The following is a 429,362-nucleotide window of genomic DNA, read 5'->3' as shown; positions in this document are numbered from 1 at the left end:
CGGCTTTTTTGTTGCTGGCTACTGGTTATGTGGCTGGGAAACGTGATGGCCGGTCCAGTGTCGAAGCCAAAATCGAAAGACAGAACAATGAAGCGACTGACAAAGCCCTTGGCGCTGTGCTCGATTATGATCAGTGCGTCGATGCTGGCGGGGTGTGGACATTTAGGACCGGCAAATGTGAGCGGCGTCCGTAGTGTGCTTGGCACTGATTTGCTCGGCGCTCGTGGCGCAACAGAAGCGGATCAGCGGAAGATCGACCGCACCATAGTGCGTGGTTGTGCCGGTGGCGTTTGGTCGAAAGATGAATGCTCAAAGCATGATGAGAAGTAAGAGGGGCGGCGGGAAGTGAGTTCACAAATGCCAGACACCGAAAACGATCTACGCGCTCGAGTGGTCGGGCTTGAACATGCAACGCAAACGAACAATCAGCGCCTAACCACGCTCGAAGCATGGCAACGCCAACGAGAAATCGACAGCGCCCGGAACGATGAAAAGTGGGTAGCCATGGAGGCCCGGATCGATACGCGGTTCACAGGTCTGGAAAGCTCGAACAAAAGCATTCACTCAACCCTCTCGCGCATCAACTGGATGATTATTGGCGGGTTGGTTTCAGCGTTTGTGGTCTTTGTGGTGAGTGGCGGTTTGAAGGCGATTTGAGAAAGTTATCCACAGGGTGAACTCTTGAAAAAGATCCTGAAATCGCGACTAAACCCAGAACAAAGTCTGTAAACTATTTGTAAACTGGATGTTTTCTGTTCAGCGGAATTTAGCGTATCTTATTGAAAAGATTGGTGGGTGATGTAGGGATCGAACCTACGACCCGCTGATTAAGAGTCAGCTGCTCTACCAACTGAGCTAATCACCCACTCGCTTCTCCGAGGCAGCGGCCCCGGTGAGGTGAGCGGTTCTATAAAGGCCGCTTTTATGTCTGTCTAGCCTTCAATCGAAAAAAACCTAAAAAAAGTTTGACTGATTTCAAAAAGCCCAGAAATGCGCAGTTTTCTGAAAACAGCTTCTGCACGCATTTCGAGCATAAGTATCGGCTAATCGTTTTAATTGCTGATGAATGGTTGATTGAAAGGAATCAAATCACTCATGATTCTGTTTTTGAATCATTTTTCTTTGTTCGACGTTGTAACCTGCCTTGCGAATTTCCATATTTGCAAAGCTCGATCAGGACATGTCCAGGCCACGCAAGAGAGGGGATTGGCATTATTCGTTTGAGCTAAATCATTTGCGCTGCAAATGTCGCAGTCATGTCATCAATTTTTGATGCTTGTCTGAGATGCTTCGGCATATAAAAGACTTGATAAGCAAATATGATTTTTGCCATTGAGTAAAAATGTTGCAAGCGTTTGTGACGCGCAGGCAGGCGAGGGGTTCATGCACCGGATTGACCTCGTTTCAGAAAACCAGAAGTCGCCCCGATGTCGGGATGCGGTTTCATAATTCGGTTCGCGGCATTTTGAGGACGGAATGGAAAGCATAATTAGCGATCTCGGGCAGTTCATTTCCGATCATCGGGTATGGGCGGGTCCTATCGTGGGCATTATTGCCTTCGGCGAGTCTCTCGCTATTATCGGCATGTTCATTCCAGCTACCCCGATCATGCTCGCGATTGGTGGTTTGGTGGGGGCCGGGATCGTTGAGCCGTGGCCGATCATCATCGGTGCAATTGTTGGTGCTGTTATAGGCGACATTGTTTCGTATTTTCTCGGCTGGTGGCTTGGCCGCAGCATCATTCATAAGTGGCCACTGAACAAGCACCGCAGTGGTGTAGCGCGTGCGCGTCTGCTGTTCAGGCGCTATGGTTTTTCTGCAGTCTTCCTTGGACGTTTTTTCGGACCAGTTCGGTGTACCGTGCCAATGGTCGCGGGCATGATGTCAATGGACCAGACACGCTTCCAGACTGCAAACGTACTTTCCGCGATGGTTTGGGCACCGGTCATGTTCCTGCCAGGCTGGCTTGCTGGGCGTGGTTTCGGCGTTTTTGCCAAAATGAATGGCGATCACATGTTCTGGTTTGTCATCGGCATTACAGCTGTGACAATCGTTGCAACCGTGATCGGCATGCGCTTTTTCAAGGGGCGCCCGCGTCGCGAGCGCAAACGCGGCGTGCATGTTTCTCCAGCTGAATAGCATATGGTCTTGCGCGCGAGCCGCGCGTCTGCATAATGCAGCGATCACATGTCCATATGACAACATGGCATTTAGGAGCAGGCAGCGAGCCTGTTTCGTGTCTCTTTAAAAGGTTCATCGCGCTTTATGCCCGACGACAGTTCTGACGATTCGTCTTCACGAAGTCCCGCTCCCTGTATGGGAGCATCGGACTTAAAAGGCTTTGAGCTTTCTCACGCCGTCTGCAGTTTCTTTGGGCCGATCCGTATTTCAACGGTTCGGGAGGGAACCGCATGCGGCGTTTTTTCTGTTTCCTCTTCACTCTGATTTTATAGGAGCCGACACATCATGGATTGGTCCATGGACTGGATTGCCGACCCCAATGCCTGGATAGGTCTCGTGACATTGGTGGTGCTAGAAATTGTTCTCGGCATCGACAATCTCGTCTTTATCGCCATTCTGGCCGATAAACTTCCACCTCATCAGCGTAATCGTGCGCGTATAATTGGTCTTTCGCTGGCCTTGCTGATGCGCCTTGCGTTGCTGGCTTCGATCTCCTGGATCGTGACGCTGCGTGAACCGCTGATCACCGTGATGGAGCTTTCGTTCTCTGGTCGCGATCTCATTATGCTGGTCGGTGGTCTGTTCCTTCTCGCCAAGGGTACGATGGAGTTGCATGAGCGCCTTGAAGGTGCACATGGACATAAGAACACACGCGTCGCACATGCAATCTTCTGGCAGGTTATCGTTCAGATCGTCGTACTCGATGCTGTCTTCTCGCTTGATAGTGTGATCACAGCGGTGGGTATGGTGCAACATCTGCCGGTCATGATGATTGCCGTCATCATTGCTATCGTAGTAATGATGCTGGCATCCCGCCCACTCATGGACTTTGTCAACAAGCATCCGACAGTGGTTATCCTCTGTCTTGGCTTCCTGATGATGATCGGCTTCAGCCTCGTTGTTGAAGGTTTCGGCTTCCATATTCCAAAGGGCTATCTCTACGCGGCTATCGGCTTCTCAGTGCTGATTGAGGCTGCGAACCAGATGGCGCGCAAGAATCGTGAGAAACTGGTCACCACCAACGATCTGCGTGAAAGAACCGCTGGTGCTGTGTTGCGTCTGCTGGGTGGTCATCGTGGCGATAATCCTTTGTCGGATACGGTTGATGTGATTGCTCAGCAAACCGCAGCCAGCGATGTCTTCTTGCCGGAAGAAAAAGAAATGATCCGCGGCGTTCTCGATCTTGCAGATCGTCCTGTGCGCTCGATTATGTCGCCGCGAAACGAAATCGAATGGCTTGATCTTGATGAAGATGAAGCAGAACTTCATCAGGCGATCCGCAAGCTTTCGCATTCGCGCGTCATTATTGCCCGTCGTCAGGTCGATGAGTTTATTGGCGTAGCATCGGTCAAGGATCTGTTGCTCGATATGAGCGATAAGAAACCGATTGATTGGGATAACGTCGTCAAGCAACCGCTGGTCATACATGAAAACGCTAATGTGCTGCGGGTCATGGAACAGCTTCGTGTTTCACCCGTGCAGCTTGCTATCGTTGTAGATGAGCACGGCTCCTTCGAGGGTGTGGTGACGCCTACAGACGTGCTTGAGGCAATCGCTGGCGAATTTCCTGATGAGGACGAAGAAGCTGCTGTTGCGGAATCAGATGGACAGGGCGGCTATCTTGTCGATGGCTTCACCGATATTCGCCGTCTGAGCAGTATCCTGCAGCGGGATCTTGTTGATGACGGCGATCGCTACACGACGCTTGCAGGCTATGTCCTTTGGCATCTGGGTCATCTGCCTTTGGGTGGAGAAAGCTTCATGGCGGACGGTTTCGAGTTTCACATCGAGGCCATGAGTGGTCGACATGTCGAGAAAGTTCGGATTAGGCCGGTCGACGACTACGAGGTGTAATTTGGAATAATTTTGCGGGTATCTGCGCGGGTACTCGCAAAATATTTCACCCTGTTAACTCCGATAAAATAAGTCGGATATTGACTTTATCGCAGAAGCCTTCAAAATTAACACATCGTTCATTGTTGCGGCGAAAGCGCGACCCAAATTGGGCTTCAGATTGCAGCATTGAAATGATGATCGCGAAACGGGCGCGAACAGGAGGCTCTTATGAACCGCAAACTTCAATTGCTGGTACACGGCGCAAAAGATACTATGCTGCGCATCACGGCTTATCTGGAACAGCCTTGGCGGGGAATGAAGCTGAACGCCGAAGAAATCGCAGAGCGGCGCCGTAACCGTCTAGAGCGTGGTGAGCAAAATTTCCTTTGGTGCTGGCAGCATCGCGGCTTCTGGTAGAAGCCAAAATCTGAAAGAAGTTTAGAAGGCCGGGTGTGTAAGCTCCCGGCCTTATTGTTTTTATTTCCTATATTGGGCTTTTGTTGGAAAATTTTTCTCATGCTGATTTTGTGATTAGGCGGGGTTTCCAAGAATGGTTGTGAAAGTAGTTTATATATTTAAATCAATGATTTAGATTGATTCTTGGCCTTCTCTCTGTAGATTTGTTTCCTACAGCGTCAGCCCAAAAATCGGAATCGATTTTCGGAAAGCGCGATGCGCAGATTCAATGGCTTAGAGCATCTTTTGTGCGCCCAAGAGGGCGCAGGGCGCTCTGGCTGAAATCGATTTATGGGCGCTTTGCACAAGCAAAGTGAGAAGGGTGCAATCTATGAAGAAAATTATTCTATATGCGGCGGTGGCGCTTGGTCTGGGTGCGGCCCCTGTTCATGCGCAAGAGCCAAAGGAAATCCTTAACGTATCTTATGACATTGCGCGTGAACTTTACGAGCAAGTCAACAAAGCGTTTGTGGCTGACTGGAAGGCCAAGACTGGCGAAGACCTCACTGTTAATCAGTCTCATGCCGGTTCATCCAAGCAGGCACGTTCCATTCTCGAAGGTCTGGAAGCCGACGTCGTGACCTTCAATCAGGTGACTGACGTTCAGGTTCTGCATGATAAAGGCGATCTGATCCCTGCCGATTGGCAGAAGCGTTTACCGAACAATTCTTCACCTTACTATTCTTTCCCGGCTTTTCTTGTTCGTGAAGGCAATCCGAAAAATATCAAGAACTGGGACGATCTCGCGCGTGACGATGTGAAGGTCATTTTCCCGAACCCTAAGACCTCGGGCAATGCACGCTATACCTATCTTGCTGCGACTGCTTACGCCAATGAAGCTTTCAAAGGTGACCAGGAAAAGGTTCACGAGTTCATCGGAAAGATCTTCAAGAATGTGCCTGTGTTTGATACAGGCGGTCGTGGTGCAACGACAACCTTTGCCGAACGCGGCATTGGTGATGTTCTCGTAACCTTTGAAGCCGAAACACGTGGCACCGAAAAGGTTCTGGGCGAAGACAAGTATGATGTCGTTGTGCCTGAAGTCAGCCTACTCACTGAATTCCCAGTCACTGTCGTTGATAAGGTTGTCGACAAGCGCGGCTCGCGCAAGATTGCGGAAGCTTATCTCAATTATCTCTATGCACCGGAAGGTCAGGAGATCCTTGCGCAGAACTTCAATCGTGTCCACGACAAGGATGTGATTGCCAAGCACAAGGATATTTATCCTGATGTGCGTCTCGTAACGGTCGAAGATGCTTTCGGTGGCTGGGAGAAAGTGCAGAAAGATCACTTTGCCGAGGGCGGCGTGCTTGATCAGCTCTTCACGGCTAAGTAAACAAGACTACCTGGCGAGGGCACCCAGCTCTCGCCTTTCTTTTGGAAAAATCCAGTGTCACTTCTGAGCATGAAACGCAATTCGGTGCTGCCGGGGTTCGGATTGACCCTTGGCTGCACCTTGCTTTATCTGGCTATCATCGTAGCCCTGCCGCTTCTGGCAATGATCCTTAAAACTGCAAGCCTCGGCTGGAGCGATTTCTGGAATATCGTCACATCGGATCGCGCACTCGCAACGTATCGCATTACAATTAGTGCTGCCGCCGTAGCCACCGTGTTCAACGGTCTGTTTGGGCTGCTGCTCGCATGGGTGCTGTCACGCTATCAGTTTCCGGGCAAGCGACTGATCGATGCCGCGGTTGACTTGCCATTCGCTTTGCCCACGGCTATTGCTGGTTTGGCACTGGTGACGTTGTTTGCTCCAAATGGTTGGTTCGGGCGTTATCTGGAGCCACTGGGCATCAAGGTCGCCTATGCGCCACTCGGCATCATGATCGCCATGTTTTTCACCAGCATTCCCTTTGTCATTCGCACAGTACAGCCGGTTCTGGAGGACATGAGTGCGGATGTGGAAGAGGCCGCACGCAGTTTGGGCGCCAGTCCTTGGCAGATATTTTCACACATCATCTGGCCGACCATTTTCCCGGCCTTTCTCGCGGGAGCGTCGCTGTCATTTGCGCGCAGTCTCGGCGAGTTCGGATCGATTGTTTTCATCTCTGGTAATCTGCCCTTCGAAACAGAAGTAACGTCGTTGCTCGTTTTCATCCGGCTTGACGAATATGATTATCCTGCCGCCGCAGCGCTGGCCTCAGTGATGTTGCTGATGGCGTTCTTCATGCTTCTCGTGACCAATCTTATTCAAGCAAGGCAGCTTCGTTATGCAGACCGTTAGTGCGAGCCTGCAGGCGCGTAATGCGCCTGGTCCAGTGCGAAACTTGCTGATCTGGCTTGCGACCATTCTGTCGATAATTTGTATCGGCGCACCCTTGGCGCTTATTTTCTCTTACGCGCTCAGCAAGGGCGTAGGTGTATTTTTCGGCGAAATCCTCAAGCCTGATACGCTGCATGCCGTCTGGCTGACTATTCTGACGGCAATTGTGGTTGTGCCGATCAATATGGCTTTCGGTATTTGCGTTGCATGGCTCGTCACGAAGTTTCGCTTCCCCGGACGCAGGTTGCTGATCACCTTCGTCGAGATTCCTTTCTCTGTCTCACCGATCGTTGCCGGCGTGACCTACCTCTTTCTCTATGGTTCGCAGGGGCTGCTCGGGCCGCTGCTCGAATCCTATGATGTGAAGATCATGTTCACGGTTCCGGCGATTTTTCTGGTGAGCCTGTTCGTGACATCACCTTTTGTGGCGCGCGAACTTATTCCGTTGATGGAAGTGCAAGGAAGTGACGAGGAAGAGGCTGCCCTTACACTTGGCGCCAATGCGTGGCAGACATTTTTCTATGTGACATTGCCCAATATCAAATGGGCGCTGCTCTATGGTGCCGTGCTTTGCAATGCGCGAGTGATGGGCGAGTTTGGGGCTGTGTCTGTCGTATCGGGTGCTATTCGCGGGAAAACTAATACACTGCCATTGCAGGTCGAACTTCTGTTCAACGACTATAATGTCGCCGGAGCCTTTGCGGCTGCTTCAACGCTGGCTGGCATTGCACTTCTTACGCTCGTTCTGAAAATCTGGCTCGAACGCAAGCAGCATAGTTAAAGCATTTCCAGCAAAAGTGGGAACCGGTTTTGCGTTCGGAAATGCGTAAAAACAAATAGTTACAGCGGTTCCAACGATTCAATATTAACTGGAACCGCTGTAAAAATAAAACCGCCTGCTTTTTCGAGAGCAGGCGGCTTGCGGTCACGCTGCTTGGGAGAGCGTGTGTCTTATTGGTTCGCGGTGAAGCGATGAGGCGAGGATTGAGCCTTCCGGCCAACGGCTGAAACCGCTTTCCACATTGATGTGTCCGGCATGGCCGACATCAACAAAGCCGGAACCCCAGATATTAGCGAGCGCTTCCGCCTTGGCGAAGCTCATATAATTATCATTGCGGCTTGCAACGACAATCGATGGGAAAGTCAGCTCATGACGTGGCAGGGGAGCGAAGCTTGCAAAGCGGCTGTCTTTGCGGGCCATAGTTTCAACGTCTGCTGGCGCGACCAGAAGTGCACCAGCCACATGCGCTGCCGCAGGGCGGCTTGCGAGATGGGAAACCAGAATACAACCAAGACTGTGGGCGACCAGAACTGCGCCGGGGTTCTCAGCGAGTTTGGCCTCGAGCGCGTGCATCCAGTCGGATAGCACAGGATAGTGCCAGTCGTCTTGTTCGACAAGCACTGCTGACGGATCGTCATGCAACCATTGGCGCTGCCAGTGGCCTGCTTCCGATCCCTTGTAACCGGGGATGATCAATGTCGCAGGCATGCGTAGTTCCTCTTGGAAATGCCTTGAGATAAGGCTGTTTGTGCTGTGCATTGGGAGGTTATGCGAAGCAATTTCCAAGATAGGGGCAGTTCAACGTCAATTTAAGGAATATTAATTCAATTAGAGGCGAGTAAGTGAAAATTATACCCGCCTCTCAAGCTCTATTTCTTTTGTTTGTCATTCCAGCGGAGAACGAATTGCGACTTCTCGAAAATGAGAACCACGATCAGCGACATGGCAAATGGAATGAGCAGATAGAGCAGACGAAAGACGATGAGCGCCGCCAGCACATCGGCGGGATTCATATCAGGCAGGCCAGTGAGGAATACCAGTTCCAGTACTCCTAGACCGCCTGGAGCGTGCGATATAAGGGCGGCTGAGAACGAGACCAGGAAGATGCCGAGAATGATCAGGAAACCAGGATTTCCTGCTTCCGGAAGTGCGAAATAGATGATACCCGCAGCGCCAATGAGCTCTAGTGGAGCGACAATCAGCTGCTGGGTGACGACAGGCAGGCGCGGATATTCAAGACGAAACTTACCGATTTGCAATGGGCGCAGCTGCAACCAGCTGCCGAATACATAGAGCAGAACAAAGGTCAACATCAGCAACGCGATGACAATCGACACCGTCGGAGTAAGGTCTGTATTGAAGCGCATGAGAATATGCGGTTCCAATAGCAAGACGATGCTAGAGGTTATGATCACGCCAAGGATGAATGTGAAAGAGCAGAAGGCGATCAGTACAGCGATTTCACTGCCGGGCATGCCTTGCGAGGAATAAGCGCGGTAGCGAACCACAGCACCGGATACGACCGATGCGCCGATATTGTGCGATAATGCATAGGTCGTAAATGAGCAGAGGGCTATGAAGAGCCAGGATATTTTCCGACGTAGATGAAGAAGTGCGATGCGATCGTAACCGGCTAGCGAACTATAGGCGAGAAGGGCTGCTGCAGTTGCCAGCAACCAATGATGTGCACGGATCGCGTAGAGACTATCAAGAACGTCTTCAAGCGAAATGCTGCGTAGCTCCCTATAAAGAAGCCAGGCTGAAACAATGACTGCTAGAATGCCTATTACTGGCCAGATGTAATCCTTGAACTTCATTAACCGATCACCGCAACTTCAACTCGCATGTAATTCCCCTTTATTGATCGTCCCGGTCCTTGCATCAGGTTGCTTCCGGTTCGATCCCCTTCAATTCAACCAAAGTTTCGGACGAAGTGCGAGGTGCCTGAACGTTCTCGCTCCGCTTCCCATTTATAATCGCTCTCTCCATGGCTCCGGCGATTTCCGCTTCACCAAGGATGACGGAGTCCGCACCAAGATCGTGCAGATACTGTGCTTCTGCTGGCGAACAGGCACGCACAATGATGCGTAGACTTGGGTTCGCCGCACGAGCGAGTGATGTAGCACGCCCCGCTTCAAATGCATTTGGTATAGCAATCACCAGATTGATCGCTTCCCGAGGATTCGCCGCTTCCCATATTCCTGCATCAGAGGCATTACCCGCAATAGCTTCAATGCCGATTTCTTTCAATCTGAAATAAATCTTGGGCGAATCTTCGATCACGAGGAACGGAATGTGCTTTTCCTGAAGACTTGCAGTCACGCGTTTGCCGATTTGGCCGTAACCGACGACAATTGTGTGGTGTTTCAAACCTGTCAGCGGCAAAGGCATAGGCTCAGATACGTCCACGTTTGTTTCGCCCGATTCTGCCGAGGTTATGTCGTTGCCCATACGCTTCTCAATCCACGGCCGCATACGTTCAGCAACGATGAACATGACAGGATTGAGGAAGATGGACAGGATCGCGCCAGCGAGGATCAAATCACGACCCTCGGGCGGCAGCAAGTTGAGACTGACGCCAAGGCCCGCCAAGATGAACGAGAATTCGCCGATCTGCGCGAGGCTTGCCGAAATGGTCAGAGCAGTGCCGACCGGTCGCCGAAATGCACGGACGATGAAGAATGCTGCTACCGATTTGCCGACCAGAATGATCAGGAGTGTTGCGATCAGGGGCAGGGGATCGCGAATGAGGCTCATCGGATCAAACAACATGCCCACAGAAATGAAGAACAGAACCGCGAAAGCATCACGCAAGGGCAGCGATTCTTCTGCAGCTCGATGACTGAGCTCAGACTCGCTCATCACCATGCCTGCGAAAAATGCGCCAAGTGCGAAGGAAACGCCAAAAAGATGAGCCGCGCCGAACGCGACACCGAGTGCAATCGCGAGAACGCCCAGTCGGAAAAGCTCGCGCGAGCCGGTCTGCACGATGACGTTCAAAACCCATGGGATTACTTTGCGTCCCACCACCAGCATGAGAGCCACAAAAACGGCGACCTTTGCTATAGTGAAAAGAATGATGCCACCGATGCCGAGGCCGAGCCATTCGGCGATTGGATCGCTTGCTGCGGCATGGTTGGTCTGGCCGCCGATACTTGCAAGCGCAGGTAGCAGAACCAGCGCCATGACCATGGCCAGATCTTCGACGATGAGCCAACCAACGGCGATGCGCCCCCGCTCAGTATCGATAAGACGCAGATCCTGCATTGCGCGCAAAAGCACCACCGTACTCGCGGTGGAGAGTGCAAGGCCAAAAACCAGTCCGGCTTTCACATCCCAGCCTAGCGCAAGGCCGAGAGCGGTACCCAATGCTGCTGCTGTTGCGATTTGCGCCAGTGCGCCGGGAACAGCAATCGCTTTGACGGAGAGCAGGTCTTTGAGAGAGAAATGCAGGCCAACGCCGAACATCAGCAAAATAACGCCGATTTCAGCCAATTGGAGAATGAGTTCCTGATCGGCAACGAAACCGGGCGTGTGCGGGCCAGCGATGACGCCAGCAAGCAGATAGCCGACAAGGGGAGAGATTTTAAGACGGGTGGCAATGGTGCCGAAAATAAAGGCCAGACATAACCCAATGACGATTGTCGCAATCAAAGGCGTGTCATGGGGCATAGGGATGCCTTCCCGTTTTCAGTCTTATAAATTTTTATGGAGAGCCGGGCATGATCGAAACCATGCCCGGCAATGAGGTTATTTCTGTGCAGCTGCGTTGTCTTCAAGCACCTTGTGCGCTTCCTGACGATGCTGCCACCAGTTGCCCAGCAACAGCAGGATCGGCGCGGCGATGAAGATCGACGACGTCGTTGCAATGAAAATACCGAACAGCATCGGCACGGCAAAATTATGAACGGCGCTGCCGCCCCAAATTGCCATTGGCAAGAGACACAGGAACGTCACGACCGAAGTATAGATACAACGGATGAGAACTTGATTGATACTCATGTCAACGATTTCACGCAGAGGCTTCGATTTATAAAGGCGCATGTTTTCACGCATGCGGTCATAAACCACGACCTTATCGTTTACCGAGTAACCGATAGCGGTCAGAAGCGCTGCGATGGCTGTCAGGTTGAAGTCAAGCTGAAGCAGTGCGAAGAAACCGACCATCTTCGTGGTATCGAGAATCAATGTGATAATCGCGCCCACTGCGAAGAACCACTCGAAGCGCCACCAAAGATAGATGAGCATACCGAGTGCCGAAAGCACGACCGCGATGAAGCCTGAACGGGCCAGTTCGCCGGAGACCTTTGGTCCCACAACTTCTGTACGCTCAATCTTCACGCCTGGATCGATTTCAGTGACGGCGTCGCGCATCTTGTTGACTGCGACTGTCTGCGCTTCTTCGCCGCCATCCTGACGTTGAATACGGATCAACACATCATTCGGGCTGCCGGCAGATTGCAGGGCAACTTCACCAAGGCCAAGTCCACCGAGCTTTTCACGCAACTGCCCGAGATCGGCTGGTTGTGAGGTGGTGATTTCTGCCTGAATACCGCCCTTGAAGTCGATACCGTAATTCAGCCCCGGCTTGAAGAAGAGCACGATCGAAGCAATCGACAAGACAATGGAGACGCCGATACCGAAGAAACGCGCATTCATGAAGCGGAAGTTCGGGTTTTCAGGTGCAATCTTTACCAGTGGCTCGATGTGAAGCACCTTGAGTTTACGACGGCGGACATACCACCCCATCGCCATACGAACCAGCGTCACGTCGGTGAACATCGAAATCACGATACCGAGCATCATGGCGACAGCGAAGCCGCGTACCGGACCTGTGCCGAACATGAAGAGAAGCAAGGTCGAAATCAGCGAGGTGACGTTGGAGTCAACGATTGTTGCGAAAGCGCTATGGAAGCCTCGGTCAAGGGCAGCCATCGCGCCAAGGCCTTTGCGCGTTTCTTCCCGGATACGTTCGTTAATAAGAATGTTCGCGTCAACCGCGATTCCGATACCCAAAATGATACCGGCGATACCGGGCAATGTCAGCGTCGCGCCGATAAGGCTCAATGCTGCAAAGGTCAGCAGCGTGTGGAGCAGGAGCGCCACATTGGCGATCAAACCCCAAACGCCATAAAGAAGCTGAATGAAGATTGCGACCAGAATAAAGCCAGCAATACCAGTGATCAGACCCATCTTGATGGCGTCGCCACCAAGGTCGGGACCAACGGTGCGTTCTTCGATGACGGTAAGTGGAGCGGGTAGTGCGCCTGCGCGCAAGAGTGCAGAGAGAACAACACTGTCCTGAACTGTGAAGCTACCGCTGATCTGGCCGTTACCACCCGTGATTGGCTCACGAATGACCGGCGCGCTTAGCACCTTGCCGTCAAGAACGATTGCAAAAGGCCGATTGACGTTCTTAGTCGTAATATCCGCAAACTGACGTGCGCCAAGGCTGTCGAAGCGGAAGGAAACGATTGGTTCGTTGGTGCGCTGATCAAATCCTGCACGCGCATCGGTCAGACGCTCGCCGGACAGGGCAACCTGATCTTCAATCGGGTATTTGATGTTGGGATCTTTTGAATCCGGCAAAATGCTGACGCCAGGCGGCGGTGCATCATTCGGATTTGCGTCCGCTACCATGTGGAAGCTCATTTTCGCCGTGCTTCCGAGAAGCTGGCGAAGCTGTGCCGGATCTTGAAGGCCTGGAAGCTGAACGACGATACGGTCAGAGCCCACGCGCTGGATCGAAGGTTCGGCAACGCCAACCTGATCCACACGCTGGCGGATGATTTCAAGGCTTTGCTGAAGCGCTGAATCAAGACGATAGCTGAAGCCAGCCTGTGTCAGCGTCAGGCGGATCTGATTGTCGCTGGACGCGACATCGATATCGTTGATCGCTGCGCCGAAACCGCTCGTATTAACCTGCGAAATCAGTGTCTTGAGAGCAGTGTCAGCTTTTGCACGCTGATCGGCGTCAGGGATAGTCACAATGACGGAATCACCAACGGCGCGGATCGACTGCGGCTGAATGCGTTCCGCACGCAGCTTGCCGCGCGCGTCGTCAAGAAGTGCTCGCATACGATCTTTTTTGAGACCAGCTGCATCCACTTCAAGGACGAGATACGAGCCGCCACGCAAATCGAGGCCCAACGTAACTTGTCGTTTCGGGAACCAGGACGGCATCGCGTCAAGGTGCTGCTGTGTGAAGAAATTGGGCAAGGCGATAATGACGCCGATCAAAACGATCAGGCCATAAAGCACAGCGACCCATTTAGAAGTACGCATGAGTTGAAATTCCGGATATTGAGCGCTTCAAATTTCGTATTAAATACAAAAGCTTAAAACGCATTTTTTCGTAAGTGATTCAGGACTGGTCAATGCCAATCTCAAGGACGATCTTTCAGGCACTCACGGGTGGTGCACGAACCGAAGCATGTGTGCCTCGTGAAAGTCTCAAAATCGTGTTTGTGATTGCAGCCTCGACAGGCTTTGTGTCGAAGAATGCAAGATCACTCGGCAGTACCGATAGGCCTGCACCATTTCCATCAGGATATGCTGCTTTGATTTTTGCTGCAATTGCCTCTGCAAGAACGGCGCGCATTGGCTGCGGTACAGGCGTCGATTGTTGACGAGCAGGTATAGCAGGTGCATCAGCAACCTGCTGCGCGGCCATGCTTTTGGGCGTATTGCGGGAGGCTTCATTACCGAGTGCAGAAAGGTCCACAGCAAACATAAAGGCTGCAAACGACAGGACGCACGTCACGAACAGCATGAAACCATGCTGACGATGACGATCAGTGTGCTGATCCTTGTTGTTTGTGCCCTTAATCAAAACGCTCGGACTTTCCTCTACAGTCTTTCCGCAGAAATTAGCCAGTGCCAGAGTGGTTTTCCATCGGTCTAAGCCACTCTAGTTATTCGATTTTATGCAAAGCCCGATTCAAAAATTTTGTATTCTTCTCGGGACTTAGCGTTGACACCTACAGCATCGATTCACAAATTGGAATCTATTTTTGTCGAGTTCAGTGTGTCGTTTTGAATGGCGGCTTGCGGTACGGTGTAAATTAGCAGGTGAGCAAGGGCCGAGGTCACCAACAGAAACGTTCGTTCGTCTATAAAACAAATTTAGATTTTCAGGCGGATGTTGTAAGGCTTGCTTCCGCTTTAACGAGCCTTATGTTGAAACAGTGATCGTGAAATTGGCAGAGTTCAAATTGGCATATTTACCGACGTTCCGCGCCATTGCATTTGCATTGTCCGCTTTTGCTGTGTCGCTTGGGGCGCTGGACGGTTCTTTTGCTCAGGATAACAAACCGAAACCGGTTCAGCCTGCTGCTCAACAGTCGGCCCCCCCTGAAACTCCTGTTCCGGCAGCGGCCGTCCCCGCGCCAACTGCAAATAGCATACCAGTCTCCAGCGTGGTGCAGCAGCAAAAGCCGATCATCAACGATCTCAAGCAGCAGACGAAAACCATCAATGATCAGTTGCAGAAGTCATCCACCAGCGATGAAACGCTGGCCAATCTCAAGCTGCAGCTTGATGGTCTTTCCAAGAAACTGCTTGATGCAGGCGTAGCATTTCGTCCGCGTCTGACCGAAATTAACACGCGACTTGAGCAATTGGGTGCGGCTCCTTCGGGTGATCAACCAGCAGAGCCAACCATTGTTGCAGAAGAGCGTGCGCGCTTGGCTGCTGAAAAAGCCGAAATCAATGCAGTCATCGGTGAGACCGAGGATGCATCGCTATCAGTCAATCAGATGTCGGCAAAAATCGGCAATATGCGCCGTGATTTGTTTGCACAGACACTCTCTCAGCGGGTCAGCCTCGACCTGACGCTTGGTACGGAAGTTACATCCGCTGCGGGCGACCAGATGGTTTCGCTGTGGAGCATTGTAAAATCATGGTGGCGCTTCGTTTCAACCTTCAAGCTGAACTCGTTTCTTGCCGCAGCTTTTTTTGCATTCGTCGCGGCATTGATCATCCAGCTTGGCGCGCGCCGTATGCTTGGTTCTCTCTATGAGCGCGATCCGACAATTGAAGCGCCATCCTATCTGAGCCGCCTGTCCGTGGCTTTCTGGTCAACGGCTATCCCATCGGGTGCGGTTGGTGTTTTCCTCGCCACAACATATTTCTTTCTCAATTACTTCAATGTCTTAAGACCTGATATAGCAGCACTTTTACAGTCGCTCTTTATTGTTCTCGGCATTGTTTTCTTCATTAGCCGGCTCGCGTTTGCCTGTATCAGCCCCTACACACCCGCGTGGCGACTGGTTCCTGTAGCCCCCCGTCCGGGCCGGGTTCTTGTCTGGCTGATTACTGGTATGGCGCTGATCAACGGGCTCGACTCGTTCTTTGGCAAGGTCAATCAAATCCTTTCCTCGCCACTTTCACTGACGATGGCAAAAAGCCTGCTTTCGACTGTGGTAATTGGCGTTTTGATACTGATCATAGCGCTGTTGAAGCCTATTGAGAGAAACGGTGAAGAGGGCGTTCGCCCTTGGCCGAAGGCATTTCGGATTTTCCTGATTATCCTGGGCCTGCTGCCAATCTTCGCTGCGGGTTTCGGTTTTATCGGTCTTGCCCGCTTTGCAGCGCAGCAGATTGTCGTAACCGGCGCTTTCCTCGTGACCATGTATCTCGGTTTCCTTACAGGACGTGCCATTTCGGAAGAGCAGGCTTTTGCTTCCAGCCCGATTGGGCGAGTGATGCGCGACCGCTTTCATTTTGATGAAGCGACTCTCGACCAGATAGGGCTTGCGGTTGGCATTCTCATCAATTTTGTCGTGGCATTGGTCGGTATACCGCTTGTGCTTATGCAGTTCGGTTTCCAGTGGTCAGAGCTGAAAAGCACCTTCTACAATCTGATGACGGGCTTCCAGATCGGAAATATTTCCATCTCGCTGATGGGGATTCTCACGGGTATCGCACTTTTCGTCCTTGTCTATCTGATGACGCGCTGGTTCCAGAACTGGCTCGACAACAGTGTCATGGCACGCGGGCGCGTTGACTCCGGTGTGCGCAATTCGATCCGCACAGTGATCGGCTATGTCGGGTTGGTTCTTGCAGCTCTTGTCGCCGTTTCTGCGGCAGGCTTCAATCTTTCCAGCCTCGCACTGATTGCTGGTGGTCTGTCACTTGGTATCGGTTTTGGTCTTCAGAATATCGTCCAGAACTTTGTTTCCGGTCTGATCTTACTGGCTGAGCGGCCGTTCAAGGTTGGTGACTGGGTTGAAGCGGGAACCGTCAGTGGTATCGTCAAAAAGATCAGTGTTCGTGCGACGGAAGTGGAGACGTTCCAAAAGCAATCGATCGTTGTTCCTAACTCAACCCTTATCAATGGCAACGTCGGTAACTGGACGCTTCGCAATAAGCTCGGACGTATCGATATCAACGTGCAGGCAGCCTATACGGACGAGCCGCGTCGCGTTCACACGTTGCTGCTGGAAATTATCCGCAGCCATCCGTCGATCCTGAAAAATCCGGAGCCGTTCGTAGCCTTTCAGAGCATGACGGACTCGCTGATGATCTTCGATGTCTATGCGCATGTTGCAGATATTACATCGACGGGTGGTATCAAAAACGAGTTGCGATTCCAGATTGTTGAGCGATTCCATGCGGAAGGTATCCAGCTGGCTTCATCTTCCACTGATCTGGTGCTAGGAGTTTCTGAAATAGAGAAACTGTCTGAGCTGGTTAATAAAGATGTCCCGGGCGCTGCAAAAAAGCGAAAGGAAAAGCCATCGGAGCCAGAAAAGGCTGATAAGCCAGAACACGATGACAAGGTCTGAATAAACAGATGCAATTTATGAACATGTCGTTCAGTTGCAGTTCAGTTTTGAAGCTTTATAAATGATCGTGAAAAGGGACAGGCGCACTGTCTCGGAGCAATAAAGCCGATATCTGGCTCGAATGTTCGAAGTGTAGCGGAGCAGGGGAAACGATATGTACAGAACTCAGATCAATTATGCTGGCAAGGTCGCATTTGGTGCAATGCTCGCGATTTCGTTCTCCATACCGAGCCTTTATGCTGCGACCGTTGCCAATAACGACAGCTCAGCACAGACCATCGTTGTCACCGAGGGCGCTTCCAAACGTGAAATGCTTGTTGCACCGGGCGAAACAGTAGATTTTTGCAGCGGTGGTTGCTTTGTAACCTTCCCGAATGGTGATCGTGAGGCGCTGAAGGGCGACGAAACGATTACGATTTCCGGGGGCAAAGTGACTATCCAGTAAGCTGATCGTAATACCAAGACGCTGAGACGCTGGCGCATCAGGTCTTGAAAATGTTCAATTGCCACACGCGCTTACAGCGGTTCCAGTTAATATTGAATCGTTGGAACTGCTGTAACTATTTGTTTTTACGCATTTCCGAATGCAAAGCCGGTTCCCACTTTTGCTGGAATTGCTTTAACCAATATCCTCTGAGTCCCACTTAGCGGATATTGGCATAAGAAATTGAAAAAGCCGGGGTATTGCCCCGGATTTTTTATCAACTACGCGGCTTGAGGCTTTCTGGGTCGTAAAGCGGCTTGTAGCCAATCGACACGACTTCGACGGGGTAGGTCTCGCCGAAATATTCCACGTCGAGCTTGCGGCCTTCCTGACAATAGGACCAAGGCAGATAAGCAAGTGCGATGTTCTTGCCGATGGTCGGGCCGTAAGCAATGGATGAGGTGAACGAACGGCGTCCGAGTTCATCGACCAGTGTTTCGCCGGTTTCAGGGTCCATAACCGGCAGGATACCGACCGGGTAGCGAGCCACACCCTTTTTATCGACGTTCTCGCTCATAACCAGCGTGCAGAGCATAGCTGGCTGATGTTCGCGAGCCTTATATTCAAGGTGTTTGGCCTTACCGCTGAAGTCAGCTTCCTTGACCTTTGGGCGTGCGAGGTCCGCTTCGAGCAAATTATACTCGGTGAGCAGGTCTGCATTCTGAAGTCGAAGGCTTTTTTCCATGCGGCGCGTATTGGCATAGGTTTCAACGCCCACGGCGATTGCGCCGGTGGAGCGCAGCGCGTCCCAGATAGCAAGACCGTCCTCATAGCGCATATGCAATTCCCAGCCCTGTTCGCCAACATAGGAAATGCGGAACGCGGTTACGTCTTTGCCTGCAATACGGATCGGCTTGATGGCCGCAAATGGGAAGTTTTCGAGATCAAGACCTTCAGGATTTTCGACAACCTTCTTGAGATTGTCGCGGGCATTCGGTCCCCAGATTCCGATGGTGACGTATTTTTCCGTTACATCAGTGATGGTAACATCAAAGCCTTTATCTTCGGCTACGCGACGCATGTAATGGAAGTCGCGCGGACCAGCATCGGCGCCGTTGATCATGCGGATACGGTCAGCCATGCGGATCGCAGTGAAGTCGGCACGCACCATACCTTCCTCGTCGAGGAAGTGGGTGTAAATGCCTTTTCCGATATTGGCATCGCCGCCGATCTTTGCGGCACATAGCCATTCCATCAGTTCGACATGATCTGGACCTTCAATGTCATACATGGCGAAATGCGAAAGATTGATGATGCCACAATCGTCGCTCAGAGCCAGATGTTCGGCGTTGGAAATGCGCCAGAAATGGCGGTTGTCCCATTCGTTTTCACGTACCGGAATGCGGTCGCCGTATTTTTCCAGTAGATGTTCATTAGCAGCATAGCCGTGTGCACGCTCCCAGCCGCCAAGCTCCATGAAATGGCCGCCAAGTTCCTTCTCGCGTTCATAGAATGGCGAGCGGCGAATATTACGCCCCTTGGAGAATGGCTCTCGCGGATGGACTGCTGGGTTATAGACCTTCATCGCGGTTTCGGTGCAGCGATCCCAGATGAATTGCTCGGTCATCTGATGCGGATAGAAGCGCGAATAATCGATGGCATGATGATCGATGGAAGTACGGCCATCGGTCATCCAATCGGCGATGAGCTTGCCCATACCGGGTCCGTCCTTGACCCAGATGGCAACCGCATACCAAAGGCCGCGCACCTTCTGACTTTCGCCCATAGATGGACCGCCGTCAGTTGTCACCTGCAGGAAACCATTGAAAGAGTGGCTTTCATTATAGCCCAGCTCTCCAAGGATCGGCGTCAGCTCGATTGCGCGTTCAAGCGGTTCGAGAACTTGTTCCATGTCGAGATCGCGCTGTGATGGCGACAGACGCGCTTCATGCTTTTCAAGAAGATCGCGTGGATGGCAGAGGCGCGGATTGGTTTCCTCGTAATAGCCCCATTCGATCTGACCGCCTTCGGCAGTCTTCGGGTCGCCGGTATCGCGCATATAAGCTGAATTGCCTTGATCGCGCAGAAGCGGCCAGCCGATTTCCTTGCCGGTTCCGGCAAATTCATTGTAAGGGCCAAAGAATGTCAGTGGATGGTCAATTGGCATGACCGGGAGGTCTTCGCCGACCATTTCAGCAATAATACGGCCCCAAAGACCAGCGCAGATGACGACGTAATCGGCTTCAATCGTACCGCGATGTGTGACGACGCCCTTAATGCGACCATTCTCAACAATGAGCGACTGCGCCGGGGTGTTGGCAAAGCTTTGCAGTTTGCCTGCAGCTTCAGCCTGATCGATCAGCTTGCCTGCTACTGTTTGTGAGCGAGGGATGACAAGACCTGCATCTGGATCCCACAAGCCGCCCTGAACGAGACTCTCTTCAATAAGAGGGAACTTCTCTTTGACCTCCGATGGTTCCATCAGGCGGGCGCGTGTGCCAAAGGCTTTGCCCGAAGCCACCTTGCGCTTCAACTCTTCCATGCGGGAATCGTCGCCAACACGCGCGACTTCAATACCGCCGACGCGGGCGTAATGGCCCATCTTTTCGTAGAAATCGATGGAGTAGAGCGTCGTCCAGCACGACAGGAAATCATGGCTGGTCGCATAGCAGAAATCGGATGCGTGCGCTGTGGAGCCAATATCTGTGGGGATGCCGGACTTATCGATACCGACGATATCGTCCCAGCCACGCTCAATCAGGTGATGAACGACCGACGCGCCAACAATACCGCCGAGCCCGACAATGACTACTTTGGCCTTCTTAGGAAACTCTGCCATTTTATGCGATCCCATTTTGTATTTGACGGAATCATAGTGGTTGGCATTGGCCGACAATTGTCATTCTACGACATAATAACGGCGTGAGGCGACCGAAGCTTATTGGTTGTTACACATCGATTAGAATGCGCTGATCTAATCATACGTCAAGCTGACGATTTGAATCAGGGTGTAGGATTATCTGTATGATTTTAAAAGAAAAGCCGCGTCATGAAAGATGCGGCTTCTGAGACAAGAATGGTGGTTAAGCTGCGACGAGCATTTTACGATCTGCTCGCTCCTGCTGCGGCGAACGTCCATAAAGTTCACGATAGCACTTGGAAAAATGCGACGCGGAAACGAAGCCACACGCGACCGCCACTTCGACCACTGGCATGGATGATTGCAGCAACAGATGACGCGCTCTGTCGAGGCGTATTTCCAAATAATAGCGCGCGGGGGAACGGCCCATTTCCTGACGGAAGAGACGTTCGACCTGGCGACGCGATAGGCCAATATTATGGGCCACGTCGATAAGCGCTTCCGGTTCTGAAAGATTGGCCTCCATCATTTCGATGATGGTGAGTATCTTCGAATTCTGAATACCGAGACGTGCACGCAGCGGCAGACGCTGACGATCATGCGGATTACGGACACGGTCGGTGAGAGCCTGTTCGCAAATTCGATTGACCAGATTATCATCGAAATCATCGCCGATAAGCTTCAGCATCATGTCGAGCGCCGCCGTTCCACCTGCGCATGTGTAGATGTTGCTGTCGACCTCGAAGAGATCGGCATAGACCTCGGCCTTTGGAAAGGCTTCTGAAAAGCCGGGCAGGTTTTCCCAGTGAATGGCACAGCGTTTGCCGGAAAGAAGGCCGGCTGCCGCAAGAATGTGCGCCCCGGTACAAAGACCGCCGACCGCAACGCCGCGGTTATATTCCTCTCGGAGCCACGCGAAGACTGACTTGTTGCGGAACTCTTCGACATAGACGCCGGAGCAGACAAACACCATGGATGGGCGTTGTTCGCGCTGCAAAAAGCGGCGCTCATCTTCCAGCGACGCATTGACCGCGCACTCTACGTCATTGGATGCTTTAACCGGTTTGCCATCGGTGGAGGTGAGCCGCCAGCGATAGGCCTCATAGCCCAGCATTCGATTAGCAATACGCAGCGGTTCAATCGCTGTCGCGAATGCGATCATCGAGAAGTCAGGGACCAGAAAAAAAACAATAGACCGCTTAATCGATGAAGCTTGATTCATAGCCTGATCGTTCCCATTCTCGAAAGCCTTTACTGCGGTTCCCGACGCAGTCCAGGCTTTGTGCCTCCGTCATGACATTGGAACCTCGTTCAGGCCCAGTCACCCGGTCGCATTTTGACCGGTTATCCTGTCGCTCCAGCCCGGATTTATAGGGGGTAGGCTATGACGCAAACAGGATAGATATATTGAGACATAGAACTTTCAGATTGCATAGTGCGGCTAAATGCCTGCCGTATATTGGCACCTATATGTCGCTAAATTGAGGGCAGGGCCTATCCTGCCCTCAATTGTCTTTTCGCGCCCCTGTCAGGAAGGCTTTTTTGGTATGCCTGGGAGGCGGTCATCAACGTTTGGCCAGCCGATATCATGCAGGATATGTTCGGGTAGTGCTTCCAGCGCGCGACGGCTGCGCGTGATGCGGCGTTGATAAGCCCATGTGGCGTACAATTGCACGATTGCCGTACGAGCCTGCTCCAAGCGACTTAGAAATGCTGGCAGGTTTGATGCATTTCTTTCCTGCACCACTTCACATTGAATGCTCATTTTCGTTCTCCTGATCAAAAATAGAGATCGAGCGGTTTTTGCAGTCAGAGTGATCTCAATTGTTAGAGAGTGTGCTTCCGTCTTGACGTTCAATCAAACGAAATATAGAAAGGTATAACATCAGAAAAATTGAACTAACAAAAAGCGGAGTCCATTATGACAGCGCCGGTTCAGCATCCACTGCCTATGCTCGATATTGATGTGCTGCGTACATTTGCAGCCATTGCAGATACGGGCAGCTTTTCGGCGGCGGCAAATGTGGTGTTTCGCACGCCTTCAGCCGTTTCGATGCAAATCAAGAAACTTGAGGAACAACTCGGTGTCGCGGTCTTTGAGCGCGACGCTCGGTCTGTGACACTGACCAGCGACGGCGAAGTGCTGCTTGGCTATGCACGGCGTTTGCTTGCTCTCAATCGCGAAGCAGTGGCAAAATTTGTGGCCCCGACCGTTACAGGCGTGGTTCGGCTCGGTTCGCCGGATGACATCGGGGAATGCGTGTTGCCGCTCGTTTTGAAGCGCTTTGCTGAAACCCATCCGGGCGTGACTGTCGATGTGGTGATTGATCAGAGCAGCAATTTGCGCAAGCGGTTGGACGAACGTCGTCTGGATGTGACGCTGATCAATCTTTCGCATACGGTTCCAAGCAAAGGCGATATCGAAGTATTGCTTGATGAGGAACTGGTTTGGGCTGGAGCCAAATGCGGCACCGCCTATCGCCGTGATCCGTTACCGCTTTCGATATGGGAAGAGGGCTGTGCTTGGCGGGGAAATGCTCTGGAAGCTCTTGAGAAGTCTGGCCGTCCTTACCGCATCGCTTATATGAGCTCTCACTCAACAGGCCAGCGGGCTGCGATCATGGCTGATCTTGCGATTGCGCCTTTCGGGAAAACTTTGCTTGGTGAGGGGATTGTTGCGCTAGGCGCCGAACATGATCTTCCGCAGCTTGGACGTTATCAGCTTGGGATGATTATCAAGCCTGATGCGCGACAGCATATCCAAGTGGTTGCCGAACATTTGCGCAATGTATTCGAAGCCTATCGCCGTAGCGGTCGTTTCGATACTTTTCGTAATACGTGAGCGGGTACACAAATCTTGGGAGGTTTTGCCCATTCATTCTCTTGCCAGCGAATAAACCTGCGCTAGTTTCTTATGTGACAGCCGACTAACGGCTTCACCGCCAGAATACCGGGCAACTCACGTCAGGTAGTTTGGGAGGCATATATGGTTGAATTGCTTATCTCAATGGAGAGACTGTTATGAAGCTATCCCGCATTGTCCCCGTTGCAATCGTTCTTTGTGCTTTCACGCTCGCATCTTGCGCGAATACCGTGCGCGGCGTTGGGCGCGACGTTAAAGGCACAGCACATGCTGTGCAGGAAACAGTGGAATAAAGCAAAATGGTCCGGGTTCGTTACCCGGACCATTTTCTTGATAGGCTCCAGTTAACATTGAATTTCTGGAAGCGTTCTATCTATTTGTTTTTGAGAATTTGTCTCAAACAAAACTGCCACGCACTTTTCCTAGAAACGCGTTAATTCTGCAAGAAATAACTCACGGTTATATTCATATCCGGACGGGTTTTGTATGCGATCTTAGTTGTTGTGATTCCTGTTTCAGGGATCTTGATCTGCGCTTCATTGATAAGCGCTTCTATGCGCTCGTTAGGCGTTGCATCTCCAAACCACATCACCAACGTAGGTCTCGCCGCATTTGCTGCGCCAAAAGGCGTTTCAGGATGGATGACCTGAAGCGATGGATCGAACAGGCGGAAGTTCCCGGGTATCTGGGCATTATCCGTAAGTATTGTCTTAAACTCACCCTGATGCTTCACTTCATCGTAAAGCCGCTGATATTCCAGTTGTCCATAAGGCGGCGTGCTTGAGCCATATGTCAGATAATAGGCAAGAATGGGCGGCACGATCAGTGCCGCAACAACGCTGACCCTCGCAAAATCTCTTAGGGCATTACTGCCGGTGCGATAATGCGAAAACCAGGCGGCGGTCGCTGCAGGCAACAAGAACAGCACGGGTTGCAGCCAGCGATCCTTAATATTGTTGACGCCTGCAGCAACCACGCCAAAAAGCACGATCAACATACCGATCACCAGTAGGTGACGCATGAATGTTTCGCCGGGTGTGAATGGTTTTGGCGGCGATGTACGTTCTTTGAAATGAATAAGTGCGATAATGCCAGCAATCGCGAGCGCTACGATTGAAAACAGAAATGCTGCTTCAACGAAACTGCCAACGCCGTGCAAACGATCAGCGAAAAGATCACCGGAAGCGCCGATTTGCAGCTTGGCAGATCGTGCAATGACGCTTGATTTATGCGCCAGCATCCACAAACCAGTCGGCGCAAAGGAAATGCCGAAAGCAATGATTGTGACGAGCGACAGCTTGGAAAGCAGAATTCTTCTATATTTGGGAACAGACAGACCGGTGGCAATCAGCATGACAACGAAAATCGATGCATTGAATTTGCCCAGAATGGCCGCCGTCATGGTAATTCCGAGTACGGCTGCCGAGCCCACATGACGGGAACGCATGTGCCATGCGAAAGCCAGAAAGGCCCAACCACACCCTGCTGTGCCTGCGATGGAATGCGTTAGTGCCCGTTGTGATTCCCAGCCGATCTGCGGAACAAGAAACAGTCCCAGCATTGATGCGGATGCAACAACGCGCGAGAAACCCAGCAGACGCATTGCGCCGAACACGCTGAGGAACAAGCTTGCAAGCATGCCGAATTTGACGATTTGCAGTGTCAGCATAGAGGTGCCTAGCACCGAGGCAGCGATATTTGTTATCCATGTATAGAGCGGAGGCTGCGAGCCGCCATATCCCCAATCAAGATAACCAATATTGGCGAGTTGCTCGGCATCATCAAGGCCTGCACCATTTGACACAAACGTTACCAAAACCGCCTGAAAAGCGAAGTAACAAAGGACAAATAGTACTGCCGTCGGCAGACCGAAGGTATTTTTTCCGGCTGAAGGCGCCGTTATTGGTTTTGTTGTATTCAAAATCTATAGGTCCCAGAAAGAATAAGGTTTTTGTTCGGCTAGCAAGCAGCGGTTAGCTTTCACAGGATTATGGCCTTAATTCAATCGAAGCAGCTAATTCTTATGCAAAAATCACGTATAATTTATGATTAATAACAATGGCAAAAACCGCGCTGCCTCGTCAGGTGCACGGTCTTGCCAAAAACGCATGGCGTTCCCGCCAAACAATACACAGGCGGGAGAGACTGAAGCTCCGGTACGCAGTACCAAATCCGGAGCATCGAGAAGGTTTAACCCGTCTCTTGCTCCCTTTTAGCCCAACATCGTTACCGGACGGTTATCAGATACTTAAGCAAATCTAAACAAAGCAAGTTTTTTCGCTTTTCCGGAGAAAAACTGCATCAGTCTCCAGTTTTGGTTGCGCGTAGAAAGTTGATGATACTGGAAAAATCTTCTCCGCCATGACCGTCTTTGTCAAAGCGGCTGTACAGTTCTTCCGCGTGTGCACCCAAGGGGGTGGCTGCACCAGAGCTTTTTGCGGCTTCCTGTGAAAGCTTCAGGTCTTTCAACATTAACGCTGCGGCGAAGCCGGGTTTGTAATCACGATTCGCTGGCGAGTTTGGCACTGGGCCGGGTACCGGGCAGTAGGTTGTCAGCGACCAGCACTGACCTGACGAAGTTGAGGCCACGTCGAATAACGCCTGATGGGAAAGGCCTAGTTTTTCCGCCAGAACAAACGCCTCGCTGACACCAATCATGGAAATGCCGAGGATCATGTTGTTGCAGATCTTGGCTGCCTGTCCCGCACCATCGCCACCGCAATGCACGATTTTGCCAGCCATAGGTTTGAGAATTGGCTCTGCTTTATCAAATGCACCTTCTCTGCCGCCTGCCATGAAGGTGAGGGTGCCTGCTGCAGCTCCGCCTGTTCCGCCCGATACGGGTGCATCAACGGAAAGGTGCCCGTGTTTGGCTGCGATCTCATGGGCCTTGCGCGCCGAATCAACATCAATTGTCGAACAATCGATGAAAACTGAATCTTTTCGGGCTTTAGGCGCGATGTCTTCATAAACGGAAAGAACATGTTTACCCGCAGGCAGCATGGTGATGACCGCGTCGACATCAGCGACGGCTTCAGCTGCGCTGGCGGCGATTGAAAGGCCGTTCGCTTTCGCTTCTTCCAGATGCGCTGCCAATAAATCGAAGCCAACAACTTGATGCCCGGCTTTCACCAGATTTGCGGCCATTGGACCGCCCATATTGCCGAGGCCGATGAAAGCGATAGTGGCCATGATTTCCTCCTTAGAAGCATTTGAGCCAAAAGTGCGAAGCGGTTTTGCATTGGATAATGCGTAAAAACAAAAAGTTAGAGCGGTTCCGACGATTCAGTCCCAACTGGAACCGCTCTAAAGTATATGTATCAGCGTCCGATCATCTGGCGCGCGATGATAACGCGCATGATCTCGTTGGTGCCTTCCAGGATCTGGTGAACGCGCAGATCGCGGACAAGCTTTTCGATGCCGTAATCGTGCAGATAGCCGTAGCCGCCCAAAAGCTGCAGCGCATCATTGGTGACATCAAAGCCTGTGTCTGTCACAAAACGCTTAGCCATAGCGGACCATTTGCCTGCATCGTGGGTTTTGCGGTCGAGTTTGCTCGCGGCGGTGTAAAGGAGCTGGCGTGCCGCAGACAGCTCTGTTTCCATGTCGGCAAGCCGAAATTGCAATGCCTGAAAACGATCAATCGTCTGGCCGAATGCTTTGCGCTGGCCTGAATACTCAAGTGCCTTGTTAAGAGCTGATTGCGCGCCGCCCAGCGAGCAAGCGGCGATGTTCAGCCTTCCGCCATCAAGTCCGGCCATCGCAATCTTAAAGCCAGTACCTTCATCGCCCAAACGATTGGCGACCGGAACGCGGCAATTATCGAAGATGACTGTTCGGGTGGGCTGCATATTCCAGCCCATTTTGTGCTCGTTTGCTCCAAAAGACAGGCCGGGTGCATCTTTCGGCACAACGAGAGTGGAAATTCCTTTCGGGCCGTCCTCCCCGGTACGCACCATAGTCACGTAAAGGTCAGTCGCGCCTGCGCCCGAAATGAACTGCTTGGTTCCGTTGATGACATAGTGGTCGCCGTCGCGCTCGGCACGCGTGCGAAGGGCTGCTGCGTCGGAACCGGAACCAGGCTCGGTAAGACAGTAGCTTGCGAGCGTTTCCATAGATGTAAGTTTGGGCAGGAACATCTGGCGCTGGTTTTCATCGCCAAATGTGTCGATCATCCATGCAGCCATATTGTGTATGGAAATAAACGCTGAAAAAGCAGGACAAGCTTCGGCCAAAGCCTCAAAAATAAGGACTGCATCCGAGCGCTTGAGCGCTGAGCCGCCAACATCGTCGCGGACATAAATGCCGCCCATCCCCAGAGGGCCGGTTTCTTTAATGACGTCTATGGGAAAGTGTTTGTCACGATCCCATTGCAGCGCATGAGGCGCTACAAAATCGGCAGCAAAACCACGCGCCATCTCCTGAATAGCGAGTTGGTCTTCGTTGAGTTCGAATTGATTCTGGTCCGCCGTATCCATGGTTTCCTCCCTATGAGCACCGCGCTTCCTATGGCGACTAGACCACAACCTTGTCAGACTGCCAACGCCCTATTGGAATAATGTTGCTCACTTTTGTAATAATCGGATGCGCATTTTTGCATATAAACTTGCGGAAAGGAGCAGCGATTGCCAGTCGTAGAAACTTGGGATAGGCACGGGGCATGACACGCGCGATCATGTTTCAGGGAACGGGTTCGGATGTCGGCAAAAGCGTGCTTGTTGCAGGTCTTTGCCGGGTTGCTCGCAATCGCGGACTGAAAGTCCGGCCATTTAAGCCACAGAATATGTCCAATAATGCAGCCGTCAGTGACGATGGCGGCGAAATTGGCCGCGCACAGTGGCTGCAGGCATTGGCCTGCGGTGTACCATCATCTTTTCACATGAACCCGGTTCTTTTGAAACCGCAGACCGATATGGGCAGTCAGGTGATTGTTCAGGGGCAGGTGCGGGGCGAGGCACGCGGCCGCTATTATCAACAGTTGAAGCCGCAACTGATGGCGGCGGTCATGGAATCTTTCGCAAAGGTCAGCGACGGTGCTGATCTTGTGCTGATCGAAGGGGCCGGTTCGCCTGCCGAGATCAATTTGCGCGCTGGTGACATCGCCAATATGGGCTTTGCGACGCAAGCCAATGTGCCGGTAGTGCTGGTGGGTGACATTGACCGGGGCGGGGTGATTGCCTCACTGGTCGGCACGCACACAATTTTGTCAGAAGAAGACCGTGTGATGGTGCGTGGGTTTCTCATCAATAAGTTTCGCGGTGATATTTCGCTGTTCGATGATGGCTTGACTGCGATCACAGACTTTACCGGTTGGCGTTCTTTCGGCGTTGTCCCGTGGCTCAAAGCAGTGTCGCGTTTGCCAGCAGAAGATTCGGTCGTGCTGGAACGGGCAACGCGCGGTGATGCCAAGGCGCTGAAAGTAGCAGTGCCAATGCTGCCGCGTATCGCCAACTTCGATGATCTGGACCCACTTAAGGCGGAAGCACAGGTTGAAGTTGTCATGGTTCCGCCTGGTCAGCCTTTGCCCAATGACGCAGGCCTTGTCGTTCTGCCGGGAACAAAGTCCACGATAGCCGATTTGATTGCCTTCCGAGAAAACGGCTGGGAGCGTGATCTTCATGCTCATGTGCGACGCGGGGGGTATGTTCTTGGCATTTGTGGCGGGTTTCAGATGCTTGGAAGCCGCATCAGTGATCCTGACGGTATCGAAGGGCAGGTTCGCGAGATTGAAGGGCTTGGATTGCTCGATGTTGAGACAGTCATGGAGCCGGAAAAAGTAGTGCGCAATGTCGCGGCTCGCTCGATGCTTTTTGATACAGCCCTTGAAGGTTACGAAATCCATATAGGCCGCAGCATAAGCAGCACGGGGAGCGCAGATATTATTCGACCGTTTGCCCGGATAGATGACCATGATGACGGAGCGGTATCAGCGAATGGCCGGATCATGGGCACTTATCTGCATGGTGTGTTCGGTGCCGATGCATACAGACACCAGTTTCTGGCTTCTCTCGGCGTCAGTGGTTCGGGCATAAACTATCGCGCGAGCATAGAAGCAGCACTTGATGAGCTGGCCGACGGATTGGAGCGGTGTCTCGATATCGATGGGCTGTTCGCACTCGATTGACGCCGTCATAGCGAAAGCCTAGTGTCCTTTTACGCAATAGGTTTTTGCCGGGACGAATCTCGGCAATACCAAAAGGGAATGCGACGGACGGACCCATATCGGGCGTCTTTATCGCAGCCGACCCCGCGACTGTAGAACGGAGAGGGATGAGACAGGCCGGGCAACCGGCAACCACTGGAAACCATCGACTGGTTTCTGGGAAGGTGCTTCACTCCTTACGACCCGTGAGCCAGGAGACCTGCCTGCTGCGTGAAGGACATTGTGTCCGTACCCCATGGGAGGTTTTCCCAGCTGCCTGCACGGAGGTTGTCATGGCTGCGCGTAAAGAAAATTCACTTTCAACTACCCTCCCTCTACCCCTTGCTGCTCGTCTTGGTACGGCGGTGGTGTCGCTTATGCTCGGCGCGTTCCTGATCTACGGCGTCGGTCTTGCGCATTCAGATACGCTGCATGATTCGGCGCATGACACGCGTCATTCCTACGGCTTTCCCTGCCACTAAGCTGCTCGATCAAGCTTGTACGATTTGGTGCATTGAAACGCTCGATGGTGGACGGCCATCTGAGCGAAATTGTTGTTGAGGGTATGAAATGTTGATCCGTTATTTGTTGGCTACGCTTGCTGCGGGCCTTTTGGCTGGGCTTTTGGTCACGCCTGCGATGTATCTAAAGACTGTGCCGCTGATCATTCAGGCGGAAACCTATGAAGACGCCGGTGGCGGTCATAGCCATGGTGATGTGGAAGCTGCCGCGCCACATGATCATGCTGCTGCTGCGCCTGCAGCCAGCGAAGGCGAAGAAGCTGGAGCCGAACTGCCATTTGGCCGTCTCGGCAACACGGTTCTTGCCAATCTTGTCGCGGGCGCAGGCTTTGCGCTGTTGCTTGGCGGTGTTGCATTGCTGCTTGGCCGACGTATCACGCCGCAAAACGGCATTTTCTGGGGGATGGCCGGTTTCTTTGCGATCGCATTTCTGCCAGCTCTTGGGCTTTCGCCGGAATTGCCGGCTATGCCTGCTGCAGATTTGGCGCAACGTCAGCTCTGGTGGCTTTCAACAGTCGTTCTGAGCGGTGTCGGCATTTATTTGCTGGTTCTTCGCGGCGAGGTCATTTCCAAGATCCTTGGTCTGGTTCTGATCGTTGCGCCGCATCTTTACGGCGCGCCGCATCCTGAAGATATTTCCTCGCCAATTCCATCGCTGCTTGCCTCGCAATATGCTGTCGCGTCTCTTGCGACCAATCTCTTCATGTGGGCGGTAATCGGCCTGGCACTTGGCTGGTTCATTCAGACTTACGCAAAATCGGAAGTCGAAGGCTGATAAACATGGCTTCGCCCGGAAATGAAAATGCGAAAATCACATTCGTTCTTGGCGGAGCCCGCTCAGGAAAATCGTCGTTTGCGGAGACAATGGTCGAGACGTCCGGGCTTCAGCCTGTTTATCTGGCGACAGGACGTGCGTTCGATTCTGAAATGGAAAGCCGTATCGTAACGCATCGCGACCGGCGTGGTCCGCAATGGCAAACGCAAGAAGAGCCGCTTGATCTTGTGGGCGCTCTTGAAAAACATACAGGTAATGACCGCTTCGTGCTGGTTGATTGCCTGACGCTCTGGATCACCAACCTGATGATGGCAGAGCAGGACATCGCGAATGCAACTGATGTTCTCGTTGCCACACTACCAAAGCTTTCCGGCCCGGTTGCCTTCGTCTCCAATGAGGTAGGGCTGGGCATTGTGCCGGAAAATCGTATGGCGCGTGAATTTCGCGACCATGTCGGTTTTTTGCATCAGGCGGTGGCTACAGCGGCAGATGAAGTTTATTTTCTGGCGGCAGGATTGCCGCTCAAAATGAAGGGATAATTCGATGCATGGTCAGAAGATACCGGCAACCGTGATCACGGGATTTTTAGGTTCTGGCAAGACAACGATGATCCGCAACCTGTTGGAAAATGCCAATGGCAAGCGGATTGCGCTCATTATCAATGAGTTTGGTGATCTGGGCGTTGATGGCGGTATTTTGAAAGGTTGCGGCATCGAGACTTGCCGCGAGGAAGATATCATTGAGCTGAACAATGGCTGCATCTGCTGCACCGTGGCAGACGATTTTATCCCAACAATGACCAAGCTTTTGGATCGTGCAGATCGTCCTGATCATATCGTCATTGAAACTTCGGGTCTTGCCCTGCCGCAGCCGTTGGTCGCAGCCTTCAACTGGCCGGAAATCAAGACACAGGTCACAGTCGATGGTGTGGTGACTGTGATTGATGCTGCAGCCGTTGCCGAAGGTCGTTTTGCTGACGATCACGACAAGGTCGATGCGCAGCGTGCGGAGGACGAATCTCTTGATCATGAAAGCCCTTTAGAGGAACTTTTTGAGGACCAGATTCATGCGGCTGACCTCATCGTTCTAAATAAGTCTGATCTTATCGATGCGGCTAAGCTTGATCAGGTGAAAGCGGATGTGGCAGAGCGTTCATCGCGCCGCGTCAACATGGTGCCTGCAAGTTTCGGCAAGCTCGGTGCCGATGTACTGCTCGGTCTTGGTGTGGGCACGGAAGACGATATTGCCAATCGCAAATCGCATCATGAAATCCATCATGCTGATGGTCATGAGCATGATCACGATGAGTTCGAGAGCTTTATTGTTGAGGCCGGATCGGTTGCCGATCCAAAGGCTTTTGCAGAAAAGCTAAAGACTGTCATCGCCGATCACAATGTTCTGCGTCTTAAGGGCTTTGTCGATGTACCGGGCAAGCCGATGCGTTTGGTTGTGCAGGCAGTTGGTCCGCGTATTGAACATTATTTCGATCGCCCATGGGGTGCTGGTGAAGAGCGCAAAACGCGCCTCGTCGTCATCGGTCTACATGACATTGATGAAGTGGCAATTGCCGAAGCGGTGAAAGACGCCGCTTAATCCATGCATCTTTTACTTGCCCAGAAAGGTACGATTAACGACGGCAACGAGGCCATCGATCTTGGCCAGACGCCGGGTGACATACTGTTCCTTTCCGCTGCCGACACCGAATTGGCCAGTCTTGCCCAAGCTAATCAGCTTGTGCAGGGCGGGCCAAGCATACGGCCAAGTCTGAGACTCGCCAATTTCTTGAGTCTCACGCATCCGATGTCGGTTGATAGCTATGTGGAGCGCACGGCGCGCCATGCAAAGCTGATCGTGGTGCGCATCATAGGCGGCGAGACTTACTGGCCTTATGGGCTTGAGGCATTGCATGCGTCCGCGCTTGCGCATGGGGCAAAAATTGTTGTGCTGCCGGGAGATGACAAGCCCGATTATGGTTTGGACAGGTTTTCCAATGTGTCTAGCGCAGAACGCGAGGCGCTTTGGCATTATTTGATTGAAGGCGGAACGGCGAATACGATCGCGTTTCTGAGCTATTGCACTGCCCTGATTTCAGATTCCGAAAAACCGGAAGAAGCAGCACCGCTGCTGAAAGCGGGGCTGTGGTGGCCGGATGATACGGTGTCGTCGCTTGATAGCATCAAACGTCATTGGCCGGATGCAGACGCGCCAGTTGCTGTAATTATCTTTTATCGTGCTCTGGTGCAAAGCGGTCAGACGCAGCCGGTAGAGGCTTTGGTTGAGGGCTTGAAGGCGCAAGGGCTCAATCCGCTACCGATTTTCGTTTCAAGCCTCAAGGACCGGCTGTCTGCTGCCGTTGTGGATGGGGTGTTTGAAGATTGCACGCCGGATATTGTGCTCAATGCCACCGGCTTTGCGATTTCTTCGCCGGGGGCAGAGCGTAAGCCGACTGTGCTTGATAAGCGCGGCAATATGGTTTTGCAGGTGATTTTTTCCGGTACGCCAAAGGCTGTCTGGGAGACATCGCAGCAGGGTCTGCTTGCACGTGATCTCGCGATGAATGTCGCACTTCCAGAAGTTGACGGACGTGTGTTGTCTCGCGCCGTCTCGTTCAAATCTGCGAAGCAATTCGATGCATCGGTCGAAGCCAATATCGTCACCCATGAGCCGGATGAAGGCCGCGTTGCTTTCGTGGCAGAGCTTGCCGCGCGTTGGGTGCGGTTGAAACGCAAGAAATCGCATGAGCGTCGTGTTGCGCTGATCCTTGCCAATTATCCCAATCGCGATGGACGGCTCGGCAATGGCGTCGGTCTTGATACGCCTGCGGGAACGGTTGAAGTGTTGCGTGCCATGAAAGGCGAGGGCTATGTGGTCGGTGATATTCCAGCCGATAGCGATGCCTTGATGCGGGCTTTAATGGCTGGCCCAACCAACGCCGCACGTGACGGGCGTGAAATCCGCGAAACCATTTCGCTTAATCAATACAAGCGCTTCTTTGAAACGCTTCCCAATTTGATTCAGGATGAAGTGACGACACGCTGGGGTGCGCCGGAGAATGATCCCTATTTCGCGAATGAGCTTGATGCCTTTGCTTTGCCGCTTATGCGCTTTGGTGAAACGTATGTCGGCATTCAGCCAGCACGCGGGTATAATATCGATCCGAAGGAAACCTATCATTCGCCCGATCTAGTGCCCCCGCATGGCTATATTGCTTTTTATGCCTATTTGCGTGAAGTGGCGGCGATCGATGCCATTGTCCATATGGGCAAGCATGGCAATCTGGAATGGCTGCCCGGAAAGGCTTTGGCGCTCTCCGAAAACTGCTATCCCGAAGCGGTCTTCGGCCCTATGCCGCATGTCTATCCATTTATCGTCAATGATCCGGGCGAAGGCACACAGGCCAAGCGCCGTGCAAGTGCTGTGATCATCGATCATCTGACGCCGCCTTTGACACGTGCGGAAAGCTATGGGCCTCTTAAAGACCTCGAAGCGCTGGTCGATGAATATTACGAGGCGTCGGGTGTAGATCCGCGTCGCCTCTTGCGGCTGAAAGGCCAGATACTCGATCTGGTGCGTGATATTGGCCTTGATCGTGATGCGGGTATTCATGCCCATGACGATGAAGACATGGCGCTGCAAAAGCTTGACGCCTATCTCTGCGACCTCAAGGAAATGCAGATCCGCGATGGCCTGCATATTTTCGGACTGGCGCCAGAAGGGCGATTGCTTACCGATCTTCTGGTCGCTCTGGCACGTGTGCCGCGCGGCATACCGCTCTCGCTTGGCGGGTTGTCCGGCGATCAGAGCCTGCAAAGAGCAATAGCCCGTGATGCCGGGCTTGGTGAGGGTTTTGATCCACTCGATTGTGTGATGTCTGACGCCTGGTTGGGGCCAAAGCCAGAATTGCTGGTCGCGGCAAGTCCTGCCAGTTGGCGTATAGCTGGCGATACGGTCGAACGCATTGAACTGCTGGCAGCGCAATTTGTTGCTGGCGAAGTTGAGTGCCCGACTGATTGGATTGAGACGCTGGCCGTGTTGCAATGCATCAATACGCATTTGCGGTCCAAGGTGGTGGCGTGCGGTCCTTCGGAAATTGACGGATTTCTATCTGCGATCTCCGGGCGGTTTGTTCCGCCGGGGCCATCTGGTGCGCCGACGCGTGGACGGCCTGATGTGTTGCCGACAGGGCGGAATTTCTTCTCAACCGATAGTCGCGCCGTGCCAACCCCGGCCGCGTGGGAGTTGGGACGTAAATCTGCAGAACTGCTGATCACGCGTTACACGCAGGATCACGGCGAATGGCCGACTTCGTTTGGCTTGACCGCGTGGGGCACGTCCAATATGCGCACGGGCGGCGATGATATTGCGCAGGCCTTGGCGCTCATCGGCGTGAAGCCGGTTTGGGATATGGCCTCACGCCGTGTCACAGGCTACGAAATCGTGCCTTTGGCGAAGCTTGGTCGTCCGCGTGTGGATGTGACTTTGCGCATTTCCGGTTTTTTCCGCGATGCGTTTCCAGAGCAGATCGCGCTGTTTGATAAGGCTGTACGCGCTGTCGGTGCGCTGGATGAAGACGCAGAAGACAACCCCATTGCTGCACGGATAATGGCCGAGCGCGAGCGGCTGATTGCAAGTGGTACGGATGAAAAGACGGCAGACCGTCGCGCAGGCTATCGCGTATTTGGCTCAAAGCCGGGGGCTTATGGTGCGGGCTTGCAGGCATTGATCGATGAAAAGGGCTGGGCTGGGCGCAATGATCTGGCCGAAGCATGGCTGGTGTGGGGCGGTTATGCCTATGGCGCTGGCGAAGACGGACAGGCCGAGCGGGGGCTTCTTGAAGAGCGCCTTCGTTCCGTGCAGGCCGTGGTGCAAAATCAGGACAATCGCGAGCATGATCTTCTCGATAGCGATGATTATTATCAGTTTGAAGGCGGAATGGCCGCGACCGTGGAGAAGCTGACTGGCTCAATGCCTGAAGTTTATCACAATGACCATTCTCGACCTGAAAAACCGGTAATCCGCACGCTGGAAGAAGAGCTTTCGCGTGTGGTGCGTGGACGTGCTGCAAACCCCAAATGGATCGCTGGCGTGATGCGTCATGGGTATAAAGGCGCGGCTGAAATTGCTGCCACTGTTGATTATCTCTTTGCCTTTGCGGCTACGACCGGCAAAGTCGGCAATCATCATTTCGAGGTGGTCTATCAAGCCTATATCGTTGATAAGGCCGTGCAGGATTTTATGCTGGATAAAAATCCTGCGGCGCTTGCCGAGACAGCCGCAAAACTCAATGAAGCGATTGAGCGTGGTTTCTGGGCGCCGCGTTCTAACTCGGCGCGGTTTGAGTTGGGAAATCTTATGAAACTGATTCCAGAAAGGGTGCTAAATGGCTGAGAAATCTGCAAAACTTCTTTCGATGACGGAAGAGGAGCTCAATGCCCGCCACGCAGATAAAATGCGCAAGAAGAAGGTTGCACGCGACAAGATACAGGCCACCAAGACTGAAGAAAAAGGGCTTGTGATTATCAATACCGGCAAGGGCAAGGGCAAGTCGACGGCTGGTTTTGGCATGGTTTTCCGCGCGCTTGGCCATGGTATGAAGATAGGTATTGTTCAGTTCGTCAAAGGTTCATGGGATACCGGCGAACGTTGGGTGCTGGAGAAGTTTCCCGAGCAGGTGACGATTTCTGCGCTTGGCGAAGGCTTCACGTGGGAAACACAGGACCGTGTCCGCGACATTGAAATGGCGCGCGGTGCATGGGAGCAGGCCAAGGCGATGATCATGGATGAAAGCTATGACATGGTGTTGTGCGACGAACTCAACATCGTGCTGCGTTATGATTATCTGCCCGTTGAGGAAGTGATCGATGTGCTGAACGCCAAGCCGGAAATGAAACATGTCATTATCACTGGCCGCAATGCCAAGGATGAACTTATCGAAGCGGCAGACCTTGTCACCGAAATGGAAATGATCAAACATCCGTTTCGTTCGGGCGTGAGAGCACAAAAAGGTATCGAGTTCTGATTATGGTAGCGAGCTGGCAATTCTGGGCATTGATGTCGGCAGTCTTCGCGGCATTGACCGCGATTTTCGCGAAAATCGGTATTCAGGGCATCAATTCAGATTTTGCCACACTGGTCCGTACGCTGGTCATTATCGGTGCATTGTGCCTGTTCCTGACCATCACCGGACAGTGGCAAAAGCCCGGTGATATTTCCGCAAGGTCATGGCTGTTTCTTGTGTTGTCGGGCTTAGCCACCGGCGCGTCATGGCTTGCCTATTTCCGCGCCTTACAGATTGGTGATGCAGCGCGCGTTGCACCCGTCGATAAACTTTCGGTGGTGCTTGTTGCGCTGTTTGGTGCTGCCTTTCTTGGCGAGCGCATGACGGCCATCAACTGGTTTGGCATTGTGCTAATCGGCTGTGGCGTCGTTCTCGTAGCGTTGCGGGTTTAAAGGCCAAGCCATTGGCGTAGAGGATTGGTTCCGTCCATCAGCAGACGAACCGCGAGTGCTAAACTGACGACAATCAGCAATGGCTTGATGATGCGGGAGCCGATCTTCATGGCAAGGCTTGCGCCAATCTGCGCGCCTATGAACTGCGCAATGCCCATGCAGATGCCGATTTTCCAGTTGATGACGCCCACAAGTGCAAATGTGGCGAAGCCGCCGACATTGGATGCGCAGTTAAGTAGCTTTGTGTGGGCGGTGGCTTTCAGGACGCCAAAGCCCGCCAGCGCCACAAATGCCAGCATGAAAAACGAGCCCGTGCCGGGGCCGAACAAGCCATCATAAAAGCCGATCAGCGGGACAATTGTAACGCCAAACAGAAATGGGCCGATGCGACGCGCGCGGTCGACGTCGCCTAAGCTTGGTTTCACGGCAAAATAGATTGCGATGGCAATCAAGAGCATTGGCAATGCAGCACGCATGATATCGACCGGCAGCACCGTCGCCAGCAATGCGCCAAAGATTGAGCCAATGAGCGACGCGAGAGCTTCCGGCCATAGCTCCCTGATATTCACGTGCCCCTTACGGGCATAAGCGATTGTTGCGGACGACGATCCAAACAGACCTTGCAGCTTGTTTGTCCCGAGTGCTTCAACAGGTGGAATGCCAGCTAACAGTAAAGCCGGGATCGTAATCATCCCGCCACCGCCTGCGATAGAATCGATGATGCCCGCAATAAAAGCGGCCATTGTCAGAAGGAGCGTTAAGGTGTCGAAGAATTCAAGCATGGGGGATTCCGGGATGAGATGGCGCAACATAGAACAGACAATCCTGTTGCGCCAGCCGGAGTGCGACATAGAGCATTTCTGGATTAAAGCATTTCCAGCAAAAAGTGCGAAGCGGTTTTGCGTTGGATAATGCGTAAAAACAAACAGTTATAGCGGTTCCAACGATTCAGTCTTAACTGGAACCGCGGTAAGTTTACTCATTATACCAAGGCGGCTCAAGATGCTGACGCATCACGCCTTGGAAATGTTCAATCGCCACACGGGCTTAACCAAAGTCCGATGAGTCTTACTCAATGAACTTTGATATTAGAAATGCTCTATCTATTTGTTTTACGCACATCTCGGTCCGAAAACCGGTTCCCACTTTTCCGGATGTGCTCCAGGCGTTTCCGAAAATCCTTGGCTGTTGCATCGTGACGCTTGCGTTGTTTACTGGTTCGGGCATCATTAGAAAAAGTTGCTACTGCATAATTTAAACTGTTAGAGCTGCCTTTGTGCGCCCAACAGGCGCGTGACGCTCTGATGCAATACGGGAGACGGTAGTCCATGAGTGAAAGCATTTTCGAACGCATCTCTGCGTTTCTCAGCAAAAAAAGCGCTGTGCAGCGTGTGGCCGAAGATCCGGCTCTCGCTTCGGAATTGCTTCTCCTGCTTCATGTGGTGTTCGCAGATGGCGACCGTCATCCAGCAGAAATCGCAGCTTTCAAAGCGATTGCTTCAGAGAGTTTCGGGATTTCGGCAGAGGAATTGCCGGAAGTGACTGAGTATCTGAAGGATTTCGGATATGAAACCACGACAAAGCAGGCGGCCAGTATGTTGGCTGAAATGGCACCTGAGCGCCGTGCTTCCTTGCTGCGCGATCTGATGAGAATTGCCTGCGCCGATAACCATATTGATCAATCTGAAACTGCAATGATCAAGCGTATTGCCGATGTTCTTGGCGTCACGGCTGATGATTTGCGTCAGGCGCAGCAAGCATCGCCCTGTGGCCTCTGACGCAACGCGCATTTTTTTGGGAATGGGCAGCTCCTCGGGTGTGAACCTTGAGGAGCTTGTTTCATTGGCGGACAGTGTTCTAGCGGCTGTAGGCGTTACAAAGCCCGATATGATTGCAACACTGGACACGAAACGGCGTGAGCCGGTGTGGCTGGCTCTTGCCGAGCATTACGGATGTAGTTTGCGGTTCTTTGCTGCAGCTAGGCTCGAGGAAGAAACATCTCGGATCAAGAACCCGTCGAAAGTGCCTTTCTCCGCAGTCGGTTGCCATAGTGTAGCGGAATCGGCCGCACTGGCTGCCGCCGGGCCAGAAGCTGTGCTTATGGTTGAAAAGACTGTAGGTGGCCGTGTCACCGCAGCGTTGGCGGCGACACGAGCCTAAAGCATGTCGCAGTTAAATGGATTCATTTGAGCCCCCCGCGAACATGCGACAATTAAACGAATCTAGAGCGAGCGCCATGGGTGCGATCAAGCGCGATACACTCGAGTTAAAGCGGCTCCAGTCAAGACTAGCTCGTCGGAACCGCTCTAACTATTTGTTTTTACGCGTTATCCTAAGCAAAACCGCTTCGCACTTTTGCTGGAAATGATTTAATAATCACACTATTTCGGCTTTGCGGCGTTGCACGATGTAAGTTGCAATGGTCGCAAAGATTAGCAGAAGAGCCGTTGCTACGATCACTGCGACATAAGCATTCTCAAAAGAGGACGCCGCAAGTTTGGTCAATAAGCTTGCGTCTTCAGGTGGCAATGATTGTGCCGCCAGCAATGCCTCATCAAGGCTGTCACGAGCGATGATCGGGATATTTCGGCCTGCCGGCAGTACGAGGCTTGCCGTGTAGAATGCCGAAAGAATGGTGCCGAAAATCGTCACACCCAGCGCATTGCCGAGTTCGAATGATACTTCTTCGACAGACGCTGCCATACCAGCCTTCTCTGCAGGCGCATTCCCCATGATAGAGGACGATGCACCGGTCATGGCACAACCGACGCCAAAACCGAGAACGGCCAGTCCCGCAAGATAGAACGGGGTGGAGAGCTTATAGGTCAGGATATAGATCACCACGCCAAGCGCTGTAATTCCAAGCGATGCCCACAATACCCTACCTGCGCCAAGGCGCGGCAATTGCATGCCAGCAATTGGACCGGCAACGAAAGCAGCCAGCGGGATAGGCAGGATAACAAGGCCAGCTTGCAAAGGGGACATGCCCTCGATCAACTGCATGCGCTGGCTGAAAACGAGTTCCATACCAGTCATTGAACCAGATGCGACAAGGGCCGCGAACACGCCCATTGAGAATAGCTTCGTCTTGAACAGTGAGAAATCGATCAGCGGTTCTGCGCTCGTAAGCTGCCTGCGGACGAAGACCGTCGTGGCGATAAGGCCAATGACGAGGGCTGCTGCGAAAATTGTCATGGATGCATCGCGCTTGGCGAGTTCCTTGACGGCATAGGTGAGCGCGATCAGGCCGATCATGATCTGGATCGAGCCGACGAGGTCCCATTTGCGCTTTGAGCCAAGTGGACGATTTTCAAGGTTGAAGGCGGACAAAGCGAAAGCCACCAGAACAACGGGCACGTTGATCAGGAATACTGAGCCCCACCAGAAATATTCGAGCAGAACACCGCCCGCGACAGGGCCGATGGCTGCACCACCCGAAGCGATTGCAGCCCAAATACCGATTGCAAGCGAGCGTTCTTTCTCATCAGTAAAGGTCAAACGAATGATCGACAGCGTGGCTGGCATCATCATTGCAGCACCGCAGGCAAGGAATGCACGGGCAGCGATCAGGACTTCGGGATTGGGCGAATAGGCTGCGCAAAGCGACGCAAGGCCAAACACGGCCAGACCATTCATGAACATGCGCTTGTGGCCGAGCTTATCGCCCAGCGTGCCGAGACCTGGCAAAAGGCCAGCCACCACCAACGGATAGATATTCATGATCCAGAGCTTTTCCGAAGCGCTGGCCGCCAGATCATGGGTGAGGCGTGGCAGTGCCGTGTAGAGGACCGTCATATCGACAACGATCAGGAACAACGCGCTGGAAACGATTGCGAGAACGAGCCAGCGATTTTGCGGCAACATCGAATTAAACCTTTTCAATACGAGCGTATTCAAACTTGTCAGGGTGGCTGACATAATATAAATCCGCTCGTATGGAAAGTAAGAAATTGCAAAAAACTGGCCGTCCGCGTTCGATTGATCGCGACCATGTGCTGGATATGGCCGAAAAGATTGTGACAGAAGGCGGTATCGTCGCGCTGACTATGGATGCCGTCGCGCAGGCATCTGGTGTCACCAAGGGCGGTGTGCAGTATTGCTTCGGCAATAAGGATGGGCTTCTGAAAGCGATGATCGAACGGTGGGGCGATCGGTTTGATGATCAGGTAACAGCCCGCAAGCAGAATAAGAACGACGCGATTTCCCACATAGCGGCGCATATCGGCATAACCCGCCAGAGCAATGCTGAAGACGATTCCCGCTTTGCGGCGATGATGGCCAGCCTTATTCCAAATACTGAGTATCTCAATGAAACCCGTGCCTGGTATCGTAAGCAATGGGACGGTCTTGATGTGTCGACACCGGAAGGGCGCAAAGCCCGTCTTGCCTTCATTGCCAATGAAGGTGCGTTTTTGCTCAGGAGTTTTAACTTCTTCGAGCTGACGCAGGAAGAGTGGCAGTCGATCTTCAATGATATTGAAGGGCTTTTGCCAAAAAACACCTGAAAGCAATTGACTTGTCTGCCACCTGACAGGCATTCGAAATGCCTGAATAGAGGAATAAAGTGTGACAGTTCACTTCATTGGAGCCGGCCCGGGTGCTGCCGATCTTATTACCGTGCGCGGTTTGCGATTAATCGAAAGCTGCCCGGTCTGCATTTATGCAGGATCTCTGGTGCCAAAAGAAGTGGTCGCCTCAGCTCCCAAAGATGCCCGTCTGGTTGATAGCTCAGCACTTACGCTTAATGAAATCATCGCCGAAATAGAAGCGGCGTATGCAAAAGGTCATGACGTTGCGCGGGTCCATTCCGGTGATCCGTCGATTTACGGCGCGATGGCCGAACAGATGCGCAGGCTTGATGCGCTTGGGATTCCCTATGATGTCACGCCGGGTGTACCTGCATTTGTCGCGGCTGCGGCCGCGATGAAGCAGGAATTGACCATTCCAGAAATCAATCAAACTATTATTCTGACACGCACGTCGGTAAAATCTTCCGCCATGCCGGAAGGCGAGGATCTCGCCACACTTGGCAAATCTGGCGCGACTTTGGTCATTCACCTGTCGATCCGTAACCTTGCGAAGATCGAAACGGAGCTGACGCCGCTTTACGGTTCTGACTGTCCAGTGGTCGTTGCATATCGAATTGGGTGGCCAGACGAGCAGATTTTGCGCGGAAAACTGTCTGATATTGTGGCGAAAGTGGGGCTTTCTGGCGTCAAAAGAACGGCGATGGTGTTCGTCGGGCGCGGACTTGATCCAAAGAATTTTCGCGATTCAGCGCTTTATAATGATGCGCATAGCCATATTGCGCGATCAAAGCTTGAGGGCTGAGCGGGTAAAAGCTACGGCCTCTTCAATCGTCGCAATAACAATTTTGGCTGCGACTGGCGGGCGGGCAATCATCATGACAGGCACTGCGAGATCGCGCGCTGCTGTGATTTTGGCATAGGATATGCTGCCGCCGGAATTGCGGCTGACGATAAGGCCGATCTTACGTTCAGTCAGAAACTGCTTCTCTGCTTCATAGTTTCCGGGTTTTGTCAGAACGATTTCGCAATCTTTTGGCAGCGCCACTTCTGGCGGATCGATCATCCGGATGACAAAATGAACGTCGTTCCGATCAGCAAATGGCCCGATATGTTGTCGCCCCAATGCGAGAAATACGCGCTCGCCTGCCGGGATCAGCATTGCTGCCTGCGCTTCACTTGAAATATCAATCCAGTTATCGCCGCTCTGTATTTGCCAGGCAAGGCGTTCCAGCCTTATTAGCGGAACATCTGCTGCCTTGGAGGCTATGACTGCATTTAGCGAAATACGCGTCGCATAAGGATGCGTCGCATCGATAATGAGATCGATGTGCTCTGTTGCAAGATAGTCTGCAAGACCTTCTGCGCCGCCGAAGCCGCCAATCCGAACCGTGCCATTGATTGCAGCGGGGTTCGCCGTGCGACCCGCTAATGAAGTGATGGCATCGACGGGGAGGGCCTGTAATGCGGAAGCAAGCTTTGAAGCCTCTGCCGTCCCGCCAAGAAGGAGTATCTTAGAGGCGGGCAAGGATCGTCCCCTTGCGGTCCGTCACGATGATTTCGACTTCAACGGGTGCACCGCGTAAGGTTTCGAGTGCTGTTTCTTTGGCTTTTTGTGCGATGGGTGTCGCCATGTCGATGTCGATTGCTTGAGTCAATTCAAGCACTTCCATTGCAGTGTTGGCAAAGAGAATCCGATCCTTCATGTCCTCCGCAGCACCGGCCTTTTCGGCGATAGTCCACAGGAAGCTTTTGTCGACCTGCGAGCGCGATGAATGAAGATCGAGCGCACCCTGCGCAAGCTTTGTAAGCTTGGCAAAGCCACCGGCAATGGTAAGTTTATCGATAGGGTGTTCGCGCAGATATTTGAGCACGCCGCCTGCAAAGTCGCCCATATCGAGAATGGCAAAATCGGGCAGATCGTAAATGGCCTGCGCTGCATCTTCCGAAGTTGAGCCCGTCGCGCCAAGAACGTGTTTCTGTCCTGCCGCACGCGCAACATCAATGCCGCGATGGATCGAATGAATCCATGCCGAGCAGGAAAATGGATGCACAACACCGGTTGTGCCGAGAATGGAAATGCCGCCAACAATCCCGAGGCGAGGGTTCCACGTCTTTTGGGCAATCTCTTCGCCCCCCGGAACAGAAATCGTAATGACAAGATCGGCTGGCAGGCCATATTCCGCACAAATCTGCTCACAAATTTCTGTCATCATGCGGCGCGGAACGGGATTGATAGCCGCTTCGCCCGGCTGAATTTGCAGGCCCGGCCGCGTAACCGTGCCAACACCTTCGCCAGCCCGGAACAAAATACCGGTGCCGGGTGGGGCAGGGAAAACGGTGGAGATGATTGTGGCGCCATGGGTGACATCGGGGTCGTCTCCCGCGTCCTTGACGATGCCTGCCATGGCATAGCCATCACCAAGACCTTCATAGGCAAGCTGAAAATAGGGCACGTCGCCTTTGGGCAGGATAATGCCAACCGGGTCAGGGAATTCGCCAGTGATGAGCGCTGTCAGAGCTGCCTTTGTGGCTGCAGTGGCGCAAGCACCTGTCGTCCAGCCGCGACGCAACTCGGCTTTTTCTGGTGCTTTATTCGTTGGGGCGGTTTCATCGTTCATGGACGCCTTATAATGTATCTGATAGCTGTGCCGCTAGTGGATTGAATTTGACGTTTGTATTCCGACCGAAATAATTGCCGTATCAAACGTCAAATTCGAAAAATCCACTAGATTCATAAAGATGCTAGTGGTCCTTAACATTCCGAAAGTTGCTCAGTGCCAGCAACTGAGGCATGCAAGTTTCGTAATTAGACAACTAGAGAGTGTCGCGTTTAATCGCACCCATGGTGCTCGCTCTAGATTCTTTTAATTGTCGCATGTTCGCGAATGTTAAATGAATCCATTTAACTGCGACATGCTTTAGATAGAATTATGGTTGATAAGATGAACAAGCGTGAACAAACGACTGCTTGCATTGTTTCGAAGAGCAAAGTGAACTTGCCTTCGATGCAGGCAGGGCATGTCTGGCTTGTCGGAGCTGGTCCCGGCGATCCCGGATTGCTGACACTTCATGCTGTCAATGCACTGCAACAAGCCGATGTAATCGTTTATGATGCGCTGGTCGATGATGCCTGTCTTTCGCTGAAGCGAGATGATGCACTGATCGAATATGCAGGAAAACGTGGAGGAAAGCCTTCGCCGAAGCAGCGTGATATTTCGCTGCGATTGGTTGAACTTGCTAAGGAAGGCAAGAAGGTCTTGCGCCTGAAGGGTGGCGATCCTTTTGTTTTTGGGCGTGGGGCAGAAGAGGCGCTGACACTTGTTGAGCATTGCGTGCCCTTCCGCATCGTCCCCGGCATCACTGCGGGTATAGGTGGTCTAGCCTATGCAGGCATTGCCGCCACGCATCGTGATATCAACCAGTCCGTCACCTTTCTGACAGGGCATGACGCCACCGGATTGCTGCCTGACCGCATTAATTGGGAGGGCATTGCGCAGTCCTCTCCGGTTATTGTTATGTATATGGCGATGAAGCATATCGATCTCATCACATCGCGGCTGATAGCTGCCGGGCGCTCACCTGATGAACCGGTAGCCTTTGTTTGTAATGCCAGCTTGCCGGAACAGGTGGTTCTGGAGACAACACTGGCAGGCGCCGTTGCAGATGTGGAAGCGGCTGGCCTTAATCCACCTGCAATCGTCGTTGTGGGTGAAGTTGTGCGATTGCGCTCTGGCCTCGATTGGCTCGGTGCTGAGGGCGGGCGTCAACTCATAAGTGATCCGCTTCATCTGAATCACGAAAAGCGTGGAGTGCAAAGCGCATGAATGGCTTCATGATTGCAGCCCCGGCATCGGGATCGGGTAAAACAACCATCACGCTTGGTTTGCTGCGGGCGCTCAAGCGGCGCGGCGTGTCTCTTGCTCCCGTCAAGGCAGGACCGGATTATATCGATCCTGCCTATCATAAGGCTGCGAGCGGGGCAGAATGCTTTAACCTTGATCCATGGGCGATGCGGCCTGAACTTATCAGCGCGCTTTCTTCGCGTATGACCGAAGGTGGCAAGCTGCTTGTTGCTGAAGGCATGATGGGGCTGTTTGATGGGGCTATGGATGGCAAAGGCTCGTCTGCTGATCTTGCAAAAATGCTTGATCTGCCGGTGGTGCTGGTCGTGGATTGTGCAAAACAATCGCATTCCATCGCGGCGCTTGTTTCCGGATTTAGCCAATTTCGCAAGGACGTGTTGATAGCTGGTATCGTGCTGAACCGTGTGGGCAGTGCGCGTCATGAAATGATGCTGCGCGAAGCATTGAAGCCGCTTGGCATTACCGTTCTGGGTGCGATTCCACGCGATGAGGCACTCGTTTTGCCCGAACGCCATCTTGGGTTGGTGCAGGCAGGCGAACATGCCGACCTGGAGCGTTTTCTCGATCACGCTGCTGATGTTTTGGAGACGCGCATCGATTTTGCGGCTCTGACGCATATCTGGTCAGCGCCGAAACGTCATGCGGCGATGGCCAATGTGCCACGTCTCAAGCCATTGGGCAGCCGAATTGCAGTAGCGCGTGATGATGCATTTGCTTTCGCCTATGCGCATCTCTTTGAAGGCTGGCGCAGGCGTGGGGCTGAGATTTCGTTTTTTTCGCCGCTGGCCGATGAAGCACCGGATCAAAATGCCGATGCGATTTATCTACCCGGCGGCTATCCCGAACTTTTTGCGGGCAAACTGGCTTCTGCGAAAAACTTCCAGCTGGGCATGAAGGCTGCGGCAACGAAGGGCGTTGCAATCTATGGCGAATGCGGTGGCTATATGGTGCTCGGTGAAGCGCTGGAAGACGCTCAAGGCATGAACCATTCGATGCTCGGGCTTTTGCCGCTGGATACAAGTTTCGCCCAAAGAAAACTTCATCTTGGCTATAGATCGCTCACGCCGCTTGCCGGTTCGCCTTGGCAAATGCAGCTCAAGGCACATGAATTTCACTATGCGTCGATTGTCCGTGAAGGTGATTCAGAGCGACTTTTCAAAGTGCGCGATGCAGCGGGCGAAGATCACGGAGAGGTGGGCTTACGTGTTGGTTCCGTTTCGGGCTCATTCATGCATGTAATTGATTTCAGCGGAGATGATGCGTGAACACGCATATTGAACATGGCGGTGCGCTGGATCGTGCTATTGCGCGCTTTGGTGGCAAAGCCGAAGAGTGGCTTGACCTTTCGACAGGCATCAATCCTGAACACTTTCCTCTCCCGGATTTCACGCCAGCCCTGTGGAACCGATTGCCGGATGAGGGGCTTCTGCAGCGGGTTCTCGTGTCGGGACAGCGCTACTACAGTGTTGCGGATGAAGCGCCTATTGTGGCTGCGCCGGGAACACAGTCGCTTATTCAGCTCATTCCGACGTTACTCGAACCTTCAACTGTCGCTATTTTAGGCCCGACCTATCAGGAACATGCTGCTTCTTTTAAAGCCACGGGCTGGAAGGTGGTCGAATGTGCGACGCTCGAAGATATTCCGCACGACGCGCGCGTTGTCACAATCGTCAGTCCAAACAATCCAGATGGACGAATTATCGCGCGTCCCGATCTGCTTGAGCTGGCAATGAGACTTGGCGAGCGCGGTGGTTTTCTCGTTGTTGATGAGGCTTTTGCTGATCCGCATGTCGAAGTCAGTGTTGCGGCCTATGCTGCTACAGCACCGATGATTGTGCTGAAGTCTTTCGGCAAGTTTTTCGGCCTTGCGGGCGTAAGGCTTGGTTTCTTGTTGTCAAGCGCGAAGATCGTGGAGAAGATAACTGAGCGGCTTGGTCCATGGGCGGTATCTGGACCGGCACTGGCGATAGCCGAACATGCTTTTGAAAGCGATGCGGCGTTAAAAGACTTTCGTGCGCGCATTGATTGGCGGCGGGCGGAGCTTGCCACCGTCCTCACGCGATGCGGTTTAAAGGAAGTGGGTGGCACAGCACTCTTCGCTTTGGTTGCGCACAGCGATGCTCATGCGATTTATGACGCCCTTTGTGGAAAACATATTCTGGTACGAAAGTTCGCCTATGCACCTCAATGGTTACGCATTGGACTTGCTGCCGATGAAGAGGCATTCGCGCGTCTGGAGCAGGCATTGCGTGAGATTCTGTGCTTGAAAGATTGATTCAGGGAAGTCTTGCAAGACTATGGAAATAAAGCTGATTGTTCTTTCATTAGCGCTTGTTCTGGATCGCATCGTCGGCGACCCGCCGCAACTTTGGCAAAGGTTCACGCACCCGGTCGTATTGTTCGGAAAAGCAATCAGCTGGGGTGAAAAGCGCTTTAACAATAATCACCTTTCGGTTGAATCACTGCGCCGCAACGGCATGTGGCTTACAATCGGGTTGGTGGCTCTTTGTGTGCTAATCGGATTGGCAATTGAATATTTTTTGCCTTTTTTGGGCAGCGCTGGCGCATTGATTGAGATTGTCATCGTTGCTGTGTTTTTGGCGCAAAAGAGCCTAGCCGATCATGTGAAAGCCGTGGCGAATGGTCTGCGTGAAGACGGTATCGAAGGTGGCCGCAAAGCGGTTTCAATGATTGTGGGGCGCAACCCTGAACAGCTTGATGAAGGTGGTGTCAGCCGGGCTGCGGTTGAAAGCCTCGCTGAGAATGCGTCGGATGGCATTGTTGCGCCTGCGTTCTGGTTTCTCATTGGCGGGTTGCCGGGTCTGTTTGCCTATAAGCTCATTAACACCGCTGACTCGATGATTGGCCATCTGAACGAACGCTATCGTCATTTTGGACGTTTCGCAGCGCGCCTTGATGATGTGGTGAACTATATTCCCGCGCGGCTGACTGGCTTGTTGTCTGCTTTGGCTGCTGCATTCACGCACAATAGGCAAACGGGAAAGCGAGCTTTTGCTGTGATGTGGCGCGATGCGCGACTGCATCGTTCGCCGAATGCCGGCTGGCCGGAATCGGCTTTTGCTGGTGCGCTTGGATTAGCGCTTGCTGGTCCCCGACAATATGGGGCAGAGAAGGTCGAAGGGCCTATGCTCAACAGCGACGGTAAGCGCGACGCGAATGCCGAGGATATCGACGCGGCGATTCAGTTATTCTGGACAGTGATGAGCCTGATGACAGGGCTCTTGATCATCGCGAGCCTGATCGGGCTGATTAGTCAGCTGATATGAACTGTGTTCCATCATAGCGTTGCAGACGATTGGGATTGTCTGTCCGCATACCATTACCATCAAAATTGAGCGTACCAAGCGATGTCTCGAAAGAATTATCGCGCAAAATATCGATCAAAGGCTGCTTCTGGTCCGTCGCCTGTCTGATGGCCGCTTCTGCAAGTTCAATCGTGGCAAATCCGTTGATTGAATAGGCTTCAGCTAGTTTTCCAGCCTGATTGATTGCATCGACGGCTGTTTTTGCGGTCGAAAGATCTTGCGGCTTTAACGGCGCGATCATCAATGTGTCAGCGCTTAAAGGCTGCGTGCCTGGTGCAGCATTCAAAACACTGCCACCCGCGATCACCAGCGGATATTTAAGCGTCGTAGCGCTCGCACCAATGGCTGCAATATCATCACGCTCTCCGCCGACATATACATGCGTCGCGCCCGCACGGCGCAGACGGGCAACGAGTGCATTCTGGTTTTCGAGACCCGGTCGATATGTATCGGTAAAAACCGGCTGAAGCTGTTGTTCCCTGAGACTGGCCAGAACATGAGATGCGCGTTCACGGCCTTCAATCGTGCCGTCGTCAATGACGGCGAAGGGCTGGGAGCGCCAGAGGCTACCTAAAAAGCTACCCGTGGCGCGCGTTTCTTTATCCAGACCTGTGGTCAGGCGAAACACGGGGAGCGGAGTGGAAGAACGCTTTTCTGTCAGCGTTAAGTCACTGACACCGGAGGTAATGACGGGAATGTTGCGCCGGTTCAATAAAGGCAGCGCCGCTTCCAATGCTTCAGAGCAAAGGAAGCCAGTGGCTATCTGCACATTGTCTTTAATGAAGGTTTCTGCAGCCGTTTTACCACCTTCAGCATCACAGCGATCATCCGCGACGACAAGTTCAGCATTCTTGGCTGTTGCCGCCACACGTGCACCATCGACGAGCTGATTTCCGAGTGGAACAAATCCACCGCTCAGAGGCGCTGCAATTCCAATGCGTATTACTGTTGAATTTTCCTGCGCCATGGTCGGCAGGCAAAGCATCGTGAAAGCCGATAAGGCCGTAGCAAATATCTTCGTGAAGTTGTGCATGCGCAATTCCGGGCGGAGAACCGCTTTATGTTTTCCCGGTAATGGCACTGGTTTGATCACGCGATTTATCTTCTTCAAACATTTCATGGCTAATTGAACGAAAAGTGGGTAGCGGTTTCCTCGCCTTTGTGCAATGCCCGTATATGTATACAGGTAAACAGACATTGGTCTGCGGAAGCCTGTCAGACAATACGGATGCTTGCTGACGTGCAAACAGATAAAAACATCATCTCAAATACTATGCCGGTAGAACCGAAGACTTATCGTGATGCGATGAGCCATTATGCGGGTGCGGTACAGGTTGTAACCACTGCCGGTTCTGCAGGAAGACGTGGACTTACTCTGACCGCTTCCTGCTCGGTCTCGGATAATCCGCCGACCGTTCTGATCTGCTTGCAGAAGACTCATGAAGAAAACCAACTGTTCATCAAGAACGCCGTGTTCGCGGTCAATACGCTGGCTGGATCGCACCAACAGCTTGCAGATGCATTTTCGGGCCGTATCGGTCTTACGCAGGATGAGCGCTTTGAGCTTGCCGCGTGGGACGTTCTCGCGACAGGCGCGCCAACGCTGATAGGTGCATTGGCTGTTTTCGACTGCCGCGTTATTAGCGTTCAGGATCATTCCACACATCACGTCCTGTTCGGTGAAGTGGTGGGATTGCGCTCGAATGCGGACGAAGAGGCTCTGATATATCTCAATCGTCGTTATCATACGCTTGAGCTTTGAATGTGCTTTTTGGGAGGGGCAATGCGCAAACGTGTAGGAATAGTTACAGCGTTTTTACTGGTATTTTCCAGTTCGGCGTATGCGCAAGGTCCGCTTCCGCCTTTCAAAGACAATTATTTTGCCTATCCGGGTGTGTTGAGCAGCGCTGATAATGGCGATTATAAAGTCATTGATTACAACGAAATGCGCGACATCAATGGTCGCGATGCCGTTCCCGAAAAGCGCGTGAAGGATGCCTATGTTTCGCTGAAGGCGCGGGCCTATCAAAAAGATCTCACGTTTCAGACCGCTGCTGGTCCGGTAAAGGCGATGGCGGCCGGAAAGCAGCAAGGTGCGGCTTTTATCGTCATTTATCTGCATGGACGCGGCGGTAATCGTCTGCAAGGCATGAATGATTTTACCTTCGGCGGTAATTTCAACCGCGTGAAGAACTTAGCCGCACTCAATGGTGGGCTTTATTTGACGCCGGACTTCAAGGATTTTGCGGCTTCAGGCGAGGCGCAGATCGCGGGACTTATTGAAGCTGCGAAGGCAATGTCGCCATCCGCGCCGCTTGTTCTTGCATGTGGCTCACAGGGAGGTGCACTTTGCTGGCGGATCGCTTCGAATGATAAAGCGGCTAATCAGCTTTCTGGCCTGATCCTGTTAGGATCATTATGGGACAATGATTTTTTCAAATCACCTGCATTCAAGAAGCGTGTGCCGGTTTTTTTTGGACATGGCAGTCGCGATCCGGTTTTCGCAATCGACAAGCAGGAAGCTTTCTATCGGGATATACGCAAGAAAGCGCCGGGTTATCCGGTGCAGTTTCGTCGTTTTGAAAGCGGAAACCATGGAACGCCTATCCGCATGAGCGACTGGCGGGAGATGTTGAACTGGATATTCACGAAACAATGATGACGCTGTTGGGGATGCCCAACGAAAAACCAGCATTGTGGCCTTCCTGCCACTCGACAATCGGCAAAAACCGAATAGTTATCTCAGTTAAAATTTTACCTAATCAGCAGATCGTAAGAGGTTGATCATGTACGGACGCACCCGCATCGGAGCCCGTTTCTTTGTCATTGCTATGCTGGCTCCACTGGCTGCCGCTTGTACGACGACCACGCAGAATGCGACGGTTCCCGGCAAGTCCGAGGCACCGGTCACTGCATCAAGCATATCGCTGCCACGTTTCGTTCCGACCTCATCGGTAGATTCTTCGCTGGCTCAGCCATGTATCACTGCAGCTGCCAACAAGTATTTCCTGCCTGAACGCGTCATCAGCGCGGTTAATTCCCGTCCGGGCGCTGGCGGCGGTACGGATGTTGACCTGAAGGTGGATCTGCGCACGGCGGTTTGTCAGGTTTCTGCAAACGGTTCGGTTCGTTCGGTTATCGATACTTCGCCGAAGAGCGCAGACCAGGTCGCAGCCGAAGCCGCTGCAGCTCAGACCGCATCGGCTGCTCCAGCTACACCGAAGAAGTCGAAGAAGAAATGATTCAATAAACGGATCTAAATTATTAAAAAGGCAGGGATTTCCCTGCCTTTTGTTTCTGTTTATTTGTCCGGCTTCTCGCCATACCATCGCGGCGTATAAACCCATTCGCCGCCGTCCACACGAGAAAAGCGCTCAGTATGGGACGAGCCGACGATCACCACAGTTCGCATATCGACGTCTTTGGGCGTGAGTTCACCCAGCGTTGTGACACGCGTAGTTTCGGCGGGCCTGCCAATATCGCGACCGAGCACGACTGGCGTTTCAGCAACACGATACTGCCGGAGAATTTCCAGCGCGCGACCGAGCTGATGCGGACGGGCTTTGGATATCGGATTGTAGAAAGCCATGGCGAGATCAGCTTGTGCTGCGAGCGCCAGACGCCTTTCAATGACATCCCAGGGCTTGAGATTGTCAGAAAGCGAGATAATGCAGAAATCATGCCCAAGTGGTGCGCCGATGCGGGAAGCTGCAGCCATAGCGGCTGAAATGCCCGGCTGAATCACGAGATCAACACTATGCCATGCCGGATCAGACGATTCATGAAGCGCTTCGATAACTGCCGCTGCCATGGCAAACACACCGGGATCGCCTGACGAAACCAATACCACATCACGGCCTGAAGCAGCGAGTTCGAAGGCATGACGCGCGCGCTGCATCTCCTCGCGATTGTCAGTCATGTGGATGTTCTGATCATCGCGAAATGGGCCAGCCATGCGCACATAGGTTTCATAGCCAAGCACATCTTCGGCGCGTTCCAGATCGCGCTGAACGGCTGGTGTCATTAGGTCTCGTGCACCGGGGCCAAGGCCAACCACAGTCAGCTTGCCGCGATTGCGTCCTATGAAGAGAACATCGGCTGGTGTTGCTGCAATGGCCAGTGTCAGCCTATCGGATTTGATAAGGTGCTGCGGGTTTTCGACGGATACCGTTGCCAGATCATCCACGCCCGAAACAATGCGCAGCGGTGCTTTGAGTATTTGTGCTGCCTGATGAATATGGGGTGAAGCGCAGTCTTTCTCGTGGACGAGAAGAAGAGCAAGTGAATCCTTTGATAGCTCTGAACTATCAAGTGTTTGCTCGATAAGGCTTACGAGGTTTTCGCCGGGCTTATCAATCGCCACGGAAATCGTTCGCGGATGGTATATCAGCTCGTTAGTCCGCGGCGCACGCGTTTCAGGCGTGATGCTGATTGTCAGTTGACCATTGTCAGATAACGGCAGTTTTGATGCGGTGAGCCAGCGCGAGCTGCCATTGACGCGCAAGGTTTCTCCCGCCAGCAGATCGGACATGAAGGTCTTGGCAGCTTCGGGATTGGCGAGGGTCAATTCAGCCGGTGGATGGAGCAGATTGATGCCAAACCGCAATTCGCCCGTCGTGGTGATAGCAGGGGGCACTTCAAGCGCCTGAGCGATGGTTCGCGCCAGATCATTGACGCCGGAAAGGCCGCCAAGCAATGGCACGACAGCGCTACCATCTTCTGCAACGGCCAGAACCGGAGGCTCTATCCGTTTGTTTTGCAAAAGAGGAGCGAGTGCGCGGATGATGATACCAGCGGCGCACAGCGCGATTATCGGACGACCTTCCTCATAGAGCGCACGTATCGTGTCGCCGAAATGTGTGAAATGCTTGTCTGCGCTCGTAACGCGATTTTCCAGCCCCAGAATTTCAGCATTTCTAAGTCTAGATTGTATGTTGCGTGCCGTGGAAGTTGCAGCTTCGCCAAGAACGAGAATAGCTGCTTTCATGCACCGTTCCACTTTTTGCCTGGAACCAGAATGATTGAGAAATAAGGACAGTCACCGCCGCTGACTTCTGCCAAAGGCGCAATACGCTGGTTCTGCATAGTAGCACGCTCGATATAAAGCGCACGATCCATCAACCCAAGCTCGCTCAGAACATCGCGAACCTTGTCCAGATTTTTGCCGAGTTTCATGATGGCAGCGGCTTCACTGCCGGCGAGCCGCTGTTTCAATTCCTCAGCAGTCATAACTCCCGAAACGATTGAAAGCGTTTGATTGCGATAGACGAGCGGTGCGCCAAGCACGGCAGCGGCACCCAAGACCGAGCAAACGCCCGGCACGACTTCGGTTTCGTATTTTTCGGCCAATCGGTCATGGATATACATGAACGAGCCGTAGAAGAACGGATCGCCCTCGGCGATTACAGCGACATCGCGGCCAGCGTCGAGATGGTTTGCGATTGTTGCAGTGATCTCTGCATAGAAATCGCTGACGATCTGCTCGTAATCCATATGAGCGGGCAGTTTTTCCGTCGTCACCGGATAGATGAGCGGCACCAGCGTCTGTTCAGGCGACAGATAGGTTTCCACAATCGTCAGCGCATTGCCCTTTTTACCCTTTGCCGCATGATAGGCGACTACGGGCGCGGACTTAAGCAATCTGAGTGCCTTAAGCGTGATAAGTTCAGGGTCACCGGGGCCAACGCCCAGACCATAAAGCTTCCCTTTTGGCGCCATTATTCGCGCTCCGAAGCAAGTGCATTGACAGCGGCTGCGGTCATGGCGCTGCCACCGCGACGTCCGCGCACGATAACAAAGGGTACGCCACGGCTATTTTCAGCAAGCTCATCTTTGGATTCGGCTGCACCCACAAAACCGACCGGCATGCCGATGATGAGGGCTGGTTTAGGGGCACCATTGTCCAAAATTTCAAACAGGCGAAAGAGGGCGGTGGGCGCATTGCCGATGGCAACGATGCTGCCTTCAAGATGTGGAAGCCAGAGATCAAGGGCTGCGGCAGAGCGCGTGTTGCCGATCTTCTTCGCCAGTTCCGGCACGGACGGATCATTCAGTGTGCAGATAACTTCATTGTTGGCTGGCAGGCGTGAGCGAGTGATGCCTTCTGCGACCATGCGTGCATCGCAGAGGATTGGCGCGCCTTTAAAGAGTGCATCTCGCCCGGCTTGCCCCGCGCCATCCGAAAAGACGAGGTCTTCAACGATATCGACCATGCCGGATGCGTGAGCAACACGTACGGCAAGCTTTTCGAGATCGAGGGGAATGCGGCTCAAATCGGCCTCAGAACGGATGATGGCGAAGGAGCGGTCATAAATGGCCTGTCCATCGCGGATATAGTCTGTCATGGCGTCCGTTCTACCTATTTGTTTAACGCATATCTTGCCCGAAAATTGCTTCACACTTTTCGGGATACGCTCTTATAGATTTCGGGCGTTTAAAATAAACGCAGCCTAGTCAATGGTGATGTTTGAGGCCAATAGCTGCCCGAAACGCAATGGTCCAGCGCTGTCTTGCGAAAAGAGATCATAATGATCATCCGAACGCGCCAAAAGCGTGTGAGGCAGGGGAGAAAGTGCTGCGCAGGATTTGGTGCAACCCGTAATATGGACCTGCTTGTTGCCTGCGATGAGCATGCCAGCGAGACGCTGAGCATCGGTTAAAGTGCCCGCAAGGGCGGAAGCACAGCCGGCAGAGCCGGAACAGGCCCGAAGGCGCGCCTGTGGCGCTTCTGGCAATGTTGCCAACCCCAGTTCGTTCAATGTGGTTGTGATCCGGTTGCAGTCTGCCTGCTCGATGTTTGGCAGGAGAACGCCTTGCCATGGCGTGAGGCGAATTTCGCCGCCATTCGCGCTCTCCGCAAGCTGGGCCAGCTTATGCAATTGTTCCGTCTGCAATCTTCCGAGAAATGGCATTGCACCTGCATAGAAGTGTCCACCCTTTTGCGAATGGGTTCCAAGCCATGAAAAGGGTTTTGGCGGCTTTCGTTTCCAAGTCGGAGCGGGGGAGAGTTCAAAAGGCAACTCTTGCAGAAATTGCTCTTGTGGCAAGGTTTCAAAAAGGTGCCTCATCCGCGTCACACCCGTTGCCGCGAGGCTCTGAAACAGATCAAGCAGCGCTTCGATCAAGGAAAGCGCTTCCGCTTGTGCGACCATGCCGACAGGCGGGGTGTCTGGCGACGATGCCAGACCAACGGCATAATGGGCGCCGCCTTCCAGTGCTGAGAGCCAGATATCTCCGGTATGCGAAATCATGGCACAGTCTTCGCCGCCATCAATCTGGAAAGAAAACTTCGGCGATAGCGCGTGATATTTTTCCGTGCCTTCAAGCATTTTCAGCAACGAGGTCGCAAGGCGGGAGGTATCGGCAAGCTGTGTGCGATCGATTGATGCGGTAGGGCTTACCATTACATTGCGAATGTCATCGGCCGACGGATTATCCGCGCCAAAACCGGCATCATAGAGCGCTGTTATCGCTTTATCCCAATTGGAGGGCGCGATGCCGCGTATCTGGATGTTGGAGCGAATCGAAAGCTCGATAGTGCCGTTTCCAAACTCTTTTGCAATTTCGGCCAACGAACGTGCTTCGGTAGTATTGATCCGTCCCAAGGGAAGCTTGACGCGAGCGATTGCGCCATCTTTTGCCATGACCATGCGCGATAGGCCGGGGCAGGCATTGCGCCTGTCTGCTCTCAAGGGCACGGTTGGAGCTGTTTGCTGGCTTAACATGACGGTCTTATACGCCTTCCTGCTTGCGCTTGCTACTGCGCCGCCATACGAACAGGAAAAAGGAGCAATGCTTATGGGCTGCTGGCTTACAGTTATCGGTATTGGCGAAGACGGTCTTGCAGGGCTGGGCGACACAGCACGGAACGCCATTGCCAATGCGGACATCATTTTTGGCGGCAAGCGGCATCTGGCTTTTCTTGATGATGAGGTCAAAGCCGAGCGAGTTTCATGGCCAGTACCTTTCGATAATGCATTTCCAATGATCGAGGCGCAGCGCGGCAGACAGGTTGTGGTACTGGCAAGCGGCGATCCGATGTTTTTTGGCATGGGCGCATCCCTAAGCCGTCATTTTTCGTCTCAGGAAATGCACGTCATCTCATTTCCATCCTCATTGTCGCTGGCCGCAAACCGTATGGTTTGGACATTACAGGAGGCGAGAACGGTCAGCGTGCATGGGCGTCCGTTTGAATTGCTAGTACCGCATATTTTACCGGGAGAGAAAATTCTTGTGCTCAGCAATGATGGCACGACACCTGCAAAAGCCGCCGTCCTTCTGAAAAATAAAGGCTTTGGTCAAAGTCGCCTGACGGTGCTTGAGCATTTGGGCGGACCAAATGAAAAGTGCATCAGCGGTCGGGCGGAAGACTGGTCGCATGTAAACTGTGCAGATCTCAACGTGCTGGCAATTGAATGCATCGCCGCGTCAAATGCTGTTGTTTTCTCACCCGTCAGCGGATTGCCCGATGCAGCTTTTGAAAATGACGGACAACTGACCAAACGCGATATTCGTGCTGTGACGCTGTCTCGGTTGCAGCCCCTTCCGGGGCAGCTTCTTTGGGATGTTGGCGCAGGTTGCGGCTCTATTGGTATTGAATGGATGCGTGTTCATCAGTCTTGCCGCGCCATCGCTATTGAGGCAGATGAAAACCGGCAGAGCGTGATTGAGCGCAATGCACGCGCGCTGGGCGTACCTGGCTTACAGCTTGTAAAAGGTGAAGCGCCGGGAGCGCTAGATGGCCTTGCAACGCCGGATGCAATTTTCATCGGTGGCGGTGTAACGGATGCCGGTGTGATTGAAGCCTGTTGGAATGCACTGAAGCCTGGCGGGCGTTTGGTTGCCAATGCGGTGACATTGCAAAGCGAAATGCGGCTTTTCAGCTGGCATCAACAGCATGGCGGTGAACTTACCCGCCTGCAGGTTGCACAAGCAGGCGTTCTTGGTTCTTTTGATGCATGGCGTCAGGCGCTGCCTGTCACAATTTATTGCGGCATCAAACCGCGCTGATCGAAAAAAGATGACTTGAATTGTCATCTTAAATTCAGGTAAGGCTTGCTCACCGTTAAAAATAGGAGAGCAGGCATGTCTGATTTGGGCCTGAACGCCAATACCCGTATCGCACTCAACAATCCTGATCGCATCGTTAATCAGTTGCTGGATCATTTTGTTGAACATGCTGACGTTGAACGCCAGGTGGGCAGCGCAAAGCTGGTTCTTAGCTTCGGTCAGGCAGATGTGCAGTGGGACGACGAGACTGTCAGTGTGGACGTAAAGAGCGGTGACGAAACCGGTCTTGCCTATATGAAATATTCCATCGCTGAACATGTGCTTGAGTTTCTTGAGAAGGGAAGCCCAAAGCCAAAGATCATCTGGGAAGGTGATGGTGCTGCTGGTTTGCCGCTGCCCTATTTCCGCGAAATGCAGGTTGTTGCCGTCAGCAATGTTACGCCGCACATGCGTCGCGTACGGCTGAAGGGAAGCGAACTGGCTCGCTTCGCTCATACAGGCTTGCATATTCGCCTGCTGTTTCCTCCAAAGGGCCTTGCCAAGCCGCAATGGCCAGTCTCGGGCGAAGATGGTCGCCCTGTCTGGCCCGATGGTGATGCCAAGCTTGCTACCCGCGTTTATACGATCCGCCAGATTGATGCTAAGGCAGGCTGGGTGGATATCGACATGGTCGTTCATGGCGATGATAGCGATGCGCCGGGTTCCGGCTGGGCGATTAGCGCTAAACCGGGCGATATTGTCGGGATGACAGGCCCCGGCGGCGGTGATGCAGCCGATGATGCAAATTGGTATTTGCTGGCCGGTGATGAAACAGCCCTTCCGGCGATTGGTCGTATTCTTGAGCGATTGCCAGAAGGTGCCAAGGCAGTCGTCCGCATCGAAATCGACAGTGAGGCGGAAGAACAGGCGATTAAGTCCCGCGCCGACGTGGATATGCAATGGCTGCACCGCAAGGGGGCCGAAGCAGGCACAACGACCCTTTTGCAGGATGCGGTTCGTGCCGTGGAGCTGCCGGAGGGCGAAGAGAGCATTTATGTGTGGGCTGCTTGTGAGTTTAATGCATTCCGCTCGATCCGCACCTATATGCGCAAAGAACGGAACATCCCGAAGGATAAACAATTGATTGTTGCTTATTGGCGGCGCGGTCAGGATGGTGACAATGCGCGCCGCGGCTCAGACGAATAGTAAAAAGGGGACCTTCTGGTCCCCTTAATGTTTAGCGTCTAAAGCCTTCACTGGCTCGCATCAGGTTCTTGGTATAGTCGGCATTGATTTTGCCGCTTACCAATTCAGAAGCCTCCAGTTGCTCCACAACTTCGCCATTGCGCATGACGGCAAGCCGGTCACACATATGAGTAATGACTGCAAGGTCATGACTTACCATGACGAAAGTCAGCTTGCGATCACGACGTACTTGTTCAAGCAGGTTCAACACTTCCGCCTGAACAGAAGCATCAAGTGCCGAAGTTGGTTCATCAAGAAGCAGGATGGATGGTTCAACAATCAATGCCCGCGCAATTGCGATACGCTGACGTTGACCACCGGACAGCTGATGGGGATAGCGGAAACGGAAGCCTGAACCCAAGCCCACTTCATCCAATGCGCGGACAATACGTTTTTCGCTGTCTTCCACGCCATGAATGGCGAGTGGTTCGAGCAAAAGACGGTCGACTGTCTGACGTGGGTGAAGGGAGCCGTATGGGTCCTGAAACACCATTTGAACAGTGCGGTAAAACGCCTTGTCACGTGGTGTCTTGAGCACGTTACCATCAATTCGGACTTCTCCGTCATCAATGGGTGCAAGTCCTGCCACGGCGCGAAGCAGGGTGGATTTACCCGAACCGGATTCGCCAACGAGCCCATAGGATTCGCCACGCGCCACGTCAATGCTGACAGATTTTAACGCGTGGAAATGATCGAAGAATACATCGACCTTATCAATTCTGAGTGCTGATGCTGTGCTCATAGCCGCCATGCCTCCTGACGCTGCAAGGTAGGCAGGGGATGTTGATCCGCTCCGATCTTGGGCATGCAATTCAGCAGTCCTTGTGTGTAGGGGTGTTTTGCGTTGGCGAGATCGCTTGCTGCAATCTCCTCAACGATCTTGCCCGCATACATCACGATGACGCGGTCGCAGAAGGATGACACAAGACGCAGATCGTGGCTGATGAAGATCAGCCCCATGCCGCGTTCTGCCACCAGCTTGTCGAGAATGCCAAGCACTTCAAGCTGAACCGTCACGTCGAGTGCTGATGTCGGTTCATCGGCAATCAGCAGTTCAGGTTCTGCAACGAGCATCATGGCGATCATGACACGCTGTCCCATACCGCCCGAAACTTCGTGCGGATAGAGCTTCATGACGCGTTCAGCGTCGCGAATTTGTACCGCTTCAAGCATTGAAATCGAACGCTTACGAATTTCACTACTGCTATATTTGCCGTGGGCTTTGAGGGTCTCGGCGACTTGCTTGCCGATGGTCATTACCGGATTAAGCGAATATTTGGGGTCCTGAAGCACCATGGCAACGCGGCCACCGCGCAATGCGCGACGCTCGCGAGCCGAGATGTCCAACAGATCGATACCATCGAACTGCAATGTTTTTGCGGTGATCTGAGCGTGTGGAGGCGTGAGCCCCATGATCGCACGCCCGGTCTGAGATTTGCCCGATCCGGACTCACCCACGATACCCAAACGTTCGCGACCGAGCGTAAAGCTTACGCCACGTACGGCTTCAATCGCACCGGTACGCGTGGGGAAGGTGACGCGCAGGTCATCAACTGTCAGAAGTGGCTTCATTGGTTGTTACCCCGCGGATCGAGTGCGTCACGCAGGCCGTCGCCGAGGAAGTTGAAGCCAAGGCTGACGATGAGGATCGCGATACCTGGCATGGCAGCAACCCACCATTGGTCGAGGATGAAGCGGCGACCCGATGCAATCATTGCACCCCATTCTGGCAATGGCGGCTGAGCACCGAGACCAAGAAAGCCGAGGCCAGCTGCAGTCAGGATGATGCCTGCCATATCAAGCGTCACACGAACGATCAGCGACGAAGTGCAGAGCGGCATGATGTGCCGCAAAACGATGCGGAAAGGCGAAGCCCCCATCAGACGAACAGCGGAAATATAATCAGAATTGCGCACGGTCAGCGTTTCTGCACGAGCAATACGCGCATAAGGCGGCCATGAGGTGATCGCGATTGCAATGATGGCGTTTTCAATACCCGGTCCCAATGCCGCAACGAAGGCGAGCGCCAGAATAAGTTTTGGGAAGGCAAGGAAAATATCGGTGATGCGCATAAGAACGGCATCGACCCATCCACCAGCATAGCCTGCAACCGTCCCGACCAAAAGGCCGATAGGGGCCGCGATAACCGCGACGAGCAGCACCACATAAAGCGTGATGCGGGAGCCGAAAATCAGGCGGGAGAGAATATCACGTCCCTGATCATCAGTGCCAAGCAGATAACCCGGTGTGCCTGGTGGCAGGAGACGCGCATTGGCGAGATCGCCTTGAGTCGGCGAATGTGGTGCGAGCACGTTTGCAAAGGCTGCAACCAGAACCAGTGCGATGATAATCATCAGGCCAATTACTGCGAGTTTATTCGCGGTAAATCGACGCCAGATCATGTAGGAACGACCCATTCGGGCCTGCATGCGGGATTGTGGGCGCTCGGAGAGCAACCATTCGCGCCATGAAAGATTTGAAGTGTCTGTCATTTGACTCATCTTACGCGCGTCCTCGGATCAAGGAGCCGATACAGGAGATCGGACACAAGGTTGAGCGCGATAAAGACCGAACCGATGATAATGGTACCACCCAGAACGGCATTCATATCGGCATTTTGCAGCGAGTTGGTGATGTAAAGACCAAGGCCGGGCCACGCAAAGATGGTTTCGGTCAGAACCGAACCTTCGAGCAGACCTGCATAGGAAAGCACAATCACTGTCACAAGCGGCACGGCTGCATTGCGCAGAGCGTGGCCCCAGATGATCCGCGTTTCGGAAATGCCCTTGGCACGGGCAGCAATGATATATTCCTGCTCGAGTTCATTGAGCATGAAAGAGCGTGTCATGCGGCTGATATAGGCAAGGCTGAAATAGCCGAGCAGTGCCGATGGCAGAACGAGGTGGGAGATGATGTTACGCAATGCTTCCCAGTCGCGCTGAATGATCGCGTCGATGACGTAAAATCCGGTAATCGGCGTGAACGTGTATTCAAAGGTGATGTCGATGCGACCGGGACCGGATGTCCAACCAAGGCGGGCATAGAAAATCAGCAAGGCCAGCATGCCGAGCCAGAAAATCGGCACCGAATAGCCAACAAGGCCAATGATGCGTACGATCTGATCGATGATGCTGCCGCGTTTGACTGCCGCAAGAACCCCAAGCGGAATGCCAAACAGCGCGCCGATTATCGTGCCGATGGTTGCAAGCTCCATGGTCGCCGGGAAAACGCGGCGAATATCGGTCATGACCGGATTTGTGGTCAGAACAGATGTTCCGAAGTCGCCTTGCAGCACACCTTTCACATAGAGGTAAAACTGCTGATAATAGGGCAGGTTGAAGCCCATTTCCTGACGCACACGTTCAACAACGTGCGCAGGTGCGCGATCGCCGACGATTGCAAGAACAGGATCAATCGGGACAACGCGCCCAATGAAGAATGTCACGGCCAGAAGGCCAAGATAAGTTGTTGCTACGATCACCAGAAAGCTGGCGATAGCTGCTATAAGGGTTGAGGAGCGCCTTTTGGCGCTCCTCGGCTTGGTATTGGTATTGCCGGTTATACTCAATGTTTTGACCGTTCTTCAGATCAGTCTTTGCTGACTGGTGCAAGATAGTTGGAATCGAAGGTTGGTCCGAGCTTGTAACCCTTCACGTTACCCGCGATGCCTGCCACTTCGACCTGCTGGAACAGCATGACGAATGGGCTCTGGTCGAGTGCTTCCTGCTGCAGCTTCTTGTATTGTTCAGCGCGCTTGTCGCCGTCACGTTCCAGCAATGCTGCCTGCGTCTGCTGTGTCAGCTCAGGAATAGCCCATGCATTGCGCCAAGCCAGCGTCTTGTTGGATGCATCGTCGCCATTGTCCGGGTTGGAGGTGAAAGCTTCGGCATTCGAGTTTGGATCCCAGTAATCCATGCCCCACTGACCGATATAGAGATCATGGTTACGAGCGCGGTACTTGGTAAGCGTCTGCTTGCCATCACCTGGAACGATGCTGATGTTAATACCTGCTTTGGCTGCGCTCTGTTGGAAAGATTCGGCGATGCCTGTGACGGGCTGCGTGTTGCGCACGTCGAAAGTGATCGATAAACCGTCTTTAAGACCGGCCTTGGCCAGCAGTTCCTTGGCCTTCTCGATATCCAGCTTGTATGGATTGGCATCCAGCGAGCCAAGTACACCCTTTGCTTGATAGGTCTGTCGGACTTCGCCAATGCCCTTGATCAGGGTTGCGCCAATTGCATCGTAATCAACGAGATACTTGAAGGCTTCACGAACTTCCGGCTTGGCAAGTTCCGCATTCTTCTGGTTAAGCGAGATGTAATAGACAGTACCCTTCGGCGCATTGACTGTCTGGAGCTTCTCGTTCTTCTGAACGGCTTCGTAATCGCCTGGCTCAAGATTACGCGCTACGTCCACGTCACCCGATTCGAGCATCAGGCGCTGCGTGGCGCTTTCCTTGACGTGACGGTAGAACACGCGGGCAAGCTTTGCCTTTTCGCCGTAGAAGTTATCGTTGCGCTCAAGAACCACGACTTCATTGGCGCGCCAGTCGCGAATCTTGAACGGGCCGGAACCTGCATAGCCGGTTTTCAGCCATGCATTGCCATAATCGGTGTCGTATTTGTAATCGTCCGAAGGGGTGACTTTAGCCGCATGTTCTTCGAGCAATTTCTTGTCGACAATCGAGCCAACAGTGGCGGTCAGGCAGTTGAGCACGAAGCTTGGCGCGTAAGGCTTGTCTACGGTAAGAACAAAGGTTGTTTCGTCAACAGCCTTGGCCTTTTCCGTAACGTTTTCGCCGGTGAGGCCGAACTGGGTCAGGATGAAGGCGGGTGCCTTGTCGAGACGAACGCCACGTTCAAATGTGTAAGCGACATCGGCTGCGGTAAGCGGATTGCCAGAGGCAAACTTGGCATCCTTGCGCAACTTGAACGTATAAGTCAGACCGTCATCTGAAACTGTCCAGCTTTCTGCTGCACCCGGAATGACCTTCGATGTATCACTGATATCCAGCTGAATCAGACGGTCATAGGCATTGCCGAGAACTTCGGCAGGGCTGATTTCAAACGATTCGGCAGGATCAAGTGTAATGATATCGTCGATAGCCCATGCTTGGACCAGCGTATCGGCAGGTGTTGCCGACAATGCCGGATTTGCGGCCATAACAGCAGCAAGAGCTGCACCGGCTGCGAGAATACGAAAACGTCCGAAATGCATCATTTTAGTTCCCTTTCAGTTAGATTATTTTTGGGATTTTGTATGGGTTGTCAGGCTGCTTCGTGCCAGGCCTGTTTCAAGACCCTTATCCAGTTTTCGCGGCAAAGCTTCGACAGTTCTTGATCACTATAACCTGCATTGCTGAGTGCCGTGACGAGATTCTGCGTACCCGCTGCATCACCGATTTCATTCGGAATAGTTGCTCCGTCGTAATCGGAACCAAGTGCTACGCAATCGATGCCCATGCGCTCGACCATGTAATCAACGTGGCGAACCATATCTGAAAGCGGCGTATTGGCGTTTTCTTTGCCATCGCTGCGCAGCATGGTGGTCGCGTAGTTGAGGCCAGCAAGACCTTTGCTGTCACGGATCGCATCGAGCTGACGGTCGGTCAGATTGCGCGCAACAGGCGTGAGGGCGTGCGCGTTTGAATGGCTGGCAATCAGCGGCTGGTCGCTCAGCTTAGCCACATCCCAGAAGCCTTTTTCTGTGATATGTGCGAGGTCGATCAGAATGCCCTTGCGATTGCATTCTTTGACGAGCCGCTTGCCCGCTTCGGTAAGGCCAGGGCCGGTATCAGGGCTCATCGGATAGGCAAATGGCACGCCGTGCGCGAAAATATTGTTCCGGCTCCAGACTGGACCGAGTGAGCGCAGGCCGACAGAATAGAACACGTCGAGGGCGGCGAGATCAGCATCGATGGCTTCGCAGCCTTCCATATGCAATACGGCGGCGAATGTGTTGCTGTTAAGCGTTTCATCCAGCTCTTTACCGTTACGGCAAAGCTTCCAACCACCAGCTTCTTCAAGGCGCAGCGCTAGAGAAGCGAATTCCATCGCAATGTCGAGCGACGGTGCGCGCTCCAGCGGTTGTGAAAGCGGCGTTTCATAGTGACCGTTTTCATCGGCTTTACCGAGCTCGATATGATGACCTGCTGGAATATAGATCGCACAGATACCACCAGCCAGACCGCCCTTTAGCGACCGGGGCAGATCGATGTGACCGATCTTTGTGCCGTTGATAAATTCCTTGATCGGGTCACCGCCATTACGCTGGTTTTCCCAAAGACGCAGAAGGACATCGTTGTGTCCGTCAAAAACGCGCTGCATTTTACATTCCTAGCTGAACGGTTGGGTAAGCTCACCGCCCAATTGAAAGCCCGTCCGCAATAGGGTGCCGACGCAAACGGAATTCAATTCAGAATTGCGGATGATGAGCGCCCCACTCGAACTCGTGATATATAAGATGTTGCCCGCTAATGGAGTCAAGCTCTCTGCTATCGAAGGTGGTATTTCTCAATTGGGAAACGGTGCAAAAACAAAAGGCTGCACGGTGAGTGCAGCCCTTTATGCAAAAATTGCATGCTCTAATGCTTAAACAGAATGAACTCCACCCAAAAGATATTAGAAGCGGTAGTTCACGCCTGCCTTGATCGAATGATTCTTCAGGTTGTTATACTGGGTAACGCCGTTTACCTTGGATTTAACGTCGTTAAAGCGCTGGAAGTCGTATTCGGCCTTGATCGAGATCGGGCCGGAAATCGCCTGCTCAACACCTGCACCGATCAATGCGCCGCCTTCCCAACCAGGAGCGGAAGTGGTTGCGTCTTTGGCTTTGAACTTGGTTACGCCGTAACCTGCGGTGCCGTAAACAAGGGTCTTGTCGAACGCGTAACCGACTTTGCCTTTTGCATTGCCGTTCCATGACTGCTGAAGGCTGCCACCGTTACCGATGCGGTGTTCAGCCTCTGCGAAGTTGCCTTCCAGCTCACCACCGAAAACGACGTTGCCGCTCTGCATGTTCTTACCGACAACTGCGCCACCGAGGAAGCCAGTGCGGTTTGTGAATGGGCCTGGAACTCTGGACGAAGAAGCGCCGATCTGAGCACCAATATAGTTGCCGGACCAGTCGTGCGGGCCTGACGCAACGGGTTCATTGTAGGTGTAGTCGGATCCGCCCATCATGTCGGCCGCGAAGGATGGACCAGCAAAGGCGACAATTGCGGCACCGAACGCCGCGGCGATGTATGAACGCTTCAACATTTTTTACTCCAGTTTTCCCGTCAAAAACGCCGGCGGGAAATATGCTTGAACTCTTCATTGAGGAGGCGATTTGGCCAGCCCTCAAGCTGTGTGCTTCGTCGCTTGTGATTGTGTCCAAATTTAAGAAAATTCGAGCTAATTCGTAGGGGGAGGACTGCGTTTTCGTTCATATGCTTAATGAAAGGTAACGATCAGCAAGTCGAAATCAGAGCAAACGCGCTCTGATTATTTGTGCTCAGGCTTTTTGGAACGCGCTCTAAATCAGTTTCAACCCACGCATGCTGATATGACCGTGTTTACCGACGATGATGTGGTCATGCACCGCAATGCTCAACGCCTTTGCAGCGTCAATCAGCAGCTTGGTCATGTCGATGTCGGCGCGCGATGGTGTGGGGTCGCCCGATGGGTGGTTGTGGACGACAATAATTGCTGTGGCTGAAAGTTCGAGCGCGCGGCGCACGACTTCGCGCGGATAGACCGGGGTATGATCGACAGTTCCTTGTTGTTGCACTTCGTCTGCGATGAGGCGGTTCTTTTTGTCTAGGAACAATACCCGGAATTGTTCGCGCGTTTCATAGGCCATCGCTGTCGTGCAATATTGCACGACCTGGCTCCAGGAGCCGAGCACTTCGCGTTCCATCACCATGCTTCGGGCAGATCGTTTGGCAATTGCTTCGACGATTTTAAGTTCCAAGGCGATTGAAGGGCCGACACCAGGTGTTTCAGCAATCAGTTTTTCAGGCGCACCAAGAACTTCGGCCAGAGATCCGAAACGGGTAAGCAAAGACTTTGCGAGCGGTTTAGTATCTGCGCGCGGGATGACCCTGAAAAGTAGAAGCTCGAGCAGTTCATAGTCTGCCAATGCATCAGGTGCGTTTTTAAAACGCTGACGCAACCGGTCACGGTGACCCAAATGGTGCGGCTTCTCCAGCGAAGCCGCCATTTGTATGCCTTCATTGAAGCCGGGAATGTCGAGACGTCCAGGCTTTTTGTTGTTTGATGCCATTCTGTTTAAACCCCCGCAGAAACAGACAGACAGTATGTAATCCCATTTTACCGCATGGATGGCGGGCCGAAAACATTCTTTGGCGACAGCGTGAAGATTTCACAGCCGTCTTTGGTGACGCCGACAGTATGCTCATATTGAGCGGTAAGCGAGCGGTCACGTGTGACCGCAGTCCAGCCATCGGCCAAAACCTTCACGCCCGGCTTGCCGAGGTTGATCATTGGCTCAATCGTGAAGATCATGCCTTCCTTGATCTCGACGCCCTCATTGACGGTGCCGTAATGCAATATATTCGGAGCATCGTGGAAAAGCTGGCCGACACCATGGCCGCAGAAATCGCGCACCACGGAGCAACGTTCGCCTTCCGCATAGGTCTGGATCGCAGCGCCAATTGCACCGGTTTTTGCGCCGGGTTTGACTGCGGCAATGCCACGCAGAAGGCTCTCATACGTCACTTCAAGCAGTCGCTCGGCAGCACGTTTGATATCGCCAACAGCATACATGCGGCTGGAGTCGCCGTGCCAGCCATCCAGCAGATAGGTGACGTCGATATTGACGATATCGCCTTCGCGTAATGGCTTGTCGTCAGGAATGCCGTGGCAAACGACGTGATTGATCGAAGTGCAGGTTGATTTGGTATAGCCGCGATAGTTCAACGTCGCCGGGAAGGCGCCGTGGTCCATGCCGAATTCGAATACGAAGCGGTCAATTTCGTTGGTTGTGACGCCGGGTTTTACAATGTCATTCAATGCATCGAGACACCGGGCGGTGAGGTTGCAGACCTTGCGCATACCTTCAAAGGCATCTGGGCCATACAGCCTGATTTGCCCTGTGTATTTCATAGGTGCGCTTGTCGCTTCAATATAAGTCACCATCTCGATCCGTCTTTCCAGAGCGCATTTCGATCTGATTGGATCAGATCTGCGCCCTATCGTTTATTTCAACGCGTATCTTAGTCCGAAAACCGTTCCTCACTTTTCGGGATACGCTCTAATATTCTATTGGCACCACAGTTTCAGCGTCGATGCCGTTTTCCGTTATTTGGCATCGAATAGCCCAAGCCTCAACCCCGGTGGCTCGTGCGCGATCAAATGCGCGTGCATAAGTCGGATCGAGATCGCCCGAGATGCTGAATCTGTTGCAATCGCTTCGCTGGATAATAAACACCATCACGCCCCGATAGCCAGCGGATACCATATCAACAAGTTCATCAAGATGTTTAGCACCGCGCGAAGTGACGGTGTCGGGAAATTCTGCAAGGGTAGGTGTGCGAATGAAGTGCACATTCTTCACTTCTACATAAGCACGGGGCTGATCTCCTTCATCGAGAAGAATATCAATGCGGGAATTGCGCCCGTATTTCTGTTCACGCTTGAGAAGCCCGTAATTTTGCAAATCGGGAATCATGCCTGATAGAATTGCTTCTTCTGCAATTTTGTTGGGCAGACCCGTATTGACCCCAACAAGTGTGTTGTCGGCTTCAACGATCTGAAGCGTATGGGGGTATTTGCGATGAGGAGCATCCGATACGCTCAACCAGACACGAGAGCCGGGAGTGGTGAGGCCGAGCATGGAGCCGGTATTGGGAACCGACGCAGTAATAAAACGACCATCGTCGAGCGTAACGTCGGCAAGAAATCTCTTATAACGCCGCTCTAAACGGCCCGTAACGAGGGGAGTGGTGAAAAGCATGAGCCGATGTAGGCTCATGAATGCTTTGTTGCAAGTAGGTTGGCCGGATGGATCAGAACAGAACCTTGGCCACATCAGCCCAGCTCATATCTGCACCAAGAACCAGCATTGCTGCGATAAGACCTGCGCTTAGCAAAGTGAGGGTTGTTCTCGTTTCACTGGTCATTTCATCACCGCCAAATCATTTATCAGTTGGTGAGAATTTCGCGTGGGATTTAGCCCGCAATGTGATGTGAAGATGGCTATTCGGGGCATTTTGCGGGCAATTTATCGGAGGCGTAAATAAGCGCAAACGGAGCGCGTCCTGAAAAGTGTGAAACGATTTTCGAAAAACAAACAATTGAAGCGTCGATCTGATTCAATCAGAACGAAACGCGCTCGACAGCGAGTCGCGTTTAATCATACCCAGACGACGCGCTTTAAGTCTTTGTTACTACGTATGCCGTTAACGGAAAACCGTTTTCTATTTTTCCGCGACATGCTTCAGCGCCTATTCTTTCACCCAGTTGAAAACCAGTTCCTCGCGGAACGCAAAGCGCACGATGTGGCTCGCAACGACGTCTTCCATAGAAGCTAAGTTTTCTTCAGGCGCTTCAACCGTAGTAACGAGGTTATCTGGATTGGCATCCATCAACACGACGCGATTCTCGCCAAGGTCTATTCGACCATGCTCGGGTGTGAACTCAACAGTGAACTTATGCGCCCAATGTTTGCAAAGCTGCTGCAAATAGCGGCTGGCATGCGCGGTGGGTACGATTGCTGTAGTTTTAGCCATAATCTTGCTGTCCATTTTCAAGTTTTACGGACAGTCCGTAACATTGCTGTCAAAGCGATGTCACTGATGAAAATATCAATTTTTCGGGAGAAAAAGAAAAACCAGCAAATGGTACGCCCAAGGGGAATCGAACCCCTGTCTGCGCCGTGAAAGGGCGCTGTCCTAACCGCTAGACGATGGGCGCCTGTTGCTGGTGTGGGTCGGCTTATAGGCAGGAAAATTCTGACGCGCAAGCCCTTTTTTAGAAATTATTCAAAGAAAATTTCATCTGTGCGATTCAGGGGAGGTTTTCAGCGAAAACAAGGGGATAGGTGAGCATGCCAAAGGCTCGCAAGTCGAAATTTGTGCGTTAAGCCCTGCGAAGAACAAGTTCGCCGTTATCTGCAGTCAATGATGATTTTGGAAAAGAAAAACCAGCACATGGTACGCCCAAGGGGAATCGAACCCCTGTCTGCGCCGTGAAAGGGCGCTGTCCTAACCGCTAGACGATGGGCGCCTGTTGCTGGTGTGAGTGGGCTTATATTCAGGAAGAACCTGACTCGCAAGCCCTTAATATAACTTTTCTAAAAAAAACTCATCTGAACGTCATAGTGTTCGAAAAATTCGTGATGAGGGAATATATAAGTATATGTTATTTAACAAAAAAACCCGGTCTTTCGCCCCGACTTGATTTGCTGTGATTACTTTTTGCAACTCCAGTTCCAGTCGCGTTCTGGCCCCACATCCACATGTACTGACGTAGTATGGCAATAGGTGCCAACGCCACCGCGGCTCGGCATATTGCGGGCGAAGCGAGCGATTTCATGCTTTGAAACGCCATCGATCTGAATGTCGGCTGCGGCACAAATCATATGAAGTGATTTGCGGGCGCCGTTGACCTTGCGATTGTAGGATGGGCTGCGATAGCCCGATGTAACCATGACAGGCTTACGGAAGTGCCGTTCCATGGTTTTCAACATCGTAACGAGCTGGGGCTTGAGGCAGGCGACATCCACAGTTTCGCGCTGAACCTTCAGGCCGTTTGGCGCAAGACGTGCAAGACCAGGAGCTGATGCCAGCTGGACGCCCGCGTAATCATCATATTCGTTGGCGTCGATATCGCTGTCATCATAGATACTTTTACGATGCTTGATTTCAAAACCACCATTAGGGCGCACGCCCGGCAACGAATAGTTATACTCATGCTTCGACTTGGCGCCGGGCCTTACAACCGCAAGCTTTTTATTCTGAGAGGTGCCTGAACCGCTTGCTGCTTCATCGTTGAAGAGGCGTGCAATGCTGCCTTGGCCAGCGGTGGTAGGACGTTGTGGCGAGGCATATGCGTTGGCATTCTTAGCAGAGCCGAAGAGAGATGTGACCTGAGTCGGCTTTTCTGATTCTGCGGGCTTAGGCGATTCAGCCTGTTTGGTTTCTTCTGCAGCAGGCGTGGCTTCAGGTTCAGCAGCTTGCTCTTTTGCTTGCTCTGGCTTTGCAGTTTCTGTTGCTTCAGGGGCAGGTGCGGACGCAGCAGGAGATTCGCTTGGCTTTTTGCCAAACATACCAAAAAGAGAAGTCGACTTCGTCTGCGGGGCGAGGGCTGCGACCTGAATAGAGCCGTCTTGAGCTGATTCTGTTTCAGTTGCTGCGGTAGTTGTCGGCTTTTGTTCTTTATCGGCTGGCTTTACCTCGGCGACAGCGGTTTTGGCTGCATTAGTCGTTGTTTCGGCCTTTTGTGCCTCACTCTTACCGGCCTCTGCTGACGCTTCGGCTGCAACCGTCTGATCGGCCGCGCTCTGAAGTGTGTCGGCAATCATGGAACCATCGGCGCTGTTCGTCATTTGTAAAGGTGACGTGCCGTTGCCAGTAGACGTGCAGGATGACAGGACGAGCGCGAGGAGGGCTACGCTACCTGAAAGTAGTCTTCTGGCTGTCCGATGCGATGGTTCTGCGAATTTCAATGTCTGCTCCAGATCGACGTTTCAGCTTTTCGGCCTGCACCAGCCTGACGACCCGAAAAAACGGTGCCTAGCTGATTTCGGGAGATTTGTTCTCCCGTGTGAGTCTCGCTCAGACAAACGATGGCGAGTTTACTCACAGAAACCGGTCGTCTGGACCGGGGTAGATAATCCAAGAGTTTCAGCGCTTTATTACGGGTACATCATATCTGTAATCGCGTTTAAGCGTGAAGGTACAAATCACTGACTGATCATTTGTAACCAATTTTTAGGATTTTTAACTGCCAAACGCAACTATTGAAAATACGAAGTGTTTCATGGCGGCATAGATTACACGCGCATTACAGCGATATAACGCAATATTACTATTTGTAATTTTTGGTTATACTTGTGACCAGCAACCGCTTCGCTCGGCGCTGAATGTCCGCAATCTCAACTCGCTTGTTGACATGACGCATCGACTTGGTGCTATCCATTTCACATTATATTATCTGTGTTGGGCTAGGTAACGCGCCTAGCGCATTCAAAACACCAGGATCGGGACCGGAAACATGACCAAGAGCACGCGGCAGATTGCCAATATTATGCTGGCAGCAACGGCCGTGGCGTTTCTTGCGGGCTGTGCCGGTGGCCCTGAATTTCAGGGTACGCCGCAGGAAGGTGCCAAGCGTTCGGATACCTATCCAACCTTTGGCCGCATGCCAAAGGCCGCGACCACCCAGATCACCCCGGAAGAAAAAGCGCAGCTTACTTCAGGGCTTGATTCTGACCGCACGCGTCTTGCGGCCACACGTTCTTCCAATACAGCGATGACGCCAGCTCAGGCTGCTGCCTTGCGCAAACAGGCGCAGGAAGAAACAGATGCGACCCTCAAGCAGATCGAAGCTGGAGCAGAGTAGCCTTTTTCGATAGAAAAAAGCTTCATTTCAAGACTGTAACAAGTCTCGACCCGATTCGATAACAGGTGTATAGCTCCTAACCCGGTGCATACGCGCCATTTCATTCAACCCCCTTCTGGAACAGGATCATGTCGGAAGAATTTCATAAAGTCCGTCGTTTGCCACCTTATGTCTTTGAACAGGTTAACCGCCTGAAGGCATCAGCGCGAGCGGCCGGCGCCGACATCATAGATCTTGGGATGGGTAATCCTGATCTGCCGACGCCAAAGAACATCGTCGACAAGCTTTGCGAGGCTGTTCAGGATCCGCGTGCACACCGTTATTCGTCGTCGAAGGGCATTCCCGGCCTTCGCCGCGCTCAGGCGCAGTATTATGCGCGCCGTTTTGGTGTGAAGCTCAATCCGGACACACAGGTTGTTGCGACACTCGGTTCCAAGGAAGGCTTCGCCAATATGGCGCAGGCCATCACGGCACCAGGCGATGTCGTGCTTTGTCCCGATCCAACCTATCCTATCCACTCATTCGGCTTCATCATGTCGGGCGGCGTGATACGTTCGATCCCTGCAAAGCCGGATGAAGAGTTTATCCGTGCGCTGGATCGTGCGGTGAAGCACTCCATTCCGAAGCCGCTGGCGCTCATCCTCAACTTCCCTTCGAACCCGACGGCTTATACCGCGACGTTGGATTTCTATAAGGATGTCGTTGATTTCGCCCGCAAGAATGATCTGATCATTCTGTCCGACCTTGCTTATTCGGAAATCTACTTTGATGACAACAATCCGCCGCCATCAGTTCTTGAAGTACCGGGCGCGATGGATGTAGCTGTCGAATTCACTTCGATGTCGAAGACATTCTCCATGCCGGGTTGGCGCATGGGCTTCGCTGTTGGCAATGAGCGCCTGATCGCAGCATTGACCCGTGTAAAGTCCTATCTGGATTATGGTGCCTTCACGCCTATTCAGGTTGCGGCCACCGCAGCACTTAACGGCGACGGCTCAGACATCGCGTATGTTCGCAATGTCTACAAGCAGCGTCGTGATGTGCTTGTCGAAAGCTTTGGCCGTGCTGGCTGGGATGTTCCACCCCCAGCTGCGACCATGTTCGCATGGGTTCCGATTCCAGAGCGTTTCCGCGCCCTAGGTTCATTGGAATTCTCGAAGCTGCTGGTTGAAATGGCCGATGTGGCCGTTGCTCCGGGTGTAGGCTTTGGTGAACATGGTGATGAATATGTTCGTATCGCGCTGGTTGAGAACGAGCATCGCATCCGTCAGGCCGCACGCAACATCAAGCGTTTCCTGTCCACGAAGGACGAGAACCTGCATAATGTGATTCCGCTCGAAGGTCGCCGCTAAGCGGCTTTACAGCGGTTCCAGTTGATATTGAATCGTTGGAACCGCTGAGACTATTTGTTTTTACGCATTTCCGAACGCAAAACCGGTTCCCACTTTTGCTGGAAATGCTTTAACCGAGTAAGCAGGGGCCGCGTTTTGTCGGCCCTTGTTTCCCACCATATTGAAATCCAACAATTCAGCCAACAATTCAGCCAACAATTCAGAAGGTCGAGATAATGAGTGATGCATTGCGGATCGGCGTTGCCGGACTGGGCACCGTTGGTGCTTCAGTGTTGCGTATCCTACGTGACAAGGCCGAAATGCTCACTCGTCAATGCGGCAAGCAGGTAACGGTTACTGCTGTCAGCGCCCGCGACCGAACTCGGGATCGCGGTATAGATCTTACCGGGATTGAGTGGTTTGATGATCCCATCGAATTGGCGAAGCAAGCCGATATCGATGTGTTCGTCGAACTGATCGGCGGCGACGAAGGTCCGGCTAAAGCATCGGTAGAAGCTGCACTGCGCGCAAGCCGACATGTTGTGACAGCCAATAAGGCTCTTCTTGCGAAGCATGGCGTGGCATTGGCCAAGATCGCAGAAGAAAAAGGCGTGCTTCTTAACTTCGAAGCAGCAGTTGCGGGCGGCATTCCGGTCATCAAGGCGATGCGTGAATCGCTGACCGGCAACACGGTTTCACGCGTTTACGGTATCATGAACGGCACCTGTAACTACATCCTCACCCGGATGTGGGAAGAGGGTATCTCATTCGAGGATTGCCTGGCGGATGCACAACGTCTTGGCTACGCCGAAGCTGATCCGACTTTCGACATTGAAGGCAATGACACAGCGCATAAGCTTGCGCTGCTCACAAGCCTTGCTTTTGGCACGCAGATTGCAGCCGACGATATTTATCTTGAAGGTATCAGCAATATCTCGTTGGCGGACATTCGTGCGGCCGATGAACTTGGCTATCGCATCAAGCTGCTCGGTGTCGCACAGAAGACTGATACTGGCATTGAACAGCGCGTCCACCCAACCATGGTGCCGACCTCTTCGGTGATTGCTCAGGTGCATGGCGTGACCAATGCGGTCGCAATCGAGACCGATCTTCTTGGTGAACTGCTGCTTTCCGGTCCGGGTGCTGGTGGCAATGCGACAGCATCCGCAGTGATCGGCGATCTGGCTGATATTGCTAAGAGCCGTCCCGGTTTCCAGCACGGTCCGGTTTTCGGAACGCCTGCAAAGGCTTTGCAGCCTTATAAGCGCGCTAAAATGCGCAAACATGCCGGCGGCTATTTCATTCGCTTGACGGTCTATGATCGCATCGGTGCGTTTGCTGCAATCGCCAAGCGCATGGCCGAAAATGACATTTCGCTCGAATCAATCGTTCAGCGTCCTTTGATGGACAGTGACGTGAGTGACGGCATCAAGACTGTTATTCTCGTCACGCACGAGACGACGGAATCCGCAGTGAAAAAGGCGCTTGAAGCCATCCTCAAGGACGACCATCTGGTTAGCAAGCCGCAAATGATCCGCATCGAACGCGCAGGCTGAAACAATCCAATAAGGTTGCCGCTCTTGAAGGGCGGCAACGACTTTGCTAATAAGCACCCATCGGAATAGTCCGATTTAGAGACAAACACGGAAAAGGAGGGCTGTAGCATGGATGTGACGCGTCACGATTGTCATCGTCAGTACGGCCCTGATTTTGCCCTGCAGCAATAAATTGTGCAGGGCCGATTAAGACTTAAACAAGGGTCTTTTTCTGCCTTTTTCTGAAGGCGCAGCTTGAATTGCTGCCGCCGAACATTTGCAAGCACATCGATGAGCTGTTTGGAAACTGATCATCAGTGCTTGGCAGAATTGGGCTTATTGCTATGTCTCTTATCTCTGTTCAGAATCTCTCACTTACGCTCCATGAAACCCTCTTCTCCAGCCTTGATTTCGTCGTGGGCGAAGGCGAGCGACTGGGAATTGTTGCAGCCAATGGGCGCGGAAAAACCAGTCTTTTGCGCCTTTTAGTGGGGGAGGGCGAGCCTACAAGTGGTGCCATCACGCGATCGCGTGGAGTGAAGATCGGCTATGTCAGCCAATATGTTTCTGCTGATCTCTTGGGCGTGTCGTTCTATGACGTCGTGCTCGGCGGATTGGATGAAGATGCGCGCGACTATGAAAGCTGGCGCGCCGACATTGTGCTCGATGATCTCAACGTTCCTGCTGAATTGCGTGAGCTGACCATGCGTCAACTCAGTGGGGGTTGGCAACGACTTGCGCTTTTGGCACGCACATGGGTCTCCGAGCCTGACGTTCTTCTGTTGGACGAACCGACCAACCATCTTGATCTTGAGAAGGTGCATTTGCTGGAAAACTGGCTTGATGCGCTTCCTCGCTCGGTCGCAGTGATCGTGTGCAGCCATGATCGCGCTTTTCTCGATGTTGTAACGAAACGCACACTTTTTCTGCGCGCAGAGAGGTCGTTAGTTTTTGCTTTGCCCTATAGTCAGGCGCGCGTTGCGCTTGATGAGATTGATGCGGCTGACGCCCGCCAGTTCGAAAAGGACATGAAAACCGTCCAGCAGCTGCGCAAGCAGGCAGCCAAGCTTAATAATATCGGCATCAATTCCGGCAGCGATTTGCTGGTCGTTAAGACCAAGCAATTGCGGGCACGGGCCGAAAAAATTGAAGAGACTGCCAAGACGGCCCACATTGATCGCTCCGCAGGCAAGATCAAGCTCGACGGTCGCGGCAGCCACGCCAAAGCACTGATCGTGATAGATCGGGCTGAGATTGCGACGCCAGATGGCCGGCATCTTTATAAAACCGGTCAACTCTGGATCAATCCCGGCGACAGAATAGTGCTGCTTGGTGCCAATGGTACAGGTAAGACGCGGTTGCTGACACTGGTTCGGGAAGCTATATTGCAGCCGGAACAGTCGCTCGCCAACATTAAGGCAACGCCTTCACTTGTGTTGGGCTATAGCGATCAGGCACTTTCCGAATTGAAAGCTGATTGGACGCCGTTCGAAACAGTCATGAAACTTTTCGATGTCGGCGACCAGCGCGCTCGATCTTTGCTGGCCGGTGCGGGCATGACGCTGGAAATGCAGGTCAAGCCCTTGTCCCGGCTCTCGGGCGGGCAAAAGGCGCGCCTTGCCATGCTGGTTCTTCGGTTGACCAAGCCGAATTTCTATATTCTGGATGAACCAACCAACCATTTGGACATCGATGGCCAAGAAGCGCTGGAAGCCGAATTGCTGAGCGATGAAACCGCCAGCCTGATTGTCTCGCATGATCGCAGTTTTGTGCGCAATGTCGGCAATCGTTTCTGGGTGATCGACAGAAAAAAACTGATCGAAGTGGATAGTCCAGAGGTTTTCTTTGAAGCAGTTGCAGGTTGATCTCTCGAAACCTCTTCTGGTTGCTTTCGGGTTTTCTGATATCAATGGTCGGGTGTGTTTGTTCACGCCCGTCCATGACATGAAACCAAGCGTGTAGAGCTAAATCGATTAAGCGCTTGAGCACAAAATCTTTTTACCGTTCTTTCTGTAGTGGAGGCCTCTTTCTCTTGCGGAGAGTGGGGGACTTTGACAAAAGATTTGCATAATGTCGCTATAAGTAGCGACACTGGCGTTATACGAACGCAGCAACGTAATTCAAATTCGGGACTTTGTTCACATGGCTAAGAATGCAGAACAGCAACCTCATGGATTGGCCCATGGACTTGATCGTATTCTGACGCTTGAGCTGGTCCGCGTTGCCGAACGTGCGGCGGTTGCAGCAGCCCGCCTGCGTGGACGTGGCGACGAAATGGCTGCCGATCAGGCGGCAGTTGATGCCATGCGACAGGAACTGAACCGCCTACCAATTGCCGGTACAGTCGTGATCGGTGAAGGCGAACGCGATGAAGCGCCAATGCTTTATATTGGTGAAGAAGTCGGCACCAAGCAGGGGCCTGACGTTGATATCGCGCTCGATCCGCTGGAAGGCACGACGATTTGCGCAAAGAATCTGCCGAACTCGCTGGCCGTTATTGCCATCGCTGAGAAAGGCAACCTGCTTTACGCACCAGATGTTTACATGGAAAAGATTGCCGTTGGTCCGGGCTATCCTAGGGGCGTCGTCGATCTTGATGCGTCGCCGACTGACAACATCCATGCTATTGCCAAGGCAAAGGGTGTGAAGCCACACGAAATCACGGCTTGCATCATGGATCGTCCACGCCACGCGCGACTGATTGAAGAAGTGCGGGCAACTGGTGCCTCCATTCGGCTGATCGGCGATGGCGACGTTGCTGGTGTGATGCACACGACCAACCCCGATGAAACCGGCATCGATATTTATATCGGTATTGGCGGCGCGCCAGAAGGCGTGCTGGCGGCTGCGGCACTGCGTTGCATTGGTGGCCAGATGCAGGGACGCCTTCAGCTCAACTCCGATGAGAAGATCGCGCGCGCAGCCAAGATGGGTATTTCGGACCCCAAAAAGATTTATACGATGGAGGAAATGGCAAAGGGCGACGTATTGTTCGCAGCAACCGGCGTAACCGATGGCAATATGCTTTCGGGTGTCAAGTTCGCTCGTGACTATATCCAGACGCATACAATCGTCATGCGCTCAAGCTCGCAGACGGTTCGTGAAATCAAGGCAAGACATCAGGATTTGTCTAAGTTCTAAAATTACTCAAAGTTTAATCAATAAAGGCGGCATTGCAAAAATGCCGCCTTTTGTGTCTTTAAGAAACCATGACAACAGAACGCTTTTTTCTTGGTATCCGGAATTCTGTCACTGGCCAGAAGTGGATGGACCGGCTTGGCCCCCGTGAAGCCAATATAGCTCTCGCGATAGCCCAACATCACGGCATTTCCGATCTTGTATCGCGCGTTCTTGCCGGACGCGGCGTAAGCGTTGAGGGAGCGCCGGAGTTCATCGATCCAAGTTTGCGCAATCTCATGCCCGATCCGGCTATGCTCACCGATATGAATAAGGCTGCCGACCGTATTGCTGACGCCATAATGCGTCGCGAAACTGTTGCGATTTTCGGCGACTACGATGTGGATGGTGCATGCTCATCTGCATTAATGGCGCGGTTTCTCAAACATTACGGCATCACACATTCGATCTATATCCCGGATCGCATCTTTGAAGGTTATGGGCCGAACCCAGATGCCATGCGTGAACTGGTTGCGAAGGGCGCAACGCTGATCGTGACAGTCGATTGCGGCACCAACAGCGCGCCGTCGATCACAGCTGCAAAAGAGGCGGGCGCCGATGTTGTCGTCCTCGATCACCATCAGGTCGGTGGCAATCTGCCAGAAGATGCGGTGGCGATCGTCAATCCCAATCGTGAAGATGATATTTCGCAGCAGGAGCACCTTTGCGCTGCGGGGGTCGTGTTTCTTACTCTTGTTCAGGTTGCGAAAGTTCTGCGCGAACGCGGAAAAGGTGCAGGGCCGGATTTGTTAGGCATGCTTGATCTGGTTGCACTTGCAACGGTTTGTGATGTGGTGCCGTTGAAAGGCGTCAATCGTGCCTTTGTGGTCAAAGGTCTGTTGGTTGCACGCAGTCAGAGCAATGCCGGACTGGCAGCGCTTGGCCGTGTGTCACGTATCGGCGAGCCGCTCAACGTCTTCCATCTAGGCTATCTTATTGGCCCGCGTATCAATGCGGGTGGTCGTATTGGCGATGCCGGACTGGGCGCGCGCTTGCTGACGCTTGACGATTCAACTACCGCGGACCCGATTGCGGTTGAACTCGACCGGCTCAATCAGGAACGGCAGGCGATGGAAGCTGAAATGCTGATCGAGGCCGAAGCGGAGGCTTCACTTGAGATTTCCGGCGGCGCGGGCGCTTCAGTGATCGTGACTGCGAGTGACCACTGGCATCCCGGCATTGTTGGTCTTCTCGCCTCCCGTCTTAAGGAAAAGGCGCGCCGTCCGGCTTTCGCTATCGCCTTCAACGCCAATGGCACGGGCTCCGGTTCGGGCCGCTCCATTGCGGGATTTGATCTTGGGAAGCTTGTTCGCAACGCGGTCGATAAGGGATTGCTGATCAAGGGCGGTGGTCATGCCATGGCAGCTGGCATTACCATCGAGCGCGGCAAACTTGGTGCACTTCGGGCGTTTCTTGAAGAAGAATCTGCGGATATCGTTTCACGACTACGCCAAAATCAGAGTCTTTCCATCGACGGTGCAGTTGCGGCATCGGGTGCCACAGTCTCGCTCTATGAATCCTTGCAGAAGGCAGGACCTTTCGGGTCGGCGCATCCGCAGCCGGTGTTGGCTTTACCGCATCATGTGTTGGCAGATGTGCGCGGCGTGGGGCGTGATCATGTTCGGGTCGCGCTGCGTGGCGCAGATGGAAAGCGGGTCAATGCAATCGCCTTCAGAGCTGCTGAGGGCGATCTTGGACGGTTTTTGTTCAATAATATCGGCCAGAGCGTGCATGTTGTTGGCAATCTGTCGCTCAACCATTGGAATGGCTCGGTGACACCTCAGATTCAGATTTTGGATGCTGCTGTGCCTGCAGCATAACTCCTTAAACCTGAAACAGCTTAAGGTAAAATTATGCTGTAAGTTTAAGCATTTAGAACGACCTTTGCGCGCCCAAGAGGGCGCACGGCGCTCTATTTGAAATTTCTCCATTTTTTTGACTTCACACCCTTGTGAACAGCAGGGGTGAATTCCCATATGATGTCGGACTAAAACATTCAGTGATCGTTCTAGTAAAATGAAATCGCTGAGACCGCTCTGATTATTTTTACGCATTATCCTATGCAAAAACGCTTCGCACTTTTTGCTGGAAATGCTCTCTTGGGAGATACTTATGCCGGGTTCCGGAAACCGCTTGACCAAACTGACCGCTGCAATGGTCCTTGGCCTTATAGCCTCTTTTGCCGCTGTTGATTTCGCCGAGGCTCGCCGTGCTGGTGGGGGCGGTTTTGGTAGCCGTGGTGCGCGTACTTATCAGGCGCCAGCGCCGACACGTACCGCGCCAAACAACGCAGCTCCAATGGAACGTTCAATGACGCCTAACCCAGGCACGAACACGCAGGCTAACCGACCTGCGGCTGGCGCACAGAACGCGGCCGCTGCAACGCGTTCAGGCGGCATGTTCGGCAATTTCGGCCGTTCCATGCTTGGCGGACTGCTTGTCGGTGGTCTGATTGGCATGATGCTCGGTAATGGCCTTGGTGGTCTTGCCGGCATGTTTGGTCTTCTTCTGCAGGTGGCCGTCATTGCGCTGATTGCGATGTTTGTCATGCGCATGTTTGCTAACCGTCGTCAGACGGCAGCTGCAAGCGCGGGTAATGCTGGTGCGAAGCCTTTTGGCGGCACGCAGCCTTTCGGCGCTGCGAAGAGTGCGGCGCCACAGGCAGGCGTTGCTAGCCGTACGCCGTCGGTTAATCCGTTTGAAGCCAAACAGGCTGAAATCCCGGCGGCACCTGTCGTTGAAGAAGAGCCAATGGATGTTGGTCAGGAAGAACTCGACCGCTTCGAGCAGATGCTTTCGGAAATCCAGACCGCCTATGGCCGTGAGGATTATGCAGCTCTTCGCAAGCTCGCAACCCCAGAAGCCATGTCTTACCTCGCTGAAGAGCTTGGCGAGATCGCTTCCAGCGGGATGCGTAACGAAGTTAAGGACGTGAAGCTGCTTCAAGGTGATGTTTCTGAAGCCTGGCGTGAAGGCGACGTCGAATATGCGACGGTCGCTATCCGCTATTCGGCCATCGATGTCATGCTTGACCGCAACACGGGGGCAGTCGTTGAAGGCAATCCAGATGAGCCAGTTGAAAGCGTCGAAGTCTGGACCTTTACCCGCAAGGACGGCGGGGAATGGCAGCTCGCAGCCATTCAGGGAACTGAATAAGCTTAGTTACAGCGGTTCCAGTTAAGGCTGAATCTTTGGACCCGCTGTAACTATTTGTTTTTACGCATTATCCAACGCAAAACCGCTTTGCACTTTTGCTGGAAGTGCTTTATTGCAAAAAAAGGCCCGGTCGAAAGACCGGGCCTTTTTCGTAATTACCAGCTGCCAATATTTTCAGCGGAAGCCCATGGCTCCTGTGGTGCAAGGCGCTCGCCTTTTTGGATCAGCTCAATGGAAATGCCATCTGGAGACTTGATGAAAGCCATATGGCCGTCACGTGGCGGACGGTTGATGGTGACACCGGCGTCTTTCAATTTCTGGCAAGTCTCATAGATATCATCGACCGCGTAGGCGAGATGGCCGAAATTACGACCACCGCTATAGGTTTCAGGGTCCCAGTTATAGGTGAGCTCCAGCTCTGGCGCGCGTTCTGCTTTGGCTTTTTCCTTATCGGATGGAGCGGCAAGGAAAATCAGCGTGAAACGGCCTTTTTCGTTTTCGGTGCGGCGAATTTCTTCAAGGCCAAACTTGTTGACATAAAAATCGAGCGATTCATCAATATCGCGAATTCTAACCATCGTGTGCAGATAACGCATAGTTTTCTCCTGATTCATATGCTGACCCGGTCACAGAAGTTCAACGCATTCCCGGAGGAATGGTTCAGCTCAAGTCCCAGTTCATTTTGCAGAGCATTTAAGAGCGGTTTTGTGGATAGGCTGCTTGTGGGAAAACACAAGTAAACAAGTTGTCGAATTTTACTGCTGCCATATGTTTTTGATTGTGTTGCTGACAGGGCAATTTTGCATTTGAGAAATTTACGAATTAACGATGAAGGCACAAAGCCTGTGGTCATCCTCAAGACAGCATAAGTTTAGGCTTGCCGCATCCGGTTAAGGAAGTGTTATTCTTCGGTCAAGAATCAGGTCAGAATCGCAACGGAACAACAGAGGAGGGGCGAGCGCATGGCGGACAAATCTGTGTCGAGTGACCAGTTTCGCAGTCAGGCCTCCTCAGAAGAGCTAGGCGAACTTATTGAAGTGTCCGGCCACATTAAGTGGTTTGACGTTGCAAAGGGCTACGGCTTCATTGTTCCTGACCAGCCGGGTCTTTCCGATATTCTGCTGCATGTCACTTCGCTTCGCCGCGATGGCTTCCAAACAGCGCTTGAAGGAGCGCGCATTGTTTGTGAAGTTCGCAATGGTGACCGTGGCATGCAATGCTTCCGTGTTCTTTCCATGGATACGTCGACCGCTGTGCATCCAGCGCAGATGCCGCCGCAGCGCACGCATGTTACAGTTACGCCGTCCAGTGGTCTGGAACGTGTTATCGTCAAGTGGTTCAATCGCACTAAGGGCTTCGGCTTTTTGACACGCGGTGAGGGCACCGAAGATATTTTCATTCATATGGAAACACTACGCCGTTTCGGAATGATGGAACTGCGCCCCGGTCAGGTTGTCCTGATCCGTTTCGGCAACGGTGACAAGGGCCTTATGGCCGCTGAAATCCATCCGGATATCGGCACGGCGATTCCCGTTTCGCACTAATTTGACTTTCAGACGATGTCACAAGCCGGTGATGCCAGTGACTAAGCAGTGACTGGGCCTTGCCGCGTCTGGGCCTGATTGGTAATGTCCGCCGCTCAAACGCACCATTCGTGATTGTCTGTCAAAAGACACTCAACACGAGCACGTAGGACAAGAGCAGGTAATGGGCCGCATTCTTTTCGCATTTGCATTTATTTTCTTTGCGTTTTCCACCCAAGCGCAGGAAACCAAGCCCATACATTTGCCAATGGACAAAGAACCACTCACCTTCATGACCTCGAAAGGCAAAGTGTCATTTGGCTTGGAAGTTGCTGCGACGGACGAGGCGCGGATGCGCGGGCTGATGTGGCGCACCGACTTCCCAAAGGATCGAGCCATGCTTTTCGTATTCGGTGAAATGCGCAGTGTTATGATGTGGATGCAGAACACGCCTTCGCCGCTGGATATGGTTTTCCTTGATGACTCAGGCCATGTATCCTCGATTCATGAAAACGCTGTCCCGTTTTCCGAAGATATTATTTCTTCGCAAGGGCCGGCGGCTTATGTCGTGGAACTTCTTGCCGGTACTGTTAAGCGGATCGGAATCAAGCGTGGTGACAGAGCGATCCACACAGCTATTTGTGGCGAGTGTCGCAGCTAGATTTTTTCTGATTTTGCTGGAAACCCTCTAATTTGTTGTTTCTGTGCGAACCGCTTCGCATCTTTGCGGAAATGATTCCGACACCACGCATCTAAAAATCAAAAGGAATACAAAATTGAGCGCGCTCGATATCGAATATTTCGAACATGATGGTTTGCGTCTTGCGTATCGTCAGGACGGAGAAGGCGATCCGATCTTGCTCATTCATGGCTTTGCGTCCTCAAGCCTTGTCAATTGGGTGTCGCCCGGTTGGTTTCGGACGCTGACCGAAGCTGGATATCGTGTTATTGCGATAGATAATCGTGGGCATGGGTTTTCAGCGAAAAGCCATGAAGCCGATGATTATACGCCGAGCGCTATGGCGAGCGATGCGGCAGCGTTGCTTGACCATCTGGGCATCGAAAAAGCGCATGTGATGGGGTATTCGATGGGAGCGCGCATCAGCGCGTTTCTTACAATCGAGCATCCTGATCGTGTTCGTAGTGCTGTATTTGGGGGGCTTGGCATTGGAATGGTGACAGGTGCTGGCGATTGGGAGCCGATTGGCGAAGCATTGCTTGCTGAAGACCCATCGACGATCACCCATCCGCGCGGACTGATGTTCCGTAAATTTGCCGATCAGACCAAGAGCGACCGGATTGCTCTGGCGGCTTGTGTCATTACGTCTAAAGAACTGGTTTCTGCCGAGGCAATTGCGCGCATCATGCAGCCGGTCCTTGTAGCTGTTGGTACCACCGACGATATTGCTGGAAGTGCACAGGAACTGGCCGATATGCTGCCAAATGGCCAGGCACTCGATATCCCGGACCGCGATCATATGTTGGCGGTGGGCGATAAGGTCTATAAAAAGGGCGTCTTGGTCTTTCTTGAAGAAAATCCTCTTTGAGCCGATACGGTGGATTTCATTCAATTGCGTTAAACTGAGCGATAAGATTTATGCGGTGTAAAGGCACGGCATTTTGAGATATGTTATCCGCTGAACTCACATTGCGATGCAGGCAAACGGGCAAGGGGAGTGTTCAGACGCCGCATTGAGCAAAATTGGAGCATGCATAATGTCAGTTCGTACGAACGCGAAAGTATCCCCATCTTTGGGGCAGGTTGATCCGATCTGGCACTCTGTCCGCGCCGAAGCGGAGGAAGCTGCCAAGAACGATCCCGTGCTTGGAACGTTTCTTTACGCAACGATTATCAACCAGTCGACGCTGGAAGATGCTGTGATGCATCGTATTGCGGAGCGTCTGGGACATGCGGATGTAAGCGCAGATATTCTGCGCCAGACCTTCGATGCAATGTTAGAGGCAAACCCTGAATGGTCGCATATCGTGCGGGTGGATATTCAGGCGGTTTATGATCGTGATCCGGCCTATAACCGTTTCATGGACCCGGTTCTTTATCTTAAAGGTTTTCACGCGATCCAAACGCATCGTTTGGCGCATTGGCTCTATAAAGAAGGGCGCAAAGACTTCGCCTATTATCTGCAAAGCCGCTCGTCTTCTATTTTTCAGACGGATATTCATCCGGCTGCGCAATTTGGCAGTGGATTGTTCCTCGATCATGCTACCGGGCTTGTGGTCGGCGAGACAGCGGTGATCGAAGACAACGTCTCGATCCTGCATGGTGTTACCCTTGGTGGTACAGGCAAAGCCAGTGGCGATCGCCATCCAAAAATCCGTCACGGCGTGCTGATCGGTGCAGGTGCCAAAATCCTTGGTAATATTGAAGTAGGAAACTGCTCAAAGATAGCGGCCGGCTCTGTTGTGCTGAAATCTGTTCCACAGAATGCTACCGTTGCAGGTGTGCCTGCGAAGGTGGTCGGTGAAAGCGGTTGCTCTGAGCCTTCGCGTGTGATGGATCAGATGTTGAGCGAAGCTGCGTTCGGCGAACACATGTTTGGCGAAGGCATCTGATGCCTTATTGACTTGCTAAATTGTGAGAATTGCTAACCGCTGGTTTTTCAATCCGAGCGGCCTATATCACGCTTAACGGTTCATAACTATTCGTGCATGGGCACATCAGCTCATGTGTTAGTGCTTTACATCACATAAGGGCGGGTGCATTAAACCGGCCTCAAATCAATCTCAGGAGAAGCCGGTTGAAACCCGAAGAACTCAAGAAACTCGACGCATATTTCAAGCGGACTTTTAACAATCCTGGCCTGCAGATTAAGGCGCGTCCACGCAAAGACGATTCCGCCGAGGTGTATCTGGACGATGAATTCCTGGGGCTCGTCTACAAGGATGAAGACGAAGGCGAACTTTCTTACAACTTCTCGATGGCCATTCTCGACGTGGATCTCTGAGATACGTTGCGATGAACAAGAACGCCCTTCCTGTTTTACAGGGAGGGCGTTTTTTGTTGGCGTAAAGCCGCATTTCGTTCTTACGATAAATAGCGCATCTTGCTTCGAGATTTTGTAATGGAGGAAAGCTCATGCCAATTTATGCGTATAACGGTCATCAACCGGAATTTGTCGACCGAGCCAGCAACTGGATCGCACCGGACGCGACGCTGATTGGCAAACTTGCGATCGGGGAAAATGCTGGCTTCTGGTTTGGATCCGTTTTGCGCGGTGATAATGAGCTGATCAATGTGGGAGCGAACACCAATGTGCAGGAACACACCATCATGCATACCGATATTGGTTTTCCGCTTACGATTGGCAAAGGCTGCACCATCGGGCACCGAGCGATTCTGCATGGCTGCACGATTGGCGAAAACACCCTGATTGGTATGGGTGCAATCATTCTCAATGGCGCGAAGATCGGTAACAATTGCCTGATTGGCGCTGGCGCGCTTATCACGGAAGGCAAAGAGTTTCCGGATAATTCTCTGGTCGTTGGATCGCCCGCCCGCGTTATTCGGGAGCTTAATTCTTCAGCTATTGAGAAACTGAAACTGTCCGCACAGCATTATATCGAGAAGGGGCAGTCATTTATGCGTGGTTTGGAGCCCGTATAAATAAAAAAGAACGGGGAATGACGACCCGTCCTTTTCTTCATTAGGTTTATCGAAATCAGTTGCGAATGCTACTTACAAACTGATCGCTACCATTCTTGATCGACACCCATGCACCAGTATTGGCTGTGGATTGGCGCTTTAAGAATGTGTAGTCGGTTTCGTTCCAGATGCGCACACGCTTATCGAGATTGTCGAGAATGAAATCGCCGCGATCGGTGCGTACGGTCAGGACTGCATGGCCTTCACCATTTGGCTGACGAACAACGGTCATCAACAGTGTGTTGGCCGGAATACCTAGTGTCAGCAATTCACGGCGCTTGAGCAACATGTAGTCATCACAATCGCCAGCAGTCGTTGGGTATTCCCAATATTCCTCTTTTCCCCAGACTTCCATGTCGGTGCGCGGCATGATTCGTTCGTTTACGCTGGCGTTAACGGCGATAATTTCTTGCCAGACTTTCTGATTTAGTGTGAGGGGCGCGCTGTTGTTGCTGGTGATCTTGCACTCGGCTTCGTGACGATCGCAAAATTCATAATGCCCGATTGGCTGCGAAGTGCGTTCGCCGGTTGGCATCCAATGCGAGCTTGATGCCGGGTTTGCAGCTTGTGCGAAAACCGTTCCCAAAAGGATCAGCATTGCTGCGATGATTGTCTGCTTTGTCATTCTTTTTGTCTCCCTGTTGGAAACAAGAATGCGTGTAAGACTTTGAGAGCGGGGAAATTCAGACGCGAAAATGCGAATCTAATTTGAATAAAACTGCACGAAACTCAGCAACGGTTTGTTCAGAAATAGCGCTATATGAGCCATAATAGCGCTATTTATGGCGTTTTGATGCCGACAAGGGCTCCAAAATCAATTTGCTAATCCGTAACCTTAGTGCGTGTTTACCTTTTAACACGCGCATCTAAAAGGTGCGTCAGACTTTGCCACCGGTAATGACGCGCAGAGCGGGAATATCGCGCGTCGGCACCGGCGTTGCCCAGCGACGGGTGCTGCTTGCGGCATTTGTGCCGTTCATGGTGACAGCTGATGGCTTGCGGATTTCCTGTATCACGACGAGATCGGGCGCCAGCGGTTCGATGCTGTTGAGGTTACCCAGTACCAACGGATCTGCCCCGGCCCAGGCGACATCATTGAGCACAGAGATGCCGCCGAGCAGATTGAGCCTTCCGCCGTCACTCGTTTCGAGCGGAGCAAGCAGCATTTCAAAAGACAGGCTGCGTCCTGAAAGGCTTATTCCATCGTTCTGACTTAAAGCGGGTACCAGCAGTGAATTGATGTTGCGCGCCAGTTCATTCAGGGCAGGGCGGTTGCGCTCCGGCCATAGTGAGAGAAAACGAGTGGTCTTCAGTTCTCGTCCGAACAGCGCGCAGATGCGGGTGCCTGCCAGGCGGAATATCAACTCACCGTTTTCGTCTTCTTCGAGAAAAAACAGATCCGACAAATGACGTCCAAGTTTGCGCGGCTGGATCGATTCGCGCTGCGGCGCACGCAAGCTGCCGCTCTGACCCAGAGCCAGTCGCTGCCATTCGCTGAAGATTGCGATCGTGCTGCGGTTTTTCATTTTGCGCTGCTTGTTGCTCTCTGGCCGTTCGTCTGGATTTGCGGGCAGTGCCCGTCGGTCAGCGCATTAAAATAGTATTAACGAGCAAGATGCCAGCTTAACCCTTTGTTCATCCACGACGCGCGCTTGTTAAGGTTAATAAGAAGTAATAGTTGCAAAAGTTCTTTTATAGCAGTTTGATGAGTTATCAGAAGAAGTCATTGTCTTGGTTGGCTTTTTCCTGATCTCCAGATTTTGTCTCGCAAATATCAGACATTTGCGACAAGGCCGTGCGGGACCCTCCGGCGGCCTTTATTTTTAACGAATTGTCACTTATCAAGAATCCCAACATCTTAAGATGTGCAATCAGCGCATCCGGTCTCTAGAGTATTTTCAGTTTAAGTTGAGCCGTGAGAAATGCTCTATATCTTTGTATTTACGCGCATCTTGTTCCGAAAACCGTTTCACACTTTTCGGGATGCGCTCTAGCAGATGGAAAGCGGCAATTTATGAATACGCCTCAGCCTGAAGTGCGCGGAAATGCCAATGATTCGAGACGATCGGGCGGTGGCGAGCCGATATTCAACATACCGAGTGTCATTCTCGCATTGATGGCTATTTGCGCGGGCGTTTACATTTATCAGAACTACATTATCAGCGAGCAGCAGAATTATGAGTTCATGCTGAACTTCGCTTTGATTCCAGCGCGATTCTCATTGGCAGGCGGTTTTTCCGATCCGGCAGCACTGTTCACTCTCATCAGTTACTCTTTCATGCATGGTGGTTTTGCCCATATCGCGGTCAACATGATCTGGTTCGCGGCTTTTGGTTCTCCGCTGGCAGGACGTATTGGCACCGGTCGAATGATCATCTTCTGGATTTTGACATCGGTGATTGCGGGGCTGACGCATTATGCCATTTACCCTGAAAGTGTGACGCCGCTTGTGGGGGCTTCCGGGGCGATTTCCGGCATGATGGGCGCTGCTGCACGTTATGGATTCCGCCGTGTTGGTGCTGGACGCCGATCAGAATTTGCCGGGCCGGTTTTGCCGATTGGCCTTACGCTGACATTGAAGCCCGTGCTGACCTTCGTAGGAATCTGGTTTCTGATCAATATTTTTACGGGACTTTATTCGACCGGCGGGGCTGATTTGTCGGGCATTGCCTGGGAAGCGCATATTGGCGGATTTATTGCTGGGTTCTTTGGCATTTCATTGCTGGATAAGCCGCGCAGCTACGACGCGGTAATCAGGCGCTGACCTGATCCCTCCCTATTTAGTCCGCTTGCAAAGCATTCATTGAAAGCGCACCATCTTGGGAACACAGCTGGAGGAGCTGCGTTAGAATCATGCGGCAGAGCCGCAAGATAGATTGCTGAACCTTGGGAGGGACTTTGGCATGACTGTTAGATCGATTCTCGAGACAAAGGGCCGGGATGTTGTTGTTATCGGTCCCAATGACACGCTTTCACATGCTGTTGCTGTCCTGGCTCAACGCAAAATCGGTGCCTTGGTCGTCTGCGATGAATCCGGCCGGATAAAGGGTATTTTTTCTGAACGTGACGTGGTGCGCGCTATTGCGTCTATGCAGGAAAAGATCGCGGACCGGCTGGTGTCTGAGTTTATGACCACAAAAGTACAGGTATGTCGAGAACATCACACCGTGAATCAGGTGATGGAAATAATGACCCGCAACCGATTTCGCCACATGCCTGTCGAAGAAAACGGCAAGCTTGCAGGAATCATCTCCATTGGCGACGTTGTGAAACGGCGCATTGAAGATGTGGAGCGCGAGGCAGAAGATATTCGAACCTATATTGCGACCGCATGAATTGGCGAGACACAGCTATCAAAACATTATCTGGAGCGTATGAAACGCTCCAGATAATCGAGTTGGGCTGATTTTTATGAAGGGCGGCGCGCGCGCAGATAGCGCTCGGCCGCGTAAAGTGAAACGGCGGCCGCATTGGAGACGTTTAGCGACTTGATTTCGCCTGGCATGTCGAGCCGTGCCAAAACACTCACTGTTTCGCGGGTCTTCTGACGCAATCCCTTGCCTTCAGCGCCGAGAACAAGGGCTACGCGATCACCGGAGAGTGTCGATTCCATTTCTTGCGGCCCTTCCGAATCAAGGCCGATGGTCATGAATCCGAGAGAATGAAGTTCTTCGATGGCGTCTGCCAGATTGCGCACTTCGATGTGAGGAATCAGTTCGAGCGCTCCAGACGCAGCTTTCGCAAGCACGCCGCTTTCCTGCGGACTGTGACGGCTTGTTGTGATCAGTGCGCCAGCGCCAAAAGCCACAGCCGAACGAATAATAGCGCCGACATTATGCGGATCGGTCACCTGATCGAGAACCAGCAACAGCGGGCTTTCTTTCAGTTCTGACAGTTTCTTAGGCCGAAGCGGCTGCGCTTCAATCATAACGCCCTGATGCACGGCATCGGAGCCTGTCTCTTTGTCGATGTCTTTTGGTTCGACGATTTCAACAGGGAAGGGCAGAGTTTCCGCTTCGCCAATTTCAAGCCGAGCGAAGCCATTGCGTGTGGCGCGCATACGCAGAATGTTGCGCGCCGGATTCTCTACTGCAGCGCGTACGGTGTGCAGGCCGTAAAGACGGACTGTTCCTTCCGCTACACGACTTGCAGGTATCGGAGCGCGCTGCGGCTTGTGCGGAGCCTTGCCTTCTTGAACAGCCTTATGATCGCGATGTTCGCGACGCAGGCGCGCATAGTGAGAATCTTTTGGGGTACGGGGAGAGTTTTGATCGTTCATGATGCGCTTATATCCTGTCCACAGCAGGGAAGATAGTTGGATAGCAGTTAAATGAGCCCGGAAATTTGGACGCCCAATAGGCCTTAAGCCCTGATTTCCGGCGGTTCTGCCTGAACCTCAATCGGCTGTCACCTGCAACTATTGGAAGGATATGCATTCTTTTCACTTTTACCCTGTTGACAGGACGAGCGCATATCGGCATAAGCCCCCTCGCAGAACAACGGAAGGCCCACACAGCCCACTAGAAATTCTGCAGAAAATGCCTAGTTACTCGACTCTGCTGATAGTGATATTAGGAGGAATGCCCGAGCGGTTAAAGGGGACGGACTGTAAATCCGTTGGCTAAGCCTACGTTGGTTCAAATCCAACTTCCTCCACCACTGTCGGATAAGAGTTTAGAGTATGCGGGTATAGCTCAATGGTAGAGCAGCAGCCTTCCAAGCTGAATACACGGGTTCGATTCCCGTTACCCGCTCCAGTTTTCAAGAGCGGATAGGCGTGTAAGGAATCATCGACGGGCGGTTCGCCGTTCCGTTTTGGCATAAATGCCGGCCTGAAAGTCTGTTAGATTTTCGTGCTGGCGCTCGAGCGGTTCTAGAACAAAGAGAACAACGGCGATGGCAAAAAGCAAGTTTGAACGTAATAAGCCCCACGTAAACATCGGCACGATTGGTCACGTTGACCATGGAAAGACGTCGTTGACAGCAGCAATCACGAAGTTCTTCGGTGAATTCAAGGCATACGACCAGATCGATGCTGCACCAGAAGAACGCGCTCGCGGTATCACCATTTCGACGGCACACGTTGAATATGAAACTGCGGCTCGTCACTATGCACACGTCGACTGCCCAGGCCACGCTGACTATGTCAAGAACATGATCACCGGTGCTGCACAGATGGACGGCGCGATCCTGGTTGTTTCGGCAGCTGACGGCCCGATGCCACAGACCCGTGAGCACATCCTGCTCGCTCGTCAGGTTGGTGTTCCTGCGATCGTCGTGTTCCTGAACAAGTGCGATCAAGTTGACGATGCTGAACTTCTCGAGCTCGTAGAACTCGAAGTTCGTGAATTGCTTTCGAAGTACGACTTCCCAGGCGACGAAGTTCCAATCATCAAGGGCTCGGCTCTTGCTGCTCTGGAAGATTCTTCGAAGGAACTCGGCGAAGACGCAATCCGCAACCTTATGGCTGCAGTTGACGACTACATTCCGACGCCTGAGCGTCCGATTGACCAGCCGTTCCTGATGCCAATCGAAGACGTTTTCTCGATTTCGGGTCGTGGTACTGTTGTTACCGGTCGTGTTGAGCGCGGTATCGTTAAGGTTGGCGAAGAAGTCGAAATCGTTGGCATCAAGGCCACCGGCAAGACGACTGTTACCGGCGTTGAAATGTTCCGCAAGCTGCTCGATCAGGGCCAGGCTGGCGACAACATCGGCGCACTGGTTCGCGGTGTAGGCCGTGACGACGTTGAACGTGGTCAGGTTCTCTGCAAGCCAGGTTCGGTTAAGCCACACACCAAGTTCAAGGCAGAAGCCTACATTCTGACCAAGGACGAAGGTGGCCGTCATACGCCATTCTTCACCAACTACCGTCCACAGTTCTACTTCCGTACGACTGACGTGACCGGTGTTGTTACCCTGCCAGAAGGCACGGAAATGGTTATGCCTGGCGACAACGTTACCGTTGACGTTACGCTGATCGTCCCGATCGCAATGGAAGAGAAGCTCCGCTTCGCTATCCGTGAAGGTGGCCGTACCGTCGGTGCAGGCATCGTCGCTTCGATCATCGAGTAAAGAATTTGACTGGCGGTACTGCCGCCAGTCTGGCATCCTGAATACCAAATAGGGGTATAGCTCAGTTGGTAGAGCGACGGTCTCCAAAACCGTAGGTCGCGGGTTCGAACCCTGCTGCCCCTGCCATTTTAAACGAGTGCTCATGGCTTGACTATGAGCGCTCGTTTTCTGTATTGTAAGTAGAGTGTCATGCGCCCCTCCTGGGTGCACAAAGCACGATGCTATAGGCGGAATTTCGTGCCTATTCGATATGCGCTTGAGTTCGTTTTGATTTGAAACGGTCTCGATGCGAGATCGGAGAAAATAATTTTCTGCCGGAACTTGTTGGCCGGGCAGGGAGGGTCGCTACCGCCAAATTATACGGATGTGTAATTGAATGGCTGGTTAAGCGAGTTTAGCAAGGATCGGTTATCTCCGATAAGCCTGTATGGTATTCTTTTAACCAATGGGCTTGTTTTTTTTGAGAATCGATTCTATGTAACGTCAACAGACACGCGGTGCGTGGGGCTGAATCTTCAGCTTTGCGTACCGTATACGCGTGGGTTCCCGTTTTTGATTCGTTTTTGGGTCGGAAATGGTGGTTCACCAAGCAAATAGAGTGGCAGATGGCATCCAAGACGAATCCGATCACCTTTTTCCAGCAGGTTCGCGCCGAAACGGCGAAAGTAACTTGGCCTACACGGCGTGAAACGATCATCTCCACGATCATGGTGGTGGTCATGGCGTTTCTGGCTGCTATTTTCTTTTTTCTTGCCGATCAGCTTATGGCCTATGGCGTAGAATTTATACTTGGCCTTGGCCGCTAAGCAGGATTGGGGAGTTACGAGATGACAGCGCGCTGGTACATCGTTCACGCCTATTCCAACTTCGAAAAGAAGGTGGCCGAGGACATCGAAATCAAAGCTGCTCAGAAGGGGCTTTCCGGCCTGATCGAGCAGATCGTTGTGCCTACCGAGAAGGTTGTTGAAGTTCGCCGCGGCCGAAAGGTCGATGCTGAGCGCAAGTTTTTCCCGGGTTATGTACTTGTACATGCCACGCTGACTGATGCTGTGTTTTCTTTGATTAAGAATACGCCGCGCGTGACTGGTTTCCTTGGCGATTCAAAGCCTGTTCCAGTTTCTCAGAAGGAAGTCGATCAGATTCTGAACCAGGTTCAGGATGGTGTTGATCGGCCAAAATCATCGATCACGTTTGAGATTGGTGAAAACGTTCGCGTTTCCGATGGTCCGTTTGCTTCGTTCAACGGTATCGTTCAGGAAGTCGATGATGAGCGTGCCCGTCTCAAGGTTGAAGTTTCCATCTTCGGGCGTGCTACGCCTGTGGATCTTGAATACAGTCAGGTCGACAAGCTCTGATTGTTTGCCCGCAAGGGTGTCCGCTGTCAAAAGTGGAAAAGGTGGAAGGATAGGCGGCTTAGCCGGTCGCTGATTTCGCACCACCAAACTGCCAGTCAGTTTATCTGACGTCAGTCGAGAGCCGGGTTTTCCGGCATTAATCGAGAACGCCGGTTTCCGGTATTTTTATGAAGGCAGAATGCAATGGCTAAGAAAATTGCAGGCCAGCTGAAGCTCCAGGTAGCAGCAGGTGCGGCCAATCCATCGCCTCCGATTGGCCCAGCATTGGGTCAGCGCGGCATCAACATCATGGAATTCTGTAAGGCATTTAACGCTGCCACACAGGAACTGGAAAAAGGTTCGCCGATTCCAGTCGTGATCACATACTACCAGGACAAGTCTTTCACTTTTGTGATGAAGACTCCTCCGGTAACCTACTTCCTTAAGAAGGCTGCCAACCTCAAGTCGGGCTCAAAGGCGCCTGGCAAGGAAAAGGCAGGCACAATTGCGCGTGATAAAGTTCGCGAAATTGCTCTTGTTAAGATGAAGGATCTGAACGCATCTGACGTGGAAGCGGCAATGCGTATGATCGAAGGTTCTGCCCGTTCGATGGGCCTGGAAGTGGTGAGCTAAGACCATGGCAAAGATTTCCAAGCGTGTAGCTAAGATCCGCGAAGGCGTTGACGTCAACAAGCTCTATGACCTGTCCGATGCAATCAGTCTGGTTAAGGAACGTGCAGTTGCCAAGTTCGACGAAACCATCGAAATCGCAATGAACCTCGGCGTCGATCCGCGTCACGCCGACCAGATGGTTCGTGGCGTTGTCAACCTTCCAAACGGCACCGGCCGTACCGTTCGCGTTGCTGTTTTTGCACGCGGCGACAAGGCTGAAGAAGCCAAGAAGGCTGGCGCCGACATCGTTGGTGCAGAAGAACTGGTCGATATCGTCAATGGCGGCAAGATCGAATTCGATCGTTGCATTGCAACCCCTGACATGATGCCACTCGTTGGTCGTCTCGGTAAGGTACTCGGCCCACGCGGCCTGATGCCAAACCCTAAGGTTGGTACTGTGACCGTCGACGTTGCAGCTGCAGTTACCGCTTCCAAGGGCGGCGCAGTTGAATTCCGCGTTGAAAAGGCTGGTATCATCCACGCCGGTATCGGCAAGGTTTCCTTCGATAGCCAGAAGCTCGAAGAAAACATCAAGGCCTTTGCTGACGCAGTTATCAAGGCAAAGCCTTCGGCTGCTAAGGGTGAATACGTTAAGCGCGTATCGATCTCTTCGACCATGGGCGTTGGCGTCAAGGTCGATCCGGCAACCGTTAAGGTCGTCGCTTAAGTTGTTTTGGCTCCGGTTCGCCGGAGCCTGAGCTTTCCCGAAAGGGAAGGTGCATAGGCCGCACGCCAGCACTGCGAAAGTAGTCGAAAGTGCAAAAATTCCGGATCGCAAGATCCGGATAGCCGGACGAAAGTCCGGTTATCCTGTCCGAGATTGCAGGCGGACCATCATCTTTGGGTGGTAGTCCTTAAACATACGGCCTGCATGAGACGTGGAATAACCTTGTTTCGCACGAAAGTGCATGCGTGGTTTGAACCGTAGTTGCCTTTGAGTGAATTCCGCTTTTGCGGGCGAAGCTGAAGGGGGCAGGATCCTCGAACGTCAGATGGGCCGCAAGGTTTATCTGGCAAAGGCAACCCGGCAGGACCAGTTGGTCCTGTCTACTGGAGAGACACAGTGGATAGAGCGGAAAAGCGCGAATTTGTCGCGTGGCTGAACGGCGCTTTCAAAGAGTCCGGTTCGGTCGTCGTGGCCCACTATACCGGTCTCACCGTTGCGCAGATGAGCGATCTTCGTTCCAAAATGCGTGACGCTGGTGGCACCGTTAAAGTCGCGAAAAACCGCCTTGCCAAAATCGCTCTTCAGGGCACGGAATCGGAAGGTATTGCTGATCTGTTTACAGGTCAGACGGTCGTTGCTTATGCAGACGACCCGATTACCGCTCCGAAAGTAGCCGTCGAGTTCGCCAAGATTAACGACAAGCTCGTTATTCTTGGTGGTTCAATGGGTGCAACGACACTTAACGCCGATGGCGTAAAGTCGCTTGCTTCGCTCCCATCGCTCGACGAACTGCGCGCAAAGCTGGTTGGAATGATCCAAACCCCGGCTCAGCGTCTTGCAGTACTTACCAGCGCTCCAGCGGGCCAGATTGCCCGCGTTATTGGCGCGCACGCCCGGAAGAACGAGGCGGCTTAAGGCCGTTTCTCATTTCAAACAGTTCAAACCTTAAACTAAGGAAATACCAAAATGGCTGATCTCGCAAAGATCGTTGACGACCTTTCGGCTCTGACAGTTCTGGAAGCTGCTGAGCTTTCGAAGCTTCTCGAAGAGAAGTGGGGCGTTTCTGCTGCTGCTCCTGTAGCAGTTGCTGCTGCTGGCGCTGCTCCAGCTGCTGCTGCTGAAGAAAAGACTGAATTCGACGTCGTCCTCGCTGACGGTGGCGCTAACAAGATCAACGTGATCAAGGAAGTTCGCGCAATCACCGGTCTCGGCCTCAAGGAAGCTAAGGACCTCGTTGAAGCCGCTCCTAAGGCTGTCAAGGAAGGCGCTTCCAAGGACGAAGCTGAAAAGATCAAGGCACAGCTCGAAGCAGCTGGCGCTAAGGTTGAACTTAAGTAAGTTCATTATTCTGGCGGATGGAAACCATCCGCCAGTTTAACTCCGGGCTTGCATCTGGAGTAAATGCATGAAAAGAAACGAAAAGCGCGGAAATAGGTTCTCTTTATGCAAATCATAGTCAGAGCGATTTTAACTACAACGTTCTGATCCTTTTAAACCCTTTTTCTGATGGCCTCGACCAGGCTTTCAGAAAACGGGTTTAGCCCGTTAGAAGGACCGCCGTGAGGCGGCGCACGATAAAGGCCGCAAGGCGTGAGCAAGCCGTTAAGGCTATAGAACGAGGAGCGACGATGGCTCAGACCCATTCTTTCAATGGTCGCAAGCGCGTACGCAAATTTTTCGGCAAGATCCCCGAGGTCGCGGAAATGCCTAACCTCATTGAGGTTCAAAAGGCATCATACGACCAGTTCCTCATGGTTGAGGAACCAGCTGGCGGGCGTTCTGAAGAGGGTTTGCAGGCGGTTTTCAAGTCTGTTTTCCCAATTCAGGATTTCTCCGGCTCTTCAATGCTGGAATTCGTTCGCTACGAATTCGATGCACCGAAGTTCGACGTTGACGAATGCCGTCAGCGCGATTTGACGTATTCGGCACCTCTCAAGGTGACGCTGCGTCTGATCGTATTTGATATTGATGAAGATACTGGCGCGAAGTCCATCAAGGACATCAAGGAGCAGGACGTTTACATGGGCGATATGCCGCTCATGACAGACAACGGCACCTTTATCGTGAACGGTACGGAACGTGTTATCGTTTCGCAGATGCACCGCTCGCCGGGCGTGTTCTTCGATCATGACAAGGGCAAGACGCACTCATCGGGCAAGCTTTTGTTCGCTGCTCGCGTCATTCCTTACCGTGGTTCATGGCTTGACATCGAATTCGATGCCAAGGACGTGGTCTATGCACGTATCGATCGTCGCCGCAAGCTTCCAGCAACGACGCTGCTTATGGCGCTCGGTATGGACGGCGAAGAGATTCTGTCAACGTTCTACAACACCGTCACCTATTCGCGTGATGGTGACAACTGGCGTATCCCTTACTCGGTAGACCGTTTCAAGGGCATGAAGATCATTTCTGATCTTATCGATGCGGATACTGGTGAAGTCGTTCTCGAAGCTGGCAAGAAGCTGACCGCTCGGTCTGCGAAGCAGCTTGCTGAAAAGGGCCTCAAGTTCATCAAGGCCACTGAAGACGATCTCTTTGGTTCGTACCTTGCTGAAGATACCGTCAATTATGCCACCGGTGAGATTTATCTCGAAGCCGGCGATGAAATTGATGAGAAGGTTCTCAAGACGCTTCTTGATACCGGTGTTGAAGAGATCAACGTTCTCGATATCGATCATATCAATATTGGCGCGTATATCCGCAACACGCTGGCTGTCGACAAGAACGAAAGCCGTCAGGAAGCGCTGTTCGACATCTACCGCGTTATGCGCCCAGGTGAGCCGCCGACAATGGACTCGGCTGAAGCCATGTTCCATTCGCTGTTCTTCGATTCGGAACGCTATGACCTGTCCGCTGTTGGTCGCGTGAAGATGAACATGCGTCTCGACCTCGATGCAGAAGACACCGTACGTGTTCTGCGCAAGGAAGACATCCTTGCTGTGGTCAAGATGCTCGTTGAACTGCGCGATGGCCGTGGTGAAATCGACGATATCGACAACCTCGGCAACCGTCGTGTCCGCTCGGTCGGCGAGCTGATGGAAAATCAGTATCGCGTCGGTCTTCTGCGTATGGAACGTGCGATCAAGGAACGTATGTCCTCGATCGAAATCGACACGGTCATGCCGCAGGATCTGATCAACGCGAAGCCTGCTGCCGCGGCTGTACGTGAATTCTTCGGCTCCTCGCAGCTGTCGCAGTTCATGGATCAGACCAACCCGCTTTCGGAAATCACCCACAAGCGCCGTCTTTCGGCTCTTGGACCTGGTGGTTTGACCCGCGAGCGCGCTGGCTTCGAAGTCCGCGACGTGCATCCAACACATTATGGCCGTATTTGCCCGATTGAAACGCCGGAAGGCCCGAACATCGGTCTGATCAACTCGCTCGCAACTTTTGCCCGCGTCAACAAGTACGGCTTTATCGAAAGCCCGTACCGCAAGGTTGTCGATGGCAAGGTAACGTACGACGTTGTCTACCTCTCGGCCATGGAAGAAGCGAAGCACTCGGTTGCTCAGGCAAACGTTGAGCTGGATGAGCATGGCAGTTTCGTTGACGAATTCGTCATCTGCCGTCATGCCGGTGAAGTGATGATGACTCCGCGTGAAAACGTGGATCTGATGGATGTTTCGCCGAAGCAGCTGGTTTCGGTTGCTGCAGCACTTATTCCGTTCCTCGAAAACGACGACGCGAACCGCGCTCTCATGGGCTCGAACATGCAGCGTCAGGCCGTGCCTCTGGTACGTGCTGAAGCTCCGTTCGTCGGAACAGGTATGGAAGCAATTGTTGCTCGTGACTCTGGTGCCGCTATTGCCGCTCGTCGCGGTGGTATCGTCGATCAGGTTGACGCAACACGTATCGTTATCCGAGCTACCGAAGACCTCGATCCTTCGAAGTCTGGCGTTGATATCTATCGTCTGCAGAAGTTCCAGCGCTCGAACCAGAGCACCTGCATCAATCAGCGTCCGCTTGTACGCGTTGGTGATCCTATCGGTAAGGGCGACATCATCGCTGATGGTCCGTCGACTGATCTGGGCGACTTGGCTCTTGGCCGTAACGTGCTCGTCGCGTTCATGCCTTGGAACGGCTACAACTATGAAGATTCGATCCTTCTTTCCGAGAAGATCGTTTCGGACGACGTCTTTACCTCGATCCACATCGAGGAATTCGAAGTTGCTGCTCGTGACACGAAGCTTGGACCTGAGGAAATCACACGCGACATTCCGAACGTTTCGGAAGAAGCACTGAAGAACCTCGACGAAGCTGGTATCGTTTACATCGGTGCTGAAGTGCATCCTGGCGACATTCTTGTCGGCAAGATCACGCCGAAGGGCGAAAGCCCGATGACGCCGGAAGAAAAGCTTCTGCGCGCCATCTTCGGTGAAAAGGCGTCCGACGTTCGTGACACCTCCATGCGCATGCCTCCAGGCACGTACGGTACCGTTGTTGAAGTTCGTGTTTTCAATCGCCATGGTGTTGAAAAAGACGAACGCGCAATGGCTATCGAACGCGAGGAGATCGAACGTCTTGCGAAGGACCGTGACGACGAACAGGCTATCCTGGATCGTAACGTCTATGGCCGTCTCGCTGACATGATCGACGGTAAGGTTGCTGCTGCTGGCCCTAAGGGCTTCAAGAAGGGCACAACCATTACTCGCGAAATCATGACCGAGTATCCGCGTTCGCAATGGTGGCAGTTCGCCGTTGAAGACGAGAAGCACCAGGGTGAACTGGAAGCTCTTCGTGGCCAGTACGACGAATCCAAGAAGCTGCTCGAAGCACGCTTCATGGATAAGGTCGAGAAGGTACAGCGCGGCGACGAGATGCCTCCAGGCGTCATGAAGATGGTCAAGGTCTTTGTTGCTGTGAAGCGCAAGATCCAGCCGGGTGACAAGATGGCTGGCCGTCACGGCAACAAGGGTGTGGTTTCGCGCATTCTGCCTGTCGAAGACATGCCATTCCTCGAAGACGGTACGCATGCCGATATCGTTCTTAATCCGCTTGGCGTGCCGAGCCGTATGAATGTGGGCCAGATTCTGGAAACACATCTTGGCTGGGCTTGCGCAGGTATGGGCAAGAAGATCGGTGAGCTGATCGACGTTTATCGCAAGACGGCTGACATTCAGCCATTGCGCGATACGCTGGAGCACATCTACCCAGACAACGATCGCAACGAACCGGTCCGGTCCTATGATGACGATTCCGTCCTCATGCTGGCCAGCCAGGTCAGGCGCGGCGTGTCGATCGCAACGCCGGTATTCGACGGCGCTGTAGAAGCTGACATCAATGCGATGTTGACGGATGCAGGTCTCGCGACCTCGGGTCAGTCGACGCTGTATGATGGCCGTACGGGTGAGCCGTTCGATCGTCAGGTGACCATGGGCTACATTTATATGTTGAAGCTCCACCACCTGGTCGACGACAAGATCCACGCTCGTTCGATCGGACCTTACTCGCTCGTCACTCAGCAGCCGCTTGGTGGTAAGGCGCAGTTCGGTGGCCAGCGCTTCGGCGAAATGGAGGTCTGGGCTCTGGAAGCATACGGTGCGGCTTACACGCTGCAGGAAATGCTTACGGTCAAGTCGGACGACGTTGCAGGCCGTACCAAGGTCTACGAAGCGATTGTTCGTGGCGATGATACGTTTGAAGCTGGTATTCCAGAAAGCTTCAACGTTCTTGTCAAGGAAATGCGTTCGCTCGGTCTCAACGTTGAGCTGGACGATACACGCGACGAGCAGCAGCCGGCACTTCCGGACGCGGCGGAATAAAAAACATCAAGGCGCGCCATGGTATCGCCGTGGCGCGCCCGTAAGGTGTTTCCAGCAAAAGGCTAAAGACGCTTCGCGCACGGAAATGCTGAACGGAATGTGCAGTTCCAGACTGCGTAATACCGCGAATTCTTTTCAAGATGGCAGGGACTTTCAGCTTGTCATCGACGACACACAGGGCGGCGGATCGCCCTCAAGGAGAACGGCATGAACCAAGAGGTCATGAATCTTTTCAATCCTCAGGCTCCGGCACAGACGTTCGATTCCATCAGAATCTCGATTGCCAGCCCTGAGAAGATTCTGTCCTGGTCATACGGCGAGATCAAGAAGCCGGAGACGATCAACTATCGTACGTTCAAGCCTGAACGTGATGGTCTCTTCTGCGCGCGTATCTTTGGCCCGATCAAGGATTATGAATGCTTGTGCGGCAAGTACAAGCGTATGAAATACAAGGGCATCATCTGCGAAAAGTGCGGCGTGGAAGTCACGTTGTCGCGTGTTCGCCGTGAGCGCATGGGCCATATCGAACTGGCCGCACCGGTTGCACATATCTGGTTCCTGAAGTCGCTGCCAAGCCGTATCGGCACGCTGCTGGACATGACGCTCAAGGATATTGAGCGCGTCCTGTACTTCGAGAACTACATTGTTACCGAACCGGGTCTGACTTCCCTTAAGGAGCATCAGCTTCTGTCGGAAGAAGAATACATGATTGCCGTCGATGAGTTCGGCGAAGATCAGTTCACAGCCCTTATCGGCGCAGAAGCTATTTTCGAGCTTCTGGCTTCGATGGAACTCGAAAAGATCGCAGCGGATCTGCGCGTTGATCTGGCTGAAACGACTTCAGAACTGAAGACGAAGAAGCTGATGAAGCGTCTCAAGATCGTTGAGAACTTCCTTGAGTCCGGTAATCGTCCTGAGTGGATGATCATGAAGATCGTTCCGGTTATCCCGCCGGATCTGCGTCCTCTGGTTCCACTGGATGGCGGTCGTTTTGCGACTTCGGATCTGAACGATCTGTACCGTCGTGTGATTAACCGTAACAACCGTCTGAAGCGTCTGATCGAACTGCGCGCACCGGGCATCATTATCCGTAACGAAAAGCGCATGCTGCAGGAAGCTGTTGATGCGTTGTTCGACAACGGTCGTCGTGGCCGCGTTATCACGGGTGCTAACAAGCGTCCGCTGAAGTCGCTCTCCGACATGCTCAAGGGTAAGCAGGGTCGTTTCCGTCAGAACCTTCTTGGTAAGCGCGTCGACTATTCAGGTCGCTCGGTTATCGTGACAGGTCCTGAGCTGAAACTGCACCAGTGCGGTCTGCCTAAGAAGATGGCGCTCGAACTCTTCAAGCCATTCATCTACGCTCGTCTTGACGCCAAGGGTTATTCCTCGACCGTCAAGCAGGCGAAGAAGCTGGTTGAAAAGGAACGTCCGGAAGTTTGGGATATCCTCGACGAAGTCATCCGTGAGCATCCGGTTCTTCTGAACCGTGCGCCTACGCTGCACCGTCTTGGTATTCAGGCATTCGAACCCACGCTGATCGAAGGCAAGGCCATTCAGCTGCATCCGCTCGTCTGTACAGCGTTCAACGCTGACTTCGACGGTGACCAGATGGCTGTTCACGTTCCGCTGTCGCTTGAAGCTCAGCTTGAAGCACGCGTGCTGATGATGTCGACCAACAACATCCTGCATCCTGCAAACGGCGCACCGATCATCGTTCCTTCGCAGGACATGGTTCTCGGCCTCTATTATCTGTCGATCGTGGCAGAGAAAGAACCAGGCGAAGGTATGATGTTTGCCGATATGGGCGAACTTCAGCATGCGCTTGAGAACAAAGTCGTCACGCTGCACACCAAGATCAAAGGCCGTTTCAAGACGGTTGATGCGGAAGGCAATGTCGTTTCCAAGGTTTACGACACCACGCCTGGCCGTTTGATCACTGGCGAGCTTCTGCCGAAGCACGTCAATGTGCCGTTCGACATCTGTAATCAGGAGATGACCAAGAAGAACATCTCCAAGATGATCGACCACGTCTACCGCCATTGCGGTCAGAAAGAGACGGTTATCTTCTGCGATCGCATCATGCAGCTCGGCTTTGCCCATGCATGTCGCGCCGGTATTTCGTTCGGTAAGGATGACATGGTCATTCCTGACTCGAAGGCAAAGATCGTTGCAGATACCGAAGCACTGACGACCGAATACGAACAGCAGTACAATGACGGCTTGATCACTCAGGGCGAAAAGTACAACAAGGTCGTTGATGCCTGGGGTAAGGCGACTGACAAGATCACCGAAGAGATGATGGCCCGTATTAAGGCTGTTGAATTCGATCCGGTGACCGGACGTCAGAAGCAGATGAACTCGGTCTACATGATGTCGCATTCGGGTGCCCGTGGTTCGGTCAACCAGATGCGTCAGCTTGGCGGTATGCGCGGTCTTATGGCCAAGCCGTCGGGTGAAATCATCGAAACACCGATCATCTCGAACTTCAAGGAAGGCTTGACCGTTAACGAGTACTTCAACTCGACACACGGTGCCCGTAAGGGGCTTGCCGATACCGCTTTGAAGACCGCTAACTCGGGCTACCTGACACGTCGTCTCGTTGACGTTGCACAGGATGCGATTATTTCGGAAGTCGATTGCGGCGCCGAAATCGGTCTCACCATGCAGCCGATCGTCGATGCCGGTCAGATCGTTGCTCCAATCGGACAGCGCGTTCTGGGCCGTACGGCACTTGATCCAATCATCAATCCAGCAACTGGCGATGTTATCGTCGAAGCTGGCCGCATGATCGAGGAAAAGGACGTCGAAATCATCGAGAAGGCTGGTATCCAGTCCATCCGTATTCGCTCGGCACTGACCTGTGAAACCCGTAACGGCGTTTGCGCCAAGTGCTATGGTCGTGACCTTGCACGCGGTACTCCGGTCAACCAGGGTGAAGCTGTTGGCGTTATCGCCGCACAGTCGATCGGTGAGCCTGGCACTCAGCTGACCATGCGTACCTTCCACTTGGGTGGTACTGCTCAGGTTGTTGACTCGTCGTACCTCGAAGCTTCCTATGAAGGCACCGTCAAGCTGCGTAACCGTAACGTGGTTCGCAACTCCGATGGTAACCTCGTGGTCATGGGCCGTAACATGGCGGTTCTGATCGTCGATGCTACCGGCAAGGAACGTGCCGTTCACCGTGTAACCTACGGTTCGCGTCTGTTCATTGACGAAGGTGATGCAGTCAAGCGCGGTCAGCGTATTGCTGAATGGGATCCATACACCCGTCCAATCCTTACGGAAGTGGAAGGCTACGTCGAGTTCGAAGATCTCGTCGACGGTCTTTCGGTTTCGGAAACGGCGGACGAGTCGACCGGTATCACGAAGCGCGTCATCATCGATTGGCGTTCGACCCCACGTGGTGCGGACCTCAAGCCTGCGATGATCATCAAGGACAAGAGCGGCAAGATCGCAAAGCTGTCGAAGGGTGGCGAAGCTCGCTTCTTGCTTTCGGTAGAAACGATCCTTTCGTTCGAACCGGGTGCTCACGTTAATGCTGGTGACGTCATCGCTCGTCTGCCGATGGAAAGCGCGAAGACCAAGGATATTACCGGTGGTCTGCCTCGCGTTGCGGAACTGTTCGAAGCTCGTCGTCCGAAGGACCATGCCGTCATCGCAGAGATCGATGGTACCGTTCGTTTCGGTCGCGATTACAAGAACAAACGCCGCATCATCATCGAGCCAAACGATGACACGATCGAGCCTGTTGAGTATCTGATTCCTAAGGGCAAGCCGTTCCATCTTCAGGACGGTGACGTTATCGAAAAGGGTGAATACATCCTCGACGGTAATCCAGCGCCGCACGACATTCTGGCCATTAAGGGCGTAGAAGCTCTTGCTTCTTACCTCGTTAATGAAATCCAGGAAGTCTATCGTCTTCAGGGCGTTCTGATCAACGACAAGCACATCGAAGTGATTGTTCGTCAGATGCTCCAGAAGATCGAGATCACGGAATCGGGCGATACCGGTTACATCACCGGTGATCATGTCGATCGCATCGAACTCGATGAGGTCAATGATCGTCTGATTGAGGAAGGCAAGAAGCCAGGTTCGGGTAATCCGGTTCTGCTTGGTATTACCAAGGCTTCGCTGCAGACTCCTTCGTTCATCTCGGCTGCGTCGTTCCAGGAAACCACTCGCGTGCTTACCGAAGCGGCTGTTGCCGGCAAGATGGACATGCTGCAGGGTCTCAAGGAAAACGTTATCGTCGGTCGTCTCATCCCGGCCGGTACTGGTGGCATGACCAACCAGATCCGTCGTATTGCTACGGCTCGCGACGAACTGATCATCGACGAGCGCCGCAAGTCGACCGGTTCGGCAGCAGCCAATGCGATGCTGACAGACATGACCAACAACGCAGCCGAATAAGGTAGCGTTCAGGAAAAAGAAAAGGCCGCCTTTCGAGGCGGCCTTTTTGTTTGTGCTGTTTTTTCGAGATTGTGCAGTCGTTGTTCGTGCGTTGACGAGACGTGCCACAAAAGGAGAGGGCGGGCTGAATATTCCAGACCGCCCTTACTCAACTTCTTATTCTTCTTCCTCGTCATCGCCTTCAAATTCGATAAGGGCAACTTCACCAGTGAGGGCGGTGTGCCATGCACTCTTGTGAGGCTCTTCTTCAGGCTCTTCGGTGATGGTGCCCATCTCGACGAGTTCGGCTTCGTGGTAGCCTTCTTCCGCCAGGATCGCGAGGACCGTCTGAACGAGGTCTTCGTCTTCGTCGGATTTCAGTAGAATATGTACTTCTACAGATTCCTCTTCGCCTTCGTTCCAGACGTCGGCAATGACCAGATGAACGATTGGCGAATCGTTATCTGCAATCGGGGTAGTGGATGACATTGAGAATCCCTTAATATTCTGTTGTGTTTCGACTCGGATGTGTTTCAATAGCGGCTGTTCGGGTCTGGCGCTATGCTGGCACACGAAAATGACAGTTTTGTCTGCGAAATAATCGCGAATTGACGTCGAATACGGCGCAATAACCTGTCCGGGTGGTACCAAAACGCGGCTATACGGCCTTTTGGTGAAGAAACTTAATGTCCTGCCCTTGACGAAACGCCTCCAAACACGTATCAGCAGCCCATCTGAGCCGATGTGAGGCTGGCTGTTTCGGAGCGACACGCTCTGAAGTTCGCCTCAAACAGGGTTCGTTTTACGATCGAAATGCAACTTGCCGTTCGCATGAAGCCTATGCTTCCTCTGCTTTTGTTCGGGGTGGCCACATACTGTGTGGCTGGTCCCGAATTTGTGCATGAGCACTCCGGTGAAACGGCCCTCATGGGGCGCTGATACGAGATTTTTTATAGAGGAAGGTTCAATGCCTACCGTAAACCAGTTGATCCGCAAGCCGCGCACTGCGCCGGTGAAGCGTAATAAGGTTCCTGCTCTGCAGGCAAACCCACAGAAGCGCGGCGTTTGCACCCGCGTTTACACGACAACCCCTAAGAAGCCGAACTCGGCTCTCCGTAAGGTTGCCAAGATTCGTCTGACCAATGGCTTTGAAGTCATCGGTTATATCCCGGGTGAAGGTCACAACCTTCAGGAGCACTCCGTGGTTATGATCCGCGGCGGCCGCGTCAAGGATTTGCCGGGTGTGCGTTATCACATCATCCGCGGCGTTCTTGATACCCAGGGTGTTAAGAACCGCAAGCAGCGTCGTTCCAAGTACGGTGCAAAGCGTCCTAAGTAAGAATTTTCCGGGGATACCGGCCGCCAGAATGGCGAGTTGAGCCCGATGTAATTGAAAGTTGAGACGAAATGTCCAGACGCCATAAAGCAGAGAAGCGCGAGATTAACCCGGATCCAAAGTTCGGCGATCTCGTGATCACAAAGTTCATGAATGCAGTCATGCTTCATGGCAAGAAGTCGGTTGCAGAAAGCATCGTTTACGGTGCGCTTTCGGCAATTGAAGCCAAGGCGAAGTCAGAGCCGGTCGCGCTGTTCCATCAGGCGCTCGACAATGTCGCTCCGCACGTTGAAGTCCGTTCGCGCCGCGTTGGTGGTGCAACCTACCAGGTTCCGGTCGATGTGCGTTCAGAACGCCGCCAGGCGCTTGCCATTCGTTGGCTGATCAATGCAGCTCGTGGTCGTAACGAAACCACGATGATTGATCGTCTTTCCGGTGAATTGCTTGATGCTGCAAACAATCGTGGTTCTGCTGTGAAGAAGCGTGAAGACACGCACCGCATGGCTGAAGCCAACCGCGCATTCTCGCATTACCGCTGGTAATCGTCGAACCCTATTCAAAGAGCAAAAACATGGCCCGCGAATATAAAATCGAAGACTACCGCAATTTCGGTATTATGGCTCACATCGACGCCGGTAAGACGACGATGACCGAGCGTATCCTGTTCTATACCGGTAAGAACCACAAGATTGGTGAAACCCATGACGGTGCTTCCACCATGGACTGGATGGAGCAGGAGCAGGAACGTGGTATCACGATTACCTCTGCTGCAACGACCACGTTCTGGCAGGGTCAGGATGGCAAGAAGCGTCGCTTCAACATCATCGACACGCCGGGCCACGTTGACTTCACCATCGAAGTTGAGCGTTCGCTCCGCGTTCTTGACGGCGCAATCGCTCTTCTCGATGCGAATGCTGGCGTAGAGCCGCAGACTGAAACTGTTTGGCGTCAGGCTGAAAAGTACCATGTTCCACGTATGGTCTTCGTCAATAAGATGGACAAGATTGGTGCTGATTTCTACCGTTGCGTAGAAATGGTTGGCTCGCGTCTTGGCGCAATCGCTCTTCCAGTTCAGCTGCCAATCGGCGCTGAAAATGAGTTCGAAGGCGTTATCGATCTTATTGAAATGAAGGCTCTGACCTGGGACGGCACCATTGGCGCAGCAGCGACCGTTGGCGAAATTCCTGCAGATCTGCGTGATCAGGCTGAAGAATACCGTGAAAAGCTCATCGAGCTGGCCGTGGAAATCGACGAAGCTGCTATGGAAGCTTACCTCGAAGGCACCATGCCTACGAACGAACAGCTCCGTGCACTGATCCGTAAGGGCACTATCGACGTTAAGTTCCATCCGGTTCTTTGCGGTACAGCGTTCAAGAACCGTGGCATTCAGCCACTTCTCGACGCTGTTGTTTCTTTCCTTCCAGCTCCAACCGATGTTCCTGCAATTAAGGGCATCGACGTTAAGACGGAAACCGAAACGACCCGTGAGTCTTCGGATGAAGCACCGCTCTCGATGCTTGCATTCAAGATCATGAACGATCCGTTCGTTGGTTCGCTTACCTTTGCTCGTATCTACTCGGGCAAGATGACCAAGGGCATTTCGCTCGAAAACACTGTTAAGGGCAAGCGTGAGCGCATCGGCCGTATGCTGCAGATGCACTCGAACAGCCGTGAAGACATCGAAGAAGCCTATGCTGGCGACATCGTTGCTTTGGCTGGCCTCAAGGAAACCACAACTGGCGATACGCTCTGCGATCCGCTGAAGCCGGTTATCCTTGAACGCATGGAATTCCCTGATCCGGTTATCGAAATCGCGATTGAACCAAAGACCAAGGCTGACCAGGAAAAGATGGGCATCGCGCTCAACCGTCTGGCTGCTGAAGATCCTTCGTTCCGCGTTAAGTCTGATGAAGAATCTGGTCAGACTATCATCGCTGGCATGGGTGAACTTCATCTCGACATTCTCGTCGACCGCATGAAGCGTGAGTTCAAGGTAGAAGCAAACGTCGGCGCGCCGCAGGTTGCTTACCGTGAATCGATCACACGTCAGGCTGAAATCGATTACACCCATAAGAAGCAGTCGGGTGGTTCGGGTCAGTTTGCTCGCGTCAAGATCATTTTCGAACCGCATGAAGGCGATGACTTCATCTTCGAATCCAAGATCGTTGGTGGTGCTGTTCCTAAGGAATACATCCCAGGCGTTCAGAAGGGTATCGAAAGCGTCATGGGTGCGGGTCCGCTTGCTGGCTTCCCGATGCTCGGCGTGAAGGCAACCTTGATCGACGGCGCATATCACGACGTTGACTCCTCGGTTCTCGCGTTCGAAATCGCTGCCCGTGCAGCGTTCCGTGAAGGCGCACAGAAGGCTGGTGCACAGCTTCTCGAGCCGATCATGAAGGTTGAAGTCGTAACTCCTGAAGATTACGTCGGTGACGTAATTGGCGATCTGAACTCACGTCGTGGTCAGATCTCGGGTACGGAAGCTCGTGGCATTGCTACGGTCGTCAACGCAAACGTTCCCCTGGCCAACATGTTTGGTTACGTGAACAACCTGCGTTCGATGTCTCAGGGTCGTGCACAGTACACCATGCAGTTCGACCATTATGAGCCGGTTCCGACCGCGGTCGCACAGGAAATCCAGAAGAAGTTCGCGTAATCTTCGGTTACGCCAAATAGTAAAAAAGCCTGAGCAGGCTAGATATTAGGAGAGCTCAGATGGCAAAGAGCAAGTTTGAACGTAATAAGCCCCACGTAAACATCGGCACGATTGGTCACGTTGACCATGGCAAGACGTCGTTGACAGCAGCAATCACGAAGTTCTTCGGTGAATTCAAGGCATACGACCAGATCGATGCTGCACCAGAAGAACGCGCTCGCGGTATCACCATTTCGACGGCACACGTTGAATATGAAACTGCGGCTCGTCACTATGCACACGTCGACTGCCCAGGCCACGCTGACTATGTCAAGAACATGATCACCGGTGCTGCACAGATGGACGGCGCGATCCTGGTTGTTTCGGCAGCTGACGGCCCGATGCCACAGACCCGTGAGCACATCCTGCTCGCTCGTCAGGTTGGTGTTCCTGCGATCGTCGTGTTCCTGAACAAGTGCGATCAAGTTGACGATGCTGAACTTCTCGAGCTCGTAGAACTCGAAGTTCGTGAATTGCTTTCGAAGTACGACTTCCCAGGCGACGAAGTTCCAATCATCAAGGGCTCGGCTCTTGCTGCTCTGGAAGATTCTTCGAAGGAACTCGGCGAAGACGCAATCCGCAACCTTATGGCTGCAGTTGACGACTACATTCCGACGCCTGAGCGTCCGATTGACCAGCCGTTCCTGATGCCAATCGAAGACGTTTTCTCGATTTCGGGTCGTGGTACTGTTGTTACCGGTCGTGTTGAGCGCGGGATCGTTATGGTTGGCGAAGAAGTCGAAATCGTTGGCATCAAGGCCACCGGCAAGACGACTGTTACCGGCGTTGAAATGTTCCGCAAGCTGCTCGATCAGGGCCAGGCTGGCGACAACATCGGCGCACTGGTTCGCGGTGTAGGCCGTGACGACGTTGAACGTGGTCAGGTTCTCTGCAAGCCAGGTTCGGTTAAGCCACACACCAAGTTCAAGGCAGAAGCCTACATTCTGACCAAGGACGAAGGTGGCCGTCATACGCCATTCTTCACCAACTACCGTCCACAGTTCTACTTCCGTACGACTGACGTGACCGGTGTTGTTACCCTGCCAGAAGGCACGGAAATGGTTATGCCTGGCGACAACGTTACCGTTGACGTTACGCTGATCGTCCCGATCGCAATGGAAGAGAAGCTCCGCTTCGCTATCCGTGAAGGTGGCCGTACCGTCGGTGCAGGCATCGTCGCTTCGATCATCGAGTAATTAGATTTGTGCAGGAGCGTCTCTCCGGAGGCGCTCCGCGTAACAAGGAACAGATCAAATGAACGGTCAAAACATCCGCATTCGCCTTAAGGCGTTTGATCATCGGATCCTTGACGCTTCGACGCGGGAAATCGTGTCGACTGCCAAGCGTACCGGTGCCAACGTGCGCGGACCGATCCCACTTCCAACGCGGATCGAAAAGTTCACAGTAAACCGGTCGCCGCACATCGATAAGAAGAGCCGCGAACAGTTCGAGATGCGCACGCACAAGCGTCTTCTCGATATCGTTGACCCAACCCCGCAGACAGTTGATGCGCTGATGAAGCTTGATCTGTCCGCCGGTGTTGATGTCGAGATCAAGCTTTAATCGGCTTGAGGACGGAAGGAACGAACCCGATGCGTTCAGGTGTTATTGCACAAAAGCTGGGCATGACCCGCGTCTATAACGACGCCGGTGAACATGTACCAGTGACAGTTCTCCGCATGGAAGACTGCCACGTGGTAGCTCAGCGTACAGTTGAAAAAAACGGTTATACGGCTGTTCAGCTTGGCGTTGGACTTGCCAAGGTAAAGAACACGACCAAGGCTCTGCGCGGTCACTTCGCGAAGGCTGAAGTCGAGCCTAAGGCGAAAGTTGCGGAATTCCGCGTTTCACCGGATAACCTTCTTGAAGTTGGCTCGGAGATTCTTGCCGAGCATTTCGTCGCCGGCCAGAAGGTCGACGTGACGGGCACTTCGATCGGTAAAGGTTTTGCCGGTGTTATGAAGCGCCATAACTTTGCTGGTCATCGTGCTTCGCACGGTAACTCAGTTACCCACCGCGCTCACGGTTCGACCGGTCAGCGTCAGGATCCGGGTAAGGTGTTCAAGGGCAAGAAGATGGCTGGTCACATGGGTCAAACCCGCGTGACAACACAGAACATCGAAGTTGTCTCTACAGATAGCGATCGTGGCCTTATTCTGGTTCGCGGCGCGGTTCCTGGCTCCAAGGGTGCCTGGATCCTCGTTCGTGATGCAGTCAAGGTATCGCTGCCTGAGAATGCACCTAAGCCGGCTGCCCTGCGTTCAAGCGCAAACAATGCAGCTGCGGATGCAGTCGCGACTGAGGGAGCCGAATAATGGATCTCACAATTACAACTCTTGAAGGCAAGGATGCCGGCAAGGTCAAGCTGAACGAAGATATCTTCGGCCTCGACCCACGCGACGACATTCTTCAGCGCGTCGTGCGCTGGCAGCTGGCAAAGCGCCAGCAGGGCTCTCATGACGCCAAGGGCCGCAGCGATATCAGCCGCACCGGTTCGAAGATGTACAAGCAGAAGGGTACGGGTCGCGCTCGTCACCATTCGGCTCGTGCACCACAGTTCCGTGGTGGTGGTCAGGCTCACGGACCAGTTGTCCGTACGCACGATCATGATCTGCCAAAGAAGGTTCGCGCTCTTGGTCTTCGTCATGCTTTGTCTGCAAAGGCAAAGGCTTCGGACCTGATCATCATCGATGATCTGGCCTCCAAGGAAGCAAAGACGAAGGAACTCGTGTCGCAGTTCGCCAAGCTCGGTCTGCAGAATGCACTCCTTATTGGTGGTGCTGAGATCGACGTGAACTTCCAGCGCGCTGCTTCGAACATTCCAAACATCGACGTTCTGCCAGTGCAGGGCATCAATGTTTACGACATCCTGCGTCGTGGCAAGCTCGTGCTTTCCAAGGCAGCTGTCGAAGCACTCGAGGAGCGTTTTAAATGACCGATCTTCGCCACTACGACGTGATCGTCAGCCCAGTCATTACCGAGAAGTCGACCCTTGTTTCCGAACATAACCAGGTTGTCTTCAACGTAGCTCGCAAGGCGACGAAGCCGGAAATCAAGGCTGCAATCGAGGCGCTTTTCGGCGTCAAGGTAAAGGCCGTTAACACCACTGTGCGCAAAGGCAAGGTGAAGCGGTTCCGCGGCATTGTCGGGCGCCAGAGCGATGTCAAGAAAGCGATCGTTACTTTGGCTGAAGGTCAGAGCATCGACGTTTCGACAGGTCTCTGAGAGGCCATGGAGTAAAGACAATGGCACTCAAGCACTTTAATCCGACCACGCCAGGCCAGCGTCAGCTGGTCATCGTGGACCGTTCGGAACTCTACAAGGGCAAGCCGGTCAAGTCATTGACCGAAGGTTTGTCCAAGAAGGGTGGCCGTAACAACACCGGTCGTATCACTGTTCGCTTTCAGGGCGGCGGTCACAAGCGTTCTTACCGTTTCATCGACTTCAAGCGTCGCAAGCATGACGTTGTCGCAACGGTTGAACGTCTGGAATACGATCCAAACCGCACCGCGTTTATCGCGCTGATCCGCTACGAAGACGGCGAGCTGAGCTACATTCTGGCTCCGCAGCGTCTGGCAGCCGGCGACAAGGTCATTTCTGGCCAGTCCGTCGACGTTAAGCCAGGTAACGCAATGCCGCTTTCGTCCATGCCTGTAGGCACCATCATCCACAATGTGGAGATGAAGCCAGGCAAGGGTGGTCAGATTGCTCGTTCGGCTGGTGCATATGCACAGCTCGTGGGTCGTGACCAGGGTATGGCTATCCTGCGTCTGAACTCCGGCGAACAGCGTCTGGTTTCCGGTGCATGCTTTGCAACGGTTGGCGCAGTATCCAACCCAGAGCACAGCAACATCAATGACGGTAAGGCCGGTCGTTCGGTCTGGCGCGGTAAGCGTCCACACGTTCGCGGTGTTGCAATGAACCCAGTTGACCACCCGCATGGTGGTGGTGAAGGCCGCACTTCTGGTGGTCGTCATCCGGTCACGCCTTGGGGCAAGCCTACGAAGGGTAAAAAGACCCGTTCGAATAAGGCGACCGATAAATTCATCATGCGTTCGCGTCATCAGCGCAAGAAGTAAGAGAGGTAGTCTGAAGTGGCTCGTTCAGTTTGGAAAGGTCCGTTCGTCGATGGCTATCTTCTCAAGAAAGCTGAGAAGGTACGCGAGGGCGGTCGTAATGAAGTCATCAAGATGTGGAGCCGTCGCTCCACTATCTTGCCGCAGTTCGTTGGCCTGACCTTCGGTGTGTATAACGGCAACAAGCATGTGCCGGTATCGATCTCCGAAGAAATGGTTGGACATAAGTTCGGTGAATTCGCGCCGACACGTACCTATTACGGTCACGGCGCGGACAAGAAGGCAAAGAGGAAGTAACAGATGGGCAAGGCCAAGGCTCCCCGCCAGCTTAAGGATAACGAGGCGAAAGCCGTCGCCCGTACGCTTCGCGTCAGCCCGCAGAAGCTTAATCTTGTCGCGGCATTGATTCGCGGCAAGAAAGTTAACGCGGCACTTGCTGATCTGACGTTCTCGCGCAAGCGGATCGCGGAAACAGTGAAAAAGACGCTCGAATCGGCTATCGCCAACGCTGAGAACAATCATGATCTCGATGTTGACGCGCTGATCGTTGCTGAAGCTTATGTTGGCAAATCAATTGTCATGAAGCGTTTCCACGTTCGTGGACGTGGTAAAGCAAGCCGCATCGAAAAGCCGTTTTCGCATCTCACCATTGTTGTCCGCGAAGTTGCGGAAAAAGGGGAGGCCGCATAATGGGCCAGAAGATTAATCCGATCGGTTTTCGTCTCGGCATCAACCGCACTTGGGATTCGCGTTGGTACGCAAATACCGGTGAATACGGCAAGCTGCTGCATGAAGACGTCAAGATCCGTGAGTATCTTAAGAGCGAACTCAAGCAGGCTGCGATTTCCAAAATCGTAATCGAGCGTCCGCACAAGAAGTGCCGCGTGACGATCCACTCGGCTCGTCCGGGTATCATCATCGGCAAGAAGGGTGCAGACATCGAAAAGCTTCGCAAGAAGCTTTCCGAAATGACGAATTCCGATACGTCCCTCAACATCGTTGAAGTTCGTAAGCCGGAAGTCGATGCTACGCTGATCGCTCAGTCGATCGCTCAGCAGCTCGAACGCCGTGTGGCATTCCGTCGCGCCATGAAGCGTGCCGTTCAGTCGGCAATGCGTCTTGGTGCCGAAGGTATCCGTATCAACTGCTCCGGTCGTCTGGGCGGCGCTGAAATCGCACGTATGGAATGGTATCGCGAAGGTCGCGTTCCGCTTCACACGCTGCGTGCCGATATCGACTACGGTACGGCAGAAGCGCAGACCGCTTACGGCATCTGCGGCGTGAAGGTTTGGGTATTCAAGGGCGAGATCCTTGAGCACGATCCAATGGCTTCTGAACGTCGTGCGGTTGAGGGTGACAATCAGGGTTCCCAGCAGAACCGCCGCCGCGAAAACGCTTAAAAAGCGGGTCGCGGGCGAGAAAATTGGAGTAGAGAACAATGATGCAGCCTAAGCGCACCAAGTTCCGTAAGCAGTTCAAGGGCCGTATCCACGGCAACTCGAAGGGCGGTACGGATCTTAATTTCGGTGCATTCGGTTTGAAGGCTCTGGAGCCTGACCGCGTCACAGCACGACAGATCGAAGCGGCTCGCCGCGCGATCACCCGCCACATGAAACGTGCGGGCCGTGTATGGATCCGAATCTTCCCGGATCTGCCAGTTACATCGAAGCCTACCGAAGTCCGTATGGGTAAAGGTAAGGGTTCAGTTGACTACTGGGCATGCCGCGTGGCACCAGGCCGCGTAATGTTTGAGCTTGACGGCGTACCCGAAGATGTGGCACGCGAAGCCTTAAGACTCGGCGCTGCAAAGTTGTCGGTCAAGACGCGCTTCATTCAGCGCATCGCAGAGTAAGAGAGGCAGTCATGAAAGCCGCAGACGTTCGGGCGAAAAGCCTCGATCAGATCACTGATGAGTTGGGCGCACTGAAGAAAGAGCAGTTTAACCTGCGCTTCCAGAAGGCAACCGGCCAGCTCGAAAAAACCGCGCGCGTGAAGCAAGTTCGTCGCGACATTGCGCGTATCAAGACCATCGCCCGCCAGAAGGCGGCCGAAAGCAAGGCATAAGGAACAAGTATAATGCCTAAACGCGTTCTGCAGGGCGTTGTCGTCAGCGACAAAAACGATAAGACTGTTGTGGTTAAGGTTGAGCGCCGCTATTCGCATCCGCTCCTCCAGAAGACCATTCGCCAGTCTAAGAAGTACAAGGCGCATGACGAAAACAACCAGTTCAAGATTGGCGATCAGGTTTCCATTGAGGAATCCAAGCCAATTTCGAAGGACAAACGCTGGGTCGTTCTTTCGAACGAAGTAGCGGGCTAAATTACAAACACGCAGCTTAGGTAGGGCAGGAGCCCTTAACCAGCTGAAGGAAAAGAAGGCGGCCAGTCATGATTCAGATGCAAACAAACCTCGACGTGGCGGATAACTCCGGCGCACGTCGTGTCATGTGCATCAAGGTGCTGGGCGGCTCGAAGCGGCGTTACGCTTCCGTTGGCGACATTATTGTGGTGTCGATCAAGGAAGCTATTCCGCGCGGCCGCGTCAAAAAGGGTGACGTGATGAAGGCGGTGGTCGTACGGACCGCCAAGGACATCCGTCGTCCGGACGGCAGCGTAATTCGTTTTGATAACAACGCAGCTGTTCTCATCGATAATAAGAAAGAGCCTATCGGTACGCGTATCTTCGGACCGGTTCCACGCGAACTTCGCGCGAAGAGCCACATGAAGATCATCTCGCTGGCTCCGGAAGTTCTGTAAGGAAGCAAGACGATGCAAAAGATTCGCAAAGGCGACAGCGTTGTCGTGCTGTCCGGTAAGGACAAGGGCCGTACAGGCGAAGTTCTTCAGGTTATGCCTAAGGACGAAAAAGCACTGGTTCGCGGCATTAATGTTGTAAAGCGTCACCAGCGCCAGACTCAGACACAGGAAGCCGGCATCATCTCGAAAGAGGCGGCGATCCATCTGTCCAATCTGGCCATTGCTGATCCAAAGGATGGCAAGCCAACTCGCGTTGGTTTCCGTGTTGAAGATGGCAAGAAGGTTCGCGTTGCAAAGCGTTCGGGAGCGGTGATCTGATGTCTGAAGCAAAGGCACTTCCACGCTTCAAGAAGATTTATCAGGACACGATCCGTAAAGCTCTTCTTGAAGAATTCAAATACGACAACGAGATGCAGATTCCTCGCATCACCAAAGTTGTCCTGAATATGGGTGTAGGCGAAGCAACTGGCGATTCGAAGAAGCCAACTGTTGCTGCAGCAGATCTGGCCTTGATTGCCGGACAGAAGGCTGTCATTACTCGCGCCCGTAATTCGATCGCAACTTTCAAGTTGCGTGAAGACATGCCGATCGGTACGAAGGTAACACTTCGTTCGGATCGTATGTACGAATTTCTTGATCGTTTGATCACGATCGCGCTTCCGCGCGTTCGAGATTTCCGCGGTCTGAATCCGAAGAGCTTTGATGGTCGCGGCAACTTTGCCATGGGCGTTAAGGAACACATCGTGTTCCCAGAAATCAACTACGATAAAGTTGATCAGATCTGGGGCATGGACATCATCGTTTGCACGACCGCTAAGACGGATGATGAAGCCCGCGCTCTTCTGCGCGCCTTCAACTTCCCATTCCGGCAGTAACGGCAAGCGTAGCGAGGTATAATAATATGGCCAAGACTAGCGCAGTCGAAAACAATAAGCGCCGCGAAAAGTTGGTTAAGCGTCATGCTGAAAAGCGTGCACGTCTGAAGGCGATCGTAATGGATCAGAGCCTTCCGCTGGATGAGCGTTTCCGCGCTTCTATTCAGCTCGCCGAACTGCCGCGCAATTCCGCTAAGGTTCGTATTCGCAATCGTTGCGAAGTTTCGGGTCGTCCGCGTGGTTATTACCGTAAACTGAAGATGTCGCGTATTGCGCTTCGCCAGTTGGGTTCGCTCGGACAGATTCCGGGCATAGTTAAGTCGAGCTGGTAAGGAGTAGCATATGTCTGTGTCAGATCCTATCGGCGATATGCTGACCCGTATTCGTAACGCAGTAGGCCGCAAGAAGACCAAGGTTTCGACCCCGGCTTCTAAGCTGCGCGCTCGCGTTCTTGATGTCCTTCAGTCTGAAGGCTACATCCGCGGATACACGCAGAGTGAATTCGTGAACGGCAAAGCCGAGATCGAAATCGAACTGAAGTACTATGAAGGCGTTCCAGTCATTCGTGAACTGACCCGCGTTTCGAAGCCAGGCCGTCGCGTTTACGTGTCGGTCAAGTCGATCCCGCAGGTTGCGAATGGTCTTGGCATCTCGATCCTGTCCACACCTAAGGGTGTAATGGCGGATCATGAAGCCCGTGAACAAAACGTTGGTGGTGAGCTGCTCTGCCGCATCTTCTGATGCGGCTGACAGTGAACAGATAGAAGACAGGTATAAAAATGTCTCGTATCGGTAAAAAACCCGTGCCGGTCCCGGCAGGCGTGACCGCCAGTGTTGATGGGCAGATCGTCAAGGCTAAGGGCGCGAAAGGCGAATTGTCTTTCGTGGTGCACGATGAAGTTCTGGTTAAGCTCGAAGACGGCGCTGTAAGCGTCGATCCTCGTGACCAGTCCAAAGAAGCTCGCTCCAAGTGGGGCATGTCGCGTTCGATGATCGTTAACATCTTCGAAGGCGTCGAGAAGGGCTTCGAAAAGAAGCTTGAGATTAGCGGCGTTGGTTATCGTGCGGCTATGCAGGGCAAGAATGTCCAGCTCTCTCTCGGCTTCAGTCACGAAGTGGTCTATGACGTGCCTGCTGGTATCACTGTTGCTGTACCTAAGCCGACGGAAATCGTCGTCACTGGTATCGACAAGCAGCAGGTCGGTCAGGTCGCGGCTGAGATCCGCGAATATCGCGGCCCCGAGCCTTACAAGGGCAAGGGCGTCAAGTATGCTGGCGAGAAAATCGTCCGCAAAGAAGGCAAGAAGAAGTAAGGGAAGCGCGTCATGGCATCGCCAAAAGAAACTTTGCAGCGTCGCGCTGCTCGTGTACGCCGGCAGGTCAAGGCCGTCGCAAACGGCCGTCCACGTCTCAGCGTGCACCGCTCTTCCAAGAACATCTACGTTCAGGTTATCGACGACGTTCGCGGTGTTACCATCGCAGCAGCGTCGACACTGGATGGCGACCTGAAGGGCCAGCTCAAGACCGGCGCCGATTCCGCAGCAGCTGCTGCAGTAGGCAAACTGGTTGCAGAGCGTGCCGTTAAAGCAGGCGTCAGTGAAGTAGTGTTCGACCGTGGTGCATTTATTTACCACGGTCGTGTGAAGGCCCTCGCCGAAGCTGCCCGCGAAGGCGGACTGAGCTTCTAATAGCATTTTGTGCTTCCGGAAAAAAATAAAGGAATAGGATATGGCACAGAGAGAACGTAACCGCGAGGATCGCGGTCGTGAGGAGCGCGACAGCGAATTCGTTGACAAGCTCGTTCACATCAACCGCGTTGCCAAGGTCGTTAAAGGTGGCCGTCGCTTCGGTTTCGCTGCGCTCGTCGTAGTTGGAGACCAGAAGGGTCGCGTAGGCTTCGGTCATGGCAAGGCACGTGAAGTGCCTGAAGCTATCCGTAAGGCTACTGAAGCTGCTAAGCGCGATATGATTTTCGTACCACTGCGTTCGGGTCGTACACTGCATCACGATGTGCAGGGTCGTCACGGCGCTGGCAAGGTTCTGCTTCGTGCAGCTCCTGCTGGTAAGGGTATCATTGCTGGTGGTCCTATGCGTGCTGTGTTCGAGACGCTTGGCGTTCAGGACGTTGTTGCTAAGTCGCTTGGCTCGTCGAACCCTTACAACATGGTTCGTGCAACCTTTGACGCTCTGAAGCATCAGATGCATCCAAAGGACATTGCTGCACAGCGCGGCATCAAGTACTCGACTCTTCAGGCTCGTCGCCATGATGTGGTCGGTTCGGAAGAATAGCCGATAGTTTGTGCCAGTCCGGTGCAACAGCACCGGATACGCCATAGACAAGGGATTTGAGTGATGGCTGAGAAGAAGGGTAAGACGGTTACGGTCGAACAGATCGGAAGCCCTATCCGTCGTCCAGCCGAACAGCGTGCAACGCTGATCGGACTCGGACTTAACAAAATGCACCGCCGCCGCACGCTGGAGGATACTCCTTCAGTTCGTGGTATGATCGCCAAGGTTCAGCATCTCGTCCGCGTTGTGGACGAGGCTTGATAACGCAGGGGATAGAGACATGAAACTCAACGATCTGCGTGACAAGCCAGGTTCTGTAAAAGCGCGTAAGCGCGTTGGCCGTGGTATCGGCTCCGGCACCGGCAAGACCGCTGGCCGCGGCGTCAAGGGACAGAAGTCCCGTTCTGGCGTAGCGATCAACGGATTTGAAGGCGGCCAGATGCCAATCTACCGCCGTCTGCCAAAGCGCGGCTTCACGAACATCTTCGCAAAAAGCTTCAACGTCGTTTCGCTCGGTCGCGTTCAGACCGCAATCGACGCAGGCAAGCTCGATGCAAAGGCTGTTGTGAACCTTGATGCGCTGAAGGCTGCTGGTGTGATTCGTCGCGCCAAAGACGGCGTCCGTCTTCTTTCGGACGGTGAATTGAAGGCTAAGGTAGCCTTCGAGGTTGCTGGAGCTTCCAAGGCTGCGATCGAAAAGATCGAAAAGGCCGGCGGCAGCGTCAAGCTTCCCGAAGCAGCTGTTGAATAAGACTTCGATATACAAAATAAAAAGCGGCGGCCCTAGTGCCGCCGCTTGCACCTTTATGCCAATGCGCATATCTGGGTAGGGTCTTCTTTGTCTGAGGGTGCGGGTCTCAGGGATTCGTGTCGGCAGAGGGGGAGGGCCGGAGACTTTTCACCGGAGAAATTTAATGGCATCGGCTGCTGAACAGCTAGTTTCCAATCTCAATTTTTCGGCTTTCTCGAAAGCTGAAGAACTCAAGAAGCGCATCTGGTTTACACTGGGCGCTTTGCTCGTGTACCGGTTTGGAACGTATATTCCGCTTCCCGGGATCAATCCTGAAGCGCTTGCGCAGGCATTCCAGCAGCATAGCCAGGGTGTTCTTGGGCTTTTCAACATGTTCGCCGGTGGTGCTGTTGGTCGTATGGCCATTTTCGCACTTGGCATCATGCCCTATATTTCCGCTTCCATCATCGTGCAGCTCATGACGTCGGTTGTTCCGACCCTTGAAGCGCTGAAGAAGGAAGGCGAGTCGGGCCGCAAGATCATCAATCAGTACACGCGCTACGGTACGGTGCTTCTCGCACTTGTGCAGGCTTACGCGATTTCTGTTGGTCTTCAGTCGGGTAACGGCATCGTTACAAATCCTGGACCAATGTTCTTGGTTTCGTCGGTCATCACGCTCGTTGGTGGCACGATGTTCCTGATGTGGCTGGGTGAGCAGATCACTGCGCGCGGTATCGGTAACGGTATTTCACTCATAATTTTCGCCGGTATTGTCGCAAACCTTCCACACGCTATTTCCGGTACGCTGGAACTGGGCCGTACGGGCGCTCTGTCCACAGGTCTGATCCTTGGCGTTATCATTTTGGCTATCGCGCTTATTGCGATCATCGTCTTTGTTGAACGTGCACAGCGTCGCCTTCTGATCCAGTATCCGAAGCGCCAGGTTGGTAACCGCATGTTCCAGGGCGATACATCGCATCTGCCGCTCAAGCTAAACACGGCTGGCGTTATTCCTCCGATCTTTGCTTCGTCGCTTCTGCTGTTACCAGCGACTGTTGCAGGTTTCGCCAATACGGCCGAAATGCCGGCGTGGGGTACGACCATTCTCAATGCTCTCGGTCATGGTCAGCCACTTTATATGCTGTTCTATGCTGGGTTGATGGCATTCTTCTGCTTCTTCTACACGGCTATCGTGTTCAATCCCAAGGACACGGCTGACCAGCTTAAGAAGCATTCCGGCTTTATTCCGGGTATCCGCCCGGGCGAACGTACAGCAGAGTATATAGACTATGTGTTGACACGCATTACGGTTGTCGGCGCCATCTATATCGTGCTTGTCTGTCTTCTGCCGGAATTCCTGATTTCCGCGACCGGTGTGCCATTCTATCTTGGCGGTACTTCGCTGCTGATCGTGGTCAGCGTGACACTCGACACAGTTGCGCAAATTCAGGGACATCTTGTTGCCCATCAGTATGAAGGGTTGATCAAGAAGTCCAAACTCAGAGGTGGGAAACGTAATAAATGAGACTGATACTTCTTGGGCCGCCCGGAGCAGGTAAGGGGACGCAGGCTGGACTTCTTACCAAGAAGCATGGAATACCACAGCTTTCGACTGGCGACATGCTGCGTGCAGCAGTCGCTCAGCAAAGCGAAATCGGGAAGCGCGCCAAGGCCGTTATGGATGCGGGTCAGCTGGTTTCCGACGAGATCGTGAATCAGATCGTATCCGAGCGCATTGATGCGCCAGATTGCGCAGCTGGTTTCATTCTCGACGGTTATCCTCGTACTGTGCCTCAGGCACAGGCACTTGGCGAAATGCTCGTTGGTAAAGGTCTCAAGCTCGATGCAGTAATCGAGCTCAAGGTCGATGAGAACGCATTGGTCAACCGGATGGAGAACCGGGTGGCTGAAACGATTGCAAAGGGTGGTCAGGTTCGTTCTGACGATAACCCGGAAGCTTTCCGTAAGCGTCTTGTTGAATATCGCGAAAAGACATCACCGCTTTCCAGCTATTATGCAGGAACCGGTGAACTCCGGGTCATCAATGGTATGGCTCCGGTTGAAGAAGTTACTGCCGAAATCGAGAGAATTCTTGTTCCGGCGTAAGGCTTGAAAATACCACCAGAGTGCCCACTGGTCTGATTTTATCAGATCGGCGCTCTGGTTTTTATTGAAAGCATAATCTTATCGACCCTCGTTTCGCTTCGGTTGGATTATGCTCTTAAGAATTGCGGACAGAAGTGCATTTTATGTTTTTCGGTCCGCTTATCGCTTTCAAAAGTTTCTTTTAATGTCTGCGAAGTTGCTTTGGCAGCTTTACGGACAGTTAAGAGTTGACTTTTTCTGGCGATTCCGTCAAAGACTGCGCCACTTCAATGGTTTTTGAATGGTCGGCTGCGGCGGAAATTGAAAAAGGCCGTTGCCGGTCAATTTATGCTGTCTCGGGGATAAGTCCCTTAGGTGGAATTTATTACAACTCAAGGAGAACAGACGTGGCACGTATCGCTGGCGTCAACATCCCGACGAACAAGCGCGTTGTTATTGCGCTTCAGTACATCCACGGGATTGGACCGAAATTTGCTCGGCAGATCGTAACGAAGGTTGGCATTGCCGACGATCGTCGCGTTAATCAGCTGTCGGATGCTGAAGTACTTCAGATCCGTGAAGCAATCGATGCTGACTACCGGGTCGAAGGTGACCTGCGTCGTGAAGTTTCGATGAATATCAAGCGCCTGATGGACCTTGGCTGCTACCGCGGTCTGCGTCATCGTCGTTCGCTGCCGGTTCGCGGTCAGCGTACGCATACCAATGCACGTACCCGTAAGGGTCCTGCAAAGGCTATCGCAGGTAAGAAGAAGTAATATCGACGGAACGTTTTCGTTCCGTCGGACTCAGCCGGTACGCCGGTCGGGTTCGGTGCTGGTCCTTGAGCTTGTCTTCAATGGACCGGTGTAGCCGCTGGAACTACGGCGGTGTAGAGATCGATTTGAGAGGACTATTATGGCTAAGGAAGCCCAGCGCGTTCGCCGCCGCGAACGTAAAAACATCTCGTCGGGCGTTGCCCACGTAAATTCGACGTTTAACAATACCATGATTACCATCACGGATGCACAGGGCAATGCAATTGCCTGGTCTTCCGCAGGTGCTCAGGGTTTCAAGGGTTCGCGTAAGTCGACCCCGTTTGCCGCACAGATCGCTGCTGAAGATTGCGCCAAGAAGGCTCAGGAACATGGCATGCGCTCCCTCGAAGTCGAGGTTTGCGGACCGGGCTCTGGCCGTGAATCTGCGCTGCGCGCCCTTCAGGCTGCCGGCTTTGTGATTACGTCGATCCGCGATGTTACGCCGATCCCGCACAACGGCTGCCGTCCGCGCAAGAAGCGCCGGGTCTGATTTTCGTTTTTATGCCGCATGAGCCCTGGATTAAGTCAAATTAATTCCGGGGCTCCTCTGCGGTTCTTCACAAGATCGCTACGATAGGATGGTAGCGACGGTTGATAGAGGAAAACCACATGATCCAGAAGAACTGGCAGGAACTGATCAAGCCGAACAAGGTGGAATTCAACACCAACGGCTCTCGCACGCTTGCAACCGTCGTTGCTGAGCCGCTGGAACGCGGTTTTGGTCTGACGCTTGGTAACGCACTGCGTCGCGTGCTTCTGTCGTCGCTGCGCGGCGCTGCCGTGACCGCCATTCAGATTGATGGCGTTCTGCATGAATTCTCTTCCATTCCGGGTGTCCGCGAAGACACCACGGATATCGTTCTGAACGTCAAGGAAATCGCCATCCGTATGGAAGGTGAAGGCCCGAAGCGCATGGTTGTCCGCAAGGAAGGCCCGGGCGTTGTTACGGCTGGTGACATTCAGACCGTTGGCGATGTCGAGATCCTTAATCCGGATCACGTCATCTGCACGCTGGATGAAGGCGCTGAAATCCGCATGGAATTCACCGTTAACACCGGTAAGGGCTATGTGCCTGCCGACCGTAATCGTGCGGAAGATGCTCCAATCGGCCTTATTCCGGTTGACAGCCTTTACTCGCCGATCCGCAAGGTATCGTACAAGATTGAGAACACCCGTGAAGGTCAGGTTCTTGATTACGACAAGCTTACGCTCAACATCGAAACCAATGGTTCCGTGAGCGGTGAAGATGCAGTTGCTTATGCAGCACGCATTCTTCAGGATCAGCTCGCGGTCTTCGTCAACTTCGAAGAGCCACAGAAGGAAGCTCCGCAGGAACAGGTTGCGGAACTGGCTTTCAATCCGGCTCTGCTCAAGAAGGTAGACGAGCTCGAATTGTCGGTACGTTCGGCAAACTGCCTGAAGAACGACAACATCGTCTACATCGGCGATCTGATCCAGAAGACGGAAGCCGAGATGTTGCGGACTCCGAATTTCGGCCGCAAGTCGCTCAACGAGATCAAGGAAGTTCTGGCATCGATGGGTCTCCATCTTGGTATGGAAATCCCAGCCTGGCCGCCAGAAAACATCGAAGATCTCGCCAAGCGCTACGAAGACCAATATTAAGACCGGCATATCCCGGTACGTTACGAATTAAAGGAGAAGGCCATGCGCCACGGTAATGGACAGCGTAAGCTGAACCGCACTGCCTCGCATCGCAAGGCAATGTTCGCCAACATGGCGGCTTCGCTCATCGAGCATGAACAGATTGTGACCACGCTTCCTAAAGCTAAGGAAATCCGTCCAATCGTAGAAAAGCTTGTCACTCTCGGCAAGCGCGGTGACTTGCATGCACGTCGTCAGGCGATTTCCGCCATCCGCGACGTACAGCTCGTTGCTAAGCTGTTCGACACACTTGCTACTCGTTACGCAACCCGTAACGGCGGCTACATCCGCATCATGAAGGCTGGCTTCCGTACTGGTGACAATGCGCCAATGGCAGTTGTCGAATTCGTTGAGCGCGATGTCGATGCAAAGGGCAAAGCTGATCGTGCACGCGTTGAAGCTGAAGCTGCTGCAGAAGCAGAAGCAGCGTAATCTTACGCGACAGAGCATATAAAAAGGGTCGCCTAGTGCGGCCCTTTTTTTGCGTTTGCAGCTCGTTTCGATTTGACTGAATCGGATCGGCGCGTCTCAATTATTTGTTTTCACGCGCAACTTTTCCGAAGATCGTTTTGCACGTTTCGGAATGCGCTCGAGAAGCATTTTGATCTTCCTATCATGGCGCCCTGATAGTCGGTCATAATTCATTACCAAGCTGTAATGCGTTTCGCCTTAATCCAGCCCTTTATACTTGGCCTTGTTACCTCCATATTGCCGGTATTGCTCCGAGGAATCGGAGGCTGGATTAAGGAAACTGGAGTTTGCGAATGAATTGGCGACGTTATGGGATTACGGGTCTGGTTCTTGCTTCCATCAGCACGGTCACATTGCCTGTGATGGCGCAGGAAACTGCCGTTCCGGCTCAGGGCACACAGATACCTCTTAGTCGTGCAGATATGCAGCTTTCCTTTGCTCCTCTTGTGAAGGCAACAGCACCAGCCGTCGTCAATGTTTATGCGGCACGCCAAGTGCAGCAACAGCAATCACCGTTTGCTGGCGATCCGTTTTTCGAACAATTCTTTGGCAAACAATTTGGCGGCGGTGGCAAATCACGAACCGAACAATCCCTCGGCTCAGGCGTCATCGTCGATGCATCGGGTATCGTGGTGACTAATAATCACGTCATCAAGGATGCTGACGAGATCAAGGTCGCGCTGTCGGACGGGCGTCAGTTTGAGAGCACGGTTCTTTTGCGTGACGAAACCACAGATCTGGCTGTGCTGAAAATTGAAGCAAAGGAGAACTTTCCGGTTCTGGCGCTTGGAAACTCCGATGAAGTTGAAGTAGGCGACCTGGTTCTGGCGATCGGTAATCCATTTGGGGTTGGTCAGACGGTGACAAGCGGTATCGTTTCGGCTCAGTCGCGCACGCAGGTTGGGGTTTCGGACTTCGATTTTTTCATCCAGACAGATGCTGCGATCAATCCCGGTAACTCTGGTGGCGGTCTCATCGACATGCGCAGTCGTCTGATTGGCATCAATACGGCAATTTTCTCGCGTTCAGGTGGTTCTGTGGGCATTGGCTTTGCCATTCCATCGAACATGGTGCGCGCAGTTGTTGATGCTGCATTGAGCGGTAGCACGAGTTTTGAACGCCCTTTCATTGGTGCAACCTTCCAGAATATTACACCTGATGTTGCCGAAAGCCTCGGCATGGATAAGTCGTTCGGCGTGCTTGTAACGGCTGTGATCAAAGGTGGTCCGGCAGAAGAAGCAGGACTGAAGGTCGGTGACGTTGTCATGTCGGTTCAGGGTGTGCGGGCCGATAATGTTGATGTGCTTGGGTATCGTCTATCGACAGCTGGTATAGGAAACACCGTCACGCTGGATATCGTTCGCAATGGCAAGGATAGCAAATTGCCGGTGAAGCTTGCGAAGGAACCTGAGACAAAGCCACAGCAAAAGCAGACAATCAAAGGCGACAATCCATTTGAAGGTGCTGTGGTTGAAGAGCTTACTGCGTCGATGGCTTCGAAGATGCGGATGCGTGATGGGGCACGTGGCGTCATCGTTACAGACGTGATTGTTAACTCACAAGCAGCGCGACTTGGTCTACGTCAACGCGACATTATTCGCGGTATTAACGGTAATCCAATCCGCACGATTAATGATCTGACTGCCGCGTTAAACAGTGGACGCGGTTTGGCATGGCGGCTTGAGGTGGAACGCAATGGCGCATTGATCCGCCAGTTTGTACGCTAGAGCATTTCCTGTTTAAGATGAATCGTTAGAAATGCCTCTACTATTTGTTTTAACGCATGTCTTTATCTCAAAAACCGGGTCCCACTTCTGGGAGACATGCTTTAATACCAAACCCCAAACTGTTGCATGTCGTTTCAGGCGGGACTATGCCTGAAACGACATTTGTTTTTGAGCATCGAGCGAAGCGTAATGAGCGACCTTTTTTCCAATGCGGTTGATCCGAAGGCGGACCGTAACAGGCCGCTTGCTGATCGTTTGCGCCCGCGTCATCTATCGGAAGTGACAGGGCAGGAACATCTGACCGGACCGGAAGGTGTGCTAACACGAATGATCGCCTCTGGTTCGCTTGGGTCTATGATCTTCTGGGGACCTCCGGGAACCGGCAAGACAACGGTTGCACGATTGCTTGCCGGTGAAACCGAGCTTGCCTTTGAGCAGATTTCGGCAATTTTTTCCGGCGTGGCTGATCTGAAGAAGGTGTTTGAATCTGCGCGTGCGCGGCGCATGTCGGGTCGTCAGACCCTGCTGTTTGTGGACGAAATTCATCGCTTCAATCGCGCGCAACAGGATAGTTTCCTGCCTGTGATGGAAGATGGTACGGTTATCCTGATAGGTGCCACGACAGAAAACCCTTCGTTTGAACTGAATGCCGCTTTGTTGTCGCGGGCGAGGGTGCTGACATTTCATCCTCACGACGGAACAAGCATTACGACGCTTCTCACGCGCGCGGAAGAGCAGGAAGAACGTCCGCTGCCGCTCGGTGAGGATGCACGGGCAAGCCTCATTCGGATGGCCGACGGTGACGGCCGCGCGGCGTTAACGCTCGCTGAGGAAGTGTGGCGTGCCGCTCGACCCGATGAAGTGTTTGATGCGGAGAAGTTGCAGGAGGTGGTTCAACGCCGCGCTCCTGTTTATGACAAGGGGCAGGATGGGCATTACAACCTGATTTCGGCTTTGCATAAGTCGGTGCGTGGGTCTGATCCGGATGCTGCACTCTATTATCTTTGTCGCATGTTCGATGCAGGCGAAGACCCACTTTATCTGGGGCGTCGGCTGGTTCGAATGGCTGTGGAGGATATTGGTCTTGCTGATCCGCAGGCGCTTGCAATTTGCAATGCGGCCAAGGATGCTTATGACTATCTTGGCTCGCCGGAAGGTGAGCTCGCTTTGGCACAAGCCTGCGTTTATCTCGCGACAGCACCTAAATCCAACGCGGTTTATATGGCTTACAAAGCCTCTATGCGCGCCGCCAAGGAAAATGGATCACTGCTCCCGCCCAAGCATATACTGAATGCACCGACCAAGCTTATGAAGAATGAAGGCTACGGAGATGGTTATGCTTATGACCATGATCAGCCAGATGCGTTCTCAGGTCAGGACTACTTCCCGGAAGCGATGGGGCGACAGGTTTTTTACGATCCGCCGGAGCGTGGTTTTGAGCGAGAAATTCGCAAAAGGCTCGACTACTGGTCACGTCTGAGAGCAGAGCGCCAGGGTAGGCGCTGAAACTACCGCGACAACTGCGCTTCGATGGCCGATTTGTCGATGACGGACCAAACTTTATCGATTTTGTAATCGACGAATTCGTAAAAGACATTCTCCGAAAACTGGATTTTTTTGCCGTTGACCGGCAGATTGAGAAAACTCCCGATTGGCGTGCAGTCAAAATCAAGACGACTGGCAATAATCGGCGGTTCAGCAACCAGCAATCCGATGTTGAAGCGAAGATCAGGTATTTGCTGATAGTCGCGGATAAGCATTTCCCGATACCCAGTAAGACCCAAATGTCGACTGTTATGCTGGGCTGTTTCTGCAACGAAATGATGTAGCGACGGCCAATCCTGAGCATTCAGGCAGGAAACATATCCGTTGTAAGCAGCGCGAAGCTTTTGCACGTTCATTGCTATTCCTCCAGCCAGCTTGTTCCTGCGTTTTTATAGCGAAATATTGCTCACTTGGCCTCTCATTCAAGAGCGCCAATCATTGCCCAGACGGTATAGGTCACAATTCGGCCTTCATCGAGCACGGTGAACTGCTGTTCTGTGCAATCGCTAGTCGTATTCCACAATCAAAAACAGGGCTTGATTTATCAATGAATTCAACAATCCGGCAACTTAGAGAAGTGACGGTAAACTTTACAGTAACCATAATAAATTCAACGTATTAATTTAATTCCTCTTTAATATTTACGTTTTATCAATTTTTAAAAGCAACGAGGTTTCCCCATGACGCGCGTTTTGTTTCTCGTCGCGCTCGTTATTCTTGGTGGCTGCGCGACCGCCCCACGGCAGGTCAGTAATGTTTGCGCAGTCTTTGATCAACGCGACGGCTGGATAAATAATTGGCAGAAGGACGCGACCCGCACTTCGCGTGAGTTCGGTGTGCCGGTCCATGTTCTGATGGCGACAATCTATACCGAATCCGGATTCCGCCCTTATGCGCGTCCGCCGCGCACCAAGCTGCTCGGATTTATCCCATGGAAGCGCGCTTCCAGTGCCTATGGTTATTCTCAGGCACTAAATGGAACGTGGGATCGCTATAAGCGGGAAACCGGGCGTTGGACTGCATCACGAAGCAATTTCAGCGACGCTATTCACTTCATCGGCTGGTATCATTACCAGAGCTACCAGAAGAATGGCATTAACCGGGCAGATGCGTACAGTCTCTATCTCGCTTACTATTCCGGGCATGGAGGCTATTCGCGCGGTGTCTGGCGTGGCAACGCAACCGCGCTGAATGGTGCGAAACGTGCGCAGTCGATGGCCAATCGTTATGCCACACAGCTGCGTTCTTGTGGGCGCATTGGGTAAGGCGCTAGCGATCAATTGATCGGTCATCTGTTGCAATCAGAACAAAACGCGTTTTAAAAGTCGCGGATGGGGATTTAAAGACACCATCCGGCCTTAATCGAAGTTATCATTCGCGACGAATCGACAATTGAGGATGACCTATACATGCTGAAAAAAATCGGGATTGCCCTTATCGGTGCCACATTTCTGGCAGGCTGCACGACCGACCCTTATACTGGCGATCAGAAGGTGTCGAACACCGCTGGCGGTGCTGCAATTGGTGCGGCTGTCGGCGCGCTCGGCGGCTTGATGGTTGGTGGTTCCAGCCGCGCACAGCGTAACGCTGTTCTGATCGGTGCTGGTATTGGCGCGCTGGGTGGCGGCGCTATCGGCAATTACATGGATCGCCAGGAATCCGAGTTGCGCAACCAGCTGCAGGGAACCGGCGTTTCGGTTACGCGTAATGGCGATCAGATCATCCTGAACATGCCATCGGCCATCACTTTCGATACCGATCAGGATCAGGTTAAGAGCCAGTTCTACCCAACGCTTAATTCCGTTGCGATCGTGCTGCGCAAGTTCAACCAGACTCTTGTCGACGTTCTCGGTCACACCGACTCAACTGGTAGCGCAAGCTATAATCAGGGTCTGTCGCAGCGCCGCGCTTCTTCGGTTGCAAGCTATCTTGGTTCGCAGGGTATCGATCCACGTCGCTTTGCAGTCATCGGTTATGGTGCGAGCCAGCCAGTCGCTACCAACGCAACGCCAGACGGACGCGCGCAGAATCGTCGCGTAGAAATCCAGATTTCGCCGCTGCGTGGCGCTAGCTCCTAAATTAGAGAATCGGATTTAATCCGCATCGTGACGCAGCTCTTTGCAAGAAGGGCTGCGTTTTTTATGCGTAGATTGCGAATCGAACCGCCCGACCACACATTTTTTAGAACTAAAGCGTGGACAGTCTTGCAAATTACAAGTTTCTAATTAAATGGAACAATAATAGAACAAAAATATTAAACATATAGAAATCAATATCTTGTCCTTATTGCAAAATGAGAACAAAACAGATACAAATAGATATTGGCAATGAGCCCGCCGGGCTTCTAGCGAGACAAGAGGATGGTGTAAGATGTCTCAGAATTCATTGCGACTTGTTGAGGAAAATTCAGTGGACAAGACAAAGGCTCTCGATGCGGCTCTGTCGCAAATCGAACGGGCGTTCGGCAAAGGCTCGATTATGCGCCTTGGTCAGAATGATCAGGTTGTAGAGATTGAAACGGTGTCGACCGGTTCGCTTTCTCTCGATATTGCATTGGGCGTCGGCGGTCTGCCCAAGGGACGTATCGTAGAAATTTATGGTCCGGAAAGCTCGGGTAAGACGACGCTTGCGCTCCATACGATTGCAGAAGCTCAGAAAAAGGGCGGCATCTGTGCATTTGTGGATGCGGAACATGCGCTTGATCCGGTGTACGCCCGCAAGCTTGGTGTTGATCTTGAGAATCTGCTGATCTCGCAGCCTGATACTGGCGAACAGGCGCTTGAAATCACGGATACGCTTGTGCGTTCCGGCGCCATTGATGTTCTGGTTATCGACTCGGTTGCAGCTCTGACACCACGTGCGGAAATTGAAGGTGAAATGGGCGATTCTTTGCCTGGCCTTCAGGCACGATTGATGAGCCAGGCATTGCGTAAGCTCACCGCTTCGATCTCACGTTCGAACTGCATGGTGATCTTCATCAACCAGATTCGTATGAAGATCGGTGTCATGTTCGGTTCGCCTGAAACGACGACTGGCGGTAATGCGCTTAAGTTCTACGCATCGGTGCGTCTCGATATTCGCCGTATTGGTTCGATTAAGGAGCGTGACGAAGTTGTGGGCAACCAGACCCGCGTGAAGGTGGTCAAGAACAAGCTTGCACCTCCATTCAAGCAGGTTGAATTCGACATCATGTATGGTGCAGGCGTTTCCAAGATGGGCGAATTGGTCGATCTTGGCGTCAAAGCCGGTGTTGTTGAGAAGTCGGGCGCATGGTTCTCCTATAATTCCCAGCGTCTGGGGCAGGGCCGTGAAAATGCCAAGCAGTATCTCAAGGATAATCCGGAAGTTGCGAAAGAAATCGAAACGACGCTCCGTCAGAATGCCGGGCTGATTGCCGAGCAGTTCCTTGAAGATGGCGGTCCAGAAGCGGATGATGGTCCGGAAGCTGCAGAAATGTAAAATTCGTCTTGTGACGAAACAGATGAAAGCCCTGCGCATAGCGCGGGGCTTTTGCTTTTGAACTTATAGCGGTTCCAGCGAAAGCTGAATCTTTGGAACCACTGTAACGAGTTGTTTTTGAGCGTTATCCTACGCAAAACCGCATCGCGCTTTTGCTGGAAATGCCACAAACACTGTTGCATAGTTGTCGTTTTCATACTTTCCGGGAGAAATTGCTTTTATAGCGCACACTGCTTATCTGGACAGAAAAGCGGTGCCCCGTTAAAAGCGGTCAACCGAAACTCCACCTCACGGACTTTCCATGATCGGGCAGTCGAAGCGTGGCGGCATGAAAGTGCCGGACATCGTTGCAACCTTGCGGGTGGTGAAAAGATAATCGATGCGCCTTGTTGAGAGGTGCTTCTCATGCAGGGCAGAAAATGTCCAAGGGTGAATTATGGCTGGCGTCAACGAGATAAGGTCCACATTCCTCGACTATTTCCGCAAGAACGGACACGAGGTTGTTTCATCAAGCCCGTTGGTGCCGCGCAACGACCCAACACTCATGTTCACCAATGCGGGCATGGTGCAGTTCAAGAACGTCTTTACCGGTCTTGAACAGCGCCCATACAGCCGCGCGACCACTTCGCAGAAATGCGTGCGCGCCGGCGGCAAGCACAACGATCTGGACAATGTCGGCTACACGGCTCGTCACCACACGTTCTTTGAAATGCTCGGTAATTTCTCCTTTGGCGACTACTTCAAGGAAGAAGCGATCAGCCATGCGTGGAACCTGATCACAAAAGAGTTTGGCCTCAACAAAGATAAGCTCCTTGTCACCGTTTATCACACAGATGACGACGCTGCGAATTTCTGGAAGAAGATCGCCGGTCTTTCGGATGATCGCATCATCCGCATTGCGACGAGCGACAATTTCTGGGCAATGGGTGATACCGGCCCCTGCGGTCCTTGTTCGGAAATCTTCTACGATCATGGCGATCATATCTGGGGTGGCCCTCCCGGCTCCGCAGATGAAGACGGCGATCGTTTCATCGAAATCTGGAATCTTGTTTTCATGCAGTTCGAGCAGCTCTCTCCTGAGCAGCGCATCGATCTGCCACGTCCGTCGATTGATACGGGCATGGGTCTGGAACGCGTCGCGGCGGTTCTGCAGGGTGTGCATGACAATTACGATATCGATCTTTTCAAGGCATTGATCCGCGCATCGGAAGACGCGACTGGCGTTAAGGCGGAAGGCGATTTCCGTGCGAGCCATCGCGTTATCGCCGATCACTTACGCGCATCAAGCTTCCTGATTGCCGACGGCGTTCTGCCGTCGAATGAAGGTCGCGGTTATGTACTGCGCCGCATCATGCGCCGTGCCATGCGCCATGCGCAGCTGCTCGGCGCAAAAGAACCATTGATGTGGCGTCTGCTGCCAGCGCTCATCCGTGAAATGGGTCAGGCCTATCCGGAACTGATCCGCGCTGAAGCGCTGATCTCCGAAACCCTCAAGCTTGAAGAAACTCGTTTTCGCAAGACGCTTGAACGCGGCCTTGGCCTGCTTTCGGATGCTTCCGAAAAGCTCGTTGAAGGTGATCGTCTTGATGGTGAGACTGCTTTCAAGCTCTACGACACTTACGGCTTCCCTCTCGATCTCACGCAGGATGCGCTGCGTCAGCGTGGTGTGACTGTCGATACCGACGGTTTCAAGGTCGCCATGGAACGTCAGAAGGCCGAAGCGCGCGCCAACTGGGCCGGTTCGGGCGAAGCTGCAACTGAAACCATTTGGTTTGGTATCAAGGATAAGGTCGGTGCGACCGAATTCCTTGGCTATGAAACTGAAATCGCTGAAGGCGTGATCACTGCGCTTGTCCGTGACGGTGCGGAGGTTCCAGCGGCTGTGGAAGGCGAAACCGTTTCTGTAATCGTCAATCAGACACCGTTCTACGGCGAGTCCGGTGGCCAGCAGGGCGATACCGGAACGATTTCCGGCGAAGGCTTTGCGATTGCCGTCAAAGACACGCAGAAGAAGGGTGAGGGCGTTTTCGTTCATACTGGCGAAGTCACCAAAGGTTCGGCCAAAGTTGGCGACGCAGTCGAATTAAAGGTCGACGCGGTGCGTCGTACACGCATCCGCTCCAACCATTCAGCAACCCATCTTCTGCATGAAGCGCTGCGCGAAACGCTCGGCTCGCATGTTGCTCAGAAGGGCTCGCTTGTGGCTCCTGATCGTCTGCGTTTCGACTTCTCGCATCCGAAGCCGATTTCGGCTGAGGAGCTGACGGCTGTCGAGAATCTCGCCAATGAGATCATCCTGCAGAACGCACCGGTTTCGACGCGTTTGATGGCGGTTGATGATGCGATTGCTGAAGGTGCAATGGCGCTGTTCGGCGAAAAGTATGGCGACGAAGTTCGTGTTGTTTCAATGGGGACGGCTACGCACGGCGAAAAGGCTGGCAAGGCTTACTCTGTTGAGCTTTGCGGTGGCACGCATGTTCGCCAGACGGGTGATATTGGCCTCGTGCGTATTCTGTCCGACAGCGGTGTCGCTGCCGGTGTTCGCCGTATGGAAGCGCTGACGGGTGAGGCAGCTCGCCTGTACCTCGAAGAGCAGGACGAGCGCGTCAAGGCAATCGCCGGCGTTCTTAAGACGACGCCATCAGACGCACTTGAGCGTGTCAACGCTTTGGTTGATGAGCGTAAGAAGCTGGAACGCGAGCTTACCGAAGCCCGCAGACAACTGGCGCTGAGCGGTGGTGCGTCTGATGGCGGCAGTGCTGTGGAAGCCGTCAATGGCGTCAACTTCCTCGGCAAGGTCGTGACCGGTGTTTCGCCGCGCGATCTCAAGCCACTTGCTGACGAAGGCAAGAAGCAGGTTGGTTCCGGTGTTGTTTTGTTCATCGGTGTCGGTGAAGACGGCAAGGCCAGTGCGGTTGCTGCTGTGACTGAAGATCTGGTTGGTCGTTTCAGTGCGGTTGATCTGGTGCGTGCTGCATCTGGTGCCCTTGGCGGTGCAGGTGGTGGCGGACGTCCGGATATGGCGCAGGCCGGTGGCCCAGATGGTACTAAAGCAAACGAAGCAATCGCTGCAGTGAAAGCGTTGATCGTTTGATCAAACCGAGATCGAAATCGAAAAGGCCGGGTTTCGCCCGGCCTTTTCTTTATGCAGCATGCGCATTCCGACTATCGTTTGGAGCTTCTTCGCGTTCATTCAGACCGTAATCGCGCGAGATGTCTGCAATGCGCAGGCGGTAGTTTTCAAAAACGCCAGCGCGCCCCTTGGTCTGAGCAACCCGGTGTGTCGGCAAATTACGCCACCGCTTCACAGCGTCTTCGTCACGCCAGAACGACAGAGATAAGAGTTTCTGCGGCTCAACCAGGCTTTGAAAGCGCTCGATGGATATAAAGCCATCAATTTGAGACAGATCGGCGCGCAGGCCTGCGGCTATATTGAGATATTGCTCGCGCCGCTCATCGTCCGCAGGCCAGACTTCAAAAATAACAGCGATCATTGCTTGATAAACTCCGCGTGGGGGGCTGACTGTAGCTGGAGAAAAATACGCTCTTCCGAGCGGATGAATTGTTCGCGTTTTGCGAATTCATAGTTCTCTCGACCAATCGGGTCGGCTGCAAGTCGAGCACGAAATGCTTCATAGTTGGCAAGATTTTCTACGGAATAGACCCCATAGGCTGTGGTGGTTGAGCCTTCATGTGGGCCGAAATAGCCTATCAGGTTCGCGCCACAGCGGGGACTTGCCTGACCCCAGTTGCGCGCATACTCCGCAAAAGCGTCTGCTTTGAACGGGTCGATCTGATAGCGGATGAAGCATGTAATCATCGTCGTCTCCTGCATTTGATGTGTTGGTTGGAGACTGTTTAGCGTATTGAAATGCGTCCATGCTTCGGTTAGCATCGAAGTATGAAAGATGGTCCGATTATAGCTTCCGTTGCAGCTTTGCTGGGCGATCCGGCACGCGCCAACATGTTGACCGCGCTTATGGACGGTCGCGCTTTGACGGTGAGTGAGCTTGCTTCCGCTGCAGGTGTAACGATTCAAACTGCAAGCGGCCATTTGTCCAAGCTGGATGTTGCCAATCTGCTCGTCGCTGAAAAGCAGGGACGGCATCGCTATTTCCGTCTTTCGGGCGTAGATGTTGCGCAGGTTCTTGAAGGACTTATGGGGCTTGCACAACGCACCGGCGCAGTACGTGTTCGTACCGGACCGAAAGATCATGCGCTGCGTAAGGCGCGAATTTGCTACGATCATCTGGCAGGCGAGCGCGGCGTTGAAATGCTCGAGGCATCCTACAAGCTTGGTCTGATCGGTGATGCCAGCGAGCCTCTGCTTACCGATGAAGGGAAGTCATTTTTCTCTTGCCTCGGCATTGATGTGGATATGTTGCAAAAGGGTAAGCGACCGCTTTGCCGACATTGTCTTGACTGGAGCGAGAGGCGTAACCACCTCGGCGGTGCATTGGGCGCGGCGCTTTTGAAAAACTTCATCGATAAAGGCTGGGCGCGTCGGGAAGAAGGCCGGGTTATTGCCTTCTCACCCGATGGAGTCCAAGCTTTTGCAAAGACTTTCCAGCTCTGATTATTTCTTGGTAACCGTCGCTGCTGCGTCGTCGAGTTCATTGGCGCGCTTCATGGCCGGACGATCTTTCAAACGATCCCAATAGGCCGTAAAGGCAGGTTTTGGCGGCAATGTGCCAAAACGCAATCCCCAGCCAATATGTGAGCCGACATAGACATCGGCTGCAGTGAACCGGGTGCCGGTAATATAGGGGTGGCGGGAGACGGCATTCTCCAGCGTACTTACGACGGTATCGTAATTGCCATAACCCACCATGCCTTGTTTGTCGGCGGGCACTTCATAGCCAAGCGCGTGGTTGGAGAGAGCTGCTTCGACCGGACCTGATGTGAAGAACAGCCAGCGATAGAAATCAGCACGCTCGTCGGGATGCGGGGCCAGTCCGGCCTCTGGGAAGGTCGTCGCGAGATAGGCGCAAATGGCTGCGACTTCGGTCACAATATCCTTGCCATGGCGAATTGCTGGAACCTTGCCCATTGGGTTGATGGAACAGTAATCGTGCCCTTTCATCGGTGGGCCAAAATCGAGGATCTCTACATCGTAAGGTTTGCCGATTTCCTCTAACATCCAGCGCGCAATGCGTCCGCGTGACATGGGGTTGGTGTAAAGCTTCAAATCGCTCATTGGTCATCCTCCCTGCAGGCTTGGCAACAGGATGCTCTTTCTCTCGCCAAAAAGAAACGGAAAACCAGCTTTTTTATAAGGCCTTACGATATTGAATGAATCCAGACTGTTGCGCGATGCTGTCATAGAGGCGGCGTGCAGTTGCATTGCTTTCATGCGTGAGCCAATAGAGCCTCCCTGCGCCTTCTTCGCGCGCCAGATCAGCCACAGCGTCGATCAGGGCTGCGCCGGTGCCTTTTCCGCGCTGGCTGTTCTCGACATAGAGGTCTTGAAGATAGCAGGTCCATTTCGGTAGCCAGCAGGAGCGGTGAAAGATCGCATGCACGAAACCGACAAGAGGTCCGTCGTCATCAAATGCACCTAAGACATGCATGGGTTCCGAAGCGTCGTGAAAACGCTCCCATGTGAGGTTCGTGGTTTCAGCTGGAATGTCGACTTCGTAAAAGACCTGATAAGCGCCCCACAATGGTTCCCATGCAGTCCGATCTTGCGGCGTTAATACCCGAATTGTCGACATATAGTCCTCCCTATTTCAACAAGGACAGACTATCTGGCAGGCCGACTGCTTGCGAGGGCAAATTGCTACGAACCAATAAAAAACGGCGGGAAAATCCCGCCGTTTTATCGTTTACCAGATAGGCTTACAGCGGCTCCAGTTCAGACAGAAGCGCTGAAGCCGCTGTAACTATTTGTTTTTATGCATGATCTAACGCAAAACCGCTTCGCGTTTTTTTTGCTGGAAATGCTTTAAGCAGCCATTGCCTTCTGGAGGTTTTCGTCGATCTTGTCGAGGAAGCCGGTGGTCGAGAGCCAAGGCTGATCTGGACCGATAAGCAGCGCCAAATCCTTGGTCATGAAGCCGGATTCAACGGTGTCTACGCAGACCTTTTCAAGCGTGTCGGCAAAGCGCTTCAGCTCAGCATTCTCGTCAAGCTTTGCACGGTGAGCAAGGCCGCGGGTCCATGCGAAGATCGAAGCGATCGAGTTGGTCGAGGTTTCCTCGCCCTTCTGGTGCTGACGATAGTGACGGGTCACGGTGCCGTGTGCAGCTTCAGCTTCAACGGTCTTGCCATCTGGTGTCATCAGAACTGAGGTCATCAGGCCGAGCGAGCCGAAGCCCTGTGCCACGATATCGGACTGCACGTCGCCGTCATAGTTCTTACATGCCCAAACATAGCCGCCGGACCACTTGAGGGCCGAAGCAACCATGTCGTCGATCAGGCGATGTTCGTACCAGATCTTGGCTGCCTTGAACTTTTCAGCGAATTCAGCCTGGTAGACTTCTTCGAAGATGTCCTTGAAGCGACCATCATAGGCTTTGAGGATGGTGTTCTTGGTCGAGAGATAGACCGGGTAATTGCGCTGCAGGCCATAGTTCAGCGAGGCGCGCGCAAATTCACGGATCGATTCGTCGAGGTTGTACATGGCCATTGCCACGCCAGCCGCCGGAGCCTGATAGACTTCGTGCTCGATGGTCTCACCATCTTCACCGACAAACTTGATCGACAAGGTGCCCTTGCCGGGGAACTTGAAGTCGGTCGCGCGGTACTGGTCACCGAAAGCATGACGGCCAACGATGATTGGTTGCGTCCAGCCTGGAACCAGACGAGGAACGTTCTTGCAGATAATCGGTTCGCGGAAGATAACGCCACCGAGAATGTTGCGGATGGTGCCGTTTGGCGACTTCCACATCTTCTTGAGCTTGAATTCTTCAACGCGTGCTTCGTCCGGCGTGATGGTTGCGCATTTTACGCCGACGCCATGTTCCTTGATGGCATTGGCCGCATCAATGGTAACCTGGTCATTGGTTTCATCACGATGTTCTACTGACAGATCGTAATATTTCAGATCGATGTCGAGGTAGGGATGGATCAGCTTGTCCTTGATGAACTGCCAGATGATGCGGGTCATTTCATCGCCGTCGAGTTCAACGACCGGGTTCGCAACCTTGATTTTTGCCATTGATAAAGCCTCTCATTTAATGCGTCGCGACCGTATAGCATCGGTAACCGCGAAGGCAAAGTGTCAGAGGCTTATTCTTTGGCCTATAGCCAGATTCTCAGGTCAAAATTTTGGGAATTGCTATTTTAGGCAGCATGATGTGCGGGCTTTCGCCATGCTGAGTGCTGATCGCGATAGGATTCTCGTTCGTGCAGCAGAATTGCATCTGCGTCGAGCGTCGAAATTGCTGTTGCTTTGTCTGTTGGGACAAGACCACTGACCTGCAGTGCCAGATATCGGCCACAGCAAACACGCAGGAACGATGCAAAATTATCCAGATCATGGCCCTCGGCGCGCGATTCACCATAGAGACGACCAAGCAGGCGATTAACGGTAAGATCATCGCGCGCAGCAATATCTTCCAGTGCCCACCAGAAGAAGTTTTCGAGCCGCACACTGGTTACCACCCCATCAATACGCAACGAGCGTGTGACGCTTTGCCAAAGTTCCGGGTCTGCCCCGATGAACAATCTGCACATGGTTTCCTCCCGAAATCGCTCCAACCATAATGTCGCGTAGATTTTGTCTGCCTGCAACCGGATTAGAGTTGCAGGCAGAAATTCAACTAACTGTGCGTGATGTTGGTGCCGAGAACTTTGAGAAATTGCGACAACCATGCTGGGTGGGCAGGCCAGGCAGGCGCTGTCACCAGATTGCCATCAGTAACAGCTTGATCAACTGGGATATCCGCATACGTGCCGCCTGCGAGTTCTACTTCTGGGCGACAGGCAGGATAGGCCGAGCAGGTACGGTCTTCGAGAACGCGGGCGGCGGCTAGAAGCTGAGCGCCATGGCAGACAGCCGCAACAGGTTTGTTGGCTTCAAAAAAATGTTTGACGATTGCTATGACTTTATCATCGAGGCGCAAATATTCCGGTCCTCGCCCACCGGGAATGACGAGCGCGTCATAGCTTTCAGCCTTCACGTCGGCGAATGTTGCGTTGAGGGTGAAGTTATGGCCCGGCTTTTCGGTATAGGTCTGGTGGCCCTCGAAGTCGTGAATGGCTGTCGCAATGGCATCGCCTGCCTTTTTGCCGGGGCATACAGCATGGACCTTATGGCCAACGGCGAGAAGCGTCTGGAACGGAACCATTGTTTCGTAATCTTCGCAGAAATCGCCGCAGATCATGAGAATCTTTTTGCCGGACATGATTTTCCTCCCTGTAAACTTCGATGTCGGTGCCAACAGTCTGGCATGGATGGGAGGCAGACTGGTGTTATTCCGCTACTACACCTGAATTTCCAAATCGGATGTAAGGGGAATCTTTGCGATTTTCTGTCAATTATGTCAGGGAAGCGCCACGATCCTAAAGCATCAGAGCGTATCGCACTTAATTTTACCGGATTTGCTCGCTCTGATTTCTTACAATTGTCGCATGGTCGCGGACGCTGAATGAGACTTTTAGCTGCGCCATGCTTTAGCGGAAAATATCATGGCAGGAACAGACAAACAGCGCACGCTGATCACCGAAGGACCGTCGATCATTCTGGTTAACCCGCAATTGCCGGAGAATATCGGCATGGTAGCGCGCGCCATGGCGAATTTTGGCCTTGCCGAGTTACGACTTGTCCAGCCACGTGAAGAATTTCCGAGCGAAAAAGCGCGTGCTGCTGCCAGCAAAGCGGATCATATCATCGATAATGCGGTTGTTTACGAGGATCTGCCCTCAGCGATTTCTGACTTGAACTTCGTTTACGCAACAACGGCACGCGAACGCGATGGCTTCAAGCAAGTGCGTAGTCCTGTGGAAGCGAATGGCGAGTTGCGCCGTCGTTTTACTGCTGGAGAGAAGACGGGTATTCTATTTGGTCGCGAACGTTTCGGCTTGAGCAACGAAGAAGTTGGCCTTGCCGATGAGCTGGTGACTTTCCCTGTTAATCCGGCATTTGCCTCACTCAATATCGCGCAAGCTGTGCTGCTGATGTCTTATGAGTGGATGAAGTCTGGTCTCCAAACCGAAACCGATACGGTTTTCCGTGGACCGGAAATGGAAGCGGCGCCCAAGCTGGAATTGCAGAGTCTTTTCAATCATCTGGAAGAAGCACTTGATATTCGGGGTTATTTCCGCCCCGAGGCGAAGAAAGAAATCATGGTCAACAATCTGCGTTCGGTGCTGACGCGCGCAGGTTTTGCATCCGCAGAACTCAAGCTTCTGCGTGGCGTCATCACCTCGCTTGATGTTTTCACACCCAAAAAGCCGCGCGGTTCAGGTGCACCGGAAAGCCGGGCCCGCAAGCCCGCAACAGAGGACAAGGCTGAATGAAACACGCTCCCGCAGCTGATCGTTTCGAAACGGCGACCGCCACGTATGAAAAACCCATATTGGTATTCGATAGTGGCATTGGCGGCTTGACGGTTTTGCGGGAAGCGCGGGTGCTGATGCCTGACCGTCGGTTTGTCTACATTGCGGACGATGCCGGTTTTCCTTATGGCGGATGGGAAGAAGAAGCGTTGCGCGCGCGCATTGTTGAGCTTTTTGGCAAATTCATCGCGGAGCACAATCCAGAAATTGCGGTCATTGCCTGCAATACCGCGTCGACTTTGGTGTTAGATGATCTGCGCCGTGCTTATCCGGACGTGCCTTTTGTCGGTACTGTTCCTGCGATCAAGCCCGCCGCTGAGCGCACATCATCTGGGCTGGTTTCCGTTCTGGCTACGCCTGGGACAGTGAAGCGCGCCTATACTCGCGATCTGATCCAATCGTTTGCCACGCAATGTCATGTGCGACTGGTTGGAGCTGACCGGCTTGCTGCAGTCGCTGAGGCGCATATTCGCGGTGAAGAAATCGACGAGGCGCTGGTTATTGAACAGATTACGCCGTGCTTTGTCGAAAAAGATGGCGAGCGCACGGATATTGTTGTGCTCGCCTGCACGCACTATCCATTTCTCGCAAATGTGTTTCGGCGACTGGCTCCCTGGCCGGTTGACTGGCTTGATCCTGCGGAAGCGATCGCACGGCGCACCGTATCGCTTTTGCCATCACGTGAGATCAATAAAGAGTTGCATCATCACAATGATCTTGCGGTCTTCACCTCTCAAAAGCCTGACTATGCCATTCGTCGATTGATGCAGGGCTTTGGATTGCAGTTCGCTTAGAGCCTGTTTCGATCTAACTGAATCGGATCGGCGCTATATCTCTTTGTGTTGTCGCGCAACTTATCCAAAAATCGTTTCTCACTTTTTGGGATGCGCTCTAATGTAGCCTATGTTCTTTGTGACAGTCGCAATCCATGAACGAGGCAAACCATGACCGGAACAATTCCCCATGTGAAACTGGCTTCGGACATGCTCGTGCCAGCGCTCGGGCAGGGCACCTGGTATATGGGCGAAGATGCGCGGCAGCGACGACTGGAAGTCGAGGCGCTGCAATGCGGTATCGAACTTGGCATGACGCTGATCGACACTGCCGAAATGTATGCCGATGGTGGCGCGGAAGAAGTAGTGGGCGAGGCGATCAAAGGTCATCGAGATGCCGTCTTTCTCGTCAGTAAAGTGTTGCCCTATAACGCCTCTCAAGAGGGTACGATTGAAGCGTGTGAGCGTAGTCTCATGCGGCTTGGCACAGAAAAGATTGATCTTTATCTCTTGCATTGGCGTGGGCGGTATCCGCTGGAGGAGACCTTGTCTGCCTTTGAAAAATTGCAGCAGGCGGGCAAGATCGGTGCATGGGGTGTCAGTAATTTCGACGTTGCCGATATGAAAGAACTGATTGATCTAACAGGCGGGAAAGCGGCAGCCACCAATCAGATACTTTATAATTTGATCCGGCGTGGGCCAGAATTTGATTTGATGCCGTGGTGTGCAAGTCAGAAAATTCCGCTGATGGCTTATTCACCGATCGAACAAGGCAGGTTGTTGGGAAACAGTGTACTGCATGAAGTTGCCGATGAAGTCGGAGTTTCCCCAGCGGCTGTCGCGCTTGCGTGGACCATGCGCAATGGCAATGTGATTGCGATTCCGAAGACATCAAAGCTCGGCCATGTTCGTGAAAATCGCAACGCGGCGGATATAAAGCTCACCGAAGAGCAACTGACTTTGCTGGATCGAACCTTCGCGCCACCAACGCGCGAAACAGCCTTGGAAATGCTGTAATCTATTTTATAAGAAACGACTTTAGTATATTGTTTTTAATGCTTTTATTTTTCTCCTGGAAGACTGTATTCCTTCCAGGAGAAGCTTCGTTGAGATTTAACTCGCAGCTTCCTGTCGAGAGTCGCGCTTTGCCTGAGCGACACTGGCGGCCTTTTTCAGGCGACCACGCTCCATTGGCCGGATGAGACTATCGGCCTTCTCGTTGGGTATATTTCGCATACCATGTCGCGCATGACGGGTATTAAAAGTCTTATCATTCTTTTCATTGGCTTTCTTCGTTGCCAGCGCTTTCTGCGCATTCGCAATCAGGTCATTGCTCGCCGACATGCTGCGGCGGCGATCAACTTCTGCGTTGATACGGCGCATCGCCATGGCCAGAACCGACACTTTTAGATGCGAACCGTCATCGGCCTTGGATGCGGAAGCACCACGCGCAACTGCCTTACCGCGCATTTCGCGGCGGCGCTGGTGGGCCTGATCACGTGCTTTGCTGCGGCGATCACGTAACAGCTTGGCCAGTTGTGAAAGCTCTGAATCAGGAACATCCTGAAGAAGCGGATGGTGTGATTTTTCTACCAGCTCTTTTTCCTCAGTGTTCAACGCACGAGCTTCTTCTTTTCGAGTTATGGCCATACAAATCTCCTTCCGATTTTCTCTCCTAGTTTGCATATAGGTCGATCGTTCGCGCGGGAAAGAGCGATTTGCTTACAGCTCAATCACTTTGACTGCTTGGGTTCACGTGAAGCGCCGGGATAGTGGCCTTCGGTTTCCAGATGCTTGACCATGGCTTTCAATTTATCCAGTGGCAGATGCTCAGCGCCAATTGTCTCACTTTTAAGAATACAGAGGTGGTTCAGAATTTCATCGAGCTTGGCTTGTGTCGCGCTTGCTTCGCGGTCCTGTGAATTCTGGATCAAAAACACCATCAGGAACGTAATAATCGTCGTTGAGGTGTTCACAACCAGCTGCCACGTATCAGAAAAGTCAAAAAAGGGACCACTTACACCCCAAATCACGATGAACAGTGTCGCGAGAATAAAAGCAGCATAATGCCCGGCTAGTTCAGCTGCCTTCTCGCTTAGTTGTGTAAAAAACTGAGACATCATGTCCTCCCACAGTTTGTCTGAAAACGTTCCAGCGTGAGACCGGTTCCTTTTCGGGAACTATCGGCGCGGATTACCGTTGTTTCAGGAGGTGAAACGCGGAGGTAAAGCTATGGAAATTGTTGAAACACGTGTCAGTTCGCTTGGCGGGTTTGCGACCTACATGGTCGAATTCGTAACCGAGAGCGAAGAGAGAATTACGGTCAAGGTTGAGAATGATACGGGTAACGAGCTCGCACGGGATGCTGTGATACGCAAGGCAGCGCTCAAACTCGGAGAGGCCTTAAGTGTCGCCTGTACTGAGTGCGGTATTGAACCTGCAAGCTTGTTGACCACTCCAAGTGCGCGTCGGTCGGGCGACAAAACTGAGCTGGAGCGCCAGTTGGATGAAGGGCTGGAAGACACATTTCCAGCAAGCGATCCAGTATCGGTTACCAGTTCCACGATTGCTGGGTTTGCAGGCCCGAAGAACTGATAGGATATTAGTGTAATGAAGCCGGGCTCTTCGTCCGGCTTCTCAAGAGGCTCAGAAAATGAGTCTCTTCTCTTGTTTATCTATCTGATTGTGTTCATAGATTTCGGCGTTTGCCTTCCATGAGGTCAAGCACTGCGCGTGCGCAATCGAGCACATTAGAGCCGGGGCCGAATACAGCCGATACGCCGTGGTCGAACAGGTATTGATAATCCTGACGCGGGACGACACCGCCACAAACGACGATGATATTTTCGGCGCCTTTTTTTCGAAGTGTATCTACGAGCTGGGGCAGCAGCGTCTTATGGCCAGCAGCCAAAGATGAAACGCCCAACACATGAACTTTGGCCTTGATGGCCATATCAGCTGCTTCTTCCGGCGTTTGAAACAGTGGACCAGCAAGCACTTCAAAGCCAATGTCACCGAAGGCTGACGCGATGACTTTCGCGCCTCGATCATGGCCATCCTGACCAAGCTTGGCCACCATAATACGGGGCTTGTCGCCCGTATGCTTGGAGAACTCTTCCAGACGTTCCACGAGCATCAGATATTCCGGCTCGTCCTCGTAGGCTGCGCCGTAGACTTTTCTCACGACCATAGGCACCGCAGTATGGTCACCAAAGGCGCTGCGCATGGCGTCGGAAATTTCGCCGACTGTTGCGCGGGCACGCGCTGCTTCAACCGCTGCTGCCAGAATATTTCCTTCGCCAGTTTTCGCCACCTTCTCCAGTTCAGCCAAGGCTCCTTCAACTCTTGCCCTGTTGCGTGTTTCTTTGATCCGGTTCAGGCGGACGATCTGGGATTGGCGAACTGCTGTGTTGTCGATGTCGAGAATATCGATTGGGTCTTCCTGTTCCAGACGGAACTTGTTGACGCCGACGATGACTTCTTCGCCTTTATCTACCGCAGCCTGTCGTCTGGTTGCGGCTTCCTCAATCAGACGCTTAGGCAGACCGCTTTCGACAGCCTTGGTCATGCCGCCTAAGCTTTCGACTTCCTCAATCAGGGCCCATGCTTTTTCTGCGAGTTCATTGGTCAGGCTTTCGATGTAGTATGATCCAGCGAGTGGATCGATAACCTTGCTGACGCCGGTTTCGTTCTGCAAAATAAGCTGCGTGTTACGCGCAATGCGGGCGGAGAATTCTGTCGGCAAAGCAATGGCTTCATCGAATGAATTGGTGTGCAGTGATTGGGTGCCGCCGAGTGCCGCGGACATGGCCTCAAAAGCTGTGCGGACGATGTTGTTGTAGGGGTCTTGCTCCTGCAACGATACGCCGGATGTCTGGCAATGCGTGCGCAGCATTAGCGATCCGGGCTTCTTCGGGTCAAATTCTTTCATGATCCGCGACCAGAGCAGGCGGGCCGCACGCAGCTTGGCGATTTCCATAAAGAAGTTCATGCCGATGGCGAAGAAGAATGACAACCGCCCAGCAAACTCATCAACATTGAGACCTTTGTTGAGTGCCGCGCGTACATATTCGCGGCCATCCGCAAGAGTGAAAGCCAGTTCCTGCACTAACGTGGCGCCTGCTTCCTGCATGTGATAGCCGGAGATGGAGATCGAATTGAACTTCGGCATGTCGGTCGCGGTATAGGCGATGATATCGGCGATGATCCGCATAGATGGCTCAGGCGGATAAATGTAGGTGTTGCGAACCATAAATTCTTTCAGAATATCGTTCTGAATGGTGCCGGAAAGCAGATCACGCGACACGCCTTGTTCTTCGCCCGCCACGATGAAATTGGCGAGGATCGGGATCACCGCGCCATTCATAGTCATGGAGACTGAGATTTTCTCAAGCGGGATGCAGTCGAAAAGGATTTTCATGTCTTCGACGGAGTCTATCGCCACGCCTGCCTTGCCGACATCGCCCTCAACGCGAGGATGATCACTGTCATAGCCGCGGTGAGTGGCGAGGTCGAAGGCCACCGACACGCCTTGCTGACCGGCAGCAAGGGCCTTGCGATAAAAGGTGTTGGAAGCCTCAGCGGTGGAGAAGCCCGCATATTGACGGATGGTCCACGGACGGCCCGCATACATGGTGGCGCGTGGGCCGCGTAAGAATGGCTCAAATCCGGGTAGGGTGCCGAGATGCCCGACCTGATCGAGGTCATCCTCGGTGTAGAGCGGTTTGACGTTTATGCCTTCAGGTGTGTGCCAGACAAGGCTATCTGCGGGGCGTTTCAGTTCCTTTTCGGCCAACGCCTCCCAATCCGTGCGGGTCTTCTGCGTCATTGGCTTATTCTCCATCCCATACGCTTTTCTCTCCCCCAGCCTTTCGAGACGCCATCTTCGATAGCTCATCAGGATGAGGAAGAGAGCACGTAGCTATTCACCTTGAATAGCCGACTTTCAACCTGAACATGGCTCTTCAACCTAGGCAGTAGCCATTCACCCTGACGAGGCGCGAAGCGCTGTCCCGAAGGGTCACTCAAATTCCATAATGAGTTCATCGACCGCAAGGCTTGCGCCTTCCTCCGCAGCGATGCGTTTTACGGTAGCACGGCGTTCTGCGCGCAGCACGTTTTCCATTTTCATAGCTTCTACCGTGGCAAGTGGTTGGCCAGCCTCGACCGTCTCGCCATCCTTCACGAGCACAGAGGTTATGACGCCGGGCATCGGGCAAAGCAGCATCTTCGACGTATCGGGCGGCAGCTTGACGGGCATGAGTTTTGTCAGTTCTGCCACGCGTGGTAAGCGCACATGCGCAACGACATCCATGCCACGCCAGCGCAACCGCCAACCGGTTCTTGAACGCAAGACCTTTACGGCAACTGGCTTGCCGCCAACTGTGAATGATCCAAGCTGATTACCCGGATGCCAGTCGCTGGCGACCGGCAGGCTTAGCCCATCGACAAAGTTGATTGTCGTGCCGCCTTCGCCTTCAGCAATCCGGAAGGCCAAGCTGAAGCCACTGAATGTAACAACCCAGTCGGTTGCCACCGACTGCGCTTGTGTGGAAAGTCTGCCGGAAATTTGGCTGTTACGCTGCTCAACAACCATGTTGATTTGTGCTGCAACGGCTGCAAGCACGTGCGCGTCTTCTTCCGACACCGTGACGCCTGCAAACCCGTCGGGATATTCTTCCGAGATGAAGGCTGTGGTCAGTGCGCCAGCGCGAAAACGCGGATGATCCATAACCGCTGAAAGGAACGGCAGATTGTGGCCGATGCCTTCCACTTCAAACGCATCGAGCGCTTCGCCCATGGCGCCGATTGCGCTCAATCGATCTGGTCCCCATGTGCAGAGCTTTGCAATCATGGGGTCATAATACATTGAAATTTCGCCGCCCTCGAAGACGCCCGTATCGTTGCGGATGACACAGCCATTTTTGCTGTGACCTTCAACCGGAGGGCGATAGCGGGTCAGCCTGCCAATGGATGGCAGGAAGTTGCGATAGGGATCCTCGGCATATAGGCGGCTTTCTATGGCCCATCCATTAAGCTTCACATCGGCTTGTGTGATGCGTAGTTTTTCGCCCGACGCAACGCGTATCATTTCTTCAACCAGATCAATGCCGGTGATGAGTTCTGTAACCGGATGTTCAACCTGCAGGCGCGTATTCATTTCGAGGAAATAGAAATTGCGGTCGCCATCGACGATGAACTCTACGGTGCCCGCTGAGTAATAGCCAACCGCTTTGGAAAGCGCGACAGCCTGTTCACCCATGGCTTTTCGGGTTGCTTCATCGAGGAAAGGCGAAGGTGCTTCCTCAATGACCTTTTGATTGCGGCGCTGGATGGAGCATTCGCGTTCGCCCAGATAGATGACGTTGCCGTGTTGATCGCCAAGAACCTGAATTTCGATATGGCGCGGCTGAGTGACAAATTTTTCTATAAAGATGCGGTCATCGCCGAAGGAAGACTTGGCTTCATTGCGCGAGAGCTGGAAGCCTTCGCGGGCTTCTTCGTCGTTCCATGCAATGCGCATACCCTTGCCGCCGCCGCCAGCAGAGGCCTTGATCATCACCGGATAGCCGACTTTGCTTGCGATTTGGACCGCCTCGTCCGCATCTTCAATCAGCCCCATATGGCCCGGAACGGTGGAAACACCTGCTTCCGATGCGAGTTTTTTGGAGGTGATCTTGTCTCCCATGGCTTCAATCGCGTTCACCGGCGGTCCGATGAATGTGATATTGGCGGCTTTCAGCGCTTCGGCAAAACGTGGGTTTTCGGACAGAAACCCATAACCCGGATGTACGGCATCTGCGCCTGTTTCCTTGATTGCTGCCAGAATTTTATCGATGACGATATAGGACTGGTTTGAGGGCGCTGGTCCGATGTGTATGGCCTCGTCGGCCATTTTAACATGCAGCGCGTTACGGTCGGCATCGGAATAGACCGCGACCGTAGCAATGCCCATTTTCTTTGCCGTTTTGATAACCCGGCAAGCGATTTCGCCGCGATTGGCAATGAGGATTTTCTTTATCATTTTGTTCCCACTCATCGCTATCAAAGCGGAATTGTGTCGTGTTTTTTCCAGGGCGTGTTCTGGCTCTTGTTACGCAGAGCAGAGAAAGCGCGGGCGATGCGGCGGCGGGATGAATGCGGCATGATCACCTCATCAATGAAACCGCGTTCAGCCGCAACGAAAGGATTGGCAAAACGCTCCTCATATTCCTTCGTTCGGGCTGCAATCTTTTCAGTGTCACCAAGTTCGGAGCGATAAAGGATTTCGGTGGCACCCTTGGCACCCATGACGGCAATCTCGGCGGTGGGCCATGCGTAATTCATGTCTGCGCCGATATGTTTGGAAGCCATCACGTCATAAGCGCCGCCATAGGCTTTACGGGTGATGAGTGTCACCATCGGAACGGTGGCCTGGCTATATGCAAACAATAGTTTCGCGCCATGCTTGATCACGCCGCCATATTCCTGCGCTGTACCGGGCAAAAAGCCCGGAACATCGACAAGTGTCAGGATCGGAATGTTGAAAGCATCGCAGAAGCGCACGAAGCGTGCAGCTTTGCGCGACGAATCGATATCAAGGCAACCAGCCAGCACCATCGGTTGATTGGCGACGACACCAATGGTCTTACCCTCCATGCGAATGAAGCCGGTGATGATATTCTTGGCAAAAGCTTCCTGAATTTCGAAGAAGTCGCCTTCATCCGCCAGCGCAAGGATGAGCTCCTTCATATCGTAGGGCTTATTGGCGCTATCGGGGATCAGCGTGTCGAGCCGCATTTCGAGGCGCGCGGGATCGTCGTGGAAAGGGCGGGTAGGCGATTTTTCGCGATTGTTGAGCGGCAGGAAATCGAACAGAAGACGCACTTGTTCGAGTGTCTCGATGTCGTTTTCATAAGCGCCATCGGCAACAGAGGATTTCTGCGTATGCGTGCGTGCGCCACCAAGTTCTTCCGCCGTCACAATCTCATTGGTGACGGTTTTGACCACATCCGGCCCCGTCACGAACATGTAAGATGAGTCGCGCACCATGAAAATGAAGTCGGTCATGGCTGGAGAATAAACCGCGCCACCGGCACATGGTCCCATGATGACGGAAATCTGCGGAATAACGCCTGAAGCATCGGCATTGCGCTTGAAGACGTCAGCATAGCCCGCGAGCGATGCCACGCCTTCCTGAATACGTGCGCCACCAGAATCATTGAGGCCGATCACCGGCGCGCCGTTCTGTATCGCCATATCCATGATCTTGCAGATTTTCTGCGCATGGGTTTCGGACAGCGAACCGCCAAGAACGGTGAAGTCCTGACTGAACACATAGACTTGTCGGCCATTGATCGTGCCCCAACCGGTAACGACGCCATCGCCCGCGATTTTCTGCTTCTCCATGCCGAAGTCGGTGCAGCGATGCGTGACATACATATCAAACTCCTCGAACGATCCCTCGTCGAGCAGCACTTCCAGTCTTTCGCGGGCAGTGAGCTTGCCTTTGCCGTGCTGGGCATCAATACGTTTTTGCCCGCCGCCAAGGCGCGCTTCCGTGCGACGTGCTTCAAGTTGTTCGAGAAGTTCCTGCATTCGCTATGCCTTTGGAAAGCTATGAAATTGCGGGTTGTTGTCTCAATGATTAGAGCCAGTATGCCGCATTCTGAAAGCTTGAAAAGGTGTAGCTGTGTAATTTATAAATTTGCAAATAGCGAAATGCGAATTTGCAAACATGGCACCGAGAAAACTTTACGTTGGCAGAAAGATCCGTGAGATACGCGAGCAGCATCGGACAACCCAGTCCGGTTTTGCTGAACGCTTAGGTATTTCAACGAGTTATCTGAACCAGATCGAGAACAATCAGCGGCCGGTTTCAGCTGCTGTTTTGCTGGCGCTCGCCGAGAACTACCAGATCGACATTGGTGCGATTTCACTGGGCGATGATGATCGTTTGTTATCCGCTGTATCAGAAGCCTTGGCTGATCCTGTCTTTGATAATTACAAGCCAAATTTGCAGGAACTGAAGCTGATCACGCAGAATGCGCCGGGACTGGCGCATGCGCTGATCGCTTGTCATCAGGCCTATCGGCGCAACAGCGAGCAATTGGCAAGCCTCGATAATCAGCTTGGGCGCGCGCCGTCAGTCGCCGAGCCAGCACCTTATGAAGAAGTGCGCGACTTTTTCCATTTTATCGACAATTACGTCCATGAGATTGATATTGCCGCAGAAAAGCTTGCTGAGAAGCTCGACATTCCAGCGCGGGATATTGGCTTGGCGCTGCCGCAATATATGGAAAGTCATCACCGGGTGCGCGTTGCGCGCGCTGATCCGGATGAGGCTATTCTGCGCCGTTTCGACACTGAAACCCGTATTCTCTATCTCAATCCTTATTCACCTGCTTCGACACGGAATTTCCAGATCGCATTTCAGATTGCAGAACTGGAAATGGAGGAAGTTGTCACAGCAATCGCAAAGCGTGCAGATTTTCGCTCAGCGGAAGCTGTTGAAATTTGCAAAATTGGGCTACGCAATTATTTCGCTGGCGCGTTGATGCTGCCCTATCAGAACTTTTTGTCGGCTGCGAAAGAGCTACGGCATGATCTGGAATTGCTGGCGTCACGTTTTGGAGCCAGCCTTGAACAGGTCGCGCATCGGCTGAGCACCTTGCAGCGCTCCGGCCAGCGCGGCGTGCCTGTGTTTTTTGCGCGTATCGATCGGGCGGGAAATATTACCAAGCGTCACAGTGCGGCAAAGCTGCAATTTGCGCGCTATGGCGCAGCCTGTCCGCTGTGGAATGTGCATCAGGCGTTTGAGACGCCGGGGCGTATTATCCGGCAGCTTGCGGAAACGCCGGACGGTGCGCGCTATCTTTGTGTCGCGACAGAACTCACGAAGAGCGAAGGCGGTTTCAATGCCCCACAGCGCCGCTATGCCATAGCACTTGGCTGCGAGGTGACGCATGCGCAGGACTTTGTCTATGCCGAAGGGCTCGATATCGCCACGCGCTCTGCTTTTGACCCAATAGGTGTTTCTTGCCGCATATGCGAACGCGCTGAATGTGTTCAGCGCGCTGTCCCACCACTCAAAAGCCGCATATCGGTCGATCATGACCGCCGTGGTATTCTGCCCTACAAACTTTTATGAAATCAAAAGCCTGCATGTTCCTTGAGGAATTCGGCTTCATCGTGCGTGGTGTCGCGCCCCAGCACCTTATTGCGGTGCGGGAAGCGGCCGAAGCGTTCGATAATGTCGTGATGCTGACGCGCAAAGCCGAGTGAGGATTCGTCGCCCAGCTTTTCGTAAAGATCGACACAGCGCTTCTGATCACTCAGGTGTTCGCTATGCATGAAAGGCAGATAGAAAAACTGCCGCTGTTCAGCGGACAGTTTGCGATCGAAATCGTGGTCGAGCGCTTGTGCTGCCACATCACGTGCAAGGCCATCGCTTTCAAATGAGCGCGGAGAGCCACGGAACATATTGCGTGGAAACTGATCGAACAGAATGGTCAGCGCGAGTGCGCTTTCCGGCAGTTGTTTCCAGTCTTCGAGCTTGTCAGCGCGCGCGTCTTCATAAGCAGCCAAAAACTTTTCGCGAATTTCCGCGTCGATTTCGTCGCTCTTGGTGAACCAGTTTTCCCGCATCTTTGCGGAGAACCAGAATTCGAGAACGTCTTGGGGTTGAATGGCCATGGCTGCCTCTTTCCGGGTTATGGTGTCTGGTTTGGAGTATCAGGCTGCGGGCAGGGCGGTTCGCCCTTGAAATTGCGCGATGCGCAAGCGAATCGGTCGAACCCTTTGCCCGCATCCATTGCCGCTTTTCCAGCACCGCAGCCGGAAAGAACAGCCAGCGAAATCAATAGGAAAACTTTAGTCATCTGAAGTGTTTCCGGTTTCAATATTGATGCCAATAATAGGCATCGCGGTGCATAGCGGCAATAGAGCGGTTCCGATTAAAACGAGGTGTTGAACCGCTCTAATTATTTGTCTTTACGCGCAACTTCTCCGAAAACTGTTTCACACCTATTTGGACGCGCTTTAGATACAGATATTTGTAATCAACCGCGACCACGATAATTGGGTACTGACTGTTCAGGAATCCAAACATTCTGAGGTGCTGCGCTCGTTTGATAAAACACATCAATCGGGATGCCACCGCGCGGATACCAGTAGCCGCCAATGCGCAACCACTCAGGCTTTAGAAGTTCAACCAGACGCTTTCCGATTGTCACTGTGCAGTCTTCATGGAACGCACCATGATTGCGGAAAGAAAACAGGAAAAGTTTGAGCGATTTGCTTTCAACCAGCCATTCTCCGGGCACATAATCGATCATCAGATGTGCGAAGTCTGGCTGTCCGGTCATGGGGCAGAGCGAGGTGAATTCAGGTGCTGTGAAGCGAACACAATAGGGTGTTCCTGCTTGCGGATTTGCAACGCGTTCAAGAACAGCCTCTTCAGGTGATTGTGGAACTGCCGCGGTTGATCCAAGTTGCTTTAAATCGGAATATATCGTCTTTTCAGACATTTGCGTGCCTTTATGAAAGCCACGGTGCAGTCTTCACGCGTGCATATCACGCGTTTGTCCTTGTTTTAACCGGGTAGGCTGCGACCGGTGGCAGATAGCCAACGGCTCCGATTAGCAGCGTTGATGTCGTGGGTAAAGCCCATAAGAAAACCCGCGCTGTGGAGCGCGGGTTAGTCAGGAGGAGTCTTATCTGAATTAGCGGCGATCAGATAAAGCGCAGCCAATCGCTACACCGATCAAGATGCCCAAGATGCCAGCAGTACCAAATAGGGTCGTTGCTGTGCCGGGATTTTCCTTAACCGTTTCTGCCACTGCCTGACCGCGTTCACGGACTGCCTGCGCTGCATGTCGGAACCGACCGGATGCATCATCCAGAGCGTCTTCGGCGGTATCTCTAAAGTCGCTTGTGCGTGATGCCAAAGACTTTGACAGACGTTTCAGCTCACCGCGCAATTCAGAAACCTGTTGTTCCAGAGCCTGCTGAACGTCGTTAGCTGTTTTGTTATCGGCCATTTCAAACCTCCGTTGGAATTGATGCTGATAAAACGCTCATGCATCGGTTTGGTTCCAATGGGGAAAACAGAAGGTCGGGCGCTAGCTTCCGGTCTTTTTTGAAAAGAACGGCAGAAGGCTAAGGCCACGGCCGATAAAAACGCCACCGATTGCACCCACTGCTTTGAAGACAAAGTCTGCGAATTCTCCATGACGACCCGGAGCTAAGCGTTGAAGCAACTCAAACATGCCTGCGCATCCGACAGTCAATAACAAAACGGCGATCCAGTGGCGTGGATAGGCGAGCGCAAACAGAAAACCGACAAGAACAAAAGCTGCGAAACGTTCAACATCAGCCGGTTCACCGGTAATGGGTCGAAATTGGATCGGGCTTATCGTCACGATAAGAATTATTGCCAGAACCAGCCACGCGGCAAGGCGCAAAAGTCGCGTCATTAAACAAAGGGCCTTCTATTCTGCCGTGTAATTTCCGACAGGTTCGTCCTGATTAGGATCGCCGCAACGCTGATACATCCGATCAGTTATCGTCTTTTTCAATTCATTGCCAAATGGCAATTCATAATGTGCGATAACATCGACACCCATACACCATTTAACGTTCTCCGGAGAGAGACCATAATTGGTTTCTAGGAAGCCAATGGCATAGTTTATGCCTTCTTCGCAGTCACCCGTTGTACAGAAGTTGCCATCTCTCGCCAACTGACGGATCGAACCTTCGCCGATCTTCTGGACAACAGGTTCAACCGCAAAAGGTGCTGCACCGGCAAGCGCAACAATAACCAGTCCAATAAGGGTATATTTTATAGAATGCCGCATGAATCGCTGTCAGTTACCAATCCTGTTGTCACTTCATAACGCATGAGCGGCACTATGATGGCAAGGCTGTGTGATAAATGTGGTGGCTACTTATAGGCAATATTAGCGAATGTGACGGTTTAATATTGACTTTTACGTAAAGGCGGTTGCACAACATTTGCCTGCATATTGCAAGACTGGGATGTCGTAGTGCGCGAATATTATACGATCACGGAGCTGACGCGGGAATTCGGGATATCAACCCGGACACTGCGTTTTTATGAGGATGAGGGGTTGATAGCGCCTGTACGGCGTGGTCGCACGCGCTTGTTCAGGCCGTCTGATCGGCATCTTCTCAAGCAAATCATGCGCGGAAAGCGCCTTGGGTTCTCGATCGCCGAGATCCATGAAATCGTGCAGATGTATCGTGAGCCACCGGGTGAAACTGGCCAGCTCAAGTTACTGATGAAGCGTGTTGAGGAAAAACGAGGCGATCTTCGGCAGAAGCGTCGTGATATTGATGAGACGCTTGCCGAGCTTGATCAGGTGGAAGAAGCCTGCATTGAGCGTTTGGCAGAACTTGGTGTTTCCACCTGATTTAAAGCACATCCCGAAAAGTGTGAAACGGTTTTCGGGAAAGGTGCGCGATACAGCAAAGAATTAAAGCGCAGATCTGATAAAATCAGAACGAAATGCGTTCTAAGGCTGGCTATCTGGCACAGGTGAGCAGATTTCCGCGATTTGCAGAACTGTGCTGTTGTTGTTCTGGTCAGCTTTTCCGCTGAAGACATCGTCAAACAGCTTTGCCTTGTCGAGTTCACTGACAACGCAACCACAAAACTGAGCACAGAGCGCCTCGCTGCCATTCTGCATGCAGGATGATACGCAAGATTGTGTGAACGCTTCACGTGGCGCTGGTCGTGCAGGTGGCATGATCTGAGAAAAGACAAAGACCAACCCGATCAACACCGGCTGGTGGATCAGATAGAATGCGAGGCTATGGCGACCGATGAAAGTCAGTGGTTTTTGCAGAAAACGCGGTGTTATCCCGCCTGAAAGCACTGACAGCCAGTTGAAGCGCTCGAAGATGCGCGCCGCCGCAATACCAAGCAAAACAGCGCCAAACCATGGAAACAGTGGCACATAATCATTGGAACGTGGTGGGACTGTTGAAAGTCCGACCCAGGCAAGCCACATCTGGTTGAAAATATCAGACTGTGCGTAAAGCGGCGCTGTAATGACAAAGGCTGCGACTATGAGAGTTACAACGGCAGGCAGGCGCAGGAACAGCAGGCCAAGCACACTTGCCAGCGCAATTTGGTGCAAAATACCGAAGAAAATGAAGCTATCCGGCGACATATAATATGTTACCGCTGAAATCACAGCTGCCGCTGCCACTATCTGCAACAGACGTTTTCCTACAGCATTCCAGCGAATGGCGCGGCCATGTGCGAGAACGAGGCTGAAACCTACCAGAAACAGGAAGCTTGATGCGATGCAGCGGGCAAAGAGTTTCCAACCACCATGCGCGGTGGTGGCTGGCGCCATATAGCCGAAAAATTCAAGGTCCCAGCCGAAATGATAGATCGCCATCGCAATGAGCGCTAGACCACGCGCTATATCGATGCGCTCCAGCCGCTGACGGCGTGAGGGCGTACCAGTCATCTCAACATTGCTCTGCATATCACGTCCTGGGCATTGGAAATTCGAGTCAGGCAGGTTTTTATCACATGCGATTGCACGGCTATAGTATGTCAGAGAATCGGATTCGTTCGGATTGGATTGAACTGTGAAGTTTGTCGGCGGAGATTGTGTTGTTTTTCAGTGTTTCAAAGCTATTCTGGCTGTTTTTCCAGCCTCTGACCATCATCTTCGTGTTTCTGCTGCTCACACTTTTATTGATTTGGGCAGGGTTTAGAAAACTTGGCCTCGCAACGCTAGTTATTGGCGCTGTTGTCTTGTTTATCAGTGCGTACACAACGCTTGGTTCTGTGCTTCTCGCCCCACTGGAAGATCGCTTTCCTAAACAGGCAGAGCTGCCGCAACGTATCGACGGTATCGTGGTGTTGGGCGGTTACATGAACGGGGATATCAACGCTGGTAGACCGGGATTTGAGCTCAATAGCGCTGCCGACCGTATATTCGAAACAATGCGACTTGCCCGGTTATACCCTGATGCAAAGGTTATTGTATCGGGCGGAGACGGTGCTTTTTTTGAAGAAGCTGTGCCCGAAGCTGATAGCACACGCAGGATGCTGGCTGATCTCGGTTTCTCGGGGGACCGCTTCATTTTCGAGAACAAGTCACGCAATACGGTAGAGAATGCCGAGTTTTCAAAGACACTGGCACAGCCAAAGCCCGGCGAAACATGGCTTCTTGTGACATCGGCATATCACATGCCGCGTTCGATCGGATGTTTCCGCAAGGCCGGTTTCGATGTCGTTGCTTGGCCGGTCGATTACAAGACACCGGCAAAAGAGAGTTTTTCTCTCTATCTCGAATCGCCAAATGAGGCCTTGTCTCGTTTTAGTGTGGCAATGCGCGAGTGGGTGGGGCTGACTGCATACTGGCTAACCGGTAAGACAGATATGCTGTTGCCTCAACCCTGATGCCGCATTTCTGCCGTGACTTTAAAGCTTTTGTTAAGCATACGTGTTGTTAAGGTTCTGATACTAAAACAGTTTTTGAAACGCCGTGAAGTAAGGCGGGTAAAAGCGCCGCATTTCTGCCATTTTTCACAGTTGCGTTTCATCGGCTTCAGGATTATATCTCCGGTAACAGCGTTGTGAAGGACGCTGATTATAAGAGTTGCACAACAAGGTTGTAAAAAATCTCCATGGACGAAACCGTTCAAAAATCCTGCTGGGGCGTTACGCTCTGGGCAGTCGTTGGCCTCGCTACCATCATTCTCATGGCCTACCTTTTCTCCGCTTGATACGGGCGTGATAATTTTTGAAAAGTTGAATGGCTTTTCGGATCGAGCTTCCCATTGAACATCGACAGAACAGACGTTTGCATTCGCACAAGAACGCGACGTGCTGTGGTATTGCGTAAACCGGAAATTTAATGCCGCATTTCGGCATTCTGTTGGCGTTGCTCCTCTCCTACACTATCTGATAATGGTGTAATATTATTGCGTGTGTCTGATGAGCACATGCATGTTAGAGCGTTGTGCACCTTGTAGGGCGCACAAAGGACGCTTTGAACTGTTGAATCACGCATCGTGCTATCCAAAAATCGATTCTGATTTTTGGGCCGTTACAGTAGATTGCACTACCCATTTGTGGGTCGGAATAGGTGTAGAATGTTTCTGTCGGTATTCGATCTCTACAAGATTGGCATTGGGCCTTCGAGTTCACACACGATGGGCCCGATGACGGCCGCTCACATGTTTCTCAATGAGCTGATCAGCGACAATTGGCCGAAGCCAGCCAATGCCAAGGTTTATCGACTAAAGGCCAGCCTTCATGGCTCGCTCGCGTATACCGGCGTTGGACACGCGACAGATCGCGCCGTGGTTCTTGGTCTTTGTGGCTACACACCTGATTCGATCGATCCCGATATCATGGACAGCGAAGTCGAAAAGGTTTCACGCGCGAAGACTGTGCAGCCTGCCGGTCATCCGGCTTATCAGTTTGATCCCAGCACGGATCTGGTTCTTGATCGTAAAACACCTTTGCCAGGTCATGCCAATGGCATGGCTTTCGAGGCTTATGATCGTAGTGACCGCCTGTTGCTCCGCCGCGTCTACTTTTCGATCGGTGGTGGTTTTGTTGTCACAGCAGAAGAAATGAGCCGTGTGCAGACCAGTGGCGGAAAGCGCGAGGAAACGGCTGATGTGCCTTATCCATTCAACAATGCTGCTGAAATGCTGGAGATGGCGCGCGCGAGCGGCCTTTCGATAGCTGACATGAAGCGCGCCAATGAAGAATGCCATATGTCTTGCCTTGATCTGGATGAAGGTCTGGATCGTATCTGGGGCGCAATGCGTGGCTGCATCGAGCGTGGACTGAGCCGCGATGGTATCATGCCGGGTGGTTTGAAGGTTCGCCGCCGCGCCCGCCAGCTTTTTGAACGGCTGGAAGACGATTGGCGCAACAACAAGGTCAATCCGTTGCTCGCCAATGACTGGCTGTCTGTTTATGCGATGGCGGTCAATGAAGAGAATGCGTCAGGTGGTCGTGTTGTGACTGCACCGACCAATGGTGCAGCGGGCGTTGTGCCTGCGGTTCTGCGTTATTATTTGCATTTCCACGACGATGCCGATGAGAAGGGCATTCGCGATTTTCTGCTGACGTCTGCGGCTATCGGTGGTGTGATCAAGCACAATGCGTCTATTTCGGGCGCAGAAGTCGGTTGTCAGGGCGAGGTCGGTTCGGCGTCGGCTATGGCAGCAGCCGGTCTTGCAGCCGTTCTTGGTGGTTCTCCGGAGCAGATCGAGAATGCTGCTGAAATCGCTCTTGAGCATCATCTTGGCATGACCTGCGATCCTGTGGGCGGGCTTGTTCAGGTTCCTTGCATAGAGCGCAATGCGCTGGGCGCTGTTAAAGCTGTCACTGCTGCATCGCTGGCAGTTAAAGGCGATGGTCAGCATTTTGTGCCGCTTGATGCTTGTATCGAAACCATGCGTCAGACAGGTCATGATATGAGCGAACGTTACAAGGAAACCAGTCAAGGCGGTTTGGCTGTCAATGTGGTTGCCTGCTGAGGATAACGTTCTTATCACTTGAAGCTCTTATTCAGCTTGGCTAAATCAGCTCCATGGCACTTAATCTCGTCAAACTCTGCGTCGGCTGCGACAGCATCGAAGATCTCGCGGCCTGGATTGATTTCAGGCTGGCCGAGCAGCGTGCTGCCGGGCTCGTTCCAGAACAGTTTCACACCACACGAATGGTTCCCAAGCGTGTCGATGAACTACTGGAAGGTGGTTCGCTCTACTGGGTGATCAAGGGCAATGTACAATGCCGTCAGCGCCTGCTGGATATCCGCCCTTTTACCGATGAGCAGGGTATTAACCGCTGTCATCTTATGCTCGAGCCAAAGATCCACCCGACCCAATGGCAGCCGCGGCGTGCGTTTCAGGGCTGGCGCTATCTCGCTGAAAATGAGGTTCCGCTGGATGAAGCTGCCGGAAAATCGGGTAGGGCAGCTTTGCCGTCCGAGCTGCGGCAGGAGCTTGCAGCACTGGGGCTGCTCTAACAACGATAAGCCCCGGATGTCTGAGGCTTATCGCATATTTGAAACCTTATAACGATGCTAAAGGCTCGTTACGTTGGTTTTCTACTTAGGTTATTTCTTATTGTTGTCGCTGCTGTGATCCTGCGTAGCTCCCAAAATGCAGAATGGCTTTAACAACCCTTGTTCTTCACATTTCCGCTCACGTTCACACATTGCAGGGTCAGTAGCCATAGAACATGCGTTAGCCATCCCTGTACTAAATGAAGCGATAGCAACGGTAATAATAAAAATATTCTTTGTCATGAAAACTCCTTTTTACAAGGCGGCTTAATTTCATGAGTTCACGTTCGGTGCAATTACTACTTTTAATTAATTAGTTAATCGCAACGCACAGATAGCAGTTAATAGTGACCGAAATAATATTCAACATTGCAACTTGTCATCGGTCAGTAATTTTTACTCTGAAAGACGAAGTTTTATGAAAAAATAGGCCCGCCATAAATGGCAGGCCTATTTGTTTTAGCTTGTAACGTCCTCAGCTTTCGATGGTGAGACGTACTGAAACTTTGTCTGATGTGACCGGTAAGGTCATACGCATCATTGTGCGCGGCTGCATCATGCGGCGGTTGCGAGCGGCATGGCTTACCAGTAATCCAACCAGATCGCGGGTATGGAAACCTTTGCCGTGACGCACGTCCGCAATGCGAATCGCCGCCTGCTTCAAAGCCTGAACAGAAAACAGGGAACCCAGACCTGAGGGACGAGGTGCCTGTTCGGCCCATGTACTGGACTTCAGGGCATATTGTCCGATTGGTTCATTCATATTCGACATCTCGAAACCCTCTACGCAATACAAATTTCGGGTTTAAAGCGGTGCAAGAGAGGTATCCCTCCTGCGTTCGGATTGTTCTCTTGTCGCATCGTCCCATGCAAAACCGCTTCGCGCTTTTGCTGGAAATGCTTTTAGTTTGCGACTGCGTAGCAGCCAAAGTTCTTCTTTTTCAGTGATGCGCATGCATCCCATGCAGCCTGCTTCGAGGAGAAGCCAACAAAGCGTGCACGGTAGAAAGTGGAGCTGCCCTTGGTGAAGGTTTCTGTATAAGGCGATGCAGAGCGCAACGAACCACCAACCGAAGCCGAAGCTTTGGCGAGCATGTCGCGTGCCTGACCTTCACTTGGAAGCGAGCCGACCTGGATTGCCCAGCCACCGCTTGCAGGGGCCGATGCAGTCGTAACGGGATCAATGTCGTGAGCCGGTGCGGCAGGAACCGCTGCCTTTGGCGTGGGGCGAACCGCTGCTTGCGCTGCCATTGCTGCTGGACGCTGCGTTGGTGCTGCGAGAGCCAGAACCTGTGGCTGATCGACGTCGCCTTCACCGCTTTCGTTGTTGATGACGTCAGCAACTTCATTGATCTGACGTGCAACCGGAACTGGCGCATTACGTGCCTTTGGAAGATCGACAGATGCAACGACTTGTGGAACTTCACCGCGCATTGCGACGAGTGGTTCGGAAACACGGCCACGCGTGGCTGCAGGCAGATACTTGCGGATTAGCTGGGTCATGTGGGCGTCACGGCTTGCGCCAGTGTTACCACCCATGACAACCGCAACCAGACGACGGCCATCGAGATTGACCGAAGAGGCAAGGTTGTAGCCGGATGCATTGGTGTAACCGGTCTTGATGCCGTCAACACCTTCAACGCGGCCGAGCAAACGGTTGTGACCGTTGATTGTCTGACCACGGAATACGAAATTGCGGCGCGAGAAATATGAGAATTCCTGCGGGAAATGCTGACGAAGCGCAATGCTGAGGATTGCCATGTCGCGGGCAGTGGTCTGCTGGGACATGTTTGGCAGGCCAGATGCGTTGCGGAATGTGGTGTTGCTCATGCCAAGACGACGGGCTTTGGTCGTCATCATCTGGGCGAAACGTTCTTCAGAACCACCGAGGAATTCGCCGGATGCCGTGGCAACGTCATTGGCAGACTTTGTCACCATGGCAAGGATGGCATCTTCAACGCGAATGCTCTGACCCGGCTTGAAGCCGATCTTTGTCGGAGGACGTGCGGCAGCATAGGCGGAGATCGGAATGCGGGTATCTTTGTTGATGCGACCGGATTTCATTGCTTCAAAAAGCATATACATGGTCATCATCTTGGTGAGCGACGCGGGATACCGCTTTGCGTCTGCATTGGATGCAAACAGCGTTTTACCTGTGTTCGCGTCAATCACGATCGCGGCATACCGATCGCTAGCTGCAACGGCTGGCACTGTTGTAGAGGCTGTGGAACAGCCTGTTACGACAGCGAGAAGAAGGGTGGCTTGCGCCGCTCTTTTCAAGGCGTATGCGACTTTACTGAATGCGGTACGCACGATGATGACCTGCCTGTATCCCGGTTTTTTTGAACTGCGGCGCAAAGGGCACACAGCAATCTAATTCCGTGACCTTACTGTCATCAGCGTTACCAATCCGTTTATGGTAACCGACTTATTCATAAAATTTGAAAAAAATTGCCTGTCAGATTTTTCGGCTGAGCCGTGAATTCCGCTGAAGCGACATGGTTTGCCTTTCGGGGACTGGAATTTCCCGATAAACTTATCGAGATAATTGTGCCAATGCTGCAGCTTGCAATAAGTCTCGGTTGCAAGTGTCGTCGAAGGGCTTAAAATCACCGCATGACGCCCTACATATATGGGCAAGCAGGCAGATAGTAAGGTCCAGATGTCTGGACCAGGAACTGGGCATTGGGTGATAGTTTTCATGCGGCATTCTAATCCAGTCATGCAGAGCAAGACCAACGGCGGGAACGGACCGGATAACGGTACCGTGGTGGTCACGCGTACGCAGCCGAAAACAAAGAAGCCAAGCCTCTATCGCGTCCTGCTTCTCAATGATGACTATACTCCCATGGAGTTTGTCATTCATGTCCTGCAACGTTTTTTTCAAAAGAACATGGACGATGCGACGCGTATAATGTTGCATGTTCATAACCACGGTGTCGGCGAGTGCGGCGTATTTACATACGAAGTTGCTGAGACCAAGGTTAGTCAGGTCATGGATTTTGCCCGCCAAAACCAGCATCCATTACAATGTGTAATGGAGAAAAAGTGAGGTCATATGCCATCGTTTTCTCCCAGCCTTGAAAGGGCGCTGCATCAAGCGCTTACCATCGCGAACGAGCGGCATCACGAGTATGCGACGCTCGAACACCTTTTGCTTGCCCTGATCGACGATCAGGATGCAGGCGCAGTGATGCGCGCCTGTAACGTCGATCTGGAGTACCTCAAACGGATCGTTACAGATTACATCGACCGTGAACTGGATAATCTCGTCACCGGCTATGATGAGGATTCCAAACCTACGGCCGCTTTCCAGCGCGTGATTCAGCGCGCAGTTATCCACGTCCAATCTTCAAACCGTGAGGAAGTGACGGGCGCCAATGTGCTCGTCGCCATTTTCGCGGAGCGTGAAAGCCATGCTGCTTACTTCCTCCAGGAACAGCAGATGACGCGTTATGATGCCGTCAATTATATTTCGCACGGCATTTCGAAGCGTACACAGAGTAGCGAGCCACGCACGCCGCGCGGTGCGGAAAGCGCCAGCGAAGAACGCACAAGCGTAGAGCCGGAAGAAGGCACAAAGAAAAAGCAGGATGCTCTTTCTGCCTATTGCGTCAATCTGAATGAAAAAGCCAAATCCGGGCGTATCGATCCGCTGATTGGTCGTGACAGTGAAATCAGCCGCACTATTCAGGTTCTTTGCCGTCGGTCCAAGAACAACCCACTCTACGTGGGTGATCCTGGGGTCGGTAAGACTGCGATTGCCGAAGGTCTGGCCAAGCGTATCGTTGAGGGCGAAGTGCCTGAAGCGCTCGCTGATGCCACAATCTTTTCGCTCGACATGGGTACGCTGCTTGCAGGGACCCGCTATCGCGGCGATTTCGAAGAGCGCTTGAAACAGGTTGTGAAAGAGCTCGAAGATTATCCGGGCGCGGTTCTGTTTATTGACGAAATTCATACGGTGATTGGCGCAGGCGCCACGTCGGGCGGTGCAATGGATGCATCGAACTTGCTGAAGCCTGCTCTGTCTTCCGGCGCAATCCGTTGCATCGGTTCGACCACCTATAAGGAATATCGTCAGTTCTTCGAGAAAGACCGGGCACTGGTTCGTCGTTTCCAGAAGATTGACGTCAATGAGCCGTCGATCCCGGATGCCATTGAAATCATGAAGGGTTTGAAACCGTATTTTGAAGACTTCCATAAAGTCAAATATACGGGTGATGCCATCAAGTCTGCGGTGGAGCTTTCTGCACGCTACATCTCTGACCGCAAGTTACCGGACAAGGCCATCGACGTGATCGATGAAACTGGTGCAAGCCAGATGCTTCTGCCGGAAAACAAACGAAAGAAGACAATCGGCGTCAAGGAAATCGAAGCAACCATTGCCACCATGGCTCGGATTCCACCCAAATCGGTTTCCAAGGATGATGAGGTTGTGCTTTCGCATCTTGATGCGGAACTCAAGCGCGTCGTCTATGGTCAGGATCTGGCAATTGAAGCGCTTTCGGCTGCCATCAAGCTTGCTCGTGCAGGCTTGCGTGAGCCGGATAAGCCAATTGGTTCCTATCTGTTCTCCGGCCCGACAGGTGTCGGTAAGACAGAAGTTGCCAAGCAGCTTGCGTCTTCGCTGGGCGTGGAACTGCTTCGATTCGACATGTCCGAGTATATGGAACGCCACACCGTATCGCGTTTGATCGGTGCGCCTCCCGGCTATGTCGGCTTCGATCAAGGAGGTCTTCTGACTGATGGCGTCGATCAGCATCCGCATTGCGTGTTGCTGCTCGATGAAATCGAGAAGGCACATCCAGACCTTTACAATATTTTGTTGCAGGTTATGGATCATGGTTCGCTGACCGATCACAACGGCAAGAAGATCGACTTTCGCAACGTCATTCTGATCATGACCACCAATGCCGGTGCTGCTGATATGGCAAAGGCCGCGATTGGATTTGGTTCGACGCGACGCGAAGGCGACGATATGGAAGCGATCAACCGGCTGTTTACGCCGGAATTCCGCAACCGTCTCGATGCAATTGTGCCATTCGGCCCGCTGCCTGTTCCGGTCATTCATCAGGTTGTGCAGAAATTTGTGCTTCAGCTTGAGGCCCAGCTTGCAGAACGTGGTGTTACTTTTGAGCTAACCGAAGCTGCGATCGCCTGGCTTGCGGACAAGGGTTATGACGAACGTATGGGCGCACGTCCTCTGGCTCGTGTTATCCAGGAGCACATCAAGAAGCCGTTGGCTAATGAAGTGCTGTTTGGCAAGCTTAAGCATGGTGGAATGGTTCGTGTTGATGTAACGACCAAAGACGACGGCAAGACCGATCTCGTGCTTGAAAGTGTCGCTGATAAGCCTGTGAAGCCTAAGAAGGATATTCCTCCGGAGAAGAAGCTTCCACAGCGCAAGAAAGCTGCACCGAAAAAGGCCGAGAAGGAAAAGGTATTGGCTGGCAAGGATGAAGAAGTCTCGGCCAAGCCAGCAACCAAAGCCACGACGGCAAAGTCGTCGGTACCTAAAGTGCCGCGCAAGAAATAAACTTTACGGAAAGGCCCTTCTTTGGAAGGGCCTTTTTCATTTTAAGTGCTTTTGATTGGACAGATCGCGCTAAATGCAGGTGCTCTTTTTTGCGTCCTGTTCTATTTTTAAGATATGTCTTCGAGTCGCTCCCTCAGTTCTAAGCATCAGTCAGCCGAACAAACTAGCTCCTTGGGTTGGTTTTTTCGTGGGACGCGTCGCATAATCAGCGTACCAGCAATATTGCTGATGAGCTCCTTCATTGGCTTTGCAGGATTGGCGATTGAAAGCGGCATAACCGTCGGGCAGGCAGTCTTCATGACGCTGACCATCTGGGCGCTACCGGCCAAAGTGGTTCTGATCGGTGCAATCAGCGCTGGTGCTTCGATCCCCGCGGCAGCACTCGCCGTCGGATTGTCTTCGGTTCGTTTGATGCCAATGGTTGTCGCACTTCTGCCAGAGCTGAAGGGGCCGAAGACCCGAAAACTCACGCTCGCAGCGCTCTGCCATTTTGTGGCAGTTACGGCCTGGGTCATGGCAATGGAGGAATTGCGCAACGTTCCGCGCGATATGCGTACAAGCTACTTTGCAGGAATTGGCACGGTCCTTGTTGGCACAAATGCGCTGGTCGTCGCGGTGGTTTATTTGCTTTCAGCGTCATTTCCGCCGGTGGTGTTTGCGGCACTATTCATGCTCACACCGATGTATTTTCTGACATCGCTTTGGCGTTCGGCTCGCGAGCGGGCAGGGCAGATTGCCATGGTTTCGGGGATCGTGTTGTTCCCGATTTTTCATCAGTTCGCGCCGGGTTACGATTTGTTGATGACGGGTGTCGCGGGCGGGGTGATTGCATTTGCTTTCCATCGGTCACGTAATTCCAGCAAGGATGTGGCCAAATGAACTGGGGTAGTTTTTCCGACTGGTGGTGGCCGTTTACCTTCATCCTGCTTGCAGGCGCGCTTCCGACTTATATTTTTCGCGTGATGGGTGTGATCGTTGGTGGTCGAGTACGCGAAGATTCGGAAGTGCTGGTGTTTGTTCGCTGTGTCGCCACAGCACTTGTCGCAGGCGTGATCGCGCAACTTATTCTGTACCCGAACGGGGAGCTTGCAAACTCCCCGATGTGGTTGCGGGTTGGATCAGCTGCGGCTGGCTTTGCAGCCTATCTCATTGCAGGAAAGCGCCTGCTTGTGGGCATCTTGGTTGCCGAAGTGCTGCTGATAACTGGACTTTTAAGCTTATAAAGCCGTTTCTTATCAAAGTGCTGCGCGGATTTTCTCAGCATTTTCTGAAAGTATCGCTGCATCTTCCATTTTCCCGGTATGTGGCTTGAGTTCTACGCCTTCAAAACGTGGGATCACGTGAAAATGCAGATGGTAAACCGTTTGGCCTGCTGCAGGTTCATTGAACTGAATGACAGTGACACCATCGGCGCTGAACGCCTTCTTGACCGCATTGGCGATCTTCTGCACGGCCTGTATCGCTTCAGCCAACGTTTCAGGCTCCGCATCCAGCAGATTACGCGATGGCGCTTTGGGAACAACGAGCGTGTGGCCCGTTCCCTGTGGCATGACATCCATGAAGGCCACAACATGATCTGTTTCGTAGACGCGTGTTGACGGAATTTCGCCGCGCAGGATTTTGGCGAAGATGTTGTTGTCATCATAGGTGGCGGACATGCGATTCTCTCCAGTTCAATATTCTATCTATGTTGGCATTCATGTGTGTTTGAAAGGCGAATGCTCTTCCAGTCCTACATGTATCTGTTCGACCTCGCGGCGCTCGTGCTCCAGATAATCGCTAACTGCTCTGCGGAAACCCTCATGCGCAATATAATGCGCGGAATGGGTTGTAACCGGAACATACCCGCGGGCGAGTTTATGTTCACCTTGCGCTCCGGCTTCAACGACACGAAGTTTCCTGTCGATTGCAAAGTCGATTGCCTGATGGTAGCAGACCTCAAAATGGAGATATGGGTGATCCTCGATACACCCCCAGTGGCGACCATAAAGTGTGTCGCTGCCAATAAAGTTGATCGCGCCTGCAATATAGCGGCTGTCGCGGCGGGCCATGACGAGCAATATGTCGTCGGCCATCGTCTCGCCAATCAGTGAGAAAAACTTACGGTTGAGATAAGGGCGCCCCCACTTGCGGCTACCCGTATCGACATAGAACGCATAAAAATCGTCCCAGACCGATTCCGTCAGATCGCTGCCGGTCAACCAGTCGATTTCGATACCTTCGGACAAGGCATCGCGACGTTCTTTTTTGAGTGCTTTCCGTTTTCGCGAAACAAGTTCATTTAGGAAGTCAGCATATTCTGAAAAACCATTGTTTATAAAGTGGAATTGCTGATCTGTTCGATGCAGAAAGCCAGATCTTTCAAGTGATGAAATTTCGCTTTTCGGCGCGAAGGTCACATGGGCAGACGAAGCGCCGGTCTGGTCCGTCAATTGGCGTAGCCCGTTTGCGAGAGCAAGTTGAACCGCATCGGGTTCGAACTCTGCGTGATGGAGTAAGCGTGGCCCAGTTGCGGGTGTGAAGGGAATTGAGGCCTGAAACTTGGGGTAGTAGCGCCCACCAGCGCGTTCAAAAGCATCGGCCCAGCCATGGTCGAAGACATATTCGCCCTGGCTATGCCCTTTGAGGTAGTTCGGTACAGCGCCTATTAGGTAGCTCTTGTCATCTTCAAGGCGCAGGTATCGTGGCAACCAGCCCGCTTGCTGTGAAACGGACCCGGATTGTTCGAGCGCATTCAGAAAGGCGCGCGAAATAAAGGGATTGTAGTTTCCGCCTTGCCGGAAGGTTCCGGCAAGGTGGTTCCATTCGTCTTCCGAAAAATCGCCGATGCCTTCGACGACACGAAGAACGAAGCTTTGCTCTGTCTGCCTTTCGTCGTCGCTCATCGCCGGATTTTCCTATCAGGCAACCAAAGACCGGGGATCGAAACCTTCAAAGGTAATCTGATCCACGTTGAGATCGCTGTGCTTTTTCATCTCGGCGTCGCGGACCGTCCAGCTGATGACCGGAAGGTTGAGCTTTTCGCGAACAAAGCTGACAAACGGGTTTGGCAGGTGATGCACATTGTAAGACACGAACGAAATCTGATGCGCGAGCATCGAGAAGTGTGCTTCAAAATCCTTGATTCGCGTGCCTTCAGCAGTCAGTCCGCCGGGAATTCCCGGAGCGTCGCTTGCAAACAGACGGACCAGATGATGGTCGAAGGACATGATCGCAGCTTCTCCCTTATAGGAAGCGAGCTCCTTTGCGACAGCGGCGACCAGACCATCGTCACGGCCTTCAATGCCTTTAAGCTCGATGACAAGCGGCACACGACCAGCGACCAGATCAAGCATTTGGCGTAGTGTCGGTGCATGATCGCCAGTGCCACCAATACGCAGCTCGGTGGCATCCGCGAGTGTCAGGTCACTGATGCGACCATCTCGTCCGGTGAGGCGCTTGAGATCGTCATCATGGAATACGATGACGCTGCCATCTTTGGTGAGATGTACGTCGCATTCGATTGCAAAGCCCGCTTTTGCAGCAGCATCAAAGGCCGATAGGGTGTTTTCCCAGCGCACTTTGTTCAGATCGTGCAGTCCGCGATGCGCAATCGGCTGCTTTTTGAGCCATTCTGGTGAAGACATTTAGGCAACCTCAATGATTGCTTCGATTTCAACGGGAGCATTGAGCGGCAGGCTCGCAACACCGACAGCCGAGCGCGCATGCTTGCCCGCGTCGCCAAGGACCGCGACGAGCAGATCGGATGCGCCATTGGCAACAAGATGCTGTTCGACAAAATCGGCGGTCGACGAAACGAATACGGTGATTTTCACGATCCGCTTGATGTTGTTCAGGTCGCCAAGTGCAGCCTTTGCTTGCGCCAATATATTGACGGCACATGCGCGCGCTGCGGCCTGACCGTGTGCCACTGTGAGCACATCGCCAATCTGGCCGGTATGAACGAGTTTGCCATTTTCCAGCGGAAGCTGGCCCGATGTAAGCAGCAGAGAGCCCGTTTGTGCGAAAGGCACGTAGTTTGCAGCTGGTGCTGCGGCTTCTGGCAAAGATATACCCAGATTTTTAAGACGGCTGTCGATTGTGTCGGTCATTCTATTAATCCTTACTAACTTAATGCCTTTCGCACCCGATATATTGGATAGAATCGGTGAAGCTTTTGGGGAGGGTGCGTTTTTTGCCTCGCTTCCGCCATGAGTTTTTTTATCATGCTCCTCAACAGATCGGGAGATTCATGTATGCGTTTTTTGAGTATGGCATTTGCAGCAAGCGGAGCAGCGGCTTGCGTTTGGGGTAGCTCGGTCGGTATTGCCGCCGCTGCTTCGACGGTAACGTTGGTTCCGCATCGCGCAGTGTATGATCTCACGTTGGATCGTGCCGATGAGAAATCCGGGATCAGTGGGCTGACCGGCCGTATGGTCTATGAGTTCAATGGTTCAGCCTGCGAAGGTTATACGACGAATTTTCGTTTCGTGACGCGCATCGACATGGATGAGCAGCCGCAGCGTGTGACCGATCAGCAGACGACAACCTTTGAAAGCGGCAACGGCAAGGACTTCCGTTTCGTCAACAAGACTTTTGTCGATAAGGAACTGGTCAAGGAAGTGCGCGGCGATGCCAAGGTTGAAGACGGCAAAACGGTTGTCGCCCTGTCCAAACCTAAAGAAGACAATATCGATCTGAAGGCGACACAATTTCCGACGACTCATATGGAAGAGCTGATCGGCAAGGCGGAAGCTGGCGAACGATTTTACCAGACGTCATTATACGATGCGTCGGAAGATGCTGATCGTGTTGTCGCAACGACCGTTGTTGTCGGCAAGGAGCAGGAAGCCAAAAGCGACGAAACCAAAGCCATGGGCAAGTTCACGAAGGACAATGTCTGGCCGGTGACGATTTCCTATTTCGATGACAAGGAAAAGCAGGACGGGCTACCGATTTATCGCATTAATTTCAAGCTATACCGGAATGGCATTACGCGCGACCTAACCATGGATTATGGTGATTTTTCCATGCGCGGAAAACTGGTCAAGCTTGATGTATATGATGACAAGCAGCCAAGCGCGAGCTGCAAATAAGTTTATTAGAGCGGATTCAGTTTAGATAGATTGGTTGGAGACGCTCCAATTATTTGTTCTCCGCATCTCCAGAAAGCCGGTTCCCGCTTTTCTGGAGATGCTTTAATACAGTCTTTGGCGGTATAATGGTCACAAGGCTTGCATTTATTGGCGCGATAAGTTAACAGCGCGCCTATTCCACACACGGGATTGGGCTTTTGCAGGGAGAAATCCTGCTTCAGCCTCCGGTGGCGAGCAATCGCCTCAGCCCGTGGAGGTTCAACCGGAAAAGGAAAATACAGATGGCATTGCCTGAATTCAGCATGCGTCAGCTTCTGGAAGCTGGCGTTCACTTCGGTCACCAGACACACCGCTGGAATCCGAAGATGGCCCCATACATCTATGGCGACCGTAACAACATCCACATTCTCGACCTGTCCCAGACCGTTCCCCTGCTGCACAATGCGCTGAAGGTCGTTTCGGACACTGTTGCTCGTGGTGGCCGCGTTCTGTTCGTTGGTACCAAGCGCCAGGCTTCGGACATCATTGCTGATGCAGCAGCCCGTTCGGCTCAGTACTACGTTAATGCACGCTGGCTTGGCGGCATGATGACCAACTGGAAGACGATTTCGAACTCGATCCAGCGTCTGCGCAAGCTCGACGAAATTCTCTCGGGCGAAGCACACGGCTTCACCAAGAAGGAACGCCTGAACCTCGAGCGCGAGCGTGAAAAACTCGACCGCGCACTTGGCGGCATCAAGGACATGGGTTCGGTTCCTGATCTGATGTTCATCGTTGACACCAACAAGGAAGCAATTGCTATCCAGGAAGCAAAGCGTCTTGGCATTCCGGTTGTTGCTGTTATCGATTCGAACTGCAACCCAGACCAGATCGACTTCCCGATCCCAGGGAACGACGATGCTGCACGCGCTATTTCGCTTTATTGCGATCTGATTGCCCGTGCTGCTCTTGACGGCATTGCACGTCAGCAGGGCGCGCTTGGCATCGACGTTGGTGCACAGGCTGAAGCTCCTGTTGAGCCAGCTCTCGAAGCTCCAGCTGCAGGCGCATAATCAGCGCTTATGAATTTCATCCATCCGTCACATGACGGGTGGATAACTTCATTCGTTCCGACGCAATGAGCGTTGGTTAAAAGTTGGCACACCCATTCGGTGTGCCTTCGCTTTCGTGAAAGGCGACACAATGAGCATTTCCGCATCACAGGTTAAAGAACTCCGCGAACTGACTGGCGCAGGCATGATGGACTGCAAGGCAGCGCTTGCTGAAACCAATGGCGACATCGAAGCCGCTGTTGATTACCTGCGCGCCAAGGGCATGGCAAAGGCTGACAAGAAGGCTGGCCGTACGGCTGCTGAAGGTCTGGTTGGTGTTGCAGCTTCCGGCAACAAGGCTGTTGTTGTTGAAGTCAATTCCGAGACCGACTTCGTTGCTCGTAACGACGCTTTCCAGGATCTCGTTCGCAAGATCGCTCAGGCTGCTCTGTCGACCGATGGTTCGTCGGAAGCTGTTGCTGCAGCAGACATCGACGGCAAGTCGGTAACGCAGGCTGCGAAAGATGCAGTTGCAACCATTGGTGAAAACATCAGCTTCCGTCGCTCGGCGGCTCTTGAAGTTTCGCAGGGTGCAGTTGCTACCTACATTCACAACGGCGTTGCAGACGGCCTCGGCAAGCTCGGCGTTCTCGTTGCAATCGAAACGGCTGGCGACGTAGAAGCTGCAAACGCATTTGGCCGCCAGGTCGCAATGCACGTTGCTGCAATCAACCCGCTTGCACTGACTGCTGCTGACGTTGATCCAGCTGCTGCTGAGCGTGAAAAGGCTATTTTCATCGAGCAGGCTCGTGAATCCGGCAAGCCAGACAACATCATCGAAAAGATGATCGAAGGCCGTATGCGCAAGTTCTACGAAGAAGTTGTTCTTCTTTCGCAGGCTTTCGTTATCAATCCGGACCTGACTGTTGAAGCAGCGCTTAAGGAAGCTGAAAAGTCGATCGGCGCTCCTGCGAAGATCATCGGCTTTGCACGCATCGCTCTCGGTGAAGGCATCGAGAAGGAAGAAAGCGACTTCGCTGCTGAAGTTGCTGCTGCTGCCAAGGGCTAAACAGCCTTTTGGAGGTGCATCCGGTTTTCGTATGCGCTTCAATATTTGTCTTGCCACATTATCCTACGCAAAAGGCTTATGCAGTTTTGCTGGAAATGGGTTAAAAGGCTTTTGATTGTGAAGGGCATCGCGTGACAACGCGGTGCCCTTCGTGTATCGGAACCCCAATAGTAACAGTTGATCATGATCTGCGGAGAACACTCCATGTCCGTTAAGTCCGCCTATAAACGCGTTGTCCTCAAAGCCTCAGGCGAAGCATTGATGGGCAGTCAGGGCTTTGGCATCGATGTCTCGGTTGCCGATCGCATTGCCAGTGACATTGCTCAGGCGCGTGAACTGGGCGTTGAAGTGGGTGTCGTGATCGGTGGCGGCAATATTTTCCGAGGCGTTGCAGTAGCGTCCAAGGGTGGCGACCGCGTGACGGGTGATCACATGGGTATGCTTGCAACGGTGATCAATTCGCTGGCCCTGCGTACTTCGCTTCACAAAATCGGCGTGGATGCCGTTGTCCTTTCCGCCATAGCAATGCCTGAAATCTGCGAGAGCTTCTCTCAGCGCAAGGCAACTGCCTATATGGACGAAGGAAAGGTTGTGATTTTCGCAGGTGGTACTGGCAATCCTTTCTTCACAACAGACTCGGCCGCAGCATTGCGCGCAGCCGAAATTGGTGCGGATGCACTTTTGAAGGGCACGCAGGTCGATGGTATTTATTCGGCTGACCCGAAAAAAGACCCAACTGCAACGCGGTTTGACAAGCTCACACACAAGGAAGTTCTTGATCGCGGGCTCGCGGTGATGGATACGGCTGCTGTCGCCCTTGCGCGTGAGAACAACATTCCGATAATAGTTTATTCCATCCATGAAAACGGCGGCTTGGCCGATATTCTGCAAGGCAAAGGACGCTGCACGATCGTTTCCGATAAATAATCGGCTATCGATCGTTTGTCTTGTCGCGCACTGAAGGAGAACATGTATGAGCGATGTTTTTGACATCAACGACCTGAAGCGACGCATGGAAGGCGCAGTCAGCGCCCTGAAGCATGACCTTGGTGGTCTGCGTACGGGTCGCGCTTCTGCAAGCTTGCTCGAACCAATTACGATTACAGCTTATGGCGCTGAAATGCCGATCAATCAGGTCGCCAATATCACTGTGCCTGAATCGCGCATGCTTTCGGTTTCCGTATGGGACAAGAGCATGGTTGGCGCGGTTGAGCGCGCGATTCGTGAATCCGGTCTTGGTCTCAATCCAATCACCGATGGCATGACGCTTCGCATTCCACTGCCCGAACTCAATGAACAGCGCCGTAAAGAGCTGGTCAAGATTGCGCATCAATATGCCGAACAGGGCCGTATTGCAGCGCGTCACGTTCGCCGTGATGGTATGGATACGCTTAAGAAGCTCGAGAAAGACGGCGACATCAGTCAGGATGACAGCCGCGGCCTTTCTGAAAAGGTTCAGAAGCTCACTGACGATACGATCGCCGAAATGGATAAGATCGTTTCGGTCAAAGAAGGCGAGATCATGCAGGTCTAGTTTCTTGATTTCAAAGTTCGTGCGATTTCATATCATGATTGGAGCCGGACTTTGAAACCAAACGAAATTAGAAACAATTCGTTGCCAGTGTCTGGCAAGTTGTGAAATTCTGATTGTGTTTGTTCAAACGCTACAGATTTATGACGTTAGGCACTGGATTTGCATGATTTACCAATGAGGAGAGCTTCGCAATGTCCGATCCGCGCCACATAGCCATTATTATGGATGGCAATGGCCGTTGGGCGAAGGCGCGCGGTTTGCCGCGCAGCGCCGGCCACAGAGCCGGAGTTGAAGCTTTGCGTGAGACGGTGAGGGGCGCAGGTGATCGCGGTCTTGGCTATCTCACCCTTTTTGCGTTTTCTTCCGAAAACTGGTCACGCCCGAGCGGCGAAGTCGGCGATCTTATGGGGTTGCTGAAACTGTTTATCCGGCGCGATCTTGCTGAACTGCATCGCAATAATGTCCGGGTGCGGATTATTGGCGAGCGCGAAGGGTTGGCCTCCGATATTTGTGGATTGCTCAGCGAAGCAGAGACACTAACCCGACACAACGCGGGCCTTAATCTGATCATTGCCTTCAATTACGGTTCGCGCGATGAAATTGCGCGTGCCGTTAAAAGTCTGGCGCGCGATGTCGCGGCCGGCCTTCTTGATCCGTCATCGATTTCCGCTGATTTGATCTCTGCAAACCTGGATACTGCAGGTATTCCTGATCCAGATCTGATCATTCGCACGAGCGGCGAAATGCGTCTGTCGAATTTTCTGCTCTGGCAGGCGGCTTATTCCGAGTTTCTGTTTGTGCCGGGGCACTGGCCTGATTTCAAGCCTGCTGATCTTGATGCAGCTTATGAAGTTTTCCGTCAGCGCGAGCGCCGTTTCGGTGGCGTAGAAGCGCGCGACAAGCTCGAAGAGTGTTCAACCGCAATCGAATGCACTTCGGCAAAAGGTGCAGCGGTTTGATGCGGCCTATCAGCATAGAGCGCCGCGCGCCCGGTGGGATGCGTAAAGATCGTTCTAACAGTTTAAAGCATTTCCAGCAAAAGTGGGAACCGGTCTGGCGTTCGGAAATGCGTAAAAACAAATAGTTACAGCGGTTTCAACGATTCGATCTTAACTGGAACCGCTGTAAGTTAGCCGAAAGGTATCAATGTCAAATCTGCAAACTCGTATTCTGACCGCCATAGTTCTCGGCGCTGCGGCCCTCTGGCTGACCTGGGTAGGCGGGTTGGGTTTCACTCTGTTCTCTATCGCCATTGGTCTGGCGATGTTTTACGAGTGGACTGAACTCAGTGCGATAAAGCAGACTTCATTTTCTCGCATTTTCGGTTGGGTCTGGCTGCTTGCGACCTTCATTCTTCTAATTGTCGACCGGGGTGCTTTGCTGACAATTGGCGTGCTGCTTGCCGGTTGCATCATTCTATTGGCAACGCAGTGGAAGACAGGGCGCGGATGGCCTGCTGCTGGTCTTTTTTACGCTGGCTTTTCAGCTATCTCGCTTTCGCTGTTGCGTGGCGATGAGCCGTTTGGCTTCACAGCTATATGTTTCCTTTTTGCAGTCGTATGGTCGACCGATATCGCAGCCTATTTCAATGGGCGTGCGTTGGGTGGACCCAAGCTTGCGCCGCGCTTTTCGCCTAACAAGACATGGTCAGGGGCTTTGGGTGGTGCTGCGGCAGCCGTTGCAGGCGGCATTCTGGTTGCGTCACTGGTGGCAGCACCCGGTAGTTGGATCGTGCCGCTACTCGCTCTTCTTCTCTCTATCGTCTCGCAGATTGGCGATCTGGCTGAATCATGGGTTAAGCGGCAGTTCGGTGCAAAGGATTCCGGTCGTCTTTTGCCAGGACATGGTGGTGTTCTGGATCGAGTGGATGGGCTTGTGGCGGCGGCAGCGCTTCTGTACCTCTTTGGTGCTATTATCGCCGAGCCAGATGTACCATCTGCAATCTTTTTTAGTTTCTGAGCGCGTATGAATTCGTAGGAGTGGTAATTTGCAGGAGGCTCTGGCCTTTTTTATCGGCAGTGAAAGTCTGCTTGTCGGAACCATAATTCCATTTCTTTTTGTGCTGACGGTTGTCGTTTTCGTGCACGAAATGGGGCATTACCTCGTAGGACGCTGGTGCGGTATTGGCGCAAGCGCTTTTTCTATTGGTTTCGGACCTGAACTAATCGGCTTCACCGATAAGCACGGGACGCGCTGGAAGCTTTCAGCAATTCCTCTTGGCGGCTATGTGAAGTTTCTGGGCGATGAAAGTGCTACGAGTTCGCCTGTGGGTGTGGATAACTCCAATCTCAGCGCAGAAGAACAGAGTAGGGCATTCCATACGCAGCCGGTCTGGAAGCGCGCTGCAACGGTTTTTGCTGGCCCTGCATTCAACATCATTCTTACGGTTGTCATCTTCAGCGTGTTCTTTGCGTTGTATGGACGGCAGATTGCTGACCCGCTTGTTGCTGGCGTTCAGCCGGACAGTCCGGCTGCCGCAGCCGGTTTTGAGCCGGGTGATCGCTTTGTTAGTGTGAATGGGGAGAAGATTACAACTTTCTCCGATGTGCAGCGGATCGTTTCCGGGCGCTCGGGCGATGTGCTGGACTTCACTGTCGAGCGCGATGGCAAGATGGTCGATCTTAAGGCCACACCTGCACTCGTTGAACGTACAGACCCTCTGGGCAACAAGGTCAAGATGGGGGCGATTGGCGTGGAAACCACGCAGGCGGTCGGAAATTTCCGCCGTATTGAATATGGTCCGCTCGAATCAGTGGGGCAGGCGATTGTCGAAACCGGACATATCATCAGTCGCACTGGAGAGTTTTTTCAGCGCTTTGCCGTTGGTCGTGAAGATAAATGTCAGCTCGGCGGACCCGTGAAGATTGCCAATATGGCGGGCAAGGCTGCAAGTCAGGGATTTGATTGGCTTATCCAGCTGACTGCGATGCTGTCCATTGGCATTGGGCTTTTGAACCTGTTTCCCTTGCCGCCGCTGGATGGTGGGCATCTGGTTTTCTACGCCGTGGAAGCAATCAAGGGCAGCCCTGTGTCTGTTTGGGCGCAGGAAATTTTTTATCGTGTTGGATTCCTCGTTGTGATGGGATTCATGGGGTTCGTACTTTTCAACGACCTGTTTGCCTGCTAGATCACTGTCCGGCTGGTTGACGGGGAACTGGGTCGCGCTGCCAATATGGCGAGACTCTCTACCGCAAGAAGCGCTACTCACAGTGAAAGCTGTGTAGAGGCGTTAATCAGAAATGAACGTTGGGAGTGAGGACTGGAAAAGCGTAGTGATTTGTTTACCATAACCGTTAAATCGCGTGGCACGGATGTCACGCTGGTTGCTTAAGTAAACAGATTTTAACCGCGACGCTTGCTTGTATAGAAAAACCGGCTATTACGGTTGTATCTATACGTGCATTTCTGGGAAATTCGCCCCGGGGACAGAAAGAAACGAAGGTTCGGAAAGCCTATGACGGCAAGTTCTAAATTCTTTGGCGCCGCTTCAGCGCTCGCCATGTCGGTGGCTCTTGTAGCTTCGGGTACTGCTGCGCTCTCTCTGGCATCGGTAAATGCTGCTGAGGCCGCGGTCGTCAATCGTATTGAAGTGCGCGGCAATACGCGCGTCGATGCGCAGACAATCCGTGACAATATCGACATTCGCCCGGGCAAGGCTTTCAACAGCAATGATATTGATGCTGCTGTTAAGCGCCTTTTCGCAATGGGTTTGTTCTCTGATGTTCGCATCAACCAGTCTGGTGGATCGCTGATCGTTCAGGTGAGCGAACGTTCTGTTGTGAACAACGTCCTTTTCCAGGGAAACAAAAAGGTTAAGGATCCTGATCTGGCTCGCGCCGTTCAGCTCAAGGCCCGTTCGCCGTATGACGCGGCAACCATGGAAGCTGACAAGGAAGCCATCAAGGGTGCTTACGCGCATATCGGCCGCAGCGATGCGGTTGTAAATGCTCGTACCGTTGATCTCGGTCAGGGTCGCGTCAACGTGGTTTATGAAATCACGGAAGGTTCGCGCACCAAGATCGCTAACATTAATTTCGTTGGTAATAGTGCATACGGCTCGCGTCGTCTGCGTGACGTGATCTCCACCAAGCGCTCGAACCCGCTTTCGTGGCTGACCCGTAACGACGTTTATGATGAAGGTCGTCTGCAGGCTGATGAAGAAACGCTGCGTCGTTTCTACTACAACCGTGGTTATGCGGATTTCCGCGTACTTTCATCGAATGCTACGCTTGATCCATCGACCAACGAATACACGATTACGGTTACCGTTGACGAAGGTCAGCGCTATACCTTCGGTAATGTCGGCGTTGAAAGCACCGTTGAAGGTGTTGATACGCAGGCTCTTGGTGGTCTGGTCAAGACGCGCGAAGGCAAGCCTTACAGCGCTAAAGAAATCGAAGACTCCGTTACGGCTATCACGGAAAATGTTGCCGGTAGCGGTTACGCATTTGCCAAGGTCGAGCCGCGCGGTGATCGTGATTTTGACAATCACACAATCTCGCTCGTCTATAGTGTTGATCAGGGTCCGCGCGCTTATGTTGAGCGCATCGAAATCCGCGGCAACGACAAGACCCGCGATTACGTCATTCGTCGTGAGTTCGACATGAACGAAGGCGATGCCTTCAATCAGGTCATGGTCCAGCGTGCGAAGCGTCGTCTCGAAGCACTCGACTTCTTCCAGACTGTCAATATCTCCACTGCTCCAGGTGCAGAGCCTGATCAGGTGATTCTGGTTGTTGACGTTGTCGAAAAGTCGACCGGTGAATTCTCAATCGGTGGTGGTTACACGACCGGTGGCGAATCGCCTGGTGCACAGGTTGAAGCTGCTATTACCGAGCGCAACTTCCTCGGTCGTGGCCAGTTTATCCGAATCAGTGCTGGTGCAGGTCAGGACGAAATGCGTAACTACGCGCTGTCGTTCACCGAGCCATACTTCCTCGGCTATCGCATGTCGGCTGGTTTCGACGTATTCCGTCGCTCGTACCGCGTAGATAGCGGCGGTCGTTATGATGTTCAGCAGACGGGCGGCACGATCCGTTTCGGCTTGCCGATCACCGATAACTTCTCTGCTGGTCTGGCCTATAACCTCGTTCAGGAAAAGTACGACCTGTACGTTTCTGGTCCTGATGGTAACCCTGATCCAGATTACTACGCACCTGCTCTTATCGATGCAGCTGAATTCAGCCCATGGCTGCGTTCGTCGGTTAGCTACTCGCTAACCTACAATTCCATCGACGATATGAAGAACCCGCATGAAGGTATTTATGCGAAGTTCACGCAGGAATTTGCGGGTCTTGGTGGTGACGCGAAGTACGTCAAGACGACTTTCAAGGGTAATTACTACACCACGCTTATGCAGGAAGCTGACATCGTCGGTATGCTGGGTGTCGGTGGTGGTTACATCCACGAATTTGGTAATGACGGCGTTCGTATCTTCGATCTGTTCAAGAACAATTCGGATATGATCCGCGGCTTCAAGTTCAACGGCATTGGTCCTTATCAGGATGCGAACAACGGCAACCGCTACTGGATGGGTGGAACGACCTATTTCAACGGTACGGCTGAAGTTCAGTTCCCGATGCCGCTTGTTCCAGAAAGCCTTGGTATCCGTGGTGCTCTCTTTGCAGACGCTGCAACCCTGTATGGAAATGATACCACGGGTGTTAATGGCGACGACAAGAAGCTTCGTGCTTCGGCTGGTGTGAGCTTGATGTGGGCTTCGCCATTCGGTCCGTTGCGCTTTGACTACGCATTCCCTATTGCAAAGGCTGATACCGATAAGGTTCAGAATTTCAACTTTGGTGTTTCGACCAAGTTCTAATAGATTTGCCTTTTCCCGGGGCAGACATGCCCCGGGCAAGAAAGTGCTTTGATGGCAGATCCCATTTTCTTCAAGCCTTCTCGTGAACTCACGATCGGCGATATAGCAGATTTTACCGGTGCTAAACTTCGCAACCCGAAGTTTGCACCGCGTGCTGTTGCACGTTTAGCTTCATTGAATGATGCGAGTGAAAATGCACTCGTTTTTGTTGATGGCAAAAAGAATGCTGCCGCACTTGCTGGCATGAAGGCCGCAGGTGTTCTTTGTTCTGAAGATGTCGCTGATAATGTTCCTTCGGGTATGGCAGCGCTTGTTACCAGAAATCCTCAGCGTGATTTTTCGTCCGTCGGACGGATGCTTTTTCCTGTATCGGTGAGGCCGGAAAGCTGGCTGGGTGAAACTGGTATTTCCCCGGCGGCATTTATTCATCCATCTGCAACGATCGAAGATGGTGCGACAATTGAAGCGGGCGCGATGATTGGCAGGAATGTCAGTATTGGTGCCGGGACGCTGATTGCTGCAACAGCTGTCGTTGGCGAAGGCTGCCAGATCGGTCGCGATAGTTATATTGCGCCAGGTGTAGCTGTTCAGTTTGCCCTGATCGGCAATCGCGTGTCTCTGCATCCGGGTGTTCGTATCGGGCAGGACGGCTTTGGCTATGTTCCTGGGCCTAGAGGCCTTGAAAAGGTGCCTCAGCTTGGACGTGTTATCCTGCAGGACGATGTCGAAATCGGTGCAAATACCACGATTGATCGTGGTGCTCTAAACGATACCGTTATCGGTGAGGGTACTAAGATCGATAATCTGGTGCAGATTGCGCATAATGTGCGATTTGGCCGATTTTGCGTTGTGGCTGCACTTTGCGGTATTTCGGGAAGTGTTGTTATCGGTGACCAAACCATGATCGGCGGCAGTGTAGGCCTTGCCGATCACGTGGTTATCGGTTCGCGTGTACAGATTGCTGCGGGAAGCGGCGTAATGAATGACATACCCGATGGTGAGCGTTGGGGGGGCGTCCCCGCTCGGCCAATTAAACAATGGTTCAGAGATATCGCGAATATCCGGAGCATCGGGAAACCAAGAAAGGAGCAATCCTCTGATGAGTGATGCTAATCAGAAGAAGCTGGAAACCGCAGATATTCATGCAGTTATGCGTGCGCTCCCGCATCGATATCCATTTTTGCTGATTGATCGTATCATCAATATTGATGGCGATGAATCTGCGACAGGCATCAAGAATGTCACGTTTAATGAGCCGCACTTTACCGGCCATTTTCCTGATAAGCCGATTATGCCAGGTGTTCTTATTATCGAAGCCATGGCCCAGACAGCTGGTGCGATCACTGTTCTCAAAAAGGGCACAGACGCGCCTAGCCTTGTTTATTTCATGACGATCGACAAAGCCAAGTTCCGTCGTCCGGTGGTTCCGGGCGACCAGCTTCACCTTCACGTGAAGAAGATAAAACAGCGCGGAAACATCTCTAAATTTGAGTGCGTGGCGGAAGTTGATGGCGTAAAGGTTGCCGAAGCTGAAGTTGCCGCGATGGTTGGCGTAGCCGAAGAAAAGGCGTGAGTACCTCAATGAAGGAAACTTTTATCCACCCTACAGCTCTCGTCGAGCAGGGTGTGGAGCTGGGACGAGGCGTATCTGTCGGTCCATTTTGCCATGTTCAGTCTGGCGCCGTCGTCGGTGATGGCTCGGAACTGATGAGCCATGTTGTCGTCACTGAGGCGGTAACGCTTGGTGCTGGCGCAAAGGTTTATCCGCATGCCGTTCTCGGTTGCGATCCACAGAATGGAAAGCATAAAGGCGGTCCGACCAAGCTTATCGTTGGCACAAACTGTCTTATCCGCGAAGGTGTCACCATGCATCGCGGTTCGGACAGCAGTCGCGGATATACAAGCGTTGGCGACAATTGTCAGTTTCTTGCTTATGCACATGTCGCTCACGACTGCGATGTCGGCGATCACGTCACATTCGCCAACAACGTGATGATCGGCGGGCATGTGGAAATCGGCCATCATGCCATTCTTGGTGGCGGTTCCGCTGTTCATCAGTTCACGCGCGTTGGTCATCATGCGTTTGTTGGCGGTATGGCTGCACTCGCCCATGATCTCATTCCCTACGGCAGTGCTATCGGCAACCACGCCTATCTGGGTGGTTTGAACATTATCGGCATGAAGCGTTCGGGCATGCAGCGCAAAGATATTCACAATCTGCGCCATGCAGTGCATATGCTGTTTGATCGTTCTAAGCCTGTTCGTGAACGCGCGCAGGACGTTCTGAAGGCATTTCCTGACTCGGACGGTGTGGCTGATCTTATCTCCTTCATTCTGGTGGATAATAAACGCGCCTATTGCACTCCACCGCTCGGTTCATCCGTTGGCGGAGCGATGGATGACGGTGACGACGCTTGATAGCGGGCAGAGCGTGAACAAGCGCCCCCGCACTGCTATTATAGCTGGCAATGGCCTATTGCCGATTAAGGTGGCCGAGGCTTTAAAGGCGGATGGAAATCCGCCTTTTGTGCTTCCGCTGCGTGGTGAAGCTGATGCTTCGCTCTACGAATATGATCATCAGGAAATCTCGGCTGTCGATTTTGGCATGTTGATGCGTGCCATGCGTTCCGCTGGCGTTTCGCAGGTGGTTCTTGCTGGTGGCCTTCGCAATCGGCCGCACCTGAGCGATTTGAAGCTTAACTTGCCCACAATCCGAGCGATGCGGTATGTTCTCGTTGCTCTCAGTCAGGGCGACGATGCGTTGTTGCGGGCTTTTATGCGCCTGCTAGAGCGATACGGCTTCAAAATGGTAGGAGCGCACGAAGTCGTGCCAGACCTGTTATCGCCAGAGCCTGCACGCTGTCTCACACGATTGACACCGGATTCGCGCGAGCGCCGTAATATTACGCTTGCGATGGAAGCAGCTCTTCGGTTGGGGGAACTTGATGTCGGGCAGGGTGCAATCGCAGCCGGCGGACGGGTTGTCGCTCTTGAAGGTGCTGAAGGCACTGACCTGATGATTGAGCGCGTTTTTGCCCTACGTCAGGAAGGCAGAATTCCCAAGCGTGGCGGCGTACTTGTAAAAATGGCCAAGCCAAGACAGGATGAACGCGCCGATTTGCCAGCCATTGGCGTGTCGACAGTGGAAAACGCTGCACGCGCAGGGCTTTCCGGCATCGCGATTGAAGCGGGACGCACCTTCATTCTTGGGCTGGGAGAAACCTTGGCTGCGGCAAACGAAAAAGGCCTGTTTATCGAAACGATCAGTCGAAGCACAAAGGACACGACAGGGTGAGCAAAACCAGCCGGCCATTGAAAATCGCAATCGTGGCCGGAGAGGAATCCGGCGATCTACTTGGTGCCGACCTGATTGATGCTCTTCGCAGCCAGACTGACAGGCTGGTCGACATCGTTGGCGTTGGCGGCGAGCATTTGACCCAGCGCGGATTGAAAAGCTTTTTCGATCCGCATGAAATTGCTCTGATGGGCCTTGGTGCGATCCTCAAGAATCTTCCCGGTCTTATTCTGCGTATCCGACAGACGGCGAAGCGTATCGTTGCCGAGAAGCCTGATTGCGTTCTGCTGATTGATAGCCCTGAGTTTACGCATCGGGTTGCAAAGAAAATAAGGGCGACGGATTCTTCGATCCCAATTGTGAAATATATCGCACCGAGTGTTTGGGCCTGGCGTCCACAACGCGCGAAAGAAATGCGGGCCTATGTTGATCATGTTCTGACGGTGTTGCCGTTCGAGGTTGATGTGATGAAACGGCTCAACGGGCCGCAATCAACTTATGTCGGGCATCGTCTCAGCAGTTATGCACCCATCTTGGAGGTGCAGGCAGCGCAAAAGGCTGCCGAGCAGAAACGCTGGCCTGATGACACTCGTTGCTTGCTGCTGCTTCCTGGCTCGCGTCGCGGGGAACTCCAGATGCTTATGGAGCCGTTCGGCAAAGCGGTTGCCGAATTGGCGACACGTGTGGAAAAGCTGGAAGTCATCCTGCCGACATTGCCTCGTATTGAGGAAACAGTGCGTGAGATGTCCAAGGACTGGGCAGTTAAGCCGTTGATCGTGACGGGAGACGAGGCAAAATGGCAGGCTTTTGCTCGCGCAGACGCGGCATTGGCTGCATCGGGCACAGTCTCATTGGAATTGGCGCTGTCGCATATTCCAACCGTTCTTTCTTATAAAGCGGATTGGTTTGCGCGTCAGTTTCTGATCTCCAAAATTACGATCTGGAGTGCAGCACTGCCTAACATTATCGCAGATGCGCCTGTTGTACCGGAATTTTTCAATGAATCCGTGAGGCCCGGCAACCTGGCGCGCTACATCGAGCAATTGATGCAGAAAGGTGCTTTTCGGCAAGCTCAGCTTGATGGCTTCGATAAGGTGACGTCGATCATGGCTACCGAGCGGCCATCAGGTGAGATCGGTGCGCGCGTTCTACTTGATCTTGCTGAAAACGGCAGAAAGCGCTGACCTTTAAAATCGTTACAAACAAAAACCCCGGCAATTTGCCGGGGTTTTTTATTGTGTATGGATTACTTACGCTTTGCGACTGGTACGTAATCGCGTTCTGCAGCGCCGGTGTAGAGCTGACGCGGACGACCGATCTTCTGTTGTGGATCTTCGATCATTTCTTTCCACTGTGCGACCCAGCCAACTGTACGGGCGAGCGCGAACAGAACCGTGAACATTTCGGTCGGGAAGCCGAGCGCCTTCAGTGTAATGCCGGAATAGAAGTCGATGTTTGGATAGAGCTTCTTTTCGATGAAGTATTCATCGGTCAGAGCGATCTTTTCCAGTTCCAGAGCGACGTCGAGAAGCGGATCGTCCTTGATGCCGAGTTCACCGAGAACCTCATGACAGGTCTTCTGCATGATCTTGGCGCGTGGATCGTAGTTCTTGTAAACGCGGTGACCAAAGCCCATCAGACGGAATGGATCGTTCTTGTCCTTGGCACGGGCGATGAATTCTGGAATGCGGTCAACCGAGCCGATTTCAGCAAGCATGTTAAGCGCGGCTTCGTTTGCGCCACCATGAGCAGGGCCCCAGAGGCAGGCAACGCCAGCTGCGATACACGCGAACGGGTTTGCGCCTGATGAACCGGCCAGACGGACAGTCGACGTCGAAGCGTTCTGCTCGTGATCTGCATGCAGGATGAAGATACGATCCATAGCGCGGGCTAGAACCGGATTGACCTTATATTCTTCGCAAGGAACGCCGAAGCACATGTGTAGGAAGTTCGACGCGAAATCGAGGTCGTTCTTCGGATACATGAAGGGCTGGCCGATGTGATACTTATAGGCCATCGCAGCCAGCGTTGGCACCTTGGCGATCAAGCGGATCGAAGCGACCATGCGCTGATGTGGATCGGTGATATCGGTCGAGTCGTGGTAGAAAGCAGACATTGCACCAACGCAGCCTACGATCACGGCCATCGGATGCGCATCACGACGGAAGCCTGTGAAGAACTTCGTCATCTGCTCATGGATCATCGTGTGACGGGTCACGCGATAATCGAAATCAGCTTTCTGAGTTGCCGTTGGCAGTTCGCCGTAAAGCAGCAGGTAGCATGTTTCGAGGAAGTCGCCGTGTTCAGCAAGCTGATCAATCGGATAGCCACGATAGAGCAATACGCCTTCATCGCCATCGATGTAGGTGATCTTGGATTCGCACGAAGCAGTCGACGTGAAACCAGGATCGTAAGTGAAGGCATTCGCATTCTTGTAAAGTGGACCGATGTCAACGACGTCCGGCCCGACAGTGCCTTGTCGTACAGGCAGGTCGAACGTTTTGCCGTCGAGGGTAAAGCTAGCTGTCTTATCTGACATCGTGTTTCCTTTCGTGTCCACTTTGCCGTCTTTGCGACGGCTGAATTTTAATCGTCGTTATAACTTGTCTTTCGCAAATTCCGAATGTTTCCCGCTTGCGCGGGAAACTTGCTAGTGGTCTTTTTCATTCCGATACTTGTAACCGAAGGGCGCAAATGTCGGAATCAGACCACTAGTTTTGAACGTATTATCCAAACGATTTCGACCGCCAAACTATCCCAATGATTTTGCGATGCAATGCGTAATTTGGACTAATTAAGCCCGTTTTGTCACGTCAGCGTGAATGCTAACAGTTCAAACGATTTGATCTTTTATGCGTGCAAGTGACTCTTCACGACCGAGCACAAACAGCACATCGAATACACCCGGAGATGTAGCGCGACCCGTAAGGGCAGCGCGCAGTGGTTGTGCCACCTTTCCAAGCTTCAAGCCTGTGGCTTCAGCATGGGTGCGAACCGCCGCATCAAGTGCTTCCACAGTCCATTCTTTGACTGATTCCAGATGCGGAAGGGCAGCCGCCAGCACTGCTCGGCCTTCGTCATTAAGCAGGGATGCGGCCTTTTCATCAAATGCAAGTGGGCGCTTGGCGAAGATGAACTTGGCACCGTCTACGAGTTCGACGAGTGTCTTTGCACGATCTTTTAGACCGGGCATTGCTGTGAGAAGCTGCTCACGGCCTTTGTCGTCCAGAGAGGCTTCAAGTTCTTTGCCGCCTTCGATCTCAGGCAAGACAGCGATCAGAGCATCAAACAGTGCCTTGTCGTCGCTGTTGCGCATATAGAGGCCATTGATTGCTTCCAGCTTCTGGAAGTCAAAGCGCGCAGCACCTTTGTTTATATCCTTCACGTCAAACCACTCGATCATCTGTTCGGTCGACATGATTTCATCGTCGCCATGGCTCCAGCCAAGGCGAACCAGATAGTTGCGCAGAGCTTCCGGCAGATAACCCATGGCGCGATATGCATCGACGCCAAGTGCGCCGTGACGCTTGGAGAGCTTCGCGCCATCCGCACCATGAATGAGCGGAATATGCGACATCTGAGGAACTTCCCAGCCCATCGCATCATAAATCACCGTCTGACGCGCAGCATTGGTCAGATGATCATCGCCGCGGATAATGTGGGTGACGCCCATATCATTATCATCGACGACAACGGCGTGCATATATGTTGGCGTACCGTCGGAACGAAGGATGATGAAATCATCTAAGTCCTTGTTTGGGAAACGAACATCACCCTGAACCGCATCGCGAACAAGGGTTTCACCTTCCTGCGGTGCCTTGATTCGGATGACCGGCTTTACACCTTCTGGTGCTTCGGATGGATCGCGATCACGCCAGCGACCATCATAACGCGGTGGGCGGCCTTCGGCACGTGCCTTTTCGCGCATGTCTTCCAGTTCGGCTGGTGTCGCATAGCAATAATAAGCTTTGCCTTTAGCGACCAGTTCTTCGGCTACTTCGCGATGGCGTGGGGCGCGTTCAAACTGTGAGATGGCATCGCCATCCCAATCAAGACCCAGCCATGTGAGGCCATCGAGGATCGCTGCCGTTGCAGCATCCGTGGAGCGCTCACGATCTGTATCTTCGATGCGTAGCAGCATCTTACCGCCGCTATGCTTGGCATAAAGCCAGTTGAACAGGGCGGTCCGGGCTCCGCCAATATGTAGGAAACCCGTGGGCGAAGGGGCAAAACGGGTTACGACCGGTTTCGACATGACAGCTCCACTATAACAGGCCTCGTTGGGCTGCAGCGGATGCGCAGTGCGAGGCGGAATTTTGAATATGTAGCGCCCGATTGCACTCAGTCTACGGGCGTCAAGGATTCTCGATGCGGGAACCCTCTCGATTTTGGCTGGCGTTCATGTACCATAGGCAGCACAGCGCGCAAGGGCTTGAAGTTTCTTTCGCGCTAATCCGGTATTCTTCTTGAGAAATCGGGGAACACTTTTGCAGTCAGGCGGGGGCATGACGAGCATAAGCGAAACGCAGGAGATTAATGAACGGGTGTTTGTCAAAGACATGCCCGACGGTCTTGCGCGTTCCTTATTGCCCGAACCATGGCTACCTTATAAACCAACTGAACAAACACCGCCAGTTCAGCCGTCAAGACAACAAACACCGTCTGAACGGCTAACGGCGCTGGCATCCATTGTCCGGCAGAATTTTTCTGCAGCCATGACGCGGGAAATCGGCAGAGGGATGTTTTTCCTACTGTTTCCGGTTTTCATGGGTGTTGGAGCGGTTATCTATTTTTCAGTTTCGTTCGAACCTGCGTGGCTGCCACTTTTTTCGGTTCTCACAGCGTCTGTTCTTATTCGTCTTCTTTCTCGCAAACACTTCCTCGTATCGCAGCTTCTGACGCTCGTGATGGCACTCCAGCTGGGAATAATTGCGGGAAAGATCGAAACAGAGAGACGCGGAACCCAGATGCTCGGTTCCGAAGTGGCGACCCGCGTTACGGGGAGGGTAGTTGCTCTCGAATATCGGGACAATGGCAGCTGGCGCGTCACGCTTGACTTGATTGAAACGCAAAGGCCCAAGTTGCGTTATTCGCCGCAACGCATCCGGATTACTGCGTGTAGGGGGGTGTTACCTTCTGGACATGCCGGAAATTCACCTGCACCAAGCTATCTTATTGGAAACAAAAGATATCCTTCTCTTGAAGCGCTAACGGTTCTGCCCAACAAAATGAAAATAACCTTCTTGAAATGAGGTATTGCCGCGCAATCTTCTGGACAGTTTCGCGCATTCTTCACGCAATGTTCTGTCAATCGGTTTGACGAGAACGCATTAAGGCAATGTGTTGAAAACAAACGTCGTTTGGTAGGCCTGAACTGTAATTGTTAGCCTTAAATCGGGATGCTGGTTGATCTTCGGATAAAATGCATTCCCCGCAACTTTTTCCTAGAACTGTCAAATCTATTGACGGTTCGGCAAAAACTTGACGGTTCGCGTAAGTACCGGAAAAGTAATAAGAAAAATCAGCGGGGCAAGAAATTGCCACGCTGCGGAACTGTAAAGCGTCAAAATCCAGTTTGAGACTTTAGAAAGCCGATCCGGAGCAAAAGCTGGATTTGAAATAGCTTATGGCATTTTTCATGCGGGACAAATCACGGCCATATTCAGGAAGTGTCAAATGAGCGGATCGACAATCATCTTTCGCGACTTCTTTAATAGGGCACTGACCGTTGAAGTTCACTGAATAGAACGGGTCGTTGCGAGTCACGGATATGAGGTGGTTAAAGTCGAACTTAGTTTTGCTGGCGGTGCTTCCGTCATTCTCAACGCCCACTTCGAAGCTGCACGAATCGATCTGTGAAATTGTAAACTTCCTTTCACGCGTGGAGCCGCTGCCTGAATAAGTCATTATATAGACGGTGGATGGTTCACGTGCTTTCTGTTCGACGTTTACTCTCTGACCATCGGCAGTCAGGAAAGACTGTCCATCTTCCAGACCGTAGAGAATAAAGGCAGCTGTCTCTCCAGCAGTTTGTGACGATGCCGCTAGTGTAGCTCCAGATGAACACATTCCCCCGAGAGCCATCGCCGCCGCCATTAGGCGTTTGCCGGTAAAGTTATCGAAGATTAGGCGAGAAGACAAAAAACCCATTAAACATACCCCCAAATGGTCTCATTAGCTAAATGGCAGTTGCTAAATCTGCCACTTCCCCAAACTTGCATAGTAGCCTTGGTTCACTCATGTCGCCACTTTCTAAGTCCACCATGACCGCGTAGGCGGCAACCCCTAAATGCCGCTCAGCCATTCTTGAAGCCGTTCGAGCTGCTGCTTCGGCATTGGAAGCTGGTCGCATCTCGCCGGGGATAGTCTGTCCCCGAAGCTTTTCGAACGGAAGTACAATAAATCTCTCAGCTTTCGACATTAGCCCTCCTTGCTGTTCCCTATTTGTTCGTAGGTGTCAGGAGAGTCAAACCGTTAATGTTCTAACGGTCGGTCTTTTGTTTTTATGGTTTATGGTGCGTGGCCAATGAATATTACGCGACCAACGACGGTGAGGTCTTCCACACGATCTGCATCGAAGGTTTCGATTGGATAGTTGCCTGCTACATTATCCGATGTCAGTTCCAAACGACCGTCCATCCGCCATTTAGCACGCTTTACCAGGACTGCATTTCCAACTGTAAACACGTATATGCAACCATGGTCGACAATAGTCTGACTTGAATCGACGATCATCAGAGAGTTGTCGGGTATTGTGGGATACATGCTATCCCCCGCTGACCACATCATAAAACAATATTCCGGTACGCCACCAAGATTGCGCAAGAAGTTGCGTTCGAACGCTGTCTCTGAAACCGGCATTTCATTGATAGCTATTAAACCGCGACCGGCAGATGCTCTCACGTCATATTGAGGAAGATTTACAAAGTCAGCGGCTTTCAAAGCGTCTGGCAGACGCTCTGTTCGTGTGGAACCAATTTGAGTGTGTTCCAGAAATGAACCGGAACTCGACATAGGATCGACCACTGCTTCATTTGCAACCCTGCGCTGGGAACCCAATCCAGTTGCAAGCCACTCGACACTAGAATCAGTTTTAATCGCAATCGCGATTAAAACGTCCATTGTCGGAAGCCCTCCGTTTAAGATTCGATGCAGTCCAGACTGCGATATGCCGACTTTTTCCGCAAATTTCGCCTCACTCATGCCGTGCATGAGCTTTCTCAGGCGACCCTGAAATTCCGTAACATCTTGTTCGGAAAGACTAATTTCGCGCTTGTTAGACATTGATCGCTTTTGCGATTGTTTTGGTTGAAATCAATCGCATTTGCGATTACTCCTATCTACAGCAGACTGCTTCGGCAGGCTGCACTTGTCCCAAGTGAACCGAAAGAAAGCGGATGGTGCAACATCCGCTTTCGTCAGGAGTAACCGAATGAGTAAGGCTGTCCGGTGGACCCCGAAAAGAATTCTCTGCGAAATCCACGAACGCGGAATGACCCTTGAGCAACTAGCGCTCCGTAACGGGCGCAATCCAAGTTCATTCCGTAATATCTGGACTCGTCCAAACAGCATCAACGAGATGGTCATTGCCGAATTTCTCGGAATGACGCCCGAAGTGCTTTGGCCGAACCGTTACCCCAAATCGACTACACGCGTATACGATAGCGCAAAGCATGGGCCGTTAGAAAGTCAAAAATCAGACGGCGATTTTGACAAGAGGGCGGCGGCATGAACGGTCCTTTGTCAAAGCTAACGCGTGTGTCTGACAAAGCCTCGGCATCGGACGCTGTGATGTTCTGGACGGCAATTTCGATCATCCTTGGTGTGATGTTCTCTGGGCAAGTCGCATTGATCATTGCTGCCGTCATTAGGATGGAACCATGACCGAGCACCTCAACATTGTTGCGAGCGACGTTTGGCGACAGTCAGTAACCCAGATCAAGTTGTCGGATATCGAAATTCCAGATAGCCGCGCTCGCGAACTCGATCCTGACTGGGCGCAAGCGCTGGCATTTATGATCGCCGCCCATGGGCTCATCAATCCGATTACTGTGCGGATCGTGGATGGCGTTCCACGTCTTGTGACTGGTTTCCATCGCTATAAGGCTTTCTCGCTTCTTGGATGGGAAGCGATCCCTGTACGCATCTCGACTGCTGCTACCGATGACGAAGCTCGGCTTGAAGAGGTTATGGAAAATCTCGGTCGGCATGAACTGAAGGTTTTGGACCGCTGTCACCATTTGTTCGAACTTAAGCAAGTGCATGAACGGCTTTATCCAGAAACGAGGCACGGCGGCGACAGAAGGTCTGATAGAATCAAAAGCCAAGATTTGGCTGTTGATCCTGATGCTCCGGAAATCCTCGGCTTTTCCAAGCTGACAGCCGAGAAGACTGGTTTCAGTCAGAGTGCAATTAAACTTGCTGTCAAAATCTGGAAAGAGCTTTCCGTTGCATCGCGGCAACGTTGCGTCGGCACATGGCTTGCTGATCATCAGGCTGGATTGAAACAACTTTCCGAACAGTCACACACAGATCAGTCCAAGGTGCTTGATATTCTGTTTGGCGACCAGCCCAAGGCCACCAATGTGCCTGACGCCCTTACGATCTTGGCTAACGGGCGGGTGAAAACCCATCTCGAAAAGAAGATCGAGAAGGCCGGGAATACCTTGCGGAGCCTGCCAAGCGATGTTGCCGGTGCGCTTGTGGCTTCGGATGCGCGGCTTGCGGATTTGCAAGAGGGCATTGCCATGCTCAGCAAGTATTTCAGCAAGCTGGAAGACGCTGAACTGGATAGCGTCGTGGCTGAACATGAAGATCGCATCATTGCATCGCTCCAGCGCCGGGGACGCATCTAACATGAGCCGCCGCCGCGATCCCTTCACTCTCGATATTTTCCGCGACTATGCGCCACCTGCTGATGTGATCGTGCGTCACGATCCGGAAGTATCGAAGGGCGGGACGCTTGACGTGCAGATTTCACGGATTTTGTCCGTCGCTATGGAGCGGTCGGGCAAAAGCCGCGACACAATTGCCGAAGAAATGTCAGCATATCTCGGCAATCGCGTCTCCAAGGACATGTTGGACGGTTATCGCTGATCAGATCGAGGCCGGGATCATCACCACAGTCGGGCAGATCGACGCCGCGTTCGCCTGAACGCTTCCAGCTGGAGGCGTCTGCGCCTCCGGCAAGTAGGGACGGCCACGTTAATTCGTGGCAGCGGGAGACTGTCGCCAAACTGAACCCCGCCCGACAGCATGAAGACATGACCACCGCATCCAGCCCGTTAGGGCGTTAGGCATGTGGCAGATTCTAACGGAAATTGAAATGAAGGAGATTCGTTGCGGCACTTGCCAAGCGCTACTTTTTAAGGCTGGAGTGGGTGCTGTCGCAAACGATATACACATCAAGTGTCGGCGCTGCCGCACTATGAACCATCTGAGGCCCGTTGAGCCCCTGACCGACAGCCGCGAGCTGCTAACGGATAGAAAAGATGGCCAAGAAAGAATCCTTGCCCCCGCTGCCGGAAAAGGCTCCCGGTATTCCTGCCAATAATCGCTATAAAAATCAGTATGGCGTCGTTCTGGTCTGTCCGGACGAGCAAACACAGATAACCCTCTATAATGCGCTGGAGGGCTTGCGCTCCACCAAGATCAAAGTGGTGGTCACATGAGGATTGCCGTTCGCAACGAATGTCCGGACTTCACTAGTTACCGGGCGGCTCGCGTTAAATCGCTATTCAATATCGATCAAGGAAATGTTTTCGAACTGGTGGCGGATATTCCGCTTGAAGGTCAGGATTGGAGGCTCGGCGTTATCGTCGGGCCTTCCGGCTCAGGCAAGACCTCAATAGGCCGCAAGATACTTGGTACCGATGCGTTCTACGAACCGTCAGGCTGGACCGACGAGCACCCTATCATTGAGACGATTGCACCAGAAAAGACCTTTGACGATGTTGCGGCTGCGTTGGCTGCTGTAGGCTTGGGGAGTGTCCCCGCGTGGCTTAGGCCGTATCCCGTATTGTCTAACGGGGAGCGGTTCCGTGCCGATCTGGCACGGATAGTCTGCGAGCGGCCGGAAAAGATTGTCATTGACGAGTTTAGCAGCGTCATAGATCGGCAGATTGCTCGCGTTGGTGCCTTTGCCTTCGCCAAAGCATGGCGACGTACTGCCGGGCAGGCCGTCTTGCTGTCGTGTCACTATGACATTCTGGACTGGCTGCAGCCTGATTGGGTGTTTGATACAGCATCAGGTGATTTCACCGGGAGGTGGGTTCGGCAACGACCGGCCGTCAAAATTGAAGTCAGGGAAACGGGCTGGGAATGGTGGTCGCGCTTTCAGCCACATCATTATTTGAAACTCCCGCATATGATAGCGGCACAGTGTTATGTCGGCTTTGTTGATGGTGATCCCCGCCCGCTCGCCGGCGATCAGCGCTGCTGCAACGCTGCCATCTTCACCGGACAACACCTCTGCAATCCGCTCTGAAACATGTACGCGTAACTGTGCTATAGAACCGGAAATTTTTGCGGTCATATTACTTGGGCCGGGTACATCTACAATTTTCGGCGTCCCCAGAAAAAAGCCGTTTGCGCCGATCCCACCGAAATAAGCGTGAAAGCCAAAATCGTAATTTCCAGGCCTCACCGGACCGGACGCCACGCGCAGACGTGCAAAACCGTTCAAGCCGCTTCCGATTGTCGTTGAAGCCGGAATATCGCGCGCAGTGTGGCGCGGCGGCACCTTCTGGACAGACCGGCGTTAGCTTCTGGACAAAAAAACAAAAACGCTAACGCCTCTGTCCGCATTACACGCCCTCGATATACCTAAAGCCCTGCGCCGCTCTAAAATGCCCCCCGTAGCCTGTTGCAGCGTTAGATCGTCCCGACCTAAGAATTGCTCGCCGCGAGCGCTCTTTGTTGCAGCCAACCAAGTTCGATGACACCTGGACCCAAAGAGGGTGGCGGCGTAACGCGGCCGACAATCCGGGATGTGATGTATTCAGTATCAGTATGCGCAATCTGGCGATTTCAGCGATAGCGATGATCGCGATCTCGCCGCACGAAATATTGGGTCCAAGTTTTCAGATGTCATTTTCAGCAACGGCGGGACTGATTGCGGCGTTCGCTTGGTGGAGTGAAAGGAAGGCCCGCAAACAGTCAGGTATGGAAAACCGCACGGCATCGCCGCGCGGGATTCTGTCAAGAATACTAGCGCCGACAATCGCCACAGCTGCGACATCAATTGTAGCGGGTGTGGCCAGCGGGATATTTGCCGCTTACCATTTCAACAATACCGCCCCTTTGGGGCTTGTTGGCAATGTACTAGCCTTGCCGGTTATTTCGATACTGGTGATGCCATTTGCAGTCTTGAGTCTGTTGTTGATGCCCCTGCAACTCGATTGGCTGCCATTGCAGGTCATGGGGTTTGGTGTTCTACTTGTGCGGCATATTGCAGAATTCGTCGCCAGCCTATCGCCCGATGGCAATCCCGGTGTCATGCCGGTCATCACGCTCATTCTCTGGACAGTTGCGCTTTTGATTGCTGTTGTTTTCACAACTCGGCTGCGGTTACTGGCGCTTCCATTCGTTGTGTTGGGACTGATCGCATTCATTCGGACGCCGATGCCTGATGTTCTTGTCAGTGAAGATGCGAAGTTTGTGGCGGTGCGACTGTCGGATGGGAATTTTGCTGTTAATCGCAGCAGGCCACCGCAATTCACAGCACAGAACTGGCAGACAGCCTATCTGGTTGAAACGTTTGTTTCTCCGCACATAATGAAAAAACAGCCCGTTCCCGTTGATGAGAACGCTTTCCTTTGTGAGGACGGCCTCTGTACCATTCCCCTTCGGGACGGTCGAATGCTAGCCTATACCACCCAGGAAGACATGCGCGAGGTCGCCTGTAATGTGGGGGATATTGTTATTCTTGCTATTGCCGGAAAAAAACTAAGCTGTGAGCGGTCCAACGCGCTCGTGATCGGCAGGCAAGAATTAGCCCTCAAAGGAACTCTTGAAATAAGATTTGGACAAAAATTAAACGCAGACAAAGTGGCTCAGGCAAAGTTTTTGGGGCAAGAACCAGTCAGTGAGGGTGAGGCTTATCGTTTCGCGCCTGCTGTACCTCGGAATATCAGCGACTATGCGGACAAACTGAGCTTTTCAGTCGATGCACCTACAAGACCTTGGCATCTCTATCGACTTTATTCACGAGCGGCGCGCGGCTTGCCTGATCGTGAGTATCGGAAGAAAGCTGGAACAGAAAATGCAATCGGCTCTGATCTTCCGCAATAATTCCGGAGCGTTTCTTTGATTTAACAAAAAACGCTCTAAGTTTTTATCCTAGCGCATTTCCTGTTTAAGATGAATCGTTAGAAATGCGTCTAACTGTTTGTTTTTACGCATATCTTTATACCAAAACCGGTTCCAACTTTTGGGAGATATGCTCTAGTGCGCATCTTGTCCGAAAAATGCTTTACACATTTCAGGATGGGTAGATTCAATAGTTGAGAGCGTTCTTCGTGCGCCCAAGAGGGCGCACGGCGCTCTAGTAGCGTCGGATCAGACCGATCAGCTTGCCCTGCACACGAACACGGTCAGGACCGAATATCCGCGTCTCATAGGCAGGGTTTGCAGCTTCGAGCGCAATGGACGCACCTTTGCGGCGGAAACGTTTCAGCGTCGCTTCTTCGTCATCCACCAGTGCAACGATGATTTCGCCTGGATTGGCTGTGTCGCCGCGCTTGATGATGACAGTATCACCATCGAAAATTCCGGCTTCGATCATCGAGTCGCCCTTGACCTCAAGCGCGTAGTGTTCACCTGCGCCAATCATTTCTGGCGGAAGGCTGAGCGAATGGGTCTGATTCTGGATCGCCGAGATTGGTACGCCAGCAGCGATACGACCCATCACAGGGATGGAAACCATGGTCGATACGTCGTCATTGGCTGTTGTCGGAGCAGGGCGTGCAGGCACGGGGGCAGGTGGCATCTTGCCCAGACTGCCTTCAATCACACTCGGCGCAAATTTCTTTTGCGAATTCAGTCCGGGAGCAATGGAATCTGGCAGACGGAGCACTTCCAGTGCACGCGCCCGATTTGGGAGTCTGCGAATGAAACCGCGTTCTTCCAGCGCTGTGATGAGCCGATGAATGCCCGATTTCGAGGCTAAATCGAGAGCCTCTTTCATCTCGTCGAAAGACGGAGGGATGCCCGTCTCTTTAAGACGTTCATGAATGAACAGCAGAAGCTCGTGCTGTTTACGGGTCAACATGCGCTACACCCTCCAGACCAGAATCAAATAAAAACAAAACCAGAACGAACACTATATGTTCCAGTCTTGTTCTGCAATGGTTTTAAAATGATTAACGGACTGGCGGAATTGGATAGGTTCGTTACAGCATCAATATCAAGCACGATTCACCGGTCGCTGCAGCTGGTGCATTTTCATCTCTGATTAGCAGCGCATTGGAGCGGACTAAGGCAGAAAGCATCGACGAATCCTGGAGAGGAAAAGGTGTTGCGATCAATGTTCCATCAGTGTCCTGTTCGACTGTTGCCCGAACAAAATCGCGCCGGTGATCATTAGAATTCATCGCCTGACCAAGCTTTGCGGGACGAATATCTGCGGTCAAATCCGTGCCGGATAGCTTGGCTACCAATGGACGTAGAAATACGAGGCTGCAAACGAGGCTAGAAACAGGGTTTCCCGGCAGGCCGATGACGTGCACTGTTTTGCCTGAAACTGTCTTGCGGCCATACATCAGCGGTTTGCCGGGTCGCATAGCAATTTTCCAGAAATCGAGATCAACACCGCTGTTTTTCAACGCGCCATGCACGTAATCACGATCACCTACTGATGCGCCACCGATAGTGACAAGGATATCGATGCCATCGTCGAGCACTTGGCTTATCGCTGATTCGATTTTGGCCGGGTCGTCAACGATGATGCCCATGTCTTCAGGCTTGCCACCTGCGCGACGCACGATCTCGGCTATTCCCACGCTATTGGAGGCCACAATTTGATCAGGTCCGGGAATTGTTCCGGGTGGGACGAGCTCGTCGCCTGTGGCGAGAATGGCAATTCGCGGCTGCTTGAAAACAGAAATCGTTGCATTGCCGCTCGCTGCAGCAAGAGATAGCGCCGGGGCGTCAAGTTCGCATCCAACTGGAAGAACAGTGTCGCCGGGTGCAAAGTCGAGGCCCGCACGCCGAATGTGGCGGCCTTTATCAAGCCCTTGTTGGATCGTCAGTTTGTCACCAGAACGCTCGGTGTCTTCTTGAATGACGATGCAGTCAGCGCCAACTGGCATAGGTGCGCCGGTGAAAATACGCACAGCTTCACCAGCGGCAAGCTTGCCTTCAAATCTTTTTCCAGCGGCCGATTCGCCGATCACTGTAAGTTCAATCGGATATTCAACATTCTGAGGCGCGATGAGCGCATAGCCATCCATGGCGGAACAATCAAATGGCGGCTGGAGCAGTTTCGCAGTGACCTGCTCGGTAACAACACGGCCTCCGGCTGAAGCAAGTGGTATCTGCTCAAAACCATGCGGCTCAGCGGCGCTTAGGATGCGGGCAAGTGCTTCATCGACCGGGAGAAGGGACATAGGGTTTCCTCTCGTCTGAATGTTCAGGCTTTCCAGTCGCCTGACTTGCCGCCGCTTTTTGCCGAAACACGGATGTCGGTGATCTCCATATGGCGATCAACTGCTTTGGCCATGTCGTAAATGGTCAGGCAGGTGACGGAAACAGCAGTCAAGGCTTCCATCTCTACACCAGTGCGGCCTTTAAGCTTTGCAGTAGCACGAATACGCAGACCGGGAAGTGTCAGATCAGGCTGGATATCAACCGATACTTTTGTCAACATCAGAGGGTGGCAAAGCGGAATAAGATCTGACGTTTTCTTTGCGGCCATAATGCCAGCGAGCCGTGCGGCGCCGATAACGTCACCCTTGGCTGCATTGCCTTCCAGAATAAGCGCCAGCGTTTCCGGTTTCATCCTGACTGCGCCTTCTGCCGTGGCCTGACGTTCAGTCTCAAACTTGTCCCCAATATCGACCATATGGGCAGCGCCTGTCTGGTCGATATGGGTGAGCTTGGTCGCCATATCTCAGGCCTTGCCGGTCAGAAGTTCGCGGGTTGCGGTCGCAACATCATCTTTGCGCATCAGGCTTTCGCCGATGAGGAAGGTGCCGATATTCGATTTTTCGAGACGCAGGCAATCATCATGGGTGAAGATGCCGCTTTCGCCGACCAGCAGGCGATCCGAAGGAACCATCTTTGCGAGACGTTCGGAAACCGCGAGGTCGACTTCAAATGTGCGCAGGTTGCGATTGTTGACGCCGACGAGGCGCGAAGAGAGCTTGAGCGCGCGTTCTGTTTCCTCTTCATCGTGCACTTCAATCAATGCATCCATGCCGAGTTCAAATGCGGTTTCTTCAAGCGCCTTGGCGAGATTGTCATCGACGCTTGCGAGAATGATGAGAATGCAATCTGCACCCCAGCTGCGCGCTTCATAGACCTGATAGGTATCGAAAAGGAAATCCTTGCGCAGAGCTGGCAGAGAGCAGGCATCGCGTGCAGCCGTCAGAAACTCTGGTGCCCCCTGAAAGGATGGCTTATCGGTCAGCACGGAAAGACAGGCAGCACCGCCTTCTTCATAGGCCTTGGCCAGTGCCGGTGGATTGAAATCCGGGCGAATGAGGCCCTTCGACGGGCTTGCCTTTTTAATCTCGGCGATAAGCGCAAACTTGTTTGCAGCGCGCTTTGCTTCAAGTGCCTTCAAGAAGCCGCGTGTCGCAGGCTGATCCTTAGCCTGCGCCTTTACTTCTTCAAGTGGAAGGCGAGCCTTGGCGACAGCGATCTCTTCGCGCTTATAAGCTTCGATTTTCCGCAGAATGTCGGTGGACATGGTTTGATCCTCTCCGTCAGAGCGGTTTGTCGTTGGAGACAGCGATAACTTTTTGCAGGACTGCAAGTGCTGAACCGCTGTCGATAGATTGCGCGGCAAGAGCAATGCCGTCCTTCAAGTCTTTTGCCTTACCTGAAATGACGAGTGCTGCCGCAGAATTCAGCAACACGATATCGCGATAGGCGTTTTGATCTCCTTCGAGAACGCCAAGCAGAGCTCTGGCGTTTACGTCGGCTTCGCCGCCCTTGAGTTCCGACATATCGACACGGCGCAAGCCCACATCTTCAGGCTCAATCTCGAATGTGCGAATCGTACCGTGTTCAAGCGCTGCGATTTTCGTGGTGCCTGCCGTGGTCATCTCATCTAGACCATCGCCATAGACAACCCATGCGGTTTCAGAACCAAGTTCTTTGAGGACCTGCGCCAAAGGCTCGACCCATTCTGCCGAAAATACGCCGACCAGCTGACGCTTGACGCTTGCCGGGTTTGATAGCGGTCCAAGCAGGTTGAAAATCGTGCGGGTGCCGAGTTCAACACGCGATGGACCTACATGCCGCATAGCGGAATGGTGAGTCGGTGCGAACATGAAGCCAAGACCAGCTTCATTGATGCTGCGGCCAATCGTATCTGCATCGGCTTCTATGTTGACCCCAAGGGCTGCGAGCGCATCGGCGGCACCCGAACGCGAGGAGAGGGCACGATTGCCGTGTTTGGCAACGGGAATGCCTGCACCTGCGACGACGAAAGCCGAGCAGCTCGATACATTGTAGGAGCCGGACTGGTCGCCGCCGGTGCCAACGATATCAACAGCGTTAATTGGTGCGGATACCGGCAACATGCGCGAACGCATGGACGCAACAGCCCCGGCAATCTCCGGCACTGTTTCACCACGAACGCGGAGAGCCATCAGGAAACCACCGATCTGCGATGGGGTGGCCTGTCCGGACATCATGATGTCAAAGGCTGCTTTGGAATCCTCAAACGACAATGGATTACCGGAGGCAGCCTTGGCGATATAGGGTTTTAAGTCAGCCATTATTTCATGTCCGCCGCTGATCAGAAGGCCAATGCGTTGTTGATGACGGTCTGGTTGATCCGCACCGGATATTGCTTCTGCAATTCGCCAACCAGCTGTTCGAGAACGTCATCGGTAAGCGTGGTCGACAGATAGGTCTGCTGCTGTTCAGGAATTGCTTCCGGACCCGCAGCAGTTGGTTCTGTGACTTCGATAACCTTGAACAGAATCTGTGCATCGTCAGATGCAGCTGCAGCCGTACCTGTGTGATCGTTTGGCCCACGGAAGACCTGTGCGGTCGCAGCAGAGCTGAAATCAGCATCGTTGGTGTTCCGAGTGATGCCGCGCTTGGTCTGCTTTTCAACACCCGCTTCTGCGGCAATCGCGTCAAGCGTTTCACCGCCGTCGAGGCGCTTCTTCAGATCTTCCATGCGCTGGTTCAGGCGCTTCACAGCCTCATCACCCTTCCATGCTGCTACGACCTTGTCCTTGACTTCGTCAAGCGTGCGGTCGCGAGCAGGGGTGGTGCCATCGATTTGATACCAAAGGTAGCCGGTATTGCCCATTGTCAGAGCGTCGTTGTCAAAGCCTTGTTCAGCTTGGAATGCAGCAGCGAGAAGCGCTTCGGAGTTTGGTAGTTCAACAGCGTTGCCGGCAGGATCGTTGCCTTCGGCATCAACGGATTCGATAGTGACAGTCTTGAGGCTCAAACCCTTGGCAACTTCGACCATGCTTGCGCCGTCTGAACGCTGCTGTTCGTAGGAATCGTGAATGCCGTTGATGCTGCTGATTGCAATGTTGGTTGCAACGGTATCGCGAATTTCGCCTTCAACGTCCGATAGCGACTTGACGTTCGCTGCATTCACCTTGGTGACACGGAGGATAACCGGGCCGAATGCACCCTTGACCACGTCGCTTACACCGCCTTCGTTGAGTGCAAATGCTGCCTCAGCGATAGTCGCATCAGGAAGAGCAGACTTTTCAAAGGTTCCGAGAACCAGATCGGCTTCGCTCTTGCCCTGTTCTTTGCCGATATCAACAAAGCTCGTACCAGCTGTAATTTTCTGCTGCGCGGCTTGAGCTGCAGCTTCGTCTGCAAAGTTCAACTGTTCGATGGTGCGCGTTTCAGTGGTGCTGAAGCGGCTCTTATTCTTTTCATAATACTCGTTGATTTCGTCCTGCGTGACTGCCGCTGCATCGGCAATGTCCGAAGGCTCAAGCTTCACATAGGTGATCTTGCGATATTCTGGAGCCTTGTATTCATCCTTGTGCTCATCAAAGTAAGCTTTGAGAGCTTCATCAGATGGGGCAGGAACTGCATCGGCTTTTTCGGCAGGAATGGTGATGTAATCGGCGCTGCGGCTTTCACCCTGATAAAGAGCAAGCGCTTTCAACATAGTATTCGGCATTTTCAAGCCATCGGTAGCGGCTTCAACAACCTGCTGGCGACGAGCAACTTTTGCACGATTGTCGAGATAGTCCTGCGCACGAATGTTGGACTGACGCAAAACCGCATCAAACTGGGCACGGCTAAAATTGCCACTTGAATCCTGAAATGATGGATCTTCACCAGTTAGACGCGCGATACCATCTTTGGAAAGACCAAGCTGCATGTTGCGAGCCTGTTCATCCAGGACGACGCCAGCTGCGAGCTGTGCCAGAACCTGATTTTCAACGCCGAGCTGTTGAGCCTGTTCACGGGTCAGTCGCTGACGGAACTGCTGCGATAAACGCATCAGCTGTTGCTCATAGGCAAAGCGATAATCTGTTGCGCTCACTTCCGACTTGCCAGCGCTGAGCGCTGCACTGCCAGACGTGTCGCCCCGGAATGCATCTGCGATGCCCCAGACTGCAAAACTCAGAACGAGGAGGCCGAGAAGAAGCTTAGCAACCCAGGATCTGGCGGCATCACGCATACTGTCGAGCATTGGAAACCCTTTAAGAACAAAACATAGCCCGGCCATCGATAAAGATAAGCCGTGTGAGGGGATAACCTTAAGCTAGGCCCCGATGCAAGTTCTCATTGAGTATAGACCACCAAGAACGTTGCATTGCGTGACGAATACGCTTAGTCAGTGGCAAAATTTGGCGCCGCATACCTGTTTTAGCAGGTTGGCGCCGTTCAAGGCGAGGAGAATGATATGACTCCGGGAATCCGTCCGCTGGTTGCTGGCAACTGGAAAATGAATGGCACGGGAGAATCCCTAACGGAACTGCGCGCGATTGCTGCGGGCCTGAGTTCCGATCTGGGTCGTAAGCTTGACGCTGTCATCTGCGTTCCTGCTACATTGCTCTCACGAGCGGCTGAAACGCTTGAAGGTGAAACCGTCGCATTGGGTGGTCAGGATTGTCATCCAAAGGTGTCGGGCGCGCATACCGGCGATGTTTCAGCGCAGATGCTTAAAGAAGCTGGTGCAAGCCATGTCATTCTTGGCCACTCCGAGCGCCGCACAGATCACCGCGAAGCCAATGATCTTGTTCGCAGCAAAACCGAAGCTGCATGGGCAGCTGGTCTTATAGCGATTGTCTGTGTTGGCGAAACGGCTGACGAGCGCAAGGCAGACCGCACGCTTGACGTGATCGGCGATCAGCTTGCCGCTTCACTTCCAGAAGGTGTGAAAGCCGAAAATACTATTGTTGCCTATGAACCAGTTTGGGCAATTGGCACAGGCTTGACGCCAACTGTGCAAGACGTTCGCGCCGCTCACGCTTTTATACGTGAGAAGCTGACCGAGCGCTTCGGTGCCAGTGGTGCGCACTTGCGTCTTCTGTATGGCGGTTCGGTTAAACCGGCCAACGCCATTGAATTGCTGAGCGTGCCCGATGTTGATGGCGCATTGGTGGGCGGAGCCAGCTTGAAAGCAACGGACTTCCTCGCCATATGCGAAACCTATCGCAATCTGTGAGAAGTATCTGCGTCCTCAGTTTATCTGGGGCCAATCTATCTGGGGCAGAGGGCTTGGATTATCACACAATAGCGTGTAAAGAGCCGCTCTATCTATTTGTATCATCGCTATCCGGGGCGGAAATCTTGTGGTTTTTCCCGGTTACGCATTAGTCCAGAGATATAAAGACCGTAACCTATGCAGACCATAGTCATTGTCATTCATTTGTTGATCGTTCTGGCGCTTGTTGGCGTTGTGCTCATCCAGCGTTCCGAAGGCGGTGGCCTTGGTATCGGCGGTGGTTCGGGCTTTATGACGGCACGCGGCGCAGCTAATGCGCTGACCCGTACGACAGCTATTCTCGCGATTGGCTTTTTTGCCACTTCGCTTGTTCTCGGTATCATGGCCCGTTACGGCGAAAAGCCTACGGACATTCTGAACCGTATTCCGGCTGCTGGCAGCACACAGAATCCTCCAGCCGGTGGAACCGGTACTGGCGGCGGCATTCTCAATCAGCTTGGTGGCGAGTCTTCGCGTACCAATGAGACGGAAACGCCTGCTTCTGGCTCGGCTCCAACGACTGCACCAACGCAGCCTGACAGCACGCAGCTGCAGGCTCCACAGGTTCCAAGCTCCCAGTAACGAGCTTTATAATCTCAGAAATTTGAAAACCGGCTCGAAAGGGCCGGTTTTCTTTTTGTTAAACTTGAGTTCGCAAAGTGTTGCACGCTGGCAATAGCCCCACTCGAATCGTGCGGGATAGCCATTGTGGATAATTGAGTAGTGCGACTGTTTACAGTATGGAGAGCGAAAGCCTGAACGCGATACTGCGACAGGTGTTTTCCGCATTGCTTGGGTTTTCGGGAAAAGATCATGTCTTCACGTTTTATTTTGATGGCTGGCATTGCAAGCCTTTGCATTGGACTTACGGGCCCAAGTTTTGCTGCAGGTGTGGCCGGTGCTGAAGCCGAGCTTACCGCTGCGGCAACAGGTGTTCAGCAGGTCGCTGTGGCTAGCGACGCCAAGGAAAAGCCTGCCAAGAAGAAAAAGAAGAGCGCTTCGAACGCAGGTGCTGCGAAGAAGGTCGGCCTTAACCGCTACAACATCGACCCGCGTTATCAGGCGCAGTCCGTTACCTTCACTGGTTACGAAGCAGGTACGATCGTAATCGATCCGTCGAAGTATTTCCTTTATCTCGTTGAAAGCTCGACCACTGCTCGCCGTTACGGCATTGCTGTTGGCAAAGTCGGTCTTGAATTCAAGGGAACCGCGACCGTCAGCGCGAAGCGCGAATGGCCGCGCTGGATTCCTACCAAGGAAATGATCGAACGCAATCCTGCGCAGTATGGCCGTTACAAGAACGGCATGGATGGTGGTCCGGGCAATCCGCTTGGTTCACGTGCCATGTATCTGTTCCAGGGCAACAAGGATACGTATATCCGTATTCACGGCACCACTCAGCCATGGACAATCGGTAGCCCGGCTTCGAACGGTTGCTTCCGTATGACCAATGACGACATTCTGGATCTCTATGATCGCGTCGGCATGGGCGCAAAAGTCGTCGTTCTCTGATCTTGCTTAAAAATACCCGAAAGGCCGGGATTTTTCCCGGCTTTTTTTGTGCGCGTATAAAACTGAAGTGTCAAATTTTACGCACACGTATTTCGTTATTTACGTCTGATCTTTCGCTTTATGCGCGTAATCAGATGTGAAGATGCTGGAAAAAACGCCAACCGCACATTTTTTTAGTGGCGGAATCAATCAGAAGGGTCTAACGACATAAGCCCATGGCGCGATATGTATTCATCACAGGCGGCGTGGTTTCTTCCCTTGGAAAAGGCATTGCCGCAGCAGCTCTAGCTGCACTCCTTCAGGCACGTGGTTACCGCGTGCGTATCCGTAAACTCGACCCTTATCTCAATGTCGACCCTGGCACGATGTCGCCTTACCAGCATGGTGAGGTGTTCGTCACTGACGATGGTGCTGAAACAGACCTTGATCTGGGCCATTACGAGCGGTTCACCGGTCGTCCTGCAAATCAGCGGGACAATATCACCACCGGTCGCATTTACCGTAATATCATCGAAAAAGAACGCCGTGGCGATTATCTCGGCGCGACAGTTCAGGTCATTCCACACGTCACTGATGAAATCAAAAACTTCATCCTTGAAGGCAATGACGATTATGACTTCGTCCTGTGCGAAATCGGCGGTACGGTTGGCGATATCGAAGCCATGCCGTTCCTTGAAGCCATTCGTCAGCTCGGTAATGAACTGCCACGCAACAGCGCGGTCTATATCCATCTCACACTGATGCCGTACATTCCTGCTGCGGGCGAACTCAAGACCAAGCCAACGCAGCATTCGGTCAAGGAACTGCGTTCGATTGGTATTGCGCCGGATATTCTTCTGGTGCGTGCGGATCGTGAGATTCCAGCTTCCGAACGTCGCAAGCTGTCGCTGTTCTGTAATGTGCGTGAAAGCGCAGTCATTCAGGCGCTTGATGTTTCGTCCATTTATGATGTGCCGATTGCGTATCATAAAGAAGGTCTCGATAACGAAGTTCTCGCAGCTTTCGGTATCGAGCCTGCTCCGAAGCCTCGTATGGAGCGCTGGGAAGAAATTTCCCATCTCATCCATAATCCTGAAGGCGAAGTGACCATTGCCGTTGTCGGTAAATATACTGAGCTCAAGGATGCTTATAAGTCGCTGATCGAAGCGCTTCAGCATGGTGGTATTGCCAACAAGGTCAAGGTCAATCTCGACTGGATCGAAGCTGAAGTCTTTGAAAGCGAAGACCCGGCTCCGCATCTGGAAAAGGTACACGGCATTCTGGTGCCCGGTGGCTTTGGTGAACGCGGTGCGGAAGGCAAGATTCTTGCCGCAAAGTTCGCTCGTGAACGCAAGGTGCCTTATTTCGGTATCTGTTTCGGTATGCAGATGGCATGTCTCGAAGCCGCGCGTAACCTTGCCGGTATCGAAAATGCTTCATCGACCGAGTTCGGTCCGACCAAGGAACCTGTTGTCGGTCTGATGACTGAGTGGCTGAAGGGCAATATGCTCGAAAAGCGCACGAAGTCAGGTGATCTGGGTGGCACCATGCGTCTGGGAGCATATGAATCCACGCTTAAGGCTGGAACGCGTATTGCTGAGATTTACGGTTCAACCGATATTTCCGAGCGTCATCGTCACCGCTATGAGGTGAATGTTGACTATAAGGATCGTCTGGAAGAATGCGGTTTGGTGTTCTCTGGCATGTCACCTGATGGCGTTCTGCCAGAGACGGTCGAATATGCCGATCATCCATGGTTCATCGGCGTTCAATACCATCCGGAACTGAAATCTCGTCCGTTCGAGCCGCATCCGCTGTTCGCTTCCTTCATCGCTGCTGCGATGGATCAGGGTAGACTGGTTTGATGCATGAATAACCTTCTTGCGCGCAATGCTCGTTCAGTTGACCATCTCGTTTTGCCGGTGGCTCAGCTTAAGGAGGCGCGCAAGAGACTTTCTCTCTTAGGATTTACAGTGGCGCCGGATGCGCAACATCCATTCGGTACCGCCAATGTCTGCAGTTTCTTTGCAGACGATACCTATGTCGAAATGTTGGCTGTGGACCGCGCACCGCTTTATGAAGCCGCTGCGCAGCGCAACAACAGCTTTGTCCAGCGTGATTTGTCTTACCGCTTTCGCAACGGCGATGACGGCTTTTCCGGGATAGCTTTCAAGACCGATGATTCGCGTGGCGATCATGCGGAATTCAAGCGGCGGGGTATTTCCGGCGGTCGCATGGTCGAGTTTTCACGCAGCTTCATCTCATCGGAAGGGAAACGTGAGAAGGGCAGCTTCCGGCTGGCTTTTGCAGCGGATTTGCGCGCGCCGGATGCATTCTTCTTCACCTGTCAGCGTTTGGCATATCCCAAGACTGACCGTTCGCACCTGATCACGCATGAAAATGGCGTAACAGGCTTACGCGAGATATTGCTGTGTGAAGAACAGCCGCAAGACTTCTCCGATCTCTTGCAGGGCGTATTTCATGCCGCTGCTCGGAGACGTGAAGATAGTTCCCTGGCAATCACGGCTAAAAATTCCAATATAGAGGCCATGACGCCGACACAGTTTAATCGCTGTTTTGGTTGGTCGCCGGAACTGCATGGCCGTAGCTTACGTCTATCAGGACTGGTTTTCTCGGTTGCTTCGCTTTATGCCGTTGAGCAACTCCTCACTCGTAACGGAATCGCTTTTACAAAGAGCGATGGTCGTGTTCTCGTCTATCCTGCCGCAGGTCAGGGGACATTGTTTGTATTTGAAGGTTCACAATCATGACGACCGCTAATTCTGCCGTGAAAATCGGCAATGTTACGTTCTCCAATAGTGCGCCGCTGGCTCTGATCGCTGGGCCTTGCCAGATGGAAAGCCGTGAACACGCGTTCGACATGGCTGGCCGACTGGTTGAGATCACCAATAAGCTTGGTATGGGGCTTGTTTATAAGTCGAGCTTTGACAAGGCGAACCGCACTTCGCTCAGCGCGCAGCGCGGTATTGGCCTTGAAAAGGCACTCGAAGTTTTTGCTGACCTTAAGAAGGAATTCGGCTTCCCCGTCCTGACTGACATTCATACCGAAGAACAGTGTGCGGCCGTCGCTGGGGTCGTCGATGTTCTGCAGATCCCAGCATTTCTTTGCCGTCAAACTGACCTTCTGGTTGCGGCTGCAAAGACGGGCCGTGCGGTCAATGTTAAGAAGGGCCAGTTTCTGGCGCCTTGGGACATGAAGAACGTGCTTGCCAAGATCACCGAGAATGGCAATCCGAATGTTCTGGCAACAGAACGTGGTGCATCTTTCGGTTACAACACACTTGTTTCCGACATGCGCTCGCTGCCGATCATGGCTGGCTTTGGTTCGCCTGTGATTTTTGACGCGACCCATTCGGTGCAGCAACCGGGCGGGCAGGGTGGATCTTCAGGCGGTCAACGCGAATTTGTCCAGACACTTGCAAGTGCAGCCGTGGCTGTTGGTGTTGCCGGTGTTTTCATTGAAACGCATCAGGATCCGGACAATGCACCGTCTGACGGACCAAACATGGTGCCAATCGATAAAATGGCCGCACTTCTCGAAAAGCTGATGGCCTTCGACCGGATTGCTAAATCGATTTAAAATTTCATCAGGAATTCACAGGCGGGGGATTTTCCTCTGCCTCTTATTTCTATAATGAAGATGTGAAATCGGATTTCTTCAATGTGTCTCGACAAAGAGCGAGGCAATCTACTGGGAAGGACCTGCTCCTATGACTGCAATCATCGACATCGTTGGCCGCGAGATTCTCGATAGCCGCGGAAACCCGACCGTCGAAGTTGACGTAGTGCTTGAAGACGGCTCTTTTGGCCGCGCTGCTGTACCATCGGGCGCATCGACTGGCGCACACGAAGCTGTCGAACTGCGCGATGGCGGCAGCCGTTATCTCGGTAAGGGCGTTGAAAAGGCTGTTGAAGCGGTCAATGGCAAAATCTTCGACGCAATCGCCGGTATCGATGCTGAAAGCCAGCTGCTGATCGATCAGACACTGATTGATCTCGATGGTACGCCAAACAAGGGCAATCTCGGCGCTAATGCAATTCTCGGCGTTTCGCTTGCTGTCGCCAAGGCTGCCGCACAGGCAACCGGCCTTCCACTCTACCGCTATGTTGGCGGCGTCAACGCCCATGTTCTGCCAGTTCCAATGATGAACATCATCAATGGTGGCGCGCATGCTGACAATCCAATCGACTTCCAGGAATTCATGATCCTGCCAGTTGGCGCTTCGTCGATCCGCGAAGCTGTCCGTTATGGTTCGGAAGTGTTCCACACGCTCAAAAAGCGCCTGAAGGATGCCGGTCACAACACCAATGTTGGTGACGAAGGCGGCTTTGCTCCAAACCTCAAGAGCGCACAGGCTGCTCTCGATTTCGTACTGGAATCGATTGAACAGGCTGGATTCAAGCCAGGTGAAGACATTGCAATTGGTCTCGATTGCGCTGCGACTGAATTCTTCAAGGACGGTAACTACGTCTACGAAGGTGAGCGCAAGACCCGTGATCCAAAGGCTCAGGCCAAGTATCTTGCCAAGCTTGCTGCTGATTACCCAATCGTTTCGATTGAAGACGGTATGGCAGAAGACGATTGGGAAGGCTGGAAATACCTGACCGATCTGATCGGTGATAAGTGCCAGCTCGTTGGCGACGATCTTTTCGTCACCAACTCGGCTCGTTTGCGCGATGGTATCAAGATGGGTGTTGCCAACTCAATCCTCGTCAAGGTCAACCAGATCGGTTCGCTCAGCGAAACGCTGGATGCTGTCGAAACCGCTCACAAGGCCGGTTACACCGCTGTCATGTCCCATCGTTCGGGCGAAACGGAAGATTCGACCATTGCCGATCTCGCCGTTGCAACCAACTGTGGTCAGATCAAGACTGGTTCGCTGGCTCGTTCTGACCGTACGGCGAAGTACAACCAGCTCATCCGTATCGAAGAAGAACTTGGCAAGCAGGCTCGCTATGCAGGCCGCAGCGCGCTGAAGTTCATCTAAGCTTTAGTATTTTATAAGTTGAAAAGGCGGGCTTTGGCCCGCCTTTTTCTTTGCGACTTTGTGTCGACATATTTGGTTGGTTTTTAAAGGGGCGCGCTGGGCGCAATTGGGGAGCAGAGTTATGTCGAGCGATACGCTGGGTTTTTATGCGGATAATGCAGCCGCCTATGCAGCCCGCTCCAGCGTTAATCCAAGACTGGAGAGTTTTCTCATACTCGTGCGGCCTACAGGTCTTGTTCTTGAGCTTGGCACAGGGAGCGGCCAGGATGCTAAAGCTATGCTCGAACAAGGCTTTGAGGTCGATCCGACCGATGGTTCAGGAGAACTCGCTGCAGAAGCTGCATTGCTTTTGAAGCGCCCCGTTAAACAGATGCTGTTCCATGAACTTGAGGCGGTCGAGCGTTATGACGCCATCTATGCATCTGCTTCGCTTCTCCATGCAAATCGTGCAGACCTACCCGATATTGTGCGGCGTATGCACCGTGCACTAAAGCCCGGCGGTTGGTTATGGGCGAGTTTTAAGGATGGCCCAGGAGAAGGTTATGACGCACTTGGGCGATACTATAACTATATGAGCGCCGATGAGATCGTCAGCTTTTGGAACAGCAATGCATCGTGGAATGCAGTTTCTTCAGAAAGCTGGGAGGGAAGTGGTTATGATCTCGCTCCTACCTTATGGCATTCGGTAACAGCGCAGCGGTGACTGCCCAACGATTCTTTTTTCGACCGTTTCCTTTTACGCGAGCCCTTCATCCAACCTACACGTTGAGGCTCAGAGCCTCTTCTTTTTACGCTGAGCAGGTAGTCATGCCTTATTTGACAAATCAATTTACATTGATATCAATGTAAATGCTGTTGCCAGTTAAGTTTAGTGACCTATTTCAGAGGAAAGTGAACCGAGGGCAAACGCAGTCAATGAAACGGGCGGAAAAAATGGGAGAGAGAAATGGCTTATATCGAAGGATTTGTTGTCGCTGTTCCTAAGGCGAACAAGGACACATATCAGAAACATGCCGCCAAAGCGTCGGCGCTGTTTAAGGAATTTGGCGTGACGCGGATGGTCGAAGCCTGGGGTGACGATGTACCCGATGGCAAAGTCACTGATTTTCGCCGTGCAGTGCAGGCGACAGCCGATGAGGATGTGGTCTTCTCGTGGTTTGAATATCCAGACAAAGCCACAAGAGATGCCGCGAACGAGAAGATGATGAGCGACCCGCGCATGAAGGAAATGGGCGATACCATGCCTTTTGACGGCAAACGCATGATCATGGGTGGCTTCTCGACCATTCTCGATGTGTGATTTCCACAATTATTAATGATCAAATGGTGGCCATAGTGGATTGAATTTGACGTTTGAATTCGGATGATATCGATGCTGTTTCAAACGTCAAATTCGAAAAATCCACTGGATTCATAAAGTTGCAAGTGGTCTTTTGATTCCGACATTTTTTCGATGCCTGTCACTGAGGGATGCAAATGTCGGAAACAGGTCACTATCTGCCATTTGTGATTCTGTGTGCCCAATCGCTGAAATAAAGCCTCTTTTCAAAGAAATATGCTCGATAAGCTTGCGTCATAGGGCTGCGGTAAATCTCTGTTAAGCAAAATAATGCTTCATGGTGGAAATCGGATTGACGGCTTTTTGACGAGAATCAAAGCCGTTTTGAGTGTCCGGGAAGGAAGCCGAAATGTGGACCAAGCAGAAACGTAAATCTATCCGCGGGCGCTTTGTGCTGCCTATTTTGACGGCTGCGTTTCTTAGCTATTTCGGTTTTCACGCCTATCATGGCGAGTTTGGTCTTTATTCCCGTATTCAGCTTGAAGAACAGAAAAGCCTGCTTAGCCAGCAGCTTGAGAAAGTGACTGCCGACAGGGCCGCACTTGAGAAGCGCGTCACGCTTTTGCGCGATGGGTCGATCGAAAAGGATATGCTTGACGAGCAAGCGCGCAGGGCGCTTAATCTCTCCCATCCCGACGAAATGACTATAATCATTTCAAAGGAAGACAAGTCGAATTAACTCAAATCCAGTTAATTGTCTTTTTGTGATATGTTTTTAAAGGCTTGGCGGCATAGCAGCTATGCTCTGGGTGCATATTGTATCTTGTAAATTGCCCGTATAACGTCACAATAGAACAACAATCTTAGAGCGCCGTTTGCCCTACGGGTGCGTAAGGGTCGCTCTGGTAATTTGAATCGACGCATCATGTCTTCCGAAAATCGATCCCGATTTTCGGGGGGGATGCTTAAGGGAGCGAGATATGGCACCGAGGGCTAAAAGGGCGCCTGCCGGCAAAATGCAGGCGTCTTCTGTTACAACCCCCAAGGCACCTGCGCCTGCAAACTTCGACAAGAAGCAGGAACTGGCCGCTTATCGTGAGATGTTGTTGATCCGCCGTTTCGAAGAAAAGGCCGGTCAGCTTTACGGTATGGGCTTCATCGGCGGTTTCTGCCATCTTTACATCGGTCAGGAAGCCGTTGTTGTTGGCATGCAGACAGCGCTGAAGGAAGGCGATCAAATTATCACTTCCTACCGTGACCATGGTCACATGCTTGCTACCGGCATGGAAGCACGTGGTGTCATGGCCGAGTTGACCGGACGCCGTGGAGGTTACTCCAAGGGCAAGGGCGGCTCCATGCACATGTTCTCGAAAGAGAAAGGCTTTTACGGCGGCCATGGTATCGTTGGCGCTCAGGTTCCGCTTGGAACTGGTCTTGCCTTCGCGAACAAGTATCGCGGCAATGACAATGTTTCCGTGACCTATTTCGGTGACGGCGCTGCCAATCAGGGTCAGGTCTATGAAAGCTTCAACATGGCTTCGCTGTGGAAGCTCCCTGTGATCTATGTGATTGAAAACAACCGTTATGCGATGGGTACGTCAGTTTCGCGTTCTTCTGCTGAAACAGACTTCTCCAAGCGCGGTGTTTCGTTCAACGTTCCGGGCATCAAGGTTGACGGCATGGACGTTCGCGCCGTTGCCGCTGCTGCTGAGTTCGCTGTTGATTGGGCACGTTCCGGCAAGGGTCCATTGATCCTTGAAATGGAAACCTATCGTTATCGCGGTCACTCGATGTCCGATCCTGCGAAATATCGCTCGAAGGACGAAGTGCAGAAGATGCGTTCCGAACACGATCCTATCGAACAGGTAAAACAGCGCCTGATCGAAAAGGGCTGGGCCACTGAAGAAGAGCTGAAGGAAATCGACAAGGAAGTTCGCGACATCGTCGCTGATTCCGCCGATTTCGCTCAAAACGATCCAGAGCCGGATGCTTCCGAGCTCTACACGGATATTCTGCTCTAATTCGAGAAAGGTGTTGTCATGCCCGTAGAAATTCTCATGCCTGCCCTTTCTCCTACGATGGAAGAGGGCAAACTTTCCAAGTGGCTTAAAAAAGAAGGCGACAAGGTTACGTCTGGTGACGTGATCGCGGAAATCGAAACCGATAAGGCGACGATGGAAGTTGAAGCCGTTGATGAAGGCACAATCGGTAAAATTCTCATCGAAGAAGGTACGGAAGGCGTGAAGGTCAATACGCCGATCGCAGTTCTGCTCGGCGATGGTGAAAGCGCCTCTGATATTGGCTCTGCTCCGGCGGCCAAGGCTGAAGCACCGAAGGAAGAAGCAAAAGAAGCGCCAAAGGCTGAAGAAAAGAAAGCCGATAGCGTTCCAGCTACTCCAAAGGTTGAAGTTGCTGCTGATCCGGATATTCCAGCCGGTACAGAAATGGTTTCGACAACTGTGCGTGAAGCACTGCGCGATGCCATGGCCGAAGAAATGCGCCGTGACGAAAATGTCTTCATCATGGGTGAAGAAGTTGCCGAATATCAGGGTGCTTACAAGATCACGCAGGGTCTTCTCGACGAATTCGGCCCGCGCCGCGTCGTTGATACCCCGATCACCGAACACGGTTTTGCCGGTGTTGGCGTTGGTGCCGCAATGGCTGGCCTGAAGCCGGTCGTTGAATTCATGACGTTCAACTTCGCCATGCAGGCGATTGACCAGATCATTAATTCGGCAGCCAAGACGCTTTATATGTCCGGTGGTCAGATGGGCGCACCAATGGTGTTCCGCGGCCCTTCGGGTGCAGCTGCCCGCGTCGCAGCTCAGCACTCTCAGTGCTATGCTGCATGGTACAGCCAGATTCCGGGCCTCAAGGTCGTCATGCCTTATACGGCAGCTGACGCGAAGGGCCTGCTAAAGGCTGCTATCCGTGATCCAAATCCGGTAGTCTTCCTCGAAAACGAAATCCTTTACGGTCATCATTTTGATGTGCCGAAGCTTGATGATTTCGTTCTGCCAATTGGCAAGGCCCGCATTCATAAGCAGGGCAAGGACGCGACCATCGTTTCGTTCGGTATCGGCATGACCTATGCGATCAAGGCTGCAGAAGAGCTGGCCGGTCTCGGTATCGATGTGGAAATCATTGATCTGCGCACCATCCGTCCAATGGACATTCCGACAGTTGTCGAATCGGTCAAGAAAACTGGCCGCCTCGTGACTGTGGAAGAAGGCTATCCACAGTCGTCCGTTGGTACTGAGATTGCTACCCGCGTCATGCAGCAGGCTTTCGATTACCTCGATGCGCCGATCCTGACGATCGCTGGCAAGGATGTGCCGATGCCATATGCGGCAAATCTTGAAAAGTTGGCTCTGCCAACTGTTGCAGAAGTGGTAGAAGCGGTGAAAGCCGTGACCTACACCGCCTGAGGAGGTACTGGACATGCCGATTAAAATCACCATGCCAGCGCTTTCGCCAACGATGGAAGAAGGCAATCTTTCCAAGTGGCTGGTCAAGGAAGGCGACAAGGTAACGTCCGGCGATGTGATTGCCGAGATCGAAACCGATAAGGCGACGATGGAAGTCGAAGCTGTCGACGAAGGCACCGTTGCCAAGCTGGTGGTTCCTGCCGGAACCGAAGGCGTCAAGGTCAACGCGTTGATCGCAATCCTCGCCGAAGACGGCGAGGATGTTGCTGAAGCTGCCAAAAGTGCAGCAGGGGGCGGTGATGCTGCTCCTGCACCAAAGGCTGAAGCACCGAAGGAAGAGCCTAAGAAAGAAGCTGCACCTGCAGCCGCCCCGGCTCCTGCGAAGGCTGAAGCTCCTGCGGCCGCTTCTGCTGCAAGCAAAGGCACTGAGAACAAGGGTGAACGCGTCTTTGCATCACCACTTGCTCGCCGCATCGCTAAGGATGCAGGCGTCGACGTTGCGGCTGTAAAAGGCTCTGGTCCATATGGTCGCGTCGTTCAGCGTGACGTTGAAGCTGCTATTAAGTCTGGTGGCGCGAAGGCTGCATCTGCTGCACAGCAGGCCACTGCATCGGCTTCGAAGCCTCAGTCGGATGATGCCATCCTCAAGCTCTTTGAAGAAGGCACATACGAAATCGTTCCTCACGACGGCATGCGCAAGACGATTGCCCGCCGTCTGGTGGAATCGAAGCAGACTGTTCCGCATTTCTATCTGACGATCGATTGCGAACTGGATGCACTTCTGGCTCTGCGTTCGCAGATCAATTCAGCTGCACCGCTGATCAAGACAGAGAAGGGTGAGGTTCCGGCCTACAAGCTTTCTGTCAACGATCTGGTGATCAAGGCCGTGGCTCTTGCGCTGCGTGATATTCCTGAGGCCAACGTCTCCTGGACGGAAGGCGGCATGATCAAGCACAAGCGTGCGGATGTCGGCGTTGCTGTGTCGATCCCGGGCGGTCTGATTACGCCAATCGTGCGTCAGTCGGAATCGAAGACATTGTCCGCCATTTCCAATGAGATGAAGGACCTTGCCAAGCGTGCGCGTGACCGCAAGCTCAAGCCTGACGAATATCAGGGTGGTTCGACCTCTGTGTCCAACCTTGGCATGTTTGGCGTCAAGGACTTTGCCGCGATCATCAACCCACCGCATGCGACGATTTTCGCAATCGGTGCGGGCGAACAGCGGGCAGTGGTCAAGAACGGTGAAATCAAGGTTGCGACAGTTATGTCCGTAACTCTTTCGACCGATCATCGTGCAGTCGATGGTGCTCTTGCTGCTGAACTGGCACAGGCCTTCAAGCGTCACATCGAAAACCCAATGGGTATGCTGGTGTAATATGACATTAACGCCAAGGCTTTTCGTTGCCTCTACTATCGGGAAAAGCCTTGGCGGCGTCTCTGCTGTCAAGAAACATGCATTGATGCGCAAGTTGCTTGCGTGGCTTGGATTTGCTTTTTTTTGTTTTATTTTTCAGTTTATTGATCAAATCCATATTCCACGGAGCCATAACGCATGAAGTCTATTTTATGCTTTGGTGACTCATTGACGTGGGGCTATCAGGCTCCCAATGGCGCACGTCTTCCATTGGAAGATCGCTGGCCTTCAGTTTTACAGAACGCGCTCGGTTCGCAGGCCAACGTCATTGCCGAAGGGCTGAACGGCCGCACGACTGCCTTCGATGACTATACGGCAGCAGAAGACCGCAATGGCGCTCGTATTCTGCCAACATTGCTCGGCACACACTCCCCACTTGATCTGGTTATTATCTTGCTTGGTAGCAATGATATGAAGCCACAGGTCGTGGGTGACGCTTTTTCAAGCCATTCTGGCATGCGCAGATTGATACAGATCATTCGTTCGCACCCGTATGGTGAAGGTTCGACGGTTCCTGAAATCCTTATCGTAGCGCCACCACATATCAGCGAGAGCGCTGATCCGGCTTTTGCTTCGATGTTTGCGGGCGGTATTGTTGAAACCGCCAAGTTAGGTCCGTTGCTTGCCGGACTTGCCGATGAAATGAAATGCGCGTTTTTTGATGCTTCGACTGTCGCGAAGACGACTTCGCTTGATGGTGTGCATCTGGATAGAGAAAATACCCGGGCAATCGGACAAGGGCTGGAGCCTGTTGTTCGTGCAGTGCTCGGTTTGTGAATTATTGGGCCGATGATATCGGCTTTTTGAACAGTGAAAGATATGCCGGTGAGCCGGCATAAAGACCACTCGAGGAGAATGAGCGTGTCCAACAGTTACGATGTTATTGTTATCGGATCGGGTCCTGGAGGCTATGTCGCCGCTATTCGTGCAGCACAGCTTGGGCTCAAGACGGCTGTTGTAGAGCGCGAACATCTTGCTGGTATCTGCTCCAACTGGGGTTGTATCCCTACCAAGGCGCTGCTGCGTTCAGCAGAAGTGAAGCACCTCGCTGATCATGCAAAGAATTATGGCCTGAAGCTTGAAGGTTCGATCACTGCAGACATCAAGGCTGTTGTTTCCCGCTCGCGCGGTATCGCCGAGCGCATGAATGGCGGCGTTGGCTTCCTCATGAAGAAGAACAAGATCGACGTGATCTGGGGTGAAGCAAAGCTTTCCAAGCCGGGTGAAATCGTTGTTTCCAAGACCTCCAAGGCACCGATGCTGCCACAGGCGCCACAGCCAAAGAACACGCTGGGCGAGGGCACTTACAAAGCGAAGCACATTATCGTTGCGACTGGTGCGCGTCCGCGTGCGCTTCCAGGTATCGAGCCAGATGGCAAGCTGATCTGGACTTATTTTGAAGCCATGGTTCCACAAGAACTGCCACAAACCATGCTGGTCATGGGTTCTGGCGCAATCGGTATCGAATTCGCTTCGTTCTACAATGACATGGGCGTTGACGTTACTGTCGTTGAACTGATGTCGAATATTATGCCGGTTGAAGACGCGGAGATCTCGACTTTCGCGCGCAAGCAGCTCGAAAAGCGTGGCCTCAAGATCATTACAGACGCCAAAGTTTCGAAGGTTGAGAAGGGCACAAACAATGTGACCGCTCATATCGAAACCAAAGACGGCAAGGTTCAGACGCTGACCGTTGATCGCATGATCTCGGCTGTTGGCGTTCAGGGTAACATCGAGAATATCGGCCTTGAAGCACTCGGCATCAAGACAGATCGCGGTTGCATTGCCATCGATGCTTATTGCAAGACGAACGTTGATGGCATCTATGCTATCGGTGACGTTGCTGGTCCACCAATGCTGGCTCACAAGGCTGAGCATGAAGCCGTTATCTGCGTCGAAAAGATTGCCGGTTTGCCGAATGTTCATCCGCTCGACCGCAACATGGTCCCCGGCTGCACCTATTGTAACCCGCAGGTCGCCTCCGTTGGTCTTACTGAAGCCAAAGCGAAAGAGCTTGGACGCGATATTCGCGTTGGCCGTTTCCCATTTGTCGCCAACGGCAAGGCAATCGCACTTGGTGAAGATCAGGGTCTGGTTAAGACCATTTTCGACAAGAAAACCGGACAGCTGCTGGGCGCCCATCTGGTCGGCGCAGAAGTAACAGAGCTTATTCAGGGTTTCGTTGTCGCGATGAACCTTGAAACCACTGAAGAAGAGCTGATGCATTCGGTCTTCCCGCATCCAACCATTTCCGAGACAATGAAGGAAAGTGTGCTGGATGTCTATGGCCGCGCGCTGAATATGTAATTTAGAAGGCTCTTACATAGGAGTAAGCACATTCCACTGATCGATAATGGAGGGCCTTGGCGGCGTGCCGCCTGGCCCATGATAAAATGGTGTACCGCAGGCGGTCTTGCACTGGGTTTTCTTGCCGGAAGCTTTAGCTTGATCGGCGGAAACACTATATCGATCAACGGAATGGCGATTGTCGGCTGGTACGGTGTCTGGACACTGACCTTGGCACTTGGCTTCGGCGGCCTTATATTCGGTCTCATATGGGCTTTGGTTTTCAGAGCGATTGGGATTGCAGCGAGACGGTAAGCCGCAGTTATGGGCATTGCGTAGCAGTGCTTCAAATTGTTAGGGCATGCCATATTCAGGGGTCTACCCATTGTTGGAGCACAAGGCCTGCAGGCGTTTTGTTCCAGATAGGCAGGAAACAGCATGGTTACAGTTCTCGATACAGTGAACCAGAGACGTCAACGGCATCCTGAAAAGGCTCACCGTCCAGACAATGAAGTTTTGAAGAAGCCCGACTGGATCCGAGTCAAGGCCCCCGTTTCGCGTGGCTATAATGAAACGCGTGAGATCGTCCGCTCCAACAAGCTTGTCACTGTTTGCGAAGAAGCTGGTTGCCCGAACATTGGTGAGTGCTGGGAAAAGAAGCACGCAACCTTCATGATCATGGGTGAGATTTGCACCCGCGCTTGTGCGTTCTGTAACGTTTCCACTGGTATTCCGAAGGCTCTCGACCCGAATGAGCCTGAAAATGTGGGTCGCGCCGTCAAACAGATGGGGCTGACGCATGTTGTAATCACGTCAGTCGATCGTGACGATCTGGCCGATGGAGGCGCGCAGCATTTCGCCGATGTCATTCTCGCGATTCGTGAAGCCGCGCCAAAGACGACGATCGAAATTCTGACGCCAGACTTCCTGCGTAAGGAAGGCGCGCTTGAGATCGTGGTCAAGGCACGCCCGGATGTGTTTAATCACAATCTGGAAACGGTGCCTTCGAAGTATCTCAAGGTTCGTCCCGGTGCGCGCTATTTCCATTCGATCCGCTTGTTGCAGCGTGTGAAGGAACTCGACCCAACGATCTTCACCAAATCCGGCATTATGGTTGGCCTTGGCGAAGAGCGGAACGAAATCCTTCAGCTGATGGATGACCTACGTTCTGCTGAGGTGGATTTCATGACCATCGGTCAGTATCTCCAGCCAACCCGTAAGCACCATCCGGTTATCCGTTTTGTGACGCCGGACGAATTCAAGTCCTTTGAGACGATTGGTCGTACCAAGGGCTTCCTGCTTGTTGCGTCCAGCCCGCTGACACGTTCATCGCACCATGCTGGCGATGATTTTGCGAAGCTAAAGGCTGCACGTGAAGCGCAGGTCGCAGCACAGGCTTAATATCGCATGCCGCAATTTACGAATGTCAGACGCGTTCACCACAGGGCAGACCAGATGTTTGCCCTGGTTTCGGATGTTGAAAAATATCCGCAGTTTTTGCCCATGTGTGAAGCTTTGTCGATCCGATCACGCAAGGAGAAAGACGGTAAGACGTTTCTCATTGCTGATATGACGGTGGGCTATAAGCTGATCCGCGAGACTTTTACCAGTCAGGTGTTTTTGAAGCCTGAAGAGAACGTCATCGACGTGAAATATGTCGATGGTCCGTTCCGCTATCTTGATAATCGCTGGACGTTCAAGCCGGTTGGTGATGGCTATGAATGCGATGTCGAATTTTTCATCGACTATGAATTTAAGAGCAGGACGCTTGGACTCCTGATGGGGTCGATGTTCGATCTGGCTTTCCGCAAATTCTCAGAAGCATTCGAGAAGCGTGCTGACGCGATTTACGGGCTTGCCTAAGTCTAAGCCAGTTCTGACGATTTAAGCGCTTCAAGAACCAGCGCCAGTGCAGCAATCACGGTTTCGTGGCGAATATCTTCGCGTGATTTTTCACCAAAGCGGCATTCTTTGTGCAGTGTTGCAAAGCCTTTACGAGCGCTCGCGATATGCACAAGGCCAACGGGCTTTTCAGCTGACCCGCCGCCGGGACCTGCAATACCTGTCACAGCGATACTGATGCCTGCGCGAGAATGAGCGAGCGCGCCCTCTGCCATGGCAATGGCCACTTCCTTTGAGACAGCGCCGATCCGATGGATCAACACAAGCGGAACGCCGATCATTTCGTTCTTGGCTTCGTTGGAATAGGTGACGAAACCCCGATCCACCACATCAGACGAACCGGCAATGTCTGTCAGCGCGCCTGCGATAAGTCCACCTGTGCAGGATTCTGCCGTTGCAATCATGGTGCCGTACTTGCGGCATGCATTGAGAACGTCAATGGCCTGAGCTTCCGCAATGAATGTCATTCCGGAACCTCCCCGGGATAGATCACTGTTGCTGTTACAATAGCAGCAATACCTTCGCCACGGCCAACAAAGCCCATTTTCTCGTTGGTAGTCGCTTTGACGGACACACGGTCGTGCGAAATTCCGAGCATATTTGCCATGGCTTCCGTCATAGCGGGACGGTGCGGTCCAATCTTTGGCTCTTCAGCAATGATCGTCACATCAGCATTGGCAATGCGCCCACCAGCTTCGCGGACGATTTTCACGGCATGTTCAACGAAAATATGGGATGCAGCACCTTTCCATTGCGGATCGGAGGGCGGGAAATGCGTACCGATATCGCCCGCGCCACGGGTTGCAAGCAATGCGTCGGTCAAGGCGTGCAGAGCGACATCTGCGTCGGAATGGCCGTTCAGCTTCTTGTTGTGTGGAATGGCAACGCCGCAGAGCGTGACATGGTCGCCGGGTTCAAAGCTGTGAACGTCATAGCCATTGCCGGTGCGGATATCTGGAAATGAAGTCATGCCATGCCTCAAGCGTTTGTCGGCCATTTCGATATCTTTGGCCCACGTTAATTTCGTATTGTCTGCGGAACCTTCAATGATGCGGACTGAAAGCCCAAAAGATTCTGCAATGGATGCATCGTCAGTAAAGTCTGAGCGCCCGCTGATGAATGCTTTTTCGTGCGCGTCGAGGATCGGCGCAAAGGGAAAGGCCTGCGGCGTCTGCGCGGAGAAAAGACCGGCACGCGGAACAGTTGTCTTGACCGTTCCATCGCTGGCCGATTGCTTCAATGTATCTGATACGGCAAGCGCGGGCAGTACACCTTCTTCTGGCGTCAGATTGTCAAAAATCCGCGCGAGAAGGTCCTGCTCAATGAAGGGGCGCACGCCATCATGAATGAGCACATATTGCGGCGCATCTGCGGTAAGCGCCAGTAGCCCGAGCCGTGTCGATTCCTGACGCGTGGGACCACCGGTTACAACGCGCACATTTGAATAATGATCTGCTATGGCGTTCTCATAAAGCGTTGCATCGTCCGCATGAATGACCACGACAATCTGGTCAATCTCAGTGCATCGAGCGAAAACACGCAGCGTACGCGCAAGCACAGCTTCGCGACCGATGCGCCGATATTGTTTCGGCCCTTCGGTGCTCTGTCCCGCCCGTTCGCCACGCCCCGCGGCTACGATGACTGCTGCTGCCCGTGAAATGTCGGTCGCCTTTGCCAAAAGATTCATCTATTCAAACAATCGTCTGCAAGCCGAATAATGCCTTGCGCAAATAATTGCCAGACGGCAATCGATTTATCATCGCAGGCATGTGCTTTTCCTTGCGTTCAACGCATTGAATGATTAAAGTGTGTGCTAATTGCATCATGCACATCAAATGGGCATTTCTTGGTGACTCTCCTCGAACAACCTCTAAACATACGTGGCGTGGCCCTTCAAAACCGCGTTTTTCTCGCGCCCATGTCGGGTGTTTCCGACCTCCCATTCCGAAAACGCGCTGCCGAGGCTGGGGCTGGCATGGTCGTTTCGGAGATGGTTGCGAGTGCAGAGCTCTGCAATAGGCATAAAGAAAGCATGCTGCGCCTTTCCGGTGAAGGGCTGGGTACGCATGTTGTGCAACTCGCAGGACGTGAAGCGCACTGGATGGGTGAAGCCGCCAAGATTGCCGAAGGCGAGGGTGCGGATATCATCGATATCAATATGGGCTGCCCCGCCAAGAAGGTGACGGGCGGCTATTCCGGTTCAGCGCTGATGCGCGATCTCGACCATGCGATGACATTGGTTGAAGCCACAGTTAATGCCGTCAAAGTTCCGGTTACGCTCAAAATGCGTCTTGGCTGGGATGAAAACAGTATCAATGCGCCGGAATTGGCAAAGCGCGCCGAAGATGCGGGCATTGCGATGGTGACGGTGCATGGCCGCACCAGATGCCAGTTTTACGAAGGTAGTGCTGATTGGGATGCCATTCATGCTGTACGCGATGTGGTGAAGATTCCACTGGTTGCCAACGGTGATGTGTTATCGCGTGACGATGCAAGAGAATTGTTGCGCCGTTCGGGCGCGGACGCTGTGATGGTTGGACGCGGTTCCTACGGACAACCGTGGTTGGCAGGCGCGATAGCGGGCAGTGATTTCGCTCCGCGTTCTCCAGAACAAATTCTTTCTTATGTTATAAGACATTACGAAGATATGCTCGACCATTATGGCAGCAAAACTGGTATCCGTCATGCGAGAAAGCATCTCGGCTGGTATCTGGATCGCCACGTGGACAAGGCATTCTCGTCGCCAGAAAAATCCAAAAAAGCTAAGGCTGAAATCATGACGCTCACCGACCCTGAAGCGGTTATCGCAGCGCTCGCCCGCGTTTTTCTGCGTGATGCAAATCATGCAGACGCAATCAGAAAGGTCGCATGATGGTCGGAAGAGCCGAAGCCGGTGGCATCCCGGGCATAATTCTGGATGCGATCAACCAGCCTGTTATCATGGTCAGCACTGACAATCACATCGTTTACGCTAATATGGATGCGGAGCAGTTTTTTCGCTCAGGCTCCTCCATTCTGGCACGTAACCGGCTGGAGTCCTTTCTTCCTTTCGGAAGCCCGCTATTGGCTTTGGTCGATCAGGTTCGCACCAGCCAGGTACCGGTTAACGAGTACCGCGTCGATATCTCGTCTCCCAAGCTGGGTGCCGAGCGCATCGTTGATCTTTATGTGGCTCCGGTGATCGAGACGCCGGGCGCTGTGGTGATCCTGTTCAAGGAAAAGACCATGGCGGAGAAGATCGATCGGCAGATGACGCATCGTGGTGCTGCGCGTTCGGTCACAGGGCTTGCTTCCATGCTGGCGCATGAGATCAAAAACCCGCTTTCAGGTATCCGCGGTGCAGCACAATTGCTTGAACAGGTAGTCACAGATGAGGATCGCGCGCTTGCGCGGCTCATTACCGATGAAACTGATCGCATCGTGAAGCTCGTAGATCGTATGGAAGTGTTTTCCGATGAACGACCTATCGAGCGCACTGCAGTGAATATTTACTCGGTGCTTGATCATGTGAAGGCAATCGCACGCAACGGATTTGCGCGGCACATTCGCTTTGTTGAGGAATATGATCCGTCATTGCCACCGGTCTTTGCCAATCGGGATCAGTTGGTCCAGGTGTTTCTCAATCTGGTGAAGAATGCAGCAGAGGCTCTCGGAAGCCGCGAAGGGGCGGAGATCACGCTATCAACGGCTTATCGTCCGGGCATTCGGCTACAAGTTCCGGGTGCGAGCGACCGCGTAGCTTTGCCACTCGAATTCTGCGTGCACGATAACGGCCCGGGTGTGCCTGACGATATGCTGCCGCATCTGTTTGATCCCTTTGTGACCACAAAGACCAATGGTTCAGGCCTGGGGCTGGCGCTTGTTGCCAAGATCATCGGCGATCATGGCGGTGTGATTGAGTGCGACAGCCATCCATCCCGCACGACATTCCGCATACTGATGCCTGCGTGGAAGAGTTCTGCCGATAATGTGGGTTCAAAAAGCCCGAAGATGTCTGCAAAGACAGGAGATAACGCATGATTGCCGGACGTCCGACAGGTACGATTCTCGTCGCGGATGACGATGCTGCAATTCGCACAGTGCTTAATCAGGCACTCTCGCGTGCTGGCTATGATGTTCGGGTGACGTCCAACGCGACCTCGCTGTGGCGCTGGGTGGCTGCTGGTGATGGTGATCTGGTCATTACCGACGTCAATATGCCGGACGAGAACGCATTTGATTTGCTCCCGCGCATCAAGAAGATGCGCCCTGATCTGCCGATTGTGGTGATGAGCGCGCAGAATACTTTCATGACCGCAATTCGTGCCTCTGAGGCAGGTGCTTATGAATATCTGCCCAAGCCCTTCGATCTAACTGAGCTCATCAATATTGTTGGTCGTGCGCTTTCTGAGCCAAAGCATAAGCCTGCAGCCGCTATGCCTGATGAGCAAGCCGAAAACATGCCGCTGGTGGGGCGTTCACCTGCAATGCAGGAAATCTATCGCGTCTTGGCTCGTATGATGCAGACCGACCTGACCATGATGGTCACAGGTGAGTCGGGCACAGGCAAGGAATTGGTTGCGCGCGCACTGCATGAATATGGCCGCCGTCGCAAAGGACCGTTTGTTGCCATCAATATGGCGGCTATTCCGCGTGATCTGATTGAATCTGAATTGTTTGGCCATGAAAAAGGTGCCTTTACCGGCGCGCAGAACCGTTCAAGCGGACGTTTTGAACAGGCCAATGGCGGAACACTTTTTCTCGATGAAATCGGCGATATGCCGATGGAAGCGCAGACGCGTTTGCTGCGCGTGTTGCAGCAGGGCGAATATATGACAGTCGGTGGCCGCACTCCGATCAAGACCGATGTGCGTATCGTGGCCGCGACCAACAAGGATTTGCGCCAGCTCATCGCACAGGGTCTGTTCCGCGAAGACCTTTATTACCGTCTGAATGTTGTGCCGCTGCGCTTGCCGCCATTGCGTGAGCGCAGTGAGGACGTGCCAGATCTGGTGCGCCATTTCTTCAAGCGAGCCGCTGAAGAGGGGCTGCCGGAGAAACGCATTACCGCTGCGGGTTTCGACATGATGCGTCGCTATCCATGGCCGGGCAACGTGCGCGAGCTGGAAAACCTTGTGCGCCGGTTGGCAGCGCTTTACCCGCAGGAAGAAATTTCTCCAGAGATAATCGAAGCCGAACTGAAGGCGGAGCTTTCAAAGCCCGATGTTCCGGTTGCCACATCTGGCGATATCGAAAACATCACCATTTCACAGGTGGTGGAGCACAATATGCAGCGCTATTTCGCATCCTTTGGCTCTGATCTGCCACCACCAGGTCTCTATCATCGCGTTCTGGCAGAATTGGAATATCCGCTCATCCTCGCTTGTCTCACCGCTACGCGTGGCAATCAAATCAAGGCGGCGGAGATTCTTGGGTTGAACCGCAACACGTTGCGGAAGAAGATCAGGGAACTTGGCGTCAACATCTATCGCGGCGCTAAACAAAGCTAAACCATCAATACACGCCGAAACGGCCCGAAATCCGCTCACCCTTTCGACACTCTTATTTTAGCTGTAAACAATCGTTGCATTTTCGCCACAATGCGTTGCATAGATGCAACGCTATTGGGTAACATGGTTAACATGAACACAGCGAATCTGACGACGGATATAGACGGTGAAGAGCGATCATCACGCGCGGGTGAGGGGCGCAGGCTTCTTGCGTTGCCTGGTATTATCACCGTTGTTTCAGCGCTGATCACGGCGTCGATTTCTTTTGCCATTCTTATTGGCATCACGCCAATCACGCCTGACCGCAATGTGACGATTGCGTTGGTTATCGTCAATGTTGCGTTGATTGTTTTCTTGATTCTGCTGATTTGCCGCGAGATTTTCCGCATCGTCTCGGCTCGTAGATCGGGGAAGGCAGCTTCCCGGCTGCATGTCCGCATCGTCGCGCTGTTTTCATTGATCGCAGCTGTTCCCGCTATCGTGGTGGCAATTGTTGCCTCGGTAACGCTCAATCTCGGTCTTGATCGCTGGTTTGATACCAACACGCGCGACATCGTAAGTTCATCGCAAAGTCTGACCACTGCGTATATTCGCGAAACGGCACTCAATCTGCAAAGCACGTCGTTCTCGATGTTGCAGGAGCTGGATGCCCAGCGCACGCTTTACAGCCTCGATCGGGGCGGGTTCATTCGCTACATGACTCTCCAAGCGGGTGGTCGTGGCTTGCTGGGCGCATTTCTGGTGCGTGAAGGCGGCGATGTCGTTGTAAAAAGCGAAACTGGTGTCGAGACACGCCTTCCGCCGCCCACCGAGGATGCGTTGAAGACTGCTGTTGATGGTAAGCCTGTGATTATTCCACCCGGCAACAGTAATTTCGTCGGTGCGGTCATCAAGATGCGCGAAATACCGGATCTCTATCTCTACACGGTCCGTGCCGTCGATCAGCAGATTCTGGAAGCCATGCGCCTGATGGAAGCCAATACAGCTCGTTATCAGGAGATGGATGCCAACCGTATTCCGACCCAGATAGCTTTTGCGCTGCTCTACTTCGGTTTGACGCTGATTGTTTTGCTATCGGCTATATGGACTGGTATTGCTGTCGCTGACCGCCTTGTGCGCCCAATCCGCCTGTTGATTGGAGCGGCTGATGATGTGGCGGCGGGCAACCTCGATATTTCGGTGCCAGTCCGTTCGTCGGACGGAGACGTCGGCGCGCTTTCGGGTACGTTCAACAACATGGTTGCGGAGCTGAAGAGCCAGCGTAACGAGCTTCTTTCTGCAAAAGATCAGATCGACGAGCGCCGCCGGTTCTCGGAAGCGGTGCTTTCAGGCGTGACCGCAGGTGTTATCGGTATTGAATCTGATGGTTCCATTTCGATCCTCAATCGCTCCGCTGAACATATGTTCGGGGTGAGTTCACAGGATGCAATCGGCAAAAGCCTTAGCAGTATCGCGCCGGAAATCGGGCAGGCCTTTGAGGTTGCACGTACGACAGAACGCACGGTGCATCGCGAACAGGTCAGCATGACGCGCGGAGGTGCGGCACGTAACTTCAATGTGCAGGTTACGGTGGAAGATGCAGAATCTGACGATTATTCCTATGTCGTGACTGTCGATGATATTACCGATCTGGTGCAGGCGCAGCGTTCTTCGGCATGGGCCGATGTTGCGCGCCGTATCGCACATGAAATCAAGAACCCACTGACCCCGATTCAACTTTCTGCAGAACGTATTCGTCGTCGCTACGGCAAGGTAATTACGGAAGACCGCGAAGTCTTTGATCAATGCACGGAAACGATCATCCGGCAGGTCGGTGATATCGGTCGCATGGTTGACGAGTTTTCAGCTTTCGCACGGATGCCGAAGCCGGAAATGCGCGCAATGGACTTGCGCGAGGCGCTTCGGGAAGCATCTTTCCTTATCGAAGTCAGCCGACAGGACATTCATTTCAACCATGAATATGGTTCTGAAAAGCTTATCGGTTCATTCGATAGCCGGTTGCTTGGGCAGGCCTTTGGTAATGTCATCAAGAACGCCAGTGAGGCGATTGATGCGGTTGCCAAGGAAGAGCGCGGGGATGGTTATATTCTCGTTCGCTCGCAAAAACTCGACGGGCAGCTAGTAGTAGACGTTATCGACAACGGTAAAGGCTTGCCGGGTGATGACCGTCAGAAACTCCTCGAGCCCTACATGACCACACGTGAAAAGGGCACGGGGCTCGGTCTCGCCATCGTTCGCAAGATTGTTGAGGAGCATGGCGGACATTTGGAATTGCATGATGCGCCAGCAGATTTCCACGGAGGACGTGGCGCAATGATACGTATGATCTTTCCTGAGGTTTCCACCGGTGCAACCGGTACGGAAGAGGGAAGTCACGGAAACAAGATAATTGGACAGGTGAATTGATATGGCAGCCGATATTCTTGTAGTTGACGACGAAGCGGACATTCGGGAACTCGTTGCAGGTATTCTGAGCGACGAAGGCTATGAAACACGTACCGCTTTTGACGCTGACAGCGCGCTTGCAGCCATCGACGATCGTGTGCCGCGTCTGGTGTTCCTCGATATCTGGTTACAAGGCAGCCGTCTTGATGGGCTTGCATTGCTTGACGAGATCAAGAAGCAACATCCGGAGCTGCCCGTTGTTATGATTTCCGGTCACGGTAATATTGAAACAGCGGTGTCCGCGATCCGTCGCGGTGCGTATGATTTTATCGAGAAACCATTCAAGGCCGACCGTCTTATTCTGGTTGCGGAACGCGCTTTGGAGACATCCAAGCTCAAGCGTGAAGTTTCCAACCTGCGTAAGCGCAGTGGCAACAGTATGGATTTGATCGGTGCTTCGTTGGCTATCAATCAGCTCCGTCAGACAATTGAGCGCGTGGCACCAACCAATAGTCGCATCATGATCACTGGTCCTTCGGGCGCTGGCAAGGAATTGGCCGCACGCGCCATTCATGCGCAATCAACCCGCGCCAATGGACCGTTTGTGACAGTCAATGCTGCGACCATTACGCCAGAGCGTATGGAAATCGAGCTGTTTGGCACAGAAATGGATGGCGGAGAGCGTAAAGTCGGTGCGCTTGAAGAAGCGCATGGCGGCATTCTCTATCTCGATGAAGTTGCCGATATGCCGCGCGAGACGCAGAACAAGATTTTGCGTGTTCTGGTTGATCAGCAATTTGAGCGTGTGGGTGGAACAAAGCGTGTGAAGGTGGATGTCCGCATCATTTCTTCGACCGCACAGAACCTCGAAGGCATGATTGCCGAAGGCACTTTCCGCGAAGACCTGTTCCATCGTCTTTCGGTGGTGCCGGTGCACGTGCCAGCCCTTGCAGCGCGCCGCGAAGATATACCGGCGCTGGTCGAATATTTCATGACGCAGATTGCCGACCAGGCCGGTATCAAACCGCGCAAAATCGGTTCCGATGCGATGGCGGTTTTGCAGTCGCACAGTTGGCCGGGCAATATTCGCCAGCTGCGCAATAATGTGGAACGCGTGATGATTCTGGCGCGTGGCGACGATCCAGAAGCGCCAGTAACAGCAGATCTTTTGCCAGCCGAAATTGGTGACACGCTGCCGCGTGCACCAACGGAATCCGATCAGCACATCATGGCGTTGCCTTTGCGCGAAGCACGTGAGCGTTTCGAGAAAGAATATCTGATTGCACAGATCAACCGCTTTGGTGGCAATATCTCGCGTACTGCCGAATTTGTCGGCATGGAACGCTCGGCTTTGCATCGCAAACTGAAATCGCTAGGCGTATAACAGTTTTAGTTAGTTTAGGGCAGGCGGATTGATATGCGCGTTATTGTGTGCGGAGCAGGGCAGGTCGGCTACGGCATAGCTGAGCGGCTCGCGGCCGAAGAAAATGACGTCTCCGTAATTGATACTTCTGCACGACATATCGAGATTGTGCGTGACACGCTGGATGTCCGCGGATTTGTTGGCCATGGGTCGCAGCCTGACGTGTTGGCCGCCGCCGGTGCCAACGAGGCTGACATGATTATCGCTGTCACACTATCTGACGAAGTCAATATGGTGGCTTGTCAGGTGGCGCATTCGGTTTTCAACGTGCCGACCAAGATTGCACGTATTCGCGCGCAGTCCTATCTCAAGGCCGAGTATCAGGACCTGTTCCTGCGTGAAAACCTGCCCATCGACGTCATTATTTCACCGGAACTGGAAGTTGGTGAAGTTGTCTTGCGGCGCATCGCGTTGCAGGGGGCGACTGACGTCCTGCGATTTGCCGACGATAAGATCATCGGTCTTGCAATCGAGTGCCTTGAAGAATGCCCCGTCATCAATACACCGCTTAAGCAACTGTCGGACCTGTTTCCGGATCTTGCTGCTACGGTCGTTGGCGTTGTGCGCAATGGCAGTCTCTTTATTCCGCGCTCGACAGATCAGCTTCATGCCGGTGATCTCGCCTATGTGGTGACAACGCGTGAACAGGTGCGCAGAACGCTGTCATTGTTTGGACATGAGAAGCCGGAAGCACATCGTATTGTCATTGCTGGCGGCGGCAATATCGGCCTCTATGTTGCCAAGGCGATTGAAGAGCGCAAATGGCAAACGCGGATCAAGATGATCGAAAGTGAGCATGAGCGCGCTTTTGCGATAGCAGATCAGTTGAATCGGACAATGGTTCTGCATGGCAGTGCGCTTGATCAGGCGCTTTTGCAGGAAGCCGATATTGAGGATGCCGATCTGTTTGTTGCACTGACCAACCAGGATCAGGTCAACATTCTCTCAAGCATCATGGCGAAACGACTCGGATGCAAGGCGAACATGGCGCTGATCAATACGGTTGCGTATCAGGACTTCACCCACATGGTGGGAATCGATGCATATATTAATCCAAAGGCAGTGACCGTATCGAAGATACTCCAGCACGTGCGTCGCGGACGTATCCGAGCGGTCTATAGTGTCTATCGTGACATGGCTGAAATTATTGAGGCAGAAGCGCTTGAGACCTCCTCATTGGTTGGTGCACCTCTGCGTGACCTTGATCTGCCGGAAGGTTTGCGAATCGGCGCGATTTATCGCGACGGGCAGGTCATTCAGCCCAATGGTAATGTCCGCATCAAACCGAAAGATCGTGTGGTGATTTTTGCTACTGCGGACGCAATCAAGCATGTGGAACAAATGTTCCGCGTTAGCCTTGAATTTTTCTGATTACCCGGCGTTTATTTAACGCGTCGGCATTTTCCTCGGGGCTTTTATGGATATCTGCACGTTCTGGTACGGACCGCGGTTACGTGAAGTTGATCGTATCTGTCTGGCCTCCATGGTGATGACTGGCCAGCGTGTGAAGCTTTTTTCTTACGCACCGATTGAAAATGTTCCTCCAGGTGTGGAATTGCATGACGCCAACAGATACTTCCTGAGCTGGTGTTTAAAAGGCTGGACCCGGGTTATCCGCATTTTCGTGACCAGATCACAATTGTTCAGTTCAGCGATATTTTCCGTATCATGCTGATGAAGCACAAACAGGGCGTTTGGTTTGATACAGACGTCTATCTGCTCAAACAGCTTCATCCCGATCCATCGAAGCCCTACGTAGCACGGGAAAATCGTTTCCGTGTCGGAGTGTCGGCGCTTTATCTGCCACACAATCATCCGATTATTCGCGAATTTGAAGCATATGTTGCGGCAACCTATGCATTGCCGCGCTGGCTTGGCCTGAGGCGCGGTAAGCTGCGGCCCTTCTACTATCGAATGACTGGTAAAGAAGTCACGCCAGCATCTATTGGTATTACTATCTTTGGCAATGACGGCATTTCACGTCTCGCCAGAAAATACGGCATTTTCAAAAACGCGGCGCCGCAGGAGAACTTTTATTACTGGGTCGGGAAGGAAGCTACCCGCATCTATGATCCTGCTTATGGCTTGGAGCCAATAAAGCACCCAGACTTTATCGGCTTTCATATTCATAAGAAACACAAGGAAGTCGTTTCTCTCCAGCCTGGAAGCTTTTATATGTGGGCAATCGACCGCGTGAAACCATTGCTGGATGCGCCGCGCCAAGAGGTTCTCACGACAGCTCAATAAACTGTCCGATGGCCTTTTCCTTTCAGCTCATTGAAAATTATGCCAGATTTGCGAAGCCTGTAAGATTTGCTTACTCGCATTTGAAATTGCCGGTTGCGCAAAGATTCCCATCCTGTTAACCGAAGCTAAAGAGCGAAGCAGTTGTCTTTCCACAGCAATTGCGATCAGCGACCGGGTTTGCGCAATCCGGGAGCTTGATTTATGTGTGTGCGCGTGTTCGTCTGGCATTTGGCGAGCTGACTGCTGATCGATTAAAGGAATAAAAACAATGGCTGAACGATCGCAAAATCTTCAAGACCTTTTTCTCAACTCTGTACGCAAGCAGAAAATTTCACTGACCATCTTTCTTATCAATGGTGTGAAACTCACGGGTATCGTGACGTCTTTTGACAATTTCTGCGTATTGCTGCGTCGCGATGGCCATTCGCAGCTTGTTTATAAGCATGCAATTTCGACCATCATGCCAAGCCAGCCTGTGCAGATGTTCGAGGGCGAGGAAGTCTGACGCTTACCAGTTTATCTGGCCAGTTTTTCGCTGGAGCGTGGTGATTTCGCAAAGCTGTCACTCCGCTCCAGTTTTTTCGATTCTAATCCGGCCAGAAATGGCTTTCGGATTGTGATTTGATTAGCCGGGGCGTCTTCTATTTGAAACCGCTTGTGCGGAGACCTATCTGCGTAGGTAGTTCGTTTCCGTATCCCGGAGTAAATTTATTTGTCGAAATTCAAAGATAAGAACGTATCGCCTGCAGATGAAAAAAAGGGATTTGGTCTGTCTGAACCAGAACCTACCAGAGCAGCGGTTATCGTTCCTATATTGCCAGAACGGCACAATACAAGCACTGCAAGTGAAGAAGGCGAAAGGCCCCAGTTTCAGCGTTCTAATGAAGCGCGGCTGGAGGAAGCCGTTGGTCTTGCACGTGCGATCAATCTTGAAATTGCTCACGCCGAAAATGTAGTGGTGAACACACCGCGTCCCGCAACCTTGCTGGGAACAGGTAAGGTAGAGGCGATTGCTGAAATTCTCGAAGACAAGTCAATCGGGCTTGTTATCGTCGATCATTCGCTGACGCCGGTTCAGCAACGCAATCTGGAGAAAGAGTGGAACGTCAAGGTCATCGATCGTACGGGTCTCATTCTCGAAATTTTCGGTGAGAGAGCACGCACCAAGGAAGGTGCGCTGCAGGTCGAACTTGCGCATCTGAATTATCAGAAAGGCCGTCTTGTCAGAAGCTGGACCCACCTTGAGCGTCAGCGCGGTGGCGGCGGGTTCCTGGGCGGTCCGGGTGAAACGCAGATCGAAGCCGATAGGCGCATGTTGCAGGACAAGATTCTGCGCATAAAACGTGAGCTTGAAACCGTTGTTCGCACGCGTACACTCCATCGCCAGAAGCGCCGTAAGGTGCCGCATCCGGTCGTGGCGCTCGTTGGTTATACGAACGCGGGTAAGTCGACATTGTTCAACCGCATGACTGGTGCCGACGTTCTCGCCGAGGATATGCTGTTTGCGACGCTGGACCCGACGCTTCGTCGTATCCGCCTTCCGCACGGCGAAACGGTTATCCTGTCCGATACCGTGGGTTTCATCTCGAACCTTCCGCACCATCTGGTCGCGGCGTTTCGTGCGACGCTTGAAGAAGTCGTCGAGGCTGACCTGATCTTGCATGTGCGCGATATTTCCGATCCGGATAATGCTGCACAAGCAGAGGACGTCGAGAGTATTCTCGCCGGTCTTGGTGTCGAGCCTCATGACCACAAACGCGTGATCCAGATATGGAACAAGATCGATAATCTGGATGAATCAGGGCGCGAGGCAGCATCTCGCCTTGCGGCGGCTGGCAGCGATGAGGGGCGTCCGATTCCGCTTTCAGCCTGGACGGGTGAGGGTATTGACAGGTTGCTTTCGCTTATCGAGACCCGCATTGCAGGGGCGCTGGGTTCGGTCGATGTCGTGTTGTCTCCGTTTGAGATGCATATCCTTGACTGGATTTACCAGCACGGCAGCGATGTAAAACGCGAAGATCTCGAGGATGGGTCGGTCCGTATCCGCGCACGTCTGACTGAGACATCACGTAAAATGCTCGATGAGAAACGTGGCATTAAGCCTGTCATTGATGATTCCGACTGGGATTGATCGGCATCTTGCGGAACAGGGCTGCAAAGCCCTATGTATGGGTAATCCATACGATTCAAATTCGTCCTATTCGCCATAAATATCCAGAGGCCCATAATGAGAGATCCCATTGAAACCGTCATGAACCTCGTGCCGATGGTGGTTGAGCAGACCAACCGTGGTGAGCGGGCCTATGATATCTTCTCGCGCTTGCTGAAAGAGCGCATCATCTTCGTCAACGGTCCTGTCGAAGACGGCATGTCGATGCTGATTTGCGCGCAGCTTCTCTTTCTTGAATCGGAAAATCCGAAGAAAGAGATCAACATGTATATCAACTCGCCCGGCGGCGTTGTGACCTCCGGTATGGCGATCTATGACACGATGCAATTCATCAAGCCGCCCGTTTCCACGCTTTGCATGGGCCAGGCTGCGTCGATGGGCTCGCTGCTGCTGACCGCCGGTGCAACCGGTCAGCGTTTTGCGCTGCCAAATGCTCGTATCATGGTGCATCAGCCGTCTGGTGGTTTCCAGGGGCAGGCGTCGGATATCGAGCGACATGCGCAGGACATCATCAAGATGAAGCGCCGCCTCAACGAGATTTACGTCAAGCACACCGGTCGTGATTACGAGACGATTGAGCGTACACTTGATCGTGATCACTTCATGACTGCGCAGGAAGCGCTGGAGTTCGGTTTGATCGATAAAGTGATCGAATCACGCGAAACTGGTGCTGAAGAATCGAAGTGAACAGGAGCCGGTTTACCCGGCTTACTGTAATTTTAGCGTCCTCTGCCACAAAAGCGGCTTATTTCTTGGTCGTACGTGAAAGTTAACGTGTCGCGTTAAGCATCTGTTGGGGTTCAGGGCGCTAAAATTGTTCAGATTATGCGGAATCTCGTCGGGGAACCTGATTTTTCAATTGTTCCCCGCTTTAGGTTCTGCAAAAGTCATCACTTAAGGCTTCTTCGGTCGGGAAGCCTGCGGTGACTGGAATCCCGAGACTAGAAGCAGCGCGTTGAAGCTGCTGATGGACCGCCAAGGAAGTGTGTTTTGCTTCCCAAATGGATCCGAACCGGAAAAAACGATCGAAATGAACACGCGATGAGGTTGTCGTTCATTTCGGTTTATTGAAAGGAAACTGCAATGAGCAAAGTCAGCAACAGCGGCGGCGATTCAAAGAATACGCTTTATTGCTCGTTCTGTGGCAAAAGCCAGCATGAAGTGCGTAAGCTGATTGCAGGTCCGACCGTATTTATCTGCGACGAGTGCGTCGAACTTTGCATGGATATCATCCGCGAGGAAAACAAAACCTCGATGGTGAAGTCACGCGAAGGTGTGCCTACGCCGCAGGAAATTATGGACGTTCTTGACGATTATGTCATTGGCCAGAAGGATGCGAAGCGCGTTCTCTCGGTTGCCGTGCACAATCACTATAAGCGTCTCGCGCATCAGTCGAAGAGCAGCGATATCGAACTTGCGAAGTCCAACATTCTGTTGGTCGGTCCGACAGGTTGCGGCAAGACCTATCTCGCTCAGACGCTCGCTCGTATCATTGATGTGCCGTTCACTATGGCCGATGCAACGACATTGACCGAAGCCGGCTATGTTGGTGAAGACGTCGAAAACATCATTCTGAAGCTTCTTCAGTCGGCCGATTACAACGTTGAACGCGCGCAGCGCGGCATCGTTTATATCGACGAAGTCGACAAAATCAGCCGCAAGTCGGACAACCCTTCGATCACGCGTGACGTGTCGGGCGAAGGTGTTCAGCAGGCGCTTCTGAAGATCATGGAAGGCACTGTCGCTTCCGTGCCTCCTCAGGGTGGTCGCAAGCATCCACAGCAGGAGTTCCTGCAGGTGGATACGACGAACATCCTGTTCATCTGCGGCGGTGCTTTTGCTGGTCTCGACAAGATCATCTCGGCTCGCGGTGAAAAGACGTCGATTGGCTTCAGTGCAAATGTTAAGTCAGCCGAAGACCGTCGTATCGGCGATGTGTTCAGGGAATTGGAACCAGAAGATCTTCTGAAATTCGGTCTTATTCCGGAATTCGTTGGTCGTCTGCCAGTGATTGCCACACTCGAAGATCTCGATGTTGACGCACTGGTACAAATTCTGACTGAGCCAAAGAACGCGCTTGTGAAGCAGTATCAGCGCTTGTTTGACATGGAAAATGTCGAACTGAGCTTCCACGAAGACGCACTGCGAGCCATCGCCAACAAGGCTGTGGAACGCAAGACGGGTGCACGTGGTCTGCGCTCCATCATGGAAAAGATCTTACTCGACACCATGTTCGAGTTGCCAACGCTGGAAGGTGTGCAGGAAGTCGTCATTTCCGGTGATGTGGTGGATGGTAGTGCGCGTCCGCTCTACATCTACGCAGAGCGTCAGGAAGAGAAGGGCAATGCGTCTGCCTGACGATTGCTTGATTTTTCGAAAAAGGCCGCGCAAGCGGCCTTTTTCTTGTCTATGTCTTGGCTGATGCTGGATACAACGGGAGCTTGTTATTGTACAAATTTCTGTGACGGCGCAGGATAGATGACGATTCTATGAATGCTGCCCTGTAAGCAGCTTGAATTTAGGAGTTCGACACTCCAATTATGGACCGACGCACTGGTTGTGGACTGCCTCGTAATGAAAGGGGCCACAGCTTGTGGCAATCGGGTCGAATGACCTGAGAAAGGACTGAATAATGACGGGTATTGAACAGAAGACCCCAGCGAATGGCGAAGACGGGCTGTATGCCGTGCTGCCGTTGCGCGATATCGTAGTCTTCCCCCATATGATCGTTCCGCTGTTTGTCGGACGTGAAAAATCGATCCGTGCCCTTGAAGAAGTGATGGGCGTGGACAAGCAGATTCTGCTCGCAACGCAGAAGAATGCAGCCGACGACGATCCGGCACCGGATGCAATCTATGAGATCGGCACGATTGCCAATGTGCTGCAGCTTCTCAAGTTGCCAGACGGTACCGTCAAGGTTCTCGTCGAAGGCACTGCTCGCGCCAAGGTTTCCAAATTTACCGATCGTGAAGATTATCACGAGGCCTATGCCGCGGCTCTCCCAGAGCCCGAAGAAGATGCCGTCGAAGTTGAGGCCTTGTCTCGTTCGGTGGTCTCGGACTTTGAAAACTACGTCAAGCTGAACAAGAAGATTTCGCCTGAAGTGGTTGGCGCTGCCAGCCAGATCGACGATTATTCCAAACTTGCCGATACGGTTGCTTCGCATCTCGCGATCAAGATTCCTGAAAAGCAGGAAATGCTGTCGATTCTTTCGGTGCGTGAGCGCCTGGAGAAGGCGCTTTCGTTTATGGAAGCCGAGATTTCGGTTCTTCAGGTTGAGAAGCGCATCCGTGGCCGCGTCAAGCGCCAGATGGAAAAGACGCAGCGCGAATATTACCTCAACGAGCAGATGAAGGCGATCCAGAAGGAGCTTGGTGATGGCGAGGACGGTCGCGATGAAGCGGCTGAGCTCGAAGAACGCATCAACAAGACCAAGCTTTCCAAGGAAGCTCGCGAAAAGGCGCAGGCTGAGCTGAAGAAGCTACGCAGCATGAGCCCGATGTCTGCAGAAGCTACAGTCGTGCGCAACTATCTCGACTGGCTTCTGTCTATTCCTTGGGGCAAGAAGTCGAAGATCAAGCAGGACCTGAACTTCGCCGAAGAAGTGCTGGGTGACGATCACTTTGGTCTTGAGAAGGTCAAGGAGCGCATTGTCGAGTATCTCGCAGTGCAAGCTCGTTCGACCAAGATCAAGGGTCCGATCCTTTGCCTCGTTGGACCTCCCGGCGTTGGTAAGACCTCGCTTGCTCGCTCGATTGCCAAAGCTACCGGCCGTGAATACGTCCGTATGTCGCTTGGCGGTGTGCGCGACGAAGCCGAAATTCGTGGTCACCGACGCACTTATATCGGTTCGATGCCCGGTAAGGTCATCCAGTCGATGAAGAAGGCGAAGAAGTCCAACCCGCTCTTCCTGCTCGATGAAATCGACAAGATGGGCCAGGACTTCCGTGGCGATCCGTCATCGGCAATGCTCGAGGTACTGGACCCAGAACAGAACTCGACCTTCATGGATCATTATCTTGAGGTTGAGTACGATCTGTCGAACGTCATGTTCGTGACAACGGCCAATACGCTGAATATTCCTGGTCCACTCTTGGATCGTATGGAAGTCATTCGTATTGCCGGTTACACCGAGGATGAAAAGCTTGAGATTGCCAAGCGGCACCTGCTGCCAAAGGCGATCAAGGATCATGCTTTGCAGCCGAAGGAGTTTTCGGTCACGGACGATGCGCTGCGCAATGTTATCCGTCTTTACACACGTGAAGCCGGTGTGCGTAGCCTTGAACGTGAGATGATGACTCTGGCGCGTAAGGCCGTGACCGAGATTCTGAAGTCGAAGAAGAAGTCGGTGAAGATCACCGACAAGAACCTCTCCGATTATCTCGGTGTCGAGCGCTTCCGTTACGGTCAGATCGATGGCGAAGATCAGGTCGGTGTTGTCACAGGTCTCGCCTGGACTGAAGTTGGCGGCGAGCTGTTAACCATTGAAGGCGTCATGATGCCCGGTAAGGGTCGTATGACCGTCACTGGTAACCTCCGCGACGTGATGAAGGAATCGATTTCTGCGGCGGCATCTTATGTCCGTTCGCGTGCGGTTGATTTCGGCATCGAGCCTCCGCTGTTCGACAAGCGTGACATCCACGTGCACGTGCCGGAAGGCGCGACGCCAAAGGATGGCCCGTCGGCTGGTATTGCCATGGTTACAGCAATTGTCTCAGTTCTGACCGGTATTCCGGTTCGCAAAGACATTGCAATGACGGGTGAAGTGACCCTTCGTGGCCGTGTGCTGCCAATCGGTGGTCTCAAGGAAAAGCTGCTTGCCGCATTGCGCGGTGGCATCAAGAAAGTTCTGATCCCTGAAGAAAACGCCAAGGATTTGGCGGATATTCCGGACAATGTGAAGAATAATCTTGAGATTGTTCCTGTGTCGCGCGTCGGTGAAGTTCTTGAGCATGCACTGCTTCGCAAGCCGGAACCAATCGAATGGACAGAGCCAGCGACTCCTGTTGCGGCGGCCCCAGCGGACGATGAAGCAGGTGTTTCGACAGCTCATTGATCATTGCTAGTGGCTAATAAGATAACAATGCCGGGCTAAATGCCCGGCATTTCTGTGTTTAACCCCGGGTTTCTGGGCTTTTTTCATGTTGACAGGCTTGGTTTGTCAACCGATTTGAATAAACTGCACGCAATCCGGTCGCGTTATTCGTTCCGGTAGATAAAGAAAGGAAATGCCTATGAACAAGAACGAATTGGTCGCCGCTGTAGCGGAAAAGGGCGGTTTGACAAAGGCCGACGCAGGAACTGCTGTTGACGCTGTACTCGCAGCTGTCACCGGTGCACTCAAGGCTGGTGAAGAAGTTCGCCTGCCAGGCTTCGGCGTTTTCTCCGTTTCGCATCGTGCAGCTTCCACTGGCCGCAATCCTTCGACCGGCAAGGAAGTTGCTATTCCTGCCCGTAACGTGCCGAAGTTCTCGGCTGGCAAGGGCCTGAAGGACGCCGTTAACGGCTAATCTTATGAACTGACGCGATATGATCGCGAACAGTTTTGCGAGAAGGCCCGGTTTACCCGGGCTTTTTTCATTTCAACGGTCTATGGTTTTGATTGGGGGAGGTTTCGCGATGCGCTTTCGTAAAATGAGTATGGCACTCCCGGCTATTGGCTTTGCAGGCTTGCTTTTGGGTATGCAATCGGCGCTGGCGGAAACCTGCGATGAGCAGGTCTTTCAGGACACAAAATTCATAATCTGCACAGTGAAGGCCAAAGAAAATCTGCGTCTCTTCTGGAAGGACTCTGACGGCGAGCCATATCGCAATTTCTCGAAAGTGGCAGACGCTGTAACGCAAGACGGCAAGACGTTATCATTTGCCTTGAATGCAGGAATGTATCAGGTCGATTTTACGCCTATGGGACTATACGTCGAGAATGGGCAAGAGTTGGTTGTGGCCGACACCAATGCGCCCACGCGTTCCTCTGGCCCGGTTCCAAACTTTTACAAGAAACCCAATGGCATTTTCTATTTCGGAGATGACGGCGCCGGTATTGTTTCAACCGACAGGTTTTTGAAGCGCAAACCGCAGGCGCATTTTGCCACGCAGTCCGGGCCTATGCTGGTCATTCAGAACAAGCTCAATCCGATTCTGATTAAAGGATCGACCGACCGGACCCGTAGAAGTGGCGTTGGTGTCTGCAACGATGATTCCATCCGCTTTGCCATCAGCGAAGATGCTGTGAATTTCTACGATTTCGCCATGCTGTTCCGTAATGGGCTTAAATGTCCCAACGCCTTGTTTCTTGACGGCGGTGGCGGCGCTGGAATTTATAATCCGACCATGGGGCGAAACGACATCTCATGGCATGGTGGATATGGCCCGATTGTCGCGCTTATCGAGTAATGAAAAAGCCGGGGGTGAAACCCGGCTTTTCTATACTCATTCAGCAGCTTCAGCCTTGCGCCTAGGGCGGCGTTCAAGCAGCTCTTTGAGGAACTGCCCTGTATAGGAGCGTTTCTCCTTTGCGACGTCTTCTGGACGCCCCACGGCTACGATCTCACCGCCACCATCACCACCTTCTGGACCGAGATCGATCACCCAGTCAGCAGTCTTGATGACTTCGAGATTGTGCTCGATGACGACGACTGTGTTGCCCTGTTCGACCAGCTCATGCAGTACTTCGAGAAGCTTCGCGACATCATGGAAGTGCAGGCCGGTGGTTGGCTCATCAAGAATGTAGAGGGTGCGTCCGGTAGCGCGGCGTGACAGTTCCTTGGCAAGCTTCACACGCTGCGCTTCACCACCGGAAAGTGTCGTCGCCTGCTGACCAACCTTGATATAGCCGAGGCCGACCTTGACGAGTGTTTCGAGCTTGTCGCGAACCGCAGGAACAGCCGAGAAGAACTCAGCACCTTCTTCAACCGTCATATCGAGCACGTCGGCAATTGATTTGCCTTTGAAGTGTACTTCAAGCGTTTCACGATTGTAGCGTTTGCCGTGGCAGACGTCACAAGTGACGTAGACGTCGGGCAGGAAGTGCATTTCGATCTTGATGACGCCATCGCCCTGACAGGCTTCGCAGCGTCCGCCCTTGACGTTGAACGAGAAACGACCCGGCTGATATCCGCGCGCTTTTGCTTCAGGCAAGCCTGCAAACCAATCACGCATCGGTGTGAATGCACCTGTATAGGTGGCAGGATTGGAGCGCGGTGTGCGGCCAATCGGCGACTGGTCGATATCGATGACCTTGTCGAGGAACTCCAGTCCCTCAATACGATCATGTTCTGCAGGATGTTCACGAGAACCCATGATACGGCGCGATGCGGCCTTGAACAAGGTCTCGATCAGGAAGGTGGACTTGCCGCCGCCTGAAACACCCGTGACTGCCGTAAACGTTCCCAGTGGGATATCTGCGGAGACATTTTTCAGGTTATTGCCGCGTGCGCCGACGATCTTGATGCGCTTGGCCTTCGAAATTTCGCGACGTTCTGCGGGAACAGCGACTTCCAGAGCGCCCGACAAATATTTGCCGGTGAGCGAGTCGGGGTGGGACATAACATCATCGGGCGAACCTTGCGCAATGATCTTGCCACCGTGAATGCCTGCAGCGGGTCCGATATCGACGACATAGTCAGCCGTAAGGATGGCATCCTCGTCATGTTCAACCACGATAACCGTATTGCCGAGGTCGCGCAGATGACGCAACGTATCGAGAAGACGCGCATTATCGCGTTGATGCAGGCCAATGGAAGGTTCATCCAGAACATACAGCACGCCCGTAAGCCCAGAACCGATTTGTGAAGCCAAGCGGATACGCTGACTTTCACCACCTGACAGTGTACCGGAGTTCCGCGCAAGCGTCAGATAATCAAGGCCGACATCGTTCAGGAACTCCAGACGTTCGCGGATCTCCTTGAGGATACGCGCAGCAATTTCGCGCTGCTTATCGTTGAAGCTGCCATCGATATCGCGAAACCATGCGTCTGCATTGCGGATCGACATGCTGGTAATTTCGCCGATGTGCTTCATGCCGATCTTTACGGCGAGAGCTTCAGGCTTCAAACGGTAGCCGTTACAAGCCGGGCAGGGCGTCGAGGACATGAAGCGTTCGATTTCCTCACGCGACCAGGCCGAATCGGTTTCTTTCCAGCGGCGTTCCAGATTGGGAATGACACCTTCAAAAGCCTTTGTCGTCTGATAGGAGCGCAAACCGTCATCATAGTTGAAGGTGATTTCTCGTCCCTTCGTGCCATGAAGTATCGCGTTCTGCGCTTCATCTGGGAGGTCTGACCAACGAGCACCAACCTTGAACCCATAGGCCTTGCCGAGCGCTTCAAGCGTCTGGTTGTAATAAGGTGACGAAGAACGTGCCCATGGTGCAACGGCGCCATCTTTCAGAGAGACTGAATGATCGGGTATGATCAGATTTGGGTCGATGGCTTGCTGCGTACCAAGGCCATCACAGGTGGGGCAGGCACCAAACGGATTGTTGAAAGAGAAAAGACGCGGCTCGATTTCAGGAATCGTAAAACCTGAAACCGGGCAGGCAAACTTTTCCGAAAACATAACGCGTTCATGCGTTTCATTGGCAGATTTATTCGCACCACCGCCGGCCGACGTATCTTCGGCCAGCAAGGGCTTGTCTGCAAATTCCGCTATAGCCAGACCTTCTGCCAGTTTGAGAGAGGTTTCCAGACTGTCGGCGAGGCGGGTCGAAAGATCGGAGCGCACAACAACGCGATCTACGACCACATCGATATCATGCTTGTACTTCTTATCGAGTGCGGGGACGTCAGCGATTTCGTAGAAAGTGCCGTCCACCTTGACGCGTTGGAAACCCTTCTTCTGCAGCTCCGCCAGTTCCTTTTTATATTCGCCCTTACGACCACGCACGATGGGGGCCAGAATGAAAAGACGGGTGCCTTCCTCAAGCATCAGGATGCGGTCAACCATCTGGCTGACCGTCTGGCTTTCAATAGGTAAGCCGGTTGCAGGCGAATAAGGAATACCCACACGCGCAAACAGCAGGCGCATATAGTCATAAATTTCGGTGACTGTGCCGACTGTCGAACGCGGATTGCGGCTCGTGGTCTTCTGTTCAATAGAAATGGCAGGAGACAGACCATCAATCTGGTCCACATCGGGTTTCTGCATCATCTCCAGAAACTGACGCGCATAGGCCGAAAGGCTTTCGACATAACGTCGCTGACCTTCCGCATAGATCGTATCGAAAGCGAGTGAGGACTTTCCCGAGCCTGAAAGGCCCGTCATCACGATCAGCTTGTCGCGTGGCAGATCAAGATCGACATTTTTCAGATTGTGTTCACGCGCACCACGTATGGAAATGAATTTCTGATCGCTCATTCCGCGTCCTGCCTGTTTGGTCATGTCATGGAGTGTTCGGGCGCCGAACTCTGCGTCGCGCCGCTCCATAATATGGGGATGAACCCCTTCCAGGGAAAGGGGGCTGTTCAATCGTTCTTCGCACATTTAGCACCAGAACAAAGATCGAACAACCAGCCTTCTGATAGGCGATACGAAATGTGAACGCAAGAGCGTTGACTGTCACTCCTGACAGGAGCAGACTACCTGTGCTCACTGGTTGCGGAGAGATATCGGAAAGGGATGAAACGATATCGGCAAGAGGTCCCGCCAGTTGAGTAAGCGAACCGGGAGGTAAAGGAGCATGAGTCCACCTGACTACGTTGCATAGCTTTCACATCGATGAAAGCACAATCGCTTGCGGTCATAATTGCTTCATTTGCAAGGAATGACGCTTTTTTGATTGAAGTGAGTGATTGCAGAAATTTTGAAAAATGCGCGGCGATCTGGTCTCATATTTCAGATTTCCGATTAGATTTATCGGCGAAGTACTGTCGATATAAGAGCTTTGCTCAACCCCAAGCCCTGCGCGCCAAAGAAACAGTGAGCGGCAGGGCTTTTCCTTGTAAGATCATTTGAGAGTTTACCATTTGGACCTCAAGCATGTGAAAAATGCATGGAAATCTATCTGCGTACTTGTAATTTGAACAAAACAGGAACATAACTTCTGTGGACATTGGTTGAATTCGCAGCGCAGAGATGAGCGCAGCAGTGGCTGCTGCTGTAAGGTGGTAGCTGAATTTCAGGTCAATACATTCAGGTGGTTGGCCATTCTTTAGTAGCAGGCACCGTTTTGCAGGGCAAAAGTCCGCTCAACGTGTGTATGCGAGAGATCCGGAGTAAGTTTTCGATGGCTGGTAGCGTCAACAAAGTCATTCTGGTCGGCAACCTTGGTGCTGATCCAGAAATCCGTCGCCTCAATTCTGGTGATCAGATTGCTAATCTGCGCATCGCAACCTCGGAAAGCTGGCGCGACCGTCAGAGCGGCGAGCGCAAGGATCGCACCGAGTGGCACAGTGTTGTCATCTTCAATGAGAACCTTGCCAAAGTTGCTGAACAGTATCTGAAGAAGGGTTCCAAGGTTTACATCGAAGGTGCGCTCCAGACACGTAAGTGGCAGGATCAGAATGGCAATGACCGTTACAGCACCGAAATCGTGCTGCAGAAGTTCCGTGGTGAACTTCAGATGCTCGATAGCCGTGGCGAAGGTGGCGATCAGGGCCGCTCGTTTGGTGGCGGCGGCGGTGGCAATCGCAACCAGGTGTCGGATTATTCCGGTGGTGGTGACTTCGGTTCGTCCGGCCCATCCAATCAGGGTGGCGGCGGTGGCGGTGGTTTCTCCCGCGATCTGGACGACGAAATTCCATTTTGATGTAAAAAAGCGGGCGCTATGAGCGCCCGCTTTTTTAGTTATATTGAGTTATTACAATATCTTTATAAGCCCTTGTTTTAAATTATTAATCCAGCGGATCGCTTTCGATAACGAACTCCATCCGATCTGCTGAAAAGCGCGTTAGTGAATATTGAATTGGCTTTCCCGCAGTATCTATATTGATTGCGCGTGCCGTCAGAACGATAGCGCCCGGGGATAGTTTAAGATGTTTGAGGTCGTCTGGATCGGCATGGCGTGCCGATACCACGGTGGATTTTCTGAAATAATCGCTGACGCCTGCCGCTTTGAATGCGGACGTGATTGAGCCGCTGGCCGTATAATCTTCAGTGAAAGTCGGAAAGGCATTTGCATCCACCCAATGGGTTGCTATGGAAATCGGATGGCCATCCGCACTGTGCATGGTTTCAAGCTTCAGTGTTTCGGAACCAGTTTCTATTTCAAGCGCTTGAATGATGTCGGCAGCCGCTGTTTCTACATGGGAACTCAGCAGGATGCCTTTGGTCTCGCTGACTTGTGGTGCCAGCGCTTGTGAAATGCGGGTGCGGCGGCCAATCTGATAGGTAAGCCGTTTCGCATTGGCCACAAAAGTACCGCGGCCTTGTTCAGCGCGTAGCACACCTTCCTGCGTCAGTGCCGCAATTGCGCTGCGCACTGTATGGCGATTGACACCAAATCGATCTGCCAACTCCATCTCGGCGGGCATCCGTGCACCTGTTGCAAGTTTCCCGGCCATGATGTCGCCGCGTATCTCGTCCGCGATCTGGCGCCAGATGGCCACGCCGCTGTTTCGTTCAATTCGTTTCGTCTTTGCCATGCTTTGTCATCGTCCTGTCATTGGCAGGGTATATGAATGGTGTTATTGTATAGTTGTCTAGATAAATAGACAATTAGAGCGATAAAGTCAACGAGATTAGGGTAGGGCGGATAAGCTCATGCAGACGACGCAGCATAGCACGGGTGAAAGTGGAGCGGGCTCCACGACTGGAAACAGAACGGCGCCGGATGCGACGCAGATTGCACGTCAGGCCAGCTTGGCAATTCTTGCACGCGCGAGCGGTGAAGAACTGAAATCATTTTGGCAGAATTGGCCGAGTAAGCCAGAATTCGAGGTTCTGCGTGGTCCTGAAACTGGACTTGTTATGCTGCGCGGTCGCATCGGCGGCGGCGGTGCGCCTTTTAATGTCGGTGAAGCGACCGTCACCAGAGCGACCGTTCGTCTGTCCGATGGCTTAGTCGGGCATTCTTATGCACTCGGACGCGATCAGGAAAAGGCGAAACTCGCCGCTCTGTTCGATGCGCTTTGGCTCGATGAAGACCAGCGCGACACTGTTGAGGCCAAGGTGCTGAGCGTGTTGCGCAGCCGCATTGATGAGGCGGATACCAAGCTGCGCGCCGAGGCCGCTGCCACCAAGGTCGACTTCTTCACTATGGTTCGGGGAGACAACTGATGCTCCATTCTTCTTCTGCTTTCGAAGGCGGTCTGGCTGATCCGGTTAATGAGGCGCAATCGGCGTTTCATGCTGTGATGCACGCTATTGCAAATCCCGGCCGCATTTATTCGTTGGTTCAAGCTGCGACGCCACCACAGCCGCTTACGCCTGAGCTTGGCGTGATTGCTGCAACATTGCTTGATCACGACGCAAGCGTCTGGGTCGATGCTAAAATTGCAGCCAACAAGGACGCAACGGCATGGCTGACATTCCATACTGGTGCGCCAATCGTTGGGGATCAATCGAAAGCGCAGTTCGCACTTGTAACGGATGCGCAATCGCTACCGGTACTTTCTTCCTTCGCGCAGGGAGACCCTGAATTTCCGGATCGTTCGACGACTGTTGTTCTAGCAGTTTCGTCTCTGACGAGCGGGCAGGGTTTCTGCCTCAAAGGCCCGGGCATCAAGGATGAAACTGTGCTGACCGTTGATGGGCTGCCGCAGGATTTTACTGCGCAATGGCGTGAAAATGGCGCGTTGTTCCCGCTGGGTATCGATCTGGTGCTCGTCGCTGACGGTAAAGCCGCAGCGCTTCCCCGTACAACCCGTGTCGAGTCTCTGGAGGGTTAACTCATGTATGTTGCTGTAAAGGGCGGTGAAACCGCTATTCGCAATGCCCACCGTCTGCTTGATGATCGTCGTCGTGGTGACCGCTCGGTTCCAGCATTGCGTCTTGATCAGATTGTCGAACAGCTTGGCCTCGCCGTTGATCGTGTGATGGCCGAAGGCTCGCTTTATGATCGCGAACTTGCGGCACTTGCCGTGCGCCAGTCGCGTGGCGACCTGATTGAAGCGATCTTTCTGGTGCGTGCCTACCGCACGACATTGCCGCGTTTTGGTTATTCGCTTCCGCTGGAAACGGCGAATATGTTGATCGAACGCCGAATTTCGGCCACCTATAAGGATCTGCCCGGCGGCCAGCTATTGGGACCGACATTCGATTATACGCATCGTCTGCTTGATCCGGAACTGGCGGGTGATGTCAGCGTTCCTGAGCCGGAAGTGCGTGCGACTGAGCCTGAAGAAACGCCACGCGTGACCGATATTCTCGGTGTCAACGGGATGATCGAAGAAGATGGTGCAATGCCGGATGGGCATGAGCCGGGCGATCTTACCCGCGAACCGTGGACGTTTCCGATGCCGCGCGATCTGCGCTTGCAGGCTTTGGCGCGTGGTGATGAAGGCTTCCTGCTGGCGCTGGGGTATTCCACGCAACGCGGTTATGGCAACACGCATCCATTTGTCGGTGAGATCCGCATTGGTGAGGTGGAGGTTGAGTTCGATGTGCCCGAGCTCGGCTTTTCCGTTTCGCTTGGCCGTGTTCAGCTGACCGAATGCCAGATGGTGAGCCAGTTCAAAGGCTCGTCCAAGCAGGCACCACAGTTCACGCGCGGCTATGGTCTGGTGTTCGGGCAGAGTGAACGCAAAGCCATGTCGATGTCGCTTTGTGACCGTGCGCTTCGCGTTCGCGAATTCGATGCAGATGTGACAGCCCCCGCGCAGGACGAAGAATTCGTCATTTCCCATTCTGACAATGTGCAATCGACCGGCTTTGTCGAGCATCTGAAATTGCCACATTACGTGGATTTTCAGGCCGAGCTCGATCTCATCCGCCGTATGCGTGCGGAATACGAACAAGCGAACAATGAGACTGAAGTTTTGGCAACCGAAGCAGCAGCCAATATTGCCGCAGGCAAGGAAGCAGCAGAATGAGCGATCTAGCCAATTACAATTTCGCCTATCTGGACGAGCAGACGAAGCGGATGATCCGCCGTGCTATCCTGAAAGCCATCGCTATTCCGGGCTATCAGGTGCCGTTCGCAAGCCGCGAAATGCCGATGCCTTATGGTTGGGGCACAGGCGGTGTGCAGGTAACTGCCGCAATCCTCGGTCAGAATGATGTGCTGAAGGTGATCGATCAGGGTGCTGATGATACGACCAATGCCGTCTCCATCCGTGCATTCTTCCAGAAGACTGCGGATGTTGCCGTGACCACTCATACGGGTGAGGCGACGATCATCCAGACGCGTCACCGCATTCCGGAATATCCGATGAGTGAGGGACAGGTGATTGTATATCAGGTTCCAATTCCTGAGCCGCTGCGTTTTCTGGAGCCGCGTGAAACTGAAACGCGCAAGATGCACGCGCTTGCCGAATACGGCCTCATGCATGTGAAGCTTTACGAGGATATCGCGCGCCACGGCCATATCGCCAAGACCTATGATTATCCGGTGATGATCGAAGGGCGCTATGTCATGGCACCGTCGCCAACACCGAAGTTCGACAATCCGAAGATGCATATGTCGCCAGCTCTGCAGCTTTTTGGTGCCGGTCGTGAAAAGCGCATCTATGCCGTGCCTCCTTATACGGATGTCGTGAGCCTCGATTTCGAGGATCATCCATTCGAAGTGCAGAAATTCAAAGAGCCTTGCGCATTGTGTGGCGCACGCGGCGTTTATCTCGACGAAGTCGTGCTCGATGACCGTGGCGGCTCGATGTTTGTCTGCTCCGACACCGATTATTGTGAAGATCGTCAGGCGAATGGCCACTTTGGTCATCTGGCAGCGAATAAGGAGGCCGCGGAATGAGCGTCGAACCTCTGCTGAAAGTCAGCAATCTCTCGAAGTTTTATGGCAGCCGCCGTGGTTGCGCAGATATCGATTTCTCGCTGTGGCCGGGCGAAGTATTGGCCATTGTCGGTGAATCCGGTTCGGGCAAGACGACTTTGCTCAACTGTCTGGCGACCCGTCTGGAACCGACATCGGGCAGCGTGGAATATCGGATGCGCGATGGCGAGTTCCGCGATCTTTACAAGATCGGGGAGGCTGAACGCCGCTTCCTGATGCGTACCGACTGGGGCTTCGTGCATCAGAACCCTTCCGATGGTCTGCGTATGACCGTTTCGGCGGGTGCCAATGTCGGTGAACGGCTGATGGCTGTTGGCGAACGCCACTATGGCAATATTCGCAACACGGCAACTGAATGGCTCGGACGTGTCGAAATCGCTGCTGACCGCATCGACGACCAGCCCCGCGCTTTCTCCGGCGGTATGCGTCAGCGTCTGCAGATTGCGCGCAATCTCGTCACAGCCCCGCGCCTTGTTTTCATGGATGAACCGACCGGCGGTCTAGACGTGTCCGTGCAGGCACGTCTTCTCGACCTGCTGCGCGGTTTGGTGAGCGATCTCGGCCTTTCGGTTGTCATCGTGACCCACGATCTCGCAGTGGCGCGTCTTCTGTCCCATCGCATCATGGTCATGAAAGACGGCCATATTGTCGAACAGGGCCTGACCGACCGCGTTCTGGATGACCCGCAAGCGCCTTACACGCAGCTGCTCGTGTCGTCTATTTTGCAGGTTTAGTAAATTAAAACAGATGTTTGCAGCGTGTTGTTCGTAAATTAGCGAAACTTCATGCGTGAGGTGAGAAATGACACAAGTTAGAACATCCTCTCCGCTAGCCGTGTCGGGTCTGGCGAAGACGTTCACGATGCATTTGCAGGGCGGCATTCAGTTGCCAGTCGTAAGTAACGTGGACTTCAATCTGGAAGCAGGCGAATGCGCTGTGCTTGGCGGACCATCCGGTGCGGGTAAAAGCTCCATCCTCAAGATGGTCTATGGCAATTACGCAGTGAATGCTGGCTCGATCCTTATTCGTCACGAAGATCGCATGGTGGATCTGGCGACTGCCGATCCGCGCGAAGTGCTGGCCGTTCGGCGTGATACGATTGGATATGTCAGCCAGTTCTTGCGCACGTTGCCTCGCGTGGCGGCAATCGACGTCGTTGCGGAGCCATTGGTGGCGCGTGGTGTTGATCGCGATGCTGCTCGCAATCGTGCAAGCGAATTGCTTGCGCAGCTCAACCTGCCAGAACGGCTTTGGGCGCTGCCTCCTGCCACGTTCTCAGGTGGCGAACAGCAGCGCGTGAATATTGCGCGCGGTTTCATCACGGATCATCCGGTGTTGCTGCTTGACGAGCCAACGGCTTCACTTGATGCCAAGAACCGCGCAGTCGTTGTTGATCTTATTAAGGCCAAGAAAGCTCAGGGCGTCGCAATGCTCGGCATCTTCCATGACGAAGATGTGCGTGAACAGGTTGCCGATCGGATTATCGATGTTACCGCTTTCTCTCCGAGGGCCGCGGCATGACTAAGCTCTCGGTAGAACCTTTGGTTCACGATACTGCCGAAGTTAACGGCAGCAAGTTTGGCCGTTACACGGAAGTCGGCGCGCGTAGCCGGGTTTCGGAAACTGTGCTTGATGACTATTCCTATCTCGGTATCGACTGCGAAATCTGGTGTGCAGAGATTGGCAAGTTTTCCAATATTGCCAGCCATGTGCGCATCAATGCGACCAATCATCCGACATGGCGTCCGACACTGCATCATTTCACCTATCGTGCAGGTGATTACTGGCCGGGTGAAAAGGATGAAACCGAGTTTTTCGAGTGGCGACGCGGCAATTCCGTGAAGATTGGTCACGACACATGGCTTGGCCACGGTTCGACCATTCTGCCGGGAGTGACGGTTGGCAATGGCGCGGTTATTGGAGCCGGAGCAGTCGTCAGCAGGAACGTGGCTCCTTATACGATCGTCGGCGGCGTCCCTGCACGTCTTATCCGCGAACGGTTCGATGCCGCTACCGGCAATCGTTTGGATCGACTGGCTTGGTGGGATTGGGATCACGAGCGTCTGCGTGATGGACTCGATGATTTCCGCACGCTCGATATCGAAGCTTTCCTCTCGAAATACGAAACGTCCGCCAATACAAATGCGGTTATGAAAGAGCTATCCAATGGCTAACGAAATCGTTCTTAAAAATGCTCGCATCGTGCTTGCTGACGAGATTGTCTCTGGATCGATTCTGATCCGCGATGGCAAAATTGCAGCGATTGATCAGGGCAACACCAATGGTGGCGATGACATGGATGGCGATTATGTCATTCCCGGTCTGATCGAGTTGCACACCGACCAGCTCGAAAGCCATTACGCACCACGCCCTAAAGTCCGTTGGAATGTCGACGCTGCAGTTCAGGCGCATGACGCGCAGGTCGCAGCTTCCGGTATTACAACTGTGTTCGATGCCATGCGTGTCGGCTCAGACTATGACCGCGATTTTGCTGGCAAGGATATGCGTATGCTTGCAGATGCTATTGAAAGCGGCGTGCGCGAGAACAGGCTGCGCGCTGATCACTTCCTGCATCTACGTTGTGAAGTTTCATCGGCGGATTGCCTCGAAAGCTTTGCACTTTTTGAAAATGACGACCGGGTCAAGCTCGCTTCGCTTATGGATCATGCGCCTGGACAACGGCAATTCGTTGATCTTGAGACCTATCGCACCTATTACATGCGCAAGATGAAGCTCACGGATGAGGAGTTCCGGGTGCATTGCGAGAAGCGCATGGCAGATTCAGACGCCTATTCTGCAAAACATCGCCGCGCGATTGCTGATTTATCGGCGCATCGCGGGATCGTTTTGGCGAGTCATGACGATGCGACGAGCAATCACGTCGATGAATCGCTTGATCATGGTGTGCGGATCGCTGAATTTCCAACCACGATGGAAGCAGCTCATGCTTCCAAAGGTGCAGGATTGTCGATCCTGATGGGCGCGCCAAACATCGTTCGCGGCGGTTCTCATTCTGGTAATATTGCTGCTCGCGATCTCGTTGATAATGGCAGCCTCGATATTCTGTCTTCGGACTATATTCCGTTCAGCCTTATCCAGTCGGCATTCGGCCTTGCTTCCGGTGAACGCCCGATTGCTTTGCCCGATGCAATTCGTCTCGTGACCAAGAATCCGGCTGATGCCATGGCAATGGATGATCGCGGCGAAATCGCTATCGGTAAGCGTGCGGATCTGGTTCGCACTCGCACCAAAGGTGCTATTCCAGTTGTACGCACAGTCTGGCGCGAAGGTGAGCGTGTGTTGTGATGCCTGCAGACAATAAGCCAATTGGATGTTTCGTCGCCGTTGTCGGTCCCAGTGGGGCCGGCAAAGACACGATTATGGATGCGGCGCGTGTGGCTCTCGCGAGCGACACGCGTTTTCATTTTGTCCGTCGCATTATTACGCGCCCGCAAATGCCGGGCACGGAAGATCACGACAGTCTGGATGAAACAGCATTTACAAAAGCCGCAGGCGAGGGTGCTTTCGCGCTGCACTGGCAGGCGCATGGCCTGAGCTATGGATTGCCGAAATCGCTTGATGATGAAATCGCCGACGGAACTGTTGTGATTGCCAATGTCTCGCGTCGGGTGCTCGGTGATATCCGCAGGCTTTATTCCGAGCGTTCAGTTGTCATCATTTCGGCACGCCCGGAGGTGCTCGCCGAACGGCTCGCATCGCGCGGTCGTGAAAGTAGAGAAGAAATCGCTCTGCGACTTGCGCGCGAAGTGAGCTTTGATGACGGTGCTGACGATGTTGTCATAATAGACAATTCGGGTGAAGTCGCTGCTTCCACAGATGCCTTCCTGCACCATCTGGATAAAATTAGCATTAAAACAATTGCCTAAATTAAAAACTTAAAGCGGAATGTAAGTTTACACAAACGTCATGGTCCGTTCATTGCAGTGTCATTGAACGGATCAATAGTGAGCATGAATGGAGACGAATTCATGCTTCAACTAAAAAACGTAACGCGCCGTTATAATGATAAGGTGGCGGTTTCGGGTGTTGACCTCGAGATCGAGCCGGGCTCGTTTGTTGGAATTATCGGGCGTTCGGGCGCGGGCAAGTCGACGCTGCTGCGTATGATCAATCGCCTCGTTGAGCCTTCAGAGGGAACAATTCACTGGGACGGCCGCGACGTTACAGGGCTTAAAGGTTCTGGGCTGCGCGCCTGGCGTGCGCAATGTGCGATGATCTTCCAGCATTTCAATCTGGTTGATCGACTTGATGTTCTGACCAACGTGCTCATGGGCCGTTTGAACTATGTTTCCACCCCTAAGTCGCTCTTGCGTATCTGGAGCGATGAAGAGCGTCTGATTGCCCTTTCCGCTTTGCAGCAGTTTGATATCGCCCATCTGGCAGCGCATCGCGCCGATGAGCTTTCCGGTGGCCAGCAACAGCGTGTGGCGATTGCCCGCGCTCTTGTTCAGCAACCACGTATTATCCTAGCAGATGAACCAATCGCTTCGCTCGACCCGCGTAATACGCGCAGCGTCATGGATGCATTGCGTCGTATCAATCGCGAATATGGAATTACGGTTCTCTGCAATCTGCACTCACTCGATATTGCGCGCAATTATTGCGACCGCCTCGTCGGCATGTCTGCTGGCAAGATCGTGTTCCGAGGAACGCCGTCAATGCTGACCGATATGGCATCACGCGACCTTTACGGCATGGAAGCCGATGACGTCATCGATCAGGATGATGCGACCGAGCCAATGTCGATGCCAGTTCCGCAGCCGGCAGAAGCCGTTCTGCGCCAACTTTCCGCCTGAGCCAACATAGCTCCGGAAAATTTACGCTCCAAAATCAGGGATTAACAGGAGAGACTTATGCTTAACCGTAGAAACTTTCTGGCGGCTGCTGCGCTTACCGCTACGCTGACCTTGCCAATGATGGCTTCCACTGCTCAGGCAGCTGACTGGAGCAAGGATTATCCAGAAATCGTTCTGGGCGTTATCCCAGCTGAAAACGCTTCGACCACTTCCGACCGTTATGCGCCTCTGGCTGCTTATCTCGGTAAGGAACTCGGCACCAAGGTGACCCTGCGCGTTGCTAACGACTATGCAGCTGTTATCGAAGGCCAGCGCGCTGGCAATATCCAGATCGCTTTTTATGGCCCGGCTTCATATGCTCGTGCAGTCATGACCGGCGTTGAAACCACTCCGCTCGTCAACCAGCGTCACGACACTGGCGTAAACGGCTATTACTCGGTTGTTTATGTTCGGGCCGACAGCCCGTACCAGAAGATGGACGACCTCAAGGGCAAAGCGATTGCTCTGGTTGATCCAAACTCGACATCGGGCAACAACGCGCCACGCTTCTTCTTGAACCGTGACGGCTATAGCGTCGATACGTTCTTTGGTAAGAACTTCTTTGCCGGCAGCCATGAAAATGCAGTTCTTGCTCTCGCACAGGGCACCGCAGACGCTGCTGCAAACTCCTGGAATTCGGAAGACGATTCCAACCTTACCCGCATGATCAGCCGCGGCGTTCTCAAGGATGCAAACGGCAAAGCAATGACGAAGGATGATTTCCGCGTCATCTTCAAGTCGGACTTCCTTCCAGAAGGCCCATTTGCTGTCCTCAGCACTCTGCCAGACCAGCTCAAGACCGACATCAAGCAGGCTTTCCTCGATATGCCAAAGAAGGACAAGGCTGGCTTTGACGCCCTTTCCGATGGCAAGGATCAGGAATTTGTAGCGACTGAAGCCAAGGAATATGAGCCAATCATCGAGATGCTCAAGTTCAACGACAAGGCTCGCAAGTCCTAATCCGTAGAACAATTGAAATGCCCGGAACGTATCCCGTTCCGGGCATTTTTTAGAGCATGATCCCGAAAGGTGGGAACCGGTTTTCGGATATGATCATGCTTGATTAAAGGAATCTCGCATGACGGTATCCTCACTCGACGGCAACGGAGCTAAAGGCTTGCTTGCCGATTATCGCAGAGAAGTCGGCAAACGGCGTCTCTACGGTATCGCGCTCCTCCTTGCGCTTGTCGTTATCGCCATAGCTGCCTCCGTTGTTGCCGATGTTCGGCCGGGCACACTGGTCGAGAACCTCTTTCGCTTTACAAGCTATCTTGGCCGCATTCTGCCAGAACTGACGATTGCCAATTTCTGGGGCGATCTTGCTGCCTGGTACTGGAATATCGGTGGCTGGCTCAAAATGTTGTTTGAGACACTGCTGATTGCTTATCTGGCAACATTGATCGGCGCTGTGATTGCCTTTGCGGCATCCTTTGCAGCCTCATCCAATATGGCGCCAAATTCCACTGTTCGCTTTATAGTTCGTCGTGGGCTTGAGTTGCTGCGCACCGTTCCTGAAATTGTATTTGCGCTTTTGTTTGTCATCGCCTTTGGTCTTGGACCGATGGCTGGTGTACTCGCGCTTATGCTTCACACCACCGGCGCATTAGGCAAGCTGTTTTCGGAAGTTGTTGAGAATATAGACATGCGGCCTGTTGAGGGTATCCGGGCTGCCGGAGGGTCAGGACTGCAGGTTATTCGTTTTGCTGTGCTGCCACAGGTGGCAGCGAATTTTGCATCCTACGGATTGCTGCGTTTCGAGATCAATGTTCGCGGCGCTTCTGTCATGGGCTTTGTCGGGGCCGGTGGCATCGGGCAGGAACTGCTCACATCGATCCGCCAGTTTTACTACAGCGACGTTAGCGCCATCCTGCTTTTGATTATCGTGACCATCGTCGTCATCGATCTCATTACGCAGCGGGTTCGCCACGCGCTTCTTGGCCGTATAGGCTAAATGGGAGATTACCATGACTGATGTAGCACAAAGTCTCTCCCGCGAAGCGCACGCGCATGAAAAAGAACTCAGGGCCGAACATGCCGAATTGTTCGGGAATGCGCGCGCATGGCGCAATCTGGCGATTTTAACCGTATCTGTGATCGCTTCGGTCTGGTTTGCCTTCTATTGGCTCGATTTCTCGCTGCTGCGCATTCTCAATGGGCTGGGGCGTCTTGGAGATTTTGCGCTGATGATGATGCCGCCGTCATCCGGTGGCCGTTTCAGCCTTTATCTGTGGTCCATGATGGAAACGCTGGCGATCGCGTATCTTGGCACATTGCTGGCCGCGCTTCTTGCGTTCCCATTCGGTTTTCTGGCTGCGAAGAACATTATTCCGAATATCTTTCTCCACTTCGGCATTCGTCGCTTTCTCGATACCATTCGCGGCGTCGATACACTGATCTGGGCATTGATATGGGTATCTGTGGTAGGCCTTGGACCGTTCGCTGGCATTCTTGCAATTGCCTGCTCGGATTTCGGTGCATTCGGGAAGCTGTTTTCCGAAGCCATTGAAGGCGCGGACAAGAAGCCAGTGGAAGGCGTTGTATCTTCCGGGGGCAACAGACTGCACGGCTATCGCTTCGGTATATTGCCGCAGGTTTTGCCGCTCATGGGCAGTCAGGTGCTTTATTTCTTTGAATCCAACACTCGTTCCGCGACGATCATCGGTATTGTCGGGGCAGGTGGTATTGGTGCCCACCTTGCAGAACAGATCAAGGTTCTCAATCTTCAGGACGTTTCATTCCTGATCCTGATGATCCTCGTGGCGGTCGCCGTTATCGACTGGTTCTCGTCCAAGCTTCGCCACGCGATGATTGGCAAGAAAGCAATGAAATCTGTTTAGAGCACCGTGCGTCCTTTCGGACGTGCAAAGCATGCTCTAACTCTTTGATTCTACGCATCGTGCTTTACAAAAATTGATTCCGATTTTTGCGCCGATGCGCTAACCGTTGATTAAAGACTTCACGCCGTCTGCGACGAATTGAACTGCAAGCGCTGCGAGTATGACACCCAGCAGACGGGTCAGGATAGAACGACCGGTTTCGCCAAGAAACCGGTCGACGCGTTCTGCGAGTAACAGCACAAAATACGTAATCAACAAGCAAACAGCTATCACCCCGAGCAGAGCGGCCCGTGGGCCGATGCCGTCAAAGGAATCCGATGTCAGTACGATTGCTGAAATCGCACCCGGGCCGGCGATCAATGGAATGGCGAGCGGGAAGGCGGCGATATTGCGGATATGATCCTTGGTGATGGCTACCTCGGCGCTCTTTTCCTTGCGCTCGGTTCGCTTCTCAAAAATCATTTCGAAAGCGATCCAGAAAAGCAACAAGCCACCTGCGACGCGGAAAGCACCGATGCTGATGCCGAACATTCCCAATATCTGTACGCCAGCTATGGCAAACAGCGCCATGACAATGAAACCGATGATGGATGCGCGCAGCGCGACCTGACCGCGATGGCTGCGGTCCATGCCCGGTGTGAGTGCTAAAAATAGCGGCGCAAGGCCGGGTGGATCGATTGTGACGAGAAGGGTGACGAAGGCGCTGAAAACCGTATCGTAGAACCCCATGCTAAACTCGCCCCTTTTGTTGATATTCTTTACCTGAATTGTAAACCAGATTGTACCTGATGAAGGACGCTCGGTCGACGGAAAGCGCGCTTTGCGGCAACATCATTGCGCGATCTTTATGTGAATATCTTTTAAGTTATTGATTTTATAATGGAAATAAGCCGGTTGAAATGGTCGCGAAATTGGCGTTTTGTACCGTTTTACTTTATAAAGTGACTTTATCGATTCTGTTGAGAAAGATATCTGAATAGTGTCAGATCAAACGCCTCCACCCGGTTCCGAAGATATGAATGACGGCCCGAGCGGCCCTACAGGTATCGAACCGATTTCCATTATTGAGGAGATGCAGCGCTCCTATCTCGATTACGCAATGAGCGTTATCGTGAGCCGCGCTCTGCCTGACGTGCGCGACGGCCTCAAGCCTGTGCATCGCCGTATCCTCCATGCCATGAACGAGATGAACCTCGCTTACAATCGCCCCTACCGTAAATCGGCAGGTGTGATCGGTGAAGTGATGGGTAAGTACCATCCGCATGGTGACGCATCGATTTATGACGCCCTCGTGCGTATGGCGCAGGACTTCTCCTTGCGTGATCCACTTGTGGATGGACAGGGCAATTTCGGTTCCATCGATGGCGATCCGCCAGCGGCAATGCGTTACACCGAATGCCGTCTGGAAAAAGTCACTGAATCCCTTCTGTCGGATATCGACAAGGATACGGTTGATTTTCAGGATAACTATGATGGCCGCGAGCGGGAACCGATGGTTCTGCCTGCACGCTTTCCGAACCTGCTTGTCAATGGTTCTGGCGGTATTGCGGTCGGTATGGCGACCAACATCCCGCCGCATAATCTTGGCGAAGTCATCGACGGCTGCGTAGCGCTCATTGAAAATCCAGCCATTGAACTGGAAGAAATGATGGAGATCATCCCTGGTCCGGATTTCCCGACCGGTGGTATTATTCTCGGACGCGCTGGCATCAATTCTGCCTACACCACGGGTCGTGGCTCGGTCATCATGCGCGGTCGCGTAGCGATTGAACCAATGCGTGGCGACCGCGAAGCTATCATCATCACCGAAGTTCCCTATCAGGTGAACAAGGCTTCGATGATCGAGAAAATGGCCGAACTGGTGCGCGACAAGCGTATTGAAGGCATTTCCGACCTGCGCGACGAATCTGACCGCGAAGGCTATCGCGTTGTGGTCGAACTGAAGCGCGATGCGGTTGCTGATGTGGTGCTGAACCAGCTTTATCGCTACACGCCATTGCAGACCTCGTTTGGCTGCAACATGGTGGCGCTGAACGGTGGGAAGCCGGAACAGCTCAACCTTCTCGATATGCTGCGCGCATTCGTTGCCTTCCGCGAGGAAGTGGTTACGCGTCGCACGAAATTCCTGCTCAACAAGGCGCGTGATCGTGCACATGTCTTGGTTGGTCTGGCTATCGCTGTCGCCAATATTGACGAGATCATCGCTCTCATTCGTCGTGCGCCCGATCCGGCAACGGCACGCGAGCAGTTGATGGAACGTCGCTGGCCTGCCGCTGACGTTGCACCACTGATCCGTCTGATTGACGATCCGCGTCACCGGATCAATGAAGACAACACGTATAACCTTTCTGAAGAGCAGGCTCGTGCTATCCTTGATCTGCGTCTGCAGCGCCTGACAGCACTTGGTCGCGACGAAGTTGCGGACGAGCTGAACAAAATCGGCGAAGAAATCCGCGACTATCTGGATATTCTTGGCTCACGCATTCGCGTCATGACAATCGTCAAAGAAGAGATGATTGCCGTTCGCGACGAGTTCGCCACGCCACGCCGCACCGAGTTCGGTCTCGGTGGCGCGGAAATGGACGATGAAGACCTCATCGCCCGTGAAGATATGGTCGTGACGGTTAGCCATGCGGGTTATATCAAGCGTGTGCCGCTGGCGACTTATCGTGCGCAGCGTCGTGGCGGCAAAGGCCGCTCCGGCATGGCAACGAAGGACGAGGATTTCGTAACCCGTCTGTTCGTCGCCAATACGCATACGCCGGTGCTGTTCTTCTCCTCGCGCGGTATCGTCTACAAGGAAAAAGTCTGGCGTCTGCCGGTCGGTAATCCGCAATCGCGCGGTAAGGCACTCATCAATATGCTGCCATTGCAGCAGGGTGAGCGTATTACAACAATCATGCCATTGCCGGAGGATGAAGAATCCTGGGCAAACCTCGACGTCATGTTCTCGACGACGCGCGGAACCGTGCGCCGTAACAAGCTTTCTGACTTCGTTCAGGTCAACCGCAACGGTAAGATCGCGATGAAGCTGGAAGAAGAGGGCGATGAAATCCTTTCGGTCGATACATGTACCGAATTTGATGACGTTCTTCTGACTTGTGCCGGTGGCCAGTGCATTCGCTTCCCTGTGACTGACGTTCGCGTCTTTGCAGGCCGCAATTCGATAGGCGTTCGCGGTATCAATCTGGCGGATGGCGATAAGGTCATCTCCATGGCGATCCTGCATCACGTCGATGCCGATGCTTCGCAGCGTGCTGCATATCTCAAGCGCTCGATCGCCGAGCGCCGTGCACAGGGTGCTGACGATGCGGATGATATCGTTGTTGTTGGAGAAGAAGTCGCGGTTGAAGCAGAACTCAACGAGGAGCTTTATCAGGAGTTGAAAGCGCGTGAACAGACCGTTCTCACTGTTAGTGAGTATGGTTACGGCAAGCGTTCTTCGTCTTATGAGTTCCGTGTTTCGGGTCGTGGCGGCAAGGGCATCCGTGCAACAGATACTTCGAAAGCCGAAGAAATCGGCAAGCTCGTTGCACTATTCCCTGTTGAAGCAAGCGACCAGATTCTTCTGGTCTCTGACGGCGGTCAGCTGATCCGTGTCCCGGTCGGCGGCATTCGTATTGCCGGACGTTCAACCAAGGGTGTCACGATCTTCAACACGGCTGATGGCGAAAAAGTTGTTTCGGTCGAGCGCATTTCGGAAACGGAGAGCGACGAAGAAAACGGTGTTGTTGAAGCTGGTGATTCTGGCCCTGAAGGTGAAACGCCAGTAGCACCAAGCGAGGAATAAAATGAGGAGCCCGATACTGAGAAGTATCGGGCAATCCTTGAAGCAAAGCAAAAAGGCCGATGGGATTTCCATCGGCCTTTTTCAGATGCCAAGACTGGAGGATATTGGCGATCTTCAGAAACTCATTGTACAGACTAACGCGAACTCAATTTACGCATGGTGCTGAGGCTAAATGCCGTCGGACGTACGCGTTGGCGCTTCGCTTCGGTCTCTTCCAGAAGCAATACAATCGCCGATGCAGCCATCGCTACCATCATGGATAATGCCAGAAGAAATATCATCATCGCGGTATCCTTTCGTTATAGATACGCTTGAGAAGCGAAAAGGTTGCACCAAATTTGCGCCTATCTTGGTAAATCGGTTGTGAACTTGTCGTGAAATCGTTGTTCATATCGCATTCATCTGTTTTCTTGGTTTCTGATTTCTTTCCAATTGTGGTTGTTGTTGAAAATCTGACGAGAAAAGGCTAGCTGGAAGAAATGACGATAGCGATTTATGCTGGCTCCTTCGACCCGGTGACCAATGGCCATATGGATGTACTGAAAGGCGCGCTGCGCCTTGCGGACAAGGTTATTGTCGCCATTGGCGTGCATCCGGGCAAAAAACCATTGTTCAGTTTTGAGGAACGCGTCGAGCTTATCGGTGCGAGCGCCGAGGTTATTCTGGGTAAGGATGCCAATCGGCTTTCTGTGATTTCATTCGATAATCTGGTGATTGATGCCGCGCGCAAACATGGTGCGCAGCTGATGGTTCGTGGATTACGTGATGGCACAGATCTCGATTATGAGATGCAGATGGCCGGCATGAACGGCACCATGGCGCCGGAACTTCAGACTGTTTTTCTACCTGCCGATCCTGCCGTGCGCACGATTACTGCCACATTGGTTCGTCAGATTGCCTCTATGGGCGGTGATATTCGTCCTTTCGCTCCCGCAGCCGTTGCCGCTGCGCTCGAAGCCAAATTCAAATCCTGATCGCAGGGAGTTTTCCGATCATGCCATTTATTCGTTCGGCGCTTGTCGCAGCTAGCATCGTTGCATTTTCTCAAGGTGCAGCCTTTGCTGCTGACACCCTCAATTTGCAGCTCAAAGACGGCAATGTCGCTATTGAGCTGAACCCAAGCGTTGCACCCAAGCACGTCGCGCAGATTGAAAAGCTGGTGAAGGAAGGCGCTTATAACGGCGTGGCTTTCCATCGCGTGATTCCAGGCTTCATGGCTCAGACAGGCGACGTGAAGTTCGGCAACATGGAAAAGGGTTTCAATGCTTCGCGCGTTGGCACAGGTGGTTCGGAACTGCCAAACATTCCGGCTGAGTTTTCCAAGGAACCTTTCGTGCGCGGTACGGTTGGTATGGCTCGTAGCCAGGACCCGAATTCGGCAAACTCACAGTTCTTTATCATGTTCAATGATGGCGCATTCCTGAACGGCCAGTACACTGTTGTTGGCAAGGTTGTCAGTGGTATGGACGTAGTTGATAAGATCAAAAAGGGAAGTGAATCCGACAATGGCTCGGTTGAAACCCCTGACAAGATCATCAAGGCCACGATCGACAAGAAATAAGTTTTAAATTCAATACGCATCCCTTGTCTCAAGAATCATTCAACATTTTGGGATGCGTTCAATAGGAGAGGCCCGATGGCTTACAAAGACCCAGAAAACACCCTCGTTCTTGAAACCACCAAGGGCAATGTCGTTCTCGAACTCTATCCAGACCTGGCTCCTGGCCATGTAGAACGCATCAAGGAACTTGCGCGCGAAGGCGCTTACGACGGCGTTGTATTCCACCGCGTGATTGATGGTTTCATGGCGCAGACTGGCGACGTGAAGTTCGGCAAGACGGGTGGCGCACATTTCAACGGTTCGCGCGCTGGGATGGGCGGCTCTGAAAAGCCTGATCTTAAGGCAGAATTCTCGAACACGCAGCACAAGCGTGGCACGGCTTCGATGGCACGTTCGCAGAACCCGAACTCGGCCAACTCGCAGTTCTTCATCTGCTTCACCGATGCGCCTTGGCTTGACCGTCAGTACACTGTTTGGGGTCAGGTCATTGAAGGTATGGACAATGTTGACACGATCAAGCGCGGCGAACCGGTTACGGATCCAGACACGATCGTAACTGCACGCATCGCAGCAGACATCTAATCCTGTCGTTTCTATAGAAATACAGCGGCTCCGGTTTTGCCGGGGCCGCTCTTGCTTTGATGCATTTCCGGTCGTGACATTCCGACAGAAATGCTCTGATGAGGTTTATGATGCGCGTTGATCTTTTCGATTTCGATTTGCCGGAAGAGAGCATTGCTCTGCGTCCCGCCGAACCGCGCGACCACGCCAAGCTTTTGCGTGTGCGTCCCGGCCAGCCATTCGAAGATCGACAGGTATTCGAGCTGCCTGATCTGTTGCAGCCGGGCGATGCGCTCGTTTTCAACGATACAAAAGTCATTCCTGCGCAGCTTGAAGGTATGCGCGAGCGCGACGGCAATATTTCGCAGGTCAGTGCGACACTTCACATGCGTACCGGCCCTGATCGCTGGAAAGCATTCCTGCGTCCTGCCAAGCGCGTGAAGGAAGGCGACCGCATCCGTTTCGGCCATTCCGGTTCAAGCTGCTTCCTTGGAACACTCGACGCAACCGTTGCTGAGAAGGGTGACGCGGGTGAAGCTCTGCTGGTGTTCGATCTTTCTGGCGCGATGCTGGATGAAGCCATTGCTTCGGTCGGCCACATTCCTTTGCCGCCTTATATCGCATCCAAGCGCGCTGAAGATGAGCGCGACCGCAGCGATTATCAGACTGTTTATGCGCGTGAGGAAGGGGCTGTTGCAGCACCGACTGCCGGGCTGCATTTCACACCCGATCTGCTCAAGAAAATCCGCGATCGTGGCATCGAAGAACATTTCGTAACGCTGCATGTGGGGGCGGGCACGTTTCTGCCGGTTAAAGCCGACGACACCACGGACCATAAGATGCATTCCGAGATTGGTTACGTTTCGCAGGAAACTTCCGATGCGCTGAATGCCGTTCATGCCCGAGGTGGCCGGGTAATCTGTGTCGGCACAACATCGCTGCGCCTGATCGAGAGCGCTGCCGGTGAAGATGGCATCATTCGCCCATGGGCGGGCCCGACCGATATTTTCATCACACCGGGCTATAAGTTCCGGGCGGTCGATCTGCTGATGACTAATTTCCATTTGCCGCGCTCGACGCTCTTCATGCTTGTTTCGGCCTTTAGTGGCTTTGAGACGATGCAGGACGCTTATAAGCACGCAATCGAGACAGGCTACCGTTTCTATTCCTATGGAGATTCCAGTCTTCTTGAGAGGAAATGAAACGGTTCCCTTTTTCGGCATAATTCATTAGAGACACGGCATGACCAGCGAAAATTTTGAATTCAAAGTGCTTGCGCGTGATGGCGCAGCCCGTCAGGGCGAAATCTCCATGCCGCGCGGCGTGGTGCGTACGCCTGCCTTCATGCCGGTTGGTACAGCCGGAACCGTCAAGGCCATGTATATGGATCAGGTGAAGGATTTGGGCGCCGACATCATTCTCGGCAACACCTATCATCTGATGCTGCGTCCGGGTGCGGAACGCGTTGCTCGTCTTGGTGGTCTGCATGAATTCGGCGGCTGGAAAGGCCCGATTCTGACCGATTCCGGCGGCTTTCAGGTCATGTCGCTCGCGCAGCTGCGTAAGCTCAATGAAAACGGTGTGACTTTCCGCTCGCACATCGACGGTAAGCCTTATGAAATGACGCCGGAGCGCTCCATCGAAATTCAGGGGCTTCTCGATAGCGACATTCAGATGCAGCTTGATGAGTGCGTGGCACTCCCATCGCCTGAAAATAATACGGAACGCGCGATGGAATTGTCGCTGCGTTGGGCAGAACGCTGCAAGGTGGCTTTTGGTACACAGGCTGGCAAGGCGATGTTCGGCATCGTGCAGGGCGGTGACAATGCGCGCCTACGTGAACGCTCTGCCGAAGCGCTGAAGGCCATGGATCTCAAGGGCTATTCCGTTGGTGGTCTGGCGGTTGGTGAACCGCAGAGCGTCATGCTCGATATGCTCGAAGTGGTTTGTCCGATTCTGCCCACCGAAAAGCCACGCTATCTGATGGGCGTTGGCACGCCGGATGACATTCTAAAATCGGTTGCACGCGGCATCGACATGTTCGATTGCGTGATGCCGACACGTGCAGGTCGTCATGGTCTAGCATTTACACGCTTTGGCAAAGTGAACCTGCGCAATGCACGTCATGCCGACGATCATCGTCCGCTTGATCCAGAATCAAATTGCCCGGCGACGCGTGATTACAGCCGCGCCTATCTGCATCATCTGGTGAAGGCCGGTGAAGCATTGGGCGGAATGCTGCTGACATGGAATAATCTGGCCTATTACCAGTATCTCATGCAGGGCATCCGCGCGGCGATTGCTGAAGGGCGTTTTGAAGATTTCGCGGCAGAAACGACTGCTGGATGGGAGAGGGGCGACATATCACCCCTTTGAGCATGTATTATAATCGAAAGAAAACGCGCCTTTAGGGCGCGTTCTTTATATCTGAATTCAACAAAATACAGTTTTAGCCAGCTTCCAGTATCTGCTCAAGCCGACAGATTACTGAATGCCGCTCTTCATCACTGATGATATCACAATCAAGCAAACGGCCACATTCCAGACCCGAAAGAGCTAGATAGGTAATCAAAACGAGGTTGGGGTCTGTCGCATCTTTCAACATTCGATCCAGAACGGATCGATGATAATGTCGGACCGGAATCATGAAATCCGGATTCTCGACAAGTGCAGCCAGAATTCCGCTGGCTGGCGGCTCGTCATCGGCCTGAATGCGATAAACGTCGAAAAAGGCGCGTGCAATGCGGTTTTTATCGCCGCTTTGGAGGTTCTCCTGAACATCCATCGCACGTTCATGCTCCTTCATATACTCCTCGACCACACCTTCAAGCAGCTTTGCTTTTGTCGGAAACGAATAAAGCAATCCTCCTTTTGAGAGGCCTGCGCGGGCGGCTACCGCGTCGAGAGATATATGGGCTGGTCCGACCTCTTGGGCGAGTTCCACTGCTGCGCGCAAAATGCGCTCTCGCGAAGAGACCTTATTCTTTGTGTGCAATTCTGAGCGTCTCCTGACAGTTCGATAGTTGACAATACCGTCCAGACGGTACAGTTATTTTCATCTGATATTCAAGTAAAATACGTGCGACCAAATTGTGAGGAACATAAAGGAAGCACGCCAACGAGGCCCTGGAGTGCATCCGCAATGATCAAACGCCTTATTCTGGCAATAATTTTCCTCGTGATCGTCGTGGGGGGGCTTGTTGGGTTTAACCTGTTCAGAACACAAGCGATCAAAGATTTTTTCGCTAATATGCAGCAGCCAGCCAAGACGGTTTCTACCGTTACCTTGCAACCCGGTGTATGGACACCCGGTTTCGAAGCCATTGGTTCGGCCAATGCAATCAATGGTGTAGACCTGACTGTCCAGGTCAACGGTATCGTTGATAAAATCAACTTCAAGGCCAACCAGGAAGTGAAGCAGGGCGACGTTCTGCTTGAACTGGAAAACAGCATCGAGACTGCCGATCTGGTGGCGGCCAAGGCTGAAGCCGTTCTTGCTGATCAAAACCTGAAGCGTGCTGAAACTCTGCGCACGCGTGGTGTTGGTGCTGTTTCCGACGTCGATACAACAGCTGCTGCTGCGAGCGCCAAACAGGCAGCTGTTGCGAAAATGCAGGCTGTACTCGACCAGAAAACCGTTACTGCTCCCTTTGACGGCGTAATTGGTATTTCGAAAGTCGATCTTGGCCAGTATCTGACCCCCGGCACCGTAATCGGCACCTTGCAGGAAACTGACAAGATGCGGATTGATTTCACTGTTCCCGAACAGTCGCTAACCTCACTTAAGCTTGGTCAGGCTGTGAAGGTCGGCCCAAGCGCTGATCAACTCAATTACAACGGGACGATTGTCGGTATTGATCCGAAGATTGACTCGTCAAGTCGTCTGGTTTCGGTCCGTGCAGAAGTACAGAACGATGAACCGCGCCTGACACCTGGGCAGTTTGTTCAGGTCCGCATCGAACTTCCACAAGAAGAAAATGTTCTCGCACTTCCCCAAACTGCAATCGTGACCAGCCTTTATGGTGATTACGCCTATGTTGTTCGTCCAGCGCAGCCGAAGGAAGGTGAAAAGGCTCCTGAAGGACAGGCTGAAAAGCTCGTCGCACAGCAAGTCTTCGTCAAGCTCGGTCGTCGTTATGGCGGCGTTGTAGAAATTACGGATGGCTTGAAGGCTGGCGATATCGTGATCAATGCAGGTCAAAACCGGCTTTCGCCGGGAGCTACTGTAACGATCGACAACACAGTCAATCCGCTGCCTGCGGCTGACAAGTAATAGGCGAGCAAGATGAGCTTTTCCGATATCTTCATCCGGCGACCCGTACTTGCTACTGTGGTCGCTCTCATGATCATTCTTCTGGGGCTTCAGGGGATTGCGCAGCTTACGGTGCGTGAATATCCGAAAGTCGACGAAACCGTTATTACCGTTACGACGGCTTATGCCGGCGCAAGCGCGGAGCTTATTCAGGGCTTCATCACGTCGCCAATCGCTGAATCGGTGGCAACCACTGAAGACATTGACTACGTCACTTCTTCCAGCCGTCCTTCGTCGAGCACGGTGACGGTCCAGATGAAGCTTGGCGCTAACCCGGATGCCGCACTCACCGAAGTGATCGCGAAGGTTAATCAGGTTCGCGGCAACCTACCGTCTGAATCCGATGATCCGGTAATCGTCAAAGGAACTGGTCAGAGCTTCGCTACCATGTATCTGGCAGCGCAAAACCCAAACATGACCAGCGAGCAGATCACAGAGTATCTGGAGCGTGTTATTCAGCCTCGCATGTCCACCATTCAGGGTGTGGCAAAGGCTGAAATTCTCGGTGGCCAGGTCTATTCGATGCGTGTGTGGATTGATCCAATCCAGTTGGCAGCGCGTGAGATCACGGCACCTGAAGTTCTGGCTGCCATCAATGCGTCGAACTTCCTCTCGGCACCGGGTACGACCAAGAACCAGTATGTCTCGTCTTCGATCACACTGGAATCGACCTTGCAGACACCTGAAGCCTTCGGTGCTATGCCGATCAAGACTTCCGGCGATGAGGTCGTTCGTCTTCGTGATGTCGCAAAGGTAGAACTGGCTGCGAAAAGCACAGATACAATCGTTGCGTTCAACGGTTCTGCCGGTACGTTCTTGGGCGTTTACCCAACGCCTGCTGCAAACCCAATTGATATGGCGAACGCCGTTCGCAAGGAACTGCCGTCGATCCAGGCATCGCTGCCTGAAGGCATGAAGCTTGATCTCGTCTATGACGCGACCGAGCAGATCAGCTCTTCGATCAAGGAAGTGTTCACGACCATTGGGGAAGCCGTGGCCATCGTTATTCTGGTCATCATCGTTTTCCTCGGTTCGTTCCGTGCAGTGCTTATTCCAATCGTAACGATCCCGATTTCGCTGATCGGCGTCTGCTTCTTCCTTTATATCCTCGGCTTCTCGATCAACCTTTTGTCGCTTCTCGCGATGGTGCTGGCGATCGGTCTGGTGGTCGATGACGCGATTGTGGTGTTGGAGAATATTCACCGACATATCGAGGAAGGATTGCGTCCAATGGATGCGGCCTTCAAAGGTATGAAGGAAATCACCGGCTCAATTATCGCGATGACCATCACTCTGGCTGCAGTGTTCGCACCTCTCGGGTTTACCGGCGGTTTGACCGGTTCTCTGTTCCGGGAGTTTGCCTTCACACTGGCCGGCGCTGTTATCATCTCAGGCGTTGCGGCATTGACGATTTCGCCGATGATGTGTGCGCGCATGCTTAAGCATGGCGAAGCATCGCGGTTCCAGAAGTTCATCGACGGCACCTTCTCGAGATTCGAGAAGTGGTATCATCGCATGGTATCGGGCTCGCTTAATTATCGCCCGATTACATTGATGATCGTTATTGCTCTGGTTGGTCTCACAGGCTTCCTGTTCGTCAACACATCAACCGAACTGGCACCTGAAGAAGATTCCGGCGCGCTGTTCTCGATGTTCCAGGCTCCGCAATATGCAACGTCCGCTTATACCAACCTCTATGCCGAGCAGATTGATGGTCTGACAAAAGATCTGCCAGAACTGGATACACGCTTCCAGATCGTCGGTATGGATGGCGGTACGAATTCGGGTATTGCGCTCTGGGTGTTGAAGGATTGGTCTGAGCGTTCGCGTTCGCAGAAGGCAATCCAGCAGGATCTGACCGCACGCATCGATAAGGTGGCTGGTGTTGAAGCATTCATCTTCGCGCCACCATCCCTACCAGGTACGGGCGGCGGTCTACCGATTTCGATTGCTCTTCAGTCGACTGGTCCTTCTGATCAGGTGTTCGAGCTTGCTGAAGAAATCAAGAACGAGGCACAGGCGACGGGTCAGTTCATCATCGTTCAGAACTCGATGTCCTACAATGCGCCGCAGACGACGATTACGATTGACCGCGATCGTGCTGCGACGCTTGGTGTTCAGGTCAGCGACATCGGTTCGACGCTTGGTCTTCTGACAGGTGGTGCAAAGATTGCCCAGTTCGACCGCGATTCCAACAGCTATGACATCATCAGTCAGGTGCCGGATATCTATCGTTCAAACCCGGAAAAGCTTGGCGAATTCTACGTCCGCAGTGTTTCGGGTTCGATGGTGCCTCTGTCATCGGTCATTCAGATCAAGCAGAATGCTTCGCCTGCGGCTATTGAGCAGTTCAACCAGCTCAATTCTGCAACGATTTCCGCGCTGCCAATGCCAAGCGTGACTACGGGTCAAGGCCTGCAGACGCTCGTCAATCTGGCTCAGCAGAAGATGCCTGAAGGCTTCTTCCTCGACTATTCTGGACAGTCGCGTCTCGAAGTAGAGCAGGGAAACACGATTCTGATCGCTTTCGGCCTCGCCGTTATCGTTATCTATCTCGTGCTGGCTGCGCAGTTCGAAAGCTTCCGCGATCCGTTCATCATCATGATGTCGGTTCCGCTTTCGATCTTCGGTGCTATCGTTCCGCTAAACCTTGGCCTTGGAACGCTGAACATCTACACACAGGTCGGTCTCATTACACTCGTGGGGCTGATAACCAAGCACGGCATTCTGATGGTGGAATTCGCCAATCAGCAACGCCGCCTGCATGGTCATTCGCGTCGTGAAGCCATCATTCTCTCCGCAGAAACTCGTCTGCGTCCGATTCTGATGACGACGGCTGCAATGGCGCTGGGTGTTGTTCCACTGATCATTGCAAGCGGTGCGGGTGCAGCGGCGCGTTACTCGATGGGTCTGGTGATTTTCACCGGTATCACCATCGGCACGGTCTTCACGCTGTTCGTGGTTCCGATGTTCTATACGTTCATCGCCAAGAAGGACGTGGAAGGCGAGTTCGTACCGTCGCAGGAAGATGGCAAGGAGCCTGCGGCAGCAGCCCATCACTGAAATCTGTCCATCACTGAAACTTGTATTGAATAATCAGATTAAGGGCGGCCACATGTGGGCCGCCCTTTTTGTTGGGATTTGAGCGTATTTCGATCTGATTTTATCAGATCGGCGCTCTGATTTCTTTCCAACATAATCTTGTCGATCCTCGTTTCACTCCGGTCGGATTACGCTCTGTTGCATTCCAACCGTTCCACACCATATGAGCAAGCATGATACCTTTATCCGTACTCGATCTTTCACCCGTCCCTGAAGGCAGCGATGCAGGACAGTCTCTGCGCAATACGCTCGAACTGGCCCAGCAGGCCGAAAAACTGGGCTTTACGCGCTATTGGCTGGCCGAGCATCACAACATGCCGGGTATTGCCAGTGCTGCAACTTCGGTAGTTATCGGCCATGTGGCGGCGGGCACGTCCACCATTCGCGTTGGGGCAGGTGGAATCATGCTGCCCAACCATTCGCCACTGGTGATTGCCGAACAGTTTGGGACGCTGGCATCGCTGTTTCCGGGGCGTATTGATCTGGGACTTGGTCGCGCGCCGGGCACCGATCAGCTGACGGCGCATGCGCTGCGCCGCAATCTGGAAAGCAGCGCCAATGATTTTCCGCGCGATGTTGTGGAGCTTCTCAATTATTTCAAGCCGGCCGATCCCGCACAGCGCGTACAGGCCGTGCCGGGCGCAGGGCTGAATGTTCCTGTCTGGATTCTCGGCTCTAGCCTTTTTGGTGCGCAACTGGCTGCGATGCTGGGACTGCCTTATGGCTTCGCCTCACATTTTGCACCGGCTGATATGGAACGCGCAGTAGACCTTTATCGCGAACGATTTGAGCCGTCCGAATATCTGCAAAAGCCTTATGTGATGCTGGGACTCAACGTCATTGCAGCCGATACGGATGAAGAAGCGCATCATCTGTTCACGTCGCAATTGCAGGCATTTGTGAACTTGCGCAGCGGTCGTCCGGGCAAGTTGCCTGCGCCTGTTGCGGGTTATCAGGAGCAGCTTGATCCGTCAGCACAGGCACTGGTTCGCCAGATGCTGTCATGCCGTGTCGTGGGTGGCCCTGAAACCGTCGACAAGGGCATTCGCGAGTTTGCCGAACGCACCGGCGCTGATGAATTGATGGTGACGGGCATGATCTATGACCATCAGAAGCGTCTTCGTTCCTATGAGATCGTCAGCAACTCGATGGCGTGAGGATCAAATTCGCGGTTAACTTCAGTGAGAAGCCAATCTCGAAAAGCTTTGACCGCAGGCGTGTTTGCGCGCGCCTGCGGTGTTACAAAGTAATAGCTGCTCGGGCTTTTGACCGTGTGCTGGTAGGCAACAACAAGCTGCCCGCTTTCAATTTCGGCGCTGATTAGAAACAGCGGCATCAGCGCAATACCAAGCCCAGCTACACAAGCCTGAGAAACATTCGAGAATTGCTCGAAGCGCATTCCGCCCGCTATCGGCGCTGCAATGTCGAGGCTTTTGAACCAGTGGTTCCATGCGCCGGGTCGTGACGCCATGTTGAAAAGCGGCAGTCGCAATAAGTCGCTGGGTGCAGTAACCGGGTGCTGTTTCAGAAAAGCCGGGCTGCACACAGGCGCAACCGTTTCCTCCATCAAAAATGTGCAGTCTGCATTGGGCCAGTTCGGTTGGCCAATATGAATTGCTGCATCAAGTCCCTCTCGTTCAAAGTCGAACTGACCTATACGCGTGGCAAAATTTAGAATGATATCTGGATAGTGAGCGACAAAACGAGGTATTCGCGGGATCAGCCACCGCGTTCCAAAGGTTGGTAGAAACGCCAGATTGAGTGTTGTCCCACGCATTTGCGACATGACCTGTAGCGAGGCTGCGCGGATGGAAGCAAGGGCTGGACTGATAGCATTCCGATAGGCGCGTCCGGCATCGGTCAGCAAAACATGGCGGCTGGTGCGGTCAAACAGGGCGGCACCGAGTTGTTCTTCCAGTGTTGCAATCTGGCGACTTACCGCGCCTTGCGTCAACGAAAGCTCTTCTGCGGCGGTAGAAAAGCTCTCGTGTCGCGCCACCGCGTCAAATGCGGCAAGCGCGCTCGTTGAAGGAAGCAGGCGTCTCGATAGTGAAGTCATGATCTATTACTAAACGGAATAGATCGATGAGTAAACGTTCATTGCATGACTCCGATTTTCAGGCCACATTTGGGCAACTGAATTTGAGGAGATTATTCATGTCGCGTGCCGTATTTAACTGGGAAGATCCGTTTCTGCTCGATGAGCAGCTGACCGAAGATGAGCGCATGATCCGCGATTCGGCGCAGGCTTTTGCGAGCGATATTCTCCTGCCGCGCATTGAAAAAGCTTATCTTGATGAAACGACTGATCCCGATCTGTTTCGTTTGATGGGGCAGGCTGGTCTTCTTGGCGTAACGCTGCCTGAAGAATATGGCGCAGCCAATGCTGGCTATGTTTCTTATGGTCTGGTGGCGCGCGAAGTTGAGCGTATCGATTCTGGCTACCGCTCCATGATGAGTGTGCAGTCTTCGCTCGTGATGTATCCGATTTACGCTTACGGTTCGGATGAGCAGCGCAAGAAATATCTGCCGGGTCTGGTTTCTGGCGAGTTGATTGGCTGTTTCGGTCTGACCGAACCGGATGCGGGTTCCGATCCTGCTGGCATGAAAACGCGCGCCGACAAGATTGATGGCGGTTATCGCATCAGCGGTTCCAAGATGTGGATTTCCAACTCGCCGATTGCCGATGTGTTTGTGGTCTGGGCCAAGTCGACAGCGCATGACAATGCAATCCGCGGCTTTGTGCTCGAAAAGGGCATGAAGGGACTTTCGGCTCCAAAGATTGGCGGTAAGCTTTCGCTGCGTGCGTCTGTCACCGGCGAAATCGTCATGGATGGCGTGGAAGTATCTGAAGATGCAATTCTGCCGAATGTTTCAGGTCTTAAGGGGCCGTTCGGCTGTCTTAACCGCGCTCGCTATGGCATTTCGTGGGGTGTGTTGGGTGCAGCAGAAGATTGTTGGTTCCGCGCGCGCCAGTATGGGCTTGATCGCAAACAGTTCGACAAGCCGCTGGCTGGAACGCAGCTTTATCAAAAGAAGCTTGCCGACATGCAGACCGAAATCACCCTTGGCTTGCAGGCATCGTTGCGTGTTGGCCGTCTGTTTGACGAAGGCAAGATGGCGCCTGAGATGATTTCTATCGTCAAACGCAACAATTGCGGCAAGGCACTGGATATTGCGCGTCAGGCGCGCGACATGCATGGCGGCAATGGCATTCAGATCGAGTATCACGTCATGCGCCACGCCCAGAACCTTGAAACCGTCAATACCTATGAGGGTACACATGACGTTCATGCGCTGATCCTCGGACGTGCACAGACCGGCATTCAGGCTTTCTTCTGATCGCAGTTTATCGCTCGGAGAGGTTTTGAGAAATGCAGAATACACCGCTTGCGGGTCTGAAAGTCATTGAACTGGCCCGCATTCTGGCGGGCCCATGGGTCGGGCAGACGCTGTCCGACCTTGGCGCGGATGTTATCAAGGTTGAAAGCCCGGAGGGTGATGATACCCGCAAATGGGGCCCGCCATTTATCGACGTGGAAGGTGAAAAGTCGGCAGCCTATTTCCACGCCTGCAATCGTGGCAAGCAATCGATCATTGCCGATTTTCGCACTGATGAGGGCAGGGAGCTTGTACGCAAGCTCGTTGCCGATGCGGATGTGGTGATTGAGAACTTTAAGCTCGGTGGACTTGATAAATACGGCCTCGACTACGAAAGCCTGAAGGCGATCAATCCGCGCCTCATCTATTGCTCTATCACGGGTTTCGGCCACACCGGGCCTTATGCAGAACGTGCGGGTTATGATTTCATGATCCAGGGCATGGGTGGCATTATGGATCTGACCGGCGAACCCGATCGTGAGCCGCAAAAGATCGGCGTGGCCTTCGCAGATATCTTCACAGGGCTTTATAGCGTCATTGGTATTCAGTCGGCTCTCATCATGCGTGAGCGCACGGGCAAGGGGCAGCACATTGATATGGCGTTGTTTGATTGCATGTCGGCAGTTCTTGCCAATCAGGCGATGAATTATATGGCATCTGGGGTTTCGCCCAAGCGTATGGGCAATGCGCATCCGAACATCGCGCCTTACCAGACGCTGCCGGTCTCAGACGGCTATTTCATCATTGCCTGCGGCAATGACGGGCAGTTTGCGAAGCTGACGTCTCTCTTGGGGATAGGTGAACTGGCGAGTGATTCCCGCTTTCTTACCAACTCGTCCCGCGTTGCCAATCGCGATGCGCTCACCGATTTGCTCGAAGAGCGCACGAAGCAATGGTTACGTGACGATATTCTGGCAGCACTTGCCAAAGCAGGCGTGCCTGCTGGGCCGATCAACATGGTTGAAGATGTGTTTGCCGATCCGCAATTCATCGCGCGCCAGATGAGAATTGATCCCGATGGTGTGCCGGGCTTGCGTACGCCAATCCGATTCTCGGACGCTGAACTGAAATTGGATAAGCGATCCCCCAATCTTGGTGAACATAGCAATGATATTTAACAAAAACCCCGCTTTAAGCGGGGTTTTTAGTAGGTCAGTCGTCGGTGGCGACCATCACGTCTGATGCTTTAACGACTGCATAGGCCGTCTTGCCACCCTTGAGGTCAAGTTCATCCACGGCTTCATTGGTGATGGACGAGGTAACAACGACACCATTTCCGATGTCGATTCGGATATGAGCCGTGGTGGCACCCTTGGTCACATCAACGATTGTGCCTTTAAGGCGATTGCGAGCGCTGATTTTCATATTCTCTTCCCGAAGTTGATTAGCGTCTGATGGAGGCAATACTGCATTTGAGCAGCAACAATAACATCTCCAAATGGAGAAGCTATTGATAACCACAGCGCTACAAATAGGAGTATTCTCGGGAAGAGAATGGTGCGGTCGAGAAGACTCGAACTTCCACGGGTTGCCCCACAGCGACCTCAACGCTGCGCGTCTACCAATTCCGCCACGACCGCACGTGGTAGAGCTGAACAATGTCAGCGAGTGGCGATGTAGCAAATCACTTTCGACTGCACAAGGCCATTCTTTCAGTTCAGCACAATTGAATGAAATAAATTTATCACAAGCTTAAATGTATGATTTTAAAACGCAAAAGGCCCCGCATTCTCTGGGATGTAAACCAGATTGCAGAGCTTCGTCATAAGTGCATCATAAATTAGGAGAGAGAATGGTGCGGTCGAGAAGACTCGAACTTCCACGGGTTGCCCCACAGCGACCTCAACGCTGCGCGTCTACCAATTCCGCCACGACCGCACGTGGTAGAGCTGAACAATGTCAGCGAGGAGGCATCTAGCAAATCGATCCGAAAGGTACAAGCCTGTTCTTGTGCATCTGCCAATCTTTTTCATAAAAGAGTGGGTAAAAGTCGAAATACTGCAATTCCAGGCGCTTAAAACTTTAATTTTCCTGGCTTTTTTGTGTCAAGATTTTGGCTATTTTGGGAGTTTAAGCGCTGATCTATGTGAATTTGGCATAGATCGTGACGAATCTTTTTCGTTCCATCAACCGCTTATGCCCTGAAGCCTTTTGATGTCTTCCAGTCGTTTAACGGTTTCCACGTAGCCAATATCGATTGCTTCCGATGCGCGGTGAAAGTCGGCTAGGCCGATTTGTCCGACGGTTGGCATCAGCGAAACATCGGGTGGATCGCCAGCCATGCGGGCACGAGAAATGCGGTCCTGGATAATGTTGAAAGCCTCCATCATCACGCCGGTAATACCGAGTCGGCTTTCCTTCTCTCCATGGATCGTTTCGCTGAGTGTGTCCTGCCGTGACTGTGCATGTTTGATAACAGCCGCGCGGCCGAACTGGTCGTAGTGGAGATTTACGGCAAGCACGAGCCGCTGTTCATAGGCACGACACACCGAGACGGGGACTGGATTGACCAGCGCACCATCGACCAGCACACGCTCTTGCCAGCGCACAGGTTCGAACACACCGGGCAGGGCGTAGGACGCACGCATGGCTTCGACAAGTGGGCCAGTAGAGAGCCAGATTTCATGGCCAGTGCGCAATTCGGTACAAACCGCAACGAATGGACGATCCAGATCTTCAAGGCGCAGGCCGTCGAGGTGCTCGCGCATTCGTCCATCGAGCTTCATGCCGCCGAACAAACCACTGCCGCGAAATGTGATGTCGAGAAGGTTGAACATGCGCCGCCGCGTCAGGCTGCGCGCGAATTCTTCGAGTTGATCAAGCTTGCCCGCCAAATAGCAGCCGCCGACAAGTGCGCCGATTGACGTGCCGGCAATCATTTCAATTTCGATTCCTGCTTCATCGAGTGCGCGTAGAACACCGATATGAGCCCAGCCGCGCGCGGCACCGCCGCCCAATGCGAGAGCAATGCGACGCGGTTCATGCCTGACTTGCGGCAGATCGATGATTTCTTCTTCCGGCTTCAAGGGTTGCGTATTGGCTGCCTTGCGCCTTTGACCCCATGCGAGCATATCGACTGAGCACCTCTTGTTTCGGTTAGAGCATTTCCACCTTTGATTGAATAAGGAGAAACGCTCTCAGTATTTGTTTTGTCGCATTGTCCTACGCAAAACCACTACGCACTTTTGCTGGAAATGCTTTCATTTATCAAAACACTGTATCGAAACAATAAATGCTGCAAATTGAAGGCGCGAGAGAAAATCGCGCCATCACATCGATTTGAGCGAGTTCATAGATCGTGAGAGAAAATTAGTGTTCGTGCTCGCACGAGCCATTCAGGGAAAGGCTAACCTTGCCATCTTCAGACTGAACCTGACGATAAAAGCACGAGCGACGGCCCGTGTGGCAAGTGGGGCCATCTCCAGCAACGCTGACCTTCAGCCAAAGCGCGTCCTGATCGCAATCGGTGCGCAGTTCGACAACGCTTTGCAGATTGCCGGAGGTTTCGCCCTTTTTCCAAAGCGTGTTGCGTGATCGCGACCAGTAATGAGCAATGCCGGTTTCGAGCGTCAGGCGCAACGCTTCCTCGTTCATATGGGCGACCATCAGCAACTCACCATCACACGCGTCTGTTACGATAGCAGTGATAAGACCTGATGCATCGAAGCGCGGCATGAAAACCGCGCCTTCTTCAATGGCCTTCTTGTCAGAGGGCTGGGCAGAAAAAATGCTCATTGTTGCGCCTGAATATATGTCTTACTTGCGAATAAGGCTCATGAAACGAACCTGTTCGTTCACTTCTTCCTTAAAAGTGCCAGTAAAGGTCGTCGTGATTGTGCTTGAACCCTGTTTGCGGATACCGCGCATCGCCATGCACATATGTTCTGCATCAATCATAACTGCAACACCGCGCGGTTTCAGAATGCGCTGAATGCTGTCTGCGATCTGTGCGGTGATGCTTTCCTGTGTTTGCAGGCGGCGCGCAAAAATATCAACAACGCGCGCAATCTTCGACAGACCAAGCACCTTGCCATCTGGCAAATAGGCGACATGCGCTTTACCGATGATAGGCACCATATGATGCTCACAATGCGAGAAGAAGGAAATATCCTTCACCAGCACCATGTCATTATAGCCGGAGACTTCTTCAAAGGTGGTGCCAAGAACATCTTCAGGGCTTTCGGCATAGCCGCCGAACAACTCACTGTAGGATTTGGCAACGCGCTTTGGTGTATCGAGCAATCCTTCACGGTCAGGATTATCTCCTGCCCAGCGAAGCAGTGTGCGTACAGCGGCTTCTGCTTCGGCCTGCGTTGGCTTTGGCAAATCTGCGGGCAGATTGGATTCGTCATCGATTTTAAGGATGCGAGCGTCCATCAGTATTCTCCAGTAGTCTCCTTCGAGGAGGAGACGAGTTAAACGGACAATACAACGATGCGCTTTGCGAGCGGGCGATGTATTGATCCGGCAACACCAAGCTGCCGGACGGATAATCGTGCGGCTGCTCATAACCATGTGATAATCTGTCCATGGCGCAGTCACGACTTGCCTATTATATAGACAGGAAAATGCAACTTCAAACGTTAACCGGGCGACAAATTTACGTTTTTATCCGGTGAGGCGGAAGGTTTGTCTAAATGATCGACGAAGTTTACAACAAACGTATCCTTGAATTTGCAGGGAATATCGAACGCATAGGGCGAATTGCTGCCCCAGATGCGGTAGCAACTGTTCACTCAAAATTGTGCGGGTCGACCGTTACTGTCTATTTGAAGATGGTTGACGGTGTTGTCACGGATTTCGCGCATGAGGTGAAAGCTTGCGCATTGGGGCAGGCATCGTCGTCGGTTATGGCACGAAATGTCATCGGCTGCTCATCAGAAGAGCTGAGAGCTGCACGTGACGCGATGTATAAGATGCTCAAAGAAAATGGCCCTGCACCGGAAGGCCGTTTTGAGGATCTGAAATATTTCGAGCCAGTGCGTGAATACAGGGCGCGCCATGCTTCGACGCTTCTGACTTTCGATGCGGTTGTCGACTGCATTCGCCAGATCGAAGAAAAGGTGCAGGCCGCCTGATATGTGCAGTTGCGGAAAGGATCACCTAAATAACGCTGCGACAACGAAGAATCGTCAGACCCGCAACTTTACCGATCCATGGCGGAAAACACCGGGCAGGGTGCTGGGAACAAGCTTCATCAGGCTTTATCAGCTCACGCTGTCCTCATTCATCGGCAATTCCTGCCGCCATATGCCGACCTGTTCAGAATATACCTACGAATCTGTCGCTCGTTATGGTTTGTGGAGCGGTAGCTGGATGGGCTTGTTTCGTATTATGCGTTGCGGTCCGATGGGCACACATGGCTTTGATCCAGTGCCAAAAGATTTGCCTGGCCATTACCATTGGTATCTGCCGTGGCGTTACTGGCGGGTTTCCTCACCGAAAAACTGACAGCATTATTTTCATCAGACAGACAAAAAACTGTTAAGTTAATCATGCTTGATTAGAGTTCGTTAATAATAAATCGGTTTTATGCGGAAAAGGAAATCAGGTTGATCGGGCGTCTTTTTGACGCCGCAATTGACCTTCATTTGCATCCAGTTTTCTTTTCTTGCGAGTCATTATGCCGAAATCGTCGTCCCGCACCTCCCTGCTAGTAGCCGGTGTTGCGCTTGGTGCCAGCATTCTATGCTCCACTAGCGCCATGGCGAATGTATCGTGGGTGGTTTTCGATGCCGATACCGGTATCGTTCTGGGACAAGATGATGCAACGGAGCAACACGCTCCCGCATCATTGGCCAAGATGATGACGCTTTACCTGACATTTGAAGCGCTCAAGACCGGAAAACTGCATTGGGATGATGAAATGCCCATCTCCAAGAATGCAGCTGCAAAAGTTAGAATGAAGCTGTATCTGAAGGCTGGCGAGACGATTTCCGTCCGTGATGCCGTCAACGGTATGGTCATTGTTTCTGCAAATGATGCCGCAACCGTTGTTGGCGAATATCTGGGTGGTTCGGAATCAGGTTTTGGTCGTCTCATGACGCAGAGAGCCCGGAACCTTGGCATGAAAAGCACATATTTCGCCAACCCATCGGGCTTGACCGCAAAGATGACACAGCTGACGACCGCCCGCGACATGGCCGTACTTGGCATGTCGCTCCGTCGTGATTTCCCGCAGGAATACGCGCTGTTTTCCCAGCGTTCGTTCACCTACAAGGGCCGTCCGTTTAACGGCCATAACAACCTGATGTATCGTTATCAGGGCGTCGATGGGATCAAGACCGGCTATACCGATGTTTCGGGCTACAATCTTGTTTCTTCTGCAATCATCAATGACAAGCATCTTGTGGGCGTTGTGCTTGGTGCCGGTTCGTCGCGGGAACGTGATGACCGGATGGCAAAGCTACTAACGCGCTTTGGCACTGAAGGCACTGGAACGGCGACCGAAGAAATTGTTGCGGCAGTTCAGACACCATTGCCGGTTATCTCGCCGCTTAAGCCTCAAAAGCCGAAAGTCGATGCTGTAGCGGACATGATCGACGATTCCAAAATCGAGCAGGGCGATGGTGGCTTTCTGGTGAAATCTGCAATATCTGCCTGGCGCGTTCAGGTTGGCGTGACGCCATCGCGCAAAGGTGCAGACGAGTTACAGGCCAAGTATATGCCTGTTGTGAGCCGTTTGGTTCCGGGTACGAAGGCTGAGATTTCGACGGCTCCGCGTGGTCGCAAGGTTTATCGTGTTCGTTTCACAGGCTTTAAAGATTCGAATGCCGCTGAAAAGACCTGTGCGAAGCTCAAGCAGCAGGGCGTTCCCTGCCTCGCCATCCGTAACTGAGTTCATTTAGTTTCTGGAGTTTTAACGGCGCCGTGATGCAGTTTGCCACGGCGCTTTTGCTTTACGGACTGGCGAAAAAAGATTAATAGCCAGTCTTCATTCAAAGTTGCATAAGCATTTTAATCGAAATGTAGAGCAGCAAATGGGCAGTTCTGTACTTATATTGGTGCAGTGCTGCTTCGTGAGTAAACCACCCGCAATCGTTGGCGGGACTGGATAAGGAAGAATATGATGTCGAATGTTTCCATGCAATTTCCCGATGGCTCGGTGCGCGAATATAATGCCGCCACAACCGGTGCCGAACTTGCAGAATCAATCTCCAAATCACTTGCAAAGAAGGCTGTGGCTTATGCCGTAGACGGTACCGTGCGTGATCTTTCTGATCCGCTTGGTGCTTCCGGTGCCATCGAAATTCTGACCCGTGAAGACCCGCGCTCGCTGGAACTGATCCGTCACGACACGGCTCACGTTTTGGCTGAAGCCGTGCAGGAGCTTTTCCCGGGAACGCAGGTAACGATCGGCCCAGTCATCGAGAATGGCTTTTATTACGACTTCGCGCGTAATGAACCGTTCACGCCTGATGACCTGCCCGTGATCGAAAAGAAGATGCGCGAAATCATTCAGCGCAACAAGCCGTTCACCAAGCAGGTTTGGTCGCGTGAGAAGGCCAAGCAGGTTTTTGCCGATAAAGGCGAGAGCTACAAGGTTGAGCTCGTCGATGCGATCCCTGAAGGCCAGGATCTTAAGATCTACAATCAGGGCGAATGGTTCGATCTTTGCCGTGGCCCGCATATGGCGTCCACTGGCCAGATCGGCAATTCCTTCAAGCTGATGAAAGTTGCAGGCGCATATTGGCGCGGCGATGCCAATAACCCGATGTTGACACGCATCTATGGTACGGCATTTGCCAACGACAATGATCTTCAAGCTTATCTCCATATGCTTGAAGAAGCTGAAAAGCGCGATCACCGCCGCCTTGGCCGCGAAATGGACCTGTTCCATTTCCAGGAAGAAGGTCCGGGCGTTGTGTTCTGGCATGCCAAAGGCTGGCGTATGTTCCAGACGCTGGTAAGCTATATGCGTCGTCGTCTCGACAGCCATGGCTATCAGGAAGTGAATGCGCCACAGGTACTGGACAAGTCCCTTTGGGAAACGTCCGGTCACTGGGGCTGGTATCGCGACAACATGTTCAAGGTGACTGTTGCCGGTGATGATACCGACGATGATCGCGTGTTTGCGCTCAAGCCAATGAATTGTCCAGGTCACGTTCAGATATTTAAGCATGGTCTTAAGTCTTACCGCGATCTGCCTATAAAGCTTGCAGAATTTGGCAATGTGCATCGCTACGAACCATCGGGCGCGCTGCATGGTCTTATGCGTGTTCGCGGATTCACACAGGACGACGCGCATGTGTTCTGCACCGAAGAACAGATGGCTTCAGAATGCTTGCGGATCAATGATCTCATTCTGTCGGTCTACAAAGACTTCGGCTTCAAAGGGATCACGATCAAGCTGTCCACACGGCCTGAAAAGCGCGTCGGTTCGGACGAATTGTGGGATCGCGCTGAAAGCGTGATGATGACGGTTCTTGAACAGATCAAGGAACAGTCGGATGACATCAAGACCGGTATTCTGCCGGGCGAGGGTGCGTTCTACGGTCCGAAGTTCGAATATACGCTGAAGGATGCAATCGGTCGTGAGTGGCAGTGCGGAACGACGCAGGTTGACTTCAATCTGCCGGAACGCTTCGGTGCATTCTACATCGACAGCAATTCTGAAAAGACCCAACCGGTTATGATCCATCGTGCAATCTGCGGTTCGATGGAGCGTTTCCTGGGCATTCTGATCGAGAATTTTGCTGGACACATGCCGCTTTGGTTTGCGCCGATTCAGGTTGTTGTTGCGACAATTACCTCGGAAGCTGACGGTTATGCAGCTGAGGTTGCGGCCAAGCTCAAGGCTGCTGGCTTGCAGGTCATCACCGACGTGCGCAACGAGAAGATCAACTACAAGGTCCGCGAGCATTCGCTGCAGAAGGTTCCGGTCATTCTCGTTTGCGGTATGCGAGAAGCTGAAGAAAAGACGGTCAATATGCGTCGTCTTGGTTCGCAGGCTCAGGTGTCGATGACGCTGGACGAAGCGATTGCTCAATTGTCAGAAGAAGCAACGCCACCTGATCTGGTACGTTTGAAGAACGATGCGAAATAATAAAAAGGCCCGCGAAAGCGGGCCTTTTTTATGAAAATGCGTGTTCAATCAGTCTTGCCCTGAGAAACCGTCATCGGGTGCTTCGGATTCACGGTTTGCGACCACTTCTACTTCGCCATTTGCGCCAGATGTCACTTTGAAATCGCGCTGATAGATTCGGTCTTTGTTCTTGGCGACAGCAACATAGTCGCCTTCAATCAAAACCATCGACGAGTAAGCACCAGCGCTTTCGCGTACAACATCGCCAGAAGCGTTCAGGATTGACCATGACGTGTCGGCAAGAGCCTCGCCGCCTTTTTCACGCACCAGCTTCAATACAACTTCCGCCGCGCGATGCTGCACTGTTGCTTCGGTCAGCTTGCCTGCTTCCACGCGAATATCTGCGCGGATAACAGCATTTGCGGAGCCATAGTTTGAAACCACGTGATAAGTGCCGCTATTCAATCGGATGATTGTGTCCGGCTTCACATCCGGGACAATGAGAGAACGGTCGTTGTTATCTTCGTCGGCATAAATGGAGAAGCGAACGAGATCGCCTTTGATCTTACCTTCATCCGGCAGGACAGCACTCAGCTTCATGCCACCCGCATCGAGAGTCATCACTTCATGACGACTGGCATTGGTGAGTGTAATGCGCTTTGTCGCGCCCGCACGGCCATAAGCGGCATGCACCAGATAACTGCCTTCTGGTAGATTGAACACTGTGCTGCCGCCTTTTGACGAGGCGATAAGTGCGAGCTGACCATCGGGGCCAACTTCAGGTGCAAAGACACGCCATACGAGGCCGGTCGAAATATCCGGGCCGTCCTGATTGAGACGTGCTTTCAAATCCAGCTCACTCGTTTTGACCAGAGGATTGTTCTCAGGGCTTGTCGGGCTTGCATAAGGACTGAGCGTCGGCAAATTGAGCTTTGGCTCCGGGAAATTCGGAAGGCCGATTGTGGTATTCGTCTGAATTGTTCCGTTGCTACCCGATGGAGCCTGCATAGCTGGTGGGGCAGCAGGTGCTGGTGCTGGGGGCTCCAGTTGGAAACTTGGCAGTTTGAAGCCGCTACCGGGATTGCCTTGCGGACCTCCGCCAAAGCCACCCCCTATGCCACCGCCGGATCCACCCGGCCCGCCAGGGCCTTGAGCGAATGCAGAAGAAGCAATCAGGACAACCGACAGCGTCGCCACAAATGACTTGCTGCGCGATGATTTTGCACTGCTTGTTTGAAACAGACCCAGAATATCTGACATGATGATGTTTTGAACCCAAGCGGGTGGCGAATTCAAGGCCAAATCGACCGTTATCATGGCAAATTTATACACGGGAGATATGCTGCGTCACAGATTTTTGGCTTTACACCTTTATGATGTCGCGCGAGAAGAACCCGCCTCCGTTGAGAGTGCGTTCGATCTGATTTTATTAGATTAGCGCTCCGAAGTTTTCTGGTTGAAGCATAATCTTATCGATCATTGTTTCATTCCTGTCGGATTATGCTCTAAGTGGAGTCATATATGCAGATTTTAGCGATGAGGGATTTCCGTGACGCATCCGGTGTTTGATTTTCTGGCCCAGCGCAGCTCTACGCCTATTTCCGCCATTTCAGAACCAGCACCGCAGGGGACTGAACTAGACGAATTGTTGAAAGTGGCAGCACGCGTACCGGATCATGGACGTCTTACACCGTGGCGCTTTATTCTTTATCGTGGTGACGCTCGTCACAAGGTAGGCGAATATCTGGCCAAGCGCGCAGAAGAGCGGGAGGGGCCTTTGAATGATAGCCGCAAAGATCAGGAACGTGCGCGCTTTGCTCGCGCACCGTTGGTCATTGGCATTGTTTCGTCACCAGTTGCCCATGAACGTATCCCGGAATGGGAGCAGTTTCTTTCGGCAGGTGCCGTGGCCATGAATCTTTGTACTGCTGCGAACGCGCTTGGCTACGCAACCAACTGGATCACCAACTGGTATTCAGACGATGCGCCAGCACGTGCGTTTCTTGGTCTCTCACCTGAAGAGCGGGTTGCTGGGTTCGTTCATATTGGTACGGCGCAAAACAAGATGCCCGAACGCCCGAGAGCTGAAATGGACAAGATTGTCTCTGATTACAGCGGGCCGTGGTCATCCTGATCTTTCGCTTTATAGCTCAGCCTTAACTAATGGAAAAACAGATGTTTTATGAGCCATCAGTCGGTCATAATCTTCCTCACAATCCATTCAAAGCGATTGTCGCACCGCGTCCGATTGGCTGGATCGGGACGCGGTCAAAAAATGGCGCGGTCAACCTCGCTCCATATTCATTCTTCAATGCAATATGCGATACGCCGCCGATGGTGATGTTTTCATCAAGCGGTTTTAAAGACAGTGTTTCGTTTATTGAAGAGACGGGCGAGTTCACGGCCAATCTGGTGAGCGATCATCTCAAAGAGAAGATGAACGCTTCATCGATCAACGCTCCGCGCGGGACCAGCGAATTTGAATATGCTGGGCTGACGATTGCGCACAGCAAACTCATCGCGGCGCCATATGTGAAAGAAGCCTACGCTGCGCTGGAGTGCGTCGCCGTGGAGATTAAGCGCTTGCAGGACAAAGAGGGCAGGCCGACCGACAACTACATGGTGATTGGCGAGGTCGTTGGTGTGCATATTGACGACCGAGTGCTTACGGATGGTCTGTTCGACATTAAAAAAGCTAAGCCGGTGACCCGACTTGGCTATATGGATTATGCGACCACAGAGGGCGTCTATCAGATGTTTCGACCAAATTGGGAAGACAAAATTTGAATTATCGGGGCTAGTTACAGCCCGTTTTTCTTTGCCTCGACCCAGATTGCTTCCATGTCATCGAGCCGTGCTGCCTCAAGGCTGCTGCCTGATTCCTTCAACGACTTTTCGATGAAATCAAAGCGACGCTTGAATTTGTCGTTCGCTGCAATGAGCGCTGTTTCGGCATCAATTTCCAAATGCCGGCCGAGATTGACCATTGCGAAAAGCAGATCGCCATATTCTTCCGCAATATTGGCTTTGTCCTGCGCCGCCATTGCTTCTTTGAGCTCGGCTGTTTCTTCCGCGATCTTGTCCAGTATAGGTGCTGCTTCCGACCAATCGAAACCGACTTTGGCTGCTTTTTGCTGTAGCTTTAACGCGCGTAGGAGAGCCGGGAAGGCGTTCGGGATATCGTCAAGATAACGTGTTTTATCAATAGTTTCCAAGCCAAGCTTAGCGCGGCGTTCTGCTCGCTCGGCCTTTTCTTCAGCCTTGATGCGGTTCCAAGAGCCTTTGGCCATGCCAGCGCTTCGGGCTTCTGCGTCGCCAAACACATGCGGATGGCGACGGATCATTTTGTGCGTGATGGCCTCAACGACGTCACCAAAAGCAAACTGGCCCTGTTCTTCCGCCATGCGTGAATGAAAAACCACCTGCAGCAACAAATCGCCGAGCTCTTCACGAAAATCATCAACATCGTCGCGCTCGATGGCATCGAGGACCTCATAGACTTCCTCGAGTGTATAAGGCGCGATTGATCTGGAGGTCTGTTCTACGTCCCAGGGACAGCCCGTTTCGGGGTCACGAAGGGCAACCATGATTTCGAGAAGACGGTTGATATTGCGGGAGGGTTCCATCTTCGCTCCATTAAAATTGATGTCGCATTCTTGAGGCAGTCTGCAAGAATCGGAGGGTTTGGGTTGCAGTTCGCTACGGTTTTTGCATAGTCAGCCAACAAACGCTCTCGGGATCGCACATTGGGGCTGTATGTTCAACAAGCAGGTATTTAAAGCATGACGATTCTTGTAACTGGTGGCGCCGGATATATCGGTTCTCATACATGTGTACAGCTGATCGAGGCCGGCCATGATGTGGTGGTGGTCGATAACTTCGATAACAGTAATCCGGAAGCTCTCCATCGCGTGGAAAAAATCACTGGTTGCGCACCTATTCGCGAACCGGGCGATATTCGCGACCGTACTTTGCTGGAACAGATCATCACGCGTCATAAATGCACGGCTGTCATCCATTTTGCCGGTTTGAAAGCAGTGGGTGAGTCGAGTGAAAAGCCGTTGCATTATTATGATTGTAATGTGCTTGGCACGCTGCGTTTGTTGCAGGCTATGGAAGCCACAGGCGTCAAGACACTTGTCTTCAGCTCGTCTGCGACGGTTTATGGCGATCCAGAAAAATTGCCGATTACCGAAGATCAGCCGCTTTCCGCGACCAATCCATATGGGCGCACGAAGCTTATTATCGAAGATATGCTGCGCGATCTTTATAACAGCGATAACAGCTGGAAGATCGCGATCCTGCGTTATTTCAATCCGGTCGGCGCGCATGAAAGCGGCCTGATCGGCGAAGATCCCAAGGGTATTCCAAACAACCTGATGCCGATCATCGCACAAGTGGCAACCGGCCGCCGCGAAAAGCTCAACATCTGGGGTAATGATTATAATACGCCGGATGGTACGGGGGTTCGTGACTATATCCATGTCGTTGATCTTGCCGCCGGACATCTCAAGGCGCTCAAGAAACTTGATGAGCCAAAGTGCTTTTCTGTCAATCTGGGGACAGGGCAGGGCTACAGCGTTCTTGATGTAGTAAAAGCCTTCGAACACGTTTCAAATCGTGAAATTAAATATGAGCTTTCGCCACGCCGTCCGGGCGATGTGGCCGAGTGTTATGCCGACCCTGCTTTTGCACGTGATTTCCTTGGCTGGACTGCCGAGAAAAATCTTCAGGAAATGTGCAAGGACATCTGGAACTGGCAGTCGAAAAATCCAAATGGATATGAGATGGATTGAGGGTTGAAAGGCCCTTATGCAGCTCATTTTCCCGGAAAAGTGATCCGATTGGCGGCTAACTCCGTCCTTTAGTGTTGTGCCGATTTCTGATCGGCTTATTACAAACTAGTGGATTGAATTTGACGGTTGAATCCCGACTGACATACATGCTGTTTCAAACGTCAAATTCGAAAAACCCACTAGATTCATAAACTTGCTAGTGGTCATCTTGATTCCGACATTTGTCCGACGCCAGTATCCGAGGGATGCAAATATCGGAATCAGACCGCTAGGGATCACAACTAGCTCGGAACGTTCTCGGAGGCATGTGTGTGTGTTCTCGGGGAGCGTTCAAGTATGAAGTGCTGAAGGACTGACGAGAAATGCGTTTTCTGCCCGATAAGTTCACCTGCATGTTGATTGCGACCATTCTGCTTGCATCATTTCTTCCTGTGCAGGGTGATTTTGCTGAATGGTTCGGTATTGCAACCAAGATCGCAGTTGGACTTCTGTTCTTCCTGCACGGCGCGCGTTTGTCGCGTGAGGCAGTTGTGGCTGGCGTCACTCACTGGCGACTGCATCTGGCGGTCGTCTGCTCAACATTCGTCCTGTTTCCAATTTTGGGACTGACCGCAGGCTGGACTATTCCGGGGCTTGCGCAATCGCCGTTTTATCTCGGTATCCTTTATCTCTGCGTTCTTCCTTCAACCGTACAATCTTCAATCGCCTTTACCTCTATGGCTGGCGGCAATGTTTCTGCGGCCATCGTTTCTGCATCGGCATCGAATATTTTCGGCATGTTCCTGACGCCGTTGCTTGTCGGACTGCTGTTTGCGGTTAAAGGCGGCGGCGGGATTTCAGTCGATGCGCTGGAAGCGATTTTGCTGCAATTGCTTGCACCATTTGTTCTGGGGCAAATCTTGCAGCCATGGATTGGTAATTTCATGCGTCGTCACAGCAAATCGCTTGGCTTTGTCGACCGTGGTTCGATCCTGATGGTTGTCTATCTCGCATTCAGCGAGGCTATCGTTGAAGGCCTGTGGCACACCGTTTCCTGGAGCGATCTTGGCGTCATGATCGGTGTAAATATCCTGCTTCTGGTGATCGTCATGCTGGCCACATGGTATGGAAGCAAGTGGTTCGGCTTTAATCACGCTGACCGCATCACCATTATGTTTTGCGGTTCGAAGAAAAGCCTCGCCAGCGGCGCGCCGATGGCCAGTGCGATCTTTGCGGGCGCGAATGTCGGTAGTGTCGTGCTGCCGCTCATGCTGTTTCACCAAATTCAGCTGATGGCTTGCGCAGTGATTGCGCGCAAACTTGCCGATCATAAGCCTGCTTCCAGTACGGCAACTGCGGCGGCTGAATAGAACTGGTTCTTGCTGTCATCTTCATATGAGGGTAGGAGGGCAGGCGAGTGGTTCGCCTCGCCCTTTCCATCTATGGAACACGCGCCGTAACCCGTATAATAGCTCTCTACTGGCCTTTTCAGTTCGCTGACGGCTCAACAAAAGGCAACGCAGATGTCCAAGCAGAACGGCAAATCCCATAACATGGATTCTCTTGACCAAGAGGCGCTTGCTGAGGCTTACAACCATGCGCTTGCCTTGGAAAAGGCTGGCGATCTGGATGCTGCTGCTGAGGCCTATAAAGCAGTTCTCGAAATTGATCCCGAAGACCACGGTGGCGCTGCCGTACGTCTCGCAAGCATGGGTCGAGGAACTGTGCCGCCGAAAGCACCGGACGCTTATGTTGCAACGCTGTTTGATCAGCATGCCGAGATGTTCGATACAATTCTCGTTGATCAGCTTGGTTATGACGTGCCGCTGCAATTGCGTGAAATGCTTCTGGAACTGGATGAAGAGTTTCAGGTCGAGCGCATGCTGGATCTTGGCTGCGGTACCGGGCTTTCTGCCGATGCGCTGGACGACATGGCCGATCACAAGACCGGCGTCGACATATCTGAAAACATGATCGAAGTGGCTTATGAAAAAGGCGATTACGATGCGCTTTTTGTCGGCGAAGCAGTTCGTTTTCTTGAGACCACAGAGGAAGACGCTTGGGACCTGATCGTCGCAACAGACGTGCTGCCTTATATGGGCGAGCTTGACCGCTTTTTCTCGGGCGTTGCGGAGCATCTGCGGACTGGAGGCTATTTCGGGTTCTCCAGTGAAACGCAGTCAGATGAGCGTTTCGCTGGCCGTGATTTCATGGTTGGCGATTTCCAACGTTTTGCACATGCGCAGTCCTATGTACGTTCGCTGCTCTCAGAACACGGTATGGACTGTATTCGTTGCACGGATATCACTGTTCGAAGTGAGCAAGGATCGCCAGTTCCAGGACATCTCTACATAGCTCAGCGTCGCTAACGTTTATTGGGTCTTGTGTGCGAACTTAGATCGTCTTGTTCCATAATCTATCTTATGTGATCGAGACATATAACAGGGGTGGGTTCTAGTTTGAAGTGCGACTTGCAAATGATAACAATGAGTTATTCAATGCCAGAAGCCTTCATACAACACGCCTACTCGCACATAGATCTAGATGAACGTCGTAAAATAGCACACTGGTGCACTGCAAACCTCATTGTTGGCGTTCTGTAAGGAAACGGCAACAATACAAATTGATGCTACCAGCTAAAGAAGGTTCCCAACTTTAGCTGCAAAACTATTGCTAATTCACGGCAGGTAAATTTCCTTTCAGAAAGAATTGGCGCTTAGATACAAAACCGATTTATGTCATTCATGTTAAAGTGCTCATAAATGAACCGGATTGGCCTAACCATGAGCATTTTGTTCATTACACGGAGAGGATGGGTTTCATGGGTAAAATTTCGATTGCGCTAGTTGCAATGCTAATCATTACAGGCTGTACGACTACTGAGAAGGACGTCAGTATTGGAACCGTCGCGGGTGCCGCTATTGGAGGAATTGCCGGTGGTGGTCGTGGTGCACTGATTGGTGCGGGCGCTGGCGCTATTGGTGGTTTGCTGGTTCGCAACCTGCGTAACGGTAAGTGTGAATACCGCGATCGCCGTGGACGGATCTATACAGCTCGCTGCCGATAATAAAATTGCTAGGCAGGACTTATCCCGCCCTGCCTAGCACACTAGATCTCAGAAAAGAAAACAGCGCTTTCAGTTTAGATATTCGACAATAAAAAAAGCATCATTCTGCTTTGTTATTGTTAAGTTTTTGTCCGACGTCGATACGGTTGCCGTCCGGGTCTTCAAAAACAAACGCCCGCAAACCGTAGTCTTTGTCTTGCAGACCTTTTATGATCCTCATGCCATGACGCTTACAAATTGCGTACATAGCATCGACGTCTTTCACCAGCATGTGAGCAATGTTGAAATTCGCGGCTTTGTGATCTTTTTGCAGTGAGAGGTGTAATTCACCTTCGTCGCGCTTCAGGATCATGAAACCCACCGGGTTTCCGTTTTCAAAGACTTTTTTGAAGCCTAGTGCGCCGCAGTAAAATTGACAGGCCGCATCCATTTCTTTGACCGGAATCATAACCGCAATTCGGCCAAAACCGACACTCTGATTAGCGATATCGTTCATCGCATAACCTCTTCTTCTTGCGAAGACACAATTCCCAGTCAGACGGTGCTGCTGAAAGAAATGCGCTTCAGTGTTTTTATGAGAAGGACGGTGCCAACAACGTTAGATTTATCCTGAAATCATTGCGTTGGGAATAGCTTCGGCCATGTTGCACTGGCTTGATTTGATTGAAATCATTCCTTGGAACGGTTTTGCGATGTAATTCCACATTGCCGATCTAAGACCAAAGCATGCGTGTAATCGCAGTCAGCATGCGCTATTACCTGCATGCGCTGACTCCGGCTACCATGCTCATATTAGTTGCGCGTACTGGAGAGCGTTGTTTCCGGCCTAAAGCCGGTCTGCAAGGAAGGTAGATTACATGTTGGAAGCACGTATCAGGAACGCGTCTCTGCGTGACAAGATTATCACTGCGGAAGAAGCCGCAAGCCTGATCAAAGATGGCATGATTGTCGGCATGAGCGGATTTACACGCGCAGGTGATGCCAAAGCCGTTCCACTCGCAATGGCTGCACGTGCAGCGAGCGATCCCTTTCAGATTACCCTGATTACCGGCGCCTCTCTGGGCCACGATGTCGATAAGCTGCTGACGCAAGCTCATGTGCTGGCCCGCCGTATGCCTTTTCAGGTGGATCGTACTTTGCGCGCAGCGATCAATCGCGGCGAAGTCATGTTCATCGATCAACACCTGTCTGAAACTGTCGAGCAGCTGCGTTCCAACCAGATTGGTCCCATTGATTACGCTGTCGTCGAGGCACTTGCTATCACCGAAAATGGTGGGATCATTCCCACAACGTCCATCGGCAACTCGGCAAGTTTTGCTATTCTTGCCGAGAAAGTCATTGTTGAAGTCAATCTGAACCAGCCATTGGCGCTTGAAGGATTGCACGACATCTATATTCCGACCAAGCGCCCTTCCCGCGATCCAATCCCGGTTATAGCCTGCGACAGCCGTGTTGGTCTTCCATACATCCCGATTCCGCCGGAGAAGATTGCCGGTATCGTCATCACACAGGAAAATGATAGCGCTTCAACTGTAGAGCCTGCGGATGGTGAGACGATTGCGATTGCTTCACACCTCATCCAGTTCCTCTTGAACGAAGTCGAGGCAGGTCGTCTTGATCTGACACTCAATCCTTTACAGGCGGGCATCGGTACAATTGCCAATGCGGTTCTCAATGGCTTTGCAGATAGCCCGTTCCATAATCTTCGCATGTATAGTGAAGTGCTGCAGGACAGCACCTTCGATCTTTTTGATGCGGGAAAACTCGATTATGCTTCTGGTTCATCGATCACATTGAGCCCTGCCTGTGGCGAACGCGTCTTCAACAACATTGACCGCTATCGCGACAAGCTGATCCTACGTCCACAGGAGATTAGCAATCATCCTGAGGTCATTCGCCGTCTTGGTATTATCGGTATCAATACTGCTCTTGAGTTCGATATCTATGGGAATGTAAATTCGACCCATGTCGATGGCACGCATATGATGAACGGCATCGGCGGTTCGGGTGATTTTGCACGTAACGCTTATATTTCGATTTTCGTGAGTAAATCAGAAGCCAAAAACGGTGCTATATCGTCGATCGTTCCGATGGTGACGCATGTCGATCATACCGAACACGACGTAGATATTCTGGTAACCGAACAAGGTCTGGCAGATCTTCGTGGTCTTGCGCCTCGTGAACGGGCAAAGCTGGTTATCAACAATTGTGCTCACCCGGATTATCGCGATCAGCTTAATGATTATTTCGAGCGTGCTTGCAGCCGAGGTGGGCACACCCCTCACCTCCTTGAAGAAGCATTCAGCTGGCATAGCCGACGCCAGCAAACAGGGTCTATGCTGAAATAGCGCATAGTTTCAAATCACAAACCTAAAGCATGTCGCGCTCAAATGGATCCATTTGAGCTCCCGCGAACATGCGACATTTAATAGAATCTAGAGCGAGCGCCATGGGTGCGATTAAGCGCGACACGCTCTAGTAAACAGTGGCGTAAGCCGACGTTTTGCTTTGTAAATTATTGGAACCTTATTCTCATTGGAACGTTAACCGGCACATCATTTTCAAACTGAAGATGATTGAGATCAGGGATGTGTGGGGCCAAGGAATATTCCTCGCTTCCCATGATTACCAAGTTCAGTTCGGCGTTGCGAAGGAACCGCGGCCGAATGAGTATAGAAAAGCCGTTCCGGGAAGGGTCCGACTGCCTATGTCCATCCTCATCAGTCTGCTGATAACAATTCTGGTTATCTTTCTCGTTCTGTATCTCATCAATATGCTGCCACTCGATGGGAAAGTGAAACAGATCGCTCAGGTGATCGTCATCATCATCGGTATCATATCGCTCCTGAAATATCTCGCAGTCTTCTAGTGATCTGATTCCGACATTTGCAAGACTCGGCTACAAGCATCGGACAAATGTCGGAATCAAAACGACCACTAGTAAGTTTATAAATCTAGTGGATTTTTCGAATTTGACGTTTGATACAGTGTGAATATCGGTCGGGATTCAAACGTCAAATTCAATCCACCAGTCGCCCGACGATATAGCGTAATGAACATTGAGGGACGCTATAGGGGCGTCCTTCTGTTGTTTGGGTGTTGTTACGTTCTAACATTGTACATTAGTAACATGTTAAAAATTACAATCTCTGTTATTTCTTTTAAAGATAGTTGTCGTTCAGCTAATCTATGGGTAATATATTCGCGACGCTCTACTTTAGATTGTGTCAATAATGGCACGCATATATAAAAAATTGCATCCGTGCAGGCGCGCGTCTTTCTTCGCCAAAGCATTCCTCTTATAAGGCCCACAAAGATCAGGTCTGTTCATAGAGGGTTCAGAGACAGGCATTTAAAACATCTTCGTCGGGGTTGGGGAGTTCGGTATGAAGGCGGCTTTATGGAAGGCAACGTTGATAACGTTGTCTGTAGTCCTGTTTTCCGTCGGGACCAGCCTGACCGTCGGATTTTTCTCGGGCGGCATGCCTGGGATTATCGCCATTAGTCTCAGCGTCGTGATCCCGACCATAACGGCCTTCCCTTCGCTTCTTTATATCTTTTTGCAGCATAGCAAGCTCAGCGATGCCTATATGCAACTCGAAAAAGCCCACACCGAATTACAAGCCCGCTCTCGCGTCGATCACATGACCGGATTGCTAAATCGTGAAGCGCTGTTTGATGCTATGAAAATCAGCCGTTCGCGCATTGAGAGCGGAACACTTCTCGTTATCGATGCCGATCACTTCAAGGCGATAAACGACACGTTCGGGCACAGCGTCGGCGACCGTGCACTCAAGCTGATTGCCTTTGCACTTCAGAATGTTACCCGGAAAGGTGATCTGGTGGGGCGTATTGGTGGTGAGGAATTCTGCGTGTTTCTTCCTGGCGCCACTGGTGAAACAGGAATGCGGGTGGCACAGCGAATTCGCGCAGAAGTAGAAAATACGCCATTCCATGCCACGGAGTATCAAATTTATCCGCTGACGATCAGCATCGGCGTGGCATCTGCTCCTAAGAATGAAACCAATTCCCAAGTGCTAAGCCGCGCCGACCGGTGTCTTTATATGGCGAAGCAGCGCGGACGAAATTGTGTTGTTTTCGACGAGGAAAGTGGGCGTATCACCAGTGCGTCTGTGGTTTCGATTACCAATGGCCGCGAAGTGGCAAGAGGCTAAAGCATTTTGAGCAAAATTTTGAAGCGGTTCTAACGACTACGCTTTGGCAGGAGCTGCTCCAATTGTACCGGTCCAAATTATTCCCAGGGTTTGACTTCTTCCTCGGACCAGCCAACGGGCACAAAACCCATTTTCTGATATAGCTGTAACGCGCGCGGGCTATCGAGCGTATTGGTATGAATGGCCACTTTTTGCGGGCTGTGCGACCAGGCGGTTGAAATGGCTTCACTAAAGAAGAATTTACCAACTCCCCGTCCCTGATAATCAGGAACCAGCCCGAAATAGAGAATTTCAGCGGTTACTGGCAAGGCCGAGAGATCGAGTTCCAGCAATCCGGCCGGGTTGCCGTCCGCATAGAGGACATGGATCTCAGTGGTTTCTGCATGAATGGCCTCAGCCACTTCTGCATCGCTTTGTACGCGCCGCATCATCCAGTGATGTTGGCGCCCTACTCTTTCATATAGATAACGATAAAAATGCACTGGCATTTCGGTCGAGCGCATAATTGCGAGGCGCAAACCAGAGGGAACCGGAACCGACAGCGCTGGGCGCGCTGTCATTTCCAGATGAGTTACTCTGGCCGTCAATTTTTCCGTCATGCTTATTCTGCTTCGCCGGTCACGACAGGCGTATCCTGCCTGCTGCCCCACTCGCTCCAGGAACCATCATAAAGCCGATTGTCTTCATGACCAAGGGATGTCAACGCAAGAGTGATGACTGCAGCCGTTACACCTGATCCGCAGCTCGTTACGACTGGCTTTTTAAGATCGACACCAGCATTGGCGAAAATTTCGCGCAGGCTATCGAGGCTTTTCAGCTCGCCATTCTCCGACAGAGTACCTACTGGCACATTCCGCGCACCGGGCATGTGCCCCGAACGCATACCTTCACGTGGTTCGGCATCGCGGCCTGTGAAGCGGCCTGCAGCACGCGCATCGGTTATCTGGGAGCTACGTCCATCAACGATTTTGCTCATTTCCGCAAAATTGACAACCTTCGCATCATTGAATGAAGGCGTGAAAAGCGTAGCTGCAATTTTTGTTGCTTCATCGGTTACAGGAAAGTTTGCTGCCTTCCAGCCATCAAAACCACCATCAAGCACCAGAACATTCTTCACACCCATGACGCGGAACATCCACCACACACGCGGTGCTGAGAACATGCCCGGACCGTCATAAACGACCACAGTTTCATCGGCGGTTATGCCCATGGAACCGACATGGCGCGCAAAAAGCTCAGGCGACGGCAAGGTGTGTGGCAGCCCCGACTCTTTGTCGGCAATCAAATCCTGATCAAAGAAAACAGCACCGGGAATGTGACGGGCATCATATTCGTCTCGCCCGTTACGCCCTGCCGCAGGCAAATACCAGGAGGCATCCACGATCGCGAGACCTGGTTCGCCCAGTCTGGCCTTCAGATCATCGCGGGAGATAACAAATGCACTTTTGTTCGACATGATTGCTCCTGAATTCAGAACAGCTCCAGTTAAGACTGAGCCGTTGGAACTTCTCTATCTATTTGTTTTTACGTACTATTTACGCAAAACCGCTTCGCACTTTTGGCTCAAATGCTTTAAGCCTGCGGTGCATTGCCAAATCGAATACGGAAGCGGCGATTTTCCTTGCCCTTCTTTTCGATCTTGCCGATGTGGATTTCCCCCACTTCCTGCGTTTCAGAAACGTGTGTGCCACCGCAAGGTTGCGAGTCGACACTGCCATTTTCACCGATGACAACCAGACGAAGGCGTCCTGCACCGACGGGAGGGCGCACATTCTTCGATTTGACGATATCAGGATTGGCCAGAAATTCTTCGTCGCTTATCCAGTGCAGACTGATCGGATCATTGGCTTTCACCATTTCCATCAGTTTCTCTGTTACGAACTCTTTGGTGTAGCTTGCATCCGGCAGATCAAAATCGACACGGCTTTCCTCTTCACCGACCGATGCGCCGGTAATCGGAAATGGACAAGCAACGGACAGCAGATGACAGGCTGTATGCATGCGCATCAGCTTATGTCGGCGATCCCAGTTAATGTTCAGAGCAAGCTTTTCGCCAATAGCCGGCCCAGTCTGCCCGTCTACTGGAATATGGATGATTTCGCTTTTGCTTTCGCCTGTGACAGTCGCCGCAATTTCAATGCGTGAGCCATCGGCGCGCTCAAAAAAACCGGTATCGCCCGGCTGACCACCAGAAGTCGCATAGAAATTGGTCTTATCGAGAATAATTCCGCCCGTTTCGGTCAGGGCAACGACTGAACCCTCCGCGGTTTTAAGATATGCATCTTCGCGGAACAGAGCTTCAGTCTCGTATGCCATGATTATCCCTCGTACGGTATGTCGATCTCGGTTTTCGCTTCCAGCCAGCCCGGCACCGGTAAATCTTTGCCACGCAGGAAAGTCGGATTGAACAGCTTGGACTGGTAACGATTACCATAGTCGCACAGCACGGTCACGATGGTGTGGCCCGGCCCGAGATCTTTTGCAAGGCGGATTGCACCAGCAATATTGATGCCTGATGAGCCACCGAGGCAAAGCCCCTCCTCCTCGACCAGGTCAAATAGGATATCGAGTGCTTCGGCATCGGAAACGCGATAGGAAAAGTCTGGTGAGAAACCATCCAGATTGGCCGTTATGCGCCCTTGTCCGATGCCTTCAGTGATGGAATCACCTTCGGATTTCAGCTCACCTGTCGTGTAAAACGAATGAAGTGCAGCGCCGTGCGGATCAGCAAGAGCGATTTTGATGCTCGTATTCTTCTCTTTTAGCCCGAAAGCTGTGCCTGCAAGCGTGCCACCTGAACCGACAGCCGATACAAAGCCATCAACCTTACCGCCGGTATCATGCCAGATTTCCTGCGCAGTGGTTTCGACATGCGCCAAGCGATTGGCGATATTGTCGAACTGATTGGCCCATATGGCACCATTCGGCTCGGTTTTGGCGAGCTGTTCTGCAAGGCGACCTGAGAGGCGCACGTAGTTGTTGGGATTACGATAAGGAGCGGCGGGAACTTCGATCAGTTCCGCACCCAGAAGGCGCAAAGCGTCCTTCTTTTCCTGACTTTGGGTTTCCGGGATAACGATCACCGTTCGGTAGCCTAGCGCCTTGGCAACCATTGTAAGACCAATGCCTGTATTGCCCGCAGTGCCTTCGACGATTACGCCACCGAGCTTTAAAAGCCCGCGTTTCTCAGCATCGCGGATAATGTAAAGCGCCGCACGATCCTTAACCGATTGGCCGGGATTGAGAAATTCAGCTTTGCCGTAGATTTCGCAACCAGTGACTTCTGAAGCTTTCTTCAAACGGATCAGTGGCGTGTTGCCGATAGCGTCGAGTACCGAATTGAGCATAGCTTCTATCCCCTATGGTTGAGAGGAAACTATGAGGAAGCATGCTTATCTTCAAGCAAGTCTGAAATAATTTTCCATCAAGTTTTGCAACTGCAAACTCATAAACATGCCCATAACGAAAAAACCGCCCCGTTAAGGGCGGTTTTAAAGAAAAGTCGTACTTAGAGCGGTTGAAATTTCTCTAAATCAGGGAAAACGCTCCAACTATTTGTTCTTGAGCGCATCTTGTCCGAAAACCGATTCACACTTTTCGGGATGCGCTCTAAAAATTAAGCTACGCGCTGGCCACCACCGCCATCGCGACGCTTGCGATGGAATGGACGTTTTGGCTTTGCAGCGCCTTCACCAGCGGCTGGCTTGGCAGCAGGATTTGCACGATGTTCACCGGACTTTTGCGCCATCTTGCTTGCTGGACGACGGTGCTTCTGCGGCACGCTATGCGAACCGGGTCTGCGGTTCTGCTGTGGCTTCTGGTCGTCGTCAGCTCTTGCTGCCGGTGCTGGTGCAAGCTTAACCGGAGCTTCCTTGATCGTCAGCTTGTTACGCGTGACGCGTTCAACAGCACGGAGCTTCGAATCTTCCGTTGCCTGATCGTAAAGCGTGATCGAAGCGCCGCTTGCGCCGTTACGGCCAGTACGACCAATACGGTGCACATAGGTTTCCGGTTCGTCTGGCAGGTCGTAATTGACGACATGGCTGATACCCGGAACGTCGATGCCGCGTGCTGCAATGTCGGTTGCAACCAGAATGCGCAATGAGCCATCGCGGAAGCCATTCAGCGCACGCTGGCGGGCATTCTGCGATTTGTTGCCGTGAATAGCTGCAACATTAAAACCATCGCGTTCCAGATGGCGAACAACAGCATCGGCACCATGTTTGGTGCGTGTGAAGACGATAACCGACTTCAGAGTCTGATCCGACAACAGACCTGAGAGAAGACGACGCTTGTCCTTGGTAGGCACCGGATGCACGACCTGCGTGATTTCAGCAGCAGTTGTACCCTGTGGTGCAACTTCAACCCGTACAGGATCGCGCAGAAGGCTCTGTGCGAGCGTTGCGATTTCCTTTGGCATGGTTGCCGAGAACAGAGCTGTCTGGCGGTTCTTATGCGTGCCTTTGGCAATGCGCTTCACATCATTGATGAAGCCCATGTCGAGCATACGGTCGGCTTCATCGAGAACCAGCCAGCGGGTTTCTGACAGATCAACGCAATTTTCGCGTACGAGATCTGTCAAACGGCCTGGCGTTGCGATGAGAACGTCAACGCCGCCCTGCATACGCTTGATCTGGCTCAGTCGCGACACACCGCCGAGAATAAGTGCAGTTGAAACATGCGCCTGCTTGGCAACCGTGCGGATCGTTTCTTCGATCTGCACAGCGAGTTCGCGTGTCGGTGCAAGGATCAGCGCGCGCGCAGTCTTGCCTTTGCGCTTGTCGCCAAGTGCAATGATCTTCTGGAGAATAGGCAGGCTGAATGCAGCGGTTTTGCCCGAGCCGGTCTGAGCAATACCCAGAATATCGCGGCCTTCCAGCTGATGCGGAATGGCCTGTGTCTGAATAGGCTTTGGTTCGGTCATGCCAGCGGCTTCAACGCCCTTAAGCAAAACGCCCGTGACACCCAGAGCGGCAAAGCCGCCGGTGTTTTCGCCAATAGTTTCGATAGTCAATTCAATCTCTTTCGGCGGCACCGCTTAATAGCAGTCCGCTTTAAAATTTCGGACAAGCGCAACTTGCCGAAGGGTAATTTTGTGATGATACGACGGGACGCCGGAAAACACCGGTCGACTTGCGCTGCCGTGCCCGAAACCAGCCGGGTCTCCCCTGCTCTCAGACCATTCTGATTGCAAGAGGCGAGACGCAACGAGTCCGATTCCGGGAGAGCTGAAATAGTTCAGCCCATGCGCCTAGTCGGCCATATGGGGTGCTTTTCCCAAAAAAGCAAATGATTTCTGTTTGAACACCAATCAGATGATGAAATCAGCAAGCACCTGATTGTCTGTAATATCCTGATAAGCCCAGCCTGCTTCTGCAAACTTCTTTTCCAAAATCTTGAAGTTGCCAGCGTCTTTGGTTTCGATGCCAATCAGTACTGAACCAAAATTGCGCGCAGACTTTTTCAAATATTCAAAGCGTGCAACGTCATCTTCAGGGCCAAGCAGATCGAGGAACGAACGAAGCGCACCCGGACGCTGCGGGAAGCGGAAAATGAAGTATTTCTTCAGGCCTTCATAGCGAAGTGCCCGTTCTTTAACATCTGGCAGGCGTTCAAAATCGAAATTTCCGCCCGACACGACAATGACAATACGCTTGCCTTTGAGTTCGCTTTTCTTGAAATCCTTCAGTGCATCAATTCCGAGCGCACCAGCAGGCTCCAGAACAACACCCTCGATGTTGAGCATCTCGATGATCGTTGAACACAAACGGTTTTCCGGAACCGTGATGACAACGTTTTTATCGAACTCTTTGAGAAGCTTGAAGTTTTCTTTTCCAAGTTCTGCAACAGCTGCACCATCGACGAAATTATCGACCTCAGTAAGCTTGATCCGTTTGCCAGCTTCAAGACTGCCTTTCAGGCTAGCCGCACCCTTTGGTTCGACAAAGCGATAGGCAGTCTTCCAGCCAAGCGCTGAAAAATATTGGGTTACGCCTGCAGACAGCCCCCCGCCACCAACGGGCAAGAATACAAAATCCGGCTTCTTATTGTCTGGCAGCTGTCGTTCGATTTCGAGTGCTACAGTCGCCTGCCCTTCGATGATGCCTGTATGGTCGAAGGGCGGCACCATCACGCCCTTATGGGCTTCAGCAAACTCTTGCGAGGCCGCATAGCAGACATCGAAAATATCGCCGATAAGCTTGATTTCGATAAACTCCGCACCGAATGTGCGGGTTTTGTCGATTTTCTGCTGTGGCGTTGTGACAGGCATGAAAACCACGCCCTTGCGGCCAAAATGGCGGCAGGCAAAGGCAAAGCCTTGCGCATGGTTGCCGGCCGAGGCGCATACGAACACAGCTTTTTCATCAGCTGTCTTTACGGCACGCGAAATGAAGTTGAAAGCTCCACGTATCTTATAGGAACGGACAGGTGTGAGGTCTTCGCGCTTGAGCCAAATTTCCGCACCGTACTTTCGCGAAAGATAGTCATTGAGCTGCAAAGGCGTCTCTGGAAAGAGCGCACGCATTGCATTTTCAGCTTGAGCTACGGCTTTAACGAAGGCGGTCATTGTTCAGCTTTCTGCATTTCCTGCGGTATTTGCGCATGGCTACATGGCTTTAACGCTGCAAACAAGCTTGAAACGCAAAACATGAGTAAAATGGTGATGTTTTATACTCGTATGTATATACCGATAGGAATGGTGGTGCGGTCGGCGGGACTTGAACCCGCAAGCCTAAAAGGCGACGGATTTTAAGTCCGTTGCGTATACCAATTTCGCCACGACCGCAGCATGAGAGTTTCTATGTCATGATTTGTGAAGCAAATTCAAGCCGTTTCCAGCACTTGTAACAACTGGTTTTGATGACAGTGGAAATTTCTGAAAGAGCGTTCCCGAAAAATTCAACAAATCGCTGGCAACGAATTCGGCTCAAATAAGTTATTGCAAAACGAATAATCGCGCATCTCGCCTTGCAAGAGGATTCCAGCTTGAAACGCAGAGAAAATCAGTTGCAGCATGTGTCTGCCGGGGATTAACTGTGAAGACACAGAATGGAGTCTGGGCATGACGAATACCCTGCAGCGAGCCGTTACGGCTGCAATGCTTGCAATTGGCGATGAACTTCTCTCAGGACGCACGAAAGATAAGAATATTGGACATCTGGCTGATGTGCTGACTGCTGCTGGCATTGATCTCAAAGAAGTTCGCATTGTTCCAGACGATGAAGACGCCATAGTTACGGCTCTTAATGCTTTGCGCCCCGGTTTCGATTATGTTTTCACATCAGGCGGCATTGGCCCAACTCACGACGACATAACTGCAGACGCGGTGTCACGCGCTTTTGAAGTGCCTTGCATTTATGATGAAAAGGCAATGGAAATGCTCGCCGCGAATTACGCCAAGCGTGAGCTGGAGTTCACCGATTCACGCAAGCGTATGGCTCGCATGCCGCAAGGCTCCGAACATATTGATAACCCTGTCTCGACAGCCCCCGGTTTTCATATCGGCAATGTCTATGTCATGGCTGGCGTACCTTCGGTATTTCAGGCGATGCTCGATAATGTTTTGCCGACGCTTAAAACAGGGCGCAAACTTTTGTCGAAGGCTGTTCCCTGCCCGTTTGGCGAAGGCGTCATTGGTGCGCCGCTTACGGCGATCCAGAAGGAAAATCCTGAAACGATCATTGGTTCTTATCCGAAATTCGAGAACGGTAGATTTAGCACCGAGCTGGTTGTTCGGGGCAGCGATGAGACAAAAATCGATCTTGCTGTAAGTGCAATCGAAGCGATGATCATCACCTTGCAAACGCAGGGAGCAGCCTGAATTAAAGCGGAGATCATTGAGCAGCTCTAACTATCTGTTTCTAGGCATTATCCAATGCAAAACCGCGAAACACTTTTGCCGGAAATGCTCTATATGATAAAATGGAAATATAGCCGGAAGGAGAACTGATATGTCCTACAAGACGGTGGTCGCCTATTCCCGCAGTGAAGCCGAGTTGAAGCGGGTTTTGTCTGCAGTTGCGCTTTTGATGCGCAGAATGCCTGACATGCACGTCATCGGACTTTACTCTGTTCCCTCTCCTGTTGTGTATGCCGATCCCAACGGATTCATTGATCCGGGCATGTTTGAGCTGCATGACAAGCAGCATAAGGAAATATCGGAGCGTCTAAAGCACCTTTTCGAAGAAGAGATGCGTCGTCAGGGTGCCAATCACGAATTTCGCGTTACCCGTTCCGAAACAGGGACCGCAGCTGATGGTGTTCTGACGTCATGTCTGGGTGCGGAATTGCTCGTGGCGGGTCAACCTGACCCAGACGATCCCGCAACCAACGATGAAACTGCCGATACACTGGTGTTTAACTCCAGCTGTCCAGTATTGTTGGTGCCCTATGCACCAGTTCACACGATGGAGGCGCTGGATCGCATCGTTGTGGCGTTTAATGGCAAGCGTGAGGCGGCGCGTGCGACTTTTGATGCTCTCCCTCTGATGAAGCATGCAAGGCGGACTGAAATTATCTGGGTCGATCCCCCAGAACGCGAAGGCGAAGACGAAGCACTTGCTGGAAGCGAGCTTGCCGAGGCTCTGTCGCGTCATGGGCTGGACATCAGTATAACTCCGCTTCCGTCGCATAATCGTTATGCACAGGATGTAGTGCGTGAGCATATTATTGCAGAACGTGCAGACCTTTTAGTCATGGGGGCTTATAGCCACTCCAGGCTCCGTGAACTCGTTTTTGGTGGCGTGACCCGTGCGATGCTTAATGATTTGCCGATCCTGACGCTTTTTTCGCGTTAAATCATTTTCTCGAAACGTCGGCCTGTTCCCGCAGGCCGACGTTTAGTTTCCAGCAATTATTTAGTTCAATTTTAGTTATTAGCGGGGGCTGCGATCACACGCCGCTCTTGCAAGATAGGCTTATTTGCGGTTATCAGCATTTCCCGGCGCTGAAATTGCCGGGCGGAAAGCCTTTCTATACTTGTGCTGCATGCATTTAGAGTGCTGTGCGCGCATGAAGGAAAGCTGCAGATCCAGACAGTTCAGCGCGACTGGCAACAGCCATCGCGCATTTTTGGTTTGACAGGTCCGGAGTGAAACTCCCGGATTTTCCATGGAGCGTTTCGATGTCGTTGCCCGATAAAGCCTTTCCCGTTTCCTGGGATCAGTTCCACCGTGATGCCCGCGCCCTCGCCTGGCGCATCGCCGATATGGACCGCGAATGGCGTGCCATTGTCGCGATCACGCGTGGCGGATTGGTCCCAGCCGCTATCGTTTGCCGCGAGCTCGGCATCCGTTTGATCGAAACGGTCTGCGTTGCATCTTATCATGATTATACATCGCAGGGCGAGATGGAGGTTCTCAAGGGAATCAGTGCTCCACTTCTCGAAAATGATGGTGAAGGCGTGATTGTCGTCGATGATCTGACGGACACAGGCAAGACCGCGGCTATCGTCCGCGAAATGATGCCAAAGGCGCATTTTGCGACTGTTTATGCGAAGCCAAAGGGCCGCCCGCTTGTCGATACATTCGTGACCGAAGTTTCGCAGGATACCTGGATTTATTTCCCATGGGATATGGGCTTTACCTATCAGGAACCAATTGCTGGCGGAAAACGCGGGTAAACGAAAACAAATGAAAGCGGATTGCGGTGGTAAAACCGCCGCAATCACACTATATTGAAAGTCTGCCGAAATCAGATGGAGGCGGACTGCACGGTACTGATTTGAAGCCGTGCGACCGTTAATTTCAGCAAGCCCTTAAAAATAAAAGCATTTTTCGCTTTTTATTGTGAGGCGTTGTCGAACAAATTCATTGTCATTTTGGCGAATCAATCCATTCTGTTTGGAAAATGGTGGGACTTTCGCAGTGAAAACACAGGCCAAAAAATTTGTTGCAACGGAAAAGCGTATTCTGACGCCTTCCGGTCGTTTGCAGCAAGTTGCGGCACTTGTGTACCGCTACGAAGCGCATGAATTGCAGGTTCTTGTCATTACCAGTCGCGGAACCGGCCGTTGGGTGATCCCTAAGGGATGGCCTCAAGTCGGTCGCACGCTGGCAGAAACAGCTGCTCGTGAGGCGTTCGAGGAAGCTGGCATACGCGGCGAGATAACATCTCAGCCTATTGGTAGCTTCGATTACTGCAAGAATGATCTACCGCCGGAATGCATCAACCAGTTTACGGTTGCTGTCTACGCCCTGCATTTTGCTGAGCGCGCTAAAGACTGGCCGGAACGTGATCAACGTGTTTGCGAGTGGGTTTCGCCGCGTGAGGCGGCTGAACGGGTGGATGAAGTTGATCTTAAGCGCATTCTGCTGGATTTTGATGGTTCGCGTATGGCCATTGCCGCTGAATAATACTCGCTATGCGGGGCTTGGACCGCTCTAATGATTATTCCAGACTATTCCCAAAACATATATTGGCGTTCCGGTGAGGTGTTTCTTACAGCGGTTCCAGTTAAGACTGAACCGCTGTAACTATTTATTTTGACGCATTATCCTACGCAAAACCGCTTCGCAATTTTTTGCTGGAAATACTTTATGACCAGAAAATAGAGCGCTGGTTTGTTTCAATCAGACCGAAACTCGCTCCAGTGTTGCGGATCAGCATGTGTCTCGCAATAAACTGAGCTGTCTTTCATATAACTGTCATTCTCCCCGTTATCCACATTTCCCCGCAAAGCTTTCTCACAATATCTAGCGTCTGCCGCCTTATAGTAAACCAATGCTTGACGCTCATGGCCGAGTCGTTTTTTATGAAAGTGTCGTTGCGTAAGTAGCGTGGCCGAGCGTAAAGATTCAGTCGGTCTTTTCTTCAAATTTGTCGAGTTCAGAGCGGGCGTTGCGTCGAAGAGACGTGTATCGCGCGAGATTTTTTGCGTCGGAAATTCAGGACGTTAGCTCTGCAATAGGAATGAGTTTTGTTGGTGTCGATGTCGTATTAATACTAGATTTAGTATTTCCAATCATGATAACATACCAGATAGTGAAAACTTATCCGCAAGCTCATACAAGTTTGAATAAGCTGGCCAAATGGCTGGAATGTCAGACATGCCTCTCTCGAGGTGTTATGTCTGAGTGAATTTTCGGGGAGCATACGCTCCTTAACCTGATTGCCCTCCCGCATGGGAGGACGTTCGAAACAAATATGCGAGACACATACCGTGGCTGGCGCGCCGGGGCTGAAATTTATCAGTCCAGCTACTATATATAGAACGTTTGGATGGGACAGATGAAGATCGAACGCCGTTTCACAAAAGAAAACCAGTCGGCCTATGCGGAGATCGAATTCCGCACGGCGACGAGTGAGATCAAGAATCCCGATGGCTCTGTCGTATTTCGCCTTGAGAACATCAATGTTCCGGCGCAGTTCAGTCAGGTGGCTGCAGACATTCTTGCCCAGAAATATTTCCGCAAAGCCGGTGTCCCTGCCCGTCTGAAAAAGGTTGAAGAGAACGATGTTCCATCGTGGCTCTGGCGCTCTGTTCCGGATGAAGACGCCCTGTCCAAGCTTCCTGAGAATGAGCGTTTCGGTTCTGAAATGGATGCGTGTCAGGTTTTCGACCGCCTGGCCGGCACCTGGACCTATTGGGGCTGGAAGGGCGGTTATTTCAATTCCGAAGAAGATGCGAACGCTTTCCGCGACGAGCTCGCTTATATGCTGGCAACGCAGCGTGTGGCACCAAACAGCCCGCAATGGTTCAATACGGGTCTGCATTGGGCCTATGGTATCGACGGTCCTGGTCAGGGCCACTTCTATGTTGACTGGCAGACCGGCAAGCTGACGAAATCGAAGTCCGCTTACGAACATCCGCAGCCGCATGCCTGCTTCATTCAGTCGGTTGGCGATGACCTCGTCAATGAAGGTGGCATCATGGACCTCTGGGTTCGTGAAGCGCGCCTCTTCAAATATGGCTCCGGCACGGGTTCCAATTTCTCCCATCTGCGTGGCGAGGGCGAAAAGCTTTCAGGCGGCGGCAAGTCGTCGGGTCTTATGAGCTTCCTCAAGATCGGCGACCGGGCAGCGGGCGCGATTAAATCAGGCGGCACAACCCGCCGCGCCGCCAAGATGGTGGTTGTTGATGTCGACCATCCTGATATTGAAGACTATATCGACTGGAAGGTGAAGGAAGAGCAGAAGGTTGCTGCCCTCGTAACCGGTTCCAAGATCGTCAAGCAGCATCTGGCTGCGATCATGAAGGCTTGTGTCAATTGCGAAGCCGACAATGACGACTGCTTTGATGCTTCTAAGAACCCGGCTCTCAAGCGCGAAATCAAGGCTGCAAAGAAGAATCAGGTTCCTGAAAACTATGTTAAGCGCGTTATTCAGTTCGCGCGTCAGGGTTATACGGACATTCAGTTCAAGACCTATGACACGGACTGGGATTCAGAAGCCTATCTGACTGTTTCAGGCCAGAACTCGAACAACTCGGTATCGCTCAAGGATGGGTTCCTGCGCGCCGTTGAAAATGACAGCGATTGGAACCTGACCGCACGTCGCGATGGCCGCGTCATGAAGACCCTCAAGGCGCGCGATCTTTGGGAAAAGATTGGTTATGCCGCCTGGGCTTCGGCTGATCCGGGGCTTCACTTCAATACCACGATGAACGATTGGCACACCTGCCCTGCGGCTGGTCCAATCCGTGCGTCCAATCCGTGCTCGGAATATATGTTCCTTGATGACACGGCTTGTAATCTGGCGTCAATCAACCTGCTGACCTATCGCAACAAGGACGGCTCGTTCGACATTGCAGCGTATGAACACACTGCACGTCTCTGGACAATGGTTCTCGAAATTTCGGTGATGATGGCGCAGTTTCCTTCCAAGGAAATTGCTCGTCTCTCTTACGAATACCGCACGCTCGGCCTTGGCTATGCCAATATCGGCGGTTTGCTGATGACGTCTGGTATTCCTTACGACTCCGATGAAGGTCGTGCGATCTGCGGTGCCCTCACCGCTATCATGACTGGTGTGGCCTATGCCACTTCGGCTGAAATGGCCAAGGAACTGGGAACCTTCCCGAGCTATGAGCCAAATGCCGAAAGCATGTTGCGCGTCATTCGCAATCACCGCCGCGCCGCCTACGGCGAGAACGACGGCTATGAAGGTCTTGCTGTTAATCCGGTTGGCCTGATTGCTGAAGATTGTCCTGATCAGGACATGATCGCTCATGCACGTGCTGCATGGGACAAAGCGCTGGAACTTGGACAGCAGCACGGTTACCGCAATGCACAGGCGACTGTTATCGCGCCAACTGGCACCATCGGCCTTGTCATGGATTGCGATACCACTGGTATTGAACCTGACTTTGCACTGGTGAAGTTCAAGAAGCTTGCTGGCGGCGGTTACTTCAAGATCATCAATCGCGCTGTGCCTGAAGCGCTACGCACGCTCGGCTATTCGGAAAGCCAGATTGCTGAAATCGAAGCTTATGCAGTTGGTCACGGCAACCTTAATCAGGCACCGGGCGTCAATCCTTCGACACTGAAGGCCAAGGGCTTTACTGACGAAAAGATTGAGACACTCAACGCAGCCCTCAAGAGTGCGTTCGACATCAAGTTCGCTTTCAATAAGTGGACGCTTGGCGAAGATTTCTGCAAGGACGTGTTGAAGCTTACCGATGAGCAGCTCAATGATTTCTCGTTTGAAATGCTTCCGGCACTCGGTTTTGCGAAGAAGGAAATCGAAGCAGCAAACGTTCATGTTTGCGGTGCGATGACGCTTGAAGGTGCCCCTTTCCTCAAGCAAGAGCATTATGCTGTGTTTGATTGCGCCAATCCTTGCGGCAAGATCGGCAAGCGCTATCTTTCGGTTGAAAGCCACATCTGGATGATGGCCGCAGCACAGCCGTTCATTTCCGGTGCGATTTCGAAGACGATTAACATGCCGAATGAAGCGACTGTTGAAGACTGCAAGAGCGCTTACATGCTCTCGTGGAAGCTCGCGCTCAAGGCCAATGCACTTTATCGCGACGGCTCCAAGCTTTCACAGCCGCTCAATGCATCGCTTATCGCTGACGACGAGGACGAAGATGATGCGGTTGAAGCACTGATCGAAGCACCTGCAGCTGCTCGTGCTGTTCAGATCACAGAGCGCGTTGTTGAAAAGGTTATCGAAAAAATCGTTCACGAGCGTGACAAGCTGCCGAACCGTCGTCAGGGTTATACGCAGAAGGCCGTTGTTGGTGGCCACAAGGTTTACCTGCGCACCGGTGAGTTTGGTGACGGTCGTCTTGGCGAAATCTTCATCGATATGCATAAGGAAGGCGCCGCTTTCCGTGCAATGATGAACAATTTTGCTATCGCCGTATCGCTCGGTCTTCAATATGGCGTGCCGCTCGAAGAATATGTCGAGGCATTTACCTTCACGAAGTTTGAGCCTGCTGGCATGGTCATCGGCAACGATGCGATCAAGACGGCAACGTCGATCATCGACTATGTCTTCCGCGAACTGGCTGTATCCTATCTTGGCCGAAACGATCTCGCTCATGTCGATACGAGTGATTTCTCCAACACGGCGCTTGGTAAGGGCATCCAGGAAGGTAAGACCAACCTCGTTTCAACTGGCTGGACGCGTGGCTACAAGCCGACCTTGGTATCAAACACTCAGCCGGGAAATGAATCGAAGGGATCGGTTACATCCGCGCCACAAGGTTCGAATGTGACGACGTTGAAGTCCTCTTCTCCTCGCGCTGGCACTGTTGGTCTGGTGACAGACGGTGCAACGGCATTCAAGCGTGAGTTTGAAGAGCAGCCAACCCCAGCGGCCCAGTCAGAAAATCAGGCAGCGACTGAGCTGTTTTCTGACAAGGCTGCAGCTGATGCGGCATCTGCTCGAGCAGAAACGACAAACGCGGCCAAGAAGATTGAAGCTGATCGCCGTATTAAATCGATGATGCAGGGCTATACGGGTGACAGCTGCACGGAGTGCCAGAACTTCACAATGGTCCGTAACGGCACCTGCCTTAAGTGTGATACATGTGGTGCTACAAGTGGCTGCAGTTAATCTTCAGTTAGATTAAATATAAAAGGCAGGCCGGGTAAAACCGGCCTGTTTTGTTTCTATAGTATATTCTTTGCTGATTTATATTTCTCATCAACATCTCAATTTTTCATAAAATTTTTAAAAATTTCGGAACTCAATGCACATCTCTACGTTCAACTAATGCAACCGAGCGTATAAAGGAGATGGTTATGCTTAGAACAACACTTCTGACAACGACGTGTGCACTGTTTATCGGTGGATCAGCTTTTGCACAGACTGCAACTCCGGCGCCGACAGAAGCAGCGCCTGCAGCAGCAGAGCTTCCAGTTTCATCTCAGAACATGTTTGGCAGCCCGCCTTCTGAAGATGCCGATAAGGTTGGCTTTGTTGAGCCGAAGGATGGACAACTCCTTGTATCAAGCTTTATCGGTCAAACCGTTTATGAGAGCGACGCAGCCGATGCTGCCTCTGTTGGCAAGCTCAACGATTTGATCACCAGCCCTGAAGGTGAAATTCAGGCAGCCGTGATTGGTGTCGGTGGCTTCCTTGGTGTCGGCGAGAAGGACGTTGCCGTGAGCCCTGATCAGTTGCAGCTTGCAACGCGAAGCGACGGCAAAAAGTGGTTGGTTATCAAGGCCACGAAGGAGCAGCTGACCGAGGCACCGACTTTTGATCGTTCGGCACTCTTTGCCGACGGTGTAGCGGATAAAGCCGCAACAGGTGAGACAAAGACTCCGGCGACAGACGCGCCGACGGCTGATCCTGCTCCAGCGCCAGCAACACCTGCTCCTGCGCAGTAAAGCTATATCCTTGAGTACTGTATGGGTAAAAGTCCTGGCCTCTGGCCGGGGCTTTTATTTGAAATGAGGTACAAAGGTTGATTTCAGAAGTTCATCCAATTACCACTGTTTCACAATCACCAGATCATTTGGTTTAGTTCGTTCAGGAAAATCTATTGTCGGAATTCTTTATTGCCCATCCCTGGGCGCAGACGGTTGCGTCACTTGGCGGTCTTTTTCTTGCGGCGTTTGTCGCAAACTTCCTTATCAAAGCGATACTATTGAAGGTTCTAGATAGGATCGTTCAACGAACACCTTTCGGTCAGGACGAAGAACTCAAGAAAAACGGCGTGATTGGGCATCTGGCCAATATCGTTCCTGCGTTGATCATTTCGTCGGGCATCGCAGCTGTACCTGAATTGCCTCAAACTGCGCTGACGGTAATCAGCAATGTAGCGACTGCATTTATTATTCTGACGCTGGCTTTCACGGTAAGCGCTGTTCTGAGTGTGGTTGATACGCTTTATAGCCGCCGGGAAGAGTCCAAAGACCGACCGATCAAGGGCTATATTCAGGTTAGCAAGCTCGTAATCTACATTATTGCGATCGTGTTGATCATCGCGACGCTTCTTGATCGATCGCCTGTGATCCTGCTGTCTGGTGTGGGTGCCATGGCTGCGGTTCTTATTCTAGTGTTTCAGGATACGCTGCTCTCACTGGTTGCCAGTATGCAGATTGCTTCATCGAACATGGTTCGCGTCGGAGATTGGATTGAGATGAAAAATCTCGACGCCAATGGCGATGTGGTCGAGATCGCACTTTATACGGTGAAGGTACAGAACTTCGATAAGACAATCACTACTATTCCCATCCGTAAACTCATCACTGAGCCGATGAAAAACTATCGCGGAATGCAGCAGTCTGGTGGCCGACGTATCAAACGAGCGTTGTTTATCGATCAGGCGACCATACGCTTTCTAAGCGAAGGTGAACTTCAAAGCCTTACCTCCATCGATCAGCTCACAGGCTACCTGTCGAAGAAGGAAAAGGAAATTGCCGACTGGAATGCGAAGCTTGGCGACAAGGCAAAGAACCCGGTCAATACACGTCGCTTCACCAATATTGGCACGTTCCGCGCTTATGTAGAGACCTATCTGCGGAACCATCCCGGCGTTCACAAGGGCATGACCCTGCTCGTGCGCCAGATGGACCCGACGCCGGATGGTTTGCCGCTCGAAATCTACTGTTTCACCAATACGACCGTCTGGGCATCTTACGAACAGATCCAGTCCGATATTTTCGACCATCTCTATGCAGTGATGCCGGAATTCGGCCTCTATCCGTTCCAGAATCCAAGCGGCGGCGATTTCCGCAAGCTCAGTCTTGCGGATTTGCCTGCAGTCACTGCAAAGCCTTGATGATAGCGGCCTGAAGTTCGGGAACCTTGTAACCCGTGCGCAACGGTGTGAGACCAAGGCGAATGATGGCCAGGTTCATCGAAGGTACAATGATCAGGCTCTGGCCATCATGGCCCGACATCCAGAAGGCATCTGCCGGGATGCCTTCTGTACCCGCTTGAATTCCAGCGCTTTGCAGCCATGTCTGAGCCGATCCGTAACGCCCCTGCGATGCTGGGGCTGGCGTCTGCATCAGGCGGACAAAATCCTCGCTCAAGAGCTGCTTGTCGCCGACTTTGCCCTTATCAAGCAGAAGGCGGGCGATGGAGAGCCAGTCACGCGCATTGGCATAAAGATAAGATGAGCCAACGAAGATACCGCTCGCATCCGCTTCCAGTGTAGCACTTGCAATACCCAATGGTTCAAAGAGCACTTTCTGCGCGTAGTTAAATGCTTCTTCAGGCGTGTCGAAGCTTTCCATATAGAGCTTTGACAGGATGTTCGCCGTGCCGCTCGAATAGTTGAACTTCGTTCCAGGTTGCGCTTCAAGCGGTAAAGAGGCAGCAAATTCTGTCATATTATTTTCGAGGAAAAGCATACGTGTTACGTCGGTAACGTTGCCATAGTCTTCATCGAATTTAAGGCCGCTCTGCATCCCAAGAAGATCGGCAAGCTTGATATTCGAACGGTCGTCACCTTCCCACTCTGGCAGAAGATGGTCGCGCTGAAGGTCCATTTTGGCTTCCGAAATGCGCATACCAATCAGTGTTGCCATAACGGATTTCGTCATGGACCAGCCCAAGAGAGGCGTATCGGCATCAAAGCCCTGCGCATAGGTTTCGGCGACGATCTGGCCGTCTTTCAGCACAGCGATGGCACGCATACCGGGGCCTGCAAATGCCGGTTTTTCGATGATGCTTTGAACTGCCGGGTTGATATTGATGTCGGCTATGAGAGCGGCCGCATCCATGGGCGTTGTCAGTTGAGGACGCAGATCCGTACCATGTACGTTGGCGCAGCCAAGGCCCGGACGATAGACGGCCTTGTTTGGCGCGAAGAAGCCAAAGATATGTGCAGTTACTGTCTCGCCGGAGTTATCGACCGAAACATCGACAAACTTCAGAAGCGGGTGGCCGGGCGCCTGCACATCAAGTGCAAGCACTTCCTGCGGGTTGCGGTTTGCCAGAAACACATTGGAGCAGACGATTTTTGCGGCATAGCCGGTGCCGACTTTAAGAAGCTCCGGTGGCCGAAAGCCGAGCCATAAGACGACACCCAGCAGGCTTAAGAGGACAATGGAACCGGCAATCTTCAAAAAGCGTATCATATTCCCTCCCATGAGCCTGAATAGTGAGGCGTCTAACTGCCTCTTGAGAGCCAGTTATCCATGCCTTCTGCTGCGGCCTTCGCAATCGCAAAACATGCGGTGAGAAGATAGCCGCCCGTCGGTGCTTCCCAGTCGATCATCTCGCCAGCAACAAACATGCTGGGCAGTTTTTTGAGCATATAATGCTCATCGATTTCGCTCCATTCTATGCCGCCCGCAGAAGATATGGCTTCCTCAATGGGGCGTGGACGAAGGAGTGGCACTTCCAGTGACTTGATAGTCTGCGCCAGTTTGGCGGGGTCTTTTTCGCGCTGAAACTCAAGCACAAGTGCTGCTTTGACACCCTTAAGGCCAGCGCCCTTTCGCAATATATTACTAATACTTAGCTTCTTATCCTGAAGCGAAATATCAAGTTTCAGCCGTTCAAGCGTACGGCCCGGCGCAAGATCGAGAATGAGGTTGGCATGGCCGTCGCGTTCAAGGTCATCGCGCAAAGCAGCTGAATGTGTATAGACAAGGCTGCCTTCCACGCCGCCGCGCGTAATCACAAACTCGCCTTGTGTTGTTCCTGCCTTGCTGGTGATCGTCACCGACTTGACAGGCTCGCCTGCGAAGCGCTCGGAAAAGACGCCACTCCAGGCAACATCGAAACCGCAATTGGCCGGACGCATCGGCGTAATCCGGATGCCCTGCCCCTCGAATATTCCACTCCATGCGCCATTGGAACCCAGCTTGGGCCAGCTTGCGCCTCCGAAGGCAAACAGTGCGGCATCGCACGAAACAAGTTCAATTCCATTTGGCGTTTGCACGAGAGGCCTACCAGAATCGAAGCCTATCCATTTTTGCCGGGTCAGGATTTTAACGCCTTGTGCTTCCAATCGACGTACCCACGCGCGCAGCAAAGGCGAAGCTTTCATGGCTTTGGGAAATACGCGGCCGGAGGAGCCGACAAAACTTTCTGCGCCGAGCGCATCGGCCCAGTCGCGTAAATTCTCCGGTGTGAACTGTTGTAAAGCTGGCAACAGGGGATCGTTGCTCATGCCGTAGCGCTGCGCGAATTGCGCAAATTCTTCGGAATGTGTGATGTTCAGACCGGATTTGCCTGCCAGCAAAAACTTGCGCCCAACGGTTGGCATCTGCTCATAAACCGTTACGGAATGTCCAAGTGTCGACAAGCGTTCGGCGGCGAATAACCCTGCAGGTCCGCCACCGAAAATCGCAATTATGCGTTCACGCATCGCTGTCCGCACCGCGCTCAAGCATCAATCTTCTTTCTCCAGCATTTCTTTAACAGCAGTTGCTAACTGTTTGAGAGAGAATGGCTTTGGCAAGAAGCCAAACTTGGCATCGGCTGGCAGATTGCGCGCAAATGCGTCTTCTGCATAACCTGAAACAAAGATGAACTTGATGTCCGGATGCGTCTTACGCAATTCGCGTAATAGCGTCGGTCCATCCATTTCAGGCATGACAACGTCGGAAACAACGATATCGACCTGTCCATTCAGTTCTTCAAGAACTTCAAGCGCTTCGACGCCTGATGCCGCTTCGTGGACTGTATAGCCACGCGACTGCAACGCGCGCACACCACCCATGCGAACCGCGTCTTCGTCCTCAACGAGCAGAACGGTCGCGGAGCCGGAAAGGTCAGTTGCCTTTTCGACCTTCTTCTCCTTGACCGCAATCGGTGCGTTATCTGCGCCCTTTTCTTCGATATGGCGCGGAAGGAAGATCTTGAAGGTTGTGCCCTTGCCGACTTCGGAATCGCAATAGATGAAGCCGCCGGTCTGCTTGATGATGCCATAGACCATAGAAAGGCCAAGACCGGTGCCTTTGCCGACTTCCTTGGTGGTGAAGAATGGTTCGAAGATTTTCTCAAGCACATCGGCAGGAATGCCAGTGCCATTGTCTGCAACTTCAAAGACGACATAATCGGCTTCAGGCAAGTCTCGATAGTTGAGCTTTGCGGCTTCTGACGCTTTGACATTGCGCGTTCGCAAAGTGATCTCGCCACCTTCAGGCATGGCGTCACGAGCGTTTACGGCCAGATTGACAGCAACCTGCTCGAACTGGCCCAGATCGGCCTTAACCGGCCAGACGTCGCGTCCATGTTCAATCTTAAGTCCAATATCCTTGCCAACGAGGCGTGCCAGAAGCATGCGCAAATCGGCCAACACATCGGTAAGGTCAAGAACTTCTGGGCGTAGCGTCTGACGGCGTGAGAATGCCAGTAGCTGACGCACGAGAGAAGCCGCACGATTTGCGTTCTGCTTGATGTTCATGATGTCCGGGAAGGATGGATCAGAAGCGCGATAATTGCTCAACAGCAAATCCGATGACATGATAATCGCGGTCAACACGTTGTTGAAATCGTGGGCGATACCGCCTGCCAGTTGCCCCACTGCCTGCATCTTCTGGCTTTGCGCCATCTGATTTTCGAGCGCTTTCTGCTCGGTGGTTTCCACTGCAGAAATGATGGCAGCTTCTTCGCTGGTCTCGCGCAGATCGGTGACAGCACTTAAATAGAAACGAATATGACGCTCTTCATTACCCGGAAGAACAGTATCGACCGGAGAAATGCTTGCCTGACCCGCAAAAGCTGCGGCGAGTGCTTTGTTGAAAGTCTCGCGGTCACGTTCGTGAACGACATTCTCAAGCTTCATGCGGTTGTCGATGGCATCGCGATCAACCACAGGTGCAAAAATGTCAAGGAAGCGCGCATTGGTGCGCAGCGTATGCCCTTCAGCATCTACAGCAGCAATCGCCATCGGTGCCGAATTGAAGAAGCGCGTGAACCGCACTTCGGCAGAACGCAATGCTGCTGATGAATCTTCACCCTCGGCGCGATCAAGCACGATTGTGCGACTTGTGCCACGTGTTCCGTCGCGTGCAGCTTGAACGCGATGATAGAAGCGAACAGCAAGACTCTGGCCGTTACGCTTGATCAGATCAAGGTCGATGACCGTATTGCGACTGGTGCCCGGCTCCGCCTTGACGGCCTTGATGAGCGCCATCCCGCTACCCGCAACAATATCATTGAGTGTGAGTGAACCCGGGGTGAATTGGGTGAGGTCGACGCCAAGCCATTCGGCGAGCGTCGCATTGAGATAGATGATGCGACCCGACGGATCAGCCGAGAAAAATCCGGCAGGTGCATGATCAAGATGGTTGATCGCTTCCTGAAGTTCCTGAAAGAAGCGTTCCTGTTCGGCGCGTTCATCGGAAATATCCGCAATCTGCCAAGCAACCAACTGTCCCTTGAAGTCTGGCCCGCCATCAACCGGACGAGCCTTGATACGATACCAGACCGGGGCGGCAGAGCCGTGACCATCACGTGAAAGACCGCCCGATATGCGTACTTCTTCCTGTCCCGACAGGCCGTCACGGACCGCATTTGTCAGGCGATAGATGGCGTCGGAAGCAGCCGGTTCATTCGTCAGAATATTGTCGAGTGAGCGCACGCCGTCGGCAGTCGCAACGCCGGTCATGCCGGCATAGGAATTATTGGCGTAAACGATCTGGCCACGGGAATCCGAAATCACCGTTCCTTCGGGCAGCGTATCCATGAAGGTATGGGCCAGGTCCTGCCCGCCATGGCGCTGGCTGAACTGAATCAGACCTGTGGCAGCACCGAAAAGATAGAACACGCCGATCATGGACAGGATGCCCATCAGGACGATAGCAAAACCGTCACCTAGCTTGTCTCGAAACAGGAAATAGACAAGGGCTGCAACTGTCAGCACTATGCCGATGATCAGGAGCCTCAGTGCTGAGCTTGAGCCACGCTTCGGCATGACGAGCGGTTTCGGATAATTATTGTCCGTCTGTCGCGACATCAGGCCCACTGCCCTTTCATGCTGTTTGGCTGAACTGCATGGACGACAAATCGTCCGTTTGCTGTTACTTCCAGCTCAAGCGCTATCTTATTCATCAAGCAAAACCAATCACGTTCCCTGCATCGTTTTCCAGCTTCATGTCTTGTGCCAGATTTTGTCGCATATTGCAGGGTATATACGATTCGCAGAATGCGTTAATTGCCCGGCAGCACAAGCTTGCCGACCTCAAAACAGCATCAACTAAGCTGTTTTGCACTGTTTTGGCTGGGGATCATATGTTTCTCACAAATTGATGGAACATTCCCAAGCAGGGTAAATTGAACTAGTGTTCTATAGGACATGTGTTGTCACGTTGATTTGAAGCGCGGGGATTTGTGGTTTCCGTCAACCGGACATTATTCGTTTTAGTATGAGAGGGTTACCCGCATGAAGGAATGGCTCAGCGGTCTTGTTGGAGAAAGCGCGGCAAATATTGTCGGCTTCATCCTTATTTTTGCGATCATTTTAGGCGGAATTTTTGTTGTTCTGAGTATTATTCGTCGCTTCAGCGGTGGAACTTTTGCCACGAACGGTCGAACTGGACGCCAGCCAAGACTTTCAGTTATGGATGCAGCAGCAGTCGATAGCCGCCGCAAGCTGGTTCTGATCCGCCGTGACGACGTTGAACATCTGTTGCTGATCGGCGGCCCTACTGACGTTGTCGTTGAACAGAATATCGTCATGGAATCACGCGCGAATTCGCGTTCACAAAGCGTTCGTATCGAAGCAGAACATATAGAGCGTTTCCGTCAGCATGAGGCGAGCATTACGTCCGAGGTGACAGACCGCCCGGCTCTCACGCAACACACGACGCAGTCGGTGGAAAAAGGTGAAGCCATTCAGCTGAATTCTCCGATTGAAACACCGGTTCAGCGCAAACCTGAACCAGTACGGGAAACGCCAGCTCAGCAGGTGAGCCCTGAAACGCCGCAGTTTCGCGCTCCTCCACGCCCACCTGTCACGCCAGTTGCCCCTCAGGCACCAAAAACGGTTGAGGCACCTGCCTTTCAGGCGCGTACACAGCCGCCACGCCCAGCTCCCAACTATCCGCCGCAGCCGCGCACTGTGCTTCCTGCTGAACGTCCGGCGGAACAGCCCCAGTCACCACGCCTGCATCCTGCCTACCCTCTCAGCCAGGTTTCTCGCGGAGTTCTGAGTTCAACCTCAGGCCTGGGTGCCAGTGCCGCTGCAGCAGCTGCAGCAACAGTTGCAGTGTCCGATCTTGGTAGTGTTACGCCAGAACGTGAAGTGACGACGAGTGCAAAAGCACCTGCACCTGAAATCGGTGACATCTTGCAAAGCCCAGCGGTAACGACGTCATCGGCACCAGATTTCACGCCACCTGCCCTCAAGGCAGAGCAAGTTTCAGCTCCGTCAAATCCAGAGCCAGAAACTATAGATGATGATCTTGGTGATCTTGGTGGTGCTTTCCACGATGCCATCATGGCTGATCTTGAAACAGAAAGCCCGGCAGGCTCTACCAGTCACGAACCTGAAATGCTGGAAGTAGATATTTTTGAAGAAGAGCTTCTGGGCTCACTCGATATCTCTCCAAATGGCGGGAAACCGGATGACAGTATCGAGGATGAAATGGAAAAGCTTCTCGGTGAGCTTACCAAGAACGAGACCCGCAACTTTTAGGTAATTCTCATTGCGTGAAAGCGACGGTTACAGCGATTCCAGTTAATACCGGTTCCCACTTTTGCTGGAAGTGCTTTTAAATCAAGGGTATCAGTCAAACAGGCTGATACCCTTTCTTTTCGCCTGATTAAAACATAAAGAAAAAAGGCTGCGGGAGCCGCAGCCTTTAAAGAATTTTCTAATCGACTTACCGCATAATTCCTTAAACCTTTAACAGTTTAAGGTAAAATTACGCAGCAAATTTAATCTGTTAGAGCTTCATTTGTGCGTCCAAATGGACGCATGGCGCTCTAATTAAGATCAATCGTCGCGATAGACCTTTTCGCGGCGCTCATGGCGCTCTTGTGCTTCAATAGAAAGCGTTGCGATTGGTCGTGCATCAAGTCGTTTCAAACTGATTGGATCGCCGGTTTCTTCACAGAAACCATAGGTTCCTTCGTCAATACGGCTTAAAGCTGCATCGATTTTGGAAATCAGTTTGCGCTGCCTGTCACGAGCGCGAAGTTCAATTGCCCGGTCCGTTTCGGAGGATGCCCTATCCGCCAGGTCCGGGTGATTTGCATTTTCCTGCTGCAGCGCTTCGAGCGTTTCGCGCGCTTCGCGCAGAATATCATTCCTCCATGCAACAAGTTTTGCACGAAAGTAAGACTTCTGCCGTTCATTCATGAACGGCTCGTCTTCAGTGGGCCTATAGTCAAGGTCGATCAATTCACTCATTCTGAATCACCCCACATCTAGGAGACGCGAGCGGTTATATAAGTCCATAGCAACAAGGACACAACATCAAACACACGCGTCTCGCTACTTTTTAATTCATCAAAATTGTATGATTTTGATGAAAAAATAAGCAATTTAATTTCAAAATGTAATTTATTCGGTTTTGTTTTTATAAAAGACTTCAAACTATTAGGTAGTCACCTGCTTAAGAAACATAATTACAAATGAAGAACAATCGATCCTGCTGATTATGCCCAATTATGCATCAAAACTATCTGTGAATATTCACACGCCACACCAGAAAGTTGCCCGAAACTGCATGTAGTCGGAGCAAACTTGCAGAAAATGTGGCATGAATTGAGCTGCAAGCGCATCAAAATGCAGTCAGGAGCCCTCAATGAGTCGCCTTTTCCTCCTCCGCCATGCCAAAGCAATATGGGCAAAGCCTGCAATGAAAGACTTTGACAGGCCGCTGGATGAAGAAGGTATTTCCTCATTAAACGAGTTGGCCGAAGCCATGAAGGCGTCAAAGCTATTCCCTGAAAAGGTTTTACTTTCGGCTTCCTGTCGCACGCGCGAAACTGCGTTTGGTTTGATTGAACGGCTCGGAATAGATGCAGAAATGATCATCGATGAGACGATCTATAGCGGCGGAGCTGGTGAATATATGCAGGCAATAAAGAAAAATGCAGATTCAGACCATTTGATGCTGGTCGGGCACAATCCAAGTATGGAAGATCTTGCATTGGCGCTTTGCGGCGATGGTGAACCCTCAAGTCTTTCAAGGCTTGAAGCTGGCTTCCCAACCGCAGCCCTCGCTACAATTACCTTTGATGGACCATTGTCGGATATTGCGCGCGGAAAGGGCTTCCTGGAAAGTTTTCCTCTACCCTGTTGAGGACTATCGATTGAATCCGATGCTTCCTTGTTGATATGCCTCACGAGTTCCTATGTATGGCAGTGACAAGATGTAATTTTCACGAGGGAACAATTGGCAAAACTGACCAGTTTCGGCGATGAAGCAAGGATCGCACTCGACACGCTGACAGATCGGGCAACGGGTTTGATGTCGCCTTCGCTGAGGCTGGGTGTCACGGGTCTTTCCCGCGCTGGTAAGACGGTTTTCATAACCGCACTGGTGCACAATATGGTGCATGGCGGCCGCCTGTCCTTGTTTGAGGCATATAAGTCAGGCCGCATTTCACGTTCCATGCTCGAACCGCAGCCGGACGATGCAGTTCCGCGTTTTCAGTATGAAGAACACCTTTCAGCTTTGCTCGACGAACGTATCTGGCCGGATTCGACGCGTGCTATCTCGCAACTTCGTCTTACGATTGAATATGAAACCGCATCCGCATGGGGCCGCTGGTTTTCGCCGGGGCGACTGTCGGTTGATATTGTCGACTATCCCGGTGAGTGGTTGCTCGACCTTCCCTTGCTGGGAAAGACCTATAGCGAGTTCAGCGCGGATTCATTTGCTCTGGCCAATGAGCCAACGCATATCGATCTCGCACAGATGTGGTTGCACGACGCGCAAACCGTTTCGCCGTCCGACAATGCAGACGAATTGACTGCTCAGCGACTGGCCAGAAGCTTCACGGCTTATCTGCGTGCTGGCAAAGCTGATGAGCGCGCTCTGTCTACACTGCCGCCGGGACGTTTTCTGATGCCCGGTGATCTTGAAGGTTCGCCAGCCCTTACTTTTGCGCCCTTGCCCGAGCTGAAGCCGGAAGATTTCAAAGCAGGCAGTTTGGCTTCAATGATGGAACGTCGTTACGAGGCCTACAAAACGCATGTGATCAAGCCATTCTTTCGCGAACATATTGCCCGGCTCGATCGCCAGATCATTCTCATTGATGCCATGCAGGCCATGAATGCAGGCGGAGCCGTGGTGGCCGATCTTGAGCGCGCACTGACTGATATTCTATCTTGCTTCCGTCCCGGACGTGCCAATCTGCTCACCGGCCTTATCCAGCGCCGTATTGGCCGTATTCTGGTTGCGGCCACCAAGGCTGATCACCTTCACCACGAGAGCCATGACAGGTTGCAGGCGATTGTTCGCCGTCTTGTCGAGCGGGCAATAGAACGCGCTGATTTCTCAGGCGCCGATATTGACGTGCTGGCGATGGCTGCTGTGCGTGCCACGCGTGAGGCGACGGTAAAGGAAGGCAAGGACACACTGCCTGTCATTATCGGAACACCGCTCAAAGGCGAACGAATTGATGCGGAAGTATTCGATGGTGAAACAGAAACTGCTATATTTCCCGGTGATTTACCAAAGAATCCTAATGTAATATTCGAACCGTCAGTTTCGAGCGACGAACCAGCTATCCGCTTCGTGCGTTTTCGGCCTCCACGGCTTGAACGAACTGCCGAAGGTCTAACGCTTTCATTGCCACATATCAGGCTTGATCGCGCACTCCAGTTTCTCATCGGGGATCGTCTGGCATGAGCGAGCAGCCTCCACGCAAACCCGCAGCCTTTACCGTCAAAAAGCCAACTGAGACGGTTTCAATTGCCGAAGCGATGCAAGAAGCACCGCGTCGTCCGCGTGCCGTCACGGATCTGGACAAAGTCGTTCCAGAGATCGATGTCTTTGCCTTGAGCGATGAAGAAGCCGCTGAACTGGAAGTTTTGGACCCGTCATTTGAAGCGCCGCCTCGGCGACGCTGGTCTTTGAGCAAGATCTTGTTGGGTGCTCTGGGTATATTGGTTTCATTTGCCATTGGCATTTGGACCGAAGACCTTATTCAGGCGCTTTTCATGCGCGCTGACTGGCTTGGCTGGACGGCGCTAGGCGTCGCAATGATCGCGCTTGCTTCTTTCGTTGCAATTATCGTGCGTGAATTATTGGCTTTAAGGCGACTGGCATCAGTGCAACATCTGCGCAAGGATGCCGCAGATGCGGCGGAGCGTGATGATATGGCCGCAGCCCGTAAAGCAGTTGATGCGCTGCGCACAATTGCGGCAGGCCTGCCTGAAACTGCGCGTGGACGACAGATGCTTGACGGTCTGACCGATGAAATCATTGATGGCCGCAATCTCATCCGCCTTGCGGAGACAGAAATATTGCGCCCTCTAGACCGAGAAGCACGCGCACTAATCCTCAATGCATCAAAACGCGTTTCAATCGTCACCGCGATCAGTCCACGCGCGCTCGTCGATATTGGCTATGTGATTTTTGAATCCGCCCGACTGATCCGGCGGCTGTCACAGCTTTACGGTGGGCGTCCGGGCACCTTGGGGTTTCTCAAACTTGCACGTCGGGTCGTGGCGCATCTGGCCGTGACTGGGACCCTCGCGATGGGTGATAGCGTCATTCAGCAGCTCATCGGCCACGGATTGGCATCGCGCCTTTCTGCGAAACTCGGTGAAGGTGTCGTCAATGGATTGATGACTGCCCGTATCGGTATCGCAGCGATGGATGTCGTGCGGCCCTTTCCGTTCAATTCGGAAAAACGCCCCGGTGTTGGGGACTTTATCGGCGACATTGCGCGCATAACCGGCGACAAAGGCGTGAAGCCGAAAAATAAGGATTAATGCTCTTCCCGAAAAAGATGAAGCTGTATTCGGACTAGGCGCACTTTTACGCAATTCAATGTCACACATTCCCGGAAATCTCGTTGACTTTAACAGTCGTGACAACGAAGCATTAACCATTCGCAACGAATATAAGATAGATGTATCGGGTGCTCGAATCTGTGATCCTTGCGCCGTAGAAATGCACTGATGCCCGATTGTGGGACATTCGGTTGCGGAGTGTTTACAGATAAATTATTGGAATGGTGCCTTAGGGTCGAGATTCCGGGACAGAGCTGAATATGAAAAACTACATCGCTGCATGCCTCACGCTACTGCCCGCATCGTTTTTTGCTGCGCCAGCTCTGGCCGCAGATAAGGATGAACAGTTTTTCCAGACGATTGAGGGCCAATGGTCCGGTCCGGGTGAAATTGTCGCCGGAAAATACAAGGGCACCAAGTTTGTATGCTCGCTGGCAGGCACAACGCCTAACGACGCAGTCGGTATGACGTTGGATGGCTCCTGCCGGGTGGGTGTTTTCTCTCAGCCGATGAAGGCGACGGTCACGCGCGTTGGCACCAGCTATTCCGGGAAGTTTAATGACGGCGCAGAAGGCAAGGGCCTGAATGTAACGTCAGGTTCCGTGACGGGAAACAAAGTGGTTCTTGGCTTAAACCGCAAGGAACTGAATGGTGCGATGCTCGCGCGCGTTGCCGACAAAAACACCATGAACGTCACGGTTTCGGTTCGCGTTGACAAGGAATTGGTTCCAGTGATCGGGATGAGCCTCAAGCGCATCGATAACATCGCTGTTGGCAGTATTGCCAAAAACTAACCGGCTCCGGTTAGTCTATGTATTCAAGCCACCAGCCCGCATCAGTGCGGGCTTTTTCTATTTCAGAGCAGGCGCACGCCAATTCCCACTCAGAAACGCTTTTGCCTGCAATCTTAAGCGTTGGCGCAATATCGTTAAGCGGTACGAGCACGAATGCACGTTCCTGAATGCGCGGATGCGGTAACTCAAGCGCCGGTTCATTCATGATGACCGCCTCACCTGACTTTTCCATAGCAAGAATATCAATGTCGATAATGCGTGGTCCCCAACGCTCTAACCGCACCCGTTTAAGCGAACGTTCAACGTCGAGACATGTCTCAATAAGCTTTAATGGTTCAAGTGCGGTTTCGATCTCTGCGCAGGCATTGTGAAACCAGGCTTGATCGGTCTTACCCCATGGCGGCGTGCGATAGACATTTGAAACAGCGACGACCTTCGTGTCTGCACGAGCTTCAAGCAGTTTCAACGCCTTGGCCATGGAAGCGACTGGATCATCGATGTTACCGCCTAGTCCAATCCAAGCGCGATAGAGCCAAGCGTGATAGATAACGGCATTACTCATCAGCGCGGATAAACCACTGTTACTTCCACATGGTCCAGAACGCCCGGAACCGGGGCATTCGGCTTGCGAACAGTGATTTCAGCGCGCTTGATCTGAGGAAAACGCGCGACCAGTGCCTTACCGACATCAAGTGCAAGCGTTTCGATGAGATAACGCTGACGACCGGTGATGATGTCTTGAATGACAGTAAAAGCGATCCCGTAATGGACTGTGCCTTCAATATCGTCATTGTCCAGCGAGGCGCCGGGATCGACGTCCAGTATCGCATCGACATAGAAACGCTGGCCGAGTTTATGTTCCTCGTCAAAGACGCCGTGGTGCGCGAAGAACGCGCAATTCATGATACGGATGGTGTACACGGCCATGTTTCCTATTTTGAATTTGCTTTGCTTTGCAGGATAGCATCGGCAACTGCAAGTGCGTCCCTATTAAAAGCGACATTGTGAACACGGAAGATGTCGGCTCCCGCCAAACGCATTGCAACTGATGTTGCGGCAGTTCCAACGTCGCGCATCATGGGATCGGCCTGTTCAGTAATTGCACCGATGAAGCGCTTGCGCGAGGTGCCGACAAGCAAAGGATAGCCGAACCGTTGCAATTCCTCCATGCGTGCCATCAGCGCAATGTCTTCGTCCTTGTCTTTGCCGAAACCAAAACCCGGATCAAGAACGATACGGGAGGCTTCAATGCCTGCCCTGCCCGCGATCTCGAGCGATACATCTAAAAATGCAAATTGATCGGCAATTACATCAGGATCGGTGTTTCTATCGCGACTGGTGTGCATGATGACCAGTCCCGCGCCTGTCTCTTTCGCAATTTCTGCAATTTCAGGTTCACGTTGCAGCCCCCACACGTCATTGACGATATGCGCGCCCGCTTCCACTGCACGTCGTGCGGTTGAGGCGCGATAAGTATCAATTGAAACGATGCAGCCTAAACGCTGGGTAATCGCTTGAATAACCGGCACAACGCGCGCTGCCTCAGTTTCAGCATCAACTGCAGCGCTGCCTGGCCGTGTCGATTCACCACCAACATCGATAATCGTTGCCCCATCTGCGAGCATTGTTTCGGCAACCGCTAAGGCTTTATCGAGATCGTTATGGCGACCGCCATCGGAAAAGGAATCCGGTGTAACGTTGAGAATACCCATAATGACAGATTTTGCACCCAATTGGAGGTTACGACCATGGGCAAGTTGCCATTGTTTCATCATTGACGGATATTCCAATTGTCTTTTTTAGAACTTAGAGCGGTTCGAGTTAAAATTGAATCGTTGGAACCGCTCTAACTGTTTATTTTTAAGCATTTCCATTCCATACGCAAAACCGGTTCCCGCTTTTGCTGGAAATGCTTTAATGCAGCCAAACAGGCACTATGTCATTTTGTGAGGGGCGTTATAGTTCTCTTGACGATTGCATGCCATGTTGCTCATCAATGAATTTACGAGTTTCTTTCTGGTTTTATGAAGAGGTGCCGGAACATGTCTTTGAAAAAACGGGTTCTGGCTCTGGGGTTAGCGCTTGCTGTTGTTGCCCCGCATGCTGAAGCCGCATCCATTTTCCGAACGTTCAGCTATTACAATGTCAACGGAAAGACTGCCGAGGATCTCGACAAGGCATTGTCACGCAGCGGCCCGTTTCTCAAGAAAACTGGTCAGCATCATCCAGGTGCAGCTGAAATCCGCTTCGACGCCAAGGTGCGTTATGGTCGGGCTTCCGGTGATCGCGCGTGCAAAGTTCAGGGCGTTTATGTGAATGTCCATGCAAAGGTCATGTTGCCACGCTGGAAGCAACGCCGAAAAGCCTCTCCTGAGCTCGCACTGATCTGGGATACGTTGTATCAGGATATCCGACGCCACGAAGAAAGCCATATCGTGATTGCCCGTAGTCACGCCAGTGATATGGAACGTCAGATACGCTCATTGCGTAGTCGTACAGATTGCGCAACCTTGCGTGCGGACATTGATAAGGTGACGGAACGCCTGATGGCAGCGCATGATAAGGCGCAAGAACGGTTCGACCGCGTCGAAACGATCAATTTTGAACGTCGCTTTGAACGCCTGCTGACCTATAAACTCGAAAAAATGGTCCAGTAGAATCTGAAGCTTATCTGGCTTGCTGCAATTCGTGCCTGATGGCTTGGGTCATCAGGGCAGCCTCGTGAAAACCGGAAAGTATGAGTTTCAGCTTTCCCGGATAATGACAAACGTCTCCAATAGCGTAAATTTTCCGTTGCGATGTGCGAAACGTCTCGGAACTGACGACGATTGCGTTTCCAAACCGCTCAACAGAAGCCATAGCGCCAGTCGCAGCCAATGGATCGGGGCGCACGATCTGACCAGCAGATGTCAAAGCGCCGAGCCCTGAAGCGATTACCAGGGCTTTGGCATTGAAGGTGACGCCAGTGGCGGTCGTAAGCTGAACGCCCTGCTCACCAGCGGTGATGTCTGAGATCAGCTGACTAAATTCAAAGTCAGGATGATAGGGCTCGATCTGCTTAAGCAGACGATCAATCAACTCGTCACTCATAATTTCAGGGAAAGCCGGAATATCAAAGATGGGCTTGTCAGCATAAAGTGCTGTGCACTGGCCACCCGCCCGGCTCATGGAATCAAACAGCCGACATTTGAAACCGAACAATCCGAGCTGGAAGACAGAGAAAAGGGCGACAGGTCCGGCGCCGATGATTGCGATGTCAGACTGACGTTCGGCTACCATCGACGCTCCTTACATGTCATCACTCTACTTTAAAATATTAATTCTGACGTTCCGGAACTTGAACGACGAGGCCGTCAATCTCATCCGTCACGCGGATCTGGCAAGAAAGGCGCGAGTTAGGCTGCGGTTCATAAGCGAAATCCAGCATGTCCTCTTCCATCGCATCCGGACCGCCGACGATCTCAGTCCAGTCTTCATCGACATAGACATGGCAAGTCGCGCAGGCGCACGCGCCGCCGCATTCAGCATCAATGCCAGGAATGCCGTTGCGAATTGCAGCTTCCATTACGCTCGATCCGTTGTCAGCTTCAACTTCGGTGCGCGAAGCGCCATCAGCGGATACGAATACAATTTTTGTCATTTTAAGTTCCTGCACACGCCTTCCCGGCGCGATTGATATCTTGAAGAGGCAAATACGGCCTTATGCGCGCAGTTTCAACCACCGGAGTATATTCGGCAGATAACTGCGCCAATATGCCATTGTTTCCCAGCAAGTTTTGATCCGTAAATATAAGTATTTGCTGATATACCCTTGTGGTGCAGGCGCAATAAGCATTAGTGTGGCTCGTGGAACAGTGCATTTGAACGCTGTGCAGATTTCTCGCCTTATGAATCAAACCATCGGTAGAATAATAATAACAGCTCTCCTTTAGCGCGTATTTTTGTTAACGATTTAGCGGAGATGAGTTAAGGTGCTTTATCGCATCGGTTTGATTTCCACAGAATGATCGTTAATGTCAAAACACCGGAAATCCGGCATTTTTTGCAAGTCTTCCCTTTTTTGTTAACCTTGTATTTAAAGTTTTAGACATCAGGCGCGGGTGCCTATTTCCTTAACAAGCCCGAGCCGATACGATGAAAAATGGCGGAATAAGTTTTGTAACGGCTCTATAATGATCCGGCCGTCACAGTAATGAGTACGAGGTAGGCAAGGCTATGGCTTCTAAATCCAAGGCGCAAAAGCTCGACCATGAGGTCGAACAGGCACTTGAACAGGCACTCGATATCGATTTCGGTGACGATTTCGACATTGATATGGACCTGAGTGCGATTGGCGAAGAATTTTCAGTCGATGACCTGGAAGAGCAGATTTCGCGTGCGGCCGAAGAATTGGTTGCAGAGCAGAACACGAAAGTGGTCGATGCTGCGAAAGTCTCTCCCGTAGACATTACGACAGAAGGAACGGCAAAGGCCGAAACGATTGCTACCGTTTCCGTCATTGCAAGCCCTGTTGCACCGCCCGTGCCTCCAGTTGTCAATGCTGCATTCCCATCCGCCTCGCCTGAAGCTGCTAACGTTGCGCCGAAGCCAGCCAACAAAGCCAAGCCAGCAGTTCAGGAAGGCGCGCCAAAGCCTGTAACGCCATCTCCAGCTGTCGTAGCCGCCACGCCTGCGGCTGCCCTCACGCCTGCCAATGATGATTCCCGCAACGGCAGAGCTGTTGCCGCCGCACCGCGCCGTGTAACCGAACGTTCTTCCAAGCTCTATTGGACAACGACGGCCATGAGCGTGCTCTGGGCCGCAGGTGGCGTTGCGATTAGCAAGGCAATCAGCCCTGATGTCTTCTCCAGCTTTCAGGCAACCAAAGATTTATTCACATCCCCCGCCGGTATTGGCGTAACTGCTGGCACAGTATTGCCTATCGTTATGTTCTGGGGATTTGCACATCTCGTCCGCCGTGCGCAGGAGATGCATGTCGCAGCACGCAGCATGTCGGAAGCAGCTCTTAAGCTTCTGCAGCCAGAAGCCGCTGCTGGTGATCGTGTATCCACACTGAGCCAGGCTGTTCGCCGTGAAGTTGCTGCGATGAACGAAGGGATAGAGCGCACACTCGCACGCGCTGTTGAACTTGAGACGCTTGTTCAGTCCGAGGTTAATCAGCTTGAACGTGCATACAGCGACAACGAAGTCCGTATCCGTTCGCTCGTCAGCGATCTTGGCAATGAGCGCGAAGCCGTAGTCAGCCATGCTGAGCGCGTTCGTTCTTCGATCACAGGTGCTCATGAGCAGCTGAAAGAAGAATTGTCGAGTGCAGCCAATATCATACGCGACAATGTTATCTCGGCCTCTGAGCAGCTTAGCTCGCTTCTCGGTGATTCTGGTGAACGTCTCATCGGCAGCATCAATGAAAGCGGTGGCGCAATTGCTGAGGCGATTGAAAAGCGTACCGGTGATATTGCGACACGCATCACCACTTCAGGTGAAGCTTTTGCAAACGAACTCGACACCCGTATCGCAACGCTCGATCAGCAGTCACGTGACATTTCGGAACGTGTAAGCTCTGCTCTCGATGAGCGTACCGCTGGCATTGCTACCCTGCTCGGCGGTGCTACCCAGTCGATGGTCAGCGAATTCGATGCACGTCTGATGCAGCTCGACACGACGCTCAATGAGCGTGGCCGTTCGCTGCTGACCGAGTTCGAAACACGCGCTCATGCGCTCGACAGCAGCACCGAAAAGCTGAATGCAGCTCTCGAAACCCGTTCGCGCCAGATCAATGAAAACCTCATTGCTCGCACCCGTGAGATTGCAGAAACCTTCTCCGGTGGCCGTACTGCCTTCAGCACCATGATCGATGAAACGAAGACCAAGATCAGCGATGATCTGACTTCGATCAGCGAAAGCGTGGGCAATATTCTCAATGAGAAGGCTTCGTCCTTCGCAGGCAAGCTCGCTGAAAGCCGCGATATTCTGGCTTCTTCGCTTGAAGGTGAAACAGAGCGCGTTTCCGCGGTCATCCGTGGTCATGCCGATACGCTCTCTGCACGCACAACCGACATCGAAAACGCAATCAACAACAGCTCTTCGGCTCTCAATTCTGCCGCCGAACAGCATGCAGCAATCCTTGCTGACAGAACCAGCATTCTGCAGGAAGAGATGGCTAACAACGCCTCGCGCCTTGATGCCACCTTTGCTGATCACGCCCGCTCGCTGGACGAACGCGCTGCTTCCTTGCACAGCGTCATTGCTGGAAATCAAGCAATGCTTGCTCAGCTGATGGATGAACGTACGACCGCACTACGCGATAACTTCAACGAAAATCGCGAAGTTCTGGCGCGTACATTCGATGAGCGCGTGAACACTTTGACCGCGCTTATCGCTGATAATCAGCAGGAACTGGCACGCGTCTTCGACGAACGTTCGCAGGCAATCAGCGACACGATCGGCGCAAGCCGTGATGCATTCGAAGCGACATTCACTGATCACGTTCAACGTGTCGAGGAACGTACAAGCGGCCTCCGTTCAGTTCTGAACGATCATAACAACGCCCTAGCCCACATTCTTGATGGACATGAACAGACTATTGAAGGTCGTACAGCTGCAATCCGTGAAACACTGACTGACAGCACCGCTTCGCTCAGCCAAACACTTCAGGATCACGGCGATATTCTTTCGCAGCGCACTGCAAACCTCCACAATGCGATTGAAAACAGCAGTGATGTACTCACCCGCGCATTCGAAGGCCAGACTGGCATTATCGAAGAACGCACCCAGACAATGGAAAAGGCGCTCACCATCGGCGTCGATAATGTTCGGCGCGCACTTGAACAGAGTGCAGGTGTCGTTGCTGGCTCGCTGCGTGAGAAAATCACTGAAGCTGCAAGCATTCTGTCCGCAGAAGCGGCCAAGGCCGGTGAATCGCTCGACGGTTTTGGTCAGAGCTTCAGCGCCGATCTCACCACCAACCTCGCAGCTACTGAGGAACGCCTTGGTGAGCGTGCAAATGCAATTGCATCGCGTCTGGCACAGATTGAAAGCAGCATTGCTGACACAGCAAGCAAGACGAGCGAAACCCTCGCAGGTCATAGCGAAGCATTTGCTGCAAGCGTCGCCGACAATCTGGCCGGAACAGAAGCCCGCCTGAACGAACGTGCAAGCGCAATTGCTGGTGGACTTGAAGCAATCGAAAGCCGCCTCACCGGCGAACTGTCGGCAATCGAAGCCCGCATTGCCTACACTGCGACCAAGACTGGCGAAACACTGGCTGGTCATAGCGAGGCATTCTCGGCAAGCGTTGTTGATAATCTCGCTGGTACGGAAGCGCGTCTTGCAGAACGTGCGAGCGCGATTGCTGGTGGCCTTGAAGCTATCGAAAACCGCCTCACCGGTGAATTGTCGGCAATTGAAGCTCGTATCGCTGATACTGCGACCAAAACCAGTGAAACGCTGGCCGGTCACAGCGAAGCCTTCTCGTCGAGCGTTACCGAGAACCTGTCCGGCACAGAAGCACGTCTTGCTGAACGTGCAGATGCCATTGCAACCCGCCTTGGTGACATTGGTTCGCGTATCACGATGGAACTTGGTTCCGTTGAAGCACGCATCGCTCAGGTAACAGACACCACGGCTGTAACGCTTGAAGAGCGCACGCGTGAACTCAATGCAGTTCTTGCGGCCCGCTCGCAGGAAATCACGCAGATCCTCAACGATACTGCCGAACCTCTCGTGCAGCGTCTGGCAGATAGTGGTCGCGGACTGGCAGAACAGCTGGAAGAAGCAACTCACGCAGCCACTGATCGTCTGCGTGCTGAAAATGCTGCGCTCGTTAACGCATTGGCCAACCGTACGGCAGAAACCATTGCAGCGGTTCAGCAGGCAAAGACCGGCCTTTCGGAAAATGTCAGCGAATTGATCGACCGTCTCGCCGCTTCAAACGGCGAACTTGGCAAGCTTATCGATGCTGCCGCTCGCAACCTGACGAATATCGATGGTCGCCTTGTCGAAACAACAAGCAGCTTCGTCGAAAACGCCAACCGTGCAGCGCAGATGTTCCAGGCTTCGACTGGTCTCATCGACAACAATATCGGCACGCTGCGTGCACTGTCCGACGGCACGCTGTCGCAGATCGCAGACATTGCTGAGCGCTTTGAAGAGCACGGCAAGGTTCTCTCCACTGCTTCGGACATGATCAACTCGGCACAGAATGGCCTCGCAGGCACACTTGAAGATCGTCATCTGGCGCTCGACAAGCTTGCGTCCGGGCTGGTTGAAAAGTCAGAAGGCATCGAGAAGTTGATGCAGTCGTTTGAAACCGTGGTTGCTTCGGCATTCCAGCGCGCTGAAGGCCAGACACGTTCTTCGGCTGAGAAGATGCGCGAGAGCGTTGCTGAAATCGTTGAACAGGCATCGCAAAGATTCTCTGCTGCGACTGACGACATTCGTCGCACTGCAACGGAAATCCGCAGCGAACTCGACACGACCCGTGGAGAACTCAAGCGCGGCGTTCTTGATATGCCAGCTGAAGCCAAAGAAACGACTAGCGCAATGCGCAAGGCCGTTGGTGAACAGATCAATGCTCTTAAGGAGCTTGCTGAGATCGTCAACAAGTCGGGTCGTCTGGTCGACGTCGGTGAAAGCCGTGCAGATCGTCCAGTTTCGCGTCCGGTCCAGACGCAGCATGCAGCGCCTACCCCGGTTCAGGCGCCGGCTGCGGCTCCGCGCCCCCAAACTCCGGCACAGGCCGAAGTTGCTGTTCGTGCCCGCCCGGCTGAAGCTCCAAAAACTACTCAGCCTGCTCAATCGGCTGAAAAGCCACGCGGTTGGGTTTCAGATCTTCTGGCACGCGCATCACGCGAAGACGAAGTTGCGGCACCTTCACAGGCACAGCCGACCCAAGCTCCACGTTCGCCAAGCCACGTGGTTGAATCGCTCAACTCGCTCTCGGTGGATATTGCTCGCGCAATCGACCATGAAGCATCGGTTGAACTTTGGGATCGCTATCGCCGCGGTGAACGCAATGTCTTCACGCGTCGCCTCTACACGCTGAAGGGTCAGCAGACCTTTGATGATATCAAGCGTAAGTACCAGACCGATGGTGAATTCCGCCGTGCAGTGGACCGTTACATGGATGACTTCCAGCGCCTGCTCGAAGACGTCGCCCGCAACGATCGCGACAACATGGTGACCCAGACTTATCTGACGTCGGATACCGGCAAGGTCTACACCATGCTCGCTCACGCAAGCGGACGCCTGCGATAGAGCATTTCCAGCAAAAGTGCGTAGCGGTTTTGTGTAGGATAATGCGAAAAAACAAATGCTTAGAGCGTTTCTTCTTATTCAATCAAAGTAGGAAGCGCTCTAAGCGCAGTCAGATGAACAAAAAGACGCGGCTTTCGGGCCGCGTTTTTTGTTGTTTGCTGTTCTGAGCGCTTCGATGTTTTGATGAGATGGACGGTAGTTGATCCGTCTGCAAGCTGCATAACAACGCATTTCATATTGAAGCGACATAGCGCATTTTTGGCTGGCGAACAGATCAGCCCAATAATCGCTTAGCGGGAACGCGGTTACAAAAGAGCTTAATAAAAAAAAGCAGTCCGGAGTGGGCCGGACTGCCTTGAAAAACCAAAAAATTTGAAGCGTAGAGCAGCCCCAGTTGAGATTAAATCGTTGGAACCGCTGTAACTATTTGTTTTTACGCATTTCCGAACGCAAACCGCTACGCACTTTTGCTGGAAATGCTTTACAGCGAGGATATCGTCCAGCTCACAATGTCACTTGCGGTGCGTTCGAACGCTGCATCAAGGGCTTTTACGTAGCCGCTATTGGTTGTGCCTGAAACAGGAACAGCCGAACGGAAGACGCGTGTTGCGCGGACTTCACCATTCTTGTCGTTCATAAGCTTGACGGCGATTTCAACAACCGCTGCCCTTTGCGCGCCATAGGCTTGAATGCTGAACACACGCAAGTCGGTCAGGATCTGGTAATTGATAGCCAGACCATCGCCAGGCCGTCCTACGCCGCCAAAGGCGCCCGTATTTTCATAAGCCTGAACAAGGCGCGACTGAACGAGATTCGGCAGCCTGTCGCCCCATTGTGCGCCTTTGAGATACTCAATCGCACCGGGGGCTGTGTTGACAACGATATTCTCGCTATCCAGTGCTTTCAGCGCGCTCGGTGCAGGAACCAGAAGCTGAAGGCTCTTGCGGCTCGCGGATGCAGTTTGCGTCTGTTGTGGCGCAGTCAGGCTGAAAGTATCGAGCGGCGTTGTCGTTCCGCATCCTGCCAACAAGGTTGCAAGCAGAAAGGGCGCAGTAATATTCCGGATCGAATTGCGGGGAAATTTGGTCACGACAGAACCTGTAATGGACATTAATGACGCGTCCTTCCGTTATACTGCGGAACACTACCTGGGCCACCAAACAGCAAACGCTGGGGATTGCGTTCGAGGTCTGTTACAGCCTGTTCTACACGCTGCACGGCACGGCGGCTATCACCAATCAGCGCTTGAACATCGCTCAGACCCTGTCCCGAAAAACGCTCAAGGTTGCTGGCGATTGGCGTAATGCGCTTATCCAAATTACTCGACAGCTGGCGAATGGATTCAAGTGTAGCCTTAGCCTGCGCGACCACACCGTCTTTATCATCACTTGAGAGCAACTGGTCGGCTTTTGCAATAACGCTTTCAACACGCGAGGAGGCCGCATTCAAGCGCGACATCATCTCTTGTGCATCGGCAACGATCTTATTGATGTTGGCCGCGTTCGAACCAAGTTCGTCAATCACATCAGCATTTTTCGCAAGCGCATCTGTAAAGGTCTTGGTGTTGTGGATCGTATCGATCAGTGGTCCGCGCGCATCCTTTGCAAATCCTTCCAGCTCGCCAAGCACGGAATTCGCACGCGCGAAAATATCCTGAGCGGTTGCGAGGAGGTTGTTCACTGCTGACGGATCGGCATCAATACGTGCAACCGTATCTTCTTTGGCTGCTTCTGTAAGCAGGTTCGGTTCTTCCAGACTACCGCCGTTAAGTTCGATGTAAGCCTGACCAGTCAGTCCCTGAAAGCCAAGTGTCGCTTTGGTTGAGCGCGTAATAGGAGTAGTCGCATTCACGCGGGTTTGCACGATAACCATGCTCGGATTGGATTCGTCGAGATGTAGTCGGCGTACGTCACCGACTTTGATGCCGTTGAAAAGGACCTGACTACCAATGCTTAAGCCTGTGACGGATCCAGGAATACGCACATCGAGGATGACGGAATCCCGCGCTTCACCGAAACGGGCGATCCAGTACACGAAACCGAAAGCCAGCAGGCTGACGATCAGCGTGAAAACTCCTACCAGTACGTAATTGGCCTTCGTTTCCATATCTTATCCAGTCTGCAAGCGGCTGCCGGGCCGCCGTCTGCTCGGCGCGGATGTGTCGATCTGACGTGCGCGCTTGCCTCGAAAATAGGATTTTACCCATGGATCGTCTACAGTCAGCATGTCTTCAATGGAACCACTAACCAAAACTTTTTTGTTACCCAGGACAGCGATGCGATCACAGATCGCAAAAAGACTGTCGAGGTCGTGCGTCACCATGTAAACGGTGAGCCCCATCGTATCGCGCAGATTGGCGATCAGTTCATCGAAGTCTGCAGCGCCAATTGGATCGAGGCCAGATGTCGGCTCATCAAGGAAAACAATATCTGGATCGAGTGCCAGCGAACGAGCCAGTGCAGCGCGTTTGATCATGCCACCAGAAAGCTCAGACGGGAACTTCTCTGCTGTATCTGGCTTCAGTCCCACCAGATCGATTTTCAGACGCGCCAACTCGTCCATGAGCTTTGGTGACAGGTCCAGATATTCGCGCATTGGAACCTGAATGTTCTCAAGCACGTTGAGGGCAGAAAACAGCGCACCATGCTGAAACAGCACGCCCATGCGCATATCAATTGCCATTTTCTCAACGTCAGTCATCTTGTCGATATTGTTGCCCAATATCTCAATCTGGCCTGACTGCTTTTTGTTAAGGCCCAGAATGGTCCGCATCAGCACAGACTTACCTGCACCGGACGGGCCGATGAAGCCAAGGACTTCACCCTTATAAATATCGAGGGACAGATTATCGAGCACAGGAGCGCGACCGCCAAAACCAACGGTAACGTCACGCACCGAAATGATCGGCAAAGGCTGATCGTTGGTCTCGGCATGCTGCGATTGCGGCTGATTATCGATACTCGTCTCCATCAATATTCTTTATCCGAGCTTACCATGCGACTAAACTGCAAGAAGCAGTTTCGCTTCAGTTTTATTCCAGACTGTGTCCGAAAGACCCCATCAAAATGTAGAAATAGGGGGTTAGAAGTCAATTGCCGCATAGAACATGGCAAACATTCCGTCGACGACAATCACAACGAAGATCGACTTCACCACAGAAGCCGTTACCCGGCGCCCCAGTGATTCTGCGCTGCCGCCAACTTTCATACCTTCAACTGAAGCAAGAATGCCGATGATCATCGCCATAAACGGCGCTTTAATAAGGCCCGCAAAATAAGTGTTGAGTGCGACTGCATCATGCAAGCGGCTGATAAATGCTTCCGGCGAGATGTTTGAGTAGAAATAAGTAACAGCTGCAGCGCCAATCAATGCCGACAAATCGGCAATGATAGTGAGAAGCGGCAGAATCACAACCAGAGCGACAAGCCGTGGGAAAACAAGTACGCCAACTGGATTAAGTCCGATAACGGTGAGCGCGTCAGTTTCCTCGCGCATCTTCATTGAGCCAATTTCAGCGGTGATAGCACTGCCCGATCGACCGGCGATCATGATAGCCGTCAAAAGAACGCCGAGTTCGCGCAGAACCAGAATGCCGACCAGATCGACGACAAAGATCTCAGCCCCGAAGTAGCGAAGCTGGAAAGCGCCCTGTTGCGCAATAATGGCACCCACAATCGTTGACATGAGGACGATGATCGGGATTGCGCCCACCCCCATCCGGTCCATCTGCTTGACGATGGCTGGAATTGGAATGCCTGTTCCGCGCCCCGCTTTCAACTGCGCGCCACGAATGGTTGCGCCCAGAATATGCATCGCCATCAGGAAATCTTCATAGACTGAAACGACGCCACGACCGAGAGAATCCAGCATCGAGACGATGAAGAACGGCTTCTTCGTATGCGTCACATCCAAAGTGCGAACGACCGAATTGCCAACCTCTTCCATAAGAGGAAGCCAGGCCTGTTTTACGCCTTCGAGACGAACATCTATCTCTTGAGACAATAGTCTCTGGCGTAGCCGCTCAATCAGCCATGCGCCGGCAGTATCAAGCCCCGCTACATCCGTTGCATCGATTATAACAGCTTGTGAACCACCGACTTTTTCAAGCTCGCGCATCTTCTTATCGACAATGCTGACGCTTTGCGAAATCCAGCGTCCACTCAAACTGATAAGACGTGCGCCATCATGCTCGGCCAAATCAATCTTTGGCGCAACATTAGCGGCAGCACTTGCTTTGTCGGCAGCGTCGGTCAACATGGCCTAACCTCTTATACGAGTCGTTACACGACCGAAATACTGCGTCCTAAAAGGCATATCCATGCACAATAGCTTGAAAATCATTCATGAACGCTATCCCATTGCCGGGAAATTCACAATCTCTCGCGGTTCCAAGACCGAAGCCTTAGTGGTTGTCTGCGAGATTGGCCAAGATGGCCAGTTAGGACGCGGTGAGTGCGTTCCTTATGCCCGTTATGGCGAATCGATCGAAAGCGTGAGTGAACAGATTGAATCCGTTCGTGGTGCGATCGAGAATGGTGCAACACGGCAGGATATTCAGACAATTATGCCAGCTGGTGCCGCACGCAATGCGGTTGATTGCGCGCTTTGGGATCTGGAAGCAAAGCTGTCAGGGAAAAGCGTGGCTGATATGCTCGGGACGCCAACGCGCGCACTTGAGACAGCGATAACGGTGTCGCTCGGAACACCTGAGGAAATGGCAGTCTCCACAGCTAAAGTCGCTCATTATCCGCTGATTAAGGTCAAGATGGGGGGCGATAACGATATCGAGCGCATCCATGCCGTTGCGAATGCTGCACCGAATAGCCGCATCATCATTGATGCCAATGAAGGCTGGACGGATGAGAATATCGAAGAAAACATGGCAGCAGCAGCCAAAGCCGGCGTGGTTTTGATCGAACAGCCCCTGCCCGCTGGAAATGACGATATTCTAAGCCGCATCGCTCGTCCGGTGATTATCTGTGCTGATGAAAGCGTACATACGTCAGTAGGCCTCGAAGACCTTGCAAAACGCTACGATGCTGTGAATATCAAGCTGGATAAGGCCGGTGGATTGACCGAAGGATTGGTCATGCGAGAGAAAGCAATTTCGCTTGGATTGCAGATCATGGTTGGCTGTATGGTCGGCACATCGCTCGGTATGGCGCCTGCAGTATTGCTCGCACAAAAAGCCAATGTTGTTGACCTTGATGGTCCGCTGCTTCTGGCGCAGGATCGCGTTCCTGGCCTTCATTACGATGGCGCTCTAGTTTATCCGCCGGAAGCCACCGTTTGGGGCTGATTATCTGGTTTACCCACTGGCTGTGCGACACTCTTTGTTGACGAGAGAACGTTTTCGAGAATGTCGGCACAGGCCTTCCACGTGAAGGGCTTCAGCACTTCTGCAGGGTCAAATGCTGGCATTTCGAGCGCTTCCAGACAAGCTTTGTGCAAATCATCAGAAAGAATGCCTGCTCCGGTAGCACCGACAACATCGGCAGAACCTGGCACGGGAAATGCTGCAACAGGTAGACCCGATGATATGGCTTCAAGCAGCACCAGCCCGAAGGTATCTGTTCTGCTTGGAAATACGAAAACATCTGCTGATGCGTAGATGCGCGCCAGATCTTTTCCCTCTTTCTTGCCAACGAACACAGTCTTGGGAAAACGCGATCTGAGGTCTTCTAAAGCTGGACCGTCTCCGACGATAAGCTTCGTTCCAGGCAGATCAAGTTCCAGAAATGCTGGCAGGTTCTTTTCAGTCGCCACACGGCCGACGCAGATAAAGACTGGCTGTGGTAATTCTCTCGTCACATCATCGCGCGGATGAAAAAGTGTGCGATCAACACCCCTTGTCCAGAGCTCCAGCCCAGTAAAGCCGCGTTCTTGTAAATCGTCCAGAATCGATTGGGTTGGGACCAGTGTGTGCGATGCTGCATTATGGAAACGACGCAGAAACGCATAAGTCCACTTTGGCGGGATTGGAAATCGGTCCTGAAGATATTCTGGGAACCGAGTGTGGAAACTTGTCGTGAAGCTCCAACCCATTTTAAGACAGGCGCGTCGTGCCATAAAGCCGAGCGGGCCTTCTGTTGCGATGTGCACATAGTCAGGGTTCAAACGCGCCAGCTTTCGCCGAAAGGCCGACGGCGTTGTCATTGCCAGACGAATTTCCGGATAAGTCGGGCATGGAACCGAACGGTAATCCTGTGGCGAGACGACAATCACCTCGTAACCACGTTCAGCCATCAGTTCACAGCATTTCGCCAGCGTTCTCACAACGCCATTTACTTGCGGATGCCAGGCGTCTGTGACGATGACCAGTTTCTTCATCGGCTTCCGTTCACCGCTTTGCGTGCCGCTCGTGGAAGTCTGATTATTCTGCTACCGGTATTGCCGTCTTGCACGACAGGAAGCGATGGTCGTTGACCAAGTCGTTCAGTCCATTCCAGCAACTCCATACGGCCATCGAAATGTTCGACAACTGCTGTGCAGCTTTCGACCCAATCGCCCGTATTGATATATTCAACACCATTCATCTTCTCGATGGTTGCATGATGAATATGGCCACAAATGACACCATCGACACCGATGCGCTGTGCTTCTTCCGAAACAACGTTTTCAAAATTACCGATGAAATTGACTGCTTTTTTGACTCGGAATTTGGCCCAGGCCGAAAATGACCAATATCGCAATCCAAACATGGCGCGGACGCGGCTCATTACTGTGTTGATCCAGATCGCCGTATCGTAAGCCCAGTCACCAAGATAAGCGATGAAGCGAGCATTGCGCACCACCACATCAAACTGATCACCATGGATGACAAGAAACTTGCGGCCATCTGCAGTTTCGTGGATAGCGCGGTTCATAACTTCAATGCCACCAAAATGCGTGCCTTGAAAGTTTCGAAGAAATTCGTCGTGATTGCCAGCGATGTAGATAATAGTTGCACCTTTGCGGCTTTTGCGCAGAAGCTTCTGAACGACGTCGTTGTGTTCTTGCGGCCAATGCCAGTTTCGCCGCAGGCGCCAACCGTCAACGATGTCTCCAACCAGATAGATCGTTTCCGCCTCATGGCAGCGCAGAAAATCCAGCAAAAGTTCGGCTTGAGCTGCCTTGGAGCCGAGATGCACATCCGAGATAAACAGAGTGCGGAATTGCTTTGGCTCAATCTGTTCTTCGCTCATTTGGTTGTCCTTCTGTTGGCAACCCGGATTTGAGCGCAGAAAACCCGATTCATGTCACAAACATATGACGAAGAAAAAAGAAGCGCGAAACGTCAGGTTTCGCGCTTAAGGGCAGGATCGAGAGAAACTATAAACATCCACTTCAATCGTTAAGGCGGATTATTTCCTTGGTATGATTAGACTGCCAGTTCCAGCTTTGGTCCAATGTAATGTGATTTGGGTCGAATGAGCTTGTTTTCCCTTATCTGCTCGCGACAATGCGCGGCCCAGCCCATCGCTCGTCCCATGGCAAATACGCAGGTAAAAGCCTCACGTGGGAAGTCCAACTGCTCAAGAAGAAGCGCGGTGTAGAATTCGACATTGGTTGCAAGCGAACGGTCTGGCTTATGGCTTGCCAATGCAGAAATTGCCGCAGCTTCAACGGCTTCAGCCAGCATTAGCCTGCTTTCATCTTTACTCTTGTTCTCTAGAACGTGCATGAGAGCTGCCTTGATGGCATCGGCACGCGGATCACGGACTTGATAAACGCGATGGCCAAATCCCATCAATCGTTCACCTCTGGATATTGCATCTTCCAACCATTGCTTGGCATTTTCCGCTTTACCTATAGCGTCCAACATATCAAGTACTGGAGCCGGAGCACCGCCATGCAATGGCCCCTTCAGTGCGCCAATGGCGGCAAGAATTGAAGATGTCATTCCGGCTTGGGTTGACGCTACGACACGCGCAGCAAAAGTCGACGCATTCAAGCCGTGGTCCGAAACAGAGACAAGATAGCTATCCAGAGCCTGAACATCGTATTCTTCAGGCATCCGGACATTCGCCATCCGCAGAATATCGACGCTATGTGGAAGTGACGGATCCGGGGAAACCATTTGTCTGCCGCGCTTTGCACGGATAATAGCGGGTGTAAAAACTGCTGGTGCGGCGACCATATAAAGTGCTGCCGTAAGATCGTCGCCATCTGGGATTCTTGCTATGAGCGCACGAACCGCTTCGATGGGCTGCAAATCAAGAAGCTCATCATCAATGGCGTCGGTGTGATGGAAGACCTGAACCCGTGCTTCGCCTAATGCGCGCTGAAGCTCAGCCCCCTTGGGAAAATCATCAAAAAAGCCATCCCACAATAATTCGATGCAATCCTCGACGCAGGTGTGAGGTATAAGACTATCGAGTGATCGCCCGCGAATTACTAGTTTCCCCAAAAGACCATCGACATCTGATAAAACCGTTTCAGTTGCGACCACATCTTCAAGACCGGCGTTCATGACACATACCTTTGCCTGTTTACTGAATTTTACTAAGTATAATCTTCTTAAAATTGAGCGAAACAGTTCAATATAGTTAGCTACTAAAGTATAGTCTTATATAATAATTCTGATATTAGAGCTCATGCTCACGCGCTTTTATGATATTTAGATAGGAGTAATGTTCCTCACAAAGTGAAGCCCGCCATCCCGTAGAGAGCACAAAACAAGCGGAACAGGTGGACATTTCCGCGCGTCAACCAAAATCCGGTTGATTGGTGGGATCGCTTGGTGGCATGTCTACCGCCATAAAAGAAGCGGCTTGATTTGAAATACCCTGTGGCTGCGGAATAACTGCTTCTTGAAATCGGACCTATAGTGATTTGATAGTTTGAGATAAGAACGATAATGGCTCAAAAGACGCAAATTGGCGTCACGGCGCGGTTTCCTCCCCCGGCTGCGCGTATGAACCGGAAAGCGATGCGATAATGACCAACAAAAAGACCCCCTCCACTTCCACGCGTTCAGATTTTGACGAAGCGGCGCTGTTTTTCCACCGCTATCCAAAGCCCGGCAAGCTGGAAATTCAGGCCACGAAGCCGCTCGGCAATCAGCGCGATCTTGCACTGGCCTATTCGCCAGGCGTTGCGGCCCCGTGCCTTGCTATCCATGAAGATCCTGCTGCTGCTGCCGAATATACGGCGCGTGGCAATCTGGTAGCGGTCGTTTCCAACGGCACTGCCGTTCTCGGTCTTGGTAACATTGGCGCACTCGCATCCAAGCCGGTAATGGAGGGCAAGGCTGTCCTCTTCAAGAAGTTCGCTGATATCGATGTTTTCGACATTGAAATCGATGCTCTTGAAATTGAACGTATTGTCGACGTGGTTTCGGCTCTGGAACCGACCTTTGGCGGCATCAACCTCGAAGACATCAAGGCACCTGAGTGCTTTGAAGTTGAAGAGCAGCTCCGCGCCAAGATGAACATCCCGGTTTTCCATGACGATCAGCATGGAACGGCGATCATCGTCGCAGCAGCCGTTCTCAATGGACTGGAACTTGCAGGCAAGAAAATCGAAGATGCGAAGATCGTGACATCAGGCGCCGGTGCAGCTGCACTTGCCTGTCTTAATCTTCTCGTCAATCTCGGTGCAAAGCGCGAGAATATCTGGGTCTGTGACCTTGAAGGTGTGGTCTATGAAGGCCGAAACACACTTATGGATCGCTGGAAGGAAGTGTATGCGCAGAAGACTGACGCGCGTGTACTCGCGGATGTCATTGGTGGCGCCGATGTATTCCTCGGACTTTCGGCTGCAGGTGTTCTGAAACCTGAATTACTCAAGCAGATGGCTGACAAGCCGCTTATAATGGCGCTTGCAAATCCAAATCCTGAAATCATGCCGGAAGCAGCGCGTGAAGCACGCGCTGATGCTATGATTTGTACCGGACGTTCGGATTATCCGAACCAGGTCAACAACGTTCTCTGCTTCCCATATATTTTCCGCGGTGCACTTGATGTAGGTGCAACCGCAATCAATGAAGAAATGAAACTTGCAGCCGTTCGTGCCATTGCAGCACTTGCGCGCGAAGAGCCTTCAGATGTTGCAGCCCGTGCCTATTCAGGTGACACACCGACATTCGGGCCGGATCATATCATTCCGTCGCCGTTTGATCAGCGCCTGATCCTGCGCATCGCGCCTGCAGTTGCAAAAGCTGCGATGGAGAGTGGCGTCGCGACACGCCCGATTGAAGACTGGGAAGCCTATATGGATAGGCTGAACCGCTTTGTTTTCCGCTCCGGCCTTATCATGAAGCCGGTCTTTGCGGCTGCGCGTGCACAGAGCAAGCCGATGCGCGTTATCTATGCCGACGGTGAGGATGAGCGCGTACTTCGTGCTGCACAGGTCGTGATTGAAGAAGGCATTGCCTCGCCTATTCTCGTTGGTCGTCCGCAAGTTGTGGAAACACGCCTGAGCCGCTACGGCCTTAAAATCCGTCAGGGCAAAGATTTTGAACTGATCAACCCAGAGGACGACCCGCGCTACCGCGACTATGTGGATCTCTATCTGTCCTATACGGGTCGCCAGGGCGTCACACCAGAAGCAGCGCGTACCATCGTTCGCACCAATTCCACCGCCATTGCTGCACTTGCCGTAATGCGCGACGAAGCTGAAGCCATGATCTGCGGTCTGGAAGGACGCTTTGAACGCCACTTGCGCGTTGTAAAGCAGATTATCGGCAAGCTGCCCGGTATCAGCGATTACTCGGCGTTGAGCCTGCTTATTTCTCAGCGCGGTGCACTGTTCCTCACCGACACCTATGTCAATGTGGAACCCGAAGCCAGTGAGATTGCCGAAATGGCGATACTGGCGGCGAAGGAAATCAGCCGCTTTGGCATCGAGCCAAAGGCCGCACTTGTTTCTCACTCGAACTTTGGCTCGAAAGAGTCAGCAAGTGCAGAGAAAATGCGTCGTGCGGCAGCAATCCTTGCTGAGAAGGCGCCAGAACTGGAATCGGACGGCGAAATGCATGGTGACTCGGCGCTGTCACAAGCCCTGCGTGATCGCGTATTCCCCAATTCCCGTCTCAAGGGCGAAGCCAATCTTCTGGTCTTTCCTAACCTCGATGCAGCAAATATTACCCTGAATGTCGTCAAGACCGTTACCGATGCACTGCATGTTGGTCCGATCTTGCTTGGCGCTGCGCGCCCTGCTCACATTCTCACACCATCGGTTACATCGCGCGGTGTGGTTAACATGACCGCGCTTGCGGTTGTTGAAGCACTTCAGCGCTCCGGTGAAGTAAAAAGGCAAGGCTAAATAAGCTATTGCTTTAATATAAATAATACGCTTTAATAAAAAACGCCAAGTACGATTAATCATACTTGGCGTTTATGCTTTTTTAATCGCAATACACGACAATCGACACATACGAACAACAGAACGGGCTTGTTCTATGATGATTGCTTATAAGAATTTTCTTCGTGTATCTTCTTTGGCGACGCTAATGGTGACCGCAGTGCTGGTTGCTGGCTGCACGACAACGCAACCTATACAGCAATGTACTCCTAAAGAAAAAGCACGTTTAACGAGTAATTTGAATTCTACAAAAGCAAAGCTTGATCGCAATAAGGCCGAACTTTCCCGAAGTCGGACAGAGATGGCGAAACAGAGTTGTATTGGGATTTCGGCAAGTAAATCTTCAAGTTGCACACGCCTAAAGGCAAGAGCTAACAAGCTTCAAACAGAGATCAGGACACTAGAGAACCAACTCGCTGAGCTAAATGCTACAATTGCAGGTAGGTCTCATGCTGGCAGGTTTGTGCAAGCATGTTCCGCAAACTGGACGCCAGCTCGGAAGATGCAAAAGGCTGCACCAAAGAAATCATCTGCGAGCAAGACATCGAAACAAAGTCAAGCCAAAGTCGCGAACGCAGTGAGCGAGCCTGTTGAAGATTTCGTTGTACCGGCATATGAAACGCCCGAAACGAGCTATGCGCCAACTGACCAACCAAAGGTGCAGCCCACCGCGTATGTTGCTCCAGTAGCGACTACACCGCCAACGGAGCGAACCTACACGGAAGGTTCGAAAGTCAGAGTAGTCGGCTCTTCGTTCTATCCGGACCAATCAAAACCAGTAGGTCCGCAAGCTCCGGACCATGCGCCTGCCCCGTAAGAGCAATACGCAGGGGCATGAAGAGTGTCTTGCCCTTGCGGCCTGTTGCTGCTTTCACAGCATCGGTCCAGCTTTTCCAGGTAAGTTTGTCCCAAGGTGCAGACGGAAGCATTGCCGACGCCTCACGCACGAAGACTTGATCTTCTTCAGATAGCTCAGGCTTTTCAGGCAAATCAGCATTGATGATCTGCCACCAATGAGCAGCATCATTAAATCGCTCAAGATTACCACGTACAGTCAGCCAGAATTGCTCAGCATTCTCACCATGAATACCCAATGCTTCGAGACGGCTTGCTGCCTTCTCGTATGGCATCTCGTGCAACAATGCCCGATTGAGCGTATCAAGTTCAGCTGGATCGAACTTCGCTGATGATTTCGAAATTGAAGCAAGGTCAAAACGTTCTGCGAGCGCATCCATATCGGTGGCTGCGGAAACAGACTCAGACGTTCCGATAAGCACCGCGAGAGACGCAACAGACATTGGCTCATATCCACTATCGCGAAGCGAACCGATAGACAGTGCACCAGAGCGCTTGGATAGTCCCTCGCCCGAAACCGTGGTGAGCAGGTTGTGATGGCCGAAGACTGGCGGCTCGGCGCCGAGCGCCTCGAAGATAGCAATTTGCACGCCTGAATTGGTGACGTGATCGTCGCCGCGAATGATATGCGTGATACCCAAATCAATATCATCGACAACCGATGGCAGTGTATAAAGATATGTGCCGTCTTCTCGAACGAGGACAGGATCTGACATTGATGCCAGATCGACAGTCTGCGGGCCGCGAACCAGATCATCCCAATGGACTTCGGTGCGTGTGGTTACAAATGGGTCGTTCTCGAAATTAGGCAGAAGAAAACGCCAGTGCGGCTTGCGCCCTTCTGCTTCAAAAGCAGCCTTTTCTTCATCGGTCAGCTTCAGTGCCTCACGACCATAAACAGGCGGAAGACGGCGTGCCAATCGCAACCGGCGTCGGCGTTCAAGTTCATCAGCTGTCTCATAGCAGGCATAGAGCAGGCCTGCCTCTTTCAGCTTTTCGACAGCCTTGGCATAAACGTGAAATCGCTTTGACTGGTATTCAACGCGGTCGGGCTTCACACCAAGCCAGTCAAGATCAACCGCAATGGCCTCAGCATATTCCTGCTTAGAACGTTCGACGTCTGTGTCGTCATAACGCAAGATGAAATTGCCGCCATTCTTTTTGGCATAAAGCCAATTCGAAAGCGCGGTACGCGTATTGCCAATATGAATATAACCCGTCGGAGACGGTGCAAAGCGAACAGTTACGGTCATTACAAAATCTTTCAGCGGTCGCGGAAGCGGTTCGTTATTGGATAACGACGATCACGTCCGAAATTCTTCTTGGTAATTTTTACACCTGGCGCAGATTGCCGGCGCTTGTATTCAGCCAAATTGAGCAGATGCTCAATACGTTGCACTGTTTCAAGCGCATGGCCCCGCGCGACGATCTCGGCGTTGCTCATCTCGTTTTCAACGAGGCATTCCAGAATATCGTCAAGCACGGGATAAGGCGGCAGGCTGTCCTGATCTGTCTGGTTTTCGCGCAATTCAGCCGATGGTGCTTTCGCAATGATATTTTGCGGGATCACTTCGTCAGCGGGGCCCAAACTGCCTACCGGAACATGGTTGTTACGCCATTCGGACAGTGCATAGACCTGCATCTTATAGACATCTTTGATGGGGTTGAAGCCGCCATTCATATCACCATAAAGCGTTGCATAGCCCACCGACATTTCCGACTTGTTGCCCGTAGTCACAACCATCGAGCCAAACTTGTTGGAAATAGCCATCAGAATGGTGCCGCGGGCACGGCTTTGCAGGTTTTCTTCGGTCACACCGCTTTCTGTGCCTTCAAACAAAGGCTTGAGCGCGGATAGGAAACCCTCAACGGGCTCGGCAATCGGCACGATATCGTAACGCACACCGAGCGCCTTGGCACAGTCGGCAGCGTCTTTCAGCGACTCTTCCGACGTATATCGATAAGGCAACATCACACAACGCACCCGATCCTTACCGAGCGCATCGACGCCGAGCGCTGCGCAAATTGCAGAATCAATACCGCCTGAAAGACCAAGCACGACGTCCTTGAAGCCATTCTTGTTCACATAATCACGCAGACCCAGCATGCAGGCCGCATAATCAGCTTCAAGTCCTTCCGGCAATGTTGCTTTCTCGCTGTCTTCACAGCGCCAGCTGTCGCCTTCACGCTTCCAAACTGTCAGTGCGATTTTCTCCGCAAATTGCGGCATCTGTAGGCAAAGGCTCTTGTCGGCATTGAACGCAAATGAACCGCCATCGAAAACCAGCTCGTCCTGTCCGCCCATCTGATTGGCATAGAGCATAGGCAATTCGGTTTCGATAACCTGTTTCAGAACGATCTGATAACGACGATCGATTTTGTCGCGATGATAGGGTGAACCGTTGGGAACCAGCAGGAACTCCGCACCGCTTTCAGCCAGAGTTTCCGCTACACCTAAATCACCCCAGATGTCTTCGCAGATCGGAATCCCAATGCGAACGCCACGGAAATTAACTGGGCCGGGCATCGGGCCAGGCTGGAAAACGCGTTTTTCGTCAAACTCACCATAGTTCGGCAGATCAACTTTGAAGCGTTCGGCTATGATTTCACCGCCGTCGAGCACTGCAATCGAATTGTGTAAGCCGCTATCACGCTGCAAGGGGGTGCCGATGATAACGCCGGGACCGCCATCTGCAGTATCTTTAGCAAGCTCACGCACAGCCTTTTCGCAAGCAGCAACGAATGCTGATTTCAGAACCAGATCTTCAGGCGGATAGCCCGCGATGAACAGTTCTGTGAACATTACGAGGTCGGCGTTCATCTGGGCTGCTTCTGCGCGTGCAGCACGTGCCTTGGCAAGATTTCCGGCAATGTCGCCCATAACAGGGTTGAGCTGTGCAACGGCAATACGAAGCATATCGAGATTCTCGCTAGCGCTGATCATGCCCAAGCTTTAGCGCGCTTGTGCAATTAATTGCAACGGATTGAGTTGAAGAACTGTTGTTCTTTATCAAACCATATAGGTTGTGAAGAGAATGTAGCCCCATGTGGTGGCTACAAAAACAATTGCGATCAATACCGCGAGCGATCCGCAATCTTTGGCAATCTGAATCTCTTTATGAAAATCGCGAGAAACTGCATCGCACGTTGCTTCAATACCAGTGTTCAACACTTCAACCAGAATGAGAAACAAGATCGACCCGGTCATCATCAGGAATGCAAGGCAGCTTGGGGCCAGGAAAAATGCAACGGGTAGTGATATCAGAAAAAGAACCAGTTCTTGTTGAACGGCCTTTTCATGTCGCGCCAAGTGCTTGAGAGCACGCATTGAATTGAGAAACGCCAGAATAATTCGCTTCATCGATGCCCCCAAAAGTGAGTTTTCGTCAAAATCAATAAGCGAGTTCAGCCGAAATACAACAGGGCGAAGGATGAATCCTCCGCCCTGTGTTCAGTTGAAGTGATTATACCCAATCAGGCGTTAACGGCCTGCTTTTCCGAACCCGAGTCACGTTCCTTCTTGAGCAGCTCCGCCAGAAGGAAGGCCAACTCAAGCGCCTGATCTGCATTCAGACGTGGATCGCAATGCGTGTGGTAACGGTCGTGCAAGTCTTCCGCAGAAATTGCGCGAGCACCGCCCGTGCATTCGGTGACATTTTTGCCGGTCATTTCGACATGGATACCACCTGGATGCGAGCCTTCGGCGCGATGAATTGCGAAGAAGGATTCGACTTCCTTGAGGATACGGTCGAAAGGACGTGTCTTGTAACCGCCAGCGGTGATCGTGTTGCCGTGCATCGGGTCGCAAGACCAGACGACCTTACGACCTTCACGTTCAACTGCGCGAATAAGCTGCGGCAGATGATCGCCAACTTTGTCGTAACCGAAACGAGCGATAAGCGTCAGGCGCCCTGCTTCGTTTTCAGGGTTGAGAAGGTCGATCAGACGGATGAGATCATCCGGCTGTAGCGATGGACCGCACTTCAGACCGAGAGGGTTCTTGATGCCACGGCAATATTCGATATGCGCATGATCAGCCTGACGCGTACGGTCGCCAATCCAGATCATGTGGCCTGAAGTCCCGTACCAGTCGCCCGATGTGGAATCAACGCGTGTCAAAGCTTCTTCATAGCCAAGCAGCAGAGCTTCATGACTGGTGTAGAAATCGGTCTCACGCAGCGAATGATTGCTATCGGAAGTGATACCGATAGCGCGCATGAAGTTCATCGTTTCCGAAATACGCTGAGCGAGAGCAGCATAACGTTCAGCCTGCGGGCTCTTGCCAACAAAGCCGAGCATCCACTGATGCACGTTCTCAAGATTGGCGTAACCACCCTGCGCGAATGCACGCAGCAGGTTCAGCGTCGCAGCAGACTGGCGGTAAGCCATGTCCTGACGCTGCGGATCAGGGATACGCGAAGCCTCATCGAAATCGATACCGTTGATGATGTCGCCACGGTATGATGGCAGCTCGACACCATTGAGCGTTTCCATGTCGGAAGAACGCGGCTTGGCAAACTGACCAGCAATACGGCCAACCTTAACAACAGGCTTGGAGGCACCAAACGTCAGAACAACGGCCATCTGCAAAAAGACGCGGAAAAAGTCGCGAATATTATCCGCGCCATGTTCTGCGAAGCTTTCCGCACAATCGCCGCCCTGAAGCAGGAATGCCTTGCCTTCAGCTACGTCTGCAAGCTGTGATTTGAGCTTTCGCGCCTCGCCTGCAAAAACGAGCGGTGGATAGGTACGAAGGCGAGCCTCAACATCGGTCAGAGCCTGTGCGTCTGGATAAAACGGCACTTGCTTGATCGGTTTGTTTCTCCAGGAATTCGGGGTCCAGTTCTTCGTCATTTCACACCTGTTTAATTATCCGCGCGATTTCTCTCGGATTTCTTCCTCCTTAACACGAAAGCCGGCATCCGCTTCTGCCAGACAAATGAATGTCTGCGCACGGAAACCGGCACACGTGACCGCGTTGATATAATGCAGACGCTCGCTTTATACCAGCAAGAATCGTTAACAGGATCAGCTTGCGACGAAAGATTTAGCTGTCTATCTTTTCGCCGTTCAAAATGCGGTAGGTAGGCTTGTACATTGTGACCAGTTCTTCGGCCGCAGTTGGATGAACTGCCATGGTCCGATCGAAGTCATCCTTGGTTGCACCTGCCTTAAGCGAAATGCCGAGAAGCTGTGCCATTTCACCCGCATCCGGCCCCATTATATGTGCACCGATAACCCTGCGGCTCTTGGCGTCTACAATGAGCTTCATGAGCATTTTCTCGTTTCGGCCCGAAAGCGTATTCTTCATCGGGCGGAACAAGGCGCGATAGACTTCCAATTCAGGATATTTCTTTGCAGCCTCATCTTCCGGTAACCCAACAGTTCCAATTTCTGGCTGCGAGAAGACTGCTGTTGCAATCAGTTCATGATCAGGTTTTGTCGGATTATCCTTGAAGGCTGTTTCAAGGAAACACATGGCTTCATGAATGGCTACAGGCGTCAGTTGAACGCGATTGATGACATCGCCAACTGCCCAGATGTTGGAAACACTGGTGCGTGAATAGTCATCAACTTCGATTGCACCGAGAGCATCGGTCTTAACACCGGCTTTCTCCAACCCAAGGCCCTGCGTATTCGGCTTACGACCAATGGCCAGCATGGCCTGCCCGACATTAAGCGTTTCGCCGTTACTCAGTGAGACTTTGAGGCTGCCGTCTGGCTGCTTTTCGACATTCTCGAAAATCGCACCGCAAATAATGCGAATACCCTTTGCTTCCATTGTTTCATGAAGCAAGTGGCGGATATCGGGATCAAAGCGGGAGAGAATTTCCTTACCCCGATAAACAATCGTGGTTTCAACGCCGAGGCCATGGAAAATATTGGCAAATTCAACTGCGATGTAACCACCACCAGCAATCACGATTGATTTCGGCAGCTCTTCAAGGTGAAAAGCTTCGTTAGAGCTGATGCAATATTCATTGCCTGGCAAGGCTTCGTGCGCGCTTGGGTGGCCACCTGTCGCGATCAGAATCTGATCAGCAGTGACGCGGCGTCCGTCTGCCTTCAGCTCGATTGTATGCTCATCGATCAGTTCGGCGCGGCTCGCAAAAATCTCAACCTTCGAATTTTCGAGCCCCTTGCGATAGAGGCCTTCAAGACGGGTGATTTCCTTGTCCTTCGCATCAATCAGCTTTTTCCAATCAAAAGTGCTTTTGCCGACGTCCCAGCCATAGCCAGCAGCATCTTCAAAATGTTCTGGAAACTGGGAGGCATAGACAAAGAGTTTCTTTGGTACGCAGCCGCGAATGACGCAGGTGCCACCCATACGATATTCTTCGGCCAGTCCGACCTTTTTGCCCATGGCGCCAGCAAGACGCCCTGCCCGGACACCACCGGAACCACCACCGATAACAAAAAGATCATAATCGTAGCTGGTCATGGTGTTCTCCATTCAAAATCTGGAGCGCGTTTCAATCTGATTGAATCAGTTTGGCGCTCTAATGCTTTGTTTAAACGCGCATCTTTCCCGAAAACCGCTTCACACTTTTCGGGATGCGCTCAAGTATTGAAACCTATGTAAGCAAAAGAAAAAGCCCGGCCAAGTGGCCGGGCTTTTAAAATCTGCGTTACAATAGCAAATTACTGCTGAGCTGGCTGTTCGGGAGCTGGGGCGGCGGTTGCGCCAGCCTGTGCTGCGAGAACTTCTGCAACTGACGTTGCGAGATCGCGCGCAATACCGTTCTGCCAGATGTTGGCAGCCTTAACGACTTCGCGCGTTACGATTGGGCCTTCTGCAAGAAGCTTCTTACCAGCGTCAGACGTATAGAAAGCAGCAATTGCCTTGAGCTCGTCTTCGCTGAATGCGTTTGCGTAAGCGCGCGCAGATTCGGTTTCGAGGTCTGCACGGCGAGCGGCGAGCGCCAGAGCTTTGTCATCAACCGTCTTGGTGATGAGTGCTTCAAGGTTAGGATCTTTCTGAATGAGCTCACCTTTGAGGGCGCGCGCAGCACTCGGCAGGATCTCGTCGAACTGCTCAGTGGCATTGATCGAGGAGATTGCTGCACGTGCAGCGTCCAGATGCGATGCAGAAATCTCCTGAGCAGAGGCCGCATGAACGCCTGTCATCAGGACGAGTGCGGAAAACGGTGCAATCAGACGGCGGAAGCCAGTTGCCGGGATCATATGGTCAGTACTCCGTTCAAACAATTCTTGTCGGCGTTTTAAGGCCGGTTCATGGTTCGGATGCCGCCAGCGCCTGCGATAACCGCGGCATTTGCCAGTCCGATGAAAAGTCCATGCTCAACAACACCCGGTATGGCGAAGAGAGCGTCAGATAGAATCTTTGGATCGGGAATGCGGCCAAAAGATGCATCCACGATATAATGTCCACCATCCGTTACAAACGGCGAGCCATCTTTTAACCGCAGGACTAGCGGACCTGCAAGGCCGCATTGCGCAGCAGCCATTTCAATAGCGCGCAAAGTTGCGCCAAGGCCGAATCGATTGACTTCAATCGGCAAAGGAAAACGGCCAAGTGTTTCAACAACTTTCGATCCGTCCGCAATGACAATCACTGAGTCGGAAGCAGCGGCAACAATCTTTTCGCGCAGCAAAGCGCCACCGCCACCCTTTATAAGGGTCAGGTTTACATCCAACTCGTCTGCACCATCGATAGTGAGATCAAGGTGTGGAGTTTCTTCGAGGGTGGTCAGAGGAACGCCGAGTTCAGTGCAAAGAGCAGCCGTGCGTTCAGAAGTCGGAACACCGATAACCTTGAAACCGCCACTTACTTTTTCAGCGAGCAACCGTACGAATTCTTCGGCTGTAGAACCGGTACCAATTCCCAGACACATTCCGTCCCTGACGTGCGTCAATGCCTCTGCAGCGGCGGCGATTTTCAGCTTGCGTGCGTCATTCATGCCTGAATTCCTGATTTCCCAGCGGATTCTCATCCGGCTCCAAGAACGCCTCTAGCATGTGCGTGGAGCGCAACAAAGCTCTCAATACAAATTATCGCGATTTTTGCGATAGGCCCTCGTTTCTGCGTTAAGTTTAGCCTATTTGAAACAACGGTTAGAAATGCGCTCGCAAGTCTCGTTGCTGAAGGAAGTCATATGTCCGCTGTAAATTCCAAGCCTATCATCGTTTTCGATCTCGACGGCACACTGGTTGAAACAGCACCGGACCTTTTGGACAGCTTAAATCATTGTCTTGCAATTTCAGGTTTGCAAACTGCTGACAAGGATTCCCTGCGCCGCTTTGTTGGACAAGGAGGTCGCGTCATGATCGAGCGCGCCTTTGCTGCACAGCAAAAGCAGGTTGACGATGCGAAACTCGATCATCTGGTCGAAGAATTCCGCGAGCATTATGCAGCACATATGCCAGGACATTCGACGTTTTATCCGGGCGTTCTCGAAGCTATGGATCGCTTCTCCGCAAACGGATATACACTCGCCGTATGTACAAATAAGTTTGAAGCCCTTTCCGTCAAACTTCTGACGTCAATGGGCGAAGCGCACCGCTTTGCTGCTATCTGCGGCGCAGACACATTTGCTTTCCGCAAACCCGATCCGCGTCATCTGACGGAGACGATCCTCAAAGCCAATGGCAACCGTGACCGCGCAGTGATGGTTGGAGACAGCCGCACCGATATCGATACAGCTAAAGCCGCAGGTATTCCTGTCGTCGCAGTTGATTTCGGTTATACTGATCTCCCAGTCCAGCATTATGAACCGAGCCGCGTTATCTCTCATTATGATGAGTTTACGCTTGAAATGGCCGAACAACTTTTGGAAGCCGTTGCAGACAGGGTGTGAAATAAGGCGAGATGATTATGAAGCGATTTCTTATATTTACCGCTGTTTTCTCAACGGCATTATCAGCAAACGCTTTTGCAAACGATCAGTCACCAACTGGTCTTCCCGGCGTAGAACCACAGAAGCCAATCGTTTCGGCTCCTCCGCCTGCGCCGGAACCTAACTCTCAGCCCGCCGGAACATGGAAGAATTTCCGCATCGGCAATACCGACGTTTCGATCTCCGGCAGTGTCACTGTTGACGTTGGAACCGGGGGCAGCCGCACTTCAGGGCGTTAGAGCGCTGCTCGATTTGATTGAATCAAATCGACGCTCTAATTGTCCAGTTTCACGCGTATCTTATCAGAAAACCGTTTCATACTTTTCAAGATACGCTCTAACCCTACTCATAATGATCCAAGCCAGACCAAACCGCAGGCAGCTGGTTTGGCAGATCTTCCGCGATAAGCCCATGACCAAAGCGTCGAGCGGCATCAGCGTGAACCCAAACGGCTGCACTTGCCGCCTCAAAGGCGGGCATTCCCTGCGAAAGCAATCCACAAACGATACCAGCAAGCACATCGCCCGATCCGGCAGTCGCCAGAAATGGTGTACCGTTCGCGTTGATAACGGCTTGCCCATCAGGAGCCGCTATCACCGTATCTGGACCTTTATAGATCAACACTGCATTCGCGCGCTTCGCTGCTTTACGTGCCTTGCCGGTCTTGGACAGATTGTTCTCAGCCGAAATATCAGGAAAAAGACGCCGAAATTCGCCTTCATGTGGTGTGAGAACGAGAGCTGTATGTGAACTGCGTTTCGCGTAAAAAAGCTGCTCAGGCTTGCTTTCAAATGCCGTGATGCCATCGGCATCCAGCACCAGTCCATTCAAATTTTCGGCGCGGCCATTAACGGCTGTCAGGAGCATCGAGGCGTGGTCGCGCGCGAATGACGGGCTGCTGTAGCCCGGCCCCAGCACACAGGCAGCAACCTTTCGGTCAATCGTGAACGCTTCAATATCTTTGATGCCGCGTGTTTCCCGCACCATGATGCTTGTTAAATGCGCTGCATTGACTGACAGCGCATCAGGCGGAGACAACAACGTTACCGCCCCTGCTCCGCTTCGTGCCGCTGCCATTGATGACAGACGCGCAGCGCCAGTCGAATGCGCAGGCCCGGAAAATACTGCCGCATGACCACGGCTATATTTATGTGCGTTCGTTGAAAGCGTAGGTAAGCTATCTCGCCAAAGCTGGGGCGCATTTTCAAAAGTGTTGGGTTTTATCTTGTTGAGCACATCGTCAGAAACACCGATGTCCGCGACATGCAGCACGCCGCAATGAGTTCGGCCAGGCTGCAACAGGTGTCCAGGTTTTTTCCGGAAAAACGTCACGGTCGCCCGCGCCTGAATTCCCGTTCCAAGAACCTGTCCACTTTCACCAGACACGCCGCTGGGTAAATCTATTGCGAGTACAGGAATATTTGATGCATTGACCGCTTCTATTACGCGAGCCTCAGCCCCTCCCACAGGACGCGCCAAGCCCGCCCCATAAACGGCATCAATAACACCGATGAAGTCGGCTGGTATCAAAGCGCTTATCCGGCGCACTTCGCCTTTATAAAAGAGAAGCGCGCGCATCGCATCGCTTCCCGGACGTGGCTGCGCTGTTCCGAAACAAATAACATCGCGTCCGGCTTCGAGCAGAAACTGCGCGGCAACATAGCCATCACCGCCATTGTTTCCCGGCCCACAGAGGATCGCGATCGGCCCTTCGCCGATAAACATGCGTTGCGCGACATCAGCAACGGCATGACCTGCGGCTAGCATTAGAGAAAAGCCATCCCGCTGTCCGGTGTCTATTGTCAGACTATCTGCACGTGCCATTTCTTCCGGTGTCAACAGTTCGAACATGACACACACTTCCCTTCTGATTGTCCGGGTGATTAATTACGCGGCAGTCGCTTCAGTGCAAGATTGACTAACTTCTTTGCATTTTGTCTAATTTTTAATCACGTCTAACGAGATCGAAACCCTATTGAAAATCTTTCACACATACCGCCTTGTTTCCATGACAATAATAATGCCACTCTACAGCAAAGAAAGTTGCACTTCTGAAACTATTGAAAATGCGCTAGCCTCGGCTTTAGTGCCATTTTCACGGGGAGTGACGGGGTAACTTCGGGAAAATTTGCTTGAAAAAGTATGGAATGTAAAATTTTTGGTCAACACAGATCGAGTTGGCACAGTTCATGCTTCTATATCTGTGAAACGGGCACGATGCCCATTTCCGAACAAGAGCGGAGACCATTCTCTGATGAAAAAGATCGAAGCCATCATTAAGCCTTTCAAGCTCGATGAAGTGAAGGAAGCCCTTCAGGAAGTTGGTTTGCAGGGAATTACTGTAATTGAAGCCAAGGGCTTCGGCCGGCAGAAAGGCCACACCGAGCTTTACCGCGGTGCGGAATATGTCGTCGATTTTCTTCCCAAGGTGAAAGTCGAAGTTATCGTCGCCGACGAAACCGTCGATGGCGCCATTGAAGCTATTCGCAAGGCAGCCCAGACGGGTCGTATTGGCGACGGTAAGATTTTCGTCTCCAATATCGAAGAAGTTATCCGTATCCGTACCGGTGAATCCGGCGTGGATGCTATCTGATAAAACCAGCCTACCGACCATCGTCGTGCAAACAGGATACTAAAATGACGACTGCCAATGACATTCTGAAACAGATCAAAGACAACGACGTCAAGTTTGTTGATCTCCGCTTCACAGACCCAAAGGGCAAGCTGCATCACGTCACGATGGATATCGGCCTCGTAGACGAAGAAATGTTCGTTGATGGCGTCATGTTCGACGGCTCTTCGATTGCTGGCTGGAAGGCCATTAATGAATCCGACATGGTTCTCATGCCAGATCCGGAAACGGCTCATATTGACCCGTTCTTCGCTCAGTCCACGCTGGTTATTCTCTGCGACATTCTTGATCCTATTTCGGGTGAAGCTTATGGCCGCGACCCACGCACGACTGCAAAGAAGGCTGAAGCCTACATGAAGTCGCTCGGCATCGGCGACACCGTTTACGTCGGTCCAGAAGCTGAATTCTTTGTCTTTGACGACGTGAAGTACAAGGTTGATCCATTCAACACAGGCTTCAAGCTCGACTCGACCGAACTGCCATCGAATGACGACACCGATTACGAAACCGGTAACCTCGGTCATCGTCCACGCGTCAAGGGTGGTTATTTCCCTGTTCCGCCAATCGACAGCGCACAGGACATGCGTTCGGAAATGCTCACCGTTTTGACGGAAATGGGCGTGACCGTTGAAAAGCATCACCACGAAGTGGCTTCGGCCCAGCACGAACTCGGCGTCAAGTTCGATACGCTTGTTCGCAACGCCGACAAGATGCAGATCTACAAGTATGTTGTGCATCAGGTTGCCAACGCTTACGGCAAGACTGCAACCTTCATGCCGAAGCCAGTTTTCGGCGACAACGGTTCAGGCATGCACGTTCACTTCTCTATCTGGAAAGAAGGCAAGCCAACCTTTGCTGGCAACGAATATGCCGGTCTGTCGGAAAACTGCCTGTTCTTTATCGGTGGCGTTATCAAGCACGCCAAGGCTGTGAACGCATTCACCAACCCATCGACCAACTCCTACAAGCGTCTGGTCCCAGGTTATGAAGCTCCGGTTCTGCTAGCCTATTCGGCGCGTAACCGTTCGGCTTCCTGCCGTATTCCATTCGGCTCGTCTCCGAAGTCGAAGCGCCTTGAAGTTCGCTTCCCGGATCCAGCAGCGAACCCATACCTCTGCTTCGCAGCTCTGCTGATGGCTGGTCTTGACGGTATCAAGAACAAGATCCACCCAGGTCAGGCTATGGACAAAGACCTTTACGATCTGCCTGCAAAGGAACTCAAGAAGATTCCAACCGTCTGCGGTTCGCTTCGTGAAGCTCTGCAGTCGCTCGATAAGGATCGCGAGTTCCTCAAAGCTGGTGGCGTTTTCGAAGACGACCAGATCGATAGCTTCATCGAAATCAAGATGGCTGAAGTGCTGCGTTACGAAACAACGCCGCATCCAGTCGAGTTCGACATGTACTACTCGGTTTAACCTATTGTGCGGGTGGGCAACCACCCGCTCTGGTTACTTGTTTAAAGCGCATCTTATCCAAAATAGTTTCACACTTTTCAGGATGCGCTTGGATTACCGAGGGGAACGACGTGCTGAAGCACGCGAAAGAAAACCCGGCGTAAGCCGGGTTTTCTATTAATATCAATCTATTATGTTCATTAGTTGAATAAAAACTAGAGCGCCTGCAGCACCTGAGCGGCAACCATCATTTCGCCCTTGCGCGTCTTGCGGCGGGCCTGCGCTTCGGCATCTTCGCCCCAATGCTCAATGGTCCAGTCTTCATCAAGGTGCGCGCGTGTCCAACCGTCTTCGACGGATATCTCGCCCTTGGCAATTGCCAGCGCGATAAGTGCCGAGCCAGTTAGTGTCGTCATGGTATGGAGCGACGCAAGTGCAATTGGATTTTTGAATTCCGACAGATGAACGCCATAGGCAGTAATCGCTTCGCGTGATTGCTCGACATGCATCACACCTTCGGCCAGTGCGAAGCGTGCCCCCAGACTTTCAGCCCAGTCAATCAATGGGTCCCATTGTTCAGTCTGCCGGGCAACCAGTTCTTTCGGGGTCGCGGCACGATAACAAATCATGTCCGTACCGGCAAAGCGCAAGATATCTTCAAACACTGCCTGCGGATCCTGCGCGATACCATCGACGGCTGTGTTTACCAGACGTGTGGCTGGCATTTTGGAAGGGTCAATAACCTTTTCCTGCGAACGGAACTCTTCAGCGACGATTTCAGCAGCGGATGCTGTGGGCAAGAGCAGAACAGCACGTGCCGGCGTTTTGACCGGGCGGCCATCCAGATGCACAGTAAAACCGCCTTCGACTTCCGCAACCTCAGCCTTTTCGTAAAAACGTTTCGGCAAAGGCGTCCGCATCAGCTCCTGCGAGCGGGCCACCGGGTCTTTCTGGGAAATCGGCATTTCGGCTTGTGGGTCGCTCAGAGTGTCGCGCATTATCATATATCCAGTTCTTACAGCTATCGTGTCGCAATCAATTACGAAACCAAGGCATCCATTTCATGCAGGATAGCATGGAGTTCTTCAGGCTTATTCAGGACGTGATGAGCGCCTGCTTCCACAAGTGAGGTTGGGCCATGATAGCCCCAGGAAACACCGGCAGCACGTGCGCCTGCTGAACGCGCCATTTGCATATCGTAGATTGCATCGCCAATTACGATCGTTTGGTCCGGTTCTATCCCCATTTCAGCGCAAGATTCAAGCACCATGGCTGGATGTGGTTTGGAAGGACAATCATCAGCAGTACGAATGACCATAAAATGGTGTCCAATTCCGTGACGCTCAAAGACCGAGCGTACGCCGCGTTGCGACTTACCTGTCACAATACCCAACAGAAGATCATCGCGACTGCCAAGCTCTGTCAGCAATGGCAAGATACCATCATAAAGTGGCTCTGCGAAATCTGGTGCCTGACGCAGCCGAACAAAGTTTTCCTTATAGCGCTGTGTAAGCCAGTTGACCTGCTCATCGACTTCACGACCAAGCAATTGCGCAATAGCCAATGGAAGCGAAAGACCAATGATTGAATGGGTCTGAGCAATTTCCGGCGGCTGCAATCCTGCATCAATAAAGCTTGCAGCCATGCAATGGTGAATCGTATCACCGCTATCGACAAGCGTACCGTCACAATCAAAGAGAACGAGTTTCATCGGGCAACTCCGGCTTTTGCTGGTCGATTGATGATAAGCAGGCCCAGCCCGATCAGGGCGAGTGCAGCGAAGATTTTCCAGCCAAGATGTTCGTTGAGCAATATTCCACTCAACAGCACACCGAAAGCGGGCGTGAGAAACGCAAAATTAGACAGTTTGGAAGCCGGATAGCGTCGTACCATCCAGAACCACAATGGATAGGTCACAGCTACTACAAACACCGATTGAAACAGAAATGACAGAACCGAGAGCATATCCGGATCACGGATCAATGGACCACTCAGCGACATGAATGGTAATGGAACCAGAGCTGCCACTGCCAGCTGATAAAGAAGCGTCTTTTCGGGCGCAGCACTTGCAAGTTTCGTCCGCTTAATGACGAGCGTCGTCATTCCCCACAGCATTCCTGATATCAGCGCAAGCAAATCACCATAGACCGCATTGGGGCCAGGCCGACTGATATGGTCCGAAAAGACAACAAAGACACCGAGGAATGCCACACACATACCAATGAAGGCGCGCATGGACATGCGCTCACCCAAAAGAAAATGACTGCCGATCGCCACCCAGAATGGCATCACGTTCATCATCAGAGTGACACGCCCGACGCTGGTGAGTTCCATGGCGAGAAAGATCAGGACAAATTCAACACCAAAGAGAAGGCCGGCCAGAATGCCGGGCTTTAAAGTGCCATCTCGTCCAAAAAGCGGAATACGTTTCCAGTAGCACCAGAGAAAAACACAAAGGCCACCCAATGCTGCACGACCTGCGGCCATGAGCATGGGGTTGAAACCGCGATTGCCGATCTTGATGGCAACCTGATTAAGCCCCCATGTGAACATGATGAACATGACAAGCGCGATAGCCAGTCCATCAAACGACACCCGGCCCTGAGCCGTTCCTCCCCCAGCACCCGACATTCTTATTCTTCCGCGTTTGCCTCATCGAAGCCAAGCAAGTTCCAAGACTGCACCATATGTGGTGGCAGAGGTGCCGTGACATCAATGATGCCGCCTGCAGGATTGGGAATACGAATGCGGCGCGCATGCAGATGCAGCTTTTTTTGAATGCCGCCCGGAAATTCCCAGTTCTGATCTGCTTCAAAATATTTCGGATCGCCGATGATCGGATGGCCGATGTGTGCTGCGTGGACACGAAGCTGGTGGGTGCGGCCTGTATAAGGTTCCATCTCCAGCCAGGTCAGATTGTTACCAATCTTTTCGATGATCCGGTAATAAGAAACGGCGTGATCGGAATCCGGTTCACCATGCTGGCAAACGCGCATCTTATCGCCGTCAGGCGTCTGTTCTTTTACAAGCCATGTCGAAATCTTGTCTTCACGCTTGCGTGGAACGCCTTTCACCAAAGCCCAATAGGTCTTTTTGGTGTCGCGCTCCCTGAACGATGCAGTCAGCGCCTGTGCTGCTCCGCGTGTGCGGGCAACCACCAGAACGCCAGATGTGTCCCGGTCAATACGATGCACCAGACGTGGCTTTTCACCCCGCTTGTTGCGCCATGCTTCGAGCATGCCGTCAACATGGCGAACAAGGCCAGAACCGCCCTGCACTGCCAGACCCGCAGGCTTGTTAAAAACAAATACCTTCGGATCTTCATAGATCAGCATCTGTTTGAGAACATCACCATCCTGCTGGCTGCGGATGGTTTTTGCTGTCATTGGTCCAGCGGCCTTTTCATCGACCTCCAGCGGCGGAATGCGCACCATCTGGCCTGCCTGCAAACGTGTGTCTGACTTGGCACGACCGCCGTCGACGCGGACCTGACCGGAACGCAGCAATTTTTGCAGATGTCCGAACCCAAGTCCGGGAAAATGGACCTTGAACCAGCGATCAAGACGCATACCCGTCTCGTCTGCAGCCACACTTTTCTGTTCAACGCCTGCCATGAAAAACCCGATCAATACTTTTTTGGGCACGAACCAGCGTGCCTGACTTTTTATGCGTCTTATATCCGAGAGCCTGTTTCCGTCTTTCGAGATGCGCTTTAAATCAGTCAATAGACGCGCCAACGGCGGATTGCTAGGCTAAATTGGGGAAAACAACAATCTGCCGCTGTTTTGCTAAAGCAGGAATGCTCTGCAAAGAATAGGAATGCGGCTATGAATCTTCACGGTCGGTTACATGCATTTTTAATTTATGGTCAATCTTAACACGTATTCGCCACTTCTTGCCTTCATTGCATATTGATAGAACAACGGGACTACACCATTTAGTCCTGTGAAATAGAACGAGCGGGAGTGCGAAGGTGTCATTGCTCAAAATCTACTGGCGTGCCATGGAATATCTTGCGGCTGAGAAGGCTGCAACGATAACCATGTGTATTGCAAGCGTACTGGTTGCCCTTGTCATGTTGGCCGAACCGATCCTTTTTGGACGCGTTATTCAGGCTATCTCAGATAAAGGTGATATCTTTACGCAGCTCGCCATGTGGGCCGCACTTGGTGCGTTTAACATTGTCGCAGCGGTGTTTGTTGCGCGCGGTGCAGACCGCCTCGCCCATCGCCGTCGTCTCGGCGTGATGATCGACTCTTATGAGCGCATCATTACCATGCCGCTTTCGTGGCACCAGAAGCGCGGTACATCAAACGCACTGCACACGTTGATCCGCGCGACCGACTCCTTTTTCACGCTCTGGCTTGAATTCATGCGTCAGCACCTGACCACAGTTGTGGCTCTGGTCGCGCTTATTCCAGTCGCAATGAGCATGGATATGCGCATGTCCATGGTGCTAATCGTGCTTGGTGTCATCTATGTGATGATTGGCCAGCTCGTCATGCGCAAGACAAAGGATGGCCAGACGGCGGTTGAAAAACACCACCACAAGCTGTTCGAGCATGTCAGCGATACCATCAGCAACGTTTCGGTCGTGCAGAGCTATAACCGCATCGCTTCTGAAACACAGTCGCTGCGCCAATATGCAAAGAATCTGGAAAACGTCCAGTTTCCGGTTCTCAACTGGTGGGCGCTTGCCAGCGGTCTGAACCGAATGGCTTCGACGCTCTCGATGGTTATCGTGCTGATGCTTGGTGCGTATTTCGTGACCAAGGGCCAGATGCGCGTTGGTGATGTTATTGCCTTTATCGGTTTCGCTCAACTTATGATCGGTCGTCTTGACCAGATCAGCGCGTTCATCAACCAGACTGTAACAGCCCGCGCAAAGCTGGAAGAGTTCTTCGAAATGGAAGACGCGACCGCTGACCGTCAGGAACCGCAGGATGCAACCGATCTTGAAGATGTGAAGGGTGGCATTGTTTTCGATAATGTAACCTTCGAATTTCCGAATTCGGGTCAGGGCGTCTATGACGTGTCGTTCGAAGTCAAGCCTGGACAGACAGTGGCTATCGTTGGCCCAACGGGTGCTGGCAAGACAACACTGATCAATATTCTCCAGCGTGTGTTCGACCCTGCTGCAGGTCGCATTATGATCGACGGCACCGATACACGCACCGTCAGCCGCCGCTCGTTGCGTCATGCAATTGCAACCGTGTTCCAGGATGCAGGTCTGTTCAATCGTTCGGTCGAAGATAACATTCGTGTCGGTAACGAGAATGCCTCTAACGAAATGGTTCATGCTGCTGCAAAAGCTGCTGCCGCGCACGACTTCATTCTTGCAAAGGGCAACGGTTATGACACGGTCGTTGGTGAACGTGGTTCGCAGCTTTCAGGTGGTGAACGTCAGCGTCTCGCTATTGCTCGCGCTATCCTCAAGGATTCTCCGATCCTGGTGCTCGACGAGGCGACAAGTGCGCTTGACGTTGAGACAGAAGAAAAGGTCAAACAGGCTGTTGATGATCTGAGCCACAATCGCACGACCTTCATCATTGCGCACCGTCTGTCGACTGTTCGCTCTGCTGATATTGTCCTGTTCATGGATAAGGGACATCTGGTTGAACGCGGTAGCTTCGACGAACTGGCTGCACGCGGTGGCCGCTTCTCCGACCTGCTCCGCGCTGGTGGACTGCAACTTGAAGACAAGTCTGAAAAGGCTAAAGACGAAAGCAGTAATGTCATGCCGTTCCCGGTCAAGGGTTCAGCTGCCTGATCAACGACTACAGCCCAAAGAGAAAAGCCCGCTGCAAATACACGCAGCGGGCTTTTTCAGATGGAAACTTCAAAGCGCAACCCATCATAACCAGGCTCAACGTTATCGGGTGTTTCCCGCATGACTGTCTCGTAATCGAGCGGTATGTGCATGTGAGTCAGTATCGCGCGCTTAGGTCCAAAAAACTCAATCCATTCGAGCGCTTGCTCAAGTGAAAAGTGGCTTGGGTGAGGACGATACTGCAGTGCGCCGATAATCAGAATATCTGCATGGCGGATATATTTCAGGCTTTCATCTGGAAATGCGCTGACATCTGTGCAGTAAGCGACATTGCCGATGCGGAAGCCGAGCGATTCAATATCACCGTGAACCTGCGTGAATGGTTCAAACCGGATCGATCCGCCTGCTCCTGTAATCGTAAAAGCCGTTTCAGCGACGATGTCATGCATGGAGAGGATCGGCGGATAACTCGACCCTGCTGGCGTCTCGAAACAATAGCCAAAGGCATCAAACAGCCGATTGCGCGTCAGCCGGTTGGCGTACACATCCATCAGGCGCCTGTTTTCGACCACGTAGGTACGAAGATCATCGATCCCATGAATATGATCGGCATGTGGATGTGTGTAAACAGCTGCATCCAGCGACGGCACATCCGCATCGATCATCTGCGCTCGAAAATCCGGTCCCGTGTCGATCACGACGACGGTGCTGTTTCCTTCACCGTCGAACCGCTCCACAAGGAGTGCGGCGCGGCGACGCCGGTTTTTCGGATTTTCAGGATCACAATTGCCCCAATCACCGTTGATACGTGGCACACCGGGGGACGATCCGCACCCCAGAATTGTGAAACGCAAGCAATTGCGGGAAGCTGCCACGATGATTATTCTCCAGCAGGCTTTGGCATTTTGGAGAAAAGCCGGAAGACGTTTTCACTTGTGATGTCGGCTATCTCATCGCTGCTCACACCAATTGTGTCAGCTAAAACGGCTGCCGTGTGCTGCACAAATGACGGCTCATTGCGTTTACCGCGATGCGGCATCGGTGCGAGATATGGCGCATCTGTCTCGACCAGCAGACGATCACGCGGAACAATGCTTGCAACTTCGCGAATATCGGCTGAGTTCTTGAAGGTCAGAATACCGGAGAATGACACATAACCGCCAAGCTCAATGCCCTTCTCAGCCAATGCCCGACCGGACGAGAAACAGTGCAGGATAAAGGGAAACGCGCCCTTCGCCGTCTCAGATTCCAGAATGTCGGCCATATCCTGATCCGCGCTGCGCGCGTGAATCACGACCGGCAACTGTGTGCGACGTGCAGCTTCGATATGCGTGAGGAAGCCCTGACGCTGGGCTTCCGGCGGCGCATAATCATAATGATAGTCCAAACCCGCCTCGCCTATGGCGACGACTTTCGGATGCTCAGCCAGACGCACCAGATCATCGGCCGTGACATCGAGTTCCTCATGCGCATTGTTCGGGTGTGTTCCAACAGAACAATAGACGGACTCGTAATTCTCAGCGAGTGTCAGGATCGCATCGAACTTGCGTACACGCGTGCAAATTGTGACCATGCGCTTGATGCCAGCATTGAGCGCGCGCGCCACAACAGCATCGCGCTCTGGCTCGAAATCCGCAAAGTCGAGATGGCAGTGACTATCAACCAGCATATTCAGCTCAGTTCTGCTCTTCCGCTTCCACAAAGCGCGGGAAGACCGGCTGTGGTGCTGGTAGTTCGGCTCCACCGACAAGCGGGCTTGCAGTTACGTCAGAGAACTGACGCTTATCTGCCGGGATTGCCAGAGTATCGAGGAGCTTTTCAGCCGACTGCGGAATGAACGGCTGCACCATGATGCCGACGCGGCGGATCACTTCCGCGGTTACATAAAGCACCGTACCCATACGCGCAGGATCAGTCTTGCGCAGTGCCCACGGCTCCTGTCCCGCAAAGTAACGGTTTGCTTCCGCAACCACGGCAAAAATTGCACCAAGAGCAATATGCAGCGCCTGATCACCGACTGCCTTACGCGCAGTTTCCAGTGCCGCATCGGCCTGATCCAGAATAGCCGTGTCAGCATCCGAAAACTCACCAGGAACAGGAACCTTGCCTTCGCAGTTCTTGGCAATCATCGACAGCGAGCGCTGTGCAAGATTGCCCAGATCGTTGGCAAGATCGGCATTGGTGCGATTGACGATCGCATCATGGCTGTAGCTGCCATCTTGACCAAATGGTACTTCACGCATCAGGAAGTAGCGCAGCTGATCAAGACCATAACGCTCTACCAGTTCAAACGGATCGATGACGTTGCCAAGCGACTTCGACATCTTTTCACCGCGGTTGAACAGGAAGCCATGCGCAAACACGCGCTTTGGCAGCGGAACTCCCGCCGACATCAGGAATGCTGGCCAGTAGACTGCATGGAACCGCGAAATGTCCTTACCGATGATATGAGCATCGGCAGGCCAGTAGCCCCACTTTTCATCGGTTGTATCAGGATATCCAACTGCCGTGATGTAATTCGTCAGGGCGTCAACCCAGACATACATGACGTGCTTTTCATCACCCGGAACCGGAATACCCCAGTCGAATGTCGTGCGCGAAATCGAAAGGTCTTTCAGACCAGACTTTACGAAGCTCACGATCTCGTTGCGGCGTTCCGCAGGCATGATGAAGCCGGGATTCTTTTCGTAAAGTTCAAGAAGCTTGTCCTGATAATTGGACAGACGGAAGAAGTAGCTTTCTTCTTCAACCCATTCAACAGGGGTGCCCTGAGGACCGTAGCGGACATTATCCGCACGGACTTCCGTTTCCTCTTCGCCATAATAGGCTTCATCACGAACCGAATACCAGCCCGCATAGCCGCCTTTATAGATATCGCCATTGGCGGCCATTGCCTGCCAGATTGCCTGACTGGCCTTGTAATGGCGCTCTTCGGAGGTGCGAATATAATCGTCGTGCGAGCTGTTCAGAAACTCGCCCATGCGCTGGAAAGCAGCTGTGTTGCGATCTGCGAGTTCGCGTGGCGTAATGCCTTCCTTACGCGCACTCTGCAGCATCTTAATGCCGTGTTCGTCCGAGCCGGTCAGGAAGTGAACATCCTTGCCATCCAGACGCTGGAAACGCGCCATGGCATCAGTCGCAATCAATTCATAAGCATGACCGATATGCGGCTTGCCATTTGGGTAAGCGATTGCGGTGGTGATATAGAATTTTTCGCGGCTCATCAGAAATCCGGCTTCTTCAAGTGTGATGTTTAAAAAACGTTAGCGGTGACATAACGCAAGTGAAGCACCATGTCACGTAAGCGGAGGCATGCCAGATCGAAAAGCGCGATGCGTTTTTTCCAAAAGGATCATAACTGCCTGCTTCCGGTCGAGATTATAGGTCTCGGCATTCGAAATTTCACGAACAAGTTCGCTCCAGAAACGCGACCACCGATCGGCTTCACGCAACTGACCCGAATCTGCATAGCGTCGAGCTTCGTCTGCAATCCGGCCCATGAGGTAATCACGGAACAGTTCATATTGAACTTCTGCCTCACGCCCATTCAGAACACCTGAAAGCGTTTGAGCTTTTGGAAGATCAAACGCCTGCCCCTGCAATATGGCATCAACGGCATTCGATATTTCAAGGCCTCCATGGGCCACGAGAAGCAGCGCCTTGCGCACGCTGCCTTCAGAGCCAGTCAGAAGCGATTGTGTGATGCCGTCGGCATCAAGCCCGACGCTAGGTCCAATGTGCTCCAATGCATCTGTAAGCGCATCATCTCCGAGAGGCTTAAACTGGATGCTCTGGCAGCGTGAACGGATGGTTGGCAGAAGCCGTCCCGACGAATGCGATATCAGAATGAACATCGCGCGTGCCGGTGGCTCCTCCAGAGTTTTGAGAAGCGCATTCGCAGCATTACGGTTCATATCATCGGCAGGATCAACAATGACAATTCGCCATGCGCCGTCCGATGCCGTGCGGGTCAGAAAATGAGTGACGCGACGAATTTCCTCTACAGGAATACCAGTCCTGAACTTGCCGGTTTTCTGATCGAAGGGCCGATTAATATGCAACACGGCCGGATGCATACCACCTGCGATCTGTCGCCAGAGTGGTTTGCTGAAATCAGGCATTCCGATCGTTTCAGGTGCAAAGGTCTGATCTCCAAACGCAAGCATGTGGCCTGCGAGATGAAAGGCCAGTGTCGCCTTGCCAACACCCTGAGCACCCTCAAAAAGCAGCGCATGATGCATACGACCTTCACGATAGGCCTGTGCCAGGAAAGCTACTACTTCGCCATGACCGGTGAGATAATCACTGGCAGATGGTTCAGCTACGCCTTCAATGGAATCATGGGCTTTTGGGACATCAAGTTCTTCGATCACAGAAGTCCCTTTTTCTTCAAAATTTCGTCTGCAATGGCTACGATATCGGCTGATATCTCATCCTGTGAACGGTCGGCGTTGACCACCTTACAGCGATCGGGCTCGGCATTCGCAATTTCAAGAAACGCCTGACGCCGGGCTTCGTGCACCGCAATGGCTTCTTTCTCGAAACGATCGGCAATGTCAGTCCCTCGACGCTTCACTGCGCGAGAAAGACCTTTTTCTGCAGGAATATCAAGAATGATCGTAAGATCTGGCATTGCACCATCGATAGCAATACGTTCGATAGCAGCCATATAAGTGGCATTGAGATTTCCTGTCACGCCCTGATAGGCACGGCTCGAATCGATGAAACGGTCACAAAGCACAACGCGACCTTCAGATAATGCCGGACGGATCAGCTGATCGACATGATCAGCTCGAGCAGCAGCGAAAAGCAGCGCTTCCATTGCAGGACCGTAACTTTCGGCATTACCACTCAGAATCACGTGACGAACTGCTTCAGCACCCGCAGAACCACCGGGTTCACGCGTGATCAGCGGATCAAAACCAAGGCTACGCAGATGCTCCGCCAGCAAGGCAATCTGGGTTGATTTACCCGCACCTTCCCCACCCTCGAATGTAATAAACAATCCGGTCACACTGGCTTCCGCAAAATTGAGTTCAGCTTAAAACAAGCTCTCTATTGTTTATCGGCGTTTGCGCGTGAGGTCGAGGAGGGTTTAGAGATATTTCCTTAGCCAACCCGTGGAAAGCTCCAGCGCTGCGCCCATTGCTCGCTGTGAGAGAGTGCCAACCGAAACCGATTGAGCCGTATAGAGCGGCATTTGCTGTACTACATTCCCATTGAGTTCGAACCGCAAAGTTCCAACTTGCGTGTCTGTCTCGATGGGAGCGTTTAACGGCCCCTCGTAGGAAATACGTGCTTTGAGCTTGTCGCGCCCTTCCTTTGGAAGCAGCAGTTCAACATCGTCTTTGACTTTCAGAGAAACGCTGGAGGCGGAGCCGCCGAAAACCTGCGCAGTGCCGATCTCTTCGTTAGCCGAATAAATACTTATAGTATCGAATGAAGTCATCCCCCATTGGATAAGTTTCTTTGCTTCTTCCTCGCGTTCTTTGATGCTGGTCAAACCACTCATTGCAAGAAACAGCCTGCGTCCGTTCTGTTCTGCAGAGGCGACCAAAGCATAACCGGATGCTTCAGTGTAGCCCGTTCCCATGCCGTCTGCGCCAATATCAAGCCGCAAAAGCGGGTTGCGATTGCGCTGCATGATGTTGTTCCAAGTGAATGCCGGCTGGGCATAATAGACGTAACGTTCGGGATGAGCGCTATGAATATGGCGCGCGAGTTTTATGAGATCGGACAGCGTTACCGTTTGTCCTTCGGCGGGCAGTCCGGTCGCGTTCACGAAATTCGAGCCGATGAGGCCCAAATCTTTCGCACGCTCATTCATCTTTTGCGCGAAAGCAGCTTCGCTGCCAGACAGCCCTTCAGCGAGAATGATGGCACCGTCATTTGCAGCCTGCACAATCATGCCTTGCAGCAGATCAGCAACCGTTGGCGTCGACTTGATCTTAGCAAACATCGTTGACGTGCCAGAAGGTGCACCGCCGGTGCGCCACGCATACTCAGTGACAGGGTAGCTGGTTTCGAGCGTCGTCTGGCCTTTTTCAAGTGCTTCAAAGACAACTTCAGCCGTCATCAACTTGGCAAGCGACGCGGGTGGCACTTTCATGTCCGGATTTTTGGACAAAAGGACGGTGCCGCTCTTATCGTCCAGTAACAGGACTTGGGGAGCCTTCGTAGCGAATGCAGCTTGCACAGTCTGCGCATATCCCGGCACGGTCATTGAAGCCGCAACGGAAAATGCTGCCGCAAGCCTTACGCTATTTGAAGAACGCCCCATGATTCACCCGTCCGCTTAGAGCGATTCCAGTTAATATTGAATCGTGGAAACCGCTCTATCTATCTGTTTTAAAGCACTATCTTACGCAAAACCGCTCCACACTTTTGCTGGAAATGCTTTAAACTTCCGACGAGCCTATGCAGCCTTTCCGGCCAAAATCAGTCGGCACGAACAACAAAGGCGTCTGTTGCTCCGACTTTCCACGCCGCACGAAGCAAATCGTCGTTATTGCCCTTTTCGGCAAATGCCGTCAGCTCATAAACGTCGCCCTGCTCCGTAGGTATCTTGGTGCGTGTCACACGTGCAGTGCGCGGCAGAGATTTTTCCAGCTTCGTCACATCGTCCAGCGAGTTAAAAACACCGATCTCGACATATTCACGCTGTTCTTCTGCATTTCTACGCTTCCAGGCGTCCGAAACCGCACTTGCGGTCAAAATGCTGCCATAGGTGCGTTCTTCGGCGAAGGCAGAGGCTGCCATACGGTCGGAAGCATAACCAAGTCCGCCAATACGAGCCGCAGTCGCAACGCCGAAACTGCCAGCTGGTCGCTGTGAAGGAACCGGAACGTTTGCAGGGAGCAACGGTGTCTCGCCATCGCCATAAGCCGGATTGACCTCAAATGGAGAAGACGGTGGAACCGGCATCGCCGCAATTCCGGCTGGTGTCGGCGTTGGCGCATTCATGGCCATCATTACGCCGGTCGCCGGCTGTCCAATCGGATCCCCATTTCCTGGACGATAGGATGCCATCAGATACGCATCGTCCTGTCCATCAAGAGGCGCACGCCCTACATATTCAACCTTCACATCGGCCGTGCCGTGATGCTGATAATCCAGCAACTCAGCAGCCTTCTGCGATAGATCAATCACGCGATCACGCTCGAATGGTCCACGATCATTCACTCGAACGATAATTGAACTGCCGTTGTAAGTGTTGGTGACACGCGCATAACTTGGCAGCGGCATCGTTGGATGCGCTGCCGTCAGATGCGTCATGTCATAGATTTCGCCATTGGCGGTCAACCGACCGTGGAAAGCACTGCCATACCAGGAAGCACGACCCGTTGAGGCGTAATTCTTGTTTTCTTTTGGATAATACCAGCGGCCCTTGACCTGATAAGGTTTACCGACCTGATCGCGGCCACCACCACGTGGCAATGGCTTGCCTTGAAGGTTGGTGACACGTGGGCTGGCTTTCACACCATATTTGGATTCGGCAAAATATTCTTTGGGGTGCTTTTTCTTCGACGATTTCGGCTGCGGGGCGCTTGCGCAACCCGCCAAAACCACAGCCAGCGCCATGAATGTCAACATAGCAGTCGATCCGCGCTTTTGACGCATCATCGATAGATCTGCATTCTTAGCACGGTTTCGCCACCCGTTTGAACTCATACGCCACACGCCCGCAATACACTAACTATGACCGTAAGGCCGATCGTATCTTTTAGAAATTAGTGATGTCACTGAATTATTGACGGATCATTAAAGTTTTTGCAAATCCCCTGAAATGAGTCGAACCGAAGCAGTTGCGAACATAATCATTATGGGAACCAATTTCCTGCCAGATCGTTGAAATTACAACATGAAGGAGAGACAATATGTTCCGTGCACTAATCCTTTGGCTTCTCGGCGTACCATTCATCGCTGTTCTGTTTATCTGGTACTTTTTCTTCTGATGATGGAACGATTGGGCTCCTCGCCCGTTTCATCTATGGCTCTTATGACCTCCGAGCCAGTCACCTAACGTCATGAATTGGGCCCGTTCTTTAAAGAGCGGGCCATTTTTTATCAGAATGAGAATGGCCTGTAAGCGTTGACCGCTTCACGATGCAAGCGAAAGTGAGCTGGGGTCCAGGTTGAAAGTTCACCGTCTGTGTTTACTGGCCTTGGCTTCTTGGTGCGAATGATAACTTCAGTCGTGGGAAATGCACGAACGTCGTCCCACTTTGACTGTGTTCCCTGACGCAAACTGGGTAACAGACGCAACAATTTCCACCAATGGTCAACTTCGAGGCTATAAAAGTCGAGCTTGCCGTCGTCTATGGCTGCATCTTTTTCGACGGCCATGCCGCCGCCGTAAAACTTGCCATTTCCGACCGAAACTTGCAGCGTCTTTATCTGCTCTGTAATGCCATCATGTTCGAGATAGGCAGTGAACAACTCTGAACGCATCAGAATACGGCCAGCCGCAATGGCGTAGCCGAGTTTACCCCACTTTTTCTTGGCCTCAGCACTCAGTTTCTGCGCGAGTTCAGCACTAAAGCCGATGCTCGCCACATTGAAATAGAGGTGGCCATTCACTTCACCAAGATCGATGGGATGCTGTTCATAAGTGAGCAGCTGCCGCGTGGCTTCTGTGGGGTCGGCGGGAATGCCGATTGTGCGAGCAAAGTCGTTCGCCGTGCCAAGCGGCAATATGGCAAGCGGCACCTTCGTTTCGACGAGGCCAGGTGCGGCTGCGTTCAATGTACCGTCGCCGCCACCGACAATCACCAAATCGACTTCGCTATTGGAACGGATGACATCAGAAATGGTTTCATCCCCCTTCGCAGTCTTCTCAATGAGAGAAATGCCGCCGCGCTCAAGTATCCCGCGCATGTCGGCATTGAACCCTTTGCCGTTGCGGGCTTTTGGATTGACGATCAGTAATGCTCGGCGCTTGGAAGATGTGGCCATAGGTACCTGTTGGAAATTTCGGTTTAAATATTGAGTACCGCAAATGGCGACGGATTTACGGATATCAATGGGAACCGCGATGAAATCTTCTTACGCCTATTAATGATTGGAACCGATAAAGATAAGATTGCGGCGCTAGTATTCCAACAGCACTGGCGTGCTGACCTGCGTCTTGCTAGGATAGGTTATACTGGGCGGGTATGATGTAATGGTAGCCTGCTAGCTTCCCAAGCTGAATGCGCGGGTTCGATTCCCGCTACCCGCTCCATTTATTTTCATGCTGTTATAGACGGAGAACACCATGGCGCGACTGAAATTAGCTCTCGGCACTCTCTCCCTGCTTCTCATCACCACCAGTTCACAAGCAGCACTTGCTCCGAACTATCAACGTGCAAAAGAGCTAACCGCTGTCATTGAGGCCGCCGCAGCCGCGCTTCCGCAGTATCCGATAAGCAAAGTGATCTATCAGAAGGAAGATCAATATCAGATCATTGCCGGACCTTGTTCTCTCAGAGCGAATATTGTCCCCAAACCGATGAAAAATGGAACGGTTGGACCTCGCCAGTTTGAGGTGAAACTCGGTCAATCTCGCTGTCGCTAGATAGGTTTGCGCAGATTAAAAATTAGCGACTGCTTGCATTTTCCCACATTTCTGGCTTCATGAGTTTGTTGAACTTAAAACTCATATTTGGAGAAACTGATGGCAGAACCAAGCTCGCTCAATAAATATCAACCCTATGCTATTGGCATCCTACGTATCGTGACAGCGCTGCTCTATTTTGAGCACGGGACACAGAAAGCGTTCAGCTTCCCAATCGCGGGCCCTGACAGCCTGTCTGCTATTCAGCTTGCATCGGCGCTTCTGGAAATTGTTGGCGGCGCGTTGATTTTCCTGGGCTGGTTCACACGTCCCGTCGCCTTTATTCTTTCAGGCCATATGGCCTTTGCATATTTCATGGCACACTTCCCAAAGAGCTTCTTCCCTGTCGCCAATGGCGGCGATGCAGCCATTCTTTTCTGCTTCGTATTCCTGACACTGGTAGCGACCGGTGCTGGCGCATTTTCGGTCGATAATCGTAACCGTTGATCGAAATCATTTCCTGAAACCGATCAATCTGACAGGTTCAGATCACATACAGTTTTCTTGTATGTGATCTGAACAATGCGGATGATCAAAAAATGAAAATACTCTTGATCGCCCTGGCCATATTGGCCTTCCTCGTGTTTGGCTGCTTTTTGCAGACACACTTTGGCTCGTGGCAATAAGAGTCTTTGGCGAAGCACCACCTTGATATGTGCGTTTCAGGCCTTACCTAGAAACTATATCAATCGAAGGGAGTTCTTCATGCGCACCATGCTCGCAGCCATTCTTCTCACAGCAACTTCTGCCGGCGCTTTCGCCGCAGCTCCAGAGGGTGCAAAGCTCTCTGAAATCATTGCCAAGATCGAACAGACCGCCGATGTGCAATACATCGATGAAGTCGATTGGAATGATCGCGGCTATTATGAAATCGAATATTTCATGAAGAATGGCGCGAAGGTCGAAATCAAAATCGATCCTAAGACCGGCGAATCCGTCAAGTAACAGCGAATCTCATTTAAGCGGCACACACTTTGGGGTGCCGCTTTTGCTTAAATTCAGTACCAGATGATCATTTACCCGTGACCTGAGGGAGCGGATTTCAGGTGTTTTCCACAAATGCAGACCTAAATTAGAATTATCCGAACTTTTTTATGGTCTTAAGCGTAGAAACGATTGACGCTGCTCCACTTCCCTAATACATGAGCAGCGTTCCTGATTGAAAAACATCAGAACAATGCGCGGGTGTAGCTCAGTTGGTTAGAGTGCCGGCCTGTCACGCCGGAGGTCGCGGGTTCGAGCCCCGTCACTCGCGCCATTCTTCTCTCAAGAGAAGAATGTTTGGAAACGAAGTTTCGTTTATTATTAGCCATATAGATTAATTAGATAATGTGAACGTGAAGCTTCCGATTCGTGCGTTCCCGTTGGCTCATGTTCGCAAAAATGGCGGGCCTTTCGACCCGCCAACGTATCAAATGTCGAATTATTCTTGCGTGATATTCAGCATAGGGATTGAACCGTTCGGCAGCATGGTCGTCGGTAGCTGGCCATTCCACCGCTCAGCTTGCGTTAGAGACACCAGACCTGGATTGTCCCGCAATGCATCACCGCGTGCTTTGATAGCCTGCGCCTCTGCGTCACCCTTCAAGCGAATTGCTTCTGCATCGGCCTGTGCTTGCAAACGTACGGAATCAGCCTGTGCTTGAGCATCGGCACGCCGTGCATCTGCCTGCGCATTGGCCTGCGTAACGGTGATTTCTGCCTGTACTTTTTCACGCTCAGCATTCTGGCGAAGGCGCTGAACTTCCACTTCGGCCAGCATACGCTGCTCAATGCTTGCTTCATATGCATCAGAAAAATCGATGTTTTCGATCTGTACGCTGTCGATAATGACTGGGCCGCTCACACTCTTCTGGATCGCATCTGCGATTTCCTGATTAAGCCGACCACGTTCCTGGATAGCCGTCATGGCAGCAAAGCGACCAAAAACCGTTTTACTTTCTTCAAATACGCGACGCTCCACCAGACGAGATAAGAGCCCATCTTCGCCGCCATAGGTGGCATAGACTTCTTCCACACGATCTGGCGGAATACGGTAATTTACCGAAAGGTTCATCGTGGCAGGCTGCTGATCCCGGCTATAAGCTTCCATACCGTTATAAATTGCGGCCTTGGACTGCACAGAAACCCGGACTACGGAGTCGATCAAGGGAATCTTGAAGCCAAGTCCCGGCTGGGCAACGCCAGCAACTGCTCCATAACGGAGAATAACGCCGCGTTCACCTTCATCGACAGTATACCAGGACCCTAGAATGACACTCAAAATGGCTAAGCCAATAAAACCGGCAATAGCTGTTGGAATATGACGCATATCATCTCCTCATACGCTTAATTAATAGATGCTCAATAAGCGCAAAAGTCAGATATTAAAAACGAAACAAAGCTGAATAGTCGAGTATCGACAATTATTTTGATCTATTTAGATTTACTCTCATTCTGGTGGATATTGAGGTATCCGAATATTCGCACAGCCCTCATAGCGCATCCCGATGGATGATCGCAGGTTTATTGTTAATCTCGCACATACTATGTGATTTTCAGCTTATTTCACTTTTATATTCAGGCCATTATACGGGATTGTCTAATATAACTTTGACTAGTCACGAGGAACGAACAATGAAAGCATACCTTCTTGCCATCACTGTTGTAATGGCCGCTGCTTCACCTTCGCTCGCTTGCACAGCTGAAGAAGTAAGTGCAAAGGCAACAGAGTTTGCCACGAAGATGCAGGAACTCGCTGCCAAGGATCCACAGAAAGCGTCCGAAGTAGCACAGAAGCTTTCCGGTGCGCAGTCGCAGCTCACAACAGATCCTGAAAGCGCCTGCAAGGTCTATGACGATATTCTCGCTGACCTGAAATAATTTTTTAGATGGCGGCGTTCGCAATTCGAGCGCCGCTACCAATATATCTTGTATCAATGATTAGAAGGTCAGCTGCACATCGAGCGCCTTTTCGCACTCGGTAAGATCAGCACCCAGTTTGGTCAGAGCGGAATCATATTCCGGCTCTTGAGTGCTGTCGCTTTTGATGTAACCCGCAATGATCTTCACAATATTCTGAAGCGAACTGGCTGCTGTATCGCACATCTTATACGCCTCATATGCGCCAGCATCGGAGCTATTCTTCGCAATTTCCTGCCATTCATACTGTGCTTTGGCAACAGGTACCTGCACCTTCTCTTCCATCGCAATGCCGAGCGCCTTCGAACGCCCGTCAGAATTCTCACCCAGTTCGATATAGGTAAACAACCCTTCAACTACGGATTTCCTGAGTTGAAGTGAATCCGTCTTTGCATCCGCAAGTGCAGGAGAAACCATCAGAATAGCAATCGCACTGGCTATGGCTACCTTGCCGAAAGAATGCACATTTAGCTCCTGTATAAACTTCGTGCCTTCTTTAAGCACATTCAAACCAAGGCAGGAACCCGTTTTGCGCATACCCGCCTCGCCTGACAGTCAGCGGTCAAATGCCGACTTCAAGTGCAGCTGGCATTTATTGATAGATTTTAGCCAATCTTTCTAGCGCGAGACTGGCCAAAAAGTCCTGAAATCAAAAGTGCGATGCCCACGCCCATGAGCCCATAACCCAAAGCGCCTGAACCGATTTCAGATTGATTAGCCGAAGCTATTGCTGCCGCTGCGTCGAATGCGCCTGATCCGCTTGCCTTTGCATCCATCATGGCAACAACGCCTGGCTCATTGCATGTTGGCATCAGTGTTTGTTGCGCCTCGGCACTGTCTTTGTAGAGATTTTTGACATTCTGCTCACAACGCATCTGATCAGCCGAAGAAACCCCTGACGCGCTAAACTGGAGATAAAAGCCACCAATTAAGAATATTACTCCTGCAACAGCCATCATAGCTGGAGCTTTAACTGCACTTTTCTGAGCCATATCACCTTGTCCTGTATAATTTCTGCGTAATAGATCGTGAGTCTTGTAACGAGACAAGGCGGCTGCCCTCGTCATTAACGATAAACAACGTAGGACACTTAAATAGCACCTATAAATAGCTGGAATTGTCGTGATTCTTCACGAATAGCGCGGCTTCTACTGTAGCGCGCAAAATCGCGTGGCAGCGAGCGCAAGATCGCGTGGCAACACTTTTCCGATGTCAAAGAACTGAGTTAAGCGCTCGTTAAAGGGGCTTTACTTCCCTCCCAAAAATATCAGCTCTCGCACAGCCTAACCTTTGCCGCCAGCGCAACGCATCATCTGAAAACTTTTCTCAAAACTGGTATTTGGGCTGCGCCGTAAGCAACTACGAAAGTGAGGACCACTGTCGCAACCGAAAGCAGGGATATTGTTTTTACCGCTCCCATCGGCGGTAGAACTATCGGCATCCACTTCTGTAAGTTCTCTAAAATCATTGGATGAAGAACATAAACGCCTAGTGTAATTGCACTTAAGCTCACTAGCAGCGATGTTGCCTTCACTGGAAGTCGGACAAAGATCGAGAAGATGCAGATTGACATCCAAATGACCGATGGGCTGAGATAATTATAGAGATAGAGGCCAATTCCCCCCGGCCCGAAATGTTCCACCAGTACCCATGTACCTATGACCGTTACGAGATATGAAATCACAAAGCCTGGAAGAGCTATTGTAAGCGAAAGTGGCGACCGGCTGAGTGGTCCGCCAATGATGTAGTATCCGATGAACGGTATGAACCAAGTAAATGCAGTCATCCTGCGATCTGTAATCGCCCATGCTGCCATAGCTATTGTCAGACAAATCAAACCAGTGATCATCGCCTGTCGATCACCAACGGCTTTCGTGTAAGAGGCGAATGCAGGCGTTAAGAGATAAAGTCCGCCAATCAAAAAGAGAAAATAGAGGTGGTAATAGGGTTGCCCGGCAAGCAATCTCGTAGCCATATCATTAAGATCATAAATACCCGCATAAGCAAAAAATGCTGCGCTCCAAAAAATAATGACCAACGAGAGCCTTGTTAAACGTCGAGCGAGAAAGCCACGGTAGTGGATGTTCTTCGACGTTACATTCAAGGCACCGCTTAAAAGGACAAATACGGGAACACACCAACGAACAGCAGAATCGACAGCGTTCGCGAAATGCCACTGATAAGAAGGTACGCTTCCATACTGATATAAATAGCCTGCTGAAACATGCAGTATGATCACCGCGCAACATGCAAGTAGACGAGCTAAATCAAACTGTGCGTTGCGATTCATTTTTTCAGCCTTTTTGTTTTTCGATCTAATGACACGCCTAGCCTGCATATCAACTGGCTGCAACAAGATCACTCTTTCGCTGCTGGAGATATTCCAATTCCGTTCTTGTAAGCAATTCACGGTCGCGCAAAGTCAGGTCGCCAACGGCTTTTTGTCCAGTCAGGTCAGGCCAGTATTCGCCAGCACCAAGCCGCCAAAGGTGGCGCATAGGCAGGCTGTTCACGACGTTGCTATGTGGCGGATAAACCTCAATCGCGACGACATCCTTCCCGAAGTACTGATTCTTCAGTTCCTGCAGTTCGTCCCATGTGATCGCACCATCATGCTCAACCGAAAGCAGACCGCGCAGATCGTCCAGCAAAACGCCCACAACCGCCGTCATGACTGCACCTGTACCGACGGCCAGACAATGGCATCTGCAACGGCGCGGGCTGCAGCTTCATGCTCTGCCACATCGATGTCGCGTTTGGCACCAAGGCGGATGCTTTCAATCATCGCGCCGATCTGTTGCCACTGACCGAAGGCCGCTAGTACGATATTGGCAACCTCAACCAAGGTATCAGCTGTGATGCCGACTTCCGATGACAAGATCGGATAGTCTAAGGGTTGCGGGTTAGTTGCGGCTTTAAACGCCTGTGCTTCCGCGATCTTCTGTTGGTAGGTCATCGCCTGACCTGCACCCGGCGTAATGTACTTCAGGCGCTCAAGTTCGGCTGCTTTGTCGACTTCGCCTTTCAATGTCTGTCGGAGTGCAGATAAAGCGAGTTCGTGCAACTCACCACCAGCGAGGAGAGCAGTGATTTCCTCTCCAAGTGCTTTTGGGACGTCGAGATGTGTCCCGTCGTAGGCGGCAACCTCCGTGATCTGCGGCAGCGCGAGGGCCAAACGTGTCAAGTCATCAACCGCGATAGCTATTTTCATTTAGATATTCCCCAATAAGGTGGCGGCAAACGAATACTGCATAGTACCCGTAGGGGTCTGCATGGTCGCCCCACTGGACTGCCTCACTGCCAGTCTGATTTTATCCCCGATCGCACATTGTTCGAGCGTGCTGACAGATAAAACACGGCCTCTTGAGTTGCTGGATGATTCAGCAACTGGTGTGTCGTTCTTGCAGATGAAAAGCATCGTGATGTTGTCTACGCTCTCCATGTAGAAATTCGCTGTGATCGAATAGACACCCGCTTTACTGACTGTGTATTCGCCCGTCGCAACGCTATAACCTGTTGTGGTATCGAAGATTTTGTTTGTCGGTCTAACGAATGTTAGGACGCCTGTAGCAAGTGCGACGCCGCCGGTGATGGTGTCCGCTTTGAAGCCAACAATTTGTGACAACAAACGAGGTGTGGTCAAAAGTACCCAACCGTTCAACTGCTGACTATAGACAAGCATTGCAGGCGCACCCTGCATCATATCACCAAACCTTATGAGCGCACCGTCGCCACCGAATACCGCCTTTGCACCCAACCCGTTCAAGTTGAATGTCGCTCCAGCGTTCGGCTTTAATGACGGAACGATAATCACCACCATGCCGTCGGATAGTAACGGTGGGGCTGGTGACAATGTGGCTGTTAATGCGCTGGCACTTCCGCCAGTAACCGAGAAATTCCACTTACCTGATTGAGCATCAACGGCGATCTTTTCGACATATACGCCGCCCACGCGTTCGAAGACCCGCCCGTCAGGCAGGCTGACACCATGCCCGTTTTTGGTCACGACAATGCGCCAGGCTGTACCTGTCCATTCAGCAATTTTTTGTGCATGCCCCGCCCAAGCGCCTGTGGCTCCCGCTGGAACAATATATGCATCACCTTGAATGGCACCGTTAGGTGGAGCGGTAGTCGTTACGGATAAGACTGGAAGCCAAGGTGTGCGATTTGCAAATCCGGGCGCGGCAATTGATTGCAATGCTTCCCAAAGTTGCTGTTGTTTGTTGGGGTCAAGAACGAGGCCCGCATTCTCAATGACTGCGCAGATTTCTTCCTGCACATCATTCAGATACTTGGCCGTCACTTCCGTTCCAGCGACACCTGCAGCAGCATTTTGCGATTGAAAGCCGCGACGGCCTCCACCAATATCAGCCGGATTATTACCGTTGACGCGATCCATTTCAGTTCTCCACGTATGAGAAAACAAGCTGAGTGTGCGCGGGCTTCAGCCGCCGCAACTCGCATTCAATGTCACTGATTTCGAAGCCGCCAAGCGGTTGGCCTGCGGTGTTGACGCCAGCCCGGAATATCCACTCCGAGATCAGCTGCAGCTTCACACGCCATGTGAACTGCTCGCCTTCGGCAATTAGCGGCTGGCCTGCCAGAAGAACGCCAGCGTTCGACGGCCAGAACTCTTCAATCTCGATCGTGTGGCCAAGACTTGCGGCCATTTTGACGAAGTAAGGAATGCTCGCGCCGCCTTTTGCAATCCAGCGCTGATGTGCGCGGCGTTGTCGCTGTTCTAATGTCTGATTGCCAAGGTCGCGACCACAGGGATCAGGACCTAAGACGCGCTCGAAATCAGGCAGCAGCGCATTCGCGGTGCGTGGATCGATCTCGTCCATCAGCTTTTCAGCGTCGGCCTCGGCCTGAACAAGAGCCTTGGCGATGCTGTCGAGAACGGCATCAAGGACGCCGCCGCGTTTACCAAGGGCGAAGCCGCGTGGCAGCTTTCCGATAAGGCTGGCGAGGATGGTGGATTGAGGTCTGGTCATGACGGGTCCAAGAATGTGATGAGACCAGGCAGCGGATATTCGTCGCGTTCCAATCTGAACGGTGCGAGAGGTGAAATCAGATCATGCGCATATTCGCCTGATGCTGCAGAGATAGCTTCCGATATGCGCGATGGCTCGATCAGCGCTCCGATCGGACTGTCGTTTTGATCATCGCTGTCATCACCAATGGTTGCGATAAATGCGGCGAATGCTTCCTGCACGGCTGCGCGGGTAGCAACGCCATCAGGACGAAGGCGCACTGTAATCGGAATCAAACGCATCTTTGCAGGCACGATCACAACATTGGCGGTGACAGGCCGAACGCCAGATGAAGAGCCAGGCGCACCGAGATATTCGAGCTGCTCGGCCATTTCTGCAGGTGTTGGTGCGCGGGCAGACGAGACGTCCTTCATAGCAACAACCACACCGACCGAGCCGCGACCGATCCAGTCGGTATAAGGCTTAACAGCCCGAACAGGGAACGCATTGCGCAACCAGACAGCATAGTCGAAGCCAGCGCCACCGTGTGGACGCTGACGGATATGGGCCATTACTGCAGCAGCAAGCTCTGCTGGGGTTTCGGCTACAGCACCGCCTGCAAAGCCGCCTTCGGCAACTGTGATGCGATTGATTTCAGGAAAAGCATTGACTGTTCGCAGACGAATACCAGCTTCAAGATTTCCAACGGGACCGGCTGCAACTGCCTTGGCAGAAACAATGATGCTGCCGCCGACCGGAATGACAGCCAGAGCAGTCGTGCGGAATATCGTGCCATCAGAACCGGCGATCTCAAGATCAGCGGGCAGTGGCGCACCAGCTGCACCTTCGATGTTAATATTGCCGACCGCATATGTGGCTGGTCGTGCCACAATGCCCCAAATATTGGCATGACGATCGACAAACTCATCTTCTGCCGTGTCCACGAAATACATCCGGCCCCACCAGGCAACATGATCGTGGATCTCGCGCACTTCCAATGCGACGGCTCGGCCAATCATGGCCAGCATGCCTCGCGCCGAACGAACAGCGCGGGAAATAGCCAGCGGATCGACAAGCGGCTTGACGAGTGAAATGCTGAACTCCATCGCAGATGCAATGCGTTCGGCAATGGTTTTCGCGGAGTTGACGGGCCAAGGCATTATGCGCTCCTCCGACCAGAAACGAGCGTGTCATCGACCAGGACGCGCCAGGCTAATGTCTGCGGCGCCAACCACTCCGTCTCGATTTCAGCCGAGGTCTGAAGCTCGCGACCTACCCATGTCAGACTTTCTTCAAGCCAGCCATGATAGAGCATGCGGGTTATTTCGGTGGCTTTAGCCCGATCGAGAAGCCAGCAACGCGAACCGATACGCTCGCCGGATGGGTCAAGCGCGTCAGCTGCTGCCCCTCTGCGCATATCAAAGCCAGCTTCTGTCAGAAACTGAGAGCGGCCCTCAGGCAAAGGATCGTCGGGATTGGCACGGCGGTCGAGGCCGACTGATAAAAGCACGGCGGTGATGGGCGTTTCATCAATGACAAGATCGCCATCCTCGCCGATATCGAGATCAGCGCGGCGGCTTTCCGGGTCATATATGAGTGCCACATCGTAAAACATGCCCCGGTTCTATCGCGCGCGCGCGAATACAAACATGCCCGCCAAGGCGGGCATGAATTGAATTATTCTTGAGGTGGGCCGCTTGTGGAGCTTCCGGGTTCCACATCAATGTGGATGTGCGTCTTATCGATCACAACGCCGTCATGGGTTATCGTGCCGCCCTCGATGTCAACACCGCCTGCCGAAATAGTAACCGTCACGCCGCTAACGGTAAACGTGACGGATGCACCGGCCTTCACATTGATGTTGCCATCAGCACCGACGACGATGCCGTCACCATGCATATTATAAAGAGCAGTTTCACCTGCTTTCAGGCCACCCATACGTGCCGATGGATTGGAAACCGGCATGAGGACAATATCGTCCTGGTTGGAACCAACGGCCAAAGCGATCGCCATTGCACCGTCTTCAGGAGCGGACGTTGCAAGCCCGTAAGGCTGCATGATCTCAACCTTGTCGCGCCAAATGCCAGGAGCAACCTCCACAGATGCCGTTTGCGTTTCGCCATCATCATTGACGTTCTTCAGCACCACGCGGCGCACCATGCCCCGGACTTTATCTGCGGTGTCTTTTTCCATGCTTGACCTCACAACGCCGAGGCGGTGCCATCAAGTGGCCCGCTCGATCCCTTGCCCTTGCTCTTTTTCTTACTCTTCTTGCGGCCTTTAACGTTCTTTCGACGGTCTTTTACAGGCTTGTTATCGAACGCTTCAGGAGACGTGACGGCGATCTCGGTTTCCCGACCTTCCTCGCCATAAAGGAACGTTACACGCGAAATCAGCATGTCGCGGAATACGTCTTGAAAGCTGTCCTCAATCGGCACGGTTTCGTTGACACGCCAAAGACGGCCGTTCTCGCTGTAACCGTAAACCCGATAGGAAATCTCTTCGCTCTCGCCGCGCTTGGTACGCATACGCCAGTCGGCTTCATCCTTGCAGCCTTTTTCGTCTGCCTTGGAACGCGCCAGATGAACAACCGGACGATAGCGCTTGATTTCATCGTCGGTCGCCTCGCCACTGGCGACAACGCCACGGCGTTCGCGCTCGGTTGCAGAACCATCTGATGCCTGCCGATCTTCCGGGCTTTTCGGCGATCCGCCGCCAGTGAGTGGCGCTGCTCGATCATCACGCGCTGTTGCTGCTTTCTCTGACTGCCCGCGTACGATCACCTTAGAATGCCGGTCCTTATGCGTGAACTGCCCGTTCGAAGCCTTGACGTTTCCCGGAAGCGACAACGCGGCAGGTGCGCGGTTTGCGCCGGTTCTGGTCAGAACAATGCCGCCAACGCCATCAGACATGACAAGTGCGTGGCGCTGGCGAGCGCCTTTCTCGATTGCGCTGATGCCGGTCTCGGAAAGGTCAATACCGTATCGTGGGAACGCATCGCCAGTGTCAATGTCTGAACGAACCGTTAGGCCAAAAGGTTCAGCGATCCGCTTGACGACTTCCTCAAGTTTGACATTGTTGAACTCAGACGGCCCTGAAGGTGCGGCGGCACTATCAACGAGATCGCCTGCCTTGTCCTTTCCGGAAATGGAAACGGCAGCATGCTCCGCATCGATCTCAGGCGCGACGGTCTCAATATAACCTTTAAGCACAAGCGTGTTTTCAACATAGACCTCGGCGTCCATGCCGGGCTTCAATGAGAACTCAGTCAAAGCTGATGAGGCAAAATCAAAGGTCGAAACCGATCGGTTATAATCGCGCAGCTCAAAACTGAATGAGCCGCTCAGGTCTTTGAGATCGCGGGTAACATTGGCGTTGGTCCACTGATCAAACACCTGACCGTTTACTTTAAGCCAGATCGCGCGGGCCATTATTCCGTTACCTCAATGCGGCCTGAAGGAATCGAAGCCGGATGACGCGGGAGGTTGCGCTCGATGATTGAAAGATATCCATCCTCGATCGAGGCCGGATCATCACCATAAAGGTGATTAGCCAGCATGAAAGCGTCGGTGGCACGATTAGTCTCGATGATGCGGGTTGCAGGCAAACGCCCGATGGCCTCATTGATATCAGCTATCAGGCAAAGGCGAACATCGCGGGTGGCGCGAATAGAGCTGCTCACTTCCGCGGCGAAATTCGAATCTGAAAGTGATGAAAGCAGATCGGTGTAAGCATCCAGTTTGCCGACCAGACTATCGCGCAAGCTGCTTGCCTCGGAACGCGAACCAAATTCCACATATGCGGCGAGTTGTGCTGCTTTTGCCAGTGCATCGCCTGCGGTTCCCGCCAAAAGCACCGTGTCTGGGCGCGAAACTGTATCGCCTGCGAGCGTCGTTAAAACGCTACCAGCTGCGGCACAAATGTCGATAGCCTGATTGGCAGTAATCACGATGGTGTTGCTTTGAGCTTCAGCGGCAGGTGCCACGGCGGGCGTTCCGGCAAGATCGGAAACGAGCGCCACGATTGAATCGGTAACGTTGCCGGCAGCGATTGCCAGCGCATCAGGCGTTGCCGGCAATGATTGCGGAAGAGCTGCGGCAAGCACGTTCGAAGCCTGACCCGCGCTTGATTGCCAATAGCCAAAAACAGAGCGGCTTACGCGTTGCGTGGCGTCGGTCCGAAGGCGGGACATTGTGCGGCTCGAAGGCGAGCGAATGAGTGATGACGCAATTGAAATAAATGTCAGTGCCGCACTGATAAGCGTCGATGCGGTCGAGATCGAACCAAGGAGGCCCATGCCGTTATAGCGTTTGAAACTGGCACTGAAACGAACGACGCGAAGTTCATAGGCCGCAAACGAGATTTCCGCAGGCTCTTCCAAAATGACCTGCATAGGTCCAAGCCACGGATGCACAAGCGTTCCCGGTCCCGGTGTCTCAAATGCCGCCTGGAGAGCTTTGGCGCTGGCAATATAGCTGTCACTGACAATCAGGCCATCCAACTGAATGAGCGCAGGTGCCAGACCAAGATCATCATAGGCCGCAACATCGATGCCGGGAAACATATGCTCGGCCACGCGACGGCCTACTTGCGTCGAGGTGTCCGGTACGAAGAAGGAAATGCCACGATATGAAGCTGGAAGAAGTCCAGGCAGAATGTCGCTAACACTATCGAAAATCATTGATTGCCCCTATGCCATGCCAACAGCGCGACCGCGATTGGTCGAGAGCGCCACGCCCTTGTTGTCCGAAGAACTGGCTACGACCTTGCCTGGGCCATCAACTTTGATGCGGATATCGCCGCCAACATTGACCGATTGTTGCGGTGCAGCGATTGCCGCAAACCGGGAGGATGAACCAGCATCCGCGCGCTTTTCAGGAGCGTTCGAGTTTGCAGGTGCTGGACGATTGATCGTCGGTCCTTTCAGATAATCATCCTGGGAGCTTTCGCGGCTTCCATCAAACGTTCCACCATTAGGCAACGCGCCGCCAGGCTGGACGGCTCCGCCTGTCAAAAGGCCTTTCATAATGTTGGCAAGCCACTGTAACTTATCGATTATGGTTTGAATGCCGCTCATGATCTTTTCCTTCACAGCATCAAAACCGCTGGCCAGCGCTTCCCAAGCAAGCTTAGGAATCATGATCGGCATTTTGAGAAAGCCCCAAAGCTTTTCTACCCCGGCAGCAATTACGTTCACCGCCCTTCCTGCGAAATCAGGAAATATTGCCATCCAATCTGGCATGCCTGCCGTTCCTGCACCCCATTGAGCGAGCTCTTTCAAGCCGTTTGTCAAAGCAGAAATGCCCTGCCATATTTTTTCAAGGCCGGTGAATTTCAGCAGCTGCAGCTGACCAAACCATTCACCCAAGGTGCGCGCGAAACCAGACAACCGACCAGTGTCAAAGCCGACAACTGCCATCAGGTTGCTGGCAATCGTACCGAGCGCACTGCCCATATCTCTCAGGTTATTCCAGGTGTCGCCCATATGGCCGAATGTGCGCTTTAAGCTCTCGCCAATCGGTGCAAGCGATGTTTCCATGCCAGCGCCCATTTCTTTGAGCGCATTCCATGCCGTTTGAAGGCCATTAAACACGCCTTCAAGCACCTTCAAACTACCCACTTTCAGGCTGTCGAAGTTGATGCCAGAGAAGATTGATTGAGCACCTGCGGAAACTCGCGACCATGCTCTCGGTGCGGCATCGGCCACATAGTTCCATGCACGAAGAGCCCCATCAGACACACGCGACCAGACACGAGACAGATAAGGCTGCGCCTGTCCCCAAACCCGCTTAGTGCCTTCCCATGCCTTCGAGGCGCGATCTTTCAGGCCATCCCAGAACTTCATCAGTTTGGGTCCGACCTTATCCCAATTCTTGGCGATCAATACGCCAGCACCGGCCAGAAGTCCGATGATAAGGCCGAGCGGCGAGAAGATAACCCCGATCAAAGCACCGATCGCACCGAGGCCCGCACCGATGATTGGAAGTACCAAACCGATTGCACCAAGCGCGCCAACCAATAGAACTGCACCGCCAGCGCCGGTCATGAGCGTCTTCACCCAGCCACCTGTCGACTGGTCAAACTCACGTATCCATTTGATGCCAGCCATCAGCCAGGAATTGATCAACGGTAGCCACTCGCCAAAGGCGAAGCCGACTTCACGGATAGACTGAGTGCCGATTTCATTCAGGATGGTCAGCTGCCGGTTCATGCCCTGCATCTGTGTATCAAAGTCGGCATCGATGGCGGCACCTGTTGCGGCTGCAACCTTTTCCTTGATGTCTTTATATTCCTGCACGTTCGCCATGAACGGCACGATAAAATCTAGCACCTGCTGATCAGAGAACAGCTCAGAAACCTTACTGGCCGCGCCGATCGCTTCGAGCTGCTCGCGCACATAGGCCAGCGCTTCAGCACCTTCGAGGCCGTTTTTCTTAGCGGCCTTCATGTATTTACCGATTTCCTTTTCGCCAACGCCGGTGAGCTTGCCGACCTTCTGCAGCATTGCTTCCAACGGATTGATGCCCTTGGAGGCGGCGTCCAGCATGACGGCCTGAATGTCCACGCCCATGCCAGAGAAGTTCTTAATGGTGCGTTCTGACAAGGCTTTCGACAGGAAGTTTGAAAGATTGTTCGCGGCAATCGACGGATCGGATGTGCCTTTCATCGCGATCTGCAGAGCGGAACCAAGGAAATCGACGGCCTCACGTCCCTTCACGCCAAACTTTGCAACCTGAGAAGTCAGGCGCGGGAAATGCTGCGCCATGTCCTTCAACTCGAACGACCCTTCCTTACCGGCGATCACAAGCGCACCAAGGCTGTCGCGCATCTGATCGGCGGGAAGTTTGAGGGTGTTGAGCATGGAGGTGCCAACACTTGCCATGTCTGAGAACTGCGCATTTGCGGCAGTTGCAGCACGTCCGATGTCGCTAATCGTTGCATCGATTAGGCTGCGATCAACGCCAGCGGCGATCATCTGACCGGCACCAGCTGCGATAATGTCTGAGGTTTGGCCTACAGCAAAGGCCAGCTCTTCATATTCGGCCTTGGCCTTGCCGACGAATTCAAACGCTGCCTTGCCTGATAGTTCGGCGGTTCCTGCAATATCGAGCAGCTGTTGCTGGAAAGCGGCGGCTTCGTTAACAGGACCCATAAACGAAATAGCTGCGATCGCCGTACCGAGAATCCCGATACGACGCGCAAAGCCGGTCAGTTTCTGAAGGTTATTTGTCAGGCTGCGCATTGGCCTGGAGAGCTGATCGCGAAGCCTGACCAGAACATCAAGCGCCATAGAGCGGTTTGCCATGATCTAATCTTTCTTTGAGACGGCTTCGCGAAAAGCCATAATGCTATTCCACCAGAAGGTGGCAGTTGCCGCGTCCATCATGTCGATTTCAGCGGCAGAGAAGCCCGTTCCATCGGCGATCCCGCCGAGGATTACTTGCCAGTCTTCCGGCCACTGCCCAAAAAATGGCTAAACACCTGAGCGCCTGCTGAGATGTCGGCAGCATCCATCTTGTCAAAAAGCACATTCATGATGGCCTGACTGATCCGGGTGGAACGCGAGAACGCAACAACATTAAGCATGCTGTCGCTTGCGGCGGCGATTGCACGTTGATCTGCACCATTCAGGCGGTGGAAGGTAAGATGCTCGTAATTTTCTTCACGAACCTTATCGCCCTTTTTGACGGTGAGCGTCTGCGGATAAAACAGCGTGAGCGTCACGCTACCGTCCGCATTCTGAACAGCGTTGTCTGGCAGACGATCGCTTTCAGCAATGTCTTCGACAACATCAGCGGTGGCGCCAGTGAGAGCCAACGGTGCACTTTCATCAACAACAATCGACTTGTTGACCTGATCAGTGTCTGTCATGTCGAGATCAACGACTTGTTTCGTGCCCATTAAAGCACCTCTTCAGGAGCGCTGCCCGCCCATTTGAGTTCGATTTTGCCGCCTTCGCCGCCAGTAATTTCCGGGATGTCGGTCAAGAATGCGTCGGCGATGATGTAGGTCTGGCCGGTATCGCAAACGACCTGCAGTTCGCCTTCTTCTGCAGTCCACAAGCTGCCATAGCGTTGACCTTTTTCGAGATGGGTAGTCGCAGTGACTTCCGAACCTTCAAACTCCTGAGCGCGGGACACACCACGCCCATAGGTAACGGCATTGTTCTTAATGCCGCCGACCTTGATTTTTGCACCCTTCTCGACGGGGATATTTCGCCCCCGCCAGACGATGTCTACAATGCCAAGTACCTGCATGATCTGCTTTCCTTACCGTTAAACCTGGAATTCCAGTGAGCCAGCCAGCACCATCAGATTGCCGACGATCCTGATTTCCTGACGGCTATCGAGCCGGTCCTTGTCGCTGGAGTTGCGCTTGAACACACTCTGCTTGATGGTTTCCTCGACACGCTCGATCCAGACGAGGTTTGCATAGCGACGGCTGCGACCCGCCCAGGACGCATGCATGCGGCGCGGCGTAACAACCGACGAACCGACAACGTCATCATCTGATACGTTGCTGGCAAAGGCCGCAGCATCCTCATCATCGGTGAGTTTGGCGCGGGGATAGAGCAGCGAGACATACGACTGCCAGTCATAGCGAATGCGTGACAGGACGGCTGGCACCATGATGTCGAGCCATGCATCATCATCGACGTCGAGATTTGATTTCCTGTATGTCGTGATCAAACGCGAGATCGTGACGGCACCATCTGACAGGCTTTCAAATGTCGAAACGCCCCGGCGTAAAAGCAGATCGCGTTCGGTCTCGATAAACTGGTCCGCAGCTGCTGGCGCTTCAACGCCTGGCACAACGAGCGAGCGCAACTGGCGAGCCGGATCATTAGCAAGATGGAAGCTTGCAAGCCCCATGACTGCCGCTGAGATCGACCATGAGCTGGTTGGCGAAGCCTTGAGGCCGACAACGGTCAGGAATGGACAATTGGTCAGTTGGCCCCATGTGCCGAGATCGCCAAACGTGCCGCGCTTGCCGACATAACCATGCGCATCAAGTTTCGACATAGCCGTAAAGCGCTCCGTCAGGAACTCGGCAAACACGCCCATATTGGTGGCGTCGCTGAACGGATGCTGGATTGCCGTGTACCAGGTATTCGCAATCACATCGAGCGCAGGTGTGAGATCAGGATTGCCCGATCCACCAGCCATAGCGCCAACGACAACATTCAAGCTGGCTGGAAGCGGCTGCGCTTCGACATCGACACGCAGATCAATGTCGTTGCCGACCTCGCCCTTATGGCGGCTCGTAACGGTGACAATACCGGCTGCAGACGCTGCAGTTACCGGCAGCGTGGCGTTTTCCGTTATGGCTGCGGCAAGAGCGGACGCAAGCTGTGCGATCGTGGACGTTGGCTGCGCTGTGAATCGTACCTGCTGACCGGCAATCTTGAAGCGCAGAACGAGAGCCGACGACACTGTGCCGGTGAATGTGATGGTGCCGGTTGCTTTTACAGCATCCGCTTCATCGGGCAGAGCCATAACAAAGAGTGGCTGCGTTTTATTGGCCTTACGGAATGCCGCCACCTGTTCAGCGCCGATCGAGCCGATGCCAAACAATGCCTGACCTTCGGAACCGCGCACCACTTCAACAATCGAACCAGGCGCAAGCGTTCCAGTGGCAAGCTTCGCGCCAATGATAAGGTTCTGCACCGGATAATCGAAGATGCCGACATTGCGGTAATTCGGCTTCACCTCAAGATAGGTGCCAGGCGAACGCCAATCGGTCGGGATCTGATCAAAGGTAAAATCGGCCATGATTACTTGTCTCCAGTCTTGGCCTTGCTGGCCTTTTCGTCAGTGACGGTTTCGGAAGCCGGAACACTTGGCGCGGTTGAGCCTTTGGTTTCGACTTCGACCAGATCGCCATCCGCAATACGGCGGCGTATATAATGAGTGACCGGAACGGTAATGCCGCCTTCAGGCCAGTCGCGGCCATCTTCCATCGGCACGTTGCGGCCCTCGGCACACTTCAGCTTCTTCTCAAGCATGGCTTTCCTCGGGTGTGATGGTTTGAGAGATTGGAGATTCTTCGTCGCCGTTCGTGATCCAGGTGACGCCCATGGATTTCAGATCGTCGAGCGTCTTGATCTGGAAGGCGGACAATGGGGATGTGAAGCGCACATCGAAATCGACCTGTGCAAGCACTGTGGCGTCATCGGCCCAGCCGTCAGCATAGACAGCTTCTGCGCGTGTCACCGTGCATGTGCCGATATCCGACAAGGTACAGCCGCTCAGAAGAACGCTCGATACGTCGATCATCGCATCAAGGCCGATATCAAACCGATCGCCTTTGAAGCGGGTATCAAGGCCATTCGAAGCCTTCACGACGAGAACCAAACGCCAATTCGCTACACCCGAAAGCAGCCGTCCATGATCACGGTCAGGCTGCATACCCATCCATGCAAGACCAATGAACGGGCGCATACGAACAACCTGTTCAAATTCCTTGACCGTCAAGACTGCCGGAACCCGTTGAATTTGGAACTTCTGTGCGGGAAAGGCCAGTCGTAGCCTGTCGATAATAGCGGCTTCCATGACGCGGATCGGAGCCTTGGTCAGTTCAAGGTTAGCCATCTCACCAGCCCTTCAATGATTCATCGGAGAACGTTGCAGGGCGACCAGAAAAGCGCGGGCCATTCGATTTGCCGAATGATCCAGCGGACGCAGCCTCGATCGAGATCAAACCTTTGGCTATATTTTCAAGCCAGGTGATAACTTCCTTGCGCTCCAGGCGCATCTGCTCGGTCGGCTCAATGCGCTCGCCTTTCGCAAGGTCATAACGCGAAAGAACGCAGGCAGCGCGAACAATGTCTTTCGGTACTTCCGAGAGCGGCACCTTGTAACGACCACGCAAATAGCCGTCGATCAGGGCTGTGGCATCTGCCAAAGCAACCTCAATCTTGGCTGGATCAAGCGTTTCGGTCTCACGGTCTTCCGGCATCGAGAGCCGGACCATTTCCGTGTTGCCGAAACGCTCGACCATATTTGCGACGGTTGCGTACAAGAACTGATCTCCGGTTTAAGGTGGAAGCCGCCTGCCGCGACGGCTTCCGGGTCTGGCCTGTCTCAGCGGCGGCCCGGTATTACTCTTCGAGTTCGATCAGCTCAGCGACCAGGTCGGGATCACCCAAAATCTGGTTGAGCTGCAGTGGCTCAAATTCATGAACTGGATATTCATTGGTGCCGTTGTGACGGCGACCGCCACGGCGGATGCCTTCAACCTTGGCTGTGATGCGAATTCCGTTGCATCCAAGTTTGCCGTGTTTAGCGGCAAAGGCTTCGACTGCTGCAGCGACAAAATCCCAACCAGCTTCTTTCGCAACCTGGACAGAGGCCGCAATCATCTCTTCAATGTCGGCACTGGTCAGATCACCAGCTACGACAGTTGAAGCAGTCGCCTGGGAGGCATTGGTTGAATTCGCATCATTGCTTGCAGTCGTGCCGCTCTGATTGGCATCATTCTGATTAGGCAATGGTCCGCCAACCACTTCAGCGGCTGGCACTGTCTTGTTCGTTTCGGTGGCTTTGGCAGCTTTCGCCATTATCGTGCTCCACTTGTTTCAGGGCTTTTCAAAAGGGTCTCAAGGCCGTTTTGAGAAACCCTCCCGCCCGTTATGGCGGGAGTGCTTTTCAGTTCTTATCGATTGATCATTCGTTCAAATGCGATCGGGGAACTGGAAGAGGTAAGCGCACGTCCATCGTTTTCGACTTGGCAAGGACAGACACGTCAGCTGGTCGCAACATGGCAATGAATGCGTGGTTCGACGCGGATTGAAGGCTCATATCCTTGGACACAACAGCAATGATGGCGGGTGACGCGATCAGTGCATCTGGTTGGCTGAAATAGAAATCGACGGGATTTGAGACGATCTTTTCATAGAGTGGGATTTCAGCAACCGATGCTGGTGCAATCGCTGTGAAGGCGAGAACCGCCGCCATTGCGCACAAGCTACTGAAGAAGAGACCCAATTTTCTCATTGTAAAACTCCGGGTTAATGCAGTCACAAGGTTCGTCCGGTATGCGCCGCCCGCTGTCGGTGCGGGCGGTAATCAGGGAGTGGCTTGATTAGCCGAGCAGCGGGATCACAACCGGCTCCGCCGTACCCTTCCACTCGTTGCTTTCGCCATTCGCGCCCAGCTCGTTGATGAGCAGCTTGCGGGCGGCACCTTCCAGAGAGGACGGAACGAGCAGCTTGCGCGGATTGATCGAAATGATTTCACCGTTGCGCTTGCGAATGGAGGTCATGGCAGCGCGAGCCGCTGCATAGTTTTCTGCCGTCAAAGGTAGCTTGGACTTGTAGATCAACTGCCAGAGCCCATAACCGGCGTTACAGCGACCATCGACGCCGTAGACACCATTCTGATAGGTGTTGGAGAGAACCTGGCTGACTGCAGAAGCCGAATAACCAACTTTACGCGCAATTGCTGACTGACTTTCACGATCGCAAGCTTCTGCAAGGATCACGATCCAATCTGGAATTTCACCATTCCAGGCAGCACGGGCCTTATCGATGTTCGTGAGTTTCGCGGCGATCATGGTTGCACCTCTTCGGTGACAACCGGCCCGACGATCTCATGACGGTTTTGATCGAAAACGACTTTTGTGCGCAAAACCATCGGTGGCAGAGGGCCGCTGTTCATATGCGGTGCCAGACGCCAGATGCCAAGCTTTCCGGGCGTACCTTTTACCATCTCGATCAGATAGCCAGCCTTTGCGAGAAACGCGATGTAAGACTTAGCTGCATCGATGTTGATCAAGGTTTCGTCGGTCGAAGCCCATGCAACAATATCATGCGCGGTGAAACTCTGCGCACCGGCTGTGGTCCGCATGAAATTCCACATGGCGCGGTTTTTGCTGACACCCTCAATAACGGTGCCATCTCTGCGAACTTTCGGTGTTGTGTTCTGGCGCTCAATGACACGAAATATCACTATGCGCGAACCGGGCTTTGTACCAACACGCTCAATGATGCCCGCCTTTTCCAATCGGCGCACAAAGTCCGATATGTCATCTCGATGAGCGAATTTTGAGAATGCCCGAATATCTGGCACGGTGAAGGTCATACCGCGCATTTCGTGATCCATAATCACGGACCAATAATGGTCGATACCGCGCATCGGTGACTTGTTCTTGTCTACGCTGATCTTGAGAGCAATTGACATTAAGCGGCCCTCCGAGTGTTGCGTGACGGAACAGCGCCGGTGCAGAAGTAGCCCGCGCCATGCCCTTGATACTCAGCAAGGCGGATTTCCTTCAGGCCGAGTTCATCGGCGGTGTTGGCAATTGAATGAAGGGTGTTGCAGATACGCCGGACGCGGCCATCACCTTCCTGACGTGCCTGGTCAAGTAAGTCATCCTTGACGTCAATGTGACGGCAGAAGGTGCGAGCCAGAGTGCGCGTATCTTCCAGATCGCAAGGCTGCGCGTATCCCCATTCAAGAACCAGATCGCGAAACCGATCAACACGCTCCAGCTTCTTCGGAAATAGTTCTTCGCCAATCAAAAGAACCGGCACATTGCTCTTCTTGGCAATCATGCGAACAAGCTCAATCATGTGTCGATCGACAAGTTTGTCGGACTCATCGATTATGAGCGGGCGCTTAGGATCGCGAGCCAAAAGGCCGATGATCTCATCTTCTAAATCGGAAAGAGTGCCTTTCGCATCTGGATGGCCGAGTTCAGACAATATGGAGGTGAGCAGCTTCTTTTTCGTCCATGTGTCTGAAACTTCCACATAGGCGGCTTGTGTCTTGTTCATGGCATAAAGCGCAGCCACGCTTTTGCCGTAACCAGAGAACCCGGCGAACACGCCAAGGTTTGGCTGCAATGGATGACGGTTCTGCAATGACCGCACCAGGTTGAGGCAAGCAGCCACATTCTTGATCGGTGCAGTATCACCACCATTGACAATTTGTTCGGTACCAGTCATTTTCTTCCTCGCTGGATAGAAATTTTCATTAGAACCCCGCTCCAACGGGGTTTTATTTTTAGCGGGCGATCTTCAGAGCCTGCTCAATTCCAAAATCCTTTGCTGTGTCTTTTATGGTTCGGTATGCCGCCGTGGCTTGGAAGCGGACCAACTGCGCCGCAGTGTCAGCGTCGAGTTCCACGCCTGCAGCGATCTTGGTTTCGAGGTCCATTGCCCACTTGAAGCGAATGGCAGTGGCGCTCAGACCCGCATTCGGATCGATGCTCACGACCTTGGATGCCTTGCGCTCTTCAGCCTCGCGCTTGATTGCCTCATGCAGCTCTGCCGCTTTTTCATTGAGCGGCTTAGGCTGGATGCCAGCCTGTGGAAGTGTGACCGCATCAACTGCCGCCGAAATAGCGGGTGTCGAATGTTGCTCTTCGCGCTTTGGCATCTGGATGACGTTTGCGGTCTGACCGGCCTTTTCCGCAGCCTTACGTTTCGCAAGACGGATGGTGCGCTCAATACCGGATGGGCCTTTCTTCAGCTCACGTATATCGGCATTGATGTCCTTGACGCGGTCACGGATCAGCCCAGATGCAATATCCTTCTGAGCCTTGATGAACTCTTGCGGATTGATGCCTGCCAATTCTGGACAGATCGCAACATCAAGGAACTCGCCGCCATCGAGCGAGAACACATAAAGCTTGCCCATATCGAGCGGATCGCGGCGGCAAAACACTTCCGTACCGACCATGATGGAGCCGGAAACGTAATGCATATGGTTGTCTTTAATGCCTTGTTTGGACATGACGCGCTTGCCGTTCTTTCCGGCAACCGGCATCAACAAGGTGTCGAGTGCGCGTTCATCGACGCGGCGGATCGCAGTGACAGAAGCGGCGGCAACTTCGTTGGGTGAACGCCCTTTCAATCCGCCATGGCTGCGCTCGTTGTAGACATATTCAAGCCAGTCATCGATGTGCTGCTGCAACTGCGCTGCTGTAAGGCTGACTTCAAATAGTTCGTGTTCGTCGGCGCCAAGACGTTGAGCAAAGCTCTTGCGACCTTCGATGGCCTTACGGTCAGCAACCGAATGGCCGATATAGCCGGGAAGCTGCGGACACACTTCATGCTGAAACGTCTTGATGACGCGCTCAACATGGCCTTTCTGTTCCGGGCTATAAGCATCCGAAACATCGGCTGTGATGTCGAGATTGTCGAAGAGGCGTTTCGTGGCGATAGCAACAAAATCGGAACCGTTATCAGTCTTGATGACCTGCGCTGCACCCATCTGCAGGATCGACTTGCGTAGCAACAATGCAACGGCGGAGGCGCGTGGTGTCTTGGAAAGTGTGATAACGAGGCGGCGCGTGGCAATATCGATGCAAGCATACATCGAGTAACGACCATCCACACAAAGAGCATCGACCGGCGAAGCATCGATCATCCAGAGCGCATTCGGTTCGTCGATGTGGCGCAACGTTCCAGTGCCTGACAGCTTCATCGTCGAACGGAACTTGTCGGGGTCAGTGATTTTGGTGAGGACGACCTTCTCTTCAGTTTTCAGCGAAGAGATGAAGAGCTGAAAAGTCCGCTCAGCTGGCATCGGCTTCATTTCGCCATTGCGGTCGATAAGCTCCGCACCGAAATGATCTTCGCAATAACCGCGAATAATATCGGCGGTGAGATGTGGATTGGCTGCAATCCATGCCAGAACAAACGCACGAACTTCGCCGCTGTTCGCAGTTTCAAGCAAGCCTTTACCTTTGCGCGCCGCCGAACGGTCGACCGCAAGATCGTCCTTTGCCCCCTTGGCCTTCAATGATCGCCAGCGAAAAACTGAACGTTGCGAAAGACGTGGCAGAAGTTCTTTGACCCATGCATCCACTTGGATCATGCCGATATTGTAACGATCGCAGAAGATGAACATCGCGCCTTGAACGCTGATTGAAAGCCCCTTTGAGAATAGTTCAAAGGCGGCAACGACAGCCAGACGGGCATCACGTTCCCGCTGTGCGCGATCGGTCAACGAGATGGATGTATGATTATCCGGTTCGATAGGCTGTGGAAGCGGTTCGATGCGACCCGTAATCATATACCGCTGCACGTAGGTGATCTGCGCGAGCTTTGGCAAAATACGATAATTGAATTGCAGACCGCCACCAACATCGGCGCGACCACGACACAACGATGGATAAGAACTCCAATTGTGACGTTTCGCGTGACGGATCATACCGCTTTCCGAATGTGGCAGTTCTGGCAGCTTTTCCGAAGCGATCTGCTTTGCCGTCAGCCACTCAAGCGGCCGAGCAATATCATGAGGTGTGGTGCGTGATAGCTCGTTCATCGACGTGCCTTTTTTCGCTGCGCCGACAGCATCTGCCGTCGCGCCTGTAATTCTTCGATGTGATCTTCAAGAAGCCTGTCTTCGATAAGATCGGCATATTCGGTTTCAATGACTGTCAGCCCGAACATGCCAGGCACAAAGCCGAGCAGTTCGCGCGCATCAGTCGCATCGACCAGAGCTATGAATGCGTCGAGCGGAATGCGGTGCTCGTCACTTGCTTCTGATGCCCACTTGTCGAGCATGGTGGATGAAATCGAACGCCCGAGATATTTGGACATCTGAGCTGCAATTTCCGTTCGCCCCTTGTTATCGTCACGCGCATCTCGGAGAGCGCGTGACACAAGACGTGCGATCTGATTGTCGAGCGAGCCGCGACCGGTCACGCCTTCTTCGTAGCGGATTGCCACCTGTGGCGGCGTCCACTCGAAAAGGTCCTTTGTGAGAGGATCGCGGCGCTTGCTCATTAGTGTGCAGCCTTACGTTCTGCGACCCAACGAAGGACAGCAGCTTCATGAAGTCTGAAAAACGCGTCCTGATCGTTTGGCTTGAGACGTGCAAAGCGGTCGGCGACTTTTTCCCACGTCGCAGGTTCATTGACGTGCGGCAGTTCGTCGATGATTGCGATAGCCTCAAGGAAGGTATGTGCCTTGCCGTCGAGGATTAGGTCCACAACGCGGGCGGCACGTTCATAAGGTTCACCTGCAATGGAGATCAGCGCTTGCTGGTTGTCTGCAAGCGGTGGGTGGATTGCGATGCGGTCGCGCAAATCTGCGGAAATACCGGCGATCTTGAAGGAACGGAAAACCTCGTTTCGGTTGATCTTCAGGAATCGCTGCGCTGCCTCGGAGAAACTCAATGAAAACTCATTGCTGGTCTCAAGAATGTCGTCGTCAGAATTAAGTACCAAGTTGGTACTTAATTCGGCCTTCGCCTTTGGTCCCCGCTTTGTTGGGTGTGCCGTTCGCCAAATCGTGCACCAATCTGCAACATCGACGCTGCGTTCCAACGCCGTGAGATCGTGCCGATAAAAATTCTCAGCAATGCCTACAAGGCGTGTTTCCGCCTCGTCCCTAAATTCATCTGGCTCGCGAACGATGACCATGACATCGCGGGAAAGCAGTTTACAAGCTGCAAGTCGCTTCGCACCAAACACAAGCTGGAATCGGTCAGTCTTTGTAGCGATAACTTCAATAGGTTGACGCTGACCGATCTGTGCGATGCTGTCGGCGATGGCGCGAGCAGCGTCTTCTGGCACCTTTTTGTAATCGGCGGATACGTCAATGAGCGCGGTGGAAATTATGTCGTGCTTCATATTGATCTCAATGGAATGTCAGGAAAAAGGAAAAGGGCTGACGGAATGCCTACGCGGCAGTCTGTGTATCGTCAGCGCGCGGGAGGCTTTTTGCCCTTCCGTTGCAACTCTTGTTGCTGCTAGTATCCGAGCTGTCATGACGACCGCGTGTGTACATGTCCTCTGGGAACATGACGCGGAACGGAACGCCGAGTGCTTTTGCTAACGCTTCAGCGCCTGGCCGACTTGCTCCAATCATGCCTTGGCGGCATGCGCTTTCGTACAGGCCAGCATCGCGGGCGATACCTGTCAGAGTTTTGTTCTGGCGTAGTAGCTCTCGCTTGATGGCGGTACGATCCCACTTTTTCGTGGTGGTCATGGTTGCTCCCTGTTTTCTGACCTGTGCAAGAGGTCGGCTGGCGTGGGTGTAAGTGTTGAAACAGTGTCGCAACGGATATTCGCAGGAATTCGCGCATATAGCAAGTTATATTCGCGAATTCCCACGGTCAGAGTTTATTGAGTGAGCAGATTATCGCGAATTCGCGAAATCTTACGCATAATCAATGACTTGTTGAATTGTTCGTTTGCTTTATGGGACTCTGACCGCTGGTCAGACTTGGGTGGCTTGAGTATGGATGGGAACGATGAAGCGTTTGCCGCGAGAATGCGCGAAGCTGTAGGGCCAGAATCAGTCAACGCATTCGCGAGACGCTGCGAAGTGCCTGAGGCTACGATGCGGGGATATTTTAAAGGTAAGTTCCCAAGCGCTGAGAAGGCCTTAGTGATCGCCGATGCAGCAAATGTTAATCTTGTATGGCTAGTTTCCGGTCGCGGTCCAAAGGACAAAGCTCTGATGGACAGGGTTTTTAGCGGGGATACTGTGAAGCACAACGGTCATATTGTTGGCGATTTCGCCTATATTCAGCGACTGGATGTTCGCGCGTCAGCCGGGAGCGGCGCTATTACCATCCACGAAGACACTGTGGAATTGCTGGCTTTTCAGCAAGACTGGCTTAAATCAAGGCACATTAATCCATCGAAGGCGCGCGTTCTCACTGCCAAAGGCGACTCGATGGAACCGACAATCCGCGACAGCGACATTCTGCTGGTGGATACCTCAATTACAACGGTTCGGGATAATGCGATCTACATTGTCGTATATGGCGGAAATGTTCTGGTGAAGCGGATTAATCTTAAGCGCGACGGTTCGTTGATTCTTATTTCAGACAACGACCGTCACGCACCTGAAGATGTGCCACTGGATGAAGTCCCAGACCTTCACATCGCTGGTCGTGTAATGTGGTTCGGGCGTTCAATTTGATTAGGGTGTTAAAGGCTCCGCTTGCCATTTGATCTTGCGCCACGATTTCTGTTCAGGTGGCTTTAAGATTTCATGAAAGCCCCGGTTCTCCGGGGTTTTTCCGATCTAAATCGCGAAATCCCATTTAATCCCGGACTATCCCGGTCAGTGCCATATGATGTTGCGGGTTACATCTACCTCAAAATTTTAGGTTTAGCTGAACCTGTGAGCAGTGGCAGAAGCAATTATAAGTCATTGATTTTATGGCGCACCCGACAGGATTCGAACCTGTGACCTCTGCCTTCGGAGGGCAGCACTCTATCCAGCTGAGCTACGGGTGCATCGCTGGGAGGCGTAAAGCCTCAATCCAGCCGTTTCTAACTGAACCACGTCATTGCTTCAATGGTCTATTTGGCAAAATAACCATGAAAAATCCGCGTGTTCCGTTTGTGTGCTTTTATGGCGGGCTTATTGTCCTACCTGCGCCTAACGTGGGAAGGAAACCATATCACCATAAAGTTCGTGGAGCTTAGCTTTCACTGCAGATGAGTTCTGATAAATCTCAATAAATTGCTTCAAGCGAGGATCATCACGCAATTCAGGACGTGTCACGAATTGAAACGCATAAATCGGTTCATTTTCGAATATCAGCCCTGATGATGCTTCCAGCCCCGCGAGCTTGGCAAAAGTTGGGTAAGTTGCTGCAGCATCCACATCATCCAATGATCGTGCGATCTGCGGACCATCCAGCTGCACGATCTTAAGTGGCTTCTTCCAGGTCAATACATCTTCAAGGCTGGCGCGTTGATCTTTACCGGGCTTGAGATCCAGAAAACCTGCCTGTTGCAACAGAAGCAAAGAGCGTCCTGTGTTGATCACATCTCCAGAGAAGGCGATCTGGGCGTTATCCGGGAGATCCGCAAGCTTTGAATATTTCTTGGAGTAAAGTCCGAATGGCGTGCTGAAAGCCGGTGCAACGGTAACGAGTCCATTACCTGTATTCGAATTTGTGTAATTCAAATAGGGAATATGCTGGAAGAGATTGGCATCGACTGTCTTGTCTGCAACGGCAGTGTTTGGCGTGTTCCAGTCGCTGAACTCTACCAATTCCACATTCAATCCCTGCTCTTTTGCTTCAGCAACGGCTATTTCAACAGCCTGATTGGAGATGCTCGTGGCAAGAGCAATCCGCAACGTGCCCTTATCTTTAGCATGAACAGTAATAGGCAATGATAATCCGAAGAACATTGCTACTGAAAGAAGCAAAAAACGACGACGGTGCGGCTTACCCAAAACGTTCTGAACAAGAGATTGACGGAGGACGATCATGACATGCCTAAAAGTTGATGTTTTTTATCCAGTATATAGATTAACGTCGGCATTAAGAAGCTAAATCTAAGGTATGAGTGCAAATCAGAGAACACTTGATCACGATCAATGAAGCCGGTGTTAGCTATCTCTAATTGTCTTATTAACGTCATCGGTCAGTGACAACTTCGCGGTTTATACCGATGTTAAGAGCATAAACGCCCCCCACTTAACAGCAGAAAAGGACACATCATGTCAAACACAGCTAAGGTTGCATTGGTAACAGGTGCGGCACAGGGTATCGGACGCGGCATCGCTCTCCGTCTCGCCAAAGATGGCTTTGATATTGCACTGGTCGACCTGAAAGCAGACAAGCTTGAAGCAGTTAAGAAGGAAGTCGAAGCGCTTGGGCGTAAGGCATCGACCTTCTCCGCCGATGTCAGCAAACGCGATGAGGTGTATGCTGCAATCGACTATGCCGAGAAAGAACTGGGCGGGTTTGATGTCATCATCAACAATGCAGGCATCGCGCAGGTTCAGCCGATTTCTGATGTCATGCCTGAAGAAGTTGATCGTATCCTGAAAATCAATATTGAAGGCGTGTTGTGGGGCATTCAGGCGGCGGCAGCCAAATTCAAAGCCCGCGGACACAAAGGCAAAATCATTAATGCTTCGTCGATCGCTGGTCATGATGGCTTTGCTATGCTCGGTGTTTATTCGGCTACCAAGTTTGCCGTGCGCGCACTGACGCAGGCGGCTGCGAAGGAATACGCAAGCGCGGGCATCACCGTAAATGCCTATTGCCCTGGGATCGTCGGAACAGACATGTGGGTCGAAATCGACGAACGCTTCTCAGAACTGACCGGCGCACCAAAGGGAGAAACCTATAAGAAGTATGTTGAGGGCATCGCACTTGGCCGCGCCCAGACGCCGGAAGATGTGGCTTCGCTGGTATCGTTCCTCTCCAGCGCGGATTCAGATTACATCACTGGACAGGCCATTCTTACCGATGGCGGTATCGTGTACCGATAGGGTTTAGACAAATGAAAAGGCGGGAAACTCCCGCCTTTTCCTTATCCAACATGCAGCCCCGGCGCTTCCTGTCCGGTGCTTTCAACATATTCGCTGTAGCCACCGCCGTATTGCTGAATGCCATCCGGCGTAAGTTCCAGAACGCGATTGGAAAGTGCTGCCAGAAAACGACGATCATGCGATACAAAAAGCATCGTGCCTTCATAAGCAGAAAGCGCCTTGATCAACATTTCCTTGGTGTCAAGATCCAGATGGTTCGTCGGCTCATCAAGTACGAGGAAGTTCGGCGGATCAAACAGCATTGCGGCCATGACAAGTCGGGCTTTCTCACCGCCGGACAACACACGGCACTTCTTTTCGATATCATCGCCTGAGAAACCAAAGCAGCCTGCCAAAGCGCGTAAAGGCGCCTGCCCTGCTTTTGGAAAGCGCTGTTCGAGCCATTCAAGAATGGTGCTGTCGCCATCGAGAATATCCATGGCGTGCTGCGCGAAATAGCCAAGCTTCACACTGGCGCCAAGGTTCACAATGCCCTGATCTGGTTCAGTCGCGCCAGTGACAAGCTTGAGCAAGGTCGATTTGCCTGCGCCATTCACACCCATGATGCACCAGCGTTCGCGGCGGCGAACCATGAAGTCCAGACCATCATAAATCGTACGGCTACCATAGGTCTTGTTGACGCCTTTGAGGCTGACCACATCTTCGCCAGAACGCGGAGCAGGCGCGAAATCAAAGGCAACAGTCTGGCGGCGACGTGGTGGCTCGACCCGGTCGATTTTCTCAAGCTTCTTCACGCGGCTCTGCACCTGCGAGGCATGTGACGCACGCGCCTTGAAACGTTCAATGAACTTGATTTCCTTGGCCAGCATCGCCTGCTGACGCTCGAACTGGGCCTGCTGCTGCTTTTCATTAAGCGCACGCTGACCCTCATAGAAACCATAATCACCGTTGTAGGAATTAAGCGAACCACCGTCGATTTCGATGATCTTGGTGACAATCCGGTTCATGAATTCGCGGTCATGTGAGGTCATGAGCAACGCGCCGTCATAATTCTTGAGGAAAGCTTCAAGCCATATAAGGCTTTCAAGATCGAGATGGTTGCTTGGTTCGTCGAGCAACATCACATCAGGACGCATCAGAAGAATGCGGGCAAGCGCCACGCGCATCTTCCAGCCGCCGGACAGTTTGCCAACGTCACCATCCATCATTTCCTGGCTGAAACTGAGACCTGCCAGAACTTCGCGCGCGCGTCCATCGAGACCATAACCATCCAGCTCTTCGTAGCGTCCCTGAACCTCGCCATAACGTTCAATGATTGCATCCATCTCGTCGAGACGATCAGGATCACACATGGCGGCTTCAAGTTCACGGAGTTCGGCGGCAACAACACTAACCGGCCCTGCCCCATCCATCACCTCAGCAACGGCCGAACGCCCGCCCATTTCGCCCACATTCTGGTTGAAATAGCCAATCGTCACGCCTTTTTCGACAGTGACCTGTCCTTCATCGGGCAATTCTTCGCCGGTAATCATACGGAAAAGCGTTGTCTTGCCAGCACCATTCGGACCAACAAGGCCAATCTTCTCGCCACGGTTCAGGGCGGCGGAAGTTTCGATAAAGAGAATACGGTGGCTATTGGACTTACTGATATTGTCGATACGGATCATTTGCGTGGGAGGCCTTGTGATAACTTGGCCTCCCTATGGCATGGCTTGCCCGCGCTGTCACGCGGCGCGATGGTCGTTGCAGCCATTCTTTGCTTATGGGATGTGGTGCAGCCACTTTTCGGTTGCGAATTTCTCCTCAACAAGCTGTTCGGCGGCTGCAAATTCCTCAGGCGTGATTGATCCGCTCACCCCGCCATTTAATGATATGAACATTTCCGTCATGCGGTCGATGACTTCGCGGCGCGGCAAGCCGGTCTGGCTACGCACGGGGTCGACACGCTTGACCGCACTGGCTGTACCTTTATCCGAAAGTTTTTCTCGCCCAATGCGCAGAACTTTCACCATTTTCTCGGCGTCCATATCATAAGCCATGGTGACGTGATGCAAAACGGTTCCGCCCGAATAACGTTTTTGTGCCGCGCCGCCGATCTTGCCCTTTGAACTCGAAATATCGTTGAGCGGCTTATAGAAAGCATCAATACCGAGAGAGTTCAGCGATTTTAGCACCCATTCATCGAGGAATGCATAGGAATCGGCGAAACTCATATCGCGGACCAGATCGCCCGGCGCATAAAGCGAATAGGTAATAGAGTTACCCGGCTCTACGAACATGGCACCGCCGCCCGTTACACGGCGCACCGTTTCCACGCCCAACTCCTTGGTTGCTTCCATATCCACTTCATTGCGCAGCGACTGAAACGCACCGATGATGATCGACGGGCGTTCCCACTCCCAAAAACGCAGCGTCGGCGCACGGCGTCCTGCAGCCACTTCGCGCGCCAAAACTTCGTCCAATGCCAAATGCATTGTCGGCGTAAGCGGCGGAATATCGATGATCTGCCATTCGTAGTCGCGCCATGTACGAGCAACACCAAGCGCCCGACGAACAGCAATTGCCACAGCTTCCGGGCTAAACCCGATCATGAATGCATCAGGGCGAAGTTCCTTACGGACAGCGTCTGCAATCTCTTCGGATGAAGCGGTTGCAGGCAAACCATTCAGTGCATCGCGAATATCATCTAGCGCTTCTGCTGGCTCGAGGAAAAAGTCACCTGCAACCTGAACCTCGCTCAGTTTGTTATCCTGAACTTCCAGATCAATAACGACCAGCTTGCCACCGTGGACCTTGTATTCACCATGCATTTTCTTACGACCTTGCTGACGAGAAACATCAGACCGCACTCTTGCGGATTCATTAAAAAAAGGGAACTATCTAACTGGAATTTTTACACGATTTGCGTTCAATTAAAGCATTTCCAGCAAAATGTGCGAAGCGGTTTTGCGTAGGATAGTGCGTAAAAACAAATAGTTACAACAGTTCCAACGATTCAGCCTTAACTGGAACCGCTGTAATCGCACGTGATTGAGATTTCGATCCGTTGAAACACGGGTCGCTGTTCATTCTATATTCAAGAACTAAATTCTATAAGAACTCATCAGACATTCAAACAATGGTGTTAACCATGACAGCTCTTCTGTCTAATAAAATAAGCCTCATCGCAGGCCTCTCAGCTTTCGTTGCATCTATGTATGCTCTTGCACCTGCACCAGCCGAGGCCGCACAATTGCAGCGCTGTGCCGGTGAAAACGAAACATGCAGGCTTCCCTACCCAACCGAAGTCATCTACGGCGCGAATGGCCGTGGAACGTCTCAGTTCATCGACGGTCCGAACGTGCGTTGCTCCAACCAGGTTTTTGGTGATCCAGCCCCTGGTGCGCGGAAAAGCTGCTCTTTTGTCGTCCGTGATCGTTATGAAGATCGACGTGATGATCGACGCAACGACTGGCGTGACGATCGTCGCGATGATCGCCGTAATGACTGGCGTGATAACAGACGTGATGACCGAGGTCGCGGCGATTGGCAACAATGCGCGAAAGAAAACGGCTTCTGCGATTTTTATGGTCGTAAGGTCGTACGCTACGGAGCCAAAGGGCGTTTTGTAGAACGGGTATTCCGTGACGGTGTCCGCTGTGACAATCGTACTTTCGGTGATCCTGCACGCGGTCAGGGAAAAGCTTGTTACGTTCAGAACTAAAATAGAAAAGCGGGCTTTAAGCCCGCTTTTTTTGTTCTTGATGCTGTTTGTCTATGCATGCAGCACTATTCGTTGAAATCACTCGTAAGCCGGATAAGCACTGACCGTTCAAAGAGCGGCCAAACGCGATTCGGCAGTTTTGTCGAACGCTTTCTGTAAGCCTGAATCGCGGTCGTAGATATCATTGAAGAAACGAACATTGCCGTTCGCATCTGGCCAGGCCGTGAAATAGGCAATGTAAACCGGAACCGGATTTGCCACCTTGAGGCCGCGTTCGTCCTTGCCAAAATATTTACCCAGCTCTTCGACTGGCTTACCCAAAACGGCAGCTGCCATGTCGCGTGGGCGCTCCAGACGAATACAACCATGGCTCAAGGCACGCATGTCACGGTTGAAATAAGACTTCGCCGGAGTATCGTGCATGTAGATGTCGTGGGCATTCGGGAACAAAATCTTCAACTCGCCCAATGCGTTATCAAGGCTAGGCTTCTGGCGGATGCCAACATGGGCTTTACCGGCAGCAACTGCGCTCCAGTTTACAGCGCTCGCTGAAACCTTCTTACCACCGACATAGACTTCATAGCCATTGCGATCGAGATAACTGGTATCGCGCATTACCTTGGGTAGCATTTCGTTCAAAATGATCGAGCGCGGAACGCCCCAGGACGGATTAAAAACAACTGTCTGAACTTTGTTATAGAAAAAATAGGTCTGATGGGTTGGCGAACCGATGACCACATTCATAGCTAGCTTTTCTTTGCCGTCTTCGAAATATTCAGCCCGATAGGATGGCTGATTGACCATCACATAGCGCGAACCAAAATCATGCGGAAGCCAGCGCAAACGCTCCATCGAATAGAGAATACGATCACGCTTGACCGAATCCTGCTCACCTTGAAGAGCTGCAATCGTGTTCTTGCCGATTATGCCATCTGGCGTGCTACCGGAAAGCTTCTGATAGTCCTTAATGGCAACTGCCAACTCAGGATCATATAGGCTGGCATCGGCATGGGTCTGCAACACATCGCGATGCAGTTCGAGATAGCTGGCAGGCGCGTGTCGCGTGATTAGCGCCACGACTTTGCCAAGCTGATCGTTGGTGTCGCCGGGCCGGATCGCCTTATCAAGCGAAATTCGGATAGGTTCACCTGCTGGTGCTTCGGTCTGCGCCAGTTCGCGCTTCAATGAAGCGTAAGCCTCATTATTGGGCTGGAAACTCTTAAGATAAGCGACTGGATCGCTTTCGGATGCGAGCCGCGCCAACACCGCCTTTGGATCAACGCGACCACGCGGCAGATCATGGAACCCACTCAACCTGTCGGCAACGACACGGCCCTCACCGGCATCGATTGCATAACGCAAAGCCCGCGCAGACATGCGGATTTCAAAGTCGGCAAGTTTCTGTTGGCGTTCTGCCTGCTGTGCTTCATCAAAATGATCGCCCGGAATAACCACAGCATATTCTTCGGGATTCAAACCGTCATCATCAGCCTGTGCAAAGAAAGCTGCAACGTTCCGCGCCTTATCGAGTGCTTTGCTATCTGATGACCAAAGGAATGTGCGTTTTTCCGAATAGAAACTGACAATCGCTTCGGCGATCTGCTTCTCAGCCTTCACATCGACGGTTTTTAGATAATCCGTTGCCGCATCAAAAGCGCGTTCGCCTTGCGTTTCGTCAACCTTTTTCGAAGGACCAATCGGGGACATGCCTGACGTCAAAGGATCGACACGAGCAGGATCAACTGCAGCCGTCACCTGCATATCGACGGCTGAGAAATCGACCTTTATCAGCGCGTCCGGCTTGTAGTTATAGATTTGCGGGCCCTTAACCGTAACACGCTGCGCCGGTGGGACAGCAGCTCTTGGTACGGAAACAGGTTTCGCTGTGCGCTGTGCTGGAGCCACTGGCGCGGACTGAACGGGAGGTTGAGCAGGCTGAGCCTGCTGCTGGCGACGCTGCTGAAACAGCTCCAGCAATGAATTTGCTGCCTGCGCCTGCGCTGTTGAGAACAACGTCGATGCTGCTAGCGCTAAAACAAGCGCATTACGGACATAAGGACCGCTCTTGCGACTATCTTTAATGTCCCGATTCAAATGTCTGGAGAACTGCATTCTAACCGCCCATTCAATGCAATCGCTAAAAAGCGAATCCGCTTCAATCTTTGCCCATAGAATTGATGAATGTCGTATAGAATCTTTTAACGTTAACGCATCCTCCAATAATTTTGGTCCCAACTCTATCAATTTTTCTTGAAAAGCGCTTTTGCGGTCACACTGCCTGTCTCTTTACTGTGCGGCTGAACAATGTGCCGCAGTGGATTCCGCCCTGCATCGCGATAAAAGCCCCGCAGAATATGCCCTGACTTTGGTTTGGGCTGAATAACGGAGCGCATCTTACGAGATGCCGCAGGCAAGCAAGCGAGGTACCACAATGGCAGAAGCAAGCGCCGCCGATCTTTTCCCTCTTGGCGAAGATAAAACCCCTTATCGCAAACTAACTTCGGAACACGTGTCGGTCGACACGTTCAAGGGACAGGAAATCCTGAGCGTTGACGCTGAAGGCCTGCGCATTCTTTCGGAAGCGGCATTTGCTGATATCAATCACCTGTTACGCCCCGGCCATTTGCAGCAGCTTGCCAATATTATGGAAGATCCCGAAGCAACCGATAATGACCGCTTCGTTGCTTATGATCTTTTGAAGAACGCCAATATTGCCGCTGGTGGTGTTTTGCCGATGTGTCAGGATACTGGCACTGCTATCATAATGGGCAAGAAAGGCCGTCGCGTCTGGACGGAAGGCGGCGACGCAGATGCGCTTGGTGCCGGCGTTCTTGATGCCTATAACAAGAAGAACCTGCGTTATTCGCAGCTTGCCCCACTTTCGATGTTCGAGGAAAAGAACACCAAGAACAATCTGCCTGCTCAGATCGACATCTATGAAGAAGGCGAAGACGCTTACAAGTTCCTGTTTGTAGCCAAGGGCGGCGGTTCGGCCAACAAGACGTTCTTGTTTCAGGGGACGCCTTCTCTGTTGACCCACGATCGCATGATCAACTTTCTGAAGGACAAGATCCTCAGCCTCGGCACGGCAGCCTGCCCGCCTTATCATCTGGCAATCGTTATCGGCGGTACGTCTGCTGAAATGAACCTGAAGACGGTGAAACTGGCATCAACACGCTATCTCGATAGTCTGCCAACGCAAGGTTCCGAGACGGGCCATGCTTTCCGTGATCTGGAAATGGAAGCTGAGATTCACAAACTGACCCAGTCGCTTGGTGTCGGCGCGCAGTTCGGCGGCAAGTATTTCTGCCACGACGTTCGTGTTATCCGTTTGCCACGCCACGGTGCATCGCTGCCTATTGGCCTGGGTGTTTCCTGCTCTGCCGATCGTCAGGCCAAAGGAAAGATCACCAGAGACGGTATCTTCCTTGAACAGCTTGAAACAAATCCGGCACAATATATGCCTGAGATTGACGAGGAAAAGCTGTCATCGCATGTGGTCAAGATCGACCTCAATCAGCCGATGGAAAACATCCTCAAGGAACTGTCAAAGCATCCTGTAAAGACGCAGCTCTCGCTGACCGGTTCGATTATCGTCGCACGCGATCTGGCGCATGCGAAAATCCGTGAGCGCCTGGAAAATGGCGAAGCGATGCCCGAATACTTCAAGAACCATCCGATCTATTATGCGGGTCCGGCAAAAACTCCAGCTGGTTACGCCTCGGGTTCTTTCGGCCCGACAACGGCTGGCCGAATGGATTCCTACGTTGATCAGTTCCAGTCGTTTGGTGGCTCGATGGTGATGCTCGCCAAAGGCAATCGCTCGCGACAGGTGCGCGAAGCCTGCGGCACTCACGGCGGCTTCTACCTTGGATCGATTGGCGGCCCGGCCGCTCGTCTTGCGCAGGATTGCATTAAAAAGGTCGAAGTTGTCGAGTATCCAGAACTTGGCATGGAAGCCATCTGGCGTATTGAAGTGGTCGACTTCCCCGCCTTTATCGTCATCGATGACAAGGGCAACGACTTCTTCAAGGAACTCAATCTCGGTTGAGATAAAAACCTGATTGAAAATAAAGGGCGGGAAACCGCCCTTTTTTATCTCGGATCGCGTTTCAGACCTTTTCCCGCAAGTTCATCCAGATAAGTCTGCCAAAGCGTGTCTTTCTCAGTGCCGAGCTTGTGGAGATAGGTCCATGAGAACAGGCCCGTATCGTGCATATCGTCGAAGGTGATGCGGACGGCATAATTGCCAATAGGGTCCATGCGCATAATTTCTACATTACGCTTGCCGCCAACGGTCACACGCTGCTCCGGTGAGTGTCCCTGCACTTCCGCAGATGGAGACAAGACACGCAGAAGCTCCGCAGTCAGCTCAAACCGTTCACCGCTTTCAAACGCCACTGTCAGAAGCTTGCGGTCTTTCGAGACACGCAATTCGGTTGGCCAGACATCACTCATAATTGTTCTCCGTCATTCCAGCGGCTGTTCATTCTGCAGCATATGAAGGCTGACATATAAAATATGCTCCCGACGCTCTGAATTTCGCCAAATCAAAGAGATATTGATGTTCAGTCTCGAAGAGAAGAGACAAAAAGACTGACGCGTCAGATTAATGCCTTATCACTTGAAGGTGCTTAGCAAACGCGTAAACTGGACAAAGCGTTCGAGGCCACTTATCTAGAGCTAAGATGCAGAATGGGTTCTGCATCGTGTGGAAACAATGGCTTACTCTATGCAAGGTTCTCAAGTTCTGCCTGTTGTTTCTCCCACCGGACAAATGATTGATCCGTTTGGGCGCGCGGTTACCTATTTGCGCGTTTCAGTGACTGATCGTTGCGACTTCCGCTGCACATATTGCATGGCGGAGCATATGACTTTCCTGCCGAAGAAAGACCTGCTGACGCTCGAAGAACTTGATCGCATCTGCAGTGCATTCATCGACAAGGGCGTCCGCAAGTTGCGACTGACAGGCGGAGAACCACTTGTCCGCAAAAATATCATGCATCTTATTCACGGACTATCGCGTCACCTTAAAACAGGTGCACTGGACGAATTGACACTCACCACCAATGGTTCCCAGCTGGCCCGATATGCGGATGAGCTGGCGGATTGCGGCGTGCGGCGTATCAACGTTTCGATGGATACGCTCAACCCCGATAAATTCCGTACCATCACACGTTGGGGCGATCTTGATCGCGTCATAGAGGGTATCGATGCGGCCCAAAAGGCTGGGATTCGCGTTAAAATCAATGCGGTTGCGTTAAAGAACTTCAATGAATACGAAATTCCGGAACTGATCCGCTGGGCGCATGACCGCGACATGGACATGACCTTGATCGAAACCATGCCCATGGGCGAAATCGAGTTCGATCGCACCGATCAGTATCTGCCACTTTCACAGCTGCGCGCCGATCTAAGCCAGCAGTTTACGTTGTCCGACATTCCTTACCGCACGGGCGGCCCTGCCCGTTATGTCACTATTGCTGAAACCGGCGGGCGTCTTGGTTTCATTACGCCTCTCACACATAATTTCTGCGAAAGCTGCAATCGTGTACGCCTCACTTGTACTGGCATGCTCTATATGTGTCTGGGGCAGAACGACGATGCAGATTTGCGTGTTGCGGTCCGTGCAAGTGAGAGCGACACCATACTAAACGATGCCATTGATGAAGCCATCTCTCGCAAGCCCAAAGGCCATGATTTCATCATTGACCGTGACCACAACCGCCCGGCCGTAGCGCGCCATATGAGCCTTACGGGCGGATAAATAATTTAAATACATATGCAACAAGTATAAATTGGACCGAATCCAATTGATGCGATAGCGATATACATTCCTAAACCGGATTCTATATCGTGCCGCAGTCAGCTAATTTTCGTGCAAGTATATTTATGCTCCTCGCCATGGGTACATTCACCATCGGCGATACTATGACGAAATATCTGCTGACCCAGATGAACAGCGGTCAGTATATGTTTATCCGCGGGATATTTGCGACAATTGCGATAGGCCTGCTCGCCTGGCGCAACGGCGCATTGCGCCATTTGTCAATGGACTTGATGACGGTTTTGCGCGTCTTGGGCGAAGTGCTGGCGACCGTCACTTATATCTTCTCTCTCGGCCATCTTTCACAGGCATTTTGCTCAGCGGTATTTCAAGCAACGCCGCTGGTCGTCACCCTTGGCGCCGTGCTATTCCTCAATGAAAAAGTTGGCTGGCGGCGCTGGATGTGTATCTCCTTCGGGCTGGTCGGCGTTATCATCATCATTCGTCCCGGCACCGATAGTTCGGCGAGTCTTGCTGCCGTAGGCATTTTGCTATCCAGCGTCTGCTTTGCCGCCATGCGTGATATCGCGACCCGTCGTGTGCCCGCACATGTCCCGACACTTTATCTGTCCACGCTGACCGCCGGTGCCATAGCTATCACTGGCGGTGGCCTCATCCTGCCTATGGGTGGCTGGCAGCCCGTTGGTCTTGTGCCAGTTCTTATCATGGCTTTGGCTGCGGGACTTCTGCTGGTCGGATATCACTTCATCATCATGGCCATGCGGGAAGGTGAAATCTCGTTTGTCTCGCCCTTCCGTTATTCGAGCCTGCTTTGGGCGATCCTATTGAGCACGGTAGTCTTCAACGAAGCTCCAGATTCCTATACAATTGCTGGGTCAATTCTCGTCGTCGGAAGCGGCATCTATATGGTCTATCGCGAGAATGTTCGCAAAAAGCGTGAGCAGAATAAAAGCACATTGGCCGCGACGCCAACTGGAGTGGAACCTTCGTAATGGGGGATATGATCCGCATCGCGGGCGCGATTATTGCGGGCGGTCAATCCAGACGCATGCAAGCGGGAGGTGTGGCGGGAGACAAATTCCTGCAAAAACTCGGCTCAACGATGATCGTCGAGCATGTTGCAGAGCGGCTTTCGCCACAAGTCGATCATGTTTTTCTCAATGCAAATGGCGATCCTGAGCGTCTACCGGAGCTGAATATTCCGGTAATCCGAGATAAGCCCTCTTCGCACGGTGGACCGCTTGTCGGGTTAAAAACCGCTCTTGAATATGCTCATGACTACCCATTCGTGGTGAGCGTTGCAGCCGACGGCCCGTTCTTTCCCCGCGATCTGGCGTCCCGACTACATGAGCAGCAAAAGAATACCGTTGCTCGCATTGTGCTGGCGAGCTCGAATGGGCGTGTGCATCCGATTTTCGGACTGTGGAAGACAGACCTTTTGCAGCCACTCGACGAATGGCTTGCACATACTGACAAAGCCAGCGTCCTCGCCTTCGCACACCATATCGGCTTTGAAGTGGTTGAATTTTCCCTTATGCAGCTCGCCGATAGCGAGACTTGTGACCCCTTCTTCAACATCAACAAACCTGATGACCTGATTGAAGCGACCCGTCTGAACGAGGCCATGAAATGACCCATAAGCTGTTCGGTATTACTGGCTGGAAAAATTCCGGCAAAACCACGCTGACCGAGAAGCTCGTTCAGGAACTGACCAAACGCGGCTACCGAATCTCCACTGTGAAACATGCACACCATAATTTTGATATCGATCACGTCGGCACAGATTCATGGCGACACAGAAATGCAGGTGCCGCAGAAGTCGCAATTGTATCCTCAGCGCGCTATGCAATCATGCATGAAAATCTGGGCGAAGAAGAACCGTCGTTAGCAGCAATTGCGAGCAAACTCGCCCCGTGTGATCTGGTTTTGATCGAAGGTTATAAGCGCGAATCTCATAAGAAAATCGAGCTGCGACGCTCCCTCGGACATGACGGTCCGCCACTATACGAGGACGATCCAAGCATTGTTGCAATTGCAAGCGACCACATGGATCAACATGAAAAATTGCCCGTGTTTAGTCTGGATGCAGTGGAAGAAATTGCCGACTTCGTTGTGCAATTGATGAAGCTTTGAGGATTTCCCCATTAGTTGAGATAATATCCGTAAAAAACACGGTCATATCGCCATATTCTATAGAAAACCCTTTTGAAACCCCTTTCTGCATGCACAATTAAATTACGCCAACCGTCTTGCAAAGACATGGAAAATGGTGGGATTATCAAAGCCTGGGCGGATGATTGGGCATAAGTGCGAAAAAATATTGCGCGTTGTCAGCTCTGACATCTATTTGTAGTGAACGGGGGATCCACTGTCAGGCTTACTACTTAAGGTTTTATGTCGACAGCATCTCTTGAAGCGGCTGAACCAGAAAAAGAATCAGGGAACCAGCCACAACTAAACGAGAGGACTAAGAATGCGCGTTATTAAGCGTATCGCTGCGGCGACATCAGTTGCAGTACTTGCCATCACACTCGGCAGCATGAGCGCCGGTATTGCCAATGCTCAGGAACCCCTGAAGCTTAAGATTGGCACGGAGGGTGCCTACCCTCCATTCAACTTCATCAAGCCAGATGGCACGCTTTCCGGCTTTGACGTCGATATTGCCAGAGCGCTCTGCGACGAAATGAAAGCTGAATGCGAGTTCGTGACGCAGGAGTGGGACGGTGCTATCCCTGCCCTTCAGTCCGGCAAGTTCGATGCCTTCATCGCGTCCATGTCCATTACTGACGAACGCAAGAAGCAGGTCGACTTCTCAAACAAATATTACAACACGCCTCCCGGTGTTGCAGCACCTAAGGACACCGACATCAAGGGTGTGACTAAAGAAGATCTCGCAGGCAAGACGATTGGCGTACAGGTTTCGACCACGCATGCCAACTATTCGGAAAAGACCTTCACCGACAGCACGATCAAGGCTTATCCGACTGCAGAAGAATATCGTCTCGATCTAGCCAATGGCCGTCTGGACGCCGTCAACGACGATAGCGTGACGCTGGCCGAATGGCTGAAAACGCCAGATGGCGCTTGTTGCAAGATGGTTGGTACTTTCCCACCAGTTATCGAAATTCACGGTCCTGGTGCTGGCGTTGCCTTCAAAAAGGGCCGTCCTGAGCTGGTTGAAAAGTTCAACGAAGCGATCAAGGCAATCCGCGCCAACGGTAAGTACAAAGAAGTCAATGACAAGTACTTTGATTTCGACGCTTACGGTGCAGAAAACTAAGATATTTTAACATTAAAACGCCGGTTTACTTCCAAGTAAACCGGCGTAACTATTTGGGCTATAAAGAGAAAATTCAAAATCTATCAGGTCTAGTTTCACCACAGACTTGAAGCCCTTAGGAAGAGATTAGGCGCATGGAACATTACGCCACCTTGTTAAGTTTTGGCCCCGACGGCTGGGGTAAAAGTATCGCATGGGGACTTGTCGTCACGATTTCCTTGGCCCTTGCGACATTGCCCGTAGGCCTGGTACTTGGTTTCATTGTTGCTCTGGGTAAGCAATCGAGCGAACCTTCGATACGCCTCGCAAGCAACATTTACACCACTATTTTCCGTGGACTTCCGGAGTTATTGACGCTCTTCCTTGTCTATTTTGGCGCGTCTTTGCTGCTTCAACAACTGCTCAGTTTTTTCAATATCAACGCAAATGTTGAAATCAATGCCTTCGTTGCAGGCATGATTGCGCTCGGTTTTGTGTTTTCATCATATTCCAGCGAAGTCTTTTTGTCTGCTTTTCGAGCTATTCCGCGTGGACAATATGAAGGCGGCTATGCGGTCGGCCTTTCGTATTGGCAGACCATGCGCAAAATCATCCTGCCGCAATTGATCAAGATCGCGCTTCCCGGCCTTGCTAATCTCTGGCTGGTTTTGCTGAAAGATACGTCACTCGTATCGGTTATTACACTCTCGGATATCCTGCGCCAAACGTCGATTGCCGCGCGCGTCACTAAAGAGCCATTCCTGTTCTTCGGCGTCGCCTGCTTGCTCTATCTCGCGCTTGCGATCATCTCCTCATATTTCATCAACCGCATCGCTCGATGGGCCGATGCGGGCAATAGCGCGTCGCGGGGTGCATGATTATGAGTGAAGGTACATCACATGGCGCAGCAACGGTATTAGCCCCACCGCCAGTTGTCAGAAGTTGGACGGGCGCTCGAATTGCCGGGCATATCATCGTGGTATTCTGGGGCCTGCTCTTCATCGGACTTGCGCTATACCTCTATAATGTGTGGCGTATTGATCTGTTTGAAACCTACGCACCGCGCTATTGGTCTGGTCTGCTGGTTACTTTGCGGCTCGTAGCGATTTCGATTGTTATTGGCGCGCTCCTGTCTCTGCCGATCACGGCGGCTCGCATGTCAAAGAACCGTTGGCTGCGTGGCATCGCTTTTGGCTATGTCTATTTCTTCCGTGGCACACCGCTGCTCGCTCAGACCTTCCTGATCTATTACGGCTTCGGAACGTTTCGTCCGTTCCTTGAAAGTGTTGGTCTTTGGGTGTTCTTCCGCGATGCATGGAACTGCGCAATTCTGGCTTTCTCGCTCAACACAGCGGCATATCAGGCAGAAATCCTGCGTGGTGCTATTCAGAGCGTTGCTGCTGGGCAATGGGAAGGTGCGGCGGCTCTTGGTATCTCCAAGCGTGTGACGTTCTGGAAAGTAATCCTGCCTCAGGCCTTGATCGTGGCTTTGCGTCCGTATGGCAACGAAATCATTCTGATGATCAAAGGATCGGCTATCGTCGCAATCATCACCGTGCTTGATCTCATGGGGGAAACCCGCCGTGCCTATTCAAGGACGTTCGATTTCCAGACCTACATCTGGGCAGCGGTTATCTACTTGCTGATTGTCGAATGTCTGCGGCACGTCTGGGACTTCCTTGAACGGCGATTGACAAGGCATTTGATCCGCTGAACTGACGAATAAAAGAAAATTTATCGCCCCCGTTAGCCTTGCAGCTACCGGGGGCGATCTGCTTTAAATGCATACCTCTCTGAAGCGCATCTCGCGCTTTTTAATCGCAAATCGATAGGCTCAATCATGTTGAAAATCTGGGGTCGAACCAATTCCACCAATGTAAAAAAGGTGCTTTGGATAGCTGAAGAACTCGGGCTCAAATATGAGCAGATCGATGCGGGTGGACAGTTTGGCGGCCTGCAGGATGAAAGTTTTCTTGCTCGGAACCCCAATGGCCTCATCCCGCTTCTTGAAGATGGTGACACCACACTTTGGGAATCGAATGTAATCGTTCGTTATCTCGCCGCAACGCATGCAAAGAGCGGCCTTTGGATTGAACCCCCTGCAAAACGTGCGCAAGCAGAAAAATGGATGGATTGGGCTCCCTCCACGCTCTATGCCGACTTTCGCGATGTGATCACCAATTTGATCCGGCTTCCCGAAGATAAGCGCGACGAGGCAGTCGTGCAGCGCGGGATTGAAGGCATGACGCGATCGCTCAAAATTGCCGATCAAGCACTTGCCAACCAGCCATGGTTATCAGGCGACGATTTCGGCGTTGGTGACATTCCGTTGGGTTGTTATGCCTACGCATGGTTCAAGTTTCCTATCGAGCGCCCGTCAACCCCTCATCTTGAAGACTGGTATAACCGTCTCACGCAGCGTCCCGCCTATCGCAAGGCGGTCATGACGCCACTCACCTGATCCACCAATTTCTCTCTGGAGGGACAAAGAATGACAGCAATAAAAGTGGCCTTCCTCGGCCTCGGCGTAATGGGCTATCCGATGGCCGGCCATTTGAAAACCAAAGGCGGCTATGACGTTACGGTCTATAATCGCACCAGTGCAAAGGCTGCCAAATGGGCTGAACAGTTCGGCGGAAAACATGCAGCCACTCCTGCTGAAGCCGCGCGCGATGCGGATTTCGTTTTTTGCTGCGTTGGCAATGACAACGATTTGCGTGAAGTGACGACTGGTTCAGATGGCGCTTTTTCGACAATGAAAAAGGGTGCTGTTTTCATCGATAACACCACGGCATCCGCAGAAGTCGCACGTGAACTTGACGCCGAAGCGCAGCAGCGTGGCTTTCATTTCATTGATGCGCCTGTGTCTGGTGGCCAGGCTGGTGCAGAAAACGGTGTTCTGACCGTGATGGTCGGTGCGTCGGAAGCGGTCTTTGAGAAGGCCAAACCTGTTATCGAAGCCTATGCGCGTTCGGTCGGGCTGATGGGCCCCGTTGGATCGGGCCAGCTCGCCAAGATGGTCAACCAGATTTGCATTGCAGGCCTGGTTCAGGGCCTCGCCGAAGGCATTCACTTCGGCAAGAAAGCTGGTCTGGATATCGAGAAGCTGATTGGCGTTATCTCCAAGGGTGCTGCAGGTTCCTGGCAGATGGAAAACCGGCACAGCACGATGAATGAAGGCAATTATGAGTTTGGTTTTGCTGTCGACTGGATGCGCAAGGATCTCGGTATCTGTCTTGAGGAAGCTGACCGCAATGGCGCGCTACTGCCTGTAACCGCACTGGTCGATCAGTTCTACAAGGAAGTGCAGAAGATAGGCGGTGGCCGCTGGGATACGTCTTCCCTGCTTGCTCGCCTTGAACAGTAAAATCTTTACTCTTAAATGAAAAAGCCCGGCTTAGAGCCGGGCTTTTTGTTACTTCTCTTAAAAGATCAGAACTTGACCTTAGCTGTCAGCGACAAAGCGCCAACGAAGTCGTTTCCGAATTCACCTTTGGAGCCGGTTGGGTTTGGCTTACCGTTGATTACAGTGTCGTCCATCTCACCAGATGTCAGCCAGCCAGCAGCACCTGCAAGACGAACTTCAAAGTTTTGGGTTGCCTTATAGTTCGTGCCCAGGCCGAAGAGCCAGATGTCGGTTTGAGACGTCAAGCCTGTTGTCGTTCCACGGTCCCAAGTAACAGTTGCTGCAGCAGACCACTGATCGTTGAACTTGTGTCCAACGCCACCGCTGACAGTCCAGCCATCCTGATAATAAAGGTTCAGGTTGGTGATATTCGTTCCCTTAGGAACGATCGCACCGGGAGCAAGCTGTAGATTGGAAGAAGAGTTGAATGCAACCATTTCAACGCTCGACCAATCAGTCCACTTGACCGAACCGAAAGCGAGCCAATCTGGAGCAATACCTGTTTGGAACTTGAATTCGACCGACTGCGGTGTGGCAACATCGCCAGCAACGCTAATCGGAAGTGCGCGGCCAGTGATTGGGCTCAGAGCCAGATTATCAATGGTGCCTTCAAGATTGTATTTGACTTCAGACTGATAGACGACCGTTGCGCGGATCGCATATTCCGGGAGTTCATAGGCAGCACCGATACGCCAGCCAAATGCCTTGTCTTCAACGTCAAGCGAAGCGACACGGAACGAACCGCCGAAAGCTGAGCCCGGAGGAATCATACGGGTCTGTTCACCCTTCAGCTCCTGATAGCTGACGCCGCCGAGAAGACGGAAGTAACCTTTTTCACCCGCGTTGAAACGATAAGAACAGTTCAAGCCATAATCATTGGATGAAATCTTCTGTTCGATAGCAGTGAACATGCGAATGTTATCAGTGCCGACATCCGTGTGAATGCCCCATGGCTGACGATACTGTGCCGCACAAGCCAGATCGTCCGTAAGATCAACCTTGGCTGAGAACTTCGGTACCCAATAGCTTTTTGCTTCGTCCACATCATTGGAATAAGGACGACCGTTCAGCGGATTGATGCCACCTGTCGCAGCGCCAATCGGGCCGCGGATATTTTTCAGCTTACGCTGTGGTGAAACGTAGGTGCCCGTTGTATCGATCACGGTGCCCTGCTCGAACAGGATATCAAAATCCTGCGAACTCCGCTCCAGACCGCCCGCATGTGCAGTAACGGCACTCCCCAACAGGCCGACTGCGATCCCGACAGCTTTCATGCGCTGCAGCTTCATAAAATGTCCTCCCAAACAGAATGCAATGAACTTCAGCAATTTACTTTGACGCAAACGTAAATCAGGAAGGATTCAGCCTGCAAGATGCATAAATTGGGAGGTCCGCGAGTAGCGAAGATTTGTTTTGACGAAAAGCTTAAAATAAGCGCGCTAATTGCTAATTCTTCTGATTTTTGCAGGGCTATTAGCACCCAAAACCGCCAAATTTTGCCATTTTTTAGCCCAATTAGAGCCTTGTTGCTAAAGCGCAACAGAGCTGAAAAACAATCGAAACGGCGGTTCGATGAACTTTAGAACGCCTTGAAAGGCTAAAATTACAGCCTCTTTGAAAGCAAAAGCCCGGCAACTAGAAGCTGCCGGGCTAATGATTCGAAATGAGGCAGATCTGAACGGACGAAATCAGCCTGCTTCGCGGATACGCGCTTCTGCGGTCGCCACGCGTGCCGCCGCATCTTTGAGTTCTGCCAAACGCTCACGTTCCGCCTGAACGACCTCTTCCTTTGCGTTCGCTACGAACTTTTCGTTCGAGAGCTTCTTTTCGATCTTCTCCATCTCAGCAGCGATCTTGCCTGCTTCCTTGGCCATACGGGCGGCTTCGGCCTTCAGGTCAATCAAGCTGCCCAAAGGCAGGCAAATGGTAGCTTCGCCGTGCACCAGCTGCGCTGAACCCTTTGGCGCTTCCTCTTCAAAGGAAACTGATTCCACACGTGCCAGACGCTTGATTGCAGCATCATGACGCGCAAAGCGGTCGATAGTTGCAGCATTTGCCTCAAGCACCACGATCGGAGCCACAGCACCAGCAGGCACGTTCATCTCCGCACGAACAGAGCGAATGCCCATGACAAGATCAACCAGCCAGTTGATGTCAGCAGCTGATTCTTCATCTTCAAATGACAATTCAGGCCATTGCGCCAAAGCGAGAACCGTATCGCGCTTTGCACCTTCACCTGCGGTCAAGGTCCAGAGCTCTTCGGTCATGAATGGCATGAACGGGTGCAGGATCTTGTAGATCTCATCCAGGCAGTAAGCAGCGGTTGCCTGCGCTTCAGCCTTAGCAAGCTCATCGTCGCCCATGAAGATTGGCTTGAGCAGTTCCAGATACCAATCGCAGAACTGGTTCCAGACAAAACGATATGCCGCGCTTGCCGCTTCATTGAAGCGATAGTTCGCAATGCCTTCCGTGACAGCGCGCGCCGCCTTGGTCAGTTCCGTCAGAATCCAGCGATTGACAGCAAGCTTTGCATCATCAGGCTTGAAGTTTGGATCAAGCTTCACGCCGTTCATCTGAGCAAAACGTGTCGCATTCCAAAGCTTCGTACCGAAATTGCGATAGCCAGCAATACGCGCCGGGTCGAGCTTAACATCGCGGCCCTGTGCGGCCATGATGGCAAGCGTGAAGCGCAGAGCATCCGCGCCATACTCGTCCATCAGCTCAAGCGGATCGATGACATTGCCTTTGGATTTCGACATCTTCGCGCCGTGCTTGTCGCGCACGAGTGCATGGAGATAAACCGTATGGAACGGAATTTCTTCCATGAAATGCATACCCATCATCATCATGCGGGCAACCCAGAAGAACAGAATGTCGAAACCCGTTACTAGAACACTCGTCGGATAATAGATGCCAAGTTCCGGCGTCTTGTCTGGCCAGCCCAGCGTTGAGAACGGCCACAGGCCCGATGAGAACCACGTATCCAGAACATCGGTGTCACGTTCCAGAGCGACCTGTTCGCCGTAGTGAGCGTGTGCGGCAGCTTTCGCTTCCTCTTCGCTTTTTTCAACGAAACAATGACCATCCGGGCCGTACCATGCAGGGATCTGATGTCCCCACCACAGCTGACGGGAAACACACCATGGCTGAATGTTTTCCATCCAGTCGAAGTAGGTCTTTTCCCAATTCTTCGGCACGATCTGTGTGCGTCCATCACGAACCGCAGCCATGGCTGGCTTTGCGAGTTCGGCTGCGTTCACATACCACTGGTCCGTCAGATATGGCTCGATTGGCACACCACCGCGATCGCCGTGCGGGACAGCGTGGGTGTGATCCTCGATCTTTTCCAGATAACCCTGCTCGTCAAGCATTTCGACGAGGCGCTTGCGTGCAGCAAAACGATCCAGACCTTCGAACTCTTTGATAAGCGCTATCAGATCAGGTGTCAGTTCCAGACCTTCGAGGAAATCAACGTTGTCCTTGAGCGTAATCGCTGCCGACGGCGTCAGAATATTGATTGCGCGAAGATCGTTGCGCTTGCCAACTTCAAAGTCGTTGAAGTCGTGCGCAGGTGTGATCTTCACAGCACCGGAACCGGCTTCCGGGTCAGCATAATCGTCCGCGACAATCGGTATGCGGCGTCCAACGAGCGGAAGAACGATGTTGTTGCCGACCGACGCGTGATAGCGCTCGTCCTTCGGGTTAACAGCAACACCCGTATCACCAAGCATGGTTTCAGGACGTGTCGTTGCAACAACGATGAAGGTATGCGGGTTTTCTGGATCGAACGGAATGTTTTCCAGCGGATAGCGCAGATGCCAGAGATTGCCCTTAATCTCACGTGATTCGACTTCAATGTCGGAAATCGCGGTGAGAAGCTTCGGGTCCCAGTTCACGAGACGCTTGTCGCGGTACATCAGTCCCTGCTTGTAAAGCGAGACGAAGACTTCGAGAACGGCCCGCGACAGACCTTCGTCCATCGTGAAACGTTCACGTGACCAATCGCATGATGCGCCGAGACGACGGAGCTGATTGGAGATCATCCCGCCTGATTCAGACTTCCATTGCCAGATGCGCTCAATAAACTTCTCGCGGCCCATGATATGACGCGTTGGCTCCTGGCGTTCAGCAAGCTGACGCTCAACAACCATCTGCGTGGCAATGCCCGCATGGTCCAAACCCGGTTGCCAGAGAACATTCTTGCCGCGCATGCGCTCGAAACGGACCATGATGTCCTGAATCGTATTGTTAAGCGCGTGGCCCATATGCAGCGAACCGGTCACATTCGGCGGAGGAATGACAACAGCAAAGGGATCAGCGCCAGGCTTTGAGCCTGCACCCGCCTTGAACGCGCCGGCTTCTTCCCAGCGTTCAGCGATTTTCGGCTCTACAGCCGCGGCGTCATAAGTCTTCTCAAGCATGGAATTGTCCGGTCTTTATGCGGAATGAATTGATTGACGGCTCAATAGCAACTAACAGCCGACAAATCATCCTAAAAGTGAAAACCCGCCTGTGAGACAGACGGGTCAAGAAGTCCAATCTGGCGTTAAACCAGCTCCAGTCAGGATTGAATCACTGGAACCGATTTACCAATTATCATTAGCATTATCCTACGCAAAACCGCTTCGTACTTTTGCTGGAAATGCTTTAGATACTTAGCGGTCGCCTCGCACCACACGTTCGATTTCTTCGCGAACGAGTCGTTCAACAAGAAGCGGCAGATTATCATCAAGCCAGCTCTGCAGCATCGGGCGCAAAAGGTCAGAAGCGATTTCATCGAAAGAACGACGCGGTTCCGAGTGAACAGCGTGGTTCAGATCCTGAAATGCAGCAGCCACTTTCCGTTCGGTGCCCTCTGACAAAATATGTGCTGAGCCCTGCACTTTCAAGTCAGCGGGTTGAGCTTCAGCAGCGCGCGTCGCTTCAACTTCCGGCTCCGAAGTCTCATCAGGTTGTGCAGTGTGAAGCTCAACGGCAATCTTGGCTTCCAACGAGGGAGCAGTGTCAACTTCGGCTACTGGTTCAACAACTTCGCCGCGATGATCATCATTTTGTGCGTCGAGAACGAAATCGTCTTCTTCCTCATCCGCATCAGGAATTTCATCTGCAATGGTTACTGCAGACGGGGTTTCTGATAGTGGACCACGCAAAACGGTGTCATCTAAGAACGTATCGCTCTTGAGAGCTGGTTTATCTGCTGCTTCAGGCTGAGATTCCTGAGCAGTAACAGGCTTACGAAACTTGGCGACTTCTCCCCGCGACGGAAAAGCGGACGCGGCAGGCATCGGATGACGCGAAACATCGCTATCTTCGATAATCCGGCGAATGGAAGCGAGAATCTCTTCCATTGACGGTTCGCGTGCTGCGCTGGATGTTTGTGCCATTGCTGTCCGTCTTTCCCTTATTGCCAATTACTCACACAGGCAGAGAATCATTGGATTAAGGGTACCGGACCTTGGTCGGTTTGAGAATCCCTCCACAGACACATGCAATCCGAACCCACAGCTTTATCATTTTGTTAAGAATTGCAGTTCCCACGACGAATCAAACAAAAACGGCGCCAATGGCGCCGTTTCGGTAACTCATATTTTTAAGGTTTACCGGCCATCTGGTGTACGTAGGCCGAACCACTTGTCCTTTACAGCATTGTAGTGCTCTTCAGGCTTATACTGAGCGACCTGCAACTGCATGTCCTGTGCCGTCATACGACCGCTTGCATTCAGAAGCGCATAGCTTGCAACGATCGAGTCATGCTCAGCCTGAACAAGCGCGATTTGAACCTTCACCAGTTCATTCTGTGCATTCAACACGTCGAGCGTGGTGCGCTGTCCGACCTTGCGTTCTTCAATAACGCCATCAAGAGCCAGCTGAGCTGCCGCGATGCCATCGCGGTTTGCCTTGACGGATGCACGAGCTGCTTCGAGTTGAGACCAGGCAGAGCTGATCGCCTGACGAACCCTGTCTTGAATGATATCAACTTCGATACGTGCCTGGCCGAGTTGTTCCTTAGCCTGACGTATCTGCGCTGAAGTACGGCCGCCGGTATAGATCGGAATGCTTACACCGACGCCAACCGATGCGGAGTTGCCATCACCAGCATTGGTGCCAGCATAGGTGTCGAGGTGGCTTGCACTTGCAGTCAAACCAACAGTCGGCAGCAAAGCACCTTCCTTGGCCTTGACGTTGTAGCCCTGCGCGTTAACTGCATACTGGGTAGCCAGAATACCCGGATGCACAGTAACAGCATTTGCATAGGCAGCATCTGGCGTGCGCGGAAGGTTCTTGGCAGCAGGTGCTGCAGCAAGACGGTCGGGCTGTGAACCAACAACCTGAACATAAGTCGCTTCGGCTGTCTTCACGTCTGCGCGGGCAGAATTGAGCTCCGCGATGGCGGTCGAGCGCTGCGATTCTGACTGAGCAACATCGGTACGTGTGCCTTCACCAACATCTAGGCGCGCACGCGAAGCACGGACCTGCTCGTTCATAGCAGCGAGATTCTTTTCGCGAAGCGCTGCGATCTGACGAAGCTGATACACACTCATATAAGCCTGAACGGCTTCCAGAAGTGTATTCTGTTCGTCGTTGCGGAGATTTTCGCGCTGCGCAAACACACTGGTTTCAGCTGCGGCAACGTTGTTCTTGGTCTGAAAACCATCGAACAGCATCTGGTTCAACTCAATACCGTAGGTACCTGTCGTGCGCGTGCCGGCTGTCGGCGTCTTTCCGCGACCGATATTATACGAACCTGTCACCTGCGGACGGTAGCCGGATTTCGCAATCGCGACATTCTCGTCCTCGATACGCACGCCTGCTCTGGAAGAGTTCAGGGTCGCGTTGTTCTTATAGGCTTTCATGAGAGCGCCATTCAGCGTCTCTGACAAAGCGGCCTGTCCCGATAAAACGGTGCCAGACAGGAGTATTGCCGCCGCCATAAGTCCTTTGCACGCTTTGAACACCGTATACCTCATATCAGAACAAACGAATCTATAATCGAACCGATCGGTTCGGGAAGACTTAATAACGTGTAAATTCCGCTATTTCCATCTTTCCCGCCAGTGCTTTCACAAACAATTTCCGCATCGTTGCAGAATTGCCCCACGCGCTGGATTAAAACTCGAACTGCTCAATACGCTCAAAACCAGGAAGCGGACGAACTGCTGTATTGAAAACGCTGCGTCCCGAAGCAACACCGTTTTCTTTCACGTAAAGTCGCGCAATTCCGGCATTTCCACGCCCTTCGACGACAACCAGACGGCCGCCTTCTTTAAGCTGATTGAAAAGTACTTCCGGCACAAAATCAACTGCACCCTCGATGAAAATCACATCGTAAGGCGCTTCCGATGGATAGCCTGCATTCAAATCGCCTGAAACGATCACAACATTGTCATGGCCAAGTTCCTGCAAACGAGCCGTCGCAACGGCCGCCAGTGCGGAATCACTTTCAAGGCCAATGACCGATCCAGCCAACTCAGAAAAGATTGCAGACGAATAACCAGTGCCGCAACCGACATCGAGAACGACGTCGTCCTTGTTAACTTTCGCAAGCTGCACGAGCTTCGCAAAAGGTGACGGTTCCATGAGATAACGTGGCGCAGTGCCTTCGCTTTCAAGAAGCTGATCTTCGTCGATATAAGCAAGAACCTGACGGTTTGCCGGAACAAAAGCTTCGCGTGGAACAGTCAGAAAAGCGTCGATGACCCTGAGGTCCGTTACATCCGTGGTACGGATCTGGTTATCGACCATCTTCGTGCGAAGATTCTGGAAATCGGCTGCCATAGCCATGCCCTACATCCTTCTTTATCGCGATCACGCGATGATTATGCCTTTTGGCACCCATTTCGAACAGAGGCCGGACCATACGGCAAATCCGTGACAATCGCGGTTCACTATCGTTATGGAGCACCATAAACGAGATTTGCCGCTGGTGTGGCAAAAATCGGTCTCCCAGTCAATCAGACACAAAATTTGCCAAACATAAGATTTGCAGATGTAAGCGCCGCACTTTGTCACTGCGATCTGCAATCTTATGAACCAGCCCACAAAAATGCCGGGCGTTTCAGCCCGGCAATTATGCTTTGGATCGATATCTTGCAAGCGGCGCGCCATCACAACGCGCAGAATAGCGATCACATTATTGCGCAATCGTCGCGGGATAACCCGCAGCAGACAAGGCATGAAGCGCTTCATCCTGCGATGCGTTGCCATCAAACTCGACCTCTTTCTTATCGAGATCGATCTTAACAGTGGCCTTTTCGTCAAGCTTACGCAGAGCGCCAGTGACACTATCGGCGCAGCCACCGCATTTCATCTTCGGTACAGAAAAAGTCACCATTCAACTCACTCCTTGCTCTTAAGCGGTCCAGTTGGGATTGGATACCCGAAACGCTCTATCCGGTTGTTTTAAAGCATCTACCCAGAGGAAAATCTCTTCGCACTTTTTGTTTAAATGCTTTAACTGACACCACTGTGCAGCTTCCCATCGTGGCAAGGTCAAGCGTGAATTTTCGTTACGGGGCCTCGCAGTTTTCCGGCACGCTCTTTTCGATGGCCAACGGCGATTTCGTCAACGAGCCCGTCATGATCTGCATCGGCTTGTAAGGTGGCTCTTCCTGCATACCAGGATTGGTGAGACGGATCGTATAACAGCCTGTAAATACTTCCTTTTTGCCATCGTCACCCTCAGATTCGATTGCTATCGGAAGGCTCCAGTAAATCTGCCCCGCCCCCGGATCAGGATCAATCTTCCGAACCGCAACCTTTACGCTTTTTGTGCCTTCGTAACCTTTCGCAAATATCTTGAAATCGGGCTCCCGCCCTTCTTCCGAATAATAGCTGTAAGCGCGAGAATATTCCTTGCGATTGATCGCATTGTAATAGGACTCCATCAGCGCCTGAGGGGTCGAGCGGTCATCACGGTAATCAGGAACAGTTATGCCGTCACTGACATCCTGAGTCTGCTTAGACGGTTTGGTTTCCTCGACGGGCTTTTCCTGCTTCTGAGTTTGGGCTTGGGCCGGAGCGGCTTTCTTGGGCGCTTCCTGTGCTTGTGCGCCGGACGTCAAGACACCGGACATCAAAGCAATGGTGCTGAAAACGCCAACGACCCCAGCAAGTATCAAAGGCTTCATGCGCTCAATCGACATTCGCTTCTCCTCTTCCAGCAATTCTTTGTTTGCAGCGCACCGAGGTGTGCACGCTCGTTGTGGCTGTGCTCCCGATTTGGTGTCTTGCAGTAATGATGTTACAACACTAACTATAGTAAAAACGTGGCAATCCCGCAGAAAAGCATATTGCTTCGAACAAACTGGATGATTCTCCAGTTGCAGACCAGCATAACACCGGAAGAGATGAAAAATGGGCCGTTTCTCAGTCTTGACGCTTACCGATGCAGCAGCAGCTCGCGTTAGTGAAATCATGGCGTCGCGTGACGGTGCGCTTGGCATTCGCGTCGGCGTCAAAAAAGGCGGCTGCGCTGGCATGGAATATACGATTGACCTCGTCACTGAGCCGAAAGCCGGTGATGATTCCGTCGAAAAAGATGGGGCAAAAGTTTATATCGCACCTGAAGCTGTGCTATTCCTGCTTGGCACACAGATGGATTTCGAAGTCACCACGCTACGCACTGGATTCGTATTCAACAATCCAAATCAGACATCGGCTTGTGGTTGCGGTGAATCTGTTGAGCTGACTGCAGCGTCCCCAGAAAGCCTGCGCCAGATGCAGGGAGCAGCTTAAATACCCGGCGTTCCAAATGGATGATCAATCCTTACGTGACTTGTTTGAAGGCTTAGGAGCGATCAGCATTCGTCGCATGTTCGGCGGCAAAGGTATCTACCATCAGGGATTGATTATAGCGCTCGTTGTTCAGGACGAGCTGTTGTTGAAAGCCGATTCCCAGACGGCCGCTGCCTTCATCGAAGCTGGGTCCAGACAATGGGCTTACGATAGTCGGAAGAGTGGCAAGCCTGTCGCCATGCCTTATTGGAGTGTACCAGACGAGGCTTACGACGACCCTGAAATCATGGCTGATTGGGCGCGACTGGCCTTTGCAGCAAGTCTTAGGACTGCTCCCGCTAAAGCGAAGTCACAGAAATCGCTCTAATAATTCGTTCTTACCTAAAGCATGTCGCAGTTAGAGCGTGGGGCGATTATTTTGAATCGTTAAAGAGGGTGATATTTGTTGGCATTTCGCGCTTTTTAGATTGATGATTCATTGGGTCAGGAGGAAAAGCTATGTTCCAGCAAGCTTATTCACTTGATCTTCGCAAGCGTGTGACCCGCGCCATCGCTCAGGGCAAATCCTGTCGAGCAGCTGCAGAGCAGTTTGAAGTTTCGGCGGCTACTGCAAT

General features: G+C 52.5%; 409 protein-coding genes, 12 tRNA genes, 8 pseudogenes and 1 riboswitch. Of the genes and pseudogenes, 248 read left to right on the top strand and 181 right to left on the bottom strand.

Annotated features, from left to right (window positions below):
- The first annotated feature begins 87 nt into the window (after window positions 1-87).
- A complete protein-coding gene (locus tag OIV19_RS07955) occupies window positions 88-330 on the top strand; it encodes a hypothetical protein (RefSeq protein WP_264231157.1) in 243 nt (80 codons plus the stop codon).
- 27 nt (window positions 331-357) lie between these two features.
- The gene (locus OIV19_RS07950; protein ID WP_264231145.1) at window positions 358-657 is read left to right on the top strand and encodes a hypothetical protein; all 300 of its coding nucleotides are present in this window, start codon (window positions 358-360) and stop codon (window positions 655-657) included.
- A gap of 132 nt (window positions 658-789) precedes the next feature.
- On the opposite strand, the gene OIV19_RS07945 is transcribed toward OIV19_RS07950, so the two are convergent.
- A tRNA-Lys gene (locus tag OIV19_RS07945) sits at window positions 790-865 on the bottom strand.
- A gap of 611 nt (window positions 866-1,476) precedes the next feature.
- Between OIV19_RS07945 and OIV19_RS07940 the strand changes: the two genes are divergently transcribed.
- From OIV19_RS07940 to cysW, 6 genes are all read left to right on the top strand, one after another.
- The gene (locus tag OIV19_RS07940) at window positions 1,477-2,139 is read left to right on the top strand and encodes a DedA family protein (RefSeq protein ID WP_095446897.1); all 663 of its coding nucleotides are present in this window, start codon (window positions 1,477-1,479) and stop codon (window positions 2,137-2,139) included.
- Window positions 2,140-2,466: 327 nt separating this feature from the next.
- The gene (locus tag OIV19_RS07935; protein WP_095446896.1) at window positions 2,467-4,035 is read left to right on the top strand and encodes a TerC family protein; all 1,569 of its coding nucleotides are present in this window, start codon (window positions 2,467-2,469) and stop codon (window positions 4,033-4,035) included.
- A gap of 210 nt (window positions 4,036-4,245) precedes the next feature.
- On the top strand, window positions 4,246-4,434 hold the full coding sequence (locus OIV19_RS07930; RefSeq protein WP_264231144.1) for a hypothetical protein: 189 nt from the start codon (window positions 4,246-4,248) through the stop codon (window positions 4,432-4,434).
- Between the two features lie 370 nt (window positions 4,435-4,804).
- Window positions 4,805-5,809, top strand: a complete 1,005-nt coding sequence (locus tag OIV19_RS07925; protein ID WP_264231143.1) for a sulfate ABC transporter substrate-binding protein — start codon at window positions 4,805-4,807, stop codon at window positions 5,807-5,809.
- 69 nt (window positions 5,810-5,878) lie between these two features.
- Window positions 5,879-6,700 carry a sulfate ABC transporter permease subunit CysT gene (gene cysT, locus OIV19_RS07920; RefSeq protein WP_095447921.1) on the top strand — a complete coding sequence of 274 codons (822 nt, stop codon included), beginning with the start codon at window positions 5,879-5,881 and terminating at the stop codon, window positions 6,698-6,700.
- Window positions 6,687-7,520 carry a sulfate ABC transporter permease subunit CysW gene (gene cysW, locus OIV19_RS07915; RefSeq protein WP_191792997.1) on the top strand — a complete coding sequence of 278 codons (834 nt, stop codon included), beginning with the start codon at window positions 6,687-6,689 and terminating at the stop codon, window positions 7,518-7,520. Before cysT ends, cysW begins: the two co-directional genes overlap by 14 nt.
- 144 nt (window positions 7,521-7,664) lie before the next feature.
- On the opposite strand, the gene OIV19_RS07910 is transcribed toward cysW, so the two are convergent.
- The 5 genes from OIV19_RS07910 to OIV19_RS07890 form a co-directional block, all read right to left on the bottom strand.
- A complete protein-coding gene (locus OIV19_RS07910; RefSeq protein ID WP_095446892.1) occupies window positions 7,665-8,228 on the bottom strand; it encodes an alpha/beta hydrolase in 564 nt (187 codons plus the stop codon).
- Window positions 8,229-8,389: 161 nt separating this feature from the next.
- A complete protein-coding gene (locus OIV19_RS07905; protein ID WP_095446891.1) occupies window positions 8,390-9,337 on the bottom strand; it encodes a lysylphosphatidylglycerol synthase domain-containing protein in 948 nt (315 codons plus the stop codon).
- A gap of 64 nt (window positions 9,338-9,401) precedes the next feature.
- On the bottom strand, window positions 9,402-11,192 hold the full coding sequence (locus tag OIV19_RS07900) for a cation:proton antiporter domain-containing protein (protein ID WP_151093792.1): 1,791 nt from the start codon (window positions 11,190-11,192) through the stop codon (window positions 9,402-9,404).
- 78 nt (window positions 11,193-11,270) lie between these two features.
- Entirely contained in the window at window positions 11,271-13,805 is a 2,535-nt protein-coding gene (secD, locus tag OIV19_RS07895) for a protein translocase subunit SecD (RefSeq protein WP_095446889.1), read from the bottom strand.
- A gap of 115 nt (window positions 13,806-13,920) precedes the next feature.
- On the bottom strand, window positions 13,921-14,292 hold the full coding sequence (locus tag OIV19_RS07890) for a hypothetical protein (protein ID WP_318285352.1): 372 nt from the start codon (window positions 14,290-14,292) through the stop codon (window positions 13,921-13,923).
- Between the two features lie 442 nt (window positions 14,293-14,734).
- On the opposite strand from OIV19_RS07890, the gene OIV19_RS07885 reads away from it, so the two are divergent.
- Both OIV19_RS07885 and OIV19_RS07880 read left to right on the top strand, forming a co-directional pair.
- Window positions 14,735-17,308: a mechanosensitive ion channel family protein gene (locus tag OIV19_RS07885; RefSeq protein WP_264231142.1), complete on the top strand. Its 2,574-nt coding sequence runs from the start codon at window positions 14,735-14,737 to the stop codon at window positions 17,306-17,308.
- Between the two features lie 154 nt (window positions 17,309-17,462).
- Window positions 17,463-17,753 (top strand): hypothetical protein, encoded by a 291-nt coding sequence (locus OIV19_RS07880; RefSeq protein WP_264231141.1) that lies wholly within the window; start codon window positions 17,463-17,465, stop codon window positions 17,751-17,753.
- A gap of 256 nt (window positions 17,754-18,009) precedes the next feature.
- Here the strand turns inward: OIV19_RS07880 and OIV19_RS07875 are convergent, their stop codons facing one another.
- The 3 genes from OIV19_RS07875 to OIV19_RS07865 all read right to left on the bottom strand — a co-directional run bounded on the left by OIV19_RS07875 (window position 18,010) and on the right by OIV19_RS07865 (window position 22,357).
- The gene (locus OIV19_RS07875; protein WP_264231140.1) at window positions 18,010-20,571 is read right to left on the bottom strand and encodes a GcvT family protein; all 2,562 of its coding nucleotides are present in this window, start codon (window positions 20,569-20,571) and stop codon (window positions 18,010-18,012) included.
- A 244-nt stretch (window positions 20,572-20,815) separates the two neighbouring features.
- Window positions 20,816-21,814: a GlxA family transcriptional regulator gene (locus tag OIV19_RS07870; protein WP_264231139.1), complete on the bottom strand. Its 999-nt coding sequence runs from the start codon at window positions 21,812-21,814 to the stop codon at window positions 20,816-20,818.
- Window positions 21,815-22,120: 306 nt separating this feature from the next.
- Window positions 22,121-22,357, bottom strand: coding sequence for a DUF1127 domain-containing protein (locus tag OIV19_RS07865; protein ID WP_151093796.1), 237 nt, complete (start codon window positions 22,355-22,357; stop codon window positions 22,121-22,123).
- Window positions 22,358-22,513: 156 nt separating this feature from the next.
- Between OIV19_RS07865 and OIV19_RS07860 the strand changes: the two genes are divergently transcribed.
- Both OIV19_RS07860 and OIV19_RS07855 read left to right on the top strand, forming a co-directional pair.
- The gene (locus OIV19_RS07860) at window positions 22,514-23,434 is read left to right on the top strand and encodes a LysR family transcriptional regulator (RefSeq protein WP_095446883.1); all 921 of its coding nucleotides are present in this window, start codon (window positions 22,514-22,516) and stop codon (window positions 23,432-23,434) included.
- 179 nt (window positions 23,435-23,613) lie between these two features.
- Window positions 23,614-23,748 carry an entericidin A/B family lipoprotein gene (locus tag OIV19_RS07855; RefSeq protein WP_007875604.1) on the top strand — a complete coding sequence of 45 codons (135 nt, stop codon included), beginning with the start codon at window positions 23,614-23,616 and terminating at the stop codon, window positions 23,746-23,748.
- A gap of 140 nt (window positions 23,749-23,888) precedes the next feature.
- Here the strand turns inward: OIV19_RS07855 and OIV19_RS07850 are convergent, their stop codons facing one another.
- The 3 genes from OIV19_RS07850 to OIV19_RS07840 all read right to left on the bottom strand — a co-directional run bounded on the left by OIV19_RS07850 (window position 23,889) and on the right by OIV19_RS07840 (window position 27,933).
- Entirely contained in the window at window positions 23,889-25,259 is a 1,371-nt protein-coding gene (locus tag OIV19_RS07850; protein WP_264231138.1) for a glycosyltransferase family protein, read from the bottom strand.
- 497 nt (window positions 25,260-25,756) lie between these two features.
- On the bottom strand, window positions 25,757-26,647 hold the full coding sequence (gene mmsB, locus OIV19_RS07845) for a 3-hydroxyisobutyrate dehydrogenase (protein WP_264231137.1): 891 nt from the start codon (window positions 26,645-26,647) through the stop codon (window positions 25,757-25,759).
- A gap of 128 nt (window positions 26,648-26,775) precedes the next feature.
- The gene (locus tag OIV19_RS07840) at window positions 26,776-27,933 is read right to left on the bottom strand and encodes an isobutyryl-CoA dehydrogenase (protein ID WP_264231136.1); all 1,158 of its coding nucleotides are present in this window, start codon (window positions 27,931-27,933) and stop codon (window positions 26,776-26,778) included.
- Window positions 27,934-28,115: 182 nt separating this feature from the next.
- Between OIV19_RS07840 and OIV19_RS07835 the strand changes: the two genes are divergently transcribed.
- From OIV19_RS07835 to OIV19_RS07800, 8 genes are all read left to right on the top strand, one after another.
- The gene (locus OIV19_RS07835; protein WP_264231135.1) at window positions 28,116-29,579 is read left to right on the top strand and encodes a cobyric acid synthase; all 1,464 of its coding nucleotides are present in this window, start codon (window positions 28,116-28,118) and stop codon (window positions 29,577-29,579) included.
- Between the two features lie 21 nt (window positions 29,580-29,600).
- Window positions 29,601-29,839: riboswitch (cobalamin riboswitch) on the top strand.
- 51 nt (window positions 29,840-29,890) lie between these two features.
- Window positions 29,891-30,079 (top strand): CbtB domain-containing protein, encoded by a 189-nt coding sequence (locus tag OIV19_RS07830; protein ID WP_095446878.1) that lies wholly within the window; start codon window positions 29,891-29,893, stop codon window positions 30,077-30,079.
- A gap of 88 nt (window positions 30,080-30,167) precedes the next feature.
- Window positions 30,168-30,893: a CbtA family protein gene (locus tag OIV19_RS07825; protein ID WP_095446877.1), complete on the top strand. Its 726-nt coding sequence runs from the start codon at window positions 30,168-30,170 to the stop codon at window positions 30,891-30,893.
- 5 nt (window positions 30,894-30,898) lie between these two features.
- A complete protein-coding gene (gene cobU, locus OIV19_RS07820; RefSeq protein ID WP_095446876.1) occupies window positions 30,899-31,432 on the top strand; it encodes a bifunctional adenosylcobinamide kinase/adenosylcobinamide-phosphate guanylyltransferase in 534 nt (177 codons plus the stop codon).
- Between the two features lie 4 nt (window positions 31,433-31,436).
- On the top strand, window positions 31,437-32,486 hold the full coding sequence (gene cobW / locus OIV19_RS07815; RefSeq protein ID WP_264231134.1) for a cobalamin biosynthesis protein CobW: 1,050 nt from the start codon (window positions 31,437-31,439) through the stop codon (window positions 32,484-32,486).
- 3 nt (window positions 32,487-32,489) lie between these two features.
- On the top strand, window positions 32,490-36,281 hold the full coding sequence (cobN, locus tag OIV19_RS07810; RefSeq protein WP_264231133.1) for a cobaltochelatase subunit CobN: 3,792 nt from the start codon (window positions 32,490-32,492) through the stop codon (window positions 36,279-36,281).
- Window positions 36,274-36,912 carry a cob(I)yrinic acid a,c-diamide adenosyltransferase gene (gene cobO / locus OIV19_RS07805; protein ID WP_095446873.1) on the top strand — a complete coding sequence of 213 codons (639 nt, stop codon included), beginning with the start codon at window positions 36,274-36,276 and terminating at the stop codon, window positions 36,910-36,912. The genes cobN and cobO overlap by 8 nt, the downstream gene beginning before the upstream one ends.
- A 2-nt stretch (window positions 36,913-36,914) precedes the next feature.
- Window positions 36,915-37,343 carry an EamA family transporter gene (locus OIV19_RS07800; protein ID WP_095446872.1) on the top strand — a complete coding sequence of 143 codons (429 nt, stop codon included), beginning with the start codon at window positions 36,915-36,917 and terminating at the stop codon, window positions 37,341-37,343.
- Here the strand turns inward: OIV19_RS07800 and OIV19_RS07795 are convergent.
- Complete coding sequence (locus OIV19_RS07795) at window positions 37,340-38,125, bottom strand: TSUP family transporter (protein ID WP_095446871.1); 786 nt, start codon at window positions 38,123-38,125, stop codon at window positions 37,340-37,342. The two genes, OIV19_RS07800 and OIV19_RS07795, sit on opposite strands and share 4 nt — an antisense overlap.
- Before the next feature lie 546 nt (window positions 38,126-38,671).
- Between OIV19_RS07795 and OIV19_RS07790 the strand changes: the two genes are divergently transcribed.
- Window positions 38,672-39,121: a tellurite resistance TerB family protein gene (locus tag OIV19_RS07790; RefSeq protein WP_095446870.1), complete on the top strand. Its 450-nt coding sequence runs from the start codon at window positions 38,672-38,674 to the stop codon at window positions 39,119-39,121.
- 22 nt (window positions 39,122-39,143) lie between these two features.
- A complete protein-coding gene (locus OIV19_RS07785) occupies window positions 39,144-39,503 on the top strand; it encodes a cobalamin biosynthesis protein (protein ID WP_264231132.1) in 360 nt (119 codons plus the stop codon).
- Between the two features lie 216 nt (window positions 39,504-39,719).
- Here the strand turns inward: OIV19_RS07785 and OIV19_RS07780 are convergent, their stop codons facing one another.
- Window positions 39,720-41,261 (bottom strand): MFS transporter, encoded by a 1,542-nt coding sequence (locus tag OIV19_RS07780; protein ID WP_319637589.1) that lies wholly within the window; start codon window positions 41,259-41,261, stop codon window positions 39,720-39,722.
- A 32-nt stretch (window positions 41,262-41,293) separates the two neighbouring features.
- Here OIV19_RS07780 and OIV19_RS07775 point away from each other — a divergent pair, with 32 nt between their 5' ends.
- Together OIV19_RS07775 and cobM are read left to right on the top strand one after the other, a co-directional pair.
- The gene (locus OIV19_RS07775; RefSeq protein WP_264231131.1) at window positions 41,294-41,848 is read left to right on the top strand and encodes a TetR/AcrR family transcriptional regulator; all 555 of its coding nucleotides are present in this window, start codon (window positions 41,294-41,296) and stop codon (window positions 41,846-41,848) included.
- A gap of 61 nt (window positions 41,849-41,909) precedes the next feature.
- On the top strand, window positions 41,910-42,674 hold the full coding sequence (gene cobM, locus OIV19_RS07770; RefSeq protein ID WP_095446867.1) for a precorrin-4 C(11)-methyltransferase: 765 nt from the start codon (window positions 41,910-41,912) through the stop codon (window positions 42,672-42,674).
- Here cobM and OIV19_RS07765 read toward each other — a convergent pair.
- Together OIV19_RS07765 and OIV19_RS07760 are read right to left on the bottom strand one after the other, a co-directional pair.
- A complete protein-coding gene (locus tag OIV19_RS07765; protein WP_264231130.1) occupies window positions 42,657-43,397 on the bottom strand; it encodes a cobalt-precorrin-6A reductase in 741 nt (246 codons plus the stop codon). The two genes, cobM and OIV19_RS07765, sit on opposite strands and share 18 nt — an antisense overlap.
- On the bottom strand, window positions 43,384-44,490 hold the full coding sequence (locus OIV19_RS07760; RefSeq protein WP_095446865.1) for a cobalt-precorrin-5B (C(1))-methyltransferase: 1,107 nt from the start codon (window positions 44,488-44,490) through the stop codon (window positions 43,384-43,386). Before OIV19_RS07760 ends, OIV19_RS07765 begins: the two co-directional genes overlap by 14 nt.
- A gap of 324 nt (window positions 44,491-44,814) precedes the next feature.
- On the opposite strand from OIV19_RS07760, the gene cobA reads away from it, so the two are divergent.
- Genes cobA through cbiB form a run of 4 tightly spaced genes read left to right on the top strand, consistent with a single transcriptional unit; the run spans window position 44,815 to window position 49,022 of the window.
- Window positions 44,815-45,696, top strand: a complete 882-nt coding sequence (gene cobA / locus OIV19_RS07755) for a uroporphyrinogen-III C-methyltransferase (RefSeq protein WP_264231129.1) — start codon at window positions 44,815-44,817, stop codon at window positions 45,694-45,696.
- Window positions 45,693-47,000: a cobyrinic acid a,c-diamide synthase CobB gene (locus OIV19_RS07750; RefSeq protein WP_264231128.1), complete on the top strand. Its 1,308-nt coding sequence runs from the start codon at window positions 45,693-45,695 to the stop codon at window positions 46,998-47,000. Before cobA ends, OIV19_RS07750 begins: the two co-directional genes overlap by 4 nt.
- Entirely contained in the window at window positions 46,997-48,010 is a 1,014-nt protein-coding gene (gene cobD / locus OIV19_RS07745; RefSeq protein ID WP_264231127.1) for a threonine-phosphate decarboxylase CobD, read from the top strand. The genes OIV19_RS07750 and cobD overlap by 4 nt, the downstream gene beginning before the upstream one ends.
- Window positions 48,011-48,032: 22 nt before the next feature.
- A complete protein-coding gene (gene cbiB / locus OIV19_RS07740) occupies window positions 48,033-49,022 on the top strand; it encodes an adenosylcobinamide-phosphate synthase CbiB (protein ID WP_264231126.1) in 990 nt (329 codons plus the stop codon).
- Here the strand turns inward: cbiB and OIV19_RS07735 are convergent.
- Window positions 49,006-50,259: a branched-chain amino acid ABC transporter substrate-binding protein gene (locus tag OIV19_RS07735; protein WP_498831031.1), complete on the bottom strand. Its 1,254-nt coding sequence runs from the start codon at window positions 50,257-50,259 to the stop codon at window positions 49,006-49,008. The two genes, cbiB and OIV19_RS07735, sit on opposite strands and share 17 nt — an antisense overlap.
- A 42-nt stretch (window positions 50,260-50,301) precedes the next feature.
- On the opposite strand from OIV19_RS07735, the gene OIV19_RS07730 reads away from it, so the two are divergent.
- The 3 genes from OIV19_RS07730 (at window position 50,302) to OIV19_RS07720 (ending at window position 52,303) form a co-directional block, all read left to right on the top strand.
- Entirely contained in the window at window positions 50,302-50,823 is a 522-nt protein-coding gene (locus OIV19_RS07730) for a flavin reductase (RefSeq protein ID WP_264231125.1), read from the top strand.
- 21 nt (window positions 50,824-50,844) lie between these two features.
- The gene (locus OIV19_RS07725) at window positions 50,845-51,720 is read left to right on the top strand and encodes an alpha/beta hydrolase (RefSeq protein ID WP_264231124.1); all 876 of its coding nucleotides are present in this window, start codon (window positions 50,845-50,847) and stop codon (window positions 51,718-51,720) included.
- A gap of 127 nt (window positions 51,721-51,847) precedes the next feature.
- On the top strand, window positions 51,848-52,303 hold the full coding sequence (locus OIV19_RS07720; RefSeq protein ID WP_264231123.1) for a hypothetical protein: 456 nt from the start codon (window positions 51,848-51,850) through the stop codon (window positions 52,301-52,303).
- Between the two features lie 59 nt (window positions 52,304-52,362).
- Here OIV19_RS07720 and cobJ read toward each other — a convergent pair whose 3' ends face one another.
- The 4 genes from cobJ to cobG form a co-directional block, all read right to left on the bottom strand.
- Window positions 52,363-54,048: a precorrin-3B C(17)-methyltransferase gene (gene cobJ / locus OIV19_RS07715; protein ID WP_264231122.1), complete on the bottom strand. Its 1,686-nt coding sequence runs from the start codon at window positions 54,046-54,048 to the stop codon at window positions 52,363-52,365.
- Complete coding sequence (locus OIV19_RS07710) at window positions 54,045-54,779, bottom strand: precorrin-2 C(20)-methyltransferase (protein ID WP_264231121.1); 735 nt, start codon at window positions 54,777-54,779, stop codon at window positions 54,045-54,047. The genes cobJ and OIV19_RS07710 overlap by 4 nt, the downstream gene beginning before the upstream one ends.
- Window positions 54,779-55,405, bottom strand: coding sequence for a precorrin-8X methylmutase (locus OIV19_RS07705; protein WP_264231120.1), 627 nt, complete (start codon window positions 55,403-55,405; stop codon window positions 54,779-54,781). The genes OIV19_RS07710 and OIV19_RS07705 overlap by 1 nt, the downstream gene beginning before the upstream one ends.
- 105 nt (window positions 55,406-55,510) lie before the next feature.
- Complete coding sequence (cobG, locus tag OIV19_RS07700; RefSeq protein WP_264231119.1) at window positions 55,511-56,785, bottom strand: precorrin-3B synthase; 1,275 nt, start codon at window positions 56,783-56,785, stop codon at window positions 55,511-55,513.
- Window positions 56,786-56,858: 73 nt separating this feature from the next.
- On the opposite strand from cobG, the gene cbiE reads away from it, so the two are divergent.
- The gene (cbiE, locus tag OIV19_RS07695) at window positions 56,859-58,070 is read left to right on the top strand and encodes a precorrin-6y C5,15-methyltransferase (decarboxylating) subunit CbiE (protein WP_264231154.1); all 1,212 of its coding nucleotides are present in this window, start codon (window positions 56,859-56,861) and stop codon (window positions 58,068-58,070) included.
- Window positions 58,071-58,145: 75 nt separating this feature from the next.
- Window positions 58,146-59,255 carry a siderophore-interacting protein gene (locus OIV19_RS07690; protein ID WP_264231118.1) on the top strand — a complete coding sequence of 370 codons (1,110 nt, stop codon included), beginning with the start codon at window positions 58,146-58,148 and terminating at the stop codon, window positions 59,253-59,255.
- A 31-nt stretch (window positions 59,256-59,286) separates the two neighbouring features.
- Here OIV19_RS07690 and OIV19_RS07685 read toward each other — a convergent pair whose 3' ends face one another.
- From OIV19_RS07685 to OIV19_RS07620, 14 genes are all read right to left on the bottom strand, one after another.
- Window positions 59,287-60,036, bottom strand: a complete 750-nt coding sequence (locus OIV19_RS07685) for an ABC transporter ATP-binding protein (RefSeq protein WP_264231117.1) — start codon at window positions 60,034-60,036, stop codon at window positions 59,287-59,289.
- The gene (locus tag OIV19_RS07680) at window positions 60,033-60,866 is read right to left on the bottom strand and encodes an ABC transporter ATP-binding protein (protein ID WP_134155112.1); all 834 of its coding nucleotides are present in this window, start codon (window positions 60,864-60,866) and stop codon (window positions 60,033-60,035) included. The genes OIV19_RS07685 and OIV19_RS07680 overlap by 4 nt, the downstream gene beginning before the upstream one ends.
- Entirely contained in the window at window positions 60,863-61,795 is a 933-nt protein-coding gene (locus tag OIV19_RS07675; protein WP_024898948.1) for an ABC transporter permease, read from the bottom strand. Before OIV19_RS07675 ends, OIV19_RS07680 begins: the two co-directional genes overlap by 4 nt.
- Window positions 61,792-62,856 (bottom strand): ABC transporter permease, encoded by a 1,065-nt coding sequence (locus OIV19_RS07670; protein WP_264231153.1) that lies wholly within the window; start codon window positions 62,854-62,856, stop codon window positions 61,792-61,794. The genes OIV19_RS07675 and OIV19_RS07670 overlap by 4 nt, the downstream gene beginning before the upstream one ends.
- Before the next feature lie 26 nt (window positions 62,857-62,882).
- Entirely contained in the window at window positions 62,883-64,514 is a 1,632-nt protein-coding gene (locus tag OIV19_RS07665) for an ABC transporter substrate-binding protein (RefSeq protein WP_264231116.1), read from the bottom strand.
- A gap of 47 nt (window positions 64,515-64,561) precedes the next feature.
- Window positions 64,562-65,620: a dipeptidase gene (locus OIV19_RS07660; protein WP_264231115.1), complete on the bottom strand. Its 1,059-nt coding sequence runs from the start codon at window positions 65,618-65,620 to the stop codon at window positions 64,562-64,564.
- A 294-nt stretch (window positions 65,621-65,914) separates the two neighbouring features.
- Entirely contained in the window at window positions 65,915-66,553 is a 639-nt protein-coding gene (locus tag OIV19_RS07655) for an outer membrane protein (RefSeq protein ID WP_095446849.1), read from the bottom strand.
- Between the two features lie 256 nt (window positions 66,554-66,809).
- Complete coding sequence (radC, locus tag OIV19_RS07650) at window positions 66,810-67,559, bottom strand: RadC family protein (protein ID WP_095446848.1); 750 nt, start codon at window positions 67,557-67,559, stop codon at window positions 66,810-66,812.
- A gap of 47 nt (window positions 67,560-67,606) precedes the next feature.
- Complete coding sequence (map, locus tag OIV19_RS07645) at window positions 67,607-68,434, bottom strand: type I methionyl aminopeptidase (RefSeq protein ID WP_264231114.1); 828 nt, start codon at window positions 68,432-68,434, stop codon at window positions 67,607-67,609.
- Between the two features lie 115 nt (window positions 68,435-68,549).
- On the bottom strand, window positions 68,550-69,251 hold the full coding sequence (gene sfsA, locus OIV19_RS07640; RefSeq protein WP_264231152.1) for a DNA/RNA nuclease SfsA: 702 nt from the start codon (window positions 69,249-69,251) through the stop codon (window positions 68,550-68,552).
- A gap of 490 nt (window positions 69,252-69,741) precedes the next feature.
- The gene (locus OIV19_RS07635) at window positions 69,742-70,026 is read right to left on the bottom strand and encodes a DUF2218 domain-containing protein (protein WP_095446845.1); all 285 of its coding nucleotides are present in this window, start codon (window positions 70,024-70,026) and stop codon (window positions 69,742-69,744) included.
- Between the two features lie 109 nt (window positions 70,027-70,135).
- A tRNA-Glu gene (locus tag OIV19_RS07630) sits at window positions 70,136-70,210 on the bottom strand.
- Between the two features lie 237 nt (window positions 70,211-70,447).
- Window positions 70,448-70,522: transfer RNA gene (locus tag OIV19_RS07625), tRNA-Glu, on the bottom strand.
- A gap of 184 nt (window positions 70,523-70,706) precedes the next feature.
- Complete coding sequence (locus OIV19_RS07620; protein ID WP_264231113.1) at window positions 70,707-71,963, bottom strand: YcbK family protein; 1,257 nt, start codon at window positions 71,961-71,963, stop codon at window positions 70,707-70,709.
- A 548-nt stretch (window positions 71,964-72,511) separates the two neighbouring features.
- On the opposite strand from OIV19_RS07620, the gene OIV19_RS07615 reads away from it, so the two are divergent.
- From OIV19_RS07615 to OIV19_RS07585, 7 genes are all read left to right on the top strand, one after another.
- The gene (locus OIV19_RS07615) at window positions 72,512-72,859 is read left to right on the top strand and encodes a hypothetical protein (protein WP_095446843.1); all 348 of its coding nucleotides are present in this window, start codon (window positions 72,512-72,514) and stop codon (window positions 72,857-72,859) included.
- Between the two features lie 128 nt (window positions 72,860-72,987).
- Window positions 72,988-74,211, top strand: a complete 1,224-nt coding sequence (locus OIV19_RS07610; protein ID WP_095446842.1) for an LL-diaminopimelate aminotransferase — start codon at window positions 72,988-72,990, stop codon at window positions 74,209-74,211.
- Between the two features lie 215 nt (window positions 74,212-74,426).
- Window positions 74,427-75,746: a homoserine dehydrogenase gene (locus OIV19_RS07605; protein ID WP_151093812.1), complete on the top strand. Its 1,320-nt coding sequence runs from the start codon at window positions 74,427-74,429 to the stop codon at window positions 75,744-75,746.
- Between the two features lie 323 nt (window positions 75,747-76,069).
- Window positions 76,070-77,590: an ABC-F family ATP-binding cassette domain-containing protein gene (locus tag OIV19_RS07600; RefSeq protein WP_264231112.1), complete on the top strand. Its 1,521-nt coding sequence runs from the start codon at window positions 76,070-76,072 to the stop codon at window positions 77,588-77,590.
- A 277-nt stretch (window positions 77,591-77,867) separates the two neighbouring features.
- The gene (glpX, locus tag OIV19_RS07595) at window positions 77,868-78,866 is read left to right on the top strand and encodes a class II fructose-bisphosphatase (protein ID WP_095446840.1); all 999 of its coding nucleotides are present in this window, start codon (window positions 77,868-77,870) and stop codon (window positions 78,864-78,866) included.
- 68 nt (window positions 78,867-78,934) lie between these two features.
- Window positions 78,935-80,722, top strand: a complete 1,788-nt coding sequence (gene recJ, locus OIV19_RS07590) for a single-stranded-DNA-specific exonuclease RecJ (RefSeq protein WP_264231111.1) — start codon at window positions 78,935-78,937, stop codon at window positions 80,720-80,722.
- 292 nt (window positions 80,723-81,014) lie between these two features.
- The gene (locus OIV19_RS07585) at window positions 81,015-82,058 is read left to right on the top strand and encodes a Tim44 domain-containing protein (RefSeq protein ID WP_264231110.1); all 1,044 of its coding nucleotides are present in this window, start codon (window positions 81,015-81,017) and stop codon (window positions 82,056-82,058) included.
- 155 nt (window positions 82,059-82,213) lie between these two features.
- Here OIV19_RS07585 and gloA read toward each other — a convergent pair whose 3' ends face one another.
- A complete protein-coding gene (gloA, locus tag OIV19_RS07580) occupies window positions 82,214-82,654 on the bottom strand; it encodes a lactoylglutathione lyase (protein ID WP_095446837.1) in 441 nt (146 codons plus the stop codon).
- Window positions 82,655-83,020: 366 nt separating this feature from the next.
- Here gloA and OIV19_RS07575 point away from each other — a divergent pair, with 366 nt between their 5' ends.
- The 6 genes from OIV19_RS07575 to OIV19_RS07550 all read left to right on the top strand — a co-directional run bounded on the left by OIV19_RS07575 (window position 83,021) and on the right by OIV19_RS07550 (window position 87,203).
- Complete coding sequence (locus OIV19_RS07575; RefSeq protein ID WP_095446836.1) at window positions 83,021-83,602, top strand: cold-shock protein; 582 nt, start codon at window positions 83,021-83,023, stop codon at window positions 83,600-83,602.
- Between the two features lie 163 nt (window positions 83,603-83,765).
- The gene (locus OIV19_RS07570; protein WP_264231109.1) at window positions 83,766-84,242 is read left to right on the top strand and encodes a DUF192 domain-containing protein; all 477 of its coding nucleotides are present in this window, start codon (window positions 83,766-83,768) and stop codon (window positions 84,240-84,242) included.
- Between the two features lie 115 nt (window positions 84,243-84,357).
- Window positions 84,358-85,128 (top strand): alpha/beta hydrolase, encoded by a 771-nt coding sequence (locus OIV19_RS07565; RefSeq protein ID WP_264231108.1) that lies wholly within the window; start codon window positions 84,358-84,360, stop codon window positions 85,126-85,128.
- 169 nt (window positions 85,129-85,297) lie between these two features.
- Window positions 85,298-86,152, top strand: coding sequence for a serine O-acetyltransferase (cysE, locus tag OIV19_RS07560; protein WP_264231106.1), 855 nt, complete (start codon window positions 85,298-85,300; stop codon window positions 86,150-86,152).
- A gap of 185 nt (window positions 86,153-86,337) precedes the next feature.
- Window positions 86,338-86,544, top strand: a complete 207-nt coding sequence (locus OIV19_RS07555; protein WP_095446832.1) for a DUF3126 family protein — start codon at window positions 86,338-86,340, stop codon at window positions 86,542-86,544.
- Window positions 86,545-86,675: 131 nt separating this feature from the next.
- On the top strand, window positions 86,676-87,203 hold the full coding sequence (locus OIV19_RS07550; protein ID WP_264231105.1) for a gamma carbonic anhydrase family protein: 528 nt from the start codon (window positions 86,676-86,678) through the stop codon (window positions 87,201-87,203).
- 55 nt (window positions 87,204-87,258) lie between these two features.
- Here OIV19_RS07550 and OIV19_RS07545 read toward each other — a convergent pair whose 3' ends face one another.
- Together OIV19_RS07545 and OIV19_RS07540 are read right to left on the bottom strand one after the other, a co-directional pair.
- Window positions 87,259-87,867 carry a transglutaminase-like cysteine peptidase gene (locus OIV19_RS07545; RefSeq protein ID WP_095446830.1) on the bottom strand — a complete coding sequence of 203 codons (609 nt, stop codon included), beginning with the start codon at window positions 87,865-87,867 and terminating at the stop codon, window positions 87,259-87,261.
- A 253-nt stretch (window positions 87,868-88,120) separates the two neighbouring features.
- Window positions 88,121-88,768 carry a PAS domain-containing protein gene (locus tag OIV19_RS07540; RefSeq protein ID WP_264231104.1) on the bottom strand — a complete coding sequence of 216 codons (648 nt, stop codon included), beginning with the start codon at window positions 88,766-88,768 and terminating at the stop codon, window positions 88,121-88,123.
- A 488-nt stretch (window positions 88,769-89,256) separates the two neighbouring features.
- Between OIV19_RS07540 and OIV19_RS07535 the strand changes: the two genes are divergently transcribed.
- Both OIV19_RS07535 and OIV19_RS07530 read left to right on the top strand, forming a co-directional pair.
- A complete protein-coding gene (locus tag OIV19_RS07535; RefSeq protein ID WP_264231103.1) occupies window positions 89,257-90,006 on the top strand; it encodes a rhomboid family intramembrane serine protease in 750 nt (249 codons plus the stop codon).
- 139 nt (window positions 90,007-90,145) lie between these two features.
- Entirely contained in the window at window positions 90,146-90,577 is a 432-nt protein-coding gene (locus OIV19_RS07530) for a CBS domain-containing protein (RefSeq protein ID WP_095446827.1), read from the top strand.
- Between the two features lie 74 nt (window positions 90,578-90,651).
- Here the strand turns inward: OIV19_RS07530 and rlmB are convergent, their stop codons facing one another.
- Window positions 90,652-91,521 (bottom strand): 23S rRNA (guanosine(2251)-2'-O)-methyltransferase RlmB, encoded by an 870-nt coding sequence (rlmB, locus tag OIV19_RS07525; protein ID WP_264231102.1) that lies wholly within the window; start codon window positions 91,519-91,521, stop codon window positions 90,652-90,654.
- A 295-nt stretch (window positions 91,522-91,816) separates the two neighbouring features.
- Here rlmB and OIV19_RS07520 point away from each other — a divergent pair.
- The 12 genes from OIV19_RS07520 to rpoC all read left to right on the top strand — a co-directional run bounded on the left by OIV19_RS07520 (window position 91,817) and on the right by rpoC (window position 106,159).
- Window positions 91,817-91,901, top strand: a tRNA-Tyr gene (locus tag OIV19_RS07520).
- Between the two features lie 24 nt (window positions 91,902-91,925).
- Window positions 91,926-91,999 (top strand) — tRNA-Gly (locus tag OIV19_RS07515).
- 139 nt (window positions 92,000-92,138) lie between these two features.
- A complete protein-coding gene (tuf, locus tag OIV19_RS07510; RefSeq protein WP_095446817.1) occupies window positions 92,139-93,314 on the top strand; it encodes an elongation factor Tu in 1,176 nt (391 codons plus the stop codon).
- 50 nt (window positions 93,315-93,364) lie between these two features.
- Window positions 93,365-93,440: transfer RNA gene (locus tag OIV19_RS07505), tRNA-Trp, on the top strand.
- Window positions 93,441-93,919: 479 nt separating this feature from the next.
- Window positions 93,920-94,120, top strand: a complete 201-nt coding sequence (gene secE / locus OIV19_RS07500) for a preprotein translocase subunit SecE (protein WP_095446825.1) — start codon at window positions 93,920-93,922, stop codon at window positions 94,118-94,120.
- Window positions 94,121-94,141: 21 nt separating this feature from the next.
- Window positions 94,142-94,669: a transcription termination/antitermination protein NusG gene (gene nusG, locus OIV19_RS07495; protein WP_095446824.1), complete on the top strand. Its 528-nt coding sequence runs from the start codon at window positions 94,142-94,144 to the stop codon at window positions 94,667-94,669.
- Between the two features lie 183 nt (window positions 94,670-94,852).
- Window positions 94,853-95,281, top strand: a complete 429-nt coding sequence (rplK, locus tag OIV19_RS07490; protein ID WP_007875441.1) for a 50S ribosomal protein L11 — start codon at window positions 94,853-94,855, stop codon at window positions 95,279-95,281.
- A 4-nt stretch (window positions 95,282-95,285) separates the two neighbouring features.
- Window positions 95,286-95,987, top strand: coding sequence for a 50S ribosomal protein L1 (gene rplA / locus OIV19_RS07485; RefSeq protein ID WP_264231101.1), 702 nt, complete (start codon window positions 95,286-95,288; stop codon window positions 95,985-95,987).
- Window positions 95,988-96,383: 396 nt separating this feature from the next.
- Window positions 96,384-96,902, top strand: coding sequence for a 50S ribosomal protein L10 (gene rplJ / locus OIV19_RS07480; RefSeq protein ID WP_095446822.1), 519 nt, complete (start codon window positions 96,384-96,386; stop codon window positions 96,900-96,902).
- A gap of 51 nt (window positions 96,903-96,953) precedes the next feature.
- Window positions 96,954-97,325, top strand: a complete 372-nt coding sequence (gene rplL / locus OIV19_RS07475) for a 50S ribosomal protein L7/L12 (protein ID WP_024898616.1) — start codon at window positions 96,954-96,956, stop codon at window positions 97,323-97,325.
- A gap of 290 nt (window positions 97,326-97,615) precedes the next feature.
- Window positions 97,616-101,749, top strand: a complete 4,134-nt coding sequence (gene rpoB / locus OIV19_RS07470; protein WP_264231100.1) for a DNA-directed RNA polymerase subunit beta — start codon at window positions 97,616-97,618, stop codon at window positions 101,747-101,749.
- A 207-nt stretch (window positions 101,750-101,956) separates the two neighbouring features.
- Window positions 101,957-106,159, top strand: coding sequence for a DNA-directed RNA polymerase subunit beta' (gene rpoC / locus OIV19_RS07465; protein ID WP_095446820.1), 4,203 nt, complete (start codon window positions 101,957-101,959; stop codon window positions 106,157-106,159).
- A gap of 156 nt (window positions 106,160-106,315) precedes the next feature.
- Here the strand turns inward: rpoC and OIV19_RS07460 are convergent, their stop codons facing one another.
- Window positions 106,316-106,675: a hypothetical protein gene (locus tag OIV19_RS07460; protein WP_094577498.1), complete on the bottom strand. Its 360-nt coding sequence runs from the start codon at window positions 106,673-106,675 to the stop codon at window positions 106,316-106,318.
- Window positions 106,676-107,105: 430 nt separating this feature from the next.
- On the opposite strand from OIV19_RS07460, the gene rpsL reads away from it, so the two are divergent.
- From rpsL to OIV19_RS07295, 33 genes are all read left to right on the top strand, one after another.
- Entirely contained in the window at window positions 107,106-107,477 is a 372-nt protein-coding gene (gene rpsL, locus OIV19_RS07455) for a 30S ribosomal protein S12 (protein ID WP_006168377.1), read from the top strand.
- A gap of 68 nt (window positions 107,478-107,545) precedes the next feature.
- Window positions 107,546-108,016: a 30S ribosomal protein S7 gene (gene rpsG / locus OIV19_RS07450; protein ID WP_007875422.1), complete on the top strand. Its 471-nt coding sequence runs from the start codon at window positions 107,546-107,548 to the stop codon at window positions 108,014-108,016.
- A gap of 29 nt (window positions 108,017-108,045) precedes the next feature.
- Window positions 108,046-110,130: an elongation factor G gene (gene fusA, locus OIV19_RS07445; protein ID WP_095446818.1), complete on the top strand. Its 2,085-nt coding sequence runs from the start codon at window positions 108,046-108,048 to the stop codon at window positions 110,128-110,130.
- 59 nt (window positions 110,131-110,189) lie between these two features.
- Window positions 110,190-111,365, top strand: a complete 1,176-nt coding sequence (gene tuf / locus OIV19_RS07440) for an elongation factor Tu (protein ID WP_264231099.1) — start codon at window positions 110,190-110,192, stop codon at window positions 111,363-111,365.
- A gap of 58 nt (window positions 111,366-111,423) precedes the next feature.
- Window positions 111,424-111,732 carry a 30S ribosomal protein S10 gene (rpsJ, locus tag OIV19_RS07435; protein ID WP_002964363.1) on the top strand — a complete coding sequence of 103 codons (309 nt, stop codon included), beginning with the start codon at window positions 111,424-111,426 and terminating at the stop codon, window positions 111,730-111,732.
- Between the two features lie 29 nt (window positions 111,733-111,761).
- The gene (gene rplC, locus OIV19_RS07430) at window positions 111,762-112,484 is read left to right on the top strand and encodes a 50S ribosomal protein L3 (RefSeq protein ID WP_007875345.1); all 723 of its coding nucleotides are present in this window, start codon (window positions 111,762-111,764) and stop codon (window positions 112,482-112,484) included.
- Window positions 112,484-113,104 (top strand): 50S ribosomal protein L4, encoded by a 621-nt coding sequence (gene rplD / locus OIV19_RS07425; protein ID WP_095446816.1) that lies wholly within the window; start codon window positions 112,484-112,486, stop codon window positions 113,102-113,104. Before rplC ends, rplD begins: the two co-directional genes overlap by 1 nt.
- A complete protein-coding gene (locus OIV19_RS07420) occupies window positions 113,101-113,394 on the top strand; it encodes a 50S ribosomal protein L23 (protein ID WP_007875343.1) in 294 nt (97 codons plus the stop codon). The genes rplD and OIV19_RS07420 overlap by 4 nt, the downstream gene beginning before the upstream one ends.
- A 20-nt stretch (window positions 113,395-113,414) precedes the next feature.
- Window positions 113,415-114,248, top strand: coding sequence for a 50S ribosomal protein L2 (gene rplB / locus OIV19_RS07415; RefSeq protein ID WP_095446815.1), 834 nt, complete (start codon window positions 113,415-113,417; stop codon window positions 114,246-114,248).
- Between the two features lie 15 nt (window positions 114,249-114,263).
- Window positions 114,264-114,542, top strand: a complete 279-nt coding sequence (gene rpsS, locus OIV19_RS07410; protein ID WP_070997411.1) for a 30S ribosomal protein S19 — start codon at window positions 114,264-114,266, stop codon at window positions 114,540-114,542.
- A 3-nt stretch (window positions 114,543-114,545) separates the two neighbouring features.
- The gene (rplV, locus tag OIV19_RS07405) at window positions 114,546-114,935 is read left to right on the top strand and encodes a 50S ribosomal protein L22 (protein ID WP_007875336.1); all 390 of its coding nucleotides are present in this window, start codon (window positions 114,546-114,548) and stop codon (window positions 114,933-114,935) included.
- On the top strand, window positions 114,935-115,645 hold the full coding sequence (rpsC, locus tag OIV19_RS07400; RefSeq protein WP_024897014.1) for a 30S ribosomal protein S3: 711 nt from the start codon (window positions 114,935-114,937) through the stop codon (window positions 115,643-115,645). The genes rplV and rpsC overlap by 1 nt, the downstream gene beginning before the upstream one ends.
- A 38-nt stretch (window positions 115,646-115,683) precedes the next feature.
- Complete coding sequence (rplP, locus tag OIV19_RS07395; protein WP_095446814.1) at window positions 115,684-116,097, top strand: 50S ribosomal protein L16; 414 nt, start codon at window positions 115,684-115,686, stop codon at window positions 116,095-116,097.
- Window positions 116,098-116,108: 11 nt separating this feature from the next.
- Window positions 116,109-116,309 (top strand): 50S ribosomal protein L29, encoded by a 201-nt coding sequence (gene rpmC / locus OIV19_RS07390; protein WP_095446813.1) that lies wholly within the window; start codon window positions 116,109-116,111, stop codon window positions 116,307-116,309.
- 12 nt (window positions 116,310-116,321) lie between these two features.
- Window positions 116,322-116,564 (top strand): 30S ribosomal protein S17, encoded by a 243-nt coding sequence (gene rpsQ / locus OIV19_RS07385; protein ID WP_095446812.1) that lies wholly within the window; start codon window positions 116,322-116,324, stop codon window positions 116,562-116,564.
- Window positions 116,565-116,632: 68 nt separating this feature from the next.
- A complete protein-coding gene (gene rplN, locus OIV19_RS07380) occupies window positions 116,633-117,001 on the top strand; it encodes a 50S ribosomal protein L14 (protein ID WP_094577439.1) in 369 nt (122 codons plus the stop codon).
- Window positions 117,002-117,013: 12 nt separating this feature from the next.
- Window positions 117,014-117,319, top strand: a complete 306-nt coding sequence (rplX, locus tag OIV19_RS07375; RefSeq protein WP_095446811.1) for a 50S ribosomal protein L24 — start codon at window positions 117,014-117,016, stop codon at window positions 117,317-117,319.
- Window positions 117,319-117,876 (top strand): 50S ribosomal protein L5, encoded by a 558-nt coding sequence (gene rplE, locus OIV19_RS07370; protein WP_095446810.1) that lies wholly within the window; start codon window positions 117,319-117,321, stop codon window positions 117,874-117,876. Before rplX ends, rplE begins: the two co-directional genes overlap by 1 nt.
- Before the next feature lie 26 nt (window positions 117,877-117,902).
- Window positions 117,903-118,208, top strand: a complete 306-nt coding sequence (gene rpsN, locus OIV19_RS07365; protein WP_095446809.1) for a 30S ribosomal protein S14 — start codon at window positions 117,903-117,905, stop codon at window positions 118,206-118,208.
- 10 nt (window positions 118,209-118,218) lie between these two features.
- Complete coding sequence (rpsH, locus tag OIV19_RS07360) at window positions 118,219-118,617, top strand: 30S ribosomal protein S8 (protein ID WP_007875325.1); 399 nt, start codon at window positions 118,219-118,221, stop codon at window positions 118,615-118,617.
- 38 nt (window positions 118,618-118,655) lie between these two features.
- A complete protein-coding gene (gene rplF / locus OIV19_RS07355; protein WP_095446808.1) occupies window positions 118,656-119,189 on the top strand; it encodes a 50S ribosomal protein L6 in 534 nt (177 codons plus the stop codon).
- Between the two features lie 12 nt (window positions 119,190-119,201).
- Window positions 119,202-119,564: a 50S ribosomal protein L18 gene (gene rplR / locus OIV19_RS07350; RefSeq protein ID WP_094577434.1), complete on the top strand. Its 363-nt coding sequence runs from the start codon at window positions 119,202-119,204 to the stop codon at window positions 119,562-119,564.
- A 40-nt stretch (window positions 119,565-119,604) separates the two neighbouring features.
- Window positions 119,605-120,165 carry a 30S ribosomal protein S5 gene (rpsE, locus tag OIV19_RS07345; RefSeq protein ID WP_024897023.1) on the top strand — a complete coding sequence of 187 codons (561 nt, stop codon included), beginning with the start codon at window positions 119,605-119,607 and terminating at the stop codon, window positions 120,163-120,165.
- Between the two features lie 63 nt (window positions 120,166-120,228).
- Entirely contained in the window at window positions 120,229-120,426 is a 198-nt protein-coding gene (rpmD, locus tag OIV19_RS07340; protein WP_007875314.1) for a 50S ribosomal protein L30, read from the top strand.
- 19 nt (window positions 120,427-120,445) lie between these two features.
- A complete protein-coding gene (rplO, locus tag OIV19_RS07335; RefSeq protein ID WP_264231096.1) occupies window positions 120,446-120,916 on the top strand; it encodes a 50S ribosomal protein L15 in 471 nt (156 codons plus the stop codon).
- A 163-nt stretch (window positions 120,917-121,079) separates the two neighbouring features.
- The gene (gene secY / locus OIV19_RS07330) at window positions 121,080-122,420 is read left to right on the top strand and encodes a preprotein translocase subunit SecY (RefSeq protein ID WP_095446806.1); all 1,341 of its coding nucleotides are present in this window, start codon (window positions 121,080-121,082) and stop codon (window positions 122,418-122,420) included.
- Window positions 122,417-123,001 (top strand): adenylate kinase, encoded by a 585-nt coding sequence (locus OIV19_RS07325; protein ID WP_095446805.1) that lies wholly within the window; start codon window positions 122,417-122,419, stop codon window positions 122,999-123,001. The genes secY and OIV19_RS07325 overlap by 4 nt, the downstream gene beginning before the upstream one ends.
- Before the next feature lie 386 nt (window positions 123,002-123,387).
- Window positions 123,388-123,756, top strand: coding sequence for a 30S ribosomal protein S13 (rpsM, locus tag OIV19_RS07320; RefSeq protein WP_094577430.1), 369 nt, complete (start codon window positions 123,388-123,390; stop codon window positions 123,754-123,756).
- 139 nt (window positions 123,757-123,895) lie between these two features.
- Window positions 123,896-124,285 carry a 30S ribosomal protein S11 gene (rpsK, locus tag OIV19_RS07315; RefSeq protein WP_094577429.1) on the top strand — a complete coding sequence of 130 codons (390 nt, stop codon included), beginning with the start codon at window positions 123,896-123,898 and terminating at the stop codon, window positions 124,283-124,285.
- A gap of 119 nt (window positions 124,286-124,404) precedes the next feature.
- Window positions 124,405-125,418 (top strand): DNA-directed RNA polymerase subunit alpha, encoded by a 1,014-nt coding sequence (locus OIV19_RS07310; protein ID WP_024897029.1) that lies wholly within the window; start codon window positions 124,405-124,407, stop codon window positions 125,416-125,418.
- Window positions 125,419-125,460: 42 nt separating this feature from the next.
- Complete coding sequence (gene rplQ, locus OIV19_RS07305; protein WP_095446804.1) at window positions 125,461-125,889, top strand: 50S ribosomal protein L17; 429 nt, start codon at window positions 125,461-125,463, stop codon at window positions 125,887-125,889.
- Window positions 125,890-126,221: 332 nt separating this feature from the next.
- Window positions 126,222-127,655, top strand: a complete 1,434-nt coding sequence (locus tag OIV19_RS07300; protein WP_095446803.1) for a DegQ family serine endoprotease — start codon at window positions 126,222-126,224, stop codon at window positions 127,653-127,655.
- Window positions 127,656-127,844: 189 nt separating this feature from the next.
- Window positions 127,845-129,161, top strand: a complete 1,317-nt coding sequence (locus tag OIV19_RS07295; protein WP_264231095.1) for a replication-associated recombination protein A — start codon at window positions 127,845-127,847, stop codon at window positions 129,159-129,161.
- Between the two features lie 2 nt (window positions 129,162-129,163).
- On the opposite strand, the gene OIV19_RS07290 is transcribed toward OIV19_RS07295, so the two are convergent.
- A complete protein-coding gene (locus tag OIV19_RS07290) occupies window positions 129,164-129,556 on the bottom strand; it encodes an ester cyclase (protein ID WP_095446801.1) in 393 nt (130 codons plus the stop codon).
- A 324-nt stretch (window positions 129,557-129,880) separates the two neighbouring features.
- Between OIV19_RS07290 and OIV19_RS07285 the strand changes: the two genes are divergently transcribed.
- The 4 genes from OIV19_RS07285 (at window position 129,881) to alaS (ending at window position 135,753) form a co-directional block, all read left to right on the top strand.
- Window positions 129,881-130,465 (top strand): transglycosylase SLT domain-containing protein, encoded by a 585-nt coding sequence (locus OIV19_RS07285; protein ID WP_264231094.1) that lies wholly within the window; start codon window positions 129,881-129,883, stop codon window positions 130,463-130,465.
- A 144-nt stretch (window positions 130,466-130,609) separates the two neighbouring features.
- A complete protein-coding gene (locus tag OIV19_RS07280; protein ID WP_094577423.1) occupies window positions 130,610-131,278 on the top strand; it encodes a YiaD family glycine zipper/OmpA-like lipoprotein in 669 nt (222 codons plus the stop codon).
- Between the two features lie 292 nt (window positions 131,279-131,570).
- A complete protein-coding gene (gene recA / locus OIV19_RS07275) occupies window positions 131,571-132,659 on the top strand; it encodes a recombinase RecA (RefSeq protein ID WP_024897036.1) in 1,089 nt (362 codons plus the stop codon).
- Between the two features lie 436 nt (window positions 132,660-133,095).
- A complete protein-coding gene (gene alaS / locus OIV19_RS07270) occupies window positions 133,096-135,753 on the top strand; it encodes an alanine--tRNA ligase (RefSeq protein ID WP_264231093.1) in 2,658 nt (885 codons plus the stop codon).
- Between the two features lie 49 nt (window positions 135,754-135,802).
- Here alaS and OIV19_RS07265 read toward each other — a convergent pair whose 3' ends face one another.
- Together OIV19_RS07265 and OIV19_RS07260 are read right to left on the bottom strand one after the other, a co-directional pair.
- On the bottom strand, window positions 135,803-136,153 hold the full coding sequence (locus tag OIV19_RS07265) for an antibiotic biosynthesis monooxygenase family protein (protein WP_264231092.1): 351 nt from the start codon (window positions 136,151-136,153) through the stop codon (window positions 135,803-135,805).
- Window positions 136,150-136,479, bottom strand: coding sequence for an NIPSNAP family protein (locus OIV19_RS07260; RefSeq protein WP_264231091.1), 330 nt, complete (start codon window positions 136,477-136,479; stop codon window positions 136,150-136,152). Before OIV19_RS07260 ends, OIV19_RS07265 begins: the two co-directional genes overlap by 4 nt.
- Window positions 136,480-136,560: 81 nt before the next feature.
- On the opposite strand from OIV19_RS07260, the gene OIV19_RS07255 reads away from it, so the two are divergent.
- Window positions 136,561-137,235: an ArsR/SmtB family transcription factor gene (locus OIV19_RS07255; protein WP_264231090.1), complete on the top strand. Its 675-nt coding sequence runs from the start codon at window positions 136,561-136,563 to the stop codon at window positions 137,233-137,235.
- Here the strand turns inward: OIV19_RS07255 and OIV19_RS07250 are convergent, their stop codons facing one another.
- The 5 genes from OIV19_RS07250 to OIV19_RS07230 form a co-directional block, all read right to left on the bottom strand.
- Window positions 137,236-137,856, bottom strand: coding sequence for a glutathione S-transferase family protein (locus tag OIV19_RS07250; protein WP_264231089.1), 621 nt, complete (start codon window positions 137,854-137,856; stop codon window positions 137,236-137,238).
- A 73-nt stretch (window positions 137,857-137,929) separates the two neighbouring features.
- Complete coding sequence (locus tag OIV19_RS07245; RefSeq protein WP_264231088.1) at window positions 137,930-138,373, bottom strand: GNAT family N-acetyltransferase; 444 nt, start codon at window positions 138,371-138,373, stop codon at window positions 137,930-137,932.
- A gap of 230 nt (window positions 138,374-138,603) precedes the next feature.
- Entirely contained in the window at window positions 138,604-139,818 is a 1,215-nt protein-coding gene (locus OIV19_RS07240) for an NADP-dependent isocitrate dehydrogenase (RefSeq protein WP_095446793.1), read from the bottom strand.
- A gap of 125 nt (window positions 139,819-139,943) precedes the next feature.
- Window positions 139,944-140,336 carry a ribbon-helix-helix domain-containing protein gene (locus tag OIV19_RS07235; protein WP_095446792.1) on the bottom strand — a complete coding sequence of 131 codons (393 nt, stop codon included), beginning with the start codon at window positions 140,334-140,336 and terminating at the stop codon, window positions 139,944-139,946.
- An 86-nt stretch (window positions 140,337-140,422) separates the two neighbouring features.
- A complete protein-coding gene (locus OIV19_RS07230; RefSeq protein ID WP_264231087.1) occupies window positions 140,423-141,007 on the bottom strand; it encodes a DJ-1/PfpI family protein in 585 nt (194 codons plus the stop codon).
- Window positions 141,008-141,290: 283 nt separating this feature from the next.
- On the opposite strand from OIV19_RS07230, the gene OIV19_RS07225 reads away from it, so the two are divergent.
- From OIV19_RS07225 to OIV19_RS07215, 3 genes are all read left to right on the top strand, one after another.
- Complete coding sequence (locus OIV19_RS07225; RefSeq protein WP_264231086.1) at window positions 141,291-142,121, top strand: RNA methyltransferase; 831 nt, start codon at window positions 141,291-141,293, stop codon at window positions 142,119-142,121.
- Window positions 142,118-142,954 carry a glutamate racemase gene (murI, locus tag OIV19_RS07220; protein ID WP_264231085.1) on the top strand — a complete coding sequence of 279 codons (837 nt, stop codon included), beginning with the start codon at window positions 142,118-142,120 and terminating at the stop codon, window positions 142,952-142,954. Before OIV19_RS07225 ends, murI begins: the two co-directional genes overlap by 4 nt.
- A 150-nt stretch (window positions 142,955-143,104) precedes the next feature.
- Window positions 143,105-143,950: an aldo/keto reductase gene (locus tag OIV19_RS07215; RefSeq protein ID WP_095446788.1), complete on the top strand. Its 846-nt coding sequence runs from the start codon at window positions 143,105-143,107 to the stop codon at window positions 143,948-143,950.
- 96 nt (window positions 143,951-144,046) lie between these two features.
- Here the strand turns inward: OIV19_RS07215 and OIV19_RS07210 are convergent, their stop codons facing one another.
- The gene (locus tag OIV19_RS07210) at window positions 144,047-144,583 is read right to left on the bottom strand and encodes a hypothetical protein (RefSeq protein WP_095446787.1); all 537 of its coding nucleotides are present in this window, start codon (window positions 144,581-144,583) and stop codon (window positions 144,047-144,049) included.
- A gap of 83 nt (window positions 144,584-144,666) precedes the next feature.
- Window positions 144,667-145,053, bottom strand: a complete 387-nt coding sequence (locus OIV19_RS07205; RefSeq protein WP_264231084.1) for a low affinity iron permease family protein — start codon at window positions 145,051-145,053, stop codon at window positions 144,667-144,669.
- A 112-nt stretch (window positions 145,054-145,165) separates the two neighbouring features.
- On the opposite strand from OIV19_RS07205, the gene OIV19_RS07200 reads away from it, so the two are divergent.
- Window positions 145,166-145,528 (top strand): hypothetical protein, encoded by a 363-nt coding sequence (locus OIV19_RS07200; RefSeq protein WP_095446785.1) that lies wholly within the window; start codon window positions 145,166-145,168, stop codon window positions 145,526-145,528.
- 94 nt (window positions 145,529-145,622) lie between these two features.
- On the opposite strand, the gene scpA is transcribed toward OIV19_RS07200, so the two are convergent.
- From scpA to OIV19_RS07185, 3 genes are all read right to left on the bottom strand, one after another.
- Window positions 145,623-147,761, bottom strand: a complete 2,139-nt coding sequence (gene scpA / locus OIV19_RS07195) for a methylmalonyl-CoA mutase (protein WP_264231083.1) — start codon at window positions 147,759-147,761, stop codon at window positions 145,623-145,625.
- A gap of 192 nt (window positions 147,762-147,953) precedes the next feature.
- Complete coding sequence (locus tag OIV19_RS07190; protein WP_264231082.1) at window positions 147,954-149,957, bottom strand: acetyl-CoA carboxylase biotin carboxylase subunit; 2,004 nt, start codon at window positions 149,955-149,957, stop codon at window positions 147,954-147,956.
- Window positions 149,958-149,977: 20 nt separating this feature from the next.
- Entirely contained in the window at window positions 149,978-151,510 is a 1,533-nt protein-coding gene (locus OIV19_RS07185) for an acyl-CoA carboxylase subunit beta (RefSeq protein ID WP_264231081.1), read from the bottom strand.
- 139 nt (window positions 151,511-151,649) lie between these two features.
- On the opposite strand from OIV19_RS07185, the gene OIV19_RS07180 reads away from it, so the two are divergent.
- A complete protein-coding gene (locus OIV19_RS07180; protein WP_264231080.1) occupies window positions 151,650-153,062 on the top strand; it encodes an XRE family transcriptional regulator in 1,413 nt (470 codons plus the stop codon).
- A 2-nt stretch (window positions 153,063-153,064) separates the two neighbouring features.
- Here OIV19_RS07180 and OIV19_RS07175 read toward each other — a convergent pair whose 3' ends face one another.
- From OIV19_RS07175 to OIV19_RS07150, 6 genes are all read right to left on the bottom strand, one after another.
- The gene (locus OIV19_RS07175) at window positions 153,065-153,607 is read right to left on the bottom strand and encodes a DUF924 family protein (protein ID WP_095446781.1); all 543 of its coding nucleotides are present in this window, start codon (window positions 153,605-153,607) and stop codon (window positions 153,065-153,067) included.
- Window positions 153,608-153,624: 17 nt separating this feature from the next.
- Window positions 153,625-153,792: a hypothetical protein gene (locus OIV19_RS07170; protein WP_167388300.1), complete on the bottom strand. Its 168-nt coding sequence runs from the start codon at window positions 153,790-153,792 to the stop codon at window positions 153,625-153,627.
- 180 nt (window positions 153,793-153,972) lie between these two features.
- Entirely contained in the window at window positions 153,973-154,440 is a 468-nt protein-coding gene (gene queF / locus OIV19_RS07165; RefSeq protein WP_264231079.1) for a preQ(1) synthase, read from the bottom strand.
- A 195-nt stretch (window positions 154,441-154,635) separates the two neighbouring features.
- A complete protein-coding gene (locus OIV19_RS07160; protein WP_095446779.1) occupies window positions 154,636-154,953 on the bottom strand; it encodes an ElaB/YgaM/YqjD family protein in 318 nt (105 codons plus the stop codon).
- An 81-nt stretch (window positions 154,954-155,034) separates the two neighbouring features.
- A complete protein-coding gene (locus OIV19_RS07155; RefSeq protein ID WP_095446778.1) occupies window positions 155,035-155,388 on the bottom strand; it encodes a VanZ family protein in 354 nt (117 codons plus the stop codon).
- 15 nt (window positions 155,389-155,403) lie between these two features.
- Window positions 155,404-155,769 (bottom strand): hypothetical protein, encoded by a 366-nt coding sequence (locus tag OIV19_RS07150; RefSeq protein WP_264231078.1) that lies wholly within the window; start codon window positions 155,767-155,769, stop codon window positions 155,404-155,406.
- Window positions 155,770-155,958: 189 nt separating this feature from the next.
- Between OIV19_RS07150 and OIV19_RS07145 the strand changes: the two genes are divergently transcribed.
- Complete coding sequence (locus OIV19_RS07145; protein ID WP_024897062.1) at window positions 155,959-156,345, top strand: MerR family transcriptional regulator; 387 nt, start codon at window positions 155,959-155,961, stop codon at window positions 156,343-156,345.
- 102 nt (window positions 156,346-156,447) lie between these two features.
- Here OIV19_RS07145 and OIV19_RS07140 read toward each other — a convergent pair whose 3' ends face one another.
- A complete protein-coding gene (locus OIV19_RS07140; RefSeq protein WP_264231151.1) occupies window positions 156,448-157,413 on the bottom strand; it encodes an acetyltransferase domain-containing protein in 966 nt (321 codons plus the stop codon).
- A gap of 149 nt (window positions 157,414-157,562) precedes the next feature.
- On the opposite strand from OIV19_RS07140, the gene OIV19_RS07135 reads away from it, so the two are divergent.
- From OIV19_RS07135 to OIV19_RS07125, 3 genes are all read left to right on the top strand, one after another.
- Window positions 157,563-158,357 carry a YdcF family protein gene (locus OIV19_RS07135; protein ID WP_095446776.1) on the top strand — a complete coding sequence of 265 codons (795 nt, stop codon included), beginning with the start codon at window positions 157,563-157,565 and terminating at the stop codon, window positions 158,355-158,357.
- Between the two features lie 695 nt (window positions 158,358-159,052).
- The gene (locus tag OIV19_RS07130) at window positions 159,053-160,456 is read left to right on the top strand and encodes an L-serine ammonia-lyase (RefSeq protein WP_264231077.1); all 1,404 of its coding nucleotides are present in this window, start codon (window positions 159,053-159,055) and stop codon (window positions 160,454-160,456) included.
- Between the two features lie 53 nt (window positions 160,457-160,509).
- Entirely contained in the window at window positions 160,510-160,947 is a 438-nt protein-coding gene (locus OIV19_RS07125) for a DUF1489 family protein (protein WP_151093632.1), read from the top strand.
- Window positions 160,948-161,037: 90 nt separating this feature from the next.
- Here OIV19_RS07125 and OIV19_RS07120 read toward each other — a convergent pair whose 3' ends face one another.
- From OIV19_RS07120 to OIV19_RS07110, 3 genes are all read right to left on the bottom strand, one after another.
- Window positions 161,038-161,229, bottom strand: coding sequence for a hypothetical protein (locus OIV19_RS07120; RefSeq protein ID WP_264231076.1), 192 nt, complete (start codon window positions 161,227-161,229; stop codon window positions 161,038-161,040).
- Window positions 161,230-161,461: 232 nt separating this feature from the next.
- The gene (locus OIV19_RS07115; RefSeq protein ID WP_151093634.1) at window positions 161,462-161,758 is read right to left on the bottom strand and encodes a hypothetical protein; all 297 of its coding nucleotides are present in this window, start codon (window positions 161,756-161,758) and stop codon (window positions 161,462-161,464) included.
- Window positions 161,759-161,889: 131 nt separating this feature from the next.
- On the bottom strand, window positions 161,890-163,299 hold the full coding sequence (locus OIV19_RS07110) for a D-alanyl-D-alanine carboxypeptidase (RefSeq protein ID WP_095447911.1): 1,410 nt from the start codon (window positions 163,297-163,299) through the stop codon (window positions 161,890-161,892).
- 388 nt (window positions 163,300-163,687) lie between these two features.
- Between OIV19_RS07110 and clpS the strand changes: the two genes are divergently transcribed.
- The 4 genes from clpS (at window position 163,688) to OIV19_RS07090 (ending at window position 167,745) form a co-directional block, all read left to right on the top strand.
- Window positions 163,688-164,038 (top strand): ATP-dependent Clp protease adapter ClpS, encoded by a 351-nt coding sequence (clpS, locus tag OIV19_RS07105; RefSeq protein ID WP_024897070.1) that lies wholly within the window; start codon window positions 163,688-163,690, stop codon window positions 164,036-164,038.
- Window positions 164,039-164,044: 6 nt separating this feature from the next.
- Complete coding sequence (clpA, locus tag OIV19_RS07100; RefSeq protein ID WP_264231075.1) at window positions 164,045-166,522, top strand: ATP-dependent Clp protease ATP-binding subunit ClpA; 2,478 nt, start codon at window positions 164,045-164,047, stop codon at window positions 166,520-166,522.
- 228 nt (window positions 166,523-166,750) lie between these two features.
- Complete coding sequence (locus tag OIV19_RS07095; protein ID WP_095446771.1) at window positions 166,751-167,401, top strand: AzlC family ABC transporter permease; 651 nt, start codon at window positions 166,751-166,753, stop codon at window positions 167,399-167,401.
- The gene (locus tag OIV19_RS07090; protein ID WP_095446770.1) at window positions 167,398-167,745 is read left to right on the top strand and encodes an AzlD domain-containing protein; all 348 of its coding nucleotides are present in this window, start codon (window positions 167,398-167,400) and stop codon (window positions 167,743-167,745) included. Before OIV19_RS07095 ends, OIV19_RS07090 begins: the two co-directional genes overlap by 4 nt.
- A 12-nt stretch (window positions 167,746-167,757) precedes the next feature.
- Here OIV19_RS07090 and OIV19_RS07085 read toward each other — a convergent pair whose 3' ends face one another.
- The 4 genes from OIV19_RS07085 to OIV19_RS07070 are packed head-to-tail and all read right to left on the bottom strand — an operon-like array spanning window position 167,758 to window position 170,613.
- Window positions 167,758-168,180, bottom strand: a complete 423-nt coding sequence (locus tag OIV19_RS07085) for an HIT family protein (RefSeq protein ID WP_095446769.1) — start codon at window positions 168,178-168,180, stop codon at window positions 167,758-167,760.
- Between the two features lie 39 nt (window positions 168,181-168,219).
- Window positions 168,220-169,407 (bottom strand): GNAT family N-acetyltransferase, encoded by a 1,188-nt coding sequence (locus OIV19_RS07080; RefSeq protein WP_264231074.1) that lies wholly within the window; start codon window positions 169,405-169,407, stop codon window positions 168,220-168,222.
- Between the two features lie 15 nt (window positions 169,408-169,422).
- Window positions 169,423-170,148 (bottom strand): glycerophosphodiester phosphodiesterase, encoded by a 726-nt coding sequence (locus OIV19_RS07075; protein ID WP_264231073.1) that lies wholly within the window; start codon window positions 170,146-170,148, stop codon window positions 169,423-169,425.
- Window positions 170,149-170,613 carry a RidA family protein gene (locus tag OIV19_RS07070; protein ID WP_095446766.1) on the bottom strand — a complete coding sequence of 155 codons (465 nt, stop codon included), beginning with the start codon at window positions 170,611-170,613 and terminating at the stop codon, window positions 170,149-170,151.
- A 144-nt stretch (window positions 170,614-170,757) separates the two neighbouring features.
- Between OIV19_RS07070 and eipB the strand changes: the two genes are divergently transcribed.
- From eipB to lpxB, 14 genes and pseudogenes are all read left to right on the top strand, one after another.
- Window positions 170,758-171,597: a cell envelope integrity protein EipB gene (gene eipB, locus OIV19_RS07065; protein ID WP_095446765.1), complete on the top strand. Its 840-nt coding sequence runs from the start codon at window positions 170,758-170,760 to the stop codon at window positions 171,595-171,597.
- Window positions 171,598-171,878: 281 nt separating this feature from the next.
- A complete protein-coding gene (gene rpsB, locus OIV19_RS07060) occupies window positions 171,879-172,649 on the top strand; it encodes a 30S ribosomal protein S2 (RefSeq protein WP_095446764.1) in 771 nt (256 codons plus the stop codon).
- Between the two features lie 130 nt (window positions 172,650-172,779).
- Window positions 172,780-173,697, top strand: a complete 918-nt coding sequence (gene tsf, locus OIV19_RS07055; protein WP_095446763.1) for a translation elongation factor Ts — start codon at window positions 172,780-172,782, stop codon at window positions 173,695-173,697.
- Window positions 173,698-173,901: 204 nt separating this feature from the next.
- Complete coding sequence (gene pyrH, locus OIV19_RS07050; protein ID WP_095446762.1) at window positions 173,902-174,624, top strand: UMP kinase; 723 nt, start codon at window positions 173,902-173,904, stop codon at window positions 174,622-174,624.
- 46 nt (window positions 174,625-174,670) lie between these two features.
- Entirely contained in the window at window positions 174,671-175,231 is a 561-nt protein-coding gene (gene frr / locus OIV19_RS07045; RefSeq protein WP_095446761.1) for a ribosome recycling factor, read from the top strand.
- Between the two features lie 179 nt (window positions 175,232-175,410).
- Window positions 175,411-176,190: pseudogene (locus OIV19_RS07040) on the top strand (isoprenyl transferase); the annotation flags it as partial.
- A 187-nt stretch (window positions 176,191-176,377) separates the two neighbouring features.
- On the top strand, window positions 176,378-177,190 hold the full coding sequence (locus OIV19_RS07035) for a phosphatidate cytidylyltransferase (protein ID WP_151093642.1): 813 nt from the start codon (window positions 176,378-176,380) through the stop codon (window positions 177,188-177,190).
- A gap of 28 nt (window positions 177,191-177,218) precedes the next feature.
- Window positions 177,219-178,358: an RIP metalloprotease RseP gene (gene rseP / locus OIV19_RS07030; RefSeq protein WP_095446758.1), complete on the top strand. Its 1,140-nt coding sequence runs from the start codon at window positions 177,219-177,221 to the stop codon at window positions 178,356-178,358.
- A 327-nt stretch (window positions 178,359-178,685) separates the two neighbouring features.
- On the top strand, window positions 178,686-181,052 hold the full coding sequence (gene bamA, locus OIV19_RS07025) for an outer membrane protein assembly factor BamA (protein ID WP_095446757.1): 2,367 nt from the start codon (window positions 178,686-178,688) through the stop codon (window positions 181,050-181,052).
- 51 nt (window positions 181,053-181,103) lie between these two features.
- On the top strand, window positions 181,104-182,159 hold the full coding sequence (gene lpxD, locus OIV19_RS07020) for a UDP-3-O-(3-hydroxymyristoyl)glucosamine N-acyltransferase (protein ID WP_264231072.1): 1,056 nt from the start codon (window positions 181,104-181,106) through the stop codon (window positions 182,157-182,159).
- Window positions 182,152-182,625 (top strand): 3-hydroxyacyl-ACP dehydratase FabZ, encoded by a 474-nt coding sequence (gene fabZ, locus OIV19_RS07015; RefSeq protein WP_095446755.1) that lies wholly within the window; start codon window positions 182,152-182,154, stop codon window positions 182,623-182,625. The genes lpxD and fabZ overlap by 8 nt, the downstream gene beginning before the upstream one ends.
- 8 nt (window positions 182,626-182,633) lie before the next feature.
- Window positions 182,634-183,470: an acyl-ACP--UDP-N-acetylglucosamine O-acyltransferase gene (gene lpxA / locus OIV19_RS07010; protein ID WP_095446754.1), complete on the top strand. Its 837-nt coding sequence runs from the start codon at window positions 182,634-182,636 to the stop codon at window positions 183,468-183,470.
- Window positions 183,451-184,347: an LpxI family protein gene (locus OIV19_RS07005; RefSeq protein WP_095446753.1), complete on the top strand. Its 897-nt coding sequence runs from the start codon at window positions 183,451-183,453 to the stop codon at window positions 184,345-184,347. Before lpxA ends, OIV19_RS07005 begins: the two co-directional genes overlap by 20 nt.
- On the top strand, window positions 184,344-185,531 hold the full coding sequence (gene lpxB, locus OIV19_RS07000; RefSeq protein ID WP_095446752.1) for a lipid-A-disaccharide synthase: 1,188 nt from the start codon (window positions 184,344-184,346) through the stop codon (window positions 185,529-185,531). Before OIV19_RS07005 ends, lpxB begins: the two co-directional genes overlap by 4 nt.
- A 62-nt stretch (window positions 185,532-185,593) precedes the next feature.
- On the opposite strand, the gene gltA is transcribed toward lpxB, so the two are convergent.
- Both gltA and gltX (OIV19_RS06990) read right to left on the bottom strand, forming a co-directional pair.
- On the bottom strand, window positions 185,594-186,886 hold the full coding sequence (gene gltA, locus OIV19_RS06995) for a citrate synthase (RefSeq protein WP_095446751.1): 1,293 nt from the start codon (window positions 186,884-186,886) through the stop codon (window positions 185,594-185,596).
- Between the two features lie 294 nt (window positions 186,887-187,180).
- Window positions 187,181-188,602 (bottom strand): glutamate--tRNA ligase, encoded by a 1,422-nt coding sequence (gene gltX / locus OIV19_RS06990; RefSeq protein WP_264231071.1) that lies wholly within the window; start codon window positions 188,600-188,602, stop codon window positions 187,181-187,183.
- Window positions 188,603-188,852: 250 nt separating this feature from the next.
- On the opposite strand from gltX (OIV19_RS06990), the gene OIV19_RS06985 reads away from it, so the two are divergent.
- Window positions 188,853-189,599 carry a competence protein ComE gene (locus tag OIV19_RS06985; RefSeq protein WP_264231070.1) on the top strand — a complete coding sequence of 249 codons (747 nt, stop codon included), beginning with the start codon at window positions 188,853-188,855 and terminating at the stop codon, window positions 189,597-189,599.
- Window positions 189,600-189,930: 331 nt separating this feature from the next.
- Here OIV19_RS06985 and OIV19_RS06980 read toward each other — a convergent pair whose 3' ends face one another.
- From OIV19_RS06980 to OIV19_RS06970, 3 genes are all read right to left on the bottom strand, one after another.
- Window positions 189,931-190,497 (bottom strand): hypothetical protein, encoded by a 567-nt coding sequence (locus OIV19_RS06980; protein ID WP_264231069.1) that lies wholly within the window; start codon window positions 190,495-190,497, stop codon window positions 189,931-189,933.
- 28 nt (window positions 190,498-190,525) lie between these two features.
- Window positions 190,526-190,768 carry a hypothetical protein gene (locus OIV19_RS06975; protein WP_264231068.1) on the bottom strand — a complete coding sequence of 81 codons (243 nt, stop codon included), beginning with the start codon at window positions 190,766-190,768 and terminating at the stop codon, window positions 190,526-190,528.
- An 89-nt stretch (window positions 190,769-190,857) separates the two neighbouring features.
- A complete protein-coding gene (locus OIV19_RS06970) occupies window positions 190,858-191,631 on the bottom strand; it encodes a S24 family peptidase (protein WP_264231067.1) in 774 nt (257 codons plus the stop codon).
- A gap of 148 nt (window positions 191,632-191,779) precedes the next feature.
- On the opposite strand from OIV19_RS06970, the gene OIV19_RS06965 reads away from it, so the two are divergent.
- The 7 genes from OIV19_RS06965 to OIV19_RS06935 all read left to right on the top strand — a co-directional run bounded on the left by OIV19_RS06965 (window position 191,780) and on the right by OIV19_RS06935 (window position 194,833).
- The gene (locus OIV19_RS06965) at window positions 191,780-192,079 is read left to right on the top strand and encodes a helix-turn-helix domain-containing protein (RefSeq protein ID WP_264231066.1); all 300 of its coding nucleotides are present in this window, start codon (window positions 191,780-191,782) and stop codon (window positions 192,077-192,079) included.
- Window positions 192,076-192,231 (top strand): hypothetical protein, encoded by a 156-nt coding sequence (locus tag OIV19_RS06960; RefSeq protein ID WP_264231065.1) that lies wholly within the window; start codon window positions 192,076-192,078, stop codon window positions 192,229-192,231. The genes OIV19_RS06965 and OIV19_RS06960 overlap by 4 nt, the downstream gene beginning before the upstream one ends.
- Window positions 192,228-193,202: a ParB N-terminal domain-containing protein gene (locus OIV19_RS06955; RefSeq protein WP_264231064.1), complete on the top strand. Its 975-nt coding sequence runs from the start codon at window positions 192,228-192,230 to the stop codon at window positions 193,200-193,202. Before OIV19_RS06960 ends, OIV19_RS06955 begins: the two co-directional genes overlap by 4 nt.
- 1 nt (window position 193,203) lies before the next feature.
- A complete protein-coding gene (locus OIV19_RS06950) occupies window positions 193,204-193,443 on the top strand; it encodes a hypothetical protein (protein WP_264231063.1) in 240 nt (79 codons plus the stop codon).
- 202 nt (window positions 193,444-193,645) lie between these two features.
- Entirely contained in the window at window positions 193,646-193,900 is a 255-nt protein-coding gene (locus OIV19_RS06945) for a Com family DNA-binding transcriptional regulator (RefSeq protein ID WP_369698102.1), read from the top strand.
- Window positions 193,839-194,018: a hypothetical protein gene (locus OIV19_RS06940; protein WP_264231062.1), complete on the top strand. Its 180-nt coding sequence runs from the start codon at window positions 193,839-193,841 to the stop codon at window positions 194,016-194,018. Before OIV19_RS06945 ends, OIV19_RS06940 begins: the two co-directional genes overlap by 62 nt.
- Window positions 194,015-194,833, top strand: a complete 819-nt coding sequence (locus OIV19_RS06935) for a hypothetical protein (RefSeq protein WP_264231158.1) — start codon at window positions 194,015-194,017, stop codon at window positions 194,831-194,833. Before OIV19_RS06940 ends, OIV19_RS06935 begins: the two co-directional genes overlap by 4 nt.
- Here OIV19_RS06935 and OIV19_RS06930 read toward each other — a convergent pair.
- A pseudogene (locus OIV19_RS06930) lies at window positions 194,750-195,088 on the bottom strand (ComEC/Rec2 family competence protein); the annotation flags it as partial. The gene OIV19_RS06935 and the pseudogene OIV19_RS06930 sit on opposite strands and share 84 nt — an antisense overlap.
- 251 nt (window positions 195,089-195,339) lie before the next feature.
- Between OIV19_RS06930 and OIV19_RS06925 the strand changes: the two are divergent.
- Window positions 195,340-196,638 (top strand): annotated as a pseudogene (locus OIV19_RS06925) (ComEC/Rec2 family competence protein); the annotation flags it as partial.
- A gap of 253 nt (window positions 196,639-196,891) precedes the next feature.
- Here the strand turns inward: OIV19_RS06925 and lexA are convergent.
- From lexA to OIV19_RS06895, 6 genes are all read right to left on the bottom strand, one after another.
- Window positions 196,892-197,617: a transcriptional repressor LexA gene (lexA, locus tag OIV19_RS06920; RefSeq protein WP_151093652.1), complete on the bottom strand. Its 726-nt coding sequence runs from the start codon at window positions 197,615-197,617 to the stop codon at window positions 196,892-196,894.
- Between the two features lie 121 nt (window positions 197,618-197,738).
- Window positions 197,739-198,953 (bottom strand): molybdopterin molybdotransferase MoeA, encoded by a 1,215-nt coding sequence (locus OIV19_RS06915; RefSeq protein ID WP_264231061.1) that lies wholly within the window; start codon window positions 198,951-198,953, stop codon window positions 197,739-197,741.
- A 23-nt stretch (window positions 198,954-198,976) separates the two neighbouring features.
- Window positions 198,977-199,453, bottom strand: coding sequence for a cyclic pyranopterin monophosphate synthase MoaC (gene moaC / locus OIV19_RS06910; RefSeq protein WP_264231060.1), 477 nt, complete (start codon window positions 199,451-199,453; stop codon window positions 198,977-198,979).
- A gap of 3 nt (window positions 199,454-199,456) precedes the next feature.
- Window positions 199,457-200,257 (bottom strand): indole-3-glycerol phosphate synthase TrpC, encoded by an 801-nt coding sequence (trpC, locus tag OIV19_RS06905; protein ID WP_151093656.1) that lies wholly within the window; start codon window positions 200,255-200,257, stop codon window positions 199,457-199,459.
- A gap of 16 nt (window positions 200,258-200,273) precedes the next feature.
- Window positions 200,274-201,293: an anthranilate phosphoribosyltransferase gene (gene trpD, locus OIV19_RS06900; RefSeq protein ID WP_264231059.1), complete on the bottom strand. Its 1,020-nt coding sequence runs from the start codon at window positions 201,291-201,293 to the stop codon at window positions 200,274-200,276.
- Between the two features lie 20 nt (window positions 201,294-201,313).
- Window positions 201,314-203,200 carry a peptidyl-prolyl cis-trans isomerase gene (locus tag OIV19_RS06895; RefSeq protein ID WP_264231058.1) on the bottom strand — a complete coding sequence of 629 codons (1,887 nt, stop codon included), beginning with the start codon at window positions 203,198-203,200 and terminating at the stop codon, window positions 201,314-201,316.
- 213 nt (window positions 203,201-203,413) lie between these two features.
- On the opposite strand from OIV19_RS06895, the gene tpiA reads away from it, so the two are divergent.
- From tpiA to OIV19_RS06805, 18 genes are all read left to right on the top strand, one after another.
- The gene (tpiA, locus tag OIV19_RS06890) at window positions 203,414-204,178 is read left to right on the top strand and encodes a triose-phosphate isomerase (RefSeq protein ID WP_095446743.1); all 765 of its coding nucleotides are present in this window, start codon (window positions 203,414-203,416) and stop codon (window positions 204,176-204,178) included.
- Between the two features lie 177 nt (window positions 204,179-204,355).
- Entirely contained in the window at window positions 204,356-204,799 is a 444-nt protein-coding gene (gene secG, locus OIV19_RS06885) for a preprotein translocase subunit SecG (RefSeq protein ID WP_264231057.1), read from the top strand.
- Between the two features lie 231 nt (window positions 204,800-205,030).
- Complete coding sequence (locus OIV19_RS06880; RefSeq protein WP_095446741.1) at window positions 205,031-205,729, top strand: L,D-transpeptidase; 699 nt, start codon at window positions 205,031-205,033, stop codon at window positions 205,727-205,729.
- 215 nt (window positions 205,730-205,944) lie between these two features.
- Window positions 205,945-207,573 carry a CTP synthase gene (gene pyrG / locus OIV19_RS06875; protein WP_095446740.1) on the top strand — a complete coding sequence of 543 codons (1,629 nt, stop codon included), beginning with the start codon at window positions 205,945-205,947 and terminating at the stop codon, window positions 207,571-207,573.
- Between the two features lie 3 nt (window positions 207,574-207,576).
- Complete coding sequence (locus tag OIV19_RS06870) at window positions 207,577-208,479, top strand: VOC family protein (RefSeq protein ID WP_264231056.1); 903 nt, start codon at window positions 207,577-207,579, stop codon at window positions 208,477-208,479.
- Window positions 208,476-209,309, top strand: a complete 834-nt coding sequence (gene kdsA / locus OIV19_RS06865) for a 3-deoxy-8-phosphooctulonate synthase (protein ID WP_095446738.1) — start codon at window positions 208,476-208,478, stop codon at window positions 209,307-209,309. The genes OIV19_RS06870 and kdsA overlap by 4 nt, the downstream gene beginning before the upstream one ends.
- A gap of 130 nt (window positions 209,310-209,439) precedes the next feature.
- Window positions 209,440-210,717 carry a phosphopyruvate hydratase gene (eno, locus tag OIV19_RS06860; RefSeq protein WP_095446737.1) on the top strand — a complete coding sequence of 426 codons (1,278 nt, stop codon included), beginning with the start codon at window positions 209,440-209,442 and terminating at the stop codon, window positions 210,715-210,717.
- Window positions 210,718-210,838: 121 nt separating this feature from the next.
- Window positions 210,839-211,420 (top strand): class I SAM-dependent methyltransferase, encoded by a 582-nt coding sequence (locus OIV19_RS06855; protein ID WP_095446736.1) that lies wholly within the window; start codon window positions 210,839-210,841, stop codon window positions 211,418-211,420.
- 243 nt (window positions 211,421-211,663) lie between these two features.
- Window positions 211,664-212,017 (top strand): DUF1428 domain-containing protein, encoded by a 354-nt coding sequence (locus OIV19_RS06850; RefSeq protein WP_095446735.1) that lies wholly within the window; start codon window positions 211,664-211,666, stop codon window positions 212,015-212,017.
- Window positions 212,018-212,405: 388 nt separating this feature from the next.
- Window positions 212,406-212,735, top strand: a complete 330-nt coding sequence (locus OIV19_RS06845; RefSeq protein WP_095446734.1) for an FtsB family cell division protein — start codon at window positions 212,406-212,408, stop codon at window positions 212,733-212,735.
- Between the two features lie 241 nt (window positions 212,736-212,976).
- The gene (gene pdhA, locus OIV19_RS06840) at window positions 212,977-214,017 is read left to right on the top strand and encodes a pyruvate dehydrogenase (acetyl-transferring) E1 component subunit alpha (protein ID WP_095446733.1); all 1,041 of its coding nucleotides are present in this window, start codon (window positions 212,977-212,979) and stop codon (window positions 214,015-214,017) included.
- Window positions 214,018-214,035: 18 nt separating this feature from the next.
- Window positions 214,036-215,424 carry a pyruvate dehydrogenase complex E1 component subunit beta gene (locus tag OIV19_RS06835; protein WP_095446732.1) on the top strand — a complete coding sequence of 463 codons (1,389 nt, stop codon included), beginning with the start codon at window positions 214,036-214,038 and terminating at the stop codon, window positions 215,422-215,424.
- A gap of 13 nt (window positions 215,425-215,437) precedes the next feature.
- Window positions 215,438-216,799: a pyruvate dehydrogenase complex dihydrolipoamide acetyltransferase gene (locus tag OIV19_RS06830; RefSeq protein WP_264231055.1), complete on the top strand. Its 1,362-nt coding sequence runs from the start codon at window positions 215,438-215,440 to the stop codon at window positions 216,797-216,799.
- Window positions 216,800-216,976: 177 nt separating this feature from the next.
- Entirely contained in the window at window positions 216,977-217,615 is a 639-nt protein-coding gene (locus OIV19_RS06825) for an SGNH/GDSL hydrolase family protein (protein ID WP_264231054.1), read from the top strand.
- A gap of 84 nt (window positions 217,616-217,699) precedes the next feature.
- Window positions 217,700-219,145 carry a dihydrolipoyl dehydrogenase gene (gene lpdA / locus OIV19_RS06820; protein WP_264231053.1) on the top strand — a complete coding sequence of 482 codons (1,446 nt, stop codon included), beginning with the start codon at window positions 217,700-217,702 and terminating at the stop codon, window positions 219,143-219,145.
- Between the two features lie 78 nt (window positions 219,146-219,223).
- A complete protein-coding gene (locus tag OIV19_RS06815) occupies window positions 219,224-219,439 on the top strand; it encodes a hypothetical protein (RefSeq protein ID WP_095446727.1) in 216 nt (71 codons plus the stop codon).
- A gap of 123 nt (window positions 219,440-219,562) precedes the next feature.
- Window positions 219,563-220,525, top strand: a complete 963-nt coding sequence (lipA, locus tag OIV19_RS06810) for a lipoyl synthase (protein WP_095446726.1) — start codon at window positions 219,563-219,565, stop codon at window positions 220,523-220,525.
- A gap of 6 nt (window positions 220,526-220,531) precedes the next feature.
- Window positions 220,532-220,987, top strand: a complete 456-nt coding sequence (locus OIV19_RS06805) for a type II toxin-antitoxin system RatA family toxin (protein ID WP_095446725.1) — start codon at window positions 220,532-220,534, stop codon at window positions 220,985-220,987.
- Between the two features lie 2 nt (window positions 220,988-220,989).
- On the opposite strand, the gene OIV19_RS06800 is transcribed toward OIV19_RS06805, so the two are convergent.
- Both OIV19_RS06800 and OIV19_RS06795 read right to left on the bottom strand, forming a co-directional pair.
- Window positions 220,990-221,493, bottom strand: a complete 504-nt coding sequence (locus OIV19_RS06800) for a CinA family protein (protein WP_095446724.1) — start codon at window positions 221,491-221,493, stop codon at window positions 220,990-220,992.
- Window positions 221,490-222,713: a bifunctional 2-C-methyl-D-erythritol 4-phosphate cytidylyltransferase/2-C-methyl-D-erythritol 2,4-cyclodiphosphate synthase gene (locus OIV19_RS06795; protein ID WP_235901858.1), complete on the bottom strand. Its 1,224-nt coding sequence runs from the start codon at window positions 222,711-222,713 to the stop codon at window positions 221,490-221,492. Before OIV19_RS06795 ends, OIV19_RS06800 begins: the two co-directional genes overlap by 4 nt.
- Before the next feature lie 162 nt (window positions 222,714-222,875).
- Here OIV19_RS06795 and dusB point away from each other — a divergent pair, with 162 nt between their 5' ends.
- The 15 genes and pseudogenes from dusB to OIV19_RS06720 all read left to right on the top strand — a co-directional run bounded on the left by dusB (window position 222,876) and on the right by OIV19_RS06720 (window position 241,133).
- Window positions 222,876-223,898 carry a tRNA dihydrouridine synthase DusB gene (gene dusB, locus OIV19_RS06790; protein WP_208636304.1) on the top strand — a complete coding sequence of 341 codons (1,023 nt, stop codon included), beginning with the start codon at window positions 222,876-222,878 and terminating at the stop codon, window positions 223,896-223,898.
- Window positions 223,898-225,046, top strand: a complete 1,149-nt coding sequence (locus OIV19_RS06785; RefSeq protein ID WP_095447909.1) for a two-component system sensor histidine kinase NtrB — start codon at window positions 223,898-223,900, stop codon at window positions 225,044-225,046. Before dusB ends, OIV19_RS06785 begins: the two co-directional genes overlap by 1 nt.
- Window positions 225,043-226,515 (top strand): nitrogen regulation protein NR(I), encoded by a 1,473-nt coding sequence (gene ntrC, locus OIV19_RS06780; RefSeq protein WP_095446722.1) that lies wholly within the window; start codon window positions 225,043-225,045, stop codon window positions 226,513-226,515. The genes OIV19_RS06785 and ntrC overlap by 4 nt, the downstream gene beginning before the upstream one ends.
- Before the next feature lie 90 nt (window positions 226,516-226,605).
- Window positions 226,606-228,921, top strand: a complete 2,316-nt coding sequence (locus OIV19_RS06775; RefSeq protein WP_264231052.1) for a sensor histidine kinase NtrY-like — start codon at window positions 226,606-226,608, stop codon at window positions 228,919-228,921.
- 1 nt (window position 228,922) lies between these two features.
- Complete coding sequence (gene ntrX / locus OIV19_RS06770; RefSeq protein ID WP_095446720.1) at window positions 228,923-230,284, top strand: nitrogen assimilation response regulator NtrX; 1,362 nt, start codon at window positions 228,923-228,925, stop codon at window positions 230,282-230,284.
- A 33-nt stretch (window positions 230,285-230,317) separates the two neighbouring features.
- The gene (gene trkA, locus OIV19_RS06765) at window positions 230,318-231,694 is read left to right on the top strand and encodes a Trk system potassium transporter TrkA (protein WP_095446719.1); all 1,377 of its coding nucleotides are present in this window, start codon (window positions 230,318-230,320) and stop codon (window positions 231,692-231,694) included.
- 46 nt (window positions 231,695-231,740) lie between these two features.
- Window positions 231,741-232,570, top strand: a pseudogene (locus OIV19_RS06760) (hypothetical protein).
- Window positions 232,571-232,616: 46 nt separating this feature from the next.
- A pseudogene (locus OIV19_RS06755) lies at window positions 232,617-232,833 on the top strand (hypothetical protein).
- Window positions 232,834-232,838: 5 nt separating this feature from the next.
- Window positions 232,839-233,075 carry an RNA chaperone Hfq gene (gene hfq, locus OIV19_RS06750; RefSeq protein ID WP_007875113.1) on the top strand — a complete coding sequence of 79 codons (237 nt, stop codon included), beginning with the start codon at window positions 232,839-232,841 and terminating at the stop codon, window positions 233,073-233,075.
- A gap of 207 nt (window positions 233,076-233,282) precedes the next feature.
- Complete coding sequence (hflX, locus tag OIV19_RS06745) at window positions 233,283-234,701, top strand: GTPase HflX (protein WP_264231051.1); 1,419 nt, start codon at window positions 233,283-233,285, stop codon at window positions 234,699-234,701.
- 96 nt (window positions 234,702-234,797) lie between these two features.
- A complete protein-coding gene (gene clpP / locus OIV19_RS06740) occupies window positions 234,798-235,427 on the top strand; it encodes an ATP-dependent Clp endopeptidase proteolytic subunit ClpP (RefSeq protein ID WP_024897130.1) in 630 nt (209 codons plus the stop codon).
- A 396-nt stretch (window positions 235,428-235,823) separates the two neighbouring features.
- Window positions 235,824-237,098 carry an ATP-dependent Clp protease ATP-binding subunit ClpX gene (gene clpX / locus OIV19_RS06735; protein WP_094577336.1) on the top strand — a complete coding sequence of 425 codons (1,275 nt, stop codon included), beginning with the start codon at window positions 235,824-235,826 and terminating at the stop codon, window positions 237,096-237,098.
- Window positions 237,099-237,372: 274 nt separating this feature from the next.
- On the top strand, window positions 237,373-239,796 hold the full coding sequence (gene lon, locus OIV19_RS06730; RefSeq protein WP_095446717.1) for an endopeptidase La: 2,424 nt from the start codon (window positions 237,373-237,375) through the stop codon (window positions 239,794-239,796).
- A gap of 178 nt (window positions 239,797-239,974) precedes the next feature.
- On the top strand, window positions 239,975-240,250 hold the full coding sequence (locus tag OIV19_RS06725; protein WP_006470422.1) for an HU family DNA-binding protein: 276 nt from the start codon (window positions 239,975-239,977) through the stop codon (window positions 240,248-240,250).
- Window positions 240,251-240,359: 109 nt separating this feature from the next.
- Complete coding sequence (locus OIV19_RS06720) at window positions 240,360-241,133, top strand: phosphodiester glycosidase family protein (RefSeq protein WP_095446716.1); 774 nt, start codon at window positions 240,360-240,362, stop codon at window positions 241,131-241,133.
- 36 nt (window positions 241,134-241,169) lie between these two features.
- Here the strand turns inward: OIV19_RS06720 and uvrA are convergent, their stop codons facing one another.
- A complete protein-coding gene (gene uvrA / locus OIV19_RS06715; RefSeq protein ID WP_095447908.1) occupies window positions 241,170-244,094 on the bottom strand; it encodes an excinuclease ABC subunit UvrA in 2,925 nt (974 codons plus the stop codon).
- Window positions 244,095-244,962: 868 nt separating this feature from the next.
- Between uvrA and ssb the strand changes: the two genes are divergently transcribed.
- On the top strand, window positions 244,963-245,484 hold the full coding sequence (ssb, locus tag OIV19_RS06710; protein ID WP_095446714.1) for a single-stranded DNA-binding protein: 522 nt from the start codon (window positions 244,963-244,965) through the stop codon (window positions 245,482-245,484).
- Between the two features lie 85 nt (window positions 245,485-245,569).
- Here the strand turns inward: ssb and phnF are convergent, their stop codons facing one another.
- A complete protein-coding gene (phnF, locus tag OIV19_RS06705; protein ID WP_095446713.1) occupies window positions 245,570-246,319 on the bottom strand; it encodes a phosphonate metabolism transcriptional regulator PhnF in 750 nt (249 codons plus the stop codon).
- Window positions 246,320-246,437: 118 nt separating this feature from the next.
- Between phnF and phnG the strand changes: the two genes are divergently transcribed.
- The 13 genes from phnG to phnE (OIV19_RS06640) all read left to right on the top strand — a co-directional run bounded on the left by phnG (window position 246,438) and on the right by phnE (OIV19_RS06640) (window position 257,314).
- Window positions 246,438-246,953, top strand: a complete 516-nt coding sequence (gene phnG / locus OIV19_RS06700; protein WP_095446712.1) for a phosphonate C-P lyase system protein PhnG — start codon at window positions 246,438-246,440, stop codon at window positions 246,951-246,953.
- The gene (phnH, locus tag OIV19_RS06695) at window positions 246,953-247,564 is read left to right on the top strand and encodes a phosphonate C-P lyase system protein PhnH (protein WP_095446711.1); all 612 of its coding nucleotides are present in this window, start codon (window positions 246,953-246,955) and stop codon (window positions 247,562-247,564) included. The genes phnG and phnH overlap by 1 nt, the downstream gene beginning before the upstream one ends.
- A gap of 3 nt (window positions 247,565-247,567) precedes the next feature.
- A complete protein-coding gene (locus OIV19_RS06690; RefSeq protein WP_095446710.1) occupies window positions 247,568-248,707 on the top strand; it encodes a carbon-phosphorus lyase complex subunit in 1,140 nt (379 codons plus the stop codon).
- Window positions 248,704-249,582: an alpha-D-ribose 1-methylphosphonate 5-phosphate C-P-lyase PhnJ gene (locus OIV19_RS06685; protein ID WP_095446709.1), complete on the top strand. Its 879-nt coding sequence runs from the start codon at window positions 248,704-248,706 to the stop codon at window positions 249,580-249,582. The genes OIV19_RS06690 and OIV19_RS06685 overlap by 4 nt, the downstream gene beginning before the upstream one ends.
- The gene (phnK, locus tag OIV19_RS06680) at window positions 249,579-250,355 is read left to right on the top strand and encodes a phosphonate C-P lyase system protein PhnK (RefSeq protein WP_007875095.1); all 777 of its coding nucleotides are present in this window, start codon (window positions 249,579-249,581) and stop codon (window positions 250,353-250,355) included. Before OIV19_RS06685 ends, phnK begins: the two co-directional genes overlap by 4 nt.
- 67 nt (window positions 250,356-250,422) lie before the next feature.
- A complete protein-coding gene (gene phnL / locus OIV19_RS06675) occupies window positions 250,423-251,142 on the top strand; it encodes a phosphonate C-P lyase system protein PhnL (protein ID WP_095446708.1) in 720 nt (239 codons plus the stop codon).
- Entirely contained in the window at window positions 251,139-251,795 is a 657-nt protein-coding gene (locus OIV19_RS06670; protein WP_095446707.1) for a DapH/DapD/GlmU-related protein, read from the top strand. The genes phnL and OIV19_RS06670 overlap by 4 nt, the downstream gene beginning before the upstream one ends.
- The gene (locus tag OIV19_RS06665) at window positions 251,788-252,927 is read left to right on the top strand and encodes an alpha-D-ribose 1-methylphosphonate 5-triphosphate diphosphatase (RefSeq protein WP_095446706.1); all 1,140 of its coding nucleotides are present in this window, start codon (window positions 251,788-251,790) and stop codon (window positions 252,925-252,927) included. The genes OIV19_RS06670 and OIV19_RS06665 overlap by 8 nt, the downstream gene beginning before the upstream one ends.
- A complete protein-coding gene (phnN, locus tag OIV19_RS06660) occupies window positions 252,927-253,508 on the top strand; it encodes a phosphonate metabolism protein/1,5-bisphosphokinase (PRPP-forming) PhnN (RefSeq protein WP_095446705.1) in 582 nt (193 codons plus the stop codon). The genes OIV19_RS06665 and phnN overlap by 1 nt, the downstream gene beginning before the upstream one ends.
- A gap of 102 nt (window positions 253,509-253,610) precedes the next feature.
- A complete protein-coding gene (gene phnC, locus OIV19_RS06655; protein WP_095446704.1) occupies window positions 253,611-254,438 on the top strand; it encodes a phosphonate ABC transporter ATP-binding protein in 828 nt (275 codons plus the stop codon).
- A gap of 57 nt (window positions 254,439-254,495) precedes the next feature.
- On the top strand, window positions 254,496-255,437 hold the full coding sequence (phnD, locus tag OIV19_RS06650) for a phosphonate ABC transporter substrate-binding protein (RefSeq protein WP_191793030.1): 942 nt from the start codon (window positions 254,496-254,498) through the stop codon (window positions 255,435-255,437).
- 118 nt (window positions 255,438-255,555) lie between these two features.
- Window positions 255,556-256,428, top strand: a complete 873-nt coding sequence (gene phnE / locus OIV19_RS06645) for a phosphonate ABC transporter, permease protein PhnE (protein WP_151093710.1) — start codon at window positions 255,556-255,558, stop codon at window positions 256,426-256,428.
- A gap of 13 nt (window positions 256,429-256,441) precedes the next feature.
- A complete protein-coding gene (phnE, locus tag OIV19_RS06640; RefSeq protein ID WP_191793031.1) occupies window positions 256,442-257,314 on the top strand; it encodes a phosphonate ABC transporter, permease protein PhnE in 873 nt (290 codons plus the stop codon).
- 99 nt (window positions 257,315-257,413) lie between these two features.
- Here phnE (OIV19_RS06640) and OIV19_RS06635 read toward each other — a convergent pair whose 3' ends face one another.
- Window positions 257,414-258,043 carry a MarC family protein gene (locus OIV19_RS06635; RefSeq protein WP_095446700.1) on the bottom strand — a complete coding sequence of 210 codons (630 nt, stop codon included), beginning with the start codon at window positions 258,041-258,043 and terminating at the stop codon, window positions 257,414-257,416.
- Window positions 258,044-258,329: 286 nt separating this feature from the next.
- Here OIV19_RS06635 and gyrA point away from each other — a divergent pair, with 286 nt between their 5' ends.
- On the top strand, window positions 258,330-261,104 hold the full coding sequence (gene gyrA, locus OIV19_RS06630; RefSeq protein ID WP_095447907.1) for a DNA gyrase subunit A: 2,775 nt from the start codon (window positions 258,330-258,332) through the stop codon (window positions 261,102-261,104).
- Window positions 261,105-261,238: 134 nt separating this feature from the next.
- Here gyrA and OIV19_RS06625 read toward each other — a convergent pair whose 3' ends face one another.
- Window positions 261,239-261,388 carry a hypothetical protein gene (locus tag OIV19_RS06625; protein ID WP_166673844.1) on the bottom strand — a complete coding sequence of 50 codons (150 nt, stop codon included), beginning with the start codon at window positions 261,386-261,388 and terminating at the stop codon, window positions 261,239-261,241.
- Window positions 261,389-261,583: 195 nt separating this feature from the next.
- Between OIV19_RS06625 and coaD the strand changes: the two genes are divergently transcribed.
- From coaD to tgt, 5 genes are all read left to right on the top strand, one after another.
- Window positions 261,584-262,078, top strand: a complete 495-nt coding sequence (coaD, locus tag OIV19_RS06620) for a pantetheine-phosphate adenylyltransferase (protein WP_095446699.1) — start codon at window positions 261,584-261,586, stop codon at window positions 262,076-262,078.
- Between the two features lie 20 nt (window positions 262,079-262,098).
- On the top strand, window positions 262,099-262,665 hold the full coding sequence (locus OIV19_RS06615; protein WP_095446698.1) for a peptidylprolyl isomerase: 567 nt from the start codon (window positions 262,099-262,101) through the stop codon (window positions 262,663-262,665).
- A gap of 75 nt (window positions 262,666-262,740) precedes the next feature.
- Entirely contained in the window at window positions 262,741-263,247 is a 507-nt protein-coding gene (locus OIV19_RS06610) for a peptidylprolyl isomerase (protein WP_095446697.1), read from the top strand.
- A 110-nt stretch (window positions 263,248-263,357) separates the two neighbouring features.
- Window positions 263,358-264,428 carry a tRNA preQ1(34) S-adenosylmethionine ribosyltransferase-isomerase QueA gene (gene queA, locus OIV19_RS06605; protein WP_095446696.1) on the top strand — a complete coding sequence of 357 codons (1,071 nt, stop codon included), beginning with the start codon at window positions 263,358-263,360 and terminating at the stop codon, window positions 264,426-264,428.
- A 40-nt stretch (window positions 264,429-264,468) separates the two neighbouring features.
- Window positions 264,469-265,602, top strand: a complete 1,134-nt coding sequence (gene tgt, locus OIV19_RS06600; protein WP_264231050.1) for a tRNA guanosine(34) transglycosylase Tgt — start codon at window positions 264,469-264,471, stop codon at window positions 265,600-265,602.
- 73 nt (window positions 265,603-265,675) lie between these two features.
- Here the strand turns inward: tgt and OIV19_RS06595 are convergent, their stop codons facing one another.
- Complete coding sequence (locus OIV19_RS06595) at window positions 265,676-266,221, bottom strand: TetR/AcrR family transcriptional regulator (protein WP_095446694.1); 546 nt, start codon at window positions 266,219-266,221, stop codon at window positions 265,676-265,678.
- A gap of 147 nt (window positions 266,222-266,368) precedes the next feature.
- Between OIV19_RS06595 and OIV19_RS06590 the strand changes: the two genes are divergently transcribed.
- The 3 genes from OIV19_RS06590 (at window position 266,369) to OIV19_RS06580 (ending at window position 271,797) form a co-directional block, all read left to right on the top strand.
- The gene (locus OIV19_RS06590; RefSeq protein ID WP_264231049.1) at window positions 266,369-267,499 is read left to right on the top strand and encodes an efflux RND transporter periplasmic adaptor subunit; all 1,131 of its coding nucleotides are present in this window, start codon (window positions 266,369-266,371) and stop codon (window positions 267,497-267,499) included.
- A gap of 12 nt (window positions 267,500-267,511) precedes the next feature.
- Window positions 267,512-270,601, top strand: coding sequence for an efflux RND transporter permease subunit (locus OIV19_RS06585; protein WP_095446692.1), 3,090 nt, complete (start codon window positions 267,512-267,514; stop codon window positions 270,599-270,601).
- A gap of 212 nt (window positions 270,602-270,813) precedes the next feature.
- Window positions 270,814-271,797, top strand: a complete 984-nt coding sequence (locus OIV19_RS06580; protein ID WP_264231048.1) for an LLM class flavin-dependent oxidoreductase — start codon at window positions 270,814-270,816, stop codon at window positions 271,795-271,797.
- On the opposite strand, the gene OIV19_RS06575 is transcribed toward OIV19_RS06580, so the two are convergent.
- Entirely contained in the window at window positions 271,767-272,699 is a 933-nt protein-coding gene (locus tag OIV19_RS06575) for a LysR family transcriptional regulator (RefSeq protein WP_095446690.1), read from the bottom strand. The genes OIV19_RS06580 and OIV19_RS06575 overlap by 31 nt on opposite strands.
- Before the next feature lie 98 nt (window positions 272,700-272,797).
- Here OIV19_RS06575 and OIV19_RS06570 point away from each other — a divergent pair, with 98 nt between their 5' ends.
- Together OIV19_RS06570 and OIV19_RS06565 are read left to right on the top strand one after the other, a co-directional pair.
- Window positions 272,798-273,982 carry an acyl-CoA dehydrogenase gene (locus OIV19_RS06570; RefSeq protein ID WP_095446689.1) on the top strand — a complete coding sequence of 395 codons (1,185 nt, stop codon included), beginning with the start codon at window positions 272,798-272,800 and terminating at the stop codon, window positions 273,980-273,982.
- 32 nt (window positions 273,983-274,014) lie between these two features.
- Window positions 274,015-275,139 (top strand): CaiB/BaiF CoA transferase family protein, encoded by a 1,125-nt coding sequence (locus tag OIV19_RS06565; RefSeq protein WP_095446688.1) that lies wholly within the window; start codon window positions 274,015-274,017, stop codon window positions 275,137-275,139.
- Window positions 275,140-275,173: 34 nt separating this feature from the next.
- On the opposite strand, the gene OIV19_RS06560 is transcribed toward OIV19_RS06565, so the two are convergent.
- From OIV19_RS06560 to folE, 6 genes are all read right to left on the bottom strand, one after another.
- On the bottom strand, window positions 275,174-275,386 hold the full coding sequence (locus tag OIV19_RS06560; RefSeq protein WP_095446687.1) for a TOBE domain-containing protein: 213 nt from the start codon (window positions 275,384-275,386) through the stop codon (window positions 275,174-275,176).
- A 130-nt stretch (window positions 275,387-275,516) separates the two neighbouring features.
- Window positions 275,517-275,601: transfer RNA gene (locus tag OIV19_RS06555), tRNA-Leu, on the bottom strand.
- A 213-nt stretch (window positions 275,602-275,814) separates the two neighbouring features.
- Window positions 275,815-275,899, bottom strand: a tRNA-Leu gene (locus OIV19_RS06550).
- A gap of 248 nt (window positions 275,900-276,147) precedes the next feature.
- The gene (locus tag OIV19_RS06545; RefSeq protein ID WP_095446686.1) at window positions 276,148-277,092 is read right to left on the bottom strand and encodes a patatin family protein; all 945 of its coding nucleotides are present in this window, start codon (window positions 277,090-277,092) and stop codon (window positions 276,148-276,150) included.
- A gap of 238 nt (window positions 277,093-277,330) precedes the next feature.
- On the bottom strand, window positions 277,331-277,756 hold the full coding sequence (gene hisI / locus OIV19_RS06540; RefSeq protein WP_264231047.1) for a phosphoribosyl-AMP cyclohydrolase: 426 nt from the start codon (window positions 277,754-277,756) through the stop codon (window positions 277,331-277,333).
- A gap of 21 nt (window positions 277,757-277,777) precedes the next feature.
- Window positions 277,778-278,398 (bottom strand): GTP cyclohydrolase I FolE, encoded by a 621-nt coding sequence (gene folE / locus OIV19_RS06535; protein WP_095446684.1) that lies wholly within the window; start codon window positions 278,396-278,398, stop codon window positions 277,778-277,780.
- A gap of 260 nt (window positions 278,399-278,658) precedes the next feature.
- Between folE and OIV19_RS06530 the strand changes: the two genes are divergently transcribed.
- From OIV19_RS06530 to thrS, 4 genes are all read left to right on the top strand, one after another.
- A complete protein-coding gene (locus OIV19_RS06530; protein ID WP_151093738.1) occupies window positions 278,659-279,099 on the top strand; it encodes an iron-sulfur cluster assembly scaffold protein in 441 nt (146 codons plus the stop codon).
- Window position 279,100: 1 nt separating this feature from the next.
- Window positions 279,101-279,472: a membrane protein insertion efficiency factor YidD gene (gene yidD / locus OIV19_RS06525; RefSeq protein ID WP_095446682.1), complete on the top strand. Its 372-nt coding sequence runs from the start codon at window positions 279,101-279,103 to the stop codon at window positions 279,470-279,472.
- A 172-nt stretch (window positions 279,473-279,644) separates the two neighbouring features.
- On the top strand, window positions 279,645-280,859 hold the full coding sequence (locus tag OIV19_RS06520; protein WP_264231046.1) for a D-alanyl-D-alanine carboxypeptidase: 1,215 nt from the start codon (window positions 279,645-279,647) through the stop codon (window positions 280,857-280,859).
- 228 nt (window positions 280,860-281,087) lie between these two features.
- Window positions 281,088-283,067 carry a threonine--tRNA ligase gene (gene thrS / locus OIV19_RS06515; protein WP_264231045.1) on the top strand — a complete coding sequence of 660 codons (1,980 nt, stop codon included), beginning with the start codon at window positions 281,088-281,090 and terminating at the stop codon, window positions 283,065-283,067.
- 48 nt (window positions 283,068-283,115) lie between these two features.
- Here thrS and OIV19_RS06510 read toward each other — a convergent pair whose 3' ends face one another.
- Window positions 283,116-284,054, bottom strand: a complete 939-nt coding sequence (locus OIV19_RS06510) for an RgsD C-terminal domain-containing protein (protein WP_404901280.1) — start codon at window positions 284,052-284,054, stop codon at window positions 283,116-283,118.
- A gap of 541 nt (window positions 284,055-284,595) precedes the next feature.
- Between OIV19_RS06510 and OIV19_RS06505 the strand changes: the two genes are divergently transcribed.
- Window positions 284,596-285,180 (top strand): nitroreductase family protein, encoded by a 585-nt coding sequence (locus OIV19_RS06505; protein ID WP_095446679.1) that lies wholly within the window; start codon window positions 284,596-284,598, stop codon window positions 285,178-285,180.
- Window positions 285,181-285,221: 41 nt separating this feature from the next.
- Window positions 285,222-285,833 carry a flavin reductase family protein gene (locus OIV19_RS06500; protein ID WP_095446678.1) on the top strand — a complete coding sequence of 204 codons (612 nt, stop codon included), beginning with the start codon at window positions 285,222-285,224 and terminating at the stop codon, window positions 285,831-285,833.
- Window positions 285,834-285,847: 14 nt separating this feature from the next.
- Here the strand turns inward: OIV19_RS06500 and mazG are convergent, their stop codons facing one another.
- Entirely contained in the window at window positions 285,848-286,672 is an 825-nt protein-coding gene (mazG, locus tag OIV19_RS06495; protein ID WP_095446677.1) for a nucleoside triphosphate pyrophosphohydrolase, read from the bottom strand.
- Between the two features lie 156 nt (window positions 286,673-286,828).
- On the opposite strand from mazG, the gene galE reads away from it, so the two are divergent.
- From galE to OIV19_RS06475, 4 genes are all read left to right on the top strand, one after another.
- Complete coding sequence (gene galE, locus OIV19_RS06490) at window positions 286,829-287,842, top strand: UDP-glucose 4-epimerase GalE (RefSeq protein ID WP_264231044.1); 1,014 nt, start codon at window positions 286,829-286,831, stop codon at window positions 287,840-287,842.
- Window positions 287,843-288,204: 362 nt separating this feature from the next.
- Window positions 288,205-289,191 carry a bile acid:sodium symporter family protein gene (locus OIV19_RS06485; RefSeq protein WP_095446675.1) on the top strand — a complete coding sequence of 329 codons (987 nt, stop codon included), beginning with the start codon at window positions 288,205-288,207 and terminating at the stop codon, window positions 289,189-289,191.
- A gap of 183 nt (window positions 289,192-289,374) precedes the next feature.
- Window positions 289,375-290,190, top strand: coding sequence for a class I SAM-dependent methyltransferase (locus OIV19_RS06480; RefSeq protein WP_095447906.1), 816 nt, complete (start codon window positions 289,375-289,377; stop codon window positions 290,188-290,190).
- Window positions 290,191-290,642: 452 nt separating this feature from the next.
- Window positions 290,643-290,888: a YMGG-like glycine zipper-containing protein gene (locus OIV19_RS06475; RefSeq protein ID WP_151094835.1), complete on the top strand. Its 246-nt coding sequence runs from the start codon at window positions 290,643-290,645 to the stop codon at window positions 290,886-290,888.
- Window positions 290,889-290,988: 100 nt separating this feature from the next.
- On the opposite strand, the gene OIV19_RS06470 is transcribed toward OIV19_RS06475, so the two are convergent.
- Window positions 290,989-291,384 (bottom strand): VOC family protein, encoded by a 396-nt coding sequence (locus tag OIV19_RS06470; protein ID WP_264231043.1) that lies wholly within the window; start codon window positions 291,382-291,384, stop codon window positions 290,989-290,991.
- A gap of 361 nt (window positions 291,385-291,745) precedes the next feature.
- Between OIV19_RS06470 and scpC the strand changes: the two genes are divergently transcribed.
- The 3 genes from scpC (at window position 291,746) to OIV19_RS06455 (ending at window position 295,063) form a co-directional block, all read left to right on the top strand.
- Window positions 291,746-293,236 carry a succinyl-CoA:acetate CoA-transferase ScpC gene (gene scpC / locus OIV19_RS06465; protein WP_264231042.1) on the top strand — a complete coding sequence of 497 codons (1,491 nt, stop codon included), beginning with the start codon at window positions 291,746-291,748 and terminating at the stop codon, window positions 293,234-293,236.
- 359 nt (window positions 293,237-293,595) lie between these two features.
- Window positions 293,596-293,757 carry a Thivi_2564 family membrane protein gene (locus tag OIV19_RS06460; RefSeq protein WP_094539610.1) on the top strand — a complete coding sequence of 54 codons (162 nt, stop codon included), beginning with the start codon at window positions 293,596-293,598 and terminating at the stop codon, window positions 293,755-293,757.
- 517 nt (window positions 293,758-294,274) lie between these two features.
- Window positions 294,275-295,063: a GGDEF domain-containing protein gene (locus OIV19_RS06455; protein ID WP_151094839.1), complete on the top strand. Its 789-nt coding sequence runs from the start codon at window positions 294,275-294,277 to the stop codon at window positions 295,061-295,063.
- Between the two features lie 77 nt (window positions 295,064-295,140).
- On the opposite strand, the gene OIV19_RS06450 is transcribed toward OIV19_RS06455, so the two are convergent.
- From OIV19_RS06450 to OIV19_RS06420, 7 genes and pseudogenes are all read right to left on the bottom strand, one after another.
- Window positions 295,141-295,662: a GNAT family N-acetyltransferase gene (locus OIV19_RS06450; RefSeq protein ID WP_095446670.1), complete on the bottom strand. Its 522-nt coding sequence runs from the start codon at window positions 295,660-295,662 to the stop codon at window positions 295,141-295,143.
- A gap of 2 nt (window positions 295,663-295,664) precedes the next feature.
- On the bottom strand, window positions 295,665-296,519 hold the full coding sequence (gene sseA, locus OIV19_RS06445; protein ID WP_264231041.1) for a 3-mercaptopyruvate sulfurtransferase: 855 nt from the start codon (window positions 296,517-296,519) through the stop codon (window positions 295,665-295,667).
- Window positions 296,520-296,635: 116 nt separating this feature from the next.
- The gene (locus OIV19_RS06440; RefSeq protein WP_151094845.1) at window positions 296,636-297,379 is read right to left on the bottom strand and encodes an alanyl-tRNA editing protein; all 744 of its coding nucleotides are present in this window, start codon (window positions 297,377-297,379) and stop codon (window positions 296,636-296,638) included.
- A 2-nt stretch (window positions 297,380-297,381) separates the two neighbouring features.
- Window positions 297,382-298,410 (bottom strand): cysteine synthase A, encoded by a 1,029-nt coding sequence (locus OIV19_RS06435; protein WP_095446667.1) that lies wholly within the window; start codon window positions 298,408-298,410, stop codon window positions 297,382-297,384.
- Between the two features lie 269 nt (window positions 298,411-298,679).
- A pseudogene (locus OIV19_RS06430) lies at window positions 298,680-300,305 on the bottom strand (DEAD/DEAH box helicase).
- A gap of 69 nt (window positions 300,306-300,374) precedes the next feature.
- The gene (gene ilvA / locus OIV19_RS06425; RefSeq protein WP_264231040.1) at window positions 300,375-301,631 is read right to left on the bottom strand and encodes a threonine ammonia-lyase IlvA; all 1,257 of its coding nucleotides are present in this window, start codon (window positions 301,629-301,631) and stop codon (window positions 300,375-300,377) included.
- A gap of 133 nt (window positions 301,632-301,764) precedes the next feature.
- A tRNA-Leu gene (locus OIV19_RS06420) sits at window positions 301,765-301,850 on the bottom strand.
- A gap of 276 nt (window positions 301,851-302,126) precedes the next feature.
- On the opposite strand from OIV19_RS06420, the gene OIV19_RS06415 reads away from it, so the two are divergent.
- From OIV19_RS06415 to OIV19_RS06385, 7 genes are all read left to right on the top strand, one after another.
- Complete coding sequence (locus OIV19_RS06415) at window positions 302,127-302,885, top strand: competence/damage-inducible protein A (protein ID WP_151094849.1); 759 nt, start codon at window positions 302,127-302,129, stop codon at window positions 302,883-302,885.
- 130 nt (window positions 302,886-303,015) lie between these two features.
- Window positions 303,016-303,861 carry a universal stress protein gene (locus tag OIV19_RS06410; RefSeq protein WP_095446663.1) on the top strand — a complete coding sequence of 282 codons (846 nt, stop codon included), beginning with the start codon at window positions 303,016-303,018 and terminating at the stop codon, window positions 303,859-303,861.
- 326 nt (window positions 303,862-304,187) lie between these two features.
- A complete protein-coding gene (gene gpt / locus OIV19_RS06405) occupies window positions 304,188-304,685 on the top strand; it encodes a xanthine phosphoribosyltransferase (protein ID WP_095446661.1) in 498 nt (165 codons plus the stop codon).
- Between the two features lie 244 nt (window positions 304,686-304,929).
- Window positions 304,930-305,418, top strand: coding sequence for an NUDIX hydrolase (locus OIV19_RS06400; protein ID WP_151094852.1), 489 nt, complete (start codon window positions 304,930-304,932; stop codon window positions 305,416-305,418).
- 874 nt (window positions 305,419-306,292) lie between these two features.
- On the top strand, window positions 306,293-310,066 hold the full coding sequence (locus tag OIV19_RS06395; protein ID WP_264231039.1) for a vitamin B12-dependent ribonucleotide reductase: 3,774 nt from the start codon (window positions 306,293-306,295) through the stop codon (window positions 310,064-310,066).
- Between the two features lie 188 nt (window positions 310,067-310,254).
- A complete protein-coding gene (locus OIV19_RS06390; RefSeq protein ID WP_264231038.1) occupies window positions 310,255-310,845 on the top strand; it encodes a PRC-barrel domain-containing protein in 591 nt (196 codons plus the stop codon).
- A 155-nt stretch (window positions 310,846-311,000) separates the two neighbouring features.
- The gene (locus OIV19_RS06385; protein WP_264231037.1) at window positions 311,001-312,242 is read left to right on the top strand and encodes a mechanosensitive ion channel family protein; all 1,242 of its coding nucleotides are present in this window, start codon (window positions 311,001-311,003) and stop codon (window positions 312,240-312,242) included.
- On the opposite strand, the gene OIV19_RS06380 is transcribed toward OIV19_RS06385, so the two are convergent.
- The 3 genes from OIV19_RS06380 to cckA are packed head-to-tail and all read right to left on the bottom strand — an operon-like array spanning window position 312,226 to window position 317,381.
- A complete protein-coding gene (locus tag OIV19_RS06380) occupies window positions 312,226-313,548 on the bottom strand; it encodes a serine hydrolase domain-containing protein (RefSeq protein WP_264231036.1) in 1,323 nt (440 codons plus the stop codon). The genes OIV19_RS06385 and OIV19_RS06380 overlap by 17 nt on opposite strands.
- A 32-nt stretch (window positions 313,549-313,580) precedes the next feature.
- A complete protein-coding gene (locus OIV19_RS06375) occupies window positions 313,581-314,786 on the bottom strand; it encodes a TIGR03862 family flavoprotein (protein ID WP_264231035.1) in 1,206 nt (401 codons plus the stop codon).
- 24 nt (window positions 314,787-314,810) lie between these two features.
- On the bottom strand, window positions 314,811-317,381 hold the full coding sequence (gene cckA, locus OIV19_RS06370) for a cell cycle histidine kinase CckA (protein ID WP_095446655.1): 2,571 nt from the start codon (window positions 317,379-317,381) through the stop codon (window positions 314,811-314,813).
- A 426-nt stretch (window positions 317,382-317,807) separates the two neighbouring features.
- On the opposite strand from cckA, the gene OIV19_RS06365 reads away from it, so the two are divergent.
- On the top strand, window positions 317,808-319,061 hold the full coding sequence (locus OIV19_RS06365; RefSeq protein ID WP_264231034.1) for a flagellar biosynthetic protein FliO: 1,254 nt from the start codon (window positions 317,808-317,810) through the stop codon (window positions 319,059-319,061).
- Window positions 319,062-319,361: 300 nt separating this feature from the next.
- On the opposite strand, the gene dksA is transcribed toward OIV19_RS06365, so the two are convergent.
- Entirely contained in the window at window positions 319,362-319,778 is a 417-nt protein-coding gene (gene dksA, locus OIV19_RS06360; protein WP_024898699.1) for an RNA polymerase-binding protein DksA, read from the bottom strand.
- Window positions 319,779-320,175: 397 nt separating this feature from the next.
- Between dksA and OIV19_RS06355 the strand changes: the two genes are divergently transcribed.
- The 4 genes from OIV19_RS06355 (at window position 320,176) to OIV19_RS06340 (ending at window position 324,133) form a co-directional block, all read left to right on the top strand.
- Complete coding sequence (locus OIV19_RS06355) at window positions 320,176-320,676, top strand: SixA phosphatase family protein (RefSeq protein ID WP_151094866.1); 501 nt, start codon at window positions 320,176-320,178, stop codon at window positions 320,674-320,676.
- Between the two features lie 93 nt (window positions 320,677-320,769).
- Window positions 320,770-322,230, top strand: coding sequence for a YcjX family protein (locus OIV19_RS06350; RefSeq protein ID WP_264231033.1), 1,461 nt, complete (start codon window positions 320,770-320,772; stop codon window positions 322,228-322,230).
- Window positions 322,227-323,318: a TIGR01620 family protein gene (locus OIV19_RS06345; protein ID WP_264231032.1), complete on the top strand. Its 1,092-nt coding sequence runs from the start codon at window positions 322,227-322,229 to the stop codon at window positions 323,316-323,318. The genes OIV19_RS06350 and OIV19_RS06345 overlap by 4 nt, the downstream gene beginning before the upstream one ends.
- A gap of 281 nt (window positions 323,319-323,599) precedes the next feature.
- Window positions 323,600-324,133: a hypothetical protein gene (locus tag OIV19_RS06340; protein ID WP_095446650.1), complete on the top strand. Its 534-nt coding sequence runs from the start codon at window positions 323,600-323,602 to the stop codon at window positions 324,131-324,133.
- A gap of 10 nt (window positions 324,134-324,143) precedes the next feature.
- Here the strand turns inward: OIV19_RS06340 and folK are convergent, their stop codons facing one another.
- Genes folK through folP form a run of 3 tightly spaced genes read right to left on the bottom strand, consistent with a single transcriptional unit; the run spans window position 324,144 to window position 325,908 of the window.
- Window positions 324,144-324,695 carry a 2-amino-4-hydroxy-6-hydroxymethyldihydropteridine diphosphokinase gene (gene folK / locus OIV19_RS06335; protein WP_264231031.1) on the bottom strand — a complete coding sequence of 184 codons (552 nt, stop codon included), beginning with the start codon at window positions 324,693-324,695 and terminating at the stop codon, window positions 324,144-324,146.
- Window positions 324,695-325,054 (bottom strand): dihydroneopterin aldolase, encoded by a 360-nt coding sequence (gene folB / locus OIV19_RS06330; RefSeq protein WP_095447903.1) that lies wholly within the window; start codon window positions 325,052-325,054, stop codon window positions 324,695-324,697. Before folB ends, folK begins: the two co-directional genes overlap by 1 nt.
- Before the next feature lie 11 nt (window positions 325,055-325,065).
- Window positions 325,066-325,908, bottom strand: coding sequence for a dihydropteroate synthase (folP, locus tag OIV19_RS06325; RefSeq protein ID WP_095446648.1), 843 nt, complete (start codon window positions 325,906-325,908; stop codon window positions 325,066-325,068).
- Window positions 325,909-326,175: 267 nt separating this feature from the next.
- Here folP and OIV19_RS06320 point away from each other — a divergent pair, with 267 nt between their 5' ends.
- Window positions 326,176-326,790, top strand: coding sequence for a DUF922 domain-containing Zn-dependent protease (locus tag OIV19_RS06320; RefSeq protein ID WP_095446647.1), 615 nt, complete (start codon window positions 326,176-326,178; stop codon window positions 326,788-326,790).
- Window positions 326,791-326,800: 10 nt separating this feature from the next.
- On the opposite strand, the gene OIV19_RS06315 is transcribed toward OIV19_RS06320, so the two are convergent.
- A complete protein-coding gene (locus OIV19_RS06315; protein WP_264231030.1) occupies window positions 326,801-327,412 on the bottom strand; it encodes an NAD(P)/FAD-dependent oxidoreductase in 612 nt (203 codons plus the stop codon).
- Window positions 327,413-327,449: 37 nt separating this feature from the next.
- Window positions 327,450-327,773, bottom strand: a complete 324-nt coding sequence (locus OIV19_RS06310; protein ID WP_024898709.1) for a 2Fe-2S iron-sulfur cluster-binding protein — start codon at window positions 327,771-327,773, stop codon at window positions 327,450-327,452.
- Window positions 327,774-328,304: 531 nt separating this feature from the next.
- Between OIV19_RS06310 and OIV19_RS06305 the strand changes: the two are divergent.
- Both OIV19_RS06305 and OIV19_RS06300 read left to right on the top strand, forming a co-directional pair.
- A pseudogene (locus OIV19_RS06305) lies at window positions 328,305-328,547 on the top strand (hypothetical protein); the annotation flags it as partial.
- Between the two features lie 62 nt (window positions 328,548-328,609).
- A pseudogene (locus OIV19_RS06300) lies at window positions 328,610-333,262 on the top strand (apolipoprotein A-IV repeat region-like domain-containing protein); the annotation flags it as partial.
- 607 nt (window positions 333,263-333,869) lie between these two features.
- On the opposite strand, the gene OIV19_RS06295 reads toward OIV19_RS06300, so the two are convergent.
- The 4 genes from OIV19_RS06295 to OIV19_RS06280 all read right to left on the bottom strand — a co-directional run bounded on the left by OIV19_RS06295 (window position 333,870) and on the right by OIV19_RS06280 (window position 337,645).
- Window positions 333,870-334,499: an ABC-type transport auxiliary lipoprotein family protein gene (locus OIV19_RS06295; RefSeq protein WP_264231028.1), complete on the bottom strand. Its 630-nt coding sequence runs from the start codon at window positions 334,497-334,499 to the stop codon at window positions 333,870-333,872.
- The gene (locus tag OIV19_RS06290) at window positions 334,499-335,494 is read right to left on the bottom strand and encodes an MlaD family protein (RefSeq protein ID WP_095446643.1); all 996 of its coding nucleotides are present in this window, start codon (window positions 335,492-335,494) and stop codon (window positions 334,499-334,501) included. The genes OIV19_RS06295 and OIV19_RS06290 overlap by 1 nt, the downstream gene beginning before the upstream one ends.
- A gap of 3 nt (window positions 335,495-335,497) precedes the next feature.
- Window positions 335,498-336,358 (bottom strand): ABC transporter ATP-binding protein, encoded by an 861-nt coding sequence (locus tag OIV19_RS06285; protein WP_167388299.1) that lies wholly within the window; start codon window positions 336,356-336,358, stop codon window positions 335,498-335,500.
- Between the two features lie 111 nt (window positions 336,359-336,469).
- The gene (locus OIV19_RS06280; protein ID WP_151094882.1) at window positions 336,470-337,645 is read right to left on the bottom strand and encodes an ABC transporter permease; all 1,176 of its coding nucleotides are present in this window, start codon (window positions 337,643-337,645) and stop codon (window positions 336,470-336,472) included.
- A gap of 61 nt (window positions 337,646-337,706) precedes the next feature.
- Here OIV19_RS06280 and dgcA point away from each other — a divergent pair, with 61 nt between their 5' ends.
- Window positions 337,707-338,687, top strand: a complete 981-nt coding sequence (dgcA, locus tag OIV19_RS06275; RefSeq protein WP_151094883.1) for an N-acetyl-D-Glu racemase DgcA — start codon at window positions 337,707-337,709, stop codon at window positions 338,685-338,687.
- Here dgcA and OIV19_RS06270 read toward each other — a convergent pair.
- The 3 genes from OIV19_RS06270 to OIV19_RS06260 form a co-directional block, all read right to left on the bottom strand.
- On the bottom strand, window positions 338,657-339,718 hold the full coding sequence (locus OIV19_RS06270; protein ID WP_151094885.1) for a glycosyltransferase family 4 protein: 1,062 nt from the start codon (window positions 339,716-339,718) through the stop codon (window positions 338,657-338,659). The two genes, dgcA and OIV19_RS06270, sit on opposite strands and share 31 nt — an antisense overlap.
- On the bottom strand, window positions 339,715-340,572 hold the full coding sequence (locus OIV19_RS06265) for a UDP-2,3-diacylglucosamine diphosphatase (protein WP_095446639.1): 858 nt from the start codon (window positions 340,570-340,572) through the stop codon (window positions 339,715-339,717). Before OIV19_RS06265 ends, OIV19_RS06270 begins: the two co-directional genes overlap by 4 nt.
- A gap of 176 nt (window positions 340,573-340,748) precedes the next feature.
- Window positions 340,749-341,840, bottom strand: coding sequence for a citrate synthase/methylcitrate synthase (locus OIV19_RS06260; RefSeq protein WP_095446638.1), 1,092 nt, complete (start codon window positions 341,838-341,840; stop codon window positions 340,749-340,751).
- Between the two features lie 467 nt (window positions 341,841-342,307).
- On the opposite strand from OIV19_RS06260, the gene OIV19_RS06255 reads away from it, so the two are divergent.
- Entirely contained in the window at window positions 342,308-344,635 is a 2,328-nt protein-coding gene (locus OIV19_RS06255) for an NADP-dependent malic enzyme (protein ID WP_151094887.1), read from the top strand.
- 773 nt (window positions 344,636-345,408) lie between these two features.
- Here the strand turns inward: OIV19_RS06255 and gltX (OIV19_RS06250) are convergent.
- From gltX (OIV19_RS06250) to rpiA, 7 genes are all read right to left on the bottom strand, one after another.
- Window positions 345,409-346,782: a glutamate--tRNA ligase gene (gene gltX, locus OIV19_RS06250; protein WP_264231027.1), complete on the bottom strand. Its 1,374-nt coding sequence runs from the start codon at window positions 346,780-346,782 to the stop codon at window positions 345,409-345,411.
- Between the two features lie 11 nt (window positions 346,783-346,793).
- On the bottom strand, window positions 346,794-348,473 hold the full coding sequence (locus tag OIV19_RS06245) for an NAD+ synthase (RefSeq protein ID WP_264231026.1): 1,680 nt from the start codon (window positions 348,471-348,473) through the stop codon (window positions 346,794-346,796).
- Between the two features lie 66 nt (window positions 348,474-348,539).
- Window positions 348,540-348,890: a diacylglycerol kinase gene (locus tag OIV19_RS06240; protein ID WP_095446634.1), complete on the bottom strand. Its 351-nt coding sequence runs from the start codon at window positions 348,888-348,890 to the stop codon at window positions 348,540-348,542.
- 113 nt (window positions 348,891-349,003) lie between these two features.
- Window positions 349,004-350,383: a class II 3-deoxy-7-phosphoheptulonate synthase gene (locus OIV19_RS06235; protein WP_095446633.1), complete on the bottom strand. Its 1,380-nt coding sequence runs from the start codon at window positions 350,381-350,383 to the stop codon at window positions 349,004-349,006.
- 193 nt (window positions 350,384-350,576) lie between these two features.
- Window positions 350,577-351,971 (bottom strand): glutathione-disulfide reductase, encoded by a 1,395-nt coding sequence (gene gor, locus OIV19_RS06230; protein WP_264231025.1) that lies wholly within the window; start codon window positions 351,969-351,971, stop codon window positions 350,577-350,579.
- 200 nt (window positions 351,972-352,171) lie between these two features.
- A complete protein-coding gene (locus OIV19_RS06225; protein ID WP_095446631.1) occupies window positions 352,172-352,714 on the bottom strand; it encodes a DUF2059 domain-containing protein in 543 nt (180 codons plus the stop codon).
- Between the two features lie 38 nt (window positions 352,715-352,752).
- A complete protein-coding gene (gene rpiA, locus OIV19_RS06220) occupies window positions 352,753-353,451 on the bottom strand; it encodes a ribose-5-phosphate isomerase RpiA (protein WP_264231024.1) in 699 nt (232 codons plus the stop codon).
- Between the two features lie 195 nt (window positions 353,452-353,646).
- On the opposite strand from rpiA, the gene OIV19_RS06215 reads away from it, so the two are divergent.
- Together OIV19_RS06215 and OIV19_RS06210 are read left to right on the top strand one after the other, a co-directional pair.
- Window positions 353,647-354,348: an HAD family hydrolase gene (locus tag OIV19_RS06215; RefSeq protein WP_095446629.1), complete on the top strand. Its 702-nt coding sequence runs from the start codon at window positions 353,647-353,649 to the stop codon at window positions 354,346-354,348.
- An 11-nt stretch (window positions 354,349-354,359) separates the two neighbouring features.
- Window positions 354,360-354,626, top strand: a complete 267-nt coding sequence (locus tag OIV19_RS06210) for a hypothetical protein (RefSeq protein ID WP_095446628.1) — start codon at window positions 354,360-354,362, stop codon at window positions 354,624-354,626.
- Window positions 354,627-354,729: 103 nt separating this feature from the next.
- Here the strand turns inward: OIV19_RS06210 and OIV19_RS06205 are convergent, their stop codons facing one another.
- A complete protein-coding gene (locus OIV19_RS06205; protein WP_264231023.1) occupies window positions 354,730-356,238 on the bottom strand; it encodes an NAD(P)H-hydrate dehydratase in 1,509 nt (502 codons plus the stop codon).
- Window positions 356,239-356,641: 403 nt separating this feature from the next.
- On the opposite strand from OIV19_RS06205, the gene OIV19_RS06200 reads away from it, so the two are divergent.
- Complete coding sequence (locus OIV19_RS06200) at window positions 356,642-356,980, top strand: P-II family nitrogen regulator (protein ID WP_007874909.1); 339 nt, start codon at window positions 356,642-356,644, stop codon at window positions 356,978-356,980.
- A 44-nt stretch (window positions 356,981-357,024) separates the two neighbouring features.
- Window positions 357,025-358,434 carry a type I glutamate--ammonia ligase gene (gene glnA, locus OIV19_RS06195; RefSeq protein WP_095446626.1) on the top strand — a complete coding sequence of 470 codons (1,410 nt, stop codon included), beginning with the start codon at window positions 357,025-357,027 and terminating at the stop codon, window positions 358,432-358,434.
- Window positions 358,435-358,628: 194 nt separating this feature from the next.
- Here the strand turns inward: glnA and OIV19_RS06190 are convergent, their stop codons facing one another.
- Genes OIV19_RS06190 through OIV19_RS06175 form a run of 4 tightly spaced genes read right to left on the bottom strand, consistent with a single transcriptional unit; the run spans window position 358,629 to window position 362,027 of the window.
- The gene (locus tag OIV19_RS06190) at window positions 358,629-359,411 is read right to left on the bottom strand and encodes an ATP12 family chaperone protein (protein ID WP_095446625.1); all 783 of its coding nucleotides are present in this window, start codon (window positions 359,409-359,411) and stop codon (window positions 358,629-358,631) included.
- A gap of 41 nt (window positions 359,412-359,452) precedes the next feature.
- Complete coding sequence (locus OIV19_RS06185; protein ID WP_095446624.1) at window positions 359,453-360,124, bottom strand: HAD-IA family hydrolase; 672 nt, start codon at window positions 360,122-360,124, stop codon at window positions 359,453-359,455.
- Window positions 360,121-361,044, bottom strand: a complete 924-nt coding sequence (locus OIV19_RS06180) for a DMT family transporter (RefSeq protein WP_151094904.1) — start codon at window positions 361,042-361,044, stop codon at window positions 360,121-360,123. The genes OIV19_RS06185 and OIV19_RS06180 overlap by 4 nt, the downstream gene beginning before the upstream one ends.
- A gap of 2 nt (window positions 361,045-361,046) precedes the next feature.
- The gene (locus OIV19_RS06175) at window positions 361,047-362,027 is read right to left on the bottom strand and encodes an RluA family pseudouridine synthase (protein WP_095447901.1); all 981 of its coding nucleotides are present in this window, start codon (window positions 362,025-362,027) and stop codon (window positions 361,047-361,049) included.
- A 359-nt stretch (window positions 362,028-362,386) separates the two neighbouring features.
- On the opposite strand from OIV19_RS06175, the gene OIV19_RS06170 reads away from it, so the two are divergent.
- Window positions 362,387-364,183 carry a glucan ABC transporter ATP-binding protein/ permease gene (locus OIV19_RS06170; protein ID WP_264231022.1) on the top strand — a complete coding sequence of 599 codons (1,797 nt, stop codon included), beginning with the start codon at window positions 362,387-362,389 and terminating at the stop codon, window positions 364,181-364,183.
- Between the two features lie 56 nt (window positions 364,184-364,239).
- On the opposite strand, the gene OIV19_RS06165 is transcribed toward OIV19_RS06170, so the two are convergent.
- From OIV19_RS06165 to OIV19_RS06130, 8 genes are all read right to left on the bottom strand, one after another.
- Complete coding sequence (locus tag OIV19_RS06165) at window positions 364,240-365,058, bottom strand: MBL fold metallo-hydrolase (RefSeq protein ID WP_264231021.1); 819 nt, start codon at window positions 365,056-365,058, stop codon at window positions 364,240-364,242.
- Window positions 365,059-365,063: 5 nt separating this feature from the next.
- Window positions 365,064-365,852, bottom strand: coding sequence for a TatD family hydrolase (locus OIV19_RS06160; protein WP_264231020.1), 789 nt, complete (start codon window positions 365,850-365,852; stop codon window positions 365,064-365,066).
- A 7-nt stretch (window positions 365,853-365,859) separates the two neighbouring features.
- Window positions 365,860-367,407 carry a methionine--tRNA ligase gene (gene metG / locus OIV19_RS06155; RefSeq protein ID WP_264231019.1) on the bottom strand — a complete coding sequence of 516 codons (1,548 nt, stop codon included), beginning with the start codon at window positions 367,405-367,407 and terminating at the stop codon, window positions 365,860-365,862.
- Between the two features lie 72 nt (window positions 367,408-367,479).
- Entirely contained in the window at window positions 367,480-368,556 is a 1,077-nt protein-coding gene (locus tag OIV19_RS06150) for a DNA polymerase III subunit delta' (protein WP_264231018.1), read from the bottom strand.
- Window positions 368,553-369,197, bottom strand: a complete 645-nt coding sequence (gene tmk / locus OIV19_RS06145) for a dTMP kinase (RefSeq protein ID WP_095446617.1) — start codon at window positions 369,195-369,197, stop codon at window positions 368,553-368,555. The genes OIV19_RS06150 and tmk overlap by 4 nt, the downstream gene beginning before the upstream one ends.
- Before the next feature lie 81 nt (window positions 369,198-369,278).
- On the bottom strand, window positions 369,279-370,406 hold the full coding sequence (locus OIV19_RS06140) for a D-alanyl-D-alanine carboxypeptidase family protein (protein WP_264231150.1): 1,128 nt from the start codon (window positions 370,404-370,406) through the stop codon (window positions 369,279-369,281).
- Window positions 370,407-370,621: 215 nt separating this feature from the next.
- Complete coding sequence (locus tag OIV19_RS06135; protein ID WP_264231017.1) at window positions 370,622-371,806, bottom strand: septal ring lytic transglycosylase RlpA family protein; 1,185 nt, start codon at window positions 371,804-371,806, stop codon at window positions 370,622-370,624.
- A gap of 444 nt (window positions 371,807-372,250) precedes the next feature.
- On the bottom strand, window positions 372,251-373,138 hold the full coding sequence (locus tag OIV19_RS06130) for a lipid kinase (protein ID WP_151094915.1): 888 nt from the start codon (window positions 373,136-373,138) through the stop codon (window positions 372,251-372,253).
- A gap of 194 nt (window positions 373,139-373,332) precedes the next feature.
- Between OIV19_RS06130 and OIV19_RS06125 the strand changes: the two genes are divergently transcribed.
- The 5 genes from OIV19_RS06125 to OIV19_RS06105 all read left to right on the top strand — a co-directional run bounded on the left by OIV19_RS06125 (window position 373,333) and on the right by OIV19_RS06105 (window position 375,036).
- Window positions 373,333-373,406, top strand: a tRNA-Gly gene (locus tag OIV19_RS06125).
- A 33-nt stretch (window positions 373,407-373,439) separates the two neighbouring features.
- A complete protein-coding gene (locus tag OIV19_RS06120) occupies window positions 373,440-373,739 on the top strand; it encodes a hypothetical protein (protein WP_095446613.1) in 300 nt (99 codons plus the stop codon).
- Window positions 373,740-373,838: 99 nt separating this feature from the next.
- Window positions 373,839-374,225, top strand: coding sequence for a DoxX family protein (locus tag OIV19_RS06115; RefSeq protein WP_095446612.1), 387 nt, complete (start codon window positions 373,839-373,841; stop codon window positions 374,223-374,225).
- Between the two features lie 258 nt (window positions 374,226-374,483).
- Window positions 374,484-374,723, top strand: a complete 240-nt coding sequence (locus OIV19_RS06110) for a PepSY domain-containing protein (protein WP_095446611.1) — start codon at window positions 374,484-374,486, stop codon at window positions 374,721-374,723.
- A gap of 236 nt (window positions 374,724-374,959) precedes the next feature.
- A tRNA-Asp gene (locus tag OIV19_RS06105) sits at window positions 374,960-375,036 on the top strand.
- Between the two features lie 165 nt (window positions 375,037-375,201).
- Here OIV19_RS06105 and OIV19_RS06100 read toward each other — a convergent pair.
- Entirely contained in the window at window positions 375,202-376,089 is an 888-nt protein-coding gene (locus tag OIV19_RS06100) for a prohibitin family protein (protein ID WP_264231016.1), read from the bottom strand.
- 305 nt (window positions 376,090-376,394) lie between these two features.
- Between OIV19_RS06100 and OIV19_RS06095 the strand changes: the two genes are divergently transcribed.
- Window positions 376,395-376,640, top strand: a complete 246-nt coding sequence (locus OIV19_RS06095; RefSeq protein WP_095446609.1) for a hypothetical protein — start codon at window positions 376,395-376,397, stop codon at window positions 376,638-376,640.
- A 60-nt stretch (window positions 376,641-376,700) separates the two neighbouring features.
- On the opposite strand, the gene OIV19_RS06090 is transcribed toward OIV19_RS06095, so the two are convergent.
- From OIV19_RS06090 to OIV19_RS05955, 28 genes are all read right to left on the bottom strand, one after another.
- The gene (locus tag OIV19_RS06090) at window positions 376,701-377,216 is read right to left on the bottom strand and encodes a hypothetical protein (protein ID WP_244923296.1); all 516 of its coding nucleotides are present in this window, start codon (window positions 377,214-377,216) and stop codon (window positions 376,701-376,703) included.
- Between the two features lie 68 nt (window positions 377,217-377,284).
- Window positions 377,285-377,728 (bottom strand): hypothetical protein, encoded by a 444-nt coding sequence (locus OIV19_RS06085; RefSeq protein WP_264231015.1) that lies wholly within the window; start codon window positions 377,726-377,728, stop codon window positions 377,285-377,287.
- A gap of 260 nt (window positions 377,729-377,988) precedes the next feature.
- Window positions 377,989-379,035 carry an acyltransferase family protein gene (locus OIV19_RS06080; RefSeq protein WP_264231014.1) on the bottom strand — a complete coding sequence of 349 codons (1,047 nt, stop codon included), beginning with the start codon at window positions 379,033-379,035 and terminating at the stop codon, window positions 377,989-377,991.
- Window positions 379,019-379,351 (bottom strand): DUF7694 domain-containing protein, encoded by a 333-nt coding sequence (locus OIV19_RS06075; RefSeq protein WP_264231013.1) that lies wholly within the window; start codon window positions 379,349-379,351, stop codon window positions 379,019-379,021. The genes OIV19_RS06080 and OIV19_RS06075 overlap by 17 nt, the downstream gene beginning before the upstream one ends.
- Window positions 379,348-379,890 carry a hypothetical protein gene (locus OIV19_RS06070; protein ID WP_264231012.1) on the bottom strand — a complete coding sequence of 181 codons (543 nt, stop codon included), beginning with the start codon at window positions 379,888-379,890 and terminating at the stop codon, window positions 379,348-379,350. The genes OIV19_RS06075 and OIV19_RS06070 overlap by 4 nt, the downstream gene beginning before the upstream one ends.
- Complete coding sequence (locus OIV19_RS06065) at window positions 379,891-381,078, bottom strand: DUF2793 domain-containing protein (RefSeq protein ID WP_264231011.1); 1,188 nt, start codon at window positions 381,076-381,078, stop codon at window positions 379,891-379,893.
- A gap of 1 nt (window position 381,079) precedes the next feature.
- A complete protein-coding gene (locus OIV19_RS06060; RefSeq protein ID WP_264231010.1) occupies window positions 381,080-381,673 on the bottom strand; it encodes a putative phage tail protein in 594 nt (197 codons plus the stop codon).
- Window positions 381,670-382,812 (bottom strand): baseplate J/gp47 family protein, encoded by a 1,143-nt coding sequence (locus OIV19_RS06055; RefSeq protein WP_264231009.1) that lies wholly within the window; start codon window positions 382,810-382,812, stop codon window positions 381,670-381,672. The genes OIV19_RS06060 and OIV19_RS06055 overlap by 4 nt, the downstream gene beginning before the upstream one ends.
- The gene (locus OIV19_RS06050; RefSeq protein ID WP_264231008.1) at window positions 382,812-383,267 is read right to left on the bottom strand and encodes a phage GP46 family protein; all 456 of its coding nucleotides are present in this window, start codon (window positions 383,265-383,267) and stop codon (window positions 382,812-382,814) included. The genes OIV19_RS06055 and OIV19_RS06050 overlap by 1 nt, the downstream gene beginning before the upstream one ends.
- Window positions 383,268-383,329: 62 nt before the next feature.
- Window positions 383,330-383,845 (bottom strand): phage baseplate assembly protein domain-containing protein, encoded by a 516-nt coding sequence (locus tag OIV19_RS06045; protein WP_264231007.1) that lies wholly within the window; start codon window positions 383,843-383,845, stop codon window positions 383,330-383,332.
- 8 nt (window positions 383,846-383,853) lie between these two features.
- Entirely contained in the window at window positions 383,854-385,083 is a 1,230-nt protein-coding gene (locus tag OIV19_RS06040; protein WP_264231006.1) for a phage baseplate assembly protein, read from the bottom strand.
- Window positions 385,083-386,333 (bottom strand): DNA circularization N-terminal domain-containing protein, encoded by a 1,251-nt coding sequence (locus OIV19_RS06035; protein WP_264231005.1) that lies wholly within the window; start codon window positions 386,331-386,333, stop codon window positions 385,083-385,085. The genes OIV19_RS06040 and OIV19_RS06035 overlap by 1 nt, the downstream gene beginning before the upstream one ends.
- Window positions 386,334-386,342: 9 nt before the next feature.
- Complete coding sequence (locus OIV19_RS06030; protein WP_264231004.1) at window positions 386,343-388,958, bottom strand: phage tail tape measure protein; 2,616 nt, start codon at window positions 388,956-388,958, stop codon at window positions 386,343-386,345.
- A 131-nt stretch (window positions 388,959-389,089) separates the two neighbouring features.
- Entirely contained in the window at window positions 389,090-389,554 is a 465-nt protein-coding gene (locus OIV19_RS06025) for a hypothetical protein (RefSeq protein ID WP_264231003.1), read from the bottom strand.
- Window positions 389,554-389,910, bottom strand: a complete 357-nt coding sequence (locus OIV19_RS06020) for a phage tail tube protein (RefSeq protein ID WP_264231002.1) — start codon at window positions 389,908-389,910, stop codon at window positions 389,554-389,556. The genes OIV19_RS06025 and OIV19_RS06020 overlap by 1 nt, the downstream gene beginning before the upstream one ends.
- An 18-nt stretch (window positions 389,911-389,928) precedes the next feature.
- On the bottom strand, window positions 389,929-391,425 hold the full coding sequence (locus tag OIV19_RS06015) for a phage tail protein (protein ID WP_264231001.1): 1,497 nt from the start codon (window positions 391,423-391,425) through the stop codon (window positions 389,929-389,931).
- Window positions 391,426-391,427: 2 nt separating this feature from the next.
- Complete coding sequence (locus OIV19_RS06010; RefSeq protein WP_264231000.1) at window positions 391,428-391,658, bottom strand: DUF2635 domain-containing protein; 231 nt, start codon at window positions 391,656-391,658, stop codon at window positions 391,428-391,430.
- Window positions 391,651-392,244 carry a hypothetical protein gene (locus OIV19_RS06005; RefSeq protein WP_264230999.1) on the bottom strand — a complete coding sequence of 198 codons (594 nt, stop codon included), beginning with the start codon at window positions 392,242-392,244 and terminating at the stop codon, window positions 391,651-391,653. The genes OIV19_RS06010 and OIV19_RS06005 overlap by 8 nt, the downstream gene beginning before the upstream one ends.
- Before the next feature lies 1 nt (window position 392,245).
- A complete protein-coding gene (locus tag OIV19_RS06000; protein ID WP_264230998.1) occupies window positions 392,246-392,674 on the bottom strand; it encodes a DUF1320 domain-containing protein in 429 nt (142 codons plus the stop codon).
- A gap of 79 nt (window positions 392,675-392,753) precedes the next feature.
- Window positions 392,754-393,212, bottom strand: a complete 459-nt coding sequence (locus OIV19_RS05995) for an HI1506-related protein (protein ID WP_264230997.1) — start codon at window positions 393,210-393,212, stop codon at window positions 392,754-392,756.
- Between the two features lie 106 nt (window positions 393,213-393,318).
- The gene (locus OIV19_RS05990) at window positions 393,319-393,648 is read right to left on the bottom strand and encodes a hypothetical protein (RefSeq protein WP_264230996.1); all 330 of its coding nucleotides are present in this window, start codon (window positions 393,646-393,648) and stop codon (window positions 393,319-393,321) included.
- A gap of 88 nt (window positions 393,649-393,736) precedes the next feature.
- A complete protein-coding gene (locus tag OIV19_RS05985; RefSeq protein WP_264230995.1) occupies window positions 393,737-394,207 on the bottom strand; it encodes a Mu-like prophage major head subunit gpT family protein in 471 nt (156 codons plus the stop codon).
- Window positions 394,204-394,833 (bottom strand): hypothetical protein, encoded by a 630-nt coding sequence (locus tag OIV19_RS05980; RefSeq protein WP_264230994.1) that lies wholly within the window; start codon window positions 394,831-394,833, stop codon window positions 394,204-394,206. The genes OIV19_RS05985 and OIV19_RS05980 overlap by 4 nt, the downstream gene beginning before the upstream one ends.
- The gene (locus tag OIV19_RS05975) at window positions 394,833-395,600 is read right to left on the bottom strand and encodes an ATP-binding protein (RefSeq protein WP_264230993.1); all 768 of its coding nucleotides are present in this window, start codon (window positions 395,598-395,600) and stop codon (window positions 394,833-394,835) included. The genes OIV19_RS05980 and OIV19_RS05975 overlap by 1 nt, the downstream gene beginning before the upstream one ends.
- 58 nt (window positions 395,601-395,658) lie before the next feature.
- Complete coding sequence (locus tag OIV19_RS05970) at window positions 395,659-397,926, bottom strand: TnsB C-terminal domain-containing protein (RefSeq protein WP_264230992.1); 2,268 nt, start codon at window positions 397,924-397,926, stop codon at window positions 395,659-395,661.
- Window positions 397,923-398,390 (bottom strand): SppA family protein, encoded by a 468-nt coding sequence (locus tag OIV19_RS05965; RefSeq protein WP_264230991.1) that lies wholly within the window; start codon window positions 398,388-398,390, stop codon window positions 397,923-397,925. Before OIV19_RS05965 ends, OIV19_RS05970 begins: the two co-directional genes overlap by 4 nt.
- The gene (locus OIV19_RS05960; protein ID WP_264230990.1) at window positions 398,390-399,238 is read right to left on the bottom strand and encodes a ParB N-terminal domain-containing protein; all 849 of its coding nucleotides are present in this window, start codon (window positions 399,236-399,238) and stop codon (window positions 398,390-398,392) included. The genes OIV19_RS05965 and OIV19_RS05960 overlap by 1 nt, the downstream gene beginning before the upstream one ends.
- 49 nt (window positions 399,239-399,287) lie before the next feature.
- Window positions 399,288-399,596 carry a helix-turn-helix domain-containing protein gene (locus OIV19_RS05955; protein ID WP_264230989.1) on the bottom strand — a complete coding sequence of 103 codons (309 nt, stop codon included), beginning with the start codon at window positions 399,594-399,596 and terminating at the stop codon, window positions 399,288-399,290.
- 474 nt (window positions 399,597-400,070) lie between these two features.
- Between OIV19_RS05955 and OIV19_RS05950 the strand changes: the two genes are divergently transcribed.
- On the top strand, window positions 400,071-400,538 hold the full coding sequence (locus OIV19_RS05950) for a S24 family peptidase (RefSeq protein WP_264230988.1): 468 nt from the start codon (window positions 400,071-400,073) through the stop codon (window positions 400,536-400,538).
- Between the two features lie 243 nt (window positions 400,539-400,781).
- Here OIV19_RS05950 and OIV19_RS05945 read toward each other — a convergent pair.
- A tRNA-Arg gene (locus OIV19_RS05945) sits at window positions 400,782-400,858 on the bottom strand.
- A gap of 145 nt (window positions 400,859-401,003) precedes the next feature.
- Complete coding sequence (locus tag OIV19_RS05940) at window positions 401,004-401,846, bottom strand: MetQ/NlpA family ABC transporter substrate-binding protein (RefSeq protein ID WP_264230987.1); 843 nt, start codon at window positions 401,844-401,846, stop codon at window positions 401,004-401,006.
- Window positions 401,847-402,077: 231 nt separating this feature from the next.
- Between OIV19_RS05940 and OIV19_RS05935 the strand changes: the two genes are divergently transcribed.
- Window positions 402,078-402,857: an acetoin reductase gene (locus OIV19_RS05935; protein WP_095446560.1), complete on the top strand. Its 780-nt coding sequence runs from the start codon at window positions 402,078-402,080 to the stop codon at window positions 402,855-402,857.
- A gap of 41 nt (window positions 402,858-402,898) precedes the next feature.
- Here the strand turns inward: OIV19_RS05935 and OIV19_RS05930 are convergent, their stop codons facing one another.
- Window positions 402,899-404,524 carry an ABC-F family ATP-binding cassette domain-containing protein gene (locus OIV19_RS05930; RefSeq protein ID WP_264230986.1) on the bottom strand — a complete coding sequence of 542 codons (1,626 nt, stop codon included), beginning with the start codon at window positions 404,522-404,524 and terminating at the stop codon, window positions 402,899-402,901.
- 93 nt (window positions 404,525-404,617) lie between these two features.
- A complete protein-coding gene (lplAB, locus tag OIV19_RS05925; protein ID WP_244923288.1) occupies window positions 404,618-405,706 on the bottom strand; it encodes a lipoate-protein ligase LplAB in 1,089 nt (362 codons plus the stop codon).
- A 281-nt stretch (window positions 405,707-405,987) separates the two neighbouring features.
- On the opposite strand from lplAB, the gene OIV19_RS05920 reads away from it, so the two are divergent.
- Window positions 405,988-406,560, top strand: coding sequence for a hypothetical protein (locus OIV19_RS05920; protein ID WP_319637588.1), 573 nt, complete (start codon window positions 405,988-405,990; stop codon window positions 406,558-406,560).
- Window positions 406,561-406,668: 108 nt separating this feature from the next.
- Here OIV19_RS05920 and OIV19_RS05915 read toward each other — a convergent pair whose 3' ends face one another.
- On the bottom strand, window positions 406,669-408,672 hold the full coding sequence (locus OIV19_RS05915; RefSeq protein ID WP_264230985.1) for a L,D-transpeptidase scaffold domain-containing protein: 2,004 nt from the start codon (window positions 408,670-408,672) through the stop codon (window positions 406,669-406,671).
- A 319-nt stretch (window positions 408,673-408,991) separates the two neighbouring features.
- On the opposite strand from OIV19_RS05915, the gene OIV19_RS05910 reads away from it, so the two are divergent.
- On the top strand, window positions 408,992-410,611 hold the full coding sequence (locus OIV19_RS05910; protein WP_264230984.1) for a fumarate hydratase: 1,620 nt from the start codon (window positions 408,992-408,994) through the stop codon (window positions 410,609-410,611).
- Window positions 410,612-410,655: 44 nt separating this feature from the next.
- Here the strand turns inward: OIV19_RS05910 and OIV19_RS05905 are convergent, their stop codons facing one another.
- A complete protein-coding gene (locus tag OIV19_RS05905) occupies window positions 410,656-411,018 on the bottom strand; it encodes a gamma-butyrobetaine hydroxylase family protein (protein ID WP_264230983.1) in 363 nt (120 codons plus the stop codon).
- Between the two features lie 274 nt (window positions 411,019-411,292).
- Here OIV19_RS05905 and moaA point away from each other — a divergent pair, with 274 nt between their 5' ends.
- From moaA to OIV19_RS05860, 9 genes are all read left to right on the top strand, one after another.
- Window positions 411,293-412,327: a GTP 3',8-cyclase MoaA gene (gene moaA / locus OIV19_RS05900; RefSeq protein ID WP_319637587.1), complete on the top strand. Its 1,035-nt coding sequence runs from the start codon at window positions 411,293-411,295 to the stop codon at window positions 412,325-412,327.
- 125 nt (window positions 412,328-412,452) lie between these two features.
- On the top strand, window positions 412,453-413,340 hold the full coding sequence (locus OIV19_RS05895; protein ID WP_095446554.1) for a DMT family transporter: 888 nt from the start codon (window positions 412,453-412,455) through the stop codon (window positions 413,338-413,340).
- Complete coding sequence (mobA, locus tag OIV19_RS05890; RefSeq protein ID WP_264230982.1) at window positions 413,340-413,981, top strand: molybdenum cofactor guanylyltransferase MobA; 642 nt, start codon at window positions 413,340-413,342, stop codon at window positions 413,979-413,981. The genes OIV19_RS05895 and mobA overlap by 1 nt, the downstream gene beginning before the upstream one ends.
- Window positions 413,978-414,481 carry a molybdopterin-guanine dinucleotide biosynthesis protein B gene (gene mobB / locus OIV19_RS05885; protein WP_095446553.1) on the top strand — a complete coding sequence of 168 codons (504 nt, stop codon included), beginning with the start codon at window positions 413,978-413,980 and terminating at the stop codon, window positions 414,479-414,481. The genes mobA and mobB overlap by 4 nt, the downstream gene beginning before the upstream one ends.
- Before the next feature lie 340 nt (window positions 414,482-414,821).
- Window positions 414,822-415,628 (top strand): ABC transporter substrate-binding protein, encoded by an 807-nt coding sequence (locus OIV19_RS05880; protein ID WP_095446552.1) that lies wholly within the window; start codon window positions 414,822-414,824, stop codon window positions 415,626-415,628.
- 134 nt (window positions 415,629-415,762) lie between these two features.
- Window positions 415,763-416,485, top strand: coding sequence for an ABC transporter permease (locus tag OIV19_RS05875; protein WP_095446551.1), 723 nt, complete (start codon window positions 415,763-415,765; stop codon window positions 416,483-416,485).
- A 2-nt stretch (window positions 416,486-416,487) separates the two neighbouring features.
- Window positions 416,488-417,321: an ABC transporter permease gene (locus OIV19_RS05870; RefSeq protein WP_151094925.1), complete on the top strand. Its 834-nt coding sequence runs from the start codon at window positions 416,488-416,490 to the stop codon at window positions 417,319-417,321.
- Between the two features lie 126 nt (window positions 417,322-417,447).
- Window positions 417,448-418,068, top strand: a complete 621-nt coding sequence (locus OIV19_RS05865; protein WP_264230980.1) for a glutathione S-transferase — start codon at window positions 417,448-417,450, stop codon at window positions 418,066-418,068.
- Between the two features lie 30 nt (window positions 418,069-418,098).
- On the top strand, window positions 418,099-418,974 hold the full coding sequence (locus OIV19_RS05860; protein ID WP_264230979.1) for an NAD(P)-dependent oxidoreductase: 876 nt from the start codon (window positions 418,099-418,101) through the stop codon (window positions 418,972-418,974).
- Window positions 418,975-419,039: 65 nt separating this feature from the next.
- On the opposite strand, the gene OIV19_RS05855 is transcribed toward OIV19_RS05860, so the two are convergent.
- The 7 genes from OIV19_RS05855 to OIV19_RS05825 form a co-directional block, all read right to left on the bottom strand.
- A complete protein-coding gene (locus OIV19_RS05855) occupies window positions 419,040-420,287 on the bottom strand; it encodes an OmpP1/FadL family transporter (protein ID WP_264231147.1) in 1,248 nt (415 codons plus the stop codon).
- Window positions 420,288-420,701: 414 nt separating this feature from the next.
- Window positions 420,702-423,434 (bottom strand): valine--tRNA ligase, encoded by a 2,733-nt coding sequence (locus OIV19_RS05850; RefSeq protein ID WP_264230978.1) that lies wholly within the window; start codon window positions 423,432-423,434, stop codon window positions 420,702-420,704.
- Between the two features lie 234 nt (window positions 423,435-423,668).
- Window positions 423,669-424,397 (bottom strand): PopZ family protein, encoded by a 729-nt coding sequence (locus tag OIV19_RS05845; RefSeq protein ID WP_264230977.1) that lies wholly within the window; start codon window positions 424,395-424,397, stop codon window positions 423,669-423,671.
- A 213-nt stretch (window positions 424,398-424,610) separates the two neighbouring features.
- A complete protein-coding gene (locus tag OIV19_RS05840) occupies window positions 424,611-425,981 on the bottom strand; it encodes a TolC family outer membrane protein (RefSeq protein ID WP_151094929.1) in 1,371 nt (456 codons plus the stop codon).
- A 139-nt stretch (window positions 425,982-426,120) separates the two neighbouring features.
- A complete protein-coding gene (locus OIV19_RS05835; protein ID WP_264231146.1) occupies window positions 426,121-426,789 on the bottom strand; it encodes a protein-L-isoaspartate O-methyltransferase family protein in 669 nt (222 codons plus the stop codon).
- 355 nt (window positions 426,790-427,144) lie between these two features.
- Window positions 427,145-427,345, bottom strand: a complete 201-nt coding sequence (locus OIV19_RS05830) for a heavy-metal-associated domain-containing protein (protein WP_095446545.1) — start codon at window positions 427,343-427,345, stop codon at window positions 427,145-427,147.
- 175 nt (window positions 427,346-427,520) lie between these two features.
- A complete protein-coding gene (locus OIV19_RS05825) occupies window positions 427,521-428,156 on the bottom strand; it encodes a hypothetical protein (protein WP_264230976.1) in 636 nt (211 codons plus the stop codon).
- Window positions 428,157-428,367: 211 nt separating this feature from the next.
- Between OIV19_RS05825 and sufA the strand changes: the two genes are divergently transcribed.
- Together sufA and OIV19_RS05815 are read left to right on the top strand one after the other, a co-directional pair.
- On the top strand, window positions 428,368-428,748 hold the full coding sequence (gene sufA, locus OIV19_RS05820; protein WP_024898879.1) for a Fe-S cluster assembly scaffold SufA: 381 nt from the start codon (window positions 428,368-428,370) through the stop codon (window positions 428,746-428,748).
- A gap of 16 nt (window positions 428,749-428,764) precedes the next feature.
- Window positions 428,765-429,115, top strand: a complete 351-nt coding sequence (locus tag OIV19_RS05815) for a TfoX/Sxy family protein (protein WP_095446542.1) — start codon at window positions 428,765-428,767, stop codon at window positions 429,113-429,115.
- Window positions 429,116-429,362: the final 247 nt, after the last annotated feature.

The sequence above is a fragment of the Brucella sp. HL-2 genome (genome assembly GCF_025846885.2).
Classification (GTDB): domain Bacteria; phylum Pseudomonadota; class Alphaproteobacteria; order Rhizobiales; family Rhizobiaceae; genus Brucella; species Brucella quorumnocens.
The sequence above is the reverse complement of the archived record's forward strand: the minus strand, read 5'-3'. Positions and strand labels throughout refer to the sequence as shown.

Excerpts from the sequence above, each read along its gene's own strand:
- OIV19_RS06500 (WP_095446678.1), top strand. The coding sequence starts at position 285,222 with ATGTTTTATGAGCCATCAGTCGGTCATAATCTTCCTCACAATCCATTC.
- OIV19_RS06135 (WP_264231017.1), bottom strand. The coding sequence starts at position 371,806 with ATGATGCGTCAAAAGCGCGGATCGACTGCTATGTTGACATTCATGGCG.
- OIV19_RS06310 (WP_024898709.1), bottom strand. The coding sequence starts at position 327,773 with ATGACAAAAATTGTATTCGTATCCGCTGATGGCGCTTCGCGCACCGAA.
- OIV19_RS07875 (WP_264231140.1), bottom strand. The coding sequence starts at position 20,571 with ATGGCAGAGTTTCCTAAGAAGGCCAAAGTAGTCATTGTCGGGCTCGGC.
- OIV19_RS06440 (WP_151094845.1), bottom strand. The coding sequence starts at position 297,379 with ATGGCATACGAGACTGAAGCTCTGTTCCGCGAAGATGCATATCTTAAA.
- OIV19_RS07295 (WP_264231095.1), top strand. The coding sequence starts at position 127,845 with ATGAGCGACCTTTTTTCCAATGCGGTTGATCCGAAGGCGGACCGTAAC.
- cysE (WP_264231106.1), top strand. The coding sequence starts at position 85,298 with ATGTCAGTTCGTACGAACGCGAAAGTATCCCCATCTTTGGGGCAGGTT.
- OIV19_RS05910 (WP_264230984.1), top strand. The coding sequence starts at position 408,992 with ATGGCAGAAGCAAGCGCCGCCGATCTTTTCCCTCTTGGCGAAGATAAA.
- gyrA (WP_095447907.1), top strand. The coding sequence starts at position 258,330 with ATGAATGACGGCCCGAGCGGCCCTACAGGTATCGAACCGATTTCCATT.
- OIV19_RS06815 (WP_095446727.1), top strand. The coding sequence starts at position 219,224 with ATGATAAAATGGTGTACCGCAGGCGGTCTTGCACTGGGTTTTCTTGCC.
- OIV19_RS07840 (WP_264231136.1), bottom strand. The coding sequence starts at position 27,933 with ATGGATACGGCGGACCAGAATCAATTCGAACTCAACGAAGACCAACTC.
- OIV19_RS06100 (WP_264231016.1), bottom strand. The coding sequence starts at position 376,089 with ATGCGTCATATTCCAACAGCTATTGCCGGTTTTATTGGCTTAGCCATT.
- OIV19_RS07200 (WP_095446785.1), top strand. The coding sequence starts at position 145,166 with ATGGAAATTGTTGAAACACGTGTCAGTTCGCTTGGCGGGTTTGCGACC.
- fabZ (WP_095446755.1), top strand. The coding sequence starts at position 182,152 with ATGAGTGATGCTAATCAGAAGAAGCTGGAAACCGCAGATATTCATGCA.
- OIV19_RS07725 (WP_264231124.1), top strand. The coding sequence starts at position 50,845 with ATGCGCAAACGTGTAGGAATAGTTACAGCGTTTTTACTGGTATTTTCC.
- OIV19_RS06090 (WP_244923296.1), bottom strand. The coding sequence starts at position 377,216 with ATGCGCAAAACGGGTTCCTGCCTTGGTTTGAATGTGCTTAAAGAAGGC.
- OIV19_RS06340 (WP_095446650.1), top strand. The coding sequence starts at position 323,600 with ATGAAAAACTACATCGCTGCATGCCTCACGCTACTGCCCGCATCGTTT.
- gltX (WP_264231071.1), bottom strand. The coding sequence starts at position 188,602 with ATGTCGAAACCGGTCGTAACCCGTTTTGCCCCTTCGCCCACGGGTTTC.
- OIV19_RS05880 (WP_095446552.1), top strand. The coding sequence starts at position 414,822 with ATGCGCGTTATTAAGCGTATCGCTGCGGCGACATCAGTTGCAGTACTT.
- phnC (WP_095446704.1), top strand. The coding sequence starts at position 253,611 with ATGCTTCAACTAAAAAACGTAACGCGCCGTTATAATGATAAGGTGGCG.
- OIV19_RS06055 (WP_264231009.1), bottom strand. The coding sequence starts at position 382,812 with ATGCCTTGGCCCGTCAACTCCGCGAAAACCATTGCCGAACGCATTGCA.
- secG (WP_264231057.1), top strand. The coding sequence starts at position 204,356 with ATGCAGACCATAGTCATTGTCATTCATTTGTTGATCGTTCTGGCGCTT.
- OIV19_RS05835 (WP_264231146.1), bottom strand. The coding sequence starts at position 426,789 with ATGGCAGCCGATTTCCAGAATCTTCGCACGAAGATGGTCGATAACCAG.
- OIV19_RS06270 (WP_151094885.1), bottom strand. The coding sequence starts at position 339,718 with ATGAAGAAACTGGTCATCGTCACAGACGCCTGGCATCCGCAAGTAAAT.
- murI (WP_264231085.1), top strand. The coding sequence starts at position 142,118 with ATGAAACACGCTCCCGCAGCTGATCGTTTCGAAACGGCGACCGCCACG.
- OIV19_RS06025 (WP_264231003.1), bottom strand. The coding sequence starts at position 389,554 with ATGGGCACGAAACAAGTCGTTGATCTCGACATGACAGACACTGATCAG.
- OIV19_RS07950 (WP_264231145.1), top strand. The coding sequence starts at position 358 with ATGCCAGACACCGAAAACGATCTACGCGCTCGAGTGGTCGGGCTTGAA.
- tsf (WP_095446763.1), top strand. The coding sequence starts at position 172,780 with ATGAGCATTTCCGCATCACAGGTTAAAGAACTCCGCGAACTGACTGGC.
- OIV19_RS06470 (WP_264231043.1), bottom strand. The coding sequence starts at position 291,384 with ATGAACGATATCGCTAATCAGAGTGTCGGTTTTGGCCGAATTGCGGTT.
- OIV19_RS07130 (WP_264231077.1), top strand. The coding sequence starts at position 159,053 with ATGTTTCTGTCGGTATTCGATCTCTACAAGATTGGCATTGGGCCTTCG.
- OIV19_RS07550 (WP_264231105.1), top strand. The coding sequence starts at position 86,676 with ATGCCAATTTATGCGTATAACGGTCATCAACCGGAATTTGTCGACCGA.
- nusG (WP_095446824.1), top strand. The coding sequence starts at position 94,142 with ATGACAGCGCGCTGGTACATCGTTCACGCCTATTCCAACTTCGAAAAG.
- OIV19_RS07175 (WP_095446781.1), bottom strand. The coding sequence starts at position 153,607 with ATGGCCATTCAACCCCAAGACGTTCTCGAATTCTGGTTCTCCGCAAAG.
- OIV19_RS07860 (WP_095446883.1), top strand. The coding sequence starts at position 22,514 with ATGACAGCGCCGGTTCAGCATCCACTGCCTATGCTCGATATTGATGTG.
- OIV19_RS06670 (WP_095446707.1), top strand. The coding sequence starts at position 251,139 with ATGACTAAGCTCTCGGTAGAACCTTTGGTTCACGATACTGCCGAAGTT.
- OIV19_RS07170 (WP_167388300.1), bottom strand. The coding sequence starts at position 153,792 with ATGACTAAAGTTTTCCTATTGATTTCGCTGGCTGTTCTTTCCGGCTGC.
- OIV19_RS07710 (WP_264231121.1), bottom strand. The coding sequence starts at position 54,779 with ATGGCGCCAAAAGGGAAGCTTTATGGTCTGGGCGTTGGCCCCGGTGAC.
- OIV19_RS06070 (WP_264231012.1), bottom strand. The coding sequence starts at position 379,890 with ATGAAAATAGCTATCGCGGTTGATGACTTGACACGTTTGGCCCTCGCG.
- OIV19_RS06915 (WP_264231061.1), bottom strand. The coding sequence starts at position 198,953 with ATGTCCCTTCTCCCGGTCGATGAAGCACTTGCCCGCATCCTAAGCGCC.
- OIV19_RS06030 (WP_264231004.1), bottom strand. The coding sequence starts at position 388,958 with ATGGCAAACCGCTCTATGGCGCTTGATGTTCTGGTCAGGCTTCGCGAT.
- rpoC (WP_095446820.1), top strand. The coding sequence starts at position 101,957 with ATGAACCAAGAGGTCATGAATCTTTTCAATCCTCAGGCTCCGGCACAG.
- OIV19_RS07910 (WP_095446892.1), bottom strand. The coding sequence starts at position 8,228 with ATGCCTGCGACATTGATCATCCCCGGTTACAAGGGATCGGAAGCAGGC.
- ntrX (WP_095446720.1), top strand. The coding sequence starts at position 228,923 with ATGGCAGCCGATATTCTTGTAGTTGACGACGAAGCGGACATTCGGGAA.
- uvrA (WP_095447908.1), bottom strand. The coding sequence starts at position 244,094 with ATGAGCGATCAGAAATTCATTTCCATACGTGGTGCGCGTGAACACAAT.
- OIV19_RS06095 (WP_095446609.1), top strand. The coding sequence starts at position 376,395 with ATGAAAGCATACCTTCTTGCCATCACTGTTGTAATGGCCGCTGCTTCA.
- OIV19_RS06200 (WP_007874909.1), top strand. The coding sequence starts at position 356,642 with ATGAAAAAGATCGAAGCCATCATTAAGCCTTTCAAGCTCGATGAAGTG.
- OIV19_RS06045 (WP_264231007.1), bottom strand. The coding sequence starts at position 383,845 with ATGGAAAAAGACACCGCAGATAAAGTCCGGGGCATGGTGCGCCGCGTG.
- OIV19_RS07160 (WP_095446779.1), bottom strand. The coding sequence starts at position 154,953 with ATGGCCGATAACAAAACAGCTAACGACGTTCAGCAGGCTCTGGAACAA.
- OIV19_RS06985 (WP_264231070.1), top strand. The coding sequence starts at position 188,853 with ATGACGAGCATAAGCGAAACGCAGGAGATTAATGAACGGGTGTTTGTC.
- OIV19_RS07095 (WP_095446771.1), top strand. The coding sequence starts at position 166,751 with ATGAGCTCCTTCATTGGCTTTGCAGGATTGGCGATTGAAAGCGGCATA.
- OIV19_RS06010 (WP_264231000.1), bottom strand. The coding sequence starts at position 391,658 with ATGCTTGAGAAGAAGCTGAAGTGTGCCGAGGGCCGCAACGTGCCGATG.
- OIV19_RS07535 (WP_264231103.1), top strand. The coding sequence starts at position 89,257 with ATGAATACGCCTCAGCCTGAAGTGCGCGGAAATGCCAATGATTCGAGA.
- OIV19_RS07940 (WP_095446897.1), top strand. The coding sequence starts at position 1,477 with ATGGAAAGCATAATTAGCGATCTCGGGCAGTTCATTTCCGATCATCGG.
- OIV19_RS05930 (WP_264230986.1), bottom strand. The coding sequence starts at position 404,524 with ATGATCCGTATCGACAATATCAGTAAGTCCAATAGCCACCGTATTCTC.
- OIV19_RS06015 (WP_264231001.1), bottom strand. The coding sequence starts at position 391,425 with ATGGCCGATTTTACCTTTGATCAGATCCCGACCGATTGGCGTTCGCCT.
- cobO (WP_095446873.1), top strand. The coding sequence starts at position 36,274 with ATGGCTGAGAAATCTGCAAAACTTCTTTCGATGACGGAAGAGGAGCTC.
- OIV19_RS06845 (WP_095446734.1), top strand. The coding sequence starts at position 212,406 with ATGTGGACCAAGCAGAAACGTAAATCTATCCGCGGGCGCTTTGTGCTG.
- OIV19_RS06185 (WP_095446624.1), bottom strand. The coding sequence starts at position 360,124 with ATGAAACTCGTTCTCTTTGATTGTGACGGTACGCTTGTCGATAGCGGT.
- OIV19_RS06570 (WP_095446689.1), top strand. The coding sequence starts at position 272,798 with ATGTCGCGTGCCGTATTTAACTGGGAAGATCCGTTTCTGCTCGATGAG.
- pyrG (WP_095446740.1), top strand. The coding sequence starts at position 205,945 with ATGGCGCGATATGTATTCATCACAGGCGGCGTGGTTTCTTCCCTTGGA.
- OIV19_RS07685 (WP_264231117.1), bottom strand. The coding sequence starts at position 60,036 with ATGAGCACAGCATCAGCACTCAGAATTGATAAGGTCGATGTATTCTTC.
- OIV19_RS07210 (WP_095446787.1), bottom strand. The coding sequence starts at position 144,583 with ATGGCCATAACTCGAAAAGAAGAAGCTCGTGCGTTGAACACTGAGGAA.
- OIV19_RS05905 (WP_264230983.1), bottom strand. The coding sequence starts at position 411,018 with ATGAGTGATGTCTGGCCAACCGAATTGCGTGTCTCGAAAGACCGCAAG.
- ntrC (WP_095446722.1), top strand. The coding sequence starts at position 225,043 with ATGATTGCCGGACGTCCGACAGGTACGATTCTCGTCGCGGATGACGAT.
- OIV19_RS06110 (WP_095446611.1), top strand. The coding sequence starts at position 374,484 with ATGCGCACCATGCTCGCAGCCATTCTTCTCACAGCAACTTCTGCCGGC.
- OIV19_RS07935 (WP_095446896.1), top strand. The coding sequence starts at position 2,467 with ATGGATTGGTCCATGGACTGGATTGCCGACCCCAATGCCTGGATAGGT.
- OIV19_RS05915 (WP_264230985.1), bottom strand. The coding sequence starts at position 408,672 with ATGCAGTTCTCCAGACATTTGAATCGGGACATTAAAGATAGTCGCAAG.
- mobA (WP_264230982.1), top strand. The coding sequence starts at position 413,340 with ATGGGGGATATGATCCGCATCGCGGGCGCGATTATTGCGGGCGGTCAA.
- OIV19_RS06120 (WP_095446613.1), top strand. The coding sequence starts at position 373,440 with ATGGCGCGACTGAAATTAGCTCTCGGCACTCTCTCCCTGCTTCTCATC.
- OIV19_RS07035 (WP_151093642.1), top strand. The coding sequence starts at position 176,378 with ATGTCAAATCTGCAAACTCGTATTCTGACCGCCATAGTTCTCGGCGCT.
- lpxA (WP_095446754.1), top strand. The coding sequence starts at position 182,634 with ATGAAGGAAACTTTTATCCACCCTACAGCTCTCGTCGAGCAGGGTGTG.
- rplN (WP_094577439.1), top strand. The coding sequence starts at position 116,633 with ATGATTCAGATGCAAACAAACCTCGACGTGGCGGATAACTCCGGCGCA.
- OIV19_RS07705 (WP_264231120.1), bottom strand. The coding sequence starts at position 55,405 with ATGACAGACTATATCCGCGATGGACAGGCCATTTATGACCGCTCCTTC.
- OIV19_RS06475 (WP_151094835.1), top strand. The coding sequence starts at position 290,643 with ATGGGTAAAATTTCGATTGCGCTAGTTGCAATGCTAATCATTACAGGC.
- OIV19_RS06590 (WP_264231049.1), top strand. The coding sequence starts at position 266,369 with ATGATCAAACGCCTTATTCTGGCAATAATTTTCCTCGTGATCGTCGTG.
- OIV19_RS05965 (WP_264230991.1), bottom strand. The coding sequence starts at position 398,390 with ATGAGCAAGCGCCGCGATCCTCTCACAAAGGACCTTTTCGAGTGGACG.
- tuf (WP_095446817.1), top strand. The coding sequence starts at position 92,139 with ATGGCAAAAAGCAAGTTTGAACGTAATAAGCCCCACGTAAACATCGGC.
- gor (WP_264231025.1), bottom strand. The coding sequence starts at position 351,971 with ATGACCAGCTACGATTATGATCTTTTTGTTATCGGTGGTGGTTCCGGT.
- rpmD (WP_007875314.1), top strand. The coding sequence starts at position 120,229 with ATGGCTGAGAAGAAGGGTAAGACGGTTACGGTCGAACAGATCGGAAGC.
- OIV19_RS07665 (WP_264231116.1), bottom strand. The coding sequence starts at position 64,514 with ATGATGCATTTCGGACGTTTTCGTATTCTCGCAGCCGGTGCAGCTCTT.
- OIV19_RS07675 (WP_024898948.1), bottom strand. The coding sequence starts at position 61,795 with ATGAGTCAAATGACAGACACTTCAAATCTTTCATGGCGCGAATGGTTG.
- OIV19_RS07290 (WP_095446801.1), bottom strand. The coding sequence starts at position 129,556 with ATGAACGTGCAAAAGCTTCGCGCTGCTTACAACGGATATGTTTCCTGC.
- OIV19_RS07285 (WP_264231094.1), top strand. The coding sequence starts at position 129,881 with ATGACGCGCGTTTTGTTTCTCGTCGCGCTCGTTATTCTTGGTGGCTGC.
- OIV19_RS07855 (WP_007875604.1), top strand. The coding sequence starts at position 23,614 with ATGAAGCTATCCCGCATTGTCCCCGTTGCAATCGTTCTTTGTGCTTTC.
- OIV19_RS06265 (WP_095446639.1), bottom strand. The coding sequence starts at position 340,572 with ATGAGCGAAGAACAGATTGAGCCAAAGCAATTCCGCACTCTGTTTATC.
- OIV19_RS06315 (WP_264231030.1), bottom strand. The coding sequence starts at position 327,412 with ATGGTAGCCGAACGTCAGTCTGACATCGCAATCATCGGCGCCGGACCT.
- fusA (WP_095446818.1), top strand. The coding sequence starts at position 108,046 with ATGGCCCGCGAATATAAAATCGAAGACTACCGCAATTTCGGTATTATG.
- glpX (WP_095446840.1), top strand. The coding sequence starts at position 77,868 with ATGGCTAAGAATGCAGAACAGCAACCTCATGGATTGGCCCATGGACTT.
- OIV19_RS05840 (WP_151094929.1), bottom strand. The coding sequence starts at position 425,981 with ATGAGGTATACGGTGTTCAAAGCGTGCAAAGGACTTATGGCGGCGGCA.
- rpsK (WP_094577429.1), top strand. The coding sequence starts at position 123,896 with ATGGCTAAGGAAGCCCAGCGCGTTCGCCGCCGCGAACGTAAAAACATC.
- OIV19_RS06215 (WP_095446629.1), top strand. The coding sequence starts at position 353,647 with ATGTCCGCTGTAAATTCCAAGCCTATCATCGTTTTCGATCTCGACGGC.
- OIV19_RS06825 (WP_264231054.1), top strand. The coding sequence starts at position 216,977 with ATGAAGTCTATTTTATGCTTTGGTGACTCATTGACGTGGGGCTATCAG.
- OIV19_RS05870 (WP_151094925.1), top strand. The coding sequence starts at position 416,488 with ATGAGTGAAGGTACATCACATGGCGCAGCAACGGTATTAGCCCCACCG.
- mazG (WP_095446677.1), bottom strand. The coding sequence starts at position 286,672 with ATGGAACCCTCCCGCAATATCAACCGTCTTCTCGAAATCATGGTTGCC.
- phnK (WP_007875095.1), top strand. The coding sequence starts at position 249,579 with ATGAGCGTCGAACCTCTGCTGAAAGTCAGCAATCTCTCGAAGTTTTAT.
- OIV19_RS06180 (WP_151094904.1), bottom strand. The coding sequence starts at position 361,044 with ATGTCGGGTGCTGGGGGAGGAACGGCTCAGGGCCGGGTGTCGTTTGAT.
- OIV19_RS07750 (WP_264231128.1), top strand. The coding sequence starts at position 45,693 with ATGAATGGCTTCATGATTGCAGCCCCGGCATCGGGATCGGGTAAAACA.
- OIV19_RS05995 (WP_264230997.1), bottom strand. The coding sequence starts at position 393,212 with ATGGCGAAAGCTGCCAAAGCCACCGAAACGAACAAGACAGTGCCAGCC.
- clpX (WP_094577336.1), top strand. The coding sequence starts at position 235,824 with ATGAGCAAAGTCAGCAACAGCGGCGGCGATTCAAAGAATACGCTTTAT.
- OIV19_RS07230 (WP_264231087.1), bottom strand. The coding sequence starts at position 141,007 with ATGTCCGGCAAAAAGATTCTCATGATCTGCGGCGATTTCTGCGAAGAT.
- OIV19_RS06035 (WP_264231005.1), bottom strand. The coding sequence starts at position 386,333 with ATGATTTTCGATAGTGTTAGCGACATTCTGCCTGGACTTCTTCCAGCT.
- OIV19_RS07530 (WP_095446827.1), top strand. The coding sequence starts at position 90,146 with ATGACTGTTAGATCGATTCTCGAGACAAAGGGCCGGGATGTTGTTGTT.
- rpsL (WP_006168377.1), top strand. The coding sequence starts at position 107,106 with ATGCCTACCGTAAACCAGTTGATCCGCAAGCCGCGCACTGCGCCGGTG.
- radC (WP_095446848.1), bottom strand. The coding sequence starts at position 67,559 with ATGGCATCAAACAACAAAAAGCCTGGACGTCTCGACATTCCCGGCTTC.
- OIV19_RS06960 (WP_264231065.1), top strand. The coding sequence starts at position 192,076 with ATGAACGGTCCTTTGTCAAAGCTAACGCGTGTGTCTGACAAAGCCTCG.
- OIV19_RS06870 (WP_264231056.1), top strand. The coding sequence starts at position 207,577 with ATGAATAACCTTCTTGCGCGCAATGCTCGTTCAGTTGACCATCTCGTT.
- metG (WP_264231019.1), bottom strand. The coding sequence starts at position 367,407 with ATGAGCCGCGAAAAATTCTATATCACCACCGCAATCGCTTACCCAAAT.
- OIV19_RS06410 (WP_095446663.1), top strand. The coding sequence starts at position 303,016 with ATGTCCTACAAGACGGTGGTCGCCTATTCCCGCAGTGAAGCCGAGTTG.
- phnN (WP_095446705.1), top strand. The coding sequence starts at position 252,927 with ATGCCTGCAGACAATAAGCCAATTGGATGTTTCGTCGCCGTTGTCGGT.
- OIV19_RS07780 (WP_319637589.1), bottom strand. The coding sequence starts at position 41,261 with ATGTCAGCCACCCTGACAAGTTTGAATACGCTCGTATTGAAAAGGTTT.
- OIV19_RS06140 (WP_264231150.1), bottom strand. The coding sequence starts at position 370,406 with ATGACCGTGCCGGGATATGCGCAGACTGTGCAAGCTGCATTCGCTACG.
- OIV19_RS06435 (WP_095446667.1), bottom strand. The coding sequence starts at position 298,410 with ATGCTCAATTCGGTACTCGACGCTATCGGCAACACGCCACTGATCCGT.
- OIV19_RS06975 (WP_264231068.1), bottom strand. The coding sequence starts at position 190,768 with ATGTCGAAAGCTGAGAGATTTATTGTACTTCCGTTCGAAAAGCTTCGG.
- ilvA (WP_264231040.1), bottom strand. The coding sequence starts at position 301,631 with ATGACCGCCTTCGTTAAAGCCGTAGCTCAAGCTGAAAATGCAATGCGT.
- lon (WP_095446717.1), top strand. The coding sequence starts at position 237,373 with ATGACGGGTATTGAACAGAAGACCCCAGCGAATGGCGAAGACGGGCTG.
- OIV19_RS06450 (WP_095446670.1), bottom strand. The coding sequence starts at position 295,662 with ATGACGGAAAAATTGACGGCCAGAGTAACTCATCTGGAAATGACAGCG.
- phnE (WP_191793031.1), top strand. The coding sequence starts at position 256,442 with ATGACTGATGTAGCACAAAGTCTCTCCCGCGAAGCGCACGCGCATGAA.
- rplP (WP_095446814.1), top strand. The coding sequence starts at position 115,684 with ATGATGCAGCCTAAGCGCACCAAGTTCCGTAAGCAGTTCAAGGGCCGT.
- OIV19_RS05875 (WP_095446551.1), top strand. The coding sequence starts at position 415,763 with ATGGAACATTACGCCACCTTGTTAAGTTTTGGCCCCGACGGCTGGGGT.
- OIV19_RS05955 (WP_264230989.1), bottom strand. The coding sequence starts at position 399,596 with ATGACCACCACGAAAAAGTGGGATCGTACCGCCATCAAGCGAGAGCTA.
- frr (WP_095446761.1), top strand. The coding sequence starts at position 174,671 with ATGAGCGATGTTTTTGACATCAACGACCTGAAGCGACGCATGGAAGGC.
- OIV19_RS06415 (WP_151094849.1), top strand. The coding sequence starts at position 302,127 with ATGACGAATACCCTGCAGCGAGCCGTTACGGCTGCAATGCTTGCAATT.
- rplX (WP_095446811.1), top strand. The coding sequence starts at position 117,014 with ATGCAAAAGATTCGCAAAGGCGACAGCGTTGTCGTGCTGTCCGGTAAG.
- trkA (WP_095446719.1), top strand. The coding sequence starts at position 230,318 with ATGCGCGTTATTGTGTGCGGAGCAGGGCAGGTCGGCTACGGCATAGCT.
- OIV19_RS06290 (WP_095446643.1), bottom strand. The coding sequence starts at position 335,494 with ATGGAAACGAAGGCCAATTACGTACTGGTAGGAGTTTTCACGCTGATC.
- OIV19_RS06060 (WP_264231010.1), bottom strand. The coding sequence starts at position 381,673 with ATGACCAGACCTCAATCCACCATCCTCGCCAGCCTTATCGGAAAGCTG.
- secY (WP_095446806.1), top strand. The coding sequence starts at position 121,080 with ATGGCATCGGCTGCTGAACAGCTAGTTTCCAATCTCAATTTTTCGGCT.
- OIV19_RS07075 (WP_264231073.1), bottom strand. The coding sequence starts at position 170,148 with ATGTCTTCACCAGAATGGCTCAAAAAGCAGCCGATTGCGCATCGCGGA.
- OIV19_RS06285 (WP_167388299.1), bottom strand. The coding sequence starts at position 336,358 with ATGGAGACGAGTATCGATAATCAGCCGCAATCGCAGCATGCCGAGACC.
- OIV19_RS06530 (WP_151093738.1), top strand. The coding sequence starts at position 278,659 with ATGATCGACGAAGTTTACAACAAACGTATCCTTGAATTTGCAGGGAAT.
- OIV19_RS07125 (WP_151093632.1), top strand. The coding sequence starts at position 160,510 with ATGGCACTTAATCTCGTCAAACTCTGCGTCGGCTGCGACAGCATCGAA.
- OIV19_RS06065 (WP_264231011.1), bottom strand. The coding sequence starts at position 381,078 with ATGGATCGCGTCAACGGTAATAATCCGGCTGATATTGGTGGAGGCCGT.
- rplD (WP_095446816.1), top strand. The coding sequence starts at position 112,484 with ATGGATCTCACAATTACAACTCTTGAAGGCAAGGATGCCGGCAAGGTC.
- lexA (WP_151093652.1), bottom strand. The coding sequence starts at position 197,617 with ATGTTGACCCGTAAACAGCACGAGCTTCTGCTGTTCATTCATGAACGT.
- OIV19_RS06690 (WP_095446710.1), top strand. The coding sequence starts at position 247,568 with ATGTATGTTGCTGTAAAGGGCGGTGAAACCGCTATTCGCAATGCCCAC.
- tpiA (WP_095446743.1), top strand. The coding sequence starts at position 203,414 with ATGACTCCGGGAATCCGTCCGCTGGTTGCTGGCAACTGGAAAATGAAT.
- moaA (WP_319637587.1), top strand. The coding sequence starts at position 411,293 with ATGCAAGGTTCTCAAGTTCTGCCTGTTGTTTCTCCCACCGGACAAATG.
- OIV19_RS06510 (WP_404901280.1), bottom strand. The coding sequence starts at position 284,054 with ATGCAGGCTCCATCGGGTAGCAACGGAACAATTCAGACGAATACCACA.
- OIV19_RS06480 (WP_095447906.1), top strand. The coding sequence starts at position 289,375 with ATGGATTCTCTTGACCAAGAGGCGCTTGCTGAGGCTTACAACCATGCG.
- OIV19_RS05895 (WP_095446554.1), top strand. The coding sequence starts at position 412,453 with ATGCTCCTCGCCATGGGTACATTCACCATCGGCGATACTATGACGAAA.
- OIV19_RS06295 (WP_264231028.1), bottom strand. The coding sequence starts at position 334,499 with ATGTCCATTACAGGTTCTGTCGTGACCAAATTTCCCCGCAATTCGATC.
- OIV19_RS06255 (WP_151094887.1), top strand. The coding sequence starts at position 342,308 with ATGACCAACAAAAAGACCCCCTCCACTTCCACGCGTTCAGATTTTGAC.
- rpsB (WP_095446764.1), top strand. The coding sequence starts at position 171,879 with ATGGCATTGCCTGAATTCAGCATGCGTCAGCTTCTGGAAGCTGGCGTT.
- cobW (WP_264231134.1), top strand. The coding sequence starts at position 31,437 with ATGCATGGTCAGAAGATACCGGCAACCGTGATCACGGGATTTTTAGGT.
- lpxD (WP_264231072.1), top strand. The coding sequence starts at position 181,104 with ATGGCAGATCCCATTTTCTTCAAGCCTTCTCGTGAACTCACGATCGGC.
- OIV19_RS06970 (WP_264231067.1), bottom strand. The coding sequence starts at position 191,631 with ATGTCTAACAAGCGCGAAATTAGTCTTTCCGAACAAGATGTTACGGAA.
- map (WP_264231114.1), bottom strand. The coding sequence starts at position 68,434 with ATGGTGACTTATATTGAAGCGACAAGCGCACCTATGAAATACACAGGG.
- OIV19_RS06665 (WP_095446706.1), top strand. The coding sequence starts at position 251,788 with ATGGCTAACGAAATCGTTCTTAAAAATGCTCGCATCGTGCTTGCTGAC.
- rpsH (WP_007875325.1), top strand. The coding sequence starts at position 118,219 with ATGTCTGTGTCAGATCCTATCGGCGATATGCTGACCCGTATTCGTAAC.
- OIV19_RS06785 (WP_095447909.1), top strand. The coding sequence starts at position 223,898 with ATGGTCGGAAGAGCCGAAGCCGGTGGCATCCCGGGCATAATTCTGGAT.
- clpP (WP_024897130.1), top strand. The coding sequence starts at position 234,798 with ATGAGAGATCCCATTGAAACCGTCATGAACCTCGTGCCGATGGTGGTT.
- rpsJ (WP_002964363.1), top strand. The coding sequence starts at position 111,424 with ATGAACGGTCAAAACATCCGCATTCGCCTTAAGGCGTTTGATCATCGG.
- rplR (WP_094577434.1), top strand. The coding sequence starts at position 119,202 with ATGGCATCGCCAAAAGAAACTTTGCAGCGTCGCGCTGCTCGTGTACGC.
- hfq (WP_007875113.1), top strand. The coding sequence starts at position 232,839 with ATGGCTGAACGATCGCAAAATCTTCAAGACCTTTTTCTCAACTCTGTA.
- OIV19_RS06210 (WP_095446628.1), top strand. The coding sequence starts at position 354,360 with ATGATTATGAAGCGATTTCTTATATTTACCGCTGTTTTCTCAACGGCA.
- OIV19_RS07790 (WP_095446870.1), top strand. The coding sequence starts at position 38,672 with ATGAGTGAAAGCATTTTCGAACGCATCTCTGCGTTTCTCAGCAAAAAA.
- OIV19_RS06800 (WP_095446724.1), bottom strand. The coding sequence starts at position 221,493 with ATGACATTCATTGCGGAAGCTCAGGCCATTGACGTTCTCAATGCATGC.
- OIV19_RS05815 (WP_095446542.1), top strand. The coding sequence starts at position 428,765 with ATGGATGATCAATCCTTACGTGACTTGTTTGAAGGCTTAGGAGCGATC.
- clpS (WP_024897070.1), top strand. The coding sequence starts at position 163,688 with ATGCGGCATTCTAATCCAGTCATGCAGAGCAAGACCAACGGCGGGAAC.
- OIV19_RS06235 (WP_095446633.1), bottom strand. The coding sequence starts at position 350,383 with ATGACGAAGAACTGGACCCCGAATTCCTGGAGAAACAAACCGATCAAG.
- phnE (WP_151093710.1), top strand. The coding sequence starts at position 255,556 with ATGACGGTATCCTCACTCGACGGCAACGGAGCTAAAGGCTTGCTTGCC.
- OIV19_RS06560 (WP_095446687.1), bottom strand. The coding sequence starts at position 275,386 with ATGAAAATCAGCGCTCGCAATCGCCTTAAAGGCACAATCGTTGATGTG.
- cobJ (WP_264231122.1), bottom strand. The coding sequence starts at position 54,048 with ATGAAAGCAGCTATTCTCGTTCTTGGCGAAGCTGCAACTTCCACGGCA.
- rplK (WP_007875441.1), top strand. The coding sequence starts at position 94,853 with ATGGCTAAGAAAATTGCAGGCCAGCTGAAGCTCCAGGTAGCAGCAGGT.
- OIV19_RS07260 (WP_264231091.1), bottom strand. The coding sequence starts at position 136,479 with ATGATTACATGCTTCATCCGCTATCAGATCGACCCGTTCAAAGCAGAC.
- OIV19_RS06795 (WP_235901858.1), bottom strand. The coding sequence starts at position 222,713 with ATGAATCTTTTGGCAAAGGCGACCGACATTTCACGGGCAGCAGCAGTC.
- OIV19_RS07080 (WP_264231074.1), bottom strand. The coding sequence starts at position 169,407 with ATGAGCGACGACGAAAGGCAGACAGAGCAAAGCTTCGTTCTTCGTGTC.
- OIV19_RS06040 (WP_264231006.1), bottom strand. The coding sequence starts at position 385,083 with ATGGCCCGCGCGATCTGGCTTAAAGTAAACGGTCAGGTGTTTGATCAG.
- OIV19_RS06260 (WP_095446638.1), bottom strand. The coding sequence starts at position 341,840 with ATGAACGCCGGTCTTGAAGATGTGGTCGCAACTGAAACGGTTTTATCA.
- rpsE (WP_024897023.1), top strand. The coding sequence starts at position 119,605 with ATGGCACAGAGAGAACGTAACCGCGAGGATCGCGGTCGTGAGGAGCGC.
- OIV19_RS07180 (WP_264231080.1), top strand. The coding sequence starts at position 151,650 with ATGGCACCGAGAAAACTTTACGTTGGCAGAAAGATCCGTGAGATACGC.
- OIV19_RS07585 (WP_264231110.1), top strand. The coding sequence starts at position 81,015 with ATGCCGGGTTCCGGAAACCGCTTGACCAAACTGACCGCTGCAATGGTC.
- rpsQ (WP_095446812.1), top strand. The coding sequence starts at position 116,322 with ATGCCTAAACGCGTTCTGCAGGGCGTTGTCGTCAGCGACAAAAACGAT.
- dgcA (WP_151094883.1), top strand. The coding sequence starts at position 337,707 with ATGCACAATAGCTTGAAAATCATTCATGAACGCTATCCCATTGCCGGG.
- gpt (WP_095446661.1), top strand. The coding sequence starts at position 304,188 with ATGTCGTTGCCCGATAAAGCCTTTCCCGTTTCCTGGGATCAGTTCCAC.
- recJ (WP_264231111.1), top strand. The coding sequence starts at position 78,935 with ATGACAACAGAACGCTTTTTTCTTGGTATCCGGAATTCTGTCACTGGC.
- OIV19_RS07830 (WP_095446878.1), top strand. The coding sequence starts at position 29,891 with ATGGCTGCGCGTAAAGAAAATTCACTTTCAACTACCCTCCCTCTACCC.
- OIV19_RS05830 (WP_095446545.1), bottom strand. The coding sequence starts at position 427,345 with ATGGTGACTTTTTCTGTACCGAAGATGAAATGCGGTGGCTGCGCCGAT.
- OIV19_RS07955 (WP_264231157.1), top strand. The coding sequence starts at position 88 with ATGAAGCGACTGACAAAGCCCTTGGCGCTGTGCTCGATTATGATCAGT.
- OIV19_RS07085 (WP_095446769.1), bottom strand. The coding sequence starts at position 168,180 with ATGTCCGCCACCTATGATGACAACAACATCTTCGCCAAAATCCTGCGC.
- hisI (WP_264231047.1), bottom strand. The coding sequence starts at position 277,756 with ATGAGCATTTTTTCTGCCCAGCCCTCTGACAAGAAGGCCATTGAAGAA.
- OIV19_RS07120 (WP_264231076.1), bottom strand. The coding sequence starts at position 161,229 with ATGACAAAGAATATTTTTATTATTACCGTTGCTATCGCTTCATTTAGT.
- OIV19_RS06130 (WP_151094915.1), bottom strand. The coding sequence starts at position 373,138 with ATGGCCACATCTTCCAAGCGCCGAGCATTACTGATCGTCAATCCAAAA.
- pdhA (WP_095446733.1), top strand. The coding sequence starts at position 212,977 with ATGGCACCGAGGGCTAAAAGGGCGCCTGCCGGCAAAATGCAGGCGTCT.
- rpiA (WP_264231024.1), bottom strand. The coding sequence starts at position 353,451 with ATGAATGACGCACGCAAGCTGAAAATCGCCGCCGCTGCAGAGGCATTG.
- OIV19_RS07005 (WP_095446753.1), top strand. The coding sequence starts at position 183,451 with ATGACGGTGACGACGCTTGATAGCGGGCAGAGCGTGAACAAGCGCCCC.
- OIV19_RS07760 (WP_095446865.1), bottom strand. The coding sequence starts at position 44,490 with ATGAACGATGAAACCGCCCCAACGAATAAAGCACCAGAAAAAGCCGAG.
- OIV19_RS07240 (WP_095446793.1), bottom strand. The coding sequence starts at position 139,818 with ATGGCAAAAATCAAGGTTGCGAACCCGGTCGTTGAACTCGACGGCGAT.
- OIV19_RS06955 (WP_264231064.1), top strand. The coding sequence starts at position 192,228 with ATGACCGAGCACCTCAACATTGTTGCGAGCGACGTTTGGCGACAGTCA.
- scpA (WP_264231083.1), bottom strand. The coding sequence starts at position 147,761 with ATGACGCAGAAGACCCGCACGGATTGGGAGGCGTTGGCCGAAAAGGAA.
- OIV19_RS07600 (WP_264231112.1), top strand. The coding sequence starts at position 76,070 with ATGTCTCTTATCTCTGTTCAGAATCTCTCACTTACGCTCCATGAAACC.
- queA (WP_095446696.1), top strand. The coding sequence starts at position 263,358 with ATGCGCGTTGATCTTTTCGATTTCGATTTGCCGGAAGAGAGCATTGCT.
- rplA (WP_264231101.1), top strand. The coding sequence starts at position 95,286 with ATGGCAAAGATTTCCAAGCGTGTAGCTAAGATCCGCGAAGGCGTTGAC.
- ssb (WP_095446714.1), top strand. The coding sequence starts at position 244,963 with ATGGCTGGTAGCGTCAACAAAGTCATTCTGGTCGGCAACCTTGGTGCT.
- OIV19_RS07870 (WP_264231139.1), bottom strand. The coding sequence starts at position 21,814 with ATGAATCAAGCTTCATCGATTAAGCGGTCTATTGTTTTTTTTCTGGTC.
- OIV19_RS06395 (WP_264231039.1), top strand. The coding sequence starts at position 306,293 with ATGAAGATCGAACGCCGTTTCACAAAAGAAAACCAGTCGGCCTATGCG.
- OIV19_RS07900 (WP_151093792.1), bottom strand. The coding sequence starts at position 11,192 with ATGCCCCATGACACGCCTTTGATTGCGACAATCGTCATTGGGTTATGT.
- OIV19_RS07540 (WP_264231104.1), bottom strand. The coding sequence starts at position 88,768 with ATGAAAAACCGCAGCACGATCGCAATCTTCAGCGAATGGCAGCGACTG.
- OIV19_RS06775 (WP_264231052.1), top strand. The coding sequence starts at position 226,606 with ATGCGTTGCATAGATGCAACGCTATTGGGTAACATGGTTAACATGAAC.
- OIV19_RS06610 (WP_095446697.1), top strand. The coding sequence starts at position 262,741 with ATGGCTTACAAAGACCCAGAAAACACCCTCGTTCTTGAAACCACCAAG.
- OIV19_RS05950 (WP_264230988.1), top strand. The coding sequence starts at position 400,071 with ATGGACAGGGTTTTTAGCGGGGATACTGTGAAGCACAACGGTCATATT.
- OIV19_RS07215 (WP_095446788.1), top strand. The coding sequence starts at position 143,105 with ATGACCGGAACAATTCCCCATGTGAAACTGGCTTCGGACATGCTCGTG.
- rpmC (WP_095446813.1), top strand. The coding sequence starts at position 116,109 with ATGAAAGCCGCAGACGTTCGGGCGAAAAGCCTCGATCAGATCACTGAT.
- OIV19_RS07250 (WP_264231089.1), bottom strand. The coding sequence starts at position 137,856 with ATGAGCGATTTGAAGCTTTACACCAACCCCATGTCACGCGGACGCATT.
- OIV19_RS06950 (WP_264231063.1), top strand. The coding sequence starts at position 193,204 with ATGAGCCGCCGCCGCGATCCCTTCACTCTCGATATTTTCCGCGACTAT.
- phnH (WP_095446711.1), top strand. The coding sequence starts at position 246,953 with ATGCTCCATTCTTCTTCTGCTTTCGAAGGCGGTCTGGCTGATCCGGTT.
- OIV19_RS07325 (WP_095446805.1), top strand. The coding sequence starts at position 122,417 with ATGAGACTGATACTTCTTGGGCCGCCCGGAGCAGGTAAGGGGACGCAG.
- OIV19_RS06460 (WP_094539610.1), top strand. The coding sequence starts at position 293,596 with ATGTCCATCCTCATCAGTCTGCTGATAACAATTCTGGTTATCTTTCTC.
- cobG (WP_264231119.1), bottom strand. The coding sequence starts at position 56,785 with ATGTTAAGCCAGCAAACAGCTCCAACCGTGCCCTTGAGAGCAGACAGG.
- OIV19_RS07245 (WP_264231088.1), bottom strand. The coding sequence starts at position 138,373 with ATGTCGACAATTCGGGTATTAACGCCGCAAGATCGGACTGCATGGGAA.
- OIV19_RS06160 (WP_264231020.1), bottom strand. The coding sequence starts at position 365,852 with ATGCTGGTTGATAGTCACTGCCATCTCGACTTTGCGGATTTCGAGCCA.
- OIV19_RS06075 (WP_264231013.1), bottom strand. The coding sequence starts at position 379,351 with ATGACGGCGGTTGTGGGCGTTTTGCTGGACGATCTGCGCGGTCTGCTT.
- OIV19_RS07825 (WP_095446877.1), top strand. The coding sequence starts at position 30,168 with ATGTTGATCCGTTATTTGTTGGCTACGCTTGCTGCGGGCCTTTTGGCT.
- OIV19_RS07235 (WP_095446792.1), bottom strand. The coding sequence starts at position 140,336 with ATGTGCAGATTGTTCATCGGGGCAGACCCGGAACTTTGGCAAAGCGTC.
- OIV19_RS06485 (WP_095446675.1), top strand. The coding sequence starts at position 288,205 with ATGCGTTTTCTGCCCGATAAGTTCACCTGCATGTTGATTGCGACCATT.
- trpC (WP_151093656.1), bottom strand. The coding sequence starts at position 200,257 with ATGTCCACCGACATTCTGCGGAAAATCGAAGCTTATAAGCGCGAAGAG.
- OIV19_RS07930 (WP_264231144.1), top strand. The coding sequence starts at position 4,246 with ATGAACCGCAAACTTCAATTGCTGGTACACGGCGCAAAAGATACTATG.
- OIV19_RS06245 (WP_264231026.1), bottom strand. The coding sequence starts at position 348,473 with ATGATCAGCGCTAGCGAGAATCTCGATATGCTTCGTATTGCCGTTGCA.
- gltA (WP_095446751.1), bottom strand. The coding sequence starts at position 186,886 with ATGTCAGATAAGACAGCTAGCTTTACCCTCGACGGCAAAACGTTCGAC.
- OIV19_RS06365 (WP_264231034.1), top strand. The coding sequence starts at position 317,808 with ATGAAGGAATGGCTCAGCGGTCTTGTTGGAGAAAGCGCGGCAAATATT.
- OIV19_RS07795 (WP_095446871.1), bottom strand. The coding sequence starts at position 38,125 with ATGCTTGAATTCTTCGACACCTTAACGCTCCTTCTGACAATGGCCGCT.
- OIV19_RS06965 (WP_264231066.1), top strand. The coding sequence starts at position 191,780 with ATGAGTAAGGCTGTCCGGTGGACCCCGAAAAGAATTCTCTGCGAAATC.
- OIV19_RS06685 (WP_095446709.1), top strand. The coding sequence starts at position 248,704 with ATGAGCGATCTAGCCAATTACAATTTCGCCTATCTGGACGAGCAGACG.
- mobB (WP_095446553.1), top strand. The coding sequence starts at position 413,978 with ATGACCCATAAGCTGTTCGGTATTACTGGCTGGAAAAATTCCGGCAAA.
- OIV19_RS07575 (WP_095446836.1), top strand. The coding sequence starts at position 83,021 with ATGGCGGACAAATCTGTGTCGAGTGACCAGTTTCGCAGTCAGGCCTCC.
- gltX (WP_264231027.1), bottom strand. The coding sequence starts at position 346,782 with ATGACCGTAACTGTTCGCTTTGCACCGTCTCCGACGGGTTATATTCAT.
- rplE (WP_095446810.1), top strand. The coding sequence starts at position 117,319 with ATGTCTGAAGCAAAGGCACTTCCACGCTTCAAGAAGATTTATCAGGAC.
- OIV19_RS05980 (WP_264230994.1), bottom strand. The coding sequence starts at position 394,833 with ATGTCAATTGCTCTCAAGATCAGCGTAGACAAGAACAAGTCACCGATG.
- rpsG (WP_007875422.1), top strand. The coding sequence starts at position 107,546 with ATGTCCAGACGCCATAAAGCAGAGAAGCGCGAGATTAACCCGGATCCA.
- yidD (WP_095446682.1), top strand. The coding sequence starts at position 279,101 with ATGTGCAGTTGCGGAAAGGATCACCTAAATAACGCTGCGACAACGAAG.
- rplO (WP_264231096.1), top strand. The coding sequence starts at position 120,446 with ATGAAACTCAACGATCTGCGTGACAAGCCAGGTTCTGTAAAAGCGCGT.
- OIV19_RS07140 (WP_264231151.1), bottom strand. The coding sequence starts at position 157,413 with ATGACTGGTACGCCCTCACGCCGTCAGCGGCTGGAGCGCATCGATATA.
- cckA (WP_095446655.1), bottom strand. The coding sequence starts at position 317,381 with ATGTCGCGACAGACGGACAATAATTATCCGAAACCGCTCGTCATGCCG.
- cobA (WP_264231129.1), top strand. The coding sequence starts at position 44,815 with ATGAACAAGCGTGAACAAACGACTGCTTGCATTGTTTCGAAGAGCAAA.
- OIV19_RS07865 (WP_151093796.1), bottom strand. The coding sequence starts at position 22,357 with ATGAGCATTCAATGTGAAGTGGTGCAGGAAAGAAATGCATCAAACCTG.
- OIV19_RS06625 (WP_166673844.1), bottom strand. The coding sequence starts at position 261,388 with ATGATGATATTTCTTCTGGCATTATCCATGATGGTAGCGATGGCTGCA.
- OIV19_RS06565 (WP_095446688.1), top strand. The coding sequence starts at position 274,015 with ATGCAGAATACACCGCTTGCGGGTCTGAAAGTCATTGAACTGGCCCGC.
- OIV19_RS06225 (WP_095446631.1), bottom strand. The coding sequence starts at position 352,714 with ATGATCCCGGCAACTGGCTTCCGCCGTCTGATTGCACCGTTTTCCGCA.
- galE (WP_264231044.1), top strand. The coding sequence starts at position 286,829 with ATGACGATTCTTGTAACTGGTGGCGCCGGATATATCGGTTCTCATACA.
- OIV19_RS07655 (WP_095446849.1), bottom strand. The coding sequence starts at position 66,553 with ATGTTGAAGCGTTCATACATCGCCGCGGCGTTCGGTGCCGCAATTGTC.
- rplF (WP_095446808.1), top strand. The coding sequence starts at position 118,656 with ATGTCTCGTATCGGTAAAAAACCCGTGCCGGTCCCGGCAGGCGTGACC.
- OIV19_RS06895 (WP_264231058.1), bottom strand. The coding sequence starts at position 203,200 with ATGCTCGACAGTATGCGTGATGCCGCCAGATCCTGGGTTGCTAAGCTT.
- OIV19_RS06345 (WP_264231032.1), top strand. The coding sequence starts at position 322,227 with ATGAGCGAGCAGCCTCCACGCAAACCCGCAGCCTTTACCGTCAAAAAG.
- cbiE (WP_264231154.1), top strand. The coding sequence starts at position 56,859 with ATGGGCTGCTGGCTTACAGTTATCGGTATTGGCGAAGACGGTCTTGCA.
- OIV19_RS07890 (WP_318285352.1), bottom strand. The coding sequence starts at position 14,292 with ATGCTGTTCGTGACGTGCGTCCTGTCGTTTGCAGCCTTTATGTTTGCT.
- tuf (WP_264231099.1), top strand. The coding sequence starts at position 110,190 with ATGGCAAAGAGCAAGTTTGAACGTAATAAGCCCCACGTAAACATCGGC.
- OIV19_RS06280 (WP_151094882.1), bottom strand. The coding sequence starts at position 337,645 with ATGTTGACCGACGCTGCCGACAAAGCAAGTGCTGCCGCTAATGTTGCG.
- OIV19_RS07255 (WP_264231090.1), top strand. The coding sequence starts at position 136,561 with ATGAAAGATGGTCCGATTATAGCTTCCGTTGCAGCTTTGCTGGGCGAT.
- cobN (WP_264231133.1), top strand. The coding sequence starts at position 32,490 with ATGCATCTTTTACTTGCCCAGAAAGGTACGATTAACGACGGCAACGAG.
- OIV19_RS06830 (WP_264231055.1), top strand. The coding sequence starts at position 215,438 with ATGCCGATTAAAATCACCATGCCAGCGCTTTCGCCAACGATGGAAGAA.
- OIV19_RS06190 (WP_095446625.1), bottom strand. The coding sequence starts at position 359,411 with ATGCGCGACACTCTGAGCGACCCACAAGCCGAAATGCCGATTTCCCAG.
- OIV19_RS06320 (WP_095446647.1), top strand. The coding sequence starts at position 326,176 with ATGTCTTTGAAAAAACGGGTTCTGGCTCTGGGGTTAGCGCTTGCTGTT.
- OIV19_RS06520 (WP_264231046.1), top strand. The coding sequence starts at position 279,645 with ATGCCGAAATCGTCGTCCCGCACCTCCCTGCTAGTAGCCGGTGTTGCG.
- rlmB (WP_264231102.1), bottom strand. The coding sequence starts at position 91,521 with ATGAACGATCAAAACTCTCCCCGTACCCCAAAAGATTCTCACTATGCG.
- phnF (WP_095446713.1), bottom strand. The coding sequence starts at position 246,319 with ATGGCAAAGACGAAACGAATTGAACGAAACAGCGGCGTGGCCATCTGG.
- OIV19_RS06575 (WP_095446690.1), bottom strand. The coding sequence starts at position 272,699 with ATGACTTCACTATCGAGACGCCTGCTTCCTTCAACGAGCGCGCTTGCC.
- kdsA (WP_095446738.1), top strand. The coding sequence starts at position 208,476 with ATGACGACCGCTAATTCTGCCGTGAAAATCGGCAATGTTACGTTCTCC.
- OIV19_RS07070 (WP_095446766.1), bottom strand. The coding sequence starts at position 170,613 with ATGACCGACACAATCGACAGCCGTCTTAAAAATCTGGGTATATCTTTG.
- OIV19_RS05855 (WP_264231147.1), bottom strand. The coding sequence starts at position 420,287 with ATGAAAGCTGTCGGGATCGCAGTCGGCCTGTTGGGGAGTGCCGTTACT.
- rpoB (WP_264231100.1), top strand. The coding sequence starts at position 97,616 with ATGGCTCAGACCCATTCTTTCAATGGTCGCAAGCGCGTACGCAAATTT.
- thrS (WP_264231045.1), top strand. The coding sequence starts at position 281,088 with ATGATGTCGAATGTTTCCATGCAATTTCCCGATGGCTCGGTGCGCGAA.
- OIV19_RS07735 (WP_498831031.1), bottom strand. The coding sequence starts at position 50,259 with ATGTCTGTTTACCTGTATACATATACGGGCATTGCACAAAGGCGAGGA.
- dksA (WP_024898699.1), bottom strand. The coding sequence starts at position 319,778 with ATGAGTGAATTGATCGACCTTGACTATAGGCCCACTGAAGACGAGCCG.
- OIV19_RS06805 (WP_095446725.1), top strand. The coding sequence starts at position 220,532 with ATGCCGCAATTTACGAATGTCAGACGCGTTCACCACAGGGCAGACCAG.
- OIV19_RS07545 (WP_095446830.1), bottom strand. The coding sequence starts at position 87,867 with ATGACAAAGCAGACAATCATCGCAGCAATGCTGATCCTTTTGGGAACG.
- OIV19_RS06380 (WP_264231036.1), bottom strand. The coding sequence starts at position 313,548 with ATGATACGCTTTTTGAAGATTGCCGGTTCCATTGTCCTCTTAAGCCTG.
- OIV19_RS07800 (WP_095446872.1), top strand. The coding sequence starts at position 36,915 with ATGGTAGCGAGCTGGCAATTCTGGGCATTGATGTCGGCAGTCTTCGCG.
- coaD (WP_095446699.1), top strand. The coding sequence starts at position 261,584 with ATGACGATAGCGATTTATGCTGGCTCCTTCGACCCGGTGACCAATGGC.
- OIV19_RS06615 (WP_095446698.1), top strand. The coding sequence starts at position 262,099 with ATGCCATTTATTCGTTCGGCGCTTGTCGCAGCTAGCATCGTTGCATTT.
- OIV19_RS07155 (WP_095446778.1), bottom strand. The coding sequence starts at position 155,388 with ATGACGCGACTTTTGCGCCTTGCCGCGTGGCTGGTTCTGGCAATAATT.
- OIV19_RS06205 (WP_264231023.1), bottom strand. The coding sequence starts at position 356,238 with ATGTTCGAACTGTTGACACCGGAAGAAATGGCACGTGCAGATAGTCTG.
- OIV19_RS06635 (WP_095446700.1), bottom strand. The coding sequence starts at position 258,043 with ATGGGGTTCTACGATACGGTTTTCAGCGCCTTCGTCACCCTTCTCGTC.
- bamA (WP_095446757.1), top strand. The coding sequence starts at position 178,686 with ATGACGGCAAGTTCTAAATTCTTTGGCGCCGCTTCAGCGCTCGCCATG.
- OIV19_RS07265 (WP_264231092.1), bottom strand. The coding sequence starts at position 136,153 with ATGATCGCTGTTATTTTTGAAGTCTGGCCTGCGGACGATGAGCGGCGC.
- rplB (WP_095446815.1), top strand. The coding sequence starts at position 113,415 with ATGGCACTCAAGCACTTTAATCCGACCACGCCAGGCCAGCGTCAGCTG.
- cobU (WP_095446876.1), top strand. The coding sequence starts at position 30,899 with ATGGCTTCGCCCGGAAATGAAAATGCGAAAATCACATTCGTTCTTGGC.
- phnG (WP_095446712.1), top strand. The coding sequence starts at position 246,438 with ATGCAGACGACGCAGCATAGCACGGGTGAAAGTGGAGCGGGCTCCACG.
- glnA (WP_095446626.1), top strand. The coding sequence starts at position 357,025 with ATGACGACTGCCAATGACATTCTGAAACAGATCAAAGACAACGACGTC.
- recA (WP_024897036.1), top strand. The coding sequence starts at position 131,571 with ATGTCTCAGAATTCATTGCGACTTGTTGAGGAAAATTCAGTGGACAAG.
- OIV19_RS05960 (WP_264230990.1), bottom strand. The coding sequence starts at position 399,238 with ATGAAGCACGACATAATTTCCACCGCGCTCATTGACGTATCCGCCGAT.
- OIV19_RS07420 (WP_007875343.1), top strand. The coding sequence starts at position 113,101 with ATGACCGATCTTCGCCACTACGACGTGATCGTCAGCCCAGTCATTACC.
- rplV (WP_007875336.1), top strand. The coding sequence starts at position 114,546 with ATGGGCAAGGCCAAGGCTCCCCGCCAGCTTAAGGATAACGAGGCGAAA.
- sseA (WP_264231041.1), bottom strand. The coding sequence starts at position 296,519 with ATGTCGAACAAAAGTGCATTTGTTATCTCCCGCGATGATCTGAAGGCC.
- OIV19_RS07570 (WP_264231109.1), top strand. The coding sequence starts at position 83,766 with ATGGGCCGCATTCTTTTCGCATTTGCATTTATTTTCTTTGCGTTTTCC.
- scpC (WP_264231042.1), top strand. The coding sequence starts at position 291,746 with ATGTTGGAAGCACGTATCAGGAACGCGTCTCTGCGTGACAAGATTATC.
- OIV19_RS07785 (WP_264231132.1), top strand. The coding sequence starts at position 39,144 with ATGGGCAGCTCCTCGGGTGTGAACCTTGAGGAGCTTGTTTCATTGGCG.
- secE (WP_095446825.1), top strand. The coding sequence starts at position 93,920 with ATGGCATCCAAGACGAATCCGATCACCTTTTTCCAGCAGGTTCGCGCC.
- OIV19_RS07720 (WP_264231123.1), top strand. The coding sequence starts at position 51,848 with ATGTACGGACGCACCCGCATCGGAGCCCGTTTCTTTGTCATTGCTATG.
- OIV19_RS07185 (WP_264231081.1), bottom strand. The coding sequence starts at position 151,510 with ATGCAGGAACTTCTCGAACAACTTGAAGCACGTCGCACGGAAGCGCGC.
- rplQ (WP_095446804.1), top strand. The coding sequence starts at position 125,461 with ATGCGCCACGGTAATGGACAGCGTAAGCTGAACCGCACTGCCTCGCAT.
- folE (WP_095446684.1), bottom strand. The coding sequence starts at position 278,398 with ATGGACGCTCGCATCCTTAAAATCGATGACGAATCCAATCTGCCCGCA.
- OIV19_RS06455 (WP_151094839.1), top strand. The coding sequence starts at position 294,275 with ATGAAGGCGGCTTTATGGAAGGCAACGTTGATAACGTTGTCTGTAGTC.
- tgt (WP_264231050.1), top strand. The coding sequence starts at position 264,469 with ATGACCAGCGAAAATTTTGAATTCAAAGTGCTTGCGCGTGATGGCGCA.
- OIV19_RS07310 (WP_024897029.1), top strand. The coding sequence starts at position 124,405 with ATGATCCAGAAGAACTGGCAGGAACTGATCAAGCCGAACAAGGTGGAA.
- OIV19_RS06580 (WP_264231048.1), top strand. The coding sequence starts at position 270,814 with ATGATACCTTTATCCGTACTCGATCTTTCACCCGTCCCTGAAGGCAGC.
- alaS (WP_264231093.1), top strand. The coding sequence starts at position 133,096 with ATGGCTGGCGTCAACGAGATAAGGTCCACATTCCTCGACTATTTCCGC.
- OIV19_RS07280 (WP_094577423.1), top strand. The coding sequence starts at position 130,610 with ATGCTGAAAAAAATCGGGATTGCCCTTATCGGTGCCACATTTCTGGCA.
- OIV19_RS07300 (WP_095446803.1), top strand. The coding sequence starts at position 126,222 with ATGAATTGGCGACGTTATGGGATTACGGGTCTGGTTCTTGCTTCCATC.
- OIV19_RS06355 (WP_151094866.1), top strand. The coding sequence starts at position 320,176 with ATGAGTCGCCTTTTCCTCCTCCGCCATGCCAAAGCAATATGGGCAAAG.
- OIV19_RS06375 (WP_264231035.1), bottom strand. The coding sequence starts at position 314,786 with ATGCGTGAACGCATAATTGCGATTTTCGGTGGCGGACCTGCAGGGTTA.
- eipB (WP_095446765.1), top strand. The coding sequence starts at position 170,758 with ATGCGTTTTTTGAGTATGGCATTTGCAGCAAGCGGAGCAGCGGCTTGC.
- phnD (WP_191793030.1), top strand. The coding sequence starts at position 254,496 with ATGCTTAACCGTAGAAACTTTCTGGCGGCTGCTGCGCTTACCGCTACG.
- OIV19_RS05985 (WP_264230995.1), bottom strand. The coding sequence starts at position 394,207 with ATGATCGCCGCGAAACTCACGAACATCGATAAGGCCCGTGCTGCCTGG.
- OIV19_RS07925 (WP_264231143.1), top strand. The coding sequence starts at position 4,805 with ATGAAGAAAATTATTCTATATGCGGCGGTGGCGCTTGGTCTGGGTGCG.
- OIV19_RS07615 (WP_095446843.1), top strand. The coding sequence starts at position 72,512 with ATGACCAAGAGCACGCGGCAGATTGCCAATATTATGCTGGCAGCAACG.
- OIV19_RS07190 (WP_264231082.1), bottom strand. The coding sequence starts at position 149,957 with ATGATAAAGAAAATCCTCATTGCCAATCGCGGCGAAATCGCTTGCCGG.
- OIV19_RS06390 (WP_264231038.1), top strand. The coding sequence starts at position 310,255 with ATGCTTAGAACAACACTTCTGACAACGACGTGTGCACTGTTTATCGGT.
- OIV19_RS05850 (WP_264230978.1), bottom strand. The coding sequence starts at position 423,434 with ATGCTTGAGAAGACTTATGACGCCGCGGCTGTAGAGCCGAAAATCGCT.
- OIV19_RS07905 (WP_095446891.1), bottom strand. The coding sequence starts at position 9,337 with ATGAAGTTCAAGGATTACATCTGGCCAGTAATAGGCATTCTAGCAGTC.
- moaC (WP_264231060.1), bottom strand. The coding sequence starts at position 199,453 with ATGGCGACCAAGCTCACCCATATCGACCAGACAGGCGCTGCCCATATG.
- sfsA (WP_264231152.1), bottom strand. The coding sequence starts at position 69,251 with ATGCTTTTCACCACTCCCCTCGTTACGGGCCGTTTAGAGCGGCGTTAT.
- OIV19_RS07635 (WP_095446845.1), bottom strand. The coding sequence starts at position 70,026 with ATGGCTAAAACTACAGCAATCGTACCCACCGCGCATGCCAGCCGCTAT.
- queF (WP_264231079.1), bottom strand. The coding sequence starts at position 154,440 with ATGTCTGAAAAGACGATATATTCCGATTTAAAGCAACTTGGATCAACC.
- OIV19_RS06720 (WP_095446716.1), top strand. The coding sequence starts at position 240,360 with ATGCGCTTTCGTAAAATGAGTATGGCACTCCCGGCTATTGGCTTTGCA.
- OIV19_RS05860 (WP_264230979.1), top strand. The coding sequence starts at position 418,099 with ATGACAGCAATAAAAGTGGCCTTCCTCGGCCTCGGCGTAATGGGCTAT.
- OIV19_RS05940 (WP_264230987.1), bottom strand. The coding sequence starts at position 401,846 with ATGATCGTCCTCCGTCAATCTCTTGTTCAGAACGTTTTGGGTAAGCCG.
- rpsN (WP_095446809.1), top strand. The coding sequence starts at position 117,903 with ATGGCCAAGACTAGCGCAGTCGAAAACAATAAGCGCCGCGAAAAGTTG.
- cysT (WP_095447921.1), top strand. The coding sequence starts at position 5,879 with ATGAAACGCAATTCGGTGCTGCCGGGGTTCGGATTGACCCTTGGCTGC.
- OIV19_RS05825 (WP_264230976.1), bottom strand. The coding sequence starts at position 428,156 with ATGTCGATTGAGCGCATGAAGCCTTTGATACTTGCTGGGGTCGTTGGC.
- folK (WP_264231031.1), bottom strand. The coding sequence starts at position 324,695 with ATGAGTAATGCCGTTATCTATCACGCTTGGCTCTATCGCGCTTGGATT.
- OIV19_RS06725 (WP_006470422.1), top strand. The coding sequence starts at position 239,975 with ATGAACAAGAACGAATTGGTCGCCGCTGTAGCGGAAAAGGGCGGTTTG.
- OIV19_RS07680 (WP_134155112.1), bottom strand. The coding sequence starts at position 60,866 with ATGAAGCCACTTCTGACAGTTGATGACCTGCGCGTCACCTTCCCCACG.
- rplL (WP_024898616.1), top strand. The coding sequence starts at position 96,954 with ATGGCTGATCTCGCAAAGATCGTTGACGACCTTTCGGCTCTGACAGTT.
- OIV19_RS06935 (WP_264231158.1), top strand. The coding sequence starts at position 194,015 with ATGAGGATTGCCGTTCGCAACGAATGTCCGGACTTCACTAGTTACCGG.
- OIV19_RS06945 (WP_369698102.1), top strand. The coding sequence starts at position 193,646 with ATGTGGCAGATTCTAACGGAAATTGAAATGAAGGAGATTCGTTGCGGC.
- gloA (WP_095446837.1), bottom strand. The coding sequence starts at position 82,654 with ATGCGTTATCTGCACACGATGGTTAGAATTCGCGATATTGATGAATCG.
- clpA (WP_264231075.1), top strand. The coding sequence starts at position 164,045 with ATGCCATCGTTTTCTCCCAGCCTTGAAAGGGCGCTGCATCAAGCGCTT.
- OIV19_RS07660 (WP_264231115.1), bottom strand. The coding sequence starts at position 65,620 with ATGCAGCGCGTTTTTGACGGACACAACGATGTCCTTCTGCGTCTTTGG.
- pyrH (WP_095446762.1), top strand. The coding sequence starts at position 173,902 with ATGTCCGTTAAGTCCGCCTATAAACGCGTTGTCCTCAAAGCCTCAGGC.
- OIV19_RS06585 (WP_095446692.1), top strand. The coding sequence starts at position 267,512 with ATGAGCTTTTCCGATATCTTCATCCGGCGACCCGTACTTGCTACTGTG.
- OIV19_RS06175 (WP_095447901.1), bottom strand. The coding sequence starts at position 362,027 with ATGGCAGGCGTTGAACAGAAAAGTGTGGCTGCAGACGAGACGGGTATG.
- OIV19_RS07225 (WP_264231086.1), top strand. The coding sequence starts at position 141,291 with ATGGCAGGAACAGACAAACAGCGCACGCTGATCACCGAAGGACCGTCG.
- OIV19_RS05935 (WP_095446560.1), top strand. The coding sequence starts at position 402,078 with ATGTCAAACACAGCTAAGGTTGCATTGGTAACAGGTGCGGCACAGGGT.
- OIV19_RS06545 (WP_095446686.1), bottom strand. The coding sequence starts at position 277,092 with ATGCTCGCATGGGGTCAAAGGCGCAAGGCAGCCAATACGCAACCCTTG.
- OIV19_RS07090 (WP_095446770.1), top strand. The coding sequence starts at position 167,398 with ATGAACTGGGGTAGTTTTTCCGACTGGTGGTGGCCGTTTACCTTCATC.
- eno (WP_095446737.1), top strand. The coding sequence starts at position 209,440 with ATGACTGCAATCATCGACATCGTTGGCCGCGAGATTCTCGATAGCCGC.
- secD (WP_095446889.1), bottom strand. The coding sequence starts at position 13,805 with ATGCGTACTTCTAAATGGGTCGCTGTGCTTTATGGCCTGATCGTTTTG.
- lipA (WP_095446726.1), top strand. The coding sequence starts at position 219,563 with ATGGTTACAGTTCTCGATACAGTGAACCAGAGACGTCAACGGCATCCT.
- cbiB (WP_264231126.1), top strand. The coding sequence starts at position 48,033 with ATGGAAATAAAGCTGATTGTTCTTTCATTAGCGCTTGTTCTGGATCGC.
- OIV19_RS06020 (WP_264231002.1), bottom strand. The coding sequence starts at position 389,910 with ATGCAGGTACTTGGCATTGTAGACATCGTCTGGCGGGGGCGAAATATC.
- OIV19_RS06880 (WP_095446741.1), top strand. The coding sequence starts at position 205,031 with ATGTCTTCACGTTTTATTTTGATGGCTGGCATTGCAAGCCTTTGCATT.
- OIV19_RS06005 (WP_264230999.1), bottom strand. The coding sequence starts at position 392,244 with ATGGCTAACCTTGAACTGACCAAGGCTCCGATCCGCGTCATGGAAGCC.
- sufA (WP_024898879.1), top strand. The coding sequence starts at position 428,368 with ATGGGCCGTTTCTCAGTCTTGACGCTTACCGATGCAGCAGCAGCTCGC.
- OIV19_RS06855 (WP_095446736.1), top strand. The coding sequence starts at position 210,839 with ATGTCGAGCGATACGCTGGGTTTTTATGCGGATAATGCAGCCGCCTAT.
- OIV19_RS06850 (WP_095446735.1), top strand. The coding sequence starts at position 211,664 with ATGGCTTATATCGAAGGATTTGTTGTCGCTGTTCCTAAGGCGAACAAG.
- OIV19_RS06050 (WP_264231008.1), bottom strand. The coding sequence starts at position 383,267 with ATGTTTTACGATGTGGCACTCATATATGACCCGGAAAGCCGCCGCGCT.
- phnL (WP_095446708.1), top strand. The coding sequence starts at position 250,423 with ATGACACAAGTTAGAACATCCTCTCCGCTAGCCGTGTCGGGTCTGGCG.
- OIV19_RS05975 (WP_264230993.1), bottom strand. The coding sequence starts at position 395,600 with ATGACTGGTACCGAACAAATTGTCAATGGTGGTGATACTGCACCGATC.
- OIV19_RS06835 (WP_095446732.1), top strand. The coding sequence starts at position 214,036 with ATGCCCGTAGAAATTCTCATGCCTGCCCTTTCTCCTACGATGGAAGAG.
- trpD (WP_264231059.1), bottom strand. The coding sequence starts at position 201,293 with ATGGCTGACTTAAAACCCTATATCGCCAAGGCTGCCTCCGGTAATCCA.
- cysW (WP_191792997.1), top strand. The coding sequence starts at position 6,687 with ATGCAGACCGTTAGTGCGAGCCTGCAGGCGCGTAATGCGCCTGGTCCA.
- OIV19_RS06240 (WP_095446634.1), bottom strand. The coding sequence starts at position 348,890 with ATGAAGCGAATTATTCTGGCGTTTCTCAATTCAATGCGTGCTCTCAAG.
- OIV19_RS05845 (WP_264230977.1), bottom strand. The coding sequence starts at position 424,397 with ATGGCACAAACATCCAGCGCAGCACGCGAACCGTCAATGGAAGAGATT.
- OIV19_RS07205 (WP_264231084.1), bottom strand. The coding sequence starts at position 145,053 with ATGTCTCAGTTTTTTACACAACTAAGCGAGAAGGCAGCTGAACTAGCC.
- OIV19_RS05970 (WP_264230992.1), bottom strand. The coding sequence starts at position 397,926 with ATGAACGAGCTATCACGCACCACACCTCATGATATTGCTCGGCCGCTT.
- rplC (WP_007875345.1), top strand. The coding sequence starts at position 111,762 with ATGCGTTCAGGTGTTATTGCACAAAAGCTGGGCATGACCCGCGTCTAT.
- rpsC (WP_024897014.1), top strand. The coding sequence starts at position 114,935 with ATGGGCCAGAAGATTAATCCGATCGGTTTTCGTCTCGGCATCAACCGC.
- OIV19_RS07115 (WP_151093634.1), bottom strand. The coding sequence starts at position 161,758 with ATGTCGAATATGAATGAACCAATCGGACAATATGCCCTGAAGTCCAGT.
- OIV19_RS07690 (WP_264231118.1), top strand. The coding sequence starts at position 58,146 with ATGTCTGATTTGGGCCTGAACGCCAATACCCGTATCGCACTCAACAAT.
- OIV19_RS07880 (WP_264231141.1), top strand. The coding sequence starts at position 17,463 with ATGTACAGAACTCAGATCAATTATGCTGGCAAGGTCGCATTTGGTGCA.
- OIV19_RS06940 (WP_264231062.1), top strand. The coding sequence starts at position 193,839 with ATGGCCAAGAAAGAATCCTTGCCCCCGCTGCCGGAAAAGGCTCCCGGT.
- mmsB (WP_264231137.1), bottom strand. The coding sequence starts at position 26,647 with ATGGCCACTATCGCTTTCATCGGCCTCGGCAATATGGGCGGTCCAATG.
- OIV19_RS07835 (WP_264231135.1), top strand. The coding sequence starts at position 28,116 with ATGACACGCGCGATCATGTTTCAGGGAACGGGTTCGGATGTCGGCAAA.
- OIV19_RS05990 (WP_264230996.1), bottom strand. The coding sequence starts at position 393,648 with ATGAGAAAATTGGGTCTCTTCTTCAGTAGCTTGTGCGCAATGGCGGCG.
- OIV19_RS05865 (WP_264230980.1), top strand. The coding sequence starts at position 417,448 with ATGTTGAAAATCTGGGGTCGAACCAATTCCACCAATGTAAAAAAGGTG.
- OIV19_RS06115 (WP_095446612.1), top strand. The coding sequence starts at position 373,839 with ATGGCAGAACCAAGCTCGCTCAATAAATATCAACCCTATGCTATTGGC.
- OIV19_RS07605 (WP_151093812.1), top strand. The coding sequence starts at position 74,427 with ATGAGTGATGCATTGCGGATCGGCGTTGCCGGACTGGGCACCGTTGGT.
- OIV19_RS07610 (WP_095446842.1), top strand. The coding sequence starts at position 72,988 with ATGTCGGAAGAATTTCATAAAGTCCGTCGTTTGCCACCTTATGTCTTT.
- OIV19_RS05920 (WP_319637588.1), top strand. The coding sequence starts at position 405,988 with ATGACAGCTCTTCTGTCTAATAAAATAAGCCTCATCGCAGGCCTCTCA.
- OIV19_RS07150 (WP_264231078.1), bottom strand. The coding sequence starts at position 155,769 with ATGCGGCATTCTATAAAATATACCCTTATTGGACTGGTTATTGTTGCG.
- OIV19_RS06980 (WP_264231069.1), bottom strand. The coding sequence starts at position 190,497 with ATGGGTTTTTTGTCTTCTCGCCTAATCTTCGATAACTTTACCGGCAAA.
- folP (WP_095446648.1), bottom strand. The coding sequence starts at position 325,908 with ATGATGAAACAATGGCAACTTGCCCATGGTCGTAACCTCCAATTGGGT.